459 protein-coding genes, 7 tRNA genes and 14 pseudogenes (1 of these 480 only partly in view) are annotated in these 452,919 nt (G+C 67.2%); 212 read left to right on the top strand and 268 right to left on the bottom strand.

Annotation, left to right across the window (positions count from 1 at the left end; genetic code table 11):
- From NV348_RS26040 to NV348_RS26030, 3 genes are all read left to right on the top strand, one after another.
- Positions 1 to 551, top strand: the end of a protein-coding gene (locus NV348_RS26040) for a sulfate adenylyltransferase subunit 1 (RefSeq protein WP_447149194.1). Its footprint begins 745 nt before the window's first position; only the last 551 of its 1,296 coding nucleotides appear in the window; its start codon lies beyond the left edge, outside the window; its stop codon occupies positions 549 to 551.
- Positions 551 to 1,336 carry a sirohydrochlorin chelatase gene (locus NV348_RS26035; protein ID WP_447149193.1) on the top strand — a complete coding sequence of 262 codons (786 nt, stop codon included), beginning with the start codon at positions 551 to 553 and terminating at the stop codon, positions 1,334 to 1,336. The genes NV348_RS26040 and NV348_RS26035 overlap by 1 nt, the downstream gene beginning before the upstream one ends.
- Positions 1,337 to 1,901: 565 nt before the next feature.
- Positions 1,902 to 2,846, top strand: a complete 945-nt coding sequence (locus tag NV348_RS26030) for a DUF8832 domain-containing protein (RefSeq protein WP_447149192.1) — start codon at positions 1,902 to 1,904, stop codon at positions 2,844 to 2,846.
- A gap of 59 nt (positions 2,847 to 2,905) precedes the next feature.
- Here NV348_RS26030 and NV348_RS26025 read toward each other — a convergent pair whose 3' ends face one another.
- On the bottom strand, positions 2,906 to 3,514 hold the full coding sequence (locus NV348_RS26025) for a TetR/AcrR family transcriptional regulator (RefSeq protein ID WP_447149191.1): 609 nt from the start codon (positions 3,512 to 3,514) through the stop codon (positions 2,906 to 2,908).
- Between the two features lie 102 nt (positions 3,515 to 3,616).
- Between NV348_RS26025 and NV348_RS26020 the strand changes: the two genes are divergently transcribed.
- Both NV348_RS26020 and NV348_RS26015 read left to right on the top strand, forming a co-directional pair.
- The gene (locus NV348_RS26020; RefSeq protein ID WP_447149190.1) at positions 3,617 to 5,035 is read left to right on the top strand and encodes an MFS transporter; all 1,419 of its coding nucleotides are present in this window, start codon (positions 3,617 to 3,619) and stop codon (positions 5,033 to 5,035) included.
- A 10-nt stretch (positions 5,036 to 5,045) separates the two neighbouring features.
- Positions 5,046 to 5,735, top strand: a complete 690-nt coding sequence (locus NV348_RS26015) for an SGNH/GDSL hydrolase family protein (RefSeq protein ID WP_447149189.1) — start codon at positions 5,046 to 5,048, stop codon at positions 5,733 to 5,735.
- 41 nt (positions 5,736 to 5,776) lie between these two features.
- Here the strand turns inward: NV348_RS26015 and NV348_RS26010 are convergent, their stop codons facing one another.
- Positions 5,777 to 6,715, bottom strand: coding sequence for a helix-turn-helix transcriptional regulator (locus tag NV348_RS26010; protein WP_447149188.1), 939 nt, complete (start codon positions 6,713 to 6,715; stop codon positions 5,777 to 5,779).
- 92 nt (positions 6,716 to 6,807) lie between these two features.
- Between NV348_RS26010 and NV348_RS26005 the strand changes: the two genes are divergently transcribed.
- Positions 6,808 to 7,230 (top strand): VOC family protein, encoded by a 423-nt coding sequence (locus NV348_RS26005; RefSeq protein ID WP_447149187.1) that lies wholly within the window; start codon positions 6,808 to 6,810, stop codon positions 7,228 to 7,230.
- 4 nt (positions 7,231 to 7,234) lie between these two features.
- Here the strand turns inward: NV348_RS26005 and NV348_RS26000 are convergent, their stop codons facing one another.
- Together NV348_RS26000 and NV348_RS25995 are read right to left on the bottom strand one after the other, a co-directional pair.
- Positions 7,235 to 8,035, bottom strand: coding sequence for an HAD family hydrolase (locus NV348_RS26000; RefSeq protein ID WP_447149186.1), 801 nt, complete (start codon positions 8,033 to 8,035; stop codon positions 7,235 to 7,237).
- Between the two features lie 673 nt (positions 8,036 to 8,708).
- On the bottom strand, positions 8,709 to 10,985 hold the full coding sequence (locus NV348_RS25995) for an Hsp70 family protein (protein WP_447149185.1): 2,277 nt from the start codon (positions 10,983 to 10,985) through the stop codon (positions 8,709 to 8,711).
- A gap of 568 nt (positions 10,986 to 11,553) precedes the next feature.
- On the opposite strand from NV348_RS25995, the gene NV348_RS25990 reads away from it, so the two are divergent.
- Positions 11,554 to 12,315, top strand: coding sequence for an SDR family oxidoreductase (locus NV348_RS25990; RefSeq protein WP_447149184.1), 762 nt, complete (start codon positions 11,554 to 11,556; stop codon positions 12,313 to 12,315).
- 66 nt (positions 12,316 to 12,381) lie between these two features.
- On the opposite strand, the gene NV348_RS25985 is transcribed toward NV348_RS25990, so the two are convergent.
- The 9 genes and pseudogenes from NV348_RS25985 to NV348_RS25945 form a co-directional block, all read right to left on the bottom strand.
- Positions 12,382 to 13,968 (bottom strand): FAD-dependent oxidoreductase, encoded by a 1,587-nt coding sequence (locus tag NV348_RS25985; RefSeq protein ID WP_447149183.1) that lies wholly within the window; start codon positions 13,966 to 13,968, stop codon positions 12,382 to 12,384.
- A gap of 12 nt (positions 13,969 to 13,980) precedes the next feature.
- Positions 13,981 to 14,994 (bottom strand): AurF N-oxygenase family protein, encoded by a 1,014-nt coding sequence (locus NV348_RS25980; protein ID WP_447149182.1) that lies wholly within the window; start codon positions 14,992 to 14,994, stop codon positions 13,981 to 13,983.
- 305 nt (positions 14,995 to 15,299) lie between these two features.
- Positions 15,300 to 15,446 carry a BBE domain-containing protein gene (locus NV348_RS25975; RefSeq protein ID WP_447149181.1) on the bottom strand — a complete coding sequence of 49 codons (147 nt, stop codon included), beginning with the start codon at positions 15,444 to 15,446 and terminating at the stop codon, positions 15,300 to 15,302.
- A gap of 739 nt (positions 15,447 to 16,185) precedes the next feature.
- Positions 16,186 to 16,701: pseudogene (locus tag NV348_RS25970) on the bottom strand (FAD-binding oxidoreductase); the annotation flags it as partial.
- Between the two features lie 172 nt (positions 16,702 to 16,873).
- A pseudogene (locus NV348_RS25965) lies at positions 16,874 to 17,870 on the bottom strand (sulfate/molybdate ABC transporter ATP-binding protein).
- On the bottom strand, positions 17,867 to 18,673 hold the full coding sequence (gene cysW / locus NV348_RS25960) for a sulfate ABC transporter permease subunit CysW (RefSeq protein ID WP_447149180.1): 807 nt from the start codon (positions 18,671 to 18,673) through the stop codon (positions 17,867 to 17,869). Before cysW ends, NV348_RS25965 begins: the two are co-directional and overlap by 4 nt.
- Positions 18,670 to 19,521: a sulfate ABC transporter permease subunit CysT gene (cysT, locus tag NV348_RS25955; protein ID WP_447151142.1), complete on the bottom strand. Its 852-nt coding sequence runs from the start codon at positions 19,519 to 19,521 to the stop codon at positions 18,670 to 18,672. The genes cysW and cysT overlap by 4 nt, the downstream gene beginning before the upstream one ends.
- Positions 19,522 to 19,613: 92 nt before the next feature.
- The gene (locus NV348_RS25950) at positions 19,614 to 20,588 is read right to left on the bottom strand and encodes a sulfate ABC transporter substrate-binding protein (RefSeq protein ID WP_447149179.1); all 975 of its coding nucleotides are present in this window, start codon (positions 20,586 to 20,588) and stop codon (positions 19,614 to 19,616) included.
- Positions 20,589 to 20,872: 284 nt separating this feature from the next.
- On the bottom strand, positions 20,873 to 20,962 hold the full coding sequence (locus NV348_RS25945) for an Ms4533A family Cys-rich leader peptide (protein WP_019045829.1): 90 nt from the start codon (positions 20,960 to 20,962) through the stop codon (positions 20,873 to 20,875).
- Positions 20,963 to 21,036: 74 nt separating this feature from the next.
- Here NV348_RS25945 and NV348_RS25940 point away from each other — a divergent pair, with 74 nt between their 5' ends.
- Positions 21,037 to 22,086: a M48 family metallopeptidase gene (locus NV348_RS25940; RefSeq protein ID WP_447149178.1), complete on the top strand. Its 1,050-nt coding sequence runs from the start codon at positions 21,037 to 21,039 to the stop codon at positions 22,084 to 22,086.
- Positions 22,087 to 22,167: 81 nt separating this feature from the next.
- On the opposite strand, the gene NV348_RS25935 is transcribed toward NV348_RS25940, so the two are convergent.
- Positions 22,168 to 22,425: a hypothetical protein gene (locus NV348_RS25935; protein WP_447149177.1), complete on the bottom strand. Its 258-nt coding sequence runs from the start codon at positions 22,423 to 22,425 to the stop codon at positions 22,168 to 22,170.
- Positions 22,426 to 22,532: 107 nt separating this feature from the next.
- On the opposite strand from NV348_RS25935, the gene NV348_RS25930 reads away from it, so the two are divergent.
- Positions 22,533 to 24,500 (top strand): glycoside hydrolase family 15 protein, encoded by a 1,968-nt coding sequence (locus NV348_RS25930; protein WP_447149176.1) that lies wholly within the window; start codon positions 22,533 to 22,535, stop codon positions 24,498 to 24,500.
- A 3-nt stretch (positions 24,501 to 24,503) separates the two neighbouring features.
- On the opposite strand, the gene NV348_RS25925 is transcribed toward NV348_RS25930, so the two are convergent.
- A complete protein-coding gene (locus NV348_RS25925) occupies positions 24,504 to 26,306 on the bottom strand; it encodes a P-loop NTPase family protein (protein ID WP_447149175.1) in 1,803 nt (600 codons plus the stop codon).
- Between the two features lie 60 nt (positions 26,307 to 26,366).
- Entirely contained in the window at positions 26,367 to 28,316 is a 1,950-nt protein-coding gene (locus tag NV348_RS25920; RefSeq protein WP_447149174.1) for a hypothetical protein, read from the bottom strand.
- A 279-nt stretch (positions 28,317 to 28,595) separates the two neighbouring features.
- On the opposite strand from NV348_RS25920, the gene NV348_RS25915 reads away from it, so the two are divergent.
- Genes NV348_RS25915 through NV348_RS25905 form a run of 3 tightly spaced genes read left to right on the top strand, consistent with a single transcriptional unit; the run spans position 28,596 to position 30,969 of the window.
- Positions 28,596 to 28,970 (top strand): hypothetical protein, encoded by a 375-nt coding sequence (locus tag NV348_RS25915; protein WP_447149173.1) that lies wholly within the window; start codon positions 28,596 to 28,598, stop codon positions 28,968 to 28,970.
- A gap of 35 nt (positions 28,971 to 29,005) precedes the next feature.
- On the top strand, positions 29,006 to 29,698 hold the full coding sequence (locus NV348_RS25910; RefSeq protein WP_447149172.1) for a response regulator transcription factor: 693 nt from the start codon (positions 29,006 to 29,008) through the stop codon (positions 29,696 to 29,698).
- Positions 29,695 to 30,969: a HAMP domain-containing sensor histidine kinase gene (locus NV348_RS25905; protein WP_447149171.1), complete on the top strand. Its 1,275-nt coding sequence runs from the start codon at positions 29,695 to 29,697 to the stop codon at positions 30,967 to 30,969. Before NV348_RS25910 ends, NV348_RS25905 begins: the two co-directional genes overlap by 4 nt.
- Before the next feature lie 5 nt (positions 30,970 to 30,974).
- Here NV348_RS25905 and lepA read toward each other — a convergent pair whose 3' ends face one another.
- On the bottom strand, positions 30,975 to 32,822 hold the full coding sequence (gene lepA, locus NV348_RS25900) for a translation elongation factor 4 (RefSeq protein WP_447149170.1): 1,848 nt from the start codon (positions 32,820 to 32,822) through the stop codon (positions 30,975 to 30,977).
- A 105-nt stretch (positions 32,823 to 32,927) separates the two neighbouring features.
- Between lepA and NV348_RS25895 the strand changes: the two genes are divergently transcribed.
- Entirely contained in the window at positions 32,928 to 33,479 is a 552-nt protein-coding gene (locus tag NV348_RS25895; protein WP_447149169.1) for a type II toxin-antitoxin system PemK/MazF family toxin, read from the top strand.
- Positions 33,480 to 33,542: 63 nt separating this feature from the next.
- On the opposite strand, the gene NV348_RS25890 is transcribed toward NV348_RS25895, so the two are convergent.
- The 4 genes from NV348_RS25890 to NV348_RS25875 all read right to left on the bottom strand — a co-directional run bounded on the left by NV348_RS25890 (position 33,543) and on the right by NV348_RS25875 (position 37,820).
- Positions 33,543 to 34,316 carry an aquaporin gene (locus NV348_RS25890; protein WP_447149168.1) on the bottom strand — a complete coding sequence of 258 codons (774 nt, stop codon included), beginning with the start codon at positions 34,314 to 34,316 and terminating at the stop codon, positions 33,543 to 33,545.
- A gap of 66 nt (positions 34,317 to 34,382) precedes the next feature.
- A complete protein-coding gene (locus NV348_RS25885; protein WP_447149167.1) occupies positions 34,383 to 35,225 on the bottom strand; it encodes a transglutaminase family protein in 843 nt (280 codons plus the stop codon).
- A 76-nt stretch (positions 35,226 to 35,301) separates the two neighbouring features.
- On the bottom strand, positions 35,302 to 36,279 hold the full coding sequence (locus NV348_RS25880) for an alpha-E domain-containing protein (protein ID WP_218721360.1): 978 nt from the start codon (positions 36,277 to 36,279) through the stop codon (positions 35,302 to 35,304).
- A 5-nt stretch (positions 36,280 to 36,284) separates the two neighbouring features.
- Complete coding sequence (locus tag NV348_RS25875; RefSeq protein WP_447151141.1) at positions 36,285 to 37,820, bottom strand: circularly permuted type 2 ATP-grasp protein; 1,536 nt, start codon at positions 37,818 to 37,820, stop codon at positions 36,285 to 36,287.
- Positions 37,821 to 38,216: 396 nt separating this feature from the next.
- Between NV348_RS25875 and rpsT the strand changes: the two genes are divergently transcribed.
- Together rpsT and NV348_RS25865 are read left to right on the top strand one after the other, a co-directional pair.
- Complete coding sequence (rpsT, locus tag NV348_RS25870; protein ID WP_019045815.1) at positions 38,217 to 38,477, top strand: 30S ribosomal protein S20; 261 nt, start codon at positions 38,217 to 38,219, stop codon at positions 38,475 to 38,477.
- A 97-nt stretch (positions 38,478 to 38,574) separates the two neighbouring features.
- Positions 38,575 to 38,817, top strand: coding sequence for a hypothetical protein (locus tag NV348_RS25865; protein ID WP_218721361.1), 243 nt, complete (start codon positions 38,575 to 38,577; stop codon positions 38,815 to 38,817).
- Here NV348_RS25865 and NV348_RS25860 read toward each other — a convergent pair whose 3' ends face one another.
- From NV348_RS25860 to NV348_RS25840, 5 genes are all read right to left on the bottom strand, one after another.
- Positions 38,818 to 40,110: an LCP family protein gene (locus NV348_RS25860; protein WP_447149166.1), complete on the bottom strand. Its 1,293-nt coding sequence runs from the start codon at positions 40,108 to 40,110 to the stop codon at positions 38,818 to 38,820.
- Positions 40,111 to 40,226: 116 nt separating this feature from the next.
- On the bottom strand, positions 40,227 to 40,604 hold the full coding sequence (locus NV348_RS25855; protein ID WP_447149165.1) for a VOC family protein: 378 nt from the start codon (positions 40,602 to 40,604) through the stop codon (positions 40,227 to 40,229).
- Between the two features lie 8 nt (positions 40,605 to 40,612).
- Positions 40,613 to 41,584 (bottom strand): DNA polymerase III subunit delta, encoded by a 972-nt coding sequence (gene holA / locus NV348_RS25850; RefSeq protein WP_447149164.1) that lies wholly within the window; start codon positions 41,582 to 41,584, stop codon positions 40,613 to 40,615.
- Positions 41,544 to 44,450: a ComEC/Rec2 family competence protein gene (locus NV348_RS25845; RefSeq protein ID WP_447149163.1), complete on the bottom strand. Its 2,907-nt coding sequence runs from the start codon at positions 44,448 to 44,450 to the stop codon at positions 41,544 to 41,546. Before NV348_RS25845 ends, holA begins: the two co-directional genes overlap by 41 nt.
- A gap of 79 nt (positions 44,451 to 44,529) precedes the next feature.
- Positions 44,530 to 45,477, bottom strand: coding sequence for a ComEA family DNA-binding protein (locus tag NV348_RS25840; protein ID WP_447149162.1), 948 nt, complete (start codon positions 45,475 to 45,477; stop codon positions 44,530 to 44,532).
- A 323-nt stretch (positions 45,478 to 45,800) separates the two neighbouring features.
- Here NV348_RS25840 and NV348_RS25835 point away from each other — a divergent pair.
- A pseudogene (locus NV348_RS25835) lies at positions 45,801 to 46,058 on the top strand (DUF2332 family protein); the annotation flags it as partial.
- 11 nt (positions 46,059 to 46,069) lie between these two features.
- Here the strand turns inward: NV348_RS25835 and lexA are convergent.
- The 11 genes from lexA to NV348_RS25780 all read right to left on the bottom strand — a co-directional run bounded on the left by lexA (position 46,070) and on the right by NV348_RS25780 (position 55,889).
- Positions 46,070 to 46,741, bottom strand: a complete 672-nt coding sequence (lexA, locus tag NV348_RS25830; RefSeq protein ID WP_447149161.1) for a transcriptional repressor LexA — start codon at positions 46,739 to 46,741, stop codon at positions 46,070 to 46,072.
- Between the two features lie 60 nt (positions 46,742 to 46,801).
- Positions 46,802 to 47,644, bottom strand: a complete 843-nt coding sequence (locus tag NV348_RS25825) for a DegV family protein (RefSeq protein WP_447149160.1) — start codon at positions 47,642 to 47,644, stop codon at positions 46,802 to 46,804.
- Between the two features lie 3 nt (positions 47,645 to 47,647).
- On the bottom strand, positions 47,648 to 49,120 hold the full coding sequence (gene octT / locus NV348_RS25820) for a diglucosylglycerate octanoyltransferase (RefSeq protein ID WP_447149159.1): 1,473 nt from the start codon (positions 49,118 to 49,120) through the stop codon (positions 47,648 to 47,650).
- On the bottom strand, positions 49,110 to 49,769 hold the full coding sequence (locus tag NV348_RS25815; RefSeq protein ID WP_447149158.1) for a histidine phosphatase family protein: 660 nt from the start codon (positions 49,767 to 49,769) through the stop codon (positions 49,110 to 49,112). Before NV348_RS25815 ends, octT begins: the two co-directional genes overlap by 11 nt.
- The gene (rsfS, locus tag NV348_RS25810; RefSeq protein ID WP_447149157.1) at positions 49,766 to 50,179 is read right to left on the bottom strand and encodes a ribosome silencing factor; all 414 of its coding nucleotides are present in this window, start codon (positions 50,177 to 50,179) and stop codon (positions 49,766 to 49,768) included. Before rsfS ends, NV348_RS25815 begins: the two co-directional genes overlap by 4 nt.
- A gap of 28 nt (positions 50,180 to 50,207) precedes the next feature.
- A complete protein-coding gene (gene nadD, locus NV348_RS25805) occupies positions 50,208 to 50,849 on the bottom strand; it encodes a nicotinate-nucleotide adenylyltransferase (RefSeq protein WP_218721446.1) in 642 nt (213 codons plus the stop codon).
- An 11-nt stretch (positions 50,850 to 50,860) separates the two neighbouring features.
- Complete coding sequence (locus tag NV348_RS25800; RefSeq protein ID WP_447149156.1) at positions 50,861 to 51,850, bottom strand: hypothetical protein; 990 nt, start codon at positions 51,848 to 51,850, stop codon at positions 50,861 to 50,863.
- A gap of 152 nt (positions 51,851 to 52,002) precedes the next feature.
- Positions 52,003 to 52,344 carry an MmcQ/YjbR family DNA-binding protein gene (locus NV348_RS25795; RefSeq protein ID WP_447149155.1) on the bottom strand — a complete coding sequence of 114 codons (342 nt, stop codon included), beginning with the start codon at positions 52,342 to 52,344 and terminating at the stop codon, positions 52,003 to 52,005.
- 11 nt (positions 52,345 to 52,355) lie between these two features.
- A complete protein-coding gene (locus NV348_RS25790; RefSeq protein WP_447149154.1) occupies positions 52,356 to 53,747 on the bottom strand; it encodes a vWA domain-containing protein in 1,392 nt (463 codons plus the stop codon).
- Position 53,748: 1 nt separating this feature from the next.
- Positions 53,749 to 54,627 carry an AAA family ATPase gene (locus tag NV348_RS25785; RefSeq protein WP_447149153.1) on the bottom strand — a complete coding sequence of 293 codons (879 nt, stop codon included), beginning with the start codon at positions 54,625 to 54,627 and terminating at the stop codon, positions 53,749 to 53,751.
- Positions 54,624 to 55,889: a glutamate-5-semialdehyde dehydrogenase gene (locus tag NV348_RS25780; protein WP_447149152.1), complete on the bottom strand. Its 1,266-nt coding sequence runs from the start codon at positions 55,887 to 55,889 to the stop codon at positions 54,624 to 54,626. Before NV348_RS25780 ends, NV348_RS25785 begins: the two co-directional genes overlap by 4 nt.
- Positions 55,890 to 56,066: 177 nt before the next feature.
- Here NV348_RS25780 and NV348_RS25775 point away from each other — a divergent pair, with 177 nt between their 5' ends.
- From NV348_RS25775 to NV348_RS25720, 12 genes are all read left to right on the top strand, one after another.
- Positions 56,067 to 56,942: a ribokinase gene (locus NV348_RS25775; RefSeq protein WP_447149151.1), complete on the top strand. Its 876-nt coding sequence runs from the start codon at positions 56,067 to 56,069 to the stop codon at positions 56,940 to 56,942.
- A 94-nt stretch (positions 56,943 to 57,036) separates the two neighbouring features.
- Complete coding sequence (locus tag NV348_RS25770) at positions 57,037 to 58,248, top strand: RtcB family protein (protein ID WP_447149150.1); 1,212 nt, start codon at positions 57,037 to 57,039, stop codon at positions 58,246 to 58,248.
- Positions 58,249 to 58,401: 153 nt separating this feature from the next.
- Positions 58,402 to 60,525 carry a RecQ family ATP-dependent DNA helicase gene (locus NV348_RS25765; RefSeq protein WP_447149149.1) on the top strand — a complete coding sequence of 708 codons (2,124 nt, stop codon included), beginning with the start codon at positions 58,402 to 58,404 and terminating at the stop codon, positions 60,523 to 60,525.
- 108 nt (positions 60,526 to 60,633) lie between these two features.
- On the top strand, positions 60,634 to 61,734 hold the full coding sequence (locus tag NV348_RS25760; RefSeq protein ID WP_447149148.1) for a methyltransferase: 1,101 nt from the start codon (positions 60,634 to 60,636) through the stop codon (positions 61,732 to 61,734).
- A gap of 94 nt (positions 61,735 to 61,828) precedes the next feature.
- Positions 61,829 to 62,188 (top strand): hypothetical protein, encoded by a 360-nt coding sequence (locus tag NV348_RS25755; RefSeq protein ID WP_447149147.1) that lies wholly within the window; start codon positions 61,829 to 61,831, stop codon positions 62,186 to 62,188.
- A 214-nt stretch (positions 62,189 to 62,402) separates the two neighbouring features.
- Positions 62,403 to 62,846, top strand: a complete 444-nt coding sequence (locus NV348_RS25750; protein WP_447149146.1) for an EXLDI protein — start codon at positions 62,403 to 62,405, stop codon at positions 62,844 to 62,846.
- A gap of 29 nt (positions 62,847 to 62,875) precedes the next feature.
- A complete protein-coding gene (locus NV348_RS25745; protein WP_447149145.1) occupies positions 62,876 to 65,044 on the top strand; it encodes an MMPL family transporter in 2,169 nt (722 codons plus the stop codon).
- A 63-nt stretch (positions 65,045 to 65,107) separates the two neighbouring features.
- Positions 65,108 to 66,067, top strand: coding sequence for a non-homologous end-joining DNA ligase (gene ligD / locus NV348_RS25740; protein WP_447149144.1), 960 nt, complete (start codon positions 65,108 to 65,110; stop codon positions 66,065 to 66,067).
- Between the two features lie 118 nt (positions 66,068 to 66,185).
- Entirely contained in the window at positions 66,186 to 67,136 is a 951-nt protein-coding gene (locus NV348_RS25735) for a D-isomer specific 2-hydroxyacid dehydrogenase family protein (protein ID WP_447149143.1), read from the top strand.
- Between the two features lie 138 nt (positions 67,137 to 67,274).
- Positions 67,275 to 68,009, top strand: coding sequence for an ESX secretion-associated protein EspG (locus tag NV348_RS25730; RefSeq protein ID WP_447149142.1), 735 nt, complete (start codon positions 67,275 to 67,277; stop codon positions 68,007 to 68,009).
- 36 nt (positions 68,010 to 68,045) lie between these two features.
- Positions 68,046 to 68,417, top strand: a complete 372-nt coding sequence (locus NV348_RS25725; protein WP_447149141.1) for a hypothetical protein — start codon at positions 68,046 to 68,048, stop codon at positions 68,415 to 68,417.
- Positions 68,417 to 69,769, top strand: coding sequence for a hypothetical protein (locus NV348_RS25720; protein ID WP_447149140.1), 1,353 nt, complete (start codon positions 68,417 to 68,419; stop codon positions 69,767 to 69,769). The genes NV348_RS25725 and NV348_RS25720 overlap by 1 nt, the downstream gene beginning before the upstream one ends.
- A 428-nt stretch (positions 69,770 to 70,197) precedes the next feature.
- Here the strand turns inward: NV348_RS25720 and proB are convergent, their stop codons facing one another.
- From proB to NV348_RS25675, 9 genes are all read right to left on the bottom strand, one after another.
- Complete coding sequence (proB, locus tag NV348_RS25715; protein WP_447149139.1) at positions 70,198 to 71,313, bottom strand: glutamate 5-kinase; 1,116 nt, start codon at positions 71,311 to 71,313, stop codon at positions 70,198 to 70,200.
- Between the two features lie 128 nt (positions 71,314 to 71,441).
- Positions 71,442 to 72,896 (bottom strand): GTPase ObgE, encoded by a 1,455-nt coding sequence (gene obgE / locus NV348_RS25710; RefSeq protein WP_447149138.1) that lies wholly within the window; start codon positions 72,894 to 72,896, stop codon positions 71,442 to 71,444.
- A gap of 121 nt (positions 72,897 to 73,017) precedes the next feature.
- Positions 73,018 to 73,284 (bottom strand): 50S ribosomal protein L27, encoded by a 267-nt coding sequence (gene rpmA / locus NV348_RS25705; RefSeq protein WP_022567181.1) that lies wholly within the window; start codon positions 73,282 to 73,284, stop codon positions 73,018 to 73,020.
- 21 nt (positions 73,285 to 73,305) lie between these two features.
- A complete protein-coding gene (gene rplU, locus NV348_RS25700; RefSeq protein WP_110039506.1) occupies positions 73,306 to 73,617 on the bottom strand; it encodes a 50S ribosomal protein L21 in 312 nt (103 codons plus the stop codon).
- A gap of 265 nt (positions 73,618 to 73,882) precedes the next feature.
- Positions 73,883 to 77,029: a translation initiation factor IF-2 N-terminal domain-containing protein gene (locus NV348_RS25695; RefSeq protein WP_447149137.1), complete on the bottom strand. Its 3,147-nt coding sequence runs from the start codon at positions 77,027 to 77,029 to the stop codon at positions 73,883 to 73,885.
- A 490-nt stretch (positions 77,030 to 77,519) separates the two neighbouring features.
- Positions 77,520 to 77,936, bottom strand: a complete 417-nt coding sequence (ndk, locus tag NV348_RS25690) for a nucleoside-diphosphate kinase (RefSeq protein ID WP_447149136.1) — start codon at positions 77,934 to 77,936, stop codon at positions 77,520 to 77,522.
- Positions 77,937 to 77,945: 9 nt separating this feature from the next.
- Positions 77,946 to 78,374 carry a DUF4233 domain-containing protein gene (locus NV348_RS25685; RefSeq protein ID WP_447149135.1) on the bottom strand — a complete coding sequence of 143 codons (429 nt, stop codon included), beginning with the start codon at positions 78,372 to 78,374 and terminating at the stop codon, positions 77,946 to 77,948.
- Positions 78,371 to 79,741 carry a bifunctional tetrahydrofolate synthase/dihydrofolate synthase gene (gene folC / locus NV348_RS25680; protein WP_447151140.1) on the bottom strand — a complete coding sequence of 457 codons (1,371 nt, stop codon included), beginning with the start codon at positions 79,739 to 79,741 and terminating at the stop codon, positions 78,371 to 78,373. Before folC ends, NV348_RS25685 begins: the two co-directional genes overlap by 4 nt.
- 86 nt (positions 79,742 to 79,827) lie before the next feature.
- Positions 79,828 to 82,506: a valine--tRNA ligase gene (locus NV348_RS25675; RefSeq protein WP_447149134.1), complete on the bottom strand. Its 2,679-nt coding sequence runs from the start codon at positions 82,504 to 82,506 to the stop codon at positions 79,828 to 79,830.
- Positions 82,507 to 82,817: 311 nt separating this feature from the next.
- Between NV348_RS25675 and NV348_RS25670 the strand changes: the two genes are divergently transcribed.
- Positions 82,818 to 83,519 carry an AAA family ATPase gene (locus NV348_RS25670; RefSeq protein WP_447149133.1) on the top strand — a complete coding sequence of 234 codons (702 nt, stop codon included), beginning with the start codon at positions 82,818 to 82,820 and terminating at the stop codon, positions 83,517 to 83,519.
- A 240-nt stretch (positions 83,520 to 83,759) separates the two neighbouring features.
- Here the strand turns inward: NV348_RS25670 and NV348_RS25665 are convergent, their stop codons facing one another.
- Together NV348_RS25665 and NV348_RS25660 are read right to left on the bottom strand one after the other, a co-directional pair.
- Positions 83,760 to 84,710 carry a YegS/Rv2252/BmrU family lipid kinase gene (locus tag NV348_RS25665; RefSeq protein WP_447149132.1) on the bottom strand — a complete coding sequence of 317 codons (951 nt, stop codon included), beginning with the start codon at positions 84,708 to 84,710 and terminating at the stop codon, positions 83,760 to 83,762.
- A 76-nt stretch (positions 84,711 to 84,786) separates the two neighbouring features.
- Positions 84,787 to 86,415, bottom strand: coding sequence for an FAD-binding oxidoreductase (locus NV348_RS25660; protein ID WP_447149131.1), 1,629 nt, complete (start codon positions 86,413 to 86,415; stop codon positions 84,787 to 84,789).
- A 193-nt stretch (positions 86,416 to 86,608) separates the two neighbouring features.
- Here NV348_RS25660 and NV348_RS25655 point away from each other — a divergent pair, with 193 nt between their 5' ends.
- Positions 86,609 to 87,229: a TetR/AcrR family transcriptional regulator gene (locus NV348_RS25655; RefSeq protein WP_447149130.1), complete on the top strand. Its 621-nt coding sequence runs from the start codon at positions 86,609 to 86,611 to the stop codon at positions 87,227 to 87,229.
- Positions 87,219 to 88,766: a glycerol-3-phosphate dehydrogenase/oxidase gene (locus tag NV348_RS25650; RefSeq protein WP_447149129.1), complete on the top strand. Its 1,548-nt coding sequence runs from the start codon at positions 87,219 to 87,221 to the stop codon at positions 88,764 to 88,766. Before NV348_RS25655 ends, NV348_RS25650 begins: the two co-directional genes overlap by 11 nt.
- Positions 88,767 to 88,907: 141 nt before the next feature.
- On the opposite strand, the gene NV348_RS25645 is transcribed toward NV348_RS25650, so the two are convergent.
- Both NV348_RS25645 and NV348_RS25640 read right to left on the bottom strand, forming a co-directional pair.
- On the bottom strand, positions 88,908 to 89,483 hold the full coding sequence (locus NV348_RS25645; protein WP_447149128.1) for a GNAT family N-acetyltransferase: 576 nt from the start codon (positions 89,481 to 89,483) through the stop codon (positions 88,908 to 88,910).
- Complete coding sequence (locus NV348_RS25640; RefSeq protein ID WP_447149127.1) at positions 89,480 to 90,157, bottom strand: TetR/AcrR family transcriptional regulator; 678 nt, start codon at positions 90,155 to 90,157, stop codon at positions 89,480 to 89,482. The genes NV348_RS25645 and NV348_RS25640 overlap by 4 nt, the downstream gene beginning before the upstream one ends.
- A 276-nt stretch (positions 90,158 to 90,433) precedes the next feature.
- Here NV348_RS25640 and NV348_RS25635 point away from each other — a divergent pair, with 276 nt between their 5' ends.
- Entirely contained in the window at positions 90,434 to 91,630 is a 1,197-nt protein-coding gene (locus NV348_RS25635; protein WP_447149126.1) for an FHA domain-containing protein, read from the top strand.
- A 69-nt stretch (positions 91,631 to 91,699) separates the two neighbouring features.
- Here the strand turns inward: NV348_RS25635 and mihF are convergent, their stop codons facing one another.
- The gene (mihF, locus tag NV348_RS25630) at positions 91,700 to 92,014 is read right to left on the bottom strand and encodes an integration host factor, actinobacterial type (RefSeq protein ID WP_447149125.1); all 315 of its coding nucleotides are present in this window, start codon (positions 92,012 to 92,014) and stop codon (positions 91,700 to 91,702) included.
- Between the two features lie 133 nt (positions 92,015 to 92,147).
- Between mihF and NV348_RS25625 the strand changes: the two genes are divergently transcribed.
- Both NV348_RS25625 and NV348_RS25620 read left to right on the top strand, forming a co-directional pair.
- Positions 92,148 to 92,462 (top strand): dihydrofolate reductase family protein, encoded by a 315-nt coding sequence (locus tag NV348_RS25625; RefSeq protein ID WP_447149124.1) that lies wholly within the window; start codon positions 92,148 to 92,150, stop codon positions 92,460 to 92,462.
- Between the two features lie 289 nt (positions 92,463 to 92,751).
- Entirely contained in the window at positions 92,752 to 93,561 is an 810-nt protein-coding gene (locus NV348_RS25620) for a hypothetical protein (RefSeq protein WP_218721477.1), read from the top strand.
- Between the two features lie 70 nt (positions 93,562 to 93,631).
- Here the strand turns inward: NV348_RS25620 and clpX are convergent, their stop codons facing one another.
- From clpX to NV348_RS25595, 5 genes are all read right to left on the bottom strand, one after another.
- On the bottom strand, positions 93,632 to 94,912 hold the full coding sequence (gene clpX, locus NV348_RS25615) for an ATP-dependent Clp protease ATP-binding subunit ClpX (RefSeq protein ID WP_218721478.1): 1,281 nt from the start codon (positions 94,910 to 94,912) through the stop codon (positions 93,632 to 93,634).
- Positions 94,913 to 95,152: 240 nt separating this feature from the next.
- On the bottom strand, positions 95,153 to 95,818 hold the full coding sequence (locus NV348_RS25610; protein WP_218721479.1) for an ATP-dependent Clp protease proteolytic subunit: 666 nt from the start codon (positions 95,816 to 95,818) through the stop codon (positions 95,153 to 95,155).
- A gap of 42 nt (positions 95,819 to 95,860) precedes the next feature.
- Positions 95,861 to 96,436: an ATP-dependent Clp protease proteolytic subunit gene (locus tag NV348_RS25605; RefSeq protein ID WP_030202569.1), complete on the bottom strand. Its 576-nt coding sequence runs from the start codon at positions 96,434 to 96,436 to the stop codon at positions 95,861 to 95,863.
- Between the two features lie 264 nt (positions 96,437 to 96,700).
- Positions 96,701 to 98,065, bottom strand: coding sequence for a trigger factor (gene tig / locus NV348_RS25600; RefSeq protein ID WP_447149123.1), 1,365 nt, complete (start codon positions 98,063 to 98,065; stop codon positions 96,701 to 96,703).
- A 142-nt stretch (positions 98,066 to 98,207) separates the two neighbouring features.
- Positions 98,208 to 98,759 (bottom strand): FKBP-type peptidyl-prolyl cis-trans isomerase, encoded by a 552-nt coding sequence (locus NV348_RS25595; protein WP_447149122.1) that lies wholly within the window; start codon positions 98,757 to 98,759, stop codon positions 98,208 to 98,210.
- Between the two features lie 165 nt (positions 98,760 to 98,924).
- On the opposite strand from NV348_RS25595, the gene NV348_RS25590 reads away from it, so the two are divergent.
- Positions 98,925 to 101,399, top strand: coding sequence for a phosphoketolase family protein (locus tag NV348_RS25590; protein WP_447149121.1), 2,475 nt, complete (start codon positions 98,925 to 98,927; stop codon positions 101,397 to 101,399).
- A gap of 78 nt (positions 101,400 to 101,477) precedes the next feature.
- Positions 101,478 to 102,254 (top strand): annotated as a pseudogene (locus tag NV348_RS25585) (metallophosphoesterase); the annotation flags it as partial.
- Here NV348_RS25585 and NV348_RS25580 read toward each other — a convergent pair.
- Positions 102,238 to 102,786 carry a DUF1801 domain-containing protein gene (locus NV348_RS25580; RefSeq protein WP_447151139.1) on the bottom strand — a complete coding sequence of 183 codons (549 nt, stop codon included), beginning with the start codon at positions 102,784 to 102,786 and terminating at the stop codon, positions 102,238 to 102,240. The pseudogene NV348_RS25585 and the gene NV348_RS25580 sit on opposite strands and share 17 nt — an antisense overlap.
- 16 nt (positions 102,787 to 102,802) lie before the next feature.
- Between NV348_RS25580 and NV348_RS25575 the strand changes: the two genes are divergently transcribed.
- Positions 102,803 to 103,171 carry a hypothetical protein gene (locus NV348_RS25575; protein WP_447149120.1) on the top strand — a complete coding sequence of 123 codons (369 nt, stop codon included), beginning with the start codon at positions 102,803 to 102,805 and terminating at the stop codon, positions 103,169 to 103,171.
- 80 nt (positions 103,172 to 103,251) lie between these two features.
- On the opposite strand, the gene fabG is transcribed toward NV348_RS25575, so the two are convergent.
- The 3 genes from fabG to NV348_RS25560 form a co-directional block, all read right to left on the bottom strand.
- Positions 103,252 to 104,010, bottom strand: a complete 759-nt coding sequence (gene fabG / locus NV348_RS25570) for a 3-oxoacyl-ACP reductase FabG (protein WP_447149119.1) — start codon at positions 104,008 to 104,010, stop codon at positions 103,252 to 103,254.
- Between the two features lie 47 nt (positions 104,011 to 104,057).
- A tRNA-Pro gene (locus NV348_RS25565) sits at positions 104,058 to 104,134 on the bottom strand.
- Between the two features lie 41 nt (positions 104,135 to 104,175).
- A tRNA-Gly gene (locus NV348_RS25560) sits at positions 104,176 to 104,246 on the bottom strand.
- A gap of 696 nt (positions 104,247 to 104,942) precedes the next feature.
- Between NV348_RS25560 and NV348_RS25555 the strand changes: the two genes are divergently transcribed.
- Complete coding sequence (locus NV348_RS25555; protein WP_447149118.1) at positions 104,943 to 105,899, top strand: diguanylate cyclase domain-containing protein; 957 nt, start codon at positions 104,943 to 104,945, stop codon at positions 105,897 to 105,899.
- 57 nt (positions 105,900 to 105,956) lie between these two features.
- Here NV348_RS25555 and NV348_RS25550 read toward each other — a convergent pair whose 3' ends face one another.
- On the bottom strand, positions 105,957 to 107,171 hold the full coding sequence (locus NV348_RS25550; protein WP_447149117.1) for an MFS transporter: 1,215 nt from the start codon (positions 107,169 to 107,171) through the stop codon (positions 105,957 to 105,959).
- A 92-nt stretch (positions 107,172 to 107,263) separates the two neighbouring features.
- Here NV348_RS25550 and NV348_RS25545 point away from each other — a divergent pair, with 92 nt between their 5' ends.
- Entirely contained in the window at positions 107,264 to 107,896 is a 633-nt protein-coding gene (locus NV348_RS25545; protein ID WP_447149116.1) for a helix-turn-helix domain-containing protein, read from the top strand.
- On the opposite strand, the gene NV348_RS25540 is transcribed toward NV348_RS25545, so the two are convergent.
- Both NV348_RS25540 and NV348_RS25535 read right to left on the bottom strand, forming a co-directional pair.
- Positions 107,847 to 108,650 (bottom strand): Fpg/Nei family DNA glycosylase, encoded by an 804-nt coding sequence (locus NV348_RS25540; protein WP_447149115.1) that lies wholly within the window; start codon positions 108,648 to 108,650, stop codon positions 107,847 to 107,849. The two genes, NV348_RS25545 and NV348_RS25540, sit on opposite strands and share 50 nt — an antisense overlap.
- Before the next feature lie 138 nt (positions 108,651 to 108,788).
- Complete coding sequence (locus NV348_RS25535) at positions 108,789 to 109,262, bottom strand: ribose-5-phosphate isomerase (RefSeq protein ID WP_019045753.1); 474 nt, start codon at positions 109,260 to 109,262, stop codon at positions 108,789 to 108,791.
- A gap of 348 nt (positions 109,263 to 109,610) precedes the next feature.
- On the opposite strand from NV348_RS25535, the gene NV348_RS25530 reads away from it, so the two are divergent.
- A complete protein-coding gene (locus NV348_RS25530; protein WP_447151138.1) occupies positions 109,611 to 110,528 on the top strand; it encodes a M48 family metallopeptidase in 918 nt (305 codons plus the stop codon).
- 48 nt (positions 110,529 to 110,576) lie between these two features.
- On the opposite strand, the gene NV348_RS25525 is transcribed toward NV348_RS25530, so the two are convergent.
- Positions 110,577 to 111,221, bottom strand: a complete 645-nt coding sequence (locus tag NV348_RS25525) for a mycothiol-dependent nitroreductase Rv2466c family protein (protein ID WP_447149114.1) — start codon at positions 111,219 to 111,221, stop codon at positions 110,577 to 110,579.
- A gap of 144 nt (positions 111,222 to 111,365) precedes the next feature.
- Here NV348_RS25525 and NV348_RS25520 point away from each other — a divergent pair, with 144 nt between their 5' ends.
- From NV348_RS25520 to NV348_RS25510, 3 genes are all read left to right on the top strand, one after another.
- Positions 111,366 to 112,586 (top strand): NAD(P)/FAD-dependent oxidoreductase, encoded by a 1,221-nt coding sequence (locus NV348_RS25520; protein ID WP_447149113.1) that lies wholly within the window; start codon positions 111,366 to 111,368, stop codon positions 112,584 to 112,586.
- Positions 112,587 to 112,692: 106 nt separating this feature from the next.
- Positions 112,693 to 113,088: a YciI family protein gene (locus tag NV348_RS25515; RefSeq protein ID WP_447149112.1), complete on the top strand. Its 396-nt coding sequence runs from the start codon at positions 112,693 to 112,695 to the stop codon at positions 113,086 to 113,088.
- The gene (locus NV348_RS25510; protein WP_447149111.1) at positions 113,085 to 114,344 is read left to right on the top strand and encodes an RNA polymerase sigma factor; all 1,260 of its coding nucleotides are present in this window, start codon (positions 113,085 to 113,087) and stop codon (positions 114,342 to 114,344) included. Before NV348_RS25515 ends, NV348_RS25510 begins: the two co-directional genes overlap by 4 nt.
- Before the next feature lie 50 nt (positions 114,345 to 114,394).
- On the opposite strand, the gene NV348_RS25505 is transcribed toward NV348_RS25510, so the two are convergent.
- Complete coding sequence (locus tag NV348_RS25505; protein ID WP_447149110.1) at positions 114,395 to 114,808, bottom strand: MarR family winged helix-turn-helix transcriptional regulator; 414 nt, start codon at positions 114,806 to 114,808, stop codon at positions 114,395 to 114,397.
- Between the two features lie 72 nt (positions 114,809 to 114,880).
- Between NV348_RS25505 and NV348_RS25500 the strand changes: the two genes are divergently transcribed.
- From NV348_RS25500 to NV348_RS25490, 3 genes and pseudogenes are all read left to right on the top strand, one after another.
- Positions 114,881 to 115,291 carry a MarR family winged helix-turn-helix transcriptional regulator gene (locus NV348_RS25500; protein WP_447149109.1) on the top strand — a complete coding sequence of 137 codons (411 nt, stop codon included), beginning with the start codon at positions 114,881 to 114,883 and terminating at the stop codon, positions 115,289 to 115,291.
- A 25-nt stretch (positions 115,292 to 115,316) separates the two neighbouring features.
- Positions 115,317 to 115,791, top strand: a pseudogene (locus tag NV348_RS25495) (NUDIX hydrolase).
- Positions 115,792 to 115,837: 46 nt separating this feature from the next.
- On the top strand, positions 115,838 to 116,269 hold the full coding sequence (locus NV348_RS25490; RefSeq protein ID WP_447149108.1) for a nitroreductase family deazaflavin-dependent oxidoreductase: 432 nt from the start codon (positions 115,838 to 115,840) through the stop codon (positions 116,267 to 116,269).
- Here NV348_RS25490 and NV348_RS25485 read toward each other — a convergent pair whose 3' ends face one another.
- Positions 116,270 to 117,217 carry an AraC family transcriptional regulator gene (locus tag NV348_RS25485; protein ID WP_447149107.1) on the bottom strand — a complete coding sequence of 316 codons (948 nt, stop codon included), beginning with the start codon at positions 117,215 to 117,217 and terminating at the stop codon, positions 116,270 to 116,272.
- 126 nt (positions 117,218 to 117,343) lie between these two features.
- Here NV348_RS25485 and NV348_RS25480 point away from each other — a divergent pair, with 126 nt between their 5' ends.
- Positions 117,344 to 118,054: an NAD(P)H oxidoreductase gene (locus NV348_RS25480; RefSeq protein WP_447149106.1), complete on the top strand. Its 711-nt coding sequence runs from the start codon at positions 117,344 to 117,346 to the stop codon at positions 118,052 to 118,054.
- An 86-nt stretch (positions 118,055 to 118,140) separates the two neighbouring features.
- Here the strand turns inward: NV348_RS25480 and NV348_RS25475 are convergent, their stop codons facing one another.
- Positions 118,141 to 119,034 (bottom strand): NAD(P)-dependent oxidoreductase, encoded by an 894-nt coding sequence (locus tag NV348_RS25475; protein ID WP_447149105.1) that lies wholly within the window; start codon positions 119,032 to 119,034, stop codon positions 118,141 to 118,143.
- Positions 119,035 to 119,084: 50 nt separating this feature from the next.
- On the opposite strand from NV348_RS25475, the gene NV348_RS25470 reads away from it, so the two are divergent.
- A complete protein-coding gene (locus NV348_RS25470) occupies positions 119,085 to 119,462 on the top strand; it encodes a winged helix-turn-helix transcriptional regulator (RefSeq protein WP_447149104.1) in 378 nt (125 codons plus the stop codon).
- On the opposite strand, the gene NV348_RS25465 is transcribed toward NV348_RS25470, so the two are convergent.
- Both NV348_RS25465 and NV348_RS25460 read right to left on the bottom strand, forming a co-directional pair.
- Positions 119,440 to 120,297: a phosphoribosylaminoimidazolesuccinocarboxamide synthase gene (locus NV348_RS25465; RefSeq protein WP_447149103.1), complete on the bottom strand. Its 858-nt coding sequence runs from the start codon at positions 120,295 to 120,297 to the stop codon at positions 119,440 to 119,442. The genes NV348_RS25470 and NV348_RS25465 overlap by 23 nt on opposite strands.
- Positions 120,298 to 120,516: 219 nt before the next feature.
- Positions 120,517 to 121,473, bottom strand: coding sequence for a GlxA family transcriptional regulator (locus NV348_RS25460; protein WP_447149102.1), 957 nt, complete (start codon positions 121,471 to 121,473; stop codon positions 120,517 to 120,519).
- Between the two features lie 70 nt (positions 121,474 to 121,543).
- Between NV348_RS25460 and NV348_RS25455 the strand changes: the two genes are divergently transcribed.
- The 4 genes from NV348_RS25455 (at position 121,544) to NV348_RS25440 (ending at position 126,693) form a co-directional block, all read left to right on the top strand.
- Positions 121,544 to 122,488: an NADP-dependent oxidoreductase gene (locus NV348_RS25455; RefSeq protein WP_447149101.1), complete on the top strand. Its 945-nt coding sequence runs from the start codon at positions 121,544 to 121,546 to the stop codon at positions 122,486 to 122,488.
- 155 nt (positions 122,489 to 122,643) lie between these two features.
- Positions 122,644 to 125,235 carry an aminopeptidase N gene (gene pepN / locus NV348_RS25450; protein ID WP_447149100.1) on the top strand — a complete coding sequence of 864 codons (2,592 nt, stop codon included), beginning with the start codon at positions 122,644 to 122,646 and terminating at the stop codon, positions 125,233 to 125,235.
- A 217-nt stretch (positions 125,236 to 125,452) separates the two neighbouring features.
- Positions 125,453 to 126,058: a ClpP family protease gene (locus NV348_RS25445; RefSeq protein ID WP_447149099.1), complete on the top strand. Its 606-nt coding sequence runs from the start codon at positions 125,453 to 125,455 to the stop codon at positions 126,056 to 126,058.
- Between the two features lie 44 nt (positions 126,059 to 126,102).
- Positions 126,103 to 126,693 carry a ClpP family protease gene (locus tag NV348_RS25440; RefSeq protein ID WP_447149098.1) on the top strand — a complete coding sequence of 197 codons (591 nt, stop codon included), beginning with the start codon at positions 126,103 to 126,105 and terminating at the stop codon, positions 126,691 to 126,693.
- A gap of 12 nt (positions 126,694 to 126,705) precedes the next feature.
- On the opposite strand, the gene NV348_RS25435 is transcribed toward NV348_RS25440, so the two are convergent.
- From NV348_RS25435 to NV348_RS25425, 3 genes are read right to left on the bottom strand one after another with little or no spacing between them, the layout of a single operon-like run.
- Positions 126,706 to 127,542: an SDR family oxidoreductase gene (locus NV348_RS25435; protein WP_447149097.1), complete on the bottom strand. Its 837-nt coding sequence runs from the start codon at positions 127,540 to 127,542 to the stop codon at positions 126,706 to 126,708.
- Positions 127,539 to 129,017 carry a flavin-containing monooxygenase gene (locus NV348_RS25430; RefSeq protein ID WP_447149096.1) on the bottom strand — a complete coding sequence of 493 codons (1,479 nt, stop codon included), beginning with the start codon at positions 129,015 to 129,017 and terminating at the stop codon, positions 127,539 to 127,541. Before NV348_RS25430 ends, NV348_RS25435 begins: the two co-directional genes overlap by 4 nt.
- Positions 129,014 to 129,967 carry a patatin-like phospholipase family protein gene (locus tag NV348_RS25425; RefSeq protein ID WP_447149095.1) on the bottom strand — a complete coding sequence of 318 codons (954 nt, stop codon included), beginning with the start codon at positions 129,965 to 129,967 and terminating at the stop codon, positions 129,014 to 129,016. The genes NV348_RS25430 and NV348_RS25425 overlap by 4 nt, the downstream gene beginning before the upstream one ends.
- A gap of 71 nt (positions 129,968 to 130,038) precedes the next feature.
- Here NV348_RS25425 and NV348_RS25420 point away from each other — a divergent pair, with 71 nt between their 5' ends.
- Positions 130,039 to 130,629: a TetR/AcrR family transcriptional regulator gene (locus NV348_RS25420; protein WP_447151137.1), complete on the top strand. Its 591-nt coding sequence runs from the start codon at positions 130,039 to 130,041 to the stop codon at positions 130,627 to 130,629.
- A 9-nt stretch (positions 130,630 to 130,638) separates the two neighbouring features.
- Here NV348_RS25420 and NV348_RS25415 read toward each other — a convergent pair whose 3' ends face one another.
- From NV348_RS25415 to NV348_RS25390, 6 genes are all read right to left on the bottom strand, one after another.
- On the bottom strand, positions 130,639 to 131,043 hold the full coding sequence (locus NV348_RS25415; protein ID WP_447149094.1) for a helix-turn-helix domain-containing protein: 405 nt from the start codon (positions 131,041 to 131,043) through the stop codon (positions 130,639 to 130,641).
- Between the two features lie 58 nt (positions 131,044 to 131,101).
- Positions 131,102 to 132,310: a lipase family protein gene (locus tag NV348_RS25410; protein ID WP_447149093.1), complete on the bottom strand. Its 1,209-nt coding sequence runs from the start codon at positions 132,308 to 132,310 to the stop codon at positions 131,102 to 131,104.
- 114 nt (positions 132,311 to 132,424) lie between these two features.
- A complete protein-coding gene (locus NV348_RS25405) occupies positions 132,425 to 133,291 on the bottom strand; it encodes an alpha/beta fold hydrolase (protein ID WP_447149092.1) in 867 nt (288 codons plus the stop codon).
- Between the two features lie 123 nt (positions 133,292 to 133,414).
- Entirely contained in the window at positions 133,415 to 134,560 is a 1,146-nt protein-coding gene (locus tag NV348_RS25400; protein WP_447149091.1) for an MFS transporter, read from the bottom strand.
- 79 nt (positions 134,561 to 134,639) lie between these two features.
- On the bottom strand, positions 134,640 to 135,263 hold the full coding sequence (locus NV348_RS25395; protein ID WP_447149090.1) for a pyridoxamine 5'-phosphate oxidase family protein: 624 nt from the start codon (positions 135,261 to 135,263) through the stop codon (positions 134,640 to 134,642).
- Positions 135,264 to 135,265: 2 nt separating this feature from the next.
- A complete protein-coding gene (locus NV348_RS25390) occupies positions 135,266 to 135,835 on the bottom strand; it encodes an NADPH-dependent FMN reductase (RefSeq protein ID WP_447149089.1) in 570 nt (189 codons plus the stop codon).
- Between the two features lie 275 nt (positions 135,836 to 136,110).
- Here NV348_RS25390 and NV348_RS25385 point away from each other — a divergent pair, with 275 nt between their 5' ends.
- The gene (locus tag NV348_RS25385; protein WP_447149088.1) at positions 136,111 to 137,145 is read left to right on the top strand and encodes an AraC family transcriptional regulator; all 1,035 of its coding nucleotides are present in this window, start codon (positions 136,111 to 136,113) and stop codon (positions 137,143 to 137,145) included.
- Positions 137,146 to 137,169: 24 nt separating this feature from the next.
- On the opposite strand, the gene NV348_RS25380 is transcribed toward NV348_RS25385, so the two are convergent.
- The 4 genes from NV348_RS25380 to NV348_RS25365 form a co-directional block, all read right to left on the bottom strand.
- Complete coding sequence (locus tag NV348_RS25380; protein WP_447149087.1) at positions 137,170 to 137,634, bottom strand: DUF5130 domain-containing protein; 465 nt, start codon at positions 137,632 to 137,634, stop codon at positions 137,170 to 137,172.
- Complete coding sequence (gene ctaJ, locus NV348_RS25375; protein WP_447149086.1) at positions 137,621 to 137,899, bottom strand: aa3-type cytochrome oxidase subunit CtaJ; 279 nt, start codon at positions 137,897 to 137,899, stop codon at positions 137,621 to 137,623. Before ctaJ ends, NV348_RS25380 begins: the two co-directional genes overlap by 14 nt.
- 70 nt (positions 137,900 to 137,969) lie before the next feature.
- Entirely contained in the window at positions 137,970 to 139,571 is a 1,602-nt protein-coding gene (locus tag NV348_RS25370; RefSeq protein WP_447149085.1) for a glycoside hydrolase family 13 protein, read from the bottom strand.
- 177 nt (positions 139,572 to 139,748) lie between these two features.
- On the bottom strand, positions 139,749 to 140,162 hold the full coding sequence (locus NV348_RS25365; RefSeq protein WP_447149084.1) for a globin: 414 nt from the start codon (positions 140,160 to 140,162) through the stop codon (positions 139,749 to 139,751).
- Between the two features lie 186 nt (positions 140,163 to 140,348).
- Between NV348_RS25365 and NV348_RS25360 the strand changes: the two genes are divergently transcribed.
- Positions 140,349 to 141,062, top strand: a complete 714-nt coding sequence (locus NV348_RS25360) for an HNH endonuclease (protein WP_255588610.1) — start codon at positions 140,349 to 140,351, stop codon at positions 141,060 to 141,062.
- Position 141,063: 1 nt separating this feature from the next.
- On the opposite strand, the gene NV348_RS25355 is transcribed toward NV348_RS25360, so the two are convergent.
- Positions 141,064 to 141,633 carry a helix-turn-helix domain-containing protein gene (locus tag NV348_RS25355; RefSeq protein ID WP_447149083.1) on the bottom strand — a complete coding sequence of 190 codons (570 nt, stop codon included), beginning with the start codon at positions 141,631 to 141,633 and terminating at the stop codon, positions 141,064 to 141,066.
- 67 nt (positions 141,634 to 141,700) lie between these two features.
- On the opposite strand from NV348_RS25355, the gene NV348_RS25350 reads away from it, so the two are divergent.
- The 3 genes from NV348_RS25350 to NV348_RS25340 all read left to right on the top strand — a co-directional run bounded on the left by NV348_RS25350 (position 141,701) and on the right by NV348_RS25340 (position 143,614).
- Positions 141,701 to 142,399 carry an AzlC family ABC transporter permease gene (locus NV348_RS25350; RefSeq protein WP_447149082.1) on the top strand — a complete coding sequence of 233 codons (699 nt, stop codon included), beginning with the start codon at positions 141,701 to 141,703 and terminating at the stop codon, positions 142,397 to 142,399.
- Positions 142,400 to 142,538: 139 nt separating this feature from the next.
- Positions 142,539 to 142,859, top strand: coding sequence for an AzlD domain-containing protein (locus NV348_RS25345; RefSeq protein WP_308248671.1), 321 nt, complete (start codon positions 142,539 to 142,541; stop codon positions 142,857 to 142,859).
- Positions 142,860 to 143,125: 266 nt separating this feature from the next.
- The gene (locus NV348_RS25340) at positions 143,126 to 143,614 is read left to right on the top strand and encodes a DinB family protein (protein ID WP_447151136.1); all 489 of its coding nucleotides are present in this window, start codon (positions 143,126 to 143,128) and stop codon (positions 143,612 to 143,614) included.
- Between the two features lie 16 nt (positions 143,615 to 143,630).
- Here NV348_RS25340 and NV348_RS25335 read toward each other — a convergent pair whose 3' ends face one another.
- From NV348_RS25335 to NV348_RS25305, 7 genes are all read right to left on the bottom strand, one after another.
- Positions 143,631 to 144,302, bottom strand: coding sequence for a DUF8185 domain-containing protein (locus NV348_RS25335; protein ID WP_447149081.1), 672 nt, complete (start codon positions 144,300 to 144,302; stop codon positions 143,631 to 143,633).
- A gap of 5 nt (positions 144,303 to 144,307) precedes the next feature.
- A complete protein-coding gene (locus NV348_RS25330; protein WP_255588645.1) occupies positions 144,308 to 144,682 on the bottom strand; it encodes an acyl-CoA thioesterase in 375 nt (124 codons plus the stop codon).
- A 92-nt stretch (positions 144,683 to 144,774) separates the two neighbouring features.
- On the bottom strand, positions 144,775 to 149,655 hold the full coding sequence (locus NV348_RS25325; protein WP_447149080.1) for an NAD-glutamate dehydrogenase: 4,881 nt from the start codon (positions 149,653 to 149,655) through the stop codon (positions 144,775 to 144,777).
- 248 nt (positions 149,656 to 149,903) lie between these two features.
- On the bottom strand, positions 149,904 to 151,580 hold the full coding sequence (gene ettA / locus NV348_RS25320; RefSeq protein ID WP_447149079.1) for an energy-dependent translational throttle protein EttA: 1,677 nt from the start codon (positions 151,578 to 151,580) through the stop codon (positions 149,904 to 149,906).
- 69 nt (positions 151,581 to 151,649) lie between these two features.
- A complete protein-coding gene (locus tag NV348_RS25315) occupies positions 151,650 to 151,970 on the bottom strand; it encodes a hypothetical protein (RefSeq protein WP_447149078.1) in 321 nt (106 codons plus the stop codon).
- 123 nt (positions 151,971 to 152,093) lie between these two features.
- On the bottom strand, positions 152,094 to 153,035 hold the full coding sequence (locus NV348_RS25310) for a serine/threonine dehydratase (protein ID WP_447149077.1): 942 nt from the start codon (positions 153,033 to 153,035) through the stop codon (positions 152,094 to 152,096).
- Positions 153,036 to 153,052: 17 nt separating this feature from the next.
- A complete protein-coding gene (locus NV348_RS25305) occupies positions 153,053 to 155,119 on the bottom strand; it encodes a bifunctional copper resistance protein CopD/cytochrome c oxidase assembly protein (RefSeq protein WP_447149076.1) in 2,067 nt (688 codons plus the stop codon).
- 134 nt (positions 155,120 to 155,253) lie between these two features.
- Between NV348_RS25305 and NV348_RS25300 the strand changes: the two genes are divergently transcribed.
- The 4 genes from NV348_RS25300 to NV348_RS25285 all read left to right on the top strand — a co-directional run bounded on the left by NV348_RS25300 (position 155,254) and on the right by NV348_RS25285 (position 156,870).
- Positions 155,254 to 155,327: transfer RNA gene (locus tag NV348_RS25300), tRNA-Arg, on the top strand.
- The gene (locus NV348_RS25295) at positions 155,292 to 155,774 is read left to right on the top strand and encodes a barstar family protein (RefSeq protein WP_447151135.1); all 483 of its coding nucleotides are present in this window, start codon (positions 155,292 to 155,294) and stop codon (positions 155,772 to 155,774) included. The genes NV348_RS25300 and NV348_RS25295 overlap by 36 nt, the downstream gene beginning before the upstream one ends.
- Positions 155,775 to 156,012: 238 nt before the next feature.
- On the top strand, positions 156,013 to 156,516 hold the full coding sequence (locus tag NV348_RS25290) for a DinB family protein (RefSeq protein WP_447149075.1): 504 nt from the start codon (positions 156,013 to 156,015) through the stop codon (positions 156,514 to 156,516).
- A gap of 141 nt (positions 156,517 to 156,657) precedes the next feature.
- Positions 156,658 to 156,870 carry a hypothetical protein gene (locus tag NV348_RS25285; RefSeq protein WP_447149074.1) on the top strand — a complete coding sequence of 71 codons (213 nt, stop codon included), beginning with the start codon at positions 156,658 to 156,660 and terminating at the stop codon, positions 156,868 to 156,870.
- Positions 156,871 to 156,928: 58 nt separating this feature from the next.
- On the opposite strand, the gene NV348_RS25280 is transcribed toward NV348_RS25285, so the two are convergent.
- From NV348_RS25280 to NV348_RS25270, 3 genes are all read right to left on the bottom strand, one after another.
- The gene (locus NV348_RS25280) at positions 156,929 to 157,108 is read right to left on the bottom strand and encodes a hypothetical protein (RefSeq protein ID WP_218720841.1); all 180 of its coding nucleotides are present in this window, start codon (positions 157,106 to 157,108) and stop codon (positions 156,929 to 156,931) included.
- A 90-nt stretch (positions 157,109 to 157,198) separates the two neighbouring features.
- Positions 157,199 to 157,606 carry a hypothetical protein gene (locus tag NV348_RS25275; protein ID WP_447149073.1) on the bottom strand — a complete coding sequence of 136 codons (408 nt, stop codon included), beginning with the start codon at positions 157,604 to 157,606 and terminating at the stop codon, positions 157,199 to 157,201.
- A gap of 162 nt (positions 157,607 to 157,768) precedes the next feature.
- Positions 157,769 to 159,628, bottom strand: coding sequence for a glycoside hydrolase family 5 protein (locus NV348_RS25270; RefSeq protein ID WP_447149072.1), 1,860 nt, complete (start codon positions 159,626 to 159,628; stop codon positions 157,769 to 157,771).
- A 104-nt stretch (positions 159,629 to 159,732) separates the two neighbouring features.
- Between NV348_RS25270 and NV348_RS25265 the strand changes: the two genes are divergently transcribed.
- The 6 genes from NV348_RS25265 (at position 159,733) to NV348_RS25240 (ending at position 164,562) form a co-directional block, all read left to right on the top strand.
- On the top strand, positions 159,733 to 160,683 hold the full coding sequence (locus NV348_RS25265) for a LysR family transcriptional regulator (protein WP_447149071.1): 951 nt from the start codon (positions 159,733 to 159,735) through the stop codon (positions 160,681 to 160,683).
- Positions 160,684 to 160,919: 236 nt separating this feature from the next.
- A complete protein-coding gene (locus tag NV348_RS25260; RefSeq protein WP_447149070.1) occupies positions 160,920 to 161,117 on the top strand; it encodes a hypothetical protein in 198 nt (65 codons plus the stop codon).
- 92 nt (positions 161,118 to 161,209) lie between these two features.
- Positions 161,210 to 161,803 carry an ATP-binding protein gene (locus NV348_RS25255; RefSeq protein WP_447149069.1) on the top strand — a complete coding sequence of 198 codons (594 nt, stop codon included), beginning with the start codon at positions 161,210 to 161,212 and terminating at the stop codon, positions 161,801 to 161,803.
- 149 nt (positions 161,804 to 161,952) lie between these two features.
- Positions 161,953 to 162,741 (top strand): ABC transporter permease, encoded by a 789-nt coding sequence (locus NV348_RS25250; RefSeq protein WP_447149068.1) that lies wholly within the window; start codon positions 161,953 to 161,955, stop codon positions 162,739 to 162,741.
- Entirely contained in the window at positions 162,734 to 163,567 is an 834-nt protein-coding gene (locus tag NV348_RS25245) for an ABC transporter permease (protein WP_447149067.1), read from the top strand. Before NV348_RS25250 ends, NV348_RS25245 begins: the two co-directional genes overlap by 8 nt.
- Before the next feature lie 2 nt (positions 163,568 to 163,569).
- Positions 163,570 to 164,562: an ABC transporter ATP-binding protein gene (locus NV348_RS25240; RefSeq protein ID WP_447149066.1), complete on the top strand. Its 993-nt coding sequence runs from the start codon at positions 163,570 to 163,572 to the stop codon at positions 164,560 to 164,562.
- A gap of 1 nt (position 164,563) precedes the next feature.
- Here NV348_RS25240 and NV348_RS25235 read toward each other — a convergent pair whose 3' ends face one another.
- Positions 164,564 to 164,872, bottom strand: a complete 309-nt coding sequence (locus tag NV348_RS25235) for a hypothetical protein (RefSeq protein WP_447149065.1) — start codon at positions 164,870 to 164,872, stop codon at positions 164,564 to 164,566.
- 367 nt (positions 164,873 to 165,239) lie between these two features.
- Here NV348_RS25235 and NV348_RS25230 point away from each other — a divergent pair, with 367 nt between their 5' ends.
- Positions 165,240 to 165,770 (top strand): DUF4254 domain-containing protein, encoded by a 531-nt coding sequence (locus NV348_RS25230; RefSeq protein WP_447149064.1) that lies wholly within the window; start codon positions 165,240 to 165,242, stop codon positions 165,768 to 165,770.
- Positions 165,771 to 165,773: 3 nt separating this feature from the next.
- Here NV348_RS25230 and NV348_RS25225 read toward each other — a convergent pair whose 3' ends face one another.
- Genes NV348_RS25225 through NV348_RS25215 form a run of 3 tightly spaced genes read right to left on the bottom strand, consistent with a single transcriptional unit; the run spans position 165,774 to position 168,375 of the window.
- On the bottom strand, positions 165,774 to 166,094 hold the full coding sequence (locus tag NV348_RS25225) for a hypothetical protein (RefSeq protein WP_447149063.1): 321 nt from the start codon (positions 166,092 to 166,094) through the stop codon (positions 165,774 to 165,776).
- Positions 166,095 to 167,243, bottom strand: coding sequence for a fatty acid desaturase family protein (locus NV348_RS25220; protein ID WP_447149062.1), 1,149 nt, complete (start codon positions 167,241 to 167,243; stop codon positions 166,095 to 166,097).
- Positions 167,244 to 167,283: 40 nt separating this feature from the next.
- Positions 167,284 to 168,375, bottom strand: coding sequence for a ferredoxin reductase (locus NV348_RS25215; protein WP_447149061.1), 1,092 nt, complete (start codon positions 168,373 to 168,375; stop codon positions 167,284 to 167,286).
- Positions 168,376 to 168,518: 143 nt separating this feature from the next.
- On the opposite strand from NV348_RS25215, the gene NV348_RS25210 reads away from it, so the two are divergent.
- Positions 168,519 to 169,166, top strand: a complete 648-nt coding sequence (locus tag NV348_RS25210) for a TetR family transcriptional regulator (RefSeq protein ID WP_378827751.1) — start codon at positions 168,519 to 168,521, stop codon at positions 169,164 to 169,166.
- 125 nt (positions 169,167 to 169,291) lie between these two features.
- On the opposite strand, the gene NV348_RS25205 is transcribed toward NV348_RS25210, so the two are convergent.
- Positions 169,292 to 170,626: an MFS transporter gene (locus NV348_RS25205; protein ID WP_447149060.1), complete on the bottom strand. Its 1,335-nt coding sequence runs from the start codon at positions 170,624 to 170,626 to the stop codon at positions 169,292 to 169,294.
- 115 nt (positions 170,627 to 170,741) lie between these two features.
- Here NV348_RS25205 and NV348_RS25200 point away from each other — a divergent pair, with 115 nt between their 5' ends.
- Entirely contained in the window at positions 170,742 to 171,296 is a 555-nt protein-coding gene (locus NV348_RS25200; protein ID WP_447149059.1) for a PadR family transcriptional regulator, read from the top strand.
- Positions 171,293 to 173,324 (top strand): annotated as a pseudogene (locus tag NV348_RS25195) (oxidoreductase). Before NV348_RS25200 ends, NV348_RS25195 begins: the two are co-directional and overlap by 4 nt.
- Positions 173,325 to 173,494: 170 nt before the next feature.
- Here the strand turns inward: NV348_RS25195 and NV348_RS25190 are convergent.
- Entirely contained in the window at positions 173,495 to 174,646 is a 1,152-nt protein-coding gene (locus NV348_RS25190) for a phosphotransferase enzyme family protein (protein WP_447149058.1), read from the bottom strand.
- 377 nt (positions 174,647 to 175,023) lie between these two features.
- Here NV348_RS25190 and cmrA point away from each other — a divergent pair, with 377 nt between their 5' ends.
- The 3 genes from cmrA (at position 175,024) to NV348_RS25175 (ending at position 177,749) form a co-directional block, all read left to right on the top strand.
- Positions 175,024 to 175,827, top strand: coding sequence for a mycolate reductase (cmrA, locus tag NV348_RS25185; protein ID WP_447149057.1), 804 nt, complete (start codon positions 175,024 to 175,026; stop codon positions 175,825 to 175,827).
- A 154-nt stretch (positions 175,828 to 175,981) separates the two neighbouring features.
- Complete coding sequence (locus tag NV348_RS25180) at positions 175,982 to 177,283, top strand: diaminopimelate decarboxylase family protein (RefSeq protein ID WP_447149056.1); 1,302 nt, start codon at positions 175,982 to 175,984, stop codon at positions 177,281 to 177,283.
- Positions 177,284 to 177,416: 133 nt separating this feature from the next.
- Complete coding sequence (locus NV348_RS25175) at positions 177,417 to 177,749, top strand: hypothetical protein (protein ID WP_447149055.1); 333 nt, start codon at positions 177,417 to 177,419, stop codon at positions 177,747 to 177,749.
- A gap of 60 nt (positions 177,750 to 177,809) precedes the next feature.
- Here NV348_RS25175 and NV348_RS25170 read toward each other — a convergent pair whose 3' ends face one another.
- Entirely contained in the window at positions 177,810 to 179,471 is a 1,662-nt protein-coding gene (locus NV348_RS25170) for a helicase HerA-like domain-containing protein (protein WP_447149054.1), read from the bottom strand.
- Positions 179,472 to 179,572: 101 nt separating this feature from the next.
- Here NV348_RS25170 and orn point away from each other — a divergent pair, with 101 nt between their 5' ends.
- The 4 genes and pseudogenes from orn (at position 179,573) to NV348_RS25150 (ending at position 181,777) form a co-directional block, all read left to right on the top strand.
- Positions 179,573 to 180,211 (top strand): oligoribonuclease, encoded by a 639-nt coding sequence (gene orn, locus NV348_RS25165; RefSeq protein WP_447149053.1) that lies wholly within the window; start codon positions 179,573 to 179,575, stop codon positions 180,209 to 180,211.
- Positions 180,212 to 180,266: 55 nt separating this feature from the next.
- Positions 180,267 to 180,339: transfer RNA gene (locus NV348_RS25160), tRNA-His, on the top strand.
- A 126-nt stretch (positions 180,340 to 180,465) separates the two neighbouring features.
- Positions 180,466 to 180,900, top strand: a pseudogene (locus NV348_RS25155) (FAD-binding protein); the annotation flags it as partial.
- 136 nt (positions 180,901 to 181,036) lie between these two features.
- Positions 181,037 to 181,777 carry a hypothetical protein gene (locus tag NV348_RS25150; RefSeq protein WP_447149052.1) on the top strand — a complete coding sequence of 247 codons (741 nt, stop codon included), beginning with the start codon at positions 181,037 to 181,039 and terminating at the stop codon, positions 181,775 to 181,777.
- Positions 181,778 to 181,779: 2 nt separating this feature from the next.
- Here NV348_RS25150 and NV348_RS25145 read toward each other — a convergent pair whose 3' ends face one another.
- Complete coding sequence (locus NV348_RS25145; RefSeq protein WP_447149051.1) at positions 181,780 to 182,307, bottom strand: CGNR zinc finger domain-containing protein; 528 nt, start codon at positions 182,305 to 182,307, stop codon at positions 181,780 to 181,782.
- Between the two features lie 25 nt (positions 182,308 to 182,332).
- Here NV348_RS25145 and NV348_RS25140 point away from each other — a divergent pair, with 25 nt between their 5' ends.
- Both NV348_RS25140 and NV348_RS25135 read left to right on the top strand, forming a co-directional pair.
- Positions 182,333 to 182,509 carry a hypothetical protein gene (locus tag NV348_RS25140; RefSeq protein ID WP_355276869.1) on the top strand — a complete coding sequence of 59 codons (177 nt, stop codon included), beginning with the start codon at positions 182,333 to 182,335 and terminating at the stop codon, positions 182,507 to 182,509.
- A 108-nt stretch (positions 182,510 to 182,617) separates the two neighbouring features.
- Complete coding sequence (locus NV348_RS25135) at positions 182,618 to 182,971, top strand: hypothetical protein (protein ID WP_218720864.1); 354 nt, start codon at positions 182,618 to 182,620, stop codon at positions 182,969 to 182,971.
- Positions 182,972 to 183,031: 60 nt separating this feature from the next.
- Here the strand turns inward: NV348_RS25135 and NV348_RS25130 are convergent, their stop codons facing one another.
- Complete coding sequence (locus tag NV348_RS25130) at positions 183,032 to 184,240, bottom strand: L,D-transpeptidase (protein ID WP_447149050.1); 1,209 nt, start codon at positions 184,238 to 184,240, stop codon at positions 183,032 to 183,034.
- A gap of 353 nt (positions 184,241 to 184,593) precedes the next feature.
- Here NV348_RS25130 and NV348_RS25125 point away from each other — a divergent pair.
- Positions 184,594 to 184,666: transfer RNA gene (locus NV348_RS25125), tRNA-Lys, on the top strand.
- A 457-nt stretch (positions 184,667 to 185,123) separates the two neighbouring features.
- The gene (locus NV348_RS25120; protein WP_447149049.1) at positions 185,124 to 185,348 is read left to right on the top strand and encodes a hypothetical protein; all 225 of its coding nucleotides are present in this window, start codon (positions 185,124 to 185,126) and stop codon (positions 185,346 to 185,348) included.
- A gap of 63 nt (positions 185,349 to 185,411) precedes the next feature.
- On the opposite strand, the gene NV348_RS25115 is transcribed toward NV348_RS25120, so the two are convergent.
- The gene (locus tag NV348_RS25115; RefSeq protein WP_447149048.1) at positions 185,412 to 185,795 is read right to left on the bottom strand and encodes a helix-turn-helix domain-containing protein; all 384 of its coding nucleotides are present in this window, start codon (positions 185,793 to 185,795) and stop codon (positions 185,412 to 185,414) included.
- Positions 185,796 to 186,074: 279 nt separating this feature from the next.
- On the opposite strand from NV348_RS25115, the gene NV348_RS25110 reads away from it, so the two are divergent.
- From NV348_RS25110 to NV348_RS25010, 21 genes are all read left to right on the top strand, one after another.
- Entirely contained in the window at positions 186,075 to 187,022 is a 948-nt protein-coding gene (locus tag NV348_RS25110; RefSeq protein WP_447149047.1) for a YqaJ viral recombinase family nuclease, read from the top strand.
- 1 nt (position 187,023) lies between these two features.
- Positions 187,024 to 187,296 (top strand): hypothetical protein, encoded by a 273-nt coding sequence (locus NV348_RS25105; protein WP_447149046.1) that lies wholly within the window; start codon positions 187,024 to 187,026, stop codon positions 187,294 to 187,296.
- Entirely contained in the window at positions 187,293 to 188,033 is a 741-nt protein-coding gene (locus NV348_RS25100; RefSeq protein WP_447149045.1) for a recombinase RecT, read from the top strand. The genes NV348_RS25105 and NV348_RS25100 overlap by 4 nt, the downstream gene beginning before the upstream one ends.
- A complete protein-coding gene (locus tag NV348_RS25095; RefSeq protein ID WP_447149044.1) occupies positions 188,030 to 188,212 on the top strand; it encodes a helix-turn-helix domain-containing protein in 183 nt (60 codons plus the stop codon). Before NV348_RS25100 ends, NV348_RS25095 begins: the two co-directional genes overlap by 4 nt.
- Positions 188,213 to 188,290: 78 nt before the next feature.
- A complete protein-coding gene (locus tag NV348_RS25090; protein ID WP_447149043.1) occupies positions 188,291 to 188,887 on the top strand; it encodes a hypothetical protein in 597 nt (198 codons plus the stop codon).
- Positions 188,884 to 189,495: an LvrA C-terminal domain-related protein gene (locus NV348_RS25085; protein WP_447149042.1), complete on the top strand. Its 612-nt coding sequence runs from the start codon at positions 188,884 to 188,886 to the stop codon at positions 189,493 to 189,495. The genes NV348_RS25090 and NV348_RS25085 overlap by 4 nt, the downstream gene beginning before the upstream one ends.
- Entirely contained in the window at positions 189,492 to 189,971 is a 480-nt protein-coding gene (locus NV348_RS25080; protein ID WP_447149041.1) for a hypothetical protein, read from the top strand. Before NV348_RS25085 ends, NV348_RS25080 begins: the two co-directional genes overlap by 4 nt.
- Positions 189,972 to 190,018: 47 nt before the next feature.
- Positions 190,019 to 191,476 (top strand): DnaB-like helicase C-terminal domain-containing protein, encoded by a 1,458-nt coding sequence (locus NV348_RS25075; RefSeq protein ID WP_447149040.1) that lies wholly within the window; start codon positions 190,019 to 190,021, stop codon positions 191,474 to 191,476.
- Positions 191,473 to 191,805 (top strand): hypothetical protein, encoded by a 333-nt coding sequence (locus NV348_RS25070; protein ID WP_447149039.1) that lies wholly within the window; start codon positions 191,473 to 191,475, stop codon positions 191,803 to 191,805. Before NV348_RS25075 ends, NV348_RS25070 begins: the two co-directional genes overlap by 4 nt.
- Positions 191,789 to 191,980 carry a hypothetical protein gene (locus NV348_RS25065; RefSeq protein WP_447149038.1) on the top strand — a complete coding sequence of 64 codons (192 nt, stop codon included), beginning with the start codon at positions 191,789 to 191,791 and terminating at the stop codon, positions 191,978 to 191,980. The genes NV348_RS25070 and NV348_RS25065 overlap by 17 nt, the downstream gene beginning before the upstream one ends.
- Complete coding sequence (locus tag NV348_RS25060; RefSeq protein ID WP_447149037.1) at positions 191,977 to 192,684, top strand: alpha/beta fold hydrolase; 708 nt, start codon at positions 191,977 to 191,979, stop codon at positions 192,682 to 192,684. Before NV348_RS25065 ends, NV348_RS25060 begins: the two co-directional genes overlap by 4 nt.
- Before the next feature lie 225 nt (positions 192,685 to 192,909).
- Complete coding sequence (locus tag NV348_RS25055; RefSeq protein WP_447149036.1) at positions 192,910 to 193,356, top strand: single-stranded DNA-binding protein; 447 nt, start codon at positions 192,910 to 192,912, stop codon at positions 193,354 to 193,356.
- Positions 193,357 to 193,523: 167 nt separating this feature from the next.
- Positions 193,524 to 193,820 (top strand): WhiB family transcriptional regulator, encoded by a 297-nt coding sequence (locus NV348_RS25050; protein ID WP_447149035.1) that lies wholly within the window; start codon positions 193,524 to 193,526, stop codon positions 193,818 to 193,820.
- A 38-nt stretch (positions 193,821 to 193,858) separates the two neighbouring features.
- Positions 193,859 to 194,230, top strand: coding sequence for a RusA family crossover junction endodeoxyribonuclease (locus NV348_RS25045; RefSeq protein ID WP_447149034.1), 372 nt, complete (start codon positions 193,859 to 193,861; stop codon positions 194,228 to 194,230).
- Positions 194,227 to 194,502 (top strand): hypothetical protein, encoded by a 276-nt coding sequence (locus NV348_RS25040; protein WP_447149033.1) that lies wholly within the window; start codon positions 194,227 to 194,229, stop codon positions 194,500 to 194,502. The genes NV348_RS25045 and NV348_RS25040 overlap by 4 nt, the downstream gene beginning before the upstream one ends.
- Positions 194,499 to 194,741: a hypothetical protein gene (locus tag NV348_RS25035; protein ID WP_447149032.1), complete on the top strand. Its 243-nt coding sequence runs from the start codon at positions 194,499 to 194,501 to the stop codon at positions 194,739 to 194,741. The genes NV348_RS25040 and NV348_RS25035 overlap by 4 nt, the downstream gene beginning before the upstream one ends.
- Positions 194,738 to 195,289, top strand: a complete 552-nt coding sequence (locus NV348_RS25030) for a helix-turn-helix domain-containing protein (protein ID WP_447149031.1) — start codon at positions 194,738 to 194,740, stop codon at positions 195,287 to 195,289. The genes NV348_RS25035 and NV348_RS25030 overlap by 4 nt, the downstream gene beginning before the upstream one ends.
- Positions 195,286 to 195,498 (top strand): hypothetical protein, encoded by a 213-nt coding sequence (locus NV348_RS25025; RefSeq protein WP_447149030.1) that lies wholly within the window; start codon positions 195,286 to 195,288, stop codon positions 195,496 to 195,498. The genes NV348_RS25030 and NV348_RS25025 overlap by 4 nt, the downstream gene beginning before the upstream one ends.
- Positions 195,499 to 195,507: 9 nt before the next feature.
- Complete coding sequence (locus NV348_RS25020; protein WP_447149029.1) at positions 195,508 to 195,690, top strand: hypothetical protein; 183 nt, start codon at positions 195,508 to 195,510, stop codon at positions 195,688 to 195,690.
- Complete coding sequence (locus NV348_RS25015; protein WP_447149028.1) at positions 195,687 to 196,040, top strand: dATP/dGTP diphosphohydrolase domain-containing protein; 354 nt, start codon at positions 195,687 to 195,689, stop codon at positions 196,038 to 196,040. Before NV348_RS25020 ends, NV348_RS25015 begins: the two co-directional genes overlap by 4 nt.
- Positions 196,040 to 196,834, top strand: a complete 795-nt coding sequence (locus NV348_RS25010) for an exonuclease domain-containing protein (RefSeq protein WP_447149027.1) — start codon at positions 196,040 to 196,042, stop codon at positions 196,832 to 196,834. Before NV348_RS25015 ends, NV348_RS25010 begins: the two co-directional genes overlap by 1 nt.
- A gap of 230 nt (positions 196,835 to 197,064) precedes the next feature.
- On the opposite strand, the gene NV348_RS25005 is transcribed toward NV348_RS25010, so the two are convergent.
- A complete protein-coding gene (locus NV348_RS25005; protein ID WP_447149026.1) occupies positions 197,065 to 197,298 on the bottom strand; it encodes a hypothetical protein in 234 nt (77 codons plus the stop codon).
- Positions 197,299 to 197,667: 369 nt separating this feature from the next.
- Here NV348_RS25005 and NV348_RS25000 point away from each other — a divergent pair, with 369 nt between their 5' ends.
- Positions 197,668 to 198,435 (top strand): helix-turn-helix domain-containing protein, encoded by a 768-nt coding sequence (locus NV348_RS25000; protein ID WP_447149025.1) that lies wholly within the window; start codon positions 197,668 to 197,670, stop codon positions 198,433 to 198,435.
- A 9-nt stretch (positions 198,436 to 198,444) separates the two neighbouring features.
- Here the strand turns inward: NV348_RS25000 and NV348_RS24995 are convergent, their stop codons facing one another.
- Together NV348_RS24995 and NV348_RS24990 are read right to left on the bottom strand one after the other, a co-directional pair.
- A complete protein-coding gene (locus tag NV348_RS24995) occupies positions 198,445 to 198,654 on the bottom strand; it encodes a hypothetical protein (protein WP_447149024.1) in 210 nt (69 codons plus the stop codon).
- Positions 198,655 to 198,673: 19 nt separating this feature from the next.
- Complete coding sequence (locus NV348_RS24990; protein WP_447149023.1) at positions 198,674 to 198,874, bottom strand: hypothetical protein; 201 nt, start codon at positions 198,872 to 198,874, stop codon at positions 198,674 to 198,676.
- 460 nt (positions 198,875 to 199,334) lie between these two features.
- Between NV348_RS24990 and NV348_RS24985 the strand changes: the two genes are divergently transcribed.
- Positions 199,335 to 200,072 carry a helix-turn-helix domain-containing protein gene (locus tag NV348_RS24985; RefSeq protein WP_447149022.1) on the top strand — a complete coding sequence of 246 codons (738 nt, stop codon included), beginning with the start codon at positions 199,335 to 199,337 and terminating at the stop codon, positions 200,070 to 200,072.
- 53 nt (positions 200,073 to 200,125) lie between these two features.
- Here NV348_RS24985 and NV348_RS24980 read toward each other — a convergent pair whose 3' ends face one another.
- The 37 genes from NV348_RS24980 to NV348_RS24800 form a co-directional block, all read right to left on the bottom strand.
- Entirely contained in the window at positions 200,126 to 200,749 is a 624-nt protein-coding gene (locus tag NV348_RS24980) for a hypothetical protein (RefSeq protein WP_447149021.1), read from the bottom strand.
- A gap of 148 nt (positions 200,750 to 200,897) precedes the next feature.
- Positions 200,898 to 201,812, bottom strand: coding sequence for a DNA-processing protein DprA (locus tag NV348_RS24975; protein WP_447149020.1), 915 nt, complete (start codon positions 201,810 to 201,812; stop codon positions 200,898 to 200,900).
- Positions 201,813 to 201,975: 163 nt separating this feature from the next.
- Entirely contained in the window at positions 201,976 to 202,593 is a 618-nt protein-coding gene (locus NV348_RS24970; protein WP_447149019.1) for a hypothetical protein, read from the bottom strand.
- An 87-nt stretch (positions 202,594 to 202,680) separates the two neighbouring features.
- Positions 202,681 to 202,830 carry a hypothetical protein gene (locus NV348_RS24965; protein ID WP_447149018.1) on the bottom strand — a complete coding sequence of 50 codons (150 nt, stop codon included), beginning with the start codon at positions 202,828 to 202,830 and terminating at the stop codon, positions 202,681 to 202,683.
- 3 nt (positions 202,831 to 202,833) lie between these two features.
- Positions 202,834 to 203,400 carry a hypothetical protein gene (locus NV348_RS24960; RefSeq protein ID WP_447149017.1) on the bottom strand — a complete coding sequence of 189 codons (567 nt, stop codon included), beginning with the start codon at positions 203,398 to 203,400 and terminating at the stop codon, positions 202,834 to 202,836.
- A gap of 36 nt (positions 203,401 to 203,436) precedes the next feature.
- On the bottom strand, positions 203,437 to 204,327 hold the full coding sequence (locus NV348_RS24955) for a hypothetical protein (protein ID WP_447149016.1): 891 nt from the start codon (positions 204,325 to 204,327) through the stop codon (positions 203,437 to 203,439).
- 56 nt (positions 204,328 to 204,383) lie between these two features.
- A complete protein-coding gene (locus NV348_RS24950; RefSeq protein WP_447149015.1) occupies positions 204,384 to 204,644 on the bottom strand; it encodes a hypothetical protein in 261 nt (86 codons plus the stop codon).
- Between the two features lie 5 nt (positions 204,645 to 204,649).
- Positions 204,650 to 204,958 carry a hypothetical protein gene (locus NV348_RS24945; protein WP_447149014.1) on the bottom strand — a complete coding sequence of 103 codons (309 nt, stop codon included), beginning with the start codon at positions 204,956 to 204,958 and terminating at the stop codon, positions 204,650 to 204,652.
- 5 nt (positions 204,959 to 204,963) lie between these two features.
- Positions 204,964 to 205,305, bottom strand: a complete 342-nt coding sequence (locus NV348_RS24940) for a hypothetical protein (RefSeq protein WP_447149013.1) — start codon at positions 205,303 to 205,305, stop codon at positions 204,964 to 204,966.
- 19 nt (positions 205,306 to 205,324) lie between these two features.
- On the bottom strand, positions 205,325 to 205,768 hold the full coding sequence (locus tag NV348_RS24935) for a hypothetical protein (protein WP_447149012.1): 444 nt from the start codon (positions 205,766 to 205,768) through the stop codon (positions 205,325 to 205,327).
- Between the two features lie 40 nt (positions 205,769 to 205,808).
- Positions 205,809 to 206,198, bottom strand: coding sequence for a hypothetical protein (locus NV348_RS24930; protein WP_447149011.1), 390 nt, complete (start codon positions 206,196 to 206,198; stop codon positions 205,809 to 205,811).
- 75 nt (positions 206,199 to 206,273) lie between these two features.
- A complete protein-coding gene (locus tag NV348_RS24925; RefSeq protein ID WP_447149010.1) occupies positions 206,274 to 206,798 on the bottom strand; it encodes a hypothetical protein in 525 nt (174 codons plus the stop codon).
- A 73-nt stretch (positions 206,799 to 206,871) separates the two neighbouring features.
- A complete protein-coding gene (locus tag NV348_RS24920) occupies positions 206,872 to 207,018 on the bottom strand; it encodes a hypothetical protein (RefSeq protein WP_447149009.1) in 147 nt (48 codons plus the stop codon).
- Complete coding sequence (locus NV348_RS24915) at positions 207,018 to 207,275, bottom strand: hypothetical protein (RefSeq protein WP_447149008.1); 258 nt, start codon at positions 207,273 to 207,275, stop codon at positions 207,018 to 207,020. Before NV348_RS24915 ends, NV348_RS24920 begins: the two co-directional genes overlap by 1 nt.
- Positions 207,276 to 207,277: 2 nt before the next feature.
- Positions 207,278 to 207,484, bottom strand: a complete 207-nt coding sequence (locus NV348_RS24910) for a hypothetical protein (RefSeq protein WP_447149007.1) — start codon at positions 207,482 to 207,484, stop codon at positions 207,278 to 207,280.
- Entirely contained in the window at positions 207,477 to 207,758 is a 282-nt protein-coding gene (locus NV348_RS24905) for a hypothetical protein (protein WP_447149006.1), read from the bottom strand. The genes NV348_RS24910 and NV348_RS24905 overlap by 8 nt, the downstream gene beginning before the upstream one ends.
- A 65-nt stretch (positions 207,759 to 207,823) precedes the next feature.
- Positions 207,824 to 208,270 carry a hypothetical protein gene (locus NV348_RS24900; RefSeq protein WP_447149005.1) on the bottom strand — a complete coding sequence of 149 codons (447 nt, stop codon included), beginning with the start codon at positions 208,268 to 208,270 and terminating at the stop codon, positions 207,824 to 207,826.
- On the bottom strand, positions 208,263 to 208,559 hold the full coding sequence (locus NV348_RS24895) for a hypothetical protein (protein WP_447149004.1): 297 nt from the start codon (positions 208,557 to 208,559) through the stop codon (positions 208,263 to 208,265). The genes NV348_RS24900 and NV348_RS24895 overlap by 8 nt, the downstream gene beginning before the upstream one ends.
- On the bottom strand, positions 208,556 to 208,786 hold the full coding sequence (locus NV348_RS24890; RefSeq protein ID WP_447149003.1) for a hypothetical protein: 231 nt from the start codon (positions 208,784 to 208,786) through the stop codon (positions 208,556 to 208,558). The genes NV348_RS24895 and NV348_RS24890 overlap by 4 nt, the downstream gene beginning before the upstream one ends.
- Positions 208,787 to 208,887: 101 nt before the next feature.
- Positions 208,888 to 209,241 carry a hypothetical protein gene (locus NV348_RS24885; protein ID WP_447149002.1) on the bottom strand — a complete coding sequence of 118 codons (354 nt, stop codon included), beginning with the start codon at positions 209,239 to 209,241 and terminating at the stop codon, positions 208,888 to 208,890.
- A gap of 21 nt (positions 209,242 to 209,262) precedes the next feature.
- The gene (locus tag NV348_RS24880; RefSeq protein ID WP_447149001.1) at positions 209,263 to 210,348 is read right to left on the bottom strand and encodes a DUF932 domain-containing protein; all 1,086 of its coding nucleotides are present in this window, start codon (positions 210,346 to 210,348) and stop codon (positions 209,263 to 209,265) included.
- A gap of 88 nt (positions 210,349 to 210,436) precedes the next feature.
- On the bottom strand, positions 210,437 to 210,859 hold the full coding sequence (locus tag NV348_RS24875; RefSeq protein WP_447149000.1) for a hypothetical protein: 423 nt from the start codon (positions 210,857 to 210,859) through the stop codon (positions 210,437 to 210,439).
- Entirely contained in the window at positions 210,856 to 211,155 is a 300-nt protein-coding gene (locus NV348_RS24870) for a hypothetical protein (RefSeq protein WP_447148999.1), read from the bottom strand. The genes NV348_RS24875 and NV348_RS24870 overlap by 4 nt, the downstream gene beginning before the upstream one ends.
- Before the next feature lie 30 nt (positions 211,156 to 211,185).
- Positions 211,186 to 211,338, bottom strand: a complete 153-nt coding sequence (locus tag NV348_RS24865; protein ID WP_447148998.1) for a hypothetical protein — start codon at positions 211,336 to 211,338, stop codon at positions 211,186 to 211,188.
- 124 nt (positions 211,339 to 211,462) lie between these two features.
- Positions 211,463 to 211,741 carry a hypothetical protein gene (locus NV348_RS24860; protein ID WP_447148997.1) on the bottom strand — a complete coding sequence of 93 codons (279 nt, stop codon included), beginning with the start codon at positions 211,739 to 211,741 and terminating at the stop codon, positions 211,463 to 211,465.
- Complete coding sequence (locus tag NV348_RS24855; protein ID WP_447148996.1) at positions 211,738 to 212,019, bottom strand: hypothetical protein; 282 nt, start codon at positions 212,017 to 212,019, stop codon at positions 211,738 to 211,740. Before NV348_RS24855 ends, NV348_RS24860 begins: the two co-directional genes overlap by 4 nt.
- Positions 212,020 to 212,104: 85 nt before the next feature.
- Entirely contained in the window at positions 212,105 to 212,764 is a 660-nt protein-coding gene (locus NV348_RS24850) for a hypothetical protein (protein ID WP_447148995.1), read from the bottom strand.
- A 326-nt stretch (positions 212,765 to 213,090) separates the two neighbouring features.
- On the bottom strand, positions 213,091 to 213,417 hold the full coding sequence (locus NV348_RS24845) for a hypothetical protein (protein WP_447148994.1): 327 nt from the start codon (positions 213,415 to 213,417) through the stop codon (positions 213,091 to 213,093).
- 43 nt (positions 213,418 to 213,460) lie between these two features.
- Positions 213,461 to 213,889 (bottom strand): hypothetical protein, encoded by a 429-nt coding sequence (locus NV348_RS24840; RefSeq protein ID WP_447148993.1) that lies wholly within the window; start codon positions 213,887 to 213,889, stop codon positions 213,461 to 213,463.
- A gap of 63 nt (positions 213,890 to 213,952) precedes the next feature.
- Positions 213,953 to 214,408 (bottom strand): hypothetical protein, encoded by a 456-nt coding sequence (locus NV348_RS24835; RefSeq protein ID WP_447148992.1) that lies wholly within the window; start codon positions 214,406 to 214,408, stop codon positions 213,953 to 213,955.
- A complete protein-coding gene (locus NV348_RS24830) occupies positions 214,405 to 214,608 on the bottom strand; it encodes a hypothetical protein (RefSeq protein ID WP_447148991.1) in 204 nt (67 codons plus the stop codon). The genes NV348_RS24835 and NV348_RS24830 overlap by 4 nt, the downstream gene beginning before the upstream one ends.
- Positions 214,609 to 214,701: 93 nt before the next feature.
- Positions 214,702 to 215,028: a hypothetical protein gene (locus NV348_RS24825; protein ID WP_447148990.1), complete on the bottom strand. Its 327-nt coding sequence runs from the start codon at positions 215,026 to 215,028 to the stop codon at positions 214,702 to 214,704.
- 70 nt (positions 215,029 to 215,098) lie between these two features.
- Positions 215,099 to 215,857: a hypothetical protein gene (locus tag NV348_RS24820; protein ID WP_447148989.1), complete on the bottom strand. Its 759-nt coding sequence runs from the start codon at positions 215,855 to 215,857 to the stop codon at positions 215,099 to 215,101.
- A gap of 140 nt (positions 215,858 to 215,997) precedes the next feature.
- Positions 215,998 to 216,489 (bottom strand): hypothetical protein, encoded by a 492-nt coding sequence (locus NV348_RS24815; protein ID WP_447148988.1) that lies wholly within the window; start codon positions 216,487 to 216,489, stop codon positions 215,998 to 216,000.
- Between the two features lie 51 nt (positions 216,490 to 216,540).
- Positions 216,541 to 216,987 carry a hypothetical protein gene (locus tag NV348_RS24810; RefSeq protein WP_447148987.1) on the bottom strand — a complete coding sequence of 149 codons (447 nt, stop codon included), beginning with the start codon at positions 216,985 to 216,987 and terminating at the stop codon, positions 216,541 to 216,543.
- Between the two features lie 131 nt (positions 216,988 to 217,118).
- Positions 217,119 to 217,583 (bottom strand): hypothetical protein, encoded by a 465-nt coding sequence (locus tag NV348_RS24805; protein ID WP_447148986.1) that lies wholly within the window; start codon positions 217,581 to 217,583, stop codon positions 217,119 to 217,121.
- Between the two features lie 624 nt (positions 217,584 to 218,207).
- Entirely contained in the window at positions 218,208 to 218,915 is a 708-nt protein-coding gene (locus tag NV348_RS24800; protein ID WP_447148985.1) for a hypothetical protein, read from the bottom strand.
- A gap of 906 nt (positions 218,916 to 219,821) precedes the next feature.
- On the opposite strand from NV348_RS24800, the gene NV348_RS24795 reads away from it, so the two are divergent.
- On the top strand, positions 219,822 to 221,297 hold the full coding sequence (locus NV348_RS24795) for a hypothetical protein (protein ID WP_447148984.1): 1,476 nt from the start codon (positions 219,822 to 219,824) through the stop codon (positions 221,295 to 221,297).
- Positions 221,298 to 221,472: 175 nt separating this feature from the next.
- A complete protein-coding gene (locus tag NV348_RS24790; protein ID WP_447148983.1) occupies positions 221,473 to 222,900 on the top strand; it encodes a hypothetical protein in 1,428 nt (475 codons plus the stop codon).
- Between the two features lie 39 nt (positions 222,901 to 222,939).
- On the opposite strand, the gene nrdF is transcribed toward NV348_RS24790, so the two are convergent.
- The 10 genes from nrdF to NV348_RS24740 form a co-directional block, all read right to left on the bottom strand.
- Positions 222,940 to 223,950: a class 1b ribonucleoside-diphosphate reductase subunit beta gene (gene nrdF, locus NV348_RS24785; RefSeq protein WP_447148982.1), complete on the bottom strand. Its 1,011-nt coding sequence runs from the start codon at positions 223,948 to 223,950 to the stop codon at positions 222,940 to 222,942.
- Positions 223,938 to 224,207: a hypothetical protein gene (locus NV348_RS24780; protein ID WP_447148981.1), complete on the bottom strand. Its 270-nt coding sequence runs from the start codon at positions 224,205 to 224,207 to the stop codon at positions 223,938 to 223,940. Before NV348_RS24780 ends, nrdF begins: the two co-directional genes overlap by 13 nt.
- On the bottom strand, positions 224,204 to 224,653 hold the full coding sequence (dut, locus tag NV348_RS24775) for a dUTP diphosphatase (protein ID WP_447151134.1): 450 nt from the start codon (positions 224,651 to 224,653) through the stop codon (positions 224,204 to 224,206). Before dut ends, NV348_RS24780 begins: the two co-directional genes overlap by 4 nt.
- A gap of 242 nt (positions 224,654 to 224,895) precedes the next feature.
- Positions 224,896 to 225,210 carry a hypothetical protein gene (locus tag NV348_RS24770; protein WP_447148980.1) on the bottom strand — a complete coding sequence of 105 codons (315 nt, stop codon included), beginning with the start codon at positions 225,208 to 225,210 and terminating at the stop codon, positions 224,896 to 224,898.
- 1 nt (position 225,211) lies between these two features.
- Positions 225,212 to 225,406 (bottom strand): hypothetical protein, encoded by a 195-nt coding sequence (locus tag NV348_RS24765; RefSeq protein WP_447148979.1) that lies wholly within the window; start codon positions 225,404 to 225,406, stop codon positions 225,212 to 225,214.
- Positions 225,407 to 225,571: 165 nt separating this feature from the next.
- Positions 225,572 to 225,994 (bottom strand): aldo/keto reductase, encoded by a 423-nt coding sequence (locus NV348_RS24760; RefSeq protein WP_447148978.1) that lies wholly within the window; start codon positions 225,992 to 225,994, stop codon positions 225,572 to 225,574.
- Complete coding sequence (locus tag NV348_RS24755; protein ID WP_447151133.1) at positions 225,930 to 226,262, bottom strand: aldo/keto reductase; 333 nt, start codon at positions 226,260 to 226,262, stop codon at positions 225,930 to 225,932. The genes NV348_RS24760 and NV348_RS24755 overlap by 65 nt, the downstream gene beginning before the upstream one ends.
- 83 nt (positions 226,263 to 226,345) lie before the next feature.
- Entirely contained in the window at positions 226,346 to 226,978 is a 633-nt protein-coding gene (locus NV348_RS24750) for an AAA family ATPase (protein ID WP_447148977.1), read from the bottom strand.
- Positions 226,975 to 227,592 (bottom strand): 3'-5' exonuclease, encoded by a 618-nt coding sequence (locus NV348_RS24745; RefSeq protein ID WP_447148976.1) that lies wholly within the window; start codon positions 227,590 to 227,592, stop codon positions 226,975 to 226,977. Before NV348_RS24745 ends, NV348_RS24750 begins: the two co-directional genes overlap by 4 nt.
- Positions 227,589 to 228,782: a radical SAM protein gene (locus tag NV348_RS24740; RefSeq protein WP_447148975.1), complete on the bottom strand. Its 1,194-nt coding sequence runs from the start codon at positions 228,780 to 228,782 to the stop codon at positions 227,589 to 227,591. The genes NV348_RS24745 and NV348_RS24740 overlap by 4 nt, the downstream gene beginning before the upstream one ends.
- A gap of 883 nt (positions 228,783 to 229,665) precedes the next feature.
- Between NV348_RS24740 and NV348_RS24735 the strand changes: the two genes are divergently transcribed.
- Positions 229,666 to 230,931 carry an NsdA family TPR-like regulatory protein gene (locus NV348_RS24735; protein ID WP_447148974.1) on the top strand — a complete coding sequence of 422 codons (1,266 nt, stop codon included), beginning with the start codon at positions 229,666 to 229,668 and terminating at the stop codon, positions 230,929 to 230,931.
- Positions 230,932 to 230,961: 30 nt separating this feature from the next.
- On the opposite strand, the gene NV348_RS24730 is transcribed toward NV348_RS24735, so the two are convergent.
- The 4 genes from NV348_RS24730 to NV348_RS24715 form a co-directional block, all read right to left on the bottom strand.
- Positions 230,962 to 231,657 (bottom strand): HAD family hydrolase, encoded by a 696-nt coding sequence (locus tag NV348_RS24730; protein ID WP_447148973.1) that lies wholly within the window; start codon positions 231,655 to 231,657, stop codon positions 230,962 to 230,964.
- A gap of 93 nt (positions 231,658 to 231,750) precedes the next feature.
- On the bottom strand, positions 231,751 to 231,960 hold the full coding sequence (locus NV348_RS24725; protein WP_447148972.1) for a hypothetical protein: 210 nt from the start codon (positions 231,958 to 231,960) through the stop codon (positions 231,751 to 231,753).
- Positions 231,953 to 232,141: a hypothetical protein gene (locus NV348_RS24720; RefSeq protein WP_447148971.1), complete on the bottom strand. Its 189-nt coding sequence runs from the start codon at positions 232,139 to 232,141 to the stop codon at positions 231,953 to 231,955. The genes NV348_RS24725 and NV348_RS24720 overlap by 8 nt, the downstream gene beginning before the upstream one ends.
- Positions 232,138 to 232,638, bottom strand: a complete 501-nt coding sequence (locus tag NV348_RS24715) for an XRE family transcriptional regulator (protein ID WP_447148970.1) — start codon at positions 232,636 to 232,638, stop codon at positions 232,138 to 232,140. The genes NV348_RS24720 and NV348_RS24715 overlap by 4 nt, the downstream gene beginning before the upstream one ends.
- A 665-nt stretch (positions 232,639 to 233,303) precedes the next feature.
- Between NV348_RS24715 and NV348_RS24710 the strand changes: the two genes are divergently transcribed.
- From NV348_RS24710 to NV348_RS24505, 42 genes are all read left to right on the top strand, one after another.
- Positions 233,304 to 233,609: an HNH endonuclease gene (locus tag NV348_RS24710; protein ID WP_447148969.1), complete on the top strand. Its 306-nt coding sequence runs from the start codon at positions 233,304 to 233,306 to the stop codon at positions 233,607 to 233,609.
- A gap of 178 nt (positions 233,610 to 233,787) precedes the next feature.
- Positions 233,788 to 233,861 (top strand) — tRNA-Trp (locus NV348_RS24705).
- Between the two features lie 151 nt (positions 233,862 to 234,012).
- The gene (locus NV348_RS24700) at positions 234,013 to 234,483 is read left to right on the top strand and encodes a phage terminase small subunit (protein WP_447148968.1); all 471 of its coding nucleotides are present in this window, start codon (positions 234,013 to 234,015) and stop codon (positions 234,481 to 234,483) included.
- Between the two features lie 6 nt (positions 234,484 to 234,489).
- Positions 234,490 to 236,190: a terminase large subunit domain-containing protein gene (locus NV348_RS24695; protein ID WP_447148967.1), complete on the top strand. Its 1,701-nt coding sequence runs from the start codon at positions 234,490 to 234,492 to the stop codon at positions 236,188 to 236,190.
- A gap of 73 nt (positions 236,191 to 236,263) precedes the next feature.
- Positions 236,264 to 237,748, top strand: coding sequence for a phage portal protein (locus tag NV348_RS24690; RefSeq protein WP_447148966.1), 1,485 nt, complete (start codon positions 236,264 to 236,266; stop codon positions 237,746 to 237,748).
- The gene (locus tag NV348_RS24685) at positions 237,748 to 238,800 is read left to right on the top strand and encodes a hypothetical protein (protein ID WP_447148965.1); all 1,053 of its coding nucleotides are present in this window, start codon (positions 237,748 to 237,750) and stop codon (positions 238,798 to 238,800) included. Before NV348_RS24690 ends, NV348_RS24685 begins: the two co-directional genes overlap by 1 nt.
- Before the next feature lie 58 nt (positions 238,801 to 238,858).
- Complete coding sequence (locus NV348_RS24680) at positions 238,859 to 239,539, top strand: hypothetical protein (protein WP_447148964.1); 681 nt, start codon at positions 238,859 to 238,861, stop codon at positions 239,537 to 239,539.
- Positions 239,540 to 239,557: 18 nt separating this feature from the next.
- On the top strand, positions 239,558 to 239,962 hold the full coding sequence (locus NV348_RS24675; protein WP_447148963.1) for a head decoration protein: 405 nt from the start codon (positions 239,558 to 239,560) through the stop codon (positions 239,960 to 239,962).
- 59 nt (positions 239,963 to 240,021) lie between these two features.
- Positions 240,022 to 241,059 (top strand): major capsid protein, encoded by a 1,038-nt coding sequence (locus tag NV348_RS24670; protein ID WP_447148962.1) that lies wholly within the window; start codon positions 240,022 to 240,024, stop codon positions 241,057 to 241,059.
- Between the two features lie 12 nt (positions 241,060 to 241,071).
- Positions 241,072 to 241,320 (top strand): hypothetical protein, encoded by a 249-nt coding sequence (locus NV348_RS24665; protein ID WP_447148961.1) that lies wholly within the window; start codon positions 241,072 to 241,074, stop codon positions 241,318 to 241,320.
- Between the two features lie 3 nt (positions 241,321 to 241,323).
- Positions 241,324 to 241,707: a hypothetical protein gene (locus NV348_RS24660; RefSeq protein ID WP_447148960.1), complete on the top strand. Its 384-nt coding sequence runs from the start codon at positions 241,324 to 241,326 to the stop codon at positions 241,705 to 241,707.
- Positions 241,704 to 242,048, top strand: coding sequence for a hypothetical protein (locus NV348_RS24655; RefSeq protein ID WP_447148959.1), 345 nt, complete (start codon positions 241,704 to 241,706; stop codon positions 242,046 to 242,048). The genes NV348_RS24660 and NV348_RS24655 overlap by 4 nt, the downstream gene beginning before the upstream one ends.
- On the top strand, positions 242,048 to 242,515 hold the full coding sequence (locus NV348_RS24650) for a hypothetical protein (protein ID WP_447148958.1): 468 nt from the start codon (positions 242,048 to 242,050) through the stop codon (positions 242,513 to 242,515). The genes NV348_RS24655 and NV348_RS24650 overlap by 1 nt, the downstream gene beginning before the upstream one ends.
- Positions 242,512 to 242,901 (top strand): phage tail termination protein, encoded by a 390-nt coding sequence (locus NV348_RS24645; RefSeq protein ID WP_447148957.1) that lies wholly within the window; start codon positions 242,512 to 242,514, stop codon positions 242,899 to 242,901. The genes NV348_RS24650 and NV348_RS24645 overlap by 4 nt, the downstream gene beginning before the upstream one ends.
- A 68-nt stretch (positions 242,902 to 242,969) precedes the next feature.
- Positions 242,970 to 243,257: an endonuclease VII domain-containing protein gene (locus NV348_RS24640; RefSeq protein ID WP_447148956.1), complete on the top strand. Its 288-nt coding sequence runs from the start codon at positions 242,970 to 242,972 to the stop codon at positions 243,255 to 243,257.
- A gap of 31 nt (positions 243,258 to 243,288) precedes the next feature.
- Positions 243,289 to 243,951: a phage tail tube protein gene (locus NV348_RS24635; RefSeq protein WP_447148955.1), complete on the top strand. Its 663-nt coding sequence runs from the start codon at positions 243,289 to 243,291 to the stop codon at positions 243,949 to 243,951.
- Positions 243,952 to 244,055: 104 nt separating this feature from the next.
- Positions 244,056 to 244,277, top strand: coding sequence for a hypothetical protein (locus NV348_RS24630; RefSeq protein ID WP_447148954.1), 222 nt, complete (start codon positions 244,056 to 244,058; stop codon positions 244,275 to 244,277).
- Between the two features lie 57 nt (positions 244,278 to 244,334).
- Complete coding sequence (locus NV348_RS24625) at positions 244,335 to 244,724, top strand: hypothetical protein (protein WP_447148953.1); 390 nt, start codon at positions 244,335 to 244,337, stop codon at positions 244,722 to 244,724.
- 86 nt (positions 244,725 to 244,810) lie between these two features.
- The gene (locus tag NV348_RS24620; protein ID WP_447148952.1) at positions 244,811 to 245,203 is read left to right on the top strand and encodes a hypothetical protein; all 393 of its coding nucleotides are present in this window, start codon (positions 244,811 to 244,813) and stop codon (positions 245,201 to 245,203) included.
- Positions 245,204 to 245,227: 24 nt separating this feature from the next.
- Positions 245,228 to 252,748: a transglycosylase SLT domain-containing protein gene (locus NV348_RS24615; protein WP_447148951.1), complete on the top strand. Its 7,521-nt coding sequence runs from the start codon at positions 245,228 to 245,230 to the stop codon at positions 252,746 to 252,748.
- A gap of 50 nt (positions 252,749 to 252,798) precedes the next feature.
- Positions 252,799 to 253,689: a phage tail protein gene (locus NV348_RS24610; protein ID WP_447148950.1), complete on the top strand. Its 891-nt coding sequence runs from the start codon at positions 252,799 to 252,801 to the stop codon at positions 253,687 to 253,689.
- Complete coding sequence (locus NV348_RS24605; protein WP_447148949.1) at positions 253,686 to 255,329, top strand: Gp37-like protein; 1,644 nt, start codon at positions 253,686 to 253,688, stop codon at positions 255,327 to 255,329. Before NV348_RS24610 ends, NV348_RS24605 begins: the two co-directional genes overlap by 4 nt.
- A 13-nt stretch (positions 255,330 to 255,342) precedes the next feature.
- Complete coding sequence (locus NV348_RS24600; protein WP_447148948.1) at positions 255,343 to 255,792, top strand: phage gene 29 protein family protein; 450 nt, start codon at positions 255,343 to 255,345, stop codon at positions 255,790 to 255,792.
- A gap of 196 nt (positions 255,793 to 255,988) precedes the next feature.
- Positions 255,989 to 256,867, top strand: coding sequence for a peptidoglycan recognition protein family protein (locus tag NV348_RS24595; protein WP_447148947.1), 879 nt, complete (start codon positions 255,989 to 255,991; stop codon positions 256,865 to 256,867).
- Positions 256,857 to 257,063, top strand: a complete 207-nt coding sequence (locus NV348_RS24590) for a holin (protein WP_447148946.1) — start codon at positions 256,857 to 256,859, stop codon at positions 257,061 to 257,063. The genes NV348_RS24595 and NV348_RS24590 overlap by 11 nt, the downstream gene beginning before the upstream one ends.
- 2 nt (positions 257,064 to 257,065) lie before the next feature.
- Positions 257,066 to 257,542, top strand: a complete 477-nt coding sequence (locus NV348_RS24585; protein WP_447148945.1) for a hypothetical protein — start codon at positions 257,066 to 257,068, stop codon at positions 257,540 to 257,542.
- On the top strand, positions 257,539 to 258,381 hold the full coding sequence (locus NV348_RS24580) for a hypothetical protein (RefSeq protein ID WP_447148944.1): 843 nt from the start codon (positions 257,539 to 257,541) through the stop codon (positions 258,379 to 258,381). Before NV348_RS24585 ends, NV348_RS24580 begins: the two co-directional genes overlap by 4 nt.
- Positions 258,382 to 258,387: 6 nt before the next feature.
- The gene (locus NV348_RS24575) at positions 258,388 to 258,771 is read left to right on the top strand and encodes a hypothetical protein (protein ID WP_447148943.1); all 384 of its coding nucleotides are present in this window, start codon (positions 258,388 to 258,390) and stop codon (positions 258,769 to 258,771) included.
- On the top strand, positions 258,768 to 259,091 hold the full coding sequence (locus tag NV348_RS24570; protein WP_447148942.1) for an LtfC-like domain-containing protein: 324 nt from the start codon (positions 258,768 to 258,770) through the stop codon (positions 259,089 to 259,091). The genes NV348_RS24575 and NV348_RS24570 overlap by 4 nt, the downstream gene beginning before the upstream one ends.
- Entirely contained in the window at positions 259,088 to 260,848 is a 1,761-nt protein-coding gene (locus tag NV348_RS24565) for a phage upper tail fiber protein (protein ID WP_447148941.1), read from the top strand. The genes NV348_RS24570 and NV348_RS24565 overlap by 4 nt, the downstream gene beginning before the upstream one ends.
- On the top strand, positions 260,849 to 261,370 hold the full coding sequence (locus NV348_RS24560) for a hypothetical protein (protein ID WP_447148940.1): 522 nt from the start codon (positions 260,849 to 260,851) through the stop codon (positions 261,368 to 261,370).
- 83 nt (positions 261,371 to 261,453) lie between these two features.
- A complete protein-coding gene (thyX, locus tag NV348_RS24555) occupies positions 261,454 to 262,344 on the top strand; it encodes an FAD-dependent thymidylate synthase (protein WP_447148939.1) in 891 nt (296 codons plus the stop codon).
- Entirely contained in the window at positions 262,344 to 262,610 is a 267-nt protein-coding gene (locus tag NV348_RS24550) for a hypothetical protein (RefSeq protein ID WP_447148938.1), read from the top strand. Before thyX ends, NV348_RS24550 begins: the two co-directional genes overlap by 1 nt.
- A 63-nt stretch (positions 262,611 to 262,673) precedes the next feature.
- Entirely contained in the window at positions 262,674 to 263,555 is an 882-nt protein-coding gene (locus NV348_RS24545) for an SPFH domain-containing protein (RefSeq protein WP_447148937.1), read from the top strand.
- Positions 263,552 to 264,085, top strand: a complete 534-nt coding sequence (locus tag NV348_RS24540) for a hypothetical protein (RefSeq protein WP_447148936.1) — start codon at positions 263,552 to 263,554, stop codon at positions 264,083 to 264,085. The genes NV348_RS24545 and NV348_RS24540 overlap by 4 nt, the downstream gene beginning before the upstream one ends.
- On the top strand, positions 264,085 to 264,291 hold the full coding sequence (locus tag NV348_RS24535; protein ID WP_447148935.1) for a hypothetical protein: 207 nt from the start codon (positions 264,085 to 264,087) through the stop codon (positions 264,289 to 264,291). Before NV348_RS24540 ends, NV348_RS24535 begins: the two co-directional genes overlap by 1 nt.
- A 2-nt stretch (positions 264,292 to 264,293) precedes the next feature.
- Complete coding sequence (locus NV348_RS24530) at positions 264,294 to 264,692, top strand: DUF6915 family protein (RefSeq protein ID WP_447148934.1); 399 nt, start codon at positions 264,294 to 264,296, stop codon at positions 264,690 to 264,692.
- A complete protein-coding gene (locus NV348_RS24525) occupies positions 264,689 to 265,234 on the top strand; it encodes a hypothetical protein (protein ID WP_447148933.1) in 546 nt (181 codons plus the stop codon). The genes NV348_RS24530 and NV348_RS24525 overlap by 4 nt, the downstream gene beginning before the upstream one ends.
- A 2-nt stretch (positions 265,235 to 265,236) precedes the next feature.
- Positions 265,237 to 265,686: a hypothetical protein gene (locus NV348_RS24520; RefSeq protein ID WP_447148932.1), complete on the top strand. Its 450-nt coding sequence runs from the start codon at positions 265,237 to 265,239 to the stop codon at positions 265,684 to 265,686.
- A 16-nt stretch (positions 265,687 to 265,702) separates the two neighbouring features.
- Positions 265,703 to 266,911 carry an RtcB family protein gene (locus NV348_RS24515; RefSeq protein WP_447148931.1) on the top strand — a complete coding sequence of 403 codons (1,209 nt, stop codon included), beginning with the start codon at positions 265,703 to 265,705 and terminating at the stop codon, positions 266,909 to 266,911.
- Positions 266,896 to 267,612, top strand: a complete 717-nt coding sequence (locus NV348_RS24510) for a nucleotidyltransferase domain-containing protein (RefSeq protein WP_447148930.1) — start codon at positions 266,896 to 266,898, stop codon at positions 267,610 to 267,612. Before NV348_RS24515 ends, NV348_RS24510 begins: the two co-directional genes overlap by 16 nt.
- On the top strand, positions 267,609 to 268,232 hold the full coding sequence (locus NV348_RS24505) for a metallophosphoesterase (protein WP_447148929.1): 624 nt from the start codon (positions 267,609 to 267,611) through the stop codon (positions 268,230 to 268,232). Before NV348_RS24510 ends, NV348_RS24505 begins: the two co-directional genes overlap by 4 nt.
- Before the next feature lie 249 nt (positions 268,233 to 268,481).
- On the opposite strand, the gene NV348_RS24500 is transcribed toward NV348_RS24505, so the two are convergent.
- The 3 genes from NV348_RS24500 to NV348_RS24490 form a co-directional block, all read right to left on the bottom strand.
- Positions 268,482 to 268,961, bottom strand: coding sequence for a hypothetical protein (locus NV348_RS24500; protein WP_447148928.1), 480 nt, complete (start codon positions 268,959 to 268,961; stop codon positions 268,482 to 268,484).
- A 77-nt stretch (positions 268,962 to 269,038) separates the two neighbouring features.
- Positions 269,039 to 270,466, bottom strand: a complete 1,428-nt coding sequence (locus NV348_RS24495) for a hypothetical protein (protein ID WP_447148927.1) — start codon at positions 270,464 to 270,466, stop codon at positions 269,039 to 269,041.
- 681 nt (positions 270,467 to 271,147) lie between these two features.
- Positions 271,148 to 271,327 carry a hypothetical protein gene (locus tag NV348_RS24490; RefSeq protein ID WP_447148926.1) on the bottom strand — a complete coding sequence of 60 codons (180 nt, stop codon included), beginning with the start codon at positions 271,325 to 271,327 and terminating at the stop codon, positions 271,148 to 271,150.
- 90 nt (positions 271,328 to 271,417) lie between these two features.
- Between NV348_RS24490 and NV348_RS24485 the strand changes: the two genes are divergently transcribed.
- A complete protein-coding gene (locus NV348_RS24485; protein ID WP_447148925.1) occupies positions 271,418 to 271,744 on the top strand; it encodes a hypothetical protein in 327 nt (108 codons plus the stop codon).
- Positions 271,745 to 272,130: 386 nt separating this feature from the next.
- Here the strand turns inward: NV348_RS24485 and NV348_RS24480 are convergent, their stop codons facing one another.
- The 10 genes and pseudogenes from NV348_RS24480 to NV348_RS24435 all read right to left on the bottom strand — a co-directional run bounded on the left by NV348_RS24480 (position 272,131) and on the right by NV348_RS24435 (position 281,760).
- Positions 272,131 to 272,754, bottom strand: coding sequence for a DUF2637 domain-containing protein (locus NV348_RS24480; protein WP_447148924.1), 624 nt, complete (start codon positions 272,752 to 272,754; stop codon positions 272,131 to 272,133).
- 75 nt (positions 272,755 to 272,829) lie between these two features.
- Positions 272,830 to 273,609: a site-specific integrase gene (locus tag NV348_RS24475; RefSeq protein ID WP_447148923.1), complete on the bottom strand. Its 780-nt coding sequence runs from the start codon at positions 273,607 to 273,609 to the stop codon at positions 272,830 to 272,832.
- Between the two features lie 196 nt (positions 273,610 to 273,805).
- Positions 273,806 to 273,943, bottom strand: a pseudogene (locus NV348_RS24470) (tyrosine-type recombinase/integrase); the annotation flags it as partial.
- A gap of 1,120 nt (positions 273,944 to 275,063) precedes the next feature.
- The gene (locus NV348_RS24465; RefSeq protein ID WP_447148922.1) at positions 275,064 to 275,795 is read right to left on the bottom strand and encodes a DUF8020 domain-containing protein; all 732 of its coding nucleotides are present in this window, start codon (positions 275,793 to 275,795) and stop codon (positions 275,064 to 275,066) included.
- Between the two features lie 26 nt (positions 275,796 to 275,821).
- Positions 275,822 to 276,541 (bottom strand): DUF8020 domain-containing protein, encoded by a 720-nt coding sequence (locus tag NV348_RS24460; RefSeq protein ID WP_447148921.1) that lies wholly within the window; start codon positions 276,539 to 276,541, stop codon positions 275,822 to 275,824.
- Between the two features lie 127 nt (positions 276,542 to 276,668).
- Positions 276,669 to 277,385, bottom strand: coding sequence for a TSUP family transporter (locus NV348_RS24455; RefSeq protein ID WP_447148920.1), 717 nt, complete (start codon positions 277,383 to 277,385; stop codon positions 276,669 to 276,671).
- Entirely contained in the window at positions 277,382 to 278,749 is a 1,368-nt protein-coding gene (locus tag NV348_RS24450; RefSeq protein WP_447148919.1) for an MFS transporter, read from the bottom strand. Before NV348_RS24450 ends, NV348_RS24455 begins: the two co-directional genes overlap by 4 nt.
- Positions 278,746 to 279,603, bottom strand: a complete 858-nt coding sequence (locus NV348_RS24445; RefSeq protein ID WP_447148918.1) for an SDR family NAD(P)-dependent oxidoreductase — start codon at positions 279,601 to 279,603, stop codon at positions 278,746 to 278,748. The genes NV348_RS24450 and NV348_RS24445 overlap by 4 nt, the downstream gene beginning before the upstream one ends.
- The gene (locus tag NV348_RS24440) at positions 279,600 to 280,961 is read right to left on the bottom strand and encodes a flavin-containing monooxygenase (protein WP_447148917.1); all 1,362 of its coding nucleotides are present in this window, start codon (positions 280,959 to 280,961) and stop codon (positions 279,600 to 279,602) included. Before NV348_RS24440 ends, NV348_RS24445 begins: the two co-directional genes overlap by 4 nt.
- 31 nt (positions 280,962 to 280,992) lie before the next feature.
- The gene (locus NV348_RS24435) at positions 280,993 to 281,760 is read right to left on the bottom strand and encodes an SDR family NAD(P)-dependent oxidoreductase (RefSeq protein ID WP_447148916.1); all 768 of its coding nucleotides are present in this window, start codon (positions 281,758 to 281,760) and stop codon (positions 280,993 to 280,995) included.
- Between the two features lie 176 nt (positions 281,761 to 281,936).
- On the opposite strand from NV348_RS24435, the gene NV348_RS24430 reads away from it, so the two are divergent.
- The 3 genes from NV348_RS24430 (at position 281,937) to NV348_RS24420 (ending at position 284,771) form a co-directional block, all read left to right on the top strand.
- Positions 281,937 to 283,094: a helix-turn-helix domain-containing protein gene (locus NV348_RS24430; RefSeq protein WP_447148915.1), complete on the top strand. Its 1,158-nt coding sequence runs from the start codon at positions 281,937 to 281,939 to the stop codon at positions 283,092 to 283,094.
- A gap of 628 nt (positions 283,095 to 283,722) precedes the next feature.
- Positions 283,723 to 284,352 carry a transglycosylase SLT domain-containing protein gene (locus tag NV348_RS24425; RefSeq protein WP_447148914.1) on the top strand — a complete coding sequence of 210 codons (630 nt, stop codon included), beginning with the start codon at positions 283,723 to 283,725 and terminating at the stop codon, positions 284,350 to 284,352.
- A 74-nt stretch (positions 284,353 to 284,426) separates the two neighbouring features.
- Complete coding sequence (locus NV348_RS24420; protein WP_447148913.1) at positions 284,427 to 284,771, top strand: hypothetical protein; 345 nt, start codon at positions 284,427 to 284,429, stop codon at positions 284,769 to 284,771.
- 9 nt (positions 284,772 to 284,780) lie between these two features.
- On the opposite strand, the gene NV348_RS24415 is transcribed toward NV348_RS24420, so the two are convergent.
- Positions 284,781 to 285,401: a LysE/ArgO family amino acid transporter gene (locus NV348_RS24415; protein WP_447148912.1), complete on the bottom strand. Its 621-nt coding sequence runs from the start codon at positions 285,399 to 285,401 to the stop codon at positions 284,781 to 284,783.
- Positions 285,402 to 285,473: 72 nt separating this feature from the next.
- Between NV348_RS24415 and NV348_RS24410 the strand changes: the two genes are divergently transcribed.
- Complete coding sequence (locus tag NV348_RS24410; protein WP_447148911.1) at positions 285,474 to 286,373, top strand: LysR family transcriptional regulator ArgP; 900 nt, start codon at positions 285,474 to 285,476, stop codon at positions 286,371 to 286,373.
- 24 nt (positions 286,374 to 286,397) lie between these two features.
- On the opposite strand, the gene NV348_RS24405 is transcribed toward NV348_RS24410, so the two are convergent.
- Together NV348_RS24405 and NV348_RS24400 are read right to left on the bottom strand one after the other, a co-directional pair.
- Entirely contained in the window at positions 286,398 to 286,742 is a 345-nt protein-coding gene (locus NV348_RS24405) for a zinc ribbon domain-containing protein YjdM (protein ID WP_447148910.1), read from the bottom strand.
- Between the two features lie 23 nt (positions 286,743 to 286,765).
- Complete coding sequence (locus tag NV348_RS24400; protein WP_447148909.1) at positions 286,766 to 287,569, bottom strand: alpha/beta fold hydrolase; 804 nt, start codon at positions 287,567 to 287,569, stop codon at positions 286,766 to 286,768.
- Between the two features lie 101 nt (positions 287,570 to 287,670).
- Between NV348_RS24400 and NV348_RS24395 the strand changes: the two genes are divergently transcribed.
- The 3 genes from NV348_RS24395 (at position 287,671) to NV348_RS24385 (ending at position 291,528) form a co-directional block, all read left to right on the top strand.
- On the top strand, positions 287,671 to 287,982 hold the full coding sequence (locus tag NV348_RS24395) for an ArsR/SmtB family transcription factor (protein ID WP_447148908.1): 312 nt from the start codon (positions 287,671 to 287,673) through the stop codon (positions 287,980 to 287,982).
- A gap of 85 nt (positions 287,983 to 288,067) precedes the next feature.
- On the top strand, positions 288,068 to 289,891 hold the full coding sequence (locus NV348_RS24390; protein ID WP_447148907.1) for a phosphoenolpyruvate carboxykinase (GTP): 1,824 nt from the start codon (positions 288,068 to 288,070) through the stop codon (positions 289,889 to 289,891).
- A 2-nt stretch (positions 289,892 to 289,893) separates the two neighbouring features.
- Positions 289,894 to 291,528, top strand: a complete 1,635-nt coding sequence (locus NV348_RS24385; protein WP_447151132.1) for a SulP family inorganic anion transporter — start codon at positions 289,894 to 289,896, stop codon at positions 291,526 to 291,528.
- 434 nt (positions 291,529 to 291,962) lie between these two features.
- On the opposite strand, the gene NV348_RS24380 is transcribed toward NV348_RS24385, so the two are convergent.
- Positions 291,963 to 292,943 (bottom strand): GlxA family transcriptional regulator, encoded by a 981-nt coding sequence (locus tag NV348_RS24380; RefSeq protein ID WP_447148906.1) that lies wholly within the window; start codon positions 292,941 to 292,943, stop codon positions 291,963 to 291,965.
- Positions 292,944 to 292,994: 51 nt separating this feature from the next.
- On the opposite strand from NV348_RS24380, the gene NV348_RS24375 reads away from it, so the two are divergent.
- Complete coding sequence (locus tag NV348_RS24375; RefSeq protein ID WP_447148905.1) at positions 292,995 to 293,381, top strand: cupin domain-containing protein; 387 nt, start codon at positions 292,995 to 292,997, stop codon at positions 293,379 to 293,381.
- Positions 293,382 to 293,730: 349 nt separating this feature from the next.
- On the opposite strand, the gene NV348_RS24370 is transcribed toward NV348_RS24375, so the two are convergent.
- Both NV348_RS24370 and NV348_RS24365 read right to left on the bottom strand, forming a co-directional pair.
- Entirely contained in the window at positions 293,731 to 294,522 is a 792-nt protein-coding gene (locus NV348_RS24370) for a hypothetical protein (RefSeq protein WP_447148904.1), read from the bottom strand.
- 64 nt (positions 294,523 to 294,586) lie between these two features.
- Positions 294,587 to 295,051: a MarR family winged helix-turn-helix transcriptional regulator gene (locus tag NV348_RS24365; protein WP_447148903.1), complete on the bottom strand. Its 465-nt coding sequence runs from the start codon at positions 295,049 to 295,051 to the stop codon at positions 294,587 to 294,589.
- 68 nt (positions 295,052 to 295,119) lie between these two features.
- Between NV348_RS24365 and NV348_RS24360 the strand changes: the two genes are divergently transcribed.
- On the top strand, positions 295,120 to 296,097 hold the full coding sequence (locus NV348_RS24360; RefSeq protein ID WP_447148902.1) for a pirin family protein: 978 nt from the start codon (positions 295,120 to 295,122) through the stop codon (positions 296,095 to 296,097).
- Positions 296,098 to 296,232: 135 nt separating this feature from the next.
- Complete coding sequence (locus tag NV348_RS24355; RefSeq protein WP_218720877.1) at positions 296,233 to 296,529, top strand: excalibur calcium-binding domain-containing protein; 297 nt, start codon at positions 296,233 to 296,235, stop codon at positions 296,527 to 296,529.
- A 68-nt stretch (positions 296,530 to 296,597) separates the two neighbouring features.
- Here the strand turns inward: NV348_RS24355 and NV348_RS24350 are convergent, their stop codons facing one another.
- A complete protein-coding gene (locus tag NV348_RS24350) occupies positions 296,598 to 296,831 on the bottom strand; it encodes a DUF3618 domain-containing protein (RefSeq protein WP_373291758.1) in 234 nt (77 codons plus the stop codon).
- A gap of 74 nt (positions 296,832 to 296,905) precedes the next feature.
- Between NV348_RS24350 and bcp the strand changes: the two genes are divergently transcribed.
- Positions 296,906 to 297,379: a thioredoxin-dependent thiol peroxidase gene (gene bcp / locus NV348_RS24345; protein WP_447148901.1), complete on the top strand. Its 474-nt coding sequence runs from the start codon at positions 296,906 to 296,908 to the stop codon at positions 297,377 to 297,379.
- Here bcp and NV348_RS24340 read toward each other — a convergent pair whose 3' ends face one another.
- Positions 297,380 to 298,096, bottom strand: a complete 717-nt coding sequence (locus NV348_RS24340) for a TetR/AcrR family transcriptional regulator (RefSeq protein WP_447148900.1) — start codon at positions 298,094 to 298,096, stop codon at positions 297,380 to 297,382.
- Positions 298,097 to 298,209: 113 nt separating this feature from the next.
- Here NV348_RS24340 and NV348_RS24335 point away from each other — a divergent pair, with 113 nt between their 5' ends.
- Together NV348_RS24335 and NV348_RS24330 are read left to right on the top strand one after the other, a co-directional pair.
- Entirely contained in the window at positions 298,210 to 299,169 is a 960-nt protein-coding gene (locus tag NV348_RS24335; RefSeq protein WP_447148899.1) for an ABC transporter ATP-binding protein, read from the top strand.
- Between the two features lie 23 nt (positions 299,170 to 299,192).
- A complete protein-coding gene (locus tag NV348_RS24330) occupies positions 299,193 to 299,981 on the top strand; it encodes an ABC transporter permease (RefSeq protein ID WP_447148898.1) in 789 nt (262 codons plus the stop codon).
- A gap of 79 nt (positions 299,982 to 300,060) precedes the next feature.
- On the opposite strand, the gene NV348_RS24325 is transcribed toward NV348_RS24330, so the two are convergent.
- Positions 300,061 to 301,296, bottom strand: coding sequence for a hypothetical protein (locus NV348_RS24325; protein WP_447148897.1), 1,236 nt, complete (start codon positions 301,294 to 301,296; stop codon positions 300,061 to 300,063).
- Positions 301,297 to 301,609: 313 nt separating this feature from the next.
- Here NV348_RS24325 and NV348_RS24320 point away from each other — a divergent pair, with 313 nt between their 5' ends.
- Complete coding sequence (locus tag NV348_RS24320) at positions 301,610 to 302,248, top strand: TetR/AcrR family transcriptional regulator (RefSeq protein ID WP_447151131.1); 639 nt, start codon at positions 301,610 to 301,612, stop codon at positions 302,246 to 302,248.
- 113 nt (positions 302,249 to 302,361) lie between these two features.
- Here the strand turns inward: NV348_RS24320 and acpS are convergent, their stop codons facing one another.
- Both acpS and NV348_RS24310 read right to left on the bottom strand, forming a co-directional pair.
- Positions 302,362 to 302,790 carry a holo-ACP synthase AcpS gene (acpS, locus tag NV348_RS24315; RefSeq protein ID WP_218720884.1) on the bottom strand — a complete coding sequence of 143 codons (429 nt, stop codon included), beginning with the start codon at positions 302,788 to 302,790 and terminating at the stop codon, positions 302,362 to 302,364.
- Positions 302,791 to 302,801: 11 nt separating this feature from the next.
- Positions 302,802 to 312,146 carry a fatty acid synthase subunit beta domain-containing protein gene (locus NV348_RS24310; RefSeq protein WP_447148896.1) on the bottom strand — a complete coding sequence of 3,115 codons (9,345 nt, stop codon included), beginning with the start codon at positions 312,144 to 312,146 and terminating at the stop codon, positions 302,802 to 302,804.
- Positions 312,147 to 312,517: 371 nt separating this feature from the next.
- Here NV348_RS24310 and NV348_RS24305 point away from each other — a divergent pair.
- Positions 312,518 to 312,602, top strand: a tRNA-Leu gene (locus tag NV348_RS24305).
- A 697-nt stretch (positions 312,603 to 313,299) separates the two neighbouring features.
- Here the strand turns inward: NV348_RS24305 and NV348_RS24300 are convergent.
- The 15 genes and pseudogenes from NV348_RS24300 to NV348_RS24230 all read right to left on the bottom strand — a co-directional run.
- A pseudogene (locus NV348_RS24300) lies at positions 313,300 to 314,304 on the bottom strand (recombinase family protein); the annotation flags it as partial.
- Between the two features lie 142 nt (positions 314,305 to 314,446).
- Entirely contained in the window at positions 314,447 to 315,181 is a 735-nt protein-coding gene (locus NV348_RS24295) for an ImmA/IrrE family metallo-endopeptidase (RefSeq protein WP_447148895.1), read from the bottom strand.
- 118 nt (positions 315,182 to 315,299) lie between these two features.
- Positions 315,300 to 315,704 (bottom strand): helix-turn-helix domain-containing protein, encoded by a 405-nt coding sequence (locus NV348_RS24290; RefSeq protein WP_447148894.1) that lies wholly within the window; start codon positions 315,702 to 315,704, stop codon positions 315,300 to 315,302.
- Between the two features lie 132 nt (positions 315,705 to 315,836).
- Positions 315,837 to 316,484 carry an antirestriction protein ArdA gene (locus NV348_RS24285; RefSeq protein ID WP_447148893.1) on the bottom strand — a complete coding sequence of 216 codons (648 nt, stop codon included), beginning with the start codon at positions 316,482 to 316,484 and terminating at the stop codon, positions 315,837 to 315,839.
- Complete coding sequence (locus tag NV348_RS24280; RefSeq protein WP_447148892.1) at positions 316,477 to 316,911, bottom strand: hypothetical protein; 435 nt, start codon at positions 316,909 to 316,911, stop codon at positions 316,477 to 316,479. Before NV348_RS24280 ends, NV348_RS24285 begins: the two co-directional genes overlap by 8 nt.
- Positions 316,912 to 317,021: 110 nt before the next feature.
- Positions 317,022 to 317,444, bottom strand: a complete 423-nt coding sequence (locus tag NV348_RS24275) for a hypothetical protein (protein ID WP_447148891.1) — start codon at positions 317,442 to 317,444, stop codon at positions 317,022 to 317,024.
- 84 nt (positions 317,445 to 317,528) lie between these two features.
- Positions 317,529 to 318,161: an MT-A70 family methyltransferase gene (locus tag NV348_RS24270; RefSeq protein WP_447148890.1), complete on the bottom strand. Its 633-nt coding sequence runs from the start codon at positions 318,159 to 318,161 to the stop codon at positions 317,529 to 317,531.
- Positions 318,158 to 318,790 (bottom strand): MT-A70 family methyltransferase, encoded by a 633-nt coding sequence (locus tag NV348_RS24265; RefSeq protein WP_447148889.1) that lies wholly within the window; start codon positions 318,788 to 318,790, stop codon positions 318,158 to 318,160. The genes NV348_RS24270 and NV348_RS24265 overlap by 4 nt, the downstream gene beginning before the upstream one ends.
- Positions 318,787 to 319,788 (bottom strand): replication-relaxation family protein, encoded by a 1,002-nt coding sequence (locus NV348_RS24260; RefSeq protein ID WP_447148888.1) that lies wholly within the window; start codon positions 319,786 to 319,788, stop codon positions 318,787 to 318,789. Before NV348_RS24260 ends, NV348_RS24265 begins: the two co-directional genes overlap by 4 nt.
- On the bottom strand, positions 319,785 to 321,968 hold the full coding sequence (locus tag NV348_RS24255; protein ID WP_447148887.1) for a type IV secretory system conjugative DNA transfer family protein: 2,184 nt from the start codon (positions 321,966 to 321,968) through the stop codon (positions 319,785 to 319,787). Before NV348_RS24255 ends, NV348_RS24260 begins: the two co-directional genes overlap by 4 nt.
- Positions 321,961 to 322,215, bottom strand: coding sequence for a hypothetical protein (locus NV348_RS24250; protein ID WP_447148886.1), 255 nt, complete (start codon positions 322,213 to 322,215; stop codon positions 321,961 to 321,963). The genes NV348_RS24255 and NV348_RS24250 overlap by 8 nt, the downstream gene beginning before the upstream one ends.
- A 202-nt stretch (positions 322,216 to 322,417) precedes the next feature.
- Positions 322,418 to 322,618 (bottom strand): hypothetical protein, encoded by a 201-nt coding sequence (locus tag NV348_RS24245; RefSeq protein ID WP_447148885.1) that lies wholly within the window; start codon positions 322,616 to 322,618, stop codon positions 322,418 to 322,420.
- On the bottom strand, positions 322,615 to 322,863 hold the full coding sequence (locus NV348_RS24240; protein WP_447148884.1) for a hypothetical protein: 249 nt from the start codon (positions 322,861 to 322,863) through the stop codon (positions 322,615 to 322,617). Before NV348_RS24240 ends, NV348_RS24245 begins: the two co-directional genes overlap by 4 nt.
- A gap of 2 nt (positions 322,864 to 322,865) precedes the next feature.
- Positions 322,866 to 324,317 (bottom strand): hypothetical protein, encoded by a 1,452-nt coding sequence (locus NV348_RS24235; protein ID WP_447148883.1) that lies wholly within the window; start codon positions 324,315 to 324,317, stop codon positions 322,866 to 322,868.
- A gap of 53 nt (positions 324,318 to 324,370) precedes the next feature.
- Complete coding sequence (locus tag NV348_RS24230; RefSeq protein WP_447148882.1) at positions 324,371 to 325,591, bottom strand: OmpA family protein; 1,221 nt, start codon at positions 325,589 to 325,591, stop codon at positions 324,371 to 324,373.
- A 186-nt stretch (positions 325,592 to 325,777) separates the two neighbouring features.
- On the opposite strand from NV348_RS24230, the gene NV348_RS24225 reads away from it, so the two are divergent.
- The 3 genes from NV348_RS24225 to NV348_RS24215 all read left to right on the top strand — a co-directional run bounded on the left by NV348_RS24225 (position 325,778) and on the right by NV348_RS24215 (position 329,849).
- Positions 325,778 to 327,073 carry a hypothetical protein gene (locus tag NV348_RS24225; protein ID WP_447148881.1) on the top strand — a complete coding sequence of 432 codons (1,296 nt, stop codon included), beginning with the start codon at positions 325,778 to 325,780 and terminating at the stop codon, positions 327,071 to 327,073.
- Positions 327,074 to 327,208: 135 nt separating this feature from the next.
- Positions 327,209 to 327,508, top strand: a complete 300-nt coding sequence (locus NV348_RS24220) for a hypothetical protein (RefSeq protein WP_447148880.1) — start codon at positions 327,209 to 327,211, stop codon at positions 327,506 to 327,508.
- Between the two features lie 877 nt (positions 327,509 to 328,385).
- On the top strand, positions 328,386 to 329,849 hold the full coding sequence (locus NV348_RS24215; RefSeq protein ID WP_447148879.1) for a serine hydroxymethyltransferase: 1,464 nt from the start codon (positions 328,386 to 328,388) through the stop codon (positions 329,847 to 329,849).
- An 84-nt stretch (positions 329,850 to 329,933) separates the two neighbouring features.
- Here the strand turns inward: NV348_RS24215 and NV348_RS24210 are convergent, their stop codons facing one another.
- The 16 genes and pseudogenes from NV348_RS24210 to NV348_RS24135 form a co-directional block, all read right to left on the bottom strand.
- Positions 329,934 to 330,596, bottom strand: coding sequence for an aspartyl/asparaginyl beta-hydroxylase domain-containing protein (locus NV348_RS24210; RefSeq protein ID WP_447148878.1), 663 nt, complete (start codon positions 330,594 to 330,596; stop codon positions 329,934 to 329,936).
- Positions 330,597 to 330,613: 17 nt separating this feature from the next.
- On the bottom strand, positions 330,614 to 331,705 hold the full coding sequence (locus NV348_RS24205; protein WP_447148877.1) for an aminotransferase class I/II-fold pyridoxal phosphate-dependent enzyme: 1,092 nt from the start codon (positions 331,703 to 331,705) through the stop codon (positions 330,614 to 330,616).
- The gene (locus tag NV348_RS24200; protein ID WP_447148876.1) at positions 331,705 to 332,085 is read right to left on the bottom strand and encodes a GNAT family N-acetyltransferase; all 381 of its coding nucleotides are present in this window, start codon (positions 332,083 to 332,085) and stop codon (positions 331,705 to 331,707) included. Before NV348_RS24200 ends, NV348_RS24205 begins: the two co-directional genes overlap by 1 nt.
- Before the next feature lie 57 nt (positions 332,086 to 332,142).
- A complete protein-coding gene (locus NV348_RS24195; RefSeq protein WP_447148875.1) occupies positions 332,143 to 333,036 on the bottom strand; it encodes a TauD/TfdA family dioxygenase in 894 nt (297 codons plus the stop codon).
- A gap of 305 nt (positions 333,037 to 333,341) precedes the next feature.
- Complete coding sequence (locus NV348_RS24190; RefSeq protein ID WP_447148874.1) at positions 333,342 to 333,491, bottom strand: hypothetical protein; 150 nt, start codon at positions 333,489 to 333,491, stop codon at positions 333,342 to 333,344.
- 471 nt (positions 333,492 to 333,962) lie between these two features.
- The gene (locus NV348_RS24185; protein ID WP_447148873.1) at positions 333,963 to 334,769 is read right to left on the bottom strand and encodes a phytanoyl-CoA dioxygenase family protein; all 807 of its coding nucleotides are present in this window, start codon (positions 334,767 to 334,769) and stop codon (positions 333,963 to 333,965) included.
- 34 nt (positions 334,770 to 334,803) lie between these two features.
- Positions 334,804 to 335,673, bottom strand: a complete 870-nt coding sequence (locus NV348_RS24180) for an aKG-HExxH-type peptide beta-hydroxylase (RefSeq protein ID WP_447151130.1) — start codon at positions 335,671 to 335,673, stop codon at positions 334,804 to 334,806.
- A 19-nt stretch (positions 335,674 to 335,692) separates the two neighbouring features.
- A complete protein-coding gene (locus tag NV348_RS24175; RefSeq protein ID WP_447148872.1) occupies positions 335,693 to 335,845 on the bottom strand; it encodes a hypothetical protein in 153 nt (50 codons plus the stop codon).
- A 164-nt stretch (positions 335,846 to 336,009) separates the two neighbouring features.
- On the bottom strand, positions 336,010 to 336,555 hold the full coding sequence (locus NV348_RS24170; RefSeq protein WP_447148871.1) for a cysteine hydrolase family protein: 546 nt from the start codon (positions 336,553 to 336,555) through the stop codon (positions 336,010 to 336,012).
- Positions 336,552 to 337,211 (bottom strand): HAD family hydrolase, encoded by a 660-nt coding sequence (locus NV348_RS24165; protein WP_447148870.1) that lies wholly within the window; start codon positions 337,209 to 337,211, stop codon positions 336,552 to 336,554. Before NV348_RS24165 ends, NV348_RS24170 begins: the two co-directional genes overlap by 4 nt.
- Positions 337,202 to 337,885, bottom strand: a complete 684-nt coding sequence (locus tag NV348_RS24160; RefSeq protein WP_447148869.1) for a PfkB family carbohydrate kinase — start codon at positions 337,883 to 337,885, stop codon at positions 337,202 to 337,204. Before NV348_RS24160 ends, NV348_RS24165 begins: the two co-directional genes overlap by 10 nt.
- Before the next feature lie 31 nt (positions 337,886 to 337,916).
- Positions 337,917 to 338,099 (bottom strand): annotated as a pseudogene (locus NV348_RS24155) (PfkB family carbohydrate kinase); the annotation flags it as partial.
- A gap of 16 nt (positions 338,100 to 338,115) precedes the next feature.
- Positions 338,116 to 339,174 carry a LacI family DNA-binding transcriptional regulator gene (locus tag NV348_RS24150; RefSeq protein WP_447148868.1) on the bottom strand — a complete coding sequence of 353 codons (1,059 nt, stop codon included), beginning with the start codon at positions 339,172 to 339,174 and terminating at the stop codon, positions 338,116 to 338,118.
- Entirely contained in the window at positions 339,171 to 339,914 is a 744-nt protein-coding gene (locus tag NV348_RS24145) for an orotate phosphoribosyltransferase (RefSeq protein ID WP_447148867.1), read from the bottom strand. Before NV348_RS24145 ends, NV348_RS24150 begins: the two co-directional genes overlap by 4 nt.
- A 953-nt stretch (positions 339,915 to 340,867) precedes the next feature.
- On the bottom strand, positions 340,868 to 341,488 hold the full coding sequence (locus NV348_RS24140; protein WP_447148866.1) for a hypothetical protein: 621 nt from the start codon (positions 341,486 to 341,488) through the stop codon (positions 340,868 to 340,870).
- Between the two features lie 6 nt (positions 341,489 to 341,494).
- On the bottom strand, positions 341,495 to 341,713 hold the full coding sequence (locus tag NV348_RS24135; RefSeq protein WP_447148865.1) for a hypothetical protein: 219 nt from the start codon (positions 341,711 to 341,713) through the stop codon (positions 341,495 to 341,497).
- Positions 341,714 to 341,971: 258 nt separating this feature from the next.
- Here NV348_RS24135 and NV348_RS24130 point away from each other — a divergent pair, with 258 nt between their 5' ends.
- The 3 genes from NV348_RS24130 to NV348_RS24120 all read left to right on the top strand — a co-directional run bounded on the left by NV348_RS24130 (position 341,972) and on the right by NV348_RS24120 (position 344,492).
- Positions 341,972 to 343,348, top strand: coding sequence for an NsdA family TPR-like regulatory protein (locus tag NV348_RS24130; RefSeq protein WP_447148864.1), 1,377 nt, complete (start codon positions 341,972 to 341,974; stop codon positions 343,346 to 343,348).
- A 24-nt stretch (positions 343,349 to 343,372) separates the two neighbouring features.
- Positions 343,373 to 343,672, top strand: a complete 300-nt coding sequence (locus NV348_RS24125; RefSeq protein WP_447151129.1) for an MTH1187 family thiamine-binding protein — start codon at positions 343,373 to 343,375, stop codon at positions 343,670 to 343,672.
- A gap of 178 nt (positions 343,673 to 343,850) precedes the next feature.
- Positions 343,851 to 344,492 carry a DUF4760 domain-containing protein gene (locus tag NV348_RS24120; protein ID WP_447148863.1) on the top strand — a complete coding sequence of 214 codons (642 nt, stop codon included), beginning with the start codon at positions 343,851 to 343,853 and terminating at the stop codon, positions 344,490 to 344,492.
- A 402-nt stretch (positions 344,493 to 344,894) separates the two neighbouring features.
- Here the strand turns inward: NV348_RS24120 and NV348_RS24115 are convergent, their stop codons facing one another.
- Positions 344,895 to 345,230 carry a histone-like nucleoid-structuring protein Lsr2 gene (locus NV348_RS24115; protein WP_447148862.1) on the bottom strand — a complete coding sequence of 112 codons (336 nt, stop codon included), beginning with the start codon at positions 345,228 to 345,230 and terminating at the stop codon, positions 344,895 to 344,897.
- Between the two features lie 252 nt (positions 345,231 to 345,482).
- Positions 345,483 to 345,875, bottom strand: a complete 393-nt coding sequence (locus tag NV348_RS24110) for a hypothetical protein (RefSeq protein WP_447148861.1) — start codon at positions 345,873 to 345,875, stop codon at positions 345,483 to 345,485.
- Between the two features lie 696 nt (positions 345,876 to 346,571).
- Here NV348_RS24110 and NV348_RS24105 point away from each other — a divergent pair.
- From NV348_RS24105 to NV348_RS24095, 3 genes are all read left to right on the top strand, one after another.
- Entirely contained in the window at positions 346,572 to 347,510 is a 939-nt protein-coding gene (locus tag NV348_RS24105; protein WP_447148860.1) for an S-4TM family putative pore-forming effector, read from the top strand.
- A gap of 2 nt (positions 347,511 to 347,512) precedes the next feature.
- Complete coding sequence (locus tag NV348_RS24100; RefSeq protein ID WP_447148859.1) at positions 347,513 to 348,382, top strand: SMODS domain-containing nucleotidyltransferase; 870 nt, start codon at positions 347,513 to 347,515, stop codon at positions 348,380 to 348,382.
- 709 nt (positions 348,383 to 349,091) lie between these two features.
- The gene (locus tag NV348_RS24095; RefSeq protein WP_447148858.1) at positions 349,092 to 350,327 is read left to right on the top strand and encodes a Shedu immune nuclease family protein; all 1,236 of its coding nucleotides are present in this window, start codon (positions 349,092 to 349,094) and stop codon (positions 350,325 to 350,327) included.
- Between the two features lie 91 nt (positions 350,328 to 350,418).
- Here the strand turns inward: NV348_RS24095 and NV348_RS24090 are convergent, their stop codons facing one another.
- Both NV348_RS24090 and NV348_RS24085 read right to left on the bottom strand, forming a co-directional pair.
- Complete coding sequence (locus tag NV348_RS24090) at positions 350,419 to 353,112, bottom strand: helicase C-terminal domain-containing protein (RefSeq protein ID WP_447148857.1); 2,694 nt, start codon at positions 353,110 to 353,112, stop codon at positions 350,419 to 350,421.
- Between the two features lie 225 nt (positions 353,113 to 353,337).
- Positions 353,338 to 353,913 (bottom strand): hypothetical protein, encoded by a 576-nt coding sequence (locus NV348_RS24085; protein WP_447148856.1) that lies wholly within the window; start codon positions 353,911 to 353,913, stop codon positions 353,338 to 353,340.
- 146 nt (positions 353,914 to 354,059) lie between these two features.
- Here NV348_RS24085 and NV348_RS24080 point away from each other — a divergent pair, with 146 nt between their 5' ends.
- Together NV348_RS24080 and NV348_RS24075 are read left to right on the top strand one after the other, a co-directional pair.
- Positions 354,060 to 354,485 carry a hypothetical protein gene (locus NV348_RS24080; protein WP_098086794.1) on the top strand — a complete coding sequence of 142 codons (426 nt, stop codon included), beginning with the start codon at positions 354,060 to 354,062 and terminating at the stop codon, positions 354,483 to 354,485.
- Between the two features lie 72 nt (positions 354,486 to 354,557).
- A complete protein-coding gene (locus tag NV348_RS24075; protein ID WP_098087169.1) occupies positions 354,558 to 355,529 on the top strand; it encodes a tyrosine-type recombinase/integrase in 972 nt (323 codons plus the stop codon).
- A 99-nt stretch (positions 355,530 to 355,628) separates the two neighbouring features.
- Here NV348_RS24075 and NV348_RS24070 read toward each other — a convergent pair whose 3' ends face one another.
- From NV348_RS24070 to NV348_RS24050, 5 genes are all read right to left on the bottom strand, one after another.
- Positions 355,629 to 356,672, bottom strand: a complete 1,044-nt coding sequence (locus NV348_RS24070; protein WP_098086793.1) for a site-specific integrase — start codon at positions 356,670 to 356,672, stop codon at positions 355,629 to 355,631.
- 406 nt (positions 356,673 to 357,078) lie between these two features.
- On the bottom strand, positions 357,079 to 360,027 hold the full coding sequence (locus tag NV348_RS24065) for a PrgI family protein (protein WP_098086792.1): 2,949 nt from the start codon (positions 360,025 to 360,027) through the stop codon (positions 357,079 to 357,081).
- Entirely contained in the window at positions 360,024 to 361,898 is a 1,875-nt protein-coding gene (locus tag NV348_RS24060) for a TrbL/VirB6 family protein (RefSeq protein WP_127516376.1), read from the bottom strand. The genes NV348_RS24065 and NV348_RS24060 overlap by 4 nt, the downstream gene beginning before the upstream one ends.
- Positions 361,899 to 361,900: 2 nt before the next feature.
- Complete coding sequence (locus NV348_RS24055; protein ID WP_253805115.1) at positions 361,901 to 362,299, bottom strand: pilin; 399 nt, start codon at positions 362,297 to 362,299, stop codon at positions 361,901 to 361,903.
- Positions 362,296 to 363,222, bottom strand: a complete 927-nt coding sequence (locus tag NV348_RS24050; protein ID WP_447148855.1) for a hypothetical protein — start codon at positions 363,220 to 363,222, stop codon at positions 362,296 to 362,298. The genes NV348_RS24055 and NV348_RS24050 overlap by 4 nt, the downstream gene beginning before the upstream one ends.
- Positions 363,223 to 363,698: 476 nt before the next feature.
- Between NV348_RS24050 and NV348_RS24045 the strand changes: the two genes are divergently transcribed.
- The 6 genes from NV348_RS24045 to NV348_RS24020 all read left to right on the top strand — a co-directional run bounded on the left by NV348_RS24045 (position 363,699) and on the right by NV348_RS24020 (position 371,442).
- Positions 363,699 to 364,340, top strand: coding sequence for a hypothetical protein (locus NV348_RS24045; protein ID WP_127516372.1), 642 nt, complete (start codon positions 363,699 to 363,701; stop codon positions 364,338 to 364,340).
- Between the two features lie 49 nt (positions 364,341 to 364,389).
- A complete protein-coding gene (locus NV348_RS24040) occupies positions 364,390 to 365,400 on the top strand; it encodes a TRM11 family SAM-dependent methyltransferase (protein WP_098086786.1) in 1,011 nt (336 codons plus the stop codon).
- Positions 365,397 to 367,895, top strand: a complete 2,499-nt coding sequence (locus NV348_RS24035) for a type IV secretory system conjugative DNA transfer family protein (protein WP_098086785.1) — start codon at positions 365,397 to 365,399, stop codon at positions 367,893 to 367,895. The genes NV348_RS24040 and NV348_RS24035 overlap by 4 nt, the downstream gene beginning before the upstream one ends.
- A gap of 66 nt (positions 367,896 to 367,961) precedes the next feature.
- Positions 367,962 to 368,978 carry a replication-relaxation family protein gene (locus NV348_RS24030; protein WP_098086784.1) on the top strand — a complete coding sequence of 339 codons (1,017 nt, stop codon included), beginning with the start codon at positions 367,962 to 367,964 and terminating at the stop codon, positions 368,976 to 368,978.
- Positions 368,979 to 368,985: 7 nt separating this feature from the next.
- Positions 368,986 to 369,993 (top strand): C40 family peptidase, encoded by a 1,008-nt coding sequence (locus tag NV348_RS24025; RefSeq protein WP_098086783.1) that lies wholly within the window; start codon positions 368,986 to 368,988, stop codon positions 369,991 to 369,993.
- Between the two features lie 27 nt (positions 369,994 to 370,020).
- Complete coding sequence (locus NV348_RS24020; RefSeq protein WP_098086782.1) at positions 370,021 to 371,442, top strand: cutinase family protein; 1,422 nt, start codon at positions 370,021 to 370,023, stop codon at positions 371,440 to 371,442.
- A 388-nt stretch (positions 371,443 to 371,830) separates the two neighbouring features.
- On the opposite strand, the gene NV348_RS24015 is transcribed toward NV348_RS24020, so the two are convergent.
- Complete coding sequence (locus tag NV348_RS24015) at positions 371,831 to 372,442, bottom strand: hypothetical protein (protein WP_098086781.1); 612 nt, start codon at positions 372,440 to 372,442, stop codon at positions 371,831 to 371,833.
- A 479-nt stretch (positions 372,443 to 372,921) separates the two neighbouring features.
- On the opposite strand from NV348_RS24015, the gene NV348_RS24010 reads away from it, so the two are divergent.
- Entirely contained in the window at positions 372,922 to 373,065 is a 144-nt protein-coding gene (locus NV348_RS24010) for a hypothetical protein (RefSeq protein WP_447148854.1), read from the top strand.
- A gap of 71 nt (positions 373,066 to 373,136) precedes the next feature.
- Here the strand turns inward: NV348_RS24010 and NV348_RS24005 are convergent, their stop codons facing one another.
- From NV348_RS24005 to NV348_RS23950, 12 genes are all read right to left on the bottom strand, one after another.
- The gene (locus NV348_RS24005; RefSeq protein ID WP_127516370.1) at positions 373,137 to 373,823 is read right to left on the bottom strand and encodes a hypothetical protein; all 687 of its coding nucleotides are present in this window, start codon (positions 373,821 to 373,823) and stop codon (positions 373,137 to 373,139) included.
- A 351-nt stretch (positions 373,824 to 374,174) separates the two neighbouring features.
- Positions 374,175 to 374,645, bottom strand: a complete 471-nt coding sequence (locus NV348_RS24000; protein ID WP_098086779.1) for a hypothetical protein — start codon at positions 374,643 to 374,645, stop codon at positions 374,175 to 374,177.
- Between the two features lie 90 nt (positions 374,646 to 374,735).
- The gene (locus NV348_RS23995) at positions 374,736 to 375,908 is read right to left on the bottom strand and encodes a hypothetical protein (RefSeq protein ID WP_107646883.1); all 1,173 of its coding nucleotides are present in this window, start codon (positions 375,906 to 375,908) and stop codon (positions 374,736 to 374,738) included.
- A gap of 319 nt (positions 375,909 to 376,227) precedes the next feature.
- The gene (locus NV348_RS23990) at positions 376,228 to 376,575 is read right to left on the bottom strand and encodes a hypothetical protein (protein ID WP_127516368.1); all 348 of its coding nucleotides are present in this window, start codon (positions 376,573 to 376,575) and stop codon (positions 376,228 to 376,230) included.
- Between the two features lie 47 nt (positions 376,576 to 376,622).
- Positions 376,623 to 376,934, bottom strand: a complete 312-nt coding sequence (locus NV348_RS23985; protein WP_098086776.1) for a hypothetical protein — start codon at positions 376,932 to 376,934, stop codon at positions 376,623 to 376,625.
- A 128-nt stretch (positions 376,935 to 377,062) separates the two neighbouring features.
- Positions 377,063 to 378,697: a VWA domain-containing protein gene (locus NV348_RS23980; protein WP_098087168.1), complete on the bottom strand. Its 1,635-nt coding sequence runs from the start codon at positions 378,695 to 378,697 to the stop codon at positions 377,063 to 377,065.
- 224 nt (positions 378,698 to 378,921) lie between these two features.
- Complete coding sequence (locus NV348_RS23975; protein ID WP_098086775.1) at positions 378,922 to 380,115, bottom strand: ATP-binding protein; 1,194 nt, start codon at positions 380,113 to 380,115, stop codon at positions 378,922 to 378,924.
- A 723-nt stretch (positions 380,116 to 380,838) separates the two neighbouring features.
- Positions 380,839 to 382,644 (bottom strand): AfsR/SARP family transcriptional regulator, encoded by a 1,806-nt coding sequence (locus NV348_RS23970; protein ID WP_098086774.1) that lies wholly within the window; start codon positions 382,642 to 382,644, stop codon positions 380,839 to 380,841.
- Positions 382,645 to 382,657: 13 nt separating this feature from the next.
- On the bottom strand, positions 382,658 to 383,398 hold the full coding sequence (locus NV348_RS23965) for a DUF8176 domain-containing protein (RefSeq protein ID WP_098086773.1): 741 nt from the start codon (positions 383,396 to 383,398) through the stop codon (positions 382,658 to 382,660).
- Between the two features lie 114 nt (positions 383,399 to 383,512).
- Positions 383,513 to 384,655: a lipase family protein gene (locus NV348_RS23960; protein ID WP_098086772.1), complete on the bottom strand. Its 1,143-nt coding sequence runs from the start codon at positions 384,653 to 384,655 to the stop codon at positions 383,513 to 383,515.
- Positions 384,652 to 385,899, bottom strand: a complete 1,248-nt coding sequence (locus NV348_RS23955; protein WP_098086771.1) for a cutinase family protein — start codon at positions 385,897 to 385,899, stop codon at positions 384,652 to 384,654. The genes NV348_RS23960 and NV348_RS23955 overlap by 4 nt, the downstream gene beginning before the upstream one ends.
- Positions 385,896 to 386,660, bottom strand: a complete 765-nt coding sequence (locus tag NV348_RS23950) for a hypothetical protein (RefSeq protein ID WP_253805112.1) — start codon at positions 386,658 to 386,660, stop codon at positions 385,896 to 385,898. The genes NV348_RS23955 and NV348_RS23950 overlap by 4 nt, the downstream gene beginning before the upstream one ends.
- A gap of 810 nt (positions 386,661 to 387,470) precedes the next feature.
- Here NV348_RS23950 and NV348_RS23945 point away from each other — a divergent pair.
- From NV348_RS23945 to NV348_RS23935, 3 genes are all read left to right on the top strand, one after another.
- Complete coding sequence (locus tag NV348_RS23945) at positions 387,471 to 388,307, top strand: helix-turn-helix domain-containing protein (RefSeq protein WP_098086769.1); 837 nt, start codon at positions 387,471 to 387,473, stop codon at positions 388,305 to 388,307.
- Between the two features lie 70 nt (positions 388,308 to 388,377).
- Positions 388,378 to 388,500: a hypothetical protein gene (locus tag NV348_RS23940; RefSeq protein ID WP_447148853.1), complete on the top strand. Its 123-nt coding sequence runs from the start codon at positions 388,378 to 388,380 to the stop codon at positions 388,498 to 388,500.
- Position 388,501: 1 nt separating this feature from the next.
- Positions 388,502 to 389,272, top strand: coding sequence for an MmyB family transcriptional regulator (locus NV348_RS23935; RefSeq protein WP_098086768.1), 771 nt, complete (start codon positions 388,502 to 388,504; stop codon positions 389,270 to 389,272).
- Positions 389,273 to 389,357: 85 nt separating this feature from the next.
- On the opposite strand, the gene NV348_RS23930 is transcribed toward NV348_RS23935, so the two are convergent.
- The 3 genes and pseudogenes from NV348_RS23930 to NV348_RS36510 form a co-directional block, all read right to left on the bottom strand.
- Positions 389,358 to 390,248, bottom strand: coding sequence for a phosphotransferase family protein (locus NV348_RS23930; protein ID WP_098086767.1), 891 nt, complete (start codon positions 390,246 to 390,248; stop codon positions 389,358 to 389,360).
- A gap of 286 nt (positions 390,249 to 390,534) precedes the next feature.
- Positions 390,535 to 391,334 (bottom strand): IS5 family transposase gene (locus tag NV348_RS23925; protein WP_447145886.1). Its coding sequence is split into 2 segments (ribosomal slippage): positions 390,535 to 391,004 and positions 391,004 to 391,334, totalling 801 coding nucleotides; the frame shifts between segments, so codons are not numbered across the junction.
- A gap of 89 nt (positions 391,335 to 391,423) precedes the next feature.
- Positions 391,424 to 392,359: pseudogene (locus NV348_RS36510) on the bottom strand (NsdA family TPR-like regulatory protein); the annotation flags it as partial.
- A gap of 297 nt (positions 392,360 to 392,656) precedes the next feature.
- Here NV348_RS36510 and NV348_RS23920 point away from each other — a divergent pair.
- The 11 genes from NV348_RS23920 to NV348_RS23870 all read left to right on the top strand — a co-directional run bounded on the left by NV348_RS23920 (position 392,657) and on the right by NV348_RS23870 (position 402,735).
- Positions 392,657 to 393,061, top strand: a complete 405-nt coding sequence (locus tag NV348_RS23920; RefSeq protein ID WP_127516366.1) for a hypothetical protein — start codon at positions 392,657 to 392,659, stop codon at positions 393,059 to 393,061.
- 149 nt (positions 393,062 to 393,210) lie between these two features.
- The gene (locus NV348_RS23915; RefSeq protein ID WP_127516364.1) at positions 393,211 to 393,534 is read left to right on the top strand and encodes a hypothetical protein; all 324 of its coding nucleotides are present in this window, start codon (positions 393,211 to 393,213) and stop codon (positions 393,532 to 393,534) included.
- Positions 393,535 to 393,593: 59 nt separating this feature from the next.
- Positions 393,594 to 393,752: a hypothetical protein gene (locus NV348_RS23910; protein WP_447148852.1), complete on the top strand. Its 159-nt coding sequence runs from the start codon at positions 393,594 to 393,596 to the stop codon at positions 393,750 to 393,752.
- A gap of 172 nt (positions 393,753 to 393,924) precedes the next feature.
- Positions 393,925 to 394,446 (top strand): DUF8176 domain-containing protein, encoded by a 522-nt coding sequence (locus NV348_RS23905; protein WP_098086764.1) that lies wholly within the window; start codon positions 393,925 to 393,927, stop codon positions 394,444 to 394,446.
- Between the two features lie 183 nt (positions 394,447 to 394,629).
- Positions 394,630 to 395,241, top strand: coding sequence for a DUF5753 domain-containing protein (locus NV348_RS23900; RefSeq protein WP_098086763.1), 612 nt, complete (start codon positions 394,630 to 394,632; stop codon positions 395,239 to 395,241).
- Between the two features lie 107 nt (positions 395,242 to 395,348).
- Positions 395,349 to 396,140, top strand: coding sequence for an SAM-dependent methyltransferase (locus NV348_RS23895; protein ID WP_098086762.1), 792 nt, complete (start codon positions 395,349 to 395,351; stop codon positions 396,138 to 396,140).
- Positions 396,141 to 396,329: 189 nt separating this feature from the next.
- A complete protein-coding gene (locus tag NV348_RS23890; RefSeq protein WP_127516359.1) occupies positions 396,330 to 397,685 on the top strand; it encodes a hypothetical protein in 1,356 nt (451 codons plus the stop codon).
- Positions 397,686 to 397,695: 10 nt separating this feature from the next.
- On the top strand, positions 397,696 to 398,385 hold the full coding sequence (locus tag NV348_RS23885) for a class I SAM-dependent methyltransferase (RefSeq protein ID WP_098086760.1): 690 nt from the start codon (positions 397,696 to 397,698) through the stop codon (positions 398,383 to 398,385).
- Positions 398,382 to 399,305 carry a glycosyltransferase family 2 protein gene (locus NV348_RS23880; protein WP_172964595.1) on the top strand — a complete coding sequence of 308 codons (924 nt, stop codon included), beginning with the start codon at positions 398,382 to 398,384 and terminating at the stop codon, positions 399,303 to 399,305. The genes NV348_RS23885 and NV348_RS23880 overlap by 4 nt, the downstream gene beginning before the upstream one ends.
- Before the next feature lie 74 nt (positions 399,306 to 399,379).
- Positions 399,380 to 401,986 (top strand): valine--tRNA ligase, encoded by a 2,607-nt coding sequence (locus NV348_RS23875; RefSeq protein ID WP_253805110.1) that lies wholly within the window; start codon positions 399,380 to 399,382, stop codon positions 401,984 to 401,986.
- Positions 401,987 to 402,180: 194 nt separating this feature from the next.
- Entirely contained in the window at positions 402,181 to 402,735 is a 555-nt protein-coding gene (locus tag NV348_RS23870) for a GNAT family N-acetyltransferase (RefSeq protein ID WP_098086757.1), read from the top strand.
- Between the two features lie 710 nt (positions 402,736 to 403,445).
- Here NV348_RS23870 and NV348_RS23865 read toward each other — a convergent pair.
- The gene (locus tag NV348_RS23865) at positions 403,446 to 404,090 is read right to left on the bottom strand and encodes an NUDIX hydrolase (protein ID WP_098086756.1); all 645 of its coding nucleotides are present in this window, start codon (positions 404,088 to 404,090) and stop codon (positions 403,446 to 403,448) included.
- A gap of 277 nt (positions 404,091 to 404,367) precedes the next feature.
- On the opposite strand from NV348_RS23865, the gene NV348_RS23860 reads away from it, so the two are divergent.
- Positions 404,368 to 404,493 carry a hypothetical protein gene (locus NV348_RS23860; RefSeq protein WP_256385959.1) on the top strand — a complete coding sequence of 42 codons (126 nt, stop codon included), beginning with the start codon at positions 404,368 to 404,370 and terminating at the stop codon, positions 404,491 to 404,493.
- 296 nt (positions 404,494 to 404,789) lie between these two features.
- Here the strand turns inward: NV348_RS23860 and NV348_RS23855 are convergent, their stop codons facing one another.
- The gene (locus NV348_RS23855) at positions 404,790 to 405,008 is read right to left on the bottom strand and encodes a beta/alpha barrel domain-containing protein (protein WP_098086755.1); all 219 of its coding nucleotides are present in this window, start codon (positions 405,006 to 405,008) and stop codon (positions 404,790 to 404,792) included.
- A gap of 218 nt (positions 405,009 to 405,226) precedes the next feature.
- Here NV348_RS23855 and NV348_RS23850 point away from each other — a divergent pair, with 218 nt between their 5' ends.
- Positions 405,227 to 407,185, top strand: a complete 1,959-nt coding sequence (locus NV348_RS23850; RefSeq protein ID WP_098087167.1) for an ATP-binding protein — start codon at positions 405,227 to 405,229, stop codon at positions 407,183 to 407,185.
- A gap of 211 nt (positions 407,186 to 407,396) precedes the next feature.
- On the opposite strand, the gene NV348_RS23845 is transcribed toward NV348_RS23850, so the two are convergent.
- The 10 genes and pseudogenes from NV348_RS23845 to NV348_RS23800 form a co-directional block, all read right to left on the bottom strand.
- Positions 407,397 to 410,672, bottom strand: coding sequence for a type ISP restriction/modification enzyme (locus NV348_RS23845; protein ID WP_127516357.1), 3,276 nt, complete (start codon positions 410,670 to 410,672; stop codon positions 407,397 to 407,399).
- A gap of 287 nt (positions 410,673 to 410,959) precedes the next feature.
- The gene (locus NV348_RS23840; RefSeq protein WP_127516355.1) at positions 410,960 to 412,627 is read right to left on the bottom strand and encodes a hypothetical protein; all 1,668 of its coding nucleotides are present in this window, start codon (positions 412,625 to 412,627) and stop codon (positions 410,960 to 410,962) included.
- Positions 412,628 to 412,864: 237 nt separating this feature from the next.
- Positions 412,865 to 416,109: pseudogene (locus tag NV348_RS23835) on the bottom strand (protein kinase domain-containing protein).
- A gap of 340 nt (positions 416,110 to 416,449) precedes the next feature.
- On the bottom strand, positions 416,450 to 418,042 hold the full coding sequence (locus NV348_RS23830; protein WP_098086753.1) for an AMP-binding protein: 1,593 nt from the start codon (positions 418,040 to 418,042) through the stop codon (positions 416,450 to 416,452).
- A 139-nt stretch (positions 418,043 to 418,181) separates the two neighbouring features.
- A complete protein-coding gene (locus NV348_RS23825) occupies positions 418,182 to 418,877 on the bottom strand; it encodes a transporter (protein ID WP_098086752.1) in 696 nt (231 codons plus the stop codon).
- A gap of 138 nt (positions 418,878 to 419,015) precedes the next feature.
- Entirely contained in the window at positions 419,016 to 419,390 is a 375-nt protein-coding gene (locus tag NV348_RS23820; protein ID WP_098086751.1) for a hotdog domain-containing protein, read from the bottom strand.
- Positions 419,387 to 421,051 (bottom strand): flavin-containing monooxygenase, encoded by a 1,665-nt coding sequence (locus tag NV348_RS23815; RefSeq protein WP_098086750.1) that lies wholly within the window; start codon positions 421,049 to 421,051, stop codon positions 419,387 to 419,389. The genes NV348_RS23820 and NV348_RS23815 overlap by 4 nt, the downstream gene beginning before the upstream one ends.
- Positions 421,052 to 421,157: 106 nt before the next feature.
- Positions 421,158 to 422,616 (bottom strand): annotated as a pseudogene (locus tag NV348_RS23810) (aldehyde dehydrogenase family protein).
- 29 nt (positions 422,617 to 422,645) lie between these two features.
- Positions 422,646 to 423,740 (bottom strand): Zn-dependent alcohol dehydrogenase, encoded by a 1,095-nt coding sequence (locus tag NV348_RS23805; protein WP_098087165.1) that lies wholly within the window; start codon positions 423,738 to 423,740, stop codon positions 422,646 to 422,648.
- A 13-nt stretch (positions 423,741 to 423,753) separates the two neighbouring features.
- Positions 423,754 to 426,168 carry an AMP-binding protein gene (locus NV348_RS23800; protein ID WP_098086748.1) on the bottom strand — a complete coding sequence of 805 codons (2,415 nt, stop codon included), beginning with the start codon at positions 426,166 to 426,168 and terminating at the stop codon, positions 423,754 to 423,756.
- Positions 426,169 to 426,488: 320 nt separating this feature from the next.
- Between NV348_RS23800 and NV348_RS23795 the strand changes: the two genes are divergently transcribed.
- Positions 426,489 to 427,172: a TetR/AcrR family transcriptional regulator gene (locus NV348_RS23795; RefSeq protein ID WP_098086747.1), complete on the top strand. Its 684-nt coding sequence runs from the start codon at positions 426,489 to 426,491 to the stop codon at positions 427,170 to 427,172.
- 89 nt (positions 427,173 to 427,261) lie between these two features.
- Here the strand turns inward: NV348_RS23795 and NV348_RS23790 are convergent, their stop codons facing one another.
- Complete coding sequence (locus NV348_RS23790; protein ID WP_098086746.1) at positions 427,262 to 428,731, bottom strand: MFS transporter; 1,470 nt, start codon at positions 428,729 to 428,731, stop codon at positions 427,262 to 427,264.
- Positions 428,732 to 428,750: 19 nt separating this feature from the next.
- Complete coding sequence (locus NV348_RS23785; protein WP_172964594.1) at positions 428,751 to 429,647, bottom strand: phytanoyl-CoA dioxygenase family protein; 897 nt, start codon at positions 429,645 to 429,647, stop codon at positions 428,751 to 428,753.
- 220 nt (positions 429,648 to 429,867) lie between these two features.
- On the opposite strand from NV348_RS23785, the gene NV348_RS23780 reads away from it, so the two are divergent.
- Complete coding sequence (locus NV348_RS23780; RefSeq protein WP_098086744.1) at positions 429,868 to 430,548, top strand: TetR/AcrR family transcriptional regulator; 681 nt, start codon at positions 429,868 to 429,870, stop codon at positions 430,546 to 430,548.
- A gap of 66 nt (positions 430,549 to 430,614) precedes the next feature.
- Here NV348_RS23780 and NV348_RS23775 read toward each other — a convergent pair whose 3' ends face one another.
- From NV348_RS23775 to NV348_RS23765, 3 genes are read right to left on the bottom strand one after another with little or no spacing between them, the layout of a single operon-like run.
- Entirely contained in the window at positions 430,615 to 431,388 is a 774-nt protein-coding gene (locus NV348_RS23775; protein ID WP_098086743.1) for a gamma-glutamyl-gamma-aminobutyrate hydrolase family protein, read from the bottom strand.
- Positions 431,385 to 432,740: a glutamine synthetase family protein gene (locus NV348_RS23770; RefSeq protein WP_098086742.1), complete on the bottom strand. Its 1,356-nt coding sequence runs from the start codon at positions 432,738 to 432,740 to the stop codon at positions 431,385 to 431,387. Before NV348_RS23770 ends, NV348_RS23775 begins: the two co-directional genes overlap by 4 nt.
- Positions 432,733 to 433,404, bottom strand: coding sequence for a hypothetical protein (locus NV348_RS23765; protein ID WP_098086741.1), 672 nt, complete (start codon positions 433,402 to 433,404; stop codon positions 432,733 to 432,735). The genes NV348_RS23770 and NV348_RS23765 overlap by 8 nt, the downstream gene beginning before the upstream one ends.
- Positions 433,405 to 433,560: 156 nt before the next feature.
- On the opposite strand from NV348_RS23765, the gene NV348_RS23760 reads away from it, so the two are divergent.
- Entirely contained in the window at positions 433,561 to 434,526 is a 966-nt protein-coding gene (locus NV348_RS23760; protein ID WP_098086740.1) for an alpha/beta hydrolase, read from the top strand.
- Between the two features lie 51 nt (positions 434,527 to 434,577).
- On the opposite strand, the gene NV348_RS23755 is transcribed toward NV348_RS23760, so the two are convergent.
- On the bottom strand, positions 434,578 to 434,763 hold the full coding sequence (locus tag NV348_RS23755; RefSeq protein ID WP_127516354.1) for a hypothetical protein: 186 nt from the start codon (positions 434,761 to 434,763) through the stop codon (positions 434,578 to 434,580).
- Positions 434,764 to 435,147: 384 nt separating this feature from the next.
- Here NV348_RS23755 and NV348_RS23750 point away from each other — a divergent pair, with 384 nt between their 5' ends.
- From NV348_RS23750 to NV348_RS23740, 3 genes are all read left to right on the top strand, one after another.
- Positions 435,148 to 435,663, top strand: coding sequence for an alcohol dehydrogenase catalytic domain-containing protein (locus NV348_RS23750; RefSeq protein ID WP_447148851.1), 516 nt, complete (start codon positions 435,148 to 435,150; stop codon positions 435,661 to 435,663).
- Positions 435,614 to 436,006 (top strand): zinc-binding dehydrogenase, encoded by a 393-nt coding sequence (locus NV348_RS23745; RefSeq protein WP_447148850.1) that lies wholly within the window; start codon positions 435,614 to 435,616, stop codon positions 436,004 to 436,006. Before NV348_RS23750 ends, NV348_RS23745 begins: the two co-directional genes overlap by 50 nt.
- Positions 436,007 to 436,393: 387 nt before the next feature.
- Positions 436,394 to 436,582 carry a YegP family protein gene (locus tag NV348_RS23740; protein ID WP_098086738.1) on the top strand — a complete coding sequence of 63 codons (189 nt, stop codon included), beginning with the start codon at positions 436,394 to 436,396 and terminating at the stop codon, positions 436,580 to 436,582.
- A 585-nt stretch (positions 436,583 to 437,167) separates the two neighbouring features.
- On the opposite strand, the gene NV348_RS23735 is transcribed toward NV348_RS23740, so the two are convergent.
- Positions 437,168 to 437,392, bottom strand: a complete 225-nt coding sequence (locus NV348_RS23735; protein WP_098086737.1) for a hypothetical protein — start codon at positions 437,390 to 437,392, stop codon at positions 437,168 to 437,170.
- 22 nt (positions 437,393 to 437,414) lie between these two features.
- Here NV348_RS23735 and NV348_RS23730 point away from each other — a divergent pair, with 22 nt between their 5' ends.
- Positions 437,415 to 437,576: a hypothetical protein gene (locus tag NV348_RS23730; protein WP_172964592.1), complete on the top strand. Its 162-nt coding sequence runs from the start codon at positions 437,415 to 437,417 to the stop codon at positions 437,574 to 437,576.
- A 5-nt stretch (positions 437,577 to 437,581) separates the two neighbouring features.
- Entirely contained in the window at positions 437,582 to 437,950 is a 369-nt protein-coding gene (locus NV348_RS23725) for a hypothetical protein (RefSeq protein ID WP_098087164.1), read from the top strand.
- 16 nt (positions 437,951 to 437,966) lie between these two features.
- On the opposite strand, the gene cutA is transcribed toward NV348_RS23725, so the two are convergent.
- From cutA to NV348_RS23665, 12 genes are all read right to left on the bottom strand, one after another.
- Positions 437,967 to 438,290: a divalent-cation tolerance protein CutA gene (gene cutA, locus NV348_RS23720; RefSeq protein WP_098086736.1), complete on the bottom strand. Its 324-nt coding sequence runs from the start codon at positions 438,288 to 438,290 to the stop codon at positions 437,967 to 437,969.
- 548 nt (positions 438,291 to 438,838) lie between these two features.
- Positions 438,839 to 439,951 (bottom strand): NDMA-dependent alcohol dehydrogenase, encoded by a 1,113-nt coding sequence (locus tag NV348_RS23715; protein ID WP_098086735.1) that lies wholly within the window; start codon positions 439,949 to 439,951, stop codon positions 438,839 to 438,841.
- A 76-nt stretch (positions 439,952 to 440,027) separates the two neighbouring features.
- Positions 440,028 to 441,470 (bottom strand): aldehyde dehydrogenase, encoded by a 1,443-nt coding sequence (locus NV348_RS23710; RefSeq protein WP_098086734.1) that lies wholly within the window; start codon positions 441,468 to 441,470, stop codon positions 440,028 to 440,030.
- A 264-nt stretch (positions 441,471 to 441,734) separates the two neighbouring features.
- Positions 441,735 to 442,271: a helix-turn-helix domain-containing protein gene (locus NV348_RS23705; protein ID WP_172964591.1), complete on the bottom strand. Its 537-nt coding sequence runs from the start codon at positions 442,269 to 442,271 to the stop codon at positions 441,735 to 441,737.
- Positions 442,243 to 442,710 (bottom strand): AraC-like ligand-binding domain-containing protein, encoded by a 468-nt coding sequence (locus NV348_RS23700; RefSeq protein WP_098086733.1) that lies wholly within the window; start codon positions 442,708 to 442,710, stop codon positions 442,243 to 442,245. Before NV348_RS23700 ends, NV348_RS23705 begins: the two co-directional genes overlap by 29 nt.
- Before the next feature lie 22 nt (positions 442,711 to 442,732).
- Positions 442,733 to 443,650: an esterase/lipase family protein gene (locus NV348_RS23695; RefSeq protein WP_253805109.1), complete on the bottom strand. Its 918-nt coding sequence runs from the start codon at positions 443,648 to 443,650 to the stop codon at positions 442,733 to 442,735.
- A 211-nt stretch (positions 443,651 to 443,861) separates the two neighbouring features.
- Positions 443,862 to 444,047 (bottom strand): hypothetical protein, encoded by a 186-nt coding sequence (locus NV348_RS23690; protein WP_127516351.1) that lies wholly within the window; start codon positions 444,045 to 444,047, stop codon positions 443,862 to 443,864.
- 244 nt (positions 444,048 to 444,291) lie between these two features.
- Positions 444,292 to 446,529, bottom strand: coding sequence for a heavy metal translocating P-type ATPase (locus NV348_RS23685; RefSeq protein ID WP_371392041.1), 2,238 nt, complete (start codon positions 446,527 to 446,529; stop codon positions 444,292 to 444,294).
- 44 nt (positions 446,530 to 446,573) lie between these two features.
- Entirely contained in the window at positions 446,574 to 446,945 is a 372-nt protein-coding gene (locus NV348_RS23680) for a BlaI/MecI/CopY family transcriptional regulator (protein ID WP_216642012.1), read from the bottom strand.
- Between the two features lie 143 nt (positions 446,946 to 447,088).
- On the bottom strand, positions 447,089 to 447,331 hold the full coding sequence (locus NV348_RS23675; protein ID WP_127516349.1) for a hypothetical protein: 243 nt from the start codon (positions 447,329 to 447,331) through the stop codon (positions 447,089 to 447,091).
- A 182-nt stretch (positions 447,332 to 447,513) separates the two neighbouring features.
- Complete coding sequence (locus tag NV348_RS23670) at positions 447,514 to 449,055, bottom strand: multicopper oxidase family protein (protein ID WP_098086728.1); 1,542 nt, start codon at positions 449,053 to 449,055, stop codon at positions 447,514 to 447,516.
- 92 nt (positions 449,056 to 449,147) lie between these two features.
- Positions 449,148 to 449,474: a hypothetical protein gene (locus NV348_RS23665; RefSeq protein ID WP_447148849.1), complete on the bottom strand. Its 327-nt coding sequence runs from the start codon at positions 449,472 to 449,474 to the stop codon at positions 449,148 to 449,150.
- A gap of 26 nt (positions 449,475 to 449,500) precedes the next feature.
- Here NV348_RS23665 and lpqS point away from each other — a divergent pair, with 26 nt between their 5' ends.
- The 3 genes and pseudogenes from lpqS to NV348_RS23650 all read left to right on the top strand — a co-directional run.
- Positions 449,501 to 450,295, top strand: a complete 795-nt coding sequence (gene lpqS / locus NV348_RS23660; protein ID WP_447148848.1) for a putative copper homeostasis (lipo)protein LpqS — start codon at positions 449,501 to 449,503, stop codon at positions 450,293 to 450,295.
- Positions 450,296 to 450,441: 146 nt separating this feature from the next.
- Positions 450,442 to 451,521: a PLP-dependent cysteine synthase family protein gene (locus NV348_RS23655; protein WP_098087161.1), complete on the top strand. Its 1,080-nt coding sequence runs from the start codon at positions 450,442 to 450,444 to the stop codon at positions 451,519 to 451,521.
- A pseudogene (locus NV348_RS23650) lies at positions 451,518 to 452,732 on the top strand (MFS transporter); the annotation flags it as partial. The gene NV348_RS23655 and the pseudogene NV348_RS23650, both read left to right, overlap by 4 nt.
- Positions 452,733 to 452,919: the final 187 nt, after the last annotated feature.

The following is a 452,919-nucleotide window of genomic DNA, read 5'->3' as shown; positions in this document are numbered from 1 at the left end:
AGATCGCGGCGGGTTCGGTCTCCCCCGGTGACGAGATCGTGGTGCTGCCCTCGGGCAAGCGCACCACGGTCGAGCGCATCGACACCCCCGACGGCGAACTCGCCGTCGCGCAGGTGGGCCGCAGCGTGACGCTGATCCTGGCCGACGAGGTGGATATCTCGCGCGGCGACATCATCGCCTCGGTCGCCGACGCGCCGGAGGCGATCGACACCTTCGACGCGACCGTGTGCTGGCTCGGCGACAAGTCGCTGCGTCCCGGGGCCCGGCTGCTGCTCAAGCACGGTGCCAAGACCACGCAGGCGATCGTCGGCGCGCTCGTGGAGCGGTTCGACGAGCAGACCCTGACCGCCGAGCCGAGCCCGGAGACGTTGGAGCTCAACGACATCGGCCGGGTGTCGCTGCGCCTGGCCGAGCCGATCCCGGCCGACGACTACCGCACCAACCGGCACACCGGATCGTTCCTGCTGATCGACCCCGCCGGTGGCAACACCCTGGCCGCCGGCCTGGTCGGCGATGTGCTGACCTCGGTCGAGGTCGGTACCGCGGTCTGATGACGCCTGTGCTCGCCCCGCTGCGTGGTGCCGTCGTGGCGCCGCGCGGCGGGAGCGAGCCCGCGCTGATCCTGGTCGCCCACGGCAGCCGTGACCCGCGTTCGGCGGCGAACGCGGCGGCCGTGCGCGATCTGGTCGCCGCGCAGCGGCCGGACCTGACCGTCCGGCTCGCCTTTCTCGATCTCAACGCGCCGTCCGTCGACCAGGTCGTCGACGGGGTCGCCGCGCACGGGTTCACCCGAGCGATCGTGGTACCGATGCTGCTCGGCAGCGCGTTCCACGCCCGCGTCGACCTGCCCGGTCTGCTCGACGCGGCACGGCGCAGGCATCCGCTGCTCCAGCTGGATCAGGCCGATGTCCTCGGCCCCGACCCACGCCTGCTCACCGCCCTGTGCGACCGGATCGTCGCGGCGATCCCCGGTGACACGGCGGGCCGGATCGGGATCGCCGTCGCCGCGGTCGGTTCCGCGCGGGCCGGCGCCAACGAGCGCACCGCCGACGTGGCCGCGCTGGTCGCCCGGCGCACCGGGCTGCTCACCGAAATCTGCTTCGCGACCAGCGAACCCACCGTGCGAGTGGCGATCGATCGGCTGCGCGACCGTGGCGCCGAGCACGTCGTCGTCGCGCCGTGGTTCCTCGCGCCCGGCCTACTCACCGACCGGTTGCGCACCGCCGCACCGGAATTCACCCATGCCCCGACGCTCGGCACGCACCCGCTGCTCGCCGCCGTCGTGTGGGATCGCTACGACGTGACGGTCGGCGCCGAGTGGGAACTGACCGCCTGAGCGATCCGCCTCGAGGGCGCGGCACCGCAGATTCCGGTGCCGCCGGCATCGAGGCGGGCGCGACCTCGGCAGCGATCGGATCCAGCACGGCCGCAACGATTTCCACCGGCGTGTTCTCGGGAGCCGACCTCAGGGTGTAGTCGATCGGAACACCACCGCCGGGATCGGCGGGGATGCCGGGCGTCTCGAATGGGATGCGCTGACTCCTCGGCGCCGCGGCGGTCGGCTCGACGGCACTGCTCGGCGGCACCCCATGGGTGGCCACCCACGAGTGTCGACGGCGATCCGCACCGTCAACGAACCGCAGGCGACGTCCCGAGCAAGCGCCAGGCCGACCGGCCGACCGCGCCGCTACCGCCGCGACCGCCGATCCGGGGCGCCGCGTCCGGTGTGATCTTCCAGATCTACTGACAGGGCGCCATCGCCATGGTTTCTGGAACGCCCAGCACTGCCCCGGGGCGCCCAGTCGTCCGTGACCCAGCTCACAGGTCACAACCCTTTCACCTATACCCCCCAGGGGTATATGTTCGTCCTAACGCACAGCGAACAGAGAGAGGCGACAACGATGACCACCAACGCCCACGCCGGACACCACACCCACGCCGGACACGCTGAGACCGCGCACGACACGCACCAGAACAACCACGCGGACAACGGAATCGATACCGCCGCGCACGCGGCGCACCAGGGACATGGCAAGCACGCCGCCGCCGAGCCCGGTCACGGCGACGCTCACGCCGGTCACGGCGCGGGCGGGCCGGGCGGGCTGCTGGTCACCCAGGACGGGTACACCCTCGATCTCGACACCACGATCGCCGCGCCCGGCGGCATCGATTTCCGGTTCCGGATCCTCGGACCGGACGGGGCTGCCGTCACCGAGTTCGACCCGATCCACGACCGCGAGCTCCATCTGATTGTCGCGCGCCGGGAGCTGACCGGGTTCTGGCACGTCCATCCGGTGCGCGAGGCCGACGGCACCTGGGTGATCCGCCTCGACCTGCCCGAGGCGGGCGCCTACCGGGTCTTCACCGATATCGCGCCGCGCGCGCTCGGCCGCACGATCACCCTCGGCGCCGACCTCGCGATCGCGGGTCACTACGCGCCGCAGCCGGTTCCGGCATTCGGCCGCACCGCGACCGTCGACGGTTACGAGGTCACCGTCGACGGCGAGCTGCGCGCCGAGGGCGAGCTGCTCACGCTGACCGTACGCAAAGATGGTGTGCCGGTGACGGATCTACAGCCCTACCTGGCCGCCTTCGGCCATCTGGTGATCCTGCGCGCGGGCGATCTCGCCTACGTGCACGTGCATCCGAACGGCGAACCGGGCGACGGCGTCACCCCGGCCGGCCCCGAGATCACCTTCCACACCGCGGTTCCCGGCCCCGGCACCTACCGCCTGTTCCTCGATTTCCGGCACGGCGACGTGGTCCGCACCGCGGCGTTCACGCTCACCGCGGGCATCGCGACAGCGCGCCACGACGAGCACGCCGGACACGCACACCACCACTGAATCGCCGAACGATGGCGTCGCCACCCCAGCCGGGTGGCGACGCCATCGGCGTTTCCGGGCTAGGACGCGAGCAGGCGCGTGGCGATGGCGCGGGCGACCTCGACCCGTGCCGAATCCCCGATCTGGCGTGCGATATTGGCGGCGCTCACCACCGCGTCGAGTTCGAACACCAGCAGCTCCGGGTCGGCGTCGGCGAAATCGCCGAGTTCCTGCGCTTTGCGGATCTCGACCGCGAGCAGGGCCAGCCACTCGTCGTGGTCGGCCACCACGGCATCGCGGACCGGACCCGCCTTGCTGCTGTACTCGGTCAGCGTGGCGACGCGAAAACAGCCGCCGGGGAAGGGCGGATCCTCGATGTGCGCGAACCAGCGGTCGATCAGCGTTCGAACCCGGCCGACGCCGCGAGGTTCCCGCAGGCTCGGCGTGATCACCCGTTCGATGAACACCTCACGGGCGGACGCCACGGCGGCCAGCTGCAGCGCCTCCTTGGTGCCGAACAGCGTGGCGATGCCACTCTTGCTGATCCCGAGGTCGGTGGCGAGCATGCCGATGCTGATGCCGTCCAGCCCCTCGATGGAGGCCAGCTCGGCGGCGCGGCGCGCGATGGTCGCCCTGGCGCGGGCACCTTTGGCCAGTCGTTGGTCGCCGGACTCGGTCAGCTGGGTCATGAACTCCATTGTTCCACCACCTCTTGCATAGGCGAACGATCGGTCGTACTTTTATCTACGAACGATCGTACGTTCTTATTTCTCCTCCGTGAAGGACCCCTCATGACCGACGTTTCTGCTCGGCCCGAAGATTCGCCGACCAGCACGACACCCGATACCGGCGCCGCGGGCCGCACCCTGGCCGTGGCCGCGGGCGCCGCGTTCATCGCCTTCCTCGATCTGTCCGTGGTCAACATCGCGTTCCCGACCATCGCCACCACCTACCCCGGCACCGCGACCAGCACGCTGACCTGGATCGTCAGCGGCTACGCGATCGCCTTCGCCGCGCTCCTGACCCCGGCGGGCCGGCTGGCCGACGTGCTCGGACGGCGCCGGATGTTCGCGCTGGCACTGGCGGGATTCGCCGTCACCTCGCTGCTGTGCGGGCTCGCGCCGAGCGCGGGCTGGCTTATCGCCGGACGGGTCCTGCAGGGCATGACGGCGGCGTTCATGGTGCCCGCCGCGCTCGCGCTGGTACTGGCGGCCACGCCACGGGAGAAGATCGGCTCCGCCATCGCCGTCTGGACGGCCGCGGGCGGTTTCGCCGCCGTGGTCGGTCCGGCCATCGGTGGCGCGCTGGTGGAGAGCCTGGGCTGGCGCGCGGTATTCCTCGTCAATGTGCCGATCGCGCTCGCGCTGATCGTGCCCGGCCTGCGGCTACCGAGCGCCGACGACGCCCGCCGCGACGCCGCACTGCCCGATCCGCTGGGCACGCTCGCCGTCGCGCTCGGCCTCGGCGCGGTCGTCGCCGCCGTCACCGAGGGCCAGAGCTGGGGCTGGACGGCGCCCGGCACGCTCGCCGCGCTGATCGGCGGCGCGGTGCTGGTGGCCTTCGCGCTGGTGCGCTCGATGCGGCACCCCGATCCGGCCGTGGCCGTAGCGCTGTGGCGGAACCGGCAATTCGCGCTCGCCAATGCCGGCTCGCTCCTGTTCGGCGCGACGATGTTCGCCTGGCTGCTCGCCGGACCGATGTTCCTGGACGCGCTCTGGGGATACTCGGTGCTCGAATCGGCCGCGGCGCTGACCGTCGGCGCGGCGGCCTCGATGGTGACCTCGGTGATCGTCGGCCGGATCACCGCACCGCAGGGGCAGCGCTGGGCCGGAGTGGTCGGCGCGCTGATGTACACCGCCTCGCTGGCCTGGATGAGCACCGACGCGTTCGGCCCCGATCCCGCCCTGTGGTCGGCGTGGGTGCCCGCCGGACTGCTCGGCGGCGGCGGGATCGGCGTGGTGGTCACCGTGCTCGGCACCGCGGCCGCGAGTTCGGTTCCCCCACAACAGTTCGCGGCGGGGATCGGCATGAACGTGACCGCCCGGCAGGTGGGTGGCGCGCTCGGGGTGGCGGTGCTCGCGGCCGTCTTCACCGCGGTCCCCGACGACGCGGTGCGCGCCTTCCACACGGTGTTCGCCGTTGGCGCGGCCATCGGTCTCGCGGTCACGCTGTTGCTCGTCGTCCCGTCGCAGGCCCGTACCGACCGCTAGGAGTTGTGAGATGTCTTCCACCACACCGTTGTCCGAGCAGTACACCGAAGCCGACGATCCGCTGCTGCTGCACCCCGATGACGCGGTCGCGCTGCTGCGCGACGCGCCGTGGCAGCGCTTCGCGGTGCTGGGTGACTCCATCGCCGCGGGCACCGGCGATCCCAGCCCCGGCTACGCGGCGACCGGCTGGGCCGATCGGGTCGCCGCCACCTTGTCGTCGGTGCATCCCGCGCTGGAGTATCGCAACACGGGCCGGATCGGCGCGACCAGCACCCAGGTCAGACAGCACCAGCTGCCCGAGATCCTGGAATTCGCGCCGGATCTCGTGCACATCAGCTGCGGGGGCAACGACCTGTTCGAGGCGGGCGGCGACCCGGACCGGCTGCGCGACAACCTGTCGGCGATGTTCGCCGCGCTGGCCGCGACGGGAGCGCAGCTGTCGGTGTTCACGGTGGCCGATGTGTGGGCGGTCGAGCGGATGGCGCCGATGCGGCCGATGCGGCCGCGGATGGCCGAGCTGAACGAGGTGGTCCGCGCGGTAGCCGCCGACTACGACGCGGTGCTCACCGAGTTCTGGGATCATCCGGTGCGGACGCGACCGGGGCTGATGAGCGCCGATCTCATCCATTTCACGACGAGCGGGCACGCGGTCGTGGCGACCGAGGTGGTGCGGGCGCTGGCCGCGCGGATCGACCGCTGAGTCCGTCGTGGTGCCGGCGGTCCACCGGCACCACGGGGCGGTCAGCTGTTGTCGCGCACCAGTTCGGTACCGAGAGCGACGAGTTCGGCCCGGACCTCCGGTGGCCCGACGACTTCGACGTCGGCGCCCCAGCCCGCCAGTTGCCGGGCGACCATCTTCGCCGTGTCGGCGGTGATGGTCGCCCGGACCCGGCCGTCGTCCGCCGGTCCGAGCAGGGTGCAATGGCGACCCTGCTGATCGGCCAGGATCGGGGCGAGCGTCGCCGACACCAGCACCGTCGCGGCGACGGCGGCCCGCCGCTGCTCCATCCGGGTGACGATCCGCGCCCACTCGGCGGGGAGGTCGAAATCCGCGGGGCGGTCGGCCGGGTCGTCGAGGACGGTGACCGCAGCGACCCGGTCCAGCCGGAAAGTCCGCCGACCACGCTCGGTGCCCGCGATGAGGTACCAGACCGTCTCCTTCTCCACCAATCCCCACGGATGCACCACGCGGACAGTGCGCTCCCCCGCCCGCATGTACTCCATGCGGACCTGGCGGCGATCGACCACCGCCTGTTGCAACAGCCGCAGGGCCGCAGGCGGTTCCGGGTCCGGCCTGCCCCAGCGAGCAGGATCGACGACAACCGCGTCGGCCGCCGCGGCCGCGTCCGCCCGGAAGGTCTGCGGCAGGGCCCGCACCAGCTTGCGCAGGGCGGATTTCACCTCCGGCGCGGCCTGCGCCGCCGGACCGGCGAGCAGGAACAGCGCTCTGGTCTCGCCCGCGGTCAGCCCGGACAGGTCGGTGCGGGCGCCGCCGATCAGCGACCAGCCGCCGCCACGACCGGCCTGCGGATACACCGGGATGCCCGCCGCCGACAGCGCCTCCAGGTCACGGCGTGCGGTCGCCACCGAGACCTCCAATTCGGTGGCGACCTCGGCGGCCGTCACCCGGCCACGCGCCTGCATCAACAGCAGGGTGGCCACCAATCTGTCCGCTCGCATACTCGATGATTCTGCCGAACAAAGTGCTCATTCGGTGAGCACTTTGCCTGGCAGAGTCGTTCTCACCACAACGACGACAATCGGGAGCAGACATGCTGCAGGGAATGGCGACCACCACCTACTACGCCGACGACCTCACCGCCGCCAAGGACTGGTACACCGAGTTCCTCGGCCTCGCACCGTATTACGAGGTGCCCGGCGGCTACTACGAGTTCCGCGTGGGGCCGATGCAGGCCGAGCTCGGCATCATCAACCGCGCCTACGCCCCCGCGGGCGCTCGCAACGCCCCCGGTGGCGGCGGTGTCGTGTTCTGGCATGTCGACGATCTCGCCGCCACCTTCGCCCGGCTGCTCGAGCTCGGCGCCACCGAGTACGAGCCGATCACCGAGCGCGGCGAGGGTGCGGGGTTCGCGACCGCGGCGGTGCTCGACCCGTTCGGCAATGTCCTCGGGATCATGAGCAACCCGCACTTCGTCGCGATGACCGCCCCGACGGGCGCGGCGGCGTCCGCCTAGCCGGTCAGGCGGCGAACCAGCGCTCGAGGACGGTGGCGACACCGTCCTCGGTGACGTCGCCGGTCACCTCGTCGGCCAGCGCGAGCACCGAGTCCGGCGAGCCCGCCATCGCGACGGAATGGGCCGCCCAGCGCAGCATCTCGTGATCGTTGAAACCGTCGCCGATGGCGAGGGTGGCCTCCGGTTCGACGCCGAGCGCGAGCCGGAGCCGTTCCAGCGCCCAGCCTTTGGAGACGCCACGGCGCGACACCGTGACCCACGGCCCGAATTCGCCGTGCGCCCACGAGGCGTCGGGCACCTCCAGCGAGGTGAGCTGGCCCAGCATCTCCTCGACGGTGCCGCCCGGCCACCAGCCGTTGAGCCGCGGCGTCGGCGCGCTGCCCAGCATCTGGTGGTCGACGAGCAGGAACTCCCCGATGGGGAACTCTCCCGGTCCGTGCCCCGTCGCCCAGGTGCCTTCGCCCACCCGCTCGGCCGCGAAGATCATGTCGGGGAACAGCGCACGCAGGGCTTGGATGGCGGGCGCGGGATCGAAGGACTGCACCGCGACCGGCTCACCCCGCGCCACATCGATGTGCACCGCGCCGTTGGAGCACAACGCATGGCCTTCGGTGAGCCCCAGTTCCGTCAGCACCGGCCGCGTCGTGAGCAGGGTGCGCCCGGTGGTCACCACCACGTGCGCCCCCGCCGCCACCGCGGCCGCCACCGCCGCCGCGACCCGCGCGCTCACCTCGAACCCCGTCGCCAACAGGGTTCCGTCCACATCGAGCGCGATCAGTTTCGGCGCTCCCCCGAGTAATGCCATCAGCCCATTGTGCCCGCCCCCACCGACACCCACCCGAAATTCAGCACTCCTACCAGCCACAATCACCCACACCCCCAACCGATCCCGCCGGCATCGACCGGATGCCCGCCCGCAAGACAAGCACATCGATGCCACGAGACGGGGCCGGCGCGAGCAGTCAGGTCGAGCACTCCGCACCGGCGGCACAGTCACGATGCTCACGTACCCACGACATCCGAGTACGAGGGCAGCTCTGTCCCGGCAGAAGACGCCTGGATCACCGATCCTGCGTCGGCGAAGGAGGCACCCCGGTCCTGAAGCGTGCCCGGTGAACACGCCGAGGTGGCGGCACGGACGCGGGACGCGCCGTATTCGACGGTCCAGGTGGGGACGGTTCCCGCGCTGCCACCGACTGGGAGCCGCGCACGGACGAAGCGGCCGCCGGTCGCACTTGCGCCGAGGTCGGCCCGGTGCGAGCGGCAGCCGGAAGCCGCGCGCGACGGCACGCCGGTGCTGCTCGGGCACACCCTCGACGACCGGGCCGAAGCCGTGCTTCTCGGGCTGGCTCGCGGCTCGGGCGGCCGCTCGTTGTGCTGCGAGATCGAATCCGCTGGACGGGGATCGGTGGACCACGGTGCGAACCGTCACCACCATCGTTCTCGCGGAGCGAGTCAGGTGGAAGAGCTTCGGAAGGTCAGCGGCGCGAACCGCCGCCGCCACCTCCGCCGCCACCGCCACTCGCGCCGCCGCCCTTGGACCCACCGGAGGACATGCCGCCGCTGGAAGCACCACCGTCCGAGGCACCACCGCCGGACGAGAATCCGCTGGAGGCTGATCCGCCGGAGGATGTGCCGCCGCCGGAAGCACCACCGGATCCACCCGTGGAAGCTCCGCCGCTGGAAGTGCCACCGCCCGAATCACTTCCACCTGACGCGCCACCACCGGAAGCACCACCGCCAGAAGCACCACCGCCAGAAGCACCACCGCCAGAAGCGCCGCCACCCGACGCACCACCGGAAGCACCACCGCCCGACGCGCCACCGCCAGAAGCGCCGCCACCCGACGCACCACCGCCAGAAGCACCACCGCCAGAAGCGCCGCCACCCGACGCACCACCGCCAGAAGCACCACCGCCAGAAGCGCCGCCACCGGAAGTACCACCACCCGACGAATCACCGCCGGAAGCACCAGCGCCCGAATCACTTCCACCCGACGCACCACCACCGGACGTTCCGCTGTCGGAGTCGCCGCTCGACGCACCACCGCTGGACGTACCGCCGGTGCCGGAAGTATCTGTGCCACCGGTCGTGCCACCGCTGGGAGCGCTACCACCGGTCGTGCCGCCGGAAGTGGAACCGCCGTCCGGAGCCTCACCGGTCGTGCCGCCTGTGCCGGCACCGGTGTCGGTATCGCCGGTCGTGCTGCCGGAAGGCGCTGTGCCCGTGCCGGTTCCCTCGTTCGGTGCCGAGGTACCGGTGTCGGTGGACGGCGTGGTCGTGCCGCCTGGTGTCGACGGGGCCGAGGGGTCGGTGCCGGGAGTAGTGGCGCCGGGCGCGGTCGGTGTGCCCTGGGACGGGACGCTCGGGCCGGGGGCGGTGATGGGGCCGCCGCCGGGGAGGTCGGGGTGGCCCGGGGTGGTCGACACGTCCTGCGGTTGCGTCGGGGTGCCGAGCCGGAAGGGCAGCGGGTTGATGAAACGTGCCGGGTCGCCGTAGGTCAACCGCGCGAGAGCCGGTGGGCGACAGTCGTTGCGCACGTCCTGGTCGCGGGAGCTGCCCCGCTCGCCACCGTTGGCGGTCTTACCGCGGGCGGCGGTGCCGCCGGCGACGATCATCTCGTAGGCGGTCTGCGCGACGGTGGCGCCGGCGACGCGGACCCGGCCGGTGATCGGGTCGACGGCACCGAGCAGGCCGGTGCTCTGCGCGGCGACGAGGTCGGCGCTCATGTCGTAGAGCAGTGCGTCGGCGGGGGCGCCGAGGGCCGGGAACCGGTCGAGCACCGGGGTGAGGCCCGGGTCGAAGGGGCTGCCGAACACCGTCATCGCCGACATGGCGAGCGCGGAAACGACCGCTGCACTGGAGAATACGGCGACATGCGGTGCCGAAGACCCGCCCTCCTGCACCGGCGCGAAGGTCCGGGCCGCCAGCGCGGCGGCGCCGGCGGCGACCACCTGACCGGGATCGGCGACGGTGACCAGCGGGACGCCGAGTTCGGCCAGCGTGCGCGCGACCTCCGGCGGCCGCGAGGCGCCGCCGACGACCAGGATGCGCGAGAGGTCGGCCAGGCGCAGGCCCGCCGCGGCCACGCTCTTGCTGACCAGCGGGAAGGTGTCGCGGATGTGCTCGGCCCGCAGCGCGTCGGTGTTCACCATCGAGGTGAGCGTGGGGGTCGCGCGGCCCACCTTGGCCGGCCCCGCGTAGCGCGCGACCATCTCACCCAGCGGTTTGCCGCCGAAGTCGGTGGAGCGCACCGGAGTTCCGACCATCGGATGGTGCGGCCAGTCCGGGCCGACGCGCAGCACGGTCAGGTCGAGACTGTTCGCACCCAGGTCGTAGACGAGCACGAAGCCCGGCGCCAGCGGCCCCTGGTCGACCTCCAGCCATTCGGCCGCGGCGACCGGCTCCGGCGCGAGCAGGACCTGTCCGGCACCCGCCAGGTGCAGGGCTTGCCCGAGCAACGCGACCTGTTTGTCGGAATACACTGCCGGATAGGTCAATACGGCGCCGGCAGCCGGCTCGGCTAGTTCGATCAGGCCGGTGACCACCGCGGCGATCAGGTTGGTCGCCGAGAAGAAGCGGCCACCGATCACCATCGGCTCCGGCTCGCGGCTCAGATCCGCGAAATCCGTTATCGCCGAAGCGAACTCATTGATGGCCCCGATGCGCGGCCGACCCGCTTCATCGAAGGTGAGTGCAGTACGCCGTGTGCGCACCGTCGGCTTGGCCGGATCATCGGCCACCACCGCCGACATCGCATTGACCGTACCGATGCTTAAGCCCAGACCTCTGGTCATGTATTTGCTATCCCGTCAACGCACCGTGACCACGTCCAGCACGCGAGCGCACCATGTGGCCGCGGTCGTCTTCCAAACAGCTCGCACAGATTAACCGGCCCAAAGCCGAATTGCTGCCTGATTGATACGAAACACGTGACCTTTGGCCCTTGTTAGGAGATTTCCGCTGGTTAGCCGGTATACGGACAGTCGTCCAGTCCCCTGAACGTTGTCAAAGCTACTGACAGACTCCGAGATACAGCTACTTGCGAGTAATCGACTTGGACGCCAGTTGAATACATTCCTGAGGTCGGTTTTGAGCCACAGTTGGCACACTTACCGACCGGTAATTGATTCTTTTACAGCCGCTCGCATTATCGAATTTGCCGAATTCGGGTGTCGCGTACCGAAGTACACGCCAAACACTATGACGCGTCAACGTCACGGCCGATACCCGCCAGCACCGCCCCGTCGATCGCGGTTGACTCGAGGTACGGAGAGACATGGAGTTGTTCTCCGAAATACACAGGGAGAGAAGAGGGTACAGATGTCCACTCGTTTCGCCGACCAGGTCGTCCTCATCACCGGCGCCGGCTCCGGCATCGGCAGGGCGGTCGCGCTGCGGGTCGCGTCCGAGGGCGCGGCGGTCGTGCTCGGCTCGCGGGGCAAGGATCAGGGCGAGCGGGTCGCCGAGCAGATCCGGGCGACGGGCGGGCGCGCGCTGTTCGTGCCCACCGATGTCACCGTCGACGCCGATGTCGAGCGGCTCACCCAGGCGGCGGTCACCGAGTACGGCAGGCTCGACGCGGCGTTCAACAACGCGGGCGCGGTCACCGCGTTCGGTGGCGTGGCCGAGATCGACGACGCGGCCTGGCGCGCCGAGCTCGACCTGAACCTCACCGGGGTGTTCCACGGGCTCCGGCACCAGGTACCCGCGATCACCGCTTCCGGTGGCGGCGCGATCCTGAACAACGCGTCCAACCTCGGTGTGGTCGGAATGGCCTCGGTGGCACCGTATGTGGCGGCCAAGCACGGCGTCGTCGGGCTGACCAGGTCGGTGGCGCTGGAGACCGCGACGGCAGGCGTGCGGGTCAACGCGCTGGTCTCCGGCGCGGTCGACACCCCCGCCTTCCGCGCCTCGATGGGCGCGACGCCCGAGGGCGAGGCGGCGATCGCGGCGCTGCACCCGATCGGGCGGATCGCCCGGCCGGACGAGATCGCGGCGCTGTGCGCGTTCCTGCTCAGTGGCGAGGCGTCTTTCGTCACCGGGGCGGCGGTCACGGTGGACGGCGGCTTCACCGCGCAGTGAAACGCCGAAGGCCCGCCGCGTCGTTCCCAGACGACGGGGCGGGCCTCGGCGTGTGCGCCGGTCGCGTCAGCCGCGAGCCAGCAGGCGCTTGATCGGTCCCGCGTGGGGCACCGCGGCGCCACCGGCGCGCGCCTGGGGTCGGCGGGCGCGCACCAGACGGTCGAACTCCTGCGCGTCGCGAGCGGGCGCGCGCAGCTTGCCGGTGTTGAAGTCCGCGGCCAGCTGCTGCACCGTCTCCTGCGCGCAGGACTTGTTGGTGCCGATGAAACCGGTCGGACCACGCTTGATCCAGCCGGTCACATACGTGCCGGTGACGACCTCGCCACCGGGCGCGGTCAGCACCCGGCCCTGCTCGTTCGGGATGACGCCACGAGCCTCGTCGAACGGCAGATCCTTGGTCGGCACCCCGCGATAGCCGACCGAGGTGAGCACGACACCCGCTTCCAGCAGGTCCGTGTCCCCGGTCGCCACCGCGCTCGTGCGGCCCTCGGCGTCGGTGACCAGCTCGTTGCGCTCGACCCGTACTCCGGTCACCGTGTCGGTACCGAGAATCTCCACCGGCGAGGACAGGTAACGGAACACGATGCGCTTGCGCTCGCCGAACGGACGCTGCGCGACACTGTGCAGCAGGCGCAGCTTCTGCTCGACCTTGTACGGCAGCTCGGGCGTGACCTCGGGCAGCTCACCATCGATCGCGATGTCGATGTCGGCGGCCAGCAGGCCGACGAACTCGGGCACCGTGAAAGCCGATTCCGCCGGGCCACGACGACCCAGGATCACGACCTCTTCGATCTTGCTCTCGCGCAACGCCTGCAGCGCGTAAGGCGCGATGTCGGTGTCGGCCAGGGTGGCCGGGTCGACGGTCAGGATGCGGGCCACGTCGAGCGCGACGTTGCCGTTGCCGACGATCACGACGCGCTTCTGGTTCAGATCGAACCGGTCCTCGGCGTGGTCGGGGTGACCGTTGTACCAGGCGACGAAGTCGGTGGCCGAGACGTTGCCCGGCAGACCCTCACCCGGGATACCCAGCTTGCGATCCGCCGACGCGCCCACGGCATAGATCACGCCGTGGAAGTGCTCGAGCAGCTCGGCATGGCTGACATGGGTGCCGATCTCGACATCGAGGTAGGTACCGAAGTCCTCCTGCTTCGACATCACGTCGAACAGCTCGGCGACCTGACGGGTGCGCTTGTGATCGGGCGCGACGCCGAGCCCGGCCAGACCATAGGCCTGCGGCAGCCGGTCGAACATCGTGACCGAGACACCTGGCTGGGTCAGCAGCTCGTCGGCGGCGTACATCGCCGACGGGCCCGACCCCACGATGGCGACGCGCAGCGGCGAACGCTGCGTGTCGATCGCGGGTGGCATCACCGGGCGAGCCAACGTCGGCCGGTCCCGCTGCACGCGGTAGAAGTCGGCGTTGATCTCGATGAAGGGCTTCTGCTCTTCGGTCAGCTTCTTCGAGGAGGTGATGGCGTCGACGGGGCACGCGGTGGCGCAGGCGCCACAGTCCACGCATGCCGCCGGATCGACGTAGAGCATCTCCGCGCTGAGGAAGTCCGGCTCATCCGGGGTCGGATGAATGCAGTTCACCGGGCATGCGTAGACACACGAGGCGTCACTACAGCATGACTGGGTAACGACGTATGGCATATTGCTATCGTCTCAGGCTGCGTGCTTGGCGGAGCGCTTGGGCTCCGAGCGGTAACGGCTGGACGGGCCGTCGATACCGAGCAGCTTCCACACCCTCTTGGCGATCGGGTTCATCAGACCGACCTCCTCGGCGAGCGCGCGCACGTCGATGAAGTAGTCGGCGAAGACCTGCTTGGCCTCCTTGGAACCGTAGAACAGCTCCTTGCGGACATCGGCCGGCATGTCGAACTGCTTGAAGAAGGTCTTCGGCGGGGTCGCGATGGCCCGGCCCAGGATGAACATGATCACCGGCATGGCGATCGAGAGCACGGCCTTGTTGAACGCGGGCTGAGCCGGGACGTTCTTCTTCAGGAACTCGTGGGCGAAGGAGATGTGGCGAGCTTCCTCGGCCACGTGGATCGCCATCACGCCGCGCATGATCGGGTGGATGTCGTCACCCGAGCGCAGGATGTCCTTCTGGATGTGGTCGATCGGCTCTTCGCCGGCCAGCACGGCCATGAAGAACAGGTTCGGCATCAGGGCGCCGACCGGAGCGGCCAGGTGGCGCAGCTGACGCACGAGCGGGTTCATGCCCGGCACGTCGGCGACGCGGTTCACCATCTCCTGGAACATCAGAGTGTGGTTGTGCTCTTCGATCATCTCGTGCGAGCAGTACCGGAACTCCGGATCGTTGTTCTTCAGGTTGAAGATGTGCTGCATCATGCCGATGATCAGGATGGCCTCGAACTGCAGGCCGACCTTGGCGACATTGGCCTGGCGGACCTTGCCGATCTCGATCTTCTTGTCGAGCGGCAGCGCCTGGTACCAGGGGTGGCGGCCGATCGGGTCGGCGGAGGTGACCAGAACCCAGCGCTCGGGCTTGTAGTCCGGGTCGAACTCCGGGTTGTCCCAGTCGATGTCCTCGAACGGGTCGAAGTGCCGGTTGACCGACGCCTCCGACAGCATCAGCAACTTCTCGGCGTACGCCTGAGCCTCCGCGACTACGGGATCGACGTCAGGGGTGGTGGGCGCAGACATCGTCGTCACTGCCTCTCCTCAAGGGACGTTTACTGTTTCCAATAGTTACACCTACGAGGAGTCACGTCAACTCCCCCCCTACTCTCGATTTCGCGTGTTCGGCGCGTCGGAATGCGGCCGGGAAAAGCTACTCACCAGTAAAAATGGCTCTACCTGTGACACTGCGTCATGCACAGTTCGCCGCAGGCCGCGGCGGGCCGGGAAAATTCATGCACCCGGATCCGGCGATTCGCCTGACGTACCGCCGGTACCGGATATCCTGCGCGCACGCGGCGCGGGGTGACCGCCCAGCGAACCGCTCGGCAACACCGCCCCTACTCAGGGGACGCGGGGGTGATGTTCGCGTTGTGCCGGAACACGTTGTCCGGATCCCACGTGGCCTTGACCGAGCGCAGCCGGTGGTACTTGGTGCCGTAACTGACGGCGACCTGCTCCTGGCCCGGGTCGGACAGGTAGTTCACGTAGCTGCTGTCGCCGCGGGCGAAGGGGCGCAACTCGCCCCAGAATTCCCGCACCCATTCCCCGCTCCGCGGCGAAGACGGCGGGGTCGGGGCAGGACGCGGCGATGTTCACCAGCACGCCGGGGGCGCGGGAACCCCCGAACGCGGTGTTGCCCTCGGGCACGTCACAGAACCTGCCGCACAGCGGCATGGACGGCATCACCGACAGCGGCGAGCTCTTGCGCGGATACTGCTCGACCATCACCTCGGCCACCGCGGCATCGATCCGGTCCAGGTAGAGCGACTTCTCGTAGGCGGAGGTGCCCCAGGGCGCGATGTCGTCGAACAGCTGCTGCAAGGCCGCGTAGGGCATCTCGGCCACCAGTTCCCAGGCGGGTGTCGGGGTCAGCGCGCGCAGCGGGGCGACCGCGTCGGCCAGGTCGTTCGCCGAACCGTCGCCGGCGATGCCGACCACGAAGCCGGGTTCGCCCTGCCAGCGTTCGGGGACGAACGGGGCGGGCGGAGCGCTGATCGCGTTGATCGCGCCGCAGTGCCGGGCGGGCAGCGCCATCAGCACGGCGTGCCCCTCGATCAGCGGCCCCACCGCCTCCGACGGCGGCCACCACAGCAGCGCGACCTGCACCATCGGGCCGAACTCGTGCAGCGTGAACTCGAAACTCGTGGCGATCCCGAAATTGCCGCCGCCACCGCGCAGCGCCCAGAACAGGTCCGGGTTCTCCTGCATCGATGCCACGACGACGTGACCTTCGGCGGTCACCACCTCCGCGGCGACCAGGTTGTCGCAGGACATCCCGAACAGCGGGGTCAGCCAGCCCACGCCGCCGCCGAGGGTGAGCCCGCCGATGCCGGTGTCGCTGACGAAGCCACCGGTCACGGCGAGGCCCTGCCGGTTGGCCATCCCGTCGAGTTCGGCCCAGGTCGCACCACCGCCGCACCGCGCGCGCAGACGCACCGCGTCGACGAGCACACTGTCGAGCTTGCTCAGATCCAGCAGCACCGCGCCGTCGGCGACCGCGTGCCCGGCACAGTGGTGGCCACCGCCGCGCACCGTGAGATCGGCGCCGCTCGCCCGGATCGCGGCGACCGCCTCGGCCACCTCGGCGGTGTCGGCGGGCCGCACCACCGCGAGCGGACGGCGATCGATGGCGCGGTTCCACACCGCCCGCGCCTCGTCGTAGCCCGCGTCCGTGGGTCCGATGACCTGCGCTGCGATCGAGCGCCGTAACAGATCTACGCTGAACACCCCGGTCGACATGATGTCTTCCTCCGGTCCGGGCGCCCGCGCCCAGCAGTGCCGACCCCCAGGTCCCCGACCACGGTCGACGCGACCCGCGCACACCCCTGGTGCGGGCCCCGCCCGGTTCGGTGCGACCGCACCGGATCCCATCGTCTCACCGGGTGATCTCGGGCAACAGGGATCGCCGGTCTCAGCTGTGCGGCAGATCCGGGATCCGGGTGGCGCGGGCGTAGACCGTCTCGCCCTCGCTCAGATGCAGCGCGGCCGCGTCACCGCGGGTGACCTGCGCGGCGAACTGGTCGCCGGTCGCGGCGTTGCGCAGTTCGAGGCGCACCTCGAAACCGAGCCGCACGATCCGCTCGACCGTGGCCCTGGTGATGCCGGGCGGACTCCGCGGTGCCCTCGTGCTCGGCCATCGCCATGCTCGGGTCGCGCCCGATCCGGATGTCGTGCGGCCGGACCAGGTGACCGTTGAGCCGGGCCACCGCGCCGAGGAACGACATCACGAATTCGTTGGCGGGCCGGTCGTAGACGTCCTCCGGGGAACCGATCTGCTCGATCCGGCCCTTGTTCATCACCGCGATCCGATCGGCGACGTCGAGCGCCTCCTCCTGATCGTGGGTGACCAGCACGGTGGTCACGTGGACCTCGTCGTGCAGCCGGCGCAGCCACTGCCGCAGGTCGGTGCGAACCTTGGCGTCGAGCGCGCCGAACGGCTCGTCGAGCAGCAGCACCTGTGGATCGACGGCCAGCGCGCGGGCCAGTGCCATGCGCTGGCGCTGACCGCCGGAGAGCTGGGCCGGGTAGCGGTGCTGGAAACCGTCGAGGCCGACGATGCCGAGCAGCTCGTCGACGCGCTTGTCGATCTCCTTCTTCGGCCGCTTGCGGATGGTCAGGCCGAAGGCCACGTTGTCGCGCACCGTCATGTGTTTGAACGCGGCGTAGTGCTGGAACACGAAGCCGATGTCGCGCTTCTGCGGTGCCACGTGGGTGACATCGTTGCCCGCGATCGAGACGATGCCCGAGTCCAGCGACTCCAGGCCGGCGATCGAGCGCAGCAGCGTCGACTTGCCCGATCCGGACGGGCCGAGCAACGCGGTCAGTTCGCCGGAGGTGATGTCGATGCTGACATCGTCGAGAGCGGCGAAGGAACCGTAGTTCTTGCGCGCGTTGGTCACGGTGATCATTCGGTGCCCCGCTTGCGTTCGAGGAGAGTCATCAGGAGAAGTACAACCAGCGCCATGCCCATCAGCAGCGTGGCAGCGCTGTAGGCGCCGAAGGTGTTGTGGTCGTTGATGTAGCGGCCGTGCACCAGCAGGGTCAGCGTCTGGGACTTGCCGGGCAGCGCGGTCGAGACCATGATCACCGCGCCGAACTCGCCGAGCGCGCGGGCGACGGTGAGGACGACGCCGTAGGTCAGGCCCCAGCGGATCGCGGGCAGGGTGATCCGCCAGAAGGTCTGCCAGCGCGACGCGCCGAGGGTGGCCGCGGCCTGCTCCTGATCGTCGCCGATCTCGTGCAGCACCGGCTCCACCTCGCGCACCACGAACGGCAGCGTGACGAAGATGGTCGCGATCACCATGCCGGGCAGGCTGAAGATCACGTCGACGCCGAGTGCTTCCAGGCCGCCGAACCAGCCGCCCGCACCCCACAGCAGGATCAGCGACACACCGACGACCACCGGCGACACGGCGAACGGCAGGTCGACGATGCCCTGCACCAGGCTGCGCCCCGGGAACTTGCTCCGCACCAGCGCCAGCGCCGTGACCACACCGAACACCACGTTCAGCGGCACGACGATCGCCACGATGATCATCGACAGCTGGAACGCCGAGATGGCAGCGGGCGTGGTGATCGAGTCCAGGAACGCGCCGATTCCCCGCTCGAAAGTGCGCACGAGGATGATCACCAGCGGCAGCACCAGCAGCACGAGCAGATAGCCGAGCGCGACCGTGCGCAACGAGAGCCGGGTGAACAGGGACAGCTTCATCGGGCCGCCTCTTCCTTGCGTGCGGTGCGCTCGGCGAGCAACCGCAGGACGAGCAGGCTGGCGAAGGAGATGGCCAGCAGCGCCACCGACACGGCGGCGGCGTTGACCGGCCGGTCCACCTCGATCTGCTGCTGGATGTACTGCGAGGTCACCTGCGTCTCGCGCGGGATGTTGCCGCCGATCAGCACCACCGAGCCGTACTCGCCGATCGCCCTGGCGAAGGCGAGGCCGCCGCCGGAGATGATCGCGGGCGCCAGTGTCGGCAGCACGATCCGGCGGAAGGTGATCCAGTTGCTCGCGCCCAGCGAGAGCGCGGCCTGTTCCACCTCCTTGTCGACCTCGATCAGCACCGGCTGCACCGACCGCGCCACGAACGGCAATGTGACGAACGCCAGCGCCACCACCAGACCGGGCTGGGTGGCGTTGAGGTGGATGTCGAGCGGGCTGTTCGGGCCGTAGAGCGAGAGCAGCACGATCGAGGCGACGATCGTCGGCAGCGCGAACGGCAGATCGATCAGCGCATTGACGATCCCCTTGCCGGGGAACTCGTCGCGCACCAGCACCCAGGCGATCAGGGTGCCCATCACCACATTGAGCACGGCGACGACCACCGAGACGCCGACGGTCACCTTCAGCGAGTCCAGCGCCGCGGGCGCGGTGACCGCGTCCCAGAAGCCCGACCACCCGTCCTCGAACGAGCTGACGGTCAACGCGGCCAATGGCAGCAGCACGATCACGCTGAGCCACAAGACCGCGACGCCGATGCCGACCGGGCCCACCGAACCGGTCACCCGCAGCCACGACCGGCGGGGGGCGCGCGACGCGGGCGCGGATTTCTCCAGTTTCACGGCGACGCCGGGATCGGCGGTTTCCCCGGTCCCGGCGTGCCCACTGCTGTCAGTCACAGTTGTCCAGTATCGCGTGTGTGCTGGGTCACGGCCTACCTGGTGGCCTGGTCGTAGATGACCGCGACCTTGCCGGTGCCCTGCGCGAACAGGTCCTTGTCGACGGCCTTCCAGCCACCCAGGTCATCGATGGTCCACAGGGTGGCCGGGGTCGGGAAGTCCGCGGCGAACTCGGCGGCGACCTGCGGGTCGACCGGGCGGAAACCGGCCTGCGCCCACGCCTTCTGGCCCTCGGGGGTGAACAGGAAGTCGCGGAACGCGGTGGCCTTGGGCAGGTTCTGGGAGTTCTTCAGCACCGCGACCGGGTTCTCGATCTTGAAGGTGGTCGGCGGGTTGACGTGCTCGACCGGGTCGCCGTTGCGCTCGGAGAAGATGGCCTCGTTCTCGTAGCTCAGCAGCACGTCACCGGTGCCCTGCAGGAAGGTCTCGGTGGCTTCGCGGCCCGACTTCGGCTGCACCTTGACGTGTTCGGGCGAGATCAGCTGCGACAGGTAGTCCAGGCCGGCCTGCTGGTTCTTGCCGCCGTCGCTCTTGGCGGCGTAGGGCGCGAGCAGGTTCCACTTGGCCGAGCCCGAGCTGAACGGGTTCGGGGTGACGACCTCGACGCCCGGCTTCAGCAGGTCGTCCCAGTCCTTGATGCCCTTGGGGTTGCCCTTGCGCACCACCAGGGTCACGACCGAGCCGAAGGGGACGCCCTTGCTCGCGTCGGCGTTCCAGTTCGGCTCCACCAGGCCCGCGTCGACGAGGCGGGTGATGTCGGGCTCGACCGAGAAGTTGACGACGTCGGCCTCGGCGCCGTCCTTGACCTTGCGCGACTGGTCGCCCGAGGCGCCGTAGGAGGGCAGAATCTGCACGCCCTCGCCCGCTTCGGTCTTGTTGAACTCCGGCACGACTTTGTCGAAGCCCGGCTTGGGGACGGCATAGGCATACAGATAGAGACTGCCCCCGCTGCCGTCGGCTCCCGCAGCGCCGTCGGTCGAGTCGCTGGCGCCGCCACCGCAGGCGGTCAACGCGACCGCGGCGACAGCAGTGACGGCGACAGCGGCGGCGGCGGCGCGAGCCGATCCAGGTGTTGCGAGACATCGGGGTGAACCTTTCGGAAAGGACCTGCGGCGCAACGTCTTTACACTGCGGCAGGAACACTCGTGTCGATCGGTAGACCTGTCGTGCGCGAAATGACACGGCAGTTGGCGCGACTCGGACCACTGGCCCCCGGAGTACGGACTACGACTGCGAAACGAAAAGCGCGCGCCAGTCTACTGGGCAGGAACGCGCAGACGAGTCCGGTGGCCGATCATCGACAGAGGATGTCCGCGACCGCGAGGTTGCCGACAGCGATCAACGCCAGCTCATGGCGGATCTGCGGGGCGACACTCGACGACACAGGCAGACTGTAGCAGATTGCGACATGATGATTCGCATCGACGAGAGTTCCACACTCAGGGGGGATTTCACACCATGACCATGGCACCAGACCGCGTCCGCGTCCGCTTTCCCGAGATCAGCACCCGCACTTGGGAACACCCGGCCGACCGCACCGCGCTGGTCGCGCTGCGGGCGCTGACCGGGTTCGACACCGTGCTGAAGGCGCTGTCGAGCCTGCTGCGCGAGCGCCAGCACCGGCTGCTGTATCTGGCGACGGCGGTCCGGGTCGACGACCGCCAGTTCCGCACTCTGCACCAACTGCGGGCCGATTGCGTCGGCGTGCTCGACGCGCAGTCGACGCCGGAGATGTACGTCCTGCAGGACCCGACCGTGAACGCCTTCACCATCGGGATGGACCGGCCGTTCATCGTGCTGACCACCGGCCTGCTCGACCTGATGGACACCGAGGAGCTGCGCTTCGTCATCGGTCACGAGCTCGGGCACGCGCTGTCCGGGCACGCGGTGTATCGCACGATGCTGATGCATCTGCTGCGGCTGTCGGCCTCGATCGGCTGGATGCCCGGCGGCGGGTGGGCACTGCGGGCGATCGTGGCCGCGCTGATGGAGTGGAGCCGCAAGTCGGAGCTGTCCGGCGACCGCGCCGGGCTGCTGTGCTGCCAGGACGTGGAGGCGTCGGTGCGGGTGCACATGAAGACCGCGGGCGGCACCTGGCTGAAGGAGATGAACCACGGCGCGTTCCTCGACCAGGCCGACGACTACCTGCGCTCGGGCGACCTGCGCGACGGCGTGCTCAAGCTGCTGAACCTGGAGCTGCAATCGCACCCGTTCTCGGTGCTGCGCGCGGCCGAGCTGCGCCGCTGGATCCAGTCCGGCGACTACGACCGCGTGCTCGGCGGCACCTATCCGCGGCGCGAGCACGACCGCAGCGCCAGGATCAGCGACGAGGTGAAGGAGGCCGCCCGCAGCTACCGGGAGTCGTTCGACCAGTCCGACGACCTGCTGGTCCGCACGGTGCGCGACCTGGGCCGCGATGTCGGCGCCGCGGTGAGCACCGTCGGCCATGAGGTCGGCCGGACCGTCTCCGACCTGGGCAAGCGCTTCGACGACTGGCGCAGGAACTAGCGCGTCAGCGGGTGAAGAACCACGCGATGACAACGAGCACGAGCAGGGCAACCAGCGCGAGCTGAACGCGAGAACGAGGCATCAGCGGGCACCGCTGCCGACGGTCGGGCGGGCCGGCGCGGCGGCGGTGACCGGCACCGTCGCCGTGGCGACCGGCGGCTCGCCGCGGTCACCGCGGCCGAGCAGGCGGAAGACCGCGCGCAGGGCGCGGTCGAGCACGAAGGCGATGGCGAAGCTGATCGGGACCATGCCGACCAGCACGACCAGGAACTGGGGGATGAAGGGCAGCCCGGCTACCCAGAGTTCGAAGCCGTCCCACCAACCTGCGATGCGTTGCACGCCGACCAGACTAGTCGGTCACCGTGAACGGGCGAATTCCGTCGCTGTGAGCGGCACGTCGGCATCGAGCGGTGGACGAGCGCGGTGCCGCGCCCCGATGATGGGGTATGGAGTCTCCCAGCGCTGACAGCCTGCCGATTCTGAGTCCGGTCTCCTCCAGCGGCCATCGCGGCGCGTTCCCGCCGATCGACGACTACGCGTTCCTGTCCGATTGCGAGACCAGCTGCCTGATCGCCAGCAGCGGTGCGGTCGAGTGGTTGTGCGTGCCGCGCCCCGACTCCCCCAGCGTCTTCGGCGCCGTGCTCGACCGCAGCGCCGGGCACTTCCGGATAGGCCCCTACGGCAAGAACGTGCCGGCGGAGCGCCGGTACCTGCCGGGCGGGATGATCCTGGAGACCACCTGGCAGACCGAGACCGGCTGGCTGATCGTGCGCGACACACTGGTACTCGGGCCGTGGCACAACAACAACCAGCGGTCCAAGACCCATCGCCGCACCCCGATGGACTGGGACGCCGAACACACGCTGCTGCGCACGGTGAAGTGTGTGAGCGGCACGGTCGAACTGGAGATGAGCTGTCAGCCCTCGTTCGACTATCACCAGGGCGGCGCGACATGGGAGTACACCGGCAAGGTCTACGAACAGGCGACGGCCAGAGCCCCGCTCGACCCCGATGCCGGTCCCGCGCTGGTGCTCACCACCGATCTGCGCCTCGGCCTCGAGGGCCGGGAGGCCCGCGCCCGCACCCGGATGGCCGAGGGCGACGAGGTGTTCGTCGCGCTCACCTGGTCGGAACTGCCCGCGCCCGCCACCTTCGCCGAGGCCGCGCAGAAGATGTGGGCGACCGCCGAATGCTGGCGGCGCTGGATCACTCTCGGTGATTTCCCCGACCATCCGTGGCGGGGCTACCTGCAGCGCAGCGCCCTCACCCTCAAGGGCCTCACCTACGCGCCGACCGGCGCCCTGCTGGCCGCCGCCACCACCTCCCTGCCGGAAACCCCCGGTGGACAACGCAACTGGGACTACCGCTACACCTGGGTGCGGGATGCGAGCTTCGCCCTGTGGGGTCTGTACACCCTCGGCCTGGATCGGGAGGCCAACGACTTCTTCGCCTTCCTCAACGACGTCACCACCGGCGACAACGGCGACGCGCTCCCACTGCAGGTGCTCTACGGCATCGGCGGCGAGCGCCGCATCACCGAATACGAGCTGCCCAACCTGTCCGGCTACGACGGCGCCGCCCCGGTCCGGGTCGGCAACGCCGCCTACGACCAGAACCAGCACGACATCTGGGGCACCATGCTCGACGCCGTGTACCTGCACGTGAAATCCCGTGGGCAGGTACCGGAATCGCTGTGGCCGCTGCTGGAGCGCACCGTGCACGCGGCCATCGCCAACTGGCGCAAACCCGATCGCGGGATCTGGGAGGTACGCGGCGAACCCCAGCACTTCACCTCCTCGAAGGTGATGTGCTGGGTGGCCCTCGACCGTGGCGCCCGGCTGGCCCAGCTGCACGGGCAGCACGCGCGCGCGGCGGAGTGGTTCGACATCGCCGAGCAGATCAAGGCGGACGTCCTCGAGCACGGCGTGAACGACGAAGGCGTCTTCACCCAGACCTACGGCGGCGACACGCTGGACGCCTCGCTGCTGCTGGTGGTGCTGACCCGTTTCCTGCCGCCCGACGACCATCGCGTCCGGGCGACCGTGCTGTCGATCGCGACCCGGCTCACCGTCAACGGCCTGGTACTGCGCTATCGCACCGAAACCACCGACGACGGCCTCGACGGCGAAGAGGGCACCTTCACCATCTGCTCGTTCTGGCTGGTCTCGGCGCTGGTGGAGATCGGCGAGCTGGAGCGGGCCACCCACCTGTGTGAGCGGCTGCTCGGGCTGTCCAGCCCGCTGCGCCTCTACGCCGAGGAGATCGACTCACGCACCGGTCGGCACCTGGGCAACTTCCCGCAGGCGTTCACCCACCTGGCGTTGATCAACGCGGTCACCCACGTCATCCGGGCCGAGGACTCGCGCAACGCGGGCCAGTTCCAGCCCGCACACACGCCGTCGCACCGGTCCTAGCCGTCAGTACGCGAGCCGGTCGGCGCGTTCCCGCAGGCCGGCCACCGTGCGCAGACCCGCGTCGATCTCGGTGATCCGCAGCTCGCGGTGGTCGCCGTAGCGCAGGCCGGTCTCCTCGGCGGCGCGCAGTGCCTCGTCGGCGGTGCGGCCCACCTCTGCGGCGATCTCGGTGTAGTGGTCGCGCAATACCCGCTGCAGCGTGCGCAGGCGGTTGCGGGATTCCTTGCCCACCTGGAAGATCACGTCGTCGGCGAGCCGGGCGACGGCGACCTTGGCCTCGGCCTGCCTGCGCTGCTTGCGATTTCGGCGGTCGTCCCACAGCGCGTTCACGCCCAGCAGCACGCCCGCGCCCGCGGAGTACCAGTTGACCAGCGACATCCCGAGCAGGCTGGTGGCGAGACCGACCATCAGGATGCCGCCGTAGGAACCGCGCAGGGCCGACAGCGCCTGCTGTCCGACACTGGATTTCGCACTCTCCAGCGTCTCCAGCGACTGCACCGGCTCGAGCACGTCGCCCGGGTTGGTCAGGCGCAGCTCGGGTAGCGGCGGGGTGCGGTTGTCGGGCGGGAACTTCGCGGCGACCTGCTCGGCGAGTTCGACGGCGCGGTAGTGCGCCATCACGAAGTTCTCCTCGACGGCCTCACAGATCCGGGCGTCGAGCTCGGTCGCGAAATCGGTCCACTTGCGGGCCGGGTCGGTGCGCGAGATCTCGGCCTCGGCCTCGCGCACGAGGGTGCGCAGCCGATGCCGCAGATCGTGTTCGATATCGGCGCTCAGCTCGGAGCTGCCGTCGACGAGGGTGACCTGCCAGGTCGCGGTGCGCTGCCGCAGCTGATCGGCCGCGGTCCTGGCGGCCGCCAGCCGCTGGGTGATCTCGGCCCGGCTGCGCGGGTCGCGCAGGGCGTCGGCCTCGGCGCGCAGGGTGAGGGTGAGCTGATCGGTGACCAGCGCGATATCGCGCACGGCCGCCGCCACCGCCACCGAATCGGCCTGGGCGACAACATAGTCGTGCAGGTGATCGATGAGTTGCGGTACACCGGACTCGATGTCGCGCTGCTGGTCGCCGGTTTCGGACGCCTGCCGGTGCATCACCGCCGAGACGGGCGCGACCGCGAAGTTCAGGCCCGCGCCGTCGAGCAGCGCGCGATTGCGACGCTGGGTCAGCGACCAGTGCGGGTTGCGGTCGATCTTGGTGAGCACGCACACCACCGACGGGCACACCTGCTCGACGCGGCGCAGGTAGTCCAGCTGTGCCTCGGTCAGCTCGGCGGCGGCGTCGGCGGCGTAGAGGACCACATCGGCGGCGGCGATCATCGACCAGGCCGCGCTCTCGTGGGCGGACGCGCCGGGGGCGTCCATCACCACCAGGCCGTCGGCCAGCAGCGGGCTGGGTTCGGCGAATTCGGCGCGCAGCACCCCGAGGGCGGTCAGCGCGGGTCCGGGATTCTGCGGATCGACCGGCACCCGCTCGACGCGGCCGCGCTGGGCCGACTTCACCAGTGTCGCGGCGGGGTTGGGCCCGTATTCGACGATCACCGGAACGCTCGGCTTGCCGTCGGTGGCGCTGACCGGGGTGCCGACCATGCTGTTGACCAGCGTGCTCATTCCGGCCTGGGGTTCACCGACCACGACCAGGCGCACCCGGGGATCGCTGAGTCTGGCGCGCACCATGCCGAGTCTGGCGTCGAGGTCGTCACGACCGCCCGTGCGGACCAGTTCCCGCAGTTCGTCGACCAGGGAAACGACCGGAGCCATCACATCCGGATGCTTCACCGTCGCGGCCTGCAGTCCGGCAGCGGCTGACAACCTGTTCCTCACTCTCGTTGCATGAGTCCGGCCGAGACGCTGGGATCACACGTCGTCGTGTCAGACGACGAAGTCATACCCATGATGCTCGACGGGAAACGCGGCAGCCAGGTGATCGGCGCCACCCACCCCGGAGTCGAACAGCCCGGCCGAAACGCCATGGTAGCCGTCGTCGGTGTAGCTGATGTCGGCGGCGATCGGCTTGGTGTCGATGACCGGTGGCTTCACCGGAACCTGGGTCGGCTGCACGGTGACCACCGGCGGCGGGGTGACCATCGTCGGCGCATCGATGTCGACGGTCGGCTGCTTGGTCGGCATCGTCGGCTGCTGGGTCGGCGCGGTCGGCTGCTGGGTGGGCGCGGTCGGCTGCTGGGTGGGCACCGTCGCGGTCGGGAGCGACCCGGTCGGGTCGGGCACGTCGACGGTCGGGGTGCTCGGCGCGGTCGAGGGTGCCGTGACGCCGCCGGTGGTACCCGGCGTGGTGACGACATCATCGTCCGGGAACGTCGGCTTGGTCGGGCCGGTCGCGGCGGTCGGCGGCACGGTGATCGGTGCCTTGGTCGGCTCCGGCAGCTGCGCTGTCGGCTTGGGCAGCTCGGGCAGTTTCACCGTGGTCGGGGTGTCGATGTCGACGGTCGGCTGCTTCGACGGCACGGTCACCGGGACGGTGGTCGGGGTGTGGCCACCGGTGACATCCGGCACGACCACCGGCTTGGTCGGGGTGGTCGGTGCGAACAGCGCGGGCACCGCGGCCGCGGGCGCGGTCAGCGGCGACGTGGCAGCGCCCGCCCCACCGAAGACGTTGGCGATCGGGGTCGACGCGGCATCGGGCTGGATGGTCGTCTGCAGCGGGGTACTGACCACCGGGTTGACGGCGACCGGCGCGGGCGCGGCAGGCGCGACCGGCGCCGGGGCGGGCGCGACCGGCGCGGGCGCGGCGGGGGCCGGGGTCTGCGCCAGCGGAGCGGCGGGGGTGGGCGCGGGAGCGGGCGCCGGGGCGGCAGTCGACGGCGCGGTGGTGGTGCCGGGCAGGCCGACACCGGAGGACGACGATCCGGGCAAGCTCGGCCCGGTCGGCGAGGACAGTCCACCGCCGGTGCCGCCCGCGGTCGTGTCGCCGGGCACCTTGATGCCGTCGCCGAGCCACTTGCCGTAGTCGTCGAGCTGATCGCCGACCTGGCCGACCTGGGCGGTGACCTTCATCTGCGAGGTGAACCACACGCCGTCCAGGCCGGCGTGCGCGTCGATCTGCCATTCGGTGTTCACCATCGCGCCGAAACCGTCGAACATGTCACCGATGCCGTCGAACAGTCCGTCGCCGGGCTGGCCCGCGCCGGGCGCGCTCGTGCCGGGCAGGCCGGTGCTCGCGCCGGGCAGACCGATCCCGTCGTAACCGGGGATACCGAGGCCGTGGCCGGGCAGCCCGTCGAAACCGGGGATGCCGATCCCGTGGCCGGGCAGCCCGAAGGCGGGTGTCTCGGGCAGGCCGAACGGGTTGTCGGTGTCGGCGTCGCCGAATCCCCGGCCGGGCGTGGTCGGTGCCTGCGCGTAGCCCGGGATGCCGAAGCCGGTGGAGTGGTTGCTGTCGGAGCCGGGGATCCGCATTTCCCGCTCGTCGTCGGAGCCGGGAATCTGTGGGCGCCAGTCGGATTCGCTGGCGCGCGCGACCATGGTGACGTCGGCCGGGGCGGGCGCGTGCGGTGCGAACGGCGTGTGCGGCACCGGATGTGGCGCGGGCACGTCGGCTAGGTCGGGGAACGTCACGACCGGGCTCGGCGCGTCCGGGCTGGGGTCGGAGTGGTATTGCGAGGACCAGCCGGCGACCCGGCTGTCGGCGTTGCTGGTGCCCGGCGTCGTGTCGGGACCGGTGCCGTTCGCGGCGACCAGGGCTCCACCGGTGACGTAGGCGCCCGCGCGGGCTACCCGCGCGACGCCATTGGCGACCCGGTAGGCCGTGTCGGTCCCCTCCGCGCGCACAGCATCGTCATCGAAAGGCAGATCACGCGTCATCAATGCTCCAACACTCGCATCACTGTCGGCCCCCCACCACGAACGAGGCGAAGTGAAGATCATCCAACACTATTACCCGGAGGCCGAACTGTCGTTTCGTCCAGAACGGTTGGTACCACCTTATGGCGAGCAACAGATTTCGGCGACCCGGTGGAATCGGGGGGTTCACGATCCCAAGAGAACTCTAACGATTACTCAACGGAGCCTGAAGATCGGCTGCTTAGCGTCGGTTTCGCCGGTCGCGTCGATCGGTGAACCCACCTCGGAGGAGTACCGCCCATGACCGTATTCACCGCCCGCCGCCGTGCCAGGGCCGCCGCCCTGGTCGGCGGCTGCGCGCTGCTGACCGGCACGATCGCCGGTGTCGCCGGCGCCGCGACCGCCGATCCCGCCGTGACCAGGGAGATCGGGCCCGAACGGACGCTGATCATCTGTGCGGCGCCGGCCGCGCCCGGCGCGCCCGCCCTGCCCCTGCCGCCGGAAGGTGCGCGCATCCACCTCGAGCGCTTCGAGGGCGCCCCGGCGACGCCGCTGCCCGCACTGCCGGGACGCCCGGGCGACCCGGCCGTCGAAGTGCCGGGCGACTGCACGGACGTGGACCCGGGCGACGCACCGGGCGGCGTCATCGTGATCCGTCCGCCGCACGTGCGCTGACCAGGAGAAACGATGGACCGCACTAGGGTGAGCAGATGACCGGACAGCAGATCTTGGTCGTCGACGACGAGGTCAGGGTGTTGGCGTCACTGCGGCGCGGCCTCGAGCTCTCGGGCTTCGACGTCGTCACCGCGAGTAATGGTGCCGGAGCGCTCGCCCTGGTGCGTTCCGCCACACCCGATGCCATGGTGCTCGATGTGAACATGCCCGAGCTCGACGGCGTCGGCGTGGTGACCGCCCTGCGGGCGATGGGCAACGAGATCCCCATCTGCGTGCTCAGCGCCCGCAGCGCGGTGAGCGACCGGATCGCGGCACTCGAACGCGGCGCCGACGACTACCTCACCAAACCGTTCGATCTCGGCGAGCTGATCGCCCGGCTGCGCGCACTCCTGCGGCGCAGCACGGCAACCGCTGCGCCGCAGGGCAAGACGGTGCGGGTGGGACAGGTCGAGATCGATCCGGCCGGGCACCGGGTGCACGCGGGCGGACGACAGGTCGAGCTCACCAAACGCGAGTTCGAGCTGCTGGCGATGCTGGCCGAGAACGTCGGCATCGTGCTCGGGCGCGAGCAGATCCTGTCCGCCGTCTGGGGTTACGACTTCACCACCGACACCAATGTGGTCGACGTGTTCGTCTCGTACCTGCGGCGCAAGCTCGAGGCCGACGGCGTCGATCGGGTCGTGCACACGGTGCGCGGCGTCGGCTTCGTCCTGCGCGAGCGCCCGTGAGGACCGGGTCGTGGTCGTTGCGGATGCGGGTGGCCGTGGTGTCGGCGGTGGTCGCCGCGCTGGTGGCGATCACTCTCGGGCTCACCTACGCGGCGCTGCTGAAGGTGGCGGGCACCCGGCAACTGGATCAGACGGTGTCGACGATGAATGTCCAGGTGGTGCAGCGCATCGACGGCGTGCCCGCCCTGCCGATCCCGCTCCCGGCGGAGGCGACACCGTTCCCCGCCGCCCCCGACCTGCCCGAACCACCGACGGTGGTGGCGCCGGGCCGCCCGTCCGACACCGCGCTGGCCAAGGTCCAGGGCGCGCCCGGCCTGCTGGTCCGGCTGAATCCCGATCGTGAACTCGTCGACGCCGCGATCACCCGCAGCCAGCTGATCGGTCTCGGCATCGGCGTCGGCGGGGTGCTGGTGGCGGCCGGATTGGGGTGGGTACTGGCCGGTTTCGCCGCGCGCCCACTGCGCAGGCTGGCCACCGCGACCCACGAGATCGACACCCTCGACGAACTGCCGCCGCTGTCGGGCCGTGGCGCCAGGGAGGCCGAGGAACTCTCCGACGCCATCACCCGGATGCTGACGCGCCTGGAGACCGCGCACGGCGAGACCAGGCAGGCGCTGGCGGGCGCCCGCGATTTCGCGGCGGTCTGCGCGCACGAACTGCGCACCCCGCTCACCGCGATGCGCACCGACCTACAGGTCCTGGCCGGCGACGATCTACCGGCCGAGCAGCGTGGCGCCGTCCTGGCCGACGTGCTGGCCGCCGAACGTCAGATCGAGCGCACACTCACCGATCTGGAGCGCCTCGCCGTCGGTGAGCTCACCGACGCGGGCGCGTTCGAGCCGTTCGAACTGTGCGAGACCCTCGATCGCGCCGTCCAGAACGCGCGGCGCGCGCAACCCGGCGTCGACATCACGCTGACCGCGTGCGAGCCGGTCCCGATGACCGGACTGCCCGGCGGGATCCTGCTGATCGTCACCAACGCCGTCGCCAACGCGGTCCTGCACGGACACGCCACCGAGATCGCGGTCGCGGCGCACACCGGCGCGGACGGAATCGAGATCACCGTCGACGACAACGGCACCGGGATACCGGAACACCTGTCCCCCACCGCTTTCGACCGCTTCGCCAAACGGCCCGGCTCCCCCGGCTCCGGACTGGGCCTGGCCCTGGTCCGGCAGCAGGCCGAATTGCACGGCGGCACCGCCGAACTCACCGAAAGCCCGCTCGGCGGGACGCGCCTGCTGGTGCGCGTCACCGCCGAGCCGGGGTGAGCGGGCTACTTGCCCTTGGGCTTGTCCGAGGCCGCGTCCGAGGACAGCGCGGCCACGAAGGCCTCCTGCGGCACGTCGACCCGGCCGATGGTCTTCATGCGCTTCTTGCCTTCCTTCTGCTTCTCGAGCAACTTGCGCTTACGGCTGATGTCACCGCCGTAGCACTTGGCGAGCACGTCCTTGCGGATCGCCCTGATGTTCTCGCGCGCGATGATCTTCGAGCCGATCGCGGCCTGGATCGGCACCTCGAACTGCTGACGCGGGATGAGTTCGCGCAGCTTGGTGGTCATCTTGTTGCCGTAGGCCTGGGCGGCGTCCTTGTGCACGATGGCACTGAACGCGTCGACAGCCTCGCCCTGGAGCAGGATGTCGACCTTCACCAGTGCGGACGACTGCTCGCCCGCCTCCTCGTAATCGAGCGACGCGTAGCCACGGGTGCGCGACTTGAGCGAGTCGAAGAAGTCGAAGATGATCTCGGCCATCGGCAGCGTGTAGCGCATCTCCACACGGGTCTCCGACAGGTAGTCCATGCCGAGCAGCTCGCCGCGGCGGCTCTGGCACAGCTCCATGATGGTGCCGACGAACTCGCTCGGCGCGATCACGGTGCACTTGGTCACCGGCTCGAAGGTCTGGCGCACCTTGCCTTCCGGCCAGTACGACGGGTTGGTGACGACGTGCTCGGTGCCGTCTTCCATGACCACCCGGTAGATCACGTTGGGCGCGGTGGAGATCAGGTCGAGGCCGAACTCGCGCTGCAGCCGCTCGCGGGTGATCTCCATGTGCAGCAGACCGAGGAAGCCACAGCGGAAGCCGAAGCCCAGCGCCACCGAGGTCTCCGGCACGTAGGTCAGCGCCGCGTCGTTGAGCTGCAGCTTGTCCAGCGCGTCGCGCAGGTCCGGGTAGTCGGAGCCGTCGACCGGGTACAGACCCGAGTAGACCATCGGACGCGGTTCCTGGTAGCCGGCCAGCGCCGAGGTGGCGCCGTCGCGCGCGGAGGTGACGGTGTCACCGACCTTGGACTGACGCACGTCCTTCACGCCGGTGATCAGGTAGCCCACCTCGCCGACGCCGAGACCCTGCGTGGGTTTCGGTTCGGGCGAGACGATGCCGATCTCGAGCAGCTCGTGCTGCGCGCCGGTGGACATCATCTTGATCTTCTGGCGCGGGGTCAGCTTGCCGTCGACCACACGCACGTAGGTGACCACGCCGCGGTAGGTGTCGTAGACCGAGTCGAAGATCAGCGCGCGGGCCGGGGCGTCGGCGTCACCGACCGGCGGCGGCACCTCGGCGATGACCTTGTTCAGCAGCTCGGCCACACCGACGCCGGTCTTGCCCGACACCCGCAGCACGTCGTCGGCCTCGCAGCCCACGATGTGGGCGATCTCGGCGGCGTAGCGGTCGGGGTCGGCGGCGGGCAGGTCGATCTTGTTGAGCACCGGGATGATCGCCAGGTCGCGTTCCATCGCCAGGTACAGATTCGCCAGCGTCTGCGCCTCGATGCCCTGGGCGGCGTCGACCAGCAGGATCGCGCCCTCACAGGCCTCGAGCGCGCGCGACACCTCGTAGGTGAAGTCGACGTGGCCCGGGGTGTCGATCATGTGCAGGACGTAGTCGTCGCCGTCGACGCTCCACGGCAGGCGCACGTTCTGCGCCTTGATCGTGATGCCGCGCTCACGCTCGATGTCCATCCGATCCAGGTACTGGGCACGCATGGCCCGCTCCTCGACCACACCGGTCAGCTGCAGCATCCGATCGGCCAGGGTCGACTTGCCGTGGTCGATGTGCGCGATGATGCAGAAGTTCCGGATCCGGGACGGATCGGTGAACGTCGTATCGGCAAAACTGGAAGCCACTCCACTCCTCGAGGGGTATCGGCGAACTGCGTCTATCGTCCCATGCGCCGAATCGCCCCCTTGTCACCGGTGCACCGAAGCACGGGTCACCGTTATATTTCAGGGATGGCCAGCAGTTGGAACACTCTCGGTAAGCAACTCGGCGTCATCGCCAAGGAGCAGGGACCGAAGATCGTGCGCAAGCAGGGTCCACGGCTGCTCGAGAAGCTGGTGGGGGCGCTGGCGGCCAAGCCGGAGCCCACCGTCGCGGTGCGCCCGACCGCGTCGACGCCGGTTCCCACCGCCCACCGGGCCCGGCAGATCGTCTACTGCCCGCAGCTCGACGGACGCGCCGACCCGGGCGAGATCGTGTGGACCTGGGTGCCCTACGAGGAGGACCCCACCAACGGCAAGGACCGGCCGGTGCTGGTCGTCGGCCGCGATCGCAAGACCCTGCTCGGGCTGATGCTGTCGTCCAAAGCCGAACGCGCGCACGACCGCAACTGGGTCGGCATCGGTACCGGCCCGTGGGACCACGACGGACGCCCGAGCTGGGTGCGGCTGGACCGGGTGCTCGACGTGCCCGAGGACGGCATCCGGCGCGAGGGCGCGATCGTCGAGCGCAAGACCTTCGACCTGGTCGCGCACCGGCTCGTCGCGGAGTACAGCTGGAGCTGACCCCGACAACGACGAACCCCGTTCCGGTCTGACCGGAACGGGGTTCGCGTCGCTTGTCGAGGACTAGGTCTGCACGTCCCTGGACCGGCCGAAGATCAGGCCGTACACGAGCGCGCCCAACGCGCCACCGGCCAGCGGGAACAGTACGAACACCCACACCTGCGCCATCGCACCGTCCTGATAGGGCGCCACGCCCAGGCTGCGGGCCGGGTTGACCGAGGTGTTGTCGATCGGCAGCGAGACCAGGTAGATCACCGTCAGCGTGACACCGATCGACAGCCCCGCCAGCGGCACATCGGAGATCTGGTCCGTGGAGGCCAGCACCACGAACACCAGCAGCGCGGTCAGCATCACCTCGACGATGATCGTCGCCGCCAGGCCGTACCCGTTCTGGACGACGACCTCGCCCAGCGGCCCGCGGATCGCCGACGGGCTGTGCGCGCCCCAGCCGTTGGCGCCGAGCCCGTCGACCGCGCGGTCGTAGGCGGGCAGGTTCTTGGCCAGCGCGAACAGCACCAGCCCGGCCAGGAAGGCGCCGACGAGCTGCGCGATCACGTAGCCGGCCGCGCCGACGGCCGAGATCCGGCCGAGCAGCAGCTGTCCGAGGGTGACGGCCGGGTTGACGTGGCAGCCCGAGATCGGCCCGATCGCGTAGACGAGGAACATCAGCGTCAATCCGAAGGCGAAGGCGACCCCGAGCGACCCGACCCGGTCGCCCGCCAGCACCAGTGTGCCGGCGCCACAGATCACCAGGATGAAGGTGCCGAGCCCTTCGGCGGCCCACTTCTTCGGCTCGGGTACGACCTCGGATTCGACGAGTTCCTGCGCAGTGGGCATCGGCCACCACCTCTCCGGGAGGATTCATCCCCGCGGCGAGCGGGGTCCGCACGAGCGAAGTGGACATTACGCCAGGCGGGTGACCTCCACAACGACCTCGAGGTCTGTCGAGCCGCCGCCGCTGAAAACACCTTTCAGCGGTGGCACATCCGCGTAATCGCGCCCGACCCCGACCGAGACGTGCTGCTCGTTGACGGCCAGGTTGTTGGTCGGGTCGTAGCCCCACCACTGCCCGGTCCAGGCCTCCACCCAGGCATGCGACTGGCCTGCCACGGTCTCGCCGATCTCGGCGCCCGGCTTCGGATGCAGATACCCGGAGACGTACCGGCTGGGAATTCCCATGCTGCGCAACAACACCAGGGTCAGGTGCGCGTAGTCCTGGCATACCCCACGCCGCTCGGCGAAGGCCTGCAATGCCGAGGTGTGCACCGAGGTCGTGCCCGCGAGGTAGTCCATCTCCTTGTTCACCCACTCGGCCGCGCGCACCACCGCCTTGGCCGGCTCTTCGCCCCGGGACAGCTGCCTGGCCACCGTCGCGAGCTTGCGATCCCGCGGCACATAGGCGGTGGGACTGAGCATTTCGTCGAAGCGGTCGACGATCCGGCCGCCGCGCAATTCGTCCCAGCTCAGTTCCTCGGTCGGTTCCGCGAACGGCTCGGTCTCCACCACCGAGGACCCGGTCACCTCGAGTTCGGTGTGCGGGGCGTGCAGGTCGAAGGCGGTGACCGCGGTGCCCCAGTAGTCGGTGTAGCGATACGACCTGGTGGCCGGCACGGTTTCGACGCGATTGAGGATCACGTTCTGCCTGCTGTCGGCACGCGGCGTCAGCCTGGCCTCGTTGAACGAGCGCGTCACGGGCGCGTCGTAGACATATCCGGTGGTGTGCACCACCCTGATCCGCCAGCTCACGACTCCACCTCGCCGGCGCTCGGCTCCGTCGTGCGCTGCAGCGCACTGTGTTGCCGGTTCACTCGCTGGTGCTCGCTCACAATTCTCCCTCCACCTGCACGCGACCGTCGGAACTGCTGCGCACATCGGTCCACGCCACCCAGGGGGCGGCGTGGAAGTACTGGCGTGACACGGCCTCGCTGACCTCGCGGCACGATTTCTGCAGTGCGAGCAGCCTGCTCTGCAAGTCCTCCAACAGCACACCCGGCGGCAGGAATTCGAGCTCGCTGCGCGCGCGGCCCAGCACACGCTGGGCCTCGTGCCGCGCGCCCACGCGGCTGCCCGGCCGCTGGTCGAGTTCGGTCAGGCAGGCCTCGGCGACGCGCAGCGTGTGGAACACCGAGCGCGGGAAGAGCCGGTCGATCAGGATGAACTCCGCGACCCTGGCGGCGTCGAGCGCGCCGCGGTGGGTGCGCAGGTAGGTGTCGTGGGCGCCCGCCGAGCGCAGCACCGTCACCCAGGCGGGTGAGGAGGTGCGGTCGCCCGCGCGCGAGAGCAGCAGGCGCACCATCATGTCCACGCGTTCGATGGAGCGGCCCAGCAGCAGGAACCGGTAGCCGTCGTCGCGCGAGAGCGTCGAGTCGGTCAGTCCGGTGAACATCGCCGCGCGGTCCTTGATGTAGGAGAAGAACTCGTGCGGGCCGAGGCCGCGCGCCGCCTTCTCCGCCGTCGCCAGCCCGTTGTAGGTGGCGTTGAGGCATTCCCACATCTCGCTGGAGGTGACTTCGCGTGCGCCACGGGCGTTCTCGCGGGCCTTGCCGATGGAGTCGCTGATCGAGACGCCGTGGTCGTGACTGAAGGCGACCAGGTCGGTCACCGACCACACGTCCAGGCGCAGTCCCTCCGGTGGTTCGATGCCGAGCACTTTGAGCAGGACCCGTGAGGTGCGGTCGGCGTCGACGGTGGCGTCTTCGAGCAGTTGATGGACGGCGACGTCGAGAATGCGCGCGGTGTCGTCGGCGCGCTCGACGTATCGGCCGATCCAGTAGAGGGATTCGGCGTTGCGAGCAAGCATGTGTGTCAGTCCCCGATCAGCCGCTGCGTCTGTTGTTGTTGCTGCTGTTGCTGATTGGCCTGCGGCGCGCTGAGTTCGCGGCCGATCTCGAACGAGTCGGCCTGCGGCGGATCGCTCACCAGTTCCGGCCCGGCCAGTTCCCGGTCGACCGGACCGGAGCGACCGGCCAGCACCCAGGTGTCCTTGCTGCCGCCGCCCTGGCTGGAGTTCACCACCAGCGAGCCCTCCGGCAGCGCGACCCTGGTCAGCCCACCGGGCAGCACCCAGATGTCGTCGCCGTCGTTGACCGCGAACGGACGCAGATCGACGTGCCGGGGCGCGAGATCATTGCCGATCTTGGTCGGCACGGTCGACAGCTGCACCACCGGCTGGGCGATCCAGCCGCGCGGATCGGCCTTGACCTTGCGCTTGACCGCCTCCAGCTCGCGCGGCGACGCGTCCGGCCCGATCACGATTCCGTAGCCGCCGGACCCCTCGACCGGCTTCACCACGAGCTCGCCGACCCGGTCGAGCACCTCCTCGCGTTCGTCGTCGAGCCAGCACCGGAAGGTGTCGACGTTGGGCAGGATCGGCTTCTCGCCGAGGTAGTACTCGATGATCGTCGGCACATAGGTGTAGATGAGTTTGTCGTCACCGACGCCGTTGCCGACCGCGCTGGAGATCACCACATTGCCCGCGCGGGCGGCGTTGAGAACACCGGCGACGCCGAGCACCGAGTCGGGGCGGAAGTGCATGGGGTCCAGGAAGGTGTCGTCGATACGCCGGTAGATCACGTCGACCTGGCGCTCGCCGGCCGTCGTGCGCATGTAGACGACATTGTCACGGCAGAACAGGTCACGCCCCTCGACCAGCTCGACGCCCATCTGCCTGGCCAGCAGCGAGTGTTCGAAGTAGGCGGAGTTGTGCACACCGGGGGTGAGCACGACCACGGTCGGGTCGGCCTCGTTGGGCGCCGCGGAGGCCCGCAGCGCCCGGAGTAGGTGTGCCGGATAGTCACCGACCGCCCGCACCCGGTGCGAGGAGAACAGATCGGGGAAGACCCGGGCCATCGTGCGCCGGTTCTCCATCACATAGGAGACACCCGACGGCGAGCGCAGGTTGTCCTCGAGCACCCGGAAGTCGCCGCGTTCGTCGCGCACCAGGTCGATGCCGGAGACATGGATGCGCACCCCGTTCGGCGGGACCAGACCGGCGGCCTCGCGGTGGAAGTGCTCGCACGAGGTGACCAGGCGCTTGGGGATCACCTGATCGCGCAGGATGTTCTGCTCGCCGTAGACGTCGGCCAGGAACAGCTCGAGCGCGGTGACCCGCTGCTTGATGCCCCGTTCGAGCTTGGCCCACTCCGCGGCGGCGATCACCCGCGGCACCAGGTCCAGCGGAAACGGCCGTTCCTGCCCCGACAGGGAGAAGGTGATGCCCTGGTCGATGAACGCCCGGTCCAGCGCGTCGGAGCGTTTGGCCAGGTCGTCGACGTCGTTGGCCGCCATCGCGGCGTGAATGCCTTTATACGGCGCCCGCACCCGCCCCGCCGCGTCGAACATCTCGTCGAACGCGTCGGCGAAGCGGCCAGGGCCGTACCCCTCGAACAAGCCGGCGTGCGCGTTCACCGGATGCCCGTTCGTTCTCACCAACGCCGGTGATGCAGATCGAGCCGTACTCGGCGCTGTGGTGGAGGTCATGGGAAAAACTGTGCATCACCCGGCAGCAGGGTCGTGTGAGACACAGGTAAATTTCTTGCATCACCTGAAACGGGTGAAATCAGCGGAGCCGGGGGCCGGGTGTTCGGAGCCCGATTTCGCCGGGCGGTGCCGAGCTGGTAGCCTCGATCTTCGGCGCGGTGTTACCCGTAGTTCAGCACCATCTGCTGCATCGTGGGCGCGCGCCCGACGAGCTTTCGAGACATACCACCCAGCGACAGGAAACCAGAGGATACAGGCGTGGCCAACATCAAGTCCCAGATGAAGCGGATCCGTACCAACGAGGCGGCGCGCAAGCGCAACCAGTCGGTCAAGTCCGCGCTGCGCACCGCGATCCGCAACTTCCGTGAAGCTGCCGCCAGCGGTGACAAGGAAAAGGCTGCCGAGCAGCTGCAGTTCGCGAGCCGCAAGCTCGACAAGGCCGCTTCCAAGGGCGTCATCCACGCCAACCAGGCGGCCAACAAGAAGTCCGCGCTCGCGCTGGCTCTGAACAAGATCTGATCGGAGCGGGTCTGCCCGCTCAGCAATACTTCGCAAGACGCAGCCGCCGTGGCCTCGATGACCACGGCGGCTTTTGTCGTCGGCTACCATTCCGCGCATGTTGACGGTGTACGCGAATCAGACGGTGGTACGAGGCGACGACCTGGCCGAGGTGATCCGCGCCGCGGAGATCCTGGGGATCGGTCTCAAGATCGAGAATGTGATGGTCCCGGACGAGGACGGTGGCTTCGCGGCCGCGTGGATCGTCACCAGGGAGGACGAGGTCCCGCTCTACGAGGAGTGGGAAGGTCGCTACGAGGATCTCGAGGACGACGAGGAGCTCGCCGTCGTCGGCGACTGATCAGTTCACACAGGGGATCCGCCCCGAGGTGATGTCGCTGCGGACCGGCGTGCCCGCGTCGGGGGTCTCCGACACCGGCGCGGTCGTGCTGGTCTGCCAGGCGCCCGTCGTCGTCTCGTACGGCCAGGCGGCGGGTGGTTCGGTCCGCGCCGTGGTGCGCCGGGTCGTCGTGATGGCGGGCACCGGCATCCCGAACGCGGCCGCGATCTCGCGGCGGATCGCCGACCGGTCCACGATGTTCACGTCCTGACCGTTGATCACGTCGTAGCGCACGATCGGCAGGGTACGGAATTCGACCTGCGGGTCCCTCGCGGCGCCGAGCGTGCGCACGAACTCGGTCATGTTCCAGCCGTCCGACAGGACGATATTGCGGTGCGCCACCTCCATCAGCGCCGACAGTTTGCCGGGGTCGGTCAGCGTGCCCGCGCTGCGCAGCTGCCGGGCCACCGAGGTGAGAAACGCTTGCTGCCGGTGGGTGCGGTCCAGATCGCCGTTCTCCAGCCCGTGCCGCTGCCGCACGAAGGCCAGCGCCTGAGCGGGATCGAGATGCTGGCGTCCCGCCGGGAAGTTCGCGCCGGAGAACTCGAGGTCCTGCACCGGATGGTTCAGGCACACTTCCACCCCGCCCAGCGTGACGGCGAGATCGTAGAAACCGGCGAGGGTGACCTCGGCGAACCGGTCGATCGGCACGCCGGTCAGATCACGCACCGCCCGGACGATCGAGGCCCGCCCCGCCTCCCGGCCCGCCTGCTCGAGCTTGCGCTGATCGGTGACCCCGCGCGCGATCAGCTGGTCCTGCACCGCGGCCTTCTTCAACCCGTACGCCTCCTTGATCTTGGCGTGGGTGTAGCCCGGGATGCCGCTGACCGGCACGTAGTCGTCACGCGGAATCGACACCGCGACGATCTTGTCCATCGCGGCCGGAATGTGCACCAGGATCAGCGTATTGGCGTTGTAGCCGCCCTCGTCCCCGTCCCCCGCGTGCAGCTGGTCCAGGATCTCCGGCGGCAGCTCGTTCCCGTTCTGATCGCGCCGGGTGTCGAGCCCGATCAACAAGATGTTCAGATCCCCGCCGAGCGAATGTGGCGCGTCGTCCTCGATGGCCTGCGAGCGCAGGAATCCGGCGTCGAAACTGCCCGCCGTCGACCACCCGTACGCGGTGACGGCGACCACCAGCGCCGACATCCCGGCGGCGAACCCCTTCCCGAATGCTCTGGCCCACCGACCCGCCGAACCACGAGCGCGTCGACTTCTCCCGCGCTCCCCGGTCCGGCTGACGGTCGGATCGTCCATGTCATGATCAACTGTGCCAGCCGCGAGACCGTCCGGACATCGCGATTCGGTCCCGATTACCCAGCGACCCGGCGTGTCGGCTCAGCGACTGCACGTACCGAGGTCCTGGGCAGTCCTCAGTAGGTACCCGTCCGGGTCCCGCACGGCAAACCGGCGCACGCCCAGGACATCGGTTGCCTGCGCGCGTACCAGCGGTCCTCCAACGGGAGGAACAGTTCCCGGCCGGTCGCGGTGATCACGGCGTGGAGCTCGGCGACATCGTCTACGTCGATGGTGAGGTTGATGCCGCGCCCATAGGGGTGTGCGAGCGGCGCGTGCGGGTAGAGCCGCTCGTGGTCCGTGGGCTGTTCGAGCATCAGATCGGCGCCGTCGCGTTCGAGGTAGGCGAACCGTTCCTCGGGACGCTCGTATCGGATCCGGAATCCGAGTAGCCGGTAGAACTCCAGACTGGCCTGGAGGTCGGCGCAGATGAGTTCGGGGATCAGGCACGCCACATCGTGACTCAGCCCGCGGCGCGGAGGTCGAGGATGCGGGAGAGGGCGTGCTCGACGGCGTAAGTGGCGTCGGCGGCGCCGCCCTTGACGTCGGCGTTGAGGGTGGCGACCACTTGGAGGGCGGTGCCGATGGTAGCGGGGGTCCAGCCGCGGGCCTGGGCCTGGGCCTTCTTGACCTTCCAGGGGGGCATGCCGAGTTGCTGGGCGAGTTTGAACGGGTCGCCACGGCCCGCGGAACCGACGCGGGCGATGGTATGCACGGAGTCGGCGAGGGCGTCGGCCAGCAGGACGTGCGGGACACCACGGTCGGTGGCCCAGCGCAGGGCCTCCATCGCGGCGGGACGGTCGCCCGCGACGGCGAGTTCGGCGACGTCGAAGCCGGTGACCTCGGCGCGGCCGGAGTAGTACCGGCGAACCGCGTTCACATCGACCTTGCCGCCGGTGTCGGCGACCAACTGCGAACAGGCGGCGGCCAGTTCACGCAGTTCCGAGCCGACGGACTCGATCAGCACCTGGACGACGTCGGGCGCCACCCGCACGCCGAGTGCGCGGAACTCCGCGCGCACGAACTCCGCCCGCTCGGTGGCCTTGGTCAGCTTGGCGCACTCGTGCACCACCGCGCCCTGCTTCTGCAGGGCAGGGACCAGCGCCTTCGCGCGGCCGCCGCCCGAATGCAGCACCATCAGCACCACGCCCGCCGGCGGGTCGGCGGCCGCGTCGGTGATCACGGCCACCGCGTCCTTGCCCGCCTCCGCCGCCGATTCGAGCACGATCACCCGATCTTCGGCGAACAACGACGGGCTCAGCAGCTCGGCGAGTTCGGCGGTACTCGCGTCACCGGCGCGTAGCCGGTCCACCGGCACCGAATCCGGGTCGGGCGCGTCGGCCCGCACCTGGCCGGTCACCTGCGCCACGGCGCGCTCGACCAGCAGCTCCTCGTCACCGAGAACCAGATGTACCGCGGCAGGGCGTTCGCTCACCAGGCGATCCTACGTTCGGGCACCGACAGCGGACCGGCCGCGGTCTTTCGGCGTGGTTCGGCCGCTCGCCATGGTCTTCCGGCATCTGGCGATGCCCGACCGCACTCCCTGATAACGGACTCCGGTGGGTGCCGGACTCCGGTGACCGGATCGGTTGCCGTGAAGTCGGCGCATGACGGGTCATGGCGTCGTGTGGGAGTTCGCACGGTAGTCCACCACCGATCGGCTTCGCGGCGGTGCGCATTCGGCGGCGGGAGGTCGCCGTTCGGAGGTCGGCGGCGGTGCCCGTCACGATGATGTCGCCGTGACGGTCGGTCCGGGCGATCGTGACTCCGAGGGCATCCAGCGCGGCGATGATCGTGGGGTGCGGGTGGCCGAAGAAGTTGTCTGTTCCGGCGCTGATCAAGGCCAGTCGTGGGTGGACCGCACGGAGGAATTCCGCTGTGGTGGTGCGGGATCCGTGGTGTGGGACTTTGAGGATGTCGGCTCGGATGTCGTTGTCGCGCAGGACACGAGATTGCGCGCCGGCCTCGATGTCACCGGTGAGCAGGATCGTGCCCAGGGCCGTGCGCGCCCTCAGGACGAGCGACCGGTCATTGGCTTCGTCCAGGTCCAGCGAGGACGGCACGTCCCGGCTCGGTGCGAGCACCGTCAATTCCACTGTCCCGAACGCCAGTACCTGCCCCGCGTGAAGTTCCATCAGTGGGATCCGGGCAGACTCCGCGAGCTCGACGACCCGCTCGGCCCCACCGGCCTCGGTGCCGTGCGCAGACGAATGTCGCTGCGCCGCAATACTCGGTCGCGCGGTGGACGGCGTGGCCAGTTGTGCGCCGTCCGGGCGGCGGTCGTTGATGGAGAACCCGTCGCTGGTGGAGAGCTCACCGCTCGTGGAAGCGCCGTCGCTAGTGGAGTGCTTGCCGCTGCTGCTGGGGTGCTCGCCGCTGGCGGGGTGCTCGCCACCGGCGGAGTGAAGTTCACCCGGGGCGGTCGCTAATGCGGCGACGGTGCGGCCGCGGAGTGCGCCGGCTAGGCCGTCGATGTGGTCGGCGTGTGGGTGAGTGAGGATCAGGAGTGGGACGTGGGTGATGTGCAGGCGGTCGAGGCAGCGGCGGATCGGGCGGGGGTCCGGTCCGGTATCGATCACGATCGCGGCGCCGGGGGCGACAGAGAGAGCGAGGCCATCGCCTTGGCCTACGTCACACATCGCCAGTACCCAACCGGTGGGCGGCCAGCCGGGCTGCCACAGGCGCACCGGGACGAGGACAACCGCCACACCCAGCGCAACGACGGCGAGCAGTCGGCGGGTCTTCGACCAGCGCAGAGCTGCTACGACGAGGACGACGATCGCCGCCGCGGCCAGTCCCCCGGTCACGCCGGACGGCACCGAGACCGTGGCACCGGGCACCGCGGCGGTCCGGTCGGCCACCGTGAGCAGCCACCACAGTGGCGGGCGCGCACAGAACAGCACCACCACCGCGGCATCACCCCACAAGCAGGCGACGAGCGCGCCCGCGGCCCCGATCACGGTGATCACCCCGACCACGGGTGCGACAAGCGCGTTCGCGACGATCGCGACCACGCTCACCCGCCCCGACAGCGCGACCATGAGCGGAAGGGTGACCACGAACGCGCCCGCCGACACCGCGACGATCTCCGCGGGTGTGCGCCACCACCCGCGCGCCCGCAACCAGTCCGCCCAGCTCGGTGCCAGCAGGATCAGTCCGGCGGTGGCGAGCACCGACAGCGCGAACCCCGCACTCACCGCCAACTGCGGTGCCACGCCGAGCAATCCGATCACCGCGGCACCCAGCGCAGGCAACGCCTGTTTGCGCCGTCCGGTGAGCAATGCGAGCACCGTCACCGACCCCATGGCCGCCGCCCGCAGCACGCTCGGGTCGGGACGCGCGAGAACGACAAACAGAACGACCGTTACCGCGGCGGCCGCGGCACTCGTCCGCGGGCCCGCGGTCAGCAACCTCGTCAGTGCCAGCAACGCGGTCAGCAGAATGGTGAAATTTGCGCCACTGACCACGCAGAGATGTTGCAGGCCAGCAATTTCGAAGTCGTCCCTGACCTCGTCGGACAGCGCGGCGGTGTCGCCGACGACGAGTGCGGGCAACAGTCCCGCCGCGGCCGGCGGCAGCGCCCTCGCCGCGGCTGCCGCCAGGTCCGCTCGCACGCCCCCGGCCATCCGCTGCCACCATGGAAGCGTCCCGACACGTTCCGCCGCGGCGACGGGGTGCAGCGCGGCCACGGTCAGGTCGGAGCGGTTCGGCTCGGCGACCTTCGCCCGAAACCGGATGACCTGACCGGGTGACAGGTCGGCCCAGTCCTTCCCCGGGGCGAGGATCACGAGCGCCCCGCCGACCCGGGTGGTTGTCGACCCGAGAGCCTCGCCGGCCCGGGAGGTCGTACCGCCACTGAACTCGCGCAGCCCCGCGTGGACGATCCACCGCCGCTGTCCACCGAACCCACCCGCCCGCATCGGTTTCGGATCATCGGTGACCACAGCCAGCACCGTCACCGTCCGCCCGAACGATTCCCGCAGCGGGTGTGTCTGCACATGATGCGCTCGCCACGCTCCCGCCGCCCCGAACCCCGCCGCCATCAGCAGCACCGCCAACCCGGCGACCGCGACGACCCGCCACCGCTCACGCCGGTGCGCCATCGCCCACAACAACACCACCCACACACCGATCGCCACCACCACCGCACCGACCGCCAGCATCAGCCCCGCGAACCACCCGAGAGACACCGCCACGATCGTCGCGCCCCAACATCCCAGCGCCGCGGGCACCAGACGCATATCCAGCACCTGCCGCTCCGGCTCCTCCGCCACTTCCGCTTGCTGAGCCGCCGCACTCATTCCGAATCCGGGCCCAACACCGGTGCATCCCGGCACACCCCACCCCGCCCGAGCACCGACGAGAGGTGGATCGGTTCGGTCATGTCGTCACCAAGTCGCGGAGGCGGGACAGGCGGGCGGGGCCGATGCCGTCTACTTCGCCGAGTTGGGTGACGTCGGTGAAGCGGCCGTTGGTGGTGCGCCAGGCGAGGATGGCTTTGGCGGTGACCGGGCCGACTCCGGGGAGGGCGTCGAGTTCGGCTTCCGTCGCTGTGTTCAGGTTGATGCGCGCGGTCGGGGCGTTGGCGTTCGGGGTCGGTGCGCTGGTGGCGCTGTGGCCCGCCGTGGGGGCACGGTCGGCGGCACCGATCATGACGCTGCCCAGGCGTGGAGGTCCCGATTGTGGGCCGGTCGTGCCGACGACGACCTGGTCGCCGTCGGTCAGGCGCTGGGCCAGGTTCAGACCTGCGAGATCAGCGCCGTCGGTGGCGCCGCCCGCCCGCTCGATGGCGTCGGCGACGCGCGTACCACCCGGCAGGTGGTGCAGGCCTGGCCGTTCGACCAGACCGACCACGCTGACAACAACTTCCGCCGACGGGCTCGGCATCGCGCCGGCCACCGCGGCCATGCCGGCACTCGGCTCCGAGTGGGCGCCCGCGCTCTCCGCGCGAACGACAGGTACCGGTGGCAACGCCTGTGGCGTGGGCTGATCACGGAGGACCAGCACTCCGGTGCAGAGAACAGCTGCCAGGCCCACCGAGCCGAGGACGAGCGCGCCCCGGCGGCCTGGATCGACCCGCGCCTGCCGGAATCGTTCCGGGACGAGTCGGCGCAGACCACCGGAGTCGGCGCCGACGTCGAGCCAGCCCGGCGAACGCACCTCCCCCGTCGAGCCGAGTTCCTCCTCGTCCCAGCGTCCTTCGGTGGCGCGGCGCGGACGTGCCGGGTCCGGCTCACCGCGCAGCGAGCCGCTGGACCCGGGTTTGTCGCGCAGCGCCAGCCCGCCCAGCCGTTGCCGTACCCGCTCGTGTTCGTCGTGTCGTGACATGGCATCGACGCTACGACCCGGCGACCGCGGGAAACCGGCGCCGACCTGGGCCTCGAGCAGGCCTGTGGACAACCCCGAGCCTGTGGACAACTCGCGGTCCCACGGCCGTCGAGACCGGACCCGCGCCGACCGAGCGAATACGGTGCGCACATGGCCGAGACCGCGTACGGATGGATCCATGGACCTGGCACTACGATTCCGCGACTTCGCGCACCGCGAGGTGAGCGGCAATTCCCCGCTGTACCACCGGCGTGCGATCGACATCGCCGCGGATCCAGCGGTGCTGGCGCTGATCGCCGAGCTGCCACCGGACGGCGCCCGGCGACAGCACGGTGGTCGTTCTCCACAGCGCTGTGCTCACCTACCTCGCGGAGCGCGCCCGCGAGGAGTTCATCGCGTCGGTGCGTGCGCTGCCCTGCCACTGGGTGTCGCAGGAGGGCACCGGCGTGATCGCCGAGTTCACCGGCCGGCTGCCCGAACGGGATTCGGGCTCGGCGCGGATGGTGCTGGCGGTCGACGGCGAGCCGGTCGCCTACGCCGGGCCGCACGGTCAGTACCTGGACTGGTTCGGCCCGGCGTAGCGGGGACGGCGTCAGACGCGGCGCATCACCGAGACCACCCGGCCCAGGATCACGGCTTCGTCGCCGTCGATGACCGAGTAGGCGGGGTTACGTGGTTCGAGCAGGACGTGGCCGTTGCGCCGGCGATACACCTTGACGGTGGCCTCCTCACCGATCATGGCGGCGACGATGTCACCGTTGTTCGCCTCACGCTGGCTGCGCACGACAACCAGATCGCCGTCACAGATCGCGGCGTCGATCATGGAGTCACCGCGCACCCGGAGCCCGAAAACCTCACCGCGACCCACCAGTTCGCGCGGCAGCGTCAGTACGTCGTCGGCGTGCTGCTCGGCCAGGATCGGCGTGCCGGCGGCGATGTCGCCGACCACCGGCACGGTCACCGAGGCATCGGAGCGGGCGGCCGGTGTATCGCGCAGAAACAGGCGCACATCGATTTGGCGCGCCATCCCGGTGCCACGCCGCAGGAAACCGTCCTCCTCCAACGCTTTCAGGTGCTGGGAGACCGTGGAGGTGGACCGCAGACCGACCGCGTCGGCGATCTCCCGCGCGCTCGGCGCGAAGCCGTGCGCGAGCACCGAATCCCGGATCACGGCGAGGATGTGTTGCCTGCGGGGCGGCAGGTGCGCGGTGTCGGGGAAGTCGAAGTCGTCGTATCCGGTCACCGGGGCATCGTAGAGGCCCATCGGGCCGGACCGTCGGCTCAGCCTCCCGGCGCGCCCTTCAGCCCCGGAAATCGGCGCCGGTCAGGAACACCCACCGGGCACGACGAGCACACCGAGCGCGCCGACGCCGAGATGGACACCGAGGGTGGGACCGAACTCGCCGACGTACAGCTCCTCGACCTCCGGCACCTGTTCACGCAGCTGGGCCGCGATGGTCTCGGCGGCATCGGCGGCGCCCAGGTGCTGGACCGCGAGGGCGGCACCGTCGCGCCCGGCCGCCTCCACCGCGGCCGCGACCAGCTTGGTGTAGGCGCGCGACCGCGTCCGCACCTTCTCGCGCAGTTCCAGCTTGCCCTCGACCAGCTGCAGCAGCGGCTTCGTCACCAGTTCGCTGCCGAAGAACGCGGCGGCGCTGCTCAGCCTGCCACCCTTGCGCAGCTGCTCGGTGCGGTTGACCAGGATGAACGTACGGGCGCGCGCGGCGGCCGTCACCGCGCGTTCGTAGACCGCGTCCAGCGCCTCGCCTGCCCGAGCGCGGCGTGCGGCCGCGAGCACGGGCAGACCGGTCGCCAAGCCCGCACCCAGCGAATCCACCAGGCGGACGCGGTCTTCGGCGCCCATGTCGCGGACGGCCTGCCTGCCCGACTCCCAGGTCGCCGACAGCGTGCGCGACAGATGCACGGCGACGACACCGTCGCCGTCACTGCGGCGCAGCGCCCGTTCGTAGACTTCGCGCAGCTCGCCCGGCGAGGCGGCCGAGGTGGTGACCGCATCCGTCGAGTAATCGATCTCGACGGGGTCGACACCCTCCCGGATCTCCCGGTCGCCGACGAGCACGTGCAACGGGACCACTTCGATACCGAGCTCGCCGACGACGTCGGCCGACAGCCCGGCCGCCGAATCGGTGACCACCACAACGGTCACGGACTACCGGACCTCCTGCAGCGCCTTGGTCATCGCCGTCGCCACCGCCGCGTGCCCGGCCCAGCCCCAGTGGATGCCGTCCGGGTTCGCCTCGCCCGACTCGATGTTGTCGCGCACGGCTTCGCCGAGGTCGACCAGTGGCACCGAGGTCCGGCCCGACCATGCCTGCAGCGCCTTGACCGCGCGCGCCCGGCCCCGATGCACCCGGCCGTAGGCATCGCACTTGTGCACCGACGGCAGCACCGCGACCACGGGCAGCTCGGGGCGCAGGTGATTCAGCGCCTCGCGCGACTGCTCGAGGTAGTCGACACTCACCCTCGGCGGAAGCGCCACGGGCCGACCGAGTTTCGACAGCTTCGGCTGCAGCCAGTTGTACGAGGCACGCACGCCACGACGCAGCTTGGGCGGACGGATGTAGCGGATCAGCTCGCGCAGGGCGGTCGGCAGCGGCGAGGGCAGCGTGTCCATGCCACCGACGGCGAACACGACGGCACCCGCCCGTGGCACGGCGGCCCACACCCGCGGGTCGCCGATCAGTGCCCAGTAGGCGTCTCGGCAAGTCCAGCCGATCCGGGCGATCAGCTCGACGTCCCAATCCAGTTCGGCGGCCACCATATTCGGCCAGATCCGGGGATCGTCGGCGGGCAGGCCGCCCTTGGGACCGTAGTAGGCGAGCGAGTCGGCGATCACCAGCAGCACGGGACGCGGCGCGGCGGACTCCACCGGCCGGGGCGCGGTGGCTTCCTCGACGAGCACCACCTCCGCGGCAGCCTCGCCGAGCGATTCACCCTGCGCGACAGCGGGCTCGGCGGCCGGAGCGGGCACCTCGGTGACCGTAGCGGCCACGGTGACGGCATCGGCCGACACCGTCGCGACCGCATCCGCCGCAGGCTCGTCATCCACCGACGTGTCGTCATCGACCGACGAAGCGGAATCATCTGCCGCACTTGCCGACTGGAGGCCAAGCGCGGCAGCGGGCTCCGCCACCGAATCAGCGGCAACCGCGACCTCGTCGGCGCTCGCGGCAAGGTTTGTCCCCTCGAGCACGTCCGTGTCGGCCGCCGACTCGGTGGTATCCGACTGCGCGGCAGCCGGTTCGGCGTCGGACGTGGCGGAATCCGCGACAACCTCGGCCTCGGCAGCCTCGCCCGCTGTGGCAGGCTCGGCGTCTGCATCGTCCGACGAGCCGCCCGTCGCCACCGCATCGCCTGCCGCGGTGTCGATCTGCTCGGGCTCGGCGGCTACCGGCGCCGACGGCGGGCCGAACAGCGCATCGGGCAGCGAGCGCTCGCTGCGCGCGGTGACCTGCTTGAAGAGTTCGTCCGGTACCGAACGGATGGGCTCCTCACGCTCAGGGCGTGCGGGCTCAGCGGGTGGCGGGCCGAACAGCGCGTCCGGCAATTGCCGTCCGGGCTTGGCCGTCACCTGCTGGAACAGTTCGTCCGGTACCGATCGGACGGGCTCTTCAGAGGACATCGGGAGCTACCTTCGCCGCTGCGTTCCAAACATCGAGGCGCCAGCCGGGTCGGTCGATGTCCGGCCCGTGGCTGGACAGCTGCACCCAGCTCGTATTGGCCAGCCCGCCGAGGGCGGGCCAGTTCTCCGGAGGCAGTTCCAGCAACGCGGCCGTGAGGGCAGCGATCAGCCCGCCGTGCGCAACCAGGATGATAGTCCGGCCCGGCCAATCCTGCCGGTCCTTGTACAGTTCGCGAACCACGGGCAGGGCGCGGGCGCCGACCTCGAGTTTGCTCTCGCCGCCGGGCGGTGTGTAGGTGGCGTCGAGCCGCCACTGCACGCGCGCGCCGGGGTAGTCGGCGTCGACCTCGAGATGGGTCAGGCCCTCCCAGTCGCCCAGGTGGGTCTCGCGCAGCCGCTGATCGGCGATGACCGGCAGATTGCTGATGTCACCGAGCGCCTGCGCGGTCTCCTTGGCACGACGCAGATCGGAGGCGTGGACCGCGATCGCGTTGCGGGACACCAGTTCCCGTGCAGCCTCTTTGGCCTGCTGCCTGCCGAGGTCGGTGAGATCGGTATCGATCTGGCCCTGCATCCGGTCGGCGGCGTTCCATTCGGTCTGCCCGTGCCGCAGCAGGATCAGCGTGCGCACATGGGCGTACTTGCTCACTCGGTGTCGCCCTCTACCTGTGCGTCGGCGGCGGCGGGTGTCGCCGGTGCGGCGATGCCCTCGACGGCCACGGTCGGGCAGTCACGCCACAACCGCTCCAGCGCATAGAAATTGCGCTCGTCGTTGTGCTGGATGTGCACGACGATGTCGACGTAGTCGAGCAGCGCCCAGCGACCCTCGCGGGTGCCCTCGCGACGGACCGGCTTGTGCCCGGCTTCGCGCAGCTTCTCCTCGACGTTGTCGACGATCGCGTTGACCTGACGCTCGTTGGGCGCCGAGGCGATCACGAAGCAGTCGGTGATCACCAGCTGCTCGGAGACGTCGAGGACGACGACGTCGGTGGCGAGTTTGTCGTCGGCCGCCAGTGCGGCGACCTTGGCCATTTCGACCGCTTCGGCAGTGGCAGTCACGACTGCACCTCGCTCGTGTGGCTCAACGTCAGCTACCTTCCGTTCCTGCGGGCACATACAGGTGCCGCTTCGATATGTACTGCACCACGCCGTCGGGGACGAGGTACCAGACCGGCCGACCCTCCGCAGCGCGGCGGCGGCACTCGCTCGACGAGATGGCCAGCGCGGGGATCTCGATCATCGTGACGGCATCGGCGGGCAGGTCCCGCAGATGCTCCTCGAGATGGTCGGTGTTCAGCTCGTACCCCGGACGGCTCACCCCGACGAACTTCGCCAGTTCGAACAGTTCGGTCCAATCCTGCCATGTCAGGATGTTGGCCAGCGCGTCCGCACCGGTGATGAAGTACAGCTCCGCGTCGGGATGGGCGTTCTGCATCTCGCGCAGGGTGTCCACCGTGTAGGTGACCTTGTTGCGTTCGATATCCGCCCGGCTGACCGAGAACCTCGGGTTGGACGCGGTGGCGATGACGGTCATCAGGTAGCGGTCCTCGGCGGGACTGACCTGCTTGTTCACCTTCTGCCACGGCTGACCGGTGGGAACGAAGATGACCTCGTCGAGCTCGAACCGGTTCGCGACCTCGCTGGCCGCGACCAGGTGACCGTGGTGAATCGGGTCGAACGTGCCGCCCATGACGCCGAGCTTGCGGCGCGGCCGAGCTGTCTCGTGCATGAGGTCCGAGCTTAACGGGGTTGCCACCACTCGACCGGACCGGACCGCCCCCGAGCGGCCGGGCGGTCGTTCGGGCCCGACGCCTGCGCGCACATCTGGGCGAACTGGGCGCGGGTGCGATCGAGCTCGTCGGCGATGTGCGCGGCGGGCTCGGCGGCGAGCCGCAGATTCAATTCGGCCATCAGCACGTCGATCGTGACCCACCACGGACCGCGCGTCCGGCCCGCCGGGCCGCGCAACTGCAGCCAGGCCGCCGCGCGCAGACAGCGGGCCCGCGGCACGATCTTGTCCAGCTCACCCCATAGGCCGGCGGCGCGCAGGTAGCCGCCCAGCGCCGCGGACTCCTGCCCGCAGCACTCGCGGGCGACGGCGGCCGACCACACCAGGTCGGCGTGCCGGTGCCGTTGGGTGGGCGAGCTCGCGAGCAGCCGGGCCGCCTCGGTGAACTGCCAGGCGGCCTGCCGGTAGCGGCCGAGCCGCAGCAGCGACTCGGCGAACTCGGCGCGGACCAGCGCGAGCTCACCGGGCGGATAGGCGATGGCGCCGGTGAGCAGGGGCCGGTCGAAGGCGGTGACCGCCTCGGCATGCCTGCCCGCCCGCGCCCAAGCCCGGCCGGCGACCACCCACAGGTGTGCCGCGTCGGCAGGCGAGATCGGGTGCCAGCACGCCGCGGCGGCTGCCGCCGCCCTGGCCAGGTCTCGATCCCGGCGCGGTTGGGCGGCGACGGCGGTGACCAGGCGGGTGCGTAGCTCGGCGAGTTCGCGCCCGTCGAGCTCGCCGCAGCCGACGACCAGGGCACGGCGCAGCTGTTCCTCCGCGGCGGCGGGTGCGTCGGCCAGCCGGGTCGCCGCGAGTGCGGCCAGCCGCCGCGCGGCCCGTGCCCCCGCGCCCGGACGCAGGTGCTCGGGACGCACGATCTCCCCGGACGGGACGGTGCTCTCGGGTGCCGCGCACGGCGACGGGACGGCCCCGGCGCCGTCGTTCGCGAGCGGGTCGGTCACCGGGTCGACCGCGCCCGCCGTGCCACCACTCGTATCACCGTGTCGGCCGACGCCCGTCGACCGAACCGCTCGTCGTCGCGCGACGCCCCTGCCAGCATGGCGGTGATCTTGGTGGGTGGCGCCTGTAAGCGGCTTAACGTCCGCTGAAACGATCAGACCGTGGGGCGCTTGGATTTCGGCAGTTTGGCCACGATCGCGTCGTAGGAGGCATCGATCAGCTCGCGCAGTTCGTCGGGTGGGACGGCGCCGCCGACGGTGACGCTGTTCCAGCCGTAGCGGCCGATGTAGGCCGAGGCGGTGACATCGTCGGGATAGACGTGCACCAGTTCGTCGGCTTCGGCGCGGTCACGGCCGCATTTGAGGCCGATCGAGCCGCCGTCACCGAGGAAGGCGAAGATCTTGTCGCCGACCTTGGCGACGACGTCGCCCTCCCACGGTTCGTCCTGCCAGGCACCGGGTTTGGCCAGGCAGTAGGTCAGCAGATCCTCGCTCATCACCAGCTCCTTCACACGGGCAGCAACCGGGAGACCACATCGGTCAGCTGCCGGGCCGACCGGCATTCGTGCATCTCGATCACCTCGCCGTAGTCGCGGGCCGCCGAATCGCCGGTGCCCCACAGGTTCCGCGGCTCCGGGTTCAGCCAGTGCGCGTGCCGGGCGGTGTCGACGAGCTGACGCAGGATGTCGAGTTTCGGATTGCGGTAGTTGGTGCGGCCGTCGCCGAGGACCAGCAGGGAGCTGCGGCTGGTGACGGCGTCGCCGAAGTTGTCGGCGAAGGTGGTCAGGGCCTGGCCGTAGTCGGAGTGCCCGTCGGCGTCGATGATCCGCGACTCGGTGAAGATCCTGGTGAGCACGTTGTCGAGGCCGGCGTAGGGATCGAAGAAGCCGGTGACCTCGTCGGTGCGGTCGACGAAGGCGAAGATCCTGACCCGCGAGAACTGCTCGCGCAACGCGCTCACCAGCAGCATGGTGAAGTTGCTGAAGCCGGCCACCGACCCCGAGATGTCGCACAGCAGCACCAGTTCCGGGCGGCCGGGCCGTGGCTTGCGATTCACCAGATCGATCGGCACGCCACCGGTCGACATCGAGGCCCGCAGGGTCTTGCGCAGGTCGATCTCACCGCGGCGGGCTTTCTTGCGCCGCACGGCCAAGCGAGACGCCAGGATGCGCGCCAGCCGCTGGCTGCCGCGGCGCAGTTCGACGAGTTCGCGTTCGGAGGCGCGCAGGAAGTCGGCGTCCTCGGCCTGGCGGGCGACGCCGTAGGTGGCGACGCGTTCACGCCCGATCTGTTCGGCGACGCGACGGTTGGTCTCGGCTTCCACACTCGCCCGGAATCCGGCGATCCGCTCCCGGACGATCCGCTGGGCCACCTCGGTGTCGCGTTCGCCGGCGTCCGGCGGCAGCGCGAGCCCCGCCAGCACCCGGGACAGCAAGGTCTGTGGCGCGAGGTCTTTCATCGCCTGGTAAGCGGAGAACGACGGCCCGCGTGCGGACTGGTACTGGCCGAGCTGTTCGACGACCTGCCCGGCCAGCAGCTCCAACTGCTGACCGGCATCCTCCGCGGCGAGCAGCTCGGCGAGCTGCTCGCGCAGGGCAGGCAGGTCGATCTGACCGTCGGGCGTGCGTGGCAGGTCGCGTGTCTCGGTGGTGCGCTCCCCCACCGCGACCGGGAACCACAGGTCGAACAGCCCGTCGAAGGTGGCGCGGTGGGTGGGGCGGCGCAGCAGCGCGCACGCCAGCCCCTCGCGCACGGACTCGCGATCGAGGAGGTCGAGCACGGTGAGCACCCGGCCCGCGTCGACGGTTTCCGACGGGCCGACCGGCACACCGCGAGCCCGCAGGGCCGCGACGAACCCGGCGACGTGCCCGCCGAGTCCGTGCTGGGCAGGCGCTGTCATCTCAGGCCAGCTTCAGCTCGGCCAGCGCGCGCTGGTGGTCGCTGCGGTGCTTGAGCACCACGCCGAGGGTGGCGCGCACAGTGGCGTCGTCGAGGTCTGCGGCGCCCAGGGCGAGCAGGGTCTGGCCCCAGTCGATCGATTCGGCCACCGACGGCAGCTTCTTGAGCTGCATCCCGCGCAGCACGTGCACGATCCGCACCAGCTGCTCGGCGACCGACTCCGACAGCTCGGGCACCCGGCTGGCCAGGATGCGACGCTCCAGGTCTTCGTCCGGGAAGTCCAGGTGCAGGTACAGGCAGCGGCGCTTGAGCGCCTCCGACAGCTCACGGGTGGCGTTCGAGGTGAGCACCACGAACGGCTTGCGGGTGGCGGTGATGGTGCCCAGCTCCGGCACGGTCACCGCGAAATCGCTGAGCACCTCCAGCAGCAGGCCCTCGATCTCGACGTCGGCCTTGTCGGTCTCGTCGATCAGCAGCACCGTCGGCTCGCTGCGCCGGATGGCGGTGAGCAGCGGGCGCGAGAGCAGGAATTCCTCGGTGAAGACGTCGGCTTTGGTTTCGGCCCAGTCGTTCTCGCTCGACGCCTGGATCCGCAGGATCTGCTTGGCGTGGTTCCACTCGTAGAGCGCGCGGGCCTCGTCGACACCCTCGTAGCACTGCAGCCGGACCAGTTCGGCGCCGGCGACCTGGGCCACCGCGCGTGACAGCTCGGTCTTGCCGACACCGGCCGGACCTTCGATGAGCAGCGGCTTGCCCAGCCGGTCGGCCAGGAAGACCGAGGTGGCGGTGGCCTTGTCGGCCAGATAGCCGGTCTCGGACAGGCGGGTGATGACGTCGTCGACCGAGGTGAAGATCGGTTCCTGTACCAGTGTCACGATCACACCGGCCGAGTCTGGCCGTCGCCCCACACGATCCACTTCGTGGAGGTGAGTTCGGGCAGTGCCATCGGGCCGCGGGCATGCAGCTTCTGGGTGGAGATGCCGATCTCGGCGCCGAAACCGAACTGCTCGCCATCGGTGAACGCGGTGGACGCGTTCACCATCACCGCGGCGGCGTCGACGCGCGTGGTGAACGCGCGCGCGGCGGCCAGGTCGGCGGTGACGATGGCCTCGGTGTGGCCGGTGCCCCACGTGTTGATGTGCTCGACGGCGGCGTCGAGATCGTCGACGACCTTCAGCGCGATGTCGAGGGTGAGGTACTCCTCGCCCCAGTCGGTATCCGTGGCGGGCACCTGGCCGGGCAGATCGCCGTGGATGGTGACGCCGGCGTCCTCGAGCGCCTTGCTCAGCCGCGGCAGCGCCGTCTCGGCGACCGCCGCGTCGATGAGCACGGTCTCGGCGGCGTTGCAGACGCTGGGGCGGCGGGTCTTGGCGTTGAGCAGAATCGCCTCGGCCATGTCCAGGTCGGCGGCGGAGTGCACGTAGACGTGGCAGTTGCCGGTGCCGGTCTCGATGGTCGGCACCTGCGCGTCGCGCACGACCGCGTTGATCAAGCCGGCGCCACCGCGCGGGATGACCACGTCGACCAGGCCGCGGGCCTGGATCAGGTGGGTGACGCTGGAGCGGTCGTGGCTGGGCAGCAGCTGGACCGCGTCGGCCGGGACGCTCTGGGCGACAAGGGCTTCACGCAGCACCTCGACGAGAGCAGCGTTGGAGTTCGCGGCCGAGGAGGAGCCACGCAGCAGGGCCGCGTTGCCCGACTTGAGCGCGAGGCCGAACGCGTCGACGGTAACGTTGGGCCGCGCCTCGTAGACCATGCCGACCACGCCGAGCGGCACCCGCGTCTGGCGGATCTCGAGGCCGTTGGGCAGGGTGGAACCGCGCACGACGACGCCGACCGGATCGGGCAGCCCGGCCACCTGACGCAGGCCGGCGGCGATGCCGTCGATGCGGTCCTCGGTCAGCCGCAGGCGGTCGAGCAGGTTCTCCTCGGTGCCTGCGGCCTGCGCGGTCGCGATGTCGGCGGCGTTGGCCGCCAGCACGCGGTCGGCGGCGGCGAGCAGGGCGTCGGCCGCCGCGTGCAGGGCCTCGTTCTTCTGCGCCGTGGTCAGCTGAGCCAGCACACGGGACGCGACGCGAGCCCTGCGGGCGGCGTCGTGCACCGCTGCGCGGATGTCGAGCTCGGGGGTCACTTCTACCGTCATGGGTATCAGCGTACGCAGGCCGCCGGTCCGCCTCGACGCCACCCGGACCCCGGAATACCGCTCCGACCGGCGGCGGGACCGAGTTGTCCACAGGATTTCGCAACGCCGTGGGACTTGTCCACAGGTCATAGGCGGCACGACGTCGACCTCGGTACGGGCACCACTAGGTTGGCCACCATGGACAGCTCCGCCGGTCAGACCGTCGTCGTGCTCGGCAGTATCAACATGGACCTGGTCACGAGCACCCAGCGCAGGCCCGCGCCGGGTGAGACGGTGCTCGGATCCGGCTTCGCGACGGTGCCCGGCGGCAAGGGCGCGAACCAGGCGATCGCGGCGGCCCGGTCGGGCGCGCGGGTACGGTTCCTCGGCGCGGTCGGCGACGATGCGTTCGCGACCACGCTGCGCGCCACCTTGACCGACGCCGGGGTCGATACCTCTCTGCTGCGCACCGCCGAGGGCCCGAGCGGAGTCGCCACGATCGTGGTCGACGGGACCGGCGAGAACAGCATCATCGTCGTCGCCGGGGCGAACAGCCGGGTGACCGAGCTGACCGAGGACGAACGCGCGGCGATCGCGGCCGCCGATATCCTGCTGTGCCAGTTGGAGTTTCCCCTCGACACCGTCGCCGCGGCCGCCCGGCACGCGAGGGCGTCGGGCACGATCGTCGCGCTGAATCCCTCGCCGGTACAACCGTTGCCTGCGGAGCTGTGGGCCGATGTGGATCTGGCCATCGTGAATGCGCTGGAGTCCGGACGGTATTCGGCCGACCTCGACCGGATTCCGCACGTGGTGCGCACGCTCGGCGGTGACGGTGCGCGGTATCGATCAGCCGAGGGCGTCGAGTTCACCGTCGCCGGACACCCGGTCGATGTCGTCGACACGACCGGCGCGGGCGACGCCTTCACCGGCGCGCTCGTCGCCACCTGGGCGACCGGACCGTTACCCGCGGTGACCTGGGCCAATGCCGCCGGCGCCGTGGCGACCACCCGCCTGGGCGCCAGCTCCTCGATTCCGGACCGCGCCCGGATCGAACGCGCGCTCACGACGGACTGATCCGTCTCGCCGCAGCCCGCGCCCGGCGATATTCAGGTGCGCTGCCGTGGCCGCGGTCCTACCGTTGGTAGTACACCAAGGAAAGGACCGAACCATGTTTCCCGTCGAGCTGCGCGGTACCAGGGCGCAGACGCTCATGTGGGCCAACGAGCACGAGATCGAGCAGTCCGCGTTGCGCCAGCTCCGCAATATCGCCGAGCTGGAGTGGGTGTACGGACTGCGCGTGATGCCGGATGTGCACCTGGGCAAAGGCGCGACGGTGGGGTCGGTCATCGCCATGCGGGACGCGGTCGCGCCCGCCGCGGTGGGGGTCGATATCGGGTGCGGGATGGAGAGCGTCAAGACCGGGCTGACCGCCGCGGATCTGCCCGATGATCTGCGTTCCCTGCGGTCGCGGATCGAGCGGGCGGTGCCGGTGGGGTTCAACGCGCACAAGGCGGCGGTGAACGTCGGTGCGCTGCATGCCGGTTCGCACGGCCGGTCGGCGCGGACGAAGGGCTGGGACCGGTTCTGGCGCGAGTTCGGTGACCTGCATCCAGGGGTGTCGTCACTGGAGTCCAAGGCGCACAAGCAGATCGGCTCGCTCGGCGGCGGCAATCACTTCATCGAGGTCTGCCTCGACGAGGACGACGCCGTGTGGATCCTGCTGCACTCCGGGTCGCGCAATATCGGCAAGGAGCTGGCCGAGCGGCACATGGCGGTGGCGCGGGCGCTGCCGCACAACCAGTCGCTGCCGGATCGGGACCTGGCGGTGTTCCTCGCCGGGACGCCCGAGATGGACTCCTACCGGCGTGATCTGACCTGGGCGCAGGAGTACGCCGCGCGCAACCGCGCGGTGATGCTGTCGCTGGTATGCCGGGCGGTGCGCGACGAATTCGCCGATCGCGAAGTGCGTTTCGACGAGCCGATCTCGTGCCACCACAACTATGTGGCCGAGGAGGTCGTCGACGGCGTGCCGATGCTGGTGACCCGCAAGGGCGCGGTGCGGGCGGGCGCAGGCGATCTCGCGTTGATCCCCGGATCGATGGGGACGCGGTCGTATGTGGTGCGGGGCAAGGGAAATCCGGCCTCGTTCCAGTCGGCCTCGCACGGCGCGGGCCGGCGGTTGAGCCGGACCGCGGCCAAGAAGCAGTTCACCGTCGCCGATCTGGTCGCGCAGACCGAGGGCGTGGAATCGCGCAAGGACGCGGGCGTGGTCGACGAGATCCCGGCCGCGTACAAGGACATCGACGAGGTGATCGCGGCGCAGGCCGACCTGGTCGACGTGGTGGCGACGCTGCGTCAGGTCCTCTGCGTGAAGGGCTGAGTCATCGTCGGCGCAGGGTGCCCGCCACACCCGCGCCGACGAGCAGCACCACCGCCGGCCGCCCAGACACCTCGCTCCGGCCGGAATCGCGGAGAGGCGGAAAGCTCGTACTGCCGATCGTGTCTGTCGGTGGGGTCGGGCAGCATGGTGCCCATGACCTCAGCGACCGGCAATGACGTGCTCGATCTGACGGCTCCCGACCTGCGCGAACGCGCCGAGGAGTTGTTGCGGGAGCTCGCCGGGCCGCAGGCGCGGCTGCGCGAGGACCAGTGGGTCGCGATCGAGGCCCTGGTGGTGCAGCGACGCCGGGCGCTGGTGGTGCAGCGGACCGGCTGGGGTAAGTCGGCGGTGTATTTCATCGCGGCGAAGTTGCTGCGGCGGGCGGGGCGGGGGCCGACGGTGATCGTGTCGCCGTTGCTGGCGTTGATGCGCAATCAGGTGGCCGCCGCGGAGCGGGCCGGGGTGGTGGCGGACACGATCAACTCGGGCAATGTCACCGAGTGGGACGAGATCCATCAGCGGGTGGCCGACGGCGCGGTCGACGTCCTGCTGGTGAGCCCGGAGCGGTTGAACAATCCGGACTTTCGTGATCAGGTGCTGCCCCGGCTGGCCGCCGACGCGGGGCTGGTCGTGATCGACGAGGCGCACTGTGTGTCGGACTGGGGGCACGATTTCCGGCCCGACTACCGGCGGATCCGGACGCTGATCGCCGATCTCGGGTCGGACGTACCGGTGCTGGCGACCACCGCGACGGCCAACGATCGCGTGGTCACCGATGTGGCGGGGCAGATCGGCACCGACACGCTGGTGTTGCGCGGCACGCTGGACCGCGAGTCGCTGCACCTGTCGGTGGTGCGGTTCGACGACGCGGTGCAGCGCACGGCCTGGCTGGGCGCCCAGCTGGACCGGCTGCCCGGCTCGGGCATCATCTACTGCCTCACCGTGGCCGCCGCGCACGACCTGGCCGACGTGCTGAATTCGCACGGCCACACGGTCGCCGCCTACACCGGCCAGACCGACCCGGCCGAACGCGAGGTGCTCGAGGGCGCGCTGCTGAACAACGAGGTGAAGGCGCTGATCGCGACCTCGGCGCTCGGCATGGGCTTCGACAAACCCGACCTCGGCTTCGTGGTACACGTGGGCGCGCCGTCGTCGCCCATCGCCTACTACCAGCAGGTCGGGCGCGCGGGACGCGGCACCGATCGGGCCGAGGTGGTGTTGCTGCCCGGCGCGGAGGACGCGCGGATCTGGAGCTACTTCGCCTCGGTGGCGTTCCCGCGCGAGCACATCGTGCGCGCGGTGCTGGCGGCGCTGGATACCGATCGGCCGATGTCGACGGTGGCGCTGGAACCGCTGGTCGAGCTGAACCGGTCGCGCCTGGAGATGGTGCTGAAGGTGCTCGACGTGGACGGCGCGGTGCGCCGGGTACGCGGCGGCTGGCTGTCCACCGGCGAGCCGTGGACCTACGACACCGAACGCTACGAACGCCTGGCCGCCGCCCGCGACACCGAGCAGCAGGCGATGATCGACTACCAGGCGACCACCGCCTGCCGGATGATCTTCCTGCGCCGTCAGCTCGACGACCCCGGCCTCGGCGCCCTCGACGCCGCGACCCCCGATTGTGGACGCTGCGACAACTGCACCGGCGCCCGCCCCGACACCACCGTCGACGCGGCGGCCGTCGCCGCCACCCGGGCCAGGCTGGACCGGCCCGGCCTCGATCTGGCACCGCGCAAGCAGTGGCCGACCGGCATGGCGAAACTGGGAATCCCGTTGTCGGGCAAGATCACCGGCGCCGCCGAGACCGGCCGCGTGCTGGGCAGGCTCACCGACCTCGGCTGGGGTCAGCGGCTGCGTGCCCTGCTCGACGGACCGGACGCACCGGTGCCCGACGCCGTCTTCGACGCGTGCATCGCCGTCCTGCGCGACTGGAACTGGGCCACCCGCCCGACCTCGGTGCTGGCGCTGGAATCACCGCGCTATCCGCAACTCACCACGAGTCTGGCCGCACGGCTCGCGCAGGTCGGCCGGCTGGACAACCTCGGCACCCTGCACACCAGGCCGGATCGGCCGCCGGTGTCGGCGGCGAACTCCGCGCACCGCGTCGCCGGACTGTTCGACTCGTGGGAGGTCCCCGACTTGTCCGGCGTCGACGGCCCGATCCTGCTGGTCGATGCCCTCACCGACACCGGCTGGACCATGACCGTCGCCGCCCACGCCCTGCGCACCAGCGGCGCCGACGCGGTCCTGCCGTTCGCCCTGGCCACGCCGACCTGATCTCGTCAGCAGCCGACCGACCGGCCGCGGAATCCCTTCCCCGGCAGACCTCGACTCCCGTAAGCTCGGTCCGTACGTGCAGGTCAACCGGCCGACGATGGAGTCACGATGACGTCCACAGCACCGAAGAAGCTCCCTCCGCTGCCCGTGCTCCGCGCGATCGATCGGCTGCGGGACGCGCTCGGCACGCTGCAACGGAAGCTGGTTCCCGGCCACATCGCGCTGTTGGAGTTCCAGATCGCCGGATTCCTGTCCCAGGCCATCAGCACCGCCGCCGAACTCGGGATCGCCGACGAGCTGGCCGAGGGCCCGCGCACGGCGGCGAAGCTGGCGAGCGCGGTCGAGGTCGACGAGGACGGGCTGCGCAGACTGATGCGCCTGCTGGTGAGTTACGGCGTGTTCGCCCAGCGGCGCGACGGCTCCTACGCGCTCACCCGGATGGGTGACGCGCTGCGCAGCGACGCCGACGTGACGCTGCGCGATATGTCGCGGTTCTTCGGCTCGCCGTACCATCGCAACCACTGGACTCATCTGACCGACGCGGTACGCACCGGCGAAGCCGTCGGCCGGGCGCTGGACGGGGCGAGTTTCTTCGAATACGCGGCGGCGAACCGTGAGGTCGGCGAGTTGTTCGACAACGCGATGACCAGCGTGAGCACGCTGGCGATCGAACCGCTGCTCGCCGCCTACGACTTCAGCCGATTCGGCACCCTGGTCGACGTGGGCGGCGGCCGCGGCAGCCTGCTCACCGAGATCCTCGGCCGGTATCCGGCGGCCCAGGGCATCGTCTTCGACCTGCCGAACGTGGTCGACGACCTGACCGCCGACCTCGAGGCGGCGGGCCTGGGGCAACGGTGCGCGGTCGAGAGCGGCTCGTTCTTCGAGGAAGTCCCCCAGGGCGGTGACGCCTACCTGCTCAAACACATCGTGCACGACTGGTCCGAGGCCCGAGCCGAGCAGATCCTGCGCACCGTCCGCGCCGCGATGCGGCCGACCTCGACGCTGCTGCTGCTCGAACTGGTGCTGCCGGATCATCAGCGGCCACACCCGGCGAAATTCATCGATCTGGAGATGCTGGTGAACACCGAGGGCGGCCACGAACGCACCGAGGCCGAGTTCCGCGCGCTGCTGGCACGCAGCGGCTTCACGCTGGTGCGCACGGTCGCGACGGCGGCGCCGGACTGCGTGCTGGAGGCCGTTCCTCGATGACTGGCAGGTCGACACGCCGCCGCCGATTGTGTGTGCGACCCACCACCAGTGTTTCAATGCGGCTATGACCAGGACCTCATTTGCTCGATCCCTGATGGCCGTCGCCGCGGGCTGTGCGGCCGGATTCACCCTCTTGACCGTTCCCGCCCAGGCGTCGAACGAGAACCCGCTCGACTGCGCCGGCGTGCCGGGCGCGCAGGCCGCCGCCGACCGCGAGAGCGCGGTGCGTGGCATCGCGATCACCCCGCTGTGCTTCAGCGGTGGCCTCTACAGCGGCATCCACGCCGGCATTCCGCTGGCCGTGCTGAACCCGCTGACCATGCCGGGCACCGCCAGCGTGTGCGTGGACGAGCGCGGAACCGTCGAGGCGGCAGCCAAATTCGAATGGACCGACCGGGTCCACGTGATGCCGATGTGCATCCAGAACCGGGCGTTCGGCGTGTACGAGCTGTAGTTCGCGCCGCCGATCCGCGGTCCGCACGGAGTCGATCCGTGCGGACTTTTTTTGCCCCTTGCCCTATACGTATACATCTACTTATAGTGAGTCGGACGGGACGCACAGTCGCCGCACAACTGCACACAGACCAGTGACGACGAGCCGGAACAGGGGCTCGCCGCTCGAATACCCATGCCCATATGCGCATGCACATATTGAAATGGAGCGATCGATGACCACCGAAACGCACGCCACGCCCGCCCTCGTCGACACCACCAAGCCCGGCACCACCGCGGCCGACGCCGACGGGTTCGGCCCGGTCACCGTCAAGGTCGGCCCCGGTGGCGGCCGCTTCCAGCGCTTCACCGGGCGTAAGGTCGGCGAGTCGCGCCAGGTGACCAGGAAGAGCGTCGACACCCTGCGCGTGTACCTCACGCGCAAGGGCAACTACGTGGTGCACACCCAGACCGCCGAGTGGGCGGACTACGCGTTCCCCGAGCACTGGACCAAGGACTGGAAGAACTGGCGCTCCATGGTCGGCGAGCAGGAGTGGGGCGATTTCACCGTCGAGGTCGTCGATTCGCTCGACGCGCTGCGTGAGCTGGTGCCGCCGAAGGTCCACGAGACGATCGCCGACCGCGCGCTGCATCCGCAGACCGAAGACCTCGACGTCTGACCCACACAGGCCCGGAAAGGACCTCCATCATGTTCGCCAGACTGGGGCGCGTCGTCGTCCACCATCCGTGGAAAGTGATCGGGCTGTGGGTGATCGCGATCGTCGCCGTGCTGTCCACGGCGCCCGCGCTCACCGCGACGACCGACCAATCCGCCTTCCTGCCCTCGCATTACGAGTCGATCCAGGCGATGAAGCTGCAGGAGCAGGCCTTCCCGCAGAATGCCGCGCCCGCCGCGCTGGTCGTGGCGGTCCGCGCGGACGGCGGCCCGCTGACCGAGGCCGACTCGGCGACGATCACCGCCGCCGCGGCCGCGCTCACGGCGCAGAACATCAAGGGCGTCACCGGCCTTCAAGTGACACCGCCCTCGGAGAATCGCCTGGTCCAGGTCATCGCGGTGCAGATGACCAAGCTGACCGACGCCGCGGACAAGACCCAGGGCGAGGCGGTGCAGAGTCTGCGCGAGCAGCTGACGGATCAGGTCCGGGACACCGGCCTGAAAGCAGGCATCACCGGCACCGCGGCGCAGACCCTGGACCAGACCGAGCAGGGCGAGAAGGGCATGGCGATCATCGGCATCGCCACGATCGTGCTGATCCTGGTGTTGCTGCTGGTCATCTTCCGCAGCCCGGTCATCGCGCTGCTGCCGGTGATCACCATCGGTGCCATCTCGAGCACGGTCGGTGGCCTGATCGCCATGGCGGCCAAGGCCTTCGACCTCGAGATCGATACCTCGGTGAACTCGATCCTGCTGGTGGTGCTGTTCGGCGTCGGCACCGACTACATCCTGTTCCTGATGTTCCGGTACCGGGAACGGCTGCGGGCGGGCGACGATCCGAAGACGGCCATGGTCAACGCCGTCGCCCGGGTCGGCGAGGCCATCACGTCGGCGGCGGCCGCGGTGATCATCGCGTTCATGGCGCTGACCCTGTCGAGCCTCGGGATGTTCCGTGCGCTGGGACCGGCACTGGCGATCGCGGTCGCGGTGGCGCTGCTGGCCGGGCTCACGCTGGTGCCCGCGATCGTCTCGCTGCTGGGCACCAAGGTGTTCTGGCCGTCGAAGGCCTGGCAGGTCGAGCCCAAGGGCGCCCGGTTCGGCGCGATCGGCGCGGCGATGGGCAGGCGGCCCGGTGTGTTCGCCGTCGCCTCCGGCGGTGTGCTGGTGGCGCTGGGCGTGTTCGCCTTCGGGTTCGATCCGACCTTCGATCTGAACTCGGGGGCGACGACCGATGCCTCGGAGTCGGTGGCGTTCACCACCGAGCTGCTCAAGGGCATGCCCGCCGGCGCCACCCAGCCCTCGGACGTGCTGCTGAAGTCGACCACACCGCTGGCCGAGGACCAGCTCGCGACCTACCGCACGGCGCTGACCGGCGTCGACGGTGTCGGGCAGGTCGGAGCGCCGCAGCTGTCGGCGGACGGGACGATCGCGAACTTCCAGGTGACGCTGGCGAACGCGCCGGAATCCGACGCCGCGCTCGACACGGTGGCGGGCCCGCTGCGCGAGGTCGCCCACCAGGCGGCACCGGCCGGCGCCACGGCGGCGGTCGGCGGCATGACGGCGGTGTTCGTCGACTTCGAGGACGCGATGAACCACGACTACCGGATCGTGTTCCCGGTGGCCGCGATCCTGATCATGCTGGTGCTGGCGTTGCTGCTGCGCAGCCTCGTCGCACCCTGGTACCTGATGGCCTCGGTGTTCCTCGGCTTCGCCGCGACCCTGGGCGCGACGGTGCTGGTGTTCCAGCAGATCCAGGGTGAGCACGGGCTGATCTTCACGCTGCCGGTGATCATGTACCTGTTCGTCGTCGCCCTGGGCACCGACTACAACATCCTGATGGTCGCCCGGTTGCGGGAGGAATCCCGCGAGGGGCACACGCCGCGCGAGGCGGCGGCGCTGGCGGTGCGCCACACCGGACCGACGGTGGCCGCGGCCGGACTCATCCTGGCGGGCACCTTCGCCTCGATGATGCTGGCGGGCAACAGCTCCCTGTCGCAGATGGGCTTCGCCATCTCGGTGGGCATCGCGATCGCGGCCTTCGTGATGGCGCTGTTCTTCACCCCGGCGGTCACCGCGCTGCTGGGTCGCCGGGCCTGGTGGCCGGGCCACGGTGGCGACAGCGACGAGGAGCGCTCACCCCGCTGGGCCGAGTACTCCTACGCCGAGAGCTACTACACGCCACCCGCGCGGCAGCGCCGCTGACACACCCCGCACCGCAGGTCCGCTCCCCCTCGGGAGCGGGCCTGCTCGTCTATCGTTGCGCGTGTGGCCAAGTCTGCGACACCGGCGGTCGAGCTACCGGTGGGTGAGCACACGGTGCGGGTCAGCAATCCGGACCGGGTGTACTTCCCCGAGCTCGGCGCGACCAAGCTCGACCTGGTGCGGTATTACCTGAGTGTGGGCGACGGCATCGTCAACGCCCTGCGGGACCGGCCGTGCATGCTGCACCGATTCCCCAAGGGCCTGCCCGGCGGCAAGGTGCATCAGAAGCGGCTGCCCGGCGGTGCGCCGGACTGGATCTCGACGGTGCGCGTGTACTTCCCGCGCTACGGCAGGCACGCCGACGAACTCTGTGTGCACGAGCTCGCCGACGTGATCTGGGCGGTGCAGATGTCCACCGTGGAGTTCCACCCCTGGAACTCGCGGGCGAGCGACACCGAGTCACCCGACGAGTGGCGCATCGACCTCGACCCCATGCCGGACTGCCCGTGGTCGCGGGTGCAGCGGGTCGCCGGGGTGGTGCACGAGGTACTCGACGAACTGGGGGCGGTCGGCTGGCCCAAGACCTCCGGTGGCTCGGGCCTGCACGTCTACGTGCGGATCGCGCCCGAACACGGGTTCAAACAGGTGCGGCGGGCGGCGCTGGCCTTCGCCCAGGAGGTGGAGCGCCGCGCGCCCGCCGACGTGACGACCGCCTGGTGGCGCAAGGACCGCGATCCGGCCCAGCTGTTCGTCGACTACAACCAGAACGCGCGCGATCACACCATCGCCGCCGCCTACTCGGTGCGTGGGGTGCCCGCGGCGACGGTGTCAACCCCGGTGCGCTGGACCGAGATCGACGACATCCACCCCCGCGACTTCACCATCCAGACGGTCCCGGCCCGCTACGCCGAACTCGGCGACATCCAGGCCGAGATGGACGCCGCGGTCTTCGACATCACGCCCCTGCTCGACCTGGCCGATCGGCACGGCGTCGACGAGCCCGTCGACCTCGACGAACCGTGAACGCGCCCGGGTAGCCGGGGCCGGTCGGCACCGTCGCGCGCGAGAGGGAAGAATCGGATTCCGACACAGCTCGGCCGCACCGTGCGGCGTGAGCGGCCGGGCAACCAGGAGGACTTTCGTGCAGGAATCCGCGACCACGATCGCGCTCGGCCCGGACCCGCAGGCCTCCCGTCTGGTCGAGAAGGCGATCGTCGGCGCGGGTGCCCAGGTCGGTGAGCTCGCCGATGCCGAGGCGCTGGTCTGGACCGGCACACCCGGTGACTTCCCCACGACGCTGCCGTCCTCGGTGCGCTGGGTCCAGCTGCCCGCGGCGGGGATCGAGGACTACTTCGACGCCGAAGTCTTCGCCGCGCACCCCGGGGTGCTGTTCACCTCCGCGGCGGGCGCGTTCTCACACAGTGTCGCCGAGCACGCGCTGATGCTGCTGCTGGCCGGGGTCCGTTATCTGCCCGAGCACCTGCGGGCGGCCTCGTGGCAGCAGCGCGAGTTCTTCCCGCACGTCGGATCGCTGCGCGGGAAGACGGTGACCATCGTCGGCGCGGGCGGGATCGGGCGGGCTCTGATCCCGATGCTGGGTCCGCTGGGCGCGCACGTGATCGCGGTGAACCGGTCGGGCACGCCGGTGACCGGCGCAGGCATTCCCGACGGGATGGAGACGCTGCCCGCCGATCAGCTGAGCCGGGTGTGGTCACACACCGACCACGTGGTCATCGCGGCGCCGGCGACGGCGCAGACCCGGCATCTGGTCGGCGCCGACGAACTGGCCAGGCTCAAGCCCTCGTCGTGGGTGATCAATGTGGCCCGTGGCAGCCTGATCGACACCGACGCGCTGGTGGACGCGCTGACCGGTGGTGTGATCGGCGGCGCGGGTCTGGATGTCACCGAGCCGGAGCCGCTGCCGGACGGCCATCCGCTGTGGACGCTGCCGAACGCGATCATCACCCCGCACGATTCGAATCCACCGCAGCTGCGCCTGGCGGCGTTCGCCGATCATGTCGCGGCGAATGTCGCCCGGTTCGTGGCGGGCGCGCCGCTGCTGGCGATCGTCGAACCGCGACGCGGCTACTGAACGATCCGGCCGCGACCCGGGTCACGGCATGCGGCGCCCGCAACCCGAAGTTTCCATCCGGACGGATGAACGATGCGCCGGAATCGGGCACGACCGTTAGGCTGTCCTGGTCCTGGTTCGGTAAGGATGGGATCGGCAATGGGATGGACCTTCAGCGCTGACGAATTCGCGCACGTGTGGCGGGAATCCGGTCAGGACCGAATGCCCTTCCCGATCCGTGTGCTCGAATCGCCACGCACCGAGGACGCAGCCGCCCGATTACGCGCCGAGCTCGATCACCGACTACCCGGCGGCGGCGACCCCGACCTCGCCGCCTGTCTGCGGATCATCGCCGCGCCCCACGCCAGGATCGCCCTCGTCGGCGGCGCGCACACCCCCGGCAGCGAGATCCGGCTGCTCGCCTGCTCGGTCTTCGACCACGCGGTGCTCGTCGTCCAGGAACCGGGCACCCGACCCGATTACGGTGGCCGGGTGCGGGTTTCGATCGGGCACACCGCCGGGATCGGCGCCCGCGTCGCCGCCTGCCTGCCCGATACCCCGCCCGGCCGCGAACCGGCGCGCGAGGCCGCCGCCGACGCCGTGCGCGACGAGGAGACCGTGGTTGCGACCCATCCCGCCGTCCCCCGGATCCAGCGCCTGCTGCGCCGTAGGCACACCGCCGAGGGGCACATCCGTATCGAAACCGGGCTCGACCGCGCCACGCCGACGCCACCGGTGCATTACAGCTGGATCGACGTGGCGGGCGACGGCCGCTACCTGCTGCGCGCGGGAGAAACGGTGCACGTCGTGCCCGCCGCGAGCGGTCAGCTGGCCGCCCAGCTGCAGCGCAGGCTCGCTCCCGCGCACAGTTCCAACACCAGAAGGTCCGGCTAGCCTGGACGCCGACGCACGATCTGGAGGGGAGACGCGATGACGATCGAGAGCAGCAGAGCCGAGATCTCCCGGTTCCGCAGCGCCGCCGCGGCGGGGACCGTGAAGTTCGATCCCGATGCCGCGCGCCGCTGTGCCGACCTCTACGAACAGCAGGCCGACCGGCTCGGCCAGCTCCGTCAGCGCCTCGAATCCGCCGGTGCGGCAGGCGGCTTCGGTGGGTTCGTCTCCGCGCAGCAGTTGCAGGCCGGCTTCGCGCACAAGGCCCGCGACGCCGCGGATCTGCTCGACCACTACATCGAGGCCGCCTACCGGATGAAGGAGGCGTTTCTGCTCAGCGCCGGTCTGCTCGACGAGGCCGACGCGGCAGCGGCCGCCGCCCTGCGCGCGGTCGACCCGAGGCGGCGCTGATGGGCGGCACCGATCCCACCTACATCAGTGCGATGGAACATTTCGAGTCCATGCCGCACGAGCAGATCTACGCCCGTACCCAGCAGATCGACGCCGCCGAGGTGCTCGATGCCTCGATCGCCTGGCTGGAGAGCGCCGCCGCACTGACCACCACCATGCCGCTGACCAGGTCCAATGCCGACCGCGTCATCGACGGCACCGGGTGGGAGGGCGCCGCGGCCGATGCCGCCTTCGCCAGCACCCGCGCCTTCGCCGACTCGATCGGCGAGCTGGCGGCGGTGTTCGGCGAGGTCGGCGCCCGCCTCGGCGGTGTCGCGGCGGCCGCGGAAGCGGTGAAGCTCGCGGTGGTGGCGCCCGGCGGTTCCGGGCCGATCGGCACGATCGCGCGGCTGCTCGAGGCGGCCCATGTCATCGACGCGCAGATGGCGGCGGAGGCGCTGCGCCAGGAAGCCGTGCTGGCGATGAACATGATCTACAAGCCCGCGTATTCGCTGGCCGGGACGGGCGTGCCCGCCTTGCCCGCGCCGCCCGGCTCGGGGCAGGAGATGCCGACGGGCCAGGGGCGCAACGGATCTACGCCGGGGTACACGCAACCCGCTGCACCGCAGGGTGATTCGACTCCCGACGCTGGAGGTGAAGCGACCGCGCCGGGTTCCGGGACGGGCGAAACGCCCACACCGAGCCAGGCTCCGGCCCCGACCACCACGCCGAACCCCGAAACCCCGAAGCCGGAACCCACTCCCGCGCCGACGAGCGAGGCACCCGCTCCCCCGACCTCGCCGCCGACCCACCAGAACCCGGGCACCTCCGCCGCGCCGACGACCGAACAATCCGCTCCGACCACGGAACGACCGGCACCTCCCGCACCGGCATCGGAACAGCCTGTGCCGCCATCAGAACCCTCCACACCGGAACCCGCGCCGCGAACCCCGGCCCCCGCCTCGGAGCAGCCCGCACCGCCACCTACCCCCGCACCCGCGCCCCAGGTACCGCTGCCGACCTCGGAACAGCCCGCGCCGCAACCGGAACCCGCGGCCCCCGCGCCCGAACCCCAGACACCGGCGCCGACTTCGGAACGGTCTGCGCCGCAACCGGAGCCACCAGCCCCCGAACCTGCGCCCCGGAGCCCCGCGCCGGAAGCGCCCGCACCGCAGCAGGCTCCACGAGCACCGGAACCGCACGCGGGCATTGTGGTGCCGCCGGTGCCCGGTGGGCCGGCCGATCCGGGTGGACAGCCTGGAGTGACCGGACCGATCCCGGAGACGACCGCACCACACCCGCAGCCGGTGACGCCCCCGCCCGCAGCACCACTCGACCTGGATCAGCCGGGCGTCATTCCGCCGCGACGATGAGCGGCCCGACGGAGCGGGGCGGTCGGCGGACACGCTGTTCGCCCCGCACCTGGGCGGCCGAGGCGAGTACGGCCCCGAACGGGCTTTTCCCAGCCCGTGGTCATCGGTGCCGCAATAGTGCCGCCGGCTGAACGATGCCGCTAGCGTCGGTCGAACACGACGCGGGCCACCAGCGCGTCCAGCTCACCTTGAAGCGAACGGGCGCACCATGCCCTACCTGCTCGCGCGGGGCCGGCCGAGCGGGAAGTCGGAGACCTGCTGTCGCCACCGCCGCGTCGTCGCGGAGCGCGACGCCGAGCAGCGGGCGCGCGTCGACTCCGGCACGGCCACGAACCCGACCTCGCACACGGTGCTCCGGCAGGCTCCCCGGCGCGTATGCGCGCGAAAGGTCTACCCGCGGGCGATGTTCCCGGCGCCGGAGACCGGTGTCAGACCTTGACCAGGTCGTCGGCGTGGATGACCGGGCGCTGCATGGTGTCCGGGAGTTCGGGGGTGGAGCGGCCGAGCATGGTGGTCAGTTCGGTGCTGTCGTATTCGACGACGCCGCGGGCGACCACGCGATTGTCGGGGCTGACCAGGTCGACGACGTCGCCGCCGAAGAAGCGGCCGCGCACGCCGGTGATGCCCGCGGCGAGCAGGGAGCGGCGCTTGGCCACGGCGTCGACGGCGCCCGCGTCGATCAGGACCGAGCCGCGGGTGTCGGCGGCGTGACGGACCCAGAACTTGCGGCCGGACAGGCGGACCGGGCGGGCGGCGAAGGCGGTACCGACGGTGCCGCCGGCCAGCGCGGTCGCGGCGTCGGCGGCCGAGGCCAGCAGGACGGGGATGCCCGCGTCGGCGGCCAGGCGGGCGGCGGACAGTTTCGAGGCCATGCCGCCGGTGCCGAGCGCGCCGCCACTGCCGGCGATCACGCCGTCGAGGTCGGCGCTGCTGCGCACCTCGGGAATGAAGTTCGCGGCGCCCTTGCGCGGGTCACCGTCGTAGAGGCCGGACACGTCCGAGAGCAGGATCAGCGCGTCGGCGCCGACCAGGTGCGCCACCAGGGCGGCGAGGCGGTCGTTGTCGCCGAAGCGGATCTCCTCGGTGGCGACGGTGTCGTTCTCGTTGACCACGGCGATCGCGCCGAGCGAGCGTAGTCGGTCGAGAGTCCGCTGGGCGTTGCGGTGATGCTCGCGGCGGGCGAAGTCGTCGGCGGAGAGCAGCACCTGGCCGACGGTGCGGTCGTAGCGGGCGAACGAGGTACCCCAGGCGTGCGCGAGGGCCAGCTGGCCGACGCTCGCCGCGGCCTGCTTGGTGGCCAGATCCTTGGGCCTGCGCGAGAGGCCGAGCGGCGCGATGCCGGCACCGATCGCGCCGGAGGACACGACGACCACGTCCGAGCCGGCGCGCATCCGCGCCTCCACGGCGTCGGCCAGCCGGTCGAGCCGGTCGGTGTCCAGACCTCCCTCGAGGCTGGTCAGCGCCGACGAACCGATCTTCACCACCACCGCGCGCGCCGACACGATGGCCTGGCGCGCCGCACTCAGCTCCGAACTCACCTGCATAGCCTTACTCCCTGCACCGCGATCGCCGTCGTCGACGGTCCCGGCTCATGCCGGTGACCCACCGCAGTATGCCGATCGAACGGCCGCGCGCGACACCGGTTTTCGACCGGGCCGCCGCGGCCGGACCCCTACTTCCCGTCTTCGTCGAGCAGGCCGCGGCGCGCGCGCGAGGCGTGCTTGCGCTCGGCCGCGCCGACCCGGTCGTTGTTCTCCAGTCGCACGTCGGTACCGCGTCCGGTCGGCACGATGTCGACACCGGCGGACACCTGCGGCTCCCACTCGAACGACACGTCGCCGATCGTCACCGAGCAGCCGGGCTCGGCACCCTGCTTGACCAGCTCGGCCTCGACGCCGAGGCGGGCCAGGCGGTCGGCCAGGTAGCCGACGGCTTCGTCGTTGTCGAACTGGGTCTGCCGCACCCAGCGCTCCGGGCGAGTGCCGCGCACGATGAACCCACCGGGCTCCTGCGGATCGGCGATCACGCTGAAGCCGGACTCGTCGGTCGCGATCGGGCGGATCACGGTGCGCTTCGGGGCGGCCTTGGGGTGATCTTCGCGATACTGGCGGACCATGTCGGCCAGCGCGAAGGTCAGCGGACGGAGCCCGGCGCGGCTCACCGCGGAGATCTCGAATACCGGCCAGCCGCGCTCGGTGAACTCGGGAGTCACCATCTCGGCCAGCTCGGCGGCGTCGGGGACGTCGGTCTTGTTCAGGATGACCACGCGGGGGCGGTCGGCCAGGTCGCCGAGGCTCGCGTCACCGGCCAGGGCCGGCTTGTACGCGGCCAGTTCGGCCTCGAGCGCGTCGACGTCGGAGACCGGGTCGCGGCCCGGTTCCAGGGTCGCGCAGTCGACGACGTGGGCGAGCACGGCGCAGCGCTCCAGGTGGCGCAGGAAGTCCAGGCCGAGGCCACGGCCGTCGCTGGCGCCGGGAATCAGACCCGGCACGTCGGCGACGGTGAAGGTCGTGTCACCACTGGCGACCACACCCAGGTTGGGGACCAGCGTGGTGAACGGGTAATCGGCGATCTTGGGCTTGGCGGCCGAGAGCACCGACACCAGCGAGGACTTGCCCGCCGACGGGAACCCGACCAGGCCGACGTCGGCGACCGACTTCAGCTCCAGGACCAGGTCGAGCTCTTCGCCCTCTTCACCGAGCAGCGCGAAACCGGGTGCCTTGCGCGCCTTGGACGCCAGCGAGGCGTTGCCGAGACCGCCGCGGCCGCCCTTGGCGACCACGAACTTGTTGCCCACGCCGACCAGGTCGACAACGACCTCGCCGTTCTTGTCGACCACCACGGTGCCGTCGGGAACCTGGAGCACCAGATCGGTGCCCATCTTGCCGTCGCGGTTGCCGCCCTCGCCCGGCTTGCCGTTGCCCGCCTTGGCGTGGGGATGGAAATGGAAGTCGAGCAGGGTGTGGACGTTCGGGTCGACCTCGAGGATCACGTCCCCGCCGTTGCCGCCGTTGCCGCCGTCGGGACCACCGAGCGGCTTGAACTTCTCACGATGCACCGAGGCGCAACCGTGTCCACCTCTACCGGCACGAACATGCAGCACGACGCGGTCGATGAATTTGGACATGGGTTGATCCTCCTCCTTCTGACTGGTCGATTGCGGTAAGGGTGGGCGAACACGACGGAGCGGGTCAGGGAATGAACCCTGACCCGCTCCGGTGTCCGTGGGGAGCTGACGCTCCAGGCGGTCAGGCCTGGGCCGGCTCCGGGACGACGATGTTGACGGTCTTGCGGCCACGCTTGGTGCCGAACTCGACCGCGCCCGCCGCGAGGGCGAACAGGGTGTCGTCGCCGCCACGACCGACGTTCACGCCGGGGTGGAAGTGGGTTCCGCGCTGACGGACGAGGATCTCGCCCGCGCTGACCTTCTGGCCACCGAAGCGCTTCACGCCGAGGCGCTGGGCGTTCGAATCACGACCGTTCCGGGAGCTGGATGCACCCTTCTTATGTGCCATTGCTTCGTCTCCTCGGGTGTCTTACTTGATGCCGGTGACCTTGATGACCGTCAGCGGCTGACGGTGACCCTGGCGCTTGTGGTAGCCGGTCTTGTTCTTGAACTTGTGGATCCGGATCTTCGGGCCCTTGGTCTGATCGACGACCTCGGCGGCCACGGAGATCTTGGCCAGCTTGTCGGCGTCGGTGGTCAGATCGGCGCCGTCGACGACGAGAACCGGGGTCAGGGCCACGGCGGTGCCGGGCTCACCCTCGATCTTCTCGACCTTCACCAGGTCACCGACCGCGACCTTGTACTGCTTTCCGCCGGTCTTGACGATTGCGTACGCTGCCATCGGTCGGCTTCCTCCACTCACGTTGGTCGTGCTCGTTTCACGTCACAGCTGCGCGACGCGTGTTCTTGACTGGGGCTCATTCCCGCGAACGGGGAGAGCAACGGTCACTTGCCTGCGGAATCACCCTGCCGTTCGGCTAGGTGCCCAATCGCGGGGCAGCGACCGACCTAGGTTACCAGACCGGTATCCACTCCCCCAATTCGGCCGGTCAGGGCCGAATCGGGGGCCTGCGCGCGAGGACGGCTCCTCGCGCGCAGGCGGCCTCCTAGTTCGATTCGGGCGCGGGTGCGCCCGCGGGCCTGCCCACCGCGCGGCGGCGCGGCTTGCGGACCGGGACGACGACCGGCTCGGCGGCGATGTCCACGACGGCCGCTGCGGGCGGCTGCTCGCTCGCCGACAGGACGAACACCGCGCCCGCGCTGTCGGGGGCGGGTGCCGCCGTCGAGCGGGCCACGCGACGCCTGCGCGGTGCGCGGGCGGCGGGCTCCTCGACGACCGGCGCGGGCTCGGGCTGTTCGGGCTCCGGCTCGGCGACGGCTTCCGCCGCGACCGGCTCCGGCTCGACCGGCGCCGGCGCGGGTTCGGGCGCGATGGCCGTCTCCTCGTCCGCCGCGACCGGCTCGGCCGAGATGACCCCGGTGAGCGCCGGACTGTCGACCGCCGACTCGGCGTGGGCGGCAGCGCCCCGGCTCGACCGGCGCGAGCGGGACCGCGACCGGGTCGGCTCGGCGGGCGCCTCCTCGGTGACCGCGGCCTGGGCCACGACCTCCTCGGTGGGCTCGCCGTCCTCGCCGTGGTGAGCGGCCATCGCGAGCGCGACCGGGTGGGCCCGCTTGACCGCGATGTCCTCCTCGCCGTGCTCGCCGTGCTCGGCGGCGGGCGCGGTGCCGTTGGTCGCCGGAGCGGCCGCGGCGGCGGCGGGCTTGTCCTGGCTCTTGTCCTTGCCGCGACGACGGCGCGACGAGCCTTCCTTGGCCCGGTTGCCCGAGTCCTCGGCGCCGGACCCGGCGTCGACCGGGTAGGAGTGCACGAGGATGCCGCGACCGTGGCAGTGCTCACAGGTGGTGGAGAACGCCTCGACCAGTCCGGTGCCCAGCTTCTTGCGGGTCATCTGGACCAGTCCGAGCGAGGTCACCTCCGACACCTGGTGCCGGGTGCGATCGCGGCCCAGCGCCTCGGTGAGGCGGCGCAGCACCAGGTCACGGTTGGATTCGAGGACCATGTCGATGAAGTCGACGACGATCATGCCGCCGATGTCGCGCAGCCGCATCTGGCGCACGATCTCCTCGGCCGCCTCCAAGTTGTTCTTGGTGACCGTCTCCTCCAGGTTCGACGAACCCGAACCGGTGAACTTGCCGGTGTTGACGTCGACGACCGTCATCGCCTCGGTGCGGTCGATCACCAGCGTGCCGCCGGAGGGCAGCCACACCTTGCGATCGAGCGCCTTGGCCAGCTGCTCGTCGATCCGGAAGGCGTCGAAGACGTCGACACCGTTGTTCTCGTGCCGGTTCACCCGCGGGAGCAGGTCCGGCGCGACGGTGCGCACATAGTTCTCGACCGTGCTCCAGGCCCGCTCGCCCTCGATGACCAGCTTGGCGAAGTCCTCGTTGAACAGATCGCGGATGACCTTGACCAGCATGTCGGGCTCTTCGTAGAGAGCCTTGGGCGCGTTGGACTCCTTGGCGGCGGCCTCTTCGATGGTGCGCCAGGTGGCCTGCAGCCGCTCGACGTCGCGGGCCAGCTCGGGCTCGCTGACGCCCTCGGAGGCGGTGCGGATGATCACACCGGCGTCGGCGGGCACGATCTCGCGCAGGATCTCCTTGAGCCGCTTGCGCTCGGTGTCGGGCAGCTTGCGGCTGATCCCGGTGGAGGTGCCGCCCGGCACGTACACCAGGAAGCGACCCGCGAGCGAGATCTGGGTGGTCAGGCGGGCGCCCTTGTGACCCACCGGGTCCTTGGACACCTGCACCAGCACCTGATCGCCGGGCTTGAGCGCCTGCTCGATCTTGCGCTCCTTGCCGCCCAGACCGGCGGCGTCCCAGTTCACCTCACCGGCGTAGAGCACGCCGTTGCGGCCACGGCCGATGTCGATGAACGCGGCCTCCATGCTGGGCAGCACGTTCTGCACCTTGCCGAGGTAGACATTGCCCACCATCGACGCCTGGCCGGAACTGGTCACGAAGTGCTCGACCAGGATGTTGTCCTCGAGCACCGCCACCTGGGTGGTGATCTGGTGACCCGGCGCGTGCTCGGCGGCGTCGAACGACTTCTCCCGCACGACCATCACCCGGTCGACCGCCTCGCGGCGGGCCAGGAACTCCGACTCGGTCAGGATCGGCGGACGACGGCGACCGGCCTCCCGGCCGTCCCGGCGACGCTGACGCTTGGCCTCGAGCCGGGTGGACCCGGAGATGCCCTGCACCTCGTCGGATCCGGCCCGGCCACGGCTCTTGTTGCGCGGCTCGCGCTCGTGCACGACGGTGTTCGGCGGATCGTCCTCCGACGACGCGTCGGCCTCGCCGCCCTCCCCCCCGACCTTGCGGCGGCGACGACGGCGACGGCGACGGCTCGCGCCCTCGGGCTGGTTGTCGTCCTCGTCGTCGGAGTCGGCGTCGGTGTCCTCGGCCTGCTCGGCCTCGTCGGTGGCGGACTCGGACGACGCGGCGGTCTCGTCGTCGGTGTCGTGCTCGGCACCCTCGGTGTCGGTGTCGTCACCGTCGGCCGACTGCTCGCCCCGGCCACGACCGCGGCCACGACGGCCACGGCGACGGCGGCGCGGCTGCCCGTCGGCGTCGGTGTCACCGGCGGCGTCGGACTCGTCCTCGACCGGCTCGGTCTCGGCCTCGATCTCCTCGACCGGCTCCTCGGTCCGCTTGACGGTCCGCTCGGCGCGGCGGCGCTTGCGCGCCTCCTCGGCGGCGGTCGCGTCCGGCGGCAGGAACAGCGGCGCGGTGAAGGCGGGCGCCTCGAAGCTGACCGGTTCGGCCGGGGCGGGCGCCTCGACCGGACGGTGGGTGAACAGCCCGGTGTGCGCGTCGTCGGCCATGGCGGCGAAGACTTCGTCGGTCCGCGCGACCTCGGGTGCCGAGAACATCGGCGCGGGCGCGGTGGTCGGGTCGGCCGGCTGCTCGGCGACGGGGGTGGTCGACGGCGGGGGCGCCGTCGCGGGGGTGGATGCTGGGGATTCGCCGGTATCGGCGTCAGCGGCGGCGATCGCGTCGCGCACGGTCTCGGCGACCGCGCGATCCACATTCGATTGGACGCTGCGCGCCTCGGCCCCCAGTTCGGCCAGTTTGGCCAGGATGCGTTTGCTGGTCACTCCCAACCGCTTGGCCAGTGCATGAACTCGAATTCGCTCCGGCAATTGATCGGCATCCTGTTGTGTTGTGTCCAGCGGCTCTGTATCGGCCACGAAGTCTCCTCGGGCCCCCGGGCGCGTCCTTCCCCGGTACGGGAGTGACGCGGCCGACGCGGGGGCATCGTCCGTGCACCTCGTACCCGATGGTACGAGGGTCATCTGGTCTCGCCCCGCGTGTCCGGTCGCACCTCGATCGATCTTCTGGCGGGCCAACCGGTCACGCGGCGCCTGGCTGTACGGCGTGACGCCGCGCTCCGAGCGCTCATCCAGCGTGCCGGTGCGGGCAACCCCAGCAACAGGGTCGTCCGTGGCAGCGATGATCGGCATCCAACCGCGGTGTCATCCGGTCATGTCCGTCACCGCCGTCGCGTACCTGCGCGACAGGCTGTCACCAACCGCCCTGTTCGAGCATCGGTGACGAACACATCCATTGTCAGTATCCCATACGGTTCGCGCGGGGATCGCCATCGGCGCAACTCACGCGAACCTCGGCCGCTCGAGCTCGTCGCGTCCGCACCGGACGCGACGAGCGAGTACAGCGCGTTCAGGCAGGGAATTCGGGGAACCAGAGCGCGATCTCGCGCTTGGCGGACTCGGGCGAGTCGGAACCGTGAACGAGGTTGAACTGGGTCTCCAGGCCGAAGTCACCGCGGATGGTGCCCGGGGTGGCCTTCTCGACCGGATCGGTGCCGCCGGCGAGCTGACGGAAGGCCGCGATCGCGCGCGGACCCGACAGCACGGCCGCGACAACAGGGCCCGAGGTGATGAACTCGATCAGCGAGCCGAAGAACGGGCGCTCGGCGTGTTCGGCGTAGTGCTCCTCGGCGAGCTCGGTCGACACGGTCTTCAGCTCCAGCGCCTCGAGGGTCAGGCCCTTGCGCTCGATACGGGCCAGCACCTCGCCGACGAGGCCACGGGAGACGCCGTCCGGCTTGATGAGTACCAAAGTCTGCTCAGTCACGGCGTCACTCTAACCGGCGTCGCCGCCCGGAGCCGAACTCGTGCCGGTTCGGCCACCCATTCGCTGACTGGGCAGTAGCCCCGCGTCCATCCGGCGCTGCACGTCCGAGCGCAGCACGAGGATGAACGCCCACACCGCGGCGAACACCAGTCCGATGATCCCGATCGACAGGTGGATGAACGTGCCGGCCAGCAGCAGCACCTGCAGGCCGAGGTTGAACGGGATCGCCCACGGCTTGCGCTGCAGACCCGCGCCCAGAATCATCAGCAGCGCGAGCACCACCAGGTAGGTGCCGGAGAACCAGGTGACCCCGCCGCCGACGTCGGCGACCACCGGCAGCGCCAGCAGCACCACGATGGCCTCGAGGACCAGGGTGCCCGCCATGACCCCGCGCAGACCCTTCCATGGATCTGTGGCGGGCGGTGGAACCTCACTCATGCCGGAGCCTTTCCGAAGAGGGCGCGCGCGGCGCCCGCGGTCACCACCGAGCCGGTGACCACGACGCCTGCGCCCGAGATCACGTCACCGTCGTCGCCGGCCTGCTCGGCCAGGGCGATCGCCGATTCCAGCGCGTCGGGCAGGGTATCGGCGGTGATCACCCGCTCGTCGCCGAAGCGCTGCACCGCGAGGTCGGCGAGCGCGTCGACGTCCATCGCCCGCGGCGAACCGTTGCTGGTGACCACGATCTCGTCGAAGACCGGCTCCAGCGCGTCGAGGATGCCCGCCGCGTCCTTGTCCGCGAGCACGGCGACGACGCCGACCAGCTTGCGGAAGTCGAACTCGGTGGTGAGGGTGTTCGCCAGCGCCACCGCACCGGCCGGATTGTGTGCCGCGTCGACGAAGATGGTCGGCGCGTTGCGCATCCGCTCCATCCGGCCCGGGCTGGCCGCGCTCGCGAAACCCGCACGCACGGCCTCGATGTCGAGCTGCCGATCGGCGCCCGCGCCGAAGAACGCCTCCACCGCGGCGAGCGCGAGCGAGGCGTTGCGCGCCTGGTGCTCGCCGTGCAGCGGCAGGAAGATCTCGTCGTAGACGCCGCCGAGCCCCTGCAGCGTGAGCAGCTGGCCGCCGACCGCGACGGCCCGCTCCAGCACCCGGAACTCCGCACCCTCGCGGGCGACCGCGGCGTCGGCCTCGACGGCGCGACGCAGCAGCACGTCCATCACCTCGGGCTCCTGCTCGGCGATCACCGCGACGGTGTCGACCGGGATCAGCGCCTCGGGGGCGCGCTTGATGATCCCGGCCTTCTCCCCGGCGATCGAGGGGAGGTCGGGGCCGAGGTAGTCGGTGTGGTCGAGGCCGATCGGAGTGATCACCGCGACCTGCCCGTCGATCACATTGGTCGCGTCCCAGGTGCCGCCCATGCCGGTCTCGACGACGGCCACGTCGACCGGCGCCTCGGCGAAGGCGGCGAAGGCCATGCCGGTGAGCACCTCGAACTTGCTCATCGCCGGGCCGCCGACCGCCTCGGATTGCTGGTCGATCATCGCGATGTAGGGCTCGAGCTCGCGGAAGGTCTCTACGTACCGGGCCGGGCTGATCGGCGCGTTGTCGATACTGATCCGCTCGGTCGCCAGCTGCAGGTGCGGGCTGGTGATCCGGCCGGTGCGCCGGTGCAGCGCGGTGAGCAGGGCGTCGATCATCCTGGTCACCGACGTCTTGCCGTTGGTGCCCGCGACGTGGATCGCCGGATAGTTGCGCTGCGGGTTGCTCAGCAGATCCATCAGCGTGCTGATCCTGGTCAGCGACGGCTCGATCTTGGTCTCGGGCCAGCGCTTGTCGAGTTCGGCCTCGACCAGCGCCATCTCGGCCAGGTCCACCGGCGACGGTCCGGCGCCGAGTGGAGCCGGGCGGTGGTCGTCGGCTTCGTACTGCGGCTCCGGCTCGTCGTTCACTTGCCGCTCAGCTCCGCCAGCCGGGCACCGATGCGCGCGACTTCGGCCGCGGCCACGTCCCGGCGCCCGGTGATCTTGTCGACGACCTGCTGCGGCGCCTTGGCCAGGAACGCCTCGTTGCCGAGCTTGGCCGTGGTGGTGTCGAGGTCCTTCTGCGCGACCGCGAGATCCTTCTCCAACCTGCGGCGTTCGGCGTCGAGGTCGATCGCGCCGGAGGTGTCGAGCTGCACGGTGACCGTCGCGCCGGACAGACGGACCTGCACCTCGGCGGTGGTGGCGAAATCGTCACCGGGTTCGGTCAGCCGGGCCAGGTTGGCCACCGAGCCGGCGAACTCGCCGAGCCCGGCCTCGTTCAGACCGACCAGCGTGGCCTTCACCTTCTGCTTGTCGGCCAGGCCCTGGTCGCTGCGGAAGCGGCGGATCTCGGTGATCAGGCGCTGCGCGTCGGCGACCCGCTGCGCGGCCACGGTGTCGGTGGCCACGCCGGTCGCGGCCGGCCACGGGGCGACGACCACCGATTCGCCGCCGGTCAGCGCCTTCCACAGGGTCTCGGTGACGAACGGGATCACCGGGTGCAGCAGGCGCAGCACCGCGTCGAGCACCGTGCCGAGCACCACCGCGGTGCTCTCGGCGCGGGCGTCGGACTCGGCGAACTGGACCTTGGACAGCTCCAGGTACCAGTCGCACAGTTCATCCCAGGCGAAGTGATACAGCGCCTCGCAGGCCTTACCGAACTCGTAGGCGTCGAAGGCGGCGTCGACTTCGGCGCGCACCTCGTCGAGCCGGTCGACGATCCAGCGATCGGTGTCGGTGAGGGTCTCGCGCGGCGGCAGCTCACCCGAGCGCGCGCCGTTCATCAGCGCGAACTTGGTGGCGTTGAACAGCTTGGTGACGAAGCTGCGCGAGGCCAGCGCGTGCGGTTCGCCGACCGAGAGGTCGCCGCCGGGCTGGGCGCCGCGAGCCAGGGTGAAGCGCAGCGCGTCGGCGCCGTAGGAGTTGATCCAGTCCAGCGGGTCGATGCCGTTGCCGCGCGACTTCGACATCTTCTTGCCGTGCTGGTCGCGGATCAGGCCGTGCAGGAAGACGTCCTCGAACGGCACCTGCTTGCGTCCGCCCTTGCCGACGGTGAGCACCGGGTCGTCGCTGACGAACATGCCGAACATCATCATCCGGGCCACCCAGAAGAACAGGATGTCGTAGCCGGTGACGAGCACGCTGGTCGGATAGAACTTGGACAGCTCGCCGGTGGCCTCGGGCCAGCCCATCGTGGAGAACGGCCACAGGCCCGAGGAGAACCAGGTGTCGAGCACGTCCGGGTCCTGCACCCAGCCCTCGGGCGCTTCCTCGTCCGGCCCCAGGCACACGATCTCGCCCTCGGGGCCGTACCAGATCGGGATGCGGTGGCCCCACCACAGCTGACGCGAGATGCACCAGTCGTGCATGTTGTCGACCCAGTCGAACCAGCGCGGTTCCTGGCTGGCCGGGTGGATCTTCACCTCGCCCTCGCGCACCGCGTCACCGGCGGCCTTGGCCAGCGACTCGACCTTGACCCACCACTGCATCGACAGGCGCGGCTCGATCGGCTCGCCGGAGCGCTCGGAGTGACCGACGCTGTGCGTGTAGGGCCGCTTCTCGGCGACCACGCGGCCCTCGGCGGCGAGGCGCTCGCGCACCTTCACCCGGGCCTCGAAGCGGTCCATGCCGTCGAATTCGGTTCCGGTGCCGGTGATCCGGCCGCCCTCGTCCATGATCGTGGGCATCGGCAGGTTGTGCCGCAGGCCCATCTCGAAGTCGTTGGGGTCGTGCGCGGGAGTGATCTTCACCGCGCCGGTGCCGAACTCCGGGTCGACGTAGTCGTCGGCGATGATCGGGATCTGGCTGCCGGTGATCGGGTGGTAGACCGTGGAGCCGATCATCGCGGCGTAGCGCGGGTCGTCGGGGTGCACGGCCACGGCGGTGTCACCGAGCATCGTCTCGACGCGGGTGGTCGCGACGACGACGTGCGGTTCGTTGTCGTCGAGGGAGCCGTAGCGCAGCGAGACGAGCTCGCCGTCGACGTCCTTGTAGTCCACCTCGAGATCGGAGATACCGGTCTTCAGCACCGGCGACCAGTTCACCAGGCGCTCGGCCCGGTAGATCAGGCCCGCGTCGAACATGCGCTTGAAGATGGTGCGCACGGCGCGGGAGAGGGTGTCGTCCATGGTGAAGCGGTCGCGGCTCCAGTCGACGCCGTCGCCGAGCGCGCGCATCTGCCACTGGATCGCGCCACCGGACTCGCGCTTCCAGTCCCACACCTTGTCGATGAACAGCTCGCGGCCGAAGTCCGCTTTGGTCTTGCCGTCGGCGGCGAGCTGCTTCTCCACCACGGTCTGCGTCGCGATACCCGCGTGGTCCATGCCGGGCAGCCACAGCACCTCGTAGCCCTGCATCCGCTTGCGGCGGGTGAGGGTGTCCATGAGGGTGTGGTCGAGGGCGTGGCCCATGTGCAGGGTGCCGGTGACGTTCGGCGGCGGCAGCACGATCGAGTAGGCGGGCTTGCTGCTGGTCGCGTCGGCGCCGAAGTATCCGGCGGCTACCCAGCCCTCGTACAGGTCGGCCTCTACCTCGCTGGGGTTCCAGCTCTTGGGCAGGGCATCGGCACGATTACGCGAGTTGTCTGGGGCTGCGCTGGTCACCCACCAATCCTAAGGGGCCCCGGCAAAGCAATTGACGCCCCCCGCCACTGCGCGGCACCGCCGAAAAAACAGAGACGGAATCTTCGGTGGATGAGGGACACCGAAGACTCCGTCTACTCCTGTGATACTACCGGCGATTCCCGGCGGCCCGGGGAATCCATAGGCAATTCTCAGCTTCTGGTTGCCGCGCGAGTAACTTTTGTTTCCCGACCACAACGACACGCGGAAGTTGTTGTGAGCCAAGCGGCTCCGACGAAGATCCGGGAAATCCCCGATTGCCGAATTGTCCGTTTTACCGGAGTCTGGAGAGGGTGACGCCCCCGCTCGATTCCGCCGCATCTCCCCCGCCCCGCGCCGCGCGCACCCGGACCGTCCGGCCGGCCGCGCTGCTCGACCTCCGCGCGGGTGAGGTCGACGAGCTCCACTACCCCGCCGCCAGCGTGCTGGTCTTCGCCGGTGTGCCCGGCGCGGGCAAATCCACTGCGCTACACCGCTTCTTCGCCGCCGGGCCCGAGGCCGAGCAGCCGGTGCGCACGGCGTCGGGCGCGCTGGTGCTCGATTCCCACCACACCCGCAACCGGCTCCGGCACCGCCTCGGCCTGCTGCCGTACCCGCTGTGGCGTCCGCTGGTGCACCTCGCGCACTACCGCGCCATCCGCGACGCGCTGCGCGCCGCCGACGGGCCGGTGGCCATCCACGACTGCGCCACCTTCGACTGGAGCCGCAGGCTGATCGCGCGCTGGGCCCGCGAGGGTCGCCGCGAACTGCACATGGTGCTGATCGATGTGCCTGCCACGCAGGCACGCGCCGGTCAGATCACCCGGGGCCGGAGGGTCAACGGGGTGGCGTTCACCGCGCACTGCCGCCGGTGGGAACGGATGATGGGCAGCCTCGGCGCGCGCGGCGACGGCCCGCTCCGCTCGGTCTCGGAACCGCTGGAGTCGGCGTCGGTGGTGATCGTCGACCGCCCGACCCTCAGCACGGTCGCCCGCGTCACCTTCGACGCCGCCTGAGCCGCCACACGCCGCCTATGACGAGCTGCCGGGGCTCCCGGCCGTTGCCTGCCCCGGCGCGAGTCGAGCACCGGGGGTGCGAACAACCCGACCACACGAGCCCCGGCACGCTCGACGACGCAGCCCGACCGCGGGTCCGCGGCAGACCACGCTTGTCAGCACGCGTCCGGGGCACCAGCGCAGGCCGCGCCGTCAACACCCGCTCAGGGCACCGACGCGGGCCGCGCCGCCCGCACCCGGCTAGGGAACCAATACCGTCAGCGCGCCCGGCATCGCCTGCACGGTGACCGGCAGCATCCCGGCCGGCTCGCCGTCGGCCGTGGCGTAGCCGCCGTCGGCGCTGACGGTGATCCGCCGTGCGCGGTACCGCTTGGTCGACGGGTGGTCGATGCGCTTGCCCGCCGACAGCGCGGGCAGCAGCCGCGCCATCTCCAGCCGGGAGACGGCGCCGACCACGGTGATGTCGAGGTAGCCGTCGTCGGCGAGCGCGTCCGGGCACACCAGCATCCCGCCGCCGTAGGTGCGGGTGTTGCCGATCGGGGCCATCACCGCATCGGTGTGGACGACCGTGTGTTCGCCCGCCGGGTTGTCGAGCGCGCCGGGCGCCAGGCCCGACAGCTCGATCGTGAACGGCAGCGTGTAGCCGCGCATCAACTCGGCCACCGCGGCCACGGTGTAGCGCAGCGGACCGCGCGGGTAGCGCATCTTGTTGGCGCGCAGGGTGACTCGCGCGTCGAATCCGGTGCCGACGACGGTGGCGAACCAGGTGGGCGTCGCGTACGTCGACTCGATCCGGCCGAGGTCGATGTGGCGGACCCGGCCGCGCAGCACGATGTCGATGGCCGCGTCCGGGTCACCGGTGGGGATGCCGAGTTCCCTGGCCAGATCGTTGCCGGTACCGGCGGGCACCAGACCCAGCGGCACCGTGCTGTGCGCGACCGCCGCCAGCAGCACGTTCATCAGCCCGTCACCGCCGACGCAGATCACCGCGTCGGGCCTGCGGAGCTCGCTGCTGACGGCCGCCCTGACCTGCTCGACCGACTCGACCGCACTGGGCGCGCGCACCTCGGCCACCTCGACGCCCTGCGCCAGCAGCCGCTCCAGCACCGCCTCGGCGACACCGTCACCGCGCCCCACACCCGAATGCGGGTTCGTGACGACCAGGACGCGCCGCACCGAAAGTTCGCTCACGACTCCACCTCGCCGGCGCTCGGCGCCGTCGTGCGCGAACGCGCGCTGTGCCTACGGTTCACTCGCCAAAGCTCCCTCACGGAACCAGCTTCCCAGGATTCAGCACGCCGGCGGGGTCGAGTTCCCGTTTCACCGCGCGCAGGACGCGAACGCCCAGGTCGCCGACTTCGGACTGCATCCACGGACGGTGGTCGGCACCGACGGCGTGATGGTGGGTGATGGTGCCGCCCGCGGCGACGATGGCGTCACCGACCGCCGACTTGGCGATCCGCCACTGCGCGATCGGGTCGTCGAGCTGCTTGGCGACGATGGTGAAGTACAGCGAGGCGCCGGTCGGGTAGGTGTGCGAGATGTGGCACATCACCAGGGCGGGCGTGCCCTGCGCGCCGAGCGAATCCATCAGCGCCCCGGTCACCTTGGTCTTCAGGTTCGACAGGTTCGCCCAGGTGGTCGCGGTCTCCAGGGTCTCGCAGAGCACGCCGACGTCGAGCAGCGCGTCGCGCAGGTACGGCGCGGCGAAGCGGCCGTGTTCCCAGTGCTGGGCGGGTGCCTCGCCGAGCGCGGTGCCACCGGCGGCGCTGAGCAGTCCGCTCGCCTCCAGCGCGCGGGCGGCGACGTGCGCCTCGGTGCCCTCGTAGGTGGTGATGGCCAGGCAGCCCGCGACGGGTGCGCCGCCGATGTCACCGGAGCGGGCCAGGTTCAGCCCGGTCTCCGCCTCGTCGGACAAGCGCAGCACGGTCGGGGCGGCGCCGGTCTGCACCAGGCTGCGCAGCGCGGCCGCGCCGGTGGCGAAGTCGGGGAACGACCAGGCCTGGTAGGCGGTGGTTTCCGGGACCGGGTGCACGCGCAGCGTGACCGAGGTGATGATGCCGAGGGTGCCCTCGGAGCCGACGAACAGCTCCCGCAGGTCCGGTCCGGCCGCCGAGGCGGGCGCCCGCCCGAGTTCGACGGTGCCCTGCGGGGTCGCGACGACCAGGCGCTCGACCATATCGTCGAAGCGGCCGTAGCCCGCCGACGCCTGACCGGACGACCGGGTCGCGGCGAACCCGCCGATGGTGGCGAATTCGAAGCTCTGCGGGAAGTGCCCCAGCGACAGTCCGTGCGCGCCCAGCAGTTTCTCGGCCTGCGGGCCGGTGACGCCCGCGCCGAGGGTCGCCAGCCCGCTGACCGGGTCGACGCCGGTGAGGGTGTCGAGCCTGCGCAGATCCAGCGCGATGACGGTGGCGAACTGCCCGCGCACCGGGTCGACGCCGCCGACCACGCTGGTGCCGCCGCCGAACGGGACGACCGCGATGCCGTGCTCGGAGCAATAGGCCAGCAGCGCGAGGACCTGCGCGTGATCGGCGGGGAAGACGATGGCGTCCGGCGCGTCCTGGAGGCCGGTGGCGCGGCGACGGAGCAGGTCGGGGGTGCTCTTGCCGCCCGCGTGACGCAGCCGGGCGACATTCTCGGTGCTGAGATTTTCGTCACCGATAATGGCGGCGATCCCGGCTCGGTCGGTGTCGGTGAGGGTGGTGGGACGCAGCGGCACGTCGCCCTCGTCGCGACGCGCCACCGGCTCGCCCGCGATGCCGAACACCTGCGCGAGCAGGCCGCGGATCTGCGCCGACAGGGGCTGGTGTCCAGCGGGGACACCCCAGGCGTCCCACACCATGCTCGGCGGCAGCGTGGTGGCACCGGAATTCTCGGGTTGCGTCTCGACCATGCGTTACATTCTGACATATAGTGTCAAGCAGTAACCAGTACGATATGTCCTCGAGTCGGCATCCGACCGCTGTCGGATGTCACTGCCCCGCATTCACGACACCGACCCCGCTGGTCCGCTCGATACCCTTGAGCGTTCCAGCTCGACCACGGCGCCTCCTCCGGCGCCGCCGAACACACCGGGGTGAAGCACGATGATCGACATCGCGACCAACGCGGACGAGCAACTCTCGCCCACCGACGTGGCGATCCTCGATGCCACGCGGGCCTGCGTCGTCGATTTCGGTGTCCGCCGCACCACGCTCACCGAAGTGGCGCGTCGCGCCGGGGTCAGCAGGCCGACGGTGTACCGGCGCTGGCCCGACACCGGGTCGCTGATCGCCGAGCTCCTGGTCCGTGAGTTACGCACGATCGTCGGCGAGACCATGCCCGAGATCGGCCTCGGCCGGCACCGGCTGGTCCGCGGCATCGTCGCCGGTGCGGCCGCGATCCGGGCGAACGCGGTGTTCGCCAAGATCTTCCGGACCGACACCGACCTCATGCTCACCTACGTGTTCGGCAGGCTGGGGCGCAACCAGCGCACGCTGATCGAGCTGTTCGCCACCGCGATCCGGCTCGGCCACGACGACGGCTCGATCCGGGCCGGCGATGCCGAGCAGATGGCGACCATGCTGCTGCTCATCACCCAGTCCGCGGTGCAGTCCGCGGGCACGGTGGAGCCGCTGCTGGCCGGTGCGCAGTTCGACGCGGAGCTGTCGAGGGCGATCGAGGGTTACCTGCTCCCTCCCCGCGACAAGGACTGTGATGACTCCTGATTCGAAGGCCGCCCTGCACGCGACCCGCCGCACCGCCGACCTGACCGCGCTCGGCGATCGACCCGAGATCGACGTGCTGGTGATCGGCGGCGGCGTGACCGGCGCGGGCGTCGCGCTCGACGCCGCCTCGCGCGGACTGCGCACCCTCCTGATCGAGCGCACCGACTTCGCGTTCGGCACCAGCCGCTGGAGTTCGAAGCTGGTGCACGGCGGCCTGCGCTACCTGGCGAGCGGCCGGGTCGGCATCGCGCACGAGAGCGCGGTCGAGCGCGGCGTCATGCTGCGCACCACCGCGCCGCATCTGGTGCGCCCGCTCCCCCAGCTGGTGCCGCTGCTGCCCGGTATCAAGGCCTCCCAGAGTGCGCTCATCCGCGCGGGTTTCGCCGCCGGTGACGCGCTGCGGGTCACCGCCCGCACCTCCGCCGCCACCCTGCCCCGCTCCCGCCGGGTCGTCGCCGCCGAGGCGCTGCGGCTGGCCCCGACGGTGCGCCGCGAGGGGCTGCGCGGCGGCCTGCAGGCCTGGGACGGTCAGCTCGTCGACGACGCGCGGCTGGTCGTCGCCCTGGCGCGCACCGCGGCCGCCCACGGCGCGACCGTGCTCACCCGGGTGGAAGCCGTGGCCGCGACCGGCGATTCGGTCCAGCTGCGCGACACGATCACCGGCGAGACGCTGACCGTGCGGGCCCGCGCCGTGATCAACGCGACCGGCGTGTGGGCGGGCGAGGTCGACCACAGCATCAAGCTGCGGCCCAGCCGCGGCACCCACCTGGTGTTCGACGCCGCCGCGTTCGGCGGCCTGAGCGCGGCGCTGACCGTGCCGGTTCCCGGCAGCATCAGCCGCTTCGTCTTCGCGCTGCCCGCCGCGCACGGCCGCGTCTACCTCGGGCTCACCGACGAGGAGGCGCCCGGCCCGATCCCGGACGAGCCGCAGCCCACCGAGTCCGAGATCGATTTCCTGCTCGACACCATCAACACCGCGCTGCGGGAACCGTTGACCCGCGCCGACATCCGTGGCCGCTTCGCCGGCCTGCGGCCGCTGCTCGAGACCGCCGACGACAGCACCGCCGACATCTCCCGCGAGCACGCCGTCCTCACCTCCCCCGACGGCCTGATCACCGTCGTCGGCGGCAAGCTCACCACCTACCGCCAGATGGCGCAGGACGCCGTCGACGCCGCCGTCGCCCATGCCGGGCTGCCCGCGTCGATCTGCCGCACGACCCGGCTCCCCCTGGTCGGCGCGGTCGCCGGCGCGGCTCGCGACCGCATCGACGCACCTCCGGTCCTCATCGAGCGCTACGGCAGCGAGGCGAGCCACATCGTCTCGGCCTGGCTGGCCGACCCGGCCCTGCGCGAACCCGTCGCCCCCGGAATCGACGTGACCGCCGCCGAATTCGACTTCGCCATCAGCCACGAGGGCGCCCTCACCGTCGACGACCTGCTCGACCGCCGCACCCGCATCGGCCTGGTCCCCGAGGATCGTGCCGCCGCCACCCCCGCCGCGGAAGCCGCGTTCGCCCGGGCCGTCGTCGGCAGCTGACCGCGCTACCGCCGGTCGGCGACCATAGGCGGCGACCAGCGTGGCGGCGCGCAGGAAGGCCGCGTCGCCCGCGCCGAGCAGGACTCCATCCGGGACGGCGTCTCGGCGCACCGCCGACCGGGCCCGCCCGCGCGCACCAGGTCAGCCGTCGAGCCAGGTGGCCAGGTCGGCGCGCATGCAGGCACGGGGCCATTCGTCGAGGCCGTGGGCGGTCTCGGCGGCGCGGATGGCGCGCAGCTCCGGCGTCTCGTCGGCGGCCGGGATGTAGGTGAAGCCGAGCCGCTCGTAGTACGGGCCGTTCCACGGGACCCCGATGAACGTGGTGAGGGTGATCTCGTGCAGTCCACGGTCTTTCGCCCAGCGGACCGCGTGATCGATCAGGCGTTTGCCGATCCGCCGTCCGGCGTGGGCCGGGTCCACCGATACCTGATCCACATGCGGCTCACCGTCGACCATGCCGAGCACCAGGTAGCCGACGGGGCGGTCGGTGTCGTCGGGCCACACCCAGGCCCGCCCGGCGATGATGTATTCGCGCAGGGTGTCGGCGTGCGGCGGATCGTCGTCGGCGACCGCGGTCATCCCCACCGTGGCGAACGGGGCACCCGCGCGCCGCTCGATCTCCTGCAGCACCGGGATCTCGGCCTCGGTCGCGGGCCGGATCGGACCGCCGCTCACCTGCCCTCGCGCGGCGGTCCCCGGCTGATCGATGCCGGTCATCGCGCGTTCACCGGGGTCGCGAGGATGCCGTTGAGCATGGCGCGCAGGGCCCACCGGCCGCGGGCGTGACCGTCGCCCGCGAGCATCTGCTCGCGCAGCGCGACGATGGTCGGGTAGCGCTCGGCGGGCAATTCGGCGAAGCGCCTGCCGATCTCGGCGAGGTCTGCCGACTCCGCGCCGCCCTGGATGTCGCAGGCCGCCTGTTCGGCGGCCTCGGCGGTGATGTGCAGGTGGATCAGGTCGACGGCCCAGGTGGCGGTCGACGGATCGAGCCCGCCTTCGCGCAGCAGGACGAGCAGCTGTTCGACCAAGCCGAGGGCGTGCGCGGTGGTCGGGACCCGGCCGAAGGCCACCAGCGCCAGCCCCTCGTGCCTGCCGAGCACCTCGATGGCGGTCTCGACGACGGCGGTCAGACGTTCTCGCCAGTCGCCGTCGGCGGGCGTGGTCACGGTGGACAGGACGTGGTCGAGCATGCCGGTCATCAGGTCGTCGCGATTGGCGACGTAGACGTAGAGGGAGGCGGCGCCGGTGTCGAGTTCCTGGGCGACCCGGCGCATGGTGAGTGCGGCCAGGCCGTCGGTGTCGAGGATGCGCAAACCGGTCTCGATGACGACCTCGCGGCTCAACGGCGCTTTCGCCGGTCGGGCCCGGCGGCTGACGGGTGCGGCGTTCATGCGCCGCATCATACGCGGGCCACGAACGACGTTTGACACGAACATCGTTCGCCCTCGTCGGCCGATGACTCCCGCGGGGCTTCGACCGCCTGCCCCTCTGCGTGCCCGGCGATCTCAACCCGCCGAAACCCGCTGTGCCAGTGGCGCACCAGCCCCCGACACCTCCGCCGGAACAGCAGCTGACGGCCTGGTCGCCCGCTGTTCGCGGACACAATCTCAACCGCATGCGGAGAGTCGTTCTATGCTGGCAAAGGCCAGTCCGACAAGGAGGCATTGATGCGCGCGCATTCGTCTACCGTGGCCATCGTGCCCGGTACCGGGATCGTCGCCAGATTCGGCGACGTCGTCATGTATCTCGCGGGCGAAACCCCGTCCACCGACCGACTACTCGGCGCGGTCGAAACCGTCGCGATGAGTACCGCGGCCTCGGCGCCCGGTGCCGCGCTGGCCCAGCGGCTGGCCGGCGTCGTCTTCGGCGGCGCGTCCGCCCCGCCACCGTTCGGCGTCCTCGCCCCGACCGCCGACGGGATGCTGATCCTGTTGCGCGGCGCGGTGATCGCCGAGATCTCCGGCGCCGAGGGCAACCGCCGCCTGGCCGGCGACCGCGCCTTCACCTGGGTCGACGAGATCATCCGCGAGCCCGTCCGCCGGATCGCGGTCGGCGCCGAGATGGCCGACCCGACCAGCGCCAATCCCCGCACCGATCTCCGCGCGGGCATCGTCACCGGCAACGGTTTCGTACTCACCCTCGGCCGCCGCCGCAATCCGGCACCGCGCCGGGTCGAGACCCTCGACGAGCCGCCACCGACCGAGGCCACCGGATTCCGCGCCCTGCGCGCCCCGTCGGACCGCACCGAGAACGGTGAGGCCAGGCCGGCGACCGCGGGTTTCACCACTCCCGGCGCCGAAGCCGGGTTCACCGGTCCGGCAACCGGTTTCGTGCCGTCCACCGAGGCGGGCGATCCCGACGGCGAGACGGTGAGCACGGGCTCGCGGCCGGTGACCGCCGACGGTGAGACCGTCAGCACCGGTCCGCGCAATTCCCCCGCCGCCAACGCGCCGCTGGCCTGGTCCCAGGCATTGGATGCGGCGAAGCGGGCCGAACCCGTCGCCCTCGGTAAGTCCGGGCCGCATCCCACCAGCTCGCGCGGCGCCCTGGTCACCGAGGACGGACTGAGTTATCCCCTGGATCGGCCCTATGTCCTGGGCCGCAACCCCTCCGGCGACGAATCGGTGCGGGCCGCCGCCGCTACCCCCATCTTGATCGAACGCGACCGGCTCGTGTCCCGGGTCCATGCCTTCGTCGCCCCCGACCGTGGCAAGGTGTTCGTCCGGGAAGCCCCCGCCACCTCCGGTACGTTCTTCGCCGCCCCCGACTCCGAACGCTGGTCGCGCGTCGGCACCCTGCCCATCGAACTGCAACCGGGCTGGCGTCTGCGCATCAACGATTTCCTGCTGACCTACTGCGTCTAGCGGGCCGAACTGTCCCGACGCCCGTGGGGCGCACAGTGTGCGTCCACGGGCGCCGGATCGCGACTCGGCTCAGCCGTCGAGGGCGTCGAGCAGCGCCGCGCGCTGGCGAGCACCGAGCCCGCCGATGCGGCGATCCTCGGGGATCTCCGCCTGATCCATCAGCTTGGCCGCCTTCACCGGGCCGACGCCCGGCAGCGCCTTGATCACCGCAGCGACCTTGGTCTTCTTGACCAGGTCGTCGCTGTCGGCCTTCTTGAGCAGATCGGCGACGGTGACCTTGCCCTCCTTCACCTTGCCGATCAGTTCCGAGCGCGCCTTGCGCACGGCAGCCGCTTTGGCCAACGCCTCGGTGCGCTGTTCGGCGGTCATCGTAGGCAGTGCCATGTCTCCTCCGCTTCCACTCGTCACTCGAACATCTGATTGACGGACCGAGTAAACAGCAACCGAACGGCAGCACCAGTCCGACACACCGCGAGGATACGCCGATGAGTTTTGCGTGCTGGGCCCGTCGTAATGGGTGAACGACCGGCAAGACGGACGAAACGGACGAAAGGATCGCCGCCATGGAGCTCTCCCTGACCCAGTTCCTCTCGATGCGTTCCTGCTCGGCAGCGGCGCACTCGCCCAGACCCTGCTCGCGGCCGGTCTCGTCGATACGATGAACCTGCCGACCTTCCCGGTGGTGCTCGGCACCGGCAAGAAACTGTTCACCGAGACGGTGCGACCCACCGGATTCGCTCTCACCGACGTCCGCACCACCTCCACCGGCGTGCTCATCGCGAGCTACCGCGCCGACGGGGCACCGAAGTACGGCGACTTCTCCGCCGGGTGACCCACGTAACACCGCACCCAGCTGCGACGAAACATCAGCAGAAGCACAAAACGGGACCAAGGTTCAACGGCGAACCACGGAGGATCAACGAAGCTCCTCGACCCGGGCGCGATCGGTCTCCGGTCGTCACCGTCTCCCCGTGATCGTGCGGTAACAGCTACACAGTTGTGCGCCAGACGTTTCCGGCATCGGCGGGTCGGCGAGAAATGCGGCCCGCGGTTGTGCTCTCCCCCGCTCCATGCGCAAGAATGACGCGACCCGGCGAACCCCTTTGCTTACTGGAGTTGCGATGCGCGAGGAACACCCGCTCGATGACGAGGTCGTTGCGTTGCCGGTCCGGGTCGAACGGGCCAGGCGACGCATCGCCTACCAGTCCGATCCGGCCCTGACCGACGCACTGTCCGAAGACGAGCTGCGCGCCGAGCGCGAACTCGCCGAGAAGATCCGCACCTATGAGCGCGACCAGCGCTGGAAGCAGATCAAGGCCGCCTCCACCCACGCCGACCGGCTGCGCGAGACCACCGCCGAGATGGAGCGGGCCGAGATGGCGGACGTGATGCTGGCCCGCAAGGCCATCGCCGCCCAGCGCCGCGAATCCAACCCGCGCGCCCGACTGGCCTCGCTCTACCAACACCGCACCTGGTCGCTGCGCGCCCTGGCCGGCGTGGTCATCGCCGGCATGCTGTGGTCGGCGGTGAACGTGCAGCACAACATCGCCCCCGGCGGTCCGAGCGACCCGCTCTACTGGGCCAGCTTCGGCCTGGAGGCCATGATCAGCGTCTGCCTGGTCATCATCATGATCGGCACCACCCGCGTGGCCGAGTGGGGCGTGATGGGCAACCGCACCCAGGTCCTGGTCGCCGAACTGTTCCTGCTCTCGCTCACCATCGCCCTCAACACCTACCCCCACCTGAGCGCCAAGCACTGGTATGACGCCGCCGTCCACGCCGTAGCCCCGGTCATGATCGGCGTCGCCCTGATGATCCACAACGCCGCCAGCGCCCGCTACAGCACCGCCATCGCCCGCGCCTCCGCCGAAATCCCCACCGACGACGCCGAGGACCTCCTCTCCGCCGCCCCGGCCTTCCGCGAGAGCTGACAGCCACACGACAAGAGGGCCCGTGCTCCCACCGGAGCACGGGCCCTCTGTCGATAGCTCTGAGTAGGTCCTACGCCGACTTCTCGCGACGCTCGGTGCGCTGGGTCTTGCGGGGGACGATCGTCGGCAGCACGTTCTCGGTGACGGTGTCGGCGTTCACGACCACCTTGGCGACGTCGTCGCGGCCGGGGATGTCGTACATCACCGGGAGCAGGACTTCCTCCATGATGGCGCGCAGGCCACGGGCACCGGTGCCGCGCAGGATCGCCTGGTCGGCGACGGCTTCGAGGGCGTCGGTGGTGAATTCCAGGTCGACACCGTCCATCTCGAACAGCCGCACGTACTGCTTGACCAGTGCGTTCTTCGGCTCCGAGAGGATCTTGACCAGCGATTCCTTGTCCAGGTTGGTCACCGAGGCGACAACCGGCAGGCGGCCGATGAACTCGGGGATCAGACCGAACTTGATCAGGTCCTCGGGCATCACATCGGCGAAGTGGTCATCGGTGTCGACCTCGGCCTTGGAGCGGACCTCGGCACCGAAGCCGATGCCACGGTGACCGGTGCGGTCGGAGATGATCTTCTCCAGGCCGGCGAACGCGCCCGCCACGATGAACAACACGTTGGTGGTGTCGATCTGGATGAACTCCTGGTGCGGGTGCTTGCGACCGCCCTGCGGCGGCACACTCGCCTGGGTGCCCTCCAGGATCTTCAGCAGCGCCTGCTGCACGCCCTCGCCGGAGACGTCACGGGTGATCGACGGGTTCTCGCTCTTGCGGGCGATCTTGTCGACCTCGTCGATGTAGATGATGCCGGTCTCGGCGCGCTTGACATCGTAGTCGGCGGCCTGGATCAGCTTCAGCAGGATGTTCTCGACATCCTCACCGACGTAGCCCGCCTCGGTGAGCGCGGTGGCGTCGGCGATGGCGAACGGCACGTTCAGCATCTTCGCCAGCGTCTGCGCGAGGTAGGTCTTACCGCAACCGGTGGGGCCGAGCATCAGGATGTTCGACTTGGCCAGCTCGACGGTCTCGCCGCGGCTGTCGCGGCCCTTGTCGCCGGCCTGGATGCGCTTGTAGTGGTTGTAGACCGCCACCGCGAGCGTGCGCTTGGCCGTGTCCTGGCCGATGACGTAGTTCTCCAGGAAGTCCCGGATCTCCGAGGGCTTGGGCAGCTCGTCGAGCTTGACCTCACTCGACTCGGCCAGCTCTTCCTCGATGATCTCGTTGCAGAGGTCGATGCACTCGTCGCAGATATAGACCCCGGGGCCCGCAATGAGCTTCTTGACCTGCTTCTGGCTCTTTCCGCAGAACGAGCACTTGAGCAGATCGCCGCCGTCTCCGATGCGCGCCATCTCGTAGGTCCCTACTTCCTTGTCCGAGTGCGACCGTCGTCCCCCGATTGGGCCGGAAATACGTTTCGGTGCCGTCAATCAGAGCAATGGTCCCTGAGTCGACCGTACCTGGTGTGCGCGAGAGAGGTCGACAACTCGCGCATGTTTCTGTGAAGCGTTGTGCGGGTTCTCACCATTGTGAGGCCCACGGTCGAAAAATGGTGGGCCCGCCGCCCAGATCGGGCGACGGGCCCGGGCGTGTCACTTCTGCCCGCTGAGCTTCCGGTAGTCGAAGACCTGGTCGACGATGCCGTATTCCTTAGCTTCCTCGGCGGTCAGGATCTTGTCGCGGTCGGTGTCCTTGCGGACCTGCTCCTCGGACTTGCCGGTGTGGCGCGAGATGGTGACTTCCATCAGCCGGCGCATGCGCTCGATCTCGGCCGCGGCGATCTCGAGGTCCGACACCTGGCCCTGCACGCCGCCCGAGGACGGCTGGTGGATCAGGATGCGCGCGTTGGGCAGCGCGGCGCGCTTGCCGGGGGCACCGGCGGCCAGCAGCACCGCCGCGGCCGAGGCGGCCTGGCCCAGGCACACCGTCACCACGTCGGGGCGCACGTACTGCATGGTGTCGTAGATCGCCATGAGCGCGGTGAACGAGCCACCGGGCGAGTTGATGTACATGGTGATGTCACGGTCGGGGTCCTGGGACTCCAGCACCAGCAGCTGCGCCATGATGTCGTTCGCCGACACGTCGTCGACCTGGTTGCCCAGGAAGATGATGCGCTCTTCGAAGAGCTTGTTGTACGGGTCCGACGTCTTGACACCGAACGAGGTCTGCTCGGTGAACTGCGGCAGGATGTAGCGCGCCTGCGGGAGGCCCGCAGCGGAGCCGCCGTGTCCGGCGCGCGGGTCGAAGAGGTTGGCCATCTTTATCTCCAAGCTTGTCTCGAGTGAGGGGGGACGGCGGCGTTACTTCGCCTGGTTCGCGTGGGTGACCACGTGATCGATGAAGCCGTACTCGAGGGCTTCCTTCGCCGTGAACCAGCGGTCGCGGTCCGCGTCCTCGGTCACCTGCTCCACCGACTTGCCGGTGTGCAGCGACTGCAGCTCGTTGAGCTCGCGCTTGGTGTGGGCGAACTGCTCGGCCATGATCGCGATGTCGGCCGCCGAACCACCGATGCCCGCCGACGGCTGGTGCATCATGATCCGGGTGTGCGGCAGCGCGAATCGCTTGCCCTTGGTGCCCGCGGTCAGCAGGAACTGCCCCATCGACGCGGCCAGACCCATGGCGACGGTCTTGATGTCGCACTCGGCGAACTGCATCGTGTCGTAGATGGCCATCCCCGCGGTGACCGAGCCACCCGGGGAGTTGATGTAGAGCGAGATGTCCTTGGTCGGATCCTCGGCCGAGAGCAGCAGGATCTGCGCGCACAGCTTGTTGGCGATGTCGTCGTCGACCTGCGTGCCGAGGAAGATGATGCGCTCGCGCAGCAGCCGCTCGTACACCGAATCACTGAGGTTGAGACCAGCAGTAGCGGCTGTCATGACCCCTGCCTGGTTGATTGTCACGGATACCTGCCTTCTCTTCTCACCGATTGCTACGGCCATACGGTTCGTCGTCACAAACAGTAACGAAGCAGGGCGGCACCGAACTCCCGGTACCGCCCTTCTTCGCTCACAGCGCAATCTCGCTCCGCTCGATGGCACTGTGCGCAAGGCGCACTGCGTCATCGGTTTGCTCGCTGCGCTCCCTCACGGCGCAATCCAAGCACCCCCGGAGGGGTACCGGTCACACCGGCATCACAAAACCTATTCGGCGGCGGCCTCGACCTGCTCGGTCTCGGCGGAATCCGCGGGGTCACCGAACATTTCGGTGGTGTCGACCACGTTGCCCTCGGAGTCGGTGACCTTCACCTGGCCGACGACACCGGCCAGCGCCTTGCCGCGACGGACGTCGGCGAACACCGCGCCGAGCTGACCGGCCTGCTGCACCTGCTGGATGAACTGCTCCGGCGACATGCCGTAACGCTGGGCCTGGAACAGGATTCGCTCGGTCAGCTCCTGCTGGCCGACCTGGGTGTCCTCGGCCTCGGCGATGGCGTCGAGCAGCAGCTGGGTCTTCACCGACTTCTCGGCGGCTTCCTGGGTGTCGGAGTCGAACTCCTCGCGGGAGGAGCCCTGCGCCTCGAGCGCCTCGGCCAGCTTGGCCTCGTCGTGATCGAAGCCGTGGACGGCGTCGTGCAGCACCGCGTCGACCTCGGCCTTGACGACGGCCTCGGGCAGCGGGACCTCGATGGTCTCGAGCAGGGTGTCGAGCACCTTGTCGCGGATCTGGCCGGCCTGCTCGACCTTCTTGACGCGCTCGACGCGGCCCTTCAGGTCTTCCTTGAGCTCGTCGATGGTGTCGAATTCGCTGGCCAGCTGGGCGAACTCGTCGTCGGCCTCGGGCAGCTCGCGCTCCTTCACCGACTGCACGGTGACGGTGATGACGGCTTCCTTACCGGCGTGGTCGCCGGCGACCAGGGTGGAGGTGAACTCCTTCGACTCGCCGGCCGCCAGACCGGTGATCGCCTCGTCGAGGCCCTCGATCAGCTGACCCGAACCGACCTCGTGCGACAGGCCGGTGGTGGCCGCCTCGGGGACGTCCTCGCCGTCGACGGTGGCCGACAGGTCGATCGAGACGAAGTCGCCGTCCTGCACGGCGCGCTCGACACCGGTCAGGGTGCCGAAGCGCTGACGCAGCGAGGTGAGCTGCTGCTCGATGTCGGCATCTTCGATGGTGAACGCGTCGACGGTGACCTCGAGGCCCGAGTAGTCCGGCAGCGCGATCTCGGGGCGCACGTCGACCTCGGCGGTGAACGCCAGCTCTTCGCCGTCCTCGATCTTGGTGATCTCGATCTCGGGCTGGCCGATGACCTTGACCTCGGCGGACTGCACGGCCTCGGCGTAGCGACCCGGCAGCGCGTCGTTGACGACCTGCTCCAGCACGGCGCCACGGCCGACGCGGGTCTCGATCAGCTTGGCCGGGGCCTTGCCCGGACGGAAGCCGGGGATGCGGACCTGCTGGGCCAGCGCCTTGTACGCCTTGTCGAAGTCGGGCTTCAGCTCCTCGAAGGGCACCTCGACGTTGATCCGGACCCGGGTCGGGCTCAGCTGCTCGACGGTGCTCTTCACGGACATGCTCCTTGGTTCGTAGTTCAGTGGTGTCCCCGCATGGGACGTCGCAACCTGGACGGGTGCGGCGCATAATGCGCATCCCGACCAGGGTAGTTGACCGCCTTCGCGGTCGTGCAATCGGCGGTTGTTTGGGCGGCGGCTAGCGGCCGACCTGCACCGCGTCGGTGACGAAGACCAGGGTCTCGTTCGGCGCGACACCGTTGCCACCCGCGCCGTAGCCCAGGTTCGGCGGCACGATCAGCAGCCGGCGCGCGCCCTGCTGCACGCCGAGCAGACCCTGGTCCCAGCCCTCGATGACCTGGCCGGCGCCGAGGGTCAGCTGGAACGGCTTGCCGCGCTTGAACGAGCTGTCCAGAGTCTGCTTGTCCGACCAGGTGACCAGCGCGTAGTTCATGGTCAGCGGCTGCCCAGCGACCGCGCCGGGCCCGTTGCCGGGGACCAGGTCCTTGACGATCAGCGTCGTAGGCGGATCACAGGAGTCGGGAATGGTGATCTCCGGCGCGTCGCCGTAGCCACCGCTGACCGTGATGTCGTCGGCGGTGCACTCGCGGCCCTTGCTCGCCGTGGACTGGCCCGCGGCGGTACTGCTGCCCGGCGAGCTCGCCGAATCCGAGTCCGAGCCGCAGGCCGCTGTCGCGATCGCGGCGGCCGCGACGAGTCCGATGCCGATGATCCTGCCGAGAGAATGCATGGCCCGCACAGTAATAGACCGCGTGCACGGCGCCGGGTACCGGCACGGCGGTAGGCTCGGCGGTGCGTTTCTCCACCGGTGTCGCCGAGTGTCCACTCGGCGCCCCGCGCAGGTCCCGGCGGCGCGGACGGCGCCGCAGCTCACCGAGTACGAGGAGAGTCCGCGATGACCCGGACCAGCGATCCCGATGCCGATACCGCCGCCGACAGCGTGGGCGACGGCGACGGCGAGACCATCGCCCCGAAGCCCTACGTCCTCACCGATGCCCCCGGCCCGCTCTCGCGCGAAGAACTCGTCGCGGTGGACACCTGGTGGCGGGCATCGAACTATCTCGCGGTCGGTCAGATCTATCTGATGAGCAATCCGCTGCTGCGCGAACCGCTGCGCCCGGAAGACATCAAACCGCGCCTGCTCGGCCATTTCGGGACCGTGCCCGGCCTGAATCTGGTGTGGGCGCACGCGAATCGGGTGATCCGCGCGCGCGGGCTGAACGCGGTGTACGTGGCGGGTCCCGGCCACGGCGGCCCCGGCCCGAACGCCTGCGCCTGGCTGGAGGGCGCCTACGCCGCGCTCTATCCCGACATCGCGCGCGACAGCCACGGCATGCGCAGGCTGTTCCACCAGTTCTCCTTCCCCGGCGGCGTGCCGAGCCACTGCGCGCCGGAGACCCCCGGCTCCTTCCACGAGGGCGGTGAACTCGGCTACAGCCTGCTGCACGCCTACGGCGCCGCGCTCGACCATCCCGATCTGACCGTCTTCTGCGTGATCGGCGACGGCGAGGCCGAGACCGGCCCGCTGGCGGGCAGCTGGCACGCGAACAAATTCCTCAACGCGGCCCGCGACGGCGCGGTGGTGCCGATCCTGGCGCTCAACGAGTACAAGATCGCCAATCCGACGATCCTCGCCCGCATCCCCACCGACGAACTGGTCGCGCTGCTGCGCGGCTACGGTTACGAACCGCTGATCGTCTCCGGCGACGACCCGGCCCCGGTGCACCAGGCGATGGCCGCCGCGATGGACACCTGCCTGGACCGCATCGCCGGATTCCAGCGCGCGGCCCGCGAGGACGGCGACACCGCCAGGCCGCGCTGGCCGATGATCGTGCTGCATACCCCGAAGGGCTGGACCTGTCCCCCGGTCGTCGACGGCCAGCAGGTCGAAGGCACCTTCCGCGCCCACCAGGTGCCCTTGCCCGCGGCCCGCACCAACCCGCAGCACCGACGGGTACTCGAACAGTGGCTGCGGTCCTATCGGCCCGAGGAACTGTTCGACGAGCACGGCGCCCCGGTCCCCGCCGTGCTCGGCCAGATCCCGGATCGGCCGATGAGCCTCAACCCGATCGCCAACGGCGGGCTGCTGGTCCACGACCTGGACCTGCCGGACTGGCGCGACTACGGCGTCGCCGTCGAGCAGCCGGGCTCGGGTCCGCACGAGGCGACCAGGGTGCTCGGCGGCTGGCTGCGCGACGTCACCGCGCGCAATCCGCACAATTTCCTCACTTTCGCCCCCGACGAACTGGCCAGCAACCGGCTACAGGACATTCTCGAGGTGACCGGGCGGGACTGGCAGGCCGAGATCGGTCGCTGGGACGTCGACCTGTCCCCGACCGGCCGTGCCGTGGAGGTGCTCTCCGAACACATGTGCCAGGGTCTGCTGGAGGGCTACCTGCTGACCGGCCGTCACGGGGTGTTCACCTGCTACGAGGCGTTCATCCACATCGTCGACGCCATGTTCAACCAGCACGCGAAATGGCTCGACGCCAGCCTGGCGGTGCCGTGGCGGCGCAAGATCCCCAGCCTGAACTACCTGCTCACCTCGCACGTGTGGCGGCAGGACCACAACGGATTCACCCACCAGGACCCGGGTTTCCTCGATGTCGTGGCGAACAAGAGTCCCGAGATCGTGCGGGTGTATCTGCCGCCGGACGCGAACACGCTGCTGTCCACCTACGACCACTGCTTGCGCTCACGGCACTACGCCAATGTGGTCGTCGCGGGCAAACAGCCGGGGCCGGACTGGCTTTCGGTGTCCCAGGCCGCGCTGCACTGCGCCCGCGGGGTCGGGATCTGGGAATTCGCCTGCCACAACGACGCACCAGGCACCACCCCCGACGTGGTGCTCGGCTGCGCGGGCGACATCCCCACCCTGGAAACCCTCGCCGCCGCGGCGATCCTGCGCGATCGCCTGCCCGACCTGCGGATCCGGGTGGTCAATGTGGTCGACCTGATGCGGCTGCTGCCCGCCGAGGAACACCCGCACGGCCTGTCCGACGCCGAGTTCGACGCGCTGTTCACCACCGACCGCCCGGTGATCTTCGCCTTCCACGGCTACCCCTGGCTGGTCCACCGGCTCACCTATCGCCGCACCAACCACGCCGAACTGCACGTGCGCGGATACAAGGAGAAGGGCACGACCACCACCCCCTTCGACATGGTGATGCTCAACGATCTCGACCGCTTCCACCTGGTGCTCGATGTGATCGATCGGGTCCCCGGCCTGCGCGGGCAGGCGGCGGGTCTGCGCCAGGAGATGGTCGACGCCCGGCTGATCGCCCGCCGCTGGACCAGGGAGCACGGCGAGGACATCCCGGTCGTCGCGAACTGGGTCTGGCCCGAGGCCGCGATCCCCACTGTGCCGTAACGCGGTTGCGGCGCGGGCCCGCGCTGCACGACGATGGAGTCGATGACCGAGCCCCGCCGCACCGACACCCTGCCCCGCGATCGTCGCGACCTCACCGGCCCCTTCGACGTGATCGGCGACGTGCACGGCTGCCGCGCCGAGCTGGAAACCCTGCTGGGCGAGCTCGGCTACACGATCGAGCGCGACGAGCGCGGCCGGGCGATCGGCGCCGCGCACCCGGACGCGCGCACGGTGGTCTTCGTCGGCGATCTCGTCGATCGCGGCCCCGACACCCCCGGCGTGCTGCGCCTGGCGATGGGCATGATCGCCGCGCGCACCGCGCTGTGCGTCACCGGCAACCACGAGTACAAACTGGTGCGCGCGCTGGACGGCCGCAATGTCCGCGTCGCCCACGGTCTCGAGCTCTCACTCGCCCAGCTGGCCGAGGAAGACGCCGAATTCCGGGGCGCCGCACACATTTTCCTGCGCGATCTCCCCAGTCACTATCTGCTCGACCGCGGCAAGCTGGTCGTCGCCCACGCCGGTCTGCCGGAGAGCCTGCACGGCAGCACCTCCGGCCGCGCCCGCTCGTTCGCCCTCTACGGCTCCCCCACCGGCGACTTCGACGAACACGGCCTACCCATCCGCTACGACTGGGCCCAGGACTACCACGGCGCCGCCACCGTCCTCTACGGCCACACCCCCGTCACCAAACTGACCTGGGTCAACAACACCCTCTGCCTGGACACCGGCGCCGTCTTCGGCGGCACCCTCTCCGCCCTGCGCTACCCCGAACTCACCACGATCTCCGTTCCCGCCGAGCAGATCTGGTGCGAACGAGCCGGCATCACCCCGGGAGCTAGCCCTCGCCACGGGCCTGTTTGATCTTGCGCCAGCCGCCGGCGCGATTGTCGGCGATGATCTGTTTCAGCATCTTGCCCAGAGCGCGTTCGTTGAGGGTCTGCCCCTCGTAGACGGCGACGGTGCGGGCGGTCTTGTTGTCGTGGCCGCCGGTGATGATGTTGTCCGGATCGGGGACGATGGCGCCGTCGTAGAGGAAGATGTTGACGTGTGTCTTGGCGGCCAGCAGGGCGCAGATATTGCCGTCGAGGACGAAATAGGGCTGCACGCGGCGCTTCACGGTTTCGACGACCTCGGGGTCGGCGGCGTGGACGAGTTCGCGGACCTGGCGGCAGATCGCCTGCTGCCAGGTGGGGAGCGCGTCGATGTAGGCGTCGACGCGGGGATCGGCGACATAGGTCACCGATCGATCGTGACACACCGGCGGGCCGGTACGCGGGCAGCGCGCCCGGCGGGATCGTCGCCGAATCGTCAACTCGACATCCCGGGCGAGCGGGCCGTCACCTGGCGAGACGGGCTTACCATCGCAGCGGACGACCCGACTCATTCCCGAGGAGAGGTTCATGCGCCGAACGTTGCTCGCTCTGTCCGTGCTCTGTCCGCTGGTCGGGGCGGGGCTGGCCGCCGCCGATCCGGCGCCGCCGGGCACCGGCACCGCCGGAACGCTGACCGTCCTGGCCTTCACCGGCCGCGACCCGATCCCCGTCAACCGCGCCGAGATCGCGGTGACCCGCTGTGGCGAGAGTCAGGTCGTCACGACCCTGACCAGCGGCGCCGACGGACGCGCGACCGCGGCCCTGCCCGACGGCTGCTACGAGGCGAAGGTGATCACCGTTCCCGGCGGATGCGCGCTGGCCGACACCGAACCGATGCGGCTGCACGTCGCCAGGGGCACCCAGGTGAGCACCGAGTTCCGGTTCCGCTGTGCCTGAGGCGTCAGCCGCGGACCGGGTGAACCGGTCGAGGTCGACCGCCTCGGCGCGAAAGTTCTTCGCGCCCACCGGTCATCGAGTCAGTCCTGCGGTCCACCGGCGACGTAGACGACCTGACCGGACACGAAGCCCGCGCCCTCGCTCACGAAGAACGACGCCGTGTTGGCGATGTCCTCGGGCTTGCCGACCCGGTTGACCGGGATCTGCGCGGCGGCGGCCTGCTTGAACGCCTCGAAGTCGACGCCGACCCGCGCGGCGGTCGCGGCGGTCATCTCGGTTTCGATGAAGCCGGGCGCGATCGCGTTGGCGGTGACGCCGAACTTGCCCAGCTCGAAGGCCAGGGTCTTGGTGAAGCCCTGCATGCCCGCCTTCGCGGCGGAGTAGTTGGCCTGGCCGCGGTTGCCGAGCGCGGAGGTGCTCGACAGGTTCACGATGCGACCGAACTTCGCGTCCACCATGTACTTCTGCACGGCCCTGGTCATCAGGAAGGCGCCGCGCAGGTGCACGTTCATGACGGTGTCCCAGTCGTCCACCGACATCTTGAACAGCAGGTTGTCGCGCAGCACGCCGGCGTTGTTGATCAGCACGGTCGGCGCGCCGAGCTCGGTGGCGATCCGCTCGACCGCCGCGGCGACGGCCGCTTCGTCGGCCACATCGGCGCCGACAGCGAGAGCGCTGCCCCCGGCCGCCTCGATGGCTGCGACGGTGTCCGCGCAGGCGGCGGCGTCGAGATCGAGCACGGCGACGGCGAATCCGTCGGCGGCGAGTTTGACGGCGACGGCGGCGCCGATACCGCGTGCGGCACCGGTGACGATCGCGACCCTGCGTTCCGTGGACATGTGCACTCCTACCGCGCTAGCACAACCGTGAGCTGGGCGAATGGTGATGGTCGGGGTGACAGGATTTGAACCTGCGACCCTCCGCTCCCAAAGCGGATGCGCTACCAAGCTGCGCTACACCCCGAGGCCTCGGGGCTGCGACGCCGTCGAGGGAATTCATGTTTGAGCGGGTGACGGGAATCGAACCCGCACCATCAGCTTGGAAGGCTGAGGTTCTACCATTGAACTACACCCGCAGGCATACGACATCGATGGGATCGCCACGATGTCGTGTGCGCCACGACTGTACCGAATACCGCGCGCCGAATGCCAATCCGCCCCCGGCGACCACGGCGACGCGCCCCGCCCGCGGTGCCGGCTCCCGCCGGCCCCGATGCCCGATTAGGGCCTAATGACCCTATCCAGGCGAACCCCTCCCGGCCACGATGGTTGATGCGCGCCAATGGGGACCGGCGCCTGCTCCACCGGGGGAATAAATAGGAGAATTTTCCTTAAAAACCTGGCACGTGGGCGGCGAGTAGGCCACCATGAAATGGCGCGTGACGGGCTCCTTGTCGGGGGGAGTCGTGGTCACTCGGCCACCTCGTCACGACTCGCCCCTGGGCCAGGAGGAACCGCATGGCATCGCAACGCCCACCACCTCGAGATGGGCTCTACGCTGCGTGTTTCGGCATTCCCAAAGTTTTTTCGGGAAGTGTGTAACGCCGGAGCGCCTGTAGCGATGTCATAGCCGATCGCCATTCGCGAGAGACCTGCAACGCGTTCTACAACGCGACTTTTCGGTCTCGGGTGGCTTGCTAGGATCCTTTTTGCCGGACGGGGGTATCTGGAAAGGGGGCGGTGTGCGTGTGCCGAACTCGGCGGACTCAACCGCGTAGCAGTGCGAACGATCGAGGTGGCAAGCTCGTCGCCACCGACCACCGGTGATGTCGATGACTGTCCACATCGAGCCACCGGTCGCCGCGATGGCCCGTGCCTGGGCCCGCGCGGTATGCGCCGAACCGGGATCGTCCACGGCGCCGCACCAGCTGGAGCCGGTGCTCGTCGAGATCGTCGAGCGGCTGCTGCAGCTGGCTCGGACCGAACCGTTCCCGGTGCCACAGGCGCGGATGCTCGGCGCCCGGCTGGCCGAGGCGCCCTTCGAACGAACCAGAATGCTGGCGCACGCCACCCGCTGGCTGCTCGGCTTCCCCTCCGGCGTGCCCGGCTCGCTGGTGGCCACTCGCTGGCCACTGGTCGCCAGTCAGGCCATCGACAGTTACGCGCAGGCGTTGCAGGAACGCGCGCTCGCGCAACAGGAACAGAACATCTCGGCGAAAGTATCGCTGCGCGTACAGGAGATCGCCGCGCTGCAGCACCGCTTGCGCCACGAAGCAACCCACGACGCGCTGACCGATCTGGCCAACCGCACGTTGCTGCAGGAACGGGTACGGGCCTTCGCGGCCGACCCGACCCGCGGCGTCGGTGTACTGGTGGTCGACCTGGACCGGTTCAAGCAGATCAACGACGGTTACGGGCACGCGATCGGCGACGAGGTCTTGGTCGAACTGGCCAACCGGCTGCGCGAGGTGTGCCCGCCCGAGACGGTGATCTGCCGGTACGGCGGTGACGAGTTCGTCGTCGCCGCCAACCCGCGGCGCGACACCCTCGGCGAGCTGGCGCACCGCGTGGTGGCGGCGCTGCGCGACCCGGTGTGGTCGAGCGCGGGGCCGGTACCGGTCTCGGCGAGCGTGGGCACGGCGTTCTGCGCGCCGGGAAAGACGTGCGATTTCACCGATCTGCTGCGTCGCGCCGACCGCGCGATGTATTCGGCGAAATCCGCGGGCGGGCGGCGTTTCGCGCTCGCCGAATCGGGCGACCCGGAACTGGGAACCGCGGTCGCGGGCTGAGTCGGATCGCGAAGCCTGCACTTCGCGTTCCGGCTCAACCCCTTTCGATGACAGCAGTCAGGCAGTGCGCTCGGATCCGGCTCGACGTATCGCGTCGAGCCGGATCAGCGGCAGTGCCGCGACTGCGAGGACCGCGCCGATCAGGCTGACCGAGGTGAGACCGCCGCCGTGCGTGAGAGCGACGGCCGCCAGCACCGGAGTGCCACTGATACCCAGCTGGAAGGCCGAGACCGTGGTGGCGCCGGCGAGCGTCGGGGCCTCGGCGGCGATGGTGAACACCCGGCCGTACAGCGCGGGGTTGAGGACGAACGCCGCGACGCCGAGCGCGAAGACCGCGGGCACCACCACCCACACCCGTTCCATCGCCGTCGCGAGCACCACCGACAGCAGCCCGATGGCGATCGTCCCGGCCAGCAGCGCGGTGTGCGGCCGCCGGTCGGCGATCCGGCCGCCGATGGACAGGCCGACGAACGCACCGATGCCGAACAGCGCGAGGACGGCCGGAATCCACACGGCCGCAACACCGGTGACCTCACCCAGCATGGCCGCCAGATAGTTGAACGTGATCATGTAGGCCGCGGTGCTCAGGATGGTGATCGCGTAGATCCCCCAGAGCGCGGGCCTGCGCATCACCGCCAGCTCGCGGCGCACCTGCGGCCTGGCCTCGGACTCCGTTGCGGCGGTGGGGATTCCGAGGAGACAGCCGACCAGCCCCGCGAGGGTCAGCAGCACGACGACGACAAATCCGCCGCGCCAGCCGAGGAAGTGGCTCAGCAACGTCCCCAGCGGACCACCGACCACCATGGCCACGCTGAGCCCGCTCACCACGACCGCGGACGCCCGCCCCACGCGGTCCGGGGTCACCAGGCGGACCGCTGTGACCGACGCGACGGCGAAGAACCCCGCGTAGGCGACACCGGCGACGACGCGCGAGATCAGCAGCACCCGATAGTCGCCGACCAGCCCGATCGCGATGCTCGCGGCGAACACCCCCTGGGTCACCAGCAGCGCCGAACGTCGCGGAAGCCGCAGGCCCAGCACCGCGCACGGCGGCCCACCGAAGACCACACCGAGCGCGAACGCGGTGATGAGGATGCCCGCGGACGAGAGCGGCACCCCCAGATCGAGGGCGACGTCGGGGAGCACCCCCGCGAGCAGGAACTCCGCGCTGCCCATCGCGAACAGGCTGAACCCCAGCAGATATACCCCGGTCGGCAGTCTGCCGCTCGTACGAGACATCGGGGCCGTGCCCGTTTCCATTGTTGAATCCATCTCGGATCACCTCCGCGACGAGCATCCCGACGATCTTGCGGGATCAGCAACGAACCTTGCCGATTCCGGGACGGATCGATTCCACTGGGCGGATGGAGGATCAGCCGACAGTCGGCGCGGTGATCGAACAGATCGGGCCGCGGTTGCGCCGGGCGCGGGAGAAGCGCGACGTCAGCCTGGCCGCGCTCGCGCGCGCCACCGGCGTCTCGACCAGCACGCTGTCGCGGCTGGAATCGGGGCACCGCAAGCCCAGTCTCGAACTGCTGCTGCCGATCACGGCGGCGCTGGGCATCGCGCTCGACGAGATCGTCGCGGCGCCACGCATCGTCGATCCCCGGGTGCCACAGGAGTCCACCGACAACGGCGGCCGGATGCTGATCCCGCTCTCGCGCCATCACGGGGAACCCCGCGCCTACAAGATGATCATCCCCGCCCGCGACGAGGAACCGTTCCCGCGCGCCCACGACGGCCACGAGTGGCTGTACGTGCTGCGCGGGCGGCTGCGGGTCCGGCTCGGTGACCACGATTTCGTCATGGGCGCGGGCGAGGCGGCCGAGTTCGACTGCCGGATCCCGCACTGGTTCGGCGCGGCGGGAGGCGGCAGCGTCGAGATCCTCAGTCTCTTCGGCGCGCACGGTGAGCGCATCCACGTCAGGGCGAGTACGCCCGGCGGGCTCAGCGCGGTTGACAGGTCGGGCACCAGAAGAGGTTTCGCCCCTCCATGACGCCGTGCGCGATCGGGGTCGCGCACACCCGGCAGGGTTCGCCCTGGCGGCGGTAGACGTAGGTGCGCGGCCGGTCCTTGGCGTAGGACGGTGCGCCGGTGTCGTGTTCGGGCCGGACGACGTGCATGCGGCCGGTGGCCACGCCGACCGGCATCAGGTCGACGAGATCGGCCCACAGCGCGTCCCATTCGGCGGCGCTCATCGAGGTGCCGGGCCGGAACGGCGAGATGCCGTGCCGGAACAGCACTTCCGCGCGGTAGACATTGCCGACGCCGGCGATCAGCGCCTGATCCATCAGCAGCGCGCCGATCGCCCGGCGGGAGCGCCGGATGCGCGCGCCAGCGCGTTCGTGATCGGCGTCGGGCCGCAGCGGATCGGCGCCGAGGCGCGCGGTCAGCGCGTCGACCTCGGGCGGCAGCAGCACCTCGCACGCGGTCGGCCCGCGCAGATCCGTGCCGAAATCCGTGGCGGCCCCGAGCATCCGCATCCGCACCTGCCCGACCGGCGCCGCCATCGGCAGTTCGGCCTCGCTGAAGGTGCCGTACAGCCCGAGGTGCACATGCACCGTCAGCCCGGACGTGTAGTGGTGCAGCAGGTGCTTGCCGATGGCCTCGGCCGAGGCCAGCACCTGGCCGTCGACCATCGCCGCGCCCTCGGCGAACCGCCCCTGCGGACTCGAAACCCGCACGGCTCCACCGGAGAACCGCTCCTGATGCAGGCGGGCGATGCTATGAAGGGTGTGCCCCTCAGGCAAGAAACACACCTTCCTCGATCTCAACTCACGGACTGGTCTCGCAAGCACAGGGGTAACTCACCCGGTAGCGGGCTGCCTCGACCGCCGAACCACCCCGCACCCAGGTCTGGCCAAGAGTTGCGGGGAGGCGGGGAGCTCTCAGTACGCGGGGACCGCCGGGGCTTCGCCGGACTTCTCGTAGTCGGCGAGGATGTCGATGCGGCGCTGGTGGCGCGGCTCTTCCGACCACGCCTGGGCGAGGAACGCGTCGACGATGGCGAGCGCTTCGGCGGTGGTGTGCATGCGGCCGCCGATGCCGATCAGCTGGGCGTTGTTGTGTTCGCGGGCCAGCTTGGCGGTTTCGACGCTCCAGGCCAGGGCGCAGCGGGCGCCGGGGACCTTGTTGGCGGCGATCTGCTCGCCGTTGCCGCTGCCACCGAAGACCAGGCCGAGCGAGCCCGGGTCGGCGACGGTGCGGCGGGCCGCCTCGATGCAGAAAGCGGGGTAGTCGTCGAGGGCGTCGTACTCGAGAGCACCACAGTCGACGACGTCGTGTCCGGCCTCCTGCAGATGAGCCTTGACATGATTCTTCAGTTCGAAACCGGCATGGTCGGCACCCAGGTAAACGCGCATGGCTGCGATTGTGTCAGGCCCGCTTAGAGTCGTTTCATGCACCCGCACGAACCGCTTCAACCGCCTTCGGCAGGTCCCCCACCGGGGTATTCCGGCCCACCTGCCGGGTCGGCACCGTCGCTGGACAAGGGCACCGGCGACATCCCCGCCCCGCTCCCACACCTCGGGTCCACGTCCTCTTCTTGGACCCAGCAAGTCCCGCCGACCAGCGGTTTCCCGGCCCAGCTGACCGCGCACGTACCCCAGTACCCGGGCCCGTATCCCCCGGTGCCGCACGCCGGTTACCACTCGCCCGGCGGCCCGCCGATCCCACCGCAGCATCAGCCGCGCGGGCTGTCACCGTTCGGGATGCCCGCCCGCCACTCGTGGGAAATCCCGCTGCTGGTGGTGGTCATCATGGTCACGACGGTGGCGTATCTGCTCGTCGCGCTGATCCTGCTGGTCGAGCTGTTCGCCGAGCCGGTGCTCGACGACAAGGGCCAGCCGGTCGACACCGGTTCGATCCTGACCAGTCCGTACGTGCTGCTGTTGATGTTCGCGCCGGTGCTGCTGTGGATGGGCCGTGGCCTCAACTACGCGACCCAGCGGATCAACGGCGTGAAGATGTCGCCGACGCAGTTCCCCGAGGGCTACCGGATGGTGCAGGAGGCGGCGGCGCGCTTCGGGATGAGCAAGGTGCCCGACGCCTACGTCGTGCTGGGCAACGGCCAGATCAACGCGTTCGCCTCCGGGCACGGATTCCGCCGGTTCGTCGTGGTCTACAGCGACCTGTTCGAAATCGGCGGCGCCGCCCGCGATCCCGACGCGCTGGCCTTCATCATCGGCCACGAGGTGGGTCATATCGCCGCGGGGCATGTGTCCTATTGGCGTCAGGTCGGCATGTTCGTCGCGCCGTGGCTGCCGATCCTGGGGGCCTCGCTGATCCGGGCGCAGGAGTACACCGCGGACAATCACGGGTTCTGCAACCGGTATCAGGGCGCGCCCGGCGCGATGGGAACGCTGGCCGCGGGCAAGTACCTCAACGCCCAGGTCGGTTTCGACGAAATGGCCGATCGAGCGGCGATCGAGAAGGACGGTTTCGTCTGGCTGGTCAACGCGATGTCCAGCCATCCGGTCCTCACCTGGCGGATGTGGGCGCTGCGCGACCGCAGCAGGCACGGTCCGATGTTCCTGCGTCCGCGCGCACCCCAGCCGGGCGCGATCCCACCGCCGGGCGGCTATCCGCCGATCACCGCGCACCGAGCGCTCCCGCCGCAGCCGGTGTGATCGGCAGCGGGGTGCCGGACCGACGGGTCCGGCACCCCCGATCGGCGCTCAGTCGAAGACCGGGTCCTCGGTGCGGGTGCGCTTGAGCTCGAAGAAGTGCGGGTACGAGGCCAGCGCGACCACGCCGTCCCACACCCGGCCCGCGTCCTCGCCGCGCGGAATGCGCGAGAGCACGGGACCGAAGAACGCGATGCCGTTGACGTGGATGGTCGGCGTGCCCACATCGGGGCCCACCTTGTCCATGCCCGCGTGATGGCTCGTGCGCAGCGCCTCGTCGAACGCGGTGCCGGTCGCCGCCTCGGCGAGCTCGGCGGGCAGTTCCAGCTCGGCCAGCGCGTCGGCGACGACCGCGGCCAGGCTCTCGGCGACGGAGTCGCGCTGGTACTCGTCCTTGCGCTCGTGGATGCGGGTGCCCAGCGCGGTGTAGAGCGGCAGCAGGATCTCGTCACCGGACTTCTCGGCGGCGGCCATGACGACCCGGACCGGTCCCCAGCCCGCGGCCATCAGGTCGACGTAGCGCTCGGGCAGGTCGTCCTTGCCCTCGTTGAGCACCGACAGACTCATCACGTGGAAGCGCGCTTCGATATCGCGCACCTTCTCCACTTCGAGGATCCAGCGGGACGTGATCCAGCACCAGGGGCACAGCGGATCGAACCAGAAATCGACGACGTCCTTCGTGGCCTGATCGCTCACGATTTTCCTCTCGGGTCAGCACGGCGGGGCGAGACGCCCACCGGTTGGTGCAACCCCGCGACGACCGGAATCGTTCCCGTGCGGCAGCTCGCGCACTAGGCTCGAGGCGAGGGAGTCCGGTCGTCCGCGAGAAGGAGTCCGTTCATGAGCTCGAATCAGCATTTCGTCGTGATCGGCGGCGGACTCGGTGCAGCCAAGCTGGCCGAGGCTCTGCGCGCCAACGACTTCGACGGCCGGGTGACGGTGCTGGCCGCCGAGGAGGAGCTGCCCTACGAGCGGCCGCCCCTGTCCAAACAGCATCTGGCCGGCACCCAGCAGCTGCCCGATTTCACCGTCGACCAGGGATCCTGGTACCGCGATCACCACATCGACCTGCGGCTGGGCACCACCGCGACGGCCTTCGATCCGGCCGCCCACACCGTGACGCTGCCCGACGGTTCCACGCTGACCTACGACAAGCTGGCCCTGGCCACCGGTTCGCGCCCACGCACGCTGCCCATTCCGGGCGCCGCCGCGCCGAACGTGTACACGCTGCGCACGATCGGCGATTCGGATGTGCTCGCCGAGATCCTGCGCTCGAACCGCAAGCTGGTGATCATCGGCGCGGGGTGGATCGGGCTCGAGGTCGCCGCGCAGGCGCGCGCCAGACAGGTCGACGTCACCGTGCTCGAGGCGGCCGAGCTGCCGCTGATCGGCGCGCTCGGTCCGGAGATGGGCGCGTTCTACGCCGAGCTGCATCGCTCGCACGGCGTCGACCTGCGGACCGGCACCGAGGTCGACATGATCCTGACCGAGGACGGCATCGCGACCGGCGTGCAGCTGGGCGACGGCACCGTGGTGCCCGCGCAGGCGGTGCTGGTCGCGGTGGGCGCGGCACCCAATATCGAGGGCGCCCTGGCGGCCGGGCTCACGACGAACGGCGGCGTGGTGGTCGACGCGGCGCTGCGCACCAGCGACCCCGACGTGGTCGCGGTCGGCGACATCGCCGAGCAGCAGCATCCGGTGCTGAACCGGCCGGTACGGGTCGAGCACTGGGCCACCGCGCTGAATCAGCCCGCCGTGGCGGCGCTGACCATGCTGGGCAAACCCGCCTCCTACGACCGGCTCCCGTACTTCTTCAGCGATCAGTACGACATCGGCATGGAGTACACCGGCTATGTCGGCCGCGGCGACGATGTGCGCGTAGTGGTGCGCGGCGACCAGGCCGAACGTGAGTTCGTGGCGTTCTGGCTGGATCCGCAGAACCGGGTCAGGGCGGGCATGAACGTCAATGTCTGGGACGTGACCGAGCGGATCAAGCAGCTGATCCTGACCGGCGAGCCGGTCGACCCGGAGCGGCTGGCCGATCCCGATATCCCGTTGTGAGTCAGTTCACACCGACTGGCGGAGCCGAGGTGTCGAACGGCGCGCGCCCGCTCCGACCATGTCTCGAGCGCGCCCGCAGGGCGCCCCCGACACCAGGAGCGATGCGATGAAGTACATGCTGGTCAAGACCTACGCCGACGCCGCCTACTGCGACACCCCGATACCCGAATGGGCACCCGAGGACATCGCCGCCCACATCGATTTCCAGCGGGTACTGGGTGAACAGCTGGCCGCCGCGGGCGAGCTCGTCGACGCCCAGGGCCTGGCCGGGCCGGATCAGGCGCTGATCGTGGTCTCCGACGGCCGCTCGGCGCCGGTGGTCACCGACGGCCCGTTCCCGGAGACCAAGGAGTTCCTGGCCGGCTACTGGATCGTCGACGTCGATTCGCGCGAACGCGCCATCGAGATCGCCGCGCAGGCCTCGGCCGCGCCCGGACCCGGCGGCAAGCCGATCGGCGAGCACATCGAGGTGCGCCAGGTCATGAGCGCGCCCGCCGAGTGAGCACGACCCCACGCACCGAGGACCTGCTGCGCGAACTCGCCCCGCAGGTCCTCGGTGTTCTCGTGCGCCGGTTCGGCGATTTCGACCTGGCCGAGGACGCCGTGCAGGACGCGCTGCTGGCCGCCGCGACCCAGTGGCGCACCGACGGGCTGCCGGAGCACCCGCGCGGGTGGCTGATCCAGGTCGCCCAGCGCCGGATGGCCGACGCGGTGCGCGCCGAGGTCGCGCGTCGGCGCAGGGAGACCACGGTGTTCGTGCGCGAGGTGCCCGTCGAGGCGACCGGCCGCGACGACACCCTGGACATGTACTTCCTGTGCTGCCACCCCGAGCTGCCGCCCGCGGGCGCGATCGCACTGACGCTGCGCGCCGTCGGCGGCCTGAGCACCGCCGAGATCGCCGCCGCCTTCCTGGTCCCGGAAGCGACCATGGCGCAACGCATCTCCCGCGCGAAGAAACGCCTGGCCGAATCGGAACGCCCGTTCGCCGACGGCGCGCAGGACAGCGCGCGGCTGAGTGCGGTCCTGCGGGTGCTGTACGTGATCTTCACCGAGGGACACACCAGCAGTGCCGGGGCCGGGTTGCGCCGCGGCGACCTGTCCGCCGAGGCGATCCGGCTGACCCGCGCGCTGCGCGCCCTACTGCCCGAGAACACCGAGGTCACCAGCCTGCTCGCGTTGATGCTGCTCACCGATGCCCGCCGGGCCACCCGCTCGGGTCCGCACGGCGAACTGGTCCCGCTACACGAACAGGACCGCGGCCGCTGGGATCGCGCGCAGATCACCGAGGGCCTGCGCCTGCTCACCGCGACCATGCCCGCCGGGCTGACCGGGAACTACCAGCTCCAAGCCGCGATCGCGGGCTTGCACGCCCAGGCCGCGCGCGTGGAGGACACCGACTGGGCGCGGATCCTGGTGCTCTACACCATGATCGAGCGGTCGAACCCGAACCCGATGGTCACCCTGAACCGGGCCGTGGCGACCGCCATGGTGCACGGCCCGGCCGCCGGGCTCGCCGTCGCCGACGCGGTGGCCGAGCCGCTGGCCCGCTCCCACCGGCTCGCCGCGGTGCGCGGGCACCTGCACGAGATGGCGGGCGAGGACGCCGCCGCCGTCGCGCAGTATCAGCTGGCCGCGACACAGACGGCGAGCGTGCCGGAGCGCGACTACCTGCTGCTGCGCGCCGCCCGCGTGCGTTCGGGTGCCGCCGGATCGGTGGTTTCGCGTCAACGGCCCGAGGAGGCCACGCCGGCCCACTGAGCGTGGGGAGCAGCTGGACGACGCGGGAGGCTCGGCGGGCCGAGGCCGGCTCAGCCTGGGTGTTCGAGGTTGGCGATCATGCGCGCGAGAGTGTCGGTGAGCGTGGCGAATTCGGCCTCGGTGATTCCCTCGGCCAGTTGCCGCCGGAGGGTGCCCACCGATCGAGCGGCGGACTCGTGCGCCGCCCGACCCGCATCGGTGGCCGCCCACCGTCCATCGGCGGCGCGGATGACCCACCCCCGCACGACCAGGGCGGCGGTGACATCGGCGATCGACGCACCGTCGGACTCCCAGAACGGTTGCAGCGCGTCGACCAGATCGGCGCCGGGGTCCCGGACGATCGTGTTGAGCGTCTGCCACTCGCGGCGCGACATCCCCACGCTCGCGACCGCCTGGTCGAAGGTCGCTTCGATGAGCTGGTCCAGGCGCTTGACCTGATAGCCGACCAATCTGCGCTCGGTCATCGTCCGCCCTTTCATGACTATCAACAACTACATGTCATATTGCATGTATATGTACGACGGTAACATGAGCTCGTGGACGAGGTCGAGCGGATCGAACGGGCGATGATCGCCATCCGGCGGCGCCAGACCCGGCGCACCCTGGCGGTGGACGCACCGAGCGGCCAGGCCTTCGACGTGCTCGACGTCGTCGAGGACGCGATCGAGCCGACCGTGTCCACGGTGGCCGCCGCCCTCGCCGTCGACCAACCGCGTGCCAGCAAGCTCGTCGCCGCCGCCGTGACCGCGGGCTATCTGCGCCGCGTCGCCGACCAGTCCGACGGTAGACGCTCGCTGCTGGTGCTCACCGAGCCCGGCCGGGACCTGCTCGACCGCGCGCACGAGCGCCGCCGCGGCGCCTTCGACCGCGCGATGACCGGGTGGCCGGACGCCGACCGCGTCGAGTTCGCCCGCCTGCTCGGCCGGTTCGTCGACGGCCTCGACTGACCCCGCTCCTGGCAGACTCTCCCTCGTGACGGAGGTATTCAGCGCGGGTGTCCTGGTCTATCGCCGCGGCGAGGCCGGGATCGAGGTTCTGCTCGGGCATATGGGCGGCCCGCTGTGGGCGAAGAAGGACGCTTCGGCCTGGTCGATTCCCAAGGGCGAGTACGAGCCCGAGGAGGAATCGGCGCGCGGCCGCGGCCAGGGAATTCACCGAGGAGCTCGGCCTGCCGGTGCCCGAGGGCGAGTGGACCGCACTCGGGGATGTGCGGTACGGCAGCGGGAACCGGCGCAAGACCGTCACCGTGTGGGCCGTCGAGGGCGATCTCGATCCGGCCGAGGTGGTCCCGGGAACATTCGAGATGGAGTGGCCGCCCCGCTCCGGCCGCAGGAGCGAGTTCCCCGAGATCGACCGCGCGGCCTGGTTCGATCCGGCCACCGCGCTGGACAAACTCGGAAAAGGCCAGCGCCCCTTCCTCACCCGCCTGACCGAGCTGCTCGGCTGATCTCGGGCACCCCAGACCTTCACGGAAGCCGAGTAGATTCGCGGTCATGCCCAGCGACTTGCAGCTGAAGATCATGAACGCCGGTCACCGTGCCCTGCTCACGCTCACCGGCGGCCGGATCGGCAACCGCATCTTCGGGATGCCGTCCCTCGAACTGACCACGATCGGCCGCAAATCCGGCACGCCGCGCAAGGTGATGCTGACCGCGCCGATCGTCGACGGCGACACCATCGTCGTCGTCGCCTCCCGCGGCGGCGATCCGACCCACCCGGCCTGGTACCTCAACCTGCGCGACAACCCGGACGTCGAGGTGTCGCTGCAGACCGGTCCGGCCCGTCCGATGACGGCCCACATCGCCACGCCCGAGGAACGGGCGAAGCTGTGGCCCCGGGTCGTCGCGGGCTACCGGGGCTACGGCGACTACCAGACCAAGACCGACCGGGAGATCCCGCTGGTCCTGCTGACGCCGCGCGCCTGATCAGACCAGCGCGGCCCGGAACTCCGTCGGGCTGCTGCCGCGCGAGCGCTTGAACGCGGCACTGAAACCGAAGGCGTCGGAGTAGCCGACGCTGGTCGCGACCTGGGCGACGCTGCGCGCGGGATCGGCGAGCAGTTCCTCGGCCTCGGCCATCCGCCATTCGGTCAGATACGTCAGCGGCGGTTCACCGATCACCTCGGTGAACCGCTTCGCGAACAACGCCCGGGACACCGCGGCCTCGGCGGCCAGGCTCGCGACCGTCCAGCGCTGGAACGGTTTCGCGTGGATGGCTTCCAGCGCCGGGCCGACCACCGGGTCGGCCATCCCGCGATACCAGGCGGGCGCGCAGTGCTGCTGCTCGGCGAGCCAGGTGCGCAGGTTGCAGACCAGCGCCCAGTCCAGCAGGCGGTCCATCATGGCCTGCGAGCCCGCACTGTGCCGGACCGCTTCGGCGGCGGATTCCTCGAGCCAGGTGCACACATCACTGTCGGCGGCGACCACCATCACCGGCGGCAGGGCGCGCAGCAGCCGTTCGTGTCGCCTGCCCGAGGCGCGATAGGCCCCGACGATCATCGAGGTCTCTTCCGGGGCACCGGTTTCGGAGATCTCCTCGATCAATTCCGGTGTAGCACAGCTCAGGTCGGCCGGACCGAAGCCGTTCGGGACGAAACACGACAGTTCGTACTCCACCGGCGGCCGATCGGCGACGGTGTCGATGTCGGTGAGCCGGAACGGTTCTCCGGCCTGGACCACCGCGGTATCCCCCGGGCCGAGCCGGGTGCGCGAACCGTCGGCGAGCACCAGGGTGCCGCCGCCGCGCAGGACACAGACCATGACCAGCGGCGCCCGATCGGCGAAGTGGATCGTCCAGGGCGCGCGCAGGACGGCGTGGGCGAGGACCGAGCCGTCGGCACGGATGCCACTCAGCAGTGAACTCAACGGATCCATGCCACCAGCGTAGACGAACTCCTATCAACCCGAGATGATCACCCATAGATCGTCCAGGCAAATCGCGGTTGACTCGAAGGCACGGGGCGCATCGCCCCACCGCCACGATCGAACAGGGAGCCCACCGTGTCGCAGTCCCCCGCCATCGCCACCGAGCCGCAGTCGACCGAATCCGGCACTCGCCGTGCGCTTGTCGTGCTCTCGCACCATCGCCGCGACTCACTGACCGCGCACATCGCCGACCTGTCCGTCGCCCGGCTCGTCGCCGGTGGCTACGAGGTCGACCTGCTCGACCTGCACGCCGAGGGTTTCGACCCGCGGATGACCGTCGCCGACCAGCCCGATTGGGGCCATCGGGACAAGGAGTACTCCGCCGAGGCCGAGGCCCACATGCGGCGGCTGCTCGCCGCCGACGTGGTCGTGGTGGTGTTCCCGGTCTACTGGCAGAGCCCGCCCGCGATCCTCAAGGGCTGGATCGATCGCGTCTGGAACTACGGTTTCGCCTACGGCCGCAGCAAGCCCCGGCTGGCGGGCAAGCGCATCCTGTGGATCGGCCTGGCCGGCGCCACCGCCGACGACGCGATCATCCCGGGCATGCAGTCGGTGCTCGAGGGCCTGCTCAGCGAAGGCCTGGCCTACTACAGCGGCTTCGCCGACTCGCGGGTGCGCCTGCTGCCCGACGCCGAGGAGCAGCCGCAGTCGCTCGACGCCGAGGGCAATCTGCTGATCGGCGAGGCGATCAGCGGCGACGCGCGCACCGCACACTACGCGGCGTTCGATGCCACGGCCGTGGGCTTCGTCGACGAGTTCCTGGCCGCCGAACTGGTCGATGCCTGAGCGCGGGCACCCGCGCGGTGGCCGTTGACGCCATCGCGCGGGAGAGCCAGGCAACCCGGACCGGCCACCGTGTGTGGCCGGTCCGGTCAGATGCCGGGCATGGTCCGCAGCAGGACCCCGAAGAGCTCGCTGGGGTTGCCGGAGTCGGCGGCCGCCTTGTCGATGGTGCCCAGCGCGCTCGCGGTGAAGTCGGCGCTCTGCTCCGGCACATAGCTGTCCGGGTCGTCGATTCCGGGCGCATACTGCGCGAACATCGTCGTCATCGCCTGGAGGAAGGGGGCCATCAGGGTGGCCAGGTGCGCTGCGGAGCCCCCGGCGGTGCGCACCATCTTGCCCCCCTGCTGGAAGCCGGCGAACATCGAGTACATGCCGCCGAGGATGGCCAGGTCGTACATCGCCGCGGCACCGAAATCCGCGCCGACGAACTCGGCGCGACCGAACAGTTCCAGCACCGGCCGGAAACGCTCGAACGCCGCGGTGCCGCCGCTGTAGAGCACGAATGCCGCGGGCCCGCCGATCATCGACGGCACGGCCATGATGCCGCCGTCGATCAGGTCGACGCCCTTGTCCTGGGCCCACACGCCCAGCGAGCGCGCCTGTTCCGGCGAGGTGGTGGTCAGGTTCACCACGGTCCGGCCGCGCAGCCGGTCCGCGGCGGGCTCGAGGTGCTCGCGCACCGCCGCGTCGTCGAGCACGCACAGGATCACCAGATCGGCCGCCGCCAGCGCTTCGGCGGAGGTCACCGCGAGCACCGCGCCCTCGGCCACGAGCGGCTGCGCCCGTGCCGCGGTGCGATTCCACACCGTCACCTGGTGACCGCCCGCCAGCAGTGCCCGCGCCAGCGCGGTGCCCATCGCGCCGAGACCGACCACCGAAACCCGTTGTGCCGTCGCCGAGTTGGTCATTGTTCCCCTTGGTTCGAAGCCCTCGTCGCCGGTCGGCAACGCCCTCCTAGATTCGCCGGTAGCGCTACACTGCACAAGTACCGACTATCAAGTCCAATACTCACCAAAAAGTAAGTAAGGCGAACATGAAACAGCGAGAGCGTCCGTACTCGTGCGGTATCGATGCCGCGCTCGATGTCGTCGGCGGCAAGTGGAAGGCGCTGATCCTGTGGGCGCTGTCCACCGGCACCCAGCGCTTCGGCGATCTGAAGCGACTGGTGCCGGGCGTCACCGAGAAGATGCTGATCCAGCAGCTGCGCGAACTCGAGCACGACGGCATCGTCCATCGCGAGGTCTACGCGCAGGTGCCCCCGAAGGTCGAGTACTCACTCACCGACCTGGGGGTCTCCCTGAACGCGGCGCTGGAAACGCTCGGCCGATGGGGCACCACTCATATGGACCACATCTGCGAGGTCAAAGGCATTGCCGCACCGAGGCGGGCTAGTTCCAGGTCCGGCCGGTGATGCGCTCGTAAGCCTCTTCGTACTTGCGCCGGGTCGCCTCGACCACATCGGCGGGGATCTCCGGGCCGGGGTACTCCTTGTTCCAGCCGGTGGAGGTCGACCAGTCGCGCACGAACTGCTTGTCGAAGGAGCGCTGGGCGCGGCCCGGCTCCCACTCGTCGGCCGGCCAGAAGCGGGAGGAGTCGGAGGTGAGCACCTCGTCGCCGAGGGTGAGAACGTCACCGTCCCAGCCGAATTCGACCTTGGTGTCGGCGACGATCACGCCGGCCTTCGCCGCGTGCTCGGCACCGCGCGAGTAGATCTCGAGGGTGAGATCGCGCAGCTGCTCGGCGACCTCGCGGCCCTCCTGGTTCACCACATCGGCGAAGCTGATCGCCTCGTCGTGGCCCTCGGCCGCCTTGGTCGACGGAGTGAAGATCGGCTCGGGCAGCTTGTCGCCGTCGCGCAGCCCCGGCGGCAGCGCGATGCCCGAAACGGTTCCCGACTGCTGGTACTCCTTGAGTCCCGACCCGGTCAGGTAGCCGCGCGCGATGCATTCGACCTGCACCATCTTCAGCGGCTTGACCCGGATGCCGCGCCCGGCGAACTCGGCGGGCACGTCGGTGGCCGAGACCACGTGGTTGGGGATGCCGGTGAAGTACTCGAACCACCAGTTCGACAGCTGCGTCAGCAGCGCGCCCTTCTCCGGGATCGGGGTCGGCAGTACGACGTCGTAGACCGAGACGCGGTCCGAGGCGACGAGCAGCAGGGTGTCGCCGTCCTCGTAGAGGTCACGAACTTTCCCCGCGTGCACATGCTTCAACGTCGAGCCTCCGAATCCTGGGTGGGCATACATCCTCGGTATGCAAGGACTGTACCGGCCACCCCTGGTACCGAATCCGACCTGGTCACCACGACGCGAGGGCGGTCACATTCCGGTGCGGCGGGCTCTCGCCCAGGCCACGGGTCCGCCGCGGTGGCGGTCGCGGGCGGGTGCCCAGCCTGGCCGCAGCTGCGCCGCGAGAGCGGTCGCCGGTGCGCATCCGTTCCGGCCGCAGTCCGTCGGGGTTGCCGGTCAGGCAGTCGCGCGCTCGCCATCGGCGACGCGGAACGTGCGGCGGTACGCCAGCGGGGCGACGCCGACGGCGACCTGGAAGTGCTGGCGTAGCGAGGTGCCCGTCGCGAAGCCGACGCGGCTTGCGATCTGCTCGACCGACAGATCGCTGGCCTCGAGCAGGTGCCTGGCCCTGGCCACGCGTTGCTGGATAAGCCAGCGTCCCGGACTGATCCCCACTTCGTCGACGAAGCGGCGCGCGAAGGTGCGCCGGCTCATTCGCGCGTGCCCGGCCAGTTCCGCCATGGTCAGCGGAAGCTCGAGGTGTTCGAGCACCCAGTGCCTGGTCGCGGCGGTGCTCGCCATCGCGGGGTCGGGGACGGGCTGGTCGATGTACTGCGCCTGGCCGCCCTCGCGCCACGGCGGCACCACGCAGCGGCGCGCCGCGTGGTTGGCCACCGCGCTGCCGTGGTCGGCGCGCACGATGTGCAGGCACAGGTCGACGCCGGAGGCCGCGCCCGCCGAGGTCAGGACGTCGCCGTCGTCGACGAACAGGACGTCCGGGTCGAGTCGCACCCGTGGGAAGTGCCTGCGGAACGAGTCGGCCATGCGCCAGTGTGTGGTCGCCGGCCGCCCGTCCAGCAGACCCGCCGCGGCCAGGACGAACGCTCCGGTGCAGATCGACACGATCCGGGCGCCGGGCCGGATCCCCGCCAGCGCGCCCAGAGTCACCGTGCCGAGCCCGGCGAGCGCCTCGGTGATATCGGCGGCGGGAATCACCACCGTGTCGGCGGTCGCCAGCAGTTCGGGCCCGTGTTCGACGGCGATCCGGAAGTCGGCGCAGGTCCGCACCGGCAACCCGTCGGCGGAGCAGGTGAGTACCTCGTAGCGGTCGTCGAGGGTGCCGAAGATCCGCTGGGGCGTACCGAGTTCGAACGGGTAGACGCCGTCGAGCGCCAGGACCACCACGCGATGCATGGCAAGATTCTATCGGAGGATGACTATCTTGCCATTTTCTCCTCGGCCCGCACCCGGCACCGTTGACCCCATGACCGACACCATGCGCGCCATCAGTCAGGACACCCTCGGCGGACCCGAGGTCCTGCGCGAGATCGAACTCCCCCGCCCCACCCCCGGCCCGAGCCAGCTGCTCGTCCGGGTGCACGCGGCCGGGCTCAACCCGACCGACTGGAAGCATCGCGCGATCCCCGGATTGTTCCTGCCCGCACCGCCTTTCGTCCTCGGCTGGGACGTCTCCGGTGTGGTCGAGGCCGTCGGTTTCGGTGTCACCCTGTTCGAGCCCGGCGACGAGGTGTTCGGCATGCTGCCCTACCCGCACGGGCACGGTTCGCTGGCCGAGTACGTCGTCGGGCCCGCGCGCGCCTTCGCCCGCAAGCCCGCCGCGGTCGATCACATCGTGGCCGGGGCGACCCCGCTCGCCGCGCTCACCGCGTACCAGGCGCTGGTCGACACCGCGAACATCCAGGCGGGCCAGCGGGTGCTGATCCACGCGGCCGCGGGCGGAGTGGGGCATCTCGCGGTGCAGATCGCGAAGTCGCGGGGCGCGTATGTGATCGGGACGGCGAGCTCGGCCAAGCACGAGCACCTGCGCGCACTCGGGGCCGACGAGCTGATCGACTATCGGGAGGTCGATGTCGCGGAGGTCGTGCGCGACATCGACGTGGTGCTCGACACCCTCGGCGAGGAGAACTCCCGCCGGTCGCTGCCCATGCTGCGGCCCGGCGGCCTGCTCGTCACCCTCCGGCCGGGCCAGGGCGACCTGCGCTCGGCGGCCGCCGAGCGGGGCGTCCGGTTCGCCGCACTGCTCGTCGAGGCCGATCACGCGGGCATGAACGCGGTCGCCGACCTGCTCGCCGCCGGTACGGTGCGGCCGACGATCGCCGGGGTGTTCCCGCTGGCCGAGGCGGCGAAGGCGCACGCGCTCGGTGAGACGGATCGCACGCTCGGGAAACTCGTGGTCACGGTGCGCTGACCGGGCCTGCGCCGCCGGTGCGCGCGGGTGGCGGCGGATCGGCGGAAACTCGTGAGCGGCGCTGCACGGCAAGTGGCATTGTGGACGCTGATGTGCGCACCGGTGCGAACCGGAACGCTCGACCGTGCCGTGTTCGTCGACGACGAAGGAGATCTATGTCCGCCCCGAATCTCACCCGCGACCAGGCGGTCGAACGCGCCGCGACGGTGGCCGTGCAGAACTACCGGATCGAACTCGACCTCACCGACCAGCCGCGAGGCGCGGGTTCGGCAGTGTCGGACACCTTCGGTTCGACGACCACCGTCACCTTCACCGCCACCCCCGGCGCGAGCACCTTCATCGACCTGGTGGCCGCGCGGGTGCGCTCGGCCGTGCTCAACGGCACCCCGCTGGACGTGAGCGGCTACGACGAGTCGACCGGGATCACGCTGCCCGAGCTGGCCGCGACCAACGAGCTCGTCGTCGAGGCCGACTGCGAGTACTCACACACCGGCGAGGGCCTGCACCGCTTCGTCGACCCGGCCGACGACAACGTCTACCTGTACTCGCAATTCGAGACCGCCGACGCCAAGCGGATGTTCGCCTGCTTCGACCAGCCCGACCTCAAGGCCACCTTCGACATCGTCGCCACCGCGCCCGATGACTGGCGAGTGGTCTCCAACGGCGCGACCGCCGAGGAGCACAAGGTCGGCGCGGTCGTGCGCCACACCTTCGCGACCACGCCGAAGATGAGCACCTACCTGGTCGCCATGATCGCCGGCCCGTACGCGACGTGGACCGACTCGTTCACCGACGGCCACGGCGAGATCCCGCTCGGCCTGTTCTGCCGCGCCTCGCTGGCCGAGCACATGGACGCCGAGCGCCTGTTCACCGAGACCAAGCAGGGTTTCGCCTTCTACCACGACAACTTCGGCGTGCCGTACGCCTTCGGCAAGTACGACCAGCTGTTCGTGCCGGAGTTCAACGCGGGCGCGATGGAGAACGCGGGCGCGGTCACCTTCCTCGAGGACTACGTCTTCCGGTCCAAGGTGACGCGGGCGTCCTACGAGCGCCGCGCCGAGACCGTGCTGCACGAGATGGCGCACATGTGGTTCGGCGATCTGGTCACCATGAAGTGGTGGGACGACCTGTGGCTCAACGAGTCGTTCGCGACCTTCGCCTCGGTGCTGTGCCAAGCCGAGGCCACCGAATACACCAGTGCCTGGACCACTTTCGCGAATGTGGAGAAGTCCTGGGCCTACCGGCAGGACCAGCTGCCCTCGACCCACCCGATCGCCGCCGACATCCCCGATCTGCACGCGGTGGAGGTCAACTTCGACGGCATCACCTACGCCAAGGGCGCCAGCGTGCTCAAGCAGCTCGTCGCCTACGTCGGGTTGCAGCCCTTCCTCGCCGGTCTGCGTGACTACTTCGCCGAGCACGCCTACGGCAACGCCACGTTCGACGATCTGCTCGCGGCGCTGGAGAAGGCCTCGGGCCGGGACCTGTCGGATTGGGGCGCGCAGTGGCTCAAGACCACCGGCTTGAACATCCTGCGCCCGGACTTCCTCGTCGCCGCCGACGGCACCTTCGCGAGTTTCGCCGTGGTGCAGGAGGGTGCCGCGCCCGGCGCCGGTGAGCACCGGGTGCACCGGATCGCGATCGGCGTCTACGACGATGTCGACGGCAAGCTGGTGCGCACCCACCGCGTCGAGCTCGACCTCGACGCCACCGGCCGCACCGAGGTGCCCGAGCTGGCCGGGGTGCCGCGCGGTCAGCTGGTGCTGGTCAACGACGACGACCTCACCTACTGCTCGCTGCGCCTGGACCCCGACTCGCTCGATGTGGTGGTGCAGCGCATCGGTGACATCGCCGACTCGCTGCCGCGCACGCTGGCCTGGTCGGCGGCCTGGGAGATGACCCGCCAGGCCGAGATGAAGGCCCGCGATTTCGTCGCGCTGGTGCAGCGCGGGATCGGCGCGGAGTCCGAGATCGGCGTGGTGCAGCGCCTGCTCATGCAGGCCGCCACCGCCATCTCCAGCTACGCCGAACCGGAATGGGCCGAGCAGCAGGGCTGGCCGGGCTTCGCCGACCGGCTGCTCGAGCTGGCCGGCGCCGCCGAGGCTGGCTCGGATCACCAGCTGGCCTTCGTCAACGCGCTGACCGCGGCCAAGCTCGCACCGCGGCACACCGGCGTGCTGGCCCAGCTGCTCGACGGCGATCCGGCCGTGGCGGGCCTGGCCGGGCTGACCGTCGACACCGATCTGCGCTGGCGCATCGTCACCGCGCTGGCGGCGGCCGGGCAGATCGACGCCGACGGTGTCGACGCGCCGACCATCGACGCCGAGCTGGCAGGCGACCCGACCGCGGCGGGCAAGCGCCAGGCCGCAGCGGCGGCCACCGCGCGGCCGATCGCCGAGGTGAAGGCCCAGGCCTGGAGCACGGTGATGGGCGACGATTCGGTGCCCAACATCACCGCCCGCGCCATCGTCGGTGGCTTCGCGCCCGCCGGTCAGGGCGAGTTGCTCGCGCCGTACGTGGACAAGTATTTCGCCGAGATCCCGGCGGTGTGGGAGCGCCGGTCGAGCGAGGTCGCCCAGACCGTCGTCATCGGCCTGTACCCGCACTGGGCGATCAGTGAGGACGCGGTCGCCAAGGCCGACGAGTTCCTGGCGGGCGATCACCCGCCTGCCCTGTACCGCCTGGTCTCCGAGGGCCGCGCCGGGATCGAACGTTCGCTGCGCGCACGGGAATTCGACGCCAAGTAGCTGACACCCACGGATGGCCCCGATCCCGCCCGGATCGGGGCCATCCGTGTTTCGAGGTGACCCGACGTATTTCGCCGGACCGGTGGGTAGTCCCCGAGCGGGGGACGACCGCCATGTCGGGGGGTCGGCGCGTCACGCCCGTCCCCGCTGCTGTGAGCGGATCTGCTGGGGGCAGCAAGAGCGGCGAAACACGGTGCGCGCGGGGCACCGTGGGCGCATGGCACACGACGACAAGACTCCGATGTTCAGCTGGCGGGTCCGCGAACAACTGTTCGGCCGCCGCATCCTCGTGCTCGACGGCCCGCTCGACGACGACAACGGCACCCTGCTCATCACCCAGCTGCTCACCCTGGCCGCGCAGGGCCCGGAAGCGCCGATCTCACTGTGGATCCACTCCCCCGGCGGCTCGGTGCCCTCGATGCTGGCCATCCGCGACGTGATGCGGCTGATCCCGTGCGAGGTCTCCACGCTCGCCCTCGGATTGGCGTGCAGCGCTGGGCAATTCCTGCTGTCCTCCGGCACGCCCGGCCGCCGGTTCGCGCTGCCGCACGCGCGCATCCTGATGCACCAGGGCTCGGCCGGAATCGGCGGCAGCGCCGTCGAGGTCGAAGTGCAGGCCGACGATCTGCGCTACACCGTCGACACCGTGCTCGGCCTGATCGCCGCCGACACCGGCCAGCCGTTCGACCGCGTGTACGAGGACTCCCTGCACGACCGCTGGTTCACCGCCACCCAGGCCCTCGACTACGGCTTCATCGACCACATCGTCGAATCCTTCGACCAGGTGGTCCCCAACCGCCATCGCATCGGCATCACTGCCTGACCCCAGCACGAGCCCGGCCGAAATTCGCGGAGAGGCACAACCCCATGACCAGTTACACCATTCCCAATGTCGTGTCCCAGCATCGCGGCGGTGAGCGCATCACCGACATCTACTCGCACCTGCTCAGCGAGCGGATCGTCTATCTGGGCACGCCCATCGATTCCGGTGTCGCCAACGCGCTGATCGCCCAGCTGCTGCACCTGGAATCGGACAGCCCCGGTCAGCCGATCAGCCTGTACATCAACTGCGAGGGCGGCGATCTGTCCGCGATGCTCGCCGTCTACGACACCATGAGTTTCATCAAGGCACCGGTGCACACCACCTGCGTCGGCCAGGCCATCGCGGTCGGCGCCGTCCTGCTGGCGGGGGGCGCGGCGGGGCATCGGGCGATGCTGCCGCACACCCGGATCGTGTTGCACCAGCCCGCGACTCGCGGCCAGGGCACCATCCCGGATCTGATCCTGCAGGCCGACGAGATCGTGCGGATGCGGGCGGCGATCGAGGCGATCCTGTCCAAGCACACCGGTCAGACCCCGGAGACCCTGCGCCGCGACACCGATCGGGACCGGGTGTTCACCGCCGACACCGCACTCGAGTACGGCCTGGTCGACCGGGTGCTGCACGAGCGGGAGTGAGCGTCCGGTGGCTCACTGCTTGTCGATGCGATCCAGGTACGCCCGGCGCACCGTGTCGTCGACCCGGGTGATCGCGGCGTCGTCGTGCGCGGCCTTGCGCAACAGTCGCATCACCGGCTCGGGCACCAGCCCGGCGGCGTCGGCCGCCAGCCCGACATACGACGGCACCGCGGTCTCGGCGGCCCTGGACTTCACGCTGCGGACCACGGCGGCGGCGATGTCCTCGGGGTCGACGGCGGGCAGGATGCCGTAGTCGATGCCGGAGCTGAGTTCGGTGCGCACCGCCGACGGCAGCACCGCGCTCACGCTCACGCCGGTGGCGTCCATCTCCAGCCGGGTCGCCGCGGTCAGCCCGACCACGGCGTACTTGCTGGCGTTGTACACGGCCAGGCCCTTGATCGGGAACTTGCCCGCCAGCGAGGCGACGTTCACGACGTGGCCGTAGCCGCGCGCCACCATCCCGGGCAGGGCCAGCCGCATCCCATGGATGACGCCGTAGACGTTGACATCCATGGTGAGCTGGTCGATCCGGTCGGACTGGTCGAGGAAGGCGCCGTTGGGCATCACTCCCGCGTTGTTCACCAGCACGTCGAGCGGTCCACCGCGCCACTGCTCGGCGGCCGCGAGAAACGCCGCGTACGAGGCCTTGTCGGTGACGTCGAGGACATGGCCCATGGCCCGGTCACCCAGCCCGTCGGCGGCCTGCACGGCCAGCGCCTCGTCGAGGTCACCGAGCGCGACGTAGGCGCCCTTGGCCGCGAAGGCCGCGGCGGTGGCCAGGCCGATACCGCGCGCGGCGCCGGTGATCGCGACCAGCGCGCCGTCCAGATCGATCCGTGGGTAACTCATGCCGGTACCGCCATGTCGTCGTCGTGGGTGATGCTGAAGTCGTCGGGGTCGAAGGCGGCGACCCGGCGGGTCAGTTCGCCGGTGGACCAGGGCCAGCTGAAACTGTTGCGGCCGTTGGCATCCAGGTAGTAGCTCTGGCAGCCGCCGGCGTTGTAGACGGTGCCGGTCAGCGCGGCCTGCACCTGGTCGACGTAGCCGGTCTGGACCTCGGGACGCACATCCAGGATCGCCCAGCCGCGGCGCCGGGCACTCGCGATCGCCGACACCAGGAAGTCGACCTGGGCCTCGAGGATGGCGAAGGCCGAGGAATGGCCGGTGCCGAGGCTGGGTCCGAGCACGGTGAACGCGTTCGGGAAGCCGGTGGTGACGGTGCCGAGGTAGGCCTCGGGCGAGCCCTGCCAGTGCTCGGCCATGGTGCGTCCGTCGGTGCCGCGCACGATGTCGGCCAGCGGGGTGTCGAGGATGTGGAAGCCGGTGCCGAGGATGACGGCGTCGACCTCGGCGGTGCTGCCGTCGGCGCCGAGCACGGTGCTGCCACGGAATTCGGCGACGGCGGTGGCGTGCACGTCGACGTTGTCGCGGGTCAGCGACTGGAGGTAGCTGTTGGAGAACAGGATTCGCTTGCAGCCGAGCAGATAGTCGGGGGTGAGCTTGGCGCGCAGCCGCGGATCACGCACCACCGCGCGCAGGTACGCCGAGCCGACCTTCTGCACGGTCTGCATCAGCGGCCGCGGATGGCGGAACGCCACGCCGAGGGCTTCCATCAGCCCGTACTCGATCGAGCGCAAGGCCTTGTGCGCGAACGGCAATCGTCGCATCATCCGCTTCTCGAGGGCCGGCACCGGATGGTCCAGCTTCGGCAGTACCCACTGCGCGGTGCGCTGGAACAGGTGCAGCTCGGCGACCTCGGGCTGGATGGCGGGCACGAACTGCACCGCCGAGGCCCCGGTCCCGACCACGGCGACGCGCTTGCCGCGCAGGTCGTAGTCGTGGTTCCAGCGCGCGGAGTGGAACACCTCGCCGGGGAACTCGGCCAGGCCGGGGATCTCGGGGACGCGCGGCTCGTTCCACGGGCCCGCGGCCGAGACGACGAACCGGGCGGTCAGCTCGCCGGTGCTGGTGTCGAGGCGCCACCGGCGGGCGGTGTCGTCCCAGCTCGCGCCGAGCACTTCCACGCCGAAGCGGGTGCGGGCGGCCAGGCCGTTGTCGCGGGCCACCCGGTCGACGTAGGCGAGGATCTCGGGCTGGGTCGCGAACAGCCGCGACCATTCGCTGTTGGGCGCGAAGGAGAACGAGTACAGGCCCGACGGCACGTCACACGCGCAGCCCGGATAGGTGTTGGCGCGCCAAGTGCCGCCGAAGGTCTCGGCCTTCTCGACGATCACGACGTCCTCGACGCCCGCCTCGGCGAGCTTGATCGCGGCGCAGATGCCCGAGATGCCCGCACCGATCACGACCACTTCGTGGTGACTCATACGATCTCTCCTTCGACGACAGCGGCCCTGATCGCGTCGGCGACCCGGGCGGGAACGGCCCGGCGGGCGGCGGCCAGGGTGGCCGGACGCCGGGCGGAGTCCATGAAGTTGGCGCCCATGGCGGCGAGTTCGGCGGGGCCGGGTTCGACCCGGATCACCCGGGTGCCCCGCGCGCGCAGCAGTGCGACCTCGCGGTCGAGGCCGCGCGTCATCTGGCTGCGCAGCAGGCGCTCCACTCGGCTCAGGCCGGTGGCGGACGCGCCGCCCTCGGTGGTCATCGGCGCGACGACCACTACCTCGTCGAGGTCGAGCGGCGCCAGCAGGTCGGCCGACACCGACGACACCGCACCGCCGTCGACGAACGCGCGGCCGCGCACCGGCACCGGCGGGAACCAGCCGGGGATCGCCCAGGAGGCGGCGATGGCCGTCCCGAGATCGACAGTCGGCGCGCTCGGTGAGCCGAAGGCGACCCGCTCGCCCGTGCGGGGATCGGCGGCGACCAGCCACGTCGCCGGATGGTCGACCCAGCCGCCGCGCGGGGTCAGCGCCCGGCCGAACGCGCGTAGCCAGTCGGCGTCGCCCCGGCCCTTCGGCAGCAGCCCGGCCAGCGCGGTGTACACCGACCCGCTGCGCACCCCGGCGCCGATCAGCCCGAGTCCCGGCAGCCCGAGGGCGGGCACCGGCGGCGTCATGCCGGGGTCGACGGCCACATGGTGGGCGAGGACCGGATCGGCGCCGGTCGCGCCGTCGAGGGCGGCGAGCAGGTCACCGGGGGTTCGGCCCGAGCCGAGCGCGGCGACGATCTCCGCGCCGGCGGAGGTGCCGATCAGTACGTCGGCGGTGCGGACATCCCAGCCGAGCGCCTGTTCGACGGCGTCGAGAGCGACCGCGGTCCAGGCGAAGCCGAGGATGCCGCCGCACCCGATGGCGAGGCCACGTCGTGTAGTCATAACTCGGATACTAACGGTATTCGAATTCCAGCGGTACCCCGACTTGCTACACTTTTGCCGTGGCCGCCCGGATGACACGTAAGGAATCACACGCACAGACCCGCGAACGACTGGTCGAGACCGCCAAGCGACTGTTCCTCGCCGACGGCTACAACGTGACCTCCCTCGAGAAGGTCGCCGCCGAGGCGGGCTTCTCCAAGGGCGCCGTCTACTCGAACTTCGCCACCAAGCACGAACTGGGCCTGGCCGTGATCGACGTGGTGCACGTGGAGCGCGCGGAGTCCCTGGCCGCCGCGGTGATGACCGACGACCCCATGGCGGAGCGGATCGAACGCTTCGCGCGCTGGGCCGACGAGAACATCGGTGACGTCGGCTGGACCGCGCTCGAGGTCGAATTCGCCACCAGCACCCGGCACATGCCCGAGGTGCGCACCGAACTGGCCGCGCGCAGGCGATCGATGACCGCGGTGCTCGGCTCGTTGATCCAGGTCCAGGCCGACGAGCTGGGCTTCGAGCTGCCGCTGCCGGCCGAGGACGCGGCGGTACAGCTGCTCTCGCTCGGCATCGGCCTCGGCGTGCAGCGCGCGATCGATCCCGAGATGCCGGTCAGCGCGCTGGTCGATCTGCTGCGCAGCCTGCTCGAATCCGTCCGGACGGCGTAACCGGCCGGCTCAGGCCACCATAAGGACGGCGTTCGGGGCGATCGAGTTCTGCACGGGCGCCCGCTGGACGTGCGTCGCGATACTGCGGTCGCCGCCGACGACGACGGCCCGGGCCGGCACCCGGCCACGCATGGACTCGGCCACCTGGGCGACGAGGTCGCTCAGCGAGGTGCCGAGCGCACCGGCGAGCGCCGCGATCATCTCGCTGGACGGCTCCTTGCGGCCGCGCTCGACCTCCGACAGGTACTGCGGCGAGATTCCCGCGCGCCCCGCGGTGTCGACGAGGGTGGAGCGCTGCTCGAGCCGCAGGGTGCGCAGCCGCTCGCCGAGGGCCTCGCGCCACAACGGTTCGGGACGCGGCCGCCCTGCACCGCGTCCGCCCGGAATCACCCGCAACCCGTTGTGTTCGCCCATACGTCGAGCGTAGGGACGCTGGTCCCGACACACCCGGTTCTTCTGCTCTCGGCGTAACTCAGCGGGTGACGCCGAAGCGGGTGTCCACCCAGCCGAGCGCGTCGGCGAACGAGGCGGCGACGATGCCGCTGTGGTCGACGTCGTCGTACTTGCGGTAGTCGACGGACTGGCCGTTCAGCTGCTGCTCGGCCACCATCGCGTCGGTCGACTTCAGCGGCACGGTCATATCGGCGCGGCCCTGCAGCACCAGCACCGGTGCCGCGAACCGCAATCCGCTGGGATCGTTGTCGTCGAGGACCCGCAGCAGGCCGGACAAATCGCCGTCCTCGGTGAACACGTCCTTCGCCGCCAACCCACCCCATTTGCTCCGATCCCGCAGTCCCGCGGTGCATTCGGAGTCCGCGAGCGGCAGCATCGAGACCGCGCGCCCGGTGAGGAACCGGCCGGGATCGACATCGGTGACGGTCTGCGCGCCGCGCACCAGCAACGGCACGTACAGCGAGACATCGCCGGTGCCGAGCTTGCCGAGCGGATTCGACACCGCCCACTTCGCCATCCTGACCTGTTCGCCGAGGTGCGAGGCGGGTGCCAGTGCGACCGCGCCGAGCAGTTCCGCGCCGGTCGCCCACGCGCCCGCCGCGCCGGCGGCGAACAGGGCGGCGTGCCCGCCCTGCGAATGCCCCATCGCCACCCAGCGCGCGCCCACGGACTTGTCGACTTCGCGTGCGGCCGTGGCGAAATCGCCCATCGCCCGCTGCTCGGTCTCGCCGATCAGATAGCCGTGGTCACCCGGCGTGCCCAGACCCTGATAGTCGGTCCTGGCCACCGCGTAGCCCTTGGCGACCCAGCGGGCCTGTTCGTCCTTGCCCGGCGAGGACCCCTCGGTGCGCGAGGGCGCGCACACATCGGCGACGCCGTTGGTGCCCGGCGCCCAGGACAGCAGCGGCCAACCGCCCGCGGGCGGTGTCCCCGCCGGCACGGCGAGCGTGCCCGAGACCGCGACGGGCTTGCCCTGCGCGTCGACCGACCGATACAGCACCAGGAAGTTCCGGGCGCCCGGCACCGCCTGCGACCCGGTGACGGGTTGGGTCCGGATCACCGAACCGTGCGGTCCCGGAATCGATTCCGCGGGTGGCGAATAGAAGTCGGACCGCGGCGCTCCGGCCACCTCGGCCGCACTCGCCGTGTCCTGCGCGCAGGCCGCGGCCGTCAACGCCAGACAGGCCACCGCGGCGGCCGTGATCACCCGAGCGATTCCTGTCTGCATGTTCCCCCCACTGCCACCGAACGGCCGCCACGCGCGGCCGGTAAACCGCGGATCAGGTTACTCGATGCCGGGTGGACGGCCGGGCGCCGGACAGCGCCCGGCCGTCCACCGGACTCAGCGCAGGACCCGGCCGAGGAAATCGCGGATCAGCGCCGCGATCTCCGATCCGTGCGTCTCCAGCGCGAAGTGGCCCGCGTCGAGCAGGTGCAGCTCCGCGTCGGGCAGGTCACGCAGGTAGGCGCGGGCGCCGTCGGCGGCGAAGATCTCGTCGTGCTCACCCCAGGCGATCAGCGTCGGCGGCCGATGCTCGGCGAAGTACTTCTGGAACGCGGGGTAGCCGTCGAGGTTGTTCTTGTAGTCGAAGAACAGCTGCAGCTGGATCTCCTTGTTACCGGGGCGATCCAGGTAGGCCTGGTCGAGGGTCCACGTGTCCGGGCTGACCAGCGGCAGCCGATCGGCCGGAACCCCGTGCGTGTACTGCCATTTCGTGGCGTCGAGCTCGAGCAGCTTGCGCACCTCGGGTTCGTGGGTGACGCGGTCGTTCGCGTGCGCGAACAGCACCTCCCAGAACGGCGTGAAGCCCTCCATGTAGGCGTTGCCGCTCTGGGTGATGATGGCGGTGACCCGCTCGGGGTTGCGCGAGGCGATGCGCAGGCCGATGGGGGCGCCGTAGTCCTGGATGTAGATCGCGAAGCGCTCGATGCCGAGGGTGTCGAGCAGTTCCAGGGTGATGTCGGTGAGCGCGTCGAAGGTGTAGTCGAACTCGGCGACGCCCGGCATGGCCGACTGGCCGAACCCGAGGTGGTCGGGCGCGATCACGTGGTAGTCGTCGGCGAGGGCGGGGATCAGATTGCGGAACATGGCCGAGCTGGTCGGGAAGCCGTGCAGCAGCAGCACAGTGGGCTTGTCCGGGTCGCCCGCCGCACGGTAGAAGACGGTCTGCCCCTGGATCTGGACGGTGTTGTGCCGGATCGTGCTCATAGTGGATCTCGCTTTCTCGATGGGTTTTCTACTCGGACCAGGCGGAGTTCTGGATGACCTCGACGAAGTCGCCGCGGCGGAAGGCCGGGATCACCGGAAGCTCGGTCATCGGGGGTGTACTTCTCAGACGGTGACCGGTTCGCGCTGGCGAACCGGGGTGATCAGGGCAGCGGCGGCGATGGTGAACACCAGGCCGAGCGCGAAATAGCCGCGGTAGCTGTCGGTCAGGGCGTGCACGACGGTGGCCACGCCGAGGCCGGTGGCGGCGGCGAGCTGGTGGATCACCCAGGCCGGGGCCAGCGTGCGGCCCATCCGGGCCGGGTCCAGTCCGCGCGACAGGATGGCCATGGTCAGCGGGATGACCGGGAACGAGGCGATGCCGAACAGCACCGCCACCACGACCAGCACCTGCGGTCCCGGCACGAACACCACGGGCAGCAGGGCGGCCAGCCGCACCGAATACAGCACCCGCAGCAGGGTTTCCGGCGGATAGCGCCGCAACAGACGCACCATCGCCGCCGAGGTCACGCCCGCCGCCAACGCGGCCAGCGCCACGAGCCGGCCCGCGCCAGCCACCGACCAGCCCTGCTCCACCGCATGTTTGGGCAGCATCAGCACGACCACGTAGAGGGTCGCCGCGTGTAACCCGAAGGACACCAGCACTTTCCATCGATCAGCCAGCGACTCCCCCGCACCGGCGCCGGTCGCTGACCGTCGATCCGTCGGCAGCAGCAGCCACAGCACGGCAGTGGCGGCCAGGCCGATCGCGCCAAGCACCGCGAAGGTGGCCCGCACGCCGATCGGCTCGAACAGCGCCGTGGCCGCCCACGGCGTGATCAGCTGACCCAGGTTGATGCCGATCGCCGCCCGCGCCATGGCGGGTCCGGCCTGCGCGCCGTACGCCCGGCCGAGCAGGGTGGTCACGGTCAGCGTCGACGAGGACGCGAAGCCGAGTCCGCCCAGCACCATGTAGGCCGCGACGAACTGCCAGGTCTCGGTGACCGCGGCCAGCACCAGATAGCTGCTCGAGATCAAGGTGAGCCCGCCGGTCAGCACGAGCTTGGGCCCGAGCAGATCGAGCAGCCTGCCGATGCCCTGCTGGGCCAGCCCGGTGACCGTGGTGCCCAGCGCGGCGGCCACGGCCAGCGCCGTCGCCGAGACGCCGTACGCCGCGGCCGTGGGAGCGAAGAACACGCCCATCGTGAAGTTCAGCCCGAACGACACGGTCATCGCCGCGAGTCCGGCCCAGGCAAGGTGCTCACGCCGCATGCCGTCACCTCCTAACTATCTAACATACTTTGAATGGTTATAACTGGACCGTGGTCGGGCACATTCCCGTCGCCGGAGATCAGTCGCGCGCGGAATCGCTTCGCAGACGGGCGATCTCGTTCTCGAGCTCGGTGATCCGGTCCCGCAGCACCTGCATCGCCTCGGCGACGGCCGCGCGGGGATACAGCGGCGGAATGTGCTGACGGCAATTCCAGTCGAACGCCTCGACGTCGATCAGCACCGCGCGCTCGACCTGCGCGCGATAGCCCTCGACCGCGAGCGAGGCGACCAGGTCCGGATCGTCGGCGGCCTCGACCACCCGCGCCCGGCCGAAGATCTTCATCCGCGACTGCGCGGCGTAGTCCATCAAGAACAGCGAGACCCGGTCGTCGTGATCGAGATTGCCGCGACTGATGTACTGCTTGTTGCCGCGAAAGTCGGCGAAGCCCAGCGTGCGTTCACCGAGCACCTTCAGGAATCCCGGTGCGCCACCGCGATGCTGGATGTACGGCCAGCCGGTCTCACCGACCGTCGCCAGGTAGAAACTGTCCCGCTCGCCGATGAACCAGGCCTCGTCGGGGCCGATCCGGTCGGCGACCTCGGGCACCTGCGCCATCCGTTCGTAGCTGCGCAGGCTGCCGTGCGCGCGCTGGTGCTCACGCACCAGCGGAGTGAACGCGACCTGCGCGTAGTGCCCGGTCACGATTACCCCTGCACCCGTTCGATCTTCGCGGTGAGCGCGGCGAGCAGCCCCTGGAGCAGATCGATGGTGGTCTCGTCGACCAGGTTGCCCGCGTCGTCGAAACGCTCGTGCGAGCGGAAGGCGATCACCTCCGGCTTCACCACCACATCGCTCTCGGTCCAGACGAAGACCTGCCGCAGCGCCAGTTGCGCACGGACCGAGCCGAATTGGGTGGGGGCGGCGCCCATGATCGCGACCGGCTTGCGCAGCAGGGGCAGTCCTTCGGTCCTGGTCCAGTCGGTGCTCACCCAGTCGATGGCGTTCTTCAGCACGCCGGGGATCGAGTAGTTGAACTCCGGCGTCGCGATCAGCACGCCGTCGGCCGCGGCGATCCGGCGGCGCAGGTCGGCCACCGCGGCAGGGCGATGGTCAGGGGTGTCGAGGTCCTGGTCGTAGGGCGGGATCTCACGGAGCCCGGAGTAGATCTCGATGTCGAGGCCGGCGCCGAATTTCTGGGCGGCGCGCAGCAGGGCGGTGTTGTGCGAGTCGGCGCGCAGGCTGCCCGACAGCGCGAGGACGGTGTGGTTGCTCATGGCTCGTTCCCTGGATCGTGCGGATGGTGTCCGTCGTTCTAACCAGTCAATAACATTTTAAAGGTTAGCCCGAGTGCGTTTGATTCCCGGTTCGGGAAAAAACATCGGATTCGCGGCGGAGCGCCTTCGCGGCGTACTCAGAACGTACGGCGCCGGCGAGCCGTAGACGGCGGACCACCGGCGCCGCGCAGCGGACTATCCGCGCCAGACCATCCGACCGGAAACGGTGCGATTTCGGATGGGGCGGCACGACTGCCGTGGACTAGCATCCGCTGGTGATCGACAGCACCATCCCGGTACGCACCGCGCGGCTGATCCGGGCGACGGCCCGGGGTATCGGTGTCACCGAGGCCGAGCTGCGTCATCTGCCCGGCCCCGATCCGGCGGATATCGCCGACGGCCTGTCCCGCATCCCCACCGGATCGACCTGGCGCATCTGGGAACTCGCCGAGGCGCTCGGCGGTCCCGGCGCCGGGCTGCGCGCGGGAGCCGCGGCCGATCGTGGGCAGTTGCTCGAATGGGACTACCTGTTCACCAGCGCGCCCACCCTGGCCGAGAGCGTGCGCGCCGCGCTCGACCTGCGCGCGCTGGTCACCGATCCGGGAGTCACCTGGACCGTGCGCGAGGACGGCGGACTGCTGGTGCTGCGGTTCGACGCGATCGAGCCCGATCCGCTGCTGGCCCCGGTCGAGGACTTCGTCCTCTCGACGGTGCTGCGGCGGATGCGCGAGGCCACCCGGACGGCGATCACGCCGGTGCACGTCGCGTTGAGTCAGCGCGCGCCCGTCACCCGGCAGCACCTCGTCGAGGTCTTCGGCACGCACCGCATCGACTTCGGCGCCCCACACGCCCAGCTGACCTTCCTCGACGTCGCCGCCCTGCCCACCGGGACCGACCCCCAGCTGGGTGCCCTGCTCCGGCAGCACGCCGAGCTCGCCCTCACCGGCTCACGCCCCGTCCCCACCCACCGGGAAGCACTGCGCGCCGCGATCCTCGACGAACTCGCCGCGGGCGACCTCGAACTCCCCGCCGTCGCCGCCCGCTTCGCCGCCAGCCCCCGCACCTTCCAACGGCGCCTCGCCGAGGCGGGCACGACCTGGCGCGAGGAGGTCGACGCCGTCCGCCGCGAGCGCGCCGAACGACTCCTGCGCGAGACCGACCTGCCCATCCGGTCCATCGCCGCCCGGCTCGGCTACACCGATGCCCGCGCCCTGCGCCGTTCCTTCCGTCGCTGGACCGGCCAGAGTCCCGACGCCTTCCGGCGGACCACGGGGACCGGAAACACGAACGGCGCGTTCACCCTCGGGTGAACGCGCCGTTCGGCGGAGAACGAACTAGCGGCCGATGGCCGCGGCCATCACACGGACGGCGGAGATCAGGCCGTCGATCAGGTTGCCCTGACGGAACGACGCCAGCGCGGCGGTGACGCCCAGCTGGCAGATGCGATCGTTGGCGCGCTCGGCGACGTTCGCACCGGAACGCACCTCGATGGCGCCCTGGTTGGGCGAGACCGCGATGAGCACCGAGTCGGCCGCCTCCGGGGTGTTCGGCAGGACCGCGTCGGCGCCCGCCGCCGCGTCGTTGCCGAGATCGCCGAGGTAGATGTTGAAGCGGACCTTGGTCGCGCGCGTCGCCTCGGTGAGCGCGTTGTCGAGCATGACGCGCTCACGGTCGGTGAACGGCACCTCGTCGAAGACGGTGCCCGGCTCGTGCACGCCCGAGACGCGGCCGCTGCTGGTCAGCGCGAATCCGTGCGGCAGGTCGGCCTCGACCACCGCAGGCCAATTAGAACTTGCCACTTGCCCGGCCTCCGATCAGCTCCGCGTTCGCGGCTTCGAGAGCCGCATGGCTGCCATGCGACTCGGCGGTGTGGTGACCCGCCGCGGCGGTCACCTCGTCGGTAGCACTCCACAGCACCGGCGGGTGGGTCCACTTCTGCCCGAGCGCGAAGTGGGCCGGCTTCTCACCGGGGAATGGCTTACCGAGATAGGACAAACCCGCGATCGCGAAGTAGATCGCGGCCGGGATGCCGACGAAGATCAGCACTGTCTCGAGAATGCTCACGGACCAACGGTAGACGATGCTGTGTAGTAGTTCATCCTCCGGCACTCCCGAAACCGCGTGTCCACCCTCCTCAGACCAGCCAGGCCGCCGCGTTCGCGGGCAACCGGTCGTCGGCGACGGGGGCGCTGGCCAGCAGCACCTCCCCCGGCGGCAGCTGGATCGGCCCGTCGGAAGCGTTGAGCACACAGATCAGTCCACCCGGCCTGCGGAAGGCCAGGCACCCGTCCGGGCTGCCGTACCACTCGATCCGGTCACCCGCGAATTCCGGCCGCGTGCTACGCAGATCGATCGCCAGCCGGTACAGCGACAGCGTCGAATGCAGGGTCTCCAATTGGGCTTCCACGGTGCGGTCGGCCCAGTCGGCGGGGATCGGCAGCCATGGCGTGCCCGTAGTGAAGCCGAACGGCGTCGCCGCGCCCTCCCACGGGATCGGCACCCGGCAGCCGTCGCGTCCGCGTTCGGTGTGGCCCGACCGCTCCCACACCGGGTCTCGCAGCGCGTCCTCGGGCAGGTCGTCGACATTGGGCAGACCGAGTTCGGCGCCGTTGTAGACGAACACCGCACCGGGCAGCGCCAGCTCGACCATCACCATCGCCCGCGCCCGCGCGACCCCGGTCCGGCCGCCGCCGTAGCGGGTGACCTCGCGTTCGATGTCGTGGTTGGACAGCGTCCAGGTCGGCGGGGCGCTGACACCACTCACCGCGTCGAGCGAGTGCGTGATCGCCGCGCGCACACCGTCGGCGGTGAAGGGGGTCTCGGCCAGGCGGAAGTTGAAGGCCAGGTGCAGTTCGTCCGGGCGCACGTACTCGCCGAAGCGGGTGTTGTCGTCGACCCACACCTCGCCGATCGACACCGCTCGCGGGTAGTCGTCGAGCACCGTGCGGATGCGGCGGTGGATGGCGTGCACGCCCGGATTGTTGAAGCGGGGATCGTCGTCGTCGTGGACCAGCATCTTGGTCTCGACCTTCGCCATGTCGGGCAGGCCGTCGGGCTTGGCCATCCCATGGGCGACGTCGATCCGGAAGCCGTCGACCCCGCGGTCCAGCCAGAACCGCAGCGTCTTCTCGAAATCGGCGGCGACCTCGGGATTCTCCCAGTTCAGGTCCGGCTGTTCCGGGGCGAAGATGTGCAGGTACCACTGGCCCGGCGTGCCGTCGGCCTCGGTGACCCTGGTCCAGGCCGGGCCGCCGAAGATGCTCGGCCAGTTGTTCGGCGGCTCGGCACCGTCGGGGCCGCGGCCGTCCCGGAACAGATAGCGGGCCCGCTCGGGGCTGCCCGGCGCCGCCTCCAGCGCCGCACCGAACCACGGGTGCTCGACGCTGGTGTGGTTGGGCACCAGGTCCATCGTCACCTTGATCTCGCGGTCGTGCGCCTCGGCGATCAGCTCGTCGAACGCGGCCAGCCCGCCGAACAGTGGGTCGATGTCGCGGGGGTCGGCCACGTCGTAGCCGCCGTCGGCCTGCGGCGAGCGCATCACCGGACAGATCCACAGCGCGTCGACGCCGAGTAACTCCAGGTAGCCCAGCTTCTCGCGAACGCCGCCCAGATCGCCGACACCGTCACCGTCGGAGTCGGCGAACGAGCGTGGGTAGACCTGATAGAACACGGCGGTTGTCCACCACGGAGCGGTGCTGTTTTCCCCCGGCACCGGCGAGGCAGGTGTCTGTGTCACAACCGCAATATTGCCAAAGATTGCCCGGGATATTCCTACGGCGCGAGACTTTCTGCGAATCCGGCAAATCGCCAGCGTTCGCCACGCCGGAGCGAAACCTCGGGGTAAACCACGGCATCGACCCGAAACCGCGACGCCACCTGCCGGTCATCAGCGAACGCGGGGCACCCGCACCCCTCAGCCGGGCGAGTTCTGCAGGGAGGCGGCCGCCATCGTGAAGTAGTCCATCAGCTGCTTGCGGTGCGCGTCGTCCAGGATCGACGGCTCGATCTCGCCGACCGCGATCGTCATGCACCGCATCCAGGCGTCGCGCTCGAGCGGGCCGACGACGAACGGGTTGTGCCGCATCCGCAGCCGCGGGTGCCCACGCTCGTCGGAGTAGGTGCGCGGCCCGCCCCAGTACTGTTCGAGGAACATCCGCAACCGGCGCTCGGCGGGGCCGAGATCCTCCTCCGGATACAGTGGGCGCAGGATCTCGTCGGCAGCGACCTCGCGATAGAACACGGACACGATGCGGCGGAACGTCTCGGCGCCACCCACCGCTTCGTAGAACGAGGTCGTTGTCTGCTCTCCTGAAGTCACGGCCTCCATTGTGCCCCGATGACCGGGCACCCGGCTCGGCGGCAGCCGCGCATCACGAACGCGCGGCCCTTCAACCACAGTTCACCCGAAAGTTTGAAAAATAGCCGTGCAATACCGGCGGAACCATGGTCAACTGGGGGGCAGTATCGGCCCCAGATACCACATGATCCTGCCAATCATGAAATTGAGGTCAAGATGAAGCAGCGACCAGGCGCCCGGTCACACGAGGCGCGCGCGCACCGACAACTCCAGCCCGCCGACGTCCACAATCGTGGCTCGGGGGCTATCCCGCTGCACATCTTGTCCGATCACCATCCGGGCGCACACGGTCATCACGACCTGCCGCATCACCCCGCGCCATTGCACCTTGCCGGAGACCACGACGCCGCCGCATGGCGCAAACGCCGGGTCCTCCTCCTCAACGCCACCTACGAGCCGCTCACCGCGCTGTCCGCGCGCCGCGCTGTCGTCCTGCTGATCTGCGCCAAAGCCGATGCGGTCCACGACAACCCCGAAGCCCCGGTCCTGCATTCGGCGGGCGCCGAAGTGGCGATTCCCTCCGTCATCCGGCTGCGCACCTACGTGCGCGTGCCCTATCGCGCCCGGGTACCGATGACCCGTGCCGCGCTCATGCACCGCGACCGCTATCGCTGCGGCTACTGCGGCGGCAAAGCCGAGACCATCGACCACGTGATCCCGCGCAGCCGCGGCGGCGAGCACTCGTGGGAGAACTGCGTCGCCAGCTGCGCCCCGTGCAATCACCGCAAGGCCGACAAGATGCTCACCGAGCTCGGCTGGACGCTGCGCCATCCCCTGGTCTCCCCCAAGGGCCCGCATTGGCGCCTGCTGTCCACCACCGCCGACCTGGATCCGATCTGGCTGCAGTATCTCGGCGAAGGAGCCGCCTGAGTCAGGGGCTCTCGATGACCATCGAGGCCCACGTCCCCGGTTCGAGCGCCTCGAAGATGTGCGGGAGATCGCCCAGGTAGCGGACGTAGTCACCGGGGCCGATCTCGATGGGCTCGTCCGCCGGGCCGACCAGCGCGCGCCCGGCGGCCAGCACCACGTGCTCGACCACGCCGGGGTTGTGCGGGTCGGAGCGGCGGGTGTGGCCGGGTTCGGCCGCGATGCGGTAGACGTCGCAGCGCGTGTGTGACTGACCCGCTGCGAGCAATGTCACTCGATAGTCCGCATCGGCCGACGGGACCGGCGCGCCCTCGTCCGCGCGGATCACCTGGACGTTGGGCCGGGGCGGGTCGAGCAGCCGCGAGAACGGCATCTCCAGCGCAACGCACAGCGCCCACAGGGTTTCCAGGCTGGGATTGCCGGTGCCCGATTCCAGTTGGGACAGCGTCGATTTCGCGACGCCCGCCCGGCTCGCGACCTCGGTCAGCGACAAGCCTGCGCGCGCGCGTTCGCGGCGCAGCGACGCCGCGATCACCGCTTGGGGTGGTCCGCTCACCGGGTCCTGCCGGTCCATCAACGCCTCCTGGGAGCTGGCGATTTCGCGTTGACTTTACCCACCCGGCCTGTTCATTATGAGAAACATGCGTTCGATATGGCGAACACTCGATCGGCGAACCGTCACCGCCGTGGCCGCGGCCTGCCTGGCCGTCGGCCTCTTCGGCGTGTCCTACGGCGCGTCGACCATCGCGGCCGGGTTCCCGGTCTGGATGCCGATCGTCATGGCGGTGACGGTGCTGGCCGGCGGGTCCGAACTGCTGTTCTTCGGCATCGTCGCGGCAGGCGGCAGCCCGCTCGCCGCCGTGGTCGCCGGACTACTGCTCAATGCCAGGCATCTGCCGTACGGCCTGTCGGCGCCCGAGGTGTTCGGCCGGGGTTGGAAGCGGGTGCTCGGCATCCACGTGCTCAACGACGAGTCGGTGGCGTTCGCGACCGCTCCCGGCGACCAGGAGCGCAAGCGTGCCGCCTACTGGGCCTGCGGCATCGGCGTCGCCCTGAGCTGGCCGCTCGGCGCGACCCTCGGCGCCGCCCTGGGTTCGCTCGTCCCCGACACCTCGGCCCTCGGCCTCGACGCCGTGTTCCCGGTCATCCTGCTCGCGCTCATCCTGCCCGCCCTGCGCGACCGCGCCACGCTGCGCCCGGTCCTGGTCGGCGCCGCACTCGCCGTCGTCGCGGCCCCGTTCGTCCCCGCCGGCCTGCCGGTGCTGATCGCACTGCTCGGCCTGGTGTTCGCGCTGCGACCACCGGAGCAGACCGAGACTCCGGCGGCACAACCATGCTGACCTCGACCGCTCGACCCGGGCACGCCGGTGCTCGGTCGATCGCCGCGCGTTCCAGCCACGCGCTCGAATCGCCGAGGGTCGTGCCGACCTGTGCGCAGACCGACCGGACTCAGCCCACCTCCCAGCGGCGGTGCGCGTCGTGAACACCCCGTACCTGCTGCCAGCGATGCTCACGCTCGCTGCGGGAACCTACGCGCTGCGGTGGACCGGCCCCGCTCTCCGGCATCGACTTCGCCTGTCGCCCAGGATGATCCATCTCCTCGATACCGGCGCGCTGATTCTGCTCGCGGCGCTGGTCGCGACCGCCACTCTCCCGACCGGGTCCGGCGAACTCGGCATCGCCCTGCCCGCCGGGGTGACGGTCGGCGGCCTCCTCGCGTGGCGCCGTGCACCGCTGCTCGTCACTGTGCTCGCCGCAGCCGCGACAACCGCACTCCTACGACTGGCCGGCGTGCACTGACTCGGTGCCGTCACCCTGTGCTCGACGACCGTGCTGCGCCGGCTCGCAAACGTCCACCGACCTGATCGTCGCACTGCCGTCGAGTCACGGTCGGTGAGAGCCTGCTCGCGGTGCGGCGCGCGCCGCTGCTGGTCACTGTGCCCGAGATTGCGGACACGTGCCGCGTCGACCACCCGCTCCGGCACCGGCGTGCACGACCTCGTCATCGCCGGTCGATGTCCGACCCCACTGGCACCATGTCGCCCGTGATCACGAGCGAACGGCCGATGCCGCCCCTGAACGCCGACGAGCGCACGACCACGGAGGCGTGGCTCGACTTCTACCGCACGACGCTGGCGCTCAAATGCCAGGGCCTCGACGACGCCCAGTTGCGCACCGCAGCAGCACCGTCGGCGCTGACCCTGCTCGGCCTGCTCCAGCACATGGCCGAGGTGGAACGAAACTGGTTCCGCCGGGTCCTCGCCGGGGAGCCGGCGCCGCCGATCTACGACCCGCACGCCGATACCGCGGGACATGACGGCGGGTTCGAGCTGTCCGACGACTCGTCCTACGACAAAGCTGTCACTACCTGGCAGGACGAGATCGCCCGTGCCCGCCGCAATTGCGCCGCGCGCGAGCTGGACGACACCAGTCCCTTCATGGGCAGCCGGGTGAGCCTGCGCTGGATCTACACGCACATGATCGCCGAGTACGCCCGCCACTGCGGCCACGCCGATCTGCTCCGCGAACGCATCGACGGAGCGACGGGCGTCTGAGCCCCGGCGCGCGACGTCAGCTGGGCGACAGCGGGATTCCACCACCCAGGCGACGCGCGACGGAGCCGTAACGGGCGTCGAGACGCAGCCAGGTGCGGGTGGCGCGGACGCGGACCAGCTCGGTGGGCTGGATGCGGCGCGACTCGGTCTTCTCGCCCGCGTGCGGGATGAAGTCCATGGCGGTGAGGGCGAAGACGACGCGCATCGGGACCTCGACCGCGAGATCGTCCGCGCCGGTGACGGTGAGCACCGACTGGTCCAGCAGCGAGGCGGGCGGGCCGTGCGCGCCGCCGTGCTCGCGGGCCAGGTCGGCGCCGCGCTCGGCCAGCTCGACCAGCGCGCGGGCCGGGACGTCGTCGACGTGGGTGAAACCGTCGCTGGGCGGCAGCGCGCCGCGCCAGGCCGAGTCCATCGAATAGCCGAGGTCGATCGGGTGACCGGTGCGCAGCCCCGCCAGCACCGTGTCGGCGCCGACGGTGACATCGTCGACGCCGAGTTCGGCGGTGACCGTGCGCACCGCGAGGGTCTCGAAACCTGTTGCGACCCACGCGGAGACGAGACTGGAACCACGCCGCCGCAACCGGACGACAGCGGCGGCGTCGAGCCGGATCGCCCGGGTGAGGAAGGTGGCCAGGTTCTCGCGTTCGGCCGGGTCGGGCGCGTGCAGCACCCGCTGTTCGGAGCTCACGGACGTCAGGCCCGCCACAGGGCCAGGTAGTCGCGTTCGGTGTCGCTGAGTCTGCGCAACCGCTGGGTCTCGATGTCGAACGCGGCCAGCTGGGTGGTGGCGGTGACCGCGGGCGGCGAATCCGGGGCGGCGCCGTTGGCGCGCACCTCGTAGCCGATCGTGAAATCGACCGCCCGCAGCTGTTTGACCCACATGGCGATATCGAGCGGGGTGTCCTCGTGCCGCAACTGACCCCGGTACTTCACGTGCAGGTCGACCAGCACACAGCCCTGCCGGCCCATCGACGCCGTCGGCTTGTCGTCGTCGAACAGCCACGGAATCCTGGCCTCTTCCAGCAGGGTCACCATCCGCGCGTGGTTGACGTGCTGGAACACGTCCATGTCCGACCAGCGGATCTCGACCTTGGCGTGAAAGCGCTGGGGCAACACCAGGTTCGCCGCCGGCGCGGCCGTGGCTGTGTTCGGCGAGCTCGTCACCGTGGTACCTCCGATTGGGCGCCCACCCCGCTCACCATGCTCCGCACCTGTCGCGCGGCGACCGACAGTGTGGCGAGGTCGTGGGTCCCGGACTCGAACAATTCCGACAGTGCCGCGCGCGCACGGCCCAGCCGGGACTGGTTCTTCGACTCCCAGTATGCAATTTTCTCGTCGGCCGTCTCCTCCGGGTCACCCCCGGACAGCACATCGAGGGTCAGCGAGCGCAGCGAACCGTACATGTCGTCGCGCAGCGCCAGCCGGGCCAGCGCGTGCCAGCGGTCGCCGCGTTCGAGGTGACTGACCGCCTCGAGCAGCCAGTCGATCTTCAGGTGCTCGTTGAGCGCGTAGTACAGCGCGCCCACCTCGGCGCCGTCCCGGTCGGCGATATCGGCGATATCGACGATATCGAGCAGCGGGTACAGGCTGAGCAGTCCGAACACCTCGGTCGCCAGCTCGGTCGGCGCGCCACGGGCGATCAGCTCGGCCGCGCCCTGGGTGAGCGAGGTGACGTGGTGCCCGCGCAGCCAGCCCGGCACCTGCGGCGCCAGCTCCTGCACCCGGCGGTGGTACCGGTTGATCTCGGCGCCCACCGCGATCGGCTGCGGCCGGTTGCTGAGCAGCCAGCGCGAGGCCCGATCCAGCGTGCGCCTCGACTCCAGCTCCAGCAGATCGCACACGCCGGCGGGCGCGTCGGCGCTGCGGATCCGCGCCCACACGTCGTGCAGCTCGAAGATCTCGGTGGCCGCGGCGAACGCGCGAACGGTGTCGGAGGTGCTGGCCCCGACCTCTTCGTTGAGCCGGTGCGCGTAGGTGATGCCCGCGTAGTCGACCACCTCGTTGACGATCATCGTGGTGACGATCTCGCGGCGCAGCCGGTGCTTCTTGATCGCCGCGCCGAAGCGCTCGCGCAGCGGCGTCGGGAAGTACAGCGGCAGCCTGCGTGCGAAGTAGACGCTGTCGGGCAGGTCGGTGTCGAGCAGATCGGCCTTGAGTCCCAGCTTGATGTGCGCGAGCAGATTGGCCAGTTCGGGCGAGGTGAGCCCGCGACCCTCCTCGTCGCGCCGCTTCAGGTCGACATCGGTCGGCAGCGCCTCGAGCTCACGGTCCAGGCCGCGACGCTGCTCGAGATCGTCGATGACGCGGCCGTGCACGCCGACCATCTGCGGCGCGTCGGTGCGCGCGATGCCGATCAGCACGTTCTGATCGACGTTGTCCTGCAACACCATCCGCGCGACCTCGTCGGTCATCGAGGCCAGCAGCGGATTGCGGTCGGCCTGCGCCAGCGCGCCCGCGCTCACCACGCCGTCGAGCAGCACCTTGATGTTGACCTCGTGGTCGGAGCAGTCGACCCCCGCCGAGTTGTCCAGCGCGTCGGTGTTCATCTTGCCGCCGGCGCGGCAGAACTCGATCCGGCCCAGCGCGGTGGCGCCCAGGTTGCCGCCCTCGCCGATCACCTTGACCCGCAACTGATTACCGTCGACCCGGACCGTGTCGTTGGACTTGTCGCCCACCTCGGCATTGGATTCGGTGCTGGCCTTGACATAGGTGCCGATCCCACCGTTCCACAGCAGCTGGACCGGGGCGAGCAGGATCGCCCGCACCAGCTCCGGCGGCGTGAGCGCCTGCACCGAGTCGGGCAGCCCCAGCACGAGCCGGGCCTGCGGCGAGATCGGCACCGACTTCACGGTCCGCTCGAACACGCCGCCGCCCGCGCTGATCAGGGTGCGATCGTAGTCGGCCCACGAGGACCGCGGCAGCGCGAACAACCGCTCGCGCTCGGCGTAGGAGGTGGCGGCGTCCGGGTTCGGGTCGAGGAAGATGTGCCGGTGGTCGAACGCGGCGACCAGGCGGATGTGGCGCGAGAGCAGCATGCCGTTGCCGAACACGTCACCGCTCATGTCACCCACGCCGACGACGGTGAAGTCCTGGCTCTGGGTGTCGATGCCCATCTCGCGGAAGTGCCGCTTGACCGCTTCCCACGCGCCCTTGGCGGTGATGCCCATCGCCTTGTGGTCGTAGCCGGCCGAGCCGCCGGAGGCGAACGCGTCGCCGAGCCAGAAACCGTAGCGGGTGGCCACGTCGTTGGCGATGTCGGAGAAGCTGGCGGTGCCCTTGTCGGCGGCGACGACCAGGTAGGTGTCGTCGGCGTCGCGGCGGACCACCCGGGCGGGCGGCAGCACCGCGCCGGTGGTCAGGTCGACATTGTCGGTCACGTCGAGCAGGCCGGAGATGAAGGTGCGGTAGCAGGCGACGCCTTCGGCGATGCTCGCCTGCCGGTCGACGGCGGGATCACCGGTGGCGGCGGGCGGGTTCTTCACCACGAAGCCGCCCTTCGCACCGACCGGCACGATCACCGCGTTCTTCACCGCCTGTGCCTTCACCAGACCCAGGATCTCGGTGCGGAAGTCCTCGAGCCGGTCCGACCAGCGCAGGCCGCCGCGCGCCACCGATCCGAACCGCAGGTGCACGCCCTCGACCCGCGGCGAGTAGACGAAGATCTCGAATTGCGGTCGCGGCTTGGGCAATTCGGCGATCTCGCGCGGTTCCACCTTGAACGAGAAGTAGTCACGCGGGCGCTCTTCGGCGTCGACGATGTAGTAGTTGGTGCGCAGGGTCGCCTTGATCAGGCCGAGGATGGCGCGCAGGATGCGGTCGGCGTCCATGCTGACCACTTCGTCGATGCCCACCCTGACCTTCGTCTCCAGCTCGGCGGCGGTCTCGGCCGAGACGGTGTCGGGATCGAAGCGGGCGGCGAACAGGTCGACGAACGCGCGCGCGACCTCGGGATGGGCCAGCAGCACGCGCGCGATATTGACCTGGCTGTACGGGAATCCCGCCTGCTGCAGGTACTTCGCGTACGCGCGCAGCATCGCCACCGACCGCCACGGCAGACCGGCCCGCAGCACGAGTTCGTTGAGGCCGTCGGCCTCGGCCCGGCCGTACCAGACCGCTGCGAAGGCGTCGGTGAACCGGGAGTGCAGCTCGTCCTCGTGGGTGGCCTGCTCGAGCAGCTCCGCGTCGAGATCGCCGCCGAGCGCGTTGCGCAGCAGCTCGGGCCGCGCCTGCAGACCGAAGTCGTAGATCCAGCGCTCGGCACCGCACTCCAGCTGCAGCTGGTAGGGCCGCTCGTCGACCACCTCGACGCCGAGGCTCTGCAATACCGGCAGCACCTGGCTCAGCGAGACGCCCGACCCGGCGATGTAGAGGCTGAAGCGCCACGACCCGGGCGCGGCCTCCGGCTTGCGGTACAGATGCTGGCCGATGCCGCCCTCGGTGAGCCGTTCCAGCCTGCCGATGTCGGCCAGCGCGCGGACCGCGCCGAAGTCCTCCTTGTAGCTCTCCGGGAAGGCCTCCGAATACTGTTTCACGACACCGGGATCCAGGACGGTGGAGGTGGCGACCTCGTCGTCGATCCGGTCGTCCCAGGTGTGGCTGGCCGCGTTCAGCAGTGCCTGCAGGCGCAGCCGGTTGTCTTCGGAGGTGTCCGGCGCCGCGGCGGGCTCGGCGGGCAGCATCACGGTGAAATACACACTGGCGAGCTCGCTTTCGCTCACCCGGGCCGAGTAGTCGATGTCGGCGCCGCCGAGCTCGCGGACCAGGATCTCCTGCATCTGCAGCCGCACCGCGGTGGTGTAGCGATCGCGCGGCAGGTAGACCATGCAGGCCACGAAGCGGCCGTACCGGTCGCTGCGCAGGAACAGCCGTACCTGCCTGCGCAGGCTCACGCCGAGCACCGCCACCGCGGTGCGGCGCATGGCCTCGGTGTCGGCCGAGAACAGCTCGGTGCGCGGGAACGATTCGATCACCTCGAGCATCGCCTGCCCGGAGAAGGAGTCCTTGTCGAATCCGGCCGCCTCGATGGCGGTGCGCACCCTGGTGTTGATGACCGGGATGTCGAGCACGTTCTCGTGCACCGCGCTGACGGTGAACACCCCGATGAACAGGTGTACACCGACCACGGCGCCCGCGTCGTCCACGTCGGCGACACCGACGAAGTACGGGTACACCGAGCGGTGCACGGTCGCGCGGACCAGGCCCTGGGTGAGCATCAGCAGCGGACGGTCGCCGCCGTTGATCGGCACCTGGAAGTCGGTGCCGGTGTCGGCGCGCAGCACGCCGAGGCTCGCGCCGGACACCGGCGTGGAGACCGTGCGGCCGTGTTCGGTCTCGCGGCGGTAGCGCGCGTAGCCGAGCAGGGTGAAGTTGCCGTGGGCCAGCCAGCGCAGCAGCTGCGCGCATTCGGCCAGGTCGGTGGCGGGGAACGGGGCCGAGCCCGCGCCCGCGGTGCGATCGAGCTGATCGGCCAGCGAGCTCTGCACCCTGGTCATCGCCTCGGTGTCGTCGATCACCTGGCGGACGTCGGCGATCACCGTGGGCACGGTGCGCTCGATGTGATCGAGCTGGGCCCGCCCGGTCGAGGGATGCAGCTGCAGGTGCATCCACGACTCCGGCATGCCGGTCGCGCCGTTGCCGTCCACCTCGTGCGGTGCCGCGCTGATCAGCACGCCGTTAGCGTCGCGGGTGACCTCGAAGATCGGGTGGATGACCTCGGTGACGCTCACCTGCATCCGGGCCAGCGCCGCGGTGATCGACTCGACCAGCAGCGGCATGTCGTCGGTGACCAGCTGCACCGCCGCGCCCATGCCCGACCCGTCGTCGGGATGGTAGACCCGCACCAGCGCCGTATCCGCGGGGCGTTCGGCGGCCAATTCCATGTGCCGCCGGAAGATCTGGTTGATGCCGGTGACCGGGAAGTCCGCGTCGCCGGCGTCCACGTGTCGGAAGTACGCCCCTTCGAGTGTCGCGAGATCACCGCGCAAGCTTCGCGGCATTCCCGCGGCCCACGCCGCGCTCGACATTTCCGACGAGACCGTCATCGTTTCGCCCACTCCCATGGATTCGGTTCGCTTCGATTCCGCAACTCAGGTGACGCAAATTCGAGACTAGCCGGGGGTCCATGGACACGCGGAGAGAATTTCAGCTTGCCGCGCCGGTAACTTGGCCAACGTTCGGTGAACGCCGGGGAAGTCGTCGCTACCAGTCGTTTTCGCGCGTTGACGCCGACGGCCCGGCGGAAAGATCATCGAGGATCACTCCGCCGGGCCGTCGCAGCAAACCCCGGCGATCAGTCGCGCGTGAGCTTGCGGTGGGTCACGCGGTGCGGGCGCGCCGCGTCGGCACCGAGGCGGTCGACCTTGTTCGCCTCGTAGGCCTCGAAGTTGCCCTCGAACCAGAACCACTTGGCGTCGTTGTCGCTGTCGCCCTCCCACGCCAGGATGTGGGTGCAGGTGCGGTCCAGGAACCAGCGGTCGTGGGAGATCACGACGGCGCAGCCGGGGAACTGCTCGAGCGCGTTCTCCAGCGAGCTGAGGGTTTCGACGTCGAGGTCGTTGGTCGGCTCGTCGAGCAGGATCAGGTTGCCGCCCTGCTTGAGGGTCAGCGCCAGGTTCAGGCGGTTGCGCTCACCACCGGAGAGCACGCCCGCCGGCTTCTGCTGGTCCGGGCCCTTGAAGCCGAACGCGCTGACATAGGCGCGCGAGGGCATCTCCTGGTTGCCGACCTCGATGAAGTCGAGCCCGTCGGAGACGACCTGCCAGACGTTCTTGTTCGGGTCGATGCCGGCGCGGTTCTGGTCGACGTAGCTGAGCTTGACCGTCTCGCCGACCTTGACCTCGCCGCTGTCCGGCGCCTCGAGTCCGACGATGGTCTTGAACAGCGTGGTCTTACCGACACCGTTGGGGCCGATCACGCCGACGATGCCGTTGCGCGGCAGCGTGAAGGACAGGTCCTTGATCAGCTGACGGTCGCCGAAGCCCTTGTCGAGGTTCGACACGTTGACCACGATGTCGCCCAGGCGCGGACCCGCGGGGATCTGGATCTCCTCGAAGTCCAACTTACGGTGCTTCTCGGCCTCCGCGGCCATCTCCTCGTAGCGACCGAGGCGGGCCTTGTTCTTGGCCTGACGGGCCTTGGCACCGGAGCGCACCCAGGCCAGCTCCTCCTTGAGGCGCTTCTGCAGCTTCTGGTCCTTCTTGCCCTGGACCTCGAGCCGCTGGGCCTTCTTCTCCAGGTAAGTGGAGTAGTTGCCCTCATACGGGTAGGCACGGCCGCGGTCGAGCTCGAGGATCCACTCGGCGACGTTGTCGAGGAAGTACCGGTCGTGGGTGACGGCCAGCACGGCGCCCTGGTAGGCGGCCAGGTGCTGCTCGAGCCACAGCACGCTCTCGGCGTCGAGGTGGTTGGTCGGCTCGTCGAGCAGCAGCAGGTCGGGCTTGCTCAGCAGCAGCTTGCACAGCGCGACGCGGCGACGCTCACCACCGGAGAGGTTGATGACCGGCTCGTCCGGCGGCGGGCAGCGCAGCGCGTCCATGGCCTGCTCGAGCTGGGAATCCACATCCCACGCGTCGGCGTGGTCGAGGAACTCCTGCAGCTTGCCCATCTCGTCCATGAGCTCGTCGGAGTAGTCGGTGGCCATCAGCTCGGCGATCTCGTTGAAGCGATCCAGCTTCACCTTGACCTCGCCGAGGCCCTCCTCCACGTTGCCGCGGACGGTCTTCTCCTCGTTGAGGTGCGGCTCCTGCATCAGGATGCCGACGGTGGCGCCGGGCGCGAGGAACGCCTCGCCGTTGTTCGGCCGGTCCAGCCCCGCCATGATCTTCAGCACGGACGACTTACCCGCGCCGTTCGGGCCGACCACACCGATCTTGGCGCCGGGCAGGAAGTTCAGCGTCACGTCGTCGAGAATGACCTTGTCGCCGTGCGCCTTGCGAACCTTGATCATCTGATAAATGAACTCAGCCATATACGGAAGCCTATCGGTGCGGGTAACGGGGGTGAGATGCGGAGCGGGCCGGTGCCGCGGATACGACCCTCAGGCGTCGACCCGCTCGGGCGTACCGGAGATCGGCACCGCAACCGGCGATCGCGCCGGGAGGGAATCCGCCGCGGTCGTAGAGGCTACGGCAGTGGGTACGGTCGGCGCATACTCGGCCGCGTCCTCCGCGGGGACCGGAGGTATAGCGCGCGGCCGGTCCGAGATATTCCGCACAGCGTGCGGCGCGGAGCGCGCCGCGTCGAACCGGCGCGAGTTGCTCGCCATCCGGAAGGTCACCACCTGCTCACCGTTGGTGAGATCACGCCGGACCGGATGGGTCACCACTGTGCCGATCACCGTCGCATGTGCCTCGTACATCGAATCCGCCCCCGCTCGGTCGCTGTGTTGCGCTGACCATCCAAGGATGGAGTCGTGAGCCGTCGAACGGACGGCCGCGAGCGCAATTGGGGACAAAGTCGACGGTTGTGGAGATCTCCCGTGTCAGAGCACGGGGAGTTCGGTGTTCGCCCCGCACAGGACGACGATCGGGCGCACGCCCGGGTCCGGGCGGTAGGCCCCGCTCTGCACCGCGGCCAGCGCGGCGGCGCCCTCGAGCTCGACCACGACGCGGAATTCGCGCCACAGGTATTCCCTGGCCGCGGCGATCGCGTCGTCGGCGACCGACAGCGCGGGCATCCGATGCCTGCGCGCGATGTCGAAGGCGATTTCGCCCACCCGGGTCGCGCACAGCAGCTCGGTGGCCCTGACCTGCGCGTCGATCTCGACCGGCCGGCCCGCGGCCAGCGCGGCCGAGAGCGCGGGAGTGTGCTCGGATTCGACGCCGACGATCTGCCTGCGCTTGCCCAGCGCGGCACCGAGGCCGGCGATCAGCCCGCCGCCACCGATCGCGGCCAGCACCGGTGGCCGCCCGCGCACCTGTTCCTCCAGTTCGAGGCCGATCACGCCGGCGCCCGCCACCACCGCGGGCATGTCGTAGGCATGCAGGTGTTGCGCGCCACGCTCGGCGGCCAGCGTCACGGCCCTGCGCTGCGCCTCGGCGTAGCTCGTGCCGTGCCAGAGCACCTCGGCGCCGTGCGCCCACATCGCGGCGACCTTGGTGTGCGGCGCCGACTCCGGCACCACCACCGTGCAGGCCTTGCCCAGCTGCGCGGCGGCCAGCGCGACCGCGATCCCGGCATTACCGCCGGAGGCGACGACGACGTGATCGGCGCCCTTGTCCGCGGCCAGCAGCGCGTTGAGCGCGCCACGCACCTTGAACGTGCCACCGTGCTGCAGGAACTCCAGCTTCAGCGAGACCGGGACGGGACCCTCGGGGCCGTCGACGGTCGTGTGGAACACCGGGGTCTTGCGCACCCGGCCCGAGAGCCTGCGGCGCGCCGCCCGCACCTCCGTGCGCGGCACGCGATGTGTCGACTCGCTCACCGGCACACCACATCCACTCACTTACGCACCTCGCGGTCACGACGCGCCAGCTCGGCGTACATCGCGTTGTAGGCGGTGAGCTCGGCGTCGTTGTCGCGGTCGGCGGCGCGGTCGGTGCGCTTGGCCAAGCGCTGATCGCTGCGCGACCACTGGATCAGCAGGGCCAGCATCACCACGACCAGCGGCACCTCGCCACTGGCCCAGGCGAAGCTGCCGCCGTTGCGCTGATCGGCGAGCAGATCGATGTTCCAGCCGAGGCCCAGGGTGCGGTAGAACCAGCCGCCGAGCACGGTGTTCATGCTCATCAGCGCGATGCCGAAGAACGCGTGGAAGGGCAGCGTGCCGAAGACCATCGCCAGCTTGGTCAGCGGCGCCACCTCGCGCGGCTTCGGATCGATGCCGATCACCACCCAGTAGAACAGGTAGCCGCTGATCAGGAAGTGCGCGTTCATCATCAGGTGCGCGGCGTGCGAGTCGACAGAGGCGTCGAAGATCCCGCCCAGGTACAGCGCGTAGAACCCGGCGACGAAGATGATCGACGCCACGACCGGCTGGGTCAGGAACCGCGAGACCGGGTTGTGCACCGCGGCCAGGATCCACTCGCGCGGACCCGGCACACCCTCGCGCCCGGCGGGTGGCAGCGCGCGCAACGCCAGCGTCACCGCGCCGCCGAGGGCGAGCAGGATCGGCGCCAGCATCGACAGTGCCATGTGCGCGCCCATGTGCACGCTGAACATCGCGGGCGCGTACCGGCCGACACCCGAGGACGTGGCCAGCAGCAGCACCAGGCAGCCGCTGCACCAGGCGATGGTCCGCCCGATCGGCCAGGCGTCGCCGCGCTTGCGCAAGCGGTACACACCGAGCAGGTAGAGCGCCGCGAGCACGATCGCAAGGGTGCCGAAGATCAGATCGAAGCGCCAGTCGAACAGCAGCCTGCCGACGGTCGGCGGCCCGGCCACGGTGTAGCCGAGTTCCACCTCCACCGGCGTCGGGATCGAGGTGGGCGGCGGGGGCGGGGTACGGCCGAGGCCGACGGCCAGGCCGATGGTGGCCGCGAAGATCAGCGTCTCCACCCCGGCGAAGCGGATCAGCGCCCGGCGATCGCGCGGATCGGCGGCGAGCGCGGGCAGCGCGGCCCGGCGCTGCAGGTAGCCGAGCACGCCCAGGACGAGCAGCGCCGCAGCCTTGGCCAGCACCAGCTTGCCGTAGGTCGTGCTGAACAGGTCCGCGGCGGGCAGCCGGACCCAGGCGTTGACCACGCCGCTGAGGCCGATCACCACGAACGCGATGGTCGCGGCGACCGAGAACCGCCGCGCCGCGACATCGGTCCCCGCACCACCGCGCAGGGCGTGCGCGAGCACCGCGACCAGGCCGCCGACCCAGACCGCGGCCGCCACCATGTGCAGGATCAGCGAGTTGGTGGCCACATCGTGGGCGCCACCGGAGGACGAGTGCCCGGTCAGCGCGAGCGGCATCATGGAGATCAGCGAGCCGGCCAGCAGCAGCGGCGTCCAGCCCCAGCGCAACGCCAGGCGGCCGCCGACGGCGACGATCAGCGCAAGCAGCGTCGTGGTCCGCCAGGCACCGGCCACCTCGACCTGGGCGATCACCGGCCACAGCACCTCGGGCCGCCAGATGTCACCGACCGGCTGACCGGTCGTATCCGAGACGGTCAGGGGCACCAGCAGCGCCGCACAGGCCGCCCAGACCAGCGCGGCGTCGGCCGCCCGGCGCACCGCCCGGTAGCCACCGGCTTCGAGCAGCCCGCTGTCGCGGGGCGGCAGCAGGAACGCGGCGAACAGCAGCGAGCCGACGGTCACCGCGGCGGCCAGATCGGCCACCGCCCGCAGCGCGGGCAAGCCATATGTTGTCAACGGCCCCGGATCGGGTATACCCAGCAGACTGAGGGCCTGCGCCGCCGACAACCCGACCACGATCGCCGCGACGACCGCGGCCATCGCCCCGGCGACGACGCTCAGCACCCCGAACGTCGCGGTGTTCCCCGTCGGCGCAGCCCGACCCGCTTCCACTGGTGGCGCGCCGTCCACGGCGGGTCCAGCGGAGGGGTCCTGCGATAACGACATGACAACGAGGGTAGTTCGACCTGCCCGGGGCCGACCCGAGGGGGCGTCGCTGCCGAGCCCAGCACTCCTTCTGGTCGGCCGCTATACTTTCGCGCTGGACACCGGCGCCGAGTTCGGCCAAGGTGGATGCCACTGCCTCCGTAGCTCAGTTGGATAGAGCAAGGGCCTTCTAATCCCTAGGTCGCAGGTTCGATTCCTGCCGGGGGCGCAGATCGGCCCTGACCTGCATGTATTCCAGGTCAGGGCCGTACGACGATCCCGGTGTGGCGAGCGAGCTTACTTCGGCCACAGTTGGGACGCTCTGGTCGACTGCCTCAGCGATCTACCCGGTCACCGGCACGGTAGCCGGGTAGCGGTCCTGATCGACCACGCCGATCTCCTCCTGAGCGCCGAGCATCTGGGCGTGTTCGTCTCGGTGCTCTGCCAGGCAGCGTGGCAGGCGAACCTGCGGCTCGACGCGGACGGCCACGCGCTGGACGATCCACCGCTGGCCCTGCACTTCGTTCTACTGCTCGACACGATTCCCGCTGACGCGTTCGCAGCGGAAGTCGGCAGCGGACGCGACGTGGCGATCACGGTGATGGACGGACGCCTCACCGCCACCTCGACCGGCGACTGGCCGGACGCCGACCGACAGGTGACTACGGCCATCTGATCACGAAGGGCGACAACCGCTTTCTCGACTTCGACAGGCGGATCACCCAGGATCTCGCCGACCTCGATGCTCGGCTCTCCCGACAATCCTGCACCGCGGTGCCGATATCGCCACGTTGCGCACGAGCGCCCCCGCCACCCGGCTTCTCAGCCCTTCCCGAGGTCGATCGGCGCGCCGTCGCGTGCGCTCCATCGACCGACCCGAATCCGAACATCCCCACCGAATGGAGCGAAAACCCATGAGCACCAACGGAATCACCACCGGCCCCGAGCGAGCCATCATCGAGGACCTGCTCGACCACAATCGCGCGGCACTCATCGCGACCGTGCGTGGCCTGTCCGAGGCCGAGGCCCGCCGGCGGCTCGTCGCATCGCTGACGACACCCATCTCGCTGATCAAGCATGCCGCCGCGGCGGAGCGGATCTGGTTCCAGCGGTTCTGGGCGGGGCTGGACGAAGCCGACTGCGACGGCTATTCACGTCGCGACGAGGGCACCTTCGCCGTCGCCGACGACGAGTCGCTGACCGGGGTCATCGCCGAGTTCGAGCGGGCGAGTCAGCGGTCGCGGGAGATCGCGTCCCGCTTCGCCCTCGACGACACCAAGGTCAATCCGCGCGAAGGCGAGGTCAGCATGCGATGGACACTGCTCGCGATGATCCAGGAGTTCGCCCGGCACGCGGGGCACGGCGATATCCTGCGCGAGCAGATCGACGAGTCGGCATCGCGACAGTCGGACGCGTGAACGCGGACCTGCGGCAGACGACCTCACGTGTCACTGCTCGCGATGCCCGACCCGGCGGGACGCGCCGCGTCGATCAGGCAATCCGTCACTCCGATGGCGTCCACGAAGACGGGGACGCCGCGGATGTGGATAATCGAACGTATGTGCGAATCCCTCCGGCCCTATCTGCGCGCCGGTGTATGGACCGAACCGTCGCCACACTTCTGCCCGAACGGGCACCGGCTCGGCGCGGGGCGCGCGCTGGTCGTCGCGATGCCCTGCCGGCGGATCGGTGGACACCACCGCGTCCACACCTGCCTGGCCTGCGGCGCCGTCACCTACAGCCCGCCCGCGCACAACGACTGCGAGCACTGAGGTCCACACGCCGGTGCGCCGCCCCCGACCACCCGGGGCGACCTGACCGTGCGCGGCCTCAGTGCGAGTAGTCCCGGAACGTCATGACGCCGCCGACCACGACGATGATCGCCGTGAGGACGTAGACCGTGACGCGGATCCACGTCGGACCGTAGTAACTGACCGCCATCGACGCACCGAGCGCCGCGAGAATCATCACCACCCCGTAGAAGGGCGTGCGCTGCTCCCTGTCAACCATTCCTCCAGTGTCCGCCGACGACGCGGCGGTGCCAATGCCCTCAACAGGGCGAACGGCCGGCAGTCGCGCCGCCGGGCTCGATGGTCACGCTCACCGCGCGCCACCGACAGCGACGCCGGGCGCGGGCAGCCGCAGCCGCTTGCCCGCAGGGGTCGGGAACCACACATCGGCCACGACAGACGAGGGCCCGGGCGCGGGCCTGCGCAGGTGGATGCGGCGCCACGCCATCGCGAACAGCGCTGCAGCGCTGACCAGCACCAGCGCCACCGCGCCGATCGCCAAGACGAGCGACACCGTCACCGCGGTCCCGTCACGACCCGCGCCGCTGCGATAGATCAGCATCGCGGCGGCCACCGGCCCGGCCATTCCCCCTGCCGCGATGGTCAGCAGCATCGCGCCGGTGACCAGTTCGATCACCCGCAACGGCCGCCGTATCCGCACCCGGACCGCGCGGTGGCTTCCTCCCAGCGAACCCCATGTTCTCCCGACCAACGCCACAGCCAGCCCCTTCCGCTCCTCTGCCAACACCCGCATACGAACCGGACACTGCACGGTATACCGCTACTCGGCCGCACTGCGAAAATGACATCGAACAGTTGCCGAGTCGGACAGCAGCAACTATGTAGCGATCAAGGTGTTGACGCGAACGAACCAGCGTGCTCAGCGCAGGGCGCGGCAGTACAGCGCGTCGGGATGGGCGCCGCGGGCATTGGCCCAGGAGAAGGCGATGCCCGCCGCGTACTCGGTCGCCGCGCACTGCGCCTTGTAGTACCCATGCGCGTAGTCGCCGCCTTCGCCGGAAGCGGGGCGGGTGTCGTGGCGGTCGTCCCAGAGGGTGCGACCCGCGCCGGCCAGGGGCAGGCGCGCGGGGGCGCAGAGGATGGCCGACATCTTGTCGCCGCGCAGGCTGTAACCGATCATGAACTGCCCGTCCCGGCACTGGTATTTGGTGAAGCCACCGGCCCAGTCGGTGCTGACCTGCTCCGAGTCGACCTTCACGGCCGTGGTGCCCGGCTGCCAGAGCTCGCCCTCGGTGGCGTCGGTGCACAGCCCGCCCTGGCCGCGGGAGCTGATGCCGATCAACCGCTGGTCGTCGGGGCAGACGAGTTTGTGCGCACCGCTGTCCCAGTCGGCGGCGGCCCGCACCGAGCGGTTGTCGTCTTCGTGGATCCCGTTGAGCATGGACCAGGTCCGCACGGGCGCGACCTGCCCGGTCTTGCCGTCCGCGGCGAGCAGGCGCTGCACGTGCGCGGCGCGCCAGTCGTCGGCGTCGGTGACGCTGCGCAGGCCGCCGCCGGTGTCGTAGCGCAGCAGACCCCACTGATTGCCCGCGTCATTCTGCTGGAATCCGACGATCGGCCAGTAGGCGAAATCCAGATCCTGCTCGACGAGGAAATCGACCATGGCGGCGAACCAGGCGCGATCCAGCGGCTCGGCGTCCTTTCCGATACCGAATTCGCTGATCCACACCGGCGCGGTGAAATGCCGGTCCGGCGTGGCGGCCACATACCCGGCCAGTTCGTTCATGGCCTGGAACAGCTCGGCGCGCGACAGGTCGCGGAATCGGGGGTCGGTGGTCTCCCCCAGGCCGGTCGCACCGGTGTGATGACGCCCGATATAGCCGTAGAAATGGGCCGCGTAGACGACCTTGTGCGACCGTTTCAGCGTCACCGACAGCCGGTTCAACGGCTCGAGCATGGGTCGTTCGTGCGGGGTCAGATCGGTGGGGATGCCGATCCAGTTGAGACCCTCGATCATCACCAACAGGTCCGGATTCGCTTCCGTGACAATGGCATCGCCCGCCTCCTGCGCGGCGTCGTACCAGTCGTGGTTGTCGCCGAGGCCCCAGTTCGGGTCGTCCCAGGTGTCGCGGCGCACCTCGTTGCGCAGGTCGGCGCCGACGACGCCGGCGTTGCCCCGGTAGCGGGCCGCCATGAACTTCCAGTCGTCGATCCACTCGTTCCACGACTGTCCGGAATTCCAGCGCTCGTTCCCGTCGACGGCGCAACACCAGCGGGTGGAGGTGGTGTGATTGTTGAGGATGACGGCGAGCCCGGCGTCGGTGAGCGCGGTGACCGCGCGATCGAACACCTCGAGCGGACGCAGCCCGTTGAGCTGCGGATTGGCGGTCAGCCCCTGCACCGGACGGGCGTCGGTGATCATCTCGTTGGAGAACGGCAGCCGAATGCTGTTGAGCCCCAATGCCTGGAAGTCACCGATCAGGGTGTCCATCCGGACCCGGTCCAAGCCCAGCGGCGCCCGGTGCCCGGTTTCCTGCGCGAAGTTGTCGGCGTCGGATTCGTCGTCGCCACTGCCGTTCCAGGTGCCGCTGGACCCGTGCCAGTTCCCGGATTTCAGCTTGACCCGGTTCCCACTCGCGTCCACGATGTATCGCCCGCTGGTGCTGAGCGGGCCGTGGATTCCGCCCGGAGCGGCCACCGCGGGCGCGCCCTCGCGCAGCAGTGGGGTGAGGAGCGCGCCGAACAGGCAGGCGACGACGGCGAAGATCCTGAGCTGCATGCCGACGAACGCTAACGCACCGGAAAAACCCTGTGAAACAGTCGAACTTCACCGATTGACCGGATTCGGTTGTCAATCACCGCTCCGGTACTAGGCTGCGCGCCATGGAGGTGCACACCAGGCAGTTGCGGTACTTCGTCGCGGTGGCCGAGGAGCTGAACTTCACCCGCGCCGCGCAGCGGTTGCACGTGTCCCAGCAGGGCTTGAGCACTCAGATCAAACAACTGGAGCGGACGCTGGAGGTGGCGTTGTTCGCCCGCACCACCCGCACCGTCGAACTCACCACCGCGGGCGCGGTGTTCCTGCGCGACGCCAGGGCGATGCTGACCGGCCTCGGCACCGCGATCGAGCGGGCCAGGTCGGTACACCGGGGCGAACGGGATCGCCTGGTGCTCGGGCTGCTGGAAGGCGGCGCGCTCACCCTGACAGAGCCGATCCTGTCGGCGTTCCGGGAACGACATCCCGACGTGTCGGTGGAGCTGCGGCATTTCAGCTACGAGGACCCGGCCGTCGGACTCACCGACGGCTCGGTCGACGTCGCCTTCGCCCGTCGGCCGTTCGTGGACGACGGCGTGCGCTTCGAGCCGCTGTTCACCGAGCCGCTGATGGTGATGCTGCCGTCGAGCCATCGGCTGGCGGACCGCACCGAGGTCTCGGCGCACGAACTGCTCGACGAACCGCTGCTCGGGGCCGCCACCCCGGACCCGGTCTGGAATGCCTACTGGGAGCTGTCCGAGTATCGGGGCGGTCGGCCCGCGCCCGTGGTCGACCGGTCCACCTCGCTGCTCGAGGAACTGAACAAGGTCGCGACCGGAGTCGGAATCGTGCTGACCGCCGCGTGCGCCCGGTGGATTCCGTTTCCCCGGGTCCGGTTGGTCCCGGTGGCCGACACCACGCCGAACGAGGTCGCGGTCGGCTGGCGCGCCGACCAGGAGACGCCCCTGGTCCGTTCGTTCGTCGAGATCGCCCGGTCGGTGCGCGACGCCCATCCCGACCTCGTCCGCGATCTCCAGGAACCCGACTTCGCGGACTGTTCGGTGCCGGCCCAGCTCTGACCACCGGAACCGTCGTGACCTGCGGCGATGCCCTAGCACGGTGGTGCGATGCCGTCGACACGCCCGGGTGCGGGTAGCCTTCCCCCTCATGTGGATCATTCTCGCCATTTCCGTGGTCAGCTCCGTGATCATTGCGATCCTGTTCGCTACCGGGTTTCCCGAGCACTGAGGCTTCAGTGGTAGCTGACACATAGCTGTGCGGTCCGCCCGATCGGGTGGGGTGAGAAGATGACCGGGTGCCGAACAATAGCCAGCCCAGTGCGCGGTCCGACGACGGCCGCTCGTTCGTCGTCGCCGACGCCACCGACAGCGCGCTGGTCGCCGGTTCGCTGGCCGTGATCGTCGCGGCCGACCGCCGTCAGCTCGTCCTCGTCGAGGAGCGGTCGGAGACGACCCCGGTTCGCCTGCGTGGCCGAAGGAGTTCAACGAGCTGATCCACCTCGCCGACGACCTGGCCGCCACCGAACTCGACAGCTCGCTGCCCAAACTGCACGGCTCGGGATCGGCGGCCCAGCGCCGCCTGGCCATGCGGATCGAGAACCTCGGGCTGATGGACTGGGAGGTGTGGGCGCGCGAGGATCGCTCGGTCACCGAGATCGTCGACGAGCGGCCCGACGCCACCGTCCTGGATCTCGGCGGATTCTCCACCGCCGCACAGCAACTCGTGGTCGCGCTGGCCCTGCTCGACGATCTGTGGGCCCGCCGCGACGAGCGGCGCCCGGTCCTGCTCGTCATCGACGAGGCGCACAATCTGGCCTCGCCCCGGCTGGATTCACCGATCGCGGTCGCGGTGCGCGAACGGCTGATCCAGATCGCCGCCGAGGGACGCAAATTCGGTCTGTGGCTGCTGCTGTCGACGCAGCGGCCGTCGAAGGTGCACCCGGGCATCATCTCCCAGTGCGACAACCTCGCGCTGATGAAGATGACCTCCCCGGTCGACCTCGCCGAGCTCGGCACCTACTTCGGCTACGCGCCCTCGGCACTGCTCGGCCGCTCCCCCTGGTTCCGCCAGGGCGAGGCGCTGTTCGCCGGCGGCTTCGTCCCGGCGCCCGCGCTGGTGAAGGTGCACGCGCGGATCACCCCCGAAGGCGGCGGCGACGTCGGGGTACCACTGCGCTGAGCAGTCACGATCGGGTGCGTTTTCGTCCGGATCACGGTGGGGCCGCCTAGAGTTGACTGATTGTGCGGGGCGATGCGGAGGGGGACGACCGAGTTGCCCTCGCGGTGGGCCACTGCGCATTCCGACGCCGCAGGCCGAGCGCGTTCGGCGTGTACTGGAAGCTGGCGCGGGCGGGGTTCAAACGACAGGCCCAGTACAAACTGGCGATGTTCGCCGGGCTGTTCACCAACTGTGTGTTCGGTTTCGTCCGGGCCGCGGTGATGGTGGCCGCGGTGCGCGCGGCGGGCGATTTCGGCGGCTACGACGAGGGCACCATCGGCGCCTATGTGTGGCTGTCGCAGGCGCTGCTCGGCGCGACCCAGTTCATGGGGCCACCGATCGACCTGGTCGATCGGATCAAGTCCGGTGACGTCGCGATCGATTTCCTGCGCCCGGTCGACGTCCAGCTGAGCTATCTGGCCACCGACATGGGCCGGGCCGCCTGCACTTTCCTGCCGCGCGGCGTGCCGAGCATCATCATCGGCGCCGCGACCTTCGGGCTGTCGATGCCGACGACGCCGGTGGCCTACCTGCTCGGCCTGATCAGCGTGCTGCTGGCGGTGGCGCTGTCGTTCCTGTGCCTGTTCGCGGTCGCGCTGATCGGGTTCTGGGTGGTGGAGATCCGCGGGATCAGGGTGCTGTACCAGATCGTCGGAACCTTCCTCGCCGGGCTCTTCGTCCCGGTCCACATGTTTCCCGACTGGTTGCGGACGATAGCGCTGGCTACCCCGTTTCCCTCCATCCTCCAGTCACCGATCGATACGCTGTCCGGGCGGGTCGCCGGTATGGACGCCTTGCTCACCGTTGCGGCGCAAGGCTTCTGGGTTCTGGTGATCGGACTGCTCGGCAGGGTGTTGCTGCGGGCGGGACAACGCAGGTTGGAGGTACAGGGTGGTTGAACCCGATTCCGCGCGCATCGTGGCCGGGACCTGGTTCACCCCCTATCTCGCAGTATTGCGTTCGCGTGTGAAAGCACAGCAGGTGTACCGGCTCTCGTTCGCCACCGAGGTGTTCAGCGCCTTCCTGATCGGCCTGGTCGAGTTCGCCGAGGTGTGGGTCATCTTCCACAATGTCGGCACGCTCGGCGGGCTCGACACCGACGCGGCGCTGTTGCTGTTCGGGCTGTCCAATACCTCGTTCGCGCTGGCGCAGGTGCTGGTCGGGCATCTGGACTCGCTGCCGGCGATGATCAGGATGGGCACCCTCGACGCCTATCACCTGCGCCCGCAACCACTCCTGCTGCAATTGATCACCAGCGATATCTCGCTGCGCAGGCTCGCGCGCGCCGCCGTCGCGGTGATCGTGCTCGGGGTGGGACTGTGGCGCAACGAAATCGACTGGGGCATCGCCCCGGTTACCTTGATCGTGATCACCCTGATCAGTGGAATTGCCCTGTTCTGTGGCCTTTTCGTATGCGCAGCAGGACTACAGTTCTTCCTGATCGACGGTGCCGAGCTCACCAACAGCTTCACCTACGGCGGATCCTTCGCCGCGATGCAGCCCGCTTCGGTGTTCCCCGCGCCGCTGAAGCTGTTGTTCGGGTTCGCGATTCCCGTCGCGTTCACCGCCTACGTGCCGACGATAGCGCTGCTCGGTCTCCCCGGGCCGCCGCTGTTGCCCGCGTGGTCGGCCTGGTTGACACCGGTCGCGGCGGCATGGGTGTGGTTACTGGCCTTCGCAGCGTGGCGGATAGGAACGAGGCACTATCAGGGAGGAGGGGGATAGCGATGGACGAGCACAGCTCCGCGGAGCCGATCATCGACATCGACGACCTCACCCGGCAGTTCACGGTCTACCGCAAGAACGGCAGCCGCTGGCGCAGACACCGGGACACCATCACCGCGGTCGACCGGATGAGCTTCCGGATCGAACGCGGAACCGCGGTCGGCTATATCGGCGCCAACGGCGCGGGCAAGTCGACGACGATCAAGATGCTCACCGGCATCCTGGTGCCGACCACCGGCAGCGTACGCACTTGCGGGCTGGAACCGGTGCGCCAGCGCAGGGAACTGGCCGCGCGGATCGGCGTCGTGTTCGGGCAGCGCTCGCAGCTGTGGTGGGACCTGCCGCTGCACGAGTCGTTCTCGATCCTGGCGGCGATCCATCGCCTCGATCCCGATATCGCCGACAAGCGCACCCACGAACTGGTCGAGCAGCTCGAGATGGCCGATACCCTCGACACCCCGGTGCGCCAGCTCTCGCTCGGCCAGCGCATGCGCGCGGAAGTGGCTGCCGCGCTGCTGCATTCACCGGAACTGGTAATCCTGGACGAGCCGACGATCGGCCTCGACGTGCTGTCCAAGCAGCGACTACGCGAGTTCCTGCGGGCCGAACGGATCGAACGCGGCACCACGCTGCTGCTCACCACCCATGACATGGGCGATATCGAGCGGCTCTGCGATCGCGTCCTCGTCGTCGATCACGGCAGGCTGGTGTACGACGGTTCACTGACCGGCCTCGGCGCCACCGTCGGCGCGCGCCGGGTGCTGGTGGTCGATCTGGCCGCGCCCACAAAGGATCTCGACGATCTGCCGTGCGGCGCCCAGCTGCTGTCCAGCGAGGCGGGCGGCATGCGCCAGCGACTGGCCTTCGACGCCGAGCACACCACGGCGGCGGCTTTACTGGCCGCGGTGTCGGACCGGGCGAAGGTGCGCGATCTGTCGATCGAGGAGCCGGGCATCGAGGACGTGGTGCGCCGGATCTACGAGTCGGCGCGCTGAGTCAGCTCGGCGCGTTCGGCGTGCCGGAGTACAGGCTGACCTCACCGTTCTCGCCGAGGAAGGCGTTGACCAGCATGGTCCGTTGCGCCAGCAGGTCGTCGGGCTCCGGCGAGCTGGTGGTGATCGAGATCTGCGGGATCGCAGCCCAGTTCACCACGTAGCGTTCGGGTGGTCCGTCGTCGTCGGACAGGCGCGCGAGCCGGAACACCGAGACGGCGCGGCGCTCCATCAGGTCGCGCACGACGTCGGCGATTCGCTGCGGGTCTTCCAGCGCGAACAGGAACCCGAAGGTCAGTTCGGGTGAGGACACATAGGCCGGCACATTTATCGAGGTTAGTGCATGCGGTGACATCCGCGGTGGGTACCGCCGATCCGATTGCCGGAAATGTGCGGTTGGGTAACACGGCGGACGTCTCGTGGTGACCCGGTCGTAACGGTGCATAACAATTTCCGCAGACCCCGCGATTTGTACACCATACTATTGCGCGGTCGCGCCGAATCGCGCTTTCCTGGAGGTGTCCCGATTGTTCCCCGGGTCGTCTTCCTCGCCGCAGCGTCGCGGATATTCGTCGACGCCCGGGCGGGGCTACGCCGGTGCCGGGGAGTGCACCTCCCCCGAATCCTCCCCGGCTCTGGCGTATCCAAGCATGAATTCAGCGTATTCAGGGGCGTGCATCATGCCGTTCGATCCCGGCCATCGTGTGGATGCCACGCAATTCCCGCCGCCCTCGGCGCTGTTGCGGGCCTTCCTGGAGCCCACCGACCCCGACCCGACGCGGCACCGGGTCCTCGACGCCGCGAATCGGCTGGCCCGCTGCCACGACCGCAGGCTGCAGGCGATCGAGGCGGCCCGCGCGCCGGAGGCGGGCAGCGGCCGGATCGCGGCGTGCGGCACAGTGATCGACCAGATCGACGGCGACCGCGCCACGCTCATCGCCCGCATCGACGACTGGGTCGCCGCCAATGTGGCGCACCGGGCGGGAGCCTCGCTGCACACCGAGACCCTCGGCGCGGTGATCGACCGGATGGCAGCGAAATGGGTCGCCGCCCAGCGAGCGCTGGGCGGCGACCCGATCGAGCAGACGACCCCGCGGCAGTGGGAGGCTCGCACCCATCTGCACTGGTGCCGGCTGGCCGAGTTGACCGACGGCTACCGGGATCTGATCACCGATGTCACCGAGCACCGCAGGCGGTTGCCGGTGTGGTGACGATCAGGCCTTGTCGCCGGGAACCGGCTCGGTGACCTCGGCTTCCACCTCGGCCTCGACGGGTTCGGCGGAACCGCCGTCCTCGGCCTCGGCCTCGACGAACTCGGGGTAGGCCCGCTCGGCGTCGAGCTGCTGCTCGGCATCGCGGCGGGCCGCCGCGGCGGCCTCGTTCATCTCGATCGCGTCGGTGATGAACTCACCGATCTCACGGGCGACCTCGGCGACCGCCCCGGTGATCAGCGTGGCGATATTGCCGACATGCCTGGCACCGGAGGACGTCAATTCCTGGACAAGATCTTTGTTGCTTTCGAATTTGCCGACCATTTACACGCCCACTTCGGTTGCCTTCCGATTACGCATAACGATAACACTGGGATTGGGGGCCCTCTTGACGAAGCGATCCGGCACCGAGAGCAGGAAGATCTTGGCCCAGACCGACCCGATCTGCTTGGCGAAACGGCCGGTGTTGTACGGCAGGCCGTACTTCTCGGCCAGCGCCTTCACCTCGGGCGCCATCTCCGGGTACCGGTTGGCCGGGATGTCGGGGAACAGGTGGTGCTCGATCTGGTGCGACAGGTTGCCGGACAGGATGTGGAACAGCTTGGAGCCCTTGATGTTGGCCGAGCCGAGCATCTGCCGGACGTACCACTCACCGCGGGTCTCGACCTCGGTCTCCTCCTTGGTGAACGTCTGCACACCCGAGGGGAAGTGACCGCAGAAGATGATCGAATACGTCCACAGGTTGCGCACCAGGTTGGCCGCGGCGTTGCCTGCCAGGGTGTGGAAGAACAGCGGGCCGGTGAGCAGCGGGAAGGCCACGTAGTCCTTGAGGACCTGCTTGCTCGCCTTCTTGGTCTGCCCCTTCAGCAGCGGCTTGACCTCGGCCCAGCTGCGCTTGCCCTTGACGATGTTGTCGAACTCGAGGTCGTGGAGCATCACGCCCCACTCGAAGAACGTCATCAGCAGGAAGGCGTAGACCGGGTTGCCCAGGTAGTACGGGTGCCACTTCTGGCCCTCGTCCATGCGCAGGACGCCGTAGCCGATGTCACGGTCCATGTCGTGGATGTTGGTGTAGGTGTGGTGCATGTAGTTGTGCGAGTGCTTCCACTGGTCGGCCGGGCAGACCGTGTCCCAGTCGAATTCGCGGGAGTTGATGCCGCGCTCACGCATCCAGTCGTACTGGCCGTGCATGACGTTGTGGCCGATCTCCATGTTGTCCAGGATCTTCGACACACCGAGCGCCGCCACGCCCGCCAGCCAGAACGGCGGCAGGAAGCCCAGGTACATCAGGCCGCGGCCGGCGATCTCGAGGCCACGCTGGGTCTTGATGATCTTGTAGATGTAGTCGCGGTCGCGTTCGCCGAGATCGGCTTCGACGCGGGCACGCAGGTCGTCGAGCGCCTGGCCGAGCTCCTCGACCTGCTCCGGGGTCAGGATGACCGGGCCGTCTTTGCCTTCGGTGAGGATCGTCATGTCGGTATCTCCCCTTGGTTGGTTTCTCGGTACTCGGTGATCAGAGGGCGAGGTCGACGTCGCCGACGGCCGTGTTCACGCAGATCTGGATCTGCTTGTCGGGATCGGCGTCGAGCTCGCCGGTGCGCAGGTTGCGGGTGCAGCCGGAGACCTTGGTGGCGGTGCAGGAGAAGCAGATCCCCATGCGGCAGCCGTATTCCGGGGTCAGGCCGGCCGATTCGGCCTGTTCGAGCAGCGATGCTCCGGTGTTGTCGGCAGCGACGTCGCTGCCGGAGAAGGTGATGGTGCCGGTGGCCTCGGCCGGGTCGGCCGGGACGGTGGTGAGGGTGAACTCCTCGCTGTGCACCCGATCGGCGAGACCCTCGGCCTCGAAGATCGTCTGCACGGCCCGCATCAGCGGCGGCGGACCACAGACGAAGGTCTGCGCGTCGGCGAACCACGGCGCGACGCGCTCGAGCTCGTCGTAGTCGAAGAACCCACTGCCGGTGGAGGTTTCCCCGTCGATGACGGTGCCGGGCTCGACCGGGTAGCGGTACTCGACCCGGAAGTTGGGGCGGCGGTTGGCGATCGCGGTCAGCTCGGCCCGGTGCGGCACCATCTCGGGCTGACGCGCGTAGTGCAGGAAGGTGACTTCACCGGTGAAGCCCTCCGCGTCCAGGGTACGCAACATCGACAGCACCGGGGTGATGCCGCTGCCGCCGCTGACCAGCAGCACCCGGTCCGGGCGCCGCTCGGGGAGGGCGAAGACACCGGCGGCGGGCGCCAGGTCGACGACCATGCCGGGCTTGGCGTGGTCGTGCAGGTAGTTCGAGACCAGCCCGCCCGGGTGCGCCTTCACCGTCAGCTGGAGGAAGCGGTCGCCGCGGCTCTCCGGATCGATCGGCGAGTAGCAGCGGGTGTGCCGCACGCCGTTGATGGAGACGCCGATCTGCACGTACTGGCCCGCGCTGTGGCCGCGCCACTGCCGGGAGGCGCGCAGGGTGAGCGTCACCGAGCCGGGCACCGCACGCGAGACGTGAGTGACCTCGGCGCGCAGTTCCCGTGCGGTGAGCGCGGGAGAGACGAGCTCCAGGTACCGGTCCAGCGGATGCGGCGTCGTCAACGTCTGCACCAGGTCGATCAGTCCCACCATGCGTCTTGCCCCTCTGTGGAAGTCCTTCGGCATGCGATTCACATTTCAGTGCACGCCTGTACACTCACTAGTGTGCCGGATGGACCCAGCCCGCTGTCAACCGGCAAAAATGTGAGGCGGGCAACATATCCAGGGAAGCGACTATGGTGAACGGATGTATGCTCACCGATGTGACTGAGCAGGCAGGAACCCGCAACGAGCGCAAGGCGCACACCCGTGCGGCCCTGCTCGAAGGCACCCTGACGCTGGCCGCGGACCGCGGATTCGCGGCGTTGAGCCTGCGGGAGATCGCCCGCTCGGCCGGCATCGTGCCGACCGCGTTCTATCGCCATTTCGCCTCGCTCGACGATCTCGGCGCCACGCTGGTCGACGAGGGCGTGACGGCGCTGCGGCTGGCATTGCGCGAGGTCAGGCGCAAGCCGGACGCGCACCTGGCCGATACCGTGCGGTTCGTCTTCGAGCAGGTACGGGCCAAGCGAGCGCTGTTCGGCTTCCTCATCCGCGAACGCCACGGCGGCCCGGCCCCGCTGCGCCAGGCCATCGCGATGGAGATGCAGCTGATCGTGCGCGAGATCGTGGCCGATCTGTCCCGGCTGCGCGCACTGGACACCTGGAGCACCACCGAGCTCGAGATCGCGGCGGACCTACTGGTCACCACGGTCACCGATGGAATCGCCGCCTACGTCGCGGCGACACCGCGCGAGGAGTCGGCGGTGGTCGAGCGCACCGTCATGCAGATGCGCCTGATCGCGCTCGGCATCGGCGGCTGGGTTCCCAAAACCGCTGACTGAGGGATGTTTCCGGTGCTGTGGCCGCATGCGGTCCATGGTGTAACACGCCCCACATGCAGCACAGCCGGAATTTCAGAGTACGGGCGTACACACAATGCGGGCCGCACCGATTCGGTGAACTTCCACTAGGCCGCAGCCACCGAGGACGCGGGCGCGCGCACCGGCAGCAGGACCAGCAGGCCGACGGCCAGGACGACGAGCAGCCCCGCGATCCCGGCCCGGTCGCTGTGGAACACCGCGACGAAGACACCGAACAGCGCGGGCGCGAGGAACGACACCGCCCGCCCGGTCGTGGTGTACAGCCCGAACAGCTGACCCTCGCGTCCCGGCGGCGCCAGCCGCGCCAGGAACGAGCGCGCCGAGGCCTGCGCCGGCCCGACGAACACCGTGAGCGCGAGCCCGAAGATCCAGAACATCAGCGAGCCGGACACCACCAGCAGCACCAGCCCGCACGCGAGCATCCCGATCAGCGAGGCCACGATCACCCACTTGGGCCCGAGCCTGTCGTCGAAGCGGCCCGCCGTGATCGCCGCCGCGCCCGCCACGACATTGGCGGCGATGCCGAACAGCAGCACGTCGGCGTCGGCGAAGCCGTACACCTGCACCGCGAGCACCGCGCCGAAGGTGAACACCCCGGCCAGCCCGTCCCGGAAAACGGCACTGGCGAGCAGGAACCACACCGTGTGCCGGTCCCGCGCCCACAGCTCGCGCACATCGCGCCACAGCACCCGGTAGGAACCGAGGAAACCGGCCCGCGCGGCGCCGGGGTCGGCGGTGGTGCGTGGCAGTTCGGGCACCGCGAACAGCACCGGCAGCGCGAAGACGGTGAACCAGACCGCCGCCAGCACGATGGCCAGGCGCACGTTGAGCCCCTGATCGGTGGGCATCCCGAGCACACCGCGGGTGTCGCCGTCACCGGCCAGGAAGCCCACGTAGCAGATCAGCAGCAGCACGATGCCGCCGAAATAGCCCATCGCCCAGCCGAATCCGGAGACCCGGCCGACTGTGGCCGGGGTCGACACCTGCCGCATCATGGCGTTGTAGGGCACGCCGGCCAGTTCGAACACGGCCGAGGCGAAGGCCAGCAGCGCCAGCCCGAGCCAGAGATCGTGGTAGTCGTCGTGGACGAAGAACATCAGCGACATCGCGCCGACGGTCAGGGCCGTCAGGGTCGCCAGCGCCCGCTTACGTGAGCCGACCGCGTCGAAGTACTGCCCGCAGACCGGCGCCGTCAGCGCGACGACCAGGCCCGCCGCCGCCAGCGCCCAGCCCAGCCAGGCACTGGCCGGAGTGTCGCCGGGCAGGTCGTCGCCGACCTTGTCGGTGAGATACACCGAGAACACGAAGGTCAGCGTGACGGCCTGGAACGCCGAGGACCCCCAGTCCCACAATCCCCACGCCACTACCTGCCCGCGCCCGGCCGCCTCGCCGACGGTCTCGGCCGCGTTCACCTCGGTCATGGCCGAAGCGTAATGGGGATCGGGGCTCCCGGCAGGGCACATCGGCGTTTCGGCACGCCGTCATTTCATATGAACCTGGTTGCATAGTACCGAGCGTTCCGGATACCCTCGTCGCATGGCACTGGAGCACGCGCTGCTGGTCTCGCTCAGCGAACGGGCCGGCTCGGGTTACGAGCTCGCCCGCCGATTCGACAAGTCGATCGGCTATTTCTGGAGCGCCACCCACCAGCAGATCTACCGGGTGCTCAAGCGTATGGAGGACTCCGGCTGGGTGACCGTGGAATCGGTCGCTCAGCAGGGGAAGCCCGACAAGAAGGTGTACTCGGTCGCCCCAGCGGGCCAGACCGAACTCGCCCGCTGGATCGCCGAACCCACCGAGTACAGCCCGTCCCACGACGAGCTCGGTGTGAAGATCCGCGGCGCCGCGCACGGCGACATCGATGCCGTGCTGGGTGAGGTGGCCCGCCACCGCGCCCAGCACGCGCAGCGCCTCGACGAATACCGCCTCAGCGAAAAGAAATTCTTCCCGGCGCCGGACCAGCTCTCCGGCGCCGCCCTGCACCAGTATCTGGTGCTGCGCGCGGGCATCCGCGCGGAGTCCGGCTACGTCGAATGGTGCGACGAAGTACTGCAGGCCCTGCGACCCCGAAAAGGTGACGACCTTCCATGACTGCCTATCCCCACCTGTTCGAGCCACTCGACCTCGGCCACACCACCCTGCGCAACCGGGTGGTCATGGGCTCCATGCACACCGGCCTGGAGGACCGGGCCTGGGACACCAACAAGCTGGCCGCCTACTTCGCCGAGCGCGCCCGCGGCGGTGTCGGCCTGATCATCACCGGCGGTTACGCGCCCAACCGGACCGGCTGGCTCGCGCCGTTCGGCGGCAAGCTGACCACCAAGTCCGAGGCCTACCGCCATCGCCGGATCACCAAGGCGGTGCACGCCGAGGGCGGCAAGATCGCCATCCAGATCCTGCACGCCGGGCGCTACTCCTACCTGCCGACCAGTGTGTCGGCCTCGGCGGTGAAGTCGGCGATCAACCCGTTCAAGCCGCGCGCGCTCTCCGGCCAAGGGCATCGAGAACACCATCGACGACTACGCCCGCTGTGCCGAGCTGGCCAAATTCGCCGGCTACGACGGCTGCGAGATCATGGGCGGTGAGGGCTATTTCATCAACCAGTTCCTCGCGCCGCGGGTGAACAAGCGCACCGACAAGTGGGGCGGTACCGCCGAGAACCGGCGCAGGCTGCCGGTGGAGATCGCCAAGCGCATCCGCGCCGCCGTCGGCCCCGACTTCATCATCGTGTTCCGGCTGTCGATGGCCGAGCTGGTGGAGAAGGGCCAGACCTTCGAAGAGATCATCGCCCTGGCACAGGAATTGGAGGCCGCGGGCGTCGACATCCTCAACACCGATATCGGCTGGCACGAGGCGCGGGTGCCCACCATCGTCACCTCGGTGCCGCGCGCGGCGTTCGTGGAGTTCACCGCCAAGGTCGCCCGCCGGGTGAACATCCCGGTCTGCGCGTCGAACCGGATCAACATGCCCGAGATCGCCGAGGAGATCCTCACCCGCGGCGACGCGGCGCTGATCTCGCTGGCCCGGCCGCTGCTGGCCGACGCCGAGTGGGCCAACAAGGCCGAGGGCGACCGCGCCGACGAGATCAACACCTGCATCGCCTGCAACCAGGCCTGCCTCGACCACGCCTTCGGCAACAAGAAGGTGTCGTGCCTGGTCAACCCGCGCGCGGGCAGCGAGACCACGCTGCAGCTGCTGCCGACCCGGCGCGCGAAGCGGTTCGCGGTGGTCGGTGCAGGTCCGGCCGGGCTCTCGGCCGCGGTCAGCCTCGCCGAGCGCGGTCATCACGTCGACCTGTTCGAGGCCGACGACAAGATCGGCGGCCAGTTCGACATCGCCCGCCGTATCCCCGGCAAGGAGGAGTTCGACGAGTCGATCCGCTACTTCCGCCGCAAGATCGAGCTCACCGGCGTCACCCTGCACCTGCAGAAGCGGGTCACCGCCGACGAACTGATCGCAGGCGGATACGACTCGGTGGTGCTGGCGACGGGCGTGCGCCCGCGCATCCCCAACATCCCCGGCATCGACCACCCGATGGTGCTGTCCTACGCCGAGCTGGTGAAGGAGGAGAAGCCGGTCGGCAAGAAGGTCGCGGTGATCGGTGCGGGCGGCATCGGCTACGACGTGAGCGAATTCCTCACCGTCGAAGGCCATCCCACCCTCAAGCTCGACGAGTGGAAGGAGGAGTGGGGTGTGGACTCCGAGGACGAGCAGGTCCGCGGCCAGCTCAAGCAGCCCAAGCCCTCCCCCGCCGCCCGCGACGTGGTGCTGCTGCAGCGCAAGTCGACCCCGTTCGGCAAGGACCTCGGCAAGACCTCCGGCTGGGTGCACCGCGCGGCGCTCAAGGCCAAGGGCGTCGAACAGGTCGGCGGCGTGAACTACGAGCGCATCGACGATCAGGGCCTGCACATCAGCTTCGGTGAGAAGCACGAGAAGCCGCGGGTGCTCGAGGTCGACAACGTGATCGTCTGCGCCGGCCAGGAATCGGTGCGCGAGCTGGAGGAGCCGTTGCGCGCGGCGGGCGTCGACCTGCACCTGATCGGTGGCGCCGACCTGGCCGCCGAGCTCGACGCCAAGCGGGCCATCGCCCAGGGCACCCGCCTGGCGGCGCGCCTGTAATTCCCCGAACCCGGTCGTCCGACGCGACGGACGATCGTCGCACCGCCCCGTACACCGAACTCGCATCCGGTGTGCGGGGCGGTGTTCTGCGGGTGGGCCGCCCCGTCCGAACCGGAGAGCGACGCCCGCGGGCGCGCAGTCCTCGCCGGCGCGGAGACCATCGAGGTCGGCTACTCGGCGGCCAGGTCGCCGACGAGGGTCAGGAGATCCCGTCCGGCCGATGTCCGGAACCAGGACAGATGGCCGAGCAGCCAATCCTGGTAGGCGATTTCGGCGTTGCGCGGCTCCTGTGCGACGGACAGGAAGTAGTCGATCTCGGAGAGCTCGTAGCCGATGTGGACCAGCGGGAGAAGGTCGGCGAGCAGCTGCTGTTCGGCCCGGGACAGCGGGCGCACCGATCGATACCCCTGGATCAGGGCGCGAAGCTGGTCCTCCCGGATATCGGCCGGTCCGCCGTCACGGATCGAAACCCAGTCCACCACCGCGCGTTCGACGGCAGCGGCCAGATCGAAGACGGCCGTCGTGCGATCGGCGAGGCCGAAGTCGAACACCGAGGTCACCTCGGTGCCGCTCCAGAGCAGGTTGGTCGCGTGCCAGTCGCCGTGCGTCCACAGCGGACTCACCTCGGTGAGATCGACTCGCAGGTCGAGGATTTCGTCGCGCCAGTCGCGGTCGGCGAGGAACTGGGCGACCGCGGGGCGGCGCGCCACGTGCCACTCGAAGGCGCTCACGACGTCCGCGCCGTGGAAACTGGCCACCAGGGGCCGCGCCGGTCGGGCCGGAGCGTCGAAACCCACTGCTGCCAGGTGCATTCGGGCCAACATCGCGCCGGCGGCCGCGGCATCGCCGGGCTCTCGATAGGGGGTCCAGGAGAAGTCGGTGCGATACCGGTCCTCCCCCACTCCGGCCCGGTGGACTTCGTAGACGAAGCCGAGATCGTCGGGCGCGGCGGGGCGCCGCTGACCATCCGCAGCCGATTCCGTCGCGCGGCCGTCGACCGGCCGAGCCCCCAGCGCGGCCCGCACCTCGGGCACCGCGATGCCCCTGGCCCGCAGGTGCGCCATGAACCGGTGTTCCTCGGCGAGCGCCGTCAGGTCACGCAGTCGCAGCGGCAGACGCTTCACGACGACCATCGCGCCGTCGTCCAACCGCACGCCCACCGTGGACGACAGCGGGCGGGCGCTGCGCCATTCGATGTCGGCCGGTGCGGGTCCGCCCCACGTCGCCGCGACGGCCATGGCGATCTCGTCCTCGGTCGGCGACGGCCAGGTCGGCGCCGCGGACGGGTCGTCGCCCATGCCGAACACCTGATGCTCAGCCACCACCGCGACCACCTTTCGACCAGTCCGGCCCGCCTACCACCCACCCCGCCGAGCGCGACTGCGGGCGCCGGATCCGCACCGATTTCCGGCACAACGGCCACGCCGAGCAAGGCCGTCCACGTCGCGAGTGACGAGCCCGCTGCCCGCACCCCTGTCCGGCGCACGGCCACGCCGCGTTCGCAGATGGAGCCCGCCCACCCTCATCGCCGCCGACCGGCGACCATGACGATCCCGGTCGCGGCCCGCCGTGAAGACGGAGCAACCAGGCCTATGCAGGACGTAGACGAAGTCATGACAGGGGTCAGCCTATGGTCGGCACCCCCTGCGCGGTCGATGTGGTCACCGCCCGGCCGAGGCCGATCCCCTAAGCTCCCCGTGTGAGCTTGCCCTCCCCCACTGCAGACAATCGTGCCGTCGTCACCGGCGCGTCCTCCGGAATCGGCACCGCGCTGGCCGCCGAACTGGCCGGGCGCGGTTACTCGTTGATCCTGGTCGCGCGGCGCGGTGAGATCCTCACCGAACTGGCCCAGCGGCTGACGCTGGCGCACGGGATCACCGCCGAGGTGCGCGCGGTCGACCTGGCCGACCGGTCGCAGCGGGCCGGTCTCGTCGACGAACTCGCGGTGCGCGATATCGCGATCCTGTGCAACAACGCGGGCATCGCTACCTTCGGCCCGGTCGCCGAGCTGGACTTCGCCTACGAGCGCGCGCAGATGGAGCTCAACGCGACCGCCGTGCACGACCTGACCCTGGCCGTGCTGCCGGGCATGATCGAGCGCAAGGCGGGCGGCATCCTGATCAGCGGTTCGGCCGCGGGCAACATGCCGATCCCGAACAACGCCACCTACGCCGCGTCCAAGGCGTTCGCCAACACCTTCTCCGAGTCGCTGCGCGGCGAACTCAAGGGCACCGGCGTGAACGTCACCCTGCTGGCGCCCGGTCCGGTGCGCACCGAGACCCCGGCCCCCGAGGACGCCTCGATCGTGGACAGGATGGTCCCCGACTTCCTCTGGGTCTCCTCCGAGTACACCGCCAAGGTCTCCATCGACGCGCTGTCGCGCAACAAGATGCGCATCGTGCCCGGGCTGATCAGCAAGGGCATGAGCGTCGCGGGCAACTACGGTCCCCGCGCCGTGACCGCCCCGATCGCCGGTGCCTTCTACAAGAAGCTGGGCAGCTGATCGCCGCCTGACGGGTCGCGCGCGTCAGCGATCCGTCAGGAAGCCCGGCCACGTGGTCAAGGACCCGTAAACACCGAGTTCGGCGGCCCGCGAACGGCGTAGTCCTGGAGTCGGCCCCGCCATCGGAACGCGGGGGCGTCCCCAGGAGACCACCGTGACGTTGCTCGAGATCTTCCCCTCGTTGCGCGCGACCACCGTGCCGCGGCTCGACCCCGCGGTCTGGCCGGCCGACACCCATTACGACCAGGACGGCCGGATCACTCTCGGCACGGTGGCGCTGGCCGATATCGCCGACGAGTTCGGTACTCCCGTGCACGTGGTCGACGAAGCCGAGGTGCGCGAGCGCTGCCGCGCCTACCGCAAGCACTTCCCCGACGCCGAGATCGTCTACGCGGGCACCGCGCTGATGGTCGGCGCGGTGGCGCGCTGGGTCGTCGAGGAGGGCCTGTCGGTGCAGGTCGGGTCCGCGGGTGAGCTGTCGGTCGCGCTGGCCGCCGGGATCGAGCCGCGCCGGATCGTGCTGCACGGCAACGGCAAGACCTTCGACGAGCTGAAGAGCGCGGTGGGCTGCGGGGTCGGTCGCATCGTGGTCGGCTCGCTCACCGAGATCACCCTGCTGGCCGCGCTGGCCACCGCACCCCAGCAGGTTCTGCTGCGCGTCGCCACCGGTATCGATGTTCCCGGCGGCCCGCACTTCGGCTTCCCGCTCGGCAGCGATTCGTTCGAGACCGCGGTCGCCAGGATCGCGTCCCAACCGAACCTGCAGCTCACCGGCCTGCACTGCCATCTCGGCGCACAGATCCACAATCCGGACCACTACGGCGAGGCGATCCGCCGGATGATCGGCGAACTGGCCTGGATCGACAACGAATACGGCATGCTGCTGACCCACCTGGACATCGGTGGCGGACACGCGGTGGCCTACCGCAGCGGCGACGCCGAACTGAATCTGCGCGAGCTCGCCGACATCCTCGACGACGCGCTGGACGCCGCCTGCGCCCGGCACCGTTTCCCACGTCCCGCGATCACCATGGAACCGGGGCGCGCGATCGTCGCCAGGGCGGGCGTCACGCTGTACCGGGTGCTGTCGGTCACCGAGACCGCCGAGGGCGGCCATCGCGTGATCGTCGACGGTGGCGGCTGCGGCGGGCAGGGCCGCGGTCACGGCGGCGCGCTGGTGGTCAACCGGCACCCCACCGGCGCGCAGATGACCGCATCGATCGCGGGCAGGCACAGCGAGTCCGGCGAGCTCGTCGCCACCGAGGTGCGGCTACCCGCCGATCTGCGCCCGGGCGAGGTGCTCGCGCTGCCGTGCACCGGCGCCTACCACCACGGGCTGGCCTCGACCTACAGCACCGTCGGCAGGCCGCCGATCGTCGCCGTCGCCGAGGGACGCGTCAAGCAGCTGCTGCGCCGCGAGACGACCGCCGACCTGCTGATGCGCGAACTCGGCTGATACTTCGCGATGGGCGCCGTCAGGGCTGGTGGCGACATCCCTCCCACGCCTAGGATCGGACATGTCGGGGAAATCGAACAAAACCGACCTACGGTGTGCTCGTCCGGTGACCGGCGCACCGGAAGAGGCAGCCATGAAGACCGACACGACACATCAGGCAGGCATTCGCCGACTGTTCCTGGGTCTCGCGGTAGTGGGCGCGACTCTCACCCTTCCGCTGACGGTGGCGGCACCCGCCATCGCCGCGCCCGCCACTACTCCCGGCACGGTGCTGACCGAGCGTCCGCGCTGCGACGACTGGAACAACCGCAACTGGGACTACTGCGACCGCGACCGCGGCCACCGCTGTGACAACGACTGGTACGGCCGCAACCACTGGAACGACCGCAACTGGGACTACTGCGACCGTGGTCGCGGTGGCGGCTACCACAACTGGTTCCCGTGGGGGTGGTTCGGCAGCAGCTGAGCCGCATCGCCCCGCATCGCACGGCCGGGGACGATCACCGACCGTGCGTTGAACGGTGCCCTACCGCCGCCGGGTACCGAAGAGACTGCGGCTGATCTCCCGACCCGCCGCGCTCGCCGCTGACCGCAGGAAGCTCTTCACCGCCGGGTTCTTCATGATCCGCTCGGCGGCCGAATCCTCTTCTTGCTGCGTACGCCCCGGCGCCTGCGGCGCTTCCGGGGCCGGATCGGCGGCGGCCACGCTGGCCAGCAGCATCTCGTAGGCCGATTCGCGATCGATGCTCTGTCCGTACTTGCCCTGCAGGGAGCTCGACAGCGCCTTGGACTTGATCGCTTCGTCGCCGATGGTGTCCATCAGCGAGCGCGGCGGCGCGATCTTGGTCCAGGCCACCGGGGTCGGCGCGCCCTTCTCCGAGAGCACGGTGACCACGGCCTCGCCGGTGCCCAGCGAGGTCAGCGCCTCCTCCAGGTCGTACACCGTCGACTTGGGGTAGGTCCGCACCGTCTTCGACAGGGCTTTCTGATCGTCGGGGGTGAAAGCGCGCAGCGCGTGCTGGACGCGCGCGCCGAGCTGGGACAGCACCGGATTCGGGATGTCGGTGGGCAGCTGGGTGCAGAAGAACACGCCGACGCCCTTGGACCGGATCAGCTTCACCGTCTGCTCGACCTGCTGCAGGAACGCCTTGGACGCCTCGGCGAACAGCAGGTGCGCCTCGTCGAAGATGAAGACCAGCTTGGGCTTGTCGACATCGCCGACCTCGGGCAGTGTCTGGAACAGATCGGCGAGTACCCACATCAGGAAGGTGGAGAACAGCACCGGCCGCGCCGCCTGCTGGCCGAGCTCGAACAGCGTGATCACGCCCTGGCCGCCCGCGGTGCGCAGCAGATCGGCCGGATCGAGTTCGGGTTCGCCGAAGAACGTGTCGCCGCCCTCGGCCTCCAGATTCACCAGCGACCGCAGGATCACCCCCGCCGTCTGGGCTGAGACGCCGCCGATGCCCTTGAGGTCTTCCTTGCCTTCGGGGCTGGTCAGGTGGGTGATCACCGCACGCAGGTCCTTGAGGTCCAGCAGCGCGAGGCCACGCTGGTCGGCCCAGTGGAAGATCAGGCCGAGCGTGGATTCCTGAGTGTCGTTGAGGCCGAGCACCTTACTGAGCAGGATCGGGCCGAACGAGGAGATGGTCGCCCGGATCGGCACGCCGATGCCGCCGGTGCCCAGCGAGACGAACTCGGTGGGGAAACCGCTGGGCGCCCAGTCGGTGGCACCGGTCTCGGCGGCGCGCGTCGTGATCTTGTCGTTGTCCTCCCCCGGTTCGCTCAGGCCCGACAGGTCGCCCTTGATGTCGGCCATCACCACGGGCACGCCCGCCCGGGACAGGTGTTCGGCGATGCCCTGCAGCGTCTTGGTCTTGCCGGTGCCGGTGGCGCCGGCGACCAAGCCGTGCCGGTTCATCATCCGCAGCGGAATGCGTACGCGCGCAGCGGGATCGGTCACGCCGTCGACTATCACCGAGCCGAGTTCGAGTGCCGGCCCGTCGAAGGCATAGCCCGCCGCGATCTCGGCGGCCGCACCGGATGCCGCGGGCGCCTGCGCCGATTCGGCGCTCGCCGCGGCGGCTTCCCGCTCGGCGGCCTCCGCGGCGGCGGCCGCCTCCGCGGCTACCCGCGCCGCCTCCTCGGCCGCCTTGCGTGCCGCTGCCGCCTTCTCCTGGGGGGTGGTCATTCGCGCGTCCTCCGTCTGGTCACAACTGCCGTACGCAAGAAATGCTCGAAACGTCTGCGGGGAATTCCAGGCAAACTGTATCGCCCGTTAGGGTGGCTCAGGTGTCAGACAAACTCTTGGTCTGGATGGATTGCGAGATGACGGGGCTCCGCCTCGACAGCGACAAGCTGATCGAGATCGCCGCGCTCGTGACCGACAGCGACCTGAACATTCTCGGTGACGGTGTCGACATCGTCATCCACGCCGACGACGCCGCGCTGGCCTGCATGCCACCGATCGTCGCCGAGATGCACGCGAAATCCGGTCTCACCGAAGAGGTCCGGCGCTCCACGGTGACCCTCGAGCAGGCGCAGGCCGAGGTACTCGACTACATCCGCCAGTACGCGCCCACCGCGCGCACGGTGCCGCTGTGCGGCAACTCGATCGCCACCGACCGTGGCTTCATCGCCCGCGACATGCCCGAACTCGACGAGCACCTGCACTACCGGATGGTCGACGTGAGTTCGATCAAGGAACTGTGCCGCCGCTGGTACCCGCGCATCTACTTCGGGCAGCCGGAGAAGGGGCTGGCGCACCGCGCCCTGGCCGACATCAAGGAATCCATCCGCGAGCTCGAGTACTACCGCCGCACCGCGTTCGTGCCGCTGCCCGGGCCGTCCACCACGGAGATCGCGGCGGTGGCCGAAGCCGTCACCGAGGTGGTCGATGTCACCGGAACAAGCCCCCGACCAGCGGATTAGGGACTGAGGGCAGAGACAAGCTACTATTTACCGCGCCGGTGAATAACCGGTGATGGTGACTGTAGTTCAGTTGGTAGAGCACCAGGTTGTGATCCTGGCTGTCGCGGGTTCGAGTCCCGTCAGTCACCCCGAACAGAAGGCCCGGTCCGCGAGGACCGGGCCTTCTGCATTTTCCGGGACGAGCGCGTGCATGTCACACCTCGCCGCCCGCTGTCGTCGACTCTGTGACAACCGAGAGAGATGAGGATTCGGCGATGGGTATCGACGAACTGCGCGGCACTGTCCGCGGGACGGTCTTCCTGCCGGGAGACCTGGGCTTCGACCAGGCTGCGCGGCCGTGGAACGTGGCGGTCACGCAATCGGTCGGCGCTGTTGTCGCGGTCGCCGACGCCGACGATATCGCCGCCGTCGTCCGCTGGGCCCGCCGCGCGGGCCGCCCGGTGGTGACCCAGCCGACCGGCCACGGCGCGACCGGCGACATCGACAACGCCGTCCTCCTCCGCACCGGCGCGCTCGACAGCATCGCGATCGACCCGGCCCGGCGACTGGCCCGGGTCGGTTCCGGCGCCCAGTGGGGCCGCGTGCAGGCCGCCGCGGCGGCGCACGGGCTGTCCGGTCTGGCGGGCAGCAATCCCGTCGTCGGCGTGACGGGATACACCCTGGGCGGCGGGTTCGGCTGGCTGGCCCGCGCGCACGGCTGGGCAGCGAACGCGGTCCGCGCGTTCGACATCGTCGACGCCGGGGGGCGTCCGGAGCCGGATCGACGCCGAGTCCGACCCCGACCTGTTCTGGGCGCTGCGCGGCGGCGGTGGCGACTTCGCGATCGTGACGGCCCTCGAGTTCGATCTCGTCGAGCTCCCCGAGCTCTACGGCGGCCGGGTGAGCTGGTCCGCCGAGCGCACCCACGAGGCGTTCGAGGTGTTCACCGCGCTCACCACCGACGCGCCGCCCGAACTGTCGGTGTGGCTGCAGCGCTTTCAGCTGCCGGGCGCGGCGCCGACGGTCGCCATCGACTTCGCCTACCTCGGCGACCCGGCCGACGGCCGCGCGCTGACTCGCGGCCTCGACGCGCTACCGGGCGCGCTCGTCGACACCAGGGCGGCGATGACGGCCGATCAGCTCGGCACCATCACCGCCGAGCCGACCGATCCGAGTCCGTCGCTCTCGCGGGGCGAACTGCTCACCGATCTCGGCGACGCGGTGGTGAAGACCCTCGTCGACGCGCCGGTGGCACCCCTGCTCACTATCCAGATCCGCGGCCTGGGGGGCGCGCTCGCCGAATCCGGTCCGCACGACGGCGCCCGCGGACCGGTCACCGAGCCCTACGCGCTCTATCTCCTCGGACTGGGCCTGCCGCACCTGGTCGACGACGTCACCGCCGGGTTCGCCACGATCCTCGACGAGCTCGGCCCGCACATCACCGGCGCCAAGCCCTACACCTTCCTCGCTCCCGGCGAATCGGCGAGTGCGGCGTTCGACACAGCGACGCTGGCCCGGCTGCGGCAGCTCAAGCAGGACCGCGATCCGCACCGGGTGCTGCGCGCGAACTTCCCCGTCCTGGAGTGACGCTATCGAGCGGCAGCGCGGCTCGCCCGGTGCCTGCGGACCGCCGAGCGGTTCGCGCACGCCGGGCTGCAGAAGCGCTGCCTGCCGTTGCGTGAGGTGTCGGCGTAGACCCGCGCGCAGCCCTCGGCCGCGCAGCCGCCGAGGCGATCCATGCCGAGACCGGTCAGATGCAGCGCGGTGCCGACGGTGATGAGCGCCGCGATCTGCCGAGCGGTGGCGACGCCGGGATCACGAAAATGCAGATGCCAGCCGTCGCCCGCGTGATCGGTCAGCCGGGGCGCCGAGGCGTACTCCCCCAGCAAGGTGTTCAGCAGCGCCGCGCGGTCGGTGTGGTCGGCGCACTCGACCACCCGGCGCCAGCGCGCCAGAAACGCCGTCACGGAGGCGAGATCGGCGTCGGTGGGCGCGAGGGACAGCGTCAGTCCCGACGCCGCACAGCGCCGCCCCAACTCCGCCGCGCTGTCGCACGGCCGGTTGAGCAGGTCGACCCCGAGCTGCACCGGCTCCCGCCCGTAATGGTTGTAATGCACAATGCCATTACATCAGACTCGAAGCATGACCAGCCACCCCACGCACACCTGGCGGATCGAGTCCTGCCACCGCACCAGCGAGGGCCTCGTCGCCTATCAGCGGTGCCGCTGCGGCGCCCGCCGGGTCGTCGTCGGCGACCCCGGCGTCAGCATCTCGGGCGAACTGCGCGGCCACGACGACGGGCTCGCCGCGACCGCGTAGGTCACCGCGACCAGCGCCATGACGAACATCACGTTTGCCCGCTACACTCTGGACCACTGCCCAGATGTGGGGCATGTCTCGTCAGCGTTCGACCGGAAAGACCACTTGATGAAGCGTTCCACCGTCGTCGCGGCCTTCGCGGCCGCCACCGCGCTCGGCCCGATCGCGGGGACCGCGGCGGCCGAGTCGCCCGGCCTGCCCCTGTCCCCGTATGTCGCCGCCGCACCGACGGCCACCGGCGATTTCGGCCTGCCCAGCGACAAACCCGAGTCCGGGTCGGCGCAGAGCGGCTCCACCACCGGCGTCGAGACCACCGGCTCCTCCGGCACCGGCTCGGCCGGCCTGCCCAACCTGGACCGCCTGCTGTTCGGTGGCCGCATCCTCTGCGGCGCGCTCGGCAGCGCACTGGCCGTCGCGGGCGAGGCGATGATGGACTGCGCCGACCTGCCGACCCCCGCCTGACCCACCCGATCACGCACGAAGGGCCACCGGAAACCGGTGGCCCTTCGTTTTTCCCGCGGATCAGGGAGCGTCGGCGTTGCCCGCCTTCCATTCCGGCCAGGCGATGTTCCAGTCGCCGAGGCCGTCGACACCAGACAGGGTGCCGCCGACGGTGTTCTTCACGATCGTGATGTCACCGCGCTTGGCGTTCTCGTACACCCAGCGAGCATTGGCCGGGCTGAGGTTCAGGCAGCCGTGGCTGGCGTTGGAGTAGCCCTGCTGCCCCACCGACCACGGCGCGGAGTGGAAGAAGATGCCGCTGTAGGAGATTCGCGTCGCGTAGTCGACCGGGGTGCGGTAGCCGTCCGGCGAGTTCACCGAGACACCGTAGGTCGAGGAGTCCATGATGATCTTCTCGTGCCGGTCACTGACGATGTAGATACCGTTGTCGGTGGGCGTGGAGTCCTTACCCATCGAGGTCGGCATGGTCATGATCACCTCACCGTTGCGTTCCACCGTCACCTGATGGGTGTTGTCGTCGGCGGTGAAGATCTGCGCGTCGCCGATGGTGAAGAACGAGTGGATGTTGTCCTGGCCGTACAGCCCCTTGCCGAGGTCCTTGCCGTAGACGTTCACATCGATGGTCACCTTGGTGCCGGGTGCCCAGAAATGCTCTGGGCGCCACCGCACTTCGCGGTTGTTCACCCAGTAGAAGGCGCCCTCGACCGCGGGCTCGGTGGTGATCTTGATGGCCTCCTGCGCGGCCCGGCGATCGGGGATGTTCTCGTCGAACTGGATGGCCACCGGCTGACCGATGCCGACCACTTCGCCCTCGCCGGGGAGCAGGTACGGCTTGGTCTGGTTGTTCGGCGAGCTCGTGGTGAAGCTGAGCGTCGTCGAGTTCACGCCACCCAGGCCCATCGCCGAGGCCGTCAGCTTGTAGGTCTTGCCGTAACCGAGAACCTCACTGGTCGCCCAGGAGCGGCCGTCGGCCGCCAGCTGGCCGGCGACCGGGCGGCCCTCCTTGTTCATGAGCGAGACCTCGGTGAACTTGCCGTCCTCGACCTGGAAGGCCATCGGCATACCGGGCGAGACGCCGACCTGACCGTCCTTGATCGCGGATACCAGTTTCGGCTTGATGAGCTCGGTGATCGGGTTACGGTCGATCGCGACCTCGACCCCCGCACCCTCGGCCGCCGAGCAAGCGGACGCGCCGAGCGCGAAGACCGCCAGCAACGCCACCGGAACGATCGTCCGCAGCGACCGATGTCGCCCCCGTGTCTTACCCATGTCAACCCCGTTTCCGTACCGACGCAATAACTGTGTGCGCCGCAGATCCCATCGACGCCTATCGCTCGTGCCATCCGCGTCGACGGGGGCGGTCGAGATCGTCGTCCCGCCATTCTGCCAGCCCGCCCGGTCGCCACCAACGGGAAAGCCCCCGCGACACGACCAAGTCACAATCGTTAGATACGTGGCGGGGCCTCCGTCGTTAACAACGCGAAGCGCCCCGCATAGTCGCTGGTCAGAGCCCGATTTCACTTTCCGGCCCCAAGCCTGTTAATGTTTGTTCCGCACCGGAGAGCGGGGCTGAGGGAGACACCGAGAGGTTCTCCCCTAGAGTCGCGGTCCGAGCAAACCAAGCGCCATTAGCTCAATTGGCAGAGCAGCTGACTCTTAATCAGCGGGTTCGGGGTTCGAGTCCCTGATGGCGCACTCAGTAACATCAGGTCTACCTGGTGTTATGCGGTTGTGGAACTATCAACCTGAGGTTGAGCTACCCACAAAACTACCCACGCCCCTCTGCGGAGGGTCGCCTGGAGCGACTGACTTCCCTCTCCATAGCCCTGACCAGCGGCTTCTCGGAGCAGAAGTTCTGTGTGATTTGAGTCACTCAAATGCCTCCATCTAACCTGCATAGAAACTTGCAGAGGTTAGTCATCCTGTGAAACCGGTCACACAAACCGCTTCGAGATCGGGCGTCGAACCCATCAGGCAACTCCCTTGCCGCACAGCAGGACCGATGATCCTGACCGTCCACACAGCCGGTGACACCCCGGGAAACGGGCGAATAAACCTGACGTACGATCCTGCATATCGAGGATCTCGCCTCGCCTGATCGAAGGGTTTCGCTGTGCTGCATGTCCCGTCAGACCCGGCTACAGCGCAGTTCGTGGCCATGGGGCTGGAGACGGTCACCATCCGAGGCGGGGCCGTCGAGGACAGCGCGTACGTGACGGTAGAGATCGACAACGGCGAGGGCGAGACGGTCATTGCGGAGTTCCGCGCTTCCACGTTTCGCGCGCTGCTCGACTGCGCGCAGCGGGTTGTCGACGCCGCCGAGATCGAGGCGGCCGATCATGACCACTTCGGCGAAGACGAACTTCCCGCAGCCTGAACAGCCGTAGACACAGCGAGGGTCCACCCGATCAGATCGGGTGGACCCTCGCCCGGTTGAGGCTCAGTCCTTGCCGGCGCCGACGCGACCCCGGATCCGCTTGAGCGCGAGATCGTTGATCAGCGCTTCGACCTGGAGCAGGTCTTCCTCGGTGAGGGTCGCTACGGCTCGTGGCGGCGTCCAGTGCGGCTGCACGGCTGCGCGCTCCTTGAGGTCGAGCCACTCAGCGAGCGTCTCCACATCAATGCCGAGCGCGTCGGCCAGCTTGGCCTGTGTGCGACGCTCGGGGATCGCCTCGCGCCGGATGATCCGCTGGACCGTGGTCGGCCCCAGGCCTGCGGCGGTCGCGAGCGCCTGAATGCTGGGGTTGTTGCTGCGCGGCTCGACGAACCCGCGAGCAATCATCGGCGTCGCCCACGGCTCGCCGACCGGCTTACCTCGGGCCATGGCCGCCTCCTCTGGTCTATGTCAAGGTTCGCGGCCATAGTACGTCGATAACCCGCGTAAATCACTTTCTCTAGTAGATTTACGGGGTCTTTTTCCGGTCAGCTATCAGTTCGCAGCTCGACATAAACCGCGTTAATGCGTTACGGTGTCCACATACGAGACCTAACAGTCTCGACCTCCACCAGCATAAACAGCCCACATAGAGCCACTTCCACGCCGAGATAAACCTCGTAAAACCTCCACCGGCGCGGATACTTGGCGACCCCAAGCGAATCGACAGTGATCTCCACAACACACCCCCATACCGGGGCCGCCGTCGCCCTCGGCGAGTTCCCCAGCGGATCCCCCCAGTGGCACGCCGCCCGCGCGGCCGGCCTCGGCGGCAGCGAGATCTCCGCAGTCCTCGGCCTGAGCCCGTGGGAGTCTCGGTTCACCCTGTGGTGGCGCAAGCAGGACAAGCTGCCGCCGGTCCGCGAGAACCTCTACATGCTGATGGGCTCCCTCTTCGAGCCGGTCATCTACTCGCACTACCGCGAGCACCTGCTCCCACCAGGGCACACCATGACCACCGGCGTCACCTACCGCCACGCCGAGCACTCGTGGATGATCGCCAACCCCGACGGTCTGATCTGGGATGCCTACGGCAACCTCGTCGACGGCCTCGAGATCAAATGTGCCGCCCGCGACGACAAGTGGGGCGAGCCGGGCACGGACCAAATCCCGATCTACTACCGCACCCAGGTCGCGTGGTACTGCGCGGTCATGGGCCTGCCGGGCATGTGGGTGCGGGTCGTCTTCGGCGTCGGCGACTGGCGCACCTACCGCGTCGAACCCACAGCCGAGGAGATCGAACTGCTCATCTCCGCCGGCGAGCAGTTCATGCAGGACCTGGCCGATGACGTCGAACCCGACATCGACGAGCACTCCGCGACCTATGCCGTACTGCGCGAGCTACACCCAGAGATCGACGGCACCACCCTCCAGATCAGCGCCGACCTGGCCGATCGCTGGTGGGCCGCACTCGAAGAGGCCGAGGCCGCCGAGTCCCAGCTCATGGGCGTGCGGAGCGAGCTGGCCCAAGTCATGGGTGAGGCGTGGCGCGCGATGTGTGGCGAGCAGAAGGTCGCCTACCGGCAGCGTCCGCCCAAGGGAAACGGACCGCCGTTCGTCAAATCTGCTGCTCGCCCGAAGTTTTCAACCATTACCGATGCCGTGAAAGGACCCTGACGTGCAGTTCGTCGACACCCTGCCCCCTCGTGTAGTCCGCGCCCCAGGACGCCCCGCCGCCTACCAGGAGGAGGCCTCGGGGCTGCGCGACAACCCGGGCAAATGGGGGTTGGTCCTTACCGCGGCGACCACGAAGTCCGCCGTCGCTCAGGCCAGCGCCATCCGCACCGGCGGCCTGCGCGCGTTCACCCCGGCTGGAGCCTTCGAGGCCACCAACCGCGGCAGCGACGTCTACGCCCGCTTCATCACCACCACCGAACGGACCAGTCTGTGACCGAATCCATTGTTGATGCTGCCTCTGCCGCGAAGTCCACGCCTGCGAGCTTGATCACGCGGCATCGCGCCGACTTCGCCTCGGTGCTGCCGCCGACGATGAATGTCGACCGGTGGGTTCGGCTGGCCATCTCGGCGGTCAACGCCGATGACAAGCTGGCGGAGATCTTCCGGCGCGACCGCGGTGCGTCGCTCATGCGGGCGCTGATGCGCTGCGCCACCCTCGGCCACGAGCCGGGCGGTGGGCTGTTCCATCTGGTTCCCAAGGGCGCAAGCATCGAGGGCTGGGAGGACTACAAGGGCATCATTCAGCGCATCCAGCGCAGCGCCCTGTACTCAAAAGTCATCGTCGAGGCCGTCTATGAGCACGATGAGTACGAGTTCGACCAGAACGTCGATGAGCGCCCCCGCCACGTCAAGGCCAAGGGAGACCGCGGCAAGCCGGTCTCTGCCTATGCCTATGCCGTGCAGTTCCAGGGCGGTGCCATCTCGAAGGTGGCCGAGGCCACCAGGGAGATGATCGCCGCCTCCAAGGCGAAGTCCCGCGGGTCGGACAACGCCGCCTCCCCGTGGAATTCCCCTGCCGCGCCGATGCACCGCAAGGTCGCAGTCCGCGAGCTGGAGAAGTTCGTATCGACCTCACCAGTGGACCTTCGGGTCACCGGAGGCATGCTCGTCGACCTGACCGGCGCAGCACCGGTCGAGGACAGCTACGACGACTTCGGAGACGTCGCGTGAGCGAGAAGATCTCCTACAACGTCGAAGAGGCCGCAGCTGCCGTCGGGGTCAAGCCCCGCGCCATCTACGACGCGATGCGTGATTGCCAGCTGGCCTACGTCGAAGTCGGCCGCCGCAAGCTGATCTTCCCTGAGGCGCTCAAGGACTGGCTGGTCAACTACGGCCAGCCCAAGCGCTAGCCCCCCTTTCCCCTGAGCCCTGCGCGGGCATCTGTCCGCGCAGGGTCTATTCCCCATGCCCTAACGAAGGAGCCCCTCGTGGCAGCCGTGGCCTTGGTCCCCGCCGACACCGTCCATGAGCACCTGCTCTACCTACTGCAAACCTCGTCCCGCAAACGGATCGCCCGCGAGGCGGGAGTGTCGCGGCAATCGATCATCCAGATCCTGGCGGGACAACGGACGATCACCGTGACGACCCACGAGCGATTGATGGCGGTCGAGGCAGTGCGCCCGCCGATCCCCGAAGGTCACGTCGACGCTCTGGGTTCCATCCGGCGCGTTCAGGCGCTGATCGCCAGCGGCCATACGGTGCCATGGCTGGCGGCGCGGGCCTGCATGTCGATGCGGTCGGTGCTCGAGCTGGCGGACGGGTCGGTCTCGTCGGTGCCAGACGATGTCGCTGAGCGGTTGGATGCGGTTTTTCGGGTGTGGCAGCTGCATCCAGGTGGCAGCGCGCAGTCGCGGGAACTGGGTCGGCTGCGGCGATGGGCGCTGCCGTTCGAGTGGGACGAGGACGGGTTGGACGACCCCGCGCACAAGCCGTGCCGCTGGAGCAAGCCTCGTCGCCGCGAGATCAAGAGGTCGCACGCCAAGCCTGGCGCCACGCCGATGGTGTGGAAGGTCCTGGCGGCGTGAAGGTTTCGATTCCCGACGACTTCCCCGATGGTCCTGCCTACCTTCCGCTTTCGAGCACTCAGTTGATGATGCTGGTCCGAGGGTGGATGTATCTGTCGCGGCACAACGTGACGACCTTGCCCGCGCAGGTCTGGGCGGGCCTCGGCGGCGAGGGCGACCGACAGGCACTGCTTGCGCACGCAGCGGCACATCAGGTGCCCGGTAGCGCGGACGTGCTGCTGCCCTCGGCCGGGCGGGTGACGCGCTCACGCGCTGTCGCGGCTACCTCGGATCCGCGGTTCGAGTCGTGGTGGCAAGTGTGGCCGCGCAAGCAGGCACGTCGCGATGCCGAGCGGGCTTTCACCAAGGCGATGACCAAGGTCGGGTTCGCGGAGTTGATGCGGGCCACGATCGCCTTTGCCGAGGACCCCAACCGTGAGGACCGATTCACCCCGTACGGGGCGACGTGGCTGAACGGCGAGCGCTGGCACGATGCGCCACTGCCGGACCGAAACCCTAGCCGTCGCACCGCCGAACGCGGTTTCGTCGACGCGCTGGACATCGGCCGTCAACTGGTCGCCGAGGTGGCCCAGTTGCCCGCGATCTCCTATCGAGTCGAGCCGCTGTGACCGCACATATCGAGGCGGCCAGCGCCGCCTACGCGATGGCGGCGGCGATCGATGCGCAGATGCCGGAGCCGACCAAGCTGCGGATCCAGGCGTGGGCGGCGTTGTTCGAGGGGCAGGGTATCGGGCCAGAGGATGCGGTCGCGGCGGTGAAGGCTTACTACCGCAGGCCTGGTCGGTTCCCGATCAAGCCCGGCGATGTGATCGCGGGGGTGGCGGCGCTGCCGGTGACCAGTTCGCCTGCGCGCATCGAGGCCTTCCTGGATCGGTGGTCTCAGCACCCGTACTCCCAAGCCATCCAGCAGATGACCGGACTGGATTGGTCGCCGCCATGGCCGCCGCCGGCGGCTGTTTCCACCGACGACCCGGATGCGCTGGTGGCTTTCCACCGCAGAGAGTTTCAGCGCTGGATCGACCGCAACCGTGCCCGACTCGTCGCCAAGGCCCTTGCCAACGGAGAGCAACTCGAACTGCAATGATCGCTTACCATCGCGTCGTCGACGCCTTCCGCGCCGCCGGCCTGATCGTGGTCGAACGCAGCAACGGCGTCGCGCAGGCCCAGGCTCCTGGCCATTCGGCGGCAGACCGCAGTGTCTCGATTCGCGCCATCGAGGGCCAAGTCCTCATCCATTGCCACAGTGATGACACCGATGCGGTGCTCGAATCGGTGGGTCTGGGGATGGTGGACCTGTTCGATCAGCCGCGCGGCGCGGAGTACCGCTACGACGACGGCAGGATCGTTCGCCGCTCCCCGACCAAGGAATTCAAGCAGGCGGGGAACACCAAGGGCTCCGCCCTGTTTCGGGCATCGCGGATTGCCGAGGCTGACCCGGATCGGGTGATCTGGTTCGTCGAGGGCGAGAAGGACGTCCTGGCACTCGAGGCGCTCGGCGAGATCGCGACCTGCACCGCGATGGGCGCCGGAAAGGCTCACCTGGCCGATCTGAGTCCTCTCTATGGACGTCGCGTCGTGATCGTGCGCGACATGGACGACGTCGGCCTGGCGCACGCCAACCAAGTCGCGGGCTTGCTCGCCGGACACGCTGAAACCTGCATCGTCTCCCCTGCCGAAGGCAAGGACGCCGCCGACCACATCGCGGCCGGTCGCCGCCTCGACGAATTCGTCTGGACCCAGGCACCGCTGCCCGAGGGGGTCCGGCGGCTGTCGGACGCCGTCGAGGACTGGTGGCGCTGGCTACACGCGCCCGCGGAGAAGGTGCGGATCTTCCCCAGCCCGTGGCCGCACCTCAACGACGTCATCGGCGGCGGCCTGCACCCGGGCAGGGTGTATGTGATCGCCGGTCGGCCAGGTGGTGGCAAGACGGTGGGCCTGCTCAACATCGGCCAGTACCTGGCTGAATCGGGGTCACCGGTGCTGATGTGCAGCTTGGAAATGCCTGAGCTGGAGATGGTTTCGCGGATCATGGCATCTGGCGCCGAAGCTGACTACGGCCGGATCACCCGGCGCGAGGTTGAGGAGCGCGACCGCTACAAGCTCGAGCTGTACCGCGGCAGCAGAGTGGCAGAGACCGAGCTGTGGCTGATGGACAACCCGTCGATGACCGTGGAACACATCGGTGAGACGGCTCGTCAGATGGCGGCGCGTGGTCGCCTGGATGCGATCTGCGTGGACTACCTGGGCCTGGTGAGCGCCTCCCGCGGCAAACGCGATCGGCGAGAAAGCTTGGGCCACATCATGAAAGAGCTGGTCAAGCTGTCGAAAGAACTGTCTGTGGCCGTTGTGCTGGCCTGCCAGCTCAACCGCGGCCCCGACCAATCCAGTCGCCCGCCGGTGCTGAGTGACCTGCGCGAGACCGGCGATATCGAGCAGGACTGCGACGTCGCGATCCTGCTGCACCACCCCACCATGGAGGGTTTGCCGACCGGGGAGATCGAACTGATCGTCGCCAAGAACCGGACCGGCACCCGCGACACCGTCGTCACCCTGCCGTGGCGGCCTCACTACGCCAAGATCGGAGCTTGACCGTGTCTGAACAGCAGCGACACTGGAGTGACCTGTCGCCGCAGGAGGCGGCCGATATCGTGTTGCCCCAACCCGGGATCCTGGACTGCCTCGACGACATGGGTGATCCGTGCCCGTGGCCGTGGTGGCCGACCCACCGACAGGACATGCCCGGCGGGATGGCGCACTGCCCGCACTGCGGGTCGATGGTCGTGCGCGGGCTGCCGCACCCGGACTTCACCTTCATGTACCGGCCCGAGGTGTCCGAAACCTTCGACAGCTCAACCGATTGCGAGACAGGCGTCGGCGTGGCGCAGATCCTCGGAGGTGAGCATGGCCAGCCTGCCTGAGATCGACATCATCGGCAACGAACACGCGCTCATCGTGACCGACCCGAACACCGTCGCCGTCTACAGCTTCGATCGCATCGTCTTCCAGGCCGACCCCGCCGACGACACCCGCGGGCATCTGGTTTTCACCGTCACCCACGCCAGCCATCACGACCGAAAGGCCTTCACCGCATGATCGACGTCCTCATCATGGGCGGCACCTGGAACCCGAACGGCGACCCGGTGACCGAGACCTTCGCCAACGCCCTCGACCACCGTCGGTTCCGCCATGCCTATGTGCCGTACCCCGCGACCTACGGCACGCCGATGTCGTTCCGCAACAGTGTCAATGTCGGCAAATACGCACTCGTGCAGGCAATCCGGGACTCGCCGAACCCGGTGATCGTGGCCGGATACTCCCAGGGTGCGGCTGTTGCGGCCGAGGTTGCAGCAGATATCGCGATGTACCCGGATCTCGATGTTCGGGCGGCGGCGCTGATTGCGTGCCCTTCGCGGCCCCGTGGAGTATGCGTGGGCGTCGAGCCGGGCGGTTACGGCGTGGTCGGCGAACTGGAGATCTCGACGATGCCGACACTTCACGCCGCCGCGTTCCGGGATCCGATCTGTGCCCTGCCGGAGGGGTCGATGTTGAGGTCGCTGGCCGACATGAGCGCGTATATGTCGATCTCGTCGCCGCAGGAGTTCGCGCAGTGGGGCGCGTCGCTGGTTGATCTCGCCCTACAGCGTCGGTTTCAGAGGTGGTGGGCGCCGCAAAATTGGCGCGACACCGCGGACGTGATAGCCCAGGCCAACGCCTACCTCACCGAGGGCCGACACACGTCGGCCTACATCAACGAGGGCCTGTGCGTTGAATTGGCGAACGCCGTAAACAGCCTGTAGAGCAGGTCGACGAGATGCCGGTCCGACGATTTTCGGACCGGCATTCTTCGGCATAACGTCAGAATCGCGGCATGCATGCCCATTTCTGGACATAGTTTCTTCTGCGCGTTCCCGACACCCGTTTAGCCTGCTAGATCGGACAATCTGGCCGATTACACCCCCAGGCCCCGGCCCTCTCGCCACTGTTAGCCTCGAAATCAGCAGAAAGAGAGGAGCCCCGCCGAAATGGCAGGCGAAACCGTAATTACGGTCATCGGCAATTTGACGGCCGATCCGGAACTCCGATTCACCAGCGGCGGCCAGGCGGTCGCGAATTTCACTGTCGCTGCAACTCCGCGAGTATTCGACAAGAACTCGAACGAGTGGAAAGACGGCGAGGCCCTGTTCTTGCGGTGCAATGCCTGGCGCGAGCTTGCCGAAAATGCCGCCGAGAGCCTTGTGCGGGGCGCCCGCGTCATCGTCTCCGGGCGGCTACGGCAGCGCTCGTATGAGACCAAGGAAGGCGAAAAGCGGACCGTGGTGGAACTCGAGGTCGACGAGGTCGGACCCTCGCTCAGGTACGCCACGGCCAAGGTGACCAAGGCGGCCAAGGGCGGCGGCGGTTCCCGCAGCGGATCCGGCGACCCCTGGGGTTCGGATGCCAGCGCGGGCGAGGACGCCCCGCCCTTCTAGACCGCCTTCCCCCTGACCCGCCTGCCGTCAACATCACCGCACCACCGGGAACCCCTGCGCCCGAGTGCGGAATTGAAAGCGCGCCCACGACCCGGTCTGCAACCTTCCCGGGAGGCGCAGCTGCGGCTGGCGGGTCACCCACATCACCGAGATGGAGTGAATCACTCGTGCCCAGCGACAGCCGGGACTGGATGGTCCGGGCGAAGTGCCGCACCTCGCGCACCGCCGCAGAGTTCGCGCTCTACGTTTCCGACAACCGCGGCGGCCGACAAGCCGAGAACCTCGAACGCGCCTGCGGCGGCTGCACCACCAAACGAGAATGCGCCGCCTATGCCTTGCTCGACCGCTACAACATCGGCGGCATGGTCTGGGCAGGCGTTCCGGTTCCCCAGACACCGAGCACCCGATTCCACCGCAGCGCCGTGGCCCAGCTGGAGCGCATCGCTGACGGGCTGCGCCTGTGAACACTCCAGAACGGCTAGGCGAGGCAGCGCGATCGCTAATGCGACCGACCTACGTCATCACCATTCCGGGCGAACCAGTCGCCAAGCGGCGGCCCCGACTGGGCAACGGCCGCAGATACACCCATCCTGCCGACGTCGAAGCCGAAGCATCGACCGCTGCGATCCTGCGCGCGACGCTGCCCGCGCCGCTGACCGGCAACCTGGCGGTGGGATGCGAGTTCTACCGCTCCACCCGCCGCCGCGTCGACGTCGACAACCTGCTCAAGCACGTCTTCGACGCCGGCAACGGCGTTGCCTGGGTCGACGACTCACACTGCACCGCCCAGTTCGGCGTGATCGAACTCGACCGCGCCAACCCCCGAACCGTCATCTTCATCAGCTCACACGCGAGCAGTCTGGTCCGCCCATGAACATCCTCTACGTGCGCACCACCGTGCGAATTCTCAGTCTGCCGGTGATGACCGTGACCCGCGAATCGTTCAATACCGGCGCCGCGCCGAACCCGCCACGCCCGGCGACCTCGGGCGCCACAGCGCCCTCGCCGCAGCTGACCGAGCACGGTGTCGCCTACCAGTGCCCGTCGTGCGGGGAGCTGCTTCTGCAAGGGCTGCGTGAGCGCCTGGCCTCGGCCGACGAGCAAACGCTGATGGCCCACCACATCTGCAAGGAGAGCACCCCGTGAGCCGCGCTGCCCAGCTTGCCGAGGTCGACGCCGCGATCCAGCGCTGGATGGCCGCGCTTCACCCCGGCGTGCTTGCCACCGAGTGGGTTCTCATCTCGGCCGGAGTGTCGAGCGAGCGACCCGGGACCGGATACGAAGTCGCCGCGTCCTCAGACCTGCCCTACCACAACGCCACCGGACTGGCCGCGCTGCTGGCCGCGGAGATCGACGCCATCTACGACGAGGAAGACCCCCTGTGACCGACTACTCCGTCGTCGAACTCGACGCGTTGATCACCGCTGCCGACCGCGCACTCTCGCACACCCCGTTCAACACCGACTCCGGCGAATTCCGCTCCGACGCTGCCGCACTGCTGCCTCACGTCTACCTCGCGATCGAGCACCTGCGAATGACGGTGCGCCGCTATAGCGGCGAGCACCTGCACGAGCGGGTACTGGAGCTGCTCCGACTCGGCCACACCCAGGCTCAGCTCGCCAAGGCCGCCCACGTCGGGGTGTCGACGATCTCGCGAATCGTCAACCGTCGCGACACCCAGGGATTCGCGGCCGATGTTGCCGCGCGGATCATGGCCCTTCCGGTCGAACCGCCCGCGCCGCCGCAGATCGACACCGCGTTGATCGAACAGCTCATCGCCGGCCAGCCAGTCAAGGTGCCATACGGGCAGCGCAAGGCCTACGCAGCGGCGATGACCCATCCGTCGTGGGGACTCAACGTCAGTTCACTGGCCCGAATCCTGCGGATATCCCATTCCCAGGCCATCCGCGCATACCAGCGAGGGGCGGCATGAGCCTGACCATCCGGCCCGCGTCCGGGCTCACACGCGAGTTCTTCGGCTGCCTGATCGCCTACGACGATCCCGCCCGGCGCAAACGCCGCCGCGGCCTGCTGTTCGAGGTCGAGCACCTCCAGAGCTACGTGCGGCTGCGCATCAAGGGACCACACGGCAACGAGATCGTCGCGCTACCAGCCGACACCGACATCACTATCGAGTACTAGGGAGCCATCGTGTACGACCTGCTGATCATCTTCGTCGGCGCGCTGATCGGATCGACCATCTGCCTGGTGAGCATCGTCGGCGACGACAAAGCCTGCGAGCGGGCTGCACTCGTGACGTGGCGCATCGTGTGCGCCTACACCGTCGCCTCGGTCCTGACCGGCGCCGTCTACGCCGCCCAGTTCCTGTGGTGAACGCGCGCGAGGAGGTGCGGGTCACCAGCGCGACCGGCGGCGAGAAGGGCCGCAAGATTCACCGCTACGGCCTGATCCCTGCGGTGCCGCTGCATGATCTGGCCGAGCTGTGCGGCAAGGGCGCCGAGAAGTACTCCGCGGACAACTGGCGCCGCGGATTCGACTGGTCACTATCGTTCGACGCGATGATGCGACACGCGTGGGCGTTCTGGCGCGGCGAGGACTATGACCCGGAAACCGGTGTCCCGCATGTCATCTCCGCCGCCTGGCACTGCCTGGTGCTGGCGGAGTTCATGCGCATGCACCGCGGCTTCGACGACCGCCCGATCGGACCAGCGGAGCCCGCATGATGCAGCATCGGACCTGGACCGATCGCCCGTGGATCACGCTGCCACTGGGCGGGTTCGACACCGAGACCACAGGGTTGGACCCCACGCGGGAACGCATCGTGACCGCGTGCGTGATGATCGTCGACGGCACCGAGGTATCGACGCGGACCTGGCTGCTCAACCCGGGCGTGGAAATCCCCGCCGAGGCTGCGGCTGTGCACGGCATCACCACCGAGCGCGCCGTTGCCGAGGGCATGGACTACGCGCTGGGCCTCGGCCAGATTCGCGATGCGCTCAACGCGGCGTGGCGTGAGGGCCGGGCGATGGCCGCCTACAACGCGGCCTACGACGTCACGATCATCTCCTGCGAGCTGGCCCGGCTGGGCATGGAGCCTCTTGCCGGCGGGCTGCTCGTCGATCCGCTGGTGATCGACCGGGCCAGCGATCCCGACAGGGTCGGTCGGCGTCGCCTCACCGACGCGGTGCGCCACTACGGGCTGACTATGGGGACCGCGCACACTGCCGACGCTGACACCTTGGCCGCGATCCGGCTGGCGTGGGTTCTGGGCCGCCGTTTCCCGGAGATCGGACGGCTCAACGGCGCTGCGTTGATGCAGATGCAGACCGGCTGGTACCGCGACCAGGCAGAGGCGCTTCGGCAGCGGTTCGCGGGCCTGGCCGCAGAGAAGCGGCAGCGCGTGGAGAAGATCCTGGAGTCGGCCGCAGAGCTGGAGAGCAAGGCCGCAGCAGTGAACTCGAGCTGGCCGCTGCAACGAGCAACTCGCTCGATCGTTGACGTTGCGAGAACGTCGTGACAGCCCTCTGACCGGGCTATACGCTCGATTCGAGCCGGACTTGTGAGGCTCTGGCTCCCAGACGTGGGAGCACCGCTCCCAGATGGTGGGAGCATCCCGCCCTCACGGGCGGAACAACTGAATATCGACAACTGAATAGCGGCCGGTGGCGATCTGAAGCCCCGGCGGAGGCACACATGGTGGGCCGGAACCGAGGGGGCGAGCCGATCCAGCTCGCCCCCTCGATGTATCTACAGCCCCAGACCTCGGTAGCCGATCTCGGCACGGGCGCCCAGCGCTCCGAACCGGAGGTTCATCAGCCTGCTGGCCTCGAACCCGTCGCCGGATGCCAACGCGGCCTCAGCCTCGTTCGCCAGCTCCTCGGCCTCCTCGGCCAAGTTCTGGCGCGCCCGCTGCGCAGCTTCCCAGTCCTGCTGATCCTTTTTGCGTTGCTGCCACTTGTTTCGGGGCACTCGATAGTTCACGATCGCTCCTCACTGGGATCCCGACGTCGCGACACATACGGACATGGCATGCCATTGCACAGCGGCGTGAAATACACCGTTGTTCGCGCCCGTCCCAACGCCCTCCGCGCACCACTGTCTGGTACGGCGCCTTACCACCTGGTACCAGTGTTGTGGTGACGGAAAGGTGTCCCATAGTCGATACACGTTCCGATTTGACATGCGACACGCTGCTCATGTGTCCCCCTTCGGTCTCATCAGAATTACAGTTCGATCAAACTGCAAATCTGTCCTAGCATCACCTCCGCTGAGTGGGTACGTCAAATAGTTGGAGCTAACAAATCTGTCACGCGAGGTGGACCGAGAAAGGCTCGCCTAACAATGACACAAATGAAGAACCCCGGGCTCGGGCCGTACCTGAGAGACTTGCGAATTTCCATGAACCTGAGTCGCATTGAAGTTTCGCGACGCACAGGGATAAAGCCCGACACCCTCGGCAAGATCGAGCAAGGCACGCTAGCCCTGTCGTTCGCGAACTTCGGGGCGATCGCTGACGCCCTGCACATCCCCGCGCGACATCGCATCGAGCTAACCCGACGAGCATGGCCACAGCTGTTCACCGACCCCGGCCAGAACACCCTGCCAGCAGAGGTCACCCCCGCCGACCAGGCACAGCTGGAGCTGATGAACATGCCGGCGGCGGTGTTCGACGCCAGCAGCTGGGACGTCATCGCTCTGAATCGCCACGCAGAGCGGGTGGCTCCCGGCCTTACAGCCGGGATGAACGGGGTGACCTGGCTGTTCAACGAGCCGGTGGCGCGCATCGTGATGGTGAACTGGCAGCGAAACACCCACTTGGCCGTGTCCTACCTGCTCGACAACGCTCCCGAGTGGGAGAACGCCGATGCGTTCACCCGGATCGAGAAGGCGTGCGAGCACGATCCCCACTGGTCACGGATGCTTTCCACCCCCGTGACGCCACCTCGCTCGGCAGCAGAGATGATCTCGCTTCGCGACGTCGACACCGGCGTAGTGACCGACTACCACCAGCGCTACTACCGGTCCGAGTCCACCTCGCGCCTGCATTGGCGGCTTGGAATCCTCACCCCAGCCGCAGGGCAGGAGGCGCACCCCGACAGCATCGAGGACTCCTCGTGAGCGGGAGCCTCAGTCCCCGGTTGCCACGCGAACCAGCTCCGCAACCCCTTCGGCGAAGTCGGTCCCGACGAAGATGTCCTCGCGACCTTCGGCGAAGTGGCAGGCGGTGAACATCCACGCCGAGGCACCCAGCTGCTGAAAGCTGCCGACAGGTCGGCCAGCGACGAGCACCAATGAGCGATGACCGTCGCTGATGATCTGATGGTTCCGATGCTGCATGTGCACCCCTCTTCGATCCTCAGTCAATGTACGACAGCGAGTGCTCAATGTCGTTGCGGCGCTGTTGAAGTGCCTCCACCCGCGCCTTCGCAGCGTCGTATTCGCGCTTGGCATCGACCAGTTCGACATCGACCTCGCGGCGCGCCTTGAGCAACATGACCACCAGCGATCGGCGGTCTCCGCGGGTCATCCGGCGGTAGTCGGAAATGATCGTTGCCACTGTTCTCCCTCAATCCATGGCGCGATGCCGTGCACAGAATACGCACACCACCCCCACCGGAAACAACACATGCATCACCGGACAGAATCTGCTGGCCGTTACACATGAGCCCTCCTTCCAATATGGGCAATACCTCTTTAGGCTTGCCTTAGGAGATCATTTCCATTTATTCTGAAACAGGTTCCACCCCGTAAACCCGCATAAATACGGGATCCCCGGTTAGGCGCGCCTTAGTTAAGCAAGGCTAATTCCTCCTTCCATTGTGGAATGACCATTGTTTGGCGTTTGCGATGCAAATCACAATAGGGGCAACTTGAAGCGCAAAACCGCATGTCAGAGGCCATTTTCCTGATCCATTCAGGAAATTCCCACCCAAAACCATGGGCTAGGTTAGGTTTGCCTGTCCATCAAAAAGGGAATGGACCCAGCAAAATAAGGCAAGCCTAAGTTGAAGCACGAAATGGGGCGGTACCTCCGGGGGCGTCGCGAGCTCCTCGGTCTCTCCCTGAAAGAGGCCGCAAGCAAAGCTGGCATCTCGCACGAGTACCTCGGCCGAGTTGAACGCGGCACCCAGCAGATCAAGCTCGACACCCTGTCCAACCTGTTCGACGCACTCGACGTCGACGAGCGAACGCGAGAGTTCCTGGTCAAACTCGCCCACCCAACACTCCTAGACTCAGCGCGCAAACGAGGACCACGGGACTACGGCACCGCGCACGCTCACGACATCATCGACCTCCAGACCAGCCCGCATCCTCATGCGCTGATGAAGTGGCCACTGTTCGACGTCGTGGCCTGCAACGACGCGTTCGAGGAGGCGTTCCCCGGGCTGACGGCCGGTGGCAACGTCGTCGAATGGGTCATGCTCGACCCTCGGGCGCCCCTAGCGCTTCCCGAGTGGGCCACATTCGCCCACGGCTTGGTCCACAGCGTGCGGTTTGCGGTGAAGCCGAACGGCGACGTCGCTCAAGGGTTCGCCAGGATCGTCGACCGGTGCGCCGCGGTCCCCAGATGGGAGCAGTTCTGGAACACCTTCCCGCCCGATCCCGGCGCGGACAGTGACGTGATCGCCCTGCGCTCAGCCTCTGGCGACCAGGCCCGGTACATCGTCCGCATCGACAAGCCAGAATTCCCGATCAATACCTGGCACCGCTACCGCCTCATCCCACTCCCAGACGACGTGGCAGTAGCAGCCTGACCTCGGCCCGCGGTGTTCGGGGACACCGCGCCAGGTAGCGCAGCCGAATCGACTTACATTGAGTGAGTGCATATTCCGGCGGGGCATCGTCCAGGGTCGTATGGATACGGATCCAGTGTGTGGCAGAGCTGGGCGTGATCGGCCCAGTCTGCCCGCAGGTAGCGCGCTAGGCATACCGCAGTCACGGACCGAGCGCCTGCGCGCTTTAACGCTAGCGATGCAGCCTGAACATTCGTGCCGGTTACCCAGGTGTCCTCCACCACCAGCACGTCAGCACCGTCCACCGTCTCCACGGACTGCGGATCAACCACAAACCGGTCGACGGTCAGCGTCCGGCCGTTTCCCATGTTGTTGGGCACAAGCTTGACGCGAGGCACCGAATCCAGGCCGGCTGTTGACACCATGAAGTCGGTGACCTTGGACAGCGGATGGGTAGCGTCAGGCCTTCTCAGCGAAGGGACGAAGGTCAGTCCACCCCAACCCGTGCCTCCGCCCAGAACCTGCCGGATACACCCGATGTGCTTAGCCGCAGCGGCGCCGACCATCACAGCGAGGTGTAGCAGCGATTCCGTCGCAGGTGGCGCGCCCTTGTATGCGTACAGATCATGGACAGGCTGCCGGAAGTCTTCGCGATACGCCTGGGCGTATGTCAGCGGCACGGCTTGATCGAGAAGCATGTCTCCGAACGAGTTCCGATGACCTGCGCAGCGATAACACAGCTCGTCACGTGCCGGTCCGCGGCACACCGCGCATACGCCCTCTATGTAGGTGTTCCGGTAGGTAGCGCTGAGGTTCTGCTCGATGTACAGCAGATAGGGGGCTATGTCATGAGGCGGCATCGGTCAGCCACTTCGACAGTGTCTGTCGCTGCCGCACGATTTGCTGCACCTGATGAATTGCGTCGTCAGGCGAGTCAGCCACCGACACACCCGGGCTTTCCAGCAGCTTGCGACCCCACGACGTGCCTTGCGCAACAGCCTTCGCCAGGATGACTGGGCGGCCGTGCTGGTTGGCCTCGCGCGCCTGGATGCGGGTGCCGGACTTCTCCCCAGCTTCCACGATCACCGTGACCAAGCCGATCGCGCTCATGGTCACGTTGCGCGCAGGAAACGACCACCTGGTCGGCGTGTACTCAGGTAGAAAATGCGTCAGCAGCATGCCACGGTCAGCGATTTCGGACTGCAATCGAGCGTTGGCCTTCGGATAAACGTGATCTAGGCCGTTGCCCAACACCGCAACAGTCCGGCCGCCTACAGCCAACGCTGCTTCGTGCGCTGCCGTGTCAACCCCGAGCGCAAGCCCGGCAATGACTGATAGTCCGCAATCCGCCGCGTTCTCTGCGACCCAGTGGGCATACTTGGCGCCCGCAGGCGACACATCCCGCGAGCCGACGACGCATACTCCCAACTCGTCGACCACTTGTTGGCCCTGTGTGAACACCACCGGCGGCAAGTTGCGAACCGACCGCAGTAAGCCCGGGTAGGACTCGTCCTGGAAGGTGTGCAACCGGTATCCCTTGCCCTCCCACACGGGAAGGTCACGCAGGGCTTGATCGAGCAGTTCTTGGTTCTCTCCAGGCCCAAGAAGGTCCGGCGGATTGAGCCTCTCCCACATCTCAAGAGCGCTGATACCGGCCTCGAAGATCTCCTCGGTCAGCTTCGCCCACTCAGCACGCTTCGGCTGCATCCGCATGAGCGCAATGAGCGCAGCGCGATCCTGATCTGCCCTGGTCGGCGACATAGCGACTCCTCTCACCCATGCACTATTGCACGGCGCGGCGACAGCTTCTGTCTGTACCACCATCAGCCTTCCATAATCCCGGTGACCAGCACCGAACATAGCGATCCTTCCTGCGGTGTGCCGTCGGCCGACCTCGTTGCCAAGGTCGGCCGACGGATGATGGCTAGGCAGCCTGGAGCGTGGCTGCCGACGCGGTGAAGAACAGTCCCAGCAGTTCGGCCAGTTCGACCACGCGGTCAGACGGGACCGACAACTTCACCTGCACCCCGCCGCGGCCGTGTGCCTCCGCCTGGACCTGGGGGGAGTAGAGCTGCGGCGTGCCGTGGCGTGAGTTGTCGGCCCACACGCGTGCCTCGACGGCGGGTCCGAGCGCGGCGGCAACGTCGTTCAACAGCTGCACCCACGCTGCGGCCTTCTCGTCCTTGGCTGCCTTGTTGGCGAGCGCCTCGGCGTGGACCTCGACGAACCGCTCGAGCAGGCGGCGCTGAACCTCGCGGGCGATCAGCGCGGGTCGCTTGGACTTGGCGATGTTGATGTCGTTCGGCCACTGGTTGTGCTTGACGTGGTCGTAGAGTCCGTCCTTGAGCCCCACGAACGTCCAACGGCCCGGCTGGGCCCACCCCCATTTTGCGTCCCCGTCGAGGACAACCACACGGGCGCCGGCCGTATTGACCAAGGCCATGTGCCTGCCCAGGCCGTACTCGATCGGCGTGGCGGTCCAATCTCCGGGCAGTTGCGCGGCGAGCTGGTCGGCGACGGCGCGCTGCTCGTTGCTGATCATGGTGTCTCCTCAAATGCGAACGACCAGCCGCGGCGGGCTGGTCGTTGATGGTCGGTGTGAAGTTGGGTCGGCGGATGCTTCGGCGCGCTAGTCCTGGTGCAGGAAGGCGTCGGCATCGGTTTCCAAGGGCTCGAACCCGGCGTCGGTCAGCTGTGTGCGCAGCTGCCGGATCGCGTCCTCGTTGGTTGCCGCGTCGATGAGAGCGACGGCTGCGACGCGGACGTTGAAAGTTGGCACTGCTCAGTCACCCTCTGGGCTGTGGGCGATGGCGAGGGCCAGCATGTCGGCGAGATGGGCGGCGCGCCTTGCTGGCACCTTCACGGTGAAGGTGACGTCGGAGCCGCGGAGTTTCACTGTGCCGCTGTCGAAGTGCACTTCGGGATAGTCCGGGTCATTGGAGGTGATGCGTCCGGCGAAGGCTTCCGCGACGACCTTGGTGAGGGTCAGTCGGTTGGCGCGGGCCGCTGTCTGCGCAGCCTGCGCCTGCTGGGCCATTTCCAACACATGCTGGTAGTTGGGCAGTAGTTTGCGGATCTCGCGCACCGCGACTCCGGGCCCGCGGTCTGCGGCCAGGGTGAACTGGCGCGGTCGCAGGTGATTGGGGATGAACTCGTCGACGGTGCTGTGCAGGCTGATCGCCACACGGCCGGTCATCGTCTTGCGGTGGTTCTGGTCTCCGTCGTAGATCGAGACGCGCTGCACGTCGGGCCCTTTGATCGTGCAGTTGTGGATGGTCACCTCACCAGCGGTCCATCCCAGCTCGGCTGCGACGGCGTGGACGTACTTCGCGAAGCTGCTGTTGCCCAAGGTTTCTCCTTATCGGTGGATTGATCGGCGGCGCAGCTACAAGCCCTCGGCGTGGGTGACCGCGTCGGCGAGGTACTGCTCCAGCTGTGCAGCACATGCCGGGCTGATCGGCGGCACGGCGCGTTCGACGAATTCGAGGTCGGCGTTGGCGTCGACGGCATACACCTCGGCTGGCACTGGTTGGCCGTTGATGAACAAGGCGGCCTCGAACAGCGTTCCTTCGTCGACGATCGCGATCTCGGCACTCGAGGCGGTCTCGCCGGTCGCGTCGAGGGCTGAGGTCGGGCATTCCCAGGGGCGCGAGTCAAGGAACCTCCGCAGCGCGGCAGTGAATGCCGGGCCCTTCTCGACGTCGACGACCAGACTGACCTTGAGGAAGAAGGCCCCGACGTCGAGTGGATCGCTGTCTGGATCTACGTTGTCGGCGCTCGTGCGGTTCACGAGCCGTACGTCGGCCGGCACTGTGCGTGCGATCGTCGGCCTTGTTCGCATGGCTTCAACACCCCAGCCTTCCAGGTGCTCTAGCGATGTTTCGGCAGCTTGGTACGCCTGGCCTGCCAGTTCCTGGATTCGTGCGTTCACCTTGTTCAGGTGGTCGAGCCGGGCGAGCAGTGGAACGATCGCGCGTCGCTGGATGTCCGCGAGGATGATTTTGTGGGACTTGGTTTTCGACACGCGCATGCGCCCCGACCGCAATGGCTTGTAGTCGTATCCGTCTCTGCCGACGGTTTCGAGCGGGATGACGATGAGCCGCCCCCGGTCGGCTGCGGGCTCGAACCTGCCGTCGCCGTCCACGAACCGCAGTCCGTGGCCGTGCTCGTGAACGGCGATGTACTCGGTTCCCTTGTCGCGGAGGTTGTAGCCGGGCAACTGATCGATCAGGTCACGGACGAGTCGGTCGAAGGCGATGTCGTTATTGGTGATCATGGGTGTCCTTTGTTCGATGGACGCCGTTGTGCCGTCGGCGCGTGATGGTGGGATGGTCAGTACCCGCCCTCGTACCGGTATCCGGCGAGGCCGGGCAGTGAGGCGGGTGCGTGGAGGACTTCGACTTCATAGACGGCGTAGTCGTCGTCGCGTCCAGTGCCGGTCAGGGTGAACAGCACTTCCTCGGCCCACTCCGGGAGGTCCTCGTTCGGGCAGGGAGGGTTCAGATAGACCAAGCAGGTGGTGTCGGTGCTGTAGCCGTCGCCGTAGGTGTTCTGGATGCGCATGCGGGTCGCCGCAAGGTTGGTCGGTGCCACCGAGGTCACCCTCTCGCCGGTGCTGCCGATGCGCCATCGCCGGTGCCGCAGTAGATGTCGTTGTGCTCGTGTATCCAGCTGTGTGGGCGGATCGGCTCTCTGCATATTTGGCACAGCCGATGCTGTTGGAGGGCGACGAGGAGTGCTTCGACCGATCCGTGCATGTTCTCCAGTTCGTTGAACCGCTTTTCGTCGTAGGAGCGGTAGTCGGGGTTCTGCTCGTCGAGGCTCTCGCCGAGCTTGTCGAGAGCGGTCAGGTGCTGCTGTACCCGGCCGATGAGGTCGGTGATGGTTTGACCTGTGGCGGAGTTCATCGGGCTTAGCTCCTGGTGGTCCAGTTGGTGGTGAGGGCCAGCACGCGCTCCTCGTCGACGCCGAGGGCGTGGGCGACCTCGGCGCTCGCTTCGACGGCGAGGTTGTAGACCTCCGGTGTTGCGTGGCCGGACGCGGCGGCATCGCATGCTGCGACGACGGCTTCCAGTGCGCTGATGGCTGGGTGTCCAACGGCAGCGAGGTAGTCCGCGGCTGTGTCGACGGCGGCCTCGTCGAGCGCTTCCGGTAGGGATCGGCGCAGGTCCGCGATAGTGCGGCGGATGACGGCGGGGCGGACCCTGCCGGTCATGTTCTGGGCCACGGTGTCCAGGATGTCGTTGAGCGGCAAGGTCTTTCCTCTGGATCGACTATGGAGCGTGGACAGTGATGGCCTCGATGGACATGACCTTGCGGTCGCTGCCGTCCGCGCAGTCGGGGTTGACCGCGTCGAAGAGGAGCGCGTCGATCGCCATGCTGTTGTTGAGGTCGTCGACGGTGACCTCGGCGTCGTCGCGGTCGATGCCGAGTTCCTCGAGCAGTACTCGCCACGGGATCTGCATCGCGTACTTGGTGGTTTCTGCGAAGACGATCCTGGCCGCCTTCTCAGCGGGCTGGGCGTGCTCGTTGGATCCTGGAACGTTGAACGCCCTGGCTGGTAGGTGTTCACACTGGTCCAGTTCCACTGGATGCAGCTCGCCGACTACAACCCATACGCCGTCGAGGTATTGCAGCGCGGCTGCGCCGTCGCGTAGCGGTACCAGCACGGCCCCCGGCGGCAGTCTGTCGGCTTCCCAGACCTGGGTGATGATCATCGTGGTCTCCTTCGGTTGGTGCAGGTCGAGATCGTGCACGTCATAGACCGGCGGTCTCGCCGTCATCGGATGTGTGGCCGGATTCCTTTGCTGCGGACCACATTTGGGCGGTGGCGCGCATTTCGGCCTTCTCGTACAGATCGACTAGCGGTGCGATCTCGGTCTGTGTGCACAGCTGGCCGACCTGTCCAGCGAGCCAGCCGTCGTTCCACGCGGCGAGGAACTGGGCAAGCGCGGCATCGAGGGTTGGTGATGGTGGGCGTAGCGGTTGGCCGTTCAGCTGCACCGTCGTGCGCTCGGCGTCGGCTGGCGTGATGTCGAATTCCACGCGCGGCGCCGACTCGGTGATCACGAGTTTGCTGGTGCGGCCGTCACGGTGACGAATCCTCACTGTGGTGCCGTTGATGGTGTCGACAACGACATGGATCATGGGGTTCCTCTTTCGGGCAGGACAGATAACCCCGCGGGCCAGTTCGGCCCGCGGGGTGGGTGGTGTGCGTGGGGCCTACTTCATGTAGGCGGTCAGCAGCGGTTCCATATGGCTCAGCTTGGTTTTCAGCGCCGCGTTCTCAGCCTCGAGGGTGGCCAGCCGGTCGAGATCTGCCTGCGAGACCGTCATTGTTCGCGATGACTTCGGTCCGGACTCCAGATCCTTGATCCGGGCGTCTCGCGCGGCGATCTGGTCCTTGAGCGCGCTGACCTGCTGTTCGAGGGTGGTGATCTCCTTCCGCAGGGGGCGGGCAACAGACTCGCCGAACGCGGTCAGGTCGACCTTGGGCGGCTCCTGCGGCGGCACGACCTTCAACCGCGGCTTGTTCGCGGTCGTCTTGGTCGCGGCCTTCTTCGTCGCGTGATACCAGCCGTAGATGGTGCCCTTCGCCGGGCCGTGCGGTGCGAGCAGGTCGGCGACTTCTTCGATCGCGACCATCACTTTCGTGCCGGCCTGGATGCGGTTGTTCAGTTCGTCGAGGGCCAGTTCCTTGATCGACGGGTCGAAGGCCACCGGGAAGCCGGAAGCTGGGGCGGTCATGATGTGCTCTCTTTCATTGCTGGAGTGGGCTGCCGCCGACAGACCTGTCGGCGGGTGGAGTGGCAGGTGGTGGTCAGTTCTCGTCGGGCTCGACGCCGCACTCGCGCAGGATCTTTCGGGCGGCCTCGGCGGATTGGCTGTCTGCGGGCGATTCCTTGAGGACTTGGCGGGCGAACCGAACGACGCCGGGGACGTGGGGTGTTATGTCGAGGTGTTCCATCAGTTGTCGTCCTCGTCGGTGTCGTCGTGGTCCTGGCTGTAGTAGTGCTCGAGGTCGCCGGTCATCCCCAGCAGTTCCTCGAAGGCCTCGAGCAGACCGTCCGGGATCTCGTCGGGGAGTTCCACTACGCCGGTTGTGCGGTAGCTACCGTCTACGGCGCAGTCATGGCGGCCGGCGTCGGCTTCGTCTTCGGTATCCCAGACGTGGAGGTACAACTCGTCGGAGGCTCCACCCTCCTGGATGTAGGCAAATGCCATGGTCAGGCGCCTTTCGGTCGTGTGAGGGCTCGCGCGGTGTCATTGGCGGGTTCGATGGCAGTGAAGGTCACGGCCAGGTCCTCGACGGCCACGCCGCGACGGCGGGCCAGAACGCGTCGCGCCGCTTCGGCGAGCGGAGTCTGATCGGTCTCGGCCAGGGTGAAGGTCACCGAGACTCCCGGCGCCGTCGCGATCCATCGCTCAGCCATGCGCACGCCCTGTCGACGCGGCCACCGGAGGCCCTCCAGCGACGGCGTAGTCGGTGGAGATCACCTCGGATTGCGATTCGCCGCGGTTGTTGACCAGGTCGGTCACCGCGAACACGCCAGCGTTGAGCAAGTCACTGAATGCTGTGGCCAGCGCGGCGTCCGGAAAGCGTTGGTAGGGAGCGCGTTTCCCGTGCGTCGTGAGCAGGTACACGACTTCGTCGCGGGTGTATGTGGAGTGGTAGTTGACCGTTTCGGTCAGCGTCACCTCGATCATGCGGGGTTCCCTGTCTGGTGGTGATGTCGGCTGGTCACTCGGGGCTGACGGTGTGCCCCACGGGTTCAGAACGGGGGCTCGTTGTCGGTCTGGGGGACGGTGGCCCGGTGGGGGCGGATGCGTTCGACGAACAGTTGCGCGCCGCTGCCAGGCCGATTGGCCATGTCTCGGATGTCGTCGGCAAGTTCGCACGTCGCCGAGTTGGGCACGAGGATCGTGATGCCACCGGACTTTCCGATGATGAACTTTTCGACCGTGTCGTCGGCTGGCTCGATCTGGAATCCAGCGCGCCCCAGTGCCCGCCGCACGTGGCCGCCGACCACGGGGTACCTGCCTGTTGTCCGCACCGAGTCCAGCGCTTGCCCGATCTGCTCGTCGATCTCGGCGACAGCTTCGACACCGTCGCGGATCTCCTCGAGTGCCAAGGTGTCCAGGCCCAGTTCCTCGTGCAGCTTGATCGACTTGTCGATGTCGCGGAGGAGTTCGTAGTCGGTCTTGAATCCGTCAGACATTGCTGGTTCCTTCGGTGAGCGCGGTGCCCGGCGCAGAGGTGGCGGGGGTGTCGATCAGCAGGTACTCGCACAGGCCGAGGCGGCGCACTTTGCGGACCAGCACGTCGGCGGGGTTGTGGAAGCGTTCGCGGAAGAACTCCGCTCGAGGTTCGGCAGCCTCGGCCGTGGGGAAGACGAGATAGGCGCTGTAGCGGCTGCCGATGACGGTGAGGTATTCGCCGAGGTCGGTCGTGCCGACTGCCCAGCCCTCGTTCAGCACCGTGTCGTGACGAAGAGGCTTGCCGCTCACAACGTCACCGCCGCGCCGAGGAACTTCGGGACTCGTTTGCCCTGCCAGACAACGACAGCGGCGTCGTCAGGGCCGGTGATCATGAGGATTCGGTGCTGGGTTCCGGGACCGGCTTTGACGCGCTGGCAGGCCTTGTCCAAGGTGGCCAGGTCGGCACCGTGGGATGTGCGCCATTCGCCGCCGGTGTCGTGCTGCACACGGAAGCGCACCTGGTCGATGTTGCTCAATGTGATTCCTTTTCTCGGAGGGGTTTTCAGGAGGCTCCGTGGCGCCGGGCGAATCCTGCCCGGCGCCGCGAAACGAGGAACATGGGGTGTAAACCCACAGGTCACACAGTTGCCAGATGGGCCGAACCGTCAGCGATCAACTGATCGAGATACTGGCGCGCCACCGCGTTGCGGTACTCGAAGAACAGGTCGAAGGCTTCCTGCTCGGTCAGTCCGAGTTCCATCTGTGCGAATTCGGCGATATCGACGGCCCCGTCGGCGGTGGCTACGCAGCAGCCGCAATAGTCGAAGCGTGCGCCGGGGGTCAGCGCTACGACGATCCCCGCAATGCAGTGCTCCGCACCGGCTTCGGTCTCGGCGGTGTAGGTGGCCTGGTTATGCAGGCCCGGGTTCTGCTGGATCCAGGCAGAAACGCTCTGGGCGAGATCGAGCTGCTGAGGCGTGGTGATGGGCATGATTGGCCGCTTTCGTGTGTGTCAGGAGTTGGACAGGACCAGGTCGAGCAGACGCAAGGTCTTCTCGTCGGACTTGGCCTGCTCGCCGTCGATCGCTCGAGTGGTGTTGCGCTCTCCGCGGGTGATGCCGCCGCGCAGGCTGGCCTCGTGGTGGTCGTAGGTGTTGGTGGCCTGGAGCACGCCCCACGCGGTGCCAGCCCACGGTGCGACTCGCCGGTCGTTGCGGTACAGGCTGGTGAGCTTTTCGCGGCGGTTCTCCGCCAGCGTCTTCGCCCGGCCCTCTTCGCCCGGGAACGGCGCGATCTCGCCGAGGAAGGCCTGCCACTGACGCTCGGTCACCGACGTCTCGCACAGCCGCTTGATCTCTTCGGCGAACGAGTCGGCACTTTCGATGATCAGGTTGAGGGCCTGGCGGGCGTCCTCGAGCTTGGTGCTCATCGACTTCGACGAGCGGCGCACCTTGTACTGCTGGCCGGTGCGCGACATATCCTTGCGAGCCAGGCTCAAGGTGTTGTCGCAGACCACGACCGTGTTTCCGCGGCCGTAGGTGGTGGCCATGCTGCTGTCGTGGGAGGAGTAGGCGGTGATGTGGGAGCGGTAGGCCACGCCCTCGGGGGTCTTGAAGGTCTCGTGCGGTTCGAGCTGAACCCACGCCTGGGCGCCGCCGCGCAGCACTCCTGCCGAACCGATGCCCAGCGAGTCGGTGGTAACCGCCAGGCCGTCGGCGGTGACCAGGTGAGCGAGGTTGTCGAGCAGCCATTCCGAGTACTGGTGGATGCTGTCGGTCTTGTAGACGCCGAAGATCTGGCCGGTGACCGGGTGATAGGTCACGTTGCGGGTCTCGTCGACGATCTCTCGCATCAGCGTGCCGTCATCGCCGATGGTGGTGAAGTTCTCGGTGTCGGCGGGGACCTGGATGCGCAGCTTGGTGTTCTGGGCATCCCAGTTGAACAGGCGCCGAACGACATCCGCGACCGGCACGAAGCCGGGGTAGTGGTTGGTTTCCTCGCCCTGCTCCTCGGCGCGGTAGTGCCAGGCGTTGCCGCGCTCGGCGGTCATGCCGATCAGGGTGTTGGTGTTGAGCCACTGCGAGGTTTCCTGGGACATGCGGGGTGCTCCTTGCATGGTTGGGAGACCGTCCAGCTGATGCCGGACGGCCTGTTGAAAGGTGTTGGGAGGTAGAGGGTTTAGCGGGTTAGCGGTGCGGCAGGAGCGCGAGCCGTTCTGCGGCTTGGGCCCTGGCTGCGGCGGCGGCGATCTCGCGCCGCTTGCAGCGGGCGACGGCCTTGTTGATGGCTTTGACGGTGGCGTCGAGGATTGTGGTGTCGTCGACGCCTCGGCTGCGCGCTTGCGTCACCTCGTGGGTGAGGCTGACGATGTCGATGCGGAAGGCTTCACACCGCTCGGCGCGGTTGGCGGTCAGGATTTCCCCGACCAGATTCGAGCTGACCTTGCTGCGGATCTCTGGATCCTCGAGCGTCAGTCCGGCGGCGGTGATGTAGTCGATCAACGCGGCGCTGCGGGCGATCTCGGCGTAGAGCTGCCGCTCGGTATTGGTCGCCTGCCGCTCGAGGACGCCGACCTGGTTGACGTACCAGTCGTGGTCGCGATAGGTCACTCGCGCACGTCCGTGTAAACCCAGGCCATCAGGTACAGGCACGCGACGTCGCTGTCGACCTCGGCATTGAAGTCGCGGTCGACGCTGCCGAGGACATGAGGCAGGTCGACTCGGCGGTGGGTCAGGTACTTGAGGGTGCAGGTGAGGAAGTCTGCGATCTGGCTGTCGTCCCAGATCAGCTCGCCCTCGACCTCGATGTCGGTCGGTTCGCCGTGGTGGGCAGCGAAGGCCTTCATAGCGGCGATGGCGGCGGCCTGACAGTTGTCGCCGACGATGGCGGGAGCGGAATCATTCATTTTTCTGTTCCTTTCTTGGTCGAGTTTCGGTCACACAAAGAGGGCTTCGCAAAGCCCGAACATTTCCTGATAGCCGGTGACGAAGTCGGGAAAGTCGCTCTGCCCGCTCCACGTCTCCCAGCCGAGGAAGAAGTTGCCCGTGACCTGCACGAATCTCAGATAGTCGGCGTAGTTTTCGTCCACTGAATCCCCCGGGAGTGACGGATTGTTGAATCGTTCGGTGAAGCTACCGGGAGTCCCCGACCGGGGAACGCGGGGTGTAAATCCAGCCCCGCCAGGAAATGGGACTCAAAATTCGTTCGGAGAATCAGAAAAGGGCGTACTGCGCGGCAGGTTCACGCGTCAGCAGTTGCGGCCCAGCCGCCGCGGGCTCGCGCGCGCCCGTCGGGGGCCAACTGATCTCGCGGTGACGGCGGACGTCGACGACGCGGGCGCCCTTGTTCGGCAGGCCCTCGGTGTCGGGATCGAGGACCCAGACGGTGTCCTCCAGCGGGCCGGGGTACCAGGTTTGGCAGCGCAGCCGGCCGCCTGGACGGGATGGGTCGGTGTGGTCGATCGCGTCGAACTCGATCAGGCGATTTCTCACCCGACCACCGCCGAGGCTCGCTTGCTCGCTACTCGCAGCCATGCTCGCAGTGCAGCGATCCGGGCCGGGTCGGCGGCAAACTCCATTCCGGTCAGGTCGACTCGGGCGGGGTCGAACGACTCGCCCAGTGCCATCGCCAGTAGCGCGGCGTCGCCGTCGCTCCACAGCGCTTGTGCCAGGGCGCGGGCCACACTGTCGCCGACGGGCACGCCGGCCTCTGCGTGCAGCGCGACCTCGCGCTGCACCTGCTCGGGACGAGCGACACGCTCGATGAACATGAGAAACACCTCCAGAAGTGCCCTGCGGGGCAATGAAAAAGCCCCACCGCTGTGAAGTGCGGTGGGGCGGTTGATGAGTCGGGGGTCAGCTGGGCTGGACGGCCCATTTGATGCAGCCGTCGTTGTGCGACAGCCACAGTTGGATGGGGCGGCCTTTTCGGTCGATGAACTCGAGGACGGTGGACCCGCCGTCGAGGTGGTCGGTGCCGTGCATCGCCTTCGACAGCAGGCCGACAGCGGTGTCGAGCATGGCGTCCACATTCGGAGTCCAGGCGTCGGCGGCTTGTCTGGCCTGGTCGAGCATGTAGTCACGCTCAGGTTCGGTCATGTAGTAGCCCCAGCAGGATTCGATCTCGTCTCCGTCTGGGCTCTCGACGATCCAGCCGCCGCAATTACCCTCTCGCCAGGCGTTGAAGATCTCCATGTCGTTGGAGAGATCCTCGGCGTCGCCTCGGGTGAAGAACAGCTCCGAGCGGCCGTCTCCGTCGACGGTCAGGTGGTGTACGGCCTTTAGCCAGCGCGCCACAATGCGGTAGTCGGTGCGGCGCAGGGCCTCTTGCACCTGCGTGGCGGTCACGGGGATCTCGTCGTCCTTGGACTCGTAGAGGTCGTAGTGTCCCCACCCTTGGCCGATGACTGCTGACATGTGGATGTAGTCGCCGTCGTCATACGGGGAGCTGCACGTGTCATCGTGCTCGAAGTGGATTCGTGTGCCGTTCTCCCGGGTTTCGATCAGTTCTCGCATGGCCTGTTGCTCCCGGTGACGTGGTCGGTCATGAGTCGTTCTCCTGTTGCTGTTCGGCCCGCAGCTCGAATCGGACTCCGGGCAGCACGGTGCTGTCGGGTCGAAGGATGTGGACCTGGGTGCCTGTCGTGGAGGCCAAGCCATCCGGGCGAGCGGCCAACGCTCGAAGCCAGGTCAGACAGTGTTGGGCGCTACCGCGGATTCCGGTTCGCATCTCACGCCCCGTTCCGGCCAGCACTACACGGTGCTGCACGAGTACCTCCTGAAAACGGGCATAGAAAAGGCCCCCAGGTGCGTGCCTGGGGGCCTGTCGGTGGCGTTGCCGATCATGACGGTGGAGTTCCGTCGGGAGGGAACGCTTCGCGCAGTTCGTCATCGACCGGCACTGTGCGGGTCGCTGCGATGCCGACCGACCAGTGCAGTGCCGACACGGCCTCGGCGACGGCGCGTTCAGCTGCTGCGGCAGCGACCGACTCGGTCGGCGCGTCGAGGGCGACTGGTACGACGGCTACGCCGGTGTCGGCGTTGAAGATGATGGCGGTGTGGCCGAGGAGGTCAGCCAGGCTGATCAGCCCGGTCTCGATGGCATCATCGCCGCCGGGCAGGGCCAGCTCCACCAGCTGCACGTCCACCAGCCACGCTTTGTCGCTCACCTGCCCATGATGGCACGAGAGCCAATGCAGGAAACCCATGGTGTCAGGCCTCGAACTCGAACCGCAGGACCCTGGCGGATCCCTCATGCGGCCGGACATCCAGACGTATCACCGACTGGTCGCGCGCCACCGCCAGCGAGGTGAATGGCTGGGCGAACGCGGTGTAGATGAGCAGGTCGATCAGCCCTTCCGGCGACAACAGCAGCGGCAGGTCGCCGAACCGAACCGAACCGGATACCAACTGGGGCACCGGTGGAAACTGATAGAACGCCAGGCCATCGGCCATCGGGGTCGCCACCACCCAGCCGTTGACGGTCAGCCATGCCCGCGCCTGACGGCCATCGGAATTGCCGTGGGGGTAGGTGTTCTCGAGGTCTTCCACGAGATCGCGCAATGCCTGGCCGATGTCCAGCGGATCGGGATCGGGCAGGCCGTGGGTGCCTGTGTACGTCACATTCACCAGGTTGTTCATCATCGCTCCATTCACGGAAATTGGGCCTGGCCATCGACGTGACCGGGCAGGAAGGAATGGTGTTCAGCTCGATGCCTGTTTGGCCTCTCGCGTTTCGGCGGCGCGCAGCATTCGCTGGGCATGTTCGAGCTTGCGGCTCAACGCGGTGTAGCGCTGGAGGCGACCGTCCTCGAGCTTCTGAACTCGCGCAGTGCGTCGCGGGCCCAGCGCTACTCCACCCGCGGCGGCGCGATCGGGGATGATCGGCTCGGCCAGCGCAGCCATCTGCTGTTTCAGTGCCTCACATCGTGCACGCCAGTACGACGCTGGCCGGTAGTAGCGCGGCTTGGGCTTGGGCTTGGGTTCGGGCTCCGGCGGCAACTCCACCAGTTCCTCGTCGCCGTCGCGAATGAACCAGGTGAGCAGTGGCATGATCCAGGGCTTCGGCGTCACCCCCTCGCGAGGAGGATTCGCGGCCCGCCATTCAGCCGAACGTGCCGCGAGCAACTCCATGTACTCGTCCAGGCTCATCTTGCTCACGGGCGCTCACCCCTCAGGTCGATGCCCGCCGCTCGCAGCGCCGACAAGAACTCGGCCAGCGCCTTCACACCCTCCGGAGTTTCACCGAGCACCAGATACATTCCCTGCCGATGCAACACCCATCGGCCATCCTTGCGCTGCACCACAGCAAACCCTTGCCGGGCCGCCGCGATGATCACATGATCAATCCAATCGGACATGACATATTCCTCCAGAAACATTGGGAGACAGAGGGACTCGACAATTCGGTACGGCCGCCAAACGCGGGTGTGTCTGGCAGCCGAGCCCAACGCTCAGGCCCGCAGCTGTGCCCACACCGCGGCGGCCTGGGTCAGATTCACCGGCGGCTGGTACGCCATCAGCCGGGAACCCTTGACCGACAGTCCGTTCGGACGCGGCACCCCCAGCACTGCCAGACCGCCGCTGGCGTCGACCTGGACGATCGGCGTGCTGCGGAAGTAGCCGGAGATCGCACCGCCGAGCTGCCCGATGACGGTGAACGTCACGCACATCGGGTCGCCGTCGAAGGAGTAGTGCGCCGGATCGAAGCGGACGCCGAGCTGGTCGCACGCACGTCGCAGCCTGTCGTTCTGGTGCGAGGTCATCTTGCGGAACTCCACGAAACCCTCCTCAGGGCAGAAAAATGGGGCCCGCCGGACGGCAGGCCCCGAGATTGGGACGGTTGAGGGCTTAGGCGGCGAACAGCCGCCGAGGGCGAAGATCGAGGACGCGGGCGCGGCCGGCGAATCGCAGCGTTACCACCAGCCCCAGCCGCGCGGAGATCCACGCGGCCAGTTCTTTCGCGCCGAAGTCGACCCACGACGGGTCGGCCGGGAAGTGAGGTGCGGGTACGCCGCCGAAGCGGTGAAACCAGCCTTCCCGCAGCATCCCCATGATCAGCTCGGCGGAGTCGTCGTCCAGCTCGCTGCCGAGGATCTTCCCGACCTCCGCGGTGGTCTCCTTCTCGCCGTAGTCGGCCCAGTGTTCCTTGACGATCTCCACTGAGGCGGTGTGGTATTCGTCGTCGTCGAGGATCAGCGAGTCGGCGAGCACGCGCAGCACGTCGGTCATTCCGGGCGCGGCCTCGTCGTCCAGATCGATCGCGATGTACTCCTCGCGACCGTAGGTGATCACCTGCGAGCCCCAGTCCGCTTGCAGGGCGCGATGGTTGCCGACGTTGATGGGGTCCTCGTGCCCGATCAGGTCGTAGAGGTTGGTGTGTTCGAGCACAAGCAGCTCGCAGTCGAGCGTCGTCTCCTCGCGGGTGCGTCCGTCATCGTCGAGGACGCGGCGCTTCACTGTGGCCGTGCGGACAGTGGCCACGTGATCGACGTGGCGGGCCCAGTCACTGCCCAGCTCGTCGATGAGCACGGCGCGCATGGTGGGAACGGTCTCCTCGTCGGCGCCGTCGCAATCGAGGCCCGGTGCGGAATCGAGCAGCATGGTCATGGTCTTCTCCTTGCACGAAAACGGCGCCCAGGGAAAACCCTGGGCGCCGTATGAATCCCGCCGACTCGACGGGAACGACTCGATGAATTGCGAAGGGGCACCGCCTGGTTCGGCGATGCCCCTTCGGGTGGTGTGTCGGATTACCTTCCGAGGTAGTCCGGCGGCACGCTAACCGTGTCGCCGTCGCGGGTGCTCACCGTCACCGACGGCACCTCGCCCTCGCGTACCTGCACGGCCGCGATGAAGCGGCCTTCCGCATCGGGTACCGACTTGTGGGTGTCCTGACTTGATGTGACCTGGACTCCGATAGCATCGGCGGCGGTTACTGCTGAGATAACCCACCAATGCTGCTGGCCGGGAAGCGTGGCGCGCTTCCTGGTCAGCAGTTGGATCGGACTGTGCTCGACGGTGCGGTCAGCTCGCACGATCGGGCGGCGGAACGTGCCGACGGCTCCCACAGGAGCACCGCAGCCGTCCGAGTCCATTGGCACGAGCACGATGATCTCGTGGTCGGGTGAGCCGAGCTGCACCACGACAGTCGATCCCCGGTCGACGAGGCGTTCTGCGTGCATCGCCTGGTCAGCCAGGGCCGCTTCGGCGGCGACGGCGGCGGGGTGCTCGAGTGTGGTCACGGGGTGACTCCCTTCTCCTGCCTCTGGTGTAGCAGATGGGACCGACATAGGTCAGCAGGTGAGCAGTACGCGGTCAGAGAACACCTGGTCAGAGTCGAAGTTCGCGTGCTCAGCCATGTGGTTGACCTCAGTCCAGAACTCGTAGAGGGTATCGCCGGAGCACTCGGAGAAGAAGATCTCCTCCTTGTCCGGGGTGGTGTCGTAGGTCCGTCCGAAGGCCTGCACCTCGTCACGGCCGGTGGCGAGATTCTTTCGGTGCAGGATGTACTCGATCTGCCGCACGGTCGGCGCGGCATTGCAGTGCACCTTGTAGCCGAACGAGATCGGCGTATTGGCTGCCGGGCCGTGCTTCCCGGGACCGATGGCCATCGTGAAGCAGACCACGTGATGGTCCTGGCTGTACTGCGGCTGTGCGTCGGCGTCGCCGATTCCGGGCACGACGAACAACGCACCGAGCGCCATCGCGCTCACTGCCTTGACCAGCTTGTTGGTGGACATGGAACAACCTCCTGGTTGTGGATGGAAAACACTCCCGGCCGGACTGGCGCGGGAATGAACGCAAGTAGTCGAAGGAGCACAGGGCCTGACAGCCGTGTGCTCGTGCCGATCACTCGTGCTCACACATCGGGTCAGAAGATGGCGCCGACGATTTCGTTCGTGCCGCGCCGCAGCCACACGTCGATTCGGCTGCCCGGCTGCGCGACCGCCATCACGGCGTTGACCGCCGAGCCTTCGGGCGCCTCATACGCCAAGCCGGTCGCGCCGGTCGACAAGGTGATTCGCCCATCACGGGTCGTCTCGCCAGATCCACGGACCCACAGGCGCTTTCGATCAGTGTCGGCGAGCCAGCCGGTGCCGACGTAGGCCGGATCATCGGCGACGCCAACGATCAGCCCGGCGGAATCCAGCGCCAGCACACGAGGCTTGTGCGCCAGATACACGCTGTGCAGCGCCGTCGCCAGCCGCGACCGGCCAAACGCGTACTCTGTGCCGAATTGATCCCACAGGCGAATGCCCTTGGCAGTCACCTGCACGTTGTTCACGTCGACCGAGACAAACGATGCGGTACCCGCGACCGTTTCCATAACCTGCATTGCAACTCCTATTGTTCAAGTCAATGGACCGAATAAGTCCGATTGGCGGTCCGGCGCTCACACCACCGGCCGCCCTCGCACTCATCCGACAAGCGGATTACTCGGATACCGAGCGACGCCGCTACCAGCTACGGCCGTTCGTCGCATTCACGCCCGGCCCAGCTTCCCTAGATGCCGGACAAGTCGACAGCAACAGAACAGGGAATGAAACCGGGCGGATAATTTCGCCCACACACTATGGAGTTCTCAAACAACATGCGCCTACTAGCCCGGCAGAATCGCCGCCACACGTTCCGATCGGCGTGAACCGAAAGTGCAAGCGCGGGTTTTGATTCGGGATTTTCCGACCCCTAATCCGTCAGTAACCGATCACGTTCGGCCTGCCGCCCCCACGAATCGCAGAGGTTTGTCTAGCTGGGTAGAGATTGATTGCCCGATTGGGCGGAATGGCAGGACACCCCATCACAGGGCCCATACCGTGGGCGCGATTCGGTCGCGCCGTTCGGAAACCGACTTCACCTATTGAGCCGTAGCTCTGGCTAATGCCGGGCGGAATTAACGGGTAACTCCGGTGGCGCACACTCACCACGTGCGAGTGTGCGACCCGCAATCGACCCCGTTAGGTCACTTGCGCTTAGGCTTGCCCGCAGCGCGCGCCTTGTCCACGTCGGCCTGAGTCGCGGCATGGTCGTCGACAGCGATGCGCTCAGCCTGCGCACGCTGGGCAATCACGGTGTCGAGCTGCTTGCCCGCCTCGACACGGTTCGCATCGTGGATCGAAACGATTTGCCAAGCAAGGTTGTGCTTGCGATCGGCAATGTCGGTGTTGTCCTGCGCAACGAAACCCGACTTTGCCGCCGCCAGTTTTTCGCGCTTATCCTTGGCGGACGCCGCCGCCCGTTCCGCCGCCGACACGGCACGCTTATAGCCATTCTCGGCAACAGTCAACTCGCGAGAGAATTTGTAGTAGCGGCGAGTGTGGACAGTGACCAGGGACAGCGCCCGTTCTTTGGCATTCTTGCCCTTGCCCTTGGCGATCATGTTCGCCGCCGCCGCCGCCATCTGCGCAGAAATCAACGCTTCGACAGCGAGGAAATCCGTTTCGTAGTCGGTCGCCATGCCGTCAACCGGAACAGCCAACCAACGGTCGTTGAACTCGACAACCTGCCCCAGCAATTCGCCAGCACGGGTGACCTTGCGGAACGTCTCGGCGTACTCGACAAAGCATCCGCCGATCGTTTCGCCAAGTGGCGGCGTGGCAACAGTTTCGACGCTTTCCACCTCGACAGTTTCGACGGCGTCGGACTCGACAACGGTCATGGTCTCGGACATTTCAGCCTGCCTTTCATCCGGTCACCGTGACCGGTTGGGGGTGAATTCCGCCGGGGGAATGTCACCCGGTCGGTCCGGCCTCGCTGGCCGAACGACGACAAAGTTACGCGATGTTTTGCTAACTTGTCAAACCTGCTGGTCAGATGGCCTTTTTGGGCCAAACTCGCCAAACTTAGGCGACCCTAAGTATGGGAACCCTAACAACGCTCTGACCTGCGAATATCCAGAAGCGGGCACCTAAAACGCCGCCTGACCTGCGGCTATCCGATATAACCGCAGGTCAAGACGTTAGGCTGAGGCTGTATCAACTACGCGCACATACGGGGGCCAGCGGCCCGGCGCGGCAGGCTCGGCCCGGCAGGCTCGGCCCGGCAGGCACGGCCCGGCGCGGCACGGCCCGGCCCGGCGCGGCACGGCCCGGCCCGGCGCGGCACGGCCCGGCAGGCACGGCCCGGCGCGGCACGGCGCGGCAGGCTCGGCCCGGCAGGCTCGGCCCGGCAGGCACGGCCCGGCAGGCACGGCCCGGCAGGCACGGCCCGGCAGGCACGGCCTGGCAGGCACGGCCCGGCAGGCACGGCGCGGCAGGCACGGCGCGGCAGGCACGGCGCGGCAGGCACGGCGCGGCAGGCACGGCGCGGCAGGCACGGCGCGGCAGGCACGGCGCGCCAGCCAGGACCACCACCCACCACCCCTGGGGGCCCTCCCCCGCAGGTCAGGCAGGGCAGCGCAGTGCTCTGTTGTTCGCCGCGCGTACGGGTTTCCAGGGTCGCGACGACTCACGCCTAGAGGAACCGAAGGATCGGGCGGGGAGCTAGCGTCGACAGCCTCCGGTTCGCGATTGCCAGGTTGCGCACACGGTCGTCCGTGTCGCTCACCCGATCCTTGTGTCGGCGAATGGAATCAGTTGTGCGAGAACTGAGCCCGATGGAAGATGTAGCCATGGCGGGTGGACCGGAGGCAAGCGGCATTCAGATCATGAGCATCCCCATGGCGTACAGCGTCATTCAGCAGTACAACCAAAGCCTGCGGGACATGAACGTGACCATCCCGTTTCTTCAATCCCTCGCCGCCGATGCAGACTACTATGCCAGCATTTTGGAACCCTCCGAACAATTCCTCGCCGACGATAAGTCTGATCTCAGCTACGAGTGCGACCCCTCGGACCGACCATTTTTTCGGGCCATTGTTTCGAGCACCACGCAAAACCAGATGATCAACCACGTTGACGAGCGCCACGTGACTTCCCTTTCGAGCCTGCTGGCCGGATCGCCGATCGAGCCGAATCCACTGACTTCCCCGTTCTACTGGATAGCGTCGCTGTCCGATAAGTTTTCAAAATTCTGGGGCATCCCATTTAGGACGTACATCGCAGCGTATACAGATGAAGCGCTAAGGCTTGCCGGCAATCGCAGCTACCTTGGCAGCTATGTAACCTACCCGGACATGTACTACACAGATTATCGCAGACTAGATGGCCCATCGGTAAGCCGAATCTCTAAAAAATTGACGGCAACCATGGAGTGGCACCAAGATAACTTGCTAGCCGCCACGGATCCTTTCAGCTGGCCGGATTATCGGTGCATTCTCTGCGACACATGGCAACAGCTCAAGAGTCTAGCAAGCCTGTTTCGCGAGGCTGCGCCACCTACTTTCCTTTCGGCGTCGCAGTACCGCGGAGCACCTCGACATGGCAACATTAAAGCAGGAAGTCTCGCGCGGCTAATTACAGAAGACTTAGACGAACACGCGCAACATCTCATTGACATGTATGCCAATGCAGACAGGGCAGACCGAGGATCATTGCAGCAAAAATTCTCGGACATAATCGATACTCTATATCGACTTGAACCAGCAGAAGTTCGTTTGAGGTTTGTCGGATACACGAGTGATGTCCGCTTCGCCGACGTAGACCCCCTCGGCAACGCGCTGCTACGGCAGGCTTATCTGGCAATAGCGATTCACTACACTAAGGATGTGCAAGCTCGCATGATAGATTACGCAGAAGCATCCGGCCAGATTCCGCAGCAAGCAACGTACGCGATCAATATCAACGGTGGAACCATAAATCAGGTTGGCCATCAGATCCATAATATTGATTCCTCGATCTCAACCGTGCTGAATCAAGGACATGATCAGCTAGGCGCGGCACTAGAGGCCATTAAGCAAGCAGCCTCCGGAGCCCCAGAGTTGTGTGACAACGATCGACAGGATCTGCTGGACAATATCAAATATCTGGCTGACGCAGCTACGACAGCGCCCGAGCAGCGCAACCGAGGGATCGTGAGATCCGCACTCTCAAGCATCAACTCGGCAGCTACGGCCGCACCCCACCTCTCGCAAGCCCTTGCGTCATGGCGAACGATTCTCAACACTCTCGCATAGGCTTCAATCTCGAGCACCGCCACGGTGACTTCCTGGATGACACGCCCTACCCGTCCAACGCACGCCCTGGCGGCACTCCCGATCCCCACCAGAGGTCTCTCCATCGCCGGCATCCGGATGCCTGCAAGCACCGGCGTGTGTCGAACCGGAGCTACTTGCGCGACCGTCAAAGTCAATGAAGGATGTCAACATGGAGGGAAGCCCAACCGCCGGGGTAATGAGCATCGAGGCTGCCCATCAGGCGATCAAGTCGTTCGACCTCGAGCTGCGAGCACAGAACGTGACAGCTCCTTTTATTAACGAAATGGGCCAGACGGCAGATAGGCTCGCACGATACCTTCGCGGCAATTCCCTGTTACCGCCAGCCGACAACTTGCACGAGGACGAGAACGAGAACAGTTATGATCCCGCTGCCACATTCGGCGGAGGAGGACCCGCTTTCACGCCCAGCCGAGAACTGGTTAGCCGAATGGCCACGAGCTATGCAGCTAACCATAAACGCATTATGGACCATATCGAGTCTGAACACGCGATCGGAATCGATGATGAACAGCTTGTCGCGGTCATCCATTGGACAAAGAGTGTGCGCATTCGCTTTACGGAACAGACAGGCAAGGACTTCTTTTCCGAAACAGTTCTAGAGCCACCAATCCCCAGACTGGATGTCCGATCCATAAGCGCCAACGCCGTGATCACCGTCGTCGAGGCTGTAAGGAACGCCGAGGAACAGCTCACCACCGTGACGGATGAAATCGGAATGCTTGAGCGAGGCTTGGCGCCGAAGACAATTGGATGTCCACTCTGCGGCTTGGCCGACCTCCTCGACATTCTCTCCGAGCCACTACTTGCCGTACAGCCGCCGGTTTATTTTCGGGAGCCACGCTACTGTCCGCCGGACCGACACGGAAGGGTCAGGGATGGGTATCTCGGTCGCCTCATAGCAGAAGACGTCGCTGCCTTGATTCACAAACTCGCCTCGATGGCCTCGACTATAGGGCAGTCAGAGGACATCGAGGTGGACGCCCGGTCTATCAGATCGGAAATCAGAGACGCCCTCAGCCTCCTCTCCCCTCCGACAATTAGCCGGAATTACGAGCAATCGATTGCGTCATTCAAATCGTCTACGCTTTCCGTCATTCGCAACGTTGGCCTGGCGAAAGCCTTTCTCTCCATATCGGTTCACTACCTAAAGGATGTGCAGTCCAGAATGTCTGATTACACCGAAGCGTCAGGCCAGGTTCCGAACTATTCCATTCAAATTAGCGGCGGAGTCTTCAATGGTAGCCAGGTAGCCCTCCAGATCTCGAATATAGAGTCGTCGATCTCGTCTGTAGTCAATCAGGGCAATTCGCAGCTTGCAGATGCGCTGGAGGCCGTCAAACAGGCTGCATTGACCGACCCTGCGATTCCTGACGCGGACCGCCAGGATCTGATCGACAATATCGAGTATCTGGCCGAGAGCGCGAGCAGTGAGCCTGGGGCGCGGAACCGCGGGATCGTCCGCTCCGTTCTCTCTAGCCTCAACTCGGCCGCCGCTGCGGCACCACAGTTGGCGCAGGCTCTTGAATCCTGGGGGACGATCCTCAATACGATCATCCCCTAGGAGTCGTCACTGTGATGGTTCACCCCACCGCTTCCACCGTCAGAACTCCCAGTCCTCGTCTTCGGTCTCAACGGCCTTCCCGATGACATAGCTGGAGCCGGACCCGGAGAAGAAGTCGTGGTTCTCGTCGGCGTTGGGCGATAGGGCGGCCAGGATGGCGGGGTTGACGTTGCAGTCGTCCTTGGGGAACAGCGGGTCGTAGCCGAGGTTCATCAAGGCCTTGTTGGCGTTGTAGCGCAAGAACGTGGCGACGTCGTCGACCAGGCCGACTCCGCTGTACAGCTCGGTGGCGTACTCCAGCTCGTTGTCGTACAGCTCCAGCAGCAGTTCGATCACCCAGTCGCGCAGTGCGTCCCGGTCGCCTGGCGGCCAGGCGTCGGTGGCGCGCTGGAACTTGTAGCCGATGTAGTAGCCGTGGACGGCTTCGTCGCGGATGATGAGCCGGATCATGTCCGCGGTATTGGTGAGCCGGCCGCGGGATGACCAGTGCATCGGCAGGTAGAAGCCGGAGTAGAACAGGAAAGACTCAAGCAGGGTGGACGCTGCTTTGCGTTTCGCTGCGACGAACGCGCGGTCGTCGTGGAGCCACTCGTCGCCGCGGCCGTAGTCGGTGCCGGCGCTGTAGTAGGACAGCACGATCTCGGCCTTGCGCTGGAGGTTTCGGTTTTCCTCGGACCAGCGGAACGCCTCGTCGATCTCCTTGGTGGAGCACAGGGTGGAGAAGATCGCGCTGTAGGACTTGGCGTGCACCGACTCCATGAAGGCGATGTTGGTGAGTACCGCCTCCTCGTGTGGGGTGGCGGCATCGGCAATGAGCGAGACCGCGCCGACGGTGCCTTGGATGGTGTCGAGCAGCGTGAGGCCGGTGAACACTCGCATGGTGAGCTGGCGTTCGGCGTCGGTGAGTGCTGTCCAGGATGGGATGTCGTTGGATACCGGTACCTTCTCCGGCAGCCAGAAGTTGCCGGTCAGGCGGTCCCAGACCTCGGCGTCCTTTTCATCGGGGACTCGGTTCCAGTTGATGGCGCGCGCGATGGTCACAGCTCCCACTCCCTCGGGTCCGCGGTGGCGCCGGTCATGAGCGAGGAGACCTGAGCCTTCGCGCCGTGCCGGTGGTCGTCGAGTTGCCTGTCGGTGAGGTGTAGCTGGGCCGAGTTGCCATCGTCGTACTGCACGATGTGGATGTCGGTGATGTCGTCGGTGCCGTACCCGCAGCAGCCGCAGCCGCCGTCGGGGATCTCCACCTCAAGATCGCCCAGGGTCGCGAGAGCCTTCTCCAGGTGGGGGATGAGTTCGCTGAGGATCACGCCGCGATCTCCAGTCCGATACCAGTCGATCCGAACCCGCCAGTTCCGCGGGCGGTGTCGTCGAGCTGGTCGACGACAACGAGCTCTGGCAGCTCGACGGCCTGGACGAGCAACTGTGCGATGCGTGTGCCACGCTCGATCGTGACCGGGTCGGCTCCATGATTGATCAGGCAGACCTTGATCTCGCCGCGGTAGCCGGAGTCGATCGTTCCCGGCGTATTGAGGACGGTCACCCCCGACCGGACGGCGAGGCCGGAGCGTGGGTGGAACAGGCCGACCATGCCGGCGGGGATTGCGATTGCGATGCCAGTGCCTGTGAGGGCTCGTGCGCCGGGGGCGAGGTGGATGGTCTCGTTGCTGTGAAGGTCGATGCCGGCGTCGCCGGGGTGCGCCCGGGTCGGCACCGGGAGGTCGTTGTACAGCAGTCGAACTGGGATTTCCTGGATCACAGATTCAAAGCGTATGGCTGGCGGGTCGTCGGGGGCCTAGGGGTGTAATCCTCAGCGTGGCCGTTGCGCTGCTGTCAGGTTCGCTTACGCGGGCTTCGGTGGGTTCAGGCTGGCGAGCCCAGCGATCACCTTCGCCAAGGTGACCGCGTCCCGCTTGAAGGTGGTACTCGGTGCCAGCTCGATGGGCGGACCAGTAAACGGTGCACGTTCGGGGAGGCTCGGTTGCGCTGGATCTGCGGTCACAGGATCGTCCTACTGGGAGAGCGGCGGTTATTGGCATCGAGCACGGCAAGTGCTGCTGACTTCCGCGGGCACAGCCACGGCGGGCATGGGGCATGGAGCTGCGATTCGCGATGCGCTTGCTGGAGGGTCAGCGGTGACTCGGGCGCAGTGTGATCGATGAGATCCAGCAACTCGAAGTAGTACACGGGCTGAGGTCTCCGCCGCGTGACAAGTCTGGGTTCCAGATCGCCAAATGACGGCGGCGTGAGGCAGACAATCAACGCTCCTATTGCGCAGATCGATCCCAGGCCGAGAAGGACTTCCCAGATCACCTCAGTCACCTTCCCGCGGCTCGGCCACCTGCGCGATCAACCCCATGTCGACGAGTTCCTTGATGCTTCGCTGGATCTCCAGGCAGTAAGCAAGACCCCGTCGCTCGCCCTCCGTGTCGACCAGGCTGGTCGTGTCGGCTGCTTCCATCACTGGGGGCTGTGTTGTCATGTGGGCTCCGGATGCGATGTCGGTCAAACGGCTCATGATTCGGGTACAGCGAAGTCATCTCGTTGGTCGGCTGATAGGGGTCACGGTGGGGCCGCCGCCTCTCACGGCTCTCTCGACGGCCCCACCGCTCCCCGTGCCTCACTCAGGTCCGACGACTACCTGCGCGAGACGACCTGGTCCTCTGGCTGTGGCCTAGCCGGCGGCGGCCACATTCTCCTCGAGGTGGTTCAGCCTGGCCGTTCCAGGAATGGGCAGGACGACATTCGACTGCTGGAGCAACCATCGCAGGGCGGCTCCGGGGTTGAGCGACCTGTTTCCGGCCGCGAGCGGCGCGTACGGAACGAACGCGATCTGCTCTTGCGTGCAGTAGTCCAGCACGTCCCGGTTGCCGTCGACGGCGAGGTTGAACAGGTTCTGGACCGCCGATATTTGGGTGATCTTCTGCGCGGCGATGATCTGCGGCAGGGTCACCTTCGACAGCCCGATGTGGCGGATCTTGCCCTGCTCGCGCAGCAGGTCAAGCGCCCCCACCTGTTCCTCGAGCGATACCTCAGTATCGACACGATGCAGGTAGTACAGGTCGATTGCGTCCACGCCGAGTCGACGCAGGCTCATCTCGAGGCATTGCCGCAGATAAGGCGGCCGGGCCGACGGGCGCCCACCGGTTGGGGCCTTGTCTGGTCAGCCCACCTTTGGTCGCGATCACCAGCTCCTCGCGGTAGGGGTGCAGAGCTTTCCGGATGATCTCCTCGGCGACGCCGGGTCCGTACGCGTCGGCTGTGTCGAAGTGGTTCACACCGAGTTCGACGGCGCGGCGAAGGATTGCCACGGCGTTCTCTGGATCTGCCGGTTCACCCCAGTGGCCGGGACCAGTGAGTTGCATTGTGCCGTAGCCGATTCGGTGCACGGGCAGGTCGCCACCGATGGAGAAGTTGCCGCTTGCGGTGGCCGGGAGGGTTTCGAGGGTCATTGTTGGCCTTCCGTGTCGTCGTCGTACTCGACCCCCGTGAGGCGACCCTGAATGAAGGCGGTGGCCTCGAGGAGCGCCCGGCTGTGAGCGTCGGCTGGCAGCAGGTCGTGCTCTATGCCGAGTCGTTCGTGCACCTTCGCGACATGCCGGTCTGCGAGTGCGCGGAATTCCAGGTCGGTACCGCGGGGCTTGCTGTAGTCGAGGGGGATGGTCGGGTCGAGCACGGTTCGCAGGATCAGGTCGTAGTGCCGGACATGGCGGGTGACCAGTTGTTCGAGCTGGCGCATGTTCGCTGGGTCCGGCTGTTCACTGCGGGATTCGAGTGCGGCCTCGTAGTAGCCGAGGGCGTCGGAGACGGGCCGGTCGATCAGGACGACGTCGGCCTCCGTCCAGGCCTGCGCCTCGAGCGACATTCCGCGGGTGATGAACCACAGGGTCGATGCCCAGGTGTGGTTGGCCAGGATGGGTAGCCCGAGTTCGACGGCTTCGGCGCCGAGATCTTGAACTACTCCCACTGCGATGCGGTCGCGATGGAGGCGGTCAGCCAGCTCTTGCAGGAACGTGCTCTTGCCTGTCGAGTGCGTCCCCGTCACCGCGATGGTGACGGGGCGCACGAATTCGGCTTTCACCACAATCGGCCTTCCGGCTCACGGGGCGGGATGAATTCGGCCGGGGCTGCGGCCTGCACGATTCCGTCCCAGTCGAAGCCGCTTTTCTCGACCAGGTGGACGAGCAGCTGCCAGGCAGCCCAGGTGTCCCATCCGGCGCGGTGGTGGCCCTGATCGGCCACAGCGTGCGTATCGAGACCTGCGTGGGAGACCAGTTTCTCCAGTGCGTAGCCGCCAGCCAACCCCGGCCACACGGCCTTGGCCAGACGCAGGGTGTCGAGCACCAATGTCGGCGCCCAGTCGGGCAGATGCTCCGAGAGCACTCGCCGTTCCACGTTCGCGTTGTGGGCGACGAGGATTCTGTCGGCCAGGGCGCTGTTGATCTGGGTGGATACCTTTGCCCAGGTCGGTTTGCCCTCGACGTCACCGTTGGTGATGCCGTGGACTTTGCGGGTCACGATGGGGGTGATCGGCCGGATGGGGCGAATCAACCAGGACCGCATTTCGTCGACGAGCACGTCGTCGCGCGATACTTGCAGGATCGCGATTTCGATGATCTCGGGTGGGGTTTGGCCGTTGCCTTCGACGTCGACGACGGCGAATTCTTTGCCTCGCAGTGCCGCGGGGACGATCATCGTGTTGCCTCCTGGGTGTTGGTCCAACCAATGTCTGCGCGTCCGTGCCGTCCGATATGGTGCGGACGCCTGATGTCGTTGACCTGGTATCCGAGGTTGTGCTGAAGGAAGTTTCGGCGACCTTCCGGCAAGCCTTCGACGAGTACAGCCCTGTTGGTGATCTCCAGCATCTCCCCGCCGAGTCGCCCGACCCAGGCCGCGGTTGTCGATTCCTCCGGGCGGCGCCAGTCGGCCGAGCATCGTTTGATCTGGGCGATCGGGCAGATATCGCACAGCTCGCGGACGCCGTAGTGGCCGTTGTAGTCGGCCACTTCGTGAGCGTAGGTCACTCCGCAGGACGTCTTGCGGAACAGTGGTGAGCCGAATCCTTTCCGCTTGGCGAGGATTCGCTTCTCCAGCAGCTCGGGGAAGATCTTGCGCGAGGGTCCGTCGTCGTACAGCTCGGGCAGGCCGTTGGCCTGGTAGTAGTCGCGGATCTCGTCCTTGAAGAACAGGCCGGTGAACACCGTGGCGTGGGCGTGGTGGCTCAGTTCACGGGCACGTTCGAGGTGGTCGTCGGAGTCGTTCAATCCGGGCACGATCGGGCGCCAGTACAAGATCGTTCGGTAGTTCTCGGCGTGCTCGAACGCCGTTCGTAGCGAGGCTGCGGCAATGTTGGAATCGACAGGTTCGATCCGGCCGTCGTCGATGCCGGAGTGGGTGACCAGGATGGTCAGCTTGATGTTGTTGAAGCTGTTGAAGACCTCGCAGTCTTCGGGGTCGATCCGCCAGCGCGTGATGACCAGGACGTGGTTGGTGATCCCTTGGTCGTCGAGCTGGCGCAGCATTTCGAGAGTGTGCGGCTTCACGACCGGCAGCATGGGATCGGTTGCACGGTTGAGCAGCTGGATCGGGGTCACGTGCGGCCGGAAGTGCTTGTTTCGCAGCAGCATGCGAGCCGCGGTCGGTTCGTCCATGAGTCGGCGCGGAACCTTCATGTCGTAGTTCCCGAACGTGTGCCGCACACAGTAGGTGCAGTCGAGTGGGCACCCGACGATCCAGTTGAGTGACAGGCCGCTCTTGCGGTAGTCGATGACGCGCTGCAACTTCGGGTCGAGCTTGGCCTGCTCCGCCTCGGTGAGGATTCGGAGAGGTCGCCGGGACTGAGTTACTTCCAGCGGGAGTGCGAGCGGTGTGTGCGGATTACTCACTGTGGAACCCTTCGTGTGGAGCGAAAACGGTGTAGCAGTGGTCAGGCGAGGTGGTGAAGACCGCGATGTGTGCTCGCAGTCGGGCAAGCGCACCGTCGGGGAGGTGCTTGAGGCTGGGGATGTAGACCCCGGTTGCACGGTGCTGAGCGCAGGCATTGAGGATCAACGGGACCGGGTCGGCGAGGGCATTCGTCCAGTCGATGACAGTGGGTACTCGCCATCCGCGGCGCTGTGCTGTCGTCGACATCAGGACGCGCTCCCAGATCTGGCATCCGGGCACGCGGTCGGGGTTGAGCGCACACAGAGCGATCGGCGCAGTACCGCAGGACTGTTCAGCCTCAGCGGCTCGCTCACCGCCCCTCGGCCGTAACGGCGTCCTCATCGCGGGTATCGCAAGGCACAGGGGGCGGTCGCAGCAGAGCCGACCAGGGTCTTATGTCCACGCCGCCGCACCGCGCACGCCCACTGGTCACACGCGCGGTGGACCTGCATGGCGAGATGCGCTTCGTGCTCGGTCATTTCGCCAGGATCGTGGGCGCAGACCCACAGGCCAGATTCCCCGTTGGGGCCACGCCGAGTGAACGTCGGGCACCCAACCCGCTTCGCCTCGGCTGCTCGTTTGCGGTGGTCGGCTTCGAGGTCTTCGGTGATACGGTCCACGGTCAATGTTCCGCGACCGCCGCTGCTGCTGCTCCCGAACATGGCACCCTCCTGGCAGTTAGACGGTGTGCCCCGAACACTCGACGAGGGATGAGTGTTCGGGGTCACAGCCCTAGCGTCGCCCAACTAACCGCGCGAAAGAAGGCCATACGAGCGGACATCTGATGGCCGCTTCTTGCATCGCCGCTCGCGGAACGGTCCCCTTCGGGTCTATCGTCGGCCCATGGCAAACACCGGGAATGCGGCCCTGAAAGCCGCTCGCGTGGCGCTTGGGTTCCGATCCCAAGCAGCACTCGCAGAAGCCGTCACGGAAACCGCGCGCAACATCGGCCTGCGGGTGGAAGTGTCGGCGCGGACCGCCCGCCGCTGGGAATCGGAGAACCCGCCCTGGCCCCAGGCAGAACATGTCACGGCCCTGGAAGCGCTATTCGATCGGCCGATCTCCGAGCTGGGCTTCACTCCTCCGTGGACTGAGGGCAAGCAGGTCGGCGGCACTGATGTTCGCCCCGCCCCGGCGAGGCCACGAAACATGCTGCGCTCCAGCAACTTGCCGCGCCTGAGCGTCGCTGCTGCGGCAGACTACGCAACCATCACGGCTTCGCATCGCCGATTCTATTGGGTGCTCTCCGCGTCGACGCTGCACCGATCAGTCAACGAGCATGCCCACCTGGGTATGGATCTGATCGATCGCGCCGAGGGTCGAGCCCTGACGATACTGGCTGGCGCGGTAGCCGAATCCAACCTTCTCTCAGGCCGTTTGGAATTCTTCGACCTCGACAAGCCGACCGAAGCCCGGCACAGCTTCGGCGCCGCGCTGCAAGCAGCTCACCATGCCGACGACTCTCTCCTCGGGGCAGCGATCCTGGCCCATATGAGCTTCGCCCCCGCCTTCTCCGGCGACCCGCGGCGGGCGGAGGAAGCGCGCGAACGCCTCGCCGCGGCAAGAGCTTTCGCGCGGCGAGGTGGAGGCAATGGCGAACTCACAGCATGGATTGACGCAGTGGCAGCCGAGGTCGACACCCGTTTCGGCGAGACGAAGACCGCTTTGGCACACATCGCGCACGCTGAACGGTCCTATGCCAGCTTCGATCCGTCAGCCGATCCATCGCCTGCATGGCTGGATTGGTTCTCACCTACCCGGCTGGGTGGATTCAAGGCCAACACTCTCATCTCTTTGGGACGTGGACGTGAAGCTGCCGAAACGCTGAGCCAGGTTCTCGAGGAGCTGCCGGCCGCCGCGATCAAGCAGAGGTCGGTGTACCTGGCCGATGCCGCAGCGGCTCAGGTGCTTCTGGAGAATCCTGAGCAGGCGTGCGACTACCTCAAGCAGGCACTCAACGCCATCGGTCAGCACTGGTACGCGACCGCTCTTGACCGGGTGAAGGCTGTCCGTGTCACGTTGCGGAGGTGGGATTCTCTTCCTGCGGTGCGCGAGTTGGACGAGCGGTTGTACGACTGGCATACGACCGTCCATTCTCTGACCGGTTAGTCGCTGGCGATGTCGATCGCCTCGTACTACTCAGCGAGGGTCGAGCGCGTCGACATCGGCGGCCACGAGTGCGGGCAGCTCGGTGAGGTGGTCGATGCGGAAGTCGGCCAGCTCGTCGAGTAGCGGGGAATTGCGGTGGATCCAACCCCACGGCCCTCGGCGGATGAATGCGGTCTTCATCCCGACAGCCTTCGCCGGCGCGATGTCGTTATCGAGGCGGTCGCCAACGTAGACGATTTCCTCCGCTGGCAGTCCAGATTCTTCGACGATCTTGTCGAAGAACGCTGTTTCCGGCTTGGAGACGCCCCAGTCGTCCGAGGTTGCAATGAAGTCGCAGGGCAGCCGAAGCCCGCGGAGTAGGCCGCCCGCGCGCACTGTCTGGTTGCCTACGACCCCGACCCAGATACCCATCGTCTGTAGCTCAGACAGGGCGGGCCGAACGTCGAAGTACAGATCCTCCTCGCCGAACCACTCAGGCCGACCTGCGGCTGCGCGGGCTTCACGTTCGGCGGTCAGGTCGAATCCCGGCCGGAACACCTGGAAGGTCTCGCGGTAGTCCAGGCCCTGAGCGATCGTCGCGCCGAACACGGAGACGAAGGTGTGCCGGGGTACGCCGAGCCAATCCGCCCAGGTGCCGTACTCGCGGGTCTCGTCGACCAGCGTCTCGCCGACATCAAAGACCACAGCCCGAATCGCCACGTGAATCCTTCCTCGCAACTTGCGCACGTCGACCCACTGCGATGCAGAGGGCTGGGCAGCAGTGTAGTCGGGAGGCCCGGTACCGACACTGGAGTCGGCCGGGCCCGAGGACGCATCGGATCAAGCCTCCGGGACCGGCCGGATGCCATCGACCCTGGCCACCCAAGGCCAAACGCCGGGGTGGTCCTCGGGGTAGCCGGCGAGCCGAATAAGCACAAGGTCGGGACGGCCGTCGTAGTTGACCGCGACGACCTCATAGGTCGATTCGAGTTCAAGGGCCTGGCCCAGCTTCACCTTGTCGCCGACTGCGTATTGCTGCTGTTCATCCAATGTCGGGCTCCTGCCGATCGTCCCACGGCCCGAAGTCGAGTTCGCCGCTAGTGGGATAGACCACCGCAGCGACTTCCGAATTGGATAGGCCGAGCTTGCGGGCTATCCGCTTCACGGGCGACGGTTCCTCGTCGTCGAGCGCGTTCCACTCGGCCCAGATGATCTCTTCGACCGGTGTCATGCTGGCTCCGCGGACAGGGTGACGTCGAGGCCGAACTTGCGGGCGAACTCGATGAGCTTGTCGAGGCGGAAGTAGTCGGTGTGCTGGTTCCGCAGCCGGGAGACGGTCGGGATGATCACACCGGTCGCTTCGACGAGGTCGTTCTGCGTGCCATCGAAGGACTCGATCTTGCTCGCGATCGCGCTGATGAGTTCCTCGCGCATCGGGAAGACGACCGAGTCGTCGGGGGTCGACTTGCGGCCCTTGGTCTTGGGTTCGGCGGGGTGGGCGGGGGCGCCGGAGATGGTCATCGACACGTTGATCCCGATCTTGGCGCAGACCTCGATGAGGTTGTCCACGGTCCAGGACTTGACGTTGCCGCTGGCGATCGCCCACAGGCTGTTTGGGGGAACGCCGATCTGGTCGGCGATGAAGGGCACGCCTTCGCCGGATCGTTCGATGGCCGCGGCGATGGCTGTGGCCAGCTGCTGGCGGTCGTCGATCGTTTGGCGAGGCATGCCGTCGAGGTTAGCAGAACGCCGAGTGATCACGTGCTGACGCGGGGTCAAAGTAGCGCCGAGTGCACCGCAGCGTGCTAACGTCGCCATAGACCGCGTAAAACCCGGTCTATCGCGGTCTATGACCGCCCTCTGCGCCCGTAGGTCGACGGGTGGGCCGCCTCACCGAGCGGCGCCGTCGCGGGTCAGAGCCGCTTCTGCAACCGTACCCATACGCCGTGCTGCGGCTACTGGTACGGATCCGAGAGGTCTGCGTCCACCCCGATCAATTGAAGGAACGCCCGGCGGGGGACAGCGTGGTAGCCGTAGCGGCGCGACCTCGTATCCCGGCCGTTGGGCAAGCGAGTAATACACGCAGCCCGTTCATACCTGAGCAACCATACGCATGACCGTCTGACCGGCGGAAGCTATTGCGCTCGGGGTGATCCCGTACTTTCGCGGTACGGGGTACTCCCAGCCGCTGCCCGCCGCACCCCGACATTCCCAGCGGGGTTTGAGATGAGAGCTGTACAGGATTTCAGCGTCATCGTTGCGGATACGATTCCCCATCAGGCATTTTGACAAATAGGTTTAGCCGATCAACCAGCTATCGCGCCGCCACTCTCGATAGCTACGGAGTAGATGATGATCTGGAATCCACTCGTTGAGCTGGGATAATTCTGGAAATGGCATGGGGCACGGGTGGCACGCGGAAGGTCAGCGCAGAATTCCGGCGCAATCGACCAATTGTGTTGGCTCGCGACGCGTTTCAGTGCCAGCTGAGGTGGCAGGGCTGCACGGCGACGGCCGTGGAGGTCGACCACAGGCGCAACTTCGCACGTGGTGGCACAGATGACCTGGACAACCTCCAGTCCGTCTGCGCCGCGTGCCACAAACGCAAGACCGGGAGGGAAGCGGCTGCGGCACGGGCTGAATTGCGCCGTGCAGCACGGCATCCCGATTCCCTGCGGAAACATCCCGGATATGTGTGAGGTCGAAATGAACGTCGATGACATCGTGACCATTGGCGAGGCTCTGGCCACGATTGCCGGTGCGGTACTCAAGATCCTCCCGATCCTGGTCGCGCTGGCTGGATGATCTTGCACATCCACGTGCCCTGGATACCGTGGATGTGTATCGGCCCGCCGCTTTCGGGTGAGCGGGCTTCCATGGGGTGTAGCTCAGTCCGGTAGAGCAACGGTCTCCAAAGCCGTCCGCCGCGGGTTCAAATCCTGCCGCCCCAGCTCATTGCATTCCCGGCAGGGACGCGTCTGCCAGCCCAAGTGTGAAACGGGTCAAATCAACGCGTCGCGACTTTCGTCCGAATTCTGTTTCCCGACATGGGATCCCGATTATCCGGACGAGCAATACACCCGACATGGGAGACAACTGAATATGGCTGGACGCCGCAGCGGCCCGCCTCCGAAGAACCCCGAGGATCGGGCTCGGCGCAATGCCGACCCGCTGACCGGCGCGGATGGCTGGACCGAGATCGACCCGACGCCCAACGACGGCGAAGTCCCTGAGATCCCGGAGTGGATCACCGTGGGCGCGATCGGTCGTGCCGTCTACGATGAGCTGGCCGCTCTCCCCCAAGCACGCCTGTACGGCATGGGCACCTGGGTACAGCTGTGGATGACGCTGCCGCTGATCGAGCGCTATCTGTCGCGCCCCGGCAGCGAGAACTACAAGGCCATCACCAGCACCCTCGGCGCCGCTCTGCGCCTGACCGAGGACGACCTCCAGCGTGCCCGCGTGCGCATCAAGCCGGTCATCGACGACCAGGCCGACGAGGACGGCACTTCTGATGCCCCGGTGGTCGACTTCGCCGAGGAACGCCGCGCCCGTCTCCTCAAGCCTGCGTAATCGCCAGTGCCACACGACATCATCACCCATCCCGATCATGACCGGGAGCGGTCGCTGGGCTGGCTGGCGACATCGTGGCTCGAGTACTTCGCTGTCCACGGCCCCGGCGACCTCGGCGGCGAGCCGATCGGCCAGATCATCGATGAGTACGTCGGATTCCTGGTCGACACCTACGCGCTCGAGGACAGCGGCCGACGGATCTACGACCATGTCTTCTTGAGCAGGCCCAAGGGCTGCGCCAAGAGCGAAATCGCTGCCTTCATCGGTCTTTTCGAGGCTCTCGGGCCGTGCCGATTCGCTGGGTATGCCCGCGGCGGTGAGGTCTTCACCGACGAATGGGGCCTGGGGTTCCGCTATGTCTATCGACCCGGTGAGCCCATGGGGCAGAGGCTCAAGACGCCCTACATCCGGTGCGTGGCCACCGAAGAGGGCCAGGCGGGGCTGATCTACGACACGATCCACCTCAACCTCACCGAGGGGCCGCTTCGGCGCGCGCTTCCACGTCGCGACGATGCCGGCCTGACCCGGATCCTGATTCCCGGTGGCGGGGAGATCATCCCGTCGACATCCAGCGCTGCGTCCAAGGACGGCGGCAAGGACACCATGGTCTTGTTCGACGAGACCCACCTGTACAACAAGCCCGAGTTGCGCGCGACGTATCGGACGCTGACCCGCAACCTGCGCAAGCGCCGCCGCACCGCGCAGACCTTCGCCGTCGAGACCACCACCATGTACAGCCCGGGTGAGGACTCGATCGCCGAGCAAACCTACAAGCTGATCCAGGACGTGCTCCAGGGCAAGCTCAAGACTCACCCCCGGCAGCTGTTCGATCACCGCTACGGCGCGATCACACCCGAGGAACTCGACGACGAGGACAAGGTCCGCGCGGCGCTCGTCGATGCCTACGGCGACTGCACCTGGAATGACATCGACGGATACGTCGAGGCGATCGCCGATCCACGCAACGATGTGACCAGCTCGTTCAGGTACTGGTTCAACTCGCCGACGTCGGCGGAGAACGCCTGGCTGGCCGCTTACGAGTGGGATGGCGTCGCGCCGGAGTACCACGATTCGGGCCCTCTGGCGCCCGGCGATTCCATCGTGCTGGGCTTCGACGGCAGCCGCCGCCGGCGCCGCGGTGTCACCGATGCCACTGCCTTGATCGCCTGCCGGCTCTCCGACGGCCTGATCTCGCCGATCAAGATCTGGGAGCAACCGCCTGGCGTGCACGCCGACGGCTGGGAGGTTCCCGAGCACGACGTCGACGCTGTGATCGCCGGCGCGTTCCGGGACTACCGCGTGCTGGGCATGTATGCAGACCCGGCACGGTGGGAGGCCAACGTGGCCGCCTGGGAGGCCCGCTACGGCGCCCGCTTGAAGCTGAAATCGACTGTCGCCCACCCGATCGAGTGGTGGATGACCGGTGAGCGTGGATACAAGACCGTGCAGGCCCTTCGCGAGTTCGCGGACGCTGTCCTCGACCGCAAGCTGCGCCATGACGGTGACCTGACGCTGCGTGCGCACGTGCTCAACGCCCGCCGGTTCGAGACGACCAAGGGCGTGCAGATCCGCAAGGAAAACCCTGACTCCCCGAACAAGATCGACGGCGCCGTCGCCGCGGTGCTCGCCTGGCAGGCGTATCTGGATGCGGTGTCGAAGGGCCTCGCGGTCAGGCCGCGCAAGCGGATCGTGCGCCGACTGCGATAGATGACGAGGACAACTGAATATGGCTGAACAGCAGCAGCAGACCCAGCCGCCGGAATGGTGGTTCGAGTACCTGATGAACCGGTTCGACGAGGACCTCGAGCGCGAACCTCGGTCGCAGACGGCGAACTCGCCGAGCACGCGTCGCGAGCGGCTGGACCTCTTGTGGTCGTACTACCTGGGTGACCCGCCGCTGCCGAGTATCAACGAGCGGTATCGGGAGACCTTCCGGGAGATGCTGCGCAAGGCCCGCCCGAACTACGCGATCATGTCCATCGACAGCATGTGCGACCGGTCGGTGCTGCGCGGGATCTATACCGCTGCCGATGCCGATCTCGACGGTGACGACCTCGCGCGCCAGGTTCAGGAGGTCTCCGGTTTCGCTGCGCTGCAACGGGATATGCAGACCTGGCTGTACACCCTCGGTGAGGCTTACGCGATGGTTGTCCCGCCGGTACAGGGAGCGCCGGAAGGATCGGTGCCGATGCTGCTGTCAGAGGATCCGCGGTTCTGTGTCGGTGAGCCGGATCCCTTGAATCCGCGTCGGCTGATCGCATTCATCAAGGTGTTCGCCGATCGCATCGCGAACTGCCAGAAGGCCGTGATGTTCCTGCCGGGGCAGCGCATCACCTGGCAGCGCGAGGAGGGGCAGTTCGACCCCGAATTCAACCTCAAGCAGTGGACCAGCGTGGAAACGGTTCCGATGGCAGGCCTCGAGAGCATGGGCGGCATCCCTGTGGTGCGGTTCGTCAACAAGATGGGCCTGGGCGAGTTCGAGCCGCACATCGACCTGCTCGACCGCATCACTGACGGCATCCTGCACCGGATGGTCATTACCGCTTACCAGAGCTTTCGGCAGCGGGCGATCAAGGGCGACGTCGATGGCGGGGCGGACTACTCCGACGGTGACACCGAGTCGCTCATCCGGCCGCTGGACGATGCCACGATCGCCGACGTTTTCGCCAACGACCCAGGCGTTCTCTGGGCGGTGCCGGAAGGTGTGGACTTCTGGGAAAGCCAGTCAACCGACCTCACCCCGCTGCTCGTCGCGACCCGTGACGACGTCAAGGAATTTGGCGTCTGCACGAGAATCCCGATGCACATGCTCACCCCTGACGGGGTCAACCAGAGCGCCGAGGGTGCGACCACGATGCGTGAAGGGCTGATCGACAAGATCTCCGACCGCCAAGCCCGGCAGGAGCCGCAGTGGATCCTGCTGTGGCAGATGGTGTTCACCCTGGCCGGCAAAGCCAATTCCGCGACCGGAATCCGGTTGCAGTGGGGCAAGCCGGAGCGCACCAGCCTGAACTCACGCGCGGACGCGGCGCAGAAGACCCGCGGCATCCTGTCGCGCAAGCGCCAGATCGTCGAGCTACTCGAGATGGACCCGGTGATCGCCAAGCTGTCGGAGTCCGAGCTGCTCGAGGAGGCAATGGCCACCGAACAGAGCAGCGGCGGCCTCGGCGCGATGGCGGGCGGCCTGACCGGGGCAGCGACGCCCACGGCAGTATCGACCGATCCCGGTTCCGCGTCGGCCGGTGACGAGCTGCTGGCGGCCTGATGGTGATCGACATGCTGGCCAAGATCCTGTTGGCTCGGGCAGCTCGGCGTCAGCTGCTGCTGCTCAACGCCCAGGATCGAGTCCACGCCATGTTCCGCATGACCGATCCCGCTGACGGGCGCTCGGTCGGCGAGTTCGCCGACTCGGCGGCGGAGGTCTCGACTGCCGCGCAGCGACGTGCAGTGTCGTTGACGTTGGCGGCCCAGCGTCGCTATCTCGACGAGATGGGAACCGACATCAAGGACTTCGTCACCGAGGTCCCTGACGAGGTGCGCATGTTCGCCAGGGACCGGGAGTACAGGTACGCCACGGCCCGCAAGGTCAAGGCCGCTGGGGTGGTCACTGAACGGTTGCCTGCCGAGGAGGTCTTCAACCGCCCGGCGCGGATGTATCGGCGGCTGGTCGCTGAGGGACGCGACCCCGGTGATGCTCTGGACGTAGCCGCCAATCGTGTGAAAATGGAGCTGGCCACCAATATTGCGCTGGCTGAACGCGAAGCCGAATCGCAGGTCCTGGCCCACGCCGGGATCGTCGATTTGGACGTGATCGGCTGGCGCCGCGTGGTTCGCCCGGAACTGTCTGCGGGCGGAACATGCGGTCTGTGTTTGGCGGCTTCGGATCGGACCTATCACACCAGTGATCTCAAGCCGATCCACGCTGGCTGCAAGTGCGAGGTCATGCCGATCAAGGCAGGCGCAGACCCAGGACGTCGTCTCAACGACGAGGACCTGGGTCGGCTGTACGACGACGCCGGCGGCACAGCGGGCCGACTGCTCAAGCGAACCAGGTACAGGGTCGACGAGCACGGCGAACTCCAGGCTGTGCTGGTTCCTGACCGCCGCGGCGAAGCGGTACCCCGGTACCGGGATCCATCCGCCACACCGCTGGTGGACCTGGACCAGAGCATCGAGGCGTTCGCTGCCCGCCAGCTGCCCCTGATGCGACAGATGCTCACCAAGTCCCGCGCAGAGGGACTCGGCGACGACCATCCGAAGGTGGTTTGGCAGACCGCCCAGGTCGCACGCTACGAGCGCTTGTTGTCCGCGAACTGACGCACGCCCGACATGGGCTCATCGAAATCCACTACCCGACAAGGGATCACAACTTCATATGCCTCCTGAGACGACTGCCGCCGCGACCGAGACCACCCCGGAAGGCGGCGATCCGGCCGTCGCTGGCGAGACCACCGAGACGACCGATAGCGAGCGCGTCGTCAACGAGCACGGTTTCCCCGATGCCACTCCGCTGTCGGAGATGAGCGTCGCCGAGCAGGCTGCGTACTGGAAGCACAAGGCCCGCCAGCACGAGGGACGCGCGAAGGCCAAGAACACCGGCGGCCTGAGCGCCGAAGAGGCGCAGGCGCTGCGCGATGAGATCGAGCAGCTACGGACCGCGGCGATGAGCGACAGCGAGCGTGCGCAGTCCGAAGCAATCACCGCCGCCACCGAGCAGGCCCGCGCCGATGCCCGCAACGAGCTGCTGCCCATGCTGCACGAGGCCCAGGTCCGCGGCTATGCGAGCACGGTGCTGACCGGCGAGCGCCTCGACGGCTGGGTCGAATCGGTATCGGTGTCCAAGTTCCTCGACGCCGAGGGCGCAGTCGACGGCGCGAAGGTCGTCGCGCACCTGACCGCCCTGTTCGGCGAGCCGGACAAGACCCCGGCGGCACCGACCTCCACCTACCCCAACGTCGGGCAGGCCTCCTCGGGTGCGGGCTTCACCAAGACGCCCGCGTTTCAGGCCGGTCTGGCCGAGGCCGCGCGCCGGTTCGGCGCCAAGGCCGAGAAGTAACCCAGGAAAGAGCACCTGATGAGCAATATCGCGATCCGCAAGACCGGCACCTTCTACGGCGATAGCCGCGCGTTCGCGCTCGGCGACATTTCCGGCCAGCCCGGCCGACTGACCGTCACGCTGGACATGACCAAGTTCGTCGCCGCGACCCACGCGCCGAAGGGCTATCTGCCCTCGGGCCTGCTCCTGGGCCGCGTCACCGCCACAGGTCTGTACGGCATTCACGATGCGACCGCGACCGACGGCCGCGAAGTCGCAGCCGGATTCCTCTGGGACGCCTTCGCTCCGACCGATTGGACGGGCAAGGAAGCGACCGCGCTGTGGATCGGTCCGGGCCTGGTCAAGGAGAACAAGCTGCCCCCGGCCTCCGGTGTGGGCACCAAGGCCAAGGCCGACCTGGCCAGCTGGTTCAAGTTCGTCTGACGAGCTGAATTCACCAGCACCACAACTGAATACATAACTGAATAGCGGAGAGGCCTGTCATGGCTCTTGTTTTCGATGGCCCGGTCCACCCGGATGCCGCGACGGCGTTTGCGCGGGAGATCCCGAACCCGTCCGACCACATTCTGAATGCGTATCTGCCTGACCAGCTGGTGCAGGAGCAGACGATCCGGCTGCTCAACAGCACGCGAGTGAACCGCACCGCGCAGTTCCGAAGCTTCGACGGCTCGATCCCGCAGCTCGAGCGTGACTACGTCGAGACCCGCGAGGTCGACCTGCTGCCGATCTCCATCGCGGGCATGAAGGGCGAACTCGAGCGCCTCCAGCTCGAGCGTGCCCGCCAGAACGGTGGCAGCCTCTCGGCGATCACCCAGGCGATCTACAACGACATCGAGATCGCGGTGCGGAGCATCCGCAACCGCATCGAGCTGGCGCGCGGCGAGCTGCTGTCCACCGGCAAGATCCAGCTGACCGGCGAGAACGGCCTGACGCTGACCGCCGACTTCGAGGTGCCGGTCGACCACTTCGTCACCGCGGGCACCGTGTGGTCCAACACCGCGACCGCGACGGTGGTCGGTGACCTGGCGACCTGGACTGAGAAGTACATCGCCGACAACGGTTTCGCGCCCGCCGGCATGATCATCAGCCGCAAGACGGCCTCGTTCCTCCAGCGCAACCAGGAGTTCCGGGCCTATACCTCGGCCCTGGCTGGCGGTCCGGCGATCGTGTCGAAGTCGGTGGTGAACAACGTTCTCGACGACTTCAATCTGCCTCCGATCAGCGCGGTGTACGACACCAGCGTGAACGTAGGCGGCGTGGACACCCGCGTGATCCCGGAGAACAAGGTGATCTTCGTTCCTCCGGCCGGTCGCCTGGGTGCGGTGAAGTGGGGTGTTACCGCGACCGCGCTGGAGCTGGTCGGTGCGGTGCAGTCGGACATGACCTTCGAGGACGCTCCGGGCCTGACCGGCGTGGTCGTGAAGTCCGGCCCTCCGTTCAAGGAGACCACGGTGGTCGACGGCCTGGTGCTGCCGGTCCTCGAGGATCCCAAGTCGCTGATGGTCGCGACCGTCTTCTGATCGGGAGTTTCTGTGGCACAACTGAATACGTTCGTCGCTGTCCGTAACCCGGACAGCGGTCTGGACCACTGGTTCGGTCCTGGCGTGGATCTGCCGGAGTGGGCGATCGCCAAGATCACCAACCCGGCGGCCTACGCCGTCGGTGGCCCGCGCGAGGCGGCGCCGGTCGAGGAGCCGATCGACGATCCGGTCGCGGCGGCCACCGTGCAGGAGCCGGCCGAGAAGCCGGTCCGGCGCACCCGCAAGGCGGCAGGGGCCTGATTCATGGGTGTGTTCGCGGGTCGTGACGACCTGATCGCTCGTTTCGAGGGTGAGCTGACTGAACGTCAGCTCACCTTTGGCGAGGCGAAGATCGTCGACGCCGAGGCGCTGCTGATGAGCCTGGTTCCTTCCCTGGCCGCCGGGCCGTCCGGGGTTTCGGAGTTGGTTCGCGCCAACGCTGTCCGCGCGGTGTGTGCAGCGGTGCTGCGGGTCATCCGCAACCCCGCTGGTGTCAGTTACGAGGTCGTGGGTTCCTTCACCACCCGCTATGGCGACGGTGCGGCTCGCGGCGACCTGCACTTCACCGACGAGGAGGTTGCGGCAGTGCGCACGCGGCCACGCCGAGTCGGTGTGATCGGACTGGCTGGACCGAGGTGGGTGTCGTGAGCTACGCCCACGGTGACACGATCACCATCCTTCGCCGCCCGTCACGTGACAGGTTTGGCGATACCTCTTATGTTGCTCATCACGACATCGACGGGGTCGCCATCGACCTCACCGGCAGCGACGAGCCGAACCCGAACGGTGCACCGACGCTGGATCGGCCGATGGCGCGCTACGACGCAATCGCCTACTGCCCCACCGGCTCCGACGTCTTGGCCTCCGACATCGCCGAGCTTCCCGATGGATTGCAATACCACGTCGTCGGCCGACCGGAACGTCCTCGCCATCCGCGCACCGGCTCTGCTCCCGGTGTGATTGTGCGGCTTCGTCGGATCGAGGGCTGATGGCCAAGAAGGATCCGACACCGCAGATCGAATGGTACGAGGAGCGCAAGACCCCGACCGGCTGGCCGGTGAACCCGGCCATCGACGCGGTCCTGCATTCCCCGAAGTACGGCAAGATCCTGCGCTCGATCGCCCAGGAAGCCAAGGCCCTGTTCGAGCAACGCGCACGTCGGCGCACCGGCCGCTACGCCACATCGGGCAAGGTCCACCGAGACGTGTTGCGGACCAGCGACTCCGATCCCGGCCGATGGGCGGGCGTGCTCACCATCCGCGCGCCGTACTCCGCCGCGGTTGAATTCGGCCAGGTCAACCTCGCTCGCGACAACGAGCGCAGCCGCGGGCGACGCCGGGTTCTGCCCGGCTCGATGCCCGACCGCTGGGCGGGTGACCACACCCTCGGCGGCGACAACCGCCGTCTGCGGTCGGTGGTGGCCGACATCGAACGCCGGCATGGGCGGTTCCGATGAGCGAACCACAATTCCCTGACGCCGAGCTGGTGGCGATGGATCTGCTCGAGGATCTGGGCTGGTGCTGCACCGCACTACCTGACCCTGAACAATGGGCGAGCCTGGCGCCGATCATCGCGGTCAACCGTACCGGCGGCGGCGTCGACAGCTCCGGCATCACCGACCGGGCCCTGATCGCGGTCGTGGTCGTCGACTCGACCCGGCCTCGAGCGTGGACGGCAGCCCGTGCCGTACGTGCGCGAATCCTGAGCGCCGGCTGCACCGAGGTCAACGGTGTGCTCATCGACACCACCGACGAGGAAACCGGCACCGCACAGGACCCGAATCTGGCCAGCGACAACCGATTCGTCGAGCTGACCTTCTGGATGAGCTTTCGCGCCCAGTGATCTGCACACGCTGCGGTCGAGACCGCGCTCCCGGCCAGTTCCACCGCAACACGACCCGCCCCAGCGGCATGGATCCCCAGTGCCGCGATTGTGCAGCAGAGCGAAAGCTGCTGCGCCGCTACGGGATCGGTCACGCCGAGTACCGGCGAATGCTCGCCGACCAGAGTGGCCGGTGCGCGATCTGCGAGCACGAACCGCAACCGGGCGAAGTGCTGGCCGTAGATCACTCCCACCACGACGGCCGGGTGCGAGCCCTCCTGTGTCGCAGCTGCAACGTCGGCCTCGGCCAGCTGCGCGATGACCCCGAACTCCTACTCCGAGCAGCGGCTTACCTGCACTCCCACGCCGCAGCCTGAACACCACCACAACTGAATAGAGGAGCCGAAGATGGCTGATTTCTCCGTGCTGCGCGATCTCAAGCAGTCGCTGATCCGCAAGCCGCTGGCCGGTGCGGTGCTGCTGGCGCCGCTGTCGACCGAGGTGCCTGACAAGTTCACCGACACCGCCGGCGCGCTGATCGACCTCAAGGCGGCCGGCTTCGAGTCGCTGGGCCACATCTCCAAGGAGGGCGCGCCGACCTTCACCCCGGAAACCGAAACCAGCGAGGTCGAGGCGTGGGGTCTGCTGGAGTCGGCGCGCACCGACATCATCTCTCGCAACACCACCATCAAGTGGAAGGGCCAGGAGACCCACAAGAAGAACCTGGAGCTCTACCACGGCCGCGACCTGTCGACGGTGAAGTTCGACGCCGCGAGCGGTGAAACCGAGTTCACCGACCCGACCGACCCGAGCATTGTCTATCACCGCGCGGTGTTCCTGTCGGTGGATGGTGCTGGCGCGAATGCGATCTACATCATCAAGTTCGCGCCCAAGCTCGTTGTCACTGAGGTCGACGAGCAGGGCTGGTCGCAGGAGAACGCCGTCGAATACGGCATCACTGCCCGCGCGAAGATCGACGAGACCGAGGGCTACGCCCTCAAGACCGTCTTCGCCGGCCCGGGTTGGAAGGCGCTGGCCACCAAGGCCGGCTTCGCTGCCTCGACCCCGTAAGGCCCAGCCAGATCTGATCGGGCCGCCGCTGGTGTGATGCTCCACCACCGGCGGCGGCCCTTCGCATTCTCATCCTCGGAGCACCCGACCTACCAGGAGTCCCCATGCCTTTTGCCCCCGTCACGATGGTGTCCCCCGCTGGCGTCGAGGTCCGTGTGGCCACCGCCGTGGAAGCCAATAATCTTGCGTGCGCCGGATACCGGGCGAAGATTGAACCGAAGCCCGCCGCCGCCTCCGCCGAGGCCGCCCCGGTTGCCGAATCGGCCGCCGAGTCCGTTGAGGACCGCAAGCCCGCCAAGCCCCTGCGGGTACCCGCCGCCAAGTAGACGCGCGCGAAACAGCTTCACCCACAACTGAATATCGAATCGGGAGTTCCCATACCCATGGCCGCCACCAAGCGCGCACGCAAGTCCCCTGCCACCGAATCACGCTGGTCTCAGCTGGTCCGCGAGGCCAAGAAGGACCTGCCCGTCCACGAACCGTATGTGTTCGACGCGGTGGACCCTCCGCTGCTGATCGCCGCTCCCGACGGCCTGGAGCGCTCGCTGGCGCTGGCTCGGCTGCTCGAGGCCAGCGAGGACTCGGCGATCGAGAACCTCATTCCGATGCTCGAGGCCCTCGTCGGCGAGGATGCCTTCGCCGTCGTGTGGAGCGAGCTGCGCAACGAGCCGATCGAGGTTGCCCTGGCACTGATCGACGACATCGGCGAGCACTTCAACGCCAACACCGATGAAGGCGCCGAGGAATTCCCGGGGGGAGAGCAGGCCTCGTAGCGCTGCTGGAGCGCCACTACGAGGCAGTCGAGTGGGACCTGCACGCCTACTGGCGGGTCGACCTGCTCGACTTCTTCCGGGGGGAGTTGCCCTGGGCCAAGCTGGCCCGGTTTCTGCGGCAGCTCCCCGCGGGTTCGCGGTATCAGGCCGCGATCGACGCCGACTTCGACATCGCCGAATACACCTACGCCCGCCAGCAGCTCGACGCTGAGGACAGCCCGAGCGAGGACGAGTCGGGCCCGCAGGTCAGCACCTCGGCCGGCTACGACCTGTCGGTCCAGACGCTGATGACGATCGCAGACCTGATCCAGCAGCTCCAAGCCACCCTCATCGCAGTCAATCTGCCCGAGGGCAAAACCCCACCCAAACCGCGGTTCCTGCCCCGACCTGTGACCGCGTTGGACGTCGTTCGTGCACGTCATGCCGTCGACGAAGAGACCGACCAGGTCGGAGACGCGCTGAGCGCATTCGGATTCTGATCCCCAACCCGCCGCGAGGACCTCATGAGCAACGTCGCTGGCCACATCAAGATCACGGTGTCGCCCGACCTTCGCCGCTTCCGCAAGGAAGTGCAGGAGGAGGCCGCGCGGCTGGGCGCCGACAAGCGCACCATGGTCGAGCTGTATCCGGAGGTCGACAAGGCCCGTGCCGAGCGTGCCGGCCAGGAGCTGGAATCGGCGGTCGAAAAGGGCCGCGCCCGTTCAGCCGCCGCGGCCCGGAAGAAGGCGCTGGCTGAGGGCAAGGCGACCTCGGTGCGCCATGCCCAGGGCACCGCCGCCGAGGTCGCTCGAGTCGAAAAGGTCGCCGCGGCCAAGCTCAAGGCCCAGCGTGATCGGGCCGATCAGGCTATGGCGGCGCGTCGACGGGCTCGACAGGACTCCACCGAGGCGCGGGAGAAGACCCACCAGGACAATCTGCGCCGGATCACGGAGAAGGGCCGGGCGCGGATCGACCAGATCGAGACCGAGGGCGTAGCCAGGGCGCTGGCCCGGCTCGAGCGGCTCGAAGTCGATGCCAAGGACCGTGCTCGGCGCGAGTCCGACCGCAACGATGCGCGTCTGCGCGAGTCGGCTCGGCGCGCCGCGGCTGAGCGCAGGCTCGATCGCGACACCGCCGCTGAGCGTGCGCGCCTGGATGAGGCCGAATCGCGGCGGGTCAAGAAGAAGCCGCAGCCGTGGCGGCACACCGATCGCGCCCAGGATGTTCTGCGTCGCACCGACATCAACAACGGTGTGGCTCGCAAACTCGGTGACGACTGGGCGCGGATCTCGAACAACGTCGACAAGGCTGGGCAGTCGCTGCGGCGGCTCTATCAGGATCTCGGTGACGCGAACCGCCGTCACCACCAGAACCTGGACGCCTTGGCCGCTGCGATCGCCGATCCGAACGGCAACGGCCGCACCCGCAACCGGCTCGGCAATCGTGCCCAAGGCTCGTCGGACCAGCTCGATGCGCTGCACGCAGCAATCGCCCGTGCCAAGGGTGTTGTCGACAGCCGACATGCAGAGATGAAGCGGGCGCGCGAGCTGTTCGCCATCGCCAACACCAGCTTCGACTCCTCATATATGTCCGAGCTGCGTGAGCGCGCCAACAACATGGCCCGCGCCCGCGCCGGCCAGACCCAGTACGCAGAGTTCCCTGCCGTCGAACGGTCGCAGGAGTTGATCGCCAAGCTGGCGGAGCGCTCCGGTGTGGCGCGTCGCGTTCTGCCTGGCGATCAGGAGGCGATGGCGACGCTGACCAAGGCCGCGGTGGAGCAGGACCGCGCCGAAGCCGCCTACCAGCAGGTTCTTTCCCGTCGCGACGGGATCTACACCAAGCTCACCGAGAGCGCGATCGAGCTGGAGCACGCGCGTCTACGCGAGGCTGACACCTCCGAAATCGACGCACTCAACGACGCCTACACCCGGCTGTATCAGACCCACCAGTCCCTTGAGCGCCAGGAACGGGTCGCCGCGATCCGAATGAGTTCGGCCCGCGAGCGCTACGTGGGTGCCGAGCGAAACATCGGCAGCCGCACCGGCGCCAGCCGCGTCGTGCGGGCCTTCGAGCGCGTGGACCTGCACGTCGGCGACAACATTCGCGAGGTCATGTCGCGGGTGATCCTGCTGGGTCGCGCGCTCGCCTCGATCACCCAGATCGCCACCACGGTCACCATGGCCATGGCCGCACTGGGCGCTGTTCGCCTGGTGCCGCTGATCTCGTCCGCTTCGCAGGCGCTGACCGTGTTCGCTGCCCTACCTGCCGTATTGGCCGGGGCGGCAACAGGTATCGCATCGCTGGTGACCGGCATGGGCGGCATCGGTGCAGCGATCAAGGCCGCCAGCCAGGCCGCGGACCAGTCCGACGAGGACCGCACTGCCTCGCGCCGCCGAGCGCGCGACGCCGAGCAGTCCTACGAGCGTGCGCGCGAGTCCGCCGACCGCACCTACGCCGCAGGACAGCGCCAGATCGCGTCCGCGGAGAAGTCGGTGCAGTCGGCCCTCAAATCCAGCCAGACCGCCCAGGAGAATCTGACCAAGGCTCGCCAGTCGGCGATCGAGAAGATCCGCGGCCTCGGCGATGCCCTGCGCGGCAGCGCCCTGGATGAGCGCTCGGCGGTGCTGGCGCAGAAGCGTGCACGCCAGAACATGTCGGACCTGCTCAAGACCGGCAACGGGGTGACGGCACTCGACATCGAAGAAGCCCAGCTGGCCATCGACCAGGCTGATTACGGCGTCGACGTTGCCCGGAAGCAGAACCGCGACAACCACGATGACGCCGCCGAGACCAGGGCCAAGGGGGTCGAGGGTTCCGACGAGGTCGTCGCGGCCAAGGAGGCGTTGGCTGACGCGCAATCGCGGGTCGAAGAGGCCCGCTCGGCCGTCACCGACACCATCGCCTCGGTTGCCCAGGCCAACTCCGACGCCCAGCGTTCGATCGGTGACGCCTGGGAGCGGATGACCGACGCCTGGACCGACCTCCAGTCCAGCACCAAGGACGACAAGCTCGCCAAGGCGATGGCCAAGCTGTCGCCGAACGCGAAAAGCCTTGTCAACGACATTCTTTCGATCAAACCTGCGTGGCAGCAGGTGAAGTGGGCGGCCCAGGACGCTCTGACCAACGGCGCCGGCGCCGCGATCCGAAACTTCACCACCGCACAGCTGCCGAACATGAAGGCCGGGTTCGCAGCGATCAACACCGAGATCGGTCGCGGATTCCGTGACTCGCTGTCGGTACTGTCCAGCGGCAAGTCCCAGGCCGACTACAACAAGTTCCTCACCAACACCCGCAACGGGTTCCGCGGCCTGGCCGACGCTGCTGCGCCGCTGACCACCATGTTCGTCGACCTGGCGACCGCCGGTTCGTCAGTGCTGCCTCAGCTCGGTGACGCACTGGCCGATGCCTCGGCGCGCTGGTCGGAAAAGATCTCGCTCAAGCGCGAGACAGGCGAGCTGAACCAATCGATCAACAACGGCATCGAGAAGATGGGCCAGCTCGGCCAGATCGTCGCCAACACCTTCGGCGGCATCTCCGGGGTCTTCAAAGCCATGCGTGGCGAAGGCGATTCGATGATCGAGCGGATGACCGCGGCCACCGCCCGATTCGAGGCATGGGCCAAGTCCGCCGAAGGCGCTACCAAGATCCAGGCCATCTTCGCCAAGATCAACTCGATCGCCACCCAGTTGAGCAACATCATCTCCGCGCTGGGTTCGGCAGTCGTCGACGTGCTGGGTCCGGTGTCGGAGAACTTCGGCATCACCCTGAGCGTGGTCGAAACTCTCGCCGAGAGCCTGGCCAGCATCGTCGAAGCGCTGATGTCGTTCGGTCCGACGGCTGCCCTGATCGAAGGCGTGGCTACCGCGTTCGTCGCGATGTACGCGCTGCGCTCGCTGTCGGGCATGTTCGACACGATCCGCAACGCGGCCTCCACCGCGTACCGCGGCATGGCGGCTGAGGCCACACGGGCGCAGTCCAGGCTCGCCGCACCGATGTCGGCGATCTCGCGCAACCTGCCCTTCATGCTGACCAACCCGGTGTTGGCGGCGCGCGAGCAGTTCACCAACCTGCGTGACACCGCTACCTCGCGTCTGACCGAGATCCGGCAGGCAGCCGTGGACCGGTTCCCGGGCGTGGCTACGGCCGCGTCCTCGGCGATGGACCGGGTGCAGTCGGTGGCCAACACCACCCGTGACCGGGTCTCGACGGTGTTCTCACGGATCCGCGACGCTGCCGCTGGCCGGTTCCCTGGCACCCGTTTGGCCGCTGAGACCGCGTTCACCGGCATGCGCAACGCTGCCAGCAGCGCCTACACCTCGATCTCGGCCGGGGCCAACTCCATGGCCAATGCCATGGGTGGCTGGTTCAACGTCGCCATGGTCGCGGCGGTGCTGGCGATCACCGCCATTACCCAGAAGGCCGATCAGTTCAAGGCCGCCTGGCAGTCGCATCTCAAGGCCATCTCAGACTCGACCACGAGCAGCCTCGAGTTCTCCTTCGACCTGACCAAGGCGCTGAACAACAGCGACGGCTTCGTCGACGACAACGTCCGGGGGCTGATGCGTCAGCGCGCCCAGGACGTGATGGACGCGTGGAAGAAGGCCGTCGAGGACCAGAAGAACTCCTCGCAGTTCGGTGAGGCCTTCGAGTCGTTCCGCTTCTACAACCCGATGACGTGGTTCGAGTGGACCCAGAAGCTCGACGCGCCCAAGAACTTCCAGATCGACCAGACCGGCGATGCTGCCACCGCGGCGTTGGACAAGCTCAAGGCGCTCAAGATCTCCACCGGCGAACTGACCTCTGCGCTCACCGGCGGCGCCGCGGAATGGGACCGGTTCAAGGCCAAGCTGCTCGACGGCACCGAGGGCGGACGAATCGCGGCCGAGCAGTACCAGAAGCTGCGCGACAACTTCACCCAAACGCAGAACTCGGCGTCCAAGCTCGTCGATGCCCTGGCCGACGTCCGCGCCGGCTACCTCGATGCCGCCGACGCCGCTGACAAGCTCACCTCGGCGATGAACCGCCAGACCCAGAATCGGCTCACCGTCGCCGAAGCCAAGGCGCAGGCTACCCAGACGCTGACCAGCTTCAACGACTTCACCACCGCCGACACGACCGGGTCGGTCAACGTTGACGGCAAGGTCGACGTCAACAGCCAGGCTGGCGCCGCTTTCCATCAGCAGCTCTACAGCTTGGCGCAGGCCTACAACAGCGTCGCCGGCGCGGTGTATGCCACGACCTACGAGCAGACCAAGAGCGATGAAGCGGCCCGCGCGGCTGTGGTGCAGGCAACGGCCAACATCACCGACGCTGCGCGCGCGAAGGCGGGGCAGTACTTCTCGGGTGCCGACCTGGACAACGTTCTCGCCGAGTACGGCATCGCGCCCGACAGCTTCACCCGCGCGCAGGCACCCCGCGCCCAGGCGCCCGCGGCAGCGATCCCCGGCCCGACCGCTCTAGTTGTCGCGGCCCCTGCGGCTGTCCCGGGCAACGGCACCGCCCCGGCGAACAGCACCACCGGGACGATGGGTCTGCTGGTCACTGGTACGCCCGGCCTGCCGAGTGTCGCCGCCCCCGCGAACACTCTCGGCGAGCTGGCCGTGCCTGGCGTACCCGCAGCGCAGGTGCCCGCCGCCGCTCCAGCGGCCACGGTCAACCCGACCGTTCCGGACTACACCGGTGCCATCAAGGCCTACGACGACTACACCAAGGCCGTCGAAGCTGGATACAAGGAGCGGCTGCTGCCGTCGTTCGACGGCGCACTGGACAAGGCGAACAAGCTCAGCACCGCACTCGTCGACGGCATTGGCGCAGCGAAGCCGAAGCTCGACGAATTCATCGCCGCGATCACCAACCTGCACGCGGTGTTCAAGGCCGACATCACCGAGGGCGCGCTGGTCGAGTGGGGAAAGCTGCGCCCGGCCATCGACGCCGATCTGGTGGTGCTCGTCGACCACGGCCTGCCCAACCTCGTTCGCGGCCTCGACGAGCTGAACACCAAGTTCAGGACCGTCGCGACCGACTCGACGGCATCCTTTGCCGGGATCAAACGCGCGGTGGCCGAGCCGATCAACTGGCTGATCACCAACGTGTTCAACACCGCGCTCAAGAACGCCTGGAACGAGGTCCGCAAGACACTGCCCAGCCTGCCCGAGTGGACCGCGGTGATCCCCACCATCTCCGGGTACAACCGCGGCGGCATCATTCCCGGCTACCAGCCGGGCGTGGACGATCGCATCGTCGCGGTCGGCCGAGGCGAAGCGATCATGCGCCCGGAGTTCGTGCGCGCCTACGGCGCCGACTGGATTCACCGGATGAACGCCGCAGCCCGCGCTGGTGGCGTATCAGCGGTACAGCGGATCCAGGGTGCCTACGCCAATGGCGGCATTGTGGATTCGCTGGAGTCGGCGGTCAAGGAACGCTGGCCGAGCATGCAGCTCACCAGCGGACTGCGATTCACCGACAACGGCTACCACTCCACAGGCCACGCCGCGGACTTCTCCGATGGGACCGACTCGACGCCCGGCATGCGGCAGCTGGCCGCATGGGTGGCCTCGAACTTCCAGTCGAGCACGCTGGAGCTGATCCACAGCCCGTTCAATCACAACATCAAGCACGGGCGCGACGTCGGCGACGGCATGAGCTTCTACGGCCCGGCGACGATGGCCGGGCACCGAAACCACGTCCACGTGGCGCTGGCCAAGGCGCTCGGCGACCTGTCCAACGTGGTCATGCCCGCGCTCGGTGGCGACCTGCTCGGCGCGAGCGGCGCCAAGGTCCAGGAGCTGCTCACCGGGCCGATGGCTGAGCTGGCCAAGCAGGTACCCACCGGTGCCAGCGGCCTCGAGAAGCTGCCGAGGGCAATCTTCGACGCGGTCACCGGCGCTGCCAGCGCCGCGGCGGGGTCCTCGGTCGACGCCGGGAATGTCGCCTTCGACATCGGCGCCGGCGCGGCGCAGTGGCGCGACAAGGTCATCGCTGCGTTGATCCGTGAGGGCTTCGAGCCCAACGAGCGCAACATCTCGTTGACCCTGGCTCAGATCCAATCCGAGTCCGGCGGTAACCCCAACATCACCCAGCAGGTGCAGGATGTGAACTCGGGCGGCAACGAGGCGGTCGGCCTCTTGCAGGTCATCCCGGGAACATTCGCTCGCTGGCGCAACCCGTTACTGCCCAACGACCGCACCGACCCGGACGCCAACATCAGTGCCGCGCTGAGGTATTACCGGGCGCGCTGGGGTGAAGACCTCGGTGCGATGTGGGGCAAGGGTCACGGCTACGACCAGGGTGGCTGGCTGCCGCACGGCGGATTCGGCTGGAACCTCAGCGGAAAGCCCGAACCCGTCTTCACCAACGACCAATGGCAGACCATGTCCGGCCTGCTCCAGTCGATGGCCAAGCTTGCTCCCGGGGTGTCGAACCTTGCCGCGCCAACCGGCCCGGCCGAGTTCGTCGAGTCCTTCGTCAAGGTCGTCCAGGCCGTTGTCGACCGCATCAAGTCGCTCACCGCCAAGGAAACCGGCAGCGGCGACAGCGAATCGAGCACCTCCGGTGCCGACAGCTCGACATCGGGCGCTTCGACGACAGAGACCGGTGCCGATACCAGCACCGGCGCCGACTCGGCGCTCACCGATGGCAGTGCTGACTCCGGCGATCTGAGCATGGCCGACACCGGCGGCACCCAGCCCAAGGACACCACCGAGACCGACCCTTACCTGGCGGCAGCGATGGAGATCCGAAAGCCGGAGTACTACGCCAACAAGTGGAAGGACATCCCGTCCAACTTCGCGGAGGCCACGTGGAATCAATTCACCTCGGACTTGGGGATCACCGGTGAGGGCAGCCTGTCGCAGCTGGTGAAGCTGCACCGCAACGACGACAAGAACATCGGCGTCGAGTACATCCAGAAAAAGGCGACCGAGGCGTTCACCGGCGCGCAGAAAACCGTCGAGCAGCACGTGCACTACCACGTGACCAACATCGACGAAGCGCTGCGCAAGAACGCGATCCGCCAACGGCAGGATGCGGCCAGCTTCATGCGCTGAACCACCGCTGAACTGCGAAAACAACTGAATAACAACTGAATAGAGGAAACGTGGCGAGCAATCGCACACTTGTGCAGCTCGAGGGCGTGAACGGTGATTGGTTCACGCTCTCGGGCCCCGGCATGGGCGCCGAGGGCGTCATCCTGGGCACCGACGTCGAGGGCATCTTCGACGCGCCGGTGAAAACGATCTGGACAGAGCACGCACACCAGATCGGCGCCAGCTACGCCGGTATGCGGCATCTGCGACGCGACATCGTCTTCGGCGTCTGGATCGGAAAAGAAGCCGCAGATTCGTGGCAGGCCAACGATTCTCGCTGGCGCAAGGCGTGGGCCTATGACCGCGACTGCAAGCTCTGGATCGAGACAGAGGAATCCGGGCGCCGATACCTCAAGGTCCGCCTGCTCGAGCAGCCTCAGTTCAAGCCGGAGAAGGACCCCAACATCCTCCAGTCCGGCCGCGTGCTGATGACCGTGGTGGCCGGCGACCCGTGGTGGTACGAGGAGACCGACCAGACCAGCACATGGGTGCTGGCCGAAGGGACCGCCGGCGCCGGGTTCGTCACCGTCTCCAATCCCACCGATCAGGAGATGTGGCTGCGCTGGGTCCTCCAGGGCGGCGCGCGCTGGACCCTGCCCGACTACAGCTTCGGCGACGGCCGGTTCCGGCGAGCTGAGGTCGACGCGGCACGCCGGATCCAGATGCCGTTGCAGAACCCGGGCCAGACGTTCCTGGTGAACACCGACCCGCACGAGGACCAGCTGCGAGATCCCAACGGATCGCAGGTCTGGTCGCTGATGAACGGCGTCACCTACAACTACCCGATCCCGGCGTACACCCCGCCCACGCAGCTGCCGGTCTCGGTGACAAATGCGACCGCCGGAGTCGGAGTGCAGGTGCTGTGCAAGCGGACCTGGTCGCGGCCGTGGGGGCTCGAATGAGCGTTCCCACAATAGATTTCGCGGCAGCGCTGGCCGAGTTCGAGCGCGACATCGCCGAGGAGCGGTTCTGGCGTCTCCAGCCGCCGCTGGTGCGGCTGTGGGACGGCGCCTGGAACCTGCGGGGCAAGGTCACTCAGATCATTTCCGCTGAGATCACGGAATTGAACAACGAAACCGGCATGGCACATCTTGAGTTGCCGCTGGATTACTGGATCTCCGATTGGGTCGTCGACATCGACAACCGTCTCGACAACATCCACCTCACCGTCGACAAAGACGGTGTGCGCTGGTCGGGGCGCATGTCGATGTTCGAGGTTCGGAAGCAGGAGGACGGCACCGGCGTTCTCGCGATGAGTTTCAAGCACGATTACGAAGAATTGAAACACATCATTTGCTATCCAAATCCGGCGCTCCCCCCAGAGATACAATTTCCGCGCCATTTTTTCCTATTCGGAAGCGCCTCATGGGCGCTCAAGCTCTGCGCTTTTCTGAATATCGCCAGGTTGGAAAGTTCGGCCTGGACTCTGCCCGATGATCCGCTCGATGCGTCGAGCTGGTTCAACCTCGATCAGAGCAAGTGGTGGATTGTCGTAGCGCCCGGTTCCCTCGAGTCCGACACGTCCATGCCCGCACTGGTGCATTCGCGCATGAAGTCACTGCACGAGGTCGGCAAGAAGATCGTAGCCGATGCACAGCTGACGTGGACTTTCCGACGATGGCTCCAGGGCGATCCGCCGCCGTGGCCAGGTGCCAATGTGCGTCACGGGTGCCTCGTTGTCGATTTGGTCAACAAGGGCGCCTCAGGACTGGTGACGTCGTATTTCGGCAATTTGTTCACCGGTTTGGTCAAGGCGATTATCGGCCTTGATGAGAACGGGCTCGAGGAGGGCATCGACATTGCCGATGACCCCAACGTCGATCCGCCGCCGCAATACGGCGACCCGGACTACCTGGGAACCGTGCCGACCGCGCCATGGGTGATCTACCGCGACGGACCGGGCACAGGCATCCAGACAAGCACATTCAGCATCCAGCCAGCGACCGACGTGGGCGTCGTAGCCGGAGGTAAGTCGGCGCCCTACGTGAACGAGTTGATCTCCGCGGCGGTACAGACCGCAGGGGATCTGATCGCCGCCGCCATCGTCGTTCCACCTATCGGCGGCGCACTCGATGCTTTGCTAAAACCCCTGTACACAGACACAATTCTGGCCTTCGGTAAGTGGAAGAACATCGCCCGAGCCCAACGCCTCGGCCCCAGTCGGTACCACGAGTCGTTCAGCGAGGGCGCCGACCGCGCCTACACCCTCGGCTGGCTCCTCGCCATGCGAGCGGGCATGTGGGCTACCCGAGAGCAAATCTCTCATGAGGTGGTCGTAGCCGACGGTGCGCCGTACCGGATCGGCGCGCAGGGGCACGGACACTTCTACCTCGGCGACCGGATCGGCAGCACGGTCCGCGGGATGAAGCCCGGACGAATCTTCATCGACCAGGTGTCGGAAGTGTCGCTGTCGTGGGACCGCGAACGTGCTCCGGGCTGGAAGATCACTATCGGCAAGCGAGAACACAAGGACCCTGTCGTGAAGGCATGGGAAGCTCTACAGGATGTGCTCGGTCTCATTCAGGACTTGGGCGTTCTTTAAGGACAACTGAATAATGGCTCTTAAAACTCTCCAGACGTCGAATCTCGACAATCCGGCAGAGCATTTCTCGTGGGCGTTGCGAAACGTTCCAGGCGTCGGAACGGGCCCGTCTGGAACCTCCCTGCCCGCCGCCTGGGCTGATGCGATCTCGACCCATCTTTCGGAGATCGGATTCGTCTGGGGCCCGTACCTGGCCGCGAAAGCCAACGCCGATGGCTACATCCACATCAGCGACCTTCCTCGGCAGACGAAGAAGTTCCTTCGGCCCCAACGAGGCGACCAGTCGCATTTCAACCCGGGCTGCCAGTGGGTACCGATGGACACCCCTGAACCGGCGGTGATCAACCTGCCGGACCCGGATCAGCTCACGCCGCAGGAACGCGATGCGATGGTCGCAATGTGGCGAGCAAAGGGATATATCCCCGATCCAGAGCCACCGCCGAATTACGCACAGGTCGTCTGAATACAGATGATCTTCCACCAGCCTCCGGGACATCAGATAATGAGGACGCCCCGTAGGTTGTCTGGCCCTCGCCAAGCCTGCGGGAGGAATTTCGTTCGCCCCCGGATCGCGGCACATTTCCGCGGCCGGTGTGGGCGGTTTGCGACGTCGTGACCTTCCCCGTGTTGTGGGCCGTGTCCGGCGGGGATGGAGACCCATGGCATGGAGCGGTGATCCGATCTGGCTGGCCGATGTGCTGCGCGATGCAGGTCTGACCGTCATCGAGCACGAGGGCTGGCGCGACCGCGGCCATGGCGACTTCGCCGACATCCGCGGAGTGCTCTGCCACCACACTGCCGGCGGCGGCACCAATGACTGGCGGATCGTCCAGTACGGCCGCGCCGATCTGCCGGGACCGCTCGCGCAGCTGGTGCTCGAACGCGACGGGACCTACCGCGTGATCGCTGCGGGGGTGTGCTGGCATGCCGGTCGCGGATCGTGGCCCGGATGGCCGACCAACAACGCCAATTACCACGTCATCGGCATCGAGGCCGTCTCGCGCGGATACGGCGATGACTGGACCGACGTGCAGCTCGATGCCTACAAGCGCGGCGTGGCCGCGATCCTGCGCCGCATCGGCCGCAGCGCCGAGGAGGGCTGCGTGGCCCACCGCGAGTACAGCTCCGAAGGCAAGATCGACCCCGCGGGGATCGACATGCATGCCTTCCGGGCCGATGTACAGAGCTTCATCGACAACGGAGAGGACGCCGATTTGAGCGCCGCAGAAGTCAAGATCATCACCGATTTCATCGCAGCGTTCTGCGGTCCGATCGGTTCCGACGTCAAGGACATCCGCCAGGAGCTGACCGGCGGACGCGACACGGGCGACAACCCCGGCCTGGCATCGCTGTATGACCTGCGTTCTGGCAAGCCCGCCGAGCAGGCCTTCCACGCCTCGCTCGCCCGCTACGTCCTCGAGATCGACGCCAAGCTCGAAACGCTGGTGAAGGCGCTCGGCGAGGTCGACACCACGTGCACCGGTGCCCGGTGCGCGAATTGCCCACTGTCCCGGGAGGAAACCGCCCATGCTGCCTGATGTCTTCACCACCGCCGGCCTGCTCGAGGCCGGAAAGCGCTCGGTGCGCACCTTTGCTCAGTCCCTCGCTGGCTCGCTCGTGGTCTTCACCGGCGTGCTGGATGCCGATTGGCGCGCCAGCGTCTCCGCGGCCGGCCTGGCCGCGTTGATCGCACTGCTGCACAACGTCGGCGGCGACGCGGTCGCCAAGGAGTAACGATGCCCGAAACACACCCGTGGGTGGTGTGGGCGACGGTGATCGCCGCCGTGATCACCGTCGCCGCGACGGCCGTGCCGCGCGTGCGTGAGCTGATCGCTCCGATCTTCGGGTTCGTCAGCAATCGCGGCGTCCGGAAGATCGAGCGCCAGGCGCGTATCGAGGCCGCCGCGGCGGCCCTGCACGACGAGCGCAACCGGCTGCTGTCGATTCAGCTGGCCGGGGTCTCCGCCCAGCTCGATGCGGTGCTGCGCCAATCGCGTGAGGACGCCGACCGCTACCAAGACCAGCTCGATGACCTTCTGCGCCAGCGCCGCGAGGACTCCGAACGCCATCAAGCCCAGCTCGACGATCTGCGTGATCGCCTGTCGAGCACCTCCGACGAACTGGCCGCCACCACAGCGCAGCTATCGGCAGCGATGGTCGAAATCGCTGCCCTACGAGCAGAATTGGCCGAGTACCGAAAGGCGCCGCGGTGACCTACCCCGTTGGCAATCCACCTGATGGCGCGTACAAGTTCGGCTCGACCTACGGCTATGACCTCGACGAGGACTCTGCCCTGAGCGTCATGACCGGTGGAATCCGACTTGCCTACGGCGCGGCTCGCCAGAAATTCGTCGACCAGGTTGAGAGCCCGCTCGACTCCAAGCCGGGTCTGTCGCAGATCCCCATCGGGTCGCCGTTGTGGCAGTCCATCATCAGCAACGAGGACTCCACGTTCCCGCGATCCCAGCTCAGCTTCGGCGCCGCGTCGAGCACCAGCAGCGGTGGCAGTGGAGAGAATTCGCACTCGCATTCACTGCGGTCGATCCCGGACTACAAGCCCGCTGGCAACGGCAACGCCAATGTGGAGATCGGCTACATCATCACCCCGCGCGACCGCACCTACACCGAGGTCGGCTTCATCACGGGGAATGCGGTGACCGCCCTGGGCATCCAGGCATTCCACATCGGGGTGTTCTCGGTCGACAGGGCCACCGGCAACCTGACCCTGCTCAACCCGCTGTCGGCAGCGATGAACTTTCGCGAGCAGATGGGCAGCACCAACACCGAGTACCGGTTCAATATCGGCACCGTCCTCACGGCCAAGCAGGGCGACATCTTCGCTGTCGGACTGCTCCAGGTCACCAATGCTTTCCAGACCTGCAACTCGCTCATGTGCACGACGCTCACCGACATCACCCCGCCAGCGGTCGTGTACCCGAGGAAGAACTACTGCTGGTACGGGCCCTCTTCCTCCGGCATCCCCGCCACCATCGCCGAAAGCCGACTCGACTACGGCAACAGCGACAAGCTCCCCTTCTACGTCCTGAGGTAATTCCCCTTGCCTGATGCACTGCGCAACGTGAAGGAATTCATGTATGCCCGAGCACTCGACGGATTCGGTGTCCGGAAATACGTCGGCAATTCCAACCTCGATCCTGCGCGTAGCTACATACACGAGTTCGCCGTGCCGCAACTGTATATGGCGGTCATGCGCGATGATCCGAACTACGATCCCGTCGGGGAGCCGACGTCAGCACCGAGCAATGCCGCTGTCCTGGAATACGTTCGCACGATCATGCGCGACATGGAGGCCCTGTCGCGATTCGATCCCACCGGCGACCTGTACTACATGATGTGCAAGTGCGGGCCCGAGGGCGCGTTCATGGACGAGCTATACCGCGCGATGGACGCAGACGACCCCGATTGGCGGTCCAAGCTGTGAGCTTCGATATCGGGCAGGCCCCACCCAAGGGAGTGCTGCATATCCGCAACCACAGCGGCCTGGAGTGGCAGTTCCGGTGGGGCGACGGCAGCGAACCGTTCCCGGCCGGCAGCCAGCTCTACCTCCTCGTCGGCCCAGAAGATGCTCCCGGACGATGGGACTTCGAGATCCTCGGACCACGAGCCACGCTGATCCTCACTGTCGCAGAACTCACCGGCGTAGCCGATCGGGCGCCGTTCTACCTGATGTGGAAGCAGGCCGCCGCCGCCGAGCCGATCGCGCTCGGCATGGGCCGCGTACGTCGCTGGAAGGCTGCATGATGGGCGAATTCATCATTGGCCTGCCACCGGAGGCCAACCCCGAAATCGGTGACAACGCCGTCACCCCGGGCGGTGTCCTCGTGCCCGTGGCGGGCCGAGACGGTTCCGGCCTCCAGCTCGCAGGCGTGCTGTCGACCTACGCAGAGCTGCCGACCGATCTTGGACCAGCAGACTCCGGTGTCGGGTACCTGGTGCTCACCGACAACCGCGCCTACCTATGGAACGGCTACCAGTGGCCCGCCGAAGGCAATGGCGCTCCGCTCAAGGGCGACCAGGGCGATCCCGGCCGCGGTGTCGTCTCCATCGCCGCGACCACCGACGGCCTGCGCTTCACCATGACCGTGGCGCCGACGCAGGTCGATGTTCCCGTGCCCGCCTTGGCCGCTGCCACCGCAGCTGCCACCCAAGCAAGCACCGCTGCCACCGAGGCGAACTCGGCAGCCGAGATCGCCACCGGTGCAGCAGGTTCAGCGACTGCTTCGGCATCTTCTGCATCCGACTCCGCCGAAGAAGCCACCGCCGCGCGCGACACAGCGCAGGCCGCAGCAGCGACAGCGACCAGCAAAGCCACCGCGGCCACGGACTCGGCCACTGCCGCAGCCACAGATGCCGCCACTGCCGGCACCCACCGCACGCAGGCCGCATCGTCGGCCAGTGCCGCCGCAACGTCGGCCTCCGACGCGATCTCCGCACGCGACACCACCACCAGCGCACGCGACACCGCGGTCTCGGCGGCCAGCGACGCCACCACCGCCAAGATCGCCGCAGCCGCCTCGGCCGCCGACGCGCAGCACTGGGCCGAATCAGCCGCCGAGACAGTCGGTTCCGGTATCCCCAACGCCGATGTCTCGATCAAGGGCGGCATCATGCTGCCCGGTTCAACGCCGGGCGAGCTGGGCGGAACCTTCGAGCACCCGGTCGTCACAGGCTGGTCCGGCAAGGCCGACGTCGCCGCCGTGAACGCCAAGTACACAAAGCCCGCCGACGGGATCCCCCGCACGGACCTGCACACGGCTGTCCAAGCGTCGCTGGGCAAGGCCGATCAGTCCTACACCAAGCCTGCTGCCGGCATCCCGAAAACGGACCTGGAATCGGCCGTTCAGACCTCGCTCGGCAAGGCCGACAGCGCAGTCCAGGTCGATGGCTCCGGCAAGCTGCCCGCCGCGATCATCCCAGCGGTCGCCTTGACCGAGTTCCTCGGCGCCGTCGCCTCCGAGTCCGCGATGCTCACACTGGGCGGACAACGCGGCGACTGGTGCACACGCACCGACACCGGCACCGACTGGCAGGTCATCGCCGAACCCTCCACAGCCCTGTCGAATTGGCGCGAACGCACCTACCCGGCCTCACCGGTGTCCAGCGTGAACGGGCGAACGGGAGCGGTGACCACCGCTGCCGCCGACATTACCGACTCCACCACTATCGGCCGAGCGGTGATGACCGCCGCCTCCGCCAGTGCTGCGCGCTCCGCCCTCGGCGCTGGCACCTCGAGCCTTGCCCTCGGCACAGTCGCGGGAACTGCCGCTGCTGGCGACGACGCGCGCCTGTCCGATCAGCGCACGCCCGTCGACGGTTCGGTCACCAACGCCAAGATCGCCGCCGGTGCGGGGATCGCGCTGTCGAAGCTGGCGACCGGATTCGTCGCGGGCGCCGACAACGCCGGCCCGCGCACACTCACCCTCTGGGTCGGCACCGAAGCTCAATTCACGGCGATCGCCACCAAGGACCCGAACACCATCTACCTCAGGTCGGCATAAATGGCGGGATCCACTGGCACTGCCACCATCGTGAAGGCCTCCCTCGGCGCGACACCGCTGCTGCGGATCAGCCTCGGCTCAACCCTGCTCTGGGATGGGCAGCCATTCACCCCGGCCAGCGCCAAGCTCACCACCGCTCACCAGACCACCACCGCGTGGGCGCAGGTCAAGGGGTTCACCGCCGACCCTGCCTACGCCGGGTCGGCCGTCTCCTCTGACAGCCTGGTGATCCCGAACGCAGGAGAAAACGTCACCCTGTCGGCGTCGATCCCGTTCAGTTCGGGCACGTCGTATGCGTTCAATCTGACGCTCCAGCTCTACCTCAACGGCGCCTCGGTGCAGACCGGCGCCCAGGCCACGGCCCCCGCGTTCGGCAGCGGGACCGCCACCGTCAGCATCTCCGGGATGAGCGTGCCAGCGGGAAGCGTGCTGATGCTCCATGCCCGCGGCGGGTCGCAGTTCAACAGCGGGCCCAACATCGCCGCCAACGCAAACGCGTACCTCCGCGCCCACATCCCATGAGGCGCACCGAGGCGTAAAGCGCCTCCACCAGCACGTTTACACCTTCGGTTCCGAGGTTTTACGCGGTTTATAGGCTTCGGTCCATGGTTGTGTTCGCCCCTCTGAGCGTCGAGCTGATCGCGGAAACCGACTTCGTCGTGCCCGCCAGCGTCGACTACGCCCTCAACGCCGATGCCGCCGACAATGGCGAGGAACTGGCGGTGTTCGCCGGGCGCGTCTGCTACCAGAGCTTCGGCCGCCCCAACCGCGCCACCGCCACCGCCACCGGCTACCTGGCCAACATCCTCGACCACCGGCACTTGTCGGTCCTCGAGCACGCCACGGCCACCTTCTATGTGCGCGGTGTGACCCGCGCGCTCACCCACGAGCTGGTGCGCCACCGCCACCTGAGCCCCTCCCAGGTATCACAGCGCTTCGTCGACGACCGCGACCTCGCGTTCGTCGTGCCACCGCTCTACGACGGCGACCAGGACGCGATCTCGGACCTGACCCGTCATGCCGAGGATGCGATCAGCCGATACCGCCGCCATGTTCAGCGCTACCTCGAGCGCGGTGTCGAACGTAAGCAGGCCAGGGAGGCAGCGCGAGCGTTTCTGCCCGAGAACACCGAAACCAGGATCACGATCACCGGCAACTACCGGTCGTGGATCGAATACCTGATCAAGCGGGATTCGCCCCATGCCGATGCCGAGCACCGCCGCCTCGCCGCCGAGATCGGCCGCCAGCTCGCGAACAAGGCCCCGAACGTGTTCGGCCCCAAGGCGCGCGCGAACTGGGTTCCGGCGCTGTCGTCCGCCGAACAGGTCTCCAAGGTCCGCACCTCCCTCGCCGGCTACCTCAGCACCTTCTCCGCGATCGAGATCACCGACAACGCGGGCAACGGTGGAGCCTGGATCAACTCGGCGCGCGGACCCGAAGTGCTCGACCTTCACGAGCTGGCCCACCTGATCGTCGCCGATCTGCGGGCGGCGTGATGCTGCCGTCGCAGCGCTACCCGAAACGGTGGGATGTCGATGTCGACGTGAGCATCGGCCAGATCGCCGCGGCCCGCCGCAAGTCTGCCTCCATCAGCCGCGACGCCTGCGCCCTGATCACCGATGAGGTGCTCGTCGAAGAGTTGGCGCACATGACCAGCTTCGGCATGGCGGCCGAACGGATCTCCGAACGCCTCGGTGTGTCGCTGGATGCGCTGACCCGTCGGCTCCTGCGCGCTCCAGATCTGGCTCCCGGCGCCCAGTAACCCTTCCAGGTCGCCCTCGCACGGCGGCCCACTCGCCCCTTCCACCGATCTCAGAAAGCAGCCATGCCCTTCATGTTCGTCATCAGCGTGATACTCACGCTGGTCGCCCTCGCCGCACTGGCCTTCTACAAGCTGGCCAGCCCGCGTGACCGCCGCACCGCGTCCGTGGTGTTCATCGCCACCGGACTGCTGGCCGTACTCGGATTCGGCTCCGCCTCGACCACCATCGTCGGCACCCGCAACATCGGCGTGGTCACCAGCTTCGGCAAGCCGGTCTCCACCCTGAGCAACGGCCTGCACTTCATCGCCCCCTGGCAGCGCGTTCCCGAACTGTCGGGAACCATCCACACCGACTCACAGGTCGGCGGCTGGCGGGAGGGACGTTGCGACGGCGGCACCTCGGTGCGGCTGGCCAACGGCTCAACCGCGTGCGTGGACAACACCATCAGGTGGCGACTGGTTCCGACCGCCGCGGACGAACTGTTCCGCGACTACCAGTCCGATGAGCGAATCCGCGAATCGCTGGTCACCCGCGAACTGAACGCGGCCCTGTCTGAGGTGTTCGCCGCCTACAACCCGCTCGACGCCAACGCACCCAAGCTGCCGGATCTGTCCGCCGCGGTCACGGCGAAGATCCAGGCCAAGATCAAGTCTCAGATCGACGTCCAGAACGTCATCATCGCGCTGGTCCACTTCGACACCCAGACCCAGGACCGCATCAACGCAGTCCAGGCCCAGCTGGCGAGCACCCGCATCGCCGAGGAGTCCCAGCGCACCGCCGCCGCCCAGGCGCAAGCCAACCGTGTGTTGGCCGATTCGGTGAGCCGTGATCCGAATGTGCTCGTTGCGCGCTGCCTGGAATTGGTCGCCGCCGGCCACCAACTGCCGGTCGGCTTCCAGTGCTGGCCCGGCAACGGCATGGCCGTGACCATCCCCGCACGATGAACCCGCACCACCCGTCGATCCCGCTGAGCAAGGCCGCCGACATCCCAGATGCCGTGCTGCTGACCATCATCCAGCTCATCAACGGACGCAACGGCACCTGGGCGACGCTCGGCGAAGTCGTCGCCAGCCTCAAGGACTACGGCTTCGACGCCGTGGCCCGGCCGACCGAGCAGCGGCCCTACCCGGTGCCGCACAAGCTCGCATTGGCCAAGCTGCGTCGCCTACACGCCAAGGGCTGGATCGACGGGTGCTGCTGCGGTTGCTATGGCGGCTTCTACCTCACCAAATTCGGTGTCGCCCACATGCACCCGCAGCCGCGAGAGAAACGCCCGCAACGCCGACGGCTCAGCAAGCCGCCAGCCGGGTACCTACTCGGCTTCCAGGATGCACTCGGCCGCCAGTTCATGGAGCAGCTTCCCGCGCCGTTCCTCACCCGCGACGAAATCGGGCTCGAAGCCCGGATCGCCCGCGACACCATGCCCGAAATCAAGTGGGACGGCTACGCCCTCTACCCCGTCAAGGACCTGTGATGGCTGAACAGACCCTGCCCGACCTCGTCGTTATCGACCACGACGCCCGCACCATGCACGTTGACGGCGAGGAATTCCCGTGGCACATCACTGAATCCGGCCCGACCGTCGAAATCGACCAAGCATCAGGCATCGCGCTGATCACCGTGACGTTCATGGCCGACAGCGTCACCGAAGTCGGAACGCCTACGCCAACGGAGTCCTGACCATGGCGCAGTCGTGGGTACACGCCCAAGCCAGCGCCCGCCACTTCGGCGGCGAGCCGGACGACTACATCGCCATCCACGAGTGGATCGACGCCTTCAAGTCGATCGTCGGCGACGTCACCCACCGCCAGTACCGGCACAACAGCCACGGCCCGTGGATGGCGCAGGAAGTGTTCGGCCGCACGATCACCAACTCCGCGGACAAGGTCATCCTCGTCCGCGACATCGCCGAGAACCACATCCTCGAGGACCTCGGCTGGCTCCCCTCCCCAGCTGACTGGTCAGCGTGCCTGACCTGCAAAACCTGGATGGGCGGCAAACGCAACAAATTCATCGGCCGCGAGGAGTTGCTGAATTCCTCTCTGCCGCACCCCAATCGAGCACACGGAACGGAATCATGACCACCGCCACACCGACCGAACTCGCCGGCCGCCCGATCACCGGCACCATCAACCACTACAGCGATGCCCCTGTCGATCAGCGCCCCATCGCCGCGCTGATCGACCTGCTCGACATCGTCCTGGCGCTGCCTGGCGTCGCGGCAGTGCGGTGGGAGCAGTACACGCCCTACTTCAACGACGGTGACGCCTGCACGTTCGATGCGTGCGAACCCGCGCTGAGGTTCAGTCCGGTGACCCCTGACGACGCGAACTCCGAGACCCTCATCGACACCGACACCGACACCGAGGACGAGGACGACGGGGACTTCGTCGACGTGTGGTCCCTGCGCTACTACAACGACCCCGTTCGCCACGCCCACGAAGAGGGATGGGCACCCCGATACCCGCAGGCCAGCCCCGACATCGTCGACGCGCTCGAGAAGTTCAGCAACGCCCTCCAGTCGGGCGCCTACGACCGCGACCTTCTCACCCACTTCGGTGATCCCGCGCAGGTGACCGCCACCACCGCGGGATTCAACGTCGAGCACTACGAGCACGACTGACCATGACGACCGAGATCACCTCGCGGACCGTGGGCGGCTTCACGGTCCGCGGGGACGATTGCCCCCGCTGGGCTCTCGGCCCACTGATCCAGCTGCCGATCGACGAGCTGTTCATCTTTCTGCGCGCAGTCCTGGAATGCGAGCAGATCGAGTCCGTGCACTGGCGTGCCTTCACGCTGGAAAACCCCGAGCCCGACGGTAGCTACCGCTACCACATCGAGGACCCCGACTTCCGGCTCACCGGGCACGAGGAACCCCTCACCTTCGGCGAACTGAAACAGATGTGGGGGCACGAGCCCAACAACACCACCTGGCAGCTGGTGAAGCTGTTCGCCAACGAACTCGTCGACGGCGAATACGCCGTGGCCATGCTGTCCAACCTCGGCGTCAACGTCGAAGTCAGCGCCACCCTGGACGAAATCCTCGTCGAACCAACCGACCCCGATTACTGAAAAGGACTGCACCATCATGTTTCCCGTCGCGCTGACTGGAGCCAATGCTCCCACCCTGATGTGGGCCCACGAGCACGAGATCGAGCCACAGGCCGCCGCTCAGCTGCGCAACATCGCCGCGCTGCCCTGGGTCCACGGAGTGCGCGTCATGCCAGACGTCCACCTGGGCAAAGGCGCCACCGTCGGCTCGGTCATCGCCATGCCCGACGCCGTCTCGCCCGCAGCGGTCGGCGTCGACATCGGCTGCGGCATGGAAGCGGTGCGCACCGACCTCACCGCCGCGGACCTTCCCGATGACCTGCGCTCGCTACGCAGCCGCATCGAGGCCGCGGTGCCGGTCGGATTCCACTCCCACGAGGACGCGGTCAACATCCGACGTCTCCGGCAACACGGATGGCGTCTGGCATCCACTGCACTGTGGCGCCAGTTCTGGGACAAGTTCAGCGACCTGCACCCCGGCGTGCAGGCCCTCGAGTCTCGCGCGCGCAAGCAGATCGGCTCACTCGGATCCGGCAACCACTTCATCGAAGTCTGCCTCGACCAAGACGACGCGGTCTGGGTGCTGCTGCACTCCGGCTCCCGCAACATCGGCAAGGAGCTGGCCGAGCGGCACACCAAGATCGCCCGCGACCTGGCCCACAACCAGGACCTGCCAGACCGCGACCTAGCCGTATTCCTCGCAGATACACCGGAAATGGCGGCCTACCGCCACGACCTGACCTGGGCACAGGAGTACGCCGCCCGCAACCGCGCGGTCATGCTCGCCCTGGTATCCCAGGCAGTCCGGGACGAGTTCGGCGAGCGAACGATCGGCTTCGACGACCCCATCAGCTGCCACCACAACTACGTCTCCGAGGAAGAGATCGACGGCGTGCCGATGCTCGTCACCCGCAAGGGCGCCGTCCGCGCCGGCGAAGGCGACCTCGCCCTGATTCCCGGCTCGATGGGCACTCGGTCCTACGTAGTGCGCGGCAAGGGCAATCCCGCGTCGTTCCAGTCCGCCTCTCACGGTGCCGGCCGACGGATGTCCCGCTCGGCCGCCAAGCGCCAATTCACAGTGGAGGACCTGATCGCCCAGACCGAAGGAGTCGAGTCACGCAAGGATGCCGGCGTCGTCGACGAGATCCCCGCTGCGTACAAGGACATCGACCAAGTCATCGCCGCCCAGGCCGACCTGATCGAGGTACAGCACACGCTGCGCCAGGTCCTGTGCGTGAAGGGCTGACCGCGGTGAACCTCCTACTCGAAGGCGTCGTCGGGTCGCGGGCCTTCGGGCTCGCTGGACCTGACTCCGACACCGACTACGCCGGGATCTACGTCGCTCCGACAGAGATCTTCCACGGCTTCTACCCACCGACCCGCGCCGAGCTGACCGTGAAAGGCCGCAACGGCGACGACGCGACCTACCACGAGGTCGGCAAGGCGATGAGACTGCTGTTGTCGTGCAACCCGTCGGCGATGGACTTGCTGTGGCTCGACGAGCACCTGGTCCGGACGCCCTTCGGCGACGAGCTGATCGGCCTGCGTACCAATTTCCTGGGCGCCGAACGGATCAGAGACGCCTACCTCGGATACGCAACCAGCCAGTGGGGCAAGCTCGTTCGCCGCGGCCAATCACCCGGCAGTGCATCCGACCGCCGCAGGGAAAAGCACGCCCGCCACATCGCCCGACTGCTCGAGCAGGGATACGAGCTGTACCGAGACGGCCGCCTCACCGTCCAGGTCCGCGACTCCGAACGCCTGATGGAATTCGGCACCTCGGTGCGAGACGATCCCGACGCCGTGTCGCTCAAGTACCTGCTCGGCATGTTCGTCGACCTGTTCGACACCACCACCCCGGCCGTGCCCGCCGAGGCCGACCCGGCACCGATCCTGGATCTCCTGCATCGGATCCGTCGCGCCAACCTCGACGGAGTCGCCGCGTGAAGATCTTCTACACCTCTGACCTGCACATCGGACACGCCTGGGCCGCCGAGACCCGCGGCTACCCGAGCGTCGAGAGCCAGGACGCCGACCTGGCCCGCCGTTGGGATCGCACCGTCGGCCCGAAGGATCAGGTGTGGGTGCTCGGCGACATCTCCATCGGCGGCAAAAAGAACGAACTGGCCGCGTTGAACTGGCTGTCGGCGCGCAACGGGATCAAACACCTCATCGCTGGCAACCACGACGGCTGCCACTCGATGAGAAGCCGGGCTGCGAAGTGGCAGGCCGAGTACCTGCTGCACGCGTTCGATTCGGTGCAGCAGACCGCAGTCCACAAGATCGCAGGTCACCGAGTGTGGCTATCGCACTTCCCATTCCGCCACGACCCGGACGGTGACCATACCGAGGAGAACCGGTTCGAGGAGTGGAGGGTGCCTGATGTAGGCCAGTGGCTGCTCCACGGCCACACTCACTCCGAGACTCGTGTCCGCGGACGACAGCTGCACGTCGGAGTCGACGCCCACCACTTCACACCGGTCTCACAGACGTGGGTCGCTGAGCAACTTCTGCGAGAGTCGGAAGATGCCGCTGGATGCGGACAGAACGCCCAGCAGCTAGGCTGATCAGGCCCTCGCAAAGGGCGAGGATGTGCTCAGCCTCAGGCCGATACCCAAGCGCATGCTGGTCCGGCCCGTCCCCTTCGGGCCGGACCAGCGCCGACTCCTCTGAACGCCACGAATCAGCGGCGACAGCGGTTTGCAACCTCACCACTCGAACGCGACAACCACACCCGGGGGGGAACCGGCCAGATAGTGGTTAAGCCTGGGAATTATCGTAAGGTTGACGACGGCATCGATCGACGTGACCCGAGCTTATAGCCCGGCTTCAAGTTCCTCGACCACAACCGCAACCTGGTCACCGAGGGCACCCTGAACCGCCTCGACCACCTCCTGGTTCCCGGCGGAAACCATGTCAGAGGTAAGTCCACTCAGGGCATTTACGGCGGTTCCGAACATTCCTTGCGGCTCGCGAACCTCAACCCGTACGACGCCCTCTCGGGTAATGATAACCACCAGCCCATAGATCAACTCTTTAGAGCGATAAAGTGTCGCTGGAGCACCCTCCCTCAAATCAATCACCTGCCCTCCCTTTTTCTGATCTACCAGGTAGGCGATTGCGCCGACTGCCGCAGCGGTTCCGAGCACGATGAGCGTGACCGTCGTTACGGGCTCTATCCCACGCGCAGGCAAGACGGTCAGTTCGACAGAATGTTCCTTTGCCAGACTTCTAACCTCATCGAGGTCGTCCTGCTCAACGAGCAAGACCGCTTCTTCTTGATCCACCTCGGACACTTCTACTCCTATCTATTTTGGAAACAGATTGCACGGCCGCGCATCGCGCAGGTCAACCGCAGACGGGTGGGCCGCACCTACACCTTGACCCGATGGTCCCAGAGGACAAGCATCCTCTCTCCAGAGTCTGGATCTCTCACTAGCGTGGCCATTTTTTCCACGAATCTCCGTACGGCGGATAGATCGGGCACCGCAGCCTGTATCAAATCGAAAAAATCGCGAGCCTCCGGCTCTACTTCGTCGATTGCGATATGAGAACTAAGGAATGCATCGTAAGAGCAAGCAAATATCAACGCGCGAGCGCCTGATATCGCCCGGCTCTGTTCGAAAGTATGCCAGATGTATTGCAGCGCAAATTGTGCCAGAACCGGCCTCACGAGGTTCAATTCCTGCTCGAAAAATGACGCAACGGCTTCAAGCGGAATAAAAGTAAACCGATCACCGGTCTGAACCCCAAGGCTCGCCAAGTCCTGTAGGCTCGCCTGATCAGCAAACTCGAACAGCCGCTCTACCAGTTCCTTGTCGTACTTGCGCGGCGACATCTCATGCCAGGTATCAAATATTGCGAGCAGACCCTCACTGTGGGGCAACGATGCACTCCACCCATCAGGATGGTGCGACGCTATCGAAACTGCGCGCCGCCATGCAGGCTGCGGATGCGTGCGATAGGCACTCAATTGCTCGAATTTGTCCAAGCCTTCAGAATCCTCTGCCCAATGAAGGTATGAGTACCGGGCGAGTATCACAGTCTCCACGATCTCGAAGAACAGCATGTGACCGCAATATTTTCCATCTTCAACCGACTCATCGTATAGGCGTCCAACCAACGTAGAGGCCAGGAGATCCGCTTCTATTTCTATTGACATTGCGTCAATAGTTTCCGTTGGATCCCATTCGCCCAGATCGCCGTCGGGTTCCTTAATCTCGGTTTGAATGTCTGCCGAGGGGTCGAGGTGGCCCAGGAAAACGTGGGCAAGCTCATGAGCGATGACAAAGTTCATTGTCATCCTTGAGAGCCCCTCAGCAGTGCGCTGCTGCCAGTTATTGAGCGGTAGATCGCCTACCGTAATCGCACCTCCGACTGCAATCTCGCCCGCTAGCCGATCATAGTATCTCGTTCCTTCCTCAGGGCTTAGCCTCGCCCCGTCCGGCCCGCCGCCTCGATCAACCATCGCGGCGATAATATAGCTCAAAGCGATCGCTGCTCGATAGAGCCCCCAGTGAACACGGATGAGAAATCCGTTGGCAAATACGGCCGCGCTCGCGTTGACCGAGTCGTCCGGCCAGAGGCCGCAGTAAATGCGGCCGTCCGCTAGCAAGCGACGGGCATTCTCGAGTTCCTCACGATGCGCATCCGAAACATCAGGATTGCATACCGCCTTGTCTAACATTTTCGAGAGCGTGGCATTAGCATACGGATTAAATCGCGCTGCTGCCTCCAAGTGATGCGCGCTTGCGATATGCTCCATCGCCTTCCGGTACAAGTTCTCGGGTGACGTCTTCATTGCGATTCCCCCATCTGGCCATTACCAGTCCACGGCAATACCGTGCCCAAGCTGGGCAACTGGCCGAGGAGTCTCCGGCCGCGCTCACGCCCGGCCGGTCGGGCTGCCGACCCAGTAGCTGGCGACGCCCCGCGATAACACCAGTAGCTCTCGCGTCGCCGTACCCACCACTGACGCCCCAAGTGCCGTTTCGTGCTTGCACCACCGCTTGCATGCCGAGGCGGTTGGACGCGGCGGGCTCGCGGGCTGCGGCCCGGTCGAGGAAGGAGGTGAGACCGCCGCGTTCGACATGCGATCATTCTTCACGATCCATGCCAGCTACGCACGCTGTAAGGCAAAATAGGCGGAGGTTAAGCGCGGTAACGACTTTCGGTCAACGACTGCCTCAAGCCGCACGAACGAGGAGCAGCTTCGGTTGCAGGCCCGGTCGGCCCATCCCATAGGTCCACCGGCGTCAGCATCTCATGCCACCGCTCGCGTAGTAACTTCAATCCGCGGCACACCATCGCCATTCGCTCCCGAACGTCGGGATCGTCAGGGTCATAGCCCGCCTCGACCAACGCCGCGCGATCTTCGGGTTCCATGCCAGATTGGACGCGTCCAGTCCCGTGGGGGTTCCCGGCATTTCGGGCGACTTCTCGCAGCACGGGCAGGTCCGCCTGACCAGGGCCGAGTCGTCGACTACTCCGGTCGGAATTCCCGTGGAAAGCGGTCCGCCAGTTCAGGTGATCGGCTCAGAAGCAGGGCGATCGAGAATCGCGCGAGGTGGTTCGCACAGAGCACGGTCGGCCCGTCAGAGGTTGTATCGCCCGGCTGAACGAGCGCCACGTCGCCGGGTTCGTCGCACACGTCGCAGGTCATTTGGCCCATCCTGTACATCCTTCACTGTCGCGTCGCAGCACGTTGAGGCACCCGTCGACGCCATTGCGCCTCGGGGGTAGATTCGCACACATGTTCGACAACTGGCCCGTGGATTTCTCTCCTGCGCCGTGGCGCGTGGTAGATCCGCCTCGGCGGGTCCTGGTCGCGGCGAACGTTGCGATCCCGACGAAGCCGAAGTACTTCGGGGTCGACAAGTTGCCGATGCGGGTTCGGCTCGGCGGCTTGAGGTTGGGCGATCGTGTACCAGGCTGGCTGTATGCGTGGGTCCAGCTCAACGACGGCACCTGGATGGCACTCGTTGTATTCACGCTGGTGACCGGCAACGGCCATGGCCAGCTGGAGATGCGACAGTGGTGTCCCGCCCACGCCCTCATGCCCGCTGACGAAAGCCGCTGATTATCCTCCAGCGGTTTCTTGGCAGGTTTTCCCGACGAGGCGCCGGTCGGTATTCGCGTGCGTACGAAGGGCTGGTCGACCGGCGTCACAGTGGCAGTTCGGTCGCGCGCCTTCGCAGAGGCTGGTCACATCAGCGCCGGAGGAGGCACGCCTGACGACCCACTGCCGTCATCGTTGCGGCGTCGGGCGCTTGGGCGGCGGCCGATGCGAGCATGTGGCACCGGCCGGAGGTGAGTGGGTACTCGCCGCGTCGAGCGCAGTAGGCGATCGGCCGGTCTCCCCTGGGGCACGCCGAATCCCGCGGGTTCGCCCGCCCGAGGCACAGCTGGTGCCCAAGGCGGCGCGACGCGCGTTCGCGGGGTGCTGGGGTGACCGGCCGGGCGCAGTCAAGCGTTGGTAAGGACCGGTTCGGCGACCTCCTGATCGAGGACCTTGTTCGCGGCCACGATCGGCAGTTCCTGCGCGACGAGAGACGAACGAATCGGCATCTGGCGAACAACCGGGATCGCCGCAGGGGCGGGCACAGCGGTCTCCACCGGCGAAGTGTCAGCACGCTTCTCGGCGGCCGTGACGATCGCGGCAGTCGGCGCCTTGGAGTTGTTGATCAACATCACGGTGAGGTGGGTGCTCAGTAGGAGCCATAGGGGCGGAATGCCCGCAATGACCATGGCCACGATGGAGTCGAGGGTGAACACGCTGCCGGCGCCGAAGTAGGCGTGCACAACGTTGCCGGCCCCAGAGGTGAGCATCGACAGGATCATCAGCACCCATGCGTAGGCCGCGCTCATGCCGGACAGGCTGACCGTGCCCGCCGTGGACGCGAGCACCAAGCCTTCGAGGACAATAGGCAGCAGCCAAGCCTGCCAGGCCGGTACCCCGTGCGCACCGGCGAGGTCGGTCAGCGCCACCACGGACATCGCGAACGCGGCAAGGTTGACGACGACCGTCGAGGCCGTCGATACGTGCACCCATCGCGTCTTGGAGAGCGTGGAGCGGATAGCATTGAACATATGCCGGGGACTTCCCTTCCCTGGTGGTGAGCCCCCGCAGAAGCTTGACGGTGCCTGCGGGGGTTTCTTTTTCGGTTACGCGGCCAGACTGAGCGCGTTCGGGCCAGGCAGCCCGAGGTTCATCATTTCGTCGAGCTTGTTGAGCGCAGCGGATGCGATCTCGTGGTCGACATGGGTGTAGATGTCCGTGGTGCCGAGCGTGGCGTGGCCGACGATCTTCTGGATCGTCTGCGGGTGGACGCCTGCTTCGGTGAGCAGCGTGACGGTGGTGTGGCGGGTTTCGTGCACGACGAGGTCGCGAGGAAGCCCCGCCGCGATGACGGCGTTCTTGAACATCTGCCATCCGTGCCGAGGAGGGATCGGGCGGATCTCTTCGTGGCGCGGGTCGAAGAACACGAGGTTGTGGCGGTTTCCGCGGATCCCGCGAGTCTTGCGCGCCTGAACGGTGAGGAAGGCCGCGAGTTGGGGGGTTAGCGGGAGATGGCGGATCGACGCCGAGCTTTTCGGGCGGGACAGGAAGAGGGAGTCGACGAGGTGTAGGACCTCGTAGTCCGGCTGGAAGTTGAAGTATCCGTCCGGGCAGCGGAAGCCGCGGATCTTCCCGCACGGCCAGCCTTCCTCGGGGTGCTCGTCGCCGCAGCCGTGAAGCTTCTGGAAGCTCTGGAGCTGCCAGGTGACCTCGACCGTGCCGTTGGTGCCTTCGGCGTTGGTGGGCAGGTTGACGCGGTCCCAAGTGAGACCGAGAGCCTCGCCCATGCGGACGCCGGTGAAGAGGAGGACGGCGAGAACGACCGTGAAGTCGCTTTGGCTGTCGTAGGCGGTACGGAGCAGATTCATCGCCTGGGGCGCGGTCATTGCTCGCCCGGCTGGACGGGAGGGCCTTCGGGGGTGTAGCGATGTCGGCGACGGATCGGTCGATGCGTTCGCGCTTGAGGGCGTCCCGCAGGCTCGAGTGCATGACACGGTGCGCGAGGCGTGCGGTGGAGATGCCGTTGTAGCGGCCTTTGCTGCCCTCGCGGACTCGGATGACGATGGCGTCGTACATGTTGTCGAGGTCGTCGACGGTGAGGCGGCGCAGCTGGGTGTCGCCGATCAGTTCGACGATGTGGGTGTTGATCACCGATCGGTAGGACGAGAGGGTCTTGGGGGCCGAGCGTCGGGCGACGATCTCGGTGAGCCATGTCTGCATCCACTCCTCGACCGAGCCTCGTTCGCCGGATGGCGAGAGTCCGGCGAGTGCGCGGTTGTACATCACACGCAGCTTGTCGAGGGCCTCACTGTAGTCCGTGGAGGTGGCTTCGAGCCGGGGGCCGCCGGCGGGGTTCTTCTGCCGTGCTCTGTACACCTTCTTGGTCTTGTCGAAGGTGCAGCTCGGGGCACCGTTGGGGACGCGGCGGATCAGCTTGGTCACTGGGTCTCTCTGGGTGATGAGGGTTTTCCGGGGCCTTTTTCCGGATGAGTTATTGGGCAGTTATTGGCAACTACCCATATCCGACTACCCACAAATACTACCCACATCTATTTGCGCGCAACTGCGATCTACACCCTGCAACTACGGCCGCGACCTGGGGTTTTGCCGTGACTTATTTCTCTGAAATGCCTGGATAGGCCATTTACGCATGACTCTTAATCAGCGGGTTCGGGGTTCGAGTCCCTGATGGCGCACAACAACGAAGGCCCTGATCAGATCATCCCGATCAGGGCCTTCGTTCGTATCCGCCAGCTGGATACACCGAAACCCACTCGCCATCACAGCCGATGAGTCCGGCACCTGTTGCGGTGACTAGATGGTGCGCCGTTCGGTGATCGCCCACCGGAGCACTCCCAGCTACTGTGCAGCAGTCTCCGAATCCGACGCCGCGGCGCTCAGCGTCGCGACCACCTTCCACAATGTGCAATGCGTCACATCCGCGTACTGGACGTCTCGGACATCCCGTCCCAGTGGCGGCAAGGGTGCCCAGCAGGGTCAGGGCGTGCGCGCTGGGGGTGCCTGGTCCGGTCCGATAGACGATTCGCTCCTGGCCGGACGGGCCTGAGCCGACGGCCTTGGCGGACCGTCGAGAGTCGGCGCGCGGTCGACGAACTGTTCGCCCGGGATCCGGGCGAAGCCAATGACTGCCACGTCGACACCTGGAGTGGATCGCTGCCGAAGTCGAACGGCCTCCTCAGCCGTAGCGACCGGTCGTCCGCCCTCCTCGCTCCTCTGTGCGTCCGCCCGTGGCCTCGCACACCGACCGCCGCGAATGCGCGTTGCTCTACCCGAGGCAGCAACGACTCAGGTCGTTGCCGCCTCGGGCACTGCCCCAGGGCTATCGGCCGGAGCCGCTCATGAGGGATTTGAACGGCAGCGGTGGAATCCGAAGGTTGGCGTCGGGGACGCCGGTGCCCTCCGGGTCGAGCAGACCGCCCTTCTCGGCGTACGCGCTCTCACCGGGCGCGGCTTGCAGGGTCCTGACGTACTTCCACACGCCGTCGACCATGGCCGCGCCGCCGAGCGCGAGGGTGCCGATCAAGCCGCCGCCGGCTGCGAACGCCATGATCGCCGCCGGGGTGGTCGCCAGACAGCCCGGGCCGACCAACAGGCACGATCCGAGACCGATCACGGCGCCGACGAGTGCGCCCACCACGAATCCGCCGAGGGTGCCGACCAGCGTCGCCTTGGTCATGTTTCCGGCGAATTCGGTCAGCGCCAGCTGGTTCTCCAGCGGTGACGCGACCGGGCGCAAGCCGGTATCGGGGGTGAGGACGAGGGTGCGGCCGGCATCGGTGATCCGTTGCAGGATCGGATGTGGCACCCCGTCGAGTTCGAAGCTCAGTGGCAGACTGAGCACCAGCTGTCCCGACAGGTCGTGGGCGAGTACCGATCGCTGGTCCGCCGCGAGCGTGAAGGTCGCGTCGTCGAGGGTGGTGACGACCGAGCCGTCCACCACGCCGGCGCGGTAGTACGCAGGCGTGGTCGGGTCCGCGGCGGCCGGCGTGGCCGCCACGGTCATCGCGCCTGCCGCCATGAGCGCGGCGAATGCTGTTGTGCGAAGTTTCATTCCGGAGTCCTTCTGGTCGCCTCGGGTCAGTTCCCGGCTGCCGCCGGGGCGGGGACACCGGGCTTGCCCTGCAACTGCGGGGCGTACTTGCTCTCCCCGGGCTCGGCACGCAGCGTGGTCCAGTAGTCGAAGGCCGCCGCCGCCGCGGTGGGACCGCCCGCCAGGATCAGGCCGGCGAGCCCGCCCGCCGCGGCGACGAGGCTGACGATCGGCAGCACCGTCACCACACATCCGAGGCTGAGCACCAGACAGGACGCACCAGCCAGTGCGATGCCGACGCCGACACCGGCGACCGCGCCGATGGCGGTGCCGACCAGGCTGCCGATCGAGGTGCCCAGGCTGACGGCGTTGATGAGGTCGTTCATGGCCAGCTGGTTTTCCAGCGGCGAGGCAACGGGTTTCAACGCCGCACGGTCCAGGCCGGTGAGGTCGGGGACGAGTCGCAGGGTGTGCCCGTCGTCGGTGATCTGCTGCTGGATCGGCAGCCGCTGCCCGTCGAGGGTGAACGCCAGCGGCAGCGTGTCCAGGCTCTGCCCGGCGACATCGCGGATCGCGACGGCCTGCTTGTCGTCGGTGAGCGCGAAGACCCCGGCCTCGAGCGTGGTGACCACGGCGTCACCGATCAGATTCGCCCGGAAGGTGACCGCCGGTGGCGCGGGCTCGGGTGCGGCCGTGGCGGTCGCGGTGCTGGCGATGACGCTCGCCGCCAATACGGCGGCGGTCAGGGTCGCTCGGCGAATATTCATACTTTCGTTCCTCATCTACTGGTGTTCGGGAGTTGGGGCTTTTCGGTCGCTGCGCTCCACGGCTTCCGGCGCGGCAGTTGGGCTCGCGTGCATCTCTCCTCCGGATCGGGTGCGCTGGTCGCCCGACTCAGAGGGCCCGGCTGATCAGTGCGATTCCGCCCACAAGCGAAAGGCCCAGAACGACGACTCTCAGCCGCGCGGTCGGAATCCGCGGCGCGAGTACCATTCCCACGATCGTGCCGAGTGCCAGTGCGAGCAGTTCGAACGCGTCGGGAAAGACCATCCCGAGCACCAGCGAAGTCGCGATGTTCTGCACGATGAAGACACCGTGCAGGTTGGCGCGCACCGTCGCCGGTTCCCAGTCGGAATTGGCGGCATAGAGCCCGATCGGCGGCCCACCGACACCACCGATGACATTGAGAAACGCGCTGGCGCCACTGGTGGCGACGGCCCCTGAGGGCCGCCGCAGCCAGCTCCAGCGGATACCGCTGGCGAGTACACCGACGGCAACGACCACGCCCGCACCGGCGGTCATCGCCAGCACGTCGGTGTCGACCCCGCGCAAGGCCGCGGCGAGCAGCGGCGTGCACAGCAGCATCGGCGCCAGCAACCGGGTGACCTCGAGCGGCCGGATGTGGCGTCCATCGCGCAGCAGGGGTACGACGGAGGACAGTGCCGCCAGCATCACCGTGGCCGCGACGCCTTCGCGCGGGCCGAGATGCAGAATCAGTACGGGCGCCGCCACCAGGGAGAACCCCATGCCGGTCGCGGATTGTGCCACCGCGCCGAACAAGACGCCGACCAGCATGAGGACGTGCGTGGCGGACAGGGCCTGGCCGATCATCGCGCGCCCCGGTCGAGGACGCAGCGCCGCTGGAACACGATGGCCACGCTCATCAGTGCCGCAGGCAGCACGGTGAAACCGAGCAACAATGCCGTGTGCGCGGTGCTCGACTGAGCCACGGAGTGGCCGTCGGTGGACGCCACGAAACCACCGAGAGCCAGGATGATGGAGTAGAGATAGGGACCGAGGGCTGTACTGGACGCGTCGGTCGCGGTCCATACACCGGTGTAGGCCCCCGCCGCAGCGCCGCTGTGCGTCTGTGCGGCGGCCACCGCGTCCGGGACCATCGAGAACGCGAACAGTTGCAGCCCGGCGAAAGCGATTCCGAGCACCACGACCACGACGACCGTGGCGGGTACCCCGAGCGTCGTGCCGAACAGCAGGGTGAGCGAGCCGACAACGAAGATGCCCTGCGACAACAACAGTCCCCGCTGTTTGCCGATCCGTCGCGACAGCCGCATCCACGCGGGTCCGGCGAACAGCGCCGCCCCCAGGAATCCGCCCATGAGTATCGGCGTCAGTGTGCTGTCGTCGAAGACGTACTCGGAGTAGAACGGCACCGCCGCCAGAAACACGTGCGTGGTAGCCCCGGTGAAGAGATAGGACAGCACCAGCATTCGGAAGTTGCTGTCCTGCAACGCATTCCGAACGTCACCCACGGTGGACCGGTGGCCTTCACCGGGGACGCGGAAGCCACAGCCGGCGGTGAGTCTGCGAACTCCGGCCAGCGCGGCCAAGCCCGAGACGAACATCGCGCCGGACAGGAGCACCGCCATGCGGGAGTAGTCCGCACGGCCGCCCGCCGCCACCAATGCCGGGGCGGCTACGCCGGCGGCCAACAGGCCCGCTGTCAGCAGGAGCATCCGGAACATGAAGACGCGGGTGCGCTCGTGATAGCCGACCAGCAGGTCCGACGGGGTGGTCAGGTACGGCACCTGGAAGGAGGCGAACAGCAGGTTCCCCAGCACGAGCCAGCCACCCACCCACAGTGCGGCGACCGGACCGGAGAAGGCCGTGGGCACCGAGAACATGGCCGCCATGGCGATCGCCAGTAACAGTCCCCAGCGCATCATGCCGCGGCGGTGACCGGCCTTGCGCGCCTGCCGGTCCGACAGCGACCCGAAAAGCGGATGGATCAGCACGTCGACGATCTTCGGCAACAGCAGGGTGAGCCCGGCGAGCAGCGGCGAGACACCGAGGGTGTTGGTGAGGAAGTAGAGCAGGAGCAGGCCAGGGACCGTGATCCACACTCCCATGCCGGCCGAGCCGGTCGAATAGGTCAGCAGGTCAGCGGTTTTCGCTTGGACCGAGTCGTCCGGCCGAAGGGCCGTCTCGCCCGTTCCCGGCCCGCGCACAGTACTCATCCGGCGGTGTGCCGCCGGATGACACCGGTGGCGAGTTCGGCGTCGCCGAACGCGCCGGACCGCGCGCGGCGAGCCAGTGTCCGGGCGACGATGCGATCGGTCACCCAGGGCAGGTGGCGGGCCAGGAAGAATTCGACGGCTCCCTTGCGGGTCGTCGGCATATCACGGCGCAATCGACCCAGCGATGCGCGCAGGACCGTGTCGATGACTCCTTCGAGCGGCTCGTAGCTGCTCATCCCTTCGAGCGAAAGCCCGGCGGCGGCGGTCGCGTCATGGATCGGGCTGCGCACCGCGGACGGGTACACACAGGTCACGCCGACGTGGGTGCCGATTTCCATGCGCAGCGCGTCCGCGTACGCCACGAGGGCACGCTTCGACGCACCGTACGCGGCGGCCAAGGGCAGCTGTAGCACCGCCATTCGCGAACAGACCATGACGACCCGCCCACGCGAGCGAACCAGTGCGTCGACGCACCCGGCGGTCACCCGCCAGGCACCGAGCAGATTGATATCGAACTGGCTGCGAACCTCGGCCCCCGGCCCGTACTCCGCGGGCGCGGGTCCGCCGACTCCCGCGTTGTTGATCAGCAGGTCGAGGCCGCCGAGCGTGGTGATGGCGGTGGCCACCGCCGCCGCGACGCTCGCGTCGTCGGTGAGGTCGCAGGGCAGGACCTCGACCGGGTCGTCCGGTCGGGGAGCCACGTCGAGGCCGATGACATGGGCGCCGAGTTCGGCAAGCCGTGCGCTCATCGCCCGGCCGAAGGTTCCCGAAGCGCCGGTGATGAGCACACGCAGGCCGCGCGCGTCACGCGGACCGTGCACCGCAGCGGCGCGAAGGGGATATCGAATGCTCATGCGGAGGCCTCCTCATGCCGGGCGGGAGCGAATTTCACAGCTGGTCCCCGGGCGGCGCGGACCTGCCCGGCCCGGATTTCCCGCGGCAGACCGCTGACATAGTGGTCGAAGTCGATTCGCATGTGCGGCCGCCGATTCCAGCCCCAGCGCTCGGCCGCGGCGTGCAGGTCGGCGGCCACGACGCGGCGCTGCGCGGCCGGGGTGGGCAGGGCGTAGGTCCCGGACAGGTACGCGGCGGCGAGTGCGGCCTGGGCTTCTACCACCGGGAGCGCCGCACCCGTCGACTGCATGAGGCCGACGAACGCCAGACTCGGGTCTTCGAGGTGGAAGACGCGCTTGTACAGCGGTAGCTGATCGGCGTCATCGGCGATCCAGCGGGTCGACAGAAACGGGATGTTCACGCGATAGCCGGTGGCCCACACGATCACATCGACCAGTTCGGAGGTGCCGTCGGTGAAGGCGATCCGCTCGCCGTCGAGCCGTTCGATGCCCGGCCGGGCGACCACCTCACCATGGGTGAGCCGATGCAGAATCGTGTCACTGATCGTTGGGTGATTCTGCATCAGCCCACCCGCGGGCTTCGGCAGGCCGTACTTCTGTGGAGCGCCGACGGCGAGCCGCAGCATGGCCTCCGCGACCCGCTGTCGCATCCGCCAAGGCAGTGCGGCGATGATCCCGGCGGTCTGGTCGGACGGTCTGCCGAACAGATATTTGGGCACGATGTGAACGCCGTGCCTGGCCGACAGCAGCACCGGTTCGCGTGCCACGTACGACGCGTCGACAGCGATGTCCATCGCGGAGTTGCCCATGCCGACGACGAGCACTCGCCGATCTCGGAACACCTCGGCAGTGCGGTATTCGTGCGCGTGCAGTTGCGCGCCGGTGAATGTCCCTGGATACCCGGGTTCGGGCCAGCGGGGTTCCCAGTTGTGGCCGTTGGCCACCACGACGGCGTCGAATTCCGCTGATTCACCGGTTTCCGCGGTGACGACCCATGGCTGCCCTGGCTCGGCCTTGTCGACGGTGGCGACCGCGGTGCCGAAACGGATGCGCTCGGTCACACCGAAGGTGCGCGCGTAGTCGGCGAGGTAGCCGGCGACGAGGTCGGCCGATGGATAGTCCGGCCACGCGGCGGGCATGGGGAAGTCGGCGAATTGCGTGCGGGCTCTGCTGGTGTTCAGGTGCAGCGACGCGTAGGCCGGGGAAAGTCCACTGCTATTGTCCCTGGCCCACAGACCTCCGGGCCGGTCACCTCTTTCGTAGGTAACGACCTCCAGACCGGCGTCGAGCAGGGCCTTGGTCGTGGCGAGACCGGCTGCGCCGGCGCCGATCACCGCGACGCGGCTGGTCGAACTCATGGATGTCTCCTCGAAACGGTGGATCGTGTGTTCAGTGGGAACGCGGCGCTCGTATGGGCGTGGTCGCTCGCAGTCCGCGGGTCATGATTCGGGCGTAGCCGCGCGGCGAGATCCGATTCGCCCACCAGGCGAGCTTCGCGGTGCGCCCCGGCAGGACGAGGTCCTGCCCGTCGGCCACGGCCCGCACGACCAGGCGCGCCACGTCCTCGGGGGTGATCTCGGGTCCGGTGGTGGAGCGTTGGACGCCTGCGGCGCGCCCCACCTCGCTCATCCCGCCGACGACGAATGTCGGATGCACCATCGTGACCGAAATCCCCTGCGGCGCAAGCTCTTCCCGCAAGACAGTGAACAGTCCGGTGACGGCGTGCTTGGCGCCCACGTAGGCCGGGCGACCGAGAACCGGCGCGAAGCCCGCGACCGAACTCAGCACGACGATTCGCCCCGCGGTCGCGGCCAACCCGGCGAGAGCGGCCCGGGTACACAGCAGGGCACCCATGTAGTTGACCTCCATCACGCGCCGATAGGTCGCCGCGTCGTGGTCCATCAGGCTGCCGATCGCCGAGATTCCCGCATTGTTGACGAGCACATCGATTCGGCCGTGCTCGGACATCACACGGTCGAAGGCGGCCCGAACCTGGTCCTCGTCGGTGATGTCGCAACCGAGGAGCCGCGGATCGTCGGACGTGCAGGCACCGGGCAGATCGAGACCCGTGACGGCATAGCCTGCGGAGGCGAATTGCCGCATCATTGCCCGGCCGATGCCGCCGGCAGCGCCGGTGATCACGGCAACCTGTCTCATCGAATGTCCTGTCGTCGCGATTCACGGCGCGGACCGAGCGTCTGATTGCGCCGGTTCACCCTCACCGTTGTAATTCCACCCAAACATAAGGGCGACTATCGGCCCTGAATATGGCCCACGCCACCCTATTACCCCTACTTGTTGTGGCGCGCCACAATTTTGTGCAGTATCGACCGATGCATACCCGAGCTGACTGGACAGCCATGACCGACCTCATCGAGCAGGTCGTCGGCGAGGACGATCTGTTGTCGTCCGTAGTTGCCGGAGTGCGCGCGACGGTCCGGGAGGTCGCGCCGCTCACCCGCACCGATATCGCCGGACATACCCGCGCGCTGCTCCTCGCGGCGACCCGGGCGCTGACTGATCGGCGCGGACCCGTGGAAGCGGAGCTGTCCTTCGTCGAGGAGCTCGCGGTCACCCGGGCCGGGCAAGGTGTCCCCATCGAAGCCGTGCTGCGCGCCATCCACGTCGCCGAGCGAGCGATCTGGTCACGTGCGCGGGAGCTGGCCGCGGCCGAGGGAATCGAGACCGGCCTCCTCCTGGATGCGCGGGAGCTCTACGACGATTGGGCCGAGGTTGTACGGTGCAGGCTGATCACCGCGCACCGCACCGCGCAGGTCGGACAACGGGGCAGGACCGGCGACCGGAATGCGGTGATTCTGCGGCGGCTACTCGCGGGTGGCTCGGTGGCCGCACTGGCTGCGGCCGAGGCCGGTTTGCGAGTCGGGGCCGGGCTCTGGGTACTGGTTGCCCGCGTCGGCGACTCCGTCGCGACGGCGGGCCTCGAGCGCTCGGTGCGCCACGATCGCGGCCAGGCATTGTTCGCGATCGTGGATGATCTTCTGATCGGCGTGCTCGACCACGCTCCTTCCAACCGGGTGGAAGCACCGCTCGCGGTCGGCGCGGCCGGTCCCGCCGAACCCGAGGACCTGGCCGGCGTCAGGGTGCTCGCGACCGCCGCATTGACCGCGGCCGAGACGATAGGCAAGGTCGGTGTGATCCATATCGCCGAGGTCGCGGTGCCGGCGGCGCTCGCCGACCGAGCTGACCTGGCTACGGCACTCCTCGACTGTCACGCGGCGGCGATGAACTCGCTCGGTCCGAACGCGGAACAGGTCGTGGTCGGGGTGTGCGCCTGGCTGGAAGGCGATCGGGACACCGCATCGGCTGCCGAGACGCTGTTCGTTCACCCCAATACCGTCCGCAACCGGGTCCAGCGCTTCACCGACGCCACCGGGATCGACCCATCCACCACGTTCGGCGCGATGACGGCGTGGTGGCTGTGCCATGCCTGGCTGGCCCTGACGGGCGCGGCGATGCCTCACCGGAGATGAGGTTCACCGCTTCACCGCCGCCGAGCGCACTGGACTCGCTGCCGGGATGAGGGTCGTTCCGCATTCGATTCCGTGTCCGCCAACAGTCACGATGCCGTTATCGAACCACCATGGACAAGACCGGCTCCAGTCACTCTGGTTCCGATCCGGACAGGCTGGAGCTGCGCAAACGCTGACGAAACCCGATTTGTGCAAAATTTTTCTGTGACGCGCGGCACATCTTTCGGAGCAGCAAACCCCCTGCGTAGATAACGATTCTGCAACTGCGCGAAGAACCGACCAAGATCGGCAGCGTTTGCCGTTCAGATTCCGTTCATTTTCTGTTAACCCGTCGTGACCATTCTGCAATCAGGTCACAAACAGACCTGCGGTTTGGTTAGCCCCGAGGTATCCAACTTCCGGAGCGAAGAACCGAAGAGCGCGTGGTCTCCCCGCAGCCAGCTGTGGAGCACCGTGCGACGCGCGGACCGTCATCGAGCGGCCGACCACTGACAGCGTCGCACATTCCCATACAGACAGAAACAACACATCGCCTGACCGGCGTGCGCCGCTGCGTGCGCTGCGCGATCCACCGCGCCCTCCGCTGGGGCCCGCGGTCGCCAGACAGAGATGAAGGAACAGAACAGCCATGCTCAACAAAGACAAGCTCAGCACCGTTATCGGCCGTCGTTCGCGCCGTGAGGCGTTCACCGTGGCGGTCGCCGCGGTCGGTCTGGTCGCCGTAGCCGCGTCCTCCGCCGTCTCGTTCGCCGACGACAGCGTTCCCGAGCGTGCAGCCATGGTCGTCGAGCAGGCGGAGAGCATCCCCGCCGTCGGCGCCGCCCCCGCCGTCGAGGCGATCCCCGCTCCGGCCCCCGCGCCGCAGGCCGCTCCGGCCCCCGCGCCCGCTCCCGAGGCCGCTCCGGCCCCGATGCCCGAGCCCGCCGCCCCCGTGTACCCGGACAACCTGGACGGCTGGATCCGCCAGGCCCTCGACATCATGGCCGCCAAGGGTATCCCCGGCACCTACGAGGGCATCCACCGCAACATCATGCGCGAGTCGACCGGTAACCCCCAGGCGATCAACCTGTGGGACTCCAACGCCGCGATGGGCATCCCCTCCAAGGGCCTGCTCCAGGTGATCGACCCGACCTTCGCCGCGTACCACGTCGAGGGCACCCCCTTCGACGTCTGGAACCCGGTCTCCAACATCGTGGCGGCCTGCAACTACGCGGCGCACCGCTACGGCTCGATGGACAACGTCAACAGCGCCTACTGAGCCACCTGACGGGTGAACGCCCGCGCCCCGGTCATCGCCGACCGGAGCGCGGGCGTTCGTCGTAGAATCGCCCCGTGCCAGACAGCGCCGATCAGGCACCCGATCACGCGCATTCCGACGCGGCCACCGCCAGCCGCGTCGCCAAGGCCCGCCGGCTGGCCGGCTATCTCTGGGACCGAGACATCCGCGGGACCGAACTGCTCGCCCTGCCCGCGGCCACCCTGCGCAAACTGGCCAGGGCCGCCGACACCAATCCACCGAGCACCGGCGAGACCTGGCAGGTGGTCGCCGACCTGCTCGACCAGAAGGACGCCTGGGCGGCCCGCAATCCCGGGCACGCCGCCGCCGTGCGCACCCACGCCGACGAGAAGCTGCTGTGGGTGAAGCCGCCCGTCACGCCGTGGACCGCCGGATCCTGAGCGGCACCGTCAGGAAACGACCAGACCGATCGCGAGCGCGAGCATGATCACCGCGATCAGCGAATCGAGGACCCGCCACGCGGTCGGCCGCGCGAACAGCGGCCCGAGGCGGCGCGCGCCGTATCCCAGCGCCAGGAACCAGACGATGCTGGCCAGCATCGCGCCCGCGGCCAGGAACCAGCGATCCGGGCTCGCGTAGGTACTCGCGAAGGAACCCAGCAGCACCACGGTGTCCAGGTATACGTGCGGGTTGAGCCAGGTCAGGGCCAGGCAGGTGAGGACGGAGGCGCCGACGGCCACCGAGGCGCCCGCCGCTTCGGCGATCAGCGCCGACGAACTCAGCGCGCGCCGCGCCGCCAGCACGGCGTAGCCGAACAGGAACGCCGCGCCCGCGTACCTGGCGACGGTCAGCACCGCGGGCACGGCCTCGACGACGGTCCCGAAGCCCGCGACCCCGGCCGCGATCAAGACGATGTCGGAGACGGCGCAGACGGCGATCACCGGCAGCACGTGTTGCCCACGCACGCCCTGGCGCAGCACGAACGCGTTCTGCGCGCCGATCGCCACGATGAGCGAGAGCCCGAAGCCCAATCCGGAGAGGGCGGCCAGTGCCGCGGAAGAAGCCGTCACGTCTGTCGACGTTAGGAGCGCATCAATTTTCAGGCCAGCTGATGATTCTTCACCAGCATTAGAATTTCTAACATGGATCTCCAGCTGGACCAGTTGCGCGCGCTCGACGCGGTGCTCACCGAGGGCACCTTCGAGGCGGCGGCGCGGCGGTTGACCGTCACCCCGTCGGCGATCAGCCAGCGGATCAAGGCGCTCGAGGAGGCGGCCGGCCGCATCCTGGTGCAGCGCTCGAAACCGGTGCGCGCCACCGAATCCGGGCTCGCGGTCCTGCGGCTGGCCCGGCAGGTGGAACTGCTCGCCGGTGACACCGCCCGCGAACTCGGCGACGTCGACCGGCCCGCCGGGCGGCCCGCGCGCATCCCGATCGCCGTCAACGCCGACTCGCTGGAGACCTGGGTGATGCCCGCCCTGGCCGGGGTGGGCAGCGGGATCTGCTTCGAATTGCACCGCGAGGACGAGGAACACACCACACGGCTGCTGCGCGACGGCACCGTGATGGCGGCGATCACCGCGACCGCCACACCCGTCCAGGGCTGCAAGGTCCTCCCGCTCGGCGCCATGCGCTATCAGTCGCTCGCGACGCCGGATTTCGTGGCGTACTGGTTTCCCGACGGCGCGCGACCCGGTTCGTACGCGACCGTGCCGATGATCCAGTTCGACCGCAAGGACGATCTGCAGTTCCGGCACGTCGGCCGCCAGTCGAATCTGCCGATCGACCCGCCGATGCATTTCGTGCCGTCGTCGAACGCCTTCGGCGACGCGGTGCGCCTCGGCATGGGCTGGGGCATGCTGCCCGACCTGCAAACCGAAAAAGACAGGGCCGCGGGCACACTCGTCAACATCAATGGACGCGCCCATATCGATGTCCCGCTGTACTGGCAGCAGTGGAAGCTCGACTCCCCCGCACTGAGCGAGACCGCGGCGGCCATCGTGGCGGCCGCCGCGGACAAGCTGATCCAGCCGCAGCGCTGATCGCCGGGCCTCAGGTGGCGGTTGTCAGACCTTCTTCACCACACTGGACTTCAGCTGCATCGGGCCGATTCCGTCCACCTTGCAGTCGATGTCGTGATCGCCGACGCCCTGCACCAGACGGATATTGCGCACCTTGGTGCCCGCCTTGATGCCGGTCGGGCTGCCCTTGACCTTGAGTGTCTTGACCACGGTCACGGTGTCGCCGTCGGCGAGCACATTGCCGACGGCGTCGCGGATCACGTCGTCACCGGCGTCTTCGGCGCCGCCGGGTGACCACTCGTTGGCGCACTCCGGGCACACCAGCAGGGCGCCGAGCTCGTAGGTGTATTCACAGGAACAGGCCGGACAGGCCGGCAGCGAGTCGCTCATGGGAAGTCCTTCGGGGTGGGTGATCAAGCGGCGGAGAGGAATTCGACGAGGACGCGGTTGACCTCGTCGGGCTGTTCGAGGTAGCCGTAGTGCCCGCAGCGCTCGATCTCGGCGTAGCGGGCGCCCGGGATCGCCTCGGCGACCTCGCGGCAGAACCGGGCGGGCACCATCTGGTCGTCGGCGAATCCGACGACCAGACTGGGCACGGTGATGCCGCGATAGGCCGCGCGCCGATCCTCGGAGCGGTCCATCCCCAGCTGGGCACGGGTGCCGGGAGTGCCCTTGCCCGAGGTGAATTCGAAGATGTCGAGCCACTCCTGCGCCTTGGCCGGGTCGGCCAGGGTGTGCGGGGACAGGTTCAGCATCGCCTTGACCGCGGCCGCGTACTCCGGGGGCAGCTGAATACCCTTGTCGAACAACGCCTGCTCACCGCGATTGAGCGTGCTCGACACCGGGTGCGCCCGCGCGGTGGCCGCGAACATGACGGCTTTGCCCAGCAGTTCGGGACGGGCCAGCGCCAGCTCGGCCACCACCCGCGACCCCATCGACGTCCCGACCACGTGCGCGGGCGCGCCCAGCTGCTCGATCAGCGCGGCCGTGTCGCCGACCAGGTCGGCCATGGTGATCCCCGCCGCCGACTCCGACGACGGCGCGATCCCCCGATTGTCGACCGTGACGACCCGGAAGCCCGCCTTGACCAAGGCGGGCACCTGGTACGTACGCCAGACCCGGCCGGGGCTACCGCTGCCCATCACGAGCAGGACCAGTGGTCCGGACCCGGTGACGTCGTAGTTGAGCTGGATGCCGTTGAGCGTGACGAGGGGCATATCTCTCCTGTTAGCCTGTTTGCTAAAGTTAGAAAACACCATACCGCCACAGCAGGACGGGGTTGACCACGGTGCCAGGACTGAGCAGACCGCTTTACCAAATGAAGGCCGACTTCTTCAAAACCCTCGGCCATCCGGTCCGTATCCGGGTATTGGAGCTGCTCAGCGAGCGCGAATACGCGGTCTCGGAGATGCTGCTCGAGGTCGGCGTGGAGGCAGCGAACCTGTCTCAGCAGCTGGCCATCCTGCGCCGGGCGGGCTTGGTGACCGCGCGACGCGAGGGTCTCTCGGTGACCTACGAACTCACCTCGCCGCGCGTGAAGGAGCTGCTGATCGTGGCTCGCGCGATCCTGACCGGCGTCGTCGCCGGGCAGGCGGAACTCCTCGAGAACCCCGAGTCCACCCTGGCCTGAACCTTTCCGCCCACCGCTCGACCCCTACACTCTGATTGCATACTTTCTAAACTAGACACCTAGCAAGTTGACAAGGAGAACATCCGTGACCGCGAGTTCCGCGCCGACGACGGTTCCGACCGACCATCCGGCCATCCTGTCCTGGGTCGACGAGATCGCCGCGCTGACCACGCCCGACCGCATCGTCTGGTGCGACGGGTCCCGGACCGAGTGGGATCAGCTGACCGGAGAACTCGTCGAGAAGGGCACCTTCGTCCGGCTCACCGGCAAGCCCAACTCGTTCTGGTGCGTCTCCGACCCCGACGACGTCGCCCGCGTCGAGGACCGGACCTTCATCTGCTCCGCCGACGCCGCCGACGCGGGCCCGACCAACAACTGGGTCGATCCGATCGACATGCGCACCGTCATGACCGAGCACTACCGCGGCGCGATGACGGGCCGCACGATGTACGTGATCGCCTTCTGCATGGGCCCGCTCGACGCCGCCGAACCGAAGTTCGGCGTGCAGATCACCGACTCGCCGTATGTCGCGGTGTCGATGCAGGTCATGACCCGCTCGGGCACCCCGGTCTGGGAAAAGCTCACCGGCGATACCGAATTCGTGCGATGCCTGCATTCGGTCGGCGCACCGCTGGGTGTGGGCCAGGCCGACGTGCCGTGGCCGTGCGACAACACCAAATACATCGCGCACTTCCCCGAATCGCGCACCATCTGGAGCTACGGATCCGGCTACGGCGGCAACGCACTGCTGGGCAAGAAGTGCTTCGCGCTGCGGATCGCCTCGGTCATCGGACGTGACGAGGGCTGGCTGGCCGAGCACATGCTCATCCTCAAGCTCACCTCGCCGCAGGGCCGGACACACTATGTCGCCGCGGCGTTCCCGTCCTCGTGCGGCAAGACCAATCTGGCGATGCTGGAACCCGCGCTGCCCGGCTGGCAGGCCGAGACCATCGGCGACGACATCGCCTGGATGCGCTTCGGCGCCGACGGCCGACTGTACGCGGTGAACCCGGAGGCCGGGTTCTTCGGCGTCGCGCCCGGCACCGGCGCACGCACCAACCCCAACGCGATCGCCACCATCGACCGCGGCAACTCCATCTTCACCAACACCGCGCTCACCGATCAGGGCGACGTGTGGTGGGAGGGGCTGACGAAGCAGCCGCCCGCCCACCTCACCGACTGGCGCGGCAACGACTGGACACCCGAATCCGGAACCCCCGCCGCGCACCCGAATTCGCGCTACTGCACGCCGATCGAACAGTGCCCTTCGGTCGCGCCGGAGTGGAACGATCCCACCGGAGTGCCGATCTCGGCGATCTTCTTCGGCGGCCGCCGCGCGAGCACGGTCCCCCTGGTGGCGGAAACCTTCGACTGGGCGCACGGTGTGTTCACCGCCTCGGTGCTGTCCTCGGAGACCACCGCCGCGGCGACCGGCGCGGTCGGTGTCGTGCGCCGCGATCCGATGGCGATGCTGCCGTTCCTCGGTTACCACGTGGGTGACTACTTCGCGCACTGGCTGCGGCTAGGCGCACAGGCCGATCCGGCGAAGTTGCCGAAGATCTTCCAGGTCAACTGGTTCCGGCGCGATGCCGACGGCACATTCCTGTGGCCCGGCTTCGGCGACAACGTGCGCGTGCTGAAGTGGGCGCTGGAACGCCTCGACGGCACCGCCGACGCCGAGTGGACGCCGATCGGCTACGTTCCCACCGCCGACGCGCTGGACCTGTCCGGCCTCGACGACGCCGACCGCGCGCTGGTCGAGCGTGCACTGGCCGTCGACACCGCGGAGTGGGTGACCGAAACCCGTTCCATCGACGAGTGGTTCGCGGGCATCGGCGGCAACCGGCTACCGGATGCGCTGCGCGAGCAGCTCGCCGCGCTGAAGTTACGGTTGGTGAGCAACCGATGACCATGCGGGCACTGCTGCCGACCTGGTCGGAGTGGAAGCCCGCCTTCCGGGCGCCGGGCACGGATCTGATGGCGGGGCTGATCGTGGCGCTGGTGGCTCTGCCGCTGGCGCTGGGATTCGGCATCAGTTCCGGGCTCGGTGCCGCCGCCGGTCTCGCGACGGCGATCGTGGCCGGCGTCCTGGCCGCGGTGTTCGGCGGCTCGCGCTTCCAGGTGTCGGGGCCGACCGGCGCGATGACCGTCGTGCTGGTGCCGATCGTGCACGAGCACGGCGCGTCCGGGGTACTGACCGTCGGCCTGATGGCGGGCGTGCTGCTGGTGGCGCTGGCCTTCGCCGGTGTCGGCCGGGCGGTGCGGTTCATGCCCGCTCCGGTGATCGAGGGGTTTACCGCGGGCATCGCGGTCGTGATCGCGCTGCAGCAGGTTCCGGGCGCGCTGGGGGTGTCCGGAGCCGAGGGCGAGAAGGTCTGGCAGTCGGCCTTCGATGCCGTGCGCCGCTTCGTCGAGCATCCGGACGCGACCGCGCCGGTGACGGCACTGCTCGTCGCCGCGGTGATCCTGATCGGTGGCCGGTACCTGCCGAAGCTGCCGTTCGCGCTCGTCGCCGTCGTGGCGGCGACGATCGTCGCGAGCGTGTTCGAGCTCGACCTCACCCGGATCGGGGCGATCCCGGCCGGGCTGCCCGCACCGTCCCTCGACTTCGTCGAGTGGGGCGCGATGTCCGGCTTGCTGCTGCCCGCACTGGCGGTGGCCGCGCTCGCCGCCCTCGAATCGCTGCTGTCGGCCACCGCGGCCGACGCCATGGCGGTGGGCACCCGGCACAATCCCGATCGCGAACTGTTCGGGCAGGGCCTGGCCAATATCGCCGCGCCACTGTTCGGCGGCGTGCCCGCGACCGGTGCCATCGCCCGGACCGCGGTCAATGTGCGCTCGGGTGCGCGAACACGGATGGCCGCTCTCTTCCACGCGGTGGTGCTGGCCGCGATCGTCTATTTGGCGTCCGGGCCGGTCGCCGACATCCCGATCGCGGCGCTGGCCGGTGTCCTGCTGGCGACCACGGTGCGGATGGTGGAAGCGGCCTCACTGGCCGCGATCGCCCGCGCGTCCCGGGGCGATGCGATCGTCATGGCGCTCACCTTCGTCGTGACGGTGGCGTTCGACCTGGTCACCGCGGTGGTGATCGGTATCGGTATCGCGCTGGTGCTCGCGGTACGCGCGGTCGCGCGCGAGGCGAGCATGCAGCAGGTGCCGCTCGACGAATCCGATCACCTCGGCGAGGAACACGACCTGCTGCGCGACCACATAGTCGCCTACCGCATCGATGGCCCGCTGTTCTTCGCCGCCGCGCATCGCTTCCTGCTGGAGCTGTCCGAGGTCGCCGATGTGAAGGTGGTGATCCTGCGGATGTCGCGCGTCACCGCTCTCGACACCACCGGCGCGCTGGTGCTCGCCGACGCCGTCACCAAACTCCAGCACCGCCACATCACCGTCCTCATGTCCGGCCTGCGCGAAGACCACCGCGCCCGCCTGGCCGCCATGGGCGCCCTGCCCACCGGCGGCGACGACGCCGTCTTCCCCGATACCGGCGCCGCCATCACCTACGCCCGCCGTTTCCTGCCCACCCACCGACCCCAGTGAGCGCGAGCGGCATCCGGCCGCCGCCCTGTCACTCGGTGCCGTGGTGAGCCCGCGGTATGCACCGTGCCGGACAGCTGGGGCACTTCGCCCACCGCGTGCCTGTGACGTTCACCGGCACACCGGTCGGCAGCGCGGCTGAGGTCTACCGGCCGACGCGGCTGAGATCCACCGGCCGACGCAGCCGAGGTCTGCCGCCCGACGCAGCCGAGGTCTGCCGCCCGACGCGGCCAAGGTCTGCCAGCCGCCGCGGCCAACGTCCACCCGCCAGCGCGGCCGAGGTCCACCCGCTGACGCGGCCGAGGTCTGCCAACGCGGCCGAGGCCCGCTGCCCAGCGTCGTGACGGTGGACGTGCGCCCGATGGTGATCTGCTCGTCCAGCGGCTTGTCCGAGCCGATGGGTACTGATCCGGCTGTGCCGCAGCTGAACTCGCGGATCACTCGGAACGGGTGCGGAACTTTCTGCGGTAGGCGGTCGGAGTGAGGCCGGTGGCGGTGGCGAGGTGGGTGCGCAGATTCACCGTGGTGCCCAGCCCGCTCGCGGTGGCGACCCGTTCGATCGAGAGGTCGGTCGCTTCGAGGAGGCGGCGGGCGTGGTCGAGTCGGCGGGCGGTGAGCCAGGACAGTGGGGTGCAGCCGAGTTCGGCGCGGAAGCGGCGGTGCAGGGTGGCCACGCTGACACAGGCGTGGGCCGCGAGGTCGGTGACCGTGATCGGTTCGGTCGCATGGTGTTCGGCCCACTCCAGCGTCGGGGCCAGTGCCGGGCCGGGGTCGCGAGGCACCGGACGGTCGATGAACTGACGCTGGCCGCCGCGGCGATGCGCGGCGAAGACCAGGCGGCGGGCGACCGCGGTAGCGATCTCGGCGCCGTGGTCCCGCCCGACCAGGTACAGGGCCAGGTCGAGGGCCGCCGCGCTGCCCGCCGAGGTGAGGATGTCACCGTCGTCGATGAACAGCACGGCATCGTCGACCTCGGTGCCGGGGAAGCGGCTCCGGAACTCGGCGGCCCACTGCCAGTGCAGGGTGACGGTGCGGCCGGTCAGCACTCCGGCTTCGGCGAGGGTGAACGCCCCGCTGCACATGCCGACCAGGCGGGCGCCCCTGGCATGCGCGCGGGCGATCGCCGCGAGCACCGCCGGATGACGCGGAGTTCCGGTGTCCGGGCGGTTCGGGACGATCACAGTGTCGGCGGCATCGAGCAGGGTCAGCCCGGCCAGGCCGGTCATGGTGAAGAAGTTCTGCCGCATCGGTACCTCGCGTCGATGCGCGCAGAGCCGGAAGTCGTAGAGCAGGCCGCCGATCTCGGGCCGGTCGATCCCGAACACCTCGGTCATGCAGGCGAGCTCGAACGGGTTGGACCCCTCGTCGACGAGCGCCGCGATCCGGTGCAGGCCCGGCTGCGAGAAATCTTGCGACATGCGTCATTCATCGCACTGTTCGGGTCCGTGCCGCAACCGCGACGATGAGGCATGACCGATCGACCGACGAATATCGACGCCGCGCTCGCCACCTTCGACACCCTGTGGAGCCCGCGCATCCTGGCCCGCGTGAACGACTGGGATGTGCGCCTGGCCAAGGTACGCGGCGAGCATCTCTGGCACGCCCACCACGACACCGACGAGTTCTTCCTCGTCCTCGACGGCACCCTCGACATCGACCTGCGCTCCCCGGACCGGCGAGTCACCTTGCACCGCAACGACACCTACGTCGTCCCGCGCGGTGCCGACCACCGCCCGTCCTCCGCCGAGGGCGCGACACTGCTGCTGTTCGAACCCACCGGCACCTTGACGACCGGTGATCACTCGGGCGAGGTCCCTGACCACATCACCGCCACGACCGGCACCGCGCTCGCCTGAGCCGCGACCTCCCTCGCCCGACGACCCGAGCACACTCGCACCGGCGCGACCCGACACACGATCGCGGCCACATCACCAGCCCGGCCAGCACCGCGCACGCTTGAACCGGGACCTTCCTCGCCCGACGACCCGAGCACACTCGCACCGGCGCGACCTGGCGTGTTCGCGGCCACATCACCGGCACTGCCGGAGCCTCACCCACTTGAACCGGGGCATTCCGGGCCGCCTTCGGCGCACCGGGCGCCGGACCTGGCACAGCGGGTCCAGGATGGGCGACCACGGCCGACGGGCGGTGGCACCGTCGTCAGCCATCGATGGCCGGCTCGGCCGACGGGCGGTGGCGCCGTGGTCAGCCCGCGGTCGCGGCGAAATACGCCGTGCGCACCGCGACGTCCGGCGGGGGCGGGAAGTCGGGATTGCCCGAACCGAGCGGGCCGACCCGCACCGTCCAGGTGCTCGACGACGTATCGACCGCGGTGCGCGCGTTCGCGGGCTGTAGCACCACGTCGTGGCCGCCATCGCAGGAGTACGCGCCGACCAGGCCGTCGGAGCGTCCGCCCCAGGCGCCGCCGACGCGGATGCGGCAGTGCCTGCCGTCGGCCAGTTCCAGCGCCCACGGTTCGGGCGACTCGGTGCGGCCGACCGCGCCGAGCTGCGGTGTCACCGTGTAGCGGCGCAGGGTGCGCTGCCAGGGATCGCCGGCGCAGAGCAGGGTGGTGTTGCCGGGCGGGGCCCAGCAGACATCGGCCGAGTCGGCGGAGGCGCCGCAGCCGGAGTAGATCCCGGGGGTGTTCCCCGAGCGGCTCGGCTCGGCGTATGTGCAGTCCAGCGCGCCGTACGGATCGGGGCTGACGATGGTGAAGCCGTCAGCGGGCTCACCGGCGGCGGTCACCGCGACGACCGAGACGACGCTGGTCGCCGGGCCGGACGGGGCGAGCGTGACCTGGCCCGAGGTGACCGGCGTTCCGGGGCCGCTCGTCGGGCCCGGCGGCTCCGGTTGCCCGGTGGCCTGGGTCGGCACACCGGACGTCGCGGGTTGCGGGGTGGCCTGGGTCGGCGTCGCGGTGTCCGGCGACGACGAACACCCGGCGAGGACGACGATCAGCGCCGCACCGGCGACTCCTGCTCGAACGACAGCCATGGCCACCCCCTTGATTCGACGAGCTCCGACCCTCGACTGTGCATCGGCCGGATGCGCGAATTCGTTAACCGGGCACAGCTGTTCGGTCGTCGCTGGCCCCGACTACCTTCGCCGACAGCGACCGCAGCGCGTTGCTCTCCCGCTCGGTCAGCCGGTCGACGAACACATCGCGCACCAGCTCGACGTGCTCGGGCGCGGCCCGGCCGAGTACCGCGCGGCCCTCCTCGGTCAGCGAGACGACGATCCCGCGGGCATCGTCCTCGGCGGGCCTGCGGTCGACGAGCCCGCGCGCCGCCATCCGCGCCAGCTGCTTGGACAGCCGGGACTTGTCCCAGCACACCTCGCCCGCCAGTTCCTTGGCCCGCATGCAGCCGTTCGGCGTGGCCGACAGCGGCACCATCAGCTCGTAGTCGGCCATCGACAGCCCGTGCTCGGCCAGCCCGGCCGTGATCGCCGCGTCCAAGCGCTGACGCATGCGGATATAGGCTTGCCAGGTCTGCTGCTCTTCCGCGGTCAACCATCGAGTCACGGGAATGATCCTAGAACCCATTTGGTTGACATGGAAACAAAGCACGAACGGACCAGGAGGCGCATCCCATGCCCGCAATCACCGTCGACGACATCATGGTGCTGCCCCGGCTGCCCCGACCCGATGTCACCGAGACCCAGCGACCCGTCCGCCAGATCGTCACCGCCGCGCGCCAGCAGGAAGGCGCGGGCTTCGAGGTGACCCGCCCGTTCCCCAGTATCGATCTGCGCTCGGCCGACCCGTTCATCCTGCTCGACCAGATGGGCCCCGTCGCCTACGAGCCCTACGAGGCCAAGGGCGCGCCCTGGCATCCGCACCGCGGCTTCGAGACCGTCACCTACATGCTCGACGGCACCATGGTCCACCACGACTCGCAGGGTGGCGGCGGCGTCATCAGCGAGGGCGACACGCAGTGGATGACCGCGGGCTCCGGCATGCTGCACGACGAACTGCCCGAGGAGAAGCTCGTCATCTCCGGTGGCACCTTCCACGGCATCCAGCTGTGGGTCAACCTCCCCCGGGCGAACAAGTTCGCCACTCCGCGCTACCAGGACCTGCGCGCGAGCGAACTGACCCTGGTCAGCTCGCACGACGGCGGTGCGCTCGTGCGCGTCATCGCCGGTGAGCTCGCCGGCTTCGCCGGTCCCGGTTCCACCTACACCCCGATCGCCTACGCGCACGCCTCGCTGGTGCCCGGCGCGCAGCTCGCGACGCCGTGGCCCAAGGACTACACCGCGATGGCCTACGTGCTGTCCGGCAGCGGCACCGTCGGCGTCGATCGCAGGCCGATCAGCGCCGGCCAACTGGTGGTCTTCGGCAAGGGCGACGCCATCACGCTGACCGCCGACCGCACCCAGCACAGCAGCACCGGCGATCTCGAGGTCCTGCTGCTCGGCGGAATGCCGCTGCGCGAACCGGTGATCCAGTACGGGCCGTTCGTCATGAACACCCGGGAGGAAATCATCGAGGCCATGGAGGATTTCCAGGCGGGCCGGATGGGCACCATCCCCGCCGAACACCTGACCGGACGACGTCTGGGCGAGTAGATGGTCACGGTTGTAGACGATGTGCAGACGCCACGCGGTTGACAACCGGACGCCCCGTCACGAAGGTTGACGGGGCCGCCCGGGGTGCCAAGTGTCCGGGCCCACAACCGAACCGCAGCAGACATCGAGGAATTCATGAACGTTCGCCGGCTCACCGTGAGCCTCGCCGCCGCAGGTCTGACCCTGCTCGCCGTCCCCGCCGCCCACGCCGATGTGGTGTCGGGTTCCGCGGGCACCGGCTCCTCCAGCTTCGACTCGCTCCTCGGCGCGACCGGCTCGGCCAACCTGGTCCAGTCCGGCTCGGCCGGTGGCGCCTTCCGCAGCTGCGACGACGCGATCGCGGCCGGGCGCGCCCCGCTGTTCCGCGGCGAAGCGGGCTACTCCCCCCACCTCGACCCCGACGGTGACGGGCTGGCCTGCCCCACGCAGTAATCCTGCGCTCGAACAACAACACCCGATGTGGCTCGGCCACATCGGGTGTTGTTGTTTCGCCCGCTGCGTCAGCGGCGGAAGATCTTGACCAGGACCAGGCCTGCCACCAGGGCACCTGCGCCGATCAGCGTGTATTTGACCTTCGGCTCGTTCAACTTGGCGACCACGATCGCCTTGGTGTCGTCCGCGATCCGCTGTGGATCGGCGCGCACCGCCAGTTCGTCGAGCGTCGTCGCCAACCGGGCGCGCGCGATCTCGATCTCGCGCTCGATCCGGTCGGTGTCGTCCTTGGCCACCGTCACCTCCAATATGTGTCTGCTGCTCGCCGACGAGTCTATCCATGCGTTCGCCGCACCCGGTCGGTTACCGTGCGGTGGTGACCGACAACCATCGCCTCTCCCCCGGAGACACCGCTCCCGATTTCACGCTGCCCGACGCCGACGGCAAGGACGTGTCGCTGTCGGACTACCGCGGCCGCAAGGTGATCGTCTACTTCTACCCGGCCGCCAGCACCCCCGGCTGCACCAAGCAGGCCTGCGATTTCCGCGACAATCTGGCCGAACTCGGCGGCGCGGGCATCGAGGTCGTCGGCATCTCACCGGACAAGCCGGCCAAGCTGGCCAAGTTCCGCGACAACGAGGGCCTGACCTTCCCGCTGCTGTCCGACCCCGAGCGCGACGTGCTGAAGGAGTGGGGGGCGTTCGGCGAGAAGATGATGTACGGCAAGACCGTCACCGGCGTCATCCGCTCGACCTTCCTCGTCGACGAGCAGGGCAAGATCGAACTCGCCCAGTACAACGTCCGCGCCACCGGCCACGTTGCCAAGCTGCGCCGCGACCTGTCGGTGTAGCTAGTCGCCGTAGGTGCGGATGAACACCTCGTAGCCGTCCAGCAGGCGCGCCAGGCCGAACTCGAAATCGGCTTTGCTCCAGTCGATATCGTCGGCGTCGAAGGCGGAGGCGGACAGCGCGGCCGACACCGAGGGAAAGCGCTGCGGGTCGAGCACCCGAGCCAGTACCGAGGCGAAGTCGCCGTCCTCCTCCGCCTGCAGGTCGCGCACGGCCCGCCGCTTGCCCACCACGAACATCGACAGGTTCATCACCAACTGGAGCTTGACCGGCTCCGGCACCGCCGTCTCGCTCAGCAGCCGCAGGCCCGCGTCGAGCCAGGCCATGTTGTTGGGCCCGAGCGGCGGCCGGTTCAGCGGGATGTCCACCCACCACGGGTGCCTGCCGATCCGCTCGAACTCCGCGCCGGCCCACTGCTCGAGCCCGGCCCGCCACGGCGTCCCGGCCGCGATGACCGGCGGCGCGCCGACCACCCGGTCCAGCAGCAGGTCCTCCAGTGTGTTCTTGCTGTCGACATAGCGATACAGCGACATGGCCGTGAAGCCGAGCTGCTTGGCCACCCGGCCCATCGACAACGCCGCGTAGCCCTCCGCGTCGGCCACCGCGACGGCGGCGTCCAGGATCTGGTCGAGGGTCAGCGTGCGCCGGGGGCCGCGCGTGCCGGGCTGTTCCAGCCCCCACATCAACTCGACCGCCTTCGGTAACGCCGCGTCCGTCATCCGCTCTCCTCCTCGCTCGCGTCGACTCTAGCGGTGCCACTCTTGCGCTCATTAACTGCTTACTCTATAAACTATGTTTATTAGATAAACAGTTTCTCGATCGGAGAGAACTCATGTCGCCAGAACCATCGCCCGCCCTCGAGGTCCACCGGCTGCGCAAGAGCTTCGGTGCGCAGGTCGTGCTCGACGACCTCGATCTCGAAGTGGCGCCCGGCACCGTCTTCGCGCTGCTCGGGCCCAACGGCGCGGGCAAGACGACCCTGGTCCGCATCCTGGCCACCCTCGTGCGGCCCGAGCGCGGCGACGTGCGCGTCTTCGGGCACGACGCCGTGCGCGCGGCCGACACCGTGCGCGGCCTGATCGGCGTCACCGGGCAGTACGCGGCCGTCGACAGCGTCCTCACCGGCGCGGAGAACCTGCGGCTCACCGGCAGGCTGCTGCACCTTGGCACCGCCGAGACCCGGCGTCGCGGCACCGACCTGCTCGATCGCTTCGACCTGGCCGACGCCGCCGACCGGCCGGTGTCCGCCTACTCCGGCGGCATGCGCCGCAGGCTCGACCTCGCCATGAGCCTGATGGGCAGGCCGCGCCTGGTTTTCCTGGACGAACCGACCACCGGCCTGGACCCGCGCAGCCGCCGCGACCTCTGGGCCGCGATCCGCGATCTCGCGGCCCAGGGCACCACCGTCTTCCTCACCACGCAGTACCTGGAGGAAGCCGATCAGCTGGCCGACCGGATCGCCGTGCTCGACGGCGGGCGCATCGTCGCCGACGGCACGCCGGAGGAACTCAAACGGCTCGTCCCCGGCGGGCACATCCGGTTCCGCTTCGCCGACCAGCGTCTGCTCGCGGCCGCCGCGCACGCCGTCGGCGACCAGGCGGGCCACGCCGACCCCGAACAACTGACCCTGCAGGTGCCTTCGAATGGCAGCGCGGTCGAGATCAAGCTGCTGCTCGACCGTTTCGCCGAGCTCGACATCGCCATCGACCAGCTCAGCGTGCACACCCCCGACCTCGACGACGTCTTCTTCGCCCTGACCGGCCGCGCTCAGCCGGCCGCGTCGGCCGCCTGAGCCCTTACGAAACGAGACCGACCATGACCACCCAGTCCCCCACCCTGCGGGCCGTGCACACCGCCCAGGACTCGATCACCATGCTGGACCGCAATATCCGGCACACCGTGCGCTCCCCCGACACGATGATCATGACCATCGCGCTGCCGGTGATGATCCTGCTGATGTTCGTCTACGTCTTCGGCGGCGCGATGGACGCGGGCCCCGGCCCCTACATCGACTACGTGGTGCCCGGAATCATTTTGCTGTGCGCGGGTTTCGGCGCCTCGACCACGGCGGTCGCGCTGTCGACCGATCTCGCCGAGGGCATCATCGACCGGTTCCGCACCATGGCCATCGCCAGGTCGGCGGTGCTCACCGGGCATGTGACCGAGAGCGTGCTGCGCAATCTGATCACCTCCGCCGTCGTGATCGGGGTGGCGGTGGTGATCGGCTTCCGGCCGACCACCGACCCGCTGCGCTGGCTCGGCGCGCTCGCGGTGCTCGCGATGTTCGTCTTCGCGCTGTCGTGGCTCGCCGCGGCGCTGGGCCTGCTCGCCCGGAATCCGGAGGCGGCCAACGGCTTCACCTTCTTCTTCATGTTCCTGCCGTACGTGAGCAGTGCGTTCGTCCCGACCGAGACGATGCCGACCTGGTTGCACACCTTCGCCGAGCACCAGCCGGTGACCCCGGTGATCGAGACCATGCGCGGCCTGCTGATGGGCACCCCGATCGGCGACAGCGCACTGCTCGCCGTGCTGTGGTGCGCGGGCATCGCCGTCGCGGGCTATCTCGCCGCCGGCGTGTTGTACCGACGTCGAACCAGCGCCTGACGATCGGCGGGGAACGAGCGAGGGGCCGCGCGACGTATCGCGCGGCCCCTCGCGGGAGTTGTCGGTGGTCCGGGGCGGATCAGTCGGCCGAGGCCGAGCGCGGGCCCTCCGGCGCCGGAGCCTGGGCGGGCTGCATGCCCATCGGGATGCCCGTGCCCGGCAGGGTCGGCGCCGCGGCGGGTGTCTGCGGGACGACCGGCGCGGCGGGTTCCAGCGGCAGCGGTTCGTCCTGCGGCGCGTCGCCGTACAGCTGGGTGGGATAGCCCAGCGGGAACTGTCCCGGGTCGATCAGCTGAGGATTCGGCGACACGGTGTCGTAGGGCGAGTGGGCGGTCGGTTCACCGCCCGGGCTCACCTGTAGCCCACTGCCGGAATTCACGCCGCCCGAGGTGCCGCTGTCGGCCGAGCCGGTGTCGGCGACCGGACCGGCCTCCGGCACCTGGGGGACGACCGGCGCGACCGGATCCGCACCGGGCTCCGAGGACACCGCGGTGTTGTCCACCGCCTGCGGCCCCCCGTTCATCACCGCGTACGCACCGCCCGCGACCAGCCCACCGGCCAGCAGACTCGCGGCCGCCGCGACCAACGCAGTCCCGCGCTTGGCGTGCGGCGCCGCCGGAACCGGCACGTCGACCGAATCACCGAGCGCGACCAGCGCCGCACCGGCGGCCGGGGCGAACGGCGCGAGTCGGCACGGCAGCACCGGCACGCCGAACCCGGCGGCCGCCTCGCGCACCGCGGGCGCGTCGGCGGTGGAGCCGACCAGCACCACCGCGCCCGGCCGCACCCCGGCCGCCTCGAACTGATCCCAGGCCGCCGACACACCGGCACGCAGTGCGTCGGGCGTGGGCGCGCCGGTCTGCGCGGAGGCGGCGAGCACGCGGTGCCTGCCCGGATCGAGCAGGGTCATCGCCTGGTGGCCCGGCACGGCCTCGTAGACCAGCAGATTGTCGAATTCGTCGAGCCAGGTCATCGCGCCCGCGACGAACAGATGCGCCGACTTGGCCGAGACCAGCGAGGCCGTGCGCCACGGTGTCGACGCGAGCCGGGTGACGATCGCGCGCCGCTCGGCGGCATCGCGGTAACTCACTGCCGCTCCGGCGATCTCGTGCTCGTCGTCGAGTTCGGCGGCCATCGAGTCCAGCGCGGTCTGTACCGCGACAGCGACCTCGGCCTTGCTGTCCCCGCCCGCACGCACCGTGCGCCGCAGCAGCATCCGGTCGGTGAGGGTTGCGCCCGCCGCCGCGAACGCCACCGCATGCACGGCGCCTCGCTCGGTGCTGACGCCGAGGGTGATCACAGATCCTGCAGCCACAAGTCTTGCCTTCCCTGTGCGAAACGATGCGGGACGGGACCGCACGGGGCCCATCACTTCGCGGTAGGTCGGTTGCGACGAGAGATCGCCGCGAATAAGCGTGCGGATGCACGCACGCTCATCTGATGATTCGTCACCGGCTGCGGCATGGATGGGAGGAATCTCGCCCAGTTGTTGACACGCTGTCGGTAGACGCGTGTCGAGTATGTGTGTATACCGCTAGCCTGGATGGGTGGAAGTACACGCGCAGGCCCGGTCCAAGCAGAGCCGTCCGGACCCTGCGCTGGAATTGCAGGACGACCCGCAGGAGCTCATGCCGCGCAAGCGGCCCACCCAGGAGCGCAGCAAGCGCAAGTTCGACGCGCTGCTGGCGTCCTCGCGCGAACTGCTCGTCGAGGTCGGCTTCGAATCGTTCACCTGTGAAGAGGTCGCGCAGCGCGCCGAGGTGCCGATCGGCACCCTGTACCAGTTCTTCGCCAACAAGTACGTGATCGTCTGCGAGCTCAATCGGCAAGACCTGGTTGCGGTTTCCCGTGAACTCGCCGATTTCCACGGCGAGGTGCCGTCGCTGGACTGGCTGCGGCACATGAACCAGTTCGTCGACCACCTGGCCGGCCTGTGGACCACCGATCCCTCGCGGCGCGAGGTGTGGCTGGCCATGCAGTCGACCCCCTCCACCCGGGCGACGGGCGCGCTGCACGAGAAGGAATTCGCCGAGGTGGTCTCGCAGATGCTGCGGCCACTGACCCCGCGCACCCCGCGCGCCCGGCGCACGATGATGGCCGAGGTGCTCGTGCACGTCGTCTACTCGATGCTGAACTTCTCCGTGCAGGACGAGCAGTCCAACGCCGACGCCGTCGCCGAACTCAAGCGGCTGATGGTCGCGTATCTGCTTGTGGCGGAAAAGGAATCGCGCCATGACCGCCACCCCGGGGATGCGGCCGACAGCTAGGTGGCGGCGAACGTCGGCCACCAGAACCGACGGTGCGGTAGCTCGCCGGGTCCTGGGCGTTCCCGGCGAGCTACCGATGTACTGACGAGATCAGTTGTTGCGGCGGGCCGCGGTCAGTGCCGACCCTCGATCAGGTCGGCCAGTTCACCTGGATCTTCCAGGACCACCATCGCCGCGGCGGTGTCGCCGTCGTGGGTCAGCGACAGGTGCACGCGCACGCGGGGCAGGAACTCCGCGGCCAGGCCGTGCAGCTTGATGCTCGGCCTGCCCCAGGCGTCGTTCACGACCTCGATCAGCGGATACGGGTTGTCCCCGATCTGCGGGCTGCGCGCGAAGCGAGACGATGCCCAAGCCTTGAGCACCGCCTCCTTCGCGGCCCAGCGTGCGGCGAAACTGCGGGCCGGGTCCGTCTGCTTGCTCTGGCAGTAGCGGCGTTCACCAGCGGTGAAGCTCTCCCTGAGCATCGTCGTCCCCGACCGTTGCAGCTGCTCGGCGAACTCGGAGATGGTCACCAAGTCCAAACCGATACCGAGAATCGTCACGAAGCGGCAGCTTACGACGCTTCGGTCGGCTGCGGAGCGGAACCGGGCTGTCCTGCGCCGCAACCCCATCCGTTCGCCCGGTACAGGCCTTCGCTGTCGAGCCGGGCCTCCGGCGAGAGCAGCATGTCGGCCTCGAGCTGACGGATCTGCTTGGCCGGGGTGCCGTCGGCGCCCAGGCGGCGATCCGCCGGCTTCTCGTACAGCGCGGTGCCACCGCACATCGCCTCGGCGAAGCGCTGCCTGCCCGCGAGCTGACGCGCCTGCGCCCGCTCCTGGTAGTCGGCCCGCGCCGCCGGCTCGATCGCGGCCAGGAACGCCTGCGGATGGACCACCGCGAGCAGACCCGACACGTGGCCGAAGCCGAGCGAGGTCACCAGACCGGCCTTGAGCGCGAACTTGTCACCGAAGCGCAGGGGTTCGCGCGCCCACACCAGGTGCGGGTAGGCCTGCATCTTCTCGTCGACACAGTCCAGGCTCCGGTTCGGCGGCACCACACCGTTTTCCAGCACCTGGCACAGGCCGATGAGCTGGAAGGCCGCCGCGCCACCCTTGGCGTGACCGGTGAGGCTCTTCTGCGAGACCACGAACATCGGCGCGCCCGCGGTCCGGCCCAGCGCGCCGGCGAGCCGCTCGTGCAGCTCCGACTCGTTGGGATCGTTGGCGGCGGTGGAGGTGTCGTGCTTGGAGATCACCGCGATGTCGTCGGGCGAGACGCCGAGCTTGCGCAGTTCGGCGGCCAGTCGCGAGCCGCTGCCGCCACGACCGGCACCCAGCGCGCCGAGCCCCGGCGCGGGGATGGAGGTGTGCACGCCGTCGGCGAAGGACTGCGCGAAGGCGAGCACGCCGAGTACCGGCAGACCCATCTCCACGGCCACGTCACCGCGGGCCAGCAGCACGGTGCCGCCACCCTGCGATTCCACGAACCCGCCGCGACGGCGGTCGTTGGCGCGGGAGAAGTACCGGTCGCTGATGCCCTTGGCCCGCATGGCCGCCGAGTCCGCGGTGGCCGACATGTCACCGAAGCCGACGATGCCCTCGATGCCGAGGTCGTCGTAACCACCGGCGACCACGACCTCGGCCTTGCCGAGCCGGATCTTGTCGACGGCTTCCTCCACCGACACCGCCGCCGTGGCGCACGCCGCGACCGGGTGCACCATGGCGCCGTAGCTGCCGACGTAGGACTGCACCACGTGTGCCAGCGCGACGTTGGGCAGCGCCTCCTGCAGGATGTCGTTCGGGTGCGGCTCGCCGAGCAGGTTGTCGACGTAGAGCGAGCGCATCGAGGACATACCGCCCATGCCGGTGCCCTGCGTGTTGGCCACCAGGCTCGGGTGCACCCAGCTCATCAGCTCGTCGGGGCTGAAGCCGGCGCCGACGAACGCGTCGACGGTGCAGACGATGTTCCACAGCGCGACCCGGTCGATCGAGGCGGCCATGTCGGCCGAGACGCCCCAGATCGTGGGGTCCCAGCCGGTGGGGATCTGACCACCGACCACCCGCGAGAGCTTCGCCTTGCGCGGCACCCGGATCTCGGTGCCGGCCTTGCGGGTGACGGTCCAGTCGCCGGAGTCGGCGACCGGGCTGATCACCGTGTGCTCGGGATCGGCGGTGTGGAAGGCACGCGCCTCGGCCTCGTTGGCGACCGTGAAGCTCAGGTCCTGGTCGAGGAAGACCGAGGTGAGCAGCGGCGCCGCGTTGTCGAGCATCGCGCCGTCGTCCTCGTAGCGGCGCACGCCGCAGCGCTCGACGACGGTGTCGTGGTAGCGCTCGGCCAGCTCCGATTCCGGCACGAAGTCCCCGGATTCGGTGTCGTACCAGCCCGGCTTCGGGTCGTTCTCCCAGCGGATCAGACCGGTGGTCCAGGCCAGCTCGAGCACGCCCGCGGCCGAGAGCTTGTCCTCGACCTCCATCTCGAAGCGGGTGCGCGAGGAGCCGTACGGGCCGAGCTCGGCCGCACCCACGATGACGACCATGTCGGCCAGGTCGGCGGTGACCGCACCCCACTCCGGCACCGGCAGCGCCGAGCTCAGGGTGGGCGGCGCGGGCAGCGCGGCGATGGTGGCGGCGGTGATCGCCTCCTCCTCCTCGCTCGCGGCCGCGGCCTCCTGGGCCTGCTTGGCCAGCGCGGGCAGGTCGAGCTTGGCGCGCGCCAGACCACCGGTGAGGTCGATCTGCTGCGGTCCGGTCTCGGTGACCTGACGGGCCCGCGAGGTGCACCACTTGAGCAGCTCGTCGGCCATCTCGACGGTGGACCAGGTGTGCACGCCCGCCTGCTCGACGGCCTCGACCATCGGGTCGTTGTGACCCATCAGCCCGGTGCCGCGCACCCAGCCGATCAGCGCGTGCACCATGGTGACCCGCGCGGACCACGACTTCTCGGCCCGCCAGCGGGTGACCACCGCGTCGAGCGCGGCCTTGGACTCGCCGTAGGCACCGTCGCCACCGAAGAGGCCACGGTTGGGCGAACCCGGCAGCACCACATGCAGTTTCGCGTCGACGTCGTGGTCGGCGCCGAGGGCGGACAGGCCGCCGATCAGCCGCTCGACCGACCAGAGCAGGACCCGCATCTCCATCTCGGCGCGGGCGCCGGCGTCGGCGAGATCACCGGCGACACGCGGTGCCGCGAACGGCAGCAGCAGCGTCGGGGTCATCGCGTCCTTGATCTTGATCTTGGCGCCACCAGCGTTGTCGACCTGCTCGGTGCCGACCCAGTCGATCAGCGCGTCCAGGTCCTGGTAGGAGGCCATGTTCGCGGGGACGACCCACAGCGCCGCGCCGTGGCGGGCGTTGTCGCGGTAGAGCGCGCGGTAGAACCGCAGCCGCGCGTCGTCGAGGCGCGAGGTGGTGACCACCACGGTCGCCCCGCCCGAGAGCAGCTTGCCGGTGACCGCGGCCGCGATGGAGCCCTTGCTGGCGCCGGTGATCACAGCGATGTCGTCGGACCACAGACCGGGTTCGGTGGTGTCGAGCGCGGCCTCCGCGATCTGCCCGTACACCCCGGCCAGCACCGAGCGGGCCTCGTGCATGGCCCGCTGACGCCACCAGTTCGCCTGCGCGGCAACGGCTTCACCGGCACCGACGTAGCCGCCGATGGACAGCTCCGCGGTGGCGGCGTCATCGCCGAGCCACATCTTGGCGAGGTCCTCGCGGGCGGTGGCCCAGCGGTCGTCGATCAGGACGGCCTTGCGGGCGTCGAACGCCGGCGCGACCAGTCGCGGCCAGTCGGTGCCGAGTTCGGCCGAGACCAGGTCGACGAGGGTGTCCTCGGTGGCCTCGGGCGCGCTGACCTGCTCGCTGAGGCCGAGCTGGTCGAGGATGACCCGGGCCGCGGTGGCGAGCACGCCGTCGCGACCGGTGATCTGCTCGGTGAACTCACCCAGCGCGGCCGCGTCGACGGTGCCGCCGGACGCGCCACCCGCCGAGGGCAGCGAGACCGCGACACCGCGTCGCGCCGCCACCGCCTGCACGGCGGCGTCGATGGCCGCGTCGACCGAAGCGGCGTCGGACAGCGCACCGCCGACGAGCCCGCCGAGGTCGCCACCGCGCACGCTGGCGCCTTCGCGGGTGCCGAGGGAGACCTCGGCGGTGACGTGGCTGGCCCAGCCGTCACCGAGCTCCCAGGTCTTCTTGACCCGGTCGGCGATGGCGGCGGGCCGCTTGCCGGAGGGGCCGAAGACCTTGCGCAGGTGGTCGCCGATGGCATCGGTGAGCACCGTGCCGAACGGCTTGTAGGTGCGGGCCAGGCGCTCGACGGTGGCGGACAGGGCGCCCATGTCGGCGTCGGCCGCGCCGTCGATGGCGCCGAGCGAGAGCTCGGAGCCGAGGTCGACCAGCAGCTGGTTGCGGCGCGAGGACACGCCGTCGCAGAGGCCTTCGATGGTGTCGACCGGGCCGATCTGGTCCAGCCGCAGCTTGGTCCACAGCGCGATGAGCACGCGGGTGGCGTCGGCGGCGGTGAAGGAGATGTCGTCGGGACGCGGGCCGCCGGTGGCGACCGGCGCCGCGGCGACCGGTGCGGCCGCGGCGGCGGGAGCGGCCGCCGGCGCCTCGGCCGGGGTCTCCTCGATGTCGTCGTCGACCGGTGCGGGATCGGTGTCGGTGGCGTAGACGACCGCGGCGTCGCGCTCGACGTTGACCACCTCGACCGTCGCCCCACCGAACGCGGGCAGCTTCAGCGTCTGCGAGGCCAGGTTGGCCACCGTCGGGGTGGCACCGAGGCCGATCTCGACGAACCGCTCCACACCGAGGCCGCCGTGCGCGGCGTCGGTGAACAGCAGGTCCTGGGTCTCGATCCAGCGCACCGGGCTGGCGAACTGCCAGGCCAGCAGCTCGATCAGCACCACGCGGCACAGTTCGGCGTCACGCTCGGCCCAGCTGTCGAAGTCGGCCAGCACGGCGGCCAGCGGCTCGGACGGCACGAGTTCGGCGATCTCGGTGAGGAACGCGCGGTCCAGCGAGAACGGACGCGGCACCAGGTTCGGGATGTAGCGGCCGACGAGCACCTCCGGGTGCACCTCGGCGGGCAGCAGCTGCTCGAGCTTGTGCCGGAACTCCGGCACACCGTCGCGCAGCACCGAGGAGTGGAACGGCACGTCGATGCCGGGCACCAGGATGAACGCCCGCTTGCCACCGAATTCCTCACGGCGACGATCGATCTCGGTCTCCAGCGCCTCGAGCCCGGCGACCGTGCCCGCGATGGCGTACTGCGAGCCGCGCAGGTTCAGGTTGACGACCTCGAGGAACTCACCGGTCGCCTCGCCGATGCCGTTGACGAAGTCGATGACCTCGGCATCGGGCAGCCCGATCTGCGACGGGCGGATGGCGGCCATCCGGTAGTCGCTGCGACCCTGGGCATCACGCGGCACCAGCTCGTGCATGGCCGAGCCACGCTGGAATACCACCTCCAGCACGGCCTCCAGCGGCAGCACCCCGGCGACGGCGGCGAGCGCGTTGTACTCACCGACCGAGTGACCGGCCAGCATCGCGCCCTCGACGAAGGCGCCGGCCTCACGCAGCTCGGCGACCTGGGCGACGCCGAGGGTCGCCATGGCGACCTGGGTGAACTGGGTCAGGTGCAGCACGCCGTCCGGGTGCCGGTGCTCGACACCGCGCGCCTTGAGGTAGGTCGGGTTGTCGCGCACCACCGCCAGGATCGAGAAACCTAGGGCTTCGCGGGTGTGCGCGTCGGCACGCTCCCACACCTGCTTGGCGGCCTTCGAGCGGGTCAGCGCGTCCAGGCCCATCCCCTTGCGCTGGATGCCCTGGCCCGGGAAGGCGTAGACGGTCTTCGGGGCGGCGGTGCGCCCGGTCGCGGTCATGACCAGGTCACCGTCGACGCGGCAGGAGACCTCGATGATCTCGCTGCCCGCGTCCACCGCGATCCGCTCCACCCGCACGTCCACGGTCGCGCCGGGGCGGACCATGCCGAGGAACCGGGTGGTCCAGGCGGTGAGAGTGCGTGCGGGAACGGAGCTTTCGGGATCCACCGCGACAACCGCGTGCTGGGCGGCGGCCGAGAGCCACATACCGTGCACGATCGGGCTGCCCAGCCCGGCCAGCTTGGCCGCGGCGTCGGAGGTGTGGATCGGGTTGTGGTCACCGGAGACGGCGGCGAAGGCGTGCATGGCCCGCGGCGCGGTCATGGACACGTCGCGGCGGCGACGGCGCGGGGTGTCGGTGGCCTCGGCGGAGACCGCACCGGCCGCGCGCGGCGGATCGGTGAGCTCGCCCGCGCCGTTGCGGCCACGGATGGCGAACCGCTCGACCAGGCGCGCCAGCGGAGCAGGCTCGAGACCCTGATCGAGGATCAGGCCGACCTGCACGGCCACCTCGACGACCCGGCCCATGTCGGTGTCGACGACCGCGCCGCTCTCGGCCCGCACCACGAGAATGCCGGTCTCGGCGGGCAATTCGCTCAGCAGCTCGATCTGGTGATCCAGGTGGACCAGGTCCAGCATGCCCTCGATCACCGAACCACCGTTGCCGGTGCGCGCCGCGCCGAGCACCGCGAAGACCGCGGGCCAGCAGGCGCCGACGAGCACGTCGGGCGCGGTGCGGCCGAGGGTGCTCAGCGTCGCGGGCAGACCGGAACCGGTGACCCCGGCGTGATCGGCGATCAGATCCGGCATCCAGGCCAGGTTGAGGTGCGCCACACCGGCTTTCACCTCGGGCAGCGACTGGCCCGCGGCCACGCCGAGCAGCGCCGACATGGCGGTCTCGGCATCGGCCTCGGTGATCACCGGCGCGCCGCCGGAGTAGACGCTCGCCGGCACGGTGATGCGGATCTTCACGGCGTCGCGGCCGAGCAGCGGCACGGCCAGCTCGACGTAGCTGAATTCGGCTTCGGGACCGGAGATCTCGGTCAGCGTCGCGCCGGTGCCCTGATGCACCGCGCTCCCCTGCTCCACGACCCACTCGCTCTGGGCGCCGAGCCGGTGCACCGGGTTGACGGTGGTGCGCCCGGCCCACTGCACGTCGGGAGCCGCGAGCACGGTGTCGAGCGGGCCCGCCACCACACCGGCGACGCGACGCGCGTCGACCGGCGCGGGCACGATGCCGGCGCGCACCAGGCTGTAGGCGGTGTCCTGCTCGAAGCGGTCGAGCAGCTCGCCGACCGGCTCGTCGACGCGGGTGATGCCGGCGACCGCGACGGTGCCGGGGATGATGCACACCTGATCGGCCGAGTAGCGCGGATCATGGGCCTGCCACAGCGAATCCGAGCGCCACCAGCGCCGCACGTCGGCGTCGACGACGGGCACGAAGTTCACCGGCTTGCCCGGGGTCTTGCACAGCGCGACGAAGAACGGCACGTCGGCGGGGTGCAGCACGGTCTCGGCGACCGAGGGGTACTGCTTCTTGAGCGCGCACAGCGCCTGCACCGGATGCTCGAAGGCCTCGTCGTCGGCGAACAGGGTCTCGATCTCACCGCTGTCGGCGGGGTGCAGCCGGGCTTCGGTGCGCCGCATCATCTCCGCGAACCGGTCGCGCCAGCTGATGTCGAGCCAGTCCGAGCGGGTGGCGTCGATGATCGCGTCACCGATGTCGCTGCCGCAGTCGAAGGAGATCGGAACCTCGCTCGAGACCGCCAGCGAGACATAGCGTTCCAGCCACTGCTGGTAGGTCATGGTGGCGACGTCACCGAAGTACGGCTTGGCGGTGGCGTCGAGCGCCGCGATGATCTCGGCGCGACGCGCGGCGACGGCCTCGGCGTCACCGGCGACCTCGTCGAGCAGGCGGCCGGTGCGCGAGGCGGCGTTGTCGATCTCGTGGATGTCGGCGCCGAGCTGGCTGCGGCCCGAGGCCATGCCGCCGTTGGCGGTGCCCGCACCGACCCAGTCGGGGGTGCCGGGGGTGTCGACGAGCAGCTGCTTCACCTCGGGGGCGGTGGTCGCCTCCAGGGTGGCCATGGCGGCGGTGCCGACCAGGACGCCGTCCAGCGGCATCACGGGGTAGCCGTGGTCGGTGGCCCAGGTGCCGGTCAGGTAGTCGGTGGCCCGCTCGGGCGTGCCGATGCCGCCGCCGACGCAGACCACGACATTGGCGCGGTTGCGCAGTTCGGCGTAGGTGGCCAGCAGCAGGTCGTCGAGGTCTTCCCAGGAGTGGTGCCCGCCGGCCTTGCCGCCCTCGATGTGCATGATCACCGGGTAGTCCGGCACGGCGTCGGCGATGCGCAGCACGGCACGGATCTGGGCGACGGTGCCCGGCTTGAACGCGACGTGGCTGATGCCCGCCTCGGTCAGCTCCTCGATCAGCGCGACGGCGTCGTCCAGTTCGGGGATGCCCGCGGTGACGATCACGCCGTCCAGCGGCGCACCGGCCGCGCGGGCCTTCTGCACCAGGCGCTTGCCGCCCAGCTGCAGCTTCCACAGGTAGGGATCGAGGAACAGCGAGTTGAACTGCACCGCGCGACCCGGCTGCAGCAGCTGACGCAGCTCGGTCATCCGGTCGGCGAAGATCTGCTCGGTGACCTGACCACCACCGGCCAGCTCGGCCCAGTGGCCCGCGTTGGCCGCGGCGGCGACGATCTTGGCGTCGACCGTGGTGGGGGTCATGCCGGCCAGCAGGATCGGCGAGCGGCCGGTGAGCTTGGTGAACGCGGTCTCGACGACGATGCGTCCGTTGGGCAGCCGCACCGGCTTCGGCGCGAAGGCCGACCACGCGGTGGCGGGCTCGGGCGCCGCGCCCGGGGTGAGCAGGCTGCGCTGGCCCGGACGGGTGGCGGCGGCGATCACGCCCACGCCGGTGCCCTTGAGCGAACCGCCGGTGATCCGCGAGAGCAGGTCGCCGGGGCCGAGGTCCAGAATCCACTCCGCGCCCGTCTCGACGACGCCGTCGACGGTGGCGACCCAGTCGATCGGGTCGACCAGTACCTGCTGGGTCAGGGTGGCGGCGAGGTCGGCGTCGAGCTCGCACTGCCTGGCCCAGCCGGTGACCAGGTCGACGGTCTCGGCCAGCGCCGGGTGGTGGAAGGCGACATCGACGGAGATGTCTTCGAACACGGGCGCGAAGACCGCACCACCGCGCACCTTGCTCTCCCGCTCGCGGGTCTGCTCGTCGTGCAGCTGCGCGCACTGCACGCGCACCCGATCGATCTGCGCGGGAGCGCCCGACAGCACGACGCGCCTGCGGCCGTTGCGGATCGACACCACCGCGGCGATCGCGGGATCGACACCCTCGGCAACCTCCGCGACGATCGCCCGCAGCTGCTCCGGATCGACATTGGACACCGCGACCATCGGCGAACGCTCGCCGACCGGCATCAGCCCACGCCTGCGCGCGACCAGCCCGGCCGCGGCACCGATGAACTGGGCGATGGCCAGCAGCTCGGCGTCACGCTCACCACGGGCCTCGACCGCGGCGGCGGCCAGCAGACCCTGCGAGTGCCCGACGATCGCGACCGGCGGGTGCTCGGCCGTGTCCAGGCCCTGCAGCCGCAGCGCCTTGATGGCCGCGAGCTGGGCCAGCAGCACGCCCGGCATCGACACCGCGGCCGAGCGCAGCACCGCGTCGGCCGGCGCCGAGGACGGCTCATCCGGCTCGTCCAGCTCGCTCTCCAGCATCCAGCCCATCGGGTCGAAGCCACCGGGGCGCACCACCAGCAACTGCGCCGCAACCGGCTCGACCAGCGCCTCGGCCGCGTGCACCAGCGCGGTCAGCTCGGACTCGAGCGCGCTGTCGCGCCCGATCTCCTCGAGCTCGCGCAGCCACTGCGCACCCTGCCCACCGAACGCCAACGCGTACCCGGCCCCGTCGCGCAGCTGCTCCAGCAGCGCCGCGCGGACACCCGACGTCTGGCCACGACCACCAGCTTTCGCGGTCGACCCCGTGCCCATCTCGGTGCTCTCGTTGATCGTCAAGACGCTCGACTTCCTTCTCCTGGCGCTCCGCCCACCGACGGAACGCACACGTATCCGGCAGCCCCTCGGGCCTGTTGGGAGCCACGATCGCACAAAATCATGAGGAAAGCCTCACGTTTCCCGCCCCGGCGGCAGCTACCGCCGAGTATTTCTGGACGCTCGTACCATTTTTTTCTGAAACATGACTCCGCCTCATGTTCAAACCGCAGGTCCAGCCTGTTACTTCGCTTCGCAAACATGAGCGGCCCTCATGTTGAGGTTTATCGAATCGTTATAATCCCAGGTCGTGTTACCGACGAGTACGCCACGCCGCCGGAACGCTTCGCGAAGCCGGATTTGCCCGGTAGAGTTTGGACGGTCGTACACATCCAGCGCGAGTGGCGAAATTGGCAGACGCGCCAGATTTAGGTTCTGGTGTCCACGGACGTAGGGGTTCAAGTCCCCTCTCGCGCACCAAAGCACCACCTTTCAAACCTGCACCAACTGGTGCAGGTTTGTTGGTTTCTGCCCTGCTAGGCGCGGCGCTTCGTATGAGATCCATGAGCTCCACTCCGTCCGCCGCCAGCCGTTGGTCGGCTGAGTCGATGCCCGTGGCTTCTTCTAGCTCAGACTCTTCGGAGTGGTCCGCGACGTCGGCGATCAGCTCACCGCCGAGCAGCGTCTTGAACGGTTCGGCCAGCTCACAGCGAACGTGGTCCTGTTCGAGGTAGACCTTCTCGAAGAACGCTTGATTGAACAAACGGCGGACGCTGGGATTGGCTTCCACGTAGCCCGCATAGCAGTTACCGGCGTAGTTGAGCGCAGTGCGCAGGTTGTTCTCCACCACCTCGATGTTGACCAGGCTGGCCTCCAGACGAATCTCGATCCGGGCCAGCTGCTCGGCGATACGGTCCTGTTCGTCTTTCATGAGATCAAGCGGGATGGCGCCGGCGTAGTGGGCTTGGAGCAACTTGGATCGCTCATCGAGCAGGCGCTTCTTCTGCTTGTCCAGCTCTCGGGCTTCGCGATCCGCAGCCGTGCGGCTGGTTGCCAGTTCACCCCGCAGGCTGGCTTCGATCTGTTCGCGCAGCTCAGGGGCGAGCTGGACGACCTTGTATTCATCTTCGACCAGTTCTTCGACGCGCTCGATCAGCACCGCTTGCCGCTTGCAGTCGTTGTTCTTCTGATGGCGACCGAGGCACACGAAGTACGGATAGACCGTGCCATGCCGGTTCTTGGCGTGAGTGACGATGAGCCTGCTGTGGCAGCCGCCACAGAACACGGTCGATTTGAGGTAGTGCGGGTGTTCGCGCTGCTTCTCTCCGTTGACCCGTGAGGACATCATGGCTTGTACGAGCTGCCAGGTGACCGGATCGACCAAGGGAGTGTGCCGACCGGGATGTGTCGCGCCACGGTAGACGACTTCGCCCTTGTAGTACGGCGAGCGCAGGATTGCTTGCAGCTTGGTGTACTCCACCGACTTGGACGGACGCTTCGGCGTCGGCCTCGTCGTCAGACCCCTGATTTCCAACTCCTTCTCTAGGCTCTTGAGCGTCCACTCCCCCGTGGCGTATGCCTGGAACGCCCACGCGATCAGGGGTCCACGCTCAGGGTCCACAACGACCGTGCGGATTTCGGCCCCTTGCGCGTTGATCATGCCGACGTTGCGGTAGCCGAGGGGTGCGCGGTTGGGCGTGCCTCCCGTGCGCGCCTTCTCGGTCATGCCTTTGAGCACCTCGGTGGCAAGGTTGCGCGAGTAGAACTCGGAAATGGAGCTGAGGATGCCGTGCAGCAGCATGCCGCTGGGTGTTTCGTCGATGTTCTCGGTTGCCGAGACCAGTTCGGCACCAGCAGCCCTGATCGCCATGTGGATTTCGACATCGTCGGCCCGGTTGCGGGCCAAGCGGTCGACCTTGTGGACGATGACGTAATCGACCCGGTGCTCCTTGATGTAGGCGAGCATCTCCTGAAGCTTGGGACGATCGGCGGTTTTGGCGCTCTCGCCGCGTTCAATGAACTCCTTGACGACGACCGCGCCGAGTGTTGCGGCTTTGCGACGGTTGGCATCTCGCTGCGCAGGCAGGGAGTAGCCGTCCGGATCGCCGTCCTTCTCTGCTTGTTCCTTGGTGGATACGCGCGGATAGGATACCGCTGTTTTGAGCAGTTCTGGTGCGCCCATATCCGGATAAATTGGTTGAGATAGGTTTTGTGTCATGCCCGTCCTCCGATCTTGTTCTTTTATCTGGTTCGAATCAGGTCGACATCTTGCGACGTAGCCGTGCGAGTGCGGCGATCCTCATTTGCCGTGTTGTCCGACATTTTCATTGCAAACTCCTTACAAAATCAATCCTGGACAATCCTGACCACCGTTGGCCATCGCCGTGACGACCGTGGCAGTTCGCCTGCCACCCGAGGGCATGGCGCACGACGCCGCTTTCATCGCGATGGTCGCATCCGACCAATCCGGTTTGACGGAGCCGGACTTCGATCGCAACTTCGCTCACGCCGAACAGGCGGGCGAGATCGACTACCTTTTGGGTGCCTTGCCCCCAGGCGCGTTTGAGGAATTTCTTTGGTACCAATACGCAGCCCGCGAAGTAGTCAGCGGCGCGTTCAGCCTCGATATCTGAATCACTATGGCCGGGTCCGGCATACAGGACGTGCCTGTGGCCGTGGTCTACGATGTGCTTGAACTCGTGAAACAGGGTGAATCGCTGTCGGCGCCAGGAGTCGATCCGATTGAGGTATATCACCCATTCACCACGTCCCCGATCCCACAGGCTGGCTCCCGACGCGCTTCGGAGCGTCCGTTCCACGCGCAGTTTCGGTAGCCTGGAAACGATCTCGCTCGGTACCGGACCGCTGTCAATCTCGCACAGCTCCAGCAGCTTGGCCGCCTGTAGTTCAGCGATCACCAGCGCTTCCGCGTTGGTGACGTTCGGTCGGCGAGGCACGAGTCTGCGTAGTTCGTGCAGGATGCTGAGCCGAAAAATGCCCCCTTCTTGATGTTCAGCGAGGGTTTCTCGATTGGTTAAAGTTGATCGCGCGTCGCGCATTGGTGTCACCTCCTTTCGGAAATTAGCGGTTGCTAGTTGATGGACACTACTCCTTTCTTTTTACTTATTATGACATTAAGGAATTATTAACCGCTGAATACAAGCCTCCGTCCTGGGCTCATGCTTCGTCTTCACCATCGATCGGCCCGTCGTACTCGTTAAAGCTGATGCCTTTTTCTTTGGCGATACGCGCGAAGTCCGTTTCGATCTCTTTCGCTTCCGCTGCGGAGAGGTTGTATTTCGTGCGCAGGTACGGTCGCAGTGTCGGCAGTTCACCTTTAGGCATCCAACCGGCGACAGCGAATAGGTCACTGACTGGCACGCGCAGCACCTGAGCAATAGCTTTGATGTTCTCGCTGCGTGGATGCGAAATCTGTCCGAGTTCCAGACGTGTGATCGTCGCCTTGTCGACGTCAGCTTGCTGGGCAACCATCCGGGCAGATAGCCCCAGCGCTTCGCGCCTGGATCTCAGGAATTTTGCCAGTCTGACAATGTCGCCTGTTTCGTTAATGTGCGAATCCATGTTCATATTCTTGCCCCCATTCGCATTCAATAATACCTCCGGGCGGTGAATATATTCAACGCTTTCGGACCATTTTTACAATTTCACAACAATTCTTTTGTCCTGTTTTACGAATATGAATGCATGGCGCAACTATGCGCTCTCATCGAATATCCACACTCCGCCGCCCTCGGTAGGAAACGCGACAATATCCCTCTCGCGGAGAATCTCCTCACCGATCGCTGCATAGTCGACATATACGAACTCCTCCAATGTCGCTGGTACCGCCTGCTTGAGCCGGTCTTCAATGCCGAGCGGCGCGAACAGTTGCCGCACGTAGGCGGCCATGCTCTCGTGGTGGCCCCTGTAGGCCGTTGCAAAGTGGTCGAACAGGTGTGGATCGTCTTCGTGCGCTTCTGCCCAGGCGGCGTAGGCCGGACCGTGCTCCTTGATGCCGCGCGCCACCTGTGCCAGCAGTTCGATGCTGTCGACGCCCTCCAATCCAATCGCCCCAGTGGTGATACTGAACGCGCCGAAGCCGTCGTAGTCCCAGATATAGAGCGGGTCCCCCTCAGTGGCCTCGTCGCGGGTGAGGACGGCGTACATTTCGGCCGCGATGGTCCGTGGATCGCGCGCCATGTCCAGCCAGGTGCCATCGGTCAGCTCGGCGCGCAGCGGCAGGCCGCGGGTGACGTAGATGCGGGGGTTTATCTGGGATTGCTGTTCGCGGCTGGCTTCGAGGTCTGCACCATCGCCCTGGTGTCCGCTGGGTAGATCACGTTGTGGGAACCGTTCATTCATGATCACCGCCTTCGACGTCCCTCTTGGCGTCAGAGATCAACTGGTGACGTACCAGCGGCAGGGCGAGTGCCTCGACAGCGCCTTGTAGATCGCTGGTTGTCAGCTGCTGGTACGCCCCGGCGAGCTCGATGATTCGGTCGGTAACGGTAGCGGTCAGCAGCGCCACGGGTTGCCGGTCCTGGCCATCTGGTGGGATGGCGCCGTAGACGTGTTGAACGAGCCTGTCCGCGAGGGCACGGGTCGCAGCGTGTGATGCGTCGCCCGGCTGTTCGATCATGTTGTCGATCGCCGCCAGTATGGCGTCGCTGATCGCCCAGCGCAGTTCCAACTCGGGTTCACCGCCCGGTTCGTCGGACGTGATGGTGTCGGCTGCTTCCGGTTCGTCTTCGCTTGAATTCCGTTGTGGCTGTGGGTATTTCTCGCTCATGGTTACCTCTCTTTCGTTATGGTTGAGTGTTGGCCGGTCGGACAGCGGAGAGGGTGTGCATTCCCTCCATCCGCCGTCCGCCGGCCTCTTACACCTGGGCTGAGCGATGCTCAGCTGTCCGGCTGCTCACCTCCTGCCTGCTGCCCGCCACGGCGGTTACGGCTGCGGCGCGTGCCTGTCGGCGATTCGTCGCCGGAAGCTTCCGCCACGTCGGCGTCGGCTCCGACCTCCGTCACCGTGACGACGGGGGCGTCCTCGTCGTCTGGCGGTGGTGGCGGGGTGGCAGTGAACAGGTTGTCGATAGCCGCCTGGCGCGCCTTGGCTTCGGCTTCGATCGCCTCGCGGGCGGCTGTTGCCTTGGCCATCAGCTCGGGATCTTGCTTGGCGGCTTCGATGTAGGCATCGACAGCCTTGAAGCATTCAGCCTTGAGGCTGGTGCCGCGTAGTTCGGCGATCCAGGTGAGCTGGGCGTGCCGGGCGGTGTCGATACGGATGGCAAGGGTGATTTCCTTGCCCCCTTCGGGTGTGGACATCGCTCCTCCTCGGTGCGAGCGGCCGGTAAGCGCAGGTAGCGCTTACAAGTACGGCCGCAGGACACCGACGAGCCGGTGTGCCGCCTACGCGGCGGTCTTGCGGGGTCGACCCCGTGGCCGATCAGCCGTCGTGCTCAGGTGCTTGGCGTCGGAAGGTACGGGGTAGCCCGGAATCACCACGTCCGAGTCGATCTCGTTGCCCCAGACGTCCCAGCCGGGTTGCTGTCTGCGGGCGAATAGTTCGAGATACGGTCCGGGACTGACCCGTTCGATGATCGCGAACTGCTCTTCGGGCTTGTGACTGTGCTCCTGGACCGGCGCGATGAACCACGTCGGTTGTGCCCGGAAGTTGACCTTGGCTTTGCCGCGCGTGCCGAATAGAACATGCTCGGTCATGTTGCGCAGGTATTGGCCGAGTTGTAGACGCGGCTTCACCCAGGTAAGTGGTGAGCGGTAGGTGAATCCCCAGGCTTCCATGACGTCGTACCCCGCACGCCAGGCACCGTTGGTGACCCAGAGCCAGAGATACGCATCGTCCTCGGCCAGTTCGCCCACCGGCATGGCCTTGATCTGTTCGATGCTCATCAGGTCGTAGTGCTGCGAGGCACCGAGATGGCCACGCTGAAGGATGTCCCACGGCGGGTCTGCCATGATCGTGCGGTAGCGCTTCGGGTGTACCGAATCCTTCGGCATCTGAATAACTTTGGTGTCTGTCATAGTTCACCTCCTTCCTGTTGGATGGCCTTCTTCCTGCGGGTATGCGGGAGCGGCGACCCTTCACAAATATTTGTCGTCTTTGCCCGGTCCGATGGCACGGGGTAGCCCGGGATCACCACATCGGCGTCGACCTCGTTGCCCCAGACATGCCATCCCGGTTGGTGCCGCCGTGCGAACAGTTCCAGGTAGGGGCCACCCGAAACCCGCTCGATCACGGCGTACTGCTCTTCAGGCTTGTGGCTGTGCTCTTGCAATGGGGCGAACATCCAGGTCGGCTGAGCCTTGAAGTTGACCGGCGCCCGGCCGCGGGTGCCGAAGAGCAAATGCTCGGTGGCGTTGCGGAGATAGTTGCCCAGCTGAAAGCGCGGCTTGATCCACGTGAGCGGCGAACGCGGGACGAATCCCCATGATTCGATGACGTCGAATCCGTCGCGCAGTGTGGCGTTAGTGACCCACAGCCACAGGTGGGCGTTGTCTTCGGCGAGATCAGCAACGGGCATACCCGCGATCCGCTCCAGCGACATCAGTGGATAGTGGGCTGACGCTCCCCAGCTTCCGACCTGATTCCGCGTCCACGGAGGGTCTGCCAGAATAGTGCGGTAGCGGCGAATAACGTTGGTAATGGTCATAGTTCGGCTCCTTTCTGCATTACGTGGACAAGCTGCTCAGGCGCGATGACACAGAACAGATCGGCGGGCAGTGTTCGGTCCTTCTCGATCGCCTCGCGCAATGCGGTGCGACGCCGTTCGGCCTTTGCCTCGGTGTCGGCGCTCATGCTCCAGACGACGCGCGGGAACGCCCCATCGCTACGTTCCTGTTCGATGCCTTGCCGCCTGTAGGACTCGTACTCGCGGCACTTCTTCAGAACGGTCGGGATCGATTCGGTGCCCCTATCGATCTCGATGAAGGCAGCGTCGACGTACTCGCTACTGGGCGGTGAGGCAGTTTCGGCGTACAGATCCGGTTTGAGGGTCAGCCGTGCGCCACCGATACCCATGTAGGAACGCCAGGCGATGGGCTCGATCTCGCAGCGCAGCAGCTCCAGAGCCTCGGCACGGTCAGCCTCCACAAGGGCGACGTGCGCGGTAGCGATGCCCAGCTGGTGGTCGAGGAATCGTTGTGTGGGTTGTTTGAACCGTCGTCGGTGGCCGCGGCCCGCCTCCAGTCGCAAGAGCCGATCCCCGACAGCGTCCAGGTAATGGACCATGCCGTTGCTGCCCGATTGGATGCCGCCAATCCGCTGTGTCAGGCTCGCCAGTATTCGGTGGCGTCGCAGCCGGGCGAGTACCCGCTGTGCCGTCCGTGGGCCGCTGCCTGGTGGCATGTCGCCGAAGTGCAGCGCCTGGATCTGTGCCACAGTCAGATAGCGGTGTTCGGCTACTGAGCGCACGATCGACCAATCACGGTCACTGAGCTGAGTCGCCAGCGATGTGATGTCACGAACAGGGCTGGTGGTGCGTAAGTGGTGGCGGGGTGTGGTGCCCTGTAGGGCACCATCATTCGGCTCCCGCAAGGAGCCATTGATCGACGTCGATGGGGATGTTGTGGTCGATGCGGCACGAATAGCGGGACGAATACCGTCAACAGATGTGAAAGTTACGTCGCTTCCCTCCAATCCGTCGTTCATGCTTGCCGCCTTCGACGTCCGGACCCGGTGCCGTCGCCTGCACCGCCGTTGACCTGTTCGAGCAGTTCGGTGAACCCCGCCTCGATCTCATCGAGCGGTTGGCCGTAGCGTTCCCGGCTCAACCGGCGGATTTCATTCGGATCGCTGGTGATCGGTGGCGGTGGCAACGTGGTGCCGGAGGCCCACGGCTGAACGGAGTTGTCCCGCATCAGGCTGGCGTAGATGTGGTGGGCAGGCAGTGCCCCGAAGTCTTCCGGCGCGATCATCGTCTGCCCTGCCGCCATGTCTTTGGCATCACCCGATTGCAGTTGGAAGGTGATCCGTGAGCGGGCGTTGTTGCGGAAGGCGTCGAGCATCGCCGGAGGCAGCTGCTTCTGGTACTGATGCGCCAGGTGGAACCCGGCGCGCAGGCTGCGGGCGGTGGCCAGCGCATCACCCAGATCCGTTGGCAGGCGCAAGTAGTCCTGCACCTCGTCGATGTAGATTGCGACGGGCTGCCTGGTCTCTTCCGGCGTCCCGGCTCGTTCCCGGATCGCTTGCCACAATTCCGCCAGAACGAGCGCGCCCAGCAGTTGCGCGCTTTCCGGCCCGATGACGCCCTTCTGCAAGGGCACCAACAAGACCTTGTTCTGCCGGAGGACATCGCGGATGTTAAAGCGTGGGTTCCTTTGCGCCAGAACAGCTCTCAGTTGGCGGGTCAGGAGTGGACGCAGCTTGTTGCTCAGTGGAGCGATCTTCGTATCCACCGCTTCTGGTGACATCGCATCGAACCAGGCCCAGAACGGCCCGGCCGCGAAAGGATCGTCGCGGATCACCCGCTGGGTGAGCGACCGGCGGAACCCCGGATTGGTGAGCAGGAGCGGCAGCATGGTGAGCGAGGCGTCATCGCGCTTCGCCAGCACCTCCAAGGCATTTCGCAGAATGTCGGCCGACCGTGGCCCGAGATCACCGTGAATGGCGTGGATGGTGCCGAACAGCGAGTCCGCGATCACCTCGGGGGTGCGTCCCTCGCTGTGCGCCAACGGATTTATTCCGACCGGTGCCTCATCAAGGGCATCCAGGAGGACCACGTCCTGTTTCCGATGCTCAGGAATCCGCGCCAGGATGTCCGTCACCAGATCCTTCGGTTCGATCACCACCACCGGCCGACCCGCTTCGAGGTCTTGAACGATCAGGTTGAGCAGCAGCGTCGACTTGCCGGTGCCGTTCGGCCCGATGACCCACGTATGCCGCATGCTGTCGAGCACGTCGTACCCGATGGTCCCGCCGACGCCGGGGGCGTTGGCCTCGGCGATCACCCGCTCGCCGGTCAGTAGCGCAGGAGTCGGTCGGACCGGTTTCGGATGCAGCGGCGGTTGACCGGGAAAGCGCTCGTCGTGATCGCTAACCGGCCAGGCCAAAAGGTGACTCAGTTCCGGCACACTCAGCGGCTGCGCCGGGGTCAGGATCGACCAGGTTGCTTTCGGCCCGTTGACCTTTGCGGCTTTCTCGTCCGCCAGCTTGAGATGCACCCCGGCCGTCTCCACCGTGCCGATCGCCGCCGCCAATCCGAGTATTAGGGATTTTCGGCGGTCCGCGGTGCCAGCCTCGACGCCGATGCGGATGACGGCCGCGAAGCCGTGGTGGCCGAGCTTGCGAGCGACGGCTTGCCGGGCGTTCGGGCGCTTATCCGGCAGCAACCCGTTCCACACCTTCGACGCCACCGATTGGTGGCCACCGTGGGGCTGTTCGCTAGGCGGCAACATCGGCTGGCGACGTGGCCCCAGCACCACCTGAATCACCAGTCGCTCCCCGGCGTTCACGGCGGTAAGGGCGCTCAGGATGGAACGGCTGGAGGCCACCCGATCTACTGGTTCCAGCGGCCAGTCCGTGGCGGTGAGCTTCAGGCGGCGGGCGGTGACAATCTCCCCACGCTCGGTGGGATCAAACGGCGTCACCACTGAGCCGCTGATCAGCTGCTCGACCGACCGTCGCACGCTGTGTACATGTCGAAGCTGGCTGCCCACAAGGTATTCCACGCCGTCGCTGGTTGCGCGGGCTTCGAGGATGAGCTGTGGCGCATGTTTCTGTGCCGCCCAGTGGCGGAGCAGCGACGTGGCTGCTCCTTCCCGGAAGGGGCTGGGCCAGAAGAGGAGCTGCCAGACGAGAGAATTGGCGGTGAGGTCTGATTGATCAGTCATTATCGCGCACCTCCGGGGTGACATCCGCCTGATCCGGCTTGGTATCGCGACTCTCGCCATCGGCCTCTTTCTCCTGCGCCATACGGGCCGCATCGGCCAACGCGAGCGCGAGGAACGCCTTACCCAGCAATTTCACGTCCGGGGGTTGATTGCGCACAGCTCGCACATAAATATGACGCTCCACCTTTGCCTTGCGACGGCCTTCGCGGTCACCTCGGCGATAGTTCGATCGTCCTGTTTTGGACATAGCACTCCTCCTATTCGAATTACATTTGATAATTGCCATCAGCGAAGATGCTCGCCGGGCTGGCCGGTGAATACTTTCACCAGGTCATAGCTCTACTATGCGGTGAATCTATTCACCAGGCAATAGAGTTTGACCAAACTACAACACCGAAACGGCTATTAATAACAGGGGTGGAAGATCGCGGTTGTTTGGCACATTTTATTCACCACCCGGCACGGAATTTTCGGTAGATCATGACGCCGCCGATAACCAGAGCGATGACCCCCAGCACCCCGATGATGATCGCCAGCGTCGGCCAGATGGATTCGATGACGCCCACTGCGCAGTAGACCGCGATGACCCCGACCAGGACGCTGATGCAGCCCTTCTTGAACTTCTCGGCCATGTTCAGTTCGTCGCTCATGCTGGCCACCGCCGTACCCACTCGATCGCCTCGGCCGCGACAATGGCTCCGAACTCCATTGCCAGCAGACTGCTGGCCGGTGCCGCATCGGCCCGCTCGCCGGCGTAGCGCTGGATGTCGCGGGTGAGGCGCAGACTGCGCCTCACCACGAAATTGACCAGCTCACTGCATGTTTCGAGGTCGTCACCGGGTGGCACCTTCGGCTGCAGCTCGTTCAACACGACACGATGGTTGCGGATGATCATGCTCACCACTCCCCACCGAGCTCGTCATCAAGATCGACGGCTGGGACGACCGCAGGTATCGCGGTGTCACCCCTCAGCTTGGCGTCCGATTCCTCGCCGTTGTACGGATCGGTGATCTTTTCGTCCGGCGCCATCCGCTTAAGCAATGCGTCCAGCATCGAGGTATCGACCGTGGCGTCGGGCAACAGCAACCCGCGCAGCGGATTGTCGTGCTGGTCGATGAGTTCGGCCTCCGGACCGCAGCCTTGGTGATAGGAACGAGCCAGCAGCCGCACCTGATCCGCGCCTTTGATCGCCTCGCCCATCTTGGCGATGGTGGTGGCGTATACCTGTTCGCCCTTGACGCGCAGGACCTCCAATTCGGGGATCAGCGCGTCGATCTGGCGCTGGAACTCCACCCGCTGTCGTTCGATCGGTTCCAGTTGCGCGGCCAACTGCCCGATTTCGTCGGTCAAGAGCGACCCGTCCCGGTAGTACACCGCGAAGACGACCACGTTCACAACGATGACGACGACCGCGAAGAAGACACCCAAGATGACGGCACTGCCGATCCCATTGCCCGCGGCCACGCTGTCGGCGACGATCCGATACGCCATCACGATTCCGGCGCCGATCGCCAACGCGGCCGACAAACCGATGAAGATCAGCGGGATGATCTTCGCCGTGCCCTCGGGCAACGTGATGTGCCCGTCCGCGTCCTTGTAGCCCTTGACGTCCCGGCCGAAGAACTTCAGGCCGACCGCCACGGCCGCAGTGCCGAGCAGTGCGAAGACGACGCTGGTGATCAGTGGTATCAGGCTCTCGCCCCAGGCTGCGCCGTCACCGGCCGCTAGGCCAGCAAGATCAACATTGAACACCTGCGTCACGAAGTACAGCAGGACCGGGAAGTCCAGTAGCGAGGCGATAATGATCAGGCGATGGAACCGGGCGGGTACCCGCCGATGCTTGAGGCTGCCCGCATCGCGCTCCTGTTCCACGGTGGCGGCGACGGTTTGCATGCGGCTGGTAGCGCTGCTGGCGGACAGCACCTCGCCGTTGGCCCCGCAAACCGGTGCCTGATCGAGCCGCGTCAGCGCCACGCGTCGCCCGGCAATGTCCGCTGTGACGCGCTGGTACTGATCGACCACCTCGGCCAACCGCGCGGCACCCTGGTCGCGCAGCTTGGCACCCCCGGCCATGCCCTTGCTCATGACCAAGGCTTCGAGGTTGCTGAACGTGGAAGCGGCACGCTGTGCGCCGATGCGCCACTGTTCGGACACCAAGGCGAGCACCATGGTCAGCCAGGCCAGGGGAATCGGGCCGCGCCCGATCAAGGAGGTGGCGATCTCCTTCTTCGGCACCGACTTTGGGTCGTAGGGCACCTCGGCGGCGATTGGCGGGTCAGTCAGCTTGCGCAGCGTCACGGCTGGACGCTGCTCGGGATGACGGCCGTTCGGCCTGGTGGTGATGGTCATGGGTGGACTTCCAATCTGGTTGGCGGAAAAGGACTTCGGAAACGGATCGGGCATCAGCGACCGGTCCGGTGAAAGGTCAGCTCGACGCGGCGGTTCTGCTGCGCCTTCGCTTCGTCGAACAGACCGGCGGTGAAATTCGGGATGACCGGTTCACTGGCACCGCGGCCGGTGACAGCACCGAGCTGCACGGGCGGCAGGCCGAGGGCAATGAGCCGATCCGCCATTGCACGGGCGCGGCGTCCCGCGAGGTCGTCGCGGTCGTCACCGACGCTGGTGTCGGCGATGTGACCGGCAACATCGATGGACTGGATGTCACAGCGGGCGGCGGCTTGCACGATCGGACGGAGGGCATCGTCGGCGTTCGCCGGCAAGATGGCGCTCCCCGGGGAGAAGTGCAGGACGGAATCCGAGAGGTTCAGCCAGACTGGGCAACCGCTCTCGGTGATGGCAGTCGGCACCGGCACGACCGGCACCGGCAGCGTGGACAGCGGCTGTGCCGCGGTCGGCACGTCATGCGCGACGGTGCAACTGGCCGCCTGCGCCCTCTGGCAAATGCCGGTCCACAACGGTTCGACAAACAGTCGTGCAACCGGCGGCAAGCTCGGTTGCGATCCGGCGGCGACGCCCAGGCCGTGGAACGTCACGTGACGGCCTGCAAGGTCAGGCAGATGCCCTTGCCTCGCAATGCTGTCAATAATGGCGTCCGCGTTGGTGTTCCAGCCGAGGATGCGCAGGTCCATCGGGGCCTCCGTGCTGATGCCGGAGGAGATGATGTGCAGATCGCCGGGCAGTTGGCTGGCACGGTCGAGCAACGACAGCAGATTCAGGCCCGGAGTATCTGCCTTCAGGTTCACCGCTGTGGCGGCGATTTCCTCAAGGGCAGTGTCGATCTGACGCTCAGCATCGGCGTGCGCGTGCTGCACCTGCCTGCTGCCGGGACGGAGGGGTGTCAGGTCGATGGCGGTGATTTCGCCGGTGGCCGAGGACACCACGCGGACGGTGGCGTCGCCGGCCCGCTTGGAGCGTTTAGCCATCGTGGTCAGTTCCTCCACCACCGAATCCGGCAGGGCCGGTCGGGGTTCGGCGCTGGTGGCGGTGACGACGAGGGTGATCGCGGACGCCGATGTGTCTGCGGGTGCCGATGCGCAACCGATCACGCCGAGCAGACCTGCTGGGGCTATGAGCATCACTACGGTGGTGGTGAGGCTGGTACGGGTGAGATGAGTTATCCGGGCGGCCAGCGTGGGCGTCGGCATTGCTGTGGGTGCGGCCATGCGAATTCTCCTTCTAGAGGGAACGATTGACGCCCTCCATCTTCGGACCAAAAAGTGGGCTGAACTGCGCGGATGCTGAGTAGCAAAAGTGGGCGAGACTGGGCGCGGTCCTTGGTAGCGGAGGATGCGCGATCCGGCCATGCTTGCCACCCGCCGGTGAGGCATGATCTGAGGCATGATCTGAGGGTGACTGACAGCCCGCAGCTGCCGTCGATCGACGCAGTTCGCCAGAATCTAGTGGTCGTGAGAAAGAAGGGGGTGAATTCGATTGGGCAGGTGGAGGTTCCTGCACTGCGCCGATGTGCTATCGCGGCCGGATCGGGTGACTCAAAAACGACCGCGAAGGACCTGGAAAACGTAATTACATCGAGTATCGATAGGCTCGACATAGATGGCGAACGGGACGCGCTGAACATACTGTTCGGAATACGGTCCGAGGTTCGACGAACATCATTGACGGTCCGCCGCGAGAAGGCGGCTCGTGTACTGTTTGTGACCGCCGATGGATTTAGGCGGCACAAGGAATATCCGTTGATAAAAAAGCTAGCCGAATCCATCAGCGAATATTGCGAAGAGCGACTAGCTCATAGCACCGCCAAGAAGTCTGCAAAATCGGATGGCGACAGCGGCGCGAAAAGAAGCGGAAAGAACAGCACTTCTCAGACGAGTAGCTCAGCATGGGCACGCTGGTGGGCAAGGGTAAACAGAAGAATTGATCGTTCAGCGCGAAGGCTCGCACGCTCTCCCAAATGGGCGGTGTTTGTCGGCTTGCTGACTGCGCTCGCCGCAGTTGCCTCGATAATTGCAGTTGTTATCCGGGACGCAGCATCGCAAACGCCTGTCCAAACTGACGTTATCTATGTGGCGGGGCATAGATTCTTCGACTTCCCGTACGAGAGCACACCCGGGGAAGCTTTTTGTGGAAATTCTCCGGCATCCAACCGTTCGGATGCCTATCTGTGTCTCATACCTGGACCGGATGGTACGACCCGCATAAAATTAGATCCATGCTTCGCTGTCATACAAGGCGCAGTTGCATGCCCAAGCCTAGGTCGAGAAAAGAAGTACACCAAGTGGCATGCACCCGTCGTAGCAATGCCTGAAGTAAACGCCGTGCCACCTTGGGTCGAGCCGTGGCCCTATGAAGTAATTCTAAACGATGGAACATCGTGTCTTTCAATCACGGGGTTAGTGATATCGACTCCAGAGGCGAACACGCACGAGATGATATTTGGCGCAAACGAAGAAACTCCGAATAACCCGATTTTTCGATGCGATATCCAGCCATCGCCAGTCGTGGCATTTGGTTGGACGTTCGCAGACGATGGCCTACTGGAGACGGTCAAGTGGATCGAAGACCCGAAATACTACAAATCACAAATCGGTGGCCTTTCTCTTGAGAATAGCGTATATTATGGCCTGTATTCCCCGTCTCCAGGTGCATCATTTGGAAGGGTTTCTATCGCGACCGTAGTGGTCTGATTATTGACAGATAATACAAAATATGATACAATTAAATAACCGTTGGCGTCAGGCTCCTAGCGTGCCGCTTGCGGTCGTCGGCATTCCCGTCGTGACCCCTAGCTTCTAGCTAAGGTACTCGCCTCGGAGGCTAATATGGCGGCGATTATCCGTTCCTTCACCCAACGCTGGGAAGATTGGCGCTACACCTGGCTGGCTGTGTTCATCCATGCCGCGTACGAACCGGCGCTGTTCACGGCCAAAATCCTCGTCCTCGCGCTGCTGTGGGGTGATCTGTCACCCCTGTGGCGGCTGCTGATCATCGTCGGAGCTTGCTGCGTAATGCTGAGCTTCGTCAAGACGATCAACTGCTTCCGGTATCGGCTGGATGAGCATGCCGAGCGACTCGATCTGGCCGAGGACTACTTCGCGACGATGATCCGGCTTGAGGATTAACTGGCAGAAATGCCACGATCCGATCGCGGCAAGCCACCTCGGCGCTAGTGTCAAATGAAGGGGCAGGGCCGTATTGCGATTCGCAGTACGGCCCTCTTTCAATTCACTCTACTTGTGGAAGAAGCGCGCTGCCCGCATCAACGCTGTATCAGTTGAGCCTGGTGCTATCTGCGGGGCTCCGGGCGACTCGAACTACCACGGCATCTGCTGCACCTCGACGCCGAGATCTACGAATCCTGGTGGCAGCCACCGCCGGCATCGACCGCGGAGCTGGGCGACAAGCCGATCGTTGTTACCCATGACGGACAGAAGTACTGGGCCGTTCCACCGAACGTCAATCGCGATGCGGTTCCGCTCACGCTGCCAAACAACATGATGACGTGGGACGGGTTCGCCAGTAGTTGGCCCTACGTGGTCCTTGAACCAGGGCAAACCCGCGTTCAAGCCCCTTCGCCATCAGCCGAACGGGCGGGCTGTGCAGGAAGGCAATCTGGTGTTCAACGTTCCGATAGCCGGGCAGCGTTGGCCTCAAAGGACTCGTGCTCTTGGACCCGGACGATCCCACTAAGGTCCTGGCCTTCAGTGACAAGAAGCCCTGGCCCGACCCGACAGATCTGAGCTCGTTTTAGCCACCCGAGAGGTACGCGCCATGTGGTCAGCCCAGGGCCGACTTTATGTACATTGCCCCCGGTCGATGCCGACTGCATGTAGCAGGTGATCGACTACTACAGGCGAATGCGCTGCGTCGAACGAGTCTATTGATTGCTTCTGCGGATATCGGCCAACCAGCTTCTATCGACACATCTACAGCCGATACCCACACCTTGTCTGCTACCCTAGAATTGGGGAAATATATGCCCTATGGTAATATAGTCATATGACAAACGCCCCCATTCGCTCTGACGCCGATATCGCTGAATTGTCTTCAACGGTCTTCCGTGAAGGCCTGGAAGTTATTTCGAATATTCTACCCGAAGTGGCCACTGCCATTACGGGTGAGCTTGAAGATCAGCGGCGCCAGTTGAAGCTGATTGCAAGCGAGAACTACAGCTCGTCAGCTGTGCAGATAGCAATGGGTAACTGGCTCACCGACAAGTACGCCGAAGGCGCGCCGGGCAAGCGCTGGTATGCGGGGTGTGAACACGTAGACACAATCGAATCGTTGGCCGTCGACCTGGCCAAGCAACTGTTCTCGGCCGAACATGCCTACGTCCAGCCGCATAGTGGGGCGGACGCAAATCTGGTGGCCTTCTCGGCCGTGCTGGCCAAGAAGGTCGAAGAGCCGTTTCTCGCTGCGCTGGGTGTCAAGGACAATCGTGAACTGACAGTAGAGCAGTTCCGTGAGCTTCGGCAGCTCCTGGCTGGGCAGAAGATGCTCGCAATGGATTTGAACTCGGGGGGACACCTGACGCATGGCATGCGGACGAATATGTCGGCGAGGATGTTCGACATCATTCCCTACGGCGTGTCGGAGACGACGGGCCTGATCGACTACGACGAGGTTCGTCGCATCGCACTGGAAACCCGCCCGCTGCTCATTGTGGCCGGCTACAGCTCGTATCCCAGGATCATCGACTTCAGTGAGTTCCGGAAGATCGCCGACGAAGTCGGTGCGGTGCTGATGGTAGACATGGCCCACTTCGCGGGGCTTGTGGCTGGAGGCGTCTTCTCGGGAACCGCCAATCCGGTACCGTATGCCGACATCGTCACCTCGACGTCGCACAAGACGCTGCGTGGACCGCGTGGCGGCTTCATTTTGTCGCGTGCGGAATTCGCCGATGTCATCGACCGCGGTTGTCCTATGGTTCTCGGCGGCCCGCTGCCTCATGTTATGGCAGCAAAAGCCATCGCCTTCAAAGAAGCCCTCGATCCGAAGTTCAAGAGCTACGCCCAAGCCGTCGTCGCCAACGCCCAGGCACTCGCCGGAGCGTTGCAAGAACTCGGGGAAACCGTCCAAACTGGCGGCACCGATAATCATCTGCTCCTCGTTGATGTCAGGCAGTACGGCTTGACCGGGCGACAGGCAGAATCGGCGCTGCGCGCATGCAACGTGGTGGTGAACCGCAACGTGCTTCCCTTCGACCCCAATGGCGCCTGGTACACCAGTGGCATCCGCCTTGGTACCGCCGCCCTGACCACGCGTGGATTCACGAAGGAAGACATGCTCGTGATCGCGTCGCTGATTCACGAGGCGTTGTCGTCTATTCGCGTTGACGGCAAGAGCAAGGTCAAATGGGAACTTGACGATGCACTCACGTCCAAGATCAGGGCACAGATCGACCAGCTCACAGGCGATCATCCGCTCTATCCTGGGATCAACCTCGAAACCGTGTCGGCTTAATTTCGCCGGGGCCAGGGCGAATGATGCGTGGACCACCACGCAGGGTGACATCGCCCTGGCTACGTTGGCTCGATGCGGTGGCGGCTACCCGCTGGTCGCGTACGCCCGGCGGGCCTGCTGATAGGCAGACTGTGCGTCCGGATGAAAACGTAGACTATCGAGAATCAGACGATTGAGCGAGTAGAACGGCCATCGTAGGGGGCGGTCGATGTCGAGAAACAGGACGATCCGGTTCTCGGCTGTCCGGTTCCATGCGCTGTGCTCAAAGTAGTCATCAAATACGACGCAGCGGCCTTCGCTTAGCTGAATCGTTTGTCCGGCCACGGTCATTCCGCAGTCCCCGTCAGGAATTCGGAGAGGCAGCAGCACTCTGAGAACAGCCCTCGTGACACCTGTATGCGGAGATAGCTCCGTTCCGGGGCCGAAGACCGAAAACATGGCGGAACGACATCCCGGCAACATACCGATCATCGAATTGGCAATCGGAAAGCGCGTGGCAACTTCAGGGATTGCTCGCCCATACACCTTCAACGGTACGGCGAACCACTGCTGACCATTCGCCAGAGCGTTTTGACGACTTGAAATGTCCGATATATCGGCCAATTTACTGATCCTGTTATCCAGGAACTCCGCCGCTAGTCTCGGTGCCAACAATTCCGCTGCGGCAACCCAGGGCAATGAGTGGTGATCCCAGATCGGTTGTGACCCGCCCTCCAGGAAACTGATGGTCTTGGAGTGGGCAGTCATCAATCGTGATCCCATTTCTAAAGCCCCCGACCGACTATGGTAGTGAGCTTGTCGAACTCGCGGTCCACCATCAGCCAATTCATCCGTGTGAATTGTTGGCAGTCATCAATATCGAAGAAGCTAGGCCCCATCTTGATTACCCGTTCTTCGGAGGCAAGCGGGAGTTCGACAAATCCGAAGTATCCACTGTCGGCATCGAAGGGGTCCTTCGCCAGGCCGGCATCGAGAATAATCTGGCGCCGCGTAGCGATATAATCCAGCAATTCGGTATTGCTCCTGTCGCTCCCCAAGCTTTGCATGATCGCCGCGCCCGCGAGGGCATCGTAGCTGCAGCCCGAGCCGGAGGTGTTGGCGTAGGCGTACCGGAAATCTTCCAACCAACGGTGCGGGACAAGGCTGTACGAGAATCGAACACCGTGGGCGACAACAGCTTTCGTTGGGCAAATGGAGCGTATGGTCAGCGATGGATCGAGGCGAGCTGTTTCCTCCGCGACATTAGCGGAACCGAAGCGCATATATTGGAAAGCCCCGTCGACAACGACTGGCGATCCCCACTTCTGCTGCCATTCGTGTATCTGTTGAATCAAAACGCGGGGCACCGCCTTGCCCATAAACCAACGAGGACAACAGAGCAGTAGCGGGGAACGTTCTGGAGGCAACCTTAGTTCATCAATCTCGTTGCCGAGGAGTGCGCCGCCATTTACGGGTATTAGTTCTATGCCAAGTAGATCGGCGAGATAGTAGTACGTATAGTAGAGCGGCCGGACGTAATGTAGCCGAGTGTAGCCCCATGATTTCAGCATGGCCATATGCGCGGTGAGTAGCGGCGTCATTCCTGCACCAACAAATACGGCTTGCCCAGCAATGTTCTCACCTCGACGGGAATGAAATGCCCGGATCAAATTAGACAGCCGCTGGGAGTCGTTCTGAAAGTAGTAATCAAGAAGTTCCTTGCGGGAAGGTTCGCCCAGCGGCAATTGCAGCAAATCTTCCAGGAACGGGTTCGTGCAATACCAATCTCCGGGAACGGCTCTGTCACCCCGGTTCCTGCACTCGGTGTCTAGTTCCTTATGAGCGGCAAGGAGAATATCAAGTCCGGCCAGCGTCATTAGATGTCATTCCTCGATGCGATGATTTCTAGCTCGTCCACATACAAAAGTCCGCCGTGTCGGTTATAAAAGGAGCGGCCTTTGCGATTCGCATGGCCGATCACGCCAAAGATGCCGGGTACGGAGGTCGCTGCGGCACAGATCGCGTCGAACAGCTGGCCTGCTAAGCCTTGGCCTTGATGAGCGGGGTGTACCACCAAGTTGAACAGGATTACATACATTCCGTCGATCTTGGCGCGAACAAATCCTACTGGCATATCGTCACACCATGCGGACGCGACAATCGCATCGCGCGTAAATGATTGTTCCAAACGATCAGCGTCAATCGATGCCTCGTCGTGCCAGCCAACTTCGTTGAACAGATCTACGACCTGCGTCATAGAGAGTGTTCGGTCCAATGTCACGTGATATGTCTGCATTAGTCCTCCGCCCTTTCACTACTGAACGATTTCATCTCTTCTACGTAGCAGCGCATATGTGTCGTATGTGCTGTAGACACGGAGCATGCGGCGTCGCCCTACTGTTCCTGGCTCATATTCTGATCTTGCATGGAGTGCGGAATGATTGGAGAATACCAACAGTGACCCAGCCCTTAGCTCGATGCTGACGCCGAGATGTGGCTGGTCCAGCGCAGTCAAGAGATCGCCCAAGGCATTCTGTGCCTTTTCGCTCTGACATATGCGCCCGGCTATCGAGGCATCATGGAAGTACATACTCACGGTCGGCAGATCCGCAGCGCAAAGGAGGTGTCCATCGTTTCCAACAAATATCGGACCCGGCATAGACCACCTGCGAATATCGAGCGGTACTGGCTGCATCGAATAAGACACCGGGAAGCGAAAAGCAGATTCTTTCAACGCAGCGATGGTCGACAAAGATAACATGGAAGCCAGTTCGTCTGCCGCTACAATTCTAGTAATGACTGCCTGATTAGTTGGCGCCTCCATCCCCAACAAGATTATTGTTTCCGGTCGCAAATCCCAGTGCGACCATGAGCCGGAGGTAGGTGGGCCGAAGTCTGTATGAAAGCCCAGGGCCTGTTTTCCGACGCTACTTGTGGCCGATGCCGACGATATGGTGACATTCTGTATCAATTCAGAACTTTCCACCCGAAAGGCAAAGGGAGTTCCGTTGGCGGTAGCCGCGGAAATGAGCGATACTCGCGCGATTTCTTCAGGCACCGTTGATGTTGGGGAATCGGCGGTGACGAGGAGGCTCTTGGCTTGTCGCTCACTTAACGAAAGTTGCATTTCGGTTAGTGATCGCTGCCACTCGGAAGAGAATGCAGGTACCCCCAGATTGGCAGATTGATGTGAGCCCGATATTTGCATGATTGCGTTCCTTAGATGATCGGAGAGACCTTCTGTACGCAGTGCTCGATCCTCATACCATATCGAGGTCGACCGATCGGCAAGATGAGACGACTCTATGCTGAAATGCGTGCAAAGGCAGTATTATTGCCATAGATCCCCCTCGAAATCAGCGACAGCATTTTTGCGCGCTCCCTACAGGATAGCGAGTAGCGCCTGGAAACAGAAGATATTGTTTCGATGAAGAACCTAAGAATTTGCCAGCATAGATGCTTGTTTGTTTGCCTGGATATAGCTCGCGGTTTTCCATCAGAGCCGGTCCGTCCCTACTTCTGCCATGAGGAGTCCGGCATCGCGTGCCCGGCCTCGACCAGTACGCCAAACGCGACGGCCGAGCGCGGGCAGTGTTCCAACTGGCAGTTCCGGTGCAATTGCATCTCGCGGTGTGCTTGCTCGATGGTGAAGATCTCGGCCAACGGTCCGTCCGCGTGCACGAAGGTCCGATCTGTCAGAGCTCGATGCCGCCGCGGCATTGGCTGTGGCATATCATTTCTCGCACCCTGTGAACCTTCTCGTCATGACGGCGCCTGCCCGCGGGCGCTGCCCGTCGGCCATATGTCCGCTTTGCTCGGATCAGCAGCAGACACCAACCTCGCCGCCCCCTCTTCGGTCGCCTCCGCTGGCAGCCGCACCCTGCCCGCCATGACATCAGCGACTAAACGGTCGCAAGCCACCCCGTGGCCATGCAGGGCGATCATGTCCAACTCCGCCTGGATCGGTTCGCGTCGCCGTCGTTCGAACAGGAAATACTTCCAGGCCGTGGCACAAGCCGACGGCGATCCCCGGCCGGGCGAGATCGTCCTAGACTTGGCCCTCGCCCTCGCCCTCGCGATCTGTGGTGCGTTTTCGTCGGTAGCGATTGATTGTTCGCAGTGATAGGTCGTCTTTCACTGTTCTACGATGAACGACGGACGTTTCATAGCCGTTGGGTCAGGGCGGTTCGATACGGCGTTGTAAGTGAGATACACGACTGCTCTGCGAGCACCGGAAACATTGCCGGGGGATCCGTGAACGGTGGCCCCGACGAAGGCTATGACGCTGCCGGATTCGCCTGTGAATGATTTTTTAGGGCATTCCCGAAGTAGCTTGTCCATGAAGTCTTGGGGTGGAGGGTATTTCAGATTGACGCCGAAGTCTTCGTGCCAGGATGCATGCCCGCCGCCTTTGCCGATGGGTTTTGCCGACACAAGGCCTTCGGAGCCGAAGTACTTGTGTGACCCGGCCAGGACGGTCAACGGTCCGGCCTCAACCGGGACGTCATCGATGTAGACACCGAAGGTGACTGCTCTGGGGTGGGTCATGCCGTCGTCGCGGCACCAGGCTTGGTAGTCGATGTGCCAGTCCCATCCGTATGCGCCAGGAGCTTTCGGGTTCAGCTTGGTCTGGTATAGGTAGACTGGTTCACCGAGTATCGACTCGGCGGTGGATATGAACCGTTGATCCTTAACAAGCAGTTCATAGGATTGTCTCAGCCGGTGGATACCGAATATGGTTCTCGTGCTGTCCGACTCGGCCTCGTAAACGACGCCTGCGATGTCGGTATCGGCGAGGATTTCGGCCAGATCATCGCCCAATGATGCCATTTCCTCGCGTGAGAACCAGACTCCGCAATTAGTGGCACCCTCTTCGGTAAGGTCTCGTAGCCAGGTTTCACAGTCGGGGTGTTCAGGGTTGGAATCGCTAAATTTTGTCATGTCGACCCACTCCGGTATTTCGTGCTTGCGTCCACTAAAGCGACATGGCCGCTGTCTTCTCAATCAATTCTTCGAGGATCATATTTCCGTTGTCAGTGAGCGCCTGTTCACGCAGTCGTGTCAGATCCTCGACTGACCGTTCGAGTTCGCGTGCCACGTGCGCAGTTTGTTCCGGGTATTGGGAACTGAGCCCTGTCCGTCGCCGGAATTCCTCGAGACTGGTTGTTACACAGGCTCCGTGGAACGAGACATCGTAAGGGCGATGTGTGGCACGCGTGGTGCTGTATGCCTGGAGCGGATGTTGAGAAACGCGCACTCGGGCCTCGTCAGTGAACACTCTGTGCAGCATGTCCTCCAGGAAGAGAGCCTGGTGGGTGGCTTCGTGAATGAACGTCTCGGCGAAATGGATGGTCATATCGGGCCATTTCGAGTCCATGCCGAAGCAGACCAGCCCCAGGTTGTGGCCTTCGCTCATCCCGCCACCGGAGAAGTCTGCCGCGAATACCGCTACCGCGATCATGCGGGATACGAGATTGCAGAAGCTGTCCAGTGCCTCCACGTCGGCGGTCTCCAACAGTCGAAACGCCGCGGGGATGTCCTTGATCGCTTCCCGCAATTCATCGGCTGGCGCGATGTCGGGCCAGTTGGCCGTGAGATCGAAGACTGACAACAGCTCGGTTGCCGTGGGGTCTCCTGGCTGAAGTTTGATGTCGGGCCACGGTGTTCGAGGCGAGGGGAGCGCTACGGTCTGCAAGCGGTTCAACGCCTCAAAGTAGGCGGTGCGTCCTGTTGCGATAGCGCGCTCCCCTCCCTCGGGGCTGACCGTCCCTGACGGAGCGCTCGCTGCCTGTACTAGGAGCTCTGTGTTTGCTTTGAGTCTCTCGGTTGTCAGGAACGACAGCATGGTGGTCACTTCCTATTTGTCAGCAGTCCCGGCCAGCGGCCGGGCTTTCGGCCCTGGTGTTGGGCAGCCGCGTGTACCAGTCGCGGATGTTGGATGTGTCGTTCTCGCGCGCTGTCCCGAAGAAGGGCTTCGCTGTCTTCTCCGTGGCCTGGCCGGTGCTCTTTGTTTGCATTGTGTTTCCTCCGTGTCGAGCCGTGCAGTAGCTGATGGTCGATCGAATGGATGGTGAGTAGCGGTATCCGATGCCGCCGTATTCGGGTGTATACAAGCGAATAGTGACCTCGATTCTCCGGTGGGAGTCGGCCGGTCGATGACGCCGTGTAGTTCGGCGAGGTGTCAGACGATGGTGGCGAACTTGGCGATGTGTTGCAGTGCCGCTTGGTGGTCTTCCTTCGTCGCGGCGACGCACACAGATTGCGCTACTCGTACTTCGTAGTCGCGATCGTGGGCATCTCTAGCGGCCGAGGACACGGCCAGGTCGGTCGCGACGCCTCCGATGGTGACAGTGGTTGCGCCGAGGCTTCTGAGCACAACGTCGAGGTCCGTGCCGAAGAATGCGGAGATCCGCTGTTTGCGGATGACGATATCGTCGTTCTTGGGGGCGGCCCAGTCGACGAACTCGGCACCGAACTCGCCGTGCTTCGCCACGCCGAATTCGGGAGCCTTGCCCAGCAGCAGCGATTTCCGGGCCGCGTCGGCGTAGTCGGTGCGGAATTCGAGCCCGACGTGGATCACGCGGTCGACGTCGTTCGAACGTCGCCACGCGTCGACCGCGTCGGGAACACCGGCGCTTCGAGCGAACTCGGCGTAGCCCTTGGAGGCGAGTTTGCCACGAGGATCGACCATCTCGTTGATCAGATCGATGAGGATCAGTATGTTCATGCTGTAATCAGTCCTTTCTGTAAATGGGTGAAGAGTTCGTCCGGCGAGTCGACGAGCGCGAACGGAGAAGCAGCTCGGAGTACCGTGTCGGGGTGGTAGCCGTAGGTGGCTGCGATGCAACGCAGCCCTAGTCCGCGGCAGTATTCGATATCGCTTTCCATGTCTCCGACATAGATCGCGTCCGAGGGGTCTATCCCTCGTTTCGCCAACAGATCTCTGGCCTTTTGGGTTTTCGTGGTGCGTATTTCGTGGCCGATGATCTCAAGACCATCGGTGCCGATGCCCGAATGCTCGAAGATGGCGCGTACCGCATCACTGTAGGCCGACGTGATAATCGCGTAGCTTGATCGAGGCAGGCTCCGAAGTCCTTGTACGACACCATCGAACAGACGCAGATCAGCGACCCGGCCTCGCATGGATTCAGCGTGGCTCGCAAAGAATCTGCGTGACTCCTCGGGTGATATCCCGAATCGGTGAAGCGCGCTGCGCAGCTCTCCACGATACAGCTCCCCGAAATGACCATCGGCTCGAACACTCGGCAACCCTGCGAATCCCGGGTCCAGTCGCAATTCCTCGACATAGTCGATTGCCATTTCGCGGCTGTCGCACAGGACGCCGTCGAAGTCGAAAAGAACAAGGCGCCACGTCACCTCCATGCGTCCACCTCGGCCACAGTCGGAATGGACGATGCGGCTCCCGGCCTTGTCACACTGATCGCTGCCGCAAGGTTCGCCCGTTCGAGGCAGAGATCAAACGCCAAGCCTTGTACGATTCCCGCCGCGACATAGCCGACGAAGCAATCACCGGCTCCGGTGGAGTCGACCGCAGCGACACTGTGACCGCTGTAGCGCACCGTCGCGTCGTCGCTCGCGGCAATGACGCCATCGCTGCCGAGAGTGACAACAAGACTTCCCTGGTAGCCGGCTCGCCGGGCCGTCGAGATCATTTCCGCCTGCGACGGTTCCTGGCCGAAGAGCAGCGCGAACTCGTGCTCGTTCACGACGAGAATGTCAACGAGACCGAGCAGAGGCCCGGGCACGGCCGCGGCTGGAGCCGGGTTCAGAATCGTGGTCGCACCGACGCTGCGGGCGACCTCGAAGGCGGCAATGGTCGTTTCGATGGGCGTCTCGAACTGCGCCAGGACGACATCACCCTTCTCTGGGGTGAAGTTCTTCATGTGCTCTTGGCCCAGCAGGCCGTTGGCACCAGCGACCACGACGATCGTGTTGTCTCCATCGGCGACGGTGATGAGTGCTGTTCCGGTCGGCGCGGCGTCGGTCGATTCGATCAGGCTCGTATTCACGCCAGCGCCCGTGAGATAGTCGACCAATTCCTTGCCGCTTTACGGCGGCGTCCTCGCCAACCAATCCGATCATGGTCGTGTCGGCTTGCGCACGAGCGGCCGCGACTGCCTGATTGGCACCCTTTCCTCCGGGAAAGTGTTTCAGATCCGAGCCTACGAGAGTTTCCCCGACACGGGGGTGCCTCGAAACAAGCACTACGATGTCATCATTGATACTTCCGATAACGAATACGCGTCCCATAGTTCCTTCTATTCTATCAGTTATCGGATTCATTGTTAAGTACATATAGCCCTGGAGGTCTCCTGGAGCTGCGCGGGACTCCGACAGAATCGCGGACCACAAATCGGGGGTCCACTGTGACGGTGCGTGGGCGCGGTAGTTCATCACCACGAGAGGTGCGGCTTATACGATCGAGGAGCAATTTCGTTGCTTCCCGAACGAGGCGCCGAACAGGCTGGACAACGGTTGTCAAAGACGGTGAGTACCATGCACCGAATTCAATGCCGTCGAAACCCGTAACGGATACATCGAGTGGAACCGAGAGTCCTTCCTGCTGGACTCGCTGAATGAATCCGATGGCCATCAAGTCGTTGGCAGCTACCATTACCGTCGGCCGCTCGCTGTCCGACAGGAGCAAGAATGATTCAGCTGCGTCCCTACCCGAAGATGCGTGGTAATTTCCGGGAAACGTCAAAGAAGGCCGCAACTCCAGGCTATTTCGCGCGAGGGCGTGAACGAACGCTTCGTACCGGTCGGAGGCGGTCGTTGTTTGATCCGCCCCCAGGATGTAGCCGAACCGTTCGTGTTCGAGATTGACCAGGTAGTCGACCATTGTTTGAGTCGCTGTACGTGAGGAGGTCGTAACGCAATCAAGATTACCTGTGACGATTTGCCGATCGAACGCCAACACCGGCACGTCGCCGCGCGAGACCAACTCCAGGATCGCTTCCCCGCCAGAACGGGCAGGCGTATAGAAGATACCTTCGACACCCATCGCCCGAAACCGTTCGACGATTTCGACCTCTCGATCCGGTCGACCGTCCGCGCTGGCGGAGACAAGTTGCGCGCCGTGCACGGCAAGCTCACGTTCGAACAGATATATGAGCTGCGAGAAGAAGGGGTTCGATGCGTCTGGAACGATGAGACCGAGCGTCTGTAAGGCCGGTACACCCATGCCCAGCCTCCGCGACGCCTCGAACACTTTTTCTCGCGTAACCCCACTGACCATCTGGGGCTTGTTGAACGTACGACTGACCGTGGCGGCTGAAACGTCGGCTTCCAACGCGATCTCATCCAGCGTTGCCTTGCGGTTCACCCTAGTTCACCTCGAGACAGATCAGAGACGTTGTTACCGCCGAACCGGCCAGACCATACGTGGCCCCGCGGGTTCCGGTAAAAGCGCAGCAGCTCTTCGCGCTGGTCATTGTCGATCCGCTTGTCCTCGAACGCTGCCTGAAGCAGTTGAGGATAGGAAACCAGGCAGGCCAAAGGTACACGCAGCTCACGGAAGCGGTCACGCATCGCCAGGAAATCCCAGTTCACGATCGACACGACACCGATCGCCTCGAGGCCGACTTCCTCACGTATCGCGGTGATGGCGTGAACAAGGGACTCTCCGCTGGCCACCAGATCATCGACGATGACAGCGGTGATGCCGTCGAGGCGATCCGGACGTTCAGGAACACCGGCCACCAAACCGCCGATGCCATGTGACTTCGCCTGCTTCCGAACGAACGCAGTACGCGTATGAAGCTCATCCGCGACCAGCGTGGACCACACGATCCCCGCCTCGGAGACGCCGATTACGTAATCGGGAATACCGAAGTTCGACAGCGTCGCACTTCCCAACGCCTTCTTGATCATCGAGCGCCCGCCCGCGTGGCGCAGCATCACACGACAGTCGGTATACACCGGTGCCTTGACGCCACTCTTCCAAGTGAAGAAGTCGTCCACATTGAGCAGGTACGCATCACTGGAGACCATCGTCCGCGCGATGCGCTCGGCAGTCGGAGTGTAGATCGTCAGCTTGCCAGAGTCTTGCATCGTCGCCTCCACCTAAGGGATCAAAGGACTAGCACGGCAAGCGTATCCCCCAAAATGACGCTATGCAATAACTTGCAGACCGACAAATGATGCCTCCCGCAGTACCCCGACCTCTCGGCCACGAGCATGCAACCTGTGGGGTCACCTCTGAAACAACACGACAGGGGTCGGGAGCGGCCCATGCATGGAAGATCGGAAGCTGGCTGACCGATGGGGATCTAGTGGTAGCTCACCGAGCGCTGATTGCTCCATTATCACGATCTCGTCTGGGCACTTGGCCTCTGACCTCCATCTTCTCCGGATACGTCGGAAGTTGCTGAGCCGGTAGCAGTTTCATCCCCGAGCGCCCCCGCCTGCGGCTTGCCCGCCATCGCCACTGCTTGCGCCTGCGTCGGACATGCTAGGCCTGGCCAGCCTGCGACGAATGTCTCCGCGCCCAGACTCCTGCCTGATGTTTTCCGTCAAGGCACCATGATTTCGTGCCGAGACCGAAGTCGAAGCGGGTTTTAGGTCAGCCCGGCACGGTTCGGACCGAAGCAAGTGACCATGCGTCCAACACTTCGCCGCGCTGCTGCGGCGTTCATCAGCACCATGACTCAGTACGGCTGCCGCGAGGTATCCGGCGTCACCCGTCCGGCCTCGATCAGGGTGCTGAACGCTGCGGCCTTCCGACCGCACCCATCCAGGCGGCAGCTGCGATGCACCTGCATCTCGCGGTGGGCTTCGTCGGCGGTGAAGGGCTGATCGGGTGCGTCGTGTGTCCAGGAATGGGGCCAGATCCCCGAAGCGGCGTCGCCAGTCGACGGGCGCGATGCCGGATCGCCGCCCGGCGCCGGCCTGGCCGTGCTCGAACTACTTTGATCGTCGGGCCACCTCACGGCTATAGCGACCACGGAGGCGAGCAATGCGATTGCTGCGATGCCTGCGACTGCGGCAAAGAGAAGGTTCAGCCATGTCGGCATCCCTCACACCCCCGCAGGCAGACGTCGGCCAGATTCGATCTCGGCTGCCAGAGCGTCGTAGCCATCGCACAGTTCCATCAGCAACACCGCTTCGGGTGGATCGCTAACGTCTGGTGCGTAGGCACCCAGCAGTCCCCACAGCTCAGCCATCCGCGCGGCGACGTCCCCGACAGATTCGGTATGCATCACCACATCGGGTGGTTTGTTGTCCGGGGTGAGAGGCAGGACCGGCGCGCTCGGGTCGTGGCGGCAACGCGCCTTCAGTCGGTCACGGACAGCATCGTCGATGATCGTGACCAACATGACGATGTCCGTCCGGGCTGAAACAAGGTTTCTGCCAGCCGTTCTCAGTTCTTCGAGAGAGGCGGTTTCGTCGGTGAGGATTTCCTCCGCCAACCGTTCTTCGCGCTGGCAGGCCACCAGGTCGAAGGCAGGGTCGAGGATGTCACGACCAGCGACCGGCCGGACTCCCGCGAACGAGGCAAGGAACATCTCCGAGGACGGCAGCGGTTCGAGCAGTGCTTGGTTGAGAGCCGCATCGACCGGCTCAGGGTCGTTGGGGCGATGCGAATGATCGTGCGGTGGGCCGGGTTCAGGTGGATCGCTATCCGGGATGGTGGTCACCACCGATCACCGCGGTTTGCTGGCTGAGAGCACCACGCGTCCGGCCTCGACGAGCGCATCGAGCGCGGCGGCCTTCCTCTGGCAGCGGGTAGCGCGGCAGGCCACATGGAACTGCATCACCTCGTGTGCATGTTCGACGGTGAATGGCAGCCTCGGGGCGACGTGTGCAGCCGCATCGTAGAGGGCTGCCAGTTGGTGGATGGCAAGCGAATTGGTAACGGCCATGAGCGGCATCTCCGGTTTCCGAACGGGGCGAACAGACCAGCAGGCGGTTGGTACCCGGCACCGGGGGCTTTCGCCACCGGTTTGCCACCCACGGGTAAACCGGTGCGCCGCTGAGGGGTACGGCGTCAGCCCGGTGCCGGGTACCGCCTTTGACCTTGGCCCACAAGGGGTTTGGCCCGGACTGGCCCGGTGTGGGGGTAGTGTGGGCGTAACGTAGGGGTTTGCCCAGGTCAGGACCGAAAAATGTAGGGAGGGGCGATGGTACGAGGGCGGGAATGGACGGGGTTCGAAGCAGCAGCATTGCAAGAGGCGATGCGCAAGTCGGTGCGCGATTTCGCTGCCCTGCTTGGAATCGAAACCACCACAGTCAGCAACTGGCGCACAGGCCTGAGTGCGGTCAAGCCGCGCTCGAACACCCAGGCCATCCTTGACACCACCTACCAGCGGCGGGCGACGCCGGATGACCGGGCGCGGTTCGAGCAGATTGTTGGTGAGGGTGAGGCGGCTTGGCGGGAGCGGCATCACCGGCTCCCGAGCCCGCCGCCTAGTGGTCGTTCGCTCTATGATGGGGTGGCATGGACCCCCGAACCCCAGGTTGACGACGTGCGACGCGCTGATTTTCTTCGCGGTCTTCTAGCCGTATCTGCCACGGCCTTGACGGACGACGTGATCACCAGTGCCACTCGGCCGATTGACCGTTCGCCCATGCGGGTAGATATGGATCACGCCGACCGCGTAAGGGATTGGGCATCGCTGTTCCGGGCAGCCGATGACGCCGGGTTGCATGTCGGGGACGGCATGGTCGCTCAACTTCGAGTGGCCTTGGAATATCTTCGCGCGGACATGTCGGCACCTGTCCACGACGCGATGAACGCGGCGGTCGGCACCTTCTTCAGGGTTGTTGGCTGGGCACACTACGACCGTGGCAACCACGAGGCGGCCCGGACGAATTTTCGCGCGGGATGGCACTGTGCCGAGCAGGCCGACGAGTGGTGGCTGCGGGCTGCCGTCCTGACGTGCATGGCACGTCAGGACATCTATCTCGGTGATGCGGACAACGCCCTGACCATGCTCGGACTGGCCGCTGTACGTTCTGATCGGTTGTCGCTGCTGCGCCGTGCCGACATCGCAGCCGTGCAAGCCCGTGCATTTGGGAAGCTCGGCAACGCCGTGGAATGTATGAGGGCCGTTGACCAGGCCGAACAATTTTTCGCTGAATCGCGCGGACAAGATCATCCCGATACTGAGCACGAGGGCTTCAAAAGCTACTACAGCGAATCTCTCCTGCGAGGCGACACGGCTCAGGGGTTGTTCGACCTTTCGTATCGACATAATGCCGAGGTGCCCAACACGGTTGACAGGTTGCGCACGGCGCTGTCCCTGTCTGACGCGCATGCCCGGTCACGTCAGTTGAGCTTGATCCGGTTGGCCGCCTTGCAGCTTCGTCATGGGGATAGCGACGAAGGCGTAGCGCTGGGCATGCAGGCGGTGGAGGATGCGTCCGGGACCAGTTCGGTGCGTGTTTTAGATGGCCTCAAAACGGTGTACCAGGCGGCTGGCGACAAGCATGTCACGCCCGCCGCGGGCGCACAGGAACTGCGACGCGGCATCACCGATTTGCTGTACGCCTCATAGTTTGAGAATTGAATCGACAAGGAGCTGCTTGTGATCATCGCCTTCTCAGTCACGCCGATGGGTACCGGCGAAAGCGTCGGCCAAGGTGTCGCCGAAGCCGTCCGCGTTATCCGTGCCAGTGGACTGCCCAACGAGACAAACGCCCTGTTCACCACGATCGAGGGTGAATGGGACGAGGTCATGGCGGTGATCAAACAGGCGATCGATGCAGTGATGGCCGTCGCGCCGCGCTGCAGCATCGTGCTCAAGGGCGATGTCCGGCCAGGCATCACCGACGCCATGACCGGCAAGGTGGCGTCGGTTGAGCGCCACCTTGCTGGATAGTTGTTGAGTCCCGCATAAGAAGCCTGGGGTACACAAGGGCTCCCCGAGTTCCGACAACCCGATCGGCTTGAGTCGGTCTCTCATTAAAACTAGTTTGCTTCAGATCAACACGCCTGCAACACAATTGGATACGCCGGTTCGCGCTGCCGGTTCGTAGTCTATCGACGATGCTTGGGCTATGGGAATATCTTCGGCGGTCGTAGGAGCTTTCACGGCTGTAGGGACACTGATCTTGGCCGTTTGCGGGTTGATCTACCAGGTGCGGGTTTTCGCGCACCAGGCGAACGAATCGCGTCTCGCTGTCGAGCGATCCACCGACGAGGCGGTCGAGGAGAACCGCCGCCAGTGTCGCCGCGCGACACTGGATTTCATCGCCTCGACGATCGAGCACCAGCACGCGTTGTACCGGCGGATCCACGGCGATCCCGACTTTCGCAGCAAGGCGATCCACGAGGGGCAGCAAGAGTATATGGATCTGCGTTCCTACCTCGGCTACTTGGAGAACATCGCGGCGGGGGTTCGTATGGGGATCTTCGACAAGGAGGTCGTGGACCGCACGATCGGCAGTCGGCTGATCAACGCATGGCGGGACAACCACGACTGGGTGGCTGCGCTTCGTAACGCCAAGGGGAACCACCGACTCTTCGAGGAACTCCAGCTGCTCGTCGAGGCGCTGCCGAAGCTCGGTGATCACCTTGACTCCTCCGAAGACTCGGCACCGCCGCTGCCCGCGCCAGAGGCAAACGGTCGGACAGTCCGTCTGTTCACCTCTATTCCGTTCACCAGACAGCGGCCGACGCCGACGAGCGATCCCGTGTAGGGAGCTTGGCAGTTAACGCCTGGATGGGTGCCCTGCGTTGGGATGACCGGCGCGCGTTTTGCGGCAGGCTCGTGGGTCACCTAGCGCTGTTCCTTCGGCCGACTCCCACCCGCCGGCCGCATCCTCACTCCCGCCTTGAGTAGCGCCCGTCGTACCGCCTCTGGCCACACCCCGAACCGCGGAGCGAGGTGTGTGTGCCTGCTCGGTATGCCTTCGCCAGTTCCTCGGCCACACCTGGGTGCCAAGCGCTGCGACAGCTTGTGGACCTAAGTCAGGGAGGCGCCTTCATCCTCCAGCCCCTTGACCTGCAACGATGCCACTGGATGGGTGTTCCAAGGGTGCATGCCTATACGACTCTGGCGCGCCGCGAAAATAGGCAGTGCCCAGAATGGAAGGTGAAAGCTACGCCGACACCTTCTCGTACTGCTGGATCAGCTCGGCAGAGATCCGCCCCCGACTGGACACCTCGATCCCTTCCTTGCGAGCCCACTCTCGGATTGCCGCAGTCCGATCCCGGTCGATCGCCGGCTTGGCCGAGTTCGCCTTAGAGCGTTGAACACGACCGATCTTCCGGGCATACGGTGTCCACCGCTCGAAAACCCCACGAAGAGCTTCAGCGTTTAGGATTGACAGATCGATCTCGTACGCGACGCCGTCGACGCTGAAGAGGACCGTTTCCTCGGCTTTGGACTCACCATCGTAGTCATCAACTAGTTCGACAATGACCTTGCGTGCCATTTGAAGTCCTCTCGAAAATGTGGCGCAGCGGATGCAAAGTACAAACTCTACTGCGGCGAAGACTTTCATACCAACTCGAACTGGTTGCGCAATCGCTTCGTCGGTCGCGTGTCACCGGTACAAACAGAGATCCGAATTCATCCTCATCGAATGGGCTGTCGCAAAACGGCTCGGCTGAGCACCTATCCGGTCAGTCGAGCGCGGTGCCGCAATGTCGGCACTTCGCTCCTTCGGATGTTGGGTTAATGCCGACTACATCAGCGGGTTCGCGGCTGCACGCTCAATTGCCTTGGCGTGCTGGGCCAACGTGAGGTGCGGCGCCTTGCCTGTGAGTTCCTCGATCTCAAGGAGTAGCAGGTGGGCCAGATTCTCGAACCCGAGCGCCATGATGTACGGGGCGTGTTCCGATTCCTGAAAGAACCTGATCAGCACCTGTCGCGCTTCGCGCTCGGAGCCCGGATCATCGTGGTCGAAGGATCGGGCAGACATCGCCTCGATAGCTTTGCGGGTGGCGTCAAGTGGGTTCCCCATGCTCGCCAAGCGTACCCGGCTGCTGCGGAATCGGCAGGTGCGCAGCGACATTGGGAAGGACAGACAGATGTCCAGCGACCAGCCACAGGTGATGTGTACGGCTGCCGCGGCCAAGCGAGTATCGGGGTTGGCCGAGGAACCGTCTCGCGCCCTGGGCCGGGCCGCGCTTCGCACTTGCGTAACGACCCGCAGAGCACGGCCGACGTTCAGTACGAGATCCGAAAATCCCTGCGCTGACCGACGTCAGCGGGTGCAATAGTTCCGAAGACGCCCAGTTCGCCGAAGTCAGCCCGAGAAGAGGATGTGGATGGCGCTCAAGCGTCGCACCGCTACAAAAATGGCGCCAGAAGACCCAGAACAGCTGTACCGGCAACCGGCGCTGGCGAACGACGGGCTGGAAGATCTATGGGCGCATCCGGCGGTCCTGGCACGGCAGCAACCTCAATGCTTCCGATGTGGCGATCGAGCTACCGACTGGCGCTGGCGAGACTCTTATCGAAGGTCTGATTGGAGAGTTTCGTCGGCGGGTTGGCCGTGAGCGCGTCGCCTACTTGTGCCCGCCTGGCAGTTGAATATCGACGGCAGGTAATCATAGCCCGATTAGCTGATATAGGAGAAAGAGTGCTCCAACCATAGCCCTGTCGCCTGACAGTAGACGCAAGACCAATATAGTCGCCACAATGCGCCGTTCCCGCAAAATTAAATCCCAAATTGATTCGAAATGGTATAATACCGACAGTTCAAGCCATTTCTTACTCAAAACTCTACGCACCGATATCAAAATTCTAACGACGAGGAATTCAATACCTGATGGCAGCCGAAAACGCCGACGATCAGTACCAGCCACCAGCGACTGCCACGATGGCAACCAAGCAGAACGATGTCGAACCGCTCCGACTACTACTCGTTCAAAGACGGCTCTACAGCCAAGCGAAGCGCTGGATGGCGAGTCGGTGGCTCGGCATGGGGATCATCGCTATCGCTGCACCGATATTCGCGGTACTGATCCCGGCCTCGGCGACCATCGGGGGTGCCGTCGCTGCGCTGTGGGCCTTCCTGGGCCGCACAACGATCATGGCGCAGGAAAAGAAAGCGGCAGAGAAGGCCGCAGCGGTCCAGGAAACCTTCGATTTCAGTGTGTACGGTATGCCGTCAAGCGGTCGCCGGGCATCGGCCTTGTCCCTCGAAGACATCAACGTCATCAGCGGCGATGACCAGGCCGTGCTCGATCAGGCGAACAAGGACAAGCTGTTGGACTGGTATCCGTTCGACGCAACGCAGGACGGAGCCGTCTCGGTCGCGATCTGTCAGCGGGCCAATGTCTCCTACACCGATCGCCTGCTTCGATCGACAGCGAATATGTGGATCACGCTGATGGTTGTGTGGGTGATCATCCTGACGATCCTCTGCTTCGTCTTCGATCTCACGTTCCCGGTCGTGCTGCTTGGCGTCGTCCTCCCGCTTCTGCCTGCCTTCCTCGATGTCTACGACTACTGGCGAAGCATCAAGAAAGCCGCCCGCGACCGGCGCGAGCTCAGCGACGCGATCGAGGCGAAGCTCTCGAACAACGCAGCGGGGCTGGAGAGCCAGGATCTGTTGGTGTGGCAGAACGAACTGTTCAACCTGCGACGGGTCGCACCGCAGGTGCCCGACTTCATGTACTGGTTGAAGCGCAAGGCCAACGAACGAGCGATGAACAGTGCGGCGCGCCAGATCTCAGGCGACGTCACTAGAAACGGGGGGAACTAGACATGGCACGCACAGTCGAACAAGGCTTCACCAGGCTTCTGGAGAACATCACCCCAACGGCAACGGAACGCGCACAGGCGACATCGCACCGCGCGAGTATCGAATCTAAGCTGGACAACACCTTTGGGATTCACCGGATGTTCGAGACCGGCTCCTTCAAGCATGGAACCGGTGTCAGCGTCTACAGCGATGTCGACTTCTTCGTCTCACTCAAATCCACGCGACCGCAGCTTGGAAGCTCCATCCTGAGCAGCGTCCGCACCGCGCTCCTCGCACGCTTCCCCCAAACATACATCCACGTTTCCCGTCCCGCGGTTGTCCTCGACTTCGGCCAAGGCTACGAACGCGTCGAGATCATCCCCGCTTACGCTCAGCAGAACCTCGACGGCGGCATGAAGTTCAAGATTCCCGGTGTGACCTCTGAGTGGATGGAGTCGAGCCCCGAAGTTCACGTCAAGTACGTCAACGAGTGCAACAGCAAGGTAGGCGCCAAGGGCGGAGCCAAAGAACTCGCACGTCTGGTCAAGGCGTGGAAATACTACCGCGACGTACCGATCTCCTCGTTCTACCTCGAAATGCGCGCCGCCGCCTACATGAACACCCAGTCCTCAATCATCTATCCGATCGACCTCGCCATCTTCCTGAACTCACTGGAGCGGGTTGGGCTTGCAGACATGAACGACCCAACTGGCGCTACGGGAAGGATTCAAGCTTGCTCGTCCCCGGCGAACGAGCGAGATGCCCTGTCTAAACTCGCCACCGCCACGAAGCGTGCCCAACAAGCACTGGACTACAACAAAGCGGGCAACGTAGACAAAGCCTTCGAGTACTGGAATTTGTTGTTCAACGGCCGATTCCCGGGACGCTACTGACCACTCGCAGCGGGTGAATAGCGGTTCGCCTAGCCAAACGTGCCCTGCCGCCTGCTCGACAGCCGCCCTCCTGGAGGACTTCCGAGGGGCGGCTTTTCGGTATCCCTGCGGTGCAGATGGTGGCGATTGGGGGCGACGCCCGGATGCTGGCAGATCCACCAACCGGCGGCTCATTGATCACCTACGTTTTCTTACCCGGTGACGTCTTGCCTTTCTTATACTGCCAGCCTCTCCTGCGCTGCGATGCAGCACGCCGCTCACACAAGTCCCCACATTGTTTATAGTAAGTGATACAGTGACCACCCTGAGAGCATGCACCAGCAGAGACCTCCGATCAAAGCGCTTGTGGTTATAGAACAAGATTGACCTATGGTCAAAAACGCGTCGTTAAAATATAATAGACTTCGTAACTGATAATTGTTTACAGAAAGGGCATCACTGTGAAAACTATATTAATATCTTACGACCTCAATAGGCCGGAGCAAAACTACTCCGACCTCATTAGCTATCTCAAGTCATTTAGCACACGTTGGCACCACCTCGAAAGCTTTTGGCTTGTTAAAACTGAACTATCCGCCAAAGAGGTTCGAGATCAGGCGTGGAGTCACTTGGACTCCGACGACGAACTGCTGGTCATTGATGTCACTGGCGATGGCGCAGCTTGGAAGGGCATAGCAGAGAGCGGAAGTAAGTGGCTGAAAGAGAATCTGTGAGTAACTGGATAGACTTGCTGACCCGTGGCCTAGCGACGGAATTCAAAATCGAGGGAGGCGACCTTTCTACGCTCGAAATTCGACCGAGTGACAACAATCCGAACTTCCACTACTTTTATGACGCGCAGAAGCGGCGTCTGATTACAGACTTCATCCTCCATGAAGGACCGAAAGTATCGACACTTTGCACAGTCACTCTTATCCACGACGGCACATCCTATTCGCCACGACTGAAGTTTTGGAAAAAAGACAGGCGGCGAGGTCAAAACAATGCAGCCATTGACCATCGGACAGCAGATGAACCGCCGTTTCATATGATCAAAGCAGCTGTAGATATTCGGGATGGCCATGAAAACCTGTGGCGCTTAATCAATTTCCTGCGGACCTGCCAGGACGTCACTGTCCCCCAGGAAGTATTCCGAGTTGTCGGGCATGAGCGTGCGCAACTGGTCGAGATACTCCATGGAAGCGATAAGGAGGTATTGGTTGCCGCACTCAGCACGGCGCTTGCAGGGAAGGTCACCCAGGAAGATCTGAACCTGATCGCAAATCGTAAAGGTCAACTTGATAGGTTCCATAAACTACTAAGCGACGAAGAATTTCTAGCCACTGAGCGGGCGCGGCTTGAGAAGACTCGGGTAGAGGATCTATGGCAAGCCTTCTTCGAAGAGAATCCATGGATCTTTGGTTACGGGCTCAACCTTATTGCGTGTGCCAGTTATGATGATAAGAAGCTTGAGCGGATCACCACGGGTGCAAGTCTGTTCGGCGGGGCCGGCAAGCGCAGCGATGCGGTCCTTCGTTCGCGCGGGGTGCTAAGCAGTCTACTATTTTGTGAAATTAAACGACACGACACTCCACTATTGGATCGTACTGCATACCGACCGCCGGACGTTTTTCAGCCTGCGAAAGATATCGTCGGAGCTGTCGCGCAGGTACAAAAGACGGCAGATAAGGCAGTCCGAAGTGTTCACGACTACATTCATCGTCAATTTGACCCAGACGGCACACCTTCTGGCTTCGAAGTATCTACCGTGAAGCCGAGGCAGATAGTCGTTGCAGGAAGAACATCCGAATTCGAGGTTGGTGGGACGTTCAATCCCGAGCAAGTATCTTCATTCGAATTCTATCGCCGAGGCATAACTGACGTTGAGATCATCACATTCGATGAATTATACGAGCGTGCTCGGTTTATTGTTTCAGATGCAGGCATCAATAGTAGTCGCTCATGATTTGAGCACGACGCTGGGTCGTACCCATTAACCCAGCCCCCACTGTAGGGGTCATCTCAGTCATAGCTTTTCGATTTTCTCGACTCTGTTCCTATTTTGGCCACTCGTGCAGAAGAGTCTCGGCGTTCACGAAGATTTCGGTAGTATCAATAGCGCGGATGAGCCATCCCGTGGGCGGGAGCTGTGAAGCTATGCTGTCGGCCGCGTCGAGGCGCGCCTCTGTGCTGTTCGCGTTCCATTTATTTGCATAAATTCCGAGGAGGCCATTAACGTGGTTCCACAGCTCGATGACCGCGTCCTTCCGGATCACCTTTACGTTCCCGATACTAGAAGCCGCTGCGGGATCAAGCTGTTCGAGGTGAGTGACGATCACACCTCGTATGGTGTATCCCCGGTTTCCGAGTTCTGACGCGGCTCGGGTTGCCTGATTGTGGGCCTGTCCCACAGCGTGCGCGTCGATAGTGCTGTCAACCAAGTGCTCGATCTTCGCTTCCCACGTCACTGCTTCATGGCTGTTGCCGAATATGCCACGCCACCGGCAATCAGTCGCAGCACCATACTTGGGTCGCGATGCGGAGAATCCAAGTATGGTCCCGAGAAATTCTAGAGATTCAGCGAACTGGTCGTGACTTGTGGAAGACAACCCTGCGGTCATCCGGTTCCGCCACTTCTCAAGACGTACACCAACACCCCAGCGCTCAAGATGGTCGTCAAAGCTTTGCACGACCGCGACTCGGAAGTCATCTTCACCAATGAGCTGTAGAGATTTTGTCTGACTCTTGTACCGGAGAAGGGAGGAGCGGAGACGGTTGAACCACGATGACGCCCCGCCGCGAGCAATAGCATGTTCAAGAGTCTCAAGCGATCTTGCTCCAGCGGCCACGTCTCCGCGTCGACCTTCTAGGAAGGCGGCCTTGGCTTCGCACCATTGAGCGAAAGCCCCCAGCTCACGGACCCCGGCGTTCGCATACGATTCCTGACGAGTACGAAAATCAGACTCTGCGCTGCGATAGTCCTGCCGCTCGTATAATTTCAGCCATCCCGTGATCTCCGCGTTGGCGTCGTCTCCCTCGCTCCCCGCTACCACCGGCGGCACCGCGCTTGTCGTCTCGGCGAGATCCCGATCGAATTGATCGAAGTCTCCGCTGAGGAACAACGTAACCCTTTCTGTGAGCGCGGCAGCATCCAGGATAGTGTCATTTTCTGCCAAATCGATTTCGGCCTGTATGTTCGCAGGCAGTCCTCGGCGACGAGATTCTTGGCTAAAATGTGTGCTGAAACGTCGGTCCGCGAGGACGTAGACACCGTAGTCGTCTTCGGAACGATTGCAGCGGCCCAATGCTTGCATGATGCGTTGATTCAGACGTTGAATCATGAACTCTGCGTCACGGAGGTAGTTCACGAGGAACTCCTCTTGGAGATTGATGGCGCGGGGCTGTGTGGCGAGAACGACCAGTCGACATTGATCTGCCGAGAAGTCCATTCCGTCAAATCTACCGCCCACGAACAGATGTCCCGTCGGTGACGATTTAAACTGATCGATCTCATCCCCCAGGTTTGACAGTAGCCACGTAGGCCCGTCGGGCAGCCCCATAGCCTTCAGCCAGAGGGTGATAGACGCTTTGAACTCCTCGGCATCCTTCTTGGAAGCACAGAGCCAAACGCTCTTCGGTTGCACTCGGAGGGCGGCAATGACGACCCTCTGTAGATGTAGAGGAAAATCTGCGGAGTCATCCGGGTTGAGCACAATCAGACGGCGGCCGTAGGTTTCCGTAGCTATGCCTGATTCAAGCGGCAACTTGACGATTGGCTTGGTCCCCAATCGCCGCGCCAGATCTGCGGGATTTCCGATCGTGGCCGACAGATATATACGCTGTTCAGCATCGGCGTATCGAACGAAGTCTTGCAGCGGATACACGTATGGTCGCAGACACAGTGACCGCGTGGAGCAGTAAACATTCACTTCACGGATACGCTCACGCACCCGCCCCCATCGGTACCGAAGGTCGTCGTCGGTTAGCATTTCCGGTGAAGCATCCATAATTGTGCGAAATCGGTCAGCGAACGCGCTCTGATCGAGAAATGACAGCAGCTCCGTACCTGCTCGCGACGGACTGTCCGTCATTGCATCCTGCAGTGATGCGTAGTCTGGAAACGCCTGGGCGAGGTCGCAGACAAGCGAATTAAAGAGACCCGGATGCTGGTATCGGTCGATTTCCACCGAGTAGAGAGAGTCAAGCGCACTTTCGGCAAGGTGAGCGTCATCGATTATCAGGAGGTCGGCGCCATCGATCTTTGAGCCTTGGTTGATCATGACCCAGTAATTCATCACTGCGATTGCTTGTGCTCTGCGATACCGACGTTTACTCGGTAGAGGAATCGAATTGCCAACCCCCTCAAAGCGGACAATAGGCACATTCAGGCGCGTACCCTCGGCCTCCATCTGGCGCGCCAGAGTCTTGTTACCCGTCAGTACGGCAACCGTTTTGCCCTGGCGTCGCCACGCCTCACCTATAAGTAGCGCAATCAGACTCTTCCCAGCGCCTGTCGGCAGTTCGATTGCCAAGTCAGCGGTCGCGCTATGCTTGGTCGAGTATTGCTCCAGAGCAGCCAACTGGCCTGGACGTAGTTTAGAAAACTCGGAAGAATCCAATTCGCTGAGCAGACTAGTATAGTCGATATCGCCAGGCATACCATCGTTATACACGATCTTGCACCATGTCGCCCAAGGATCAGTCGCTCTTTGCCGAAAACCACTCGCGACATCGTAGATCGAGTCGGCCACGTTTGGGCACATCGACAGGTCTATTGCCGCGCGGAAATTTCGATCCAGCGAGTGACAGTTTGGCGCATTGCGTCAACATGCATCGACGGGGGAACATCCACGTTCGTCAGTCCCCGCAATCGACAGCGAACGCGACGAGCTAGACAAAGCCATATTAGAGGAGTACTCCGGGACACCAGAATGCGACAACGTTGAACGGTAGCGCCCGGCAGGTCTATCGACTACCTACTTCTCCTTGCGCCGCGACGTCTTGCGGTCCGTATGCCATCGCCCCTCTTGGGAGCTCCGGAGCGTCACGCCTGCGCGGATCAACGTCAACCGTGCCGCATTGGTTGAGATGCCGAACTCCTTGGCAATCTCAATCGTGGACCAACCATCGGCGTAAAGCTTCACAGCCATCTCGTTCTGCTGGCGAGACAGTCTGAAAGCGCCCCTCTTCTCAACGCCTTGCCGTTTCAGGTGGGTGTCCACGGTCTGTGGATGGACACCGAACTCGCGGGCGAGGCTGGCGATCGAGGCACCGGCTTCGTACTGTGCCACCAGCTTCTGAACATCTACCGGCAGAAGTCTCTTGTTCTGCTTGTACTCTCGTCGCTCCTGCTTCGCCGATTTCACCTTGTTGACGAGCTTCTTACGTGGCGCTCTGTCAGGATGTTCACCGAGCTTGGTGATGAGCAGTTCGAGAGGGAGCGGCAGGCTTGAAAGCGTTCCGGTTAGGTGTACCAGAACGGGTTCTTTCAAACCTTCACGGTTTGAAAGAGGTCCGCTTGGGTGCACAGATTCACGGTAGATTTGCCGCATTTGCGTGCCGTGTGTTCGAGCGCACTCGAACACACGGAGGTGACCTGGGAAATGCGCACCCACCTGCACGAACTCCTGGCAGATCTGCCAGGATCCACCATCCCTGCCCCTGACGGACCGCGCACGGTACACGCTCGGGGGCGGCGATGATCCCCCCGCTGATTCCCCCGCAGGCGCCACTGGAACAGCTGATCCGCGGCCCACTGCCGACGACGCCGGGACCCGACCCGATCCCCGACGACGACGTGCTGTACGGCATATCGACGGTCGGCGACGCGGGCAGAGTCCTGGACCGGCACGTGATGACTACCCTCGGCTGGCTGCCGGGGACACGCCTCGAGCTTCGCCCACTCGATGACCTCCTGCTCGTCGGCGAAGCCGCCGACGGTCCGGTCCAGGTCACCGCTGACCGCTATTTCCGCATCCCGTACCGGCAGCGACGCCGAGTCGGCCTGCTGATCGGCCAGCGTGTCCTGCTCGCTGGACGCCGCAGTCGCAAACAGCTCCTGATCCATCCGCCATCCACGACGGGCAGGGTCTTGGCCACCCAGCTCGCCCTCCTGGACCGGTGACCCGTGTTCGTCCCGAACACGGTCGCCGCGACGAGCGACACGATCGCCGCCGCGCGCCTTCTACTCACACAGATGGGGCTGTCGCCCGCGGACCTGGTGACTCCTGCCGCATCGGTACCGACGTTCGCCGAAATCGTCCCGGCGGTCCGCGTGACCCTCGAAGCCGGTACGCGACGTACCTATGGCACCCATCTGAACCGACTCGAAGAGGTCTGGGGCCACCGCAGGCTGAACGAGGTCACCAAGCCCGATCTGGAGGCCATGGCACACACGATCCGCACCACAGCCCGCACCAACCGGGCCTCTCGCGGCGGCACCAGCGCCGTCGAGCACTTCATCTCCACCGTCCGCTGTGTATACCGGTACGCCGAAGATCGAGCATGGATCCGTCCCGGCGACAACCCCGCTCGACAACTCGCGTTCCCCGTACGCCGCAAATCCCACCGCTACGCGATCCCGGCCGACCAACTCACCGAGATCTGCCGCGTCGCCGCCACCACCGGCAACGATCCCGACCTGGACTCTCTGATCCTGCGCCTTCACCTCGAGACTGCCTGTCGCCGAGCCGGAGCCCTCGCACTACGCCCGCACGACCTCGACACCTCCCAGTGCCTGGTCTTCCTCCGCGAGAAGGACGGAGCCGACCGCTGGCAACCGGTCTCCCCGACTCTGATGAGCCACCTCGTCGCCCACGGCCGCGAGCGCCATAGTCCTCAATCCGGGCAACTACTCCGATACCGCAACGGGAAGCCCATCACCCATCGACGCTACGACCACCTCTGGCACCGCATCGGACTCGAACTCCCGTGGGTCGCCAGTCAAGGCGTCACGACACACTGGCTGAGGCATACCACTCTGACCTGGGTCGAGCGCACCTTCAGCTACGCCGTTGCACGGGAATACGCCGGTCACTCAGGCAAAACCGGCGGCACCACCGCGACATACGTCAAAGCGAACCTCCACGAGGTAGCAGCAGCTCTTTCGGTCCTGACTGCCGAGCCGCACCCACTGGCAACTGACGGGGCCACCCAATTGACGGGTTGATAATCCAGCCACCCCAGCGATAGACCGGAGGTACGGGGGCATGTGGTCAGTGGCGGAGAGTTTCGGCTGCCTTTCAGCCCGTTCGGATTCGCGTACCACTCAAGCAGCCAAAGGACTTGTCTCTATGTCCCTTTCGTTCACCAGAGGGTGCGGTTCACCGGTCATCGCGGTGAGCGCTTCGGCTACTTCGTATAGCGATGCACGAACATAGGTGAGAGTCACACCAGCATTTCCTACACCACCATCGTTGTGTCCGGCGAACGCTCGTGCGACCGCGTATCCGCGATGACGTTCGACCCATGTGAGCGTGGTGTGACGAAGCCAGTGCGCGGTGACTTGTTGGGAGGCTGCCGAAGGTAGGTGCTTCGCGACTCTCGTCCAGATGTAGTCGTAGCGGCGCGCCGTGATGGGCTTTCGGTTTCGGTATCGGAGCAGTTGCTCGTCAGGCGCGAATCCGCGCTGACGGTGGCGGGTCAGCGCTTGCATCAATGATGGAGTGACGGGTTGCCAGCGAACCGTGTCTCCCTTTTCTCGGAGCTTGATGAGGCATTGTTTCGTGTCGAGGTCGCACGGCCGCAGCGCAAGCGCACCACCTCGCCGGCAAGCAGTTTCGATGTGCAGACGGAGAATAAGAGTGTCGAGGTCGGGATCGTTGCCCGTGGTGGCGACAACTCGCGCGATGTCGGCAAGGAGACTGCCGGACAGCGCGTGGCGATTACTCGGTAGCCGACGCGGCTTGGCGATCCGGTTGGCAGGGTTGTCGGTGGCGGTTAAGTAGCCATCGGCCTGGGCTTGGCGGAAGAGCGCGCGGAGCGCACCAACCATATGCTCTGCGGCTGAGCGACCTCCTCGGGAGTTCCGCCGGACGATCGCGTCTCGTTTGCAGTGTTCGATCATTTCCCTGATCTCGAGAGGGGATGGTTCGGTGATCTGTCGGTCTCCCCATGCGTTCGCGATGCGACGCCAATAGGGTGCATAGGTGCGTAATGTTCCTGAAGCGCAGGCAGATTCGAGACGTTGGATGTAGTCCGAGAACGTTGGAGTTGAGCGATCCTGAGCTCCGTTGTCGCCGAGAAGGTCTTCCGCGCGAAGCCCAAGTCGGGCGAGCAGTAGCCGTGCTGCTTCGATCTCGCCGGTCGTCATCGCTGTTGCCAGACGAGCGGAGTGAAGGACCTCAAGGCTGTGGCCGCACGCATTGACGGGTAGATCAGCAGGGCTCGGGACTCGCGGATCGCGATTAGGAGGATGCGGTCATGGCGGTTGATCCGCGCACCAGTTCGTATCTCCGCTGGAAGTCGCAAGTAACCGTGTGCTGCGATTAGTTGTCCACCGTCGCTTTTCTCGGCAATTTTGACGATGCCCTCGGTAATGACCATAGTGATACGTTGTCCATGGCACCAGCCGAGGTGTCGGAGCGCTGAACGGTCTGCGACTTTGCCGGAGTGGTCAAGGGTAGATACTGCGACGTGAGGGGCGTCAGCAGTCGGCTCGTGCTCATCGTTGAATTGAGGTAGAGGAAGTGCGGCGGGTGCCTCTCTCGAAACATTCATCATAATTCACCTTCAATGCGTGGCCGATTCACCATCCGAGGAAAGCTCTGATACTCGCCTTCCCCGGTGCCGCTTCTGCAGGCTGTCGCCACTGTGTCGGCAGCGGTCGTGACGATCTCGACCCTGCTGAAGTTCTCGTGGTGATGCTCGACCGATGCGAGGAACTCCTGAGAAGTGGTGATGAGCGCGTTCTCGGTGGGCGAGGCCAAAGACCCGAACACCGCGCGGTCGGTGCCGCCGACCGCGAGCAGTCCCGAACCGCGAGCCGCGGAGAGCAGGAATTGTTGCTCGCCGTCAGAGAGGTGGAAGGCGGTAGCGACCTCGTCGATGGCCTGGGGTGCTTGGCGTAGCAGGATCTGGGTGGCGGCGTTGGAGATGATCGCGCGCCCGAGGTCGGTCGAGCAGACATCCGCGCAGTCCTGGGTAGCGACGGTGAGTCCGGCCCAGTGCTTGCGGAAGCTCTTCGCGGCCCGGAACAGGAACGCCGCCCCGGCGGGCTCGCGCAGCAGCAGCCATGCCTCGTCCACGGTGATCATGCGGGGCCGCCGATGACCGGGGTTCGACACTTTCCGCCACGTCGCGTCCAAAACCAGCAGCGTGCCGATGGTTTTCATTTCATCGGGCAGCTCCCGTAGCGAGAACACGATCATCGCGCCCTCGGGTTCGGTGGTGGTGTTCCCGTCGATCAGCCCGGCATAGGCTCCCTCGCCGGTGTAGGGGTGCAGCCCGGCAGCCAACTCGACGGCAGCGGGCACGGCGAGCTGGTCAAGCTGGTCTCGCAGGTCGCTCAGCGTGGGCGCGGGCCGGGTCCAGGTGGCGGGGTCGTCGGTGATCCCGGCGGCGGTGTAAGCAGCGGCGAGAGCAGCGTCCAGCGCTGACCGTTGCGCCGCGGTTTGGTCCCCCACCAGCACCTGGATCAGGGTGTGGCAGAACAGTTTGCGCCGAGTGAGCGCATCGGTCGGGGCGCTGCGGCTCCCGTCGGGTCGGGTGTGGATTTCCAGGTCGAACGGATTGAGCCGAACTCCGGGTGCACCGAGGCGGATGTTGGTGCCGCCCACGGCCTCACTCAGGCGCCGGTATTCGTCTTCGGGGTCGATGATGACCTGCTCGATCCCGCGATACAGAGCCCGCAGAATCTCGGTCTTCACCAGGTACGACTTGCCCGCACCGGAGCGGCCCAGCACGACGAGGTTGTGGTTGTGGGCCTCAGCCCCGAAGCGGTCCACGAACAACAACCCGGAGGCGGCGTCGCGACCGTAGAGGACGCCTTGGGGCCGGTCGGCCTGGGCCGGATCGGCGGCAGGGAGCTGCGGTGAGTCGAAGGGGAATGCCGCGGCGAGGGCAGTGGTGTCGAAGGTCCGCTGGACCCGGATCAGGTCCAACCCGAGAGGAAGAGTCGTCGCCCATGCCTGCGCCGCCCGGTAGGACAGGGTGCAGGTGTCCACCAGCAGACTCGCCGCCAACGCCCGCACAGCGGCAACCTCATCGGCCAGCTCGGATTCCGAGGCAGCGTGCACCGTGAGATACACCCCGACCCGGAACAAGCGCGCCTCCGCCCGGGCAACGCGGGCCGACAGATCAGCGGCGTCCTCGACGGCAACGTCGACCTGCGGATCAGTCAGGCGGCCCCGCCCGAGATCGTGCATCCGGGAGGATTCGAGGCGCGCCTGCTGGCGGCGCAGCCGGGTGGCGGCGGTGGCGGGGTCGACCGGCTCGACGTGGACGGCGACCTCGACTCTGCCGGGGTGGGAAAGCAGGGGCGCGAGCCAGCCGGCCGTCACCTCGCGCGGGTACCCGGTGACCGCGAGGGTCGCACTCCAGTCGGACCCGATCTCGAGATGCCTGGTGCCGATCGTCAGGGATTCCGGGGCGAACCGGTCGAGCCCGTCCCCGGCGAACGGGTCCGGGGTTCGCCTCTCGGGGTCGGTGGTGATGACCGTGTCGGCGGGGGCGATGTCGGCGGCGGCCGAGACCAAGCCCTCGGGGTTGGTGCAGCTGACCAGCACGGCGGTGGCGGCGTCGTGGTCGAGGGCGGTCACCGAGATCCCCAGCGGGGACAGCACATCGGCGGCCTCGTTCATCCGGCGCAGCAGCCGGGACTCAGCCGCACGGCGCGCGCCACCTGAAAGAGCGGACCGGGCTCGGCGCTGTCCGGGTAACCGGGCACGCAGCCCGCTGGTGGGCAGGGTCTCGGTGCGTTCACGCCACACGAGCAGCACCTGCCGGTGCACCGGATCTTCCCGGGCGGCCAGCTCGGCGAGATGGTCGGCGTGATCGAGGGCTGCCGCGGCGAGGTCGGCCGACATCTGCGCGGCGGCGGAGTGCAGGCCGGTGATGTGTTCGGTCAGGTCGAGGCGGGCCGAGCGGATGAGGATCTGGACGGGTTGGCGCAGGGTGTGCAGCCAGCCCGCGAGCTGGCCGACCAGGCTGTCCTGTTCGGCCGGGGTCCGCAAGCTCAGGTTGAGGGTCCCTGCGACCGCGATGGCGGCGAGGCCGTCGGCGCCGAGGTCGATCACCCCGACCCCGCCGCCGCCCGACACCGACTCGGGCAAGCGGGCCTGATGCGCCGACAGTTCCGAGGGCACCGGCAGACAGGGACGTCGACCTTTGATGCCCGATGTCATCCAGCGCGGTGTTGGGGCCTGCGTGCCACTGCCGGGTGATCGAATGAGATGGCGTGGGCGCAGGCGGTGACGAATGGCCGCGACGAGCAGCAGGTCGGCCGAGAGGCCGTCGCGGCGGGTGAGCACCGCGACGGCGACGACGACGAACACCAGGGCAGCGGCACCACCGAACACCGGCAAAGGCAACAGGGACCGCGTGGCGGCCCAGGCTGAATACAGCAGCACGGCGGTGATGGCGAGGACGGCGAGCTGGCGGGCGGTGAACGGGCCCACGAGCCGGTCGGAGCGGTCGACGTCGGCGGGAATACGCACGATGGTGCTCATTGGAGAGTTCCTCCTCTCGGGGCGCGGGGCGCACGGCGGCGCACGGGCAGATCCGGCATGGGCAAATGCAGCTGCCTACCCGCCGGACGCGCAGGTCCGGGAAGTTGTGGCGGGTTCGGCGGCGGTGCAACAGGTTTGACCCTGGTGACCGGGAACGGGAGCGGGTACTGGCCGCTGCGGTTCGGGCGAACACGCGCGTACGGGTCGGGCGGGGTGGGCTCGGTGAAGTCGAAGGCGAGTTGTTGCGGTGTTGCGCGGCGACCAGGGCGCTGCGGCGACAGCTCGGGAGGCGGGGGCGTTGTTCGGACCCGCCGCACCAGGATCGGGAGCGGGTACTGGCCACCAGTCCCGGCGCGGATGCCCCGGTACGGGTCCGGCGGGGCGAAGTCGAACGCGAGCTGTCGTCCCCTCGCCGAACGGTTCGGGCGCGGCGGTGGCGTGCCGGTCGCTTGGGCCGGTGCCGGGCTGGGTTGCCGGGCGACGCGGTGGACTCCTTCCAGGGGAAGCATGAGCTGCCCGTCGCGTGTCGATCGCACCCGCGCGTACAGATCGGGTGGTCCACTGCTGGCGGCGGTGCGGGGTGCTCGTGGAGCGCGGACGGGTCGCGCGTTTCGCCGTGCCGATGCCCCCGTCGCGGCGGTGCGAGCGGTGCTCGCGGTGGCCCCTTTGAGCATCCCGAGGGTTTTGTAGGCGATGAAGCCACGCACGATCGAGCCGAGGAAGCTGCGTCCTTGCCCGATCTTGAGCACCGACAACAGCCACATCGGGGTCTTGATCAACACGAACATCAACGCCAAAGCGACAGTGAGATCGGCGATCTCGTTCGCATTCGGGCCGAACAGGTGCCACCCGCCGGGAGTCAGCAGGACCCGCAAGACGGTCACCAGCGTCAGTGATTGCACGACCTGGATCGCCAAGCAGGCGGCGAAGCTGCGCCACCACCAGCGCGCGACACCGTCGAGGCCGGGCAGCCCGTGACACATCAACGCCAACGGCGCGCCCACGATGAGCAGGATCGTGATGGTGACTCGGATGACGTAGGAGATGAGCAGCACGAGCAGCATCACCGCCAACGCCAGATGTAGCAGCATCAGCATGGTTTGGCTCTGCGGTCCGGTGACCGCGAGCTCGGTCAGTGCGTCAGCGGCCGTTCTGGAGTCGACGCCGTCCCCAGCGAGAGCACCGGCGAGGGCGTTGGCGAAACCGATAGCGGCGGTGGCGATCATCATGCTCAATCCCCCGGCCGCGAACCCGATCACCAAGCGGGGGGCGAGTTCACGGATCGACCATTGGGTTTGGACCGTCTCGCGCATCATCAACAGCACCCCGGCTGCCATCACGACCAGCACGTAGAGCGCGAGCACGATCTGCCACGACTGGTTCCACAAAGCCCCGATCTCGGGGATCTGCCCGGGTTCTGGTGTGGTGAGCAGGGTTTGCGACAGCAGCTCGAGCAGCGGGTTGAGCGAGGTCTCCACGATGCGGCGGAAGAACCCATCGACCGCGTTCTCCACACACCCGTTGATGTTGGTGACCCCGCACTCCGCCGACCCCGACCCCGAACCGGAACCGGAGCCGGGTGCCGTTGTCGTGCCGGGCGCGGTCGTCGTCGGTGGGGCGGTGGTCGAGGGCGGTGTCACCCACCGGCGCGGGGTTGTCGTGGCCGGTGGAGTGGTTGACGGCGTGGGGGTGGCCGGTGCGGTGGTCACCGGCGGAGCCGGTGTCGGGGTGACGGGTTGGGCGGCTGCCCCGCCAGGACTGGTGAGCACGATCAGGATCGCGGCGAGCACGGCCGCTGCGCTGGCGGCAGCGATGCGCGTTGTCCGCGAGAGCCGCGCGAGTGCGGGTGGTGCCTGGGCCGAGGTGGTCACGGTCAGGCTCCGATGATGGACTTGAGCACGGCGACGATGACCGGTGCGAGCATCGCCAGCGCGAAGCCCAGGCAGGCGGCGCGGAAGGCGGTTTTGGCCTTCTCGATCTCGCTGGGGTCGCCGCCGCCGAGCAGGTAGCGGGCTCCGGCGATGGTCAGAAACAACGTCGCCAGTCCGGCCAGGATGCCGACGAGCCAGTTGCGGGCGTTGTCGATCACCTCCCCCAACGACGAGGCGATGGCCAGTACCTCGGTGTGGGGTGGTGCCGCCGAGGCAGATCCGGCGATCAGCAGCAGGACTGCGCTCGTGGCCGCGACCACGAGCACCCGCAGCCAACGCCGTCCATGCTGCCGAGCCGACTGTGGCGTGGTCTGGTTGACGTGTCCCCGGTTGGTGTTCATGCCGCCACCCGCCCGTTCTCGGTGCTCGACAGTGCCGGGACCGCTGAGGGTGGGTTCGGCCGGCGACCTCGCCGCGGTGACGGGTCCGGGGGCGCGAGGGCGGTCACCGCCTCGGCTTCGACCGGGCCGCTGCACTCGGGATCTCGGTCTCGGACCCGGTCGTTCAGCCACGCGAGCAGGGCGCGTTCGGCGCGAGGGCGCTGCTTGCGCAGCTTCCACAGCGACACACCACGTTCGGCCGCCAGCGCGGTCAGCGACCGGCCCTCCCACCGCGACGCGGCGATGAGTTCGGCAGCGTCGGCGGAGATCACTCCAGCGGCCACGGCATCGGCCAGCACCGTCTCGGGATGACCCGGCCCCGAGACCATCGCCTGGCCCCGCTCCCCCAGCGAAGCCAGGTCACGGTCGAGGTCGCCGACGACAGTTGCGCCGGTTCGCTGACTAGTTGCTGCCGCGAGCGCCGCACGGTAAGCGCCCCATCGCAATCGGTGCCAGACTCCCGGCTGCTCCAGCCCCACGCGCGGGAGGTGGGCCAGGAACGCGGTCAGGATTTCGGACTCGATGTCGTGGCGGGCCGGGTGGTTGGAGGAGACGCACTCGCTGGCGGTCCGCGACAGCATCGGCGCGGCCAGCCCGGCGCAGACGAGCATCGCGTTGTCGTCGTTGGCGCGGACTCGTTGCAGCAACCACACCCAGATCGCGTCGACCTCTCCCATCGGGGTGCCCGGATGCCACAGCCGCTCACGCAACTGCCCCCACGTCCGCACCGGGTCGGCGGGGTCGGGTGGTGCTGTCGGCATCGGGTGGGGTTCGGTGGGCATGGTTTCGGCGGCGATCCGGTCGAAGCCCGCCCACACCACTGCAAGCGGCGAGCTCGGCTTTGCGCCCGGTCCTGCATATGTCGCGACGTGTGAATTCGTCACTACAGATCTCCTTGTTCGGTCGAGAAATTCCGACCTCGCAAGGACACCTCGCGGCCATAACCGAAACCTATCCAAACCATATCCTGACAACACCCAAACCATATCTGAAACATATCCAAGTCATATCCTGGGCGAGTCGGCGAATGCTTCGCAATCGCTCGCCGCGCCACCGCCGGGCTGCTGGATATCCGCGCGGATATAGGTGTCTACCTAGGTTTGTGAAGTCACGGATACCCCCAGGATATGAACCGGATATGTTTCAGATAGGGTCTGGATAGAGCAATCGAACAGTGTCGGCAACCTGGCGAAAAAGTACTTAAAAAAGTTCCCGACCGACTGGGTGGACAACTGTCCCGGTGGGCAGGATTTTCGGCCTCAAGAAATTCTCAGAAAAATTATCGGGTGACTGTGTCCCGATTTCGGCTTTTTGGCGGAAGTAAGCGAGTACACACCGCTCTCTCGCTCAGGAGGCCGCAATGCCCGCCACGTCCCGACCCCGTTCCAGCTCCACCGTCGTGCGCGTCCCCTCGACCTTGTGGGCGCTGGGGTCCGAGCCGCTGGACCCCGCTGACCGTTGGCCCGATCGGGCTCTGGTCCACACGATCACCGAATTCTCCGCACCCGGCGCGCGAGTGATGCTGCTGGGTTGGCCCGCCCCTGTCACGCGAGGGGCGTTGCGGATCGTCGAGCCCGACACCGCCGCCGCCCTGTCCACGATCGGTGAACTGGGACGCCACGGACTCGACACCCCCACCGACCGAACCCTGCACGAGGAGCCGGTGGATCTGGTCGTCGCGAGCCTGCTCGCCGATCACCTCGACCCGATCGCCGCCGCCGAACACATCACTGCGCTCGCGACCGAGGTGCTGGCGATGGGTGGGTTGCTGGTCGTTTTCTCCCGCTGCCGACACAGCGACTCCGGGGTCCTGTTCGACCCGGCCGGTCCGGTCGTGGCCGCCGCCCAAGCCGCCGATCTGCTCTACCTCCAGCACATCATCGCCGCCCCCATCTCCGGGCAGACCGTCACCGCGACTCCCGCCCCGGCTCCCTCCGGCAACACGCGCCACACCGTCGCGCACACCGACGTCTTCGTCTTCCTCCAGCCCGCCCATGGCTGAGCCCGCACACCCACTGCCCCAACGCAACTCCCACGCGAAGGACATCCAAATGACGCTCGAACCGGCCACCACCGACACCACCGACATCGACTCCGGCAGCCCCGTACAGACCGGTCCGGCCGTCGCGCCGGTGTCGGTGTGGGCCACCGCGCAGACCGCGCCCACCGCGCAGCGGCGGGGCCGTTATCACCCCGACAGCACCGCGCATCCCGCGAAGATGTTCCCAGCCATCGTGCAGCATGCGGTCGCCACCTACACCCGTCCTGGGGACCTCGTGCTGGACCCGATGTGCGGGATCGGCACCACCCTCGTCGAGTCGCTGCATCTGGGCCGCCGCGCGGTGGGTGTGGAGTACGAGGGTCGGTGGGCGGAGCTGGCGCGTACCAACATCGAGCTCGCTCGCGAGGCCGGGATCGATCTCGCCGCAGACGTCTTCCACGGCGACGCCCGCAAGCTGGGTGAGCTGATCCCGGCCGAGCTGCGCGGTCAGGCACGTCTGGTCATCACCTCCCCGCCTTACGGCGATTCTCTGCACGGGCACGTGCGCGCCAACCGCAAAGACCCGGTTCTCAAGAAGAACCACCGCTACGGCGCGGTGCTGGATCGGGGCAACCTCGCCAACGTCGGCCTCGGCCGCCTGTTGTCCGGGTTCACCAAGATCCTGGCCGGTGCGTCCGAATACCTGGCTCCCGGTGGGTATGTGGTGATCACCGCGCGGCCGTGGCGGCAGCACGCCGAACTCGTGCCTTTGCCTGCCCACCTCTACACCTGCGGCGAGCTGGCCGGACTCGTGCCGGTGGAGCGGTGCGTGGCGCTGCTGGGTCGCTTGTCCGAGGGCGAACTCATTGCTCGCAGTTCGTTCTTCCAGCGCGACTTCATCGTCAAGCAGCGCGCGGCCGGGTTGCCGATGCATCTCATCGCCCACGAGGACGTCATCATCCTGCGCAAGCCCGACGCCGACGAGGCGAGCGAACGCCGCCGCGCGGCAGGCCGATTCCCGTTCGGCAGCGCGGCGACTCTGCCGTCCACCGAGATCGACCCCGGGTCGGTTGCCTCGTGAATACCGCACACGACCCCGGCCACGGGTGGCTCGGTCGGGCGCTCCTCGCGCCCGGCCGGGCCGTGGGCGACCTCGCCGAGACGCTGCACCACACCGTCACTTCGACCGATGGGCTGTTCGTCGTCGCAGCCTGTGTCGCGGTGCTCGCCGCGGTCCGGCTCGTGGCCCGGTGGCGGCGAGGCCGGCTGAGTGCGCGTGCCCGCCAGATCACGGTGCTCACTCCACCCGACGTCGATGCCAAAGGCGCGCTCAGCTTCTGGGCTCACCTCATCGGGCAACTCCGCCCCGCTTGGGCGAGAACCCTGCTGGGGCAACCACATCTCGGGTTCGAGTACACCGTCACCCCAGAGGAAGGGGCCGCGATCCGGCTCTGGGTGCCGGGTGCGATCCCACCCGGACTCATCGAACGCGCCATCGCTTCGGCCTGGCCCGGCGCACACACCGACACCCTCGAACCTGCCCGGCATCCGCTGCCGACCCCGGTGAAGGGTGTGCGGCGAGTTGTCGCGGGAGGGGAGTTGCGGCTCGGCCGCCGCGAAGGACTCCCGTTGAGCACAGACCACTCCGGGGATCTGGTGCGCAACCTGATCACCGCCGCCGACGACCTGGCCCCCGGTCAGGCCACCTGTGTGCAGATCCTCGCCCGCCCCGTCACCGGCCGCCGCGTCGCCCGAGCCACCCGCGCCGCGGCGAGCACCAGCACTCGAGCGGGAGTCGTGGTGGGACTGCTGTGCGAGGCGCTGAACCTGCTCACACCCGGCACGGGATCGGCGCGCGACGCCCGCGCCACCGCCGCTGGAGGTGGGGCGGGGCACGGAAGAGGCACCGACCGGCAGATGTCGCTGGAGAACAGTGCCGCCGCACGCGCGGCAGCGGCCAAAGCCCGAGGCGCGCACTGGGAGACGATCGTGCGCTACGCCGCCTCGATCCCGATCTCCACCGAGCCCGAGCAGGTCAATTCGGCGGCACAGGCGAGGGCGGTGGCGCGCGGGCGCGCTGATGCTCTCGCCACCGTGTTCGGAGCCTGCACCGACCACAACTACTACCGGCGACGCCGTCGCCCCTACCGCCTGGAGCGATTGATCCGGCAACGGCGGCTCGGGCGTGGGGACGTGCTGTCGGTGCCCGAGCTGGCCACGATCGCGCATCTACCCACCGACGACGGGCTACCGGGCCTGCAGCGCGCCGGAGCCCGCGCCCTGTCCCCCGCCCCGGACATCCCCGTCGGCGGCGAGCACACCAAACCGCTCGGGATGGCTGATACCGGTACTCGCCGGCCGGTCGCGGTGAAGATCTCCGATGCCCGCCACCACCTGCACATCCTCGGCCCCACCGGCGTCGGCAAGTCCACGTTGTTGGCGCGCACGATCCTCGACGACGCCGAGGCCGGGCGCGGGGTGATCGTCATCGACCCCAAAGGTGACCTCGTCACCGACGTCCTGTCTCGGCTGCCGTCGCGGATGGGTGAGCGGGTGGTGCTCTTCGACGCCGACTCCCCCGCTCCGCCGCCGTGTGTGAATCCGCTCGATATCGGCCGGATCGGGCGCGCGGGAACCGATCTCGCCGTCGACAACCTCGTCACCGTCTTCCACCGCATCTTCCACCAATGGTGGGGACCACGCACCGACGACATCATGCGCGCCAGCCTGCTCACCCTCTGCGCACAACCCGGCACCGCCACCCTGGCCGACCTACCCCGACTGCTCACCGAAACCGCCTTCCGATCCCGAGTCACCCGCGCCACCAAAGACCCCGTCCTGCGGGGATTCTGGGACGCCTACGAAAAACTCTCCGACACCGGACGCGCCCAACTCACCGGCCCGCTGTTGAACAAACTTCGGGCGTTCCTGCTGCGCCCATTCGTGCGTTCGGCCATAGCGGGCGGACCCAGCACGGTCGAGTTCGCCGACATCCTCGACAACGGCGGCATCTGCCTCGCCCGACTGCCGAAAGGCTCACTCGGAGAGGAAACCTCGCGCCTGGTCGGGTCGCTGCTGGTAGCGCGGACCTGGCAGGCCGTTACCGCGCGAGCCAGGGTGCCGTCGGCCGACCGGCCTGACGCCGCCCTCGTGCTCGACGAGGCGCAGAACTTCTTGAACCTGTCCACGCCGATCGAAGACATGCTCGCCGAAGCCCGAGGACTTCGGTTGTCGCTGCTACTGGCCCACCAAAACCTCGGCCAACTCTCGCGGGAGCTGCGCGACGGCATCTCGGCCAACGCCCGAAACAAGGTCATCTTCGCCGTGTCACCCGACGACGCGCGCGATCTCGCCCGACACACCGACCCGTGGCTGTCCGAACACGACCTGTCACACCTGGACGCCTTCCACGCCGCCGCCCGCCTGCTGGTCGACGGCCGCAACGCCCGCCCCTTCACCCTCACCACCCGCCCGCTCGACCCGCCGATCCCGGGCCGCGCCCGCGAGATCGCCGCCGCCGCCCGTGCCCGCCTGGCCGCCCCAGCCTCCACGCCTGCCCTAGGCCCCACCGACTGACTCAGCCCTCCCGCCGCCCAACCCTCACCCGTCCAACCTGACCACCCGAGAAAGGCAGTGCCACAGATGCTTTCCCGCCCCGCCCAGCAAGCCGACAGCCGCCGCCCACGACCCGATACCCGGCCCCGACCCCGACCGCTCGACCTGACCGCGCTCGTCGGGAAGTTGACCGAGCGAGACCGGTGGCTCCTGCGGATGCTGCACGAGCACCGCGTCCTGACCACCAACCAGCTCGCCGCCCTCGCCTTCCCCACCCCTGCCAAGGCGTTGCGACGCCTGACTCTGCTGCACCGCTACGGCGTGGTGGACAGGTTCCGGCCGTTGCGGACTCGGGGAAGCGCGCCGATGCACTGGGTCCTCGCCCCGGTCGGTGCCGGGGTGCTCGCCGCGGAAGCTGGGATCACCCTGCGCGAGCTGGGCTACAACCACCAACGCGCCCTCGCCGTCTCCCACAGCCTGCACCTGAGCCACACCCTCGGCGTGGCCGACTGGTTCACCGCCCTGATCGCCCACCCCGCCCGCGACCAGCGCGGCGAACCCTCACACGTGCGGGCGTGGTGGTCGCAGACCCGCTGCGAACGCCTCTGGGGAGACCTCGCCCACCCCGACGCCTTCGGCCGCTACACCTACGCCGAGACGACCCTGGACTTCTTCCTCGAATACGACCTCGACACCACCCGAGAGCTGTCCAAGGTCGCGGCCAAACTGAACGGCTTCGCCGAGCTGGCCCGCACCACCGGCCTCATCACCCCGGTCCTGTTCTGGGTACCGAGCATCGCCCGAGAGACCAGAACCCGCGCGGCATTGCACCGGACGTGGGAGCGACTCCCCGACCCGGAGGCCATGCCCGTGGCGACCGCTGCCGCTGAACTTGTCTCGCCCGGCGCGCAGGCCAGCCCCGCCGAGCAGGTGTGGCTGCCGCTGGGCACCGACAGCGAACGCAAACGCCTGCACCACCTCGCCGCCGCGTGGCCCCGACGCACGCCACCGGCCGAGGAGATCGACCCGGAACCGACCGCGCTGGGCGGCATCATCACCCTCTCCCCACCGCCACCCCAGCCGCCCCGCTCCGAGTCGTGGTGAAGCTCTGATGCTGGTCAAGACCCTCGGCGCAGGATTCGGCGCGTTCGTGTTCCTCACCGTCGTCATCGCGACTGTCGTCAGCGCCGTCGTCGTGTTCGACCACGCGCTCGCACCCGCCCCCGGGGGCTCGACTGGCACCGGCTCGACCCCGAGCACCGAAGCCCAGCAAGACATTCCAGCCGAGATGCTCGTGCTCTACCAAGCCGCCGCCGGGGACTGCTCCGGCCTGGACTGGTCGGTGCTGGCCGCGATCGGCAAGATCGAAACCGACCACGGCCGTTCCACCCTGCCGGGAGTTTCCTCCGGCGAGAACAGCTCCGGGGCCGGTGGGCCGATGCAGTTCCTCGCTCCCACCTTCGACTCGGTCATCGCCCGGCATCCGCTGCCCGCTGGTGGAGCGAGTCCGCCCTCGCGCTACAACGCCTCCGACGCCATCCACGCCGCCGCTTTTTACCTGTGCGACTCCGGCGCGCCCGAGGACATGTACAGCGCGATCTTCGCCTACAACCACGCCGACTGGTACGTCGACCAGGTCCTCGACCAGGCGGCCCGCTACCGCGCAACCACACCCGACACCTCCGGCGGCGACTGCACCACCACCGCACCGGTGAATCCGACAGCCGCACAGGCGATCTCCTTCGCCTGCGCCCAGCTCGGCCTGCCGTACGTGTGGGGCGGCAACGGGCCCGAGGTGAACGGCGGCTGGGACTGCTCCGGACTCACCCAAGCCGCCTACCGCGCCGCCGGGATCTCCATCCCCCGCACCACCTACGACCAAGTCCACACCGGCACACCGGTACCCGAGAACCAACTCGCCCCCGGCGACCTCGTCTTCTACAGCACCGGCGGCGACGTCCACCACGTCGGCATCTACCTCGGCGCAGGCCAGATGGTGCACGCACCCACCTTCAGCGAACCCGTCCAAGTCTCGCCCTACCGGTGGCCCGGAGACGACTACTACACCGCCATCCGACCCACACCCGCCCACAACAACAACTCCCCAGCCGCGCCCTGAACACCAACTCCCGAACGGAGAACATCCATGCGCCACAACCACTCTCGAACCATCCGCGTCGTCCTGTGCACGGCCGTCACCGCGACCACCATGACGGCCGGTGTCGCCGCCGCAGAACCAACACCCGACCGCACCGGTACCCAGTGCCCGCGCTGGACCGCGCTACTGGCACCGGGCACCTACGAGACAACCTCGACCGCCGGACAGGCCACGAACGGGATCCTCACCCAGCTCGGGGAATCACTCACCGCCCGCTACGGCACCGACATCGAGGTTCGCGCCCTCGCGCCTTCCGCCGGTGCGGGGTCGGTGAGCGGAGCCGACCTCACCGCGGCGGTGAAAGGGCTGTGCTCGGACACGCGAGTCGTTGTGGCCGGCTACGGCCAAGGCGCCGAGGTCGCCGGCGACCTCGCCACCGTCCTCGGCAACAGAGGCGGCCCGATCCCGGCCTCGCGAGTGCTGGCGGTCGCTCTTGTCTCGGACCCGCGCCGCGACCCGGCCACCGCCCAGCTCGGTACCCCGGTCTCGGGGCAGGGTGTCACCGGGCCACGCGCGCAGGGCTTCGGCGAGCTGGCCGATCGGGTCCGCACTCTGTGCCTCGACGGCGACAGCTACTGCTCGACCACCGCCGAGTCCTCGCCCGTCCTCGCCGCGGTGAGCCGCGCCCTCACCACCGCCACCACGACCACCACCCCAGCCCTCACCAGCACTACCTCGCCCACCACCACGACAAAAGCCCCCGCCACCACGACGAGCACACCGACCATCAGCATCGGGTCGGACTCGACCGGACAGATCAGCGTGTCCCAAGTCCTGGCCCAGGTCGTCACCGTCCTGCGCGGCCTGGCCAGCTTCACCGCGAACGTGCCCGCGATCTTGGCCGACCTCGCCGAGCTGCCCGGACTGCTTGCCAGCAATGACGTGCCCGGCCTGCACCGTGTCTCGGGTGACCTGAACAACCAGTTCAACCCGCTCGTCCAGATGACCGCTGGACTCGATCTGCGCCTGGTCGCCCGAGCCTTGAAACTGGCCGCACCCTTGGACACCACCGGGGTCGCGTTGATCGCGGCCGAGATCGTCGGCGTCCTGGCCGGACTCGACATCTCCCGCATAGCCACCGACATCGGCCAAGCCCAGGAGATCGCCTGGACCGCCGCCGAGACCCTCGCGAAAGGCGACCCCGTCGCCGCGTTCTTGACCCTGACAGGGCTTGCACCGATCGCCGCCGACCTACTCGCAGCCACCGCAACCGCGTTCACCGGCACCACGTTCCCCACACTCACCCAGACCTACACCGCCACCCTCGGAATCGACACGGCAAGCACCACCACAGGCACCGGCGTGGACCCGCGAGACGGCGACACCACGGTGTTCGACTCCACCCGCTACGCCACCGTCGCCCCGGCGTTGTCCGACTGGATCGTCGCGACTATCGACGGCACAAAATAGCCGCTGCCACGACAACCCCGAGCATCGTGCGCCGCGCAGTCCGATGCGCTGTGCAGCGGCGGATCGGTGAACGAGGCCGGGGCACCAGTATCGCGGAAGCGCCACAACGGCAACACCTTCACCGCAAAGGTCGGCCTCGTCACCGGCGTCCTCCCCGTCGTGCCCGGTCATAGTTGCCGGGCACGCGGCGAGGGCTTCACGGGTGGACCTGATCCCCGGCTCGGAGGGGATGAGCCGGGGATCATGTCGAGGCTACGCCGACAGCAGGTGCACTGCCTGCCGAAGGACCCGACGAGGACTGCCAGGATCCCACTGGAATGTTCCGAGGCGGCCGGGTGAGCCCAGCGACATCAAGCACCGCTGCGGCCCTAGTCGACTTGATGGTTGGTCAGTCCGCCGATGGCTCAAGCCATTGAATAGTCCGGTTTTTGCGGGCAGCCAGGCTGCCCTGAACCTTGAGTAATTGCTGGCGCACGAATGCACGCCACCCGGACGGCGAGACGATCCAGACAATATGTGCACAGATTATGCCCGAGATCACCGTAGGCAACACAGCCTCGGCGATCACGGTCGCCGACCTAAGATATCCGACAAAATTGAAACTCGTCAGCGCAGAAACATTTACCAACAGGGCAAATATGACGAATGCACCGGTAACCAGTTTGGCCCTGAAGGATCCGAAGCTGAACACCGATATTGCAATTAGAAACACCACACACAGAAAGACGTAGGCACCGGCCATGTCTGACACGGTCTGGCTTCGTGACTCCTCAGAATCGAGAACGATTCTCGTGCCGGGCTTCTCGACCATTACCGACCACACCACAATGCCAATGATTGACGCGGAAGCCAAGCTGACTGCACCCTCGATGCATTTCGCGAACCTGTCAAGTTTCTTGTATGGCATTGCTCCGATCGTCTTCGCGATCCCCATTGAGCCGAGCTGCAACATCGTCAGTACCGCCAGGAACGGTACAAATTCACTCCAGTTCTCTTTCATCAGTTTCGGCCCCTTACTCCCCTGCGTGTAGTCACGGTGGGCATGTTAGAGAGATGGACTGACAACCTCGGACGGGCAGACAGCGGCCGGTGGCGGCGGACGCGGTCTGCCGAAGAACGGCCGCTTGTGGGGGTGGCCGGGCCGGAGGCGTGCGGCGATACTGGAGAGACGGGATGTCGACGTTGCCTTCGCCGGGCGTCGGCGGTGCGGTTCTCGGGTAAGGCACGCTCAGCGGTCGGTGTGCCTCGAAACGTGGCGAGACTATGACCAACGAACCGCCGCACCGTGCGAGTCGGCGCACCGTGCGGCGGCCTTCACGGCGACCGGAATCCGGCGGTAGACGTCGTGCACACCTCGACCCAGGCTAACGAGACCGCGAGAGCGCTCCTATGCCTGGGCTCGCCGCACACCCGCCGGTGACGGCTCCTTCCCAGGACACGGGCGCGAACAATCCCGTTCTCTTTCGGAAGGTGATCGTCGTGGGTAAAGACATGGACCGCGAGTCCGCGGATCGCATCAGCGCTGCGGCCGATCGCGATCCGGGCTCACCGACAGCGACGTCTGGTTTCGCCGACCGGGCCGACGCTGCCGCCACCCGCAACGAGGACGAGGAGGACGACTGATCGGACGGCCGATAGTGGCGAGCACTTTGCTCGCCACTTATCGGCCGCTGCGACGCAGGTCCACAGATCGACTACTCGGTCAAGGCAGCCTCGACGTCGCGAACGCTGTGATGCCCGAGCGCGATCTGGTGACGTCGCCTGAACTTCGGAGACACAGCGTCGACCTCCCGTTGTTCCCATCCGCGCTCGTCCGGGTCAGGCACCCACAAGCCCTCGGCTTCGAGGCACCTCTCCGACAACTCACGAGCCCGGTTCATGAAGTCCCACAGCGAGGGATGGCTTTCATTCAGCCAGCCACGCCCCTCGGGGTAGGGCCCGAGGCCCTTGGTTAGGAGGTGGTCGAGCTCGGCGCACAGCCCGCACGCGATGTCGTCCTCGCCCAGCGGCCTCGCACAGAATTGCAGGTAGAAGCCGATCCGTTCCAATAGCGGCTCCGAGATCAGGAAGGGCGGCGGACGGTGGGCGAGGTGTAGCAGCGCGAGCCTCGCGCATGTTGTCGCATCGACACGGCTCGGAACGCTGATGTCGGCCGGTCGCAATCTGCGCAATGGCTGAAGGCGAAGCCGCATCACATCGAAGTCGTACCCGTCACGAGGGTATTTGGCGAGGTCGCGGCGCTCGTGGTGGCGGTGCCAGTACTCGCCGTCATACTCCACGAGCAGGTCGTATTCGCCTCTCTCGCCCTGGATCGAGAACGCCATGTCCGGCTTCACCCACCCCGGTGGCCCGAGGACACCGGTGCCGAGCACGAGATTCAATGCTGCGAAGGTGTCCCTTTCCGAGACTGATGATCCAGGTTTCGGTGCCCGGTCCCACGGCCCGCGATATCGCCCACCAAACATGGCCCGACAGTAACGCCGAGCACTGACACTACGGCCGGGCACAACGGCGACAACCCACCACGAGCCACGGTGCACCGCCCCCGAACGGCGACACTCATGATCGTCGCCACCAGCAAAGTGCCCAACCGGGCACGTACTGCCCCAACCAGACCCAACAGGGCCATCGCCCGCAGCCAGGTAGCCGCTGTCCTGCACAGTGCACAGCAAACGGCCCGTGGTGCCGAGCGGAATGCTCGGCACCACGGGCCGTTTCAGCGGGTAGGCGGGTCAGGAGATGAGTGGCGGCACCGCGCGCAGGCCCGGCGCGGCCGGGCCCCTGTCGTTGCGGAACCGCCACGACGGCAACGCCCTGTACACGGTCACGGTCTGCTCGTCACCGTCACTGCCGCCGTCGCTGGTGTCCCCGCTTTCCTGTTCGGGCAGTTGGTCCAGGGTTGCCACGACCACCTCGCGAGCGGCGGTCTCGAGGTCGCCGTAGAGGGTGCCCGTCAACGGGCCGGACATGACACGCACCGCACCGCTGTGCGGGAAGAACTCACCGTCGGTGGTCACCTGCTCGTAGCGCAACGCGATCGGCACCCACGGCACCAGCGAGGCCAGCACGGGCATCTGCAGTTCCCGCACCGCCGTCTCGGCGATGGCGATCCACAGCTCGAGGCTGTCGGGGGCATGGCTGGAGTCGGCGTACACCCGGTACAGGGCCGCACCCAGGATGGCGGGGGTTGGGGTGGAGTACATAGTCGAGCACCTTTCTCAAAGGTTAGATTGAGCGGGCGGTGTCGGACTCCCCGGAGCTACCTTCTCCGGGGATTCCGGCATCGCCCAGTTTCAGGACGCGAGAGTGAATTTCTTAGGGGCCGTGCTGGTCTGGCGCGCGGTTCCGCCATCGGTCAACTTGACCAGGGCGTTGTGGACCGCGCCGCTGGACCGAGCCAGGGCTTTGCCGATCTGGTGTGGGGTGAACTCCTTTCCGGGGTTTTCGTGCAGGAAGTCCTCGACCTGCCCGCGCAGCGCACCGGCGGGCAGGCGTTCAGCGGTCGACTCCGCGTCCACCGCAGCACCGTTGTCGGCCGCCGCCGGGGGGTGCGGGGCCACGGTGGCGGTTTCGTCGCCCGTGGGGGCCGCTACGGCCGTCTCCGCCGTGGTGTCGGGCGTGGGGTCGGCCGGGGTTGCCTGTGCGGCGGGCGTGGCCGGTTCGGGCGCAACGGGTTCCGGGGTCGCCGGGTCGGCCGGTGCGGTGCCCGCAGGTTCGGTCGTGACGGGCTCGGGCGCAGCCGGGGTCTGGTCGGTTTTCGCTCCGGCGGTCCAGCGAACCGTCTTGGTTCGTGACTTGCCCGGGTCGGTGGCCGCCCACGCGGCCCCGGCGAGTTCCCACTCGGTCAGCAGATGCCGCACCGCACCGATGTCGATGCGTGCGGCTTTCGCCAACTCGGCGGAGGTACTGCCGGGATGGGTCTCCAGGGCCTCCCACAGCGCCCGTGCCTCGGCGCTGTGCAGCGTGGGCACTCCCGCCGCCGTCGTCGCGGTGGCGGATTCAGGTGCGGGCTCGGTGGTTTCGGGAGACGAGGCGACCGGTGCGGCCGTCTCGGATGAAACCGGCTCGGGCGTGGCGGGTTCGGCCGGGCCGGGGTCGGCGGGCGCGGCGGGGGCCGGTTCCGGTTCGGCAGGCGGGGCGGGGGCGGCCGGGTCCGGTTCGATGGCGGCGGGTGTGCCCGCACCCTGGGTCCAGGTCTTGGCGGCCCGGGGCGATTCGGGGTCGGTGTGGGATTGGGCGCACCCGGCGGTTTCCCACTGGGCCAGCAGCCGCCGCGCGGTCGACTGGCCGATCCCAGCCAGATCGGCCAGCGCGGCGGTGGTGCTGTCGGGGTGGGCGCGCAGCGCCGCCCACAATGCCCGGGTGCTGTCGCGGCGCGGCACTGGCACGGCACCGGCCCGCGACCCGTTTTCCGGGGCGGGTGTGGCCGTTGCGGTGGCCACGACGGTGTTCTTGGTTTTCGACATGGGGTTTCCTTCCAACAATGGGTTTGGTGAATTCGGTGATGTCCCCGGGTGGGGACGGAATGCGTTCCGATCGGGGCGATTTCCCCGGGTGGTCGGTGCCGTTCCGGTTTCCATGACCGCTCGATAGGGCGTGTGATGTCAAGCGGAATGTGGAAATTGGTTCCCGAAATGAATTCCTCTCTCCCGATTCCGTAATGGCCTCGGCGCGAATGGAATTCGACTCGCGTCCATTGGCTCACGGAGTGCGAGGCACCTCAGGCCGGCGGCCTCGCCGCGGGCCCGTTGGGGGGCGAGGCCGCGGACTCGACGTGCAAGCCGGTCACGGGTGCGCCAGCGACGAGTCGACCATCTCGGTACTGGGCTCGCCGGGGTCGTCCTCGGCGGAGTCGTTGCTCGCGGGTGCGGCTTGCTGGGTGTCGAGGTCCTCGCGCAGTCGTCGTCCGCCGCCGGTCAGCTCGTAGTCCACGTGGTGGTCGAGTTCCCAGCTCTCGGCGCACTCGATGCAGAGGGTGTAGCCGTGGTGGCAGCGGCTCGGGTTGCGTACCAGCAGGATCCGGCCGGGCGGGTCGTCGCCCTCGCGCAGCCTCACCACGACGTAGTCGTTGCCGCTGAGTTTGGCTCCCGGTTTGATGACGCCGTCCTCGTCGTGGGTGCGAGTGTCTTTCACGAGGTGCTCCTGTTCGCGGTTCGAGTTCGGTTGGGTCACTGGCGCGTTCATCGGGTGAGGCGCTCGTGGAGGGTGCCGGTGGTCCGGTCGAGCCATACGGTCGCGGCGTGCCCGTGGGAACCCTGGCGCAGCCTGTTGGCGGCCCCGGTGGCGTAGGCGGCGATGTCGTCGGGGTGCACGAGATGGATACGCGGAGCCGCGTAGCCGCCAGTGCCGCCGGTCACGTGCGCCACGGTGAACATGCCGCGCCCGTCATGCGGGCCGAGTCCGTAGATGACGAACTGGTCGCCGGTGACCGCGTTGGCGATCACGTAGATCGCGTCGAGCGCGGCGGTGGTGGGAATCGCGGGATCGGTCACGGTGTCTCCTGTGTGGTGCCGCCCCGGGGTGCGGGGCGGGTGGGTGGGTGATGGTTGGGCCGCGCCGGTGGGACCAGCGCGGCCCGGTCCGGGTCCCCGGGCGCGGTGTGCGCCCGGGGCCCGGAGGTTCAGGCGGCGCGTACGGCGGCGGTGATGGCGCGGGCGATCGCGGTGGCGGTGGTGGCCGGGTCGGTGACCACGTGCACGGTCGCCCCGTTCAGCGGAGTCGGGGCTCCGGGGCGGCCGGGGCGTCTGCCGGTGTTCGGGGCCAGCCACAGCACCGCGCACCCGGCCGCGCGTACGGCGTCGAGTCGGCGCTGGGCGGCCTCGCGTTCGTGGGGTCGGTAGATGCCGTCGGAGATGACGACCAGCAGCCGGGTCGCGCCGGGCCGTGACAAGCCGAGGGCCCCGTCGAGTGCGACCGTCGCGGCAGCGAGGGCGTGGTATTTGTCCGGGCAACCGAACTCGGCGACCCGGGCGGGGGCGGTGCCCGGGTAGGTGACCGGGGTGACCTTCGCGCCGAAGGTCACGGTCGCGGTGGTGGCGGGCATCGCGGCCAGCTCGGCGGCGCGGGCGATGATCCACGCGGCCGAGGACACCGGCGCGGCGAACGCGCGCATCGAAGAGGACACATCGCACGCGATGCCGACCTGCAGCGGCGGGTACGGGCTCGTTTTGCGGGCGGTGCGGGTGAACGGTTCGGCCGTCGGGATGGCACCGGCCGCGAGCTGAGCCTGCCGGGCCAACACACCACGCATCCGCACCCGCCCCGGCGGCACCACCGAGGTCGTTTTCACCTTTGCTCGTTCGCGGGCGGCGGCGGTGTCCAGCGCGCGGGCCAGCACCCGCGCGGCGGTCTGTTCCGTCGTCAGCGGGGTACGGGTGCGGGCCACGGTGCGCGAGCGGGCCGGTGCTGCACCGTCGCCGAACACGTGCTCGGCCATCAGCTGTGCGTGTTCGGCAGAGGCGGCGGCAGCCTGGCGCGCGGCGGCAGCGGACTCGGCCGGGTCGGCGGGTACCGGGTTCGCCGCGACCTCGCGGGCGATGGCGGCGGCGGTGGCCTCGATGGCCGCACCCAACAGTGAACTCGGTACCGGTGTGGCGTGCGGCTCGGGGCCCACGATGTCGAACCAGCGCCGCCCGAGTTCGAGCATGGCGGCGGTGTCGGCATCGGCCACGGTGTGCGCCTCACGCCAGATCGCGCGCAGTTCGGCGAGGGTGTCGGTGCCGAGGATGGACTTGAGCTCGCGCACCAGTGGCGCGCATTCGGACTCGGTCAGAACCCCGGCGTCGATGCGGCCGAGCACGAGGGCGGCGTTGTGGGCGGCGGCGTAGGTGGTGCGTGGGAGGTGCGCGGCGGCGCTCGCGCCGCCGTTGTCGCCGATCACGATCTCGGTGGCGCTGGCGCGCAACCAATGCCGGTCATCGGGGCGGCGGCGAATCTGGGCGGCCTCGATACGCGATTCCTCGAGCAAATCCGCCGCCTTCACCACCTCCGGGTGCGCCAGCAACGGGGCCCGCCACACCGAGTGTTTGGCGTGCGCGCACTCGTGCACCAACGCACCCCACACCGCCGGGTAGTTGTTGCGGTCACTGTTGCGGGCCGGGCGCGCGGCGGCCGGGTCGATCTTGAGTCGGGACCCGTCGAGTTCGATCGCGCGCAGTGCGGGCACGAACACCGCCGGGTGCCCGAACGCGGCACCGGGGGCGATGCTCACCGTGAGGTCGTCACGGTCGGCGATCGGCGGAACCTCGGCGGTCATGGCGGCCGACAGGGTGGCCCATCCGCCGGTGACCGACACAGACGTCGGGGCGGGGGTGGCAGGCGTGGCGGCGGGGGCCGCCCCGCCCCGGCGGGGGCCGGGGCGGAAGCGGTGCCGGTGCCCGGGGTGGCGGGCGCGGCGGGGCTAGCGGGGGCGGGAGCGGTGATCACGTGGCCGGTCATGGCGGGCAATACCTTTCGTGTGCTCAGGTGTGGGCGGCGCGGTTAGAGGCGGGGGCCGAGGGCGAGCGGGGTGTGGGTGGTGCCGCACACGGTTTTCATCACGGCGGCCACCACGTCGCGGTCCTCTTCCGGGGCGGCCCCGAGGAGGTTGGCCATCGCGGTGTCGGGGTCGGTGGCGGCGGCGATCTTGCGGAACGCCAGCAGCTCGCGCAGTTGCGGGGCCCACCCGACCTCGCCCTTTGCCTGCCGGGCGGCCAGCTCGCGCGCCACTTTCACCGCGCGCCGTTCCACCCCGAGCTGGGCGGCGAGGTCGAGGTCGCTGACTACTCGCACCTGGAACGCGAACCGGGAACTCAGCGCGTCGGAAAGGATGGCTCCGTGCACGCCGGGGTTGTGGCCTGCCACCACGAAGAAACCGGGCTCGGCTTTGACCACCTCGCCGGTTGCTTTGACCACCAGCTCTTTTCGGCCGTCCATCGCGGGATACACCGCCGCGAGCACGGTCGGCGAGATCAGGGTCGCGTCGTCGATGAACAGGACCCGGCCCTCTTTCATCGCGCGGACGAGGGGCCCGTCCACGAACACGAATCGGCCGTCGGGGGTTTGGGTGTACTCGCCCACGAAATCGGCGACCGTGGTGTCCCCGTCGCCCTGCACCGTGAGCAGGTCCCCGTAGGCGGCCTCGATGAGCGAGGTCTTGCCGGTACCGGGCGGCCCGTACAGCAGCACCGGCACCTCGGCCGCGCGCATGGTCTGCAACACCTCCACATCGGCGCGTCCGGCGAGCTTGCGCAGGTGGTAGTCCTGCCCGTTCGGTCGGGCCACCGTGTTACCCGTGCGGGCCGGGGCCGCCGGGGCGGCGGGCGCGGCCGGGACCGGGGTGGCGGTCTTCTTGGTGCGGCGGGCCGGTTTCGGCTTGCTGGGGGCCGGGGTGGCAGGCGCGGCCGGGGCCGGGGTAGTAGCGGCCGGGGCGGCGGCGGTGGCCGTGGTGGCGGTGGCACGGTAGCGGCGGGGCGCGGCCGAGGTGCGTTCGGCGTGCCCGGCGGCCGTCAACGCCTCGAGGGCGTTGCCGACCGCGCCCGAGGACCGGTTCAGCCCGGCGGCGATTTCGCGGGGCGACTGTTCGCGGACGGGGTCGGCGGCCAGCGCGGCGGCGACCATGCGGCGCAGTTCGCCGTTGGGCAGGCGACCGGCGGCCGGTGCAGTGGTGGCGGCGGGGGCGGGTGTGGTGGGCATTGCGACTCCTGCAATTCCGTTCCGAATTCGCGCCGGTTTTCGGCATGCGTGCGGCGTGGCCGCCATTCGGATTTCTGCGAATTTCCCGGCGAATTCCGGGAACGTGGTCGACGCTAGCTCGACCTCGAACAGCCTCACAACCCCAAAAATGCCTCAATTTTCCGGAATTTTTCCGGACAACCGCGAGTCCGACTAGGCAATCCCCGAACGCGGCACACACACGCACTCGCCAGCCCACCCGCAACTCGAACAACAAAAGCCAGGAAGAATAAAAGACAATGAGGAATAGAACGAGAAAGGAGATGCATGGAACGGGAGGCAGACAGATAACGACACACAGGAGGACACAGGGAGCGGACCGCGAGACACCGCCCGAGCATGTCTATACAGCTTTGTGTATAGACAATCCACGCTGGTATCCGCGCGGATAAACCGCCCATCACCTGCGGGTATGCGGCGGCGGGGAGGGTTGGCTTGATTCCCCCACGGATCAGCACACCGAACCTGGCCATCGAATACTCCACGGATCGATATCCATCGAGCCACCCAGGCGGTCAACAATTCCAGAATTGAACAGAAGGAAATCGTCAACCATAAAAACGCCGACGATTTCCGCATTTTGAACGCTATTAGTATTGCGGTTGTCGGCGCGATATTCGCCAGCAGAACTCGCACCTATAGGATAAACGATAATTGGCGATCAGAGAAATTCCCGATGGTTCGTTATTGTTTCTCGGCATGGCGGAGTCGGTCGAGTAGTTCTCGTGTCTCGCGGCTCGGGGTCTGGCCGATTTCGGCGAGTTTTCTGGTCAGGAGGGTGTAGGTGCGGGTGAGTGCGGCGTTTTCGCCGAGGCGGGCGTGTAGGCGCAGGAGGTCCCGCCAGACCGATTCGTTGTAGGGGTCGTTCTCGACGGTTGTCTCGAGCATTCCCAGGGTGGCGCGGGGGTCGTTGTCGGTGTTGCGGGTGGCCAGCCAGCTCAAGGCGTTGAGCGAGGTGCGCCGGGCCGATTCGCGCAGGGCTTCGACCCAGGTGTCGGTGAGATCGCTGGCCAGCTCGCTGGTGGCCAGGGCCGCGATCTGTCGGGCGGCGTCGGCCTGGTCGACGTCGCTGCGTGCGCGGCGGCGCGCGGCCACTGCTGTGTTGAAATCCCAGTAGTCGACGCCGACCAGCTGGGGTGAGAGCCGGAATTGGAGGCGGTCGTCGGCGAGGATGTCGGTGATCTGCCCGCCGGTGGCGGTGGTGATCGCGGCGCGAAGGCGGCTCAGGGTGTTCGCGAGTGCGCTGCCGCCCTTGTCGCGGGAGCGTGTGCTCCACAGCAGCTCGATCAGCTGCTGGCGCGAGAGCCCGTCTGGGTGCAGGGCCAGGACGGCGACGAGTTCGCGGATGCGGGGCTGCAACTGCACGGTGATCTCGACGCTCTCCCCGGTATCGGGATCACGCCAGAAGATCCGTGTCGGCCCGAAAACCCGCACCGTCAACGCTGGCTCATCTCCTGCGGGTTCCGAAACTGGTGTGATGTCGGCGCCTTCGGCCTCGGCCCCCGGGCCGATGCTGGACTCGGGTGCCGCGGCGAGGTCGTCCTCGCGGGTGTGGCCGGCATCCTCGGCCTCGGCCGCGAGTACCGGGGCAGTCGCTGGTAGCGGTGGGAGCAGCTCGGTGTTGTCGGGCTCGGTCGCACGGGTGCGCGAGGCGGGCATCGGTGCGGCGTCGATGCTGTAGATCCTCGGCCCGTCCTCGTCGCGGTGTCTCGGGCGGGACTGTCTGACAGCTCGGGTGGTGTGCGGGTGGGCGAGGAGGTCGTGGCGGCCGTCATCGCGGAGCTGGATGTCGACGGCGGTGGTGATGGAACGGGCCGGGGTGATCAGGTGCCGTCGTGCCCGGCGGCCGGTCAGCACCGCTCGGGCACCGGCGCGTGAGGCGGGCAGGGCGCCCACGACCGGGAACCCGATCGCGGCGACATAGGCGGTGCTGCCGCCGATGACCACGATCCCGCGCAGGCGGCGTCGACGGGTGAGGTCGAGGATGCGCTGGGCGGCGTCGTGCGGGTCGATGTGGTCGGCGCGCACGACGAACAGGCTGCCGTCGGCGGCGGCGATGACCGGATGCGGGGGCGAGTCCGGCTCGGGGACACCGCAATCGGCGAACACCGTGGCCCCGAATCCCTGCCAGCTCGCGTGGGGCCCGGTGAGCAGTTCAGCGGCCGGGATCGGGCGAGCAGGGTCGTGGCTTGGCGGCGCGGCCAGTAACGCCTCCCCGCCGGGCAGGTACTGCACATGCTGGGCGAGCGAGTTCGCGCTGACGGGCTGGCCGGTGACGGTGCGCCGGGCCAGGCTCGCCAACCCGAGATGCGGGTCCAGATCGAGCAGGTCGGCGAGTTGACCGCCTGCGGGGTCGGCTTCCACGATGAGGGCGGGCTCGGGGCCGGGCCACGCGTGTGCCAGCGCGACGGTAGTCGTGGTGGTTCCGGCGCGCGGGCTCAGTCCGGCCACAGCGATCAGATACGGCGCCTGCGAGCCCGGCCTCATCATCGGTATCCGCCTCTTATCCTTGCTTTTGGAAGTTGGAGATCACCAGCGCACCACCGGGTTCGGCGGGGCGGGTGTTGATCAGCTGGAGGTAGTCGGTTCGTGTCCGGTCCGGATGCAGTTCCACGATGTGCACCGTGGCGGCGGTCGCTGCGATCGGGGTGATCGCGACACAGTGGCGGGTGCCGGGCGGGATGGTGGCGATGCCCGCGGCGAGTCCCTCGACGGTGATCCCGGTCTCGGGTGCGAGCAACAGCATCGCTTTCGCGGCGTCTCGGTCGATGTAGTAGGCGGCCTCGAAGGAAGCAATCAGCCCTTCCAGGGTGGCGCGATCACCGGCGCGGTCGGTGACCACGGTGCCCGTGAGCCCGGTGCACGGGCCCTGCGCAGTGGTGGTCGAGCTGGGTGGGGCTGCGGTAGTGACCGTCGCCTGATGGCCGGTATCGCCGCCCTCGTCGGCGGAGACCACCAGCACAGCGGCCAGGACGGCGACCAGGGCCGCCAGGGCGGCCCACGCCCCGCCCGGCAGCCGGTGCCCGATGCCGCCCCACCCGCCGGAAAACCCACCGCCCTCGGCAGCGGTGGGAGTATGTCGAAGCGGGTAGGCCCAGCACTCGCCCGAGGGCGGCTCTGGCTCGTCGACGGACGGATCGGAGCCGGTACCCGTCACCAGGCGCAGGCCGGGGGACGCGGGGAGGTCGACCCAGGTCTCGTCGTCGCTGTCGTCGTCATCTGGGTTACGCGGGTACCTCGCCATTCATCTCGCCTCGCCTCACATCGGGGGTTCTCCGGGGCCCGCCCGCACCCTGGGGTGGGGGAAGTGGGGGTGCCAGGGTGTGGGCGGGTTCCCCCGGAGGGGTTCAGGGGCGGCTCACGCGCCTCGCCTGGCCTCGGCCTCGCCCTGCGCGGGGATCGGCTGGGGCACAGGGCCGGTGGCGATGTCCTCGGTGAGCCGGGCCAGGACATCGGAGATCGCCCAGTGCGCGGTGGAACGGTGGTCGCCGTCGTACTCGCGCCAGTCCACGTTCGTGCCACGTTGCCGGTAGGCGATCATGGCGCGCCGCCCTGAGCGCACCGGCACCACCAGATCCAGCTCACCGTGGTAAAGGTGCAGCGGCACAGCCGTTTTCACATGGGCCAAAGATTCCAGGGCGAGGACGCGTCGCCACCAGTGGTCATTCCACGGATCGGGTTCGCGGCACCAGTGGGCCAGCGGCTCGGGGAACCGTTGCAAGAGTTCGACGACGGTGAGGTGGCGGGCCTCGGCGGCGGCGACGAGCCCGGCTTCGTTGAGGACGTGCCGTAATGGGAGTTGGTTGTAGGCGTGGGACAACCCGATCAGCCCGGCGAACGCCAGGCCCGCGAGTCCGGTGCGGGTGTTGCGGCCGACCAACGGGGCCAGGACCGCCAGGTCGGAGAAGACCGCCCCAGCGGCGACACCACGCAGGTCGACCTCCGGGGCATACCAGGGCTGCAGCTCCGCCGCGACGGCCGCGATCCGGCCGCCGTCGGCATATCCCCACGCAACCACTGGTGCGACCGGTAGGTCCAGGTCCGAGGCACGGTAGACCGCACGAGCCAGATCGAGCACGGGTTTGGCACCGGCCGCACGGGCCGCGAGGAAGGTGTGCGGGCCCGTCCCCGCACCGAGTCCTTGCCCGTCGGGGACGGCGACGACCCAGCCTCGCGCGAGTGCGGCGTCGATGCCGGCGAGGTCGTACTCGGTACCGGTGGCCAGCAGTTGCGAGGGCGCGCAGTGGCCGCCCAGTCCGCGAAACGGCGGGCAGTAGAGCAGGATCGCGCCGGTTCCCGGTTTCGGCTTGGCCTCGGGGATCAAGATGATCGCCGAGGCCGCGATCGGCTGCGAGCGGGAATCGCTCGAGACGTAGACCAGTTGCCAGGCCCCGGCCGCACCCGCCAGCTGCGGGACGAACACCGGTCGCAGGCGCACGATGTCGCCTGGGCGGACGCCTTCGGGCAGGACGGGGGTGGTGTAGAAGTCACTGATGGTCATTGGTTGGCTCCGGCGAGGTCGTGGGCAGCGGCGGTCAGCCACGCGGCCCCGCTGGCGATGTGCCCGGATGCGACGTAGCCGGTGTGGCGGGCGGGAATGTCGGTGTAGCGCAACCACACCGCAGGATCGATCAGGTCGGCGTTGTCCGCGACGAGCTGGCCCCAGGCGGCCGACAATCCGGCCGCGAGCGGCGGCAACGTGGTCAGCGGGTTGGCGGCGACAGTGGCGGAGATTTCGGCCCACCGCGCGTTCGCAGCGGCGATCTCAGCTGGGCCCGGTGCAGGGGTGCGGGAGTCGGCGGCATCGGTGAGCCGCTGCGCCAGACTCGCCGCGGGCACGTACGCGATTGTGCCTGGTCCGATCTGGAAGTCGTCGAGCACCACCGTGGTCCAGGCGTCACCGAGGGCACTCGACAGCAGGGTTTGGATCGAGGCGACGGCGGCGATCGGGTCGCGCAGGTCGGCCTGGGCGGCGAGCTGGGCCGCGACGCGCAGCATGGCGGCTCGGTCGGGTGCCGAGCAGCTGAGGTCGCCCTCGACGCAAATGTCGGCGACCCTGCCGGTGAGCGCACCGTAGTCGACCCCGGCGCTGGTAGCGATCCCGCCACCGGAGGCGACAGCGCTGGTCAGGTTGATCCGGGACACCGCTGCCCCGCTAGTGCCGGGGACTGGGTCCGGGGTCGTCTGCCCGGGGCGGCCCGTAATGACCGGGGAGCCCGGCGCGCGGTCGGGATCGGAGTACAGGATCACCGCGGCGACTCGCGCAGGCGCCACTGGGCCTTCCCCGGCCCCGACCATCTGCGCGAACCCCGAAACAATCTGCGCGCCTTGGGAATATCCGACTACCGCTTGTGAGGTTGCTGGGCACGTCGCGGCGACATCCTCGGATGCGGACAGCAGCGCGTTCAGGCCCGCATTGGCCGAGGCCGAGTACGGATCGGTGCCGCCACCGGTGCCAGGCGCTCCCCCGAAGGAGGCCGGATAGGCAATGTAGGTGCGTTGCACCAGGTTCGGGTCGTCGGCGGCGACGGGGCCGAGCAGGTGGCCGAGCATGCCGGAGTCAGCGGTCGCCGACGCGCCTGGGGAGGACTCGCTGGTGCCCTGGACTCCGAGGATCCACAACGCCGGGCAGCTCTGGCCGGCGACCTCGGGCTGCGCCGTCGCCGGACCCACGCAGGACAAGCAGAGGGCACCGGCGAGAACGGTGGTGGTGACGACGGTGGTGGGCAGGCGTAGACCGATCATGGTTGTCCGACTCCCACCCCGGCGCCGAACCCAGCACCGACCGTGCCACCGACCAATGCACCTATCGCGGCGGCAGGAACACCCGCGACGGCTGCCCCGGCTGCTGCCCCGGCCGCCGCGCCCAACGCGGTACCGGCGACACCGGAGGTGACGGTGCCGATCACCGGGATCGCGATCACGGTGCCGATCGCGGCTCCGGCGATCCCGCCGATCGTGCCTCCCGCGAGACCACCCACGACAGCACCGACCGCTGCCGCCGGTGCACCGGTGAGCGCGCCGCCGATCGCGCCACCCGCTCCGGCTCCGGCGACGGTGGCACCGGCGACGCGGTCCGAGCGCCCGGCGGGCAGCCCAACCGAGTCGAGGAACGTCGCGGCCTGGGCTTCAAGGTCAGCGCTGACGGTGTTGATCGTGTCGCCGACCTCCGGCGGCAACCACTCCGGATCGGGGAACACCGCCGTCCCGATCCGGATCGTGTCCGGGGGCGGTTCGATCGGCGCGACCGGCTCCACCGGCTCCGGCGAGTGCAGCTCCATCAGATACACCGGCGGGGCGGGCGCAGACGAGGGCTCCGGGCGCGGTTCGGGCCCGTTGCGGATCTCGGGTGGCTGTTCGACATACACCGGCGGTTCCGGTTCGACCGGGGCCGGAGGCGGTGCGGGAGCGGTCGTTCCGGGCTGGGCCGGGGCGGTGACACCGGGCTGATCCGCGACCGGGGCCAACGGCGCCATCGCACTCGCGGGCTGGACCGCCAACACCATCAGCACAGGCACCACACCCGCAGCGACCGCACGGCCACCCCACAGCATCCAGCCCTCATGGCCTCGGCGAATGCACCGGCCTCCGGCACCGTAGAGCGGCCCGACGGACACGACCGCTGACGATGTAGCACCGTTTTTGGACATGACAAATGACTCCTTTCAGATAAAGGAAGGAATGAAGGAATGAAGCAGAGAAGTAATAGGAAGTTTTGAGGCGAATGAAGTTGCCGGTCCCCGCCGGGAGATTCCCGGCTCCCGGCGGGGACCGCAGCCGAGAGGCTTAGCTGATCATCTTTTGAGTAGTCAAAAAATGATCAGCCTAGATCAGAAGAACGGCAGCACCTGCGTGGCGATTGCCAGCACGTTCGAGACCAGTGACGCACCGGCGCTGAGAACCGACAGGATGGTGTAGAGGTCCATGACTTCCCTTTCCGAGGAGGAGCGATTGCCTCACCATCACAACCCCGAAAACCACTGGTGCGCCACCCTTTTGACGGGGACAAAAATCGGTACCATTTTCTGTACCACCACGCACACACACGGTGGCCTGCGCCGATCAGCGAAACAGGGACAAAAAGTGTCACCAAAGAAATTTTCCGGCGGGTGTCCCGCATCGGGGAAAGGGTGCCCAGAACGCTCCGCGCGCCCCGCGCGGAGGTCCGTAGCTAATTGTCAGCCAGGTCACAGTGAATGATCGGTGGCCGGGCTGTTCCCTTTCTGGTAGAAGTTAATCAACTCGGGGGAGTTAACTCTTCAGCCTATCGCGTGGTGGAGGGGCGACGGAAGACTCAAATAGGAGGGGCTTGACACATGAACCGGCGGACCGGCTCGACCCGGCGACCGCGGCGAGGCAAGGCCCGCCGCACCACATCCGAGCTACCCGACCTGCGCCGATGGATCCGACAAGTCCGCGAGGCGCGGGGCCTGACCCGGGCCGAGGCCGCCGGCCGACTCCAGGTCAGCGAGGACCTGATCAAGAAGATCGAACGCGGAGAGCGTTCGGCCTCGCCGACAGTGCTCGAGCAGTTCATCACCGGGCTCGGCATGAACGAGTCCCAGGCCCGCTACACCCGCGAACTCGCCGGGCCGCCGCTACCGTTGCCCTCGATCGAGGAGCTACGAGCCCGCCCCGTCGCCTGCGAGCACCGCACGACGTTGCGTCGTCTCGATGAACGAGGTTTGGTCGGTGCGTATCTCGACCCTTTGTGGAACGTGGTCTACGCCAGCGAGCGCTTCCGCAGCACGCTGCCCGAGCTCGCCGACTACGACGACAACCTCAGCCAGTGGTTCTTCCACCCCAGCACCACCACACCCACCGCCGAGCCTCTCCTCGTGCACTGGGACGCCGCCGCTACCTACATGGTCGCGTCTCTGCGCGCGAAGTTCGGCATCTACCGGCACAGTCCCCGCGCACGAACGCTGCACGAGAAGCTCAGCGCGGCAACCACTTTCCGGCAGAGATGGGCCGACAGCATCGAGGTCGCCTACGGCCACAAAACCGTGCAGCCGCTGCAGGTACGTGATCCCGACACCGGCGAGCAACGCACCATCCGCATCCACCTCGGCGTCGGAGCAGAAGGCCCTCCCGACCTGAGGTTCTGCTTCGTCTACCCCGACCCGTACGAGCAGCCCAGCAGCGACACCTGACCCCTCCATCGCACTACGACCACTCCCCCGGAAGCCCCGGGCGGAGACATCCCAACGAAGGAGCCCGACCATGACCAGCAACCCCCAGCACACCCGCCATCTCGGAACAGATCCACACCGACAGCCACCGGCACCGTGTGCTGCGCTCGCCGTCGCCATCGTCCTGATCCCGCCGCAGAAGCGAGACCACTGACATGTCCCTCGTGCTATCCGGGATGCCCGACTTCCACGACACGCTGGAATTCCTGCGCCACAAGCGCCAGCTATCCCGCGAATCCACCGCCAACAAAGCAGGATTCGGCATCTCCCGCCTCAACCAGATCATTCAGACCCGCACCAAGCCTGGACCCAAGGTGCAGAAGGGTCTGTTCGCCTTCTTCGACGACCTCACCCCCGACCAACAGCGACACCTGCAAGATCTGCTGCACCCCGCCGCCGAGCTACCACCGATCAACGGCCTGCGCCGGTACCTCACCAACGACGGCGTCCACCACCACCTCGACTACCTCGACCGATGCGAGGTCATGGGCGCCTACCTCGACCCACTCCAGAACGTCCTGCACTGCAACAAGGTCTTCTACCGGATCATGCCCGGCCTCGCTGACGCCGACCACAACATCGTGCGGTGGATGTTCTCGCCCACCGCCCGCGACCTCATCGAGGACTGGCACGAACACCTGCCCTACAACATCCGCAACCTGCGCGCCGCGCTTGGCCGTTACCGCGATTCACCCCGAGCACAAGCACTGTTCCGGACGCTGCGCGACAACCCCGGGTTCCGGCAAGCATGGGACGCCACACCCTTGCAGGTCAGCTACAACTGGCATCGCGCGATCCCACTCCGTCTCCATCCACCTGGCGACGCGCACCCGATCCAGCTGAACCTCGAAATCGACCAGTACGGAGCATGTTTCGAGATCCTGTCCGTCCACGGCCTCTACAACACACGCGCCATCGCCTGCTGAAACGCACCGCGCCGACAACCCCCGTGCAACCGCGGTGAGTCCCATCGGCGCGACGCACAGCCAGGGAGGCAGCGGCACGGGCAATTCAGAGTGCGGCCCAACGCCAGGGCCGTGCGATCTCTCCGCGGAGGCACGCCAGCCGGTGCCGTACCTGGTTTGCTGCGCTCTCGCTGCTCGAGGACTGCGACAGGGCGAAGACAACCCACCGCAGCTCTTGAATGTCGGCAAGCAGCCGGAAGGCCGGGTCGGTAGTGACGTCAGCACCATACGCATCCACGAACGATCGGTAGTCGCCTTCTGACAAGCGGTCGAAGTCGGTGCGGTCAGCAGCTACCTGAATGAGGTCCCATGCGGGGCGGCCCAACGAAACACGGTCCAAATCAACAACTATCGGGACACCGTCGAGCGGAACAACGACGTTGCCCTGCCAGGCATCGCCATGAATCACTTTGCGCTGCATCGGCTCGCCGAGAGCCAGATACCTGCTGGACAAAGTGTCGAGGTGTTCCAGAAGCCATGCACGGTCGTTCTTCCCGAGCTCATCTGCGGACGTGATGACTCCACGCAGGCCGGCGAGTGGCTGGTGCTCCGGAAGCGTAAATGTCGTCGGTGGCGCGAGTGCGTGCAGTCGGCGAAGCACGGTTGCGAGTTCAGTCGTGCTCGCCGCGCGATGGTCCGGAATACGCTCCCACCAGGTCACCGGACGATCGTTCACCACCGAAATCGGATTCGCCACGTCAGCGACTCGAACCGTGGGCAAGCCAGATGCGTTCAGCCACTGGGAGATACGCAACTCCCGCAAAGCCGAGTCCGCCGACCCCACCTTGCCGACCCGACCAACGAGGTCGTCGACCACGAAGATGCTGTTCGACCCGGCCCGTACGAGTTCCGCGTGCGTCGGATCGACGCCGCTTCTAGCCGCCGCCTGCTTGAAAATGGCCCGCGCGTCCCGCTCGGCAGCTTCGGATCTGTTCATTTCGCTCGCCTACGTGGTGCTGTGGCGGCGATCATCGCTCGCAACTCGCCGACGTCAGTGATGCGACGGTGAGTACTTGCCACAGCCGCCAGCCCACGAAGTTCGGTTGCGATGCGCGCCGACCTCAGCGTCCGACTGTGCTCTACCGCTTCGCATCCGAGCGCCGCCGCCTCGCGCGGGTCTCCGAGCTTCATCGTCAGCGCAGCCAGTCGGATCTCTGAGAAGGTGCGCGACCTCAGGTAGTCGGAGCCGTGCATGTCGATGGCGTAGCGAAGCCTAGGAGCCCCTATCGGGTTCGGTTGCTGAGTCGTCGCCAACAGATCAGTGCCGCACCAAGATTGAGGAATCCGTAGTGAATGTCGGTCCGACGTTCCCATCGGACGGCCAGGCGCCGGTACTGGTGGAGCAGGGCGAAGGTCTGCTCCACGATCCACCGACCGGCGGTGACCTTGTCACGGGTTCCGCGGCGAGGAATGTAGCCGGTGATCCCGCGTTTCCGCAGCTCGGCGTACACGCTGGGGTAGTCGTAGCCCTTGTCGCCGATGAGGGTCTTGATCCGGCGCCGTGGTGACCCCGGCCGTCCGCGGAGGGGTCGAACCTGGTCGAGCACGGGCGCGAGCATCAGGTGGTCGTTGAGGTTGGCCGCGGAGAGCTCGACGACGAGCGGGAACCCGTTTCCGCAGGTCAACAGGTGGTGTTTGGAGCCGGTCTTGGCACGGTCTACCGGGCTCGGCCCGGTCGCTGCGCCCCCCTTTTGGCCCGCACGTGCGAGCCGTCGATCATGACCCGGTCGAAGTCGATCAACCCGGCAGTGTTGCTGCGGTCGAGGGCCGCTTGGTGCATCGCCTCGAACACCCCGGCGGCCTGCCAGTCCCGCAACCTGCGCCAACACGTCATCCCGGACCCGAACCCCAGTTCCTGGGGCAGGTCTTCCCACCCGATCCCGGTGAACAGCACGAACAAGATTCCCTGGAACACCAGCCTCGGATCGTGCTGGGCCGGGCCCGGTGTTCCCGCCGGTTTCGCTGGTAGTAGCGGTTCGATAACCGCCCACAACTCGTCCTCCACGATCCACGGTGCTGCCACAGCGAAACATCGTGCACCACAAGGTGTCTCACCGCTACCGAGCCGAACCTGTTAGGAGCTCTAGGTGCGGCGACGTCGATCGAGTCCAGCGCCTCGGCTGCGAGCGCAAGTGCTTTCCCTGTGCTTCCGAGATGTTCGGCAGTGTCGTAGAAGCACATCCACGGTGGGTCGCTGTCGGGGGTCCGAGCTGCGAAGAGCTCGTCCGCGCGGGCAACCTCACCTACCACCTCACCGCTACGGCCCAAGGCCGCAAAGTACTGTGCGCGCATGGCACTCAGCATCGCCCGAACGGTGAAGGCCAAGCGGTCGGATCGGACCTGTGCGAGTTCAATCAGGGAGAGTGCGCTGTCAGGGTCACCAACGAACGCGGACCGCCGCGCCATATCAGCGAGCGCACTCGCCCGCAGGTCCCATGATCCAGCCGAATCTGCACACCATAAGGCAAATTGGAAACAGCGGTCGGCATTAAGGAACTCACCCGCGTCGAACGCGGTATAGCCTACGACGCTGCTCAGGTTACCGACCGCCTCAAATAGGGAACGGCGCAGCTTAGCGCTCACCGAGCTGTGCACCCACGGCGCGAACTTCGTCAGCTCGCGGCTCGCGATGACAATTGCTGATGAACCCCCGCCGTGAAGGTTCTCCGTCTCTGCGGCGGTCTGTGTAGCGGCGCGGATCGCATTGATCTCGCTACTGCCAACTCGAGCGGGTCGCGAGCTTTCGGCATCAGAGAAAGTCACCATTGCCGTCGGATCAGCTGACGGGCCAAACGGGCTGAACAGGTTCACCGCAAGCGTGCCGTCGGGTTGCCCCTCATCTGGCTGGCGACGGCGGGAGGCGACAAACCCGAGTTCAGCGTCCGACGCCCCGAGGATGTCATTCATCGCGCGGCGGTAGTCAGCGTTCGGCCAACGCACAACTCCTCGTTCATATCTCGCGATTGCATGCGCATCCAAGTCGCGCCGTATGCCAGTTGTTTGCCATACGTGCTCATTGATCGCGTCAGCCAGTTCAGCCCGCGTCATCGTCTGTCCTGGCACAAACCGTGACGGCGTGCCTTCCCTGCGTTGTTGCAACTGAGTGTTCGGGGGCACGGCACCTCCGCGTGGAGTACGGGGACGCCATTGAGTGTAGTCGGCAAACGCAACGCAGCGAGCGCGTTGTCATCGCCCTAATCTGCCCCATAACTTGCCCTCTTCCTGCCGCTTTCGACGCTGGATGCTTGGACGTGACCTACCCAATTGCAGCAGGTCCACTCCGGCTACCCGAGTCTTCGAGCAGCGGTCGAGTGTGACACCCGCCGGGCCCTACCAGGGGGATTGATGAGCAGGACGATCCTGAACCACGCCTCAGAAGATGGGCCGTGCTCCCAGTCCCAGTCGCCTGATAGCGGTCCGATTTCCCAGTACCAACGCGATCAGAACACCGATTGCGTGCCCGACCGCGAAGTCGTCGCATGCGACGGCCCTTCGTTGCGCGAGCCCGTTCCCGTGCCTTCGACATCCAGCCTGTCCAGTCAGCATCGTGAGACTCAGGGCCGACAAACACTGCTGGATAGCATCGCTGACCTCGAAAACGCCGGTCTGGTCTGCGCCGCCGCTCAGTCTTCGCCGGGATGCGATGACCACTCGCTCGCGATCGAGGCATACACCCTGCCCGTTCCCAAGCCGACGCCTGCCGTTCTGACTCGGGTGTTCGAGGCGATGATTCAAGACGGGTGGTTGTAATGTCCCAAAGCGCTTCTCCGGCTGCTGCCTTCGCCGAGACACCACGCTCTCGCTGCGAGTTCTACCGTCGCATCTGCTCGCTGCCCACAGTGGTCGACCCTGACACGGGACGGATCACGATGCAGGCAGGGAGGCTAATCGGTGCGGTAATGATGCTCGCTCAGCGCGTCAAGACCAGCCTCGACGTGCGCGGGGTTGCGCCGCTTTCCATCATCGGCCACCCCCGGGCGGATATGTGGACCTTCCTGGTTAGAGCCGATCTGCGCCCGATCGATGACCCTGCCGTTGTCGCGCAGTTGTGGCAGGCGCGCGTCGTGGTCATCCGGGACGGAGACATCGCCTTGCCCTCCCCCGTCCCAGACTCGTCGATGATCCGCACCTGGATCTCGCCGGCAACCGGGACCTTCCGGCCTTCGGGCGAAGTAGTGATCGAGTGCGCGCGAGCCTTCCTGCCCAGAACGGCTCGGCGATGAGCTCCGACAGCAGGCGGTCGCCGCGTCCGGACGAACCCGACGTTCGTCTCACGGTCCTGATGTCCAACGTCCGAATGGAATTCGCTGCCTGTATCACCGCCGCGCTGGTGTTCGTCTGCGACGTGGCTGCCCACCGCCCTGGAACCGTCGCCGTATACCCCGGCCGGTGCACCGGATTGCCCCGGCTGCCCAACGAACGCCTCTACCTCCAGCCCTGACGCCTGTCGTCATGGCCCCGACCAACCCGAATGGCCTCCGCACGTGACCCGGCGAGATACCCGAGACGTCTCACCCGGTCGTGGCCCCGTGCCGAGGCGGCCCCGGAGTTGTTTCCCGGCGACTCCGGGGCCACCCCCGACAACCCGCCCGAGCCAAGGAATCCCCATCCCCATGTATGCCAAATTCGACACCACTGCCACGCCTCGCTCACACAACCGCCGCTGGATCGCTGCGACGGTACTCGGCACCCTCGCAGCCCTGACCACGATCGCGATCGTGTCCGCGCCCGAGAGCACCGCGGGCTCGCCCACCTTCACCTGTGCCGAGATCACCTCCCCATCGGGTGTGGTGACCGGCTTCGGGCCGGGTAACACCGAAACCGGCCCTGGCGCGATCCTGGGCTTCAACTACGCCTACTACGTACAACGCTCTGCCGAGCAGGCACGCCGGTTCCTCACCGACGACGCCCTGCTCCGCTCTGGTGACCGGTTGCAGGCCGGGATCGACGCGACACCGGCTGGCACCCACCACTGCGTCACGATCTCCCCCTTGGTCAGCCTCGGCGACGCCGACCTGTGGGCGGTCACCGTCACCGAATACCACCCCGACCGCGAGCCATTCGCACCGCGCCAGATCATCACCACCCGCAACCTCGACGGGACGACCCGCATCAGCTCCATCGCCCGCGCCTGACCACCCGAATACCTCGGGTCGTTCCCTGGCCGGGCACCCGGCCGGTCGACCCGAGGGTGGGGAACCGCCCCCGGAGGCACGGCCCCGGCACCTCCGGGGGCGCTACCCCAATACCCAGCAACCACTCCCGGTGGACTTCCATCGGCCTACCGAACCACCGAAAAGCAGAATAGAGGTTAGATCATGTCCTACTCCAGCTGGTACGACGCCACCGACAACACGGGTCTGGAAACGTTGCAGCGCAGCCTGATCGACATCGAAGCCGAGACCAAATACCAGCGCAGCCACAGCCCCGAGATCCTGCCCGGTCTGGTGCAAACCCTCGACTACGCCCGCGCGATCCTGACTAAGTGCAGCGCCGCCCTCGGCCTGCCCGACGACAGCGAGGCGACCGCGACCGCACGGATGCAGCGCCAGGCCGTGCTCGACGCCCCCGGGCACCGCTTTCACTTGCTGATCGGTGAGGCTGCGCTGCGGCGCACCGTCGGCAGCCACGCGATCATGGCGGCGCAGATCCGCCAGCTCGGCGACATCCTGACCACCCGCGACAACGTCGAGATCGGCATCATCCCTCTCGACGCCGAATTCATCGGCCAGGCCGACAACTTCGTCATCCACGACGAAACCGCAGTCGCGATCGAGACCGTGACCGGATCGGTCGAGACCACAGGCGCGGACGAGATCGCCCTCGCGCTGCGCACCTTCGACCTGCTCGCTGACCAGGCCTTCTACGGCGAGCACGCCCGCGCCCTGCTCGACCGTGCCCTGGCCGAGCACATCGGCCCCGGCATCTGACCACCTGACCCGCTGCCCGGGCCCGACCGCCGCTCGGCCGTATCCCTCGTCACGGCCAGAACGGGTCGGGCCCGGCAGCCCCCTTCTCATCACGGGAGTTGTTCGACATGGCCGATCTTGGCGTCGCGCTACGTTACGACGTGCCCAGCAGCGCCCGTGTGGTCAACAAGCTGCTCGGCGGCAAGGATAACTACGACATAGACGGTGTCGTCGCCGCGACAGTGAGCAAGAGGTTCGTCGTCGCGCTGCGCGAGGCGCGACGGTTCCTGCTGCGCGCGGTCCATGTCCTCAGCACCGAACACGGTGTGCACCAGTACGTCGACCTCGGCTGCGGGATGCCGCTGCCTCCGGACGTGGGTGATGCCGCTACGCACCGCGGCGAGACCGGGCGCGTTCTCTACCTCGATCACGATCCGTTGGTCGCCGTCTACGCCCGCGCCCTGCTCGAACGCAGCCTGGACCGCCGCTTCGCCCTGGTCGACATCACCGACACCGCCGCCGTTCTCGACCAGATCACCGGGTTCCTCGACCTCGACCAACCGATCGCGTTGTGTCTGTCCGGCACCGCTGAACTCCTGCCCAACGCGACTGACGTGCTCACGGAACTGACCAGCGGACTCCCAGCGAACACCTGGATCATCTTCAGCCACCTCACCGACGACGTCTTCAGCGTGGAAGTCCGTAGATCGGCCGAGAACCTCGTCCGAAACGGGCTCCCTTATCAGCCGCGCGACCGCGCAACGGTGACCGCGATGCTCGACCGCTACGAGTTACTGCAGCCCGGCCTGGTCGCACCGCACCACTGGCGGCCAGACATAGGCGACCTGGCACATCAGGCCTTTCACCCACCGAAGTACGACCTCAGCGCCTACGCCGCCGTTGGCCACCGTCAGAGCTAGCCGAAGGAGCGTCAGCCACTCCCACGAGCGAGACCTTCCGATTTGTCGTTCGCCCCTCGGCGCGGTGATCGGACGTTCAAGCCATCACGCTTCACACCCTTCAACGCCCCACCGGCACGCAGACGCCGTTGGTGGCCCACCTACCAGGCGACGGACATCGAGAACCGCCGCGTGAGAATGGAGGACTCGATGAGCATCCACCAGCTGGTCGTCATCGGATACGACGAGATCGTCCGCAACAAGTACATGCCCGTGATCAAAACGGCAATCGACGAGGGCCATCTTGATTCCTGGTCGCTGATTGACCTCGAATCCGAGCGTGAGGTGATCGAGGCTCGCCTGCTCGGCGCCGATCCGCAGCCGCGCATGAAGTTCTTCGTCCAGGCCGATCGAGGCGATCGCGCACTGGCTCTCGATTCCGCACTCACCGCGCTGCGATTCCTGCGGGTTCCCGGGCTGCCGATGTTGGCCTACATCGCCACCGAGGTCGGTTCGCACGAGCCGTATCTGCGCCGCTGCGTCGAAGAGGGCATCGCCTCGCTGGTGGAGAAACCAGTCCTGGCTCCGATGAACGCGGGCGCATTCGATCCCACCCAGATCTCGTCAACCATGTCCGAGCTGATCGCAGGCGCCTCGGCCAAGCGGTCACGGCACTCGGTGATGACGTTGAGCCGCTATCACAGCATCTACAACGATCGGCTCATCGCACCACTACGGGAACGGATGCTCGCCTGGCGGGCGCCGGTGACCTCGTTCCACCTACGGGCCGCAGGTGGTGTCTGGAATCTCGAGCACGAGTTCGTCACCCGCGACGACCACCCCTACCGGTACGGGTACGGGATGCTGATGCACGGCAGCTACCACTACATCGACCTCGCCGTGCAGGTCCTTGCACTCAACAAGCTGCTCTTCGCTGGTCGGCCGTTGCGGTTGCAGATCAGCTCGTTTGGGGCGTTTCCCGCCGACCAAGGCAGCAGGGTGTCCTCGCGGGCGACGAAGTTGCTCGGCGGCCACGCGAAATGCGCTGTGCTGCGACGTGAACCGCGACGCTTCGGCGAGACCGACATCACCTCGACGTTCCGGCTCGTCGATGCCGACACTGACGCCACAATCACCCTGGGCACGCTGTCCTTCGAGCAGACGACACCATCGATCCGGAACTGGTCGACCTTTCCGGACGGGGTGTACAACAAGAACGGCCGGACCAGCAGTGTCGATCTGGAGGCCCAGCTCTCAACGCTGTACTCGGTCCACGTTCACTGCTACGACGTCCCCCGGGGCCCCAACGCCGACAAGATCGGCGCGGTCGCCGAAATCCTCACCCGCGCAAACGCCTCGCTGCTCACCGCCGACGAATACGTCACCCGCGAGACCTTCGACGGACTCTTCCACAGCGACAGCAACCGCGCCCTGATGCAGAACTGGTTGCGCGGCACCGAAACTCGCAGCCGCCTGCAAGACCACTACCTGCCCATGCGCGTCACCGAGGCCCTCGCGCTATCGCTACGGATACCCGGCCAGATCGTGGAAGTCGACGGATTCTAGGAGCAAACCTATGTGCACAGAACGCTCGCAAAAGGAAGTCACCGCCTTCTATCTCGCCGCGCTGTCAAGCCACGCGGCAACGGCCGAGCGCTTGTCGGCACCAGTGTCCGACCGGTTCGCCGGATTCCTGAACGCCCTCGATCCGCACACACCGCGAACCGCGCTCGACCTCGGCTACGGCATGGGCACCTACACCGTCGCCCTGGCCCGCGCCGGTTTCGACGTCGTCGCCGTCGACCAGGTCCCGACGGAGATCATGCGCACCCGCCTGGTCGGCCCCGACGACTGGGCCGACCGGATCGAACTGGTCCAGCAACGCATCGAGAACTACCCCGTGCGACAACGATTCGGAGTCGTCATAGCCAAGGACGTCCTGCACTACCTACGACAGGACCAGGTCCGCGAAATCCTGACCCGCTGCGTCCAGCGAGCAACCGTTGGCACCGGTCACTTTCTCGAAGTGTTCACCGACATCACGCGCACCGACAGGCAGGGCCGCCGGGTACTGATCGAAAACGAAGCCGCCTACACCGCCGACACCTTCCGCACCACCATCGAACGGCTCTACCACGGATGGAGCTGCCACATGAGCCTGACTCGGCACTGCGAACGCAACACCGACTCCCCCGGCAACTACTTCGAGGCCAACAAGATCACCGTCCGCGCCTACCGCACCACCAACAACCAGGTCCGCTCATGAGCCGAAATACGCTCGGGCTCACCGTGATCGTGCCCTGCTACAACACCGGCAACTTCGTGCGCGAAGCCGTCGAATCCACACTCCGACAACGGCTGTCGTTCCGCGGCGAGGTCGTGGTCATCGATGACGGAAGTGACGACCCAGACACCCTGGCCAGCCTCGATGCATGTTCGGCCTTGCCTGAGGTTCGCGTGGTGCGACTCGGCGAGAACCAGGGGGCGCAGGCGGCCCGCAACGCCGGGCTGGATGCTGCCCAATACCCGTATGTCCTTCCGCTTGATTCCGACGACCGACTGGCGGACGACACCACGCTCCTCGCTACTGGCAGCTACCCGGAACGGGCAGTCCGGCTCTTGGAGTCCGAGCCCGATCTAGCATTCGTCCACACCTACTCCCAGATGTTCGGCACCTTCCAGGGCCTGACGATCTCGGCATACCCGTGCCGCGAAGAGCTACTGGTCCGCAAACACCACGCGCCGATGTCGATCGTGTACCGGCGCGCTGACGCCCTCGCCGCGGGCGGCTACGACCCTCGGATCCGCAAATGGCAGGACTGGTCTTTCGCCATCGACCTGCTCGCCGCCCGGCACCGGCGCGGCCACCCGAACACGATCGCGTGCATCCCGGGCCCATTCCACGAATACCGGGTGCACGCCCGATTCGCGCGCCTGTCGGTCGCTCAGGTCGATGAACTCCAGGCGGTACGCCTCACCGTCGAGAAGAACCTCGACTACTTCCAGACGATCCTCGCCGACAACCGGCCCGCCGCCGAACTCGCCGGCTTCGTCTGCGCGAGCAAACCCGACCGATTGACCGATCTACTCCACATGGCCGCAGTCGACCTCGACCAAGCCCTGACCCTCGCCCGGGGCCGCAAAGCCACCCTGGGCAGTCCCATCAACGTGCTGGGGATTCCATGACCGAGCCCAACCCGAACCCGACTCCGACCGGCGGCCGTGAAAGCATCGATGCTCAGCCAATATGCTGGTCCACCGTGACCGAAACCCACCGCACAGACAGCATCGACCCCACCACCCTGCCGACGACCTTCGTACCGGTAGAACTAGAGGGCGAACTGTACGTACGGTGGGTAGACAACGGCTACTTCACAGCCGACGCCGCCAGCGACAAACCCGCCTACGCCGTCGTCATCCCGCCACCGAACGTCACCGGCCGCCTGCACATGGGCCACGCCTACGAGCACACCCAGATCGACGCCATCACCCGCCGCAAACGCATGCAGGGTTACGAGACCCTGTGGCAGCCCGGTATGGATCACGCGGGCATTGCCACCCAGAACGTGGTCGAGCGCGAACTCGCCAAAGAGGGACTTTCCCGCCACGACCTCGGTCGTGAAGCGTTCGAGCAACGCGTCTGGCAATGGAAGGCCGAGTCCGGCGGCGCGATCTCCGACCAGATGCGCCGCCTCGGCGACGGCGTCGACTGGGACCGCGAACGGTTCACGATGGACGAGGGCCTTTCGCGCGCGGTCCAGACGATCTTCAAACGCCTCTACGACGACGGGCTCATCTACCGGGCCGAACGCATCATCAACTGGTGCCCGCGCTGCGCCACCGCGATCTCCGACATCGAGGTCGACCACAAGGACCTCGACGGTGAACTCGTGTCCATCCGTTACGGCGACGGCGAGGACGAGATCGTCGTCGCGACCACCCGCGCCGAAACCATGCTCGGCGACACCGCTGTCGCCGTGCACCCCGACGACCCCCGATACCGCGACCTCGTCGGCCGCGAGATCGAACTCCCCTTGACTGGGCGCCGCATCCCCGTCGTCGCCGACGAGCACGTCGATCCCGAATTCGGCACCGGCGCGGTCAAAGTCACCCCAGCCCACGACCCCAACGACTTCGAGATCGGCCAACGCCACCACCTGCCCTCGCTGACGGTGATGGATGAACACGCGATCATCACCGCTCCCGGCCCGTTCCAAGGGCTCGATCGGCTCGAAGCCCGCAGCGCTGTCGTCGCCGCCCTGCGCGCCGAGGGGCGCATCGTCGCGGAGAAACGGCCCTATACCCACGCTGTCGGACACTGCTCACGCTGCGGCACCGTCATCGAACCCCGCCTGTCGATGCAGTGGTGGGTCAAAGTCGCACCGCTGGCCAAAGCCGCCGGTGACGCCGTCCGAGACGGCCGCGTCGCCATCCACCCACCCGAGCTGGCCGGTCGCTACTTCGACTGGGTCGACAACCTGCGCGACTGGAACATCTCCCGCCAGCTGTGGTGGGGACACCGCGTCCCCATCTGGTACAGCTCCACCGGCGAGACCATCTGCGTCGGACCCGACGACACCGCTCCCGAGGGCTGGACCCAGGACCCCGACGTTCTCGACACCTGGTTCTCCTCGGCCCTGTGGCCGTTCTCGACCATGGGCTGGCCCGACCAGACCGAAAGCCTCGCCAAGTTCTACCCGAACACAGTGCTGTTCACCGGGTATGACCTGCTGTTTTTCTGGATCGCCCGCATGATGATGTTCGGGCTCTACGCCACCGGACAACCTCCGTTCGCCGAGATCGCCCTGCACGGCATGGTGCGCGACAAACACGGCAAGAAGATGTCCAAGAGCTTCGGCAACGTGGTCGACCCGATCGACTGGATGGACGCCTACGGCACCGACGCCCTCCGCTTCGCCCTCGCCCGCGCCGCCAACCCCGGCACCGACGCACCCATCGCCGAAGAGACCGTCGCGGGCAGCCGCAACTTCACCACCAAACTGTGGAACGCGAGCCGATTCGCCCTCCTCAACGGCGCCACCACCAGCGGGCCGCTCCCCCCGGCTGAGGAACTGTCGGTCACCGACCGGTGGATCCTGTCGCGTCTGAACACCGTGATCGCCGAAGTCGACAACTACTTCGAGGACTACCAGTTCGCGAAACTGTCCGACCTGCTGTACCACTTCGCCTGGGACGAAACCTTCGACTGGTACCTGGAACTGTCCAAAGCTGTATTCGCCCAAGGCGGTCCGCCCGCCGAGGCGTCGCGCAGGGTCCTCGGGCACGTCCTCGACACCTTGCTGCGACTGTTGCACCCGCTCGTGCCGTTCGTCACCGAGAAACTGTGGACAACCCTCACCGGCGAAGAATCGGTCGTCATCGCATCCTGGCCGCAAGATTCCGGTTTCCGTGACGCCGGGGCCGAGGCTACGGTGGCTCAGCTCCAGCAGCTCGTGACCGATGTTCGCCGGTTCCGATCCGAGCAGGGTGTGCGCTCTAGCCAGCGGGTGCCCGCCAAACTCGACCTCACCGCGGCACTGGCCGACCACGAGGCAGCCATCCGGCAACTGCTGCGCCTCGATCCCCCGACCCCCGACTTCGATCCCACCGCCACGCTGCCAGTCGGCGATTCACGCGTCAGCCTCGACTTGTCGCAAGCAATCGACGTCGAGGCCGAAAAACGTCGCCTTGAGAAAGAACTCGCCGGCGCACTCAAGGAAATCGAAGCCGCCGAGAAGAAGCTGAACAACGACGCCTTCCTGTCGAAAGCACCCGACCACATCGTCGCTGGAATCCGCCACCGACACCACAACGCTGAGACCGCAGCCCAGCGAATCCGCGAACAGCTCACCGCGCTGCTGGGATAGCCCACGAACCGACAGCCCTCGTCACGTACGAGGGCTGTCGGATGTCTGAGCCATACAACCTTGTCCCAGATGAGCACGAGATCTCTTCAGAACCAATTCGAGTAGACGGCACGATGAGATCCACGCTGCCTGCAGGTTGTCTCCATGCTGAGGATCCGCAGCCGCAGTGTTGATAGTTCGGTACGGTCGCCTTCATGGTGGAATTGCGCTACCTCACCGAGTGCCCGGAGGCTGTCCAATCGAAGGTCCGCACCTGGGCGGGCACCGAGGAGTTCGCGAAGCAGGTTGCGCCGGATTTCGTTCTCGGTTACGAACCTGGAGTCGAAACTGGAGTCCACCTCGGTAATGAAGTTCGTCCCGGAAAATCCAGGAGGCAGCACAATTGGGTCATCTTCGCTGACGATCAACCGGTGGGAGTGGTCTTCGCGTCGATCCAGGACCAACCTGATCCTGATAGCGCTGAGACGGAAGACCCCACCGATTACCCCTGCCTGGGGACAGCGACATACATCGACTTGAGCCACCGTGGTCGTAAGTACGCTTCGGCCTCCAAGCAGGCCATCAGCGAGCATGAGGTCGCCAGAGGGGTGCGATCCTTTCGCTGCATGATCCGCGCCAACAACCCTGACAGCTTGAGTGCCATCGAGAAGGCCGGATACGAGTGCTTCTGGACCGAGCATGTGCCGGGCGAGGCGGACAGGCTGCATTTTCGTAGGCGTATCGAGGGCCGCAGTGACCAGTCCACTTGAGTGTGTTCAGGTCGGCTGGTCACATCGAAGATATAAGAACGCGCCCGACCTGGGACTTTGGACAGCTAGTGAGCGAAGGTGTCATCGAACTGGGTGGGGCAGTGATAGTGGCTACACTCCGAACCCCGACAATCTGAGATGTGCACCCTTGACCCGGCCTCGGGCGAGAAGGGTCGCGGCTGCCGTCCGGACAGGACGGCAGCGCACCCTTGGCCAGCTACTACCGGTCAGGGTCTTCGGGCCTCTCCAGCACGGCTAGATGCTGTTCCCACTTCGCGGCGGGATTGCAGGTGGGTTCAGATTCCAGCGCCGGTTCGTACTGCGGCACCGGCCGAATCACTACGTGCTGGTTTTGTGTCATGCCTGGTTAGACGTGACCGGGTACGAAACGGTTCCCTCGCGTTTCGTCGCGGCCTGTGGCCGCTTCAGCCGACTACCCGGCGAGCACGGTGACCCGGAGAGCGAGCCCGACGCAGCTACCTCGGAACGCGCCCGTTTCAGGGAAGCGAATAGGCGCGTTCGGGCGGGTTTGCATAGACTCAACGCTGGAAGCTATCAACTATGTCAAGCCTTCCGATACCCAAGTAACCCTCACCTTCCTCGACGGGCGGTGGGGGTTCTTGGTATCGCGGATCGCCCAGCAGCGACGAGTCGCGTATCCGGGCGGACTACGGCGGCGGTCGCGATGTAGCCGGGGTGATGACGGTTCGTCAGTCGAACGCAGTTGGGAGTTCTGGCTTGTTCCAGTGGTCGTGAAGAAGGCGGATTTGGGAGTCGAGTACCCGGGTGGTCGACAGTTCGGGCAGGTTGTCGGTGTCGAACCAGCCGATTTCCATGGTCTCGACCGGGCTGGGTTGGCCGTGGGAAACGCTCTCGCACAGGAAGAACAGCTTGTACACGTGGTAGGGAAACGCGGGTTGGTGTCCTTGTACGTCGCGGTCGTGCAGCGCGACGAGTTTGGTGGCGCGCACGTTGATTCCGGATTCTTCCTCGACTTCGCGCTCGACCGCGAGCGACGGGGGTTCCAGGACGTCGCACCAGCCGCCGGGCAGAGTCCATTTTTCGTCGCTGCGGTCGCGGATGAGCAGGATGCGGCCCTCGTCATCGAAGACGCCGCCTCGGACATCGACTTTGGGGGTCATGTACCCGTCTTCGAGGAACACGTTCTTGTGTAGGTTCTCGACGGTGCTGTTGCTGATGAGCGTGAGCAGGTCCGGAGCGATCTGTCCTGCCTGTTCGTAGCGCTGCCGGTCGAAGACGTCGGTGGCGAAGACGAGGCCGTTGTGAGCGAGGGCGGCCAGAGCGATCGCATATTGGCGGATCTGGGCCTCGGCCGTCGGTTGAGCGTTGTCCATACGTGTCCTTCGGTCTGGTCGGCGTTGCGACGTGACGGTTCGACCTCTGTCAGGGGTTCACACGGTAGGTCGTGGACTGGCGTGCGATGAATCCGAGTTGCTGGTACAGGTGTATCGGCTGCGGCTTTCGTCGGCGTCGATGTGAGGTTGACAGTGCGCGCTCCATGGCGCGATGGTCAGCGCAGCTGTGGTCAGTGCTTGTCCAGCACCGGGCTGCGTGAGGCTTGGTCGACGACGACATCTTCGATACGCGCGCAGCCCGGTGGGGATCGAGTACATGACCAATGCCAGCGCGCCGACGATCGTGCCGTCGACGCGTGTGGTGAGCAGCCGCGTCGCCGGTGAATCGATGTCCGGCTCCAGGCGGTCTCGGGTCAAAGGTGCTGCGGTGGCGGACAACTGAGGTAGCAGGGCTGTCAGCGAATCCAGGGGTCTGCTCGTCTGCCTCGGTCACGATGTCGATCACAACCGCCTTGGGCGTGTGTGACACCATGGGCTCGTCCTGTGTTGGGTCACGGAATCGATGCTTCTCGGGCAGCCGAAAGTTCTGGGCTGGAACAGAGTTCGGTTTAAGAGCCGGGCCGGGCCTTGCGTAGCGCGGTGGCATCGGCACCAGGGTATCTGGTGTCGTGCTGGGCGAGCCTGTAGCCGACACGCTTCGGATCACCTCGCTCGTTCGCGTGATTCCTTCTGAGATGTTCAGCGTTTGCGCACGGTGGCGGTGTTCTGGGCGGGTTGAGCGAGGCCCTGGACGGCTGTGGACAGGTCAGCGGCGGTGGAGTTGAAGATCGCGCTGCCCGCGACCAAGGTGTCGGTTCCGGCCTCGATTGTCTGTGGAGCAGTGAGGGCGGTGATGCCGCCGTCTGCGACGAGTTCGACGTTGTCGAGGTGCCGGTTGTGCAGGGCGGCACGCAGCATTCGGATCTTGTCGAGGACGGGGGCGAAGGCGCTGGTTCCGGGCGGCTGGTCATGAGGACGACGAAGTCCAGCCGAGCGAGTAGGGGGCGATGGGCTTGAGGCCGAGATCGGGGTTGAGGACGAGTCTTCTGCGGATGCCGGCCGACCCGCACGCCGCGGTGAGGTCGACGACCGCGCATCTAACTGCGAGGAGCTACGACCTCGGCGATACTACTTCCGTGACGAAACGCTTCCACATTGACGCGCAGGATGACTACGTACTGCGCATCGCACACCGCGACGATCCGGTTCGGGCGGTGATCGAGCTTGTTTGGAACGGACTCGACGCGGAGGCGACCACGGTCAGCGTCGAGGTGGAACCGGACGGTCTTGATGGGGTAGCCCGGGTCGTGATCGAGGACAACGGTCACGGCGTTCCACCGGAAGAGGTGGACACCTACTTCGGCCGGCTTGGAGGGTCATGGAAGAAGACCGCAAAGCTCTCACCGAATACCCAGCGGCGGTTGAACGGCCGCGATGGACAGGGCCGCATCCGAGGTTTCGCGCTCGGAGAGCGCATCAAATGGACTACGACGGCTGTTGACACACCGGGGGATTTAAAACGCACGGTCATCAATGGAAGCGCGTCGGACCCGACCAACTTTTCCACCGACTCACAGCTGATTATCGACGGCGACACCACTGGGACCGTCTTCGAGGCACTCAATCCGCCGAAATTCATCACCCGCCTACTGGCCGACGGAGTTCGTGGCCGACTGACCGCAACCTTCTCAGTATTTCTCACTGAGCACCCTGAAGTCGCAATTATCCTTGATGGTGCCAAGCTCGACCCGAAGGCCGCCGAGCGTACCCGGTTCGAGAAGCCACTTAGTGACTTCACCGACGAGGCTGGACAATCCCCCGTGCTGCGGATAATCGAATGGCATGATTCCGCCGATCGCGCCATCCATCTCTGTGACACCAACGGGATCATTCGGGCGACTTACAAGCCAGAGATACAGACACCCGGGCTGAATTACACGGCGTTCGTAGTGTGGGACCATTTCAATGATCAGCCGGAAGAGGAACTCGCCGCGGGCGAGTTGCACGGCGAAATCAGCGACGTGTTGACGCAGGCGCGGACCGAAATCAAGAAGTATTTTCACGGTCGAGATCGCCAGCGCCGTGCTGAACAAGTCGAGACCTGGAAGAACAACGGCGACTATCCCTACACTGACGAGCCGAAAGACGAACTCGAGCGGATCGAGCGGGAGACCTTCGACTTTGTTGCGACAACCATCGCCCGTAAGCTGCCCAAGCAGGAGGTTGGTCGGCGCAGCACCCTCGCTCTACTCAGAGCCACGGTGTCTAGTCAGCCAGCAGAGACGATGCGTGTGCTTGAAGAGGTCATGCACCTGCCGAAGCCGGAAGTCAAGCAACTCGCGAGCCTGCTCGACCGAACAGAGATCACCGAGCTCATTTCTGCAAATACCAAACTCGTCAACCGTCTGGATTTCCTCAAGGCCCTGAAAGAGATTGTGTTCGACCCCGAGGGGCGCAAGACCGCCATGGAACGCACTCAGCTCCACAAACTCTTGGAGCGAAACACCTGGGTGTTCGGCGAAGAATACGACCTCATGGTGAGCGACAGGAGTCTCGATGCGGTCCTTGAACGACACCTTTCCATGATTCGTGACCCCGAGGACTCCCCGCTCCAACCAGTTCGACGCGACGACGGGTCCGTCGGGATCGTCGATCTTATGCTCGGGCAAACCGGCCGTACGGTCAATCGATCCGAGTACCTAGTGGTGGAACTCAAACGCCCGTCTGTCACGATCTCGGCCAAGGAGGTTGAGCAGATCAAGTCCTATGCTGACGCGGTGACCAGCGATCCGCAGTTCCAGGGACGCAAGTCGCACTGGGACTTCTTGCTCATCTCGACAAAGATACACAGGGTCACCCAGAACGACATCAAGGACAATCCCAAAGGCCTGCTGGCCGACTGGACCCACCTGGACCCACCCGCGCGAATTTGGGTGAAGACGTGGGCCGACTTGATCGACGAGCGTGAAGAGCAACTTCGCTTCTTCAGGGATGCACTAAACTACGACGCTTCGCGTGAGCACGCCATCGACTATGTCAACACCAACTTCCCTGAGCAAGTAGTGCCGCCGACCCTTCGTGTAGCAAACGAGTGACAACACCGCCCAGTCTGCGCGCGCGAACTTGCTGAAGCGCAGCACCACTCTGTAGAGCGGCCGACCTTCAATCGGACGAAACACGACGCGCGCAACCGTCCGCAACCCAAAGACCCGCTGCTTGCAGATTAGACCACCAGCCGTACTCGGGGAACCTACCAGTTACCCCGGGTACGGGAGGGAGTAAGCACATTGCTTGCTTTGAGGCCGCTTACAACAAGGTTCCCTCGGTCCGACGCCGTGCCTTGCGAGTGGCATCTGATGGCGGGACGCTGCCACTCAAATCTGCAACGGACAGCTGTGGGCCTTCGGCGATCTTCTCAAGATTCGCTGCTTGACGGGCCGCGAAACTCAGCAGCCGACTTACAGATCGCAGAACAGTCGTCAGCTGCTCAGACCATTCAGGCAGCCAACGTGACTCTACGATGGCGTTGAGCCCTTCTTGGTCTGATCCATTCATCGATGCGATCCGGTAGTCGAGCCAGGACGGGATTACCTTGCGGCCTCCAACTTCGTACCCATACACCTCGGGAGTGACGTGGGCCCACACCCCGGGGCCGACATGAAGCTGGTTGAGTGCGGCGTCATATGAGTAATTCTGGGGAACGGAACGACCAACGGGACTGTGGTACGAAGGCATCGGCTGCTCGGCCTGTCCCCCCTTCGGCGGTGTACCTACGGACCCGAGACTCATGCACCAGCGTGCCGCCGACCCGAGCTCAACGGTCTCGTTGAACAGCTCACAATCCGCCGTGAGCGGAACGCGGACTCCTGGTGAATTCAGATTTGCTGAGAATTTTTCAGTGTAGGCAGGATTTGCAATCACTCCAATCACGTAGTCAGCGAAAGCCGTTGGCGTTACTGGTATACCCAACTTCGCGCTATAAGTTTCCACTAGCCCTGGTGCGAGGTTTGGCGTTCCATCGGGATGGAAAAGTGGCAATACCCGGCCGCCTCGTCCGTTAAAGCAATGCTGGTCGGGCAGGAATGGCGTTGCAAACAGCCCTGGCCCCCGGCCGGGGTTGTAATTGTGCTGCTCGACAAGGAATATCTGTCCAGCCACGCCCCTAGCTTCCCACAGCGAAGGGCATGGCCGGTCGATTAACCGAGCGTCGGCAATAATAAGCTGCAAATCAAAAGACCGATACTGAATAGTCTCGGTAGGGATGTCGGCTGGAGGGACTGCAATGCTGTCGAGCGGGAGTTCGGTGTCGAGCGAGACATCGGGTAAACGCTTCTTACCTCGGTAAGGTGTGCAAGTTGCGGTCGTATGAAATAGGGCGTCGCGTTTGCCCTTATCGGGTTCAGTTATAAGGTTCACAAACCGGCTGTAAAGAGTGTCTGCGCTTGGCGACGAGACCCAACCCCGACTCGGGGTCACCCCGGTATTCGACCACGGAAAGAGGTCGCCCAGCTTAGGGTAGTTTACCCAAGAGTCGGATGGTGCTGGAGTGAATGGTTCCCGCCACCCATCGGAGGTCGTTCGCCACTGGTCCGATTCGATACCCAGTGATTCCAATGCAGAAAACTTTTCGGTCCTGCGACCATGAAGCTCGATATATTCAATTTTCGCAGGTGTATTTTCGTCGCAATTGTTAGCGCGGGCGAAGATGCCAATTGCGAGTTCGGTCTTGATCTTTGGAAATACCCGTGTCGGGACATCGGGGAGGTGCCCTTCAGGGCTGAGGTTAATAACCCATCCATGCGTGCACGTCCGTCGAAGATATTCACGCATTCCTGCATACGCATCAGAGGTGGTGTAACTCAGTGGGGTGATAAAGCATACTATCCCCTGATCTGCAAGCGGAAGGTCGACTCCACTAGTTGACTCGAATACTTTCCAGGCGCCCCACCGCCAGAAATAGGTGTATAGGTTTTTTAGTTTTCGGGTCAAGTTACCTGGAACCCCGCGCTTGAAAGCATCGAGTAACGCGGATTGACCATCGCCAGCCCCTGTCTCGACCCAGCCGCCCCGTCCACCGGCTGCGTCATCGTAGGGCGGATTGCCGATTACGACTGTGATGTTCTTGTTCCGCTTTATCTCGTTGGCTTCGCTTCGTTGTCGGGCTATTAGAGCAAGGTCGTATGATAGGTCGGCGGTGCCAGTATGGGGGTCCTCCAGCGTATCGGCTACATATAGGCCCAGGCCCTGCTTGGGAATTGTGGCCCCGGCCGCATGTATGGCTTGTGCGAGTCGGAGTTCAGCCACAGCGAATGGCCCCGTCTGCAATTCCAAGCCGAACAGTCGTCCTGCCATTGACGCGGCAGCCTCGGCGCTGGCCCCAGGCCCGAATTCTGAGACAGCCTGAGACGAGACATGACGAATAACAGCGAGCGGATAGGTCCCTGTCCCCATTGCCGGATCTATTACTGATACGTTGGGGTCACGGTATCCGCGCTCGCGGTGAAGATGTGCTTGCAGGATGGTGTCTACTATCCGCACCATGCTCTCCACGACGGGCAGTGGCGTGTAGTACGAGCCGCTCTTTTCACGTAGTTCGGAGTCGTACTCGGTGAGAAAGTCCTCGTAAAGATGCAGGTAGAGGTCACTACTCTTCTCTGCGATGGTCTCCCACTTTACGGCAGTCAGAACACGCACGATCGTGTCCACCGTGTCATCGACTGCCGTTCCACCGATGTGCCGGGTGAGCAGGTCGAGCGTTTGGCCCATCAAGCCATAGCTCGTCTTACGAAGTTGGGCACCGATTGGCGACAAGCCGCCTTCAAGCGATATCCCCTCAGATACTGCGAGGAGCAATGCGAATGTCACGGTTTGCGCGAATCCATCGGCAAATTCAGCGTCTTTCGCGCGAGGGTAGAGGGCCGCACGCCAATCTTTCAGTGCACCAAGGAATACGAGTTCAGTGACGTCCGCTCCTGTCTTCTGAACTTGTCGTTCGTGCGTAAGCTGAAGCCGCACCGCCTCTCGTGTGGCCCGGGTGAGTGGCGCAAGCCAGGACACCAGGCGAGAAACGGTCTTGATCTCGGCTGGCTGCCATGCGAAGAAGTCGAGGATGGTTGCCTCGAACCTAGGCGCGGGCTTCACGTTGCCTGCGCTGGTGTGTAGAGACTTCAGTTCCAGACCCGTTTGCTCGCCGACTAGTTCGCCAGTGCGGTATAGCCGCCAATCCTTGCCGTTGGTGACGAGAAGATTGGGCAACTCCTTGTGTGCTTGCCATTGGCGGTAGTTGTGGCTGCTCTTGGCAAATGACGCGGGGTTGATATCGGTGGTTGGCTTCTTGACCTCGACCCAGCCAGTGAGTACATCGTTAACTGCGACTGCCCAGTCCAGCCGTGTCCTGCCGTCGAGCTCACGCACCTCGTCGTAGGGCGTCACCTTGTATCCAAGGGCTTCCCCTGCTTGTTCTAAGAACCGGGCGATAGGAGTTCGTAGGTTTGCTTCAGGGTCACCAATGACCGGGCCTTTTCTCGCCAGGGATTTCGCAAGTTTGCCCGCAACCTCGGCAAACGATGGTGCATCAGCCACCAACTTGACCACTCCTACTCAGTGATGCGGGAAGCTGTGATGCCAGATCGGCCTCGGCGGACGGTGTGGCGTTCGGGCGCCAACTCGAGAGATGCACCCTCAGAGTGTATCTGCACTCTTCGTGCCGGCAGGCGAACCGAGAGTTGGACGGGTATGGGAGAACTCGTGCCTCGGACGATGAGGTGGCTGACTCCGGGAAGCGACGAAGCACCAGAGGCGGACGCAGGTCCTCGCTTCCGCCGAGCCGCATTAAGGCACCTCGCCAGCCCGTCCGATGGATTCACGGGCTATCCGCCGAACCGGGGTACTTCCTGCGCCGAGTTGTAGAACTGCCTGCGCCAGGTACGCGGGTCAGTCGGGCGAGGACACGCCGACGCAGTCGCTCCATCGATGTACATCGCGGGCAGTATCAGATATGGATCCGAGTCGATTGCCTCCTCACGAGTCTGTTGACACCGCATCAGGTATTTGTCGCGATCGGGCCGAAAGTACGTGAGTGCGATATCGCATTCGTCGATAACGCTGACGTCCATGTCGAGCAGTTGAGCCCGGAAACGGAAATAGGCTCGAATGTCGTCGTAGGAATCCATCGCGGACAGAACCAGGATCCATGCGTGTAGGTCGGCGACCGCGATCCGGTCGCTGACCACTACCGACGGCAGAAGGTTCAGCATCGATGGGGTAGTCAGCGAGCCGCTGTAGGTGTTCAGGACGACGCCGAGCCCGACTGTCTGGCGCGAACCGAAGTGCGCATTTTTGTTGCCGTCGAGGATCGGCGTGTTGCTGTCGATCGCGTCGAGCCTCTTGCGAAGTTGGCTAATTACCTTGGATATTTGTTCTTCGAATGCGCTTGCCGCGCTGTTGATCCGAAGAGGTGCCGCCATCGCCTTCACTTCGCCGATGAACTCGACAGTATGACCGATGCCCGCGCAATCGATGTCGGGTCTATTCTCGCCCGGGATGCGGATAGTTAGTGGACGCGAGGGCTGTGGGCCGGTCAGTGTGGCCAAAGCGTTGTTGATGCATGCTTGGGCGACGCGCTCGTAGAGTTCCCCCTTGTCGAGGACCGGTGTGGAGCGATGGTCACGGTGAGCAAGAAGCCGGTCGTCCACGGCCGCGAGGAGCGCCCGATCCATGGCGAAGGCGACCGAACCCAGCGCGATCGGCGCGATACCGTCTGCGAATGCGATCCAGGGGCGCTTGTCCATCTCGGTTGACAAGGCGATCTCTGGAAACGGCCGGTCGGCGAGCGCACCAGCCTTGAGGGCAACGTGTTGGGCGAATGGGGTTGCGGGGTCGGTCCATGGTGTCATCGCGACTGCCAGCTGCCCGTCCTGCCAACAAAGATTCAGGCACCGGTCGATGTTGGCAGCTGTGAACTCCGGGAAGACCGCCCTGTAACCGGGGTCCTGCTGGATCTGATTGCCGATCTCTTTGCAGATCATTCGTGACGCCCAGTGGTACCGGATGACGCTCGAGCTCGTCCGGGTGAGGAACTCCCGCGAGGCGCTGTCTCCTAGTTCAAGGTCGATCACGTCTTCGAATTTCTCGAAGCTATCGGCGGTCCATTGTGCCGTCCACCACCGTGCCGCGTGCACGAGGAAACGGTTGATCACACCAGGATCATCGCTGTGACCGGTTGCGCCAGCAGCCAGTGCCCAGAGCAGCCGATTAAGCAGTGTCAGGTCGTTGAGCCCCTGGAGCACCACCGGGTCGGCCTGTCGCCACGCCGAGATTGCAACGGCGGGCGACAGGATGGCCAGCAGCCTGCGACATTGTTTCGCCGATCGCTCGGCCACCTCTGCGAAGGGGCGAGGGTCTGGTTTGGTTATGCTGCCGGGACTTTCGCCCCGGTCCCAGCTTTCGAGTCCTAAGAGGAGTTCTTGGTCGAATGCCCGGTACACGTGACGCTCTCGGTCAGGCAGGAAGAACCCATGATCGACCTCAGCAGCCACTATCCCCCCTCGACGTTTTGCCTGGGACTCTATCGAATCGAACCTTCTCGACCCAGTGGTTTTCTTCGGTGACCTTGACCGAGTGTTCCGCCCGGGCGGACGTCCTGCTGGGCAGGTGAACGAGGCGTTAGTGGTGGGGCGGGGATCAAGACACTCGGCTACCTCGGAACGCGCCCCGTTGATGGGAGGCAACGGGCGCGTTCGTGCGGGCCTGCATAGAATCGACGCCGGAAGCTGTCAACTCGCGTCAACGATCCAGGCTGCGACCAGTTCTCGTCACGTGAAAGCCGAGTTTGGTGAGGACGTGTTCGATGTGTCCCCGCGGTGCGCTGCGATGTGACGACGCGAGCGGCGATCGCCTTGTTGGTCATCGCCTCCGGCGATCAGGTCCGCGACCTCTAATTCGCCTTTGTTCAACTTGGTGGAACCGGAGGGCTTGTCTTGGAGTTGCACTCGCGAAGTGCGTAGCCGACAGCGGATGCGAGATCCATTGCGCTGCCGCGCTGCCAGGTCTGTTCGAAGACGCTTTCGTCGAGCGTCCGGCGTACGACTTGTTCGCACTCGTCGTGATGGACGAACAGATCGGGAATGTACACCGACGGGATCCCGGCCGCGCTGCCGAGTGCCTCCGCGGCTCCCATCAGGGTGCCGGCGCGTTCGGGGTCAGTGGTTGCGGTGATCCAGGCGAGTACTTCGATGCAGTTCGCGCAACTGACTGGATCGTCGACGCGTCGAGCGAGCCGCACTCCCTCTTCGAGCAGCTCGATTGCCCGGCTTTCTGCGCCCATGCGGCGTTGGGCAACGGCCATCGCCCACAACACGTAGGCCCGGTAGACCGATTCCCCGTGTGCTTTCGTGATAGCGAGTGCTTCCTCGTAACATTCGATAGCCCGGCGGGGTTCGGAATCTTGCAGTTGATACGCCAGTCCCAGCAACGTCAGAGACTCGATGAGTAGCGCGAGATCGCTTTCACCTTGCCGGAACACTGGTTGCGCTCGTTCCAAACTCGAGGCGGCCCGGGCGAGATCGCCGGTGATCAGTCCGACGATGCCGTCGGTATGGTCGACGATCGCGTGTGCGATGGGGTCGGTGAGCTGTTCGGCGAGAGTGCGTGCCTGGGCGGCAAGGGTTGCAGCTCTGTGGGGATCCCGCTGCTCTGCGGTCATGTAGCAGTCGGCGTACAGCGCTCGGACAGTGGCGGTGCTCGGCCGTGCTCCGTGGTGTGAGAGGAAATGGTCGAGCCAACGTCTCGCTTCGCTGAACTGGCCTCGTGCGCCCCAGAGCTGGAACAACGGGGTTGCGATTTGCAGGCCGGATTCGACGTCGTCCTCGGCGAGGCAGAAGTCCATGGCGTCGCGCAGATTCGGCTGATCACTGGTGAGTCGCTCGATCCACTCGATCTGCCGGGGACCGATGAACTCCTCGTCGGCGGTGAGGGCGAGCTGGCGATACCAATCTCGGTGTCGGCGGCGCAGATCGTGGGGGTCGCCGTTGTGCTGGGCCCTATCTCGCCCGTATGCGCGCAAGGTCTCGAGCATCCTGAAACGGACTGCGGTTCCGTGTTCTTCGCGGATCAGGATCGACTTGTCGACGAGGGATGCCACCGAGTCCAGGAACTCGTCCGGCGGCATGCTTTCCCCGCATACGTATTCAGCGGCGTCGAGGTCGAAGCCGCCGGGGAACACTGACAGTCGTTCCCATATCCGTTGTTCGAGCGGGGTACAGAGGTCGTAACTCCAGTCGATGCACAATCGGAGTGTTTGCTGCCGCGAAGGTGCGCCTCGGCTCCCTCGGGTCAACAGCGCGAACCGGTCGGAGAGTCGTTGCAGGATCTGCTCGGGCGACATCGCGCGCAATCGTGCCGCTGCCAATTCGATGGGCAGGGGCAATCCATCCAACTGCTGACAAATCCGAATCACCGTGGCCTTGTTGGCCTCGGTCAACGTGAAGGTCGATACCGCGGTGGCAGCACGTTCGGTGAACAGCGCGACGGCGTCGTAATGGGGCAGACCCTGCAGTGGCGGATCGCGATCGGCGTCGGGGACGGTTAGTGGAGGAACGCGCAGCACGGCCTCGCCCGCTATCGCAAGGGGTTCGCGGCTTGTCGCGAGGATGCGCAGATTCGGGTTGCCTTGCAGCAGCACCGTAGCGAGGTCGGCGACGGCGTCGACCACCTGCTCGCAGTTGTCCAACACCAGCAACAGTTCTCGCGACGACAAGTAGCCGAGCAGAGCCCCGCGTAGCGACCGCTCGGCATGGTCCCGCACACCGAGCGCGGAAGCCACCACGTCGATCAATCGAGACGCCGTGCGGACCTCATCGAGCTCGACCAGCCATGCGCCGTCGGCAAACTCGCGGCGGATACTCGTGGCGAGTTGTGCTGCGAGTCGTGTTTTACCGACGCCGCCGATTCCCACCAGGGTCAGCAGGCGTGACGATGCGAGTAGATTCTTCGCTTCGGTGATCTCGTGCGTCCGGCCAACGAATCTGGACAATTCCAGGCGGAGGTTCCCGCGCTCACGGCTGGAAGTGCTTGAGGAAATCTCCCCGGTTGCGGACCGTTCTGGTTCAACCGTGGCTTGTGGACGGAGAGCCATGTGGCCCGCAGGCAGTCTGCGGCTACGTTGGATTTCGCGTAGCCGCTCACCCAATACGGCGGCCGAGGGTTGCCGGTCCCCGGGGTGACCGGCCATTGCCTGCTCGATCACGGTGGCAACTTCATCGGCGAGGCCGTGCTCTCGCAGATCGGGGGCGGATTTCGTTGTAATGCGGATGAATTGGGCTACCAACTGTTCGCCGCTGCGACGTTCGAAAGCGGCGTGACCCGTGACGGCGCAGAACAGAGTGGCGCCGAGTCCGTAGATGTCGGAGGCAGTGCTCGGGGCAGCGCCGCTGAGAACCTCGGGCGCGATGAACGCGGGCGAACCGGTGACAATGCCGGTAGCGGTCTCGAACCCGCCGGAGATGTGCGCGATCCCGAAGTCCGCGAGCGCCGGCTCCCCATAATCGGTGAGAAGAATATTCGCCGGCTTGACATCGCGATGGATGATGCCATGAGCGTGGGCGACTGCTAACGCGCCTGCCAGTTTCACCCCCAGTTGCAGCACATCGTCCACATCTAACGGTCCGTGCCCTCGGATACGTTCGTCCAGAGAGCCCTGCGGGTGGTACGGCATCACGATGAATGGTTGTCCGCTGTCGGTGACTCCGACCTGGAGGACATTAACGATGTTGGGGTGACCGGTGAGCCAGCCCATCGCCCGCTGTTCACGAAAGAAGCGCTCCCGGTCCTCTTCCGCACGATCGTCAGTCAGTACCTTCACCGCGACGGTCCGGTCGAGGGAGGTCTGCGTGCACCGGTACACGACACCGAAGCCTCCCCGCCCGATCTCTTGGGCATCGTCGAACCCGTCGGCGGCCAGCTCCGACGCGACCGACGGTGTTACATCGCGGTGGGTCTCGAACGGATCGACTTCGGGCATCGTCCGGGTCGATTCATCCGGTCCACGATTTGTTCGGTGAAATCCGCACGATCAGCCTCTCGTTTGCGTGTTTCCAGGATATCGCTGACGGCGGCCTGAAAGGTGCGGGCTACTGCAGCCCGCACAACTGACATCACCTACGGGCTCGATAGTGCAGGAAACGCGGCTGCTCCGATCGATCGGCTGCCGTAGTGCTGCGTTCGCGTTCAGGGCGGGTTGCTGACGTCCTCGACTCGCCATTGATCGCGTCGAGCCTGTGGGCGTCCGGAGAGTTGCACGAACGTGCACCGACTCCGCGAGGGCGATGTTACGGGCATGCGACTTTGACGCGGGCGGACTCCTACTTCCCGGCTGCTTCTTTCGCCCGGAGGTCCCTGCGGAGGATCTTGCCCGCCGCGGACTTCGGCACGAGGTCGATGAACTCCACCCTTCGCACCTTCTTGTGCGGCGAGACCCGTTCGGCAACGAACGCGATCACCGAGGCCTCGTCCAGGTCGGCATCGGGCTGCAGGACGACGAACGCCTTCGGCACCTCCTCACCCTCCTCATCCAAGACACCGATGACGGCGGCGTCGGCGATGTGCGGGTGGGTGAGCAACAACGCCTCCAACTCCGCCGGCGGCACCTGGTATCCCTTGTACTTGATCAGCTCCTTCATCCGGTCCACGATCGTCACCACTCCGTCGGAGTCGACGGTCGCGATGTCCCCGGTGTGCAGGTATCCGTCCGCATCCAAGGTCTCGGCCGTCGCCTCGTCGTTGCCGAGGTAGCCGGCCATGATGTTCGGGCCCTTGCACCACAACTCCCCCGGCACACTGACCCCCTCGGCCGGGTAGGCGACCTCCTTACCGGTGGCGGGGTCGACGAGTTTGCATTCCATGTTTGCGACCGACAGACCCACCGAGTCCAAGGCGATGTCGTCGCGGTCGAATGGAATCGCATGCGAGACCGGGCTCATCTCCGACATCCCGTAGCCCTGCCGGACCCGGCAGCCGAGCCGGTTCGCGACAGCCTTGCCCAGTTCCTGATCCAGCGGGGCGGCACCGGAGAAGACCGAATGCACCGACGACAGGTCGTACTCGTCGACCAGCGGATGCTTGGCCAACGCCACCGCGACCGGCGGGGCGATGAACACGTACGTGCACTGCTGCCCGGAGACGATGGACAGGAATTCGACCAGGTCGAACTTCGGCATCGTCACCAAGGTCGCCCGGTTGAACAGGGCCGCGTTGAGCAGCACCGTCATCCCGTAGATGTGGAAGAACGGCAGCACCGCAAGGAGTTTGTCGTCGGCGCCGATGACCATCGGCTGGTCGATCTGGCAGATGTTGGCGACCAGGTTGCGATGGGTGAGCATCACCCCCTTGGGTCGACCGGTGGTCCCCGACGAGTATGGCAGCACCGCCAGCTGAATCGCCGGGTCGAACGAGACCTGCGGCGCGGGGTGGCCCTCGGTGAGCAGATCATGCAGGGACGGGTGGCCGTCGGCGCCGTCGAGGACGATCACATGGTCGGCCGGGATGCCGGCGCGGGTCGCCGCGTCCTCGGCCTGCGGCAGCAGTGCGGAGACGGTGAACAGGAATTTCGCGTGCGAGTCGGTGAGCTGTTTGGCGATGTCCTCGGCGGTGTAGAGGGCGTTGATCGTGGTCGCGACGCCGCCGGCGCGGAGGATGCCGTGGAACACCGCGGCGAAGGCGGGCACGTTCGGCGAGTGCAGGCCGACGACCTCACCGACAACCAGGCCTCGGGCGGCAAGCGCCCCGGCGACGTCGTTGATCTGGGCGACCAGCGACCGGTAGGTGGTGACAGCGCCGGAGGCGCCGTCGATCAGTGCGGGCCGTTCCGTATTCGCTGGGTCGAGTCGACTGAACAGGAAATCGTAGACACTGAGGTTCGGGATCTCGACGTCCGGAAACGGGCTCTTGAAGCTCACTGGGTCTTCCTTGAAGTGTTGAGCAGTTGGCTGCGGGTACTGCTCGGCAGCAACCGGGGGTGTGGTGACTACCGGCATATCGCCGACCCGCCTCGTGTGGGGTGGGTCGGCGATATGCCAGGGCTGGTTCAGCCGCCGCTCACGCTGTAGCGGGTGCGGCGCCACTGACCGTCTGGGCATCGACGCGCTTGTTGTAGGCGTCGAACGCCCGGTAGGCGCGGAAATACGTGAACAGCTGCAGGCCCCACGTGGACAGCGCGAAGATGTAGAAGATCGTGTGCTCGGCGTCGTCGCCTGGGATGTGGACGAAGTCGTAGGTCGAGGAGATGATGAAGCCGCAGGCGGTGGCGATGGCGGCCCACACAGCGTGCCCGCGCTCCCCGATCTCCCACAGGCGCTTGACGAAGTACATCAGGAAGATCGTGGTGAGCACGTTGGCCACGATGTAGAAGATCTTGCCCGCGGTACCGATCTCCTCAGCAAAGGCGAAGAGCAGGTAGCCCGCTACACCTGCGAGCGCGAACGCGCCGATGTCCACCGCCGCCGATGGCTTGTAGCGGTGGGTGACCTGCATCAACCCGAGGACCAGGACCAGCGTGAAGCCGAAGGACCGGGAGAAGGCATCGAGGAAGAAGGAGAAGGTGTACATCGGGCTGTCGTGACCGGCCTTCAGCAGACCGTAGAGCAGGAAGTTCGTGCCAGAGGTCGCGACGACGATCCACTCGATACCGAGCAGGTAGTTCTTGTGGTTCCGGATGAACTTGATCCCGTAGATGAAGCCGACGGCGAGCATCCAGATGTCCGTGACCGCGAAGAGCAGTTCTTTGATGGACATGATCTTCTCCTTGGAGGTTGGCTTGCGCCAAGAGTTGTTTTCGTGCGGGCTACCAAGCGATCGGAGCGCGGTCGGCGAACCGGGCCGCGTACAGGGCGGGGCTGCCGTCGAAACGGTCGTAGATCAGCCCGAGGGCTTCTACTGCTTCTCGTCGGCGGGGATGACTGCGGTGCCGCGAGCGCGGACCGCGACGAGGGGTGGCTCCAGGACCTGTGCGCGGCCGGTGTCGTCGGAGCCGCGACAGATCACCCTGAGCTCGAAATCGACTGTGCGGCTGCGGTTTCCCTTCTTGACCAGGGTCGCTTCGGCCTCGACGACATCGCCGCCCCGGATCGGGGCGAGGAACTGCACCGACGAGTAGCCGGCGAATAGCCCCTCGTGGCCGTCCAGCTCGATAGACAGGTTCGTGCCGACGTCTCCGAAGAGCTTGAGGGCGTAGGCGCCGTCGACCAGGTTGCCCGCGTAGTGCGCATCGGAAAAGGCCACGTAGCGCCGGTGGAGTGCCGTGCTCATGCGATCTCCCGGTGGATGGGGCCCAGGTGGCGGGTCTCTGTTTCGCCGTCGATCGCGATGCCGGGGTAGCCGCGCTTGGCGATTTCGGTGCACATGCGGCGGTACTTGCCGACTCCGCCGACATAGCCCATGAAGGTGTTGGGCTTGCCCTCGATGTTGGAGCCCCGGTACCAGGAGTCGGTTGTGGCGTACAACGTGACGGCGACGGTCTCCTCCGAGATGTCCACCCAGTCGTTCTGCCCCTCGGGGGTGGCCTCGATCAGCGTGGCGCCGTTGTCGCGGGCGTGCTCGATGAGGTCGGCGATCCAGTCGACGGCCTGCTCGATGGTCATCACCACGTTGCTGGCCAGCGCAGGACTCTGAGGACCGCCGACCATGAAGAAGTTGGGGAAGTCGGCGGCCATGATCCCGAGGTACGTACGGACACCGTCCTGCCAGGTCTCCTGCAGCTTCTTGCCGGACGCGCCGGTGAGGTTGAGGCCGTAGAGCGGACCGGTGAAGGCGTCGAAGCCGATCGCGAGCACGATCGCGTCCACCTCGTAGCGGCCCTTCGAGGTGACGATGGCGTTGTCCGTCATCGTCTCGATCGACTCCTCGCGCAGCGAGACCAGCGAGACGTTGGGCCGGTTGTAGGTCTCGTAGTAGTCGGTGCCGAAGACGCTGCGCTTGGCGCCGAGCGGGTGGTACTTGGGCACGAGCAGATCCGCGGTGACCGGGTCTTTCACGATCTCGCGGATCTTGTCGTGGATGAACTCCGACGCGGTCCGGTTCGCTTCGACATCGGTGAGCAGGTCGGCGAACTCGCCGCCGACGCCCTGGAAGCCGCTGCGTTCGTAGGCCGCCTCGTAGCGGCGGCGGCGCTCTTCGTCGGAGACGTCGAAGGCGTTGTCGGTGACGGGACGGTCGGGGATTCCGCCGGGCGAGTGCCTGCACTCCTCACGGACCGCCGGATAGTTGTCCTTGACGGCGGCGACTTGCTCGGGCGTGAGTTCGGCATTGCGGGCGGGCATCACGTAGTTCGGGGTGCGCTGGAACACCGTGAGGTGTTCGGCGACCTCGGCGATCAGCGGAATCGCCTGCACCCCGGAGGATCCCGTGCCGATCACGGCGACGCGCTTGCCCGCGAGGTCGTCGAGGGAGATGTTCCACCGGCTCGTCGACACCGTCAACCCGGTGAAGTTCGACAGGCCGGGCACGTCGAAGTCCTTCGGCGTGGACAGGCCGCCCGCACCCGAGATCAGATAGCGGCTGCGCCGGATCTCACCGTTGTCGAGCCGCACTTCCCAGAGCCGGTCGGCGGCGTTCCAGGTGGAGGCGACCACGCGGGTGTTGAAGGTGAAGTGCTTGCGCAGGTCGAAGCGGTCGGCGACGTGCTCGATGTAGCTGAGGATCTCGGCCTGTGGGGCGAAGCGCTGGCTCCACGTCCACTCCTGCTGGAGTGCCTCGTCGAAGGAGTAGGAGTAGTAGATGCTCTCGACGTCGCAGCGGGCGCCCGGGTAGGTGTTCCAGAACCAGGTGCCGCCGACGCTGGGGCCTGCTTCGAAACCGGCGAAGGACCAGCCCGCCGTCGTCAGCCGGTGTGCGAGGTAGAGGCCGGAGAAGCCGGCGCCGATGCCGATGACATCGACGATCCCGGTATCCGAGGCGGAGGGGAAGTTCATGGGATTGCCGCTTTCATGAAAGTCATATGACTGGATCAATCGACTTAGACCAGTAAAACAGTGGCCCCGGTCACAGTCAAGGGGTTCGGGGGAATTACTCCGGTCGCTACATCGGCAGGTCGGGAGAATCGACGCCGACCACTCGGTCGCCGCAGAACACCCGAACCGCCTCGCTCGGGCCGTGCCCGCCGATTCCCGAAGTGCCCCAGAAGCTTTGGGCCGAGCCGTCGGCCAGGTCGGCGAGCTTGGCGCCGTTCACCCGCACCTCACCCGAGAGCACCCGCGAGCCGACCTCGACAGCACGATCCAGGTCGCCGCCGAACACGTAGGCGTCCAGCCCTGACGGGTCGGCGTTGGCCACGCGCAGGGCGTCATCGTCGGACTCCACGGCGTGCAGGCTAATGAGCGGGCCGAACAGCTCGGCGGTCGCCAGCGAGGCATCGACGCCCGTGGCGACAGTCGGCGACAGGAAGAAGCCATCGAGGCCGGGAAGTTTCGCGGGCTGATGGATGGTCGCGCCGTTGGCCCGCAGCCCTTCGACGCGACTCTGGAGTGTCGCGAAGTGCGGGGCGTTGGAGATGGGGCCGAGTTCGGTGCTCTCGTCGAGCGAGTTGCCGATCTCGAGGTGGGCGATCCGGTCCAGCAGCGCCTCGAGCAGCGGTTCGACCAGGCTCTTGTGCGCGAGCACCTTGCCGGGGCCCTCGCACCACTGACCGTTGAGCTTGGTCATCCCGTCGAGGATGCCGTCGGCCGCCACGTCGATGTCGGCATCATCGAGCACCAGGGCCGGGTTGTTGCCGCCGAGCTCGAGCTGGAGCACCTTGAAGTCCTCGGCCGCCGCGCGGGCGATCGCCCGGCCCGCGTTCGGGCCGCCGGTGAAGGAGACGATCTTTACGCGCCGGTCACCGGTGACGGCCGCGCCCACGTCACCCGCACCGTGCAGCAGCTGCAACGCGCCGGCTGGCAGCCCGGCCTTCACGAAGCTCTCGACGATGATCTGGGCGCTGCTCGGCGCGTGTTCGGACGGCTTGAGGATCACCGGGCAGCCGGCGGCCAGCGCGCTCACCATCTTCGCGGCGGGAATGAAACTCGGGCCGTTCCACGGGGTGAGGATGGCGGCCGGCCCCCCACGGGACCTTGTACAAACGCACGTCCCGCCCACCGGCCTCGAGCGCGGTGCGACGCGGGATGGTCCGCAATTCCGCGGCCGCCGAACGGATCCGGTACGGCAGGAACTGGGCGACCATCCGGGCCTTGGCGATCGGGACACCGCTGGTGAGAGCGTCGGTGCGGGCGATGTCCTCGATGCGGGACTCGACGATGTCGGCCGCGCGCTCGATGATCTCGGCGCGTTCCTCGCTCGCCGCGTCGTCCCAGCGTTCGAAACCGTAGGACTGCTCGGCATGGCGCAATGCGCGTTCCACATCCGCAGGGGTGGTGGTGACGGCGCGGTGCACCGGCAGGCCGGTGTTGGGATCGAGGTTCCAGGCGTCGGGAATCGTCGCGCACTCGGACCACTCGTCGGCGATGTAGTTGATCGGTTGGGGCAGTTGCGGGTTCGTCATCAGGTGCTCCTTCGGTGCGCGAACAGGTCTCAGACAGTGAGGTCGGCGACGATGCGGGTGACTTCGCCGGACTTCATCGCCTCGAAGCCCTTGTCGATGTCCCGGAATCCGATGACATCGCTGACCATCTCGTCGAGCAGCAGCCGCCCCTGCTGGTACAGGCGGGCGAACTGGGCGATGTCCTCCTGCGCCTGTCCCGACCCCATGTAGGAGCCGATGAGGCGCTTCTCGCTGAAGAAGAAGTTCCAGGCGGGCAGCGTCAGATCGGTGCCGTCGGGGGCGATACCGACCAGGCACGCGGTGCCGGTGGGGCGCAGCACCTCCAGCGCGGTGGCGGCGGTCCGCGCGCTGCCGACGGCCTCGAACGAGTAGTCCACGCCGTCACCGAGCAGGTTCTGGATCTCGGCGGCCACGTCGGCCGCGCCGTTCACGACGTGGGTGGCGCCGTAGGTGCGGGCCGCGGCCAGGCGCGCGTCGTCGAGATCGACGGCCACGATCGCCGAGGCACCGGCCAGTCGCGCACCCTGGATGATCGCCGAACCCACACCGCCGCAACCGATCACGGCGACCGTGGAGCCGGGGCGCACCTCGGCACCGCGGAACACGGCGCCGACACCGGTGATGATGCAGCACGAGAGCAGGCAGCCCACGTGCAGACCCACCTCGTCGGCCACCTTCACCAGCGCGTTCTCACGCATCAGCGTGTGGCGGGAGAACGCGCCGATGTCAGCGAGGCGGTGAATGACCTGTCCGTCGGGCAGCTGGAAGGCGGGCCGGGGCCGCTGCCGGATCTGGGTGACGCGCTGGCACTGGGTCGAGTGCCCGACCTGACAGTTGCGGCACAGCCCGCACGAGGGCGTGAGGGCGCCGACGACGCGGTCGCCGGGGCGCAAGGTGGTCACCGCGGAGCCGACCGACTCGACCACACCCGCTACCTCGTGGCCGACCACCACGGGCAGGTCCGCGCCGACGGTTCCGGTCATGTAGTGCAGGTCGCTGTGGCACAGGCCCACATTCGAGACCGCGAGCCGGACCTCGTTGGGCTCCGGGTCGTCGACCAGGATCTCGGTGAACTCCAGCGGCTCGTTGACCGCGGTGAGGACAGCTGCTTCGGTGCTGATCATCATCGTGTCCGATCTAGTTGCTCTGCGCGGGCGCCGACGACGCCGCGTTCTTCGATGCCCAGAAACCCGCGATGCCCTCGGTGAAGGCGCCGGACTCCCAGGATTGGCGGGCGGCGTCGTCCTCGCGGGCGAACGCGGCCTCGATGTCTTCGGGGCGCGGCCGCAGAAGACCCAGGTGCAGCGCGGTGATCCGGGGATCGGAGTTCCACTGGCCGACCACCTCGACCGCGCGGTCCACCAGTGTCTCCGGGGCCACGATCTCGTCGAGCAGCCCGATCCGTAGCGCCTCGTCCGCGTCGATTCGCTGAGAGCCCAGGATGATTCGCATCGCGTGGTTGCGGACCAGGCGGCTCATCAGGAAGCTCGAGGCGTTGGAGATGATGATCCCGCGGTGGTTCTCCGGCTGGAAGTACTCGGCGGCCGTGCTGCCGATCCGACCGTCACAGCACAGCGTGATCTCCGAGGCACCACCGACCGCGATGCCGTTGACAGCCGCGATCACCGGGATCTTTGTCTCGAGAATCGCGCGGGTGATGTCGTGGAAGGTCGCGAAGGCCTCGTGGACCTCGTTGTAACTGGTCGGGACGGTCTGCAGGTCTTCCCCGGCGGAGAAGGCCCGCCCGGCACCCGTCAGCACGATCCCGCGGACGACGTCACCCGTCCCGAACCGTCGGATGGTTTGCGCGAGCAGCACTCGGGTGTCCACGTCCATCGCGTTGAGCTTCGCGGGGCGGTTCAGTGTGAGCACGGCGACGTCGCGGTCGATGCGCACATCCAGGTAGTTCTCGGTCATATTTGGCTCCTCAGTTGGCGCACTGCCGACGGTGCGTGGCGGCTGCAGGTCATAGGTGATGCCTGGATGCACAGCGGAGCGCGCCTTCAGGGCCGGCTTGGACACCCGCTCGGAGGGGGTCCGCGGAAAGTCGGCAACGAACTCGACGTAGCGCGGAACTTTGAAGCGCGCGAGCTGGGTTCGCGTGCCACCGATGATTCGCTCCGCGCTCGCGCGGCTCTCTTCTACCCCGGGTGCCAGCTGCACAAAGGCCTTCACCTCTTCGCCGAACAGCTCGTCCGGGACGCCGACGACCGCCGTCGCGACAACGGTGTCGTCGCGCTCGAGGACGCGCTCGACCTCGGCGCTCGCAATGTTCTCGCCGCCGCGGCGCACCATGTCCTTGATCCGGCCCACCAGGCGGTAGCTGCCTGCTTCGCGAACAGCGACGTCGCCGGTGTGTAGCCAGCCGTCGCGCAGCGTCTGCGCGGTTTCCGCCGGCCGGTTCCAGTAGCCGAGCATCATCGGTCTGCCAGCGGTGATCAGTTCGCCGGGTTCTCCCTCGGCAACGTCGCGACCTTCCGGATCGACCACCCGGACCTCCTTGGTGGGAAACGGGTGACCCAACCGCCCGCTGCCGACGTCGGCAGTACTCTCGGGGAGACTGACCAGGTCAACCCCGCTTTCGGTCATGCCGAAGAGCTCACGCCACGGTGCACCCCAACGCTGTTCGAGCTGCGCGTGCAGCGCGACAGGGATTGCAGAGCACATCACCAGGCGCAGATCGTTGTCCCGGTCGTGCGGGCTCGGCGGCTGTTTGAACAGCAGCGTGGGCATCGAGCCGAGCACGTAGCAGAACGTGGCGCGGTGCCTGCGGACGTCGGCCATGAAGCCCGAGGCGGAGAACCGGGGTAGCACCACCAGCGGCGCGCCGATCGTCAGACACAGCGAAGTGTTCCACTGCGGATCCATGTACGAGAACGGCTGCGAGGTGAGTACCACGTCGTCCCGTCCCAGACTCGCCGCGCTCGCACATACCCACCCCAGCCGGACCCAATAGTCGTGGGTCAACATGCAGGCCTTGGGGAAACCGGTGGTCCCTGAGGTGTATTGGAGGTTCGCGAGGGTCTGGCCGGTGATCTCGACGGCCAGCCGTTCCGCCGGGTACGCCGCCAGCTCGGCCGGCGAAGAGGCTTCGACGACCCGAAGATCGGCCAGTTCGCCGTTCGCGATGCGGACCTCCTCGACCAGGCCGGCGTGCTCGGCGTCGGTGAACAGCACCCGGGCGCCGGAGTCCTGGAGGACGAACTCCAGATCGGCGCGCTGGTACGACGAGTTCACCGGCACCGTCACCGCGCCCGCCTTGAGGATCGCCAGCCAGGCGACCGGCCACTGCACCACGTTGGGCAGCATGATCGCGACCCGGTCCCCCGGTCGGACACCGTCATCCGTGGCCAGTCGACGGGCCAGCCGAGAGGTCCAGTCGTCGATCTCAGCGAAGGTCCACGATCCTTCCGTGAACCGAAGGAATTCGCGGTCGGGCGATGTGGCGGCCTGGGTCGCCAGCAGGTCGACGAGGGTGCCGATCGGCGGGTCCTCAGCCATGCGGTCGCGCGCGATGGCGCAATCGCGGGGAACTGATTCGATTCCGGTCATGGTCAACCTCTTCACGCTTGTCGGGTGCGATGCGGGTGCCGCTCACGACCGCGTCGTGACGGCATATCCGCGGTGAGCACGTGGCCCGTATCCCTCCGATCGCCGATGGGGTCGGAGTGTGGTCTCGGTCATAGCCTAGAAGAACATAGTCATATGATCAAGGCGATCGACTAGAACCAATGAAGACCGCCATAGCCGGGGTCTGCCTTTGCGCTACGCCTTTGCGATAGAGGACTCACCCGACGGCTCGTTCGCATACACCTGGTAGCCTTTGAAGTGACTTGATCATCCGTCCAGATCGGCTCTGACAGGAGAAGTTCATGGCCCGCATCCCCGCTGCCGAACGTCGCGCCGAACTGGTGGCGGCGGCCGTGCGCGTGATCGCCGCCGAAGGCGTGGACGGCGCGACCACACGCCGCATCGCACAGGAAGCGAACGCACCGCTGGCCACGCTGCATTACTGCTTCTCCACGAAGGAAGTGCTGTTCGCGGCCGTCTTCGAACACGTCGCCGAACAGTATCGAGAAGTCCTGACGCACTGCGAGGTTCACGCCGACGTGGCCACCACCGCCCGCGCCCTGCTACGAGGCCTGATGGAGTGGTACCTGGTGAACCCGGACTTCGGCGCAGCGATCATCGAGTTGATCAGCTGGGGCCAGCGCCAGCAAGGCCGACAGGCCGAGATGGTGTACAACGAGGCATTCGCGACCATGCGGACCATCCTCGAAACGGTTGCGACCGAGGCAGGCCAGACGATCGACCCGAGAACGATCGATGCGTTGACCTACACCATGACCACGTTGTCCGACGGATTCGCGCTCAACTGGCTGGCGTTCACCGACCGCACAGCGGCAACGTCGCAGATTGAGCTGACACTCGGTGTGCTCGACGCCTGGATCGCCGCCAACCTCTGCGATGCGGCCATGCCGGTGATGCCGGCCGCGAAGACTTCATCCGAAGACACCATGCGTTCGCTGACATCCTGGGTGAGCATCGACCGATAGTGAGCGGGCGCGCAGCGGCCCGCACGCACCATCTCGCCAGGTCGGGGCCGATAGTGCGCACGAGCCGATGCCGTCGAGAGCGAATTGAATCAGGCCGAGGCTGCGCCGGCGCGCCGACCGGACCGAGCGCGTGAGATCACCACGGTCACCACGACGAGCAGGGCGAGAACTCCCGACAGCCAGTAGCCGATGCTGTAGAGGCCCTTGTCAGCAACCTCGAGACCGGTGCCCACCACCGGAACCAGCGAGGCACTGAGGTCGCCACTTACCAGCGCCGTGCCGAAGGCGAAACCCACGGCCATGAAGGTGCCCGCGATTCCGGCCGCCATCCCGGTCTTCTCTTCGGGCACCGCCATCTGCACCATGGTGAATCCCGCCGCGTAGCCGATTCTGGTCCCGAGACCTATGACCGCGGCCCCCACAAGGTAATGCCACAGCTGCTCGTGCGCCAGTGCGAGCCAAGCCAACCCCAATGCGCAGATGAGCGCTGCGCTGACGAAGACGGTCATACCACGGCCGTTGAGCAGAGCACGATCGAGCATCGTGCCGCGGATCAGGAACGCCGCCGCAAAAGGTGCCATGAGCCAGCCGGTCTGCAGCGCGCTCAGGCCGAGGCCGTAGGAGTCTTCTGGACGAAGATCCCCGGGAATGATCTGGGCGTACGTGCTGAGCAGCAGCAGGAAGGCCGAGTTCACCGCCGCGAACAGGGCGATGCACACACACGACGCGGTGACCAGCGGCGTCTTCATCAATGCGACGTCGAACACCGCCGAGGTCGACCGGCGCTCGACACGCATCCAGGCGATGCCGCCGACAATGCCGACCAGCAACGGAACGAGTGCCGCGGCGCCCCACACGAGGCCTTGCGTCAGGGCCAGCAGGATCGCCGCCACCCACGCGATCATCCACACCGTGCCGACGACGGCGATGCTGCCGGTACGTTCCGCGGGCGGGGCGTCCGGAATCATCGCAAAGCACGCGACCGTCGAAGCCGCGCACACCGCGGTGAGGATGACGAAAAAGCTTCGCAGCGACAGACTCTCGACGATGAAGCCGCCGCCGATCATGCCCACGACGATGCCGACACCGGTCGCGATGACCAGGACCGCGACACCCACCGTGATGCCGTCCTCGCCGAGATTGCGGCGCAGGAAACCGAGCGGAAGCAGCTGCGCCGCACCACCGAAGCCCATCAGAATGCAACCGACCAGAAGGGTCGGATACGAGTCGCCGACCGCCGGAATGAGCGCGCCGACCGCGAGGAAAGCGGACGCCGCCACCGAGGCGTTTCGGTCGCCGTACAGATCGGCCAGGCGCGGCAGCAGGATAAAGCCCGCTCCCCCACCGAGGGTCAGCGCGGTATAGAGCCATGTCGTCTCGGCGACCGTGGCGAGACCGTACTGCGCCTGAATGACCGGCAACAGCGGCGGCAGAATGAAGATGACGGCATTGGTCAGGACAACCAGCAACGTGCCGACACCGATGAGCACTCCTTTACGCGGCGCACCGCGAGCAGGATCCTCGCCGGCGAGTCCGGCTTGCTGACGGATCTCTGTCATGAGGTTCTCCGATTCGTGATCAGGCGTGTGCCGGGAGCGTGGCGCCGATGGCGGTGTAGTCGTCACGGCTGAGCAGGTTCATGGGGTCCGACATCTGGCCCCCGACCTCGACCCACCCGACGTAGTGCTCCGAGGACCAATCGAGCGCACGCTGGATCTCCTGCGGGAACGACCGGATCTGGTCGAGGGTGTAGGCGAGGAAGGGGTTCTCCTCTGGGCGCAGGAAGGCGAGGTCGTAGCCCATCGTCACGCCGACGCGGTACTCGTCCGACGTGGTGTTGCGACCACCACCGTGATAGGTGGAGCCGATCCAGATCACCGCCGACCCGGCCTTCATCTCCGTGGGGACCGCCTCCTCGAGGCGCGGTGCGCGCTCGTCGTCCCACAAGTGCGAGCCGGGGATCACCAGGGTGCCACCGTTCTCGGCGGTGAAGTCGCTGACCGCCACCATGATCTGCACCCGCGCCTCACGCTGATAGGTGGGGTGCCGCCACAACCACACCGAGTCGTCGCGGTGCAGCGGCTGCGAACCCTGACCAGGGCCGATCTTGATGGCCATCGTCGCGCCGACGTGCATGCCCGCCGGATTCGGCACCGACTCCTCACCGAAGAAGACGTTGATCTGCTTGTTGAGGATGCGCTCGGCCACGCCCCGGTACAGCGGGTTCAGCGCGATCGTCACCATGTGCTCGGTCCGCGCGAACAAGGCTCCTGCGCGCTTGGTTCGGTTGCCGGCGAACACCTCGTCGTGGCCGGTGTCCACCCGATCGAGGACGGGATTCAAGTCGTTCTCGAGTCCCTTGACAGTGGCGTCGTCGAATAGCCCTTCGATGATCACGCCACCGTCTCGCATGATCACCTCCACCACGGCGTCGATGGTGGCGTCGGGTGCCAGGCGCGTGAGTTCGTTCGTCATGAGTGGTTCGTTCCTTCGAAAGGGTGCGGCGCACATGTGATCTGGCTCATACGGTAAGTCAAGTTAGTCAATCGATCAAGGCATTTGAACAGAATGGGCCGTACGTCGCGCAATTCGATGCATTCCCTGCGATTCGGCAGTGCAGGAATCCTCTGACTGCTACCGTGGCATTCGACTTGACTTGATCATTCGTTCAAATCGGCTCTGACAGGAGAAGTTCATGGCCCGCATCCCCGCTGCCGAACGTCGCGCCGAACTGGTGGCGGCGGCCGTGCGCGTGATCGCCGCCGAAGGCGTGGACGGCGCGACCACACGCCGCATCGCACAGGAAGCGAACGCACCGCTGGCCACGCTGCATTACTGCTTCTCCACGAAGGAAGTGCTGTTCGCGGCCGTCTTCGAACACGTCGCCGAACAGTATCGAGAAGTCCTGACGCACTGCGAGGTTCACGCCGACGTGGCCACCACCGCCCGCGCCCTGCTACGAGGCCTGATGGAGTGGTACCTGGTGAACCCGGACTTCGGCGCAGCGATCATCGAGTTGATCAGCTGGGGCCAGCGCCAGCAAGGCCGACAGGCCGAGATGGTGTACAACGAGGCATTCGCGACCATGCGGACCATCCTCGAAACGGTTGCGACCGAGGCAGGCCAGACGGTGGAGCCGGACACCCTCGACGCACTGACTTACATCGTGTCCGCGCTGTCCGACGGATTCGCGCTCAACTGGCTGGTATTCACCGACCGCACAGCGACAGCGTCGCAGATTGAGCTGACACTCGGTGTGCTCGACGCCTGGATCGCCGCCAACCTCGGCGGTGCGGCCGCGCCTGCCGTCACGGTCCCCCAGGTCTCCACCGAGCAAACCTTGCGATCGCTCGTGTCCTGGGTGAACGTGAAGTGATACCACGTTGACCCGAGAGTAGTTGTCGGCCGCCACCGTTCGGTGGCGGCCGACGCTCATCCTGCGTCAGATCCGCTGGTTGCCCTCGGAGACGATCCATCTCAGCGCCGGATCGTCACGCTCCATCCACTCGGGATGCCACTGGACACCGAGCACTGCCGCTCCTGGCAGCTCGACCGCTTCGACGACGCCATCGGCGGCGCGTCCTGTGACCACGAGGCCGGTACCGCAGCGGTCGACCGCTTGGTGGTGCCACGAGTTGGTCACCACACTGGTACCGAACAGCCGTTCCGCGATCGAACCGGGCTCGAAGGTCACCTTGTGATCGTCAGCTCCGTCGGTGAGCGGAGGCGAAGCCGACAGGTGCTCCACGGGTCCCGGCCCGAGGTCCGCGATCAGTGTGCCACCAAGCGCGACGTTCAGGACCTGCAGGCCGCGACACACTCCCAGCACGGGGATTCGCCGGGCGAGTGCGGCACGCACGAGCGCGATCTCGAACTCGTCGCGATCAGGGTCGTGGACCATCGGATCGTCCCGCGGATCCACATCCCGGACCACTGACCGGTCGCCACCCCAGTACGCGGGATGAACGTCCTGGCCGCCGGTGATGACCACACCGGACAGCCAGTGGCACAGCGCATCCGGGTCGGCGTCGTAGGGCAGATTCACGGGAACCCCACCAGCTCTGTCGATTCGCTGCGAGAAGTCGGACATGAAGCTGTCGGTGAGCAGATGGCCGTAGCGCTTGTCCAGCCCTTCGATCAGTCCCAGCCGGAACCGCCGTCCGGTGATGCCGATCATCGGACGGATGAGGCCTGGCGTCGGCCTGCCCGCGCTCACGGGAACTCGAAGTAGCGCGTGGACTCCCACTCCGACAGCTCGGCGAACGGGTCGCCGCCGGTCGTATGGAACTGCATCCATTCCCAGCGCCGCGTGCCGACCCAGAAGTCGACGAACTCGTCACCGAGCTGCTCACGCAAGATCAGGTCCGACTCGAGCGCGTCGGCGGCCTTGGTGATCGTGTCGGGCAGCCGTTCCAGGTCTGGCGCACACCAGGCCATGTCGCTGACCGGGTCGGCCGGTTCCAGCTTGCCGTCGATCCCGGCGATCACGCCCGCCAGAATCGTCGCCACGGCGAGGTACAGGTTCGCGTCGGCGCCCGGAACGCGGTACTCGAGCCGGGAGTACTTCGGGTGGCCACACACCGCGCGCACCGCGGTCGTCTTGTTGGCGATGCCCCAGGTCACCGTGGTGGGCGGCCCGCTCAGATCGACCAGGCGACGGTAGGAGGTGATCTGCGGCAGCATGACCGAGGTCGCGCCACGCATCGTCGCGAGCAGCCCGGCGACCGCGTGACGCATGGTGTCCGACGGACCGTCGGCGGCGTAGAACGCGTTGACCCCGTCGCGCTGCAACGACAGGTTCACGTGCGAAGCCTGGCCGTAGCCCGCGGTCGGCTTGGCCATGAAGGTGACCGTGTGGCCGAGTTCGAAGGCCACCTCCCGCATCACCTGCCGCGCCCGAGCCCAGTTGTCGCACACCGAGATCGGATCACCGGGAACGAGATTGAGCTCGACCTGACCGGCCGCGTCCTCGTCGCTCCACGCCTCCCACTCGATGCCGATCTCCTCGAGCCGCCGCGCGACCGCCGACATGTAGTCGACCCAGTCCTTCGACTTCGCCAGGTTGTAGGCGGTGCCCGCCGAGCCGCCGAGCGGGGTGAGATCGCGATAGCCCTTGGCCCTGGCCTCGTGGACCGACTCCTGGAAGAGGGTGGCTTCGATCTCGACCGCGATCGTCGCGGTGAAGCCGCGGGTGCCGAGCTGATCGACCATCTTGCGGGCGAGATTGCGCGGACAGGTGCCGATCGGCGTGCCGTTGGGCTGCCAGTAGTCACCGATCACCGACTGGACACCCGGCGCCCACTGGACCAGCGTCGACAGGTCGGGCCGGAACTGCAGATCCGCGAGATGACCACGCCACGCAGGGTAGGCGAAACCGAAGGTCGGCGCGTTGCCGAGATCGAGCCCGAAGAGCAGATCGGCCACTGCGAAACCCGATTCCGCGCACGCGGCGAACTTCGCGGGCGCGACATTCTTGCCGTGGAAGGAACCGTCGTGGTTGGTCGACTCGATCCGGACCGTGTGCACGCCGGGCTCGAGAACGGTTGCGGTGGTGGCGATTTCAGACATCGTAACGAACCTTCCAGGAAGCGCCGACCAGCACGGACAGCTGCGAGAGGGTGCCGCGCACGCCGACGAGGCCGGTGGACAAGGCGGCGACCAGGTCGTCTGCGCCCGAGAAGATGCCGGCCAGGAGATCCGGGGGCCCGGCGATCACATACTGGGTCTCGCCCTCACCGACGACATGCTCGGCCAATCCGTCAGGGCCGTCCGCGATCGCGACGAGCACGTCAGGGATACCTGGTATCGAGCGGGCCTTGGCCCAGAAGCTCTGTGCGGCAATCTGCCAGTCCGGCAGGGGCGGTGACAGCAGTGCCAGCACAGCGACCGCGAGAGCATCGTCGCCAGCGCCGACAGGCTCGCCAACTCGAGCGAGCCTCGCGTTCAGATCAACGGTCAGGGTGAGGTCGGGTTCGGTGAACACCCCGCTCGATACAGTAACGACACCGTCCGAGATGCTGACCGTCGCTGACTGCGGAGTGTCGTGGGAGTAGATGGCGACACGGCCCTCCACCGCCGCCACGACTGAGTTCGGGCGGCCTTCCCGAACGGAGTCGGCGATGGTCCGGCCGATCAACCGGGCGATCGGACTCGCGTCGTCCTCGATCCGAATGTCGACCCCGTCGACCACGTCTTCCCCGCGTGTCGCGAGGCCGATCGTCGTTTCGGTCATTGTTCTGCCCTTTCGGTTCGACGAGATCGTGTGCGCGGTAGACCGCAGGCAGCGGATCCCAGTGGAGCGTCTTCTATGCAGTCATTCGTCTCAGTCATTCGACTACGATAGTGAGGCACAGATCACTTCTTGTCAATCAATCGCGAGGTTTCCGAAATGAACAACGACGTCCCCGCCTGGTGGAATCTGCTCGACGGCAACGCACAGGCAGCGGCCAGGATGATCGCCCATGCCCTGCCGAAACCGGTCCGGGAGCTGGGACCGGAGCAGGCCAGGGCGCTTCTGAACACGACTCCAGCTGCCGAGCCCATCACTCCGGTTGACCGCGTCGAACAACTGGCCATCCCGACCCGTGCAGGCGCGATCCGCGCTCGTCTGTACCGCGCGAACACTGCCGCTTCGGGCGGCGACACACCGGCTCTCGTCTACTTGCATGGCGGAGGTTTCATCCTGGGAACCCTGGACGGAGCCGACGAGCTGTGTCGCGCGATCGCCGCGGGATCCGCCTGGACGGTGGTGTCGCTGGACTACCGGCTCGCTCCCGAAAATCCGTACCCCGCAGCACTGGAAGACTGCCTCGACGCCTACGCATGGCTGACCCGGACAGCATCAGAGCTCGGTATCGATCCGGGACTGATAGCGATCGGGGGCGATTCCGCCGGAGGCAATCTCGCAGCAGCCCTCTGCCTGCACCGGCGCGACGAACGCAGCCCCCTACCCGTGACCCAGGTCCTCGCCTACCCCGCGGTCGACAGGACATTCTCCGCGCCGTCATGGTCGGAATTCGCCGATGCGCCGCTGCTCAGCACCGTGGACGCACGCTGGTGCTGGGACCATTACGTCGGCCCGGGACATCGGGCGGACGACCACCTCGCGGCACCCATGCGCGCCGAATCGCTGCACGGCCTCCCGCCCGCCCTGATCCTTACCGCCGAGGTTGATCCGATCCGGGACGACGCCGAAGCATACGCAGGACGGTTGCAGCGGGACGGCGTCCCCGTCTCGCTGACCAGGTATGCCGGCGTCTTCCATGGCTTCATCACCGAGGTGGATGTCTTCGCGCAGGCGAAGCAAGCCATCGACGAGGTATGCCAGCACCTGCGCCAGATCGCGCGGGCCTAGCGGTACTGCCGGCAGGTTGGCTGAGGGATTGCGACGACACGCTGTAAGTGTTCATTGAAAGGCCAATTTCTGCTGGCCCATCGACGTCCGGGCGGCCGAGTTACTTCCACATCTCGCCTCACGCTTGCCGATGTCGGCCTCGACCGTGCACGCCAGACTGGTGCGATTCCGGTTGAACAGGCTGTCCCACATCGATATCCGCACGGACCAGGTGATTCGCCGCACGAACATCGACATGCCAGGTCGTTCAATGGCGGCCCTCATCATATTTCAGTCAATAGACTTGATCACATGACTATACTTTCTGAGCTATGACCGAGACCACCCTCCTGCCCCCTCGGCGATCGGAGGGTGCCACGTGCTCACCGCGGATGTGCAGCTCACGACGCGGTCGTGAGCTGCACCCGCATCGCACCCGACAAGCGTGAAGAGGTTGACCATGACCGGAGCCGAATCAGTTCCCCGCGACCGCGCGATCGCGCGTGACCGCTTGGCTGAGGACGCCCCGCCGCAGCGCGTGGCCGCACGATGAGGGCCTGGGTGATCCGCGCCAAGCGGGAGCCACTCGAGCTGGTCAACTTCCCCGAGCCAGCGCTCCGGCCGGGGGAGGTGATACTCGACGTGCTCGCGGCCGGACTATGTCATTCCGATGTCGGCATCGTCGACGACGACGCCTTTCCGCTGCCTGCGTCGCCATTCGTTCTGGGGCATGAAATAGCGGGGACCGTCGCCGCAGTCGGCCCGGGAGTGACGGAGTGGGCTATCGGTGACGCGGTCTGCGTCGGTCCTCCGTCCGACGATTGCCCCGGCATCGACAGACACGGAGGCTATGCCGAAAAGGTCTCCGTTCCCGCCCGGATGCTGATCCGGATCCCTGACGAGTTGCCGTTCGAACTCGCGGCCGTGGCGATGGACGCCGGCATGACCTCGCACGCCGCGGTGATGACCGGCGCACAGGCCGGCCCCGGACGCAGGATCGGCATCATCGGGTTCGGCGGGCTGGGCCAGTTCGGCACCCGGATCGCCTCGCTCGCGGGTGCGCAGGTATACGTAGCAGAACTCAAACGCGATCGGTGGCCCGCCGCTCGTGCCGCCGGGCGCGGTGGAGGTAGGCGAGTCGATCGTCGAGTTCGCTGACCGTGACCTCGATGCGATCGTCGACTTCGCAGGCTTCGGGACCACGACGAGCGAGGCCATTCGAGCGGTGCGTCGACACGGGCGGGTAGTCCAAGTCGGACTGGGCGTGAGCACTGCGGAGATCAGTATGCTCGACCTCACTCTGGGCAGAGTCACGCTGATCGGTGTCATGGGCGGCGAGAGGCAAGACGCGGAGCGGGTGTGCGCGCTGATGGCAGCAGGACGCCTCGATGCGGACATCGAACTGATCGGCTTCGGTGACATCGCGGCGGGAGTCGAGCGCCTCAGGCGTGGACAGGTCGCAGGTCGACTCGTCGCCACCTTGGCTTCGAGACAAAATTAGTATCCAGTCAACGGCGGGCCAATTCCGACTCACAGTGAGCCAGTGGCCGAATCAACGGGTACGCGCCAAACCGGGGTGATGGTCGGGTCCGGCCAATCATCAGCTGCGGTGATCTCGGTAAGCGCAGCGACTACTTCGGGGTTGAGAGGAACGCTACGTCGCGCGTGTTCCCACTCCACGAGCTGACGCCCTCCTCGGTGCGATGGCGCGGAGGGCGTCGAACTTCCATTCCGCGTGCCAGCCGGTGGGCGGCCGCGGCCGCCATGCGGGATTGGCCAGCATCGGGGCTAGCACCCCCAGAGCCACAAAGATCAAGACTAGACCGGCCGGAGTGGCATAGTCTGCGCTGGTAGGCGCGTTTCCTTCGAATGAGAGCGAGGCCCGGTCATGGCAGGAAAGTTCGAGATCTTCGCCGACGCGTCGAGCAAGTTCCGGTGGCGGCTCAAGGCGGGCAACGGCGAGATCATCGCCCAGAGCCAGGCCTATGAGTCCAAGGACGCGGCGAAGAAGGGGATCGCTTCGGTACAGTCCAACGCCGCCGGCGCTACGGTCGTCGACCTCACCTCGGCGAAGTAGACGTCTGGCAACAGGACTCGGCGTCGACAACCGGTGGACATAGGAGCTGAGCGGCACTGGTCTCCGCTCAGCTCCTACACGTCACTGGCGCCTTCCAACTCGATGATCACTCGATCGTCGGTGATGTCGACGATGGTCACCGTGTTGTAGCTGTCGGTAAGTCCGCCGTGCATGGTGGCTCCCTCGCCGGCGGCGCACAGTACTTGTCACCCACCCGAACAGGGCCTTGATCTCCACCACCGCGGTATCGCCCTCGACCGCGACCAGGCGCACCGGCTTGCCGTACGCCGTCGCCGACGGATCTTCCACGCGCCGGGCGAAGACCACCGTGCAGACCATCGGAACGCTGTTGTCACACGACGCCTCACCACCTGGCCCGTTCTCCGTAGGGTTGGCGTACCAGACACCGAAGAGCAAGCCGAACGGGCAACACAACATCGCCACGACCAGCACATACAGACCCACATCGCGGACAAAATCGCGCACCCACCCCATGCACCCGCTCGTCGCACAGGATCGACCCGAAGGGGCCCGATTCTGCTGCCGCTCTGACGATCTCGGGTTCTGGCCGTGGCACCCGGGTGCTCAGTGCTCGCAGTCGTTGTGCACGGGTGGGCTGTAGACCGTGGCGCCGCACGCGAGGCAGGTGTGGGCGCGGTGGTGGCCGCCGACGCGGCGGCACGGCATCGCCGCGACCATCGCACGGCCCGCGCCGAGCCGGTGCCCGTTCGGACAGAACCGCGGCGAAGGCTCGGTCCACACGCTCAGCCGCAGGTAAGGGCGTGCCGACTCGCAGATCGATGCGAACATGTGTTCGACTATAGTATCGATTATGCAGGTAGGAGACTTAGTCCGGATCGGGACGAACGGCGTCAGCCAGTTCAAGATCGTCGAGATCGACGACACCGCCGCCCGGATCGAGCCGACCCTCGACGCCCCGGGCGCGTACCCGTTCTCGATGCGGCTGGTCGACCTGAGCCCCTGGACCGAGTGAGCGCGATGAGCGGCGGCGGAGACGAGCCGAGCGGGCCCGCGCGGACTGAGGGCACCTTCCCTCGGCCGCTGTACCCGCAGGCGCAGGGCCACTTCGCGCGGACCGTAGTGGAGGCGCCGAAGCCGGTGTGGGTGCGGCTGGACGCCATCGTGATCCGCGATCCCGGCACGCCCCGCCATGTCAACGGCGCCGGGCTGGACATGACCGGCGAGCGCCCGGGCCTGCTCACCCACTGGGTCCCGACCTTCGCCGGCGAGTGGCTGGGCCGGGTCACCTACTCGATCGCCTACGCCGACGGACGCCCGGACCTGCAGCTGACCGACCAGCTCGTGCCTGCCTACGCGCTGCGGCCGCGGCCAGCGGATCCGGCTTGACCGTCGTTCGTGCTGGTCAATCGGTTTGGGCCAGGACCCATTCGCGGTAGCCGTCGTGTGCCTCGACGATGGGCACGGCCAGGATCTGGGGTGTGTCGTAGGGATGCTCCACCGAGGCGCGGCGGATGATCTCGTCGACCGAGGACGCGCGGGTGTGGATCAGCACGAGCGCTTCGGCGTCGTCTTCGATCTTGTCCTCCCACGCGTAGATCGACCGCACGCCCGGGAGGATGTTCCCGCACGCGGCCAGCCGGTCAGCGACCAGGCGCCGGGTGAACTCGGCGAGCCAGTCGGCGGATTCGGCGGTGATCGTGATGGTGACTAGAGACTCTTCGGCCATGCGTGCAAGTTTCCACCGCTGGCGCGCAGCAGGTCCACCAACGGCTCGGCCAGCTCACCGCGGCGGGTGATCGCGCCCCATCCCCGGATCACGAGGCGGGCGCTCACGCCCGGCGCCTCGTCACATGAGAGGGCGGTAGCCCGGACCGGCGCTTTTCGAGGGGATCGTTGATTTCGAGGGGGACCATGGACGAAGATCAATCGGGCAAGAAGTGCCTTCGCGCCTGCCGGTATCCGCGCGGTCGATCGTGCCCCGCTCCGGTTTCACTCGAATGCGGGAACCGGCGGGCTGGTCCGAGGAACGCCGCATCTTCTCTCAGCCCAGGTAGAAATCCGTCTCGACAACCAGTTGGCCAGAGCAATTTCCCAGGTCGTCCGCTTTCCCTTCTTCGATGTGCCCCGCCGAGGAATCGAACCTGCGACTTCTCTTCGAAACCGCCGACGCGACCGCCATCGATTGACCGCATTCACGCCCCGGCGATACCCGCCGCGCAACGGCTCTGGAGGGCGGGATCCTCGACCCCACCCCCACAGGCCGGATCGGCGGGTTCAGTGAGAGTGAGTGATGATGCCGCGAATGTTTCTGCCCGCGTACATGTCCTTGTATCCCTGGTTGATCTCGGACAGCGGATACTCGGTAGTGACCGTCTCGTCGAGCTTGAGCTGGCCCGAACCATACAGCCGGAGCAGCCGGGGGATGTCCGCGCGTGGGTTCGCCTCACCGTAGAGGCTGCCGATCAGCTTCTTCTGGAACAGCGTCATCATCGCCATCGGGAGGGTCGCGGTCGTATCAGCGAACGGCGCGAGACCGGTCAATACGGCGGTTCCGCCCTTGCGGATGATGTCGACGGACTGGCCGACCATCTCGCCGGTGACGACGCCCGGGGTGAGGATCGACGCATCCGCCATCACACCTCGGGTGAGTTCGCCGACGAGAGCGGCCGCTTCATCGACGTCGGTGACGAAGTGGGTGGCCCCGAGTTCGATGAGTGTGTCGCGCTTGGACTCGATGAGGTCGACCGCGACGATATGCTCGGCGCCGGCTATGCGGGCGCCCTGGATGGCGCCGGAACCGATTCCGCCGCAGCCGATCACGACAACGGTGTCGCCCGGCTCGACCTTCGCCGAATTGACCGCCGATCCCCACCCGGTGGTCACGCCGCAGCCGACCAGCGCGGCCCGCTCGAGCGGGTAGTGGTCCTCGACCTTCACCAGGGACGCCTCGGGCACGGTCCCGTACTGCGCGAAGGTCCCGAGCATGGCGAGCGCGGCGATGTCGGTGCCGCGTGCCCTTCGCCGGAAGGTGCCGTCGAGCATTGTGCCCGCGAGGATTTCGGATCCCAGGTCGCAGAGGTTCTGGTGGCCGGTCGAGCACCAGCGGCACCGCCCACACGCCGGGAGGAAGGCTGCGACGACGTGATCCCCGGCCGCGAGGCCGCGCACACCGGGGCCGACCTCCTCGACCACGCCCGCGCCCTCGTGCCCGCCGACGATCGGCACGGCGGTCGGCATGTCGCCGGTGCGGGCGTGCTCGTCCGAATGGCACAGTCCGGCAGCCACCCAGCGGACGAGTACTTCGCCCTCCTTCGGGCCGTCGAGGTCGATCTCCTCGACACTCCAGTCGTCGCTGACATTCCACAGCACTGCGGCTTCGATCTTCATGTGATCCTCGATCTCTTGTCGGTACTCAGGGTTCGAACGGCCGGAGTCTTCCCGGCTCGCCGGCGGAATCCGGTTGTTACGGAGCGAGATACACCGATTGCTGGTTCTGGAAGGAGGCGAGACCCTCGGGTCCCAGTTCCCTACCGAGTCCGCTGTTCTTGATCCCGCCGAAGGGCGCGGCCGGGTCGGGCAGGTAGTAGTTGATGCCGACCGTCCCGGTCCGGACGCGACGGCTGATCTCCAGGCCGCGCTGCTCGTCGGCGGTCCAAACGGTGCCACCCAGGCCGTAGTCGCTGTTGTTGGCGATTGCGATAGCGTCCTCGACCGTGTCGTAGGGAATCGCGGCCAGCACCGGACCGAAGATCTCCTCTTGGGCGATCGTGGAGTTCGGATCGACGTCCGCGAAGAGGGTCGGCTCGACGAACCAGCCGCTGTCGAGGCCCTTCGGGCGACCGCCTCCCACGACCAAGCGGGCGCCCTCGCCGATTCCCTTTCGGATGTAGCCCTCGACGCGATCCCGGTGACGCTCGGAGACGACCGGGCCGACCTGGGTCGCCGGATCGAGCGCATCGCCCACCTGGACGCCGGACACGAAAGCGCCCAGCAGTCCGACGATTTCGTCGTAGCGCGATCGGGGAATCAGGATGCGACTGTTCAACACACAGGTCTGTCCGTTGTTGAGCAGCGTTGCCTGGAAGAAGTTCTCCATGTTCGCCGCGAGGTCGGCATCGTCCAAGACAATGGCCGCGGACTTGCCACCCAGTTCGAGGGTCACCGGGCGGAGCAGGTGTCCGCAGGTCGCGGCGATCTGCCGCCCGACCACGGTGGAGCCGGTGAACGTGATCTTGTCGACGTCGGGATGCTCGACCAGGGCGGCGCCTGCCTCGGCCCCGCCGGGCACGATGTTGACCACACCGGCCGGGATCCCCGCGCGCTGCACCGCTTCGGCGAACAGATAGGAGTCGAGGACGGTCTCCGGGCTCGGCTTGAGCACCACTGTGCAGCCGGCCGCCAATGCCGGAGCCAGCTTGCAGACGGTGACCAGGTTCGGGTAGTTCCACGGGACGATGGCGCCGACCACGCCGACCGGGAGCCGTCGGACGAGAACCCGACCTCCCAGTACGCCCGCCCGCTCCTCCTCCTCGGCGGTCGCCCGCACGAGCGCGGCGAAATACCGGTAGATCCCGACCGGCAGCGCGCCTTCGAGCTGCCCGGCGATGCTGATCGGCATTCCGTTCTGCTGCGCGACGGTCTTTGCCAGGTCGCCGCTGCGGAGTTCGAGTTCTGTCGCCAGCCGGTCGAGGGCATCGGCCCGCGCGTGCGGTGTCCACGCCGCCCACCCCAGCGGGTCGTCGAAAGCGCGGCGGGCCGCGGCCACCGCGGTGCCCACATCGGCGGCGCAAGCCTCCGGCGCCGATCCGATCCGCTCCCCTGTGCTCGCCGAAAGCACCTCGATGACGGACGTGGACGTGGGTGCGGTGAACCCGCCGTCGATGAACAGCATGTCGTGATCGGACATGGGCTACTCCTTGTGGATTGGGCCACAACGGTTCTGGTCGGCGTCCGGTCTCCAGGAAAGGAAGCGGCCGGAGGGAGTTGCGCGACCTGCGGTGGCGTCACCAACAAGTATGCTGCGTCACACCGGAGCTGTATTGGACCAGCGTGACGAGGCGAATGAACCGCAGTGCCCGATCATCGGCGACGCACTGTCGGAGTCGCGGCGGCGGCACGGTCGGCGGGTAGGTCCGCAGGGCAGTTACCCAGCTGCGCCGCGGTGCGCGTGTCAGACTGCTAGCTCGCCGCGCCGGCGCGCGTCGATGTTCCGCTGCCGGTAGGCGGCCGGCGGCATCCCGTACTCATTCTTGAACGCACGATTGAAATGACTCGCATCCGCGAAGCCGAACCGGGACGCGATCGAAGCGACGGTGCGGTCGGTGCGGCACAACTCCGCCCGCGCCCGCGCGATCCGGCGCCGACGAACCATCGCGCCGAGGGATTCCCCGGCCTCGGCGAAGGCCCGGTGCACCGTCCGCACCGACACGGCGTGCGCCGCGGCCACCGAAGCCGGGGTGATCTCCTCGAACAGATGGCCCTCGATCCATTGCTCGATCGTCACTCGAAGTGCCGCTACCGCACTGCATGCAGCCGCACCGACCTCCGGACGCAACGCGCCGGAGACGAGCTCGAGCGTGGCATTTCGGGCAGAAGCGACAGCGATACCCGACAGTGCGGGGCCGGAATCGACCAGCGCGTCGATGAAGCCCGACAGCAGGCGGGTGGCAGGCCCGTCCTCACGCGCGAGGAGACCCTTCGACCCCAAATGACACACCGAGGTCCCTGAAGACCGATCCGGGGATGAGGAGCACCCGCTTGCTGACAGTGCCGTCGAGGTCGAACCGGACCGGGCGGCGAGTGTCCCAAACGGCCAGGTCACCACCCCTGAGTACGGCACCGGAGTCGGCGTGCGACATCTGCTCCACGCCGCCGCGGATCGTCGCGACCGCGACCAGATCGGTAGTCGCACCGGCGATCAACCGCTCTGTCGGCGACAGCGAGAGTGGCCCACTGCGCCAGTCGACCAGAAGGATCTCGCCGAGCGGCCGGTGCACGTGCAGGTGGCCCGACGACGCCCGGGAACGGGTGGGCACCGACGCCTCGAAAGCGATCCCGATCCCGGACATCGCCTGTTCCCACTGTGCCGCACACATCGACGTCGAATCGCCGTCGATCGCGACTACCTCGGCACCCGCACCCGTCATTCTCCGTGTGCCCCTTCGATGGTCAGCCGGTGAACGGTGGCGTGAACGTGCACGGCACCTCGCGCGGATGCGCCGGGTCGAGAGCGTTCAGGACCATGTAGGCCGCCCGCTTCGAGCCGGCGACCCCGGCATGCTCCGAATAGTCCTGGGCGCAGCCGTCCTGGACGACGATGTTGGTGACGTCGTAGCCGGGCAGGCCCGGCACCAGACCCTGGGTGTACGGCACGACCAACTCGTCGTATCGGGTCGCGATGTTGGTGTACTCGATCCCCTTCAGGTACGGGGTCCCGTCCGCGCTGATCCGGTTCAACACATCGGATCCGGGGGCGAACTGACCACACGCCTGGCAGACCGGAACCGAGGTGTCGGGAAGGCCCAACCGGCGGACGAACGCAAGAGCCACGTCCACGCCGAGCACTCTCGAGCCCAACCAGCCCGGAGCCAGCGATACGTAGTGGGAGATCTTCGACTCTCCGCCGAGCACCTTCGCGTAGTACTGCGGAACCACCGTGCCCTGGGAATGTCCGACGACGTCCACCGACGACGCACCCGTAGCGGCCAGAACGCGGTCGACGAAGGCGCCGAACTGCCGCGCGCTGTCCTCGATCGGCGCCATGCCGCCGATCGCCGAGATCGGCCACGGCGCGCCCGGGACAGCGCCGTAGGTGAGGGCGAACACGCAAAAGCCCGCGTTCGCGAGCATCGGGACGTAGCCACCCCAGTTTGTCTGCTGCCCGCCGCCGGTGCCGTGGACCAGCACCACCGGTCGCGGGTGCTCGACGGTGGGCTTGCATCCGAAGTCATTGGAACCGGGCAGCGACCCGCCTGGATCGGCCAGTTCGTTCGGAACACCCGCGAAGAAGTTGTAGTTCTCGGGAAGCGGTTCGGCGGCCACCGGGCCCGTCCCGAAGGGCAGCACCAACGCAACCAGCGAGAGCATGAAGACAGCAGAACGCGATGTCCGGAACATTCGGCCTCCGATTGTTGTTTAGATCATGAACCTAGCAAGCGCTTGGTTCATTAGCTCGAGAATGCGGCGCTCGACTACATCGAAATCGGCCCCAGTTGTCGAGCGCTGTGAAGTGAGAATTCGGGGCGAGCCTGCCCGAAACTGCCCCTGATTCTCGGACTCGTCGAAATGTTCGACCGGATCAATCGGCGCTCCCAGCGACGTCGAGACCGAGGATCGTTGTGGCAACCGCGAGGAGGTCACGCTCGAAGGTGGGGCGCCGCCGAAGATGCGAGATCGTCAGCAACGACGCGATGCTCCAGGAGGTCAGCTGCGCGAACGCCGCGGACTCGTCCTTCGCCAGGTCGGGACGGGCCTGCCGCAGCAACGCGGCCCACTCCTGGATGTATCCGTCGTGACTCGCCCGGAGTTGACCCCGCTCCGGCTCCGGGAGACTTCGGAGATGCCGGTGCAGGGCCAACGTCGTTTGCCCCGCGCGGGGCCAAAGATGACCCTGACCTACAGAGATGACAGGGCAGGGCCGGTGACCGGCCGGAGCACAATGCTCTACCGACAGACCTTTTCGTGCTGGCCGCTCGTGACGTCTGCGAAGTACCCTAGCGTCGGCCAAGTCAACGCTTGTGAGCCACGACCTCAGCCGGGTCGAGGTCGAGGCGGCGCAGGAGTTGGGCGTTGAGCGCGACGACGACCGTGGAGGCCGACATCAGCAGCGCGCCCACTTCCATCGGCAGGGTGATGCCCCAGTGCGACAGGACACCGGCGGCCAGGGGAACGGCGATGATGTTGTATCCGGCCGCCCAGACCAGGTTCTGGATCATCTTGCGGTAGGTGGCGTGGGAGAGTTCGATGATCGAGAGCACCGCGCGGGGGTCGTCCCCGGCGAGGACGACCCCCGCGGAGGCGATGGCGACATCGGTGCCCGCGCCGATCGCGATGCCGACGTCGGCGCGCGCGAGCGCCGGCGCGTCGTTGACACCGTCGCCGACCATGGCGACGGTGCGCCCGGCGTCCTGGAGCGCCTGCACCTTCGCGCCTTTGTCCTGGGGCAGGACGCCGGCGAAGACCTCGTCGATACCGAGCTGAGCGGCCACTGTCCTGGCCACGGGTTCGGCGTCGCCGGTGATCATGGCGACGTGGATGCCGCGGGCGTGCAGCGCCTCGATGGCCTGGGCGGATTCGGGGCGGATCTCATCGGCGAGCGCGAGCGCGCCGACGAGCTTGCCGTCCCGCAGCACGTGCAGCACTGTCGAGCCCTGCGCGGACCATTCCGCGGCGGTAGCGGCCGGGTCGAGCCCGTGCTGGGAGAGCAGGGCAGGCCCGCCGACACTGACGGTCGCGCCGTCGACGGTGGCGGTGACGCCGACGCCGTTGTGGGCGGTGAACTCGGTGGCGGCGGGGATGGCGATCCCCCGCTCGGTGGCGGTGTGGACGATGGCGCGCCCGAGCGGATGTTCACTGTCGGCTTCGGCGGCCGCGGCCAGGGCGAGCACCTGATCGTCGCCGAGGTCGGGCGTAGTGGCGGTGGTCGCGACGACGGCGGGTTCGCCGCGGGTCAGGGTGCCGGTCTTGTCGAACAGGATCGCGTCGACGGTGCGCATGGTCTCGAGCGCACGACGATCGGTGATGAGCACGCCCGCCTTGGCGGCGCGTTCGGTGGCGATCGAGACCACCAGCGGAATGGCCAAGCCGAGCGCGTGCGGACAGGCGATGACGAGCACGGTGATGGTACGGGTCACCGCGGTCTCGGGCTGGCCGAGCAGCAGCCAGGCGATCGCGGTGACGACAGCGGCGCCGGAGGCGAACCAGAACAGCCAGCCCGCGGCCCGATCGGCCAGTACCTGGGCTCGCGAGGTGGAGTTCTGCGCCTCGGCCACCAGACGCTGGATGCCCGCGAGCGCGGTGTCGGAGCCGACCGCGGTGATGCGTACCCGCAGCGCGCTGTCGGTGGTGACGGTGCCCGCGACGACCCGGTCACCGGGTTCGCGCCGCACGGCACGCGATTCGCCGGTGATCATGGATTCGTCGACATCGGCGCTGCCGGTCTCGACGGTGCCGTCGGCGGGCACCCGGCCGCCGGGGCGGACCACGACGAGGTCTCCGGTGCGCAGGTCGTCGACGGGAACGGTGGACGTCGTGCCGTCGTCGCCGAGGCGTTCGGCCTCGTCGGGCAGTAGCGCGGCCAGCGACTCGAGCGCACTCGACGCCTGACCGAGCGAGCGCATCTCGATCCAGTGCCCCAGCAGCATGATCACGATGAGCAGCGCCAGTTCCCACCAGTAGTCGAGCTCGTGGGCCAGCAGTCCGAGGGTCGATCCCCATGACGCGGCGAAGGCGACCGTGATGGCGAGCGAGATCAGCAGCATCATCCCGGGTTTGCGAGCCCGGATCTCACCGACGGCGCCGGTGAGGAACGGCCGGCCACCCCAGAAGAACATCACCGTGCCCAGCACGGGCGAGACCCAGCGCAACGCGGAGGGAACCGTGTAGCCGACGAGGTCGGCGAACATCATGTCCGCCGCGACCACGGGCACCGCCAGCGCCAGCATCAACCAGAACAGCCGCCGGAACATCGCGACGTGGTCGCCGTGCCCGGCATGGCCGGCGTGCCCGGCATGGTCGCCGTGCGCGGCGTGATCGTCGTGCCCGGCGTGGTCAGCGTGGTCGCCGTGGTCGGCGTGTCCACCGTGACCTGCGTGGGCGACGGCCGCAGTGTCGTGTCCGGCGTCCTCGTGCACGACGACTCCGGCTTCACCATGGCTGCCGTCGCCGGTGGGCGGATGGCCGCCGTGGTGGGTTTCGCCGGTCGACTGGTCGGGCGCGGGGTCGCTGCCGGGATGATCGCTGGGCATACGCTGATGTCCTCCGTGGTCGGTGGAACGGGAGCGAACGAGTCTCAGCCCTTGCCGCGTTGCGGCCGGAGACGGCGGAGCAGGGCGCGCAGCGCGTCGGATTCGTCGTCGCTGATCTGCTCGACGAAATGCGCGAGCACCAGGTCGGATCGCGCTCCTTCGAGGGCGGCGCGCATGAGCTGGGCGCTGTATTCCTCGCGGCTGAGGGTGGGCCAGTAGCGGTAGGCCTTTCCGTGGCGTTCCCGGGCCAGCCAGCCCTTGCGGTGCAGGTTGTCCATGGTGGACATGACGGTGGTGTAAGCGATCTCCCGCTCACGCAGCAGGCCCTCGTAGATCTCGCGAACGGTGACATCGTCCTCGGCCGACCACATGCGGTCCATCACTACGGCTTCCAGATCGCCGAAACGGTGCCCCACGGCCATCCTCCTGACAGGAACCTTAAATCTACGTAGCAATATCGTAGGATGTTCGGCGGCATTCTGCCACTCCGAGCGGGAAAGACACCGGGACAGTGCCGGCCGCCACAGGAGCCGGTCGGCACTGTCCGCGGCTGGCCGCGCTACGCGCTACCGGTGCGGAGCAGCGAGAACGGGGTTCGGTTGTGGTGGTGCCCGTTGCGGCTGCCATGGTCGTTGCCATGGTGACCGCCGGGCCTGGCCGTGATCTCCGTTCCCGCCGAGGCCGGAGTCGGATCGGCGATGGCCGGGGCGGCCAGCGTCGCGGCGGCCGCGACGGCAGCCAACGTGAAGCCCAGCCGGATGGCCGGACGACGCGAGCGGGGCGAAGAGGACAGAGCAGTCATGATCAGCTTTCCTGGTAATTCGACGTCCTACGTAAGTAGGCAGTAATTCGGCTCGTGACTACATCCGGCAGCACGCCATCGCGGCACACATCAAGTCGCACAGCATCTTCCACAGGTCCATCGGTCTTCACCTCCTGACGAATCGTCTCGTTTTCGGCCGATCTCGCCGGCGAGGGCCGCCGCTACTGCCGGTAGGAGAGCACCGACATCATTCCGGCCTCGCCGTGATAGACGTTGTGGCAGTGCAGCATCCACTGCCCGGGGTTGTCGGTGTCGAAGTCGACTTCGACCGTCCGCATGGGCGCCACGATCGAGGTGTCCTTCCGCGGACCCGCCCCGGCGCCGGCGACGACCTGGAAGGTGTGGCCGTGCAGGTGCATCGGGTGCCACATCATGGACCTGTTGACGAAGCGCAGCCGAACCCGTTGTCCGGCCGACACATCGAGCGCGGCGTGGTCGGGGAAGGCCTTGCCGTTGATGGTCCAGAGGTATTCGGTCGCGTCGGACCCGAGGGTGACATCGAGGGTTACGTTGGGCCGGCGATCGGGCAGCCGGACACTGTCGAGGGCGGTCAGCGTCTGCGCCGACAACGGAATCGCGGCCAGCTCGGTGGGCCGCGCGTCCGGTGGCGGCGGCGTCCCCGCGCCGGTACGCACCAGCGCGAATCCCTGACCACTCTTTCCCTCGGCGGAGGCGACCAGCGGGAAGACGCCGTCACCGAGCTCGACGACGGCGTCGTAGCGTTCACCCATGCCGATCAGCACGGTCGAGGTGGTGGTGGGCACCACCGGGAAGCCGTCGGTGTGGGTGACGCGCAGCCGGTGACCTCCGAGCGCGACCCGGAACGCGGTGTCGGCGGCGGCATTGATGATCCGCAGGCGCATGCGCTGCCCCGGCCGCGCCGTCAGCACAGCGGGGTCGGTGCCGATCCTGCCGTTGATCAGGTAGTAGGGGTACCGCACGTCGCCCGTGTCGGCGCCGAGCGGCGCCGCGGGATCGACCGGCATGCTCGTGGTCGCCGAACCGCCCATGGACATGCCGCCGTGGTCCATGCCCCCGCCGGCGGGCGGGCCCATGTCCATACCCGCCATGCCCTGCGCGCGGAGGGCGGCGAGTTCCCGATCGGGGTCGCGCCCGTCGACGCCGTCGAGCCAGTCGTCCAGGACGATCACCGCCTCCAGGTCGTAGTCCTTGCCGTCGTCGGGATCCTCGACGATCAAGGGCGCGTACAGACCGCGGTCGAGCTGCACGCCGACATGCGGATGGAAGAAGTGCGTGCCGGCGTCGGGGACGGTGAACTCATAGCCGAACGTGGCGCCCGGATCGATCGGGGGCTGAGTGAGGCCGGGAACGCCGTCCATGTCGTTGCGCAGGGCGATGCCGTGCCAGTGCACCGTGGTCGGCGCGGGCAGCGCGTTGGTGAGATCGGCACGCAGCACTTCACCACGGCGCAGCCGGATCTCCCGGCCGGGTAGTTCGCCGCCGTAGGTCCAGGTGTCGACACGCACACCACCGAGATCGACGGTGGCCGGCCGTGCGTGCAGTGCGACTCGGCGAATCGGGGCGTCCGCCGCGCGGCGGGCGGCTTCGGCGGACCGGACCGACTCGTCGCCCGGACCGACCGGACCGGCTTTCGGCGTGCCGGGCCCGCCGCAGGCGGCGAGCAGAGCCGCGGCACCCGCCCCGGCTCCCAGCGCCAGGAAAGAGCGCCGCGAGCGGGGCATCGCCGGAACGTGCGTTGGTGACGGCAAGGTTCTCCTTCATCGATGTCGGCGTTCCGATCGCCGCGGGGCCGCGGCGGATTCACTGCTGTTGATCAGCGCGGCCCGGTGCACTCTCGCGGGGCACACAGATCGCCCCCGTCGGAGGATCCGTTGCGGCTGGGGTCGGAGCGGTCGTGACCGTGGCCACGCGCCCGGCCGTCGTCGTGGTGTCCGTTGTCCACACGACTGTTCCCGTGCCAGTAGCTGCCGCGCCCGTTGTCGGCTGCCGCACTGTGCCCCGGCCTGCCGTCGGCACCGGCCGACGCCGGTGCCGCGATGGCCGGTGCCGCGGCGAGCAGAGTCGCCGCCACCCCGATCGTGGTCGCCGCTACCAGTCGAGCGGGTAGGGCGGTGGGTCTTTTCGTCCCGATGATGGCCACCATGGCCTCCTTTTCTCGATTCCGGTGTGGTTCGCCGCGCGTTCACCGCCGATCACGGCCCCGTCACCGGGTGGTGTCGTGGAGGTGACGCCCGCGGCCCGGCGGGGCCGACACGCCGTAGCGTGCGCCTGGTCACACAATCTAAACTACTTACGTACCGAGATAGTAGATTGATCGGAGGAGATGTCAACCGGCGTCTGCGACGTGACGTGATTCGACAGCGAGAATTGTTGTCGCCACAGTTATTTGGCAGAGGGAGAGAGAAGGTGAACGACGTACGGACGCGACCGGGGGCACCGCTGTCACCGTGCGCGGTCAGTAGGTCGCGAACCCGCCGCCTCCCTCACCGACCGTCGTTGAACGGGCGGAATCGGCTGATACGGCTCCGCTGTCATCGCCGCATTGTGGTTTCCCTCCGGCGAGCGCGATACGGTAGCTGGCTCGCAACACTGCTACTGGCAGCACTGGTGCTGATGCCCGCCGTCGACTGCCTGCTCTTCGACACCGACGACCACCCGGCAGGCCACCACGCGGTGACCACCTTCGCGCTGCCGGACGCCGATACCGGACACGACCACACGCGAGAACAGGCCGACGCGGAACACTGCGTGGCACCGGTGGTGCACTGCCCGAGCAAGGCCCTGCCCCCGGCGACGGTATCGATGACGCTGGTGGCATTGATACTGGCCGCCTTCACCGCGCTCTGGACCGCACCCGCCTCGGCCGCCGCGTCCACCCACGGCGGTGTCCGCGGGCCGCCGAATCCGCTGTCGGCCGATGGCCGCACCGTTCTGACTCTCTTCTGCATCTCCCGACGCTGATCGGTCAGCGTCAGGCCGGCCTCTCGCGCCGGCCGGGGACCGCTGCCCACCGTCGTGGCGCACCGCTGAGCGGGCGCCGTCGCAGAGAAGAGACAGCAATCGTGAACAAGACCGTGTACCACACCGAGCTCGGACTCCCCCGTCGCATGTTCGGCGCGCCCGATGCCGCCGACGCCCCACGTATGCTGGTCGGCAACACCCCGGTGTTGTGGATCGGCGAGCCGCTGACCGCCCCTGGACGCGGGTTCTGGGCCAAGCTCGAAGGTTTCAACCCCGGTGGCATGAAGGACCGGCCCGCCCTGCACATGGTGCGCTGTGCCCGCGAGCGCGGCGAGCTGCGCCCCGGTGGGCGCATCGTCGAATCGACCAGCGGCACACTCGGAATGGGATTGGCGCTGGCCGGCATGGTGTACGGGCACCCGGTGACCGTCGTGACCGATCCCGGCCTCGAGCCGATCGTGGCGCAGATGCTGGCCGCCTACGGCGCGACAGTCGACCTGGTCGAGCGACCGCACCCAGTAGGAGGCTGGCAGCAAGCGCGCCGCGATCGCGTCGCCCAGCTCCTGGCCGCCGAGTCCGATGCCTGGTGCCCCGACCAGTACAGCAATCCCGACAACGTCGACGGCTACGAGTCCCTGGCGCTGGAACTGATCGAACAGCTGGGCACCGTCGACGTGCTGGTCTGCGCGGTGGGCACCGGCGGCCACTCGGCCGGGGTTGCCCGGGTGCTGCGCCGCTACAACCCCGAACTGCGGCTCGTCGGCGTCGACACGATCGCCTCGACGATCTTCGGCCAGCCCGCAGGCCCGCGCCTCATGCGCGGGCTGGGATCGAGCATCTACCCCGCCAACGTCGACTACGACGCCTTCGACGAAGTCCACTGGGTCGCCCCCGCCGAATCGGTCTGGGCCTGCCGCACACTCGCCGCGACCCACCACGCGACCGGCGGATGGAGCGTCGGCGCTGTCGCACTGGTGGCAGGCTGGGCCGCGCGCGTCGCCGCCCCGTCGACCCGCATCGCCGCGGTGTTCCCCGACGGACCCCACCGCTACTTCGACACCGTCTACAACGACACCTATTGCGCCGAGAACGGGCTGCTCACCGGCGCGCCTGCATCCGAACCCGACGCCCTCGCCCACCTCGGCGAGCGCGTCGTCGAGCGCTGGTCCCGGTGCACCACGGTGGTCTCTCCCGCGGCGATGCGCGCTGCCGAGGTCGCCTCGTGACCGTGATCGCCAAGTTCCGCGGCTTCGACCTGCCCGCTCGGCTGCTGATGATCAATCAGTTCGGCATCAACCTGGGCTTCTACATGTTGATGCCGTATCTGGCCGGGTATCTGGCGGGTCCGCTGGGCTTGGCGGCGTGGGCGGTCGGCCTCGTGCTCGGGGTGCGCAACTTCTCCCAGCAGGGCATGTTCCTCATCGGTGGCACGCTGGCCGACCGGCTCGGTTACAAGCCCCTTATCGTGGCCGGATGTCTGCTGCGCACGGGCGGATTCGCACTGCTCGTCTTCGCGGATTCGCTGCCTGCGGTGCTGATCGCCTCGGCCGCAACCGGCTTCGCCGGCGCCCTGTTCAATCCGGCGGTGCGTGCCTATCTCGCCGCCGACACCGGGGAGCGCCGGGTCGAGGCCTTCGCGATGTTCAACATGTTCTATCAAGCGGGCATCCTCGCCGGGCCGCTGGTGGGGCTGGCGCTGATGGCGGTGGACTTCCGGGTCACCGCCGGCGCCGCGGCCGCGGTGTTCGCCGCGCTGACCATCGCGCAGCTGTTCGCCCTGCCCGCCCGTCGAGCCGAGACCACGGCCACGCCGACCTCAGTGCTCGAGGATTGGCGCACCGTGGTGTCCAACAGACGCTTCCTCGCGTTCTCCGTGGCCATGATCGGCTCCTATGTCCTGTCGTTCCAGGTGTATCTGGCCTTGCCGTTGCAGGCGGAGTTCATCGCGGGCGAGAACTCGCAGTTGCTGGTCTCGGCACTGTTCGTCGTCTCGGGCATCGTCGCGGTGGCCGGTCAGCTGCGGATCACCGCGTGGCTGCGCGCACGGTGGGGTCCCGGCAAGAGCCTGGTCGCCGGAATGGCCGTTCTCACCGTGGCTTTCGTGCCGTTGATCATCGTGTCGGGGCCCGGCATGTTCGGCACCGTCGCGGCGATCACTGCGCTGTTGCTCACCACCACGCTGCTGGCGATCGGCACGGCGGCGGTGTTCCCGTTCGAGATGGACACCGTGGTGTCGCTGTCGGGAAACAAGCTGGTGGCCACGCACTACGGCTTCTACAACACCGTCGTCGGGATCGGGATCCTGGTCGGCAATCTCGCCACCGGCACCCTGGTAGGCGCCGCCCGCACCGCCGGGTTGAACTGGACGGTCTGGGCCGGTCTCACGGCGATCGGCACGCTGGCCGTCTTCGCCCTGCTGCGCCTGGAACGCACCGGCACCGACACCGCGATCGACCCGCCCACCGGCAGACACCGGCTGCCCAGCGGCCGTCACCGCCCGGGCGAACCGGTCTTCGCCGGTTCGGGCGCGCCGACCACACCACTGCTGCGCCTGCGCGCCGCCGCTGCCCCGCCGACCGTGTCCGTGTCGACCCGGCCCGGCCCGGACGCGCGCGGATATCGGC

The sequence above is a fragment of the Nocardia fodinahabitans genome (genome assembly GCF_052983615.1).
Note: the sequence above shows the minus strand (reverse complement) of the source record. Positions and strands in the feature narration are given on the sequence as shown.

Excerpts from the sequence above, each read along its gene's own strand:
- NV348_RS25650 (WP_447149129.1), top strand. The coding sequence starts at position 87,219 with ATGACTCCTGATTCGAAGGCCGCCCTGCACGCGACCCGCCGCACCGCC.
- NV348_RS25390 (WP_447149089.1), bottom strand. The coding sequence starts at position 135,835 with ATGAGCAACCACACCGTCCTCGCGCTGTCGGGCAGCCTGCGCGCCGAC.
- NV348_RS25350 (WP_447149082.1), top strand. The coding sequence starts at position 141,701 with ATGCGTTCGATATGGCGAACACTCGATCGGCGAACCGTCACCGCCGTG.
- NV348_RS23945 (WP_098086769.1), top strand. The coding sequence starts at position 387,471 with ATGAACCGGCGGACCGGCTCGACCCGGCGACCGCGGCGAGGCAAGGCC.
- NV348_RS24925 (WP_447149010.1), bottom strand. The coding sequence starts at position 206,798 with ATGACCGCCCCAGCTTCCGGCTTCCCGGTGGCCTTCGACCCGTCGATC.
- NV348_RS24985 (WP_447149022.1), top strand. The coding sequence starts at position 199,335 with ATGGGGCGGTACCTCCGGGGGCGTCGCGAGCTCCTCGGTCTCTCCCTG.
- NV348_RS25065 (WP_447149038.1), top strand. The coding sequence starts at position 191,789 with ATGGCCAGCCTGCCTGAGATCGACATCATCGGCAACGAACACGCGCTC.
- NV348_RS23995 (WP_107646883.1), bottom strand. The coding sequence starts at position 375,908 with ATGTCGAAAACCAAGAACACCGTCGTGGCCACCGCAACGGCCACACCC.
- NV348_RS24195 (WP_447148875.1), bottom strand. The coding sequence starts at position 333,036 with ATGCAAATATCGGGCTCACATCAATCTGCCAATCTGGGGGTACCTGCA.
- NV348_RS25990 (WP_447149184.1), top strand. The coding sequence starts at position 11,554 with ATGTCCACTCGTTTCGCCGACCAGGTCGTCCTCATCACCGGCGCCGGC.
- NV348_RS23885 (WP_098086760.1), top strand. The coding sequence starts at position 397,696 with ATGTGCACAGAACGCTCGCAAAAGGAAGTCACCGCCTTCTATCTCGCC.
- NV348_RS23930 (WP_098086767.1), bottom strand. The coding sequence starts at position 390,248 with ATGAACAGATCCGAAGCTGCCGAGCGGGACGCGCGGGCCATTTTCAAG.
- NV348_RS25170 (WP_447149054.1), bottom strand. The coding sequence starts at position 179,471 with ATGACCACCCCCCAGGAGAAGGCGGCAGCGGCACGCAAGGCGGCCGAG.
- NV348_RS24955 (WP_447149016.1), bottom strand. The coding sequence starts at position 204,327 with ATGATCACCAATAACGACATCGCCTTCGACCGACTCGTCCGTGACCTG.
- NV348_RS24450 (WP_447148919.1), bottom strand. The coding sequence starts at position 278,749 with ATGAGTACTGTGCGCGGGCCGGGAACGGGCGAGACGGCCCTTCGGCCG.
- NV348_RS24265 (WP_447148889.1), bottom strand. The coding sequence starts at position 318,790 with ATGACCATTACCAACGTTATTCGCCGCTACCGCACTATTCTGGCAGAC.
- NV348_RS24735 (WP_447148974.1), top strand. The coding sequence starts at position 229,666 with ATGGCAAACACCGGGAATGCGGCCCTGAAAGCCGCTCGCGTGGCGCTT.
- NV348_RS25130 (WP_447149050.1), bottom strand. The coding sequence starts at position 184,240 with ATGGGTAAGACACGGGGGCGACATCGGTCGCTGCGGACGATCGTTCCG.
- NV348_RS24085 (WP_447148856.1), bottom strand. The coding sequence starts at position 353,913 with ATGCGGCAAATCTACCGTGAATCTGTGCACCCAAGCGGACCTCTTTCA.
- NV348_RS25575 (WP_447149120.1), top strand. The coding sequence starts at position 102,803 with ATGCGCCGAACGTTGCTCGCTCTGTCCGTGCTCTGTCCGCTGGTCGGG.
- NV348_RS24045 (WP_127516372.1), top strand. The coding sequence starts at position 363,699 with ATGCCCGCCACGTCCCGACCCCGTTCCAGCTCCACCGTCGTGCGCGTC.
- NV348_RS23735 (WP_098086737.1), bottom strand. The coding sequence starts at position 437,392 with ATGTTCGCATCGATCTGCGAGTCGGCACGCCCTTACCTGCGGCTGAGC.
- NV348_RS24720 (WP_447148971.1), bottom strand. The coding sequence starts at position 232,141 with ATGACACCGGTCGAAGAGATCATCTGGGCCGAGTGGAACGCGCTCGAC.
- NV348_RS23685 (WP_371392041.1), bottom strand. The coding sequence starts at position 446,529 with ATGCCCAGCGATCATCCCGGCAGCGACCCCGCGCCCGACCAGTCGACC.
- NV348_RS25545 (WP_447149116.1), top strand. The coding sequence starts at position 107,264 with ATGGAGGATCAGCCGACAGTCGGCGCGGTGATCGAACAGATCGGGCCG.
- NV348_RS25215 (WP_447149061.1), bottom strand. The coding sequence starts at position 168,375 with ATGGTGGGACTGATCGACCTGGTGCAGACGTTGACGACGCCGCATCCG.
- NV348_RS23940 (WP_447148853.1), top strand. The coding sequence starts at position 388,378 with ATGACCAGCAACCCCCAGCACACCCGCCATCTCGGAACAGATCCACAC.
- NV348_RS24525 (WP_447148933.1), top strand. The coding sequence starts at position 264,689 with ATGACCACCGCCACACCGACCGAACTCGCCGGCCGCCCGATCACCGGC.
- NV348_RS23695 (WP_253805109.1), bottom strand. The coding sequence starts at position 443,650 with ATGCTCTCGCTGGTTGCGTTGGTGCTGCCCTTCGGGACGGGCCCGGTG.
- NV348_RS25360 (WP_255588610.1), top strand. The coding sequence starts at position 140,349 with ATGAAGCAGCGACCAGGCGCCCGGTCACACGAGGCGCGCGCGCACCGA.
- NV348_RS24290 (WP_447148894.1), bottom strand. The coding sequence starts at position 315,704 with ATGGATTCGCACATTAACGAAACAGGCGACATTGTCAGACTGGCAAAA.
- NV348_RS24975 (WP_447149020.1), bottom strand. The coding sequence starts at position 201,812 with ATGTCGCCGACCAGGGCAGATCAGGATCGCGCTGCGCTCATTGCGCTC.
- NV348_RS24220 (WP_447148880.1), top strand. The coding sequence starts at position 327,209 with ATGGCGGCGATTATCCGTTCCTTCACCCAACGCTGGGAAGATTGGCGC.
- NV348_RS25440 (WP_447149098.1), top strand. The coding sequence starts at position 126,103 with ATGACCAGTTACACCATTCCCAATGTCGTGTCCCAGCATCGCGGCGGT.
- NV348_RS24355 (WP_218720877.1), top strand. The coding sequence starts at position 296,233 with ATGAACGTTCGCCGGCTCACCGTGAGCCTCGCCGCCGCAGGTCTGACC.
- NV348_RS25860 (WP_447149166.1), bottom strand. The coding sequence starts at position 40,110 with ATGGACGATCCGACCGTCAGCCGGACCGGGGAGCGCGGGAGAAGTCGA.
- NV348_RS26005 (WP_447149187.1), top strand. The coding sequence starts at position 6,808 with ATGCTGCAGGGAATGGCGACCACCACCTACTACGCCGACGACCTCACC.
- NV348_RS24675 (WP_447148963.1), top strand. The coding sequence starts at position 239,558 with ATGAGCAATATCGCGATCCGCAAGACCGGCACCTTCTACGGCGATAGC.
- NV348_RS24935 (WP_447149012.1), bottom strand. The coding sequence starts at position 205,768 with ATGATCATCACCCAGGTCTGGGAAGCCGACAGACTGCCGCCGGGGGCC.
- NV348_RS24030 (WP_098086784.1), top strand. The coding sequence starts at position 367,962 with ATGCTTTCCCGCCCCGCCCAGCAAGCCGACAGCCGCCGCCCACGACCC.
- NV348_RS25140 (WP_355276869.1), top strand. The coding sequence starts at position 182,333 with ATGACCAGCCACCCCACGCACACCTGGCGGATCGAGTCCTGCCACCGC.
- NV348_RS25265 (WP_447149071.1), top strand. The coding sequence starts at position 159,733 with ATGGAGGTGCACACCAGGCAGTTGCGGTACTTCGTCGCGGTGGCCGAG.
- NV348_RS24820 (WP_447148989.1), bottom strand. The coding sequence starts at position 215,857 with ATGACCATGCTGCTCGATTCCGCACCGGGCCTCGATTGCGACGGCGCC.
- NV348_RS23655 (WP_098087161.1), top strand. The coding sequence starts at position 450,442 with ATGTTCGGCGCGCCCGATGCCGCCGACGCCCCACGTATGCTGGTCGGC.
- NV348_RS24230 (WP_447148882.1), bottom strand. The coding sequence starts at position 325,591 with ATGGCCGCACCCACAGCAATGCCGACGCCCACGCTGGCCGCCCGGATA.
- NV348_RS24040 (WP_098086786.1), top strand. The coding sequence starts at position 364,390 with ATGACGCTCGAACCGGCCACCACCGACACCACCGACATCGACTCCGGC.
- rpmA (WP_022567181.1), bottom strand. The coding sequence starts at position 73,284 with ATGGCACATAAGAAGGGTGCATCCAGCTCCCGGAACGGTCGTGATTCG.
- NV348_RS23805 (WP_098087165.1), bottom strand. The coding sequence starts at position 423,740 with ATGATCAGCACCGAAGCAGCTGTCCTCACCGCGGTCAACGAGCCGCTG.
- NV348_RS25845 (WP_447149163.1), bottom strand. The coding sequence starts at position 44,450 with ATGAGTGCGGCGGCTCAGCAAGCGGAAGTGGCGGAGGAGCCGGAGCGG.
- NV348_RS24670 (WP_447148962.1), top strand. The coding sequence starts at position 240,022 with ATGGCTCTTGTTTTCGATGGCCCGGTCCACCCGGATGCCGCGACGGCG.
- NV348_RS24605 (WP_447148949.1), top strand. The coding sequence starts at position 253,686 with ATGAGCGTTCCCACAATAGATTTCGCGGCAGCGCTGGCCGAGTTCGAG.
- NV348_RS25790 (WP_447149154.1), bottom strand. The coding sequence starts at position 53,747 with ATGACAGCGCCTGCCCAGCACGGACTCGGCGGGCACGTCGCCGGGTTC.
- NV348_RS24295 (WP_447148895.1), bottom strand. The coding sequence starts at position 315,181 with ATGCGCGACGCGCGATCAACTTTAACCAATCGAGAAACCCTCGCTGAA.
- NV348_RS24120 (WP_447148863.1), top strand. The coding sequence starts at position 343,851 with ATGGGAATATCTTCGGCGGTCGTAGGAGCTTTCACGGCTGTAGGGACA.
- NV348_RS24480 (WP_447148924.1), bottom strand. The coding sequence starts at position 272,754 with ATGTTCAATGCTATCCGCTCCACGCTCTCCAAGACGCGATGGGTGCAC.
- NV348_RS25760 (WP_447149148.1), top strand. The coding sequence starts at position 60,634 with ATGACGTCCACAGCACCGAAGAAGCTCCCTCCGCTGCCCGTGCTCCGC.
- NV348_RS23795 (WP_098086747.1), top strand. The coding sequence starts at position 426,489 with ATGGCCCGCATCCCCGCTGCCGAACGTCGCGCCGAACTGGTGGCGGCG.
- NV348_RS23915 (WP_127516364.1), top strand. The coding sequence starts at position 393,211 with ATGATGCTCGCTCAGCGCGTCAAGACCAGCCTCGACGTGCGCGGGGTT.
- fabG (WP_447149119.1), bottom strand. The coding sequence starts at position 104,010 with ATGTCCACGGAACGCAGGGTCGCGATCGTCACCGGTGCCGCACGCGGT.
- NV348_RS25325 (WP_447149080.1), bottom strand. The coding sequence starts at position 149,655 with ATGACGGTCTCGTCGGAAATGTCGAGCGCGGCGTGGGCCGCGGGAATG.
- NV348_RS23880 (WP_172964595.1), top strand. The coding sequence starts at position 398,382 with ATGAGCCGAAATACGCTCGGGCTCACCGTGATCGTGCCCTGCTACAAC.
- NV348_RS24000 (WP_098086779.1), bottom strand. The coding sequence starts at position 374,645 with ATGTACTCCACCCCAACCCCCGCCATCCTGGGTGCGGCCCTGTACCGG.
- NV348_RS25135 (WP_218720864.1), top strand. The coding sequence starts at position 182,618 with ATGAAGCGTTCCACCGTCGTCGCGGCCTTCGCGGCCGCCACCGCGCTC.
- NV348_RS23815 (WP_098086750.1), bottom strand. The coding sequence starts at position 421,051 with ATGAACTTCCCCTCCGCCTCGGATACCGGGATCGTCGATGTCATCGGC.
- NV348_RS24560 (WP_447148940.1), top strand. The coding sequence starts at position 260,849 with ATGGCGGGATCCACTGGCACTGCCACCATCGTGAAGGCCTCCCTCGGC.
- NV348_RS25305 (WP_447149076.1), bottom strand. The coding sequence starts at position 155,119 with ATGTCGTTATCGCAGGACCCCTCCGCTGGACCCGCCGTGGACGGCGCG.
- NV348_RS25535 (WP_019045753.1), bottom strand. The coding sequence starts at position 109,262 with ATGCGCGTTTACCTGGGTGCCGACCATGCCGGTTTCGAACTGAAGAAT.
- cysW (WP_447149180.1), bottom strand. The coding sequence starts at position 18,673 with ATGAAGCTGTCCCTGTTCACCCGGCTCTCGTTGCGCACGGTCGCGCTC.
- NV348_RS25645 (WP_447149128.1), bottom strand. The coding sequence starts at position 89,483 with ATGACCGGCATCGATCAGCCGGGGACCGCCGCGCGAGGGCAGGTGAGC.
- NV348_RS24970 (WP_447149019.1), bottom strand. The coding sequence starts at position 202,593 with ATGATCAGCAACGAGCAGCGCGCCGTCGCCGACCAGCTCGCCGCGCAA.
- NV348_RS24210 (WP_447148878.1), bottom strand. The coding sequence starts at position 330,596 with ATGACTGCCCACTCCAAGACCATCAGTTTCCTGGAGGGCGGGTCACAA.
- NV348_RS24240 (WP_447148884.1), bottom strand. The coding sequence starts at position 322,863 with ATGATCATCCGCAACCATCGTGTCGTGTTGAACGAGCTGCAGCCGAAG.
- NV348_RS25890 (WP_447149168.1), bottom strand. The coding sequence starts at position 34,316 with ATGCCCACTGCGCAGGAACTCGTCGAATCCGAGGTCGTACCCGAGCCG.
- NV348_RS25780 (WP_447149152.1), bottom strand. The coding sequence starts at position 55,889 with ATGACGGTAGAAGTGACCCCCGAGCTCGACATCCGCGCAGCGGTGCAC.
- NV348_RS24275 (WP_447148891.1), bottom strand. The coding sequence starts at position 317,444 with ATGTCCACACCCGAAGGGGGCAAGGAAATCACCCTTGCCATCCGTATC.
- proB (WP_447149139.1), bottom strand. The coding sequence starts at position 71,313 with ATGCAGGTGAGTTCGGAGCTGAGTGCGGCGCGCCAGGCCATCGTGTCG.
- NV348_RS25640 (WP_447149127.1), bottom strand. The coding sequence starts at position 90,157 with ATGAACGCCGCACCCGTCAGCCGCCGGGCCCGACCGGCGAAAGCGCCG.
- NV348_RS24485 (WP_447148925.1), top strand. The coding sequence starts at position 271,418 with ATGTTCGACAACTGGCCCGTGGATTTCTCTCCTGCGCCGTGGCGCGTG.
- NV348_RS25240 (WP_447149066.1), top strand. The coding sequence starts at position 163,570 with ATGGACGAGCACAGCTCCGCGGAGCCGATCATCGACATCGACGACCTC.
- NV348_RS24475 (WP_447148923.1), bottom strand. The coding sequence starts at position 273,609 with ATGACCGCGCCCCAGGCGATGAATCTGCTCCGTACCGCCTACGACAGC.
- NV348_RS25415 (WP_447149094.1), bottom strand. The coding sequence starts at position 131,043 with ATGGGCGAACACAACGGGTTGCGGGTGATTCCGGGCGGACGCGGTGCA.
- NV348_RS25355 (WP_447149083.1), bottom strand. The coding sequence starts at position 141,633 with ATGGACCGGCAGGACCCGGTGAGCGGACCACCCCAAGCGGTGATCGCG.
- NV348_RS24635 (WP_447148955.1), top strand. The coding sequence starts at position 243,289 with ATGGCTGATTTCTCCGTGCTGCGCGATCTCAAGCAGTCGCTGATCCGC.
- NV348_RS24530 (WP_447148934.1), top strand. The coding sequence starts at position 264,294 with ATGGCGCAGTCGTGGGTACACGCCCAAGCCAGCGCCCGCCACTTCGGC.
- NV348_RS24930 (WP_447149011.1), bottom strand. The coding sequence starts at position 206,198 with ATGATCCATGTCGTTGTCGACACCATCAACGGCACCACAGTGAGGATT.
- NV348_RS25175 (WP_447149055.1), top strand. The coding sequence starts at position 177,417 with ATGAAGACCGACACGACACATCAGGCAGGCATTCGCCGACTGTTCCTG.
- NV348_RS25995 (WP_447149185.1), bottom strand. The coding sequence starts at position 10,985 with ATGTCGGCGGTGGTGGCCGATGATCCGGCCAAGCCGACGGTGCGCACA.
- NV348_RS24205 (WP_447148877.1), bottom strand. The coding sequence starts at position 331,705 with ATGACGCTGGCCGGACTTGATATTCTCCTTGCCGCTCATAAGGAACTA.
- NV348_RS24535 (WP_447148935.1), top strand. The coding sequence starts at position 264,085 with ATGGCTGAACAGACCCTGCCCGACCTCGTCGTTATCGACCACGACGCC.
- NV348_RS24760 (WP_447148978.1), bottom strand. The coding sequence starts at position 225,994 with ATGAGCCTGCGTCGACTCGGCGTGGACGCAATCGACCTGTACTACCTG.
- NV348_RS24165 (WP_447148870.1), bottom strand. The coding sequence starts at position 337,211 with ATGGAGGTGACGTGGCGCCTTGTTCTTTTCGACTTCGACGGCGTCCTG.
- NV348_RS25685 (WP_447149135.1), bottom strand. The coding sequence starts at position 78,374 with ATGAGTGAGGTTCCACCGCCCGCCACAGATCCATGGAAGGGTCTGCGC.
- NV348_RS25465 (WP_447149103.1), bottom strand. The coding sequence starts at position 120,297 with ATGTATGCCCACCCAGGATTCGGAGGCTCGACGTTGAAGCATGTGCAC.
- NV348_RS23715 (WP_098086735.1), bottom strand. The coding sequence starts at position 439,951 with ATGAAGATCGAAGCCGCAGTGCTGTGGAATGTCAGCGACGACTGGAGT.
- NV348_RS25745 (WP_447149145.1), top strand. The coding sequence starts at position 62,876 with ATGTTCGCCAGACTGGGGCGCGTCGTCGTCCACCATCCGTGGAAAGTG.
- NV348_RS24690 (WP_447148966.1), top strand. The coding sequence starts at position 236,264 with ATGAACCGGTTCGACGAGGACCTCGAGCGCGAACCTCGGTCGCAGACG.
- NV348_RS24615 (WP_447148951.1), top strand. The coding sequence starts at position 245,228 with ATGAGCAACGTCGCTGGCCACATCAAGATCACGGTGTCGCCCGACCTT.
- NV348_RS23970 (WP_098086774.1), bottom strand. The coding sequence starts at position 382,644 with ATGATGAGGCCGGGCTCGCAGGCGCCGTATCTGATCGCTGTGGCCGGA.
- NV348_RS24080 (WP_098086794.1), top strand. The coding sequence starts at position 354,060 with ATGATCCCCCCGCTGATTCCCCCGCAGGCGCCACTGGAACAGCTGATC.
- NV348_RS23920 (WP_127516366.1), top strand. The coding sequence starts at position 392,657 with ATGAGCAGGACGATCCTGAACCACGCCTCAGAAGATGGGCCGTGCTCC.
- NV348_RS25490 (WP_447149108.1), top strand. The coding sequence starts at position 115,838 with ATGCCCAGCGACTTGCAGCTGAAGATCATGAACGCCGGTCACCGTGCC.
- NV348_RS23700 (WP_098086733.1), bottom strand. The coding sequence starts at position 442,710 with ATGACGGGTGCGGGTGCCGAGGTAGTCGCGATCGACGGCGATTCGACG.
- NV348_RS25280 (WP_218720841.1), bottom strand. The coding sequence starts at position 157,108 with ATGGTTGACAGGGAGCAGCGCACGCCCTTCTACGGGGTGGTGATGATT.
- NV348_RS25340 (WP_447151136.1), top strand. The coding sequence starts at position 143,126 with ATGCCGCCCCTGAACGCCGACGAGCGCACGACCACGGAGGCGTGGCTC.
- NV348_RS24100 (WP_447148859.1), top strand. The coding sequence starts at position 347,513 with ATGGCACGCACAGTCGAACAAGGCTTCACCAGGCTTCTGGAGAACATC.
- NV348_RS24320 (WP_447151131.1), top strand. The coding sequence starts at position 301,610 with ATGCCGCGCAAGCGGCCCACCCAGGAGCGCAGCAAGCGCAAGTTCGAC.
- NV348_RS25915 (WP_447149173.1), top strand. The coding sequence starts at position 28,596 with ATGACCGTATTCACCGCCCGCCGCCGTGCCAGGGCCGCCGCCCTGGTC.
- NV348_RS24855 (WP_447148996.1), bottom strand. The coding sequence starts at position 212,019 with ATGTTCATCGAGCGTGTCGCTCGTCCCGAGCAGGTGCAGCGCGAGGTC.
- NV348_RS25205 (WP_447149060.1), bottom strand. The coding sequence starts at position 170,626 with ATGACCGAGGTGAACGCGGCCGAGACCGTCGGCGAGGCGGCCGGGCGC.
- NV348_RS24105 (WP_447148860.1), top strand. The coding sequence starts at position 346,572 with ATGGCAGCCGAAAACGCCGACGATCAGTACCAGCCACCAGCGACTGCC.
- NV348_RS24520 (WP_447148932.1), top strand. The coding sequence starts at position 265,237 with ATGACGACCGAGATCACCTCGCGGACCGTGGGCGGCTTCACGGTCCGC.
- NV348_RS26000 (WP_447149186.1), bottom strand. The coding sequence starts at position 8,035 with ATGGCATTACTCGGGGGAGCGCCGAAACTGATCGCGCTCGATGTGGAC.
- NV348_RS24025 (WP_098086783.1), top strand. The coding sequence starts at position 368,986 with ATGCTGGTCAAGACCCTCGGCGCAGGATTCGGCGCGTTCGTGTTCCTC.
- NV348_RS25405 (WP_447149092.1), bottom strand. The coding sequence starts at position 133,291 with ATGAGCACGATCCGGCACAACACCGTCCAGATCCAGGGGCAGACCGTC.
- NV348_RS25455 (WP_447149101.1), top strand. The coding sequence starts at position 121,544 with ATGACCGACACCATGCGCGCCATCAGTCAGGACACCCTCGGCGGACCC.
- NV348_RS23765 (WP_098086741.1), bottom strand. The coding sequence starts at position 433,404 with ATGACCGAAACGACGATCGGCCTCGCGACACGCGGGGAAGACGTGGTC.
- NV348_RS24465 (WP_447148922.1), bottom strand. The coding sequence starts at position 275,795 with ATGAAACTTCGCACAACAGCATTCGCCGCGCTCATGGCGGCAGGCGCG.
- NV348_RS24250 (WP_447148886.1), bottom strand. The coding sequence starts at position 322,215 with ATGTCCAAAACAGGACGATCGAACTATCGCCGAGGTGACCGCGAAGGC.
- NV348_RS25230 (WP_447149064.1), top strand. The coding sequence starts at position 165,240 with ATGCCGTTCGATCCCGGCCATCGTGTGGATGCCACGCAATTCCCGCCG.
- NV348_RS25725 (WP_447149141.1), top strand. The coding sequence starts at position 68,046 with ATGACGATCGAGAGCAGCAGAGCCGAGATCTCCCGGTTCCGCAGCGCC.
- NV348_RS24755 (WP_447151133.1), bottom strand. The coding sequence starts at position 226,262 with ATGCAACTCACTGGTCCCGGCCACTGGGGTGAACCGGCAGATCCAGAG.
- NV348_RS25255 (WP_447149069.1), top strand. The coding sequence starts at position 161,210 with ATGCGGATCGAGAACCTCGGGCTGATGGACTGGGAGGTGTGGGCGCGC.
- thyX (WP_447148939.1), top strand. The coding sequence starts at position 261,454 with ATGGTTGTGTTCGCCCCTCTGAGCGTCGAGCTGATCGCGGAAACCGAC.
- NV348_RS25775 (WP_447149151.1), top strand. The coding sequence starts at position 56,067 with ATGGACAGCTCCGCCGGTCAGACCGTCGTCGTGCTCGGCAGTATCAAC.
- NV348_RS24495 (WP_447148927.1), bottom strand. The coding sequence starts at position 270,466 with ATGAAGACGTCACCCGAGAACTTGTACCGGAAGGCGATGGAGCATATC.
- NV348_RS25210 (WP_378827751.1), top strand. The coding sequence starts at position 168,519 with ATGGTGAACGGATGTATGCTCACCGATGTGACTGAGCAGGCAGGAACC.
- octT (WP_447149159.1), bottom strand. The coding sequence starts at position 49,120 with ATGTCCTCTGAAGAGCCCGTCCGATCGGTACCGGACGAACTGTTCCAG.
- NV348_RS25200 (WP_447149059.1), top strand. The coding sequence starts at position 170,742 with ATGGCACTGGAGCACGCGCTGCTGGTCTCGCTCAGCGAACGGGCCGGC.
- NV348_RS23960 (WP_098086772.1), bottom strand. The coding sequence starts at position 384,655 with ATGACCATCAGTGACTTCTACACCACCCCCGTCCTGCCCGAAGGCGTC.
- NV348_RS24850 (WP_447148995.1), bottom strand. The coding sequence starts at position 212,764 with ATGCGAGAACTGATCGAAACCCGGGAGAACGGCACACGAATCCACTTC.
- NV348_RS24650 (WP_447148958.1), top strand. The coding sequence starts at position 242,048 with ATGGCCAAGAAGGATCCGACACCGCAGATCGAATGGTACGAGGAGCGC.
- NV348_RS24905 (WP_447149006.1), bottom strand. The coding sequence starts at position 207,758 with ATGATCGAGGTGACGCTGACCGAAACGGTCAACTACCACTCCACATAC.
- NV348_RS24945 (WP_447149014.1), bottom strand. The coding sequence starts at position 204,958 with ATGAACTCCGCCACAGGTCAAACCATCACCGACCTCATCGGCCGGGTA.
- NV348_RS25770 (WP_447149150.1), top strand. The coding sequence starts at position 57,037 with ATGTTTCCCGTCGAGCTGCGCGGTACCAGGGCGCAGACGCTCATGTGG.
- NV348_RS24375 (WP_447148905.1), top strand. The coding sequence starts at position 292,995 with ATGACCGATCGACCGACGAATATCGACGCCGCGCTCGCCACCTTCGAC.
- NV348_RS25875 (WP_447151141.1), bottom strand. The coding sequence starts at position 37,820 with ATGTTCGACGCGGCGGGGCGGGTGCGGGCGCCGTATAAAGGCATTCAC.
- NV348_RS24260 (WP_447148888.1), bottom strand. The coding sequence starts at position 319,788 with ATGAACGACGGATTGGAGGGAAGCGACGTAACTTTCACATCTGTTGAC.
- NV348_RS25055 (WP_447149036.1), top strand. The coding sequence starts at position 192,910 with ATGGCAGGCGAAACCGTAATTACGGTCATCGGCAATTTGACGGCCGAT.
- NV348_RS24790 (WP_447148983.1), top strand. The coding sequence starts at position 221,473 with ATGAAGGATGTCAACATGGAGGGAAGCCCAACCGCCGGGGTAATGAGC.
- pepN (WP_447149100.1), top strand. The coding sequence starts at position 122,644 with ATGTCCGCCCCGAATCTCACCCGCGACCAGGCGGTCGAACGCGCCGCG.
- NV348_RS25435 (WP_447149097.1), bottom strand. The coding sequence starts at position 127,542 with ATGAGTTACCCACGGATCGATCTGGACGGCGCGCTGGTCGCGATCACC.
- NV348_RS25425 (WP_447149095.1), bottom strand. The coding sequence starts at position 129,967 with ATGACTACACGACGTGGCCTCGCCATCGGGTGCGGCGGCATCCTCGGC.
- NV348_RS24840 (WP_447148993.1), bottom strand. The coding sequence starts at position 213,889 with ATGAACAACCTGGTGAATGTGACGTACACAGGCACCCACGGCCTGCCC.
- NV348_RS24680 (WP_447148964.1), top strand. The coding sequence starts at position 238,859 with ATGCCTCCTGAGACGACTGCCGCCGCGACCGAGACCACCCCGGAAGGC.
- NV348_RS25550 (WP_447149117.1), bottom strand. The coding sequence starts at position 107,171 with ATGGATTCAACAATGGAAACGGGCACGGCCCCGATGTCTCGTACGAGC.
- NV348_RS25605 (WP_030202569.1), bottom strand. The coding sequence starts at position 96,436 with ATGACAGCCGCTACTGCTGGTCTCAACCTCAGTGATTCGGTGTACGAG.
- NV348_RS23670 (WP_098086728.1), bottom strand. The coding sequence starts at position 449,055 with ATGCCCCGCTCGCGGCGCTCTTTCCTGGCGCTGGGAGCCGGGGCGGGT.
- NV348_RS25730 (WP_447149142.1), top strand. The coding sequence starts at position 67,275 with ATGGGATGGACCTTCAGCGCTGACGAATTCGCGCACGTGTGGCGGGAA.
- NV348_RS24015 (WP_098086781.1), bottom strand. The coding sequence starts at position 372,442 with ATGAAAGAGAACTGGAGTGAATTTGTACCGTTCCTGGCGGTACTGACG.
- NV348_RS24330 (WP_447148898.1), top strand. The coding sequence starts at position 299,193 with ATGACCACCCAGTCCCCCACCCTGCGGGCCGTGCACACCGCCCAGGAC.
- NV348_RS23955 (WP_098086771.1), bottom strand. The coding sequence starts at position 385,899 with ATGATCGGTCTACGCCTGCCCACCACCGTCGTCACCACCACCGTTCTC.
- NV348_RS24715 (WP_447148970.1), bottom strand. The coding sequence starts at position 232,638 with ATGCCTCGCCAAACGATCGACGACCGCCAGCAGCTGGCCACAGCCATC.
- NV348_RS24440 (WP_447148917.1), bottom strand. The coding sequence starts at position 280,961 with ATGAGTTCGACCAGCCGCGTCGCGGTGATCGGCGCCGGCGCAGCCGGT.
- NV348_RS25290 (WP_447149075.1), top strand. The coding sequence starts at position 156,013 with ATGAGCACCAACGGAATCACCACCGGCCCCGAGCGAGCCATCATCGAG.
- NV348_RS23980 (WP_098087168.1), bottom strand. The coding sequence starts at position 378,697 with ATGACCGCCGAGGTTCCGCCGATCGCCGACCGTGACGACCTCACGGTG.
- NV348_RS24075 (WP_098087169.1), top strand. The coding sequence starts at position 354,558 with ATGGGGCTGTCGCCCGCGGACCTGGTGACTCCTGCCGCATCGGTACCG.
- NV348_RS24280 (WP_447148892.1), bottom strand. The coding sequence starts at position 316,911 with ATGAGCGAGAAATACCCACAGCCACAACGGAATTCAAGCGAAGACGAA.
- lexA (WP_447149161.1), bottom strand. The coding sequence starts at position 46,741 with ATGGGCCTCTACGATGCCCCGGTGACCGGATACGACGACTTCGACTTC.
- NV348_RS24185 (WP_447148873.1), bottom strand. The coding sequence starts at position 334,769 with ATGACAAAATTTAGCGATTCCAACCCTGAACACCCCGACTGTGAAACC.
- NV348_RS25580 (WP_447151139.1), bottom strand. The coding sequence starts at position 102,786 with ATGAGTCGGGTCGTCCGCTGCGATGGTAAGCCCGTCTCGCCAGGTGAC.
- NV348_RS25910 (WP_447149172.1), top strand. The coding sequence starts at position 29,006 with ATGACCGGACAGCAGATCTTGGTCGTCGACGACGAGGTCAGGGTGTTG.
- NV348_RS24885 (WP_447149002.1), bottom strand. The coding sequence starts at position 209,241 with ATGCCCATCACCACGCCTCAGCAGCTCGATCTCGCCCAGAGCGTTTCT.
- NV348_RS24645 (WP_447148957.1), top strand. The coding sequence starts at position 242,512 with ATGAGCGAACCACAATTCCCTGACGCCGAGCTGGTGGCGATGGATCTG.
- NV348_RS25485 (WP_447149107.1), bottom strand. The coding sequence starts at position 117,217 with ATGGATCCGTTGAGTTCACTGCTGAGTGGCATCCGTGCCGACGGCTCG.
- NV348_RS24590 (WP_447148946.1), top strand. The coding sequence starts at position 256,857 with ATGCTGCCTGATGTCTTCACCACCGCCGGCCTGCTCGAGGCCGGAAAG.
- NV348_RS25285 (WP_447149074.1), top strand. The coding sequence starts at position 156,658 with ATGTGCGAATCCCTCCGGCCCTATCTGCGCGCCGGTGTATGGACCGAA.
- NV348_RS24805 (WP_447148986.1), bottom strand. The coding sequence starts at position 217,583 with ATGCAGGTTATGGAAACGGTCGCGGGTACCGCATCGTTTGTCTCGGTC.
- NV348_RS24360 (WP_447148902.1), top strand. The coding sequence starts at position 295,120 with ATGCCCGCAATCACCGTCGACGACATCATGGTGCTGCCCCGGCTGCCC.
- NV348_RS23870 (WP_098086757.1), top strand. The coding sequence starts at position 402,181 with ATGGTGGAATTGCGCTACCTCACCGAGTGCCCGGAGGCTGTCCAATCG.
- NV348_RS25430 (WP_447149096.1), bottom strand. The coding sequence starts at position 129,017 with ATGAGTCACCACGAAGTGGTCGTGATCGGTGCGGGCATCTCGGGCATC.
- folC (WP_447151140.1), bottom strand. The coding sequence starts at position 79,741 with ATGGCGCTGGTCGAGGCCGAACTCGACAAGCGCTGGCCCGAGACCAAG.
- NV348_RS24235 (WP_447148883.1), bottom strand. The coding sequence starts at position 324,317 with ATGACCATCACCACCAGGCCGAACGGCCGTCATCCCGAGCAGCGTCCA.
- NV348_RS24550 (WP_447148938.1), top strand. The coding sequence starts at position 262,344 with ATGCTGCCGTCGCAGCGCTACCCGAAACGGTGGGATGTCGATGTCGAC.
- NV348_RS25660 (WP_447149131.1), bottom strand. The coding sequence starts at position 86,415 with ATGGTCGAGACGCAACCCGAGAATTCCGGTGCCACCACGCTGCCGCCG.
- NV348_RS24490 (WP_447148926.1), bottom strand. The coding sequence starts at position 271,327 with ATGACCTGCGACGTGTGCGACGAACCCGGCGACGTGGCGCTCGTTCAG.
- NV348_RS25060 (WP_447149037.1), top strand. The coding sequence starts at position 191,977 with ATGATCGACGTCCTCATCATGGGCGGCACCTGGAACCCGAACGGCGAC.
- NV348_RS25445 (WP_447149099.1), top strand. The coding sequence starts at position 125,453 with ATGGCACACGACGACAAGACTCCGATGTTCAGCTGGCGGGTCCGCGAA.
- NV348_RS23770 (WP_098086742.1), bottom strand. The coding sequence starts at position 432,740 with ATGTCTGAAATCGCCACCACCGCAACCGTTCTCGAGCCCGGCGTGCAC.
- NV348_RS25530 (WP_447151138.1), top strand. The coding sequence starts at position 109,611 with ATGCCCGCCCGCCACTCGTGGGAAATCCCGCTGCTGGTGGTGGTCATC.
- NV348_RS23730 (WP_172964592.1), top strand. The coding sequence starts at position 437,415 with ATGCAGGTAGGAGACTTAGTCCGGATCGGGACGAACGGCGTCAGCCAG.
- ettA (WP_447149079.1), bottom strand. The coding sequence starts at position 151,580 with ATGGCTGAGTTCATTTATCAGATGATCAAGGTTCGCAAGGCGCACGGC.
- NV348_RS24170 (WP_447148871.1), bottom strand. The coding sequence starts at position 336,555 with ATGAACATACTGATCCTCATCGATCTGATCAACGAGATGGTCGATCCT.
- NV348_RS25410 (WP_447149093.1), bottom strand. The coding sequence starts at position 132,310 with ATGCAGACAGGAATCGCTCGGGTGATCACGGCCGCCGCGGTGGCCTGT.
- NV348_RS24435 (WP_447148916.1), bottom strand. The coding sequence starts at position 281,760 with ATGAGACAGGTTGCCGTGATCACCGGCGCTGCCGGCGGCATCGGCCGG.
- NV348_RS26015 (WP_447149189.1), top strand. The coding sequence starts at position 5,046 with ATGTCTTCCACCACACCGTTGTCCGAGCAGTACACCGAAGCCGACGAT.
- cutA (WP_098086736.1), bottom strand. The coding sequence starts at position 438,290 with ATGGCCGAAGAGTCTCTAGTCACCATCACGATCACCGCCGAATCCGCC.
- NV348_RS26035 (WP_447149193.1), top strand. The coding sequence starts at position 551 with ATGACGCCTGTGCTCGCCCCGCTGCGTGGTGCCGTCGTGGCGCCGCGC.
- NV348_RS24285 (WP_447148893.1), bottom strand. The coding sequence starts at position 316,484 with ATGAATGAACGGTTCCCACAACGTGATCTACCCAGCGGACACCAGGGC.
- NV348_RS24660 (WP_447148960.1), top strand. The coding sequence starts at position 241,324 with ATGGGTGTGTTCGCGGGTCGTGACGACCTGATCGCTCGTTTCGAGGGT.
- NV348_RS24245 (WP_447148885.1), bottom strand. The coding sequence starts at position 322,618 with ATGAGCGACGAACTGAACATGGCCGAGAAGTTCAAGAAGGGCTGCATC.
- NV348_RS23760 (WP_098086740.1), top strand. The coding sequence starts at position 433,561 with ATGAACAACGACGTCCCCGCCTGGTGGAATCTGCTCGACGGCAACGCA.
- NV348_RS25220 (WP_447149062.1), bottom strand. The coding sequence starts at position 167,243 with ATGACGATCCTCACCGAAGGCAAAGACGGCCCGGTCATCCTGACCCCG.
- NV348_RS24175 (WP_447148872.1), bottom strand. The coding sequence starts at position 335,845 with ATGCAAACAAAGAGCACCGGCCAGGCCACGGAGAAGACAGCGAAGCCC.
- NV348_RS23935 (WP_098086768.1), top strand. The coding sequence starts at position 388,502 with ATGTCCCTCGTGCTATCCGGGATGCCCGACTTCCACGACACGCTGGAA.
- NV348_RS24340 (WP_447148900.1), bottom strand. The coding sequence starts at position 298,096 with ATGACGGACGCGGCGTTACCGAAGGCGGTCGAGTTGATGTGGGGGCTG.
- NV348_RS24130 (WP_447148864.1), top strand. The coding sequence starts at position 341,972 with ATGGTACGAGGGCGGGAATGGACGGGGTTCGAAGCAGCAGCATTGCAA.
- NV348_RS25520 (WP_447149113.1), top strand. The coding sequence starts at position 111,366 with ATGAGCTCGAATCAGCATTTCGTCGTGATCGGCGGCGGACTCGGTGCA.
- NV348_RS24870 (WP_447148999.1), bottom strand. The coding sequence starts at position 211,155 with ATGAATGATTCCGCTCCCGCCATCGTCGGCGACAACTGTCAGGCCGCC.
- NV348_RS23950 (WP_253805112.1), bottom strand. The coding sequence starts at position 386,660 with ATGGTGTTGGCGGTCCAGCCCGCGAGTGCGATGGCGCCGTTGGCCCCG.
- NV348_RS25765 (WP_447149149.1), top strand. The coding sequence starts at position 58,402 with ATGACCTCAGCGACCGGCAATGACGTGCTCGATCTGACGGCTCCCGAC.
- NV348_RS23725 (WP_098087164.1), top strand. The coding sequence starts at position 437,582 with ATGAGCGGCGGCGGAGACGAGCCGAGCGGGCCCGCGCGGACTGAGGGC.
- NV348_RS25595 (WP_447149122.1), bottom strand. The coding sequence starts at position 98,759 with ATGCATTCTCTCGGCAGGATCATCGGCATCGGACTCGTCGCGGCCGCC.
- NV348_RS23865 (WP_098086756.1), bottom strand. The coding sequence starts at position 404,090 with ATGGACAACGCTCAACCGACGGCCGAGGCCCAGATCCGCCAATATGCG.
- NV348_RS23855 (WP_098086755.1), bottom strand. The coding sequence starts at position 405,008 with ATGCTGCGTGCCGCCCTGCACAACCGGCACCTCGACAACGTCGAACTC.
- NV348_RS25930 (WP_447149176.1), top strand. The coding sequence starts at position 22,533 with ATGGAGTCTCCCAGCGCTGACAGCCTGCCGATTCTGAGTCCGGTCTCC.
- NV348_RS25025 (WP_447149030.1), top strand. The coding sequence starts at position 195,286 with ATGAGCCTGACCATCCGGCCCGCGTCCGGGCTCACACGCGAGTTCTTC.
- NV348_RS24585 (WP_447148945.1), top strand. The coding sequence starts at position 257,066 with ATGCCCGAAACACACCCGTGGGTGGTGTGGGCGACGGTGATCGCCGCC.
- NV348_RS24640 (WP_447148956.1), top strand. The coding sequence starts at position 242,970 with ATGGATCCCCAGTGCCGCGATTGTGCAGCAGAGCGAAAGCTGCTGCGC.
- NV348_RS23780 (WP_098086744.1), top strand. The coding sequence starts at position 429,868 with ATGGCCCGCATCCCCGCTGCCGAACGTCGCGCCGAACTGGTGGCGGCG.
- NV348_RS25270 (WP_447149072.1), bottom strand. The coding sequence starts at position 159,628 with ATGCAGCTCAGGATCTTCGCCGTCGTCGCCTGCCTGTTCGGCGCGCTC.
- NV348_RS24380 (WP_447148906.1), bottom strand. The coding sequence starts at position 292,943 with ATGTCGCAAGATTTCTCGCAGCCGGGCCTGCACCGGATCGCGGCGCTC.
- NV348_RS24405 (WP_447148910.1), bottom strand. The coding sequence starts at position 286,742 with ATGAGCGACTCGCTGCCGGCCTGTCCGGCCTGTTCCTGTGAATACACC.
- NV348_RS24600 (WP_447148948.1), top strand. The coding sequence starts at position 255,343 with ATGGCTCTTAAAACTCTCCAGACGTCGAATCTCGACAATCCGGCAGAG.
- NV348_RS24565 (WP_447148941.1), top strand. The coding sequence starts at position 259,088 with ATGATGGGCGAATTCATCATTGGCCTGCCACCGGAGGCCAACCCCGAA.
- nadD (WP_218721446.1), bottom strand. The coding sequence starts at position 50,849 with ATGCACGAGACAGCTCGGCCGCGCCGCAAGCTCGGCGTCATGGGCGGC.
- NV348_RS24425 (WP_447148914.1), top strand. The coding sequence starts at position 283,723 with ATGCTCAACAAAGACAAGCTCAGCACCGTTATCGGCCGTCGTTCGCGC.
- NV348_RS23895 (WP_098086762.1), top strand. The coding sequence starts at position 395,349 with ATGGCCGATCTTGGCGTCGCGCTACGTTACGACGTGCCCAGCAGCGCC.
- NV348_RS25115 (WP_447149048.1), bottom strand. The coding sequence starts at position 185,795 with ATGGCCCGAGGTAAGCCGGTCGGCGAGCCGTGGGCGACGCCGATGATT.
- NV348_RS24460 (WP_447148921.1), bottom strand. The coding sequence starts at position 276,541 with ATGAATATTCGCCGAGCGACCCTGACCGCCGCCGTATTGGCGGCGAGC.
- clpX (WP_218721478.1), bottom strand. The coding sequence starts at position 94,912 with ATGGCGCGCATCGGAGACGGCGGCGATCTGCTCAAGTGCTCGTTCTGC.
- NV348_RS25400 (WP_447149091.1), bottom strand. The coding sequence starts at position 134,560 with ATGCGGCGTGAGCACCTTGCCTGGGCCGGACTCGCGGCGATGACCGTG.
- NV348_RS24515 (WP_447148931.1), top strand. The coding sequence starts at position 265,703 with ATGTTTCCCGTCGCGCTGACTGGAGCCAATGCTCCCACCCTGATGTGG.
- NV348_RS25865 (WP_218721361.1), top strand. The coding sequence starts at position 38,575 with ATGTTGACGGTGTACGCGAATCAGACGGTGGTACGAGGCGACGACCTG.
- NV348_RS23860 (WP_256385959.1), top strand. The coding sequence starts at position 404,368 with ATGACCAATGCCAGCGCGCCGACGATCGTGCCGTCGACGCGTGTGGTG.
- NV348_RS24880 (WP_447149001.1), bottom strand. The coding sequence starts at position 210,348 with ATGTCCCAGGAAACCTCGCAGTGGCTCAACACCAACACCCTGATCGGC.
- NV348_RS23905 (WP_098086764.1), top strand. The coding sequence starts at position 393,925 with ATGTATGCCAAATTCGACACCACTGCCACGCCTCGCTCACACAACCGC.
- NV348_RS24745 (WP_447148976.1), bottom strand. The coding sequence starts at position 227,592 with ATGATCGTCCCCGCGGCACTGCGAGGCAAAGAATTCGCCGTCGTCGAC.
- NV348_RS23740 (WP_098086738.1), top strand. The coding sequence starts at position 436,394 with ATGGCAGGAAAGTTCGAGATCTTCGCCGACGCGTCGAGCAAGTTCCGG.
- NV348_RS24215 (WP_447148879.1), top strand. The coding sequence starts at position 328,386 with ATGACAAACGCCCCCATTCGCTCTGACGCCGATATCGCTGAATTGTCT.
- NV348_RS24055 (WP_253805115.1), bottom strand. The coding sequence starts at position 362,299 with ATGAACACCAACCGGGGACACGTCAACCAGACCACGCCACAGTCGGCT.
- NV348_RS24410 (WP_447148911.1), top strand. The coding sequence starts at position 285,474 with ATGGATCTCCAGCTGGACCAGTTGCGCGCGCTCGACGCGGTGCTCACC.
- NV348_RS24900 (WP_447149005.1), bottom strand. The coding sequence starts at position 208,270 with ATGTCTGACGGATTCAAGACCGACTACGAACTCCTCCGCGACATCGAC.
- NV348_RS25985 (WP_447149183.1), bottom strand. The coding sequence starts at position 13,968 with ATGCCATACGTCGTTACCCAGTCATGCTGTAGTGACGCCTCGTGTGTC.
- NV348_RS24630 (WP_447148954.1), top strand. The coding sequence starts at position 244,056 with ATGCCTTTTGCCCCCGTCACGATGGTGTCCCCCGCTGGCGTCGAGGTC.
- NV348_RS23785 (WP_172964594.1), bottom strand. The coding sequence starts at position 429,647 with ATGACGAACGAACTCACGCGCCTGGCACCCGACGCCACCATCGACGCC.
- NV348_RS24455 (WP_447148920.1), bottom strand. The coding sequence starts at position 277,385 with ATGATCGGCCAGGCCCTGTCCGCCACGCACGTCCTCATGCTGGTCGGC.
- NV348_RS23900 (WP_098086763.1), top strand. The coding sequence starts at position 394,630 with ATGTCCTACTCCAGCTGGTACGACGCCACCGACAACACGGGTCTGGAA.
- NV348_RS24395 (WP_447148908.1), top strand. The coding sequence starts at position 287,671 with ATGAAGGCCGACTTCTTCAAAACCCTCGGCCATCCGGTCCGTATCCGG.
- NV348_RS24270 (WP_447148890.1), bottom strand. The coding sequence starts at position 318,161 with ATGACAGACACCAAAGTTATTCAGATGCCGAAGGATTCGGTACACCCG.
- NV348_RS24980 (WP_447149021.1), bottom strand. The coding sequence starts at position 200,749 with ATGCTTCTCGATCAAGCCGTGCCGCTGACATACGCCCAGGCGTATCGC.
- NV348_RS25330 (WP_255588645.1), bottom strand. The coding sequence starts at position 144,682 with ATGGACGTGTTCCAGCACGTCAACCACGCGCGGATGGTGACCCTGCTG.
- NV348_RS25555 (WP_447149118.1), top strand. The coding sequence starts at position 104,943 with ATGACTGTCCACATCGAGCCACCGGTCGCCGCGATGGCCCGTGCCTGG.
- NV348_RS23825 (WP_098086752.1), bottom strand. The coding sequence starts at position 418,877 with ATGTCCATCAAAGAACTGCTCTTCGCGGTCACGGACATCTGGATGCTC.
- NV348_RS25000 (WP_447149025.1), top strand. The coding sequence starts at position 197,668 with ATGAAGAACCCCGGGCTCGGGCCGTACCTGAGAGACTTGCGAATTTCC.
- NV348_RS25420 (WP_447151137.1), top strand. The coding sequence starts at position 130,039 with ATGACACGTAAGGAATCACACGCACAGACCCGCGAACGACTGGTCGAG.
- NV348_RS24595 (WP_447148947.1), top strand. The coding sequence starts at position 255,989 with ATGGCATGGAGCGGTGATCCGATCTGGCTGGCCGATGTGCTGCGCGAT.
- NV348_RS24065 (WP_098086792.1), bottom strand. The coding sequence starts at position 360,027 with ATGAGCACCATCGTGCGTATTCCCGCCGACGTCGACCGCTCCGACCGG.
- NV348_RS25940 (WP_447149178.1), top strand. The coding sequence starts at position 21,037 with ATGACCATGGCACCAGACCGCGTCCGCGTCCGCTTTCCCGAGATCAGC.
- NV348_RS25840 (WP_447149162.1), bottom strand. The coding sequence starts at position 45,477 with ATGTCACGACACGACGAACACGAGCGGGTACGGCAACGGCTGGGCGGG.
- NV348_RS24385 (WP_447151132.1), top strand. The coding sequence starts at position 289,894 with ATGCGGGCACTGCTGCCGACCTGGTCGGAGTGGAAGCCCGCCTTCCGG.
- NV348_RS24625 (WP_447148953.1), top strand. The coding sequence starts at position 244,335 with ATGGCCGCCACCAAGCGCGCACGCAAGTCCCCTGCCACCGAATCACGC.
- NV348_RS26025 (WP_447149191.1), bottom strand. The coding sequence starts at position 3,514 with ATGACCCAGCTGACCGAGTCCGGCGACCAACGACTGGCCAAAGGTGCC.
- NV348_RS24810 (WP_447148987.1), bottom strand. The coding sequence starts at position 216,987 with ATGTCCACCAACAAGCTGGTCAAGGCAGTGAGCGCGATGGCGCTCGGT.
- NV348_RS24335 (WP_447148899.1), top strand. The coding sequence starts at position 298,210 with ATGTCGCCAGAACCATCGCCCGCCCTCGAGGTCCACCGGCTGCGCAAG.
- NV348_RS25635 (WP_447149126.1), top strand. The coding sequence starts at position 90,434 with ATGCGCGCGCATTCGTCTACCGTGGCCATCGTGCCCGGTACCGGGATC.
- NV348_RS25720 (WP_447149140.1), top strand. The coding sequence starts at position 68,417 with ATGGGCGGCACCGATCCCACCTACATCAGTGCGATGGAACATTTCGAG.
- NV348_RS25920 (WP_447149174.1), bottom strand. The coding sequence starts at position 28,316 with ATGACGCGTGATCTGCCTTTCGATGACGATGCTGTGCGCGCGGAGGGG.
- NV348_RS25755 (WP_447149147.1), top strand. The coding sequence starts at position 61,829 with ATGGCCGTCGCCGCGGGCTGTGCGGCCGGATTCACCCTCTTGACCGTT.
- NV348_RS25045 (WP_447149034.1), top strand. The coding sequence starts at position 193,859 with ATGCGACCGACCTACGTCATCACCATTCCGGGCGAACCAGTCGCCAAG.
- NV348_RS25365 (WP_447149084.1), bottom strand. The coding sequence starts at position 140,162 with ATGGAGGCCGTGACTTCAGGAGAGCAGACAACGACCTCGTTCTACGAA.
- NV348_RS25505 (WP_447149110.1), bottom strand. The coding sequence starts at position 114,808 with ATGACCGAGCGCAGATTGGTCGGCTATCAGGTCAAGCGCCTGGACCAG.
- NV348_RS26030 (WP_447149192.1), top strand. The coding sequence starts at position 1,902 with ATGACCACCAACGCCCACGCCGGACACCACACCCACGCCGGACACGCT.
- NV348_RS25590 (WP_447149121.1), top strand. The coding sequence starts at position 98,925 with ATGACCCGGACCAGCGATCCCGATGCCGATACCGCCGCCGACAGCGTG.
- NV348_RS24070 (WP_098086793.1), bottom strand. The coding sequence starts at position 356,672 with ATGACGACCGGCGAGATCGAAGCAGCACGGCTACTGCTCGCCCGACTT.
- NV348_RS24700 (WP_447148968.1), top strand. The coding sequence starts at position 234,013 with ATGGCTGGACGCCGCAGCGGCCCGCCTCCGAAGAACCCCGAGGATCGG.
- rplU (WP_110039506.1), bottom strand. The coding sequence starts at position 73,617 with ATGGCAGCGTACGCAATCGTCAAGACCGGCGGAAAGCAGTACAAGGTC.
- NV348_RS26010 (WP_447149188.1), bottom strand. The coding sequence starts at position 6,715 with ATGCGAGCGGACAGATTGGTGGCCACCCTGCTGTTGATGCAGGCGCGT.
- NV348_RS23975 (WP_098086775.1), bottom strand. The coding sequence starts at position 380,115 with ATGCCCACCACACCCGCCCCCGCCGCCACCACTGCACCGGCCGCCGGT.
- NV348_RS24800 (WP_447148985.1), bottom strand. The coding sequence starts at position 218,915 with ATGTCCGAGACCATGACCGTTGTCGAGTCCGACGCCGTCGAAACTGTC.
- NV348_RS23710 (WP_098086734.1), bottom strand. The coding sequence starts at position 441,470 with ATGTCCGATCACGACATGCTGTTCATCGACGGCGGGTTCACCGCACCC.
- NV348_RS26020 (WP_447149190.1), top strand. The coding sequence starts at position 3,617 with ATGACCGACGTTTCTGCTCGGCCCGAAGATTCGCCGACCAGCACGACA.
- NV348_RS24920 (WP_447149009.1), bottom strand. The coding sequence starts at position 207,018 with ATGGAACACCTCGACATAACACCCCACGTCCCCGGCGTCGTTCGGTTC.
- NV348_RS23800 (WP_098086748.1), bottom strand. The coding sequence starts at position 426,168 with ATGACCGGAATCGAATCAGTTCCCCGCGATTGCGCCATCGCGCGCGAC.
- NV348_RS25795 (WP_447149155.1), bottom strand. The coding sequence starts at position 52,344 with ATGAGCGAGGATCTGCTGACCTACTGCCTGGCCAAACCCGGTGCCTGG.
- NV348_RS25040 (WP_447149033.1), top strand. The coding sequence starts at position 194,227 with ATGAACATCCTCTACGTGCGCACCACCGTGCGAATTCTCAGTCTGCCG.
- NV348_RS24710 (WP_447148969.1), top strand. The coding sequence starts at position 233,304 with ATGGCATGGGGCACGGGTGGCACGCGGAAGGTCAGCGCAGAATTCCGG.
- NV348_RS24180 (WP_447151130.1), bottom strand. The coding sequence starts at position 335,673 with ATGCTGTCGTTCCTGACAACCGAGAGACTCAAAGCAAACACAGAGCTC.
- NV348_RS24020 (WP_098086782.1), top strand. The coding sequence starts at position 370,021 with ATGCGCCACAACCACTCTCGAACCATCCGCGTCGTCCTGTGCACGGCC.
- NV348_RS23675 (WP_127516349.1), bottom strand. The coding sequence starts at position 447,331 with ATGACTGCTCTGTCCTCTTCGCCCCGCTCGCGTCGTCCGGCCATCCGG.
- NV348_RS24545 (WP_447148937.1), top strand. The coding sequence starts at position 262,674 with ATGCCCTTCATGTTCGTCATCAGCGTGATACTCACGCTGGTCGCCCTC.
- NV348_RS24830 (WP_447148991.1), bottom strand. The coding sequence starts at position 214,608 with ATGTCCGATTGGATTGATCATGTGATCATCGCGGCGGCCCGGCAAGGG.
- NV348_RS23910 (WP_447148852.1), top strand. The coding sequence starts at position 393,594 with ATGTCCAACGTCCGAATGGAATTCGCTGCCTGTATCACCGCCGCGCTG.
- NV348_RS24995 (WP_447149024.1), bottom strand. The coding sequence starts at position 198,654 with ATGCAGCATCGGAACCATCAGATCATCAGCGACGGTCATCGCTCATTG.
- obgE (WP_447149138.1), bottom strand. The coding sequence starts at position 72,896 with ATGTCCAAATTCATCGACCGCGTCGTGCTGCATGTTCGTGCCGGTAGA.
- NV348_RS24400 (WP_447148909.1), bottom strand. The coding sequence starts at position 287,569 with ATGCCCCTCGTCACGCTCAACGGCATCCAGCTCAACTACGACGTCACC.
- NV348_RS25225 (WP_447149063.1), bottom strand. The coding sequence starts at position 166,094 with ATGGTCGGCAAATTCGAAAGCAACAAAGATCTTGTCCAGGAATTGACG.
- NV348_RS24255 (WP_447148887.1), bottom strand. The coding sequence starts at position 321,968 with ATGACTGATCAATCAGACCTCACCGCCAATTCTCTCGTCTGGCAGCTC.
- NV348_RS25315 (WP_447149078.1), bottom strand. The coding sequence starts at position 151,970 with ATGTACGAGGCACATGCGACGGTGATCGGCACAGTGGTGACCCATCCG.
- NV348_RS24915 (WP_447149008.1), bottom strand. The coding sequence starts at position 207,275 with ATGGCATTTGCCTACATCCAGGAGGGTGGAGCCTCCGACGAGTTGTAC.
- NV348_RS23965 (WP_098086773.1), bottom strand. The coding sequence starts at position 383,398 with ATGGCGAGGTACCCGCGTAACCCAGATGACGACGACAGCGACGACGAG.
- NV348_RS24430 (WP_447148915.1), top strand. The coding sequence starts at position 281,937 with ATGCATACCCGAGCTGACTGGACAGCCATGACCGACCTCATCGAGCAG.
- NV348_RS24115 (WP_447148862.1), bottom strand. The coding sequence starts at position 345,230 with ATGGCACGCAAGGTCATTGTCGAACTAGTTGATGACTACGATGGTGAG.
- NV348_RS25470 (WP_447149104.1), top strand. The coding sequence starts at position 119,085 with ATGAAACAGCGAGAGCGTCCGTACTCGTGCGGTATCGATGCCGCGCTC.
- NV348_RS23890 (WP_127516359.1), top strand. The coding sequence starts at position 396,330 with ATGAGCATCCACCAGCTGGTCGTCATCGGATACGACGAGATCGTCCGC.
- NV348_RS23755 (WP_127516354.1), bottom strand. The coding sequence starts at position 434,763 with ATGTCGATGTTCGTGCGGCGAATCACCTGGTCCGTGCGGATATCGATG.
- NV348_RS24540 (WP_447148936.1), top strand. The coding sequence starts at position 263,552 with ATGAACCCGCACCACCCGTCGATCCCGCTGAGCAAGGCCGCCGACATC.
- NV348_RS24910 (WP_447149007.1), bottom strand. The coding sequence starts at position 207,484 with ATGGCTGAGCGATGGATCGCGACGGCGCCGGGAGTCTCGGTGACCTTC.
- NV348_RS25620 (WP_218721477.1), top strand. The coding sequence starts at position 92,752 with ATGCGCGAGGAACACCCGCTCGATGACGAGGTCGTTGCGTTGCCGGTC.
- NV348_RS24135 (WP_447148865.1), bottom strand. The coding sequence starts at position 341,713 with ATGGCCGTTACCAATTCGCTTGCCATCCACCAACTGGCAGCCCTCTAC.
- NV348_RS24445 (WP_447148918.1), bottom strand. The coding sequence starts at position 279,603 with ATGAGCATTCGATATCCCCTTCGCGCCGCTGCGGTGCACGGTCCGCGT.
- NV348_RS25515 (WP_447149112.1), top strand. The coding sequence starts at position 112,693 with ATGAAGTACATGCTGGTCAAGACCTACGCCGACGCCGCCTACTGCGAC.
- NV348_RS25655 (WP_447149130.1), top strand. The coding sequence starts at position 86,609 with ATGATCGACATCGCGACCAACGCGGACGAGCAACTCTCGCCCACCGAC.
- NV348_RS25460 (WP_447149102.1), bottom strand. The coding sequence starts at position 121,473 with ATGCATCGCGTGGTGGTCCTGGCGCTCGACGGCGTCTACCCGTTCGAA.
- NV348_RS25750 (WP_447149146.1), top strand. The coding sequence starts at position 62,403 with ATGACCACCGAAACGCACGCCACGCCCGCCCTCGTCGACACCACCAAG.
- NV348_RS25880 (WP_218721360.1), bottom strand. The coding sequence starts at position 36,279 with ATGCTTGCTCGCAACGCCGAATCCCTCTACTGGATCGGCCGATACGTC.
- NV348_RS24370 (WP_447148904.1), bottom strand. The coding sequence starts at position 294,522 with ATGGCTGTCGTTCGAGCAGGAGTCGCCGGTGCGGCGCTGATCGTCGTC.
- NV348_RS24685 (WP_447148965.1), top strand. The coding sequence starts at position 237,748 with ATGGTGATCGACATGCTGGCCAAGATCCTGTTGGCTCGGGCAGCTCGG.
- NV348_RS23820 (WP_098086751.1), bottom strand. The coding sequence starts at position 419,390 with ATGAGCACGGCACTCCACCGGCGCTACGTGGCCTTTTCCGATGCGCAC.
- mihF (WP_447149125.1), bottom strand. The coding sequence starts at position 92,014 with ATGGCACTGCCTACGATGACCGCCGAACAGCGCACCGAGGCGTTGGCC.
- NV348_RS25610 (WP_218721479.1), bottom strand. The coding sequence starts at position 95,818 with ATGGCCAACCTCTTCGACCCGCGCGCCGGACACGGCGGCTCCGCTGCG.
- NV348_RS23790 (WP_098086746.1), bottom strand. The coding sequence starts at position 428,731 with ATGACAGAGATCCGTCAGCAAGCCGGACTCGCCGGCGAGGATCCTGCT.
- NV348_RS24200 (WP_447148876.1), bottom strand. The coding sequence starts at position 332,085 with ATGACGCAGGTCGTAGATCTGTTCAACGAAGTTGGCTGGCACGACGAG.
- NV348_RS25895 (WP_447149169.1), top strand. The coding sequence starts at position 32,928 with ATGGCCAGCAGTTGGAACACTCTCGGTAAGCAACTCGGCGTCATCGCC.
- NV348_RS25010 (WP_447149027.1), top strand. The coding sequence starts at position 196,040 with ATGCAGCATCGGACCTGGACCGATCGCCCGTGGATCACGCTGCCACTG.